The following is a 453,639-nucleotide window of genomic DNA, read 5'->3' on the forward strand; positions in this document are numbered from 1 at the left end:
CGCGTACCTTCGCTCATCAACCACGCAGGGGCGACAAAACCCTCCAGCGGCCAGTGGTAGCGATGGAACACTTCTATACCGGCACGCAGGCGGGCGAGGGCGGCTTCCTGAGACAAGCTGTAAAATTCGCCTTCGTGGGTGTAGATGCGGCGCATGAACCAGTCGCGTGGTGTGCGGGGTGTCGGGCTTTCATCGCAATGAAAATAGCCGTGCAGTGCGAGTTCGTCACCTCGGGCAACACGGCTGGTGAGCAAACGCCGAAATTCCGGATGGGCCTCCAGATCGTTGTGCCTGTGGAAATCCGGCACCACCAGCCAGGTCATCGGTACTTTGCCCAAGGCGTCGACGGCTTCGATAAAGGGTTGGTAATCGGCCCAGGTTTGCGGCGCGACGTCGTGCAACACCAGTAACAGGCCGGGCGCGTTCATGAACTCAGCCATTGGCGATCAGCGGCCAATGGCTGCCAAGGACGGCTCGATAATGGCCCAGCAGGCTGTTGACCACCGTGTCCCAGGAATAATGTCGCTCGACATGGCTGCGGGCTTGTTGGCCCAAAAGGGCACTGCCCGAACCGAACAGTTCCCGTACGGCGTGGGCCATCGCCATTGAATTGTTCGGCGCACAAAGCAGGCCGCATTCTGCGCTGATGATTTCCTGAAAGGCCCCAGCTGCCACGGCCACCACCGGAATGCCGCAAGCCATGGCTTCGAGGATCACCAGGCCAAAGGTCTCCTGATCGCCGGCATGCACCAGCGCATCGGCACTGGCCATCAGCCTCGCCACTTGCGTCGCCGGGCAGAACTCATCGATCACGGTCACGTTGTCCGGCACCACCGTCGGCATTGGCGAACCCACGAGCAGCAGGTGATAGCGTCGGCCCAGGCCTTTCATGCAGTCGAGCAACACCGGCAGGTTTTTTTCCTTGGAGCCGCGTCCGGCGAAAATCAGCAGATGCGTATTTTCGTCGATGCCCAATTCTGCGCGCAGGCCCGGGTCTCGGGCATCGGGATGGAAGGTGTGCAGATCGACACCCAGCGGTTGTACGAAAACGTTCTTCACACCGAGGCTGGTCAATTTGTCGGCCATGATCCGGCTCGGCGCCAGCACCCGGTCGAAATTACCGTAGAGCTTGCTGACGTAGGCCTCGACATTGGTGGTGACCCAGTTGCCCATGCGGTTGCTGACCAGCAGCGGCAGGTCCGAGTGATAAAAGCCAATCACCGGCACATCGAGTTGGCGGCGGGCATCGAGCGCCGCCCAGGCCGTGAGGTATGGATCGCCGACCTCAATCAGATCGGGCTGCAAATCATGTAGGACATTGCGCCAGGGCGCGAGACGGAGGGGGAAACGGTAACCTTTGCCGAAAGGCAGGGCGGGGGCCGGAACCGTGTAAACGCCATCCTGTTCACTCAGGTGTGACCCAGGGATCAGCAGACTGTGGCGAATGCCCGGCTTGATCCCCAGGCGACGGTGTTTTGCATCCAGATAAGTGCGAACGCCACCGCTGGCAGGGGCGTAGAACATGGTTATGTCAGCGATATGCACGATGAACGTCCCTCCGGTCCGTTGTTCTCCTTGGGTTGACCTTTATGAAGGATAGATGTTCGGTTGGGGTTTTGTGGTGAGTCAGTGAATTGCGCGGTGGCTGGGCGATTCCTTCGCGAGCAAGTCGAATCGTCGCACCGCCGCTCCCACAGGTTTTTGGCGAACACAAATTTTGTGTACGACTGAGACCCCTGTGGGAGCGGGCTTGCCCGCGAAGGGGCCCGCAAGAGCGATTTAAATCCTGAAGCTACCGACCAATTGCTTCAGACGCGCCGCCTGCTGCTCCAGGTCCGAACACGCGCGCAACGTCGATTGCAGGTTTTCCACGCCTTCCTGATTCAGGGTGTTGATCTCGGTAATGTCGACATTGATCGACTCGACCACCGCCGTCTGTTCCTCGGTCGCCGTGGCCACCGATTGGTTCATCCCGTCGATTTCACCAATGCGCAAGGTCACGCTGTTCAGACGCTCGCCCGCCAGGTTGGCGATTTCCACGCTGTCCTGACTGTGACGCTGGCTGTCGCTCATGGTGCTGACGGATTCGCGGGCGCCGACTTGCAGCTCCTCGATCATGGTCTGCACCTGCTGCGCCGATTCCTGCGTGCGGTGCGCCAGGTTACGTACCTCATCGGCCACTACGGCAAAGCCACGCCCGGCTTCACCGGCACGGGCGGCTTCGATGGCCGCGTTGAGCGCCAGCAGGTTGGTTTGCTGGGAAATGCTGGTGATGACTTCGAGAATCTGTCCGATGTTCACGGTTTTGCTGTTCAGCGATTCGATGTTGGTGCTCGAGGCGCTGAGCATGCTCGATAGCTGGTTCATCGCGACAATGCTGCGATCCACCACTTGCTGGCCATCTTCGGCCAGGCTGCGGGCATCGCTGGCCTGATTCGACGCCTGGGCGGCGTTGCGCGCAATTTCCTGAGCCGCGGCGCCGAGCTGATTGATCGCGGCGGCGACGCTACTGGTGCGCGAGGCTTGCTGGTCGGAGTTGTACATCGACGAGTTGGAAGCCGCAACCACACGCAGGGCAACTTCGTTGACCTGCCCGGTCGCCGAGGACACTTCGCGGATCGAACCGTGAATGCGCTCCACGAAGCGGTTGAACGCGGTGCCGAGCACGCCGAATTCATCGTTGTTCTGGATGGTCAGACGTTTGGTCAGGTCGCCTTCGCCGTCGGCGATATCGGCCATGGCGCGGGTCATGACGTGCAGCGGCCGGATCAGGATGCGGATCAACATGCCGAGCAGAGCGATGATGATCGCTACCGCGATGACGGTCGCAACCACCGCGGAGGCGCGGAATTCGCTGAGCATCGAGAAGGCTTTGTCCTTATCTACCGACAGGCCGATGTACCAGTTGACCGACGACAAGCCTTTGATCGGGGTGAACGTGACTATGCGGGTTTTGCCATCGACCTCGATTTCACTGAAGTCGCTGCTGATGCGCGGGGTGTTTTTCGGGTACGCCTCGGCCAGGGATTTCATCACCAGCGCTTTGTCCGGATGCACCAGAATCTTGCCGTCGGCGCTAACCAGAAAGGCAAAACCCATGCCGTCGAAGTCCAGCGCGTTCAGGCTGTCGGCGATCACTTGCAGGCTCAGGTCGCCGCCGACAACACCGATGTTTTGACCGTCTTTCAGTACGCTATTGACGATGGAAATGACCAGTTGGCCGGAGGCCAGATCGATGTAGGGTTCGGTCAGTGCCGAGCCGCTGGTGCCTTGGGCACTCTTGTACCAGGGACGGGCGCGCGGGTCATAGCCGTCCGGCATTTTACTGTCCGGGCGGATGATGAAGGTGCCATCCTGATTACCCAGGTAGGCACCCATGAAGGTCGACGTCACCGCTTTCTGCTCCAGCAGCTTGGCGACGCTGCCGATGTCAGCATTCAGCGCGACGTTTTGCGAAAGATTTTCGATCAGAAGACTGCGTCCGGTCAGCCAGGTCCGGATATTGTTGGCTGTCACGCTGCCCATCTCTTGCAGATAGTTGTCCAGGTTCTCGCGGATTGCATTGCGCTGCAAATAGTCGTTGTACAACGTAAACGAGGCGAACGCGGCAATGACGATGAGGGCGGCGGCAAGCAGGATTTTATGGCTGAAGCGCAGATTTTTGTTCATGGCTTGGGGTTCCGCTAAGGTCTTAATGCCCAAGGCGTGCTTTTATAAAGAAACGCAAATGGGGCGGTCATGAAAACAAGCTGATATTTCCGTCCTCTCCTTAGGGGAATTACCGACGCTTTTCAGTCTTTTATATCGGCCGGGAAGGAGCAAAGATTAACCATGGGTGACCAAATGCCTGATTCATCGCAATTCGTTATCGGTGCCGATCTCGCCGGGCAACCGATCGCCCAGGCCATGCGCCTGGCGAATCGTCACGGTCTGGTCGCGGGCGCTACCGGGACCGGCAAGACCGTCACCTTGCAACGACTGGCCGAAGCGTTCAGCGATGCTGGCGTGGCCGTGTTTGCGGCGGACATCAAAGGTGACCTGTGCGGTCTCGGCGCGGCCGGCAACCCTCAAGGCAAAATTGCCGAGCGAATCGCCGGGATGCCCTGGCTGAACCACACGCCTCAGGCGTATCCGGTCACCCTGTGGGACATTCACGGTCAGTCCGGTCATCCATTGCGCACAACCTTGAGCGAAATGGGACCGTTATTGATTGGCGCCTTGCTGGAGCTGACCGACAGTCAGCAGTCGGCGTTGTACGCCGCGTTCAAGGTCGCGGACCGCGAAGGTTTGCTGCTGCTGGATTTGAAGGACCTGAAGGCGCTGCTCAATCACCTGCGTGACCACCCCGAATTGCTGGGGGACGACGCCGCGCTGATGACCACGGGGTCGAGTCAGGCGCTGTTGCGGCGTCTGGCGATTCTGGAACAACAGGGCGCCGAAGCGCTGTTCGGCGAGCCGGCGCTGCAACTTGAAGACATTCTGCAGCCAACCGCCGACGGTCGCGGGCGTATTCATTTGCTGGATGCCAGTCGTCTGGTGCACGAGGCGCCCAAGGTCTACGCAACGTTCCTCTTGTGGCTACTGGCCGAACTGTTCGAGCAACTGCCAGAGCGTGGCGACGCCGACAAACCGCTGCTGGCGCTGTTTTTCGACGAAGCCCATTTATTGTTCGCAGATACACCCAAGGCGTTGCAGGAACGTCTGGAGCAAGTGGTGCGGCTGATTCGCTCCAAAGGCGTGGGCGTGTATTTCGTCACCCAGTCGCCGGGCGACTTGCCGGATGACGTGCTGGCTCAACTCGGCCTGCGCATCCAGCATGGCTTGCGCGCGTTCACTTCCAAGGAACAGAAATCCCTGCGGGCCGTGGCTGAGGGCTTCCGGCCTAATCCGGCGTTCGATGCCTTGTCGGTGTTGACTGAGCTGGGGATTGGCGAAGCGCTGGTCGGCACATTGCAGGACAAGGGCACGCCGGAAATGGCCCGGCGTGTCTTGGTCGCACCGCCGCAATCGCGGATCGGGCCGCTGAGCGAAACCGAGCGCACGGTGCTGATCGCCGGCTCGCCGTTCAAGGGCCGGTATGACAAACCGGTCGATCGCGAATCGGCCTACGAAGTGCTGATGGGTCGTAAAGGCTTGGCGCCGGAGCCCGAAGCCGCGCCGGGCAAAACTGCGCCAGAGGAACCGGGCTTCACCGACAAGGCCGGGGAGTTTCTCGGCACGGCGGCGGGGCAGGCGTTGAAATCGGCGATGCGACAGGCGGCGAATCAGTTAGGGCGGCAGTTGGTGCGCGGGCTGATGGGCTCGCTACTCGGCGGCAGCAAACGCCGCTAGACGCAAAAGATCGCAGCCTGCGACAGCTCCTACATTGGAATGTGTACACCTGTAGGAGTTGCCGAAGGCTGCGATCTTTTGATCCTGCTTTTAAACCTTGGGTTTGGCGTGAGCCGCCAACCGCTCCAGCGCTGCTCGCAGGTTGGGGTCAGTAATCCCCTCGGCCGTCGCCTGAATGGTCGCGCCCGCATCGGTGGACAAACTGATGGTATGCCCAGCCGCCCCTTGCTGAACGGTCGGTGGTTGCACCTTGAACAGAATCCGGGTCAGGCTGGCGAATTCCTCAAACATCTGCAACTGCCGTTGCAGACGCTTCTGTTGATAACGCAGACGCGTTGCCCAATGACCATCGGTGACAATCAGCAACAAACTGCCTTCGCGCCACGACGCTACATGGCAATGCTCGCGGGCGGCGGGCTGCAACTGGCTTTCCAGCAGACGCTGCAAATGGCCCAGGCGTTGAGCGTGGCCGAAGATGGCTTTGAGCGGTTTGGCTTCGCGAAGCAGAACGGCGGGTGCTCTGGCCGTAAGAGGGCGAAATGCCATGATCAGACACCTGAAGTAACAGAGCCGCCATGGTAGCAGAAAGCACTGAACGCACCCGACCCATTGCTTTGCGCGCGCTTTACCCATTAAATCAACGAGTAACTTCTGCCGTAACTGGCTTGAAGTTCAGCAAAAAGCCCTTATTTTAAGTGAGCCCCGTCATAGCGCAGTGCATGCATCGTGGAACAACGCCACTTTCCTCACCATCGTTTCCGGGTAGAATGCTCGTTCGCATGCGGCCATGAGGGCTGCACGGGCGACTCACGGGGCCGCCCTCCATCCCTTTAGTGTGGAAGATCCTGCCGATATGTTTGCGCCTTTGTTAAAGAAACTTTTTGGAAGCAAGAACGAGCGTGAAGTCAAACGCATGCTCAAGACGGTGCAACTCGTCAATGCCTTCGAAGAGCAAATGGTGGCCCTTTCGGACGATCAATTGCGTGCCAAGACAGATGAGTTCAAGGCCCGCATCGCCAAAGGGGAAACCCTCGACAAGCTGCTGCCAGAAGCTTTTGCGGTCGCCCGCGAAGCTGGCAAGCGCGTCATGGGTATGCGCCACTTCGATGTCCAGCTGATCGGCGGCATGACCTTGCATGAAGGCATGATCGCGGAAATGCGTACCGGTGAAGGCAAGACCCTGGTGGCGACACTGGGCGTTTACCTCAACGCGCTGTCCGGCAAAGGCGTGCACGTTGTCACCGTGAACGACTACCTGGCCCGTCGCGACGCCAACTGGATGCGTCCGCTCTACGAATTTCTCGGCATGTCGGTCGGCGTGGTCACGCCATTCCAGCCGCCGGAAGAGAAACGTCTGGCGTACGCAGCCGACATTACTTACGGCACCAACAACGAATTCGGTTTCGACTACTTGCGCGACAACATGGCGTTCAGCATGGAAGAAAAATTCCAGCGCGAACTCAACTTTGCCGTGATCGACGAAGTCGACTCCATCCTCATCGACGAAGCCCGTACCCCGCTGATCATTTCCGGTCAGGCCGAGGACAGCTCGAAGCTGTACATCGAGATCAACAAACTGATCCCGCAGCTGGAGTTGCACGTCGAAGAAGTCGAAGGCGAAGTCACCAAGGCCGGCCATTACACCGTCGACGAGAAGACCCGCCAGGTCGAACTCAACGAAGCCGGACACCAGTTCATCGAAGACATGCTGACCCGCGTTGGCCTGCTGGCTGAAGGCGAGAGCCTGTATTCGTCGCACAACCTGGGCCTGCTGACCCACGTGTATGCCGGCCTGCGCGCTCACAAATTGTTCAATCGCAACGTTGAATACATCGTGCAGGATGGTCAGGTCGTCCTGGTCGACGAACACACCGGTCGCACCATGCCGGGTCGCCGTTTGTCCGAAGGCCTGCACCAGGCCATCGAAGCCAAGGAAAACCTGAACATCCAGGCCGAGAGCCAGACCCTGGCATCGACCACGTTCCAGAACTACTTCCGTCTGTACAACAAGCTGTCCGGCATGACCGGTACAGCGGACACCGAAGCGTTCGAATTCCACCAGATCTACGGCCTGCAGGTCATGGTCATTCCGCCGAACAAGCCTTTGGCGCGTAAAGACTACAACGACCTGGTGTTCCTGACCGCCGAAGAGAAGTACGCGGCGATCATCACCGACATCAAGGAATGCATGACTCAAGGCCGTCCGGTGCTGGTGGGTACTGCGACCATCGAAACCTCCGAGCACATGTCTGCGCTGCTTGAGAAGGAAGGTATCGAGCACAAGGTCCTGAACGCCAAGTTCCACGAAAAAGAAGCCGAGATCATTGCCCAGGCCGGTCGTCCGGGTGCACTGACCATCGCCACCAACATGGCCGGTCGCGGTACCGACATCCTGTTGGGCGGTAACTGGGAAGTGGAAGTTGCGTCGCTGGACAATCCAACGCCGGAGCAGATTGCCCAGATCAAGGCCGACTGGCAGAAACGCCATCAGCAGGTGCTCGAGTCGGGTGGTTTGCAGGTGATCGCGTCCGAACGTCACGAATCGCGCCGTATCGACAACCAGCTGCGGGGTCGTGCCGGGCGTCAGGGTGACGCCGGTTCCAGCCGTTTCTACCTGTCGCTGGAAGACAGCCTGATGCGCATCTTCGCCTCTGACCGGGTGAAGAATTTCATGAAAGCATTGGGCATGCAGTCCGGTGAAGCGATCGAGCACCGCATGGTGACCAACGCCATCGAAAAGGCTCAGCGCAAGGTTGAAGGCCGCAACTTCGACATCCGCAAGCAACTGCTCGAGTTCGACGACGTCAACAACGAACAGCGTAAAGTGATCTATCACATGCGTAACACGTTGCTGGCCGCCGACAACATCGGTGAAACCATCGCCGACTTCCGTCAGGACGTACTCAACGCGACCGTCAGCGCACACATTCCGCCGCAATCGCTGCCTGAACAATGGGATGTGGCCGGTCTGGAAGCGGCGTTGCAGAGCGACTTCGGTGTGGCACTGCCGATCCAGCAATGGCTGGACGAAGACGATCACCTGTACGAAGAAACCCTGCGCGAGAAGCTGATTCAGGAGCTGATTGCGGCGTACAACGAGAAAGAAGACCAGGCCGGCGCCGATGCGCTGCGCACCTTCGAGAAGCAAATCGTTTTGCGCGTGCTGGACGACCTGTGGAAAGACCACCTGTCGACCATGGACCACCTGCGTCATGGCATCCACTTGCGTGGCTACGCCCAGAAGAACCCGAAGCAAGAGTACAAGCGCGAGTCGTTCACGCTGTTCTCCGAGCTGCTGGATTCGATCAAGCGCGACTCGATCCGTGTACTGTCGCACGTTCAGGTTCGCCGCGAAGACCCGATCGAAGAAGAGCAACGCCTGCGTCAGGAAGCCGAGGCACTGGCGGCGCGCATGCAGTTCCAGCACGACGAAGCACCGGGTCTCGAGCAACCGGAGCTACTGGGTGAAGAGGTCGATGTAGCCCTCGCCACCGCGCCGGTCCGCAACGAACAGAAGCTGGGCCGTAACGCACTGTGCTACTGCGGTTCGGGCAAGAAGTTCAAGCATTGCCACGGGCAGATCCAGTAAACCCCGTTTCATACGCTGAAATACCCGCGCCGCGACCGGCCTCAGCCGTCGCGGCGTTTTGCCATTTACACCACCGTTCTTCCTGAAAGCGGTGCTGACCTCATTTATTAAGGAGCGCATTCATGGCTGTTGGTCTTGGTCCTTTGCCAACGTTGCACCCGGTTGCCGGTTTTGAACTCGGTATCGCCTCGGCCGGCATCAAGCGCCCTGGGCGCAAAGATGTCGTGGTCATGCGCTGCGCCGAAGGTTCCACGGTGGCTGGTGTGTTCACCCTGAACGCTTTTTGCGCCGCTCCGGTGATCCTGGCCAAGCAGCGTGTGCAAGGTCCGGTGCGTTACCTGTTGACCAACACCGGCAATGCCAACGCCGGCACCGGCGAACCCGGCCTGGCCGCCGCCGAGCGCACCTGCGCGAAACTGGCTGAACTGACAGGCGTCGATGCGAGCCTGGTGCTGCCGTACTCCACCGGTGTGATCGGCGAACCGCTGCCGGTCGAGAAGATCGAAGGCGCACTGCAAGCCGCGCTCGACGACCTGTCGGTCAACAATTGGGAAGCGGCCGCCACCGGCATCATGACCACAGACACCCTGCCAAAGGGCGCCAGCCGCCAGTTCCAGCATGACGGCGTGACGATCACTGTCACCGGGATCAGCAAAGGCGCGGGCATGATCCGTCCGAACATGGCCACCATGCTCGGCTACATCGCCACCGACGCCAAAGTCTCCCGTGATGTGTTGCAAGACCTGCTGCTGGACGGTGCCAACAAGTCGTTCAACCGCATCACCATCGACGGCGACACCTCGACCAACGACTGCTGCATGTTGATCGCGACCGGTCAGGCCGCGCTGCCGGAAATCACTTCCGCGAGCGGCGAATTGTTCGCCAAGCTTAAGCAAGCCGTGTTCGAAGTGTGCATGGACGTCGCCCAAGCCATCGTTCGCGACGGCGAAGGAGCGACCAAGTTTGTCACCGTGCAAGTGAATGGCGGCGGCAATCACCAGGAATGCCTGGACGTCGGTTACACCGTGGCTCACTCGCCGTTGATCAAGACCGCGTTGTTCGCCTCCGACCCGAACTGGGGCCGCATCCTCGCCGCCGTTGGCCGTGCCGGCGTGCCGGATCTGGATGTGAGCAAGATCGACGTGTTCCTCGGCGAGGTGTGCATCGCCAGTCGTGGCGCCCGCGCATCGACCTACACCGAAGCCCAAGGCGCGGCGGTGATGCAGCAGGAAGAGATCACCATCCGTATCGAACTGGGTCGCGGCGAGTATAGCGAAACCATCTGGACCACCGACCTGTCCCACGAATACGTGAAGATCAACGCCGAATATCGTACCTAAGCAAAGTCAGGACCCAGTTGCTGCAATCGCGAGCAAGCTCGCTCCCACAGTAGATCTTCGGTGAACACAGATTTTGTGTTCGGCGGAAAAAAATGTGGGAGCGAGCTTGCTCGCGATGACGGTCTGTCAGTCACCACCTAGACTGGCCTGTTTCCTTCATAAAAAGGTCCCGAACATGAGCCTCCACCTGATCATCGGCGACAAACTGCTTTCCTCCTGGTCCCTGCGCGGCGCACTGGCCCTCGATCTGGCCGGCGCTCCGTACACCGAAGAGCTCATCAAGCTGAACCAGCCGGACACCCGTGAACGTCTGCTCAAGCATTCGCCGACCGGTAAAGTCCCGCTGCTGAAAACCGCACACGGCACCATCGCCGACTCCCTGGCGATTGCCGAGTACCTGGCCGAACAATTCCCTGACGCCGGCCTCTGGCCCAACGATGTCGCCGCCCGCGCCCAGGCACGTTCGGCGTGCGCGCAGATGCACGCCGGGTTCTTCGCCATGCGTGGCAACATGCCATTCGATCTGAGTCACGACGCACCGCTGTCGCCGACGCCCGCTGACGTCCAGGCGGACATCGAACGCATGTTGGCGCTGTGGGCCGAGTGTCGCGCCGCGGCGACTGAAACCGGTCCGTACCTGTTTGGCGGCGCGACCCTGGCCGATGCTTTCTTCGCCCCCATTGCCGTACGCCTGCGCACCTATCAGGTGAAATTGCCGGCGGCGGATGAAGCCTACGTCGAGACGATCTACCAATGGCCAGCCTTCAAGGCGTGGCAGAAGGCGGGTCTGGAGGAGATCGGGCAGTGAAACGAGTACACGTAGCAGCCGCCGTCATTCGCGATACCAGCGGCAAGATTCTCATCGCCCGCCGTGCCGACACTCAGCACCAGGGCGGTCTGTGGGAGTTTCCCGGTGGCAAGGTCGAGGCCGATGAATCCGTCGAAACCGCGCTGGCTCGCGAGCTTCACGAAGAGTTGGGGATTGTGGTCAACACTGCACGACCATTGATCAAGGTCCGCCATGATTACCCGGACAAGCAAGTGTTGCTGGATGTCTGGGAAGTCTCTGCCTTCACCGGCGAACCGCACGGTGCCGAAGGCCAGCCTTTGGAGTGGGTAGCGCCGCGTGATCTGCCGGGCTATGAATTTCCGGCGGCCAACCAGCCGATTGTCGCGGCCGCAAGGTTACCTGCGCAGTACCTGATCACCCCAGAAGACCTGGAAGCCCCGGCCTTGCTGCGCGGTATTCAGAAATCCATCGCCGGCGGGATCAAGCTGATCCAGCTGCGGGCGCCCAACGGTTACGATCCGAAGTACCGCGACCTGGCGGTGGATGCGGCGGGGCTGTGTGCCGGCAAGGCGCAGTTGATGATCAAGGGGCCGTTCGAGTGGCTGGGCGATTTCCCGTCGGCCGGTTGGCACATCACCTCGGCGCAACTGCGCAAATACGCGGCTGCCGGCCGCCCGCTACCGGCGTCGCGCTGGTTGGCGGCGTCCTGCCATAACGCTGAAGAACTGGCGCTGGCGGAGCAGATGGGTGTGGACTTTGTGACCTTGTCGCCGGTGCAGCCGACCTTGACGCACCCGGGGGCTCAGCCGTTAGGTTGGGAGCAGGCTTCGGTGCTGATCGAAGGTTTCAGCAAACCGGTGTTTTTGCTGGGTGGTGTTGGGCCGGCAGAGCAGCAGAAGGCGTGGGAGGCGGGGGCGCAGGGCGTGGCGGGGATTCGGGCGTTCTGGCCTGATTCTTTGGTGTAGCGGCTGGCCCCTTCGCGAGCAAGCCCGCTCCCACATTCGACTGTATTTCTTCTGGGAAAACTTGGTCGAATGTGGGAACGGGCTTGCTCGCGAAGGCGGTCTTACACGCGCCGACTAAATCTCTGGCTTCACCGCCGGCTGCCACAAAATCTCCGCAATCCCCTGCCGCCTGGCAATCAACCGCGCCGCCACAAACAGCAAGTCCGACAGCCGATTGATATAGGCCAGCCCAAGCCCGGTCAACGGCTCGACGGCATTCAAATGCTGACACCGCCGCTCGGCACTGCGCGCCAGACTTCTGCACACATGCGCCTGGGCAATCAACGCGGAACCCCCGGGCAGAATAAAGTTTTCCAGCGGTCCCAGTTCTTCATTCCACACATCGATCGCCGCTTCCAGGCGTTCAATCTCTGCCGCGTTCAGCGCCTGATACACCGGCATCGCCAGCTCTCCACCCAGATCGAACAGCCGATGCTGACAAGGCGCCAACACCTCGATCACTTCGTTCAATCCTGGAAACCTGCCGGTTTCGGCGGCGAGTCCGGCCAGCAACACGCCGACGTGACTGTTCAATGTATCGACTTCACCAATGGCCTCGATCCGAGGGTGATCCTTAGGCACGCGACGGCCGTCCCCCAGTCCGGTTTCTCCTGTGTCGCCGGTTCGGGTGTAAATCTTCGACAAGCGAAAACCCATGGTTACCTCGATAGTTGATTGAGTTCTTGAGAGACGAGCGGGGTACTCGCCAACGGCAGGCGCAAGGTGAAACAGGTGCCCTGTCCCAGGGTCGATTGCACTTCCATCTGACCTTTGTGGTTGTTGGTGATGATGAAATACGAGACCGACAGCCCAAGCCCGGTGCCCTGACCGATTTCCTTGGTGGTGAAGAACGGTTCGAAGGTGCGTTTGCGCACGCTCTCACTCATGCCGATGCCGTTGTCTTCGACCTGGATTTCCGCCCACGGTGGATTCAGCTTCGTGCGAAGAATGATTCGCCCCGGCTCACGGTCGTCTTCGCGCTGGTGAATGGCTTGCGCGGCGTTTTTCAGCAGGTTGAGCAGCACTTGCTCGAGTTCGTTGGCGGTGCCGGGCACCGGGCCCAGCGCCGGATCGAACTGGCGAATGATCGCCTGGCCCTTGAAGTCGAAGCCGATCGCCAGGTCGAAATCGTTGCCGGCGATTTCCACGGCCTGATCGATCAGCGCCGGCAGATCGCACGGGGCCATTTGCCGGGTGCTGCGGCGGCTGAAACTGAGCATGTGGGTCACGATCTTCGCCGCCCGGGCGCCGGCCTGCTGGATGCCGTCGAGTAACTGCGGCACTTCACGCGCTTTCAGGTACTCGTTGACTGTGTCCAGCTCGATGCCCATCTGTTCGGCCTGTTCGAGGTTTTTCGGCAGCTCGGGGGACAGTCGTCGGCGAATGTTCTGCACGTTATGCAGGATCGCGCCCAGCGGGTTGTTGATCTCGTGGGCCATGCCGGCGGCGAGGCCACCGACCGAGAGCATTTTTTCCGACTGCACCATCATTTCTTCCAGGGACAGGCGCTGGGTAATGTCGTCGATTCGGATCACCACGCCGCGCCCGGCGCCGCCCATCAGCGGATAAAAGGTCAGGGCGTAGTGCCTGGGCTCATCGTCCTTGAACCAGGTCACGCGCTCGATCTTCGCCACGGTGTGCTGTTCGACGGTTTGTTTGAGCTGCGGCAGAAACGGCTTGAGCGGTTCGAAGGCGAGGAAGATCGGCTGATTCAGCGCTTCGTCCAGTCGCGTGCCGGAGAGGGCGCTGGCCTCCTGATTCCATTGCGTCACGTAGAGCTGCTCGTCGAGGGCGATCAGCGCTGATGGCATGGAGTCGATGATGCTGTTGAGGTAATTCTGGAATCCGGTGAGTTTTTTCTCGATCTTGCTGCGCACCTGGACTTCGAGCTCCAGTTTGCGGTTGGTGTGACGGGTTTCTTCGGCCAGGCCCTGGGCCTGATCGTAAGCGGCCTGGGAATCGTCACGCGCGCGTTTGAGTTGCTGCTCCCGCGCCTCGATCCGCGAGAGCATGGTGTTGAAGGCTTCGGCCAGACTGCCGATTTCGTCATGGTTGCCGCGGGAAGCGCGCAGGGCGTAGTTCTCTTCCCGGGTCACTTGCCGGGACAACTCTTCAAGCTGATGGATCGGCCGGGTAATCAGGCGTTTGATCTGCCGGGCGATCACCAGCCACAACAGCACACTGAAGATCAGGATGCCGAGGCTTGCGGTCAAAGTCCCGGTGTAGAAAGCCATGGGCAACTCGCTGCTGGCGACCAGTAACAAGTGGCCGGGCGCGGTGCCGGGGCGGGGCAGGGTGATCAATTGATTGCTGCGAAATTCAGTGGCTTGCCAGGATTCGATGTGGCGGAAGCGCTCCGGCAGGTTCAGATGATCGCCATGTTGCAATTGTGCCAGCCGTTCACCCTTGCCGTTATAGAGGGCGGCGGCACGCAGCGGTGAGTAGCTGTTGAGTTCATCGAGCAGGCGTTGCGCACTTTGGGGCGATGCCAGTGCTTCGGACACCAGGCTCGGGTTCGACACCAGTCGGCCGATGGTCTGCAACGCCTGAGGCGCCATGCTTTCCTGGGAAATGTAATAAGCGGCGCTGATAAAGGTCAGGTTGGCGACCAGTAGAACGGTGGTCAACAGCACCAGCAGGGCGGCCAGCAATTTCTGGCCGACCGGAAGGTTCTCGAGGCGCTCGCGCAATGGCATCAGGTGTTATCGCTGCAAAGGAACAAGTGGCCAGCGTAGCCGCTGCTCAGTCGCTGGGCAATCCAAGGCTGTGCAGATGGGTGATCAGCCGCTGTTGCAACTGGTTGAGGTGCGGAATGTTCAACTGATGTCGCGAGGCAACTTTGCAGACGTAACCCAACAGGTAGCTGATTTCGGTTCGGCGCCGATTCGCGACGTCCTGATACATCGAGGAGTAATTGGCTGCTGTGGCATGAATCACCCGTTCCACTTCCTGCTGGAGGTCCTCGGCCGCTGCCGGCTGGCCGCAGCGTTCCAGCAGCTCGGTCAATTCACTGCAGAGCGTGGCAATTTCGCAGTGATGGTCTTGCAAGCCGCCGTTGCGGCAGTCGTGCAGCACCGTCAGCGGATTGATTGCACAGTTGAGCGCCAGTTTGCGCCACAGCCGGGTGAGAATGTCGGTGCTCCATTCGTGGGGAATGCCGGCGGCACTCACGTCATCCAGCCAGATGGGCGCCACGGGATGTCCGGCATCCCCTAGCCAGGTGTAACCGTGACCGGCGAACACTACGCGCCAGTCGCCATCGCGAAACGCACCTTCAGTGCTCGACGCATAAATGCAGCGCGCCTGCGGAACCTGCGCGGCGACGGCGTCCTGACTGCCAAGACCGTTCTGCAACAGGATCAGCTCGGCGCCAGGCGTCAGCCGCGGTGCCAGTCGAGCCACGGCTTGCTCGGCATCGTAAGCTTTGCAGGCCACCAGCAGGCGATTGACCGGCTCGTCGCTGTCGGCAGTCTCGCCGGGGATGTCCCAGGTTTTTGCTTCGCCATGTTCCACCAGCGTCAGACCGCCCGCCGACTGATAAGCCTGTAGACGCGCTGCATCTCGCACGATCAGCCTGACCGGCACCCCGCCCCGCGCCAGGCGCGTAGCCCATAAGGTGCCGAGGCTGCCGGCGCCCAGAACATGCCAGGGGGTGGACATCAGTTTTTTGCTCTGTATAAGGCGCGCATCGGAGGCTCGCAGTGAATGATGGGAAAGACCCGTTATAATCAGCGCGGATTTTAACCGCAAGCCAGGCGAGCTCCATTTTGATCGAGCGCGCCCTTTATTGGAGAGATTACATGCCGTCGTTCGACGTGGTATCCGAACTGGACAAACACGAAGTCACCAACGCCGTCGAGAACGCCGTCAAGGAACTCGATCGTCGTTATGACCTGAAAGGCAAAGGCACCTTCGAGTTCAAGGAAAAGGACCTGACCGTCAACCTGACCGCTGAAGCCGATTTCCAGCTCGAAGCGATGATTGAGATCCTCAAGCTGGCGCTGGTCAAGCGCAAGATCGACGTGCAGTGCCTTGAAGTCAAGGATGCCTATGCGTCGGGCAAGCTGATGAAGCAGGAAGCGGTCCTCAAGGAAGGCATCGACAAAGAACTGGCGAAGAAAATCGTCGCTCACGTCAAGGACGCCAAATTGAAGGTTCAAGCGGCCATTCAGGGCGAGCAAGTGCGCATCACGGGCAAGAAGCGTGACGATTTGCAGGAAGCCATCGCGGCCCTGCGCGCCAAGACGTTCGACATGCCGTTGCAGTTCAACAACTTCCGCGACTGACTTTTCAGTCGAGACCACCTCAATTGTGGTCAACCTGGCGGGATATTTCTGCTCGCATTTTTTTGTGCAGGGCAGCCGGAAAACAGGAGATAAAAGATGGATTTGAATACTGAAGTGGACAACCTGGTCAAGGCGTCCCAAGCCTGGATTCCGATGATCATGGAATACGGCAGCCGTGTGCTGCTGGCGATACTCACGCTGGCCATCGGCTGGTGGCTGATCAACAAAGTGACGCAAAAGCTCGGCGGCCTGCTGGCACTGCGTAACGCCGACCTGGCACTGCAAGGGTTCATCAGCAGTCTGGCGAACATTATTCTCAAGGTGTTGCTGATCGTCAGCGTGGCCTCGATGATCGGTGTGGAAACCACTTCCTTCGTCGCGGCCATTGGTGCGGCGGGTCTGGCCATCGGTCTGGCCTTGCAGGGCAGCCTGGCGAACTTTGCCGGTGGCGTGTTGATTCTGCTGTTCCGTCCGTTCCGTATCGGCGACTGGATCGAAGCCCAAGGGGTGGCCGGTACTGTCGACAGCATTCAGATCTTCCACACCGTGCTGCGTACGGGCGATAACAAAACCATCATCGTGCCTAACGGTAACCTGTCGAACGGCATCATCACCAACACTAACCGTCAGCCAACCCGCAAGGTTGTGTTTGATGTGGGCGTGGATTACGAAGCCGACTTGCAGAAGGCTCGCGAAGTGTTACTGGATCTGGCCAAGGATGAACGCATCCTGGCCGAACCGGCCCCGGAAGCGGTCATTTCCACCTTGGGCGACAGTTCGATCACTGTTTCCCTGCGAGTGTGGGTGAAGACGGCAGATTACTGGGATGTGATGTTCATGTTCAACGAACAGTCCCGGGACCGCTTGAAAACGGCCGGTATAGATATCCCGTTTCCACAGCGGGTGATTCGAGTGGTTCAGGAGTCTGTTGCGTAATACGCGATACACAGGCAACAAAAAAGGCCCATCCGAAGATGGGCCTTTTTGTTTGTTACCGCAAATTAACTGGATGCGATTACAAGATCGACAATGGGTAGTCGACGATGACACGGAACTCTTTCACGTCGCCTTCACCTTCGTCGGCGTTAGCAAAGTGCCAAGCTTGACGGAAGCGGACGGACAGATCTTTTGCCGGGCCAGACTGAACAACGTACTTGGCTTCGAAGTTAGTTTCGTTGTGCTTGCCGTCTGCACCGTACAGTGGATCGCCGTCGCTGTTACGGTATTGGCTGTTGGCCGCCAGACCGGTGCCATCAATGTCCCAACCTTTAACGTAACGGGTCATGAAGCTCAGACCAGGAACGCCGTACTCAGCCATTTTCAGATCGTAACGGATCTGGGCAGACTTCTCGTTAGGAGCGTTGAAGTCGGAGTACTGGATGGAGTTGGCGAGGAAGATCGAGTCGCCGCCGCGGTTGTTCTTGCCGATACCGATGTAGTCGAACGGGGTATCGCCATTAACCTTTTGGAAGGCCAGGGTGATGGTATGTGCTTTCAGGAACGAGAGAGCAGTTGCCAGCGAGAATGTTGTGTTGCTGATGTCGCCGACTTTCGCGTCACCGGTGTCGGTGGTGCGGTAGATGTTGAAGTCGGTGTTCAGCGACGTGTCACCGCTAATCGGGGTGGTGAGGTTCACGTTGGCGTAGTACTGGTTCCAGATGTCTTCCAGCTTGGCGCCATACAGCGATGCGGAAAGGTTATCGGTAATGCCGTACTTGCCACCGAAATAGTCGATGCTGTCGGCTTGAACGCCGGCGTAGTTTGCAAACAGGTCGCCGTCACGGGCGTTTTTGTCCTGGCTGGAACCCGAGTAGAAGTGACCGGCTTCGAGGTCAAGGTCTTTGACTTCACTGCTTTGCAGTTGGAAACCGCTGGCCACTTGCGGAAGGATACGGGAACCGCCAACAGCAAACACTGGAGCAGTGCTTGGCGACATGTCGCCGGCTTTCAGCTCTGTTTTGGAGACGCGGAATTTAACGGCTGCGCCGGCTTTACCCTGGCTGTCGTTGACCTCGCGGGCACCGTTGGCTTTGCGGGTGTCGCTACGGCTCATGTTACCCGAACCGGAAGTGCCATCGCCGCCATCCAGTTTGATGGCCAGGTAACCGAACGCATCAACGCCAACGCCAACAGTACCTTGGGTGTAACCGGAGTTGAACGTGCCCCAAAGACCTTGAGTCCAGTCTTTGACGTCGGCGGCGCCATCCTTGTTGTCACGGTTGAAGTAGTAGTTGCGAACCAGCAAGTTCAGCGAGCTGTCTTCAACAAAACCTTTGGCTTCAGCCTGGTCACTTACGAAAGGTGCGGCCATAGCCACTTGAGTACTGGCTGCTGCTGCAACTGCCAGTGCGATCATGCTCCACTTCATCACGCGCATCGTGATTTGCTCCTTTGGTTTTAGAAGAGTACTGCCGTCCCACCTGATTTATTATCTGGGCGGCTCTTTCTTTTTGTGTCGGCGCAAACTTATATCACGCCGACCATGTTGGCGATACTTGCGCATCTATCCTTTCAGCTTCTTTACGACCCTGTCGCAAACGGCTTGGTAGATGTCGCAAATTTACAGCCCCAATGCAATAGGAATCACAACTTCAACGCTGTTTTTCCAAGGTTTGAGCATCGGTAAAAAGAGTCCTTGGTGAAACGTTTGAATCTCCATCGGGCAACCCTGCCACCGTTTTTATTGCCTTGAAGGCTTCCACTTCCAGCGGACGCTTTGAAGGCGATGTGAGTGTGAATGCAACAAGCGTGCACAAATCAGCAATTCGCTGTTTTTTTTTCAGAATGCCAGCCTGTTACCGTAAAAACCTCATAAAACCGGGGGTTACAAGCACCTTTTGATGGGGCTTGACGCCATGGTTTGCATCGTGTTGCACCTCTCTGGTCGACTGCGCGACAACCAAAAACGTTACCGGTTCACCCCGTCAGTGAGTAGATGGCGGATGCCCGACGCACTCAGCGTAGACGCACTGTGCGGTTTTGGTGCAAAAAATTTTAATCGCTGTACTGAATTCATACAGCAAGGTCTGTGATGGGATGTGAACTGACCTTGGTTTCACGGTCATTTCGACGTTTGATGCGTGGTTGCCGGTTCTGTAATGGTGCGCTCTCGCGAAATATGTCTCATCTCGGGGCGTTCGCAGTGTGGCTTGTCGGTGTGGTCGCGCTTTGACTGGTTCGTCGTGAAGCCAGCGCCGTTCGCAGGTATGCTGGCGTCCTGTCGCTTGGTGCGCCGTCTCTCAGGATGGGCGCTAAGCTGAAAATGATGAGCAGCCGGGAGTGCGCGCAGTGTTCGCTTTAGATCCACGACTTCAACAAGACACGTTACCGATCGGGGATTTCCCGCTCAGTCGGCTGCTGCTGTCCAATGATTCGAACTACCCGTGGTTTATCCTGGTGCCACGACGCGACGACATCAGTGAGATATTTCAGTTGGATGTCGCCGATCAGCGGCAACTGTGGCAGGAAACGACCGCGTTGGCGGAGATGCTCAAGGATTCGTTTGACGCAGACAAGTTGAATGTCGCGGCCTTGGGTAACGTTGTCAGTCAGTTGCACATGCATGTGGTTGTGCGCAAACGCGAGGACGCCGCCTGGCCCGCGCCGGTGTGGGGCAAACACCCGGCCAAACCGTACACGGCGGAGCAGATCGCGGTCATTCGCGAGCGGCTGCGTCTGGTGTTGACCGAAGATTTCACGTTTCTGGAGGGTTGAATCATGAGCCTGGAAGAACGCGTTACCGATCTGGAGAGCCAGCTGGCGTTTCAGGATGACACCATCCAGGCATTGAGCGATGTGCTGGCGACGCAGCAGCGCGCAGTGGAACGCCTGCAACTGCAAATGGCCGCCCTGCTCAAGCGGCAGGAGGAAATGGCCGGTCAGTTCGAAACCTTTGAAGAAGAAGCGCCACCGCCGCATTATTAAAAGCAGGCAATAAAAAACCGCGAACAGCCTGGCTGCTCGCGGTTTTTTTTAGCCTTGAATCAGCGTCGCGGCAGCGCGGCGATCACGTCTTCGGCTTGCAGGCCCTTGTCACGATTCATGACGGAGAACTCCACGCGCTGGCCTTCGACCAGAACGCGATGGCCTTCGCCACGAATAGCCCGGAAATGCACGAAAATATCATCGCCGGAATCACGGGAAATGAAGCCGAAGCCTTTGGAGGTGTTGAACCACTTGACGGTGCCGGTATCGCGGTTGCTCATGTCGTAGCTTGGCGAGGCGGTAGCCGGTGTGGATTTGTAGAAGCTGATTGCCAGGTGCAGAAGAACGGCGATCAGGGCTGCCACCAGACTGAACAGAACGGCAGGTTGACCGGCGATGACAGGCATCGGCGCGAGCAGCGTCAGCGTTTGCAGAACAACAGTCAGAACCAGCAAGGCGCTGACCAGATTTTGCAGTTGATGACGCGGACCTTTGTTCCAGTATGGAATGACAGGTGCGAGGGTGAGGTTGAGCAGGCCGAAAAAGGCCAGGTACAGCGCATCGGGTTGTTGCAGGTAAGGAACAGCTTCGGATCGCAGGCTAGGGATGAAGGACAGCAGCAGGGCCGCTGCGCCCGTTAGCAGGTGGACGATTTTCAACATTTTGATTAACTCACGTTAAGACGGATCACAAGGAAGAGCTGATGGGGCGCGGTTCGCTTCAGGACTATTTAAGAGGCGTTGGGCACGCACCTGGTATCAGCCTATGCGCCGCGCCCGAAAAAAAAATAGGCGCCAGCGACACACTGTCTATTTAACAGCAAAGCTTGCAGCTACTCAAATCAGGGAGTCCAGCGGTGCATCGGGAGCGATTTGTCGCAGGTCGCGGGCAATCCGGGCTGCGGTTGCGCGACAGGCTTGCTAGAGTGGTCCAGCACCTGTCGGATGAAATTCATCACCTTTAGGGGAAAAACATGGCAATCGATATCGGTATCAGTGAAGAGGACCGCAAGTCCATCGTCGACGGACTGTCGCGTCTGCTGTCGGACACTTATGTACTTTATTTGAAGACCCATAACTTCCACTGGAATGTCACCGGTCCCATGTTTCGGACCCTGCACCTGATGTTCGAGGAGCAATATAACGAGTTGGCGCTGGCGGTCGATTCGATTGCCGAACGAATCCGTGCGCTTGGCTTTCCTGCTCCCGGCGCCTATTCGATATATGCGCGCCTTTCTTCCATCAAGGAAGAAGCGGGTGTGCCCAGTGCAGAGGATATGATCAAGCAACTTGTCGAAGGACAGGAAGCTGTCACGCGCACTGCACGCGGGATCTTTCCCTTGCTCGACAAAGTCAGCGACGAGCCAACGGCGGACCTGCTCACCCAGCGCATGCAGGTTCACGAGAAAACCGCGTGGATGTTGCGTTCATTGCTGGACTGACACTGTTTCAGTGCGCGGATGACGCTGTCAGGTGTTGTTCGCGCTCTGTCGGTCGCAGCCTGTTCGTTGAATGATTTTTCACTCGATTGCGTAGGACATTGTCCCGACTAGGACGGTGTCCATGATCTGCCTTCAGTTGTTGGCTTATCCTACGCTGATGGTCATAAAGTCATCTGGATATAACTCTGCGCCTGCGCTTTTATAAGACCCGCAACATGGCTCTTATAGAAACCAGGGATGGCAAAGGAGTGTCAACGGATGGTTTATGGAAGCAGGTTAAACGAGGGGGGGTTAGGTCCGTTCAAGGAAGTAAGGGTCGATCCGTTTGTCAGAGAATTCGACATGGGCCTGGCTCAGCCGTTGTCCCGGTCAGTGCGTTTGAATGGCTTTGCCACCTGTTTGCGGCTTGAGCAGGTTTATTGGGATATTTTGGCGGAAATGGCCAGGATCAATTGCTGTTCGGTCAGTGCTCTGCTGTCCCACGTGGATCGCCAGGTGCATTTGCGACACGGCGGGGTGAAGAACTTTACCGGGCTGGTGCGAGTTGTCTGCGTTGTGCACAGCCTGAAGGAGGAGCGTTGTGGCGTAATGGCCTAGAGCCTTGGCGGCGGAAGGCGTCGAGTGTCGGTCTGTGCAGTCTTACGGCTGCACAGGCTGCATTTAATGGATATAATCCCGCGCTTTGCCGCAAAACCCAGCGTGTGCGGTAGCAATCTGATCGCCGAGACGACCCCCATGCCGATGTACGACTATCAATGTGCTTCCTGTGGTCATCAGTTGGAAGCCATTCAAAAGATCAGCGCAGCACCGCTGGTCGACTGCCCTGCATGCCAGGCGCCAGAGCTTAAAAAGATGCTGTCCATGCCGGGCTTCCGCCTCAGCGGCACCGGCTGGTACGAAACCGATTTCAAGACCGGCTCCAAGAAGAACCTGGCCGGCGGCGACAAAGCCGACTAGGGTCTGGAACCCGAGTTGAACGACACGTGCGAGCTCTTGCATCATCCAGCACTTGATGCACGCAAGGCCTCCAACCGAATTTCGAATTACGAGAAGCGAAACCACTACCATGATGCGCAGCCATTATTGCGGCCAACTGAACGAAAGCCTGGAAGGCCAGGAAATTACCCTTTGCGGATGGGTTCACCGTCGCCGTGACCACGGTGGGGTGATTTTCCTCGATATCCGTGATCGTGACGGTCTGGCCCAGGTGGTGTTCGACCCGGACCGCGCTGAATCCTTCGCCGCCGCCGACCGCGTGCGCAGCGAGTATGTGGTCAAGATCACCGGCAAGGTCCGTCTGCGTCCCGCCGGTGCCACCAACGCTAACATGGCGTCGGGCATGATCGAAGTGCTGGGCTACGAGCTTGAAGTGCTGAATGAATCGGAAACCCCGCCGTTCCCGCTCAACGAGTTCTCCGATGTTGGCGAAGAAACGCGCCTGCGCTACCGCTTCCTCGACCTGCGCCGCCCGGAAATGGCCGAGAAGCTGCGTCTGCGTTCGCGCATGACCACCAGCATCCGTCGCTACCTGGACGAGAACGGTTTCCTAGACGTCGAGACGCCAATCCTGACCCGGGCCACCCCTGAGGGTGCTCGCGACTACCTGGTGCCGAGCCGTACTCACGCCGGTTCCTTCTTCGCCTTGCCGCAATCGCCGCAGTTGTTCAAACAGTTGCTGATGGTGGCCGGCTTCGACCGTTACTACCAGATCGCCAAGTGCTTTCGCGACGAAGACCTGCGTGCCGACCGTCAACCTGAATTCACCCAGATCGACATCGAAACCAGCTTCCTTGATGAAAAAGACATCATGGGCCTGACCGAAGGCATGATCCGCAACCTGTTCAAGGAAGTGCTGGATCTTGAGTTCGGCGACTTCCCGCACATGACGTTCGAAGAAGCCATGCGCCGTTACGGTTCCGACAAACCGGACCTGCGTAACCCGCTGGAGCTGGTGGACGTTGCCGACCAGTTGAAAGAAGTCGACTTCAAGGTCTTCAGCGGCCCGGCCAACGATCCGAAATGCCGCATTGCCGCCCTGCGCGTTCCTGGCGCGGCGAGCATGCCGCGCAAGCAGATCGACGACTACACCAAGTTCGTCAGCATCTACGGTGCCAAGGGCCTGGCGTACATCAAGGTCAACGAGCGCGCGAAGGGCGTCGAGGGGCTGCAATCGCCTATTGTCAAAAATATCCCTGAAGCCAACCTCAACGTGATCCTCGATCGGGTGGGTGCGGTTGACGGCGACATCGTGTTCTTCGGTGCCGACAAAGCCAAGATCGTCAGCGAAGCCTTGGGCGCGCTGCGAATCAAGGTCGGCAACGATCTGGACCTGCTGACCTGCAAGTGGGCGCCAATGTGGGTCGTCGACTTCCCGATGTTCGAAGAAAACGACGACGGCAGCTTCAGTGCCTTGCACCACCCGTTCACCGCGCCGAAGTGCACCCCCGAAGAACTGGAAGCCAGCCCGGCGACCGCGTTGTCCCGTGCCTACGACATGGTACTGAACGGCACCGAGCTGGGTGGCGGTTCGATCCGTATCCACCGTAAGGAAATGCAGCAGACAGTATTCCGCCTGCTGGGGATCAACGAAGCGGAACAGGAAGAGAAATTCGGCTTCCTGCTCGACGCCCTGAAGTACGGCGCACCGCCACACGGTGGTCTGGCCTTCGGTCTGGACCGTCTGGTGATGCTGATGACCGGCGCCCAGTCGATCCGTGAAGTGATCGCCTTCCCGAAAACCCAGAGTGCTGCCGACGTGATGACGCAAGCACCGGGCGTGGTAGATGCCAAGGCATTGCGCGAACTGCACATTCGTCTGCGCGAAACGCCGAAGGCCGAGTAGGGCTGACCGCAAAGGCGCATCCTCTGGGGTGCGCCTTTTCTTTAGGTCGAGATTTTTTATTGCTGGCTGGCGCATTGTGCGCAGCGGGTAATGGTTTCAAAGAGAATTCGGAGCGAGTTATGGCGGGTCATTCCAAGTGGGCGAACATCAAGCACCGCAAAGAACGTCAGGATGCCAAGAAGGGCAAGATTTTCACCAAGTGGATTCGTGAACTGACCGTTGCGGCCCGTCAGGGTGGCAGTGATCCGGGCTCCAACCCGCGTCTGCGTCTGGCCCTGGACAAGGCGCTGGGTGCAAACATGAGCCGCGACATCATCGATCGCGCAGTGGCGCGCGGTGCCGGTGCTGCCGACACCGACGACATGGTCGAGTTGACCTACGAAGGCTACGGCCCGGGTGGCGTGGCGGTGATGGTCGAGTGCATGACCGACAACCGTAACCGCACCGCAGCGGCTGTTCGCCATGCCTTCAGCAAATGCGGCGGCAACCTGGGTACCGACGGTTCCGTGGCCTATCTGTTCGAGCGCAAGGGGCAGATTTCCTTTGCGCCGGGCGTTGATGAAGACGCCTTGATCGAAGCGGCCATGGAAGCCGACGCCGATGACGTGGTCACCCACGAAGACGGTTCCATCGACGTGTTCTCCTCGTTTGCCGGTTTCTACTCCGTGCGTAACGCACTGGAAGCGGCCGGTTTCAAAGGTGACGACGCGGAAATCGTCATGCTGCCGACCACCAGTGCCGAACTGGATCTGGAAGGTGCCGAGAAGGTTCTCAAGCTGATCGACATGCTTGAAGACCTGGATGACGTGCAGAACGTTTACTCCAACGCGGATATCCCGGAGTCGGTGGCCGCACAGCTCGGTTGATGCGCCCTTTGTAGGAGCGAGCTTGCTCGCGAAAAACCTGAGAGCGCCGCGCTCATTTCAGGCGAACCGCGTTATCGTTAACGTCCATCGCGAGCAAGCTCGCTCCTACATATGTAGCGTTATGACTCTAATTCTAGGTATCGACCCCGGTTCGCGCATTACCGGTTATGGCGTGGTACGCGATACCGGGCGTGGCTGTGTGTACGTGGCGTCTGGCTGCATTCGCACTGGTTCCGGTGAACTGCATGAGCGTTTGCAAATCGTCTATCGCAGCGTGCGGGAAGTCATCCAGACCTACGGCCCGACGACCATGGGCATCGAAAAGGTCTTCATGGCGCGCAATGCCGACTCCGCGTTGAAACTCGGTCAGGCCCGCGGTGCGGCAATCGTTGCCGGCGCCGAAGAAAATCTGGAAATCGCAGAGTACACCGCCACCCAGGTCAAGCAGGCCGTGACCGGAACCGGCGCGGCGAATAAAGAGCAGGTGCAGATGATGGTCATGCACATGCTGAAACTGACCAGCAAGCCGCAAATCGATGCCTCGGACGCCCTGGCAATTGCCATATGCCATGCTCACACCCGTTCCAGCCTGCTGCCACATGGCTTGGGCACGGCACGCAGTCGTGGCGGGCGCCTGCGTCTCTGATAGCATCAGCAGTCATTTTTACGGAGTAAGGGTTTTGCGCCTGTGTTGTCGGTGCAAAACCCTTGTTCTGTCAGTCGCCAGCACCGGTCTGGCCAACGCTCAAGGATCTGAAACGTGATTGGACGCTTGCGCGGCACTCTGGCTGAGAAACAGCCGCCGCACCTGATTCTGGATGTAAACGGTCTGGGGTATGAGCTGGAAGTGCCCATGACCACGCTGTATCGCTTGCCGTCGGTCGGTGAACCGCTGACCTTGCACACCCATTTGGTCGTACGCGAAGACGCGCAGTTACTCTATGGCTTCGCCAGCAAGCGTGAGCGAGACTTTTTTCGCGAGTTGATCCGTCTCAATGGTGTCGGGCCGAAACTGGCACTGGCCTTGATGTCGAGCCTGGAAGTCGATGAGCTGGTACGTTGCGTGCAATCCCAGGACACCTCGGCGCTGACCAGGGTCCCGGGCGTGGGCAAGAAGACGGCCGAGCGTTTGCTGGTGGAACTCAAGGATCGCTTCAAGGCGTGGGAAACCGTGCCGGCGATGTTTGCCCTGGTGCCGAACCAGCCGGGTGGGCCAGATGCGCCGCATCCGGTCGCTACCGCCGAAAATGACGCGGTCAGCGCGCTGATCTCCCTGGGCTACAAGCCGCAGGAAGCCAGCAAGGCGATTTCCGCGATCAAGGAGAAAGGTTTGAGCAGTGAAGACATGATTCGTCGTGCCCTGAAGGGAATGATCTAAGTGATTGAAGCTGATCGTCTGATAACCGCCACGCCTGGCCCTCGCGACCGCGAGGAAGTCCAGGACCGGGCGATTCGTCCTGTCAGTCTGGCCGAATACATTGGTCAGCCGACCGTTCGCGAGCAAATGGAGTTGTTCATCCAGGCTGCCCGTGGGCGTAACGAATCCCTGGACCACACGCTGATCTTCGGCCCGCCGGGCCTGGGTAAAACCACCCTGGCCAACATCATCGCCCAGGAAATGGGCGTGTCGATCAAAAGCACCTCGGGCCCGGTCCTTGAGCGCCCGGGTGATCTGGCCGCGCTGCTGACCAACCTTGAGCCTCACGACGTGCTGTTCATCGACGAAATCCATCGGCTGTCACCGATTGTCGAAGAAGTGCTGTACCCGGCCATGGAAGATTTCCAGCTCGACATCATGATTGGTGAAGGGCCGGCTGCGCGTTCGATCAAACTGGATTTGCCGCCATTTACGCTGGTAGGGGCGACGACGCGCGCCGGCATGCTGACCAATCCTTTGCGCGACCGCTTCGGCATCGTCCAGCGCCTCGAGTTTTACAACACGGCTGATCTGGCAACGATTGTGAGCCGCTCGGCAACCATCCTCGGCTTGCCGCTGGACCCCGAAGGCGCCTTCGAAATCGCTCGCCGTGCCCGTGGTACGCCGCGTATTGCCAACCGTTTGTTGCGTCGGGTGCGTGATTTCGCCGAAGTCCGCGCCAAGGGCCATATCACCAAACCCATTGCCGACCTCGCGTTGAATCTGCTGGATGTCGACGAACGTGGTTTCGACCACCAGGACCGGCGTCTGCTGTTGACCATGATCGAGAAGTTCGACGGTGGGCCGGTCGGCGTGGACAGCCTGGCCGCCGCGATCAGCGAAGAGCGCCACACGATCGAAGACGTGCTGGAGCCGTACCTGATCCAGCAGGGCTACATCATGCGCACCCCGCGGGGGCGAGTGGTTACACGGCATGCGTACCTGCACTTTGGTTTAAACATTCCGTCACGATTGGGCGAGATGCCCGTGGTAGACGAGTTCCTTGATGCAGTGGACGATTAATTAACCTTTACGCGCTGATTTTTCGGGCATTGTGCTGTCCCAGGACCGTGGTTTTGCCAGAAAGCCGTGAATCAATGAAAAACAGTTGCCTGGCCGGATTGGCAACCTGAGGAGTAAGCACTAGAGTATGCGCGCGCAAAACGGGCTTGAGCCGTTCGCACATCGTTGTCGCGTTTATTACGAGGACACCGATGCGGGCGGCATCGTGTATTACGTTAATTACCTCAAGTTTATGGAACGGGCTCGAACCGAGCGGCTCCGGGAGCTGGGCTTTGCCCAATCCCAGCTGGCAGGAGAGGACCTGTTGTTTGTCGTGCATTCCAGCGAAGCGCGTTATCACGCGCCGGCGCGACTGGACGACGAACTGCTGGTAAGCGCTGAAGTAATTGAATTGAACCGTGTCAGCCTGCGCTTCAAACAGCAGGTCAGGCGAGCCACGGATAATGCGCTGCTCTGCGAAGGGCAGTTTTTGGTGGCCTGTGTGCGCACTAACAGTTTGAAACCCCGGGCCATTCCCGAAGCTCTACGTGCGGCCTTCGCCGACGTGAGCGGCGCGGGTACACACTCAAAGCAGGAGATAAAGCGTGGAAGCTAACGTCGTCGACCATTCCTCCATGTGGAGCCTGGTCAGCAATGCCAGTATCGTGGTGCAACTGGTAATGCTGATCCTGGTAGCCGCATCGGTGACCTCATGGATCATGATCTTTCAGCGCAGCAACTTGCTGCGCGCCGGTCGACGTGCCCTGGAGAGCTTTGAAGAGCGCTTCTGGTCGGGTATCGATTTGTCCAAGCTGTACCGTCAGGCCGGCAGCAACCCTGACCCGGATTCGGGCGTCGAACAGATCTTCCGTGCCGGTTTCAAGGAATTCTCTCGTCTGCGCCAGCAGCCAGGTGTTGATCCGGAAGCGGTCATGGAAGGCGTGGCCCGCGCCATGCGCGTCGCCATCTCCCGCGAAGAAGAAAAACTCGAGCAGAGCCTGCCGTTCCTCGCCACTGTCGGTTCCGTCAGCCCGTACATCGGTCTGTTCGGTACGGTCTGGGGCATCATGAACTCCTTCCGTGGTCTGGCCACTGCCCAGCAAGCGACCCTGGCCACCGTGGCCCCGGGCATCGCCGAGGCACTGATCGCCACCGCGATCGGTCTGTTCGCCGCCATCCCCGCCGTTATCGCTTACAACCGTTTTGCCGCTCGCAGCGAAACGCTGATCGGCCGTTACTACACCTTCGCCGACGAATTCCAGGCGATCCTGCACCGCAAAGTGCACACCAGCGAAGAATAAGCAGGTAATTTCCAATGGCTTTAATCGCTCGAGCTCGCAAAAAGCGCAAGCCGGTCGCCGAGATGAACGTGGTGCCTTACATCGACGTGATGCTGGTACTGCTGGTCATTTTCATGGTGACCGCGCCGATGCTCAATCAGGGCGTGAAAGTTGATCTGCCCAAGGTTTCCAGCGAAGCCTTGCCGCAGGACAACAACACTCAGGTCCTGACCATTTCGATCAAGGCTGACAAGACCTACTACTGGAACCTTGGCAGCGAAGTCGACACCGAAAAGCAACAGGACAAGGCAATGACCTTGCCGCAGATGACTGACGCGGTGACCAAGATCATTCGCGCCGGCACTGAAGGCGGCAAGCGTACCCAAGTGTTTATCCGCGGCGACAAGACCGTTGATTACGGTTCCGTCATGGGCGCGATGGGCGGGTTGCAGAAAGCCGGAGTCGGTAACGTTGGCTTGATTACCGAGGCGCCCTGATGCAGCAACAGCGAGAGCCAACAGCCTCGGAAAGCTACTTCTGGCCGAGTGTCTGGGCGATTGTCTTGCACGTGCTGGTTTTTGGCATGCTGTTCGTCAGTTTCGCCTTCACACCGGAGCTGCCGCCGGCCAAGCCGATTGTCCAGGCGACCCTGTATCAGCTGAAGTCGAAAAGTCAGGCGACCACCCAGACCAATCAGAAGATTGCGGGTGAGGCGAAGAAATCCGCCGCGCGCCAGACCGAAGTCGAACAGATGGAGCAGAAGTTGATCGAGCAGGAAGCGATCAAAGCCGCGGAACAAAAGAAGGAAGACGCGGCTCAAAAAGCCGAAGAATCCAAGAAGGCCGACGAGACGAAGAAAGCGGAAGAGGCTAAAAAGGCTGATGAAGCCAAGAAAGCCGATGAAGCGAAGAAAACCGCCGAAGCCAAAAAGGCCGAAGAGAAACAATTGGCTGATATAGCCAAAAAGAAATCCGAAGAAGAAGCCAAGAAAGCGGCTGAAGAAGAGGCCAAGAAAGCGGCCGCTGAAGAAGCCAAGAAGAAGATCGTCGAAGACGCGAAGAAGAAAGCCGCGGAAGACGCCAAGAAGAAATCTGAAGCTGAAGAGGCGAAAAAGAAAGTCGCCGAAGACGCGAAGAAGAAAGCTGCTGCCGATGCTGCGAAAAAGAAAACGCAGGAAGCGGCACGTAAATCCGCCGAAGAGAAAAAGGCTCAGGCCTTGGCAGATTTGCTTTCCGACACGCCGCAACGTCAGCAGGCCTTGGCGGATGAGCAGGGTGACGAAGTCGCCGGCAGTTTCGATGATTTGATTCGTGCACGCGCAGCGGAAGGTTGGGCTCGTCCACCTTCAGCACGCAAAGGCATGACGGTCGTGCTGCAAATAGGCATGTTGCCGGACGGTACGGTGACCTCGGTCAGCGTGGCCAAGTCCAGTGGCGACGGTCCGTTTGATGCCTCAGCAGTTGCTGCGGTGAAGAATATTGGACGTTTGACAGAAATGCAGGGAATGAAGCCGGGCGATTTCGCCCCGTATCGTTCATTCAAGATGACATTCACACCTGAGGATCTAGCCTTGTGAGAAACCTTCTTCGAGGAATGCTTGTCGTGATCTGCTGCCTGGCAGGGATTGCGGCGGCAGATGAAAAAAACATTCTGGTCACCAGCGGCAGTGATCGGGCTACCCCGATCGCCGTCGTACCGTTCGGCAACCAGGGCGGCAGCGTGCTGCCGGATGACATGGCCGAAATCATCGGTAACGACCTGCGCAACTCGGGTTATTACTCGCCGATTCCAAAGCAGAACATGATCAGCCAGCCGAGCCAGGCCAGCGAAATCATCTTCCGTGACTTCAAGGCGCTGGGCGCCCAGTACGTCATGGTCGGCAGCATTGCTCCAGCAGGCGGTCGCCTGCAGGTTCAATATGCTCTGTTCAACGTTGCTACTGAACAGCAAGTGCTGACCGGCAGCGTGTCGGGCAGCGTTGATCAATTGCGCGACATGTCGCACTACATAGCGGATCAGTCGTTCGAAAAACTCACCGGTATCAAAGGTGCGTTCTCGACGCGTCTGCTGTACGTGACTGCAGAGCGTTTCTCCGAGAAGAACACGCGCTACACGCTGCAACGTTCTGACTATGACGGTGCCCGCGCCGTGACCCTGCTGCAATCGCGCGAGCCGATCCTGTCGCCGCGTTTCGCACCGGATGGCAAGCGCATCGCGTATGTGTCATTCGAGCAGAAGCGTCCGCGTATTTTCATGCAGAACATCGACACCGGTCGCCGTGAGCAGATCACCAACTTCGAAGGCCTGAATGGCGCACCCGCCTGGTCGCCGGATGGCAATCGCCTGGCGTTCGTACTGTCGAAAGACGGCAACCCGGACATCTATGTAATGAACCTGGGTTCGCGTCAGATCACGCGCGTCACCAACGGTCCCGGCATCAACACCGAGCCGTTCTGGGGTAAGGATGGTTCGACCATCTACTTCACTTCAGACCGTGGCGGCAAGCCACAGATCTACAAAACCAGCGTGGGTGGCGGTGGTGCGGAACGCGTGACCTTCATCGGTAACTACAACGCCAACCCGAAGCTTTCGGCTGATGAAAAGACCCTGGTGATGATTCACCGCCAGGATGGCTTCACTAATTTCAAGGTGGCGTCCCAGGATTTGCAGCGCGGGAGCGTAAAAATCCTCACTGATAGCACTCTGGACGAGTCGCCTACTGTTGCGCCCAACGGCACCATGGTAATCTACGCCACCCGCCAGCAGGGCCGGGGAGTCTTGATGCTCGTGTCCATTAATGGACGCGTGAGGCTCCCGCTTCCTACCGCACAAGGCGAAGTCAGAGAACCGTCCTGGTCCCCTTACCTGAACTGACGCGGCGCTACACGTTTTACTTAACACACTGGGGTTCATTAGGAGTTTCACGATGGAAATGCTGAAGTTTGGTAAATTTGCTGCGCTGGCTCTGGCCATGGCTGTAGCTGTAGGTTGCTCGTCCAAAGGCGGCGACAATGCCGGTGAAGGCGCTGTTGATCCAAACGCTGGTTACGGCGCTAACACTGGTGCCGTTGATGGCTCCCTGAGCGAAGAAGCTGCTCTGCGCGCAATCACCACCTTCTACTTCGAATACGACAGCTCGGACCTGAAGCCAGAAGCCATGCGCGCTCTGGACGTTCACGCCAAAGACCTGAAAGCAAACGGCGCTCGCGTTGTTCTGGAAGGCAACACCGACGAACGTGGTACTCGTGAGTACAACATGGCACTGGGCGAGCGTCGTGCGAAAGCCGTTCAACGCTACCTGGTACTGCAAGGTGTTTCCCCAGCTCAGCTGGAACTGGTTTCCTACGGCGAAGAGCGTCCAGTTGCTACCGGCAACGACGAGCAGTCCTGGGCTCAAAACCGTCGCGTCGAACTGCGTAAGTAATTCGTCATGCGAACGTGCCGTCGTGCTGTAACTGTTTTGGCTCTCAGCCTCGCACCGCTCGCGGTGTGGGCTGCGGTTCCTGTGGTCGAGGACAACTCTGGCTATAACAATAGCGGGAGTAGTTATCCGCCTGCGGGTTACGGTACGAACGGCGCCTATGCCGGGGGAGGGGTTTCGGCCCCTGTCTCGGCACAGGGCGAGCTGTTCAACCAACTGCAATCGATGCAGGAGCAGATCTCGCGCCAACAAGGCATCATCGAAGTTCTGCAAAATGATGTAGCGCGCATGAAGCAGGAAAGCCTGGAGCGATATCAGGATCTTGATCGGCGCATAGGAACCGGCGTTGCACCAGCCGCGACTCCTGAGAATTCTTCTACCGGTGGCGATCTGAATGCCCCCGGTGCAGCAGCTGGCGCAGGTGCAGGGGTGGCAGCCGCTGCCACTTCCACTCAAGCGCCTGCCGCGGGTAGCGAACCGGCGGATCCGGCGAAGGAAAAACTGTATTACGATGCAGCCTTCGACCTGATCAAGGCCAAGGATTTCGACAAGGCCAGCCAGGCTTTTGCCGCTTTCCTGCGCAAATACCCGAACAGCCAGTACGCGGGCAATGCCCAGTACTGGTTGGGCGAAGTGAACCTGGCCAAAGGCGATCTGCAAGGTGCAGGTCAGGCATTTGCCAAGGTGTCGCAGCTGTATCCAAAGCACAACAAAGTGCCTGACTCGCTGTACAAGCTGGCTGATGTAGAACGCCGCCTCGGTCATCCCGACAAGGTGAAAGGCATTCTGCAGCAAGTTGTGTCCCAGTATCCGGGCACTTCCGCCGCTCAGCTGGCCCAACGCGATCTGCAGCGCATGTAAGCCTGCGAGACCCGTTTTGAAGAAACCCGCGCTTGTCGCGGGTTTTTTCGTTAGAATTCACGCCCTTTTTATGAAACACGCTTTTTGGGATCTGCGCATTGGCGGGGTTCCTTGAAGTGCCTGACGGAGGCGGACAGCCTGTTTAGCTGTTACGCCCGTGGCGACTATGCAAGACACATTGAGAATCACCGAAGTTTTCTACTCGTTGCAGGGAGAGACGCGGACTGCCGGGCTGCCCACTGTTTTTGTGCGCCTGACCGGTTGCCCATTGCGTTGCCAATACTGCGACAGCGCCTATGCGTTCACTGGCGGCACTGTCCGCGCGCTCGACGATATTCTCGAGCAAGTGGCCGGCTTCCGCCCGCGTTATGTGTGTGTCACCGGCGGCGAGCCGCTGGCGCAACCAAATGCCATCCCATTACTCAAGCAGTTGTGCGACGCCGGTTACGAAGTGTCACTGGAAACCAGTGGTGCACTTGATATCTCGGCGGTAGATTCACGGGTCAGTCGCGTAGTCGACCTGAAAACCCCGGGTTCGAAGGAAGCGCATCGCAACCGCTACGAGAACATCGAGTTGCTCACGCCCAACGATCAGGTGAAGTTTGTCATCTGCTCGCGGGAAGACTACGACTGGGCTGTGTCCAAGCTGATTCAATACGGTCTGGACCGGCGTGCCGGCGAAGTGCTGTTCTCGCCAAGCCACCATGACCTGAATGCTCGGGACCTGGCGGACTGGGTGGTGGCGGACAACCTGCCAGTACGTCTGCAATTGCAGCTGCATAAATATCTTTGGAATGACGAGCCGGGGCGCTGATATGACTGAACAACTGAATATTGCTGAAAAACGCGCGGTCATCCTGCTGTCCGGCGGCCTCGACTCCGCGACGGTTGTGGCGATGGCCCGTGCTGAAGGCTACAACTGCTACACCATGAGTTTCGATTACGGTCAGCGGTCCCAGGCCGAATTGCATGCCGCCGAGCGTGTTGCCCGGGATCTGGGTGTAGTCGAACACAAGGTGATCGGACTGAACCTGAACGGCATCGGTGGCTCGGCACTGACCGACAGTAGCATCGATGTGCCGGAAGAGGCAGGCGAAGGCATTCCGGTGACTTACGTGCCGGCGCGCAATACGGTGTTTCTGTCCCTCGCGCTGGGTTGGGCTGAAGTGCTGGGCGCGCGTGACATCTTCATCGGCGTGAACGCCGTCGATTACTCCGGTTACCCGGATTGCCGCCCCGAGTTCATCGAGTCCTTCGAACGCATGGCCAACCTGGCGACAAAGGCCGGTGTTGAAGGCAATGGCTTCCGTATCCAGGCGCCGCTGCAAAACCTGAGCAAGGCGCAGATCGTCCAGGCGGGTGTAAAGCTGGGCGTCAATTACGGGCTGACCGTTTCCTGCTATCAAGCTGACGATGATGGCCGTGCATGCGGCAAATGCGACAGCTGCAGATTGCGTGCGGAGGGCTTTGCGGCGGCCGGAATCAGCGATCCAACACCTTATTTCTGATTTATTTCAAATAAGGTGTTGAATAACCTTTAAAAATCAGTATTATACGCGCCACCACACAGCGGGTCGTTAGCTCAGTTGGTAGAGCAGTTGGCTTTTAACCAATTGGTCGTAGGTTCGAATCCCACACGACCCACCATTTTTGTAGCAGTTTTAAAAGTCTGGAAGGCCCACGCAAGTGAGGATTTCCGGATTTTTTTTTGCCCGCGATTCAAGGTCGACCCCGTTCGGGGTTGCACCGCGTGACACAGGTCAGAATCATCTTTTGCATCAACGGGATATTCTGTAGCCTTGCGCAGCTTCAACGCTGTCCGTACCTGATGAATACCCACTTTCCCGGCGGTACCCTGCAGGGTCCGGAGCCGGGTGTATACTCGACTTTCGCGCGAACGCGCCTGCAGGTCTTGCGAACATGACGCAGATTTCCGAACGCCTTCTGGTTCAAGCCCACCTCGACGCCAAGCAGCCCAAGCCGCTGACGGTCGAAGAGGAGGCCTATTACCGTGCTGCCATCGCCGCCGAGCTCAAGGCTCAGGACGCGGTGCTGGTTGCCCACTTTTATTGTGATCCGGTCATTCAGGCGCTTGCCGAAGAAACCGGTGGCTGTGTCTCCGACTCGCTGGAGATGGCCCGCTTCGGCAATGCTCACCCGGCCAAGACCGTGGTGGTCGCCGGTGTGAAGTTCATGGGCGAAACCGCAAAAATCCTCAACCCTGAAAAACGCGTGCTGATGCCGACCCTGGAAGCGACCTGCTCGCTGGACCTGGGTTGTCCGGTGGAAGAGTTCTCGGCGTTCTGCGACCAGCACCCGGAACGCACTGTCGTGGTGTATGCCAATACATCAGCAGCCGTTAAAGCCCGGGCGGACTGGGTTGTGACTTCAAGCTGTGCGCTGGAAATCGTCGAAAGCCTGATGGATAACGGCGAGACGATCATCTGGGGCCCGGACAAGCACCTGGGCACCTACATTCAGCGCAAGACGGGCGCGGACATGCTCCTATGGGACGGTGCCTGCATCGTTCATGAAGAGTTCAAGTCCAAGCAGCTTGAAGACATGAAGGCGCTGTATCCGGATGCGGCGATTCTGGTGCATCCGGAATCGCCAACCTCGGTGATTGAACTGGCGGACGCCGTCGGTTCCACCAGTCAGCTGATCGCTGCGGCACAAAGCCTGCCGAACAAGACGCTTATCGTCGCCACCGACCGCGGCATTTTCTACAAGATGCAGCAGCTTTGCCCGGATAAAGTCTTTATCGAGGCACCGACGGCGGGTAACGGCGCGGCGTGCCGCAGTTGCGCACACTGCCCGTGGATGGCGATGAATACGCTAGAGCGCACCCTGAAGAGCTTGAAGGAGGGGGCGAATGAGATCTTTGTCGATCCGGCATTGATTCCTCAGGCGATTCGGCCGTTGAAGCGCATGCTCGACTTCACTCAGGCTGCGCGGATGAAGCTGGCCGGGAACGCTTAAGAGCGAAAATCAAAAGATCGCAGCCTGCGGCAGCTTTTACATGAGAATGCGTTCTCTGTAGGAGCTGCCGCAGGCTGCGATCTTTTTTTGTGGGCGTTATTTGATCTTCTTCGGAATCCGCACCAGCTGTGTATTGGAATACATGTCGTGCCAGCTGCGTTTCTGTTTATCGAACAGCGACCAGATGAACCCAAGGCCCACACACAGCAAGGATGCGATTGACACGACAAACCGCAGCAGCGCCTGCCACAGGCTGATCGACGAGCCATCGGCATTCTGCACGCGAATGCCCCACACCTGCATGCCAAGGGTTTGGCCAGACCAGGTCCAGAACTTGGCAAAGAAGCCGAACAGCACGAACAACAACACCGTCGACAGCAAGGGATCACCGTCCAGCGCGCCGGCTTCGGTCAAGGTGCGCATTTTGTCTTCGCCGATGATCGCCATCTGGATCATCTTGTAAAGGCCGCTGGTGACGATCAGCAGAGCGGTGCACAACAGGAAGTCATAGAACATCGCTGCCAGGCGACGACCCAGGGTCGCGGCGGGAAAGTCGCCCTGTGGTATGAGCAGGTGTTTCGACATGGCAGGTCTCGGCGAAAAAGGAAGTCATTTTACGGGTTTACGCGCACAAAAAAGCCCCTGATGTCAGCATCAGGGGCTTTTTCGTAACAGGAGGTCAGGCTTCTGCTTGTACTTCGTCAGCCTGCATGCCTTTCTGGCCTTGCACGGCGATGAAGGTCACTTTCTGACCTTCTTTCAGGCTCTTGAAGCCGTTGCCCTGAATAGCGCGGAAATGCACGAACAGATCCGGGCCGCTTTCTGGAGTGATAAAACCAAAACCTTTCTCGTCGTTAAACCACTTGACGGTACCGCTCTGACGTTGGGACATTTCTTATTTCCTTTGACACAAAAATTAATGACAGCCTCCTTCTCATGAAAGAGTACTGGGGCTGGTTGCAGGAGAGTAAGAAGACGTCGAACGGGATGTAGCTAACTTGTAGGCTACTGCCCAGGTCACGATTCCAAGCGACCCATGCAAACACAGTGAACAAACTCTACGCCAACTACGGGAGAAAAAACAAGCCCTGTGAGAGGCCCGGTTTTGCTCGGGTTGGTGGTATTTGTCGGTCCACTAGAGAAGTCTTGTTCACTGGCGTTGTTCAATTGTTTTCGATCGTTATAAGCAAAGTTCATAAATGAAGCTTACAGCCAAAATGATGCACTGTTTTATGGCGGTTGCGTTACACATTAGTGCACTGTTAACGCAATCGCGTTACTTATAGAAACAGTCAATCAACCACGATAGTAGCGTTGTGGAACAAATGGCATTTTACTTACAAGCAAAGCCACCTTTTTCCCACGAACGATCGCCCAAACGGGCGTGTCGATGGCGATGTAAGCGCTGTCGAGGTAACCCATGGCCAACGGGCCGCCCAACGTCGGGCCGAACCCGCCGCTGCACACAGTGCCAATGATGTCGCCCGCTTCGTTGACGATTTCTGCACCTTCGCGCACCGGCGTACGTTCCTGCGGCAACAGGCCGACGCGCTTACGGCTGACACCGGCTTGCTGCTGGGCGAACACGGTTTCTGCGCCGGGGAAGCCGCCGGCGCGCGCGCCATCGGCACGACGAGGCTTGGAGATGGCCCACAACAGGCTGGCTTCGATCGGGGTGGTTTCGGTGTTCATGTCATGGCCGTAGAGGCACAAGCCGGCTTCCAGGCGCAGGGAGTCACGAGCGCCTAGGCCGATGGCAGCCACTTCCGGTTCGGCCAGCAGCGCGCGGGCCAGGGCTTCGGCGTTGGCGGCGGGCACCGAAATTTCGAAACCGTCTTCACCGGTGTACCCGGAGCGGCTGACAAAGCAGTCCACACCCAGCAGTTTTACACGGGCGAACTGCATGAAGGTCATCTTGGCCACTTCAGGTGCCAGGCGCGCGAGCACGGTGACTGCCGCCGGACCTTGCAGGGCCAGCAGTGCGCGTTCTTCGAACAACGGTTCGATCACGCACTGATCCCCGATGTGTTTCTGCAGGTGCGCCAGGTCCTGATCCTTGCAGGCTGCGTTGACCACCAGGAACAGTTCGTCGTTACCGAGGTTGGCGACCATCAGGTCGTCGAGGATGCCGCCGGTCGAGTGGGTGAACATGGCGTAACGCTGCATGCCCACCGGCAGGTCGATGATGTCCACCGGCACCAGCGTTTCCAATGCCTTGGCGGCATTGGCGCCGGTCAGGCGGATCTGGCCCATGTGCGAGACATCGAACAGTCCGGCCTGATCACGGGTGTGCTGGTGCTCTTTCATCACGCCCAACGGGTATTGCACCGGCATGTCGTAGCCGGCAAACGGCACCATGCGGGCGCCGAGTTCGATGTGCAGTGCGTGCAACGGAGTTTTCGACAATTGTTCGGTGGACATATCCAGCTCCTGAAAAAGTGTGCAGATGCAATCAGCGCGCATCAGCACTCGATAATGTTGACCGCCAAACCGCCACGGGCGGTTTCCTTGTATTTGCTTTTCATGTCGGCGCCTGTCTGGCGCATGGTGCGGATGACTTTGTCGAGGGAAACGTAGTGCTGACCGTCTCCACGCAGGGCCATGCGCACCGCATTGATGGCTTTCACCGAACCCATGGCGTTGCGCTCGATACACGGCACTTGCACCAGTCCGCCGATCGGATCGCAGGTCAGGCCGAGGTTGTGTTCCATACCGATTTCGGCGGCGTTTTCCACTTGCTGCACGGTGCCGCCCAGTACCTCGCACAAGGCGCCCGCCGCCATGGAGCAGGCCACGCCGACTTCACCCTGACAGCCGACTTCGGCACCGGAGATCGAGGCGTTCTCTTTGTAAAGAATGCCAATGGCGGCGGCCGTCAGCAGAAAACGTACGACGCCGTCTTCGTTGGCGCCGGGGATGAAGCGCATGTAGTAATGCAAAACCGCCGGGACGATGCCCGCTGCACCGTTGGTGGGCGCGGTGACCACGCGTCCGCCGTTGGCGTTTTCTTCATTGACCGCCAGGGCGTACAGATTGACCCAGTCCAGCACCGACAGCGGATCGCGCAACGACGATTCCGGGTTCTTGCACAGTTGCCGATGCAGCGCCGCCGCCCGCCGTTTGACCTTCAACCCGCCGGGCAGAATGCCTTCGTTACGGCAGCCGGCGTCGACGCAATCCTGCATTACTTGCCAGATTTTCAGCAGTCCGGCGCGGGTTTCCGCTTCCGGACGCCAGGCACTTTCGTTGGTCAGCATCACCTGGCTGATGGACAGGCCGTAAGTGGCGCAATGACCGAGCAGGTCTTTGGCGCTTTTGAACGGGAAGGTCAGGGGCGTGGCATCCTCGACAATGCGGTCGGCGCCAGCGGCGTCTTCATCGACCACGAAACCGCCGCCGACCGAGTAGTACTCACGACTGCGGATCTGCAGACCGGCTGCATCGAACGCGCGAAAGATCATGCCGTTAGGGTGATAGGCAAGCGGTTTGCGGATCATCGCCAGATGTTCTTTCTCGTTGAACGCAATGCTGTGTTCGCCGAGCAGGTTCAAGCGACCGTTGCCACGAATGTCTTGCAGGCGGGCGGCGACGGTTTCGGTGTTCACAGTGTCCGGGTGTTCACCTTCCAGGCCCAGCAGCACAGCCTTGTCACTGCCGTGTCCTTTGCCGGTGGCGCCGAGTGAGCCATAGAGCTCGACTTTGACGCAGGTGGTGGCGGCCAGCAGCCCTTCACGGCGCAAGCCTTCGACAAAACGCGCAGCGGCGCGCATCGGGCCGACGGTGTGGGAGCTGGAGGGGCCGATGCCAATCTTGAACAGGTCGAACACGCTTAACGACATGAGTTGTTCTCCGGTTTCTTGTTTTGGGATGGCGGGACCTGATGTTTCAAACAGATCCCTGTGGGAGCGGGCTTGCTCGCGAAAGCGGTGGGTCAGTCACCATCAAAGTTGCCTGATTCACCGCTTTCGCGAGCAAGCCCGCTCCCACAAGGGGATATGCGGTGTTCTTGAGGGGGCGAGTGAAACCGCCCCCATTGGTTTAAGCGTAGCTTTCGATCGACGGGCAGGCGCAGACGAGGTTGCGGTCGCCGAAGACATTGTCGACGCGACCGACCGGTGGCCAGTACTTGCCTTCGATCAGCGACGCGACTGGATATACAGCTTGCTCGCGGCTGTACGGGTGCGTCCACTCGCCAACGATTTCCTGTGCGGTGTGCGGAGCGTTTTTCAGCGGGTTGTCGTCTTTGTCCAGGGTGCCGTTTTCCACTGCGCGGATTTCTTCGCGGATGCGGATCATGGCGTCGCAGAAGCGGTCCAGTTCTTCCTTGGATTCGCTTTCGGTCGGCTCGATCATCAGCGTGCCAGCCACCGGGAACGACATGGTGGGCGCGTGGAAACCGAAGTCGATCAGACGCTTTGCGACGTCATCGACGCTGATGCCGCTGCTGTCTTTCAATGGACGCAGGTCGAGGATGCACTCGTGCGCCACCAGGCCATTGCTGCCGGTGTACAGCACTGGATAGTGCTCTTCGAGGCGACGGGAAATGTAGTTGGCATTCAGGATCGCCAGTTGCGAAGCACGCTTGAGACCCGCGCCACCCATCATTCGAATGTACATCCAAGTGATCGGCAAAATGCTCGCGCTGCCGAACGGTGCTGCGCAGACCGCGCCTTCCTTGCGCTCCATCTGGGCATGGCCCGGCAGGAACGGGGTCAGGTGCGATTTGACGCCAATCGGGCCGACGCCCGGGCCGCCACCACCGTGAGGGATGCAGAAGGTTTTGTGCAGGTTCAGGTGCGACACGTCGCCGCCGAACTTGCCCGGTGCGCAGAGGCCGACCATCGCGTTCATGTTGGCGCCGTCGATGTACACCTGGCCGCCGTTGTCATGAATGATGCCGCAGATTTCGCGGATACCTTCTTCGAACACGCCGTGGGTCGACGGATAGGTGATCATCAGCGCGGCGAGGTGTTCGCGGTGCTCGATCGCCTTGGCGCGCAGGTCTTCGATGTCAACGTTGCCACGGGCATCGCAAGCCGTTACGACCACACGCATGCCAGCCATGTTGGCGGTGGCCGGGTTGGTGCCGTGGGCGGAGGACGGGATCAGGCAGATGTCGCGACGGTCTTCGCCACGGCTCTGGTGATAAGCACGGATTGCCAGCAGACCGGCGTATTCACCTTGCGAACCGGCGTTCGGTTGCAGCGAGATCGAGTCATAACCGGTGGCAGCGCAGAGCATCGCTTCCAGTTCATCGGTCAGTTGCTGGTAACCGGCGCTTTGCTCGGCCGGTGCGAACGGGTGCAGGGCACCGAATTCAGCCCAGGTCACCGGGATCATTTCGCTGGCGGCGTTGAGTTTCATGGTGCAGGAACCCAGCGGGATCATGGTGCGATCCAGGGCCAGGTCCTTGTCGGCGAGCTTGCGCAGGTAGCGCATCAGCTCGGTTTCCGAGTGATAACGGTTGAACACCGGGTGGCTGAGGATTGGCGATTGGCGAACCAGAGCGGCCGGGATCGCGCTAACGACTGAAGCGGCGATGGCAGCGAAATCAGGCAGCGCCTTGCCGTCGGTGAGCAAAGCCCACAGCGTTTCGACGTCAGCTTGCGAAGTCGTTTCGTCGAGGGACAAGCCCAGACGATCGGTATCGACCACACGCAGGTTGATCTGTTGCGCGCGAGCCTTGTCGTGCAGTTTGGCGGTGTCAGCGCCGGTGTTCAGGGTCAGGGTGTCGAAGAAGCTGCTTTGCTCGACGGTCAGGCCCAGTGCGCTCAAACCCTTGGCCAGAATCGCGGTCAGGTGATGAATGCGGTTGGCAATCTGCGTCAGGCCTTTCGGGCCGTGATACACGGCGTACATGCTGGCGATGTTGGCCAACAGCACCTGCGCGGTGCAGATGTTACTGGTGGCTTTTTCGCGACGGATATGTTGCTCGCGGGTCTGCATCGCCAGACGCAGGGCCGGCTTGCCGAAACGGTCCACGGAGACACCAACCAGACGGCCCGGCATGTCGCGCTTGAACGCATCTTTGGTGGAGAAGTACGCCGCGTGCGGGCCACCGAAGCCCAGCGGTACACCGAAGCGTTGCGCGCTGCCGATGGCCACGTCGGCGCCGAACTCGCCCGGTGGGGTCAGCACGGTCAGGGCCAACAGGTCAGCGGCAACCGCTACCAGTGCGTTGGCGGCGTGGAAGCGTTCGGTGAGTTCGCGGTAGTCGAACAGGTCACCATTGCTCGCCGGGTATTGCAGCAGGGCGCCGAAGAACGGCGTCACGTCAGTCAGTTCAAGCTCGTCGCCGACGACTACATCGATGCCCAGTGGTTCGGCACGGGTGCGCAGCACATCAAGGGTTTGCGGGTGGCAATGAACCGACGCGAAGAACGCGTGGCTGCCCTTGTTCTTGCTCAGGCGTTTGCAGAAGGTCATCGCTTCGGCAGCGGCGGTCGCTTCATCGAGCAGCGAGGCGTTGGCGATCGGCAGGCCGGTGAGGTCGCTGATCAGGGTCTGGAAATTCAGCAGCGCTTCGAGACGGCCCTGGGAAATTTCTGGCTGGTACGGGGTGTACGCGGTGTACCAGGCCGGGTTTTCCAGCAGGTTGCGCAGGATCGGCGACGGCGTGTGCGTGCCGTAATAGCCTTGGCCAATGTAAGTATTGAACAGCTGGTTTTTGCCGGCGATGGATTTGATCATCGCCAGGGCATCGGCTTCGCTCAAGCCGTCGTCCATGCCCAGAACGCTGGTGCCTTTGATGCTTTCCGGAATGACGCTGGCGCTCAGGGCTTCCAGGGAGTCGAAACCGAGGCTGTTGAGCATTGCTTGCTCATCGCCGGCGCGCGGGCCGATGTGGCGAGCGATGAATTCGTTGGCAGTGCTGAGATTGATAGTCATGGTGGCTCCTCAGGCTTCGGCGTTGGCTTTGATCAGACGGTCGTAGGCGTCTTGATCGAGCAGTTTGGCGACAGCCGAGGCGTCGGTTGGCTGAAAGCGGAAGAACCAGCCTTCGCCCAGTGGATCTTCGTTGACCAGTTCAGGGCTGCTGTCCAGCGCCGGGTTCACTTCCAGCACTTCACCATCGAGTGGCATGTACACGCCGCTGGCGGCTTTTACCGATTCCACGGTGGCGGCTTCTGCGCCTTTTTCGTAGGACTGCAGCTCAGGCAGTTGTACGAAAACCACGTCGCCCAGGGCGTTCTGCGCGAAAGCAGTGATGCCGACAGTAACGCTGCCGTCAGCTTCGGTGCGCAGCCATTCGTGATCTTCAGTAAAACGCAACTCGCTCATGGAAACTCCTAAGGGGCCAGACTCGTCTGGTGGACGCGATTGAATGCTTGGGCAAAGCCCTGCTTTATGGGGATGTTGCTTAGCAAGATCGCTGCCAATGTAAATTTATTGTTATAAATCAATAATTTGAGTGTTGTAGTGACGGAAGGGGAATTGATGGTTGTAGCGAAATCGCTACACCTTGAAGGAGAGAAAAAAGCTTAGGTGGATCAAAGCCTTGCACAGCAGTGATCAGAGAGGCGTGTAGTGATATCGTTCCACTGTAGCGCTTTCAGTACAGATGGAGGTCGCTTTTAAGCAGGGTTCAGGCTGTACACAAAACCTGTGGGAGCGGGCTTGCTCGCGAATGCGGTGGGTCATACAACATTGTTGGGACTGACCAACCGCATTCGCGCGCAAGCCCGCTCCCACAATTTGAACGAGTAAGGCTTAAGGCTTACTCGGAATGCCGTACTTGCGCAACCGATGGGCGATCGCGGTGTGGGAGGTTTGCAGGCGGCTGGCCAACTGCCGGGTCGAGGGGTAGCTGACGTAGAGTTTTTCCAGCAAGGTCTTTTCGTACTCTTCCATTGCCTGCTCAAGGCTGTCGACGTCGTTGTCGCTCTGACGCGCCACGGACGTGCCGGCGATGTCGAGGTCGCCGATGTCCACCAGACTGCTTTCGCAAATCGCGGCGGCGCGGAAGATCACATTCTGCAGTTGCCGCACGTTGCCTGGCCAGCGGTTGCCCAGCAGCGCCGGATAAGTGCCCGGAGCCAGACGACACACCGGTCGCTGAATCTGCGCACAGGCCTGCTGCATGAAATAACGGGCCAGCAGCAGAATGTCCTGGCCACGTTCGCGCAGCGGCGGGACTTCGACGTTCAGGACGTTGAGGCGATAGAAGAGGTCTTCACGGAACGTGCCTTCGCTGACCATTTTTTCCAGATCGCGGTGCGTGGCGCTAAGAATCCGCACGTTGACCTTCACCTCCCGATCGCCGCCCACACGCCGGAAGCTGCCATCATTGAGGAACCGCAGCAGTTTCGCCTGTAAGTACGGCGACATTTCGCCGATTTCATCGAGAAACACCGTGCCCTGGTTAGCCAGTTCCATCAGCCCCGGTTTGCCGCCCCGTTGCGCGCCGGTGAAGGCGCCGGGTGCATAGCCGAACAGTTCGCTTTCGGCGAGGTTCTCCGGCAATGCCGCGCAGTTGAGCGCCAGAAAGGGCGAACTGTGCCGGGCGCTGATGGCGTGACAGGCGCGGGCCACCAGTTCTTTGCCGGTGCCGGTTTCGCCCTGAATCAACAAGGGCGCATCAAGCGCCGCTACACGTTGTGCGCGGGCCTTGAGGGTGCGAATCGCCGGGGATTCGCCAAGCAACGCGTCGAACCCTTCGGCATGGTCGTGATGTAGCGCCGAAAGACGTTCACCGATGCGGTTCGGTTGATACAGCGTCAGCAGCGCGCCGGCATCGGTGATCGGCGTGGCGTCCAGCAGCAGGGTCTGGCCGTTGACGGTGATCTCGCGCAGCGGCAAGCGAAAGCCGTGTTCCAGCAGGGTGTCGAGCAGGGCGGGATCAGCAAACAGATCCGCCACACTTTCACCGGCCGGTTCACGCCCGTACAGGGCGATCAGTGCCGGATTGGCCAATAGCACCTTGCCGGCGCTGTCCAGTGCCAACACCGGATCGGTCATCGCCGCCAGCAATGCATCGAGCTGCAAGTGCCGGCGCTGACCGGGGAGGATATCGACCACCGTCATCGCTTGCACACCGCGCACGCTGAGCAACGCATCGTGCAACTCTTCGAGCACCTCGGCACTGAGGGTCGGGGCGTCGATGTAGACGTTGGGTGGAACCATTTCCACCGCATCCAGATTGAGATTGCGCCCACCGAGCAAGGCCAGGACTTCCTGGGTGATGCCGACGCGGTCGATGAAGCTGACGTGGATACGCATGGGGCGGTTTGGTTCTGGAGTGCGGGAGGTGGCAAGTATGCCTTGGGGCGGGCGTAAGGTGAAATCTGGCACAGGTCTTGGGCGACATGCACACCCCCTGTGGGAGCGAGCTTGCTCGCGATAGCGGTGTATCAGTCGGCGTCCATAGTGACTGTCAGTCCGTCATCGCGAGCAAGCTCGCTCCCACAGGTTCAGCATCGACAGTAGAACCGGATTATTCCAGATGCTCGGGTTTTACCGGGTCACCGGATTTCATGTTCAGCTGGACCCGCACATCTTCGAACATTGCATCGTAGTTCTTGTGGATCGAGCCGATCTGGCTGTGTGTCTTCGGAATGCCGTACTTCTCGGCGATTTTCGTCACGTTGCTGGCGAAGTTGTAGGCCTGATCCTTGGGCAGGAAGAATGATTCCTTCATGTCCTTGCCCTGAATGTTGCCATGCATGGTGAACAACATCCCTTTGCCTTCCTTGGGATCCTGAGTGACTTCATAGTCGATGCATACGTTGTAGTTGACATCGTCATCGGTCAGCGCGTGGCGCTCAATGTGCAAGTGACCGGGCTCGAACGTTGCCATAGACGGTTCTCCTTATAAATAAGTTATGCCAGGTGTTGCCGTACTGATCCGCGTGCCGGCCTTGCCCTGGACGATCGCTTCGATGTCCGAGAGTGAACCGATCACTGCAACTTTTCCAGTATGGCGGGCGAATTCACAGGCCGCCTGGACCTTCGGTCCCATGGAGCCGGCGGCGAAGCCGAGTCGTTCCATCTCGTCCGGGTGCGCCTGGGCAATGGCTTTCTGGGTCGGTTTGCCGAAATCGATGAAGGCGGCGTTGACGTCAGTGGCGATCACCAGCAGATCGCTTTCCAGCTGTTCGGCCAGCAGCGCCGAGCACAGGTCCTTGTCGATCACAGCTTCAATGCCTTGCAGCTTGCCGTGAGCGCCATACATCGTCGGGATGCCGCCGCCACCGGCACAGATCACGATGCTGCCTTTTTCCAGCAGCCATTTGATCGGGCGGATTTCGAAGATGCGTTTCGGTCTCGGGCTGGCCACCACGCGACGGAATTTGTCGCCGTCCGGGGCAATCGCCCAGCCTTTTTCGGCGGCGAGTTTTTCCGCTTCGGCTTTGGTGTACACCGGGCCGATGGGTTTGGTCGGGTTCTGAAAGGCCGGGTCGTTGGCGTCGACTTCGACCTGGGTCAGGAGCGTGGCGAAGGGCACTTCGAAGTCCAGCAGGTTGCCCAGTTCCTGTTCGATGATGTAGCCGATCATGCCTTCGGTTTCGGCCCCGAGTACGTCCAGCGGGTAAGGCGAAACCGAGGTGTAGGCCGCCGCTTGCAGCGACAGCAGGCCGACTTGTGGGCCATTGCCGTGGGCGATCACCAATTCGTTGCCGGCATGGATCTTGGCGATTTGTTCGGTGGCGATCCGGATGTTGGCGCGTTGATTGTCCGCGGTCATGGGTTCACCCCGGCGGAGCAGGGCGTTACCGCCCAGAGCAACGACGATACGCATGATTCAGTCCTTCCAAAGCTGAGAAATTGCGAGCGGCTCGGTCGCCCTGCAGGTACTCGGTCAATGTGGGAGCGAGCTTGCTCGCGATGACCATTTCACATTCAACAGAGATGTTGACTGTTACTCCGCTATCGCGAGCAAGCTCGCTCCCACAGAGGCCTTGTTCCAGCCTGGCGATCCGGTTGAGCCGTTAAATATCCGCCAGTGCCGACACCAGAATCGCCTTGATGGTGTGCATGCGGTTTTCCGCTTGCTCGAAGGCGATGTTGGCCGGCGATTCGAAGACTTCTTCAGTCACCTCGACGCCATTGGCCAGGTTCGGATACCGCGCGGCGATGTCCTTGCCGACCTTGGTTTCGCTGTTGTGGAATGCCGGCAGACAGTGCATGAATTTCACGCGCGGGTTGCCTGACGCTTTCATCATGTCCGCGTTGACCTGGTACGGCAGCAACTGCTCGATGCGTTCGTCCCACGCTTCCACTGGCTCACCCATCGACACCCAGATATCGGTGTGAATGAAGTCCACGCCTTTGACCGCTTCTTTCGGGTCTTCGGTGATGGTGATGCGTGCGCCGCTGTCTTCGGCGAAGCCTTTGCATTCGGCGATGAAATCCGCGTGCGGCCACAGCGCTTTCGGCGCGGCAATGCGCACGTCCATGCCCAGTTTGGCGCCGATCATCAGCAGCGAGTTGCCCATGTTGTAACGCGCGTCGCCGAGGTAGGCGTAGCTGATGTCATGCAGCGGTTTGTCACTGTGTTCGCGCATGGTCAGGGTGTCGGCGATCATTTGCGTCGGGTGGAATTCAGCGGTCAAACCGTTGAACACTGGAACGCCGGCGAACTTGGCCAGCTCTTCGACGATTTCCTGCTCGAAGCCACGGTACTCGATGGCATCGAACATCCGCCCCAGTACGCGGGCGGTGTCTTTCATGCTTTCCTTGTGGCCGATCTGGGACGACACCGGGTCGATGTAGGTGACGTGGGCGCCCTGGTCATGGGCCGCCACTTCGAACGCGCAACGGGTGCGGGTCGAGGTTTTTTCGAAGATCAGCGCGATATTCTTGCCTTTGAGGTGCGGACGCTCGGTGCCGGTGTACTTGGCGCGCTTGAGGTCGCGAGACAGGTCCAGTAGGTAGTTCAGCTCGCGAGTGGTGTGGTGCATCAGCGAGAGCAGGCTGCGGTTGCGCATGTTGAAAGCCATTTTCAATCTCCCAAAATTAGTAGTCGATAGGGTCGCGAATGATCGGGCAGGTCATGCAGTGGCCGCCGCCACGCCCGCGTCCCAGTTCGCCGGCGCTGATGGTGATGACTTCGATACCGGCCTTGCGCAGCAGGGTGTTGGTGTAGGTGTTGCGGTCATAACCGATGACCACGCCAGGCTCCACGGCCACCACATTGTTGCCGTCGTCCCACTGCTCGCGTTCAGCGGCGAAGCTGTTGCCGCCGGTTTCCACAACGCGCAATGCTTTGAGATTGAGGGCTTTGGCCACGGTGTCGAGGAAGTTGGTTTCTTCGCGGCGGATGTCGATGCCACCCGGTTTGCTTTCGTCAGGACGCAGGGTGAAGGCGACGATCTGGTTCACCACTTCCGGGAAGATGGTCACCAGATCGCGGTCGCAGAAGCTGAACACGGTGTCCAGGTGCATCGCCGCGCGGGACTTGGGCAGCCCGGCGACGATTACTTTTTCCACAGCCTTGTTCTTGAACAGGTTCACCGCCAGTTGCCCGATGGCCTGACGGGAGGAACGCTCGCCCATACCGATCAACACCACACCATTGCCGATCGGCATGACGTCGCCGCCTTCGAGGGTGGCGCTGCCATGGTCCTGGTCCGGGTCGCCGTACCAGATTTCGAAGTCGGCGTTGGTGAACTGCGGATGGAACTTGTAGATGGCGGTGGCCAGCAAGGTTTCCTGGCGACGTGCCGGCCAGTACATCGGGTTCAGCGTCACGCCACCGTAGATCCAGCAGGTGGTGTCGCGGGTGAACTGGGTGTTGGGCAGCGGCGGCAGAATGAAGCTGGAGTGGCCGAGGAAGTCGCGGAACATCTGGATGGTCTTGCCGCCGAAACTGTCCGGCAGGTCATCGGCGGACACACCGCCGATCAGAAATTCAGCGATTTTGCGTGGTTCCAGGCTACGCAGCCACGAACCCACTTCATTGATCAGACCGAGGCCGACAGAGTTGGCGGTGACCTTGCGTTCCAGAATCCAGTCCAGCGCTTCGGGAATCGCGACGATGTCGGTCAGCAGATTGTGCATTTCCAGCACGTCGATGTTGCGTTCACGCATTTTGGTGACGAAGTCGAAATGGTCACGCTTGGCCTGGGCAACCCACAGCACATCATCGAAAAGCAGTTCGTCGCAGTTGTTCGGCGTCAACCGCTGGTGGGCCAGGCCGGGGGAGCAAACCATGACTTTGCGCAGTTTGCCAGCTTCGGAATGGACGCCGTACTTAACTTTTTCCGTGGTCATTACAGTGTTCCTCCAGTTACAACGAGTCAGAGGGTCAGGAAGCCGTCGTACAGTCCGTAAGCCGCCACCAGGGCGCCCACGACCACCGCAGCAAAAATCAGCTTCTCGACGTTGGTGAAAACCGGTTTGTTGAGTTCGAGCTTGGCCTTGGCGAACAGGATCACGCCGGGGGCATAGAGCAGGGCAGACAGCAGCAGGTATTTGACCCCGCCGGCATAGATCAACCAGATCGCGTAAATCAATGCGACGGCGCCGATGAACAGGTCTTTGCGGCGTTCGGCCGCGGCGTTTTCATAGCTCTCGCCGCGCACCGCCAGTAACAGTGCGTAAGCCGCCGACCACAGGTAAGGCACCAGAATCATCGAGGTGGCGAGGTAGATCAGCGACAGGTAAGTGCTGGCCGAAAACAGCGTGATGATCAGGAACAGCTGCACCATCGCGTTGGTCAGCCACAAGGCGTTGACCGGCACGTGGTTGGCGTTTTCCTTGCGCAGGAAGGCCGGCATGGTGTGGTCCTTGGCGGCGGCGAACATGATCTCCGCACACAGCAGCACCCACGACAGCAGCGCACCGAGCAGGGAAATGATGAGACCAACGCTGATCAACACCGCGCCCCAGTGACCGACCACGTGCTCCAGCACCGCGGCCATCGACGGGTTCTGCAGTTTGGCCAGTTCCGGTTGAGTCATGATGCCCAGCGACAGCACGTTCACCAGCACCAGGAACAACAGCACGGTGATGAAACCAATCACGGTGGCTTTACCAACGTCGCTGCGTTTTTCTGCGCGGGCCGAGAAGATGCTCGCGCCTTCGATGCCGATGAACACCCAGACAGTCACCAGCATCATCTTGCGCACCTGGTTCATCACGCTGCCCAGGTCCGGGTTTTTCACACCCCAGATGTCAGCGGTGAAGATGTCCAGTTTGAACGCGAAAACAGCGATCAGAACGAACAGCACCAGTGGCACGACCTTGGCGACGGTGGTCACCAGGTTGATGAACGCCGCTTCCTTGATTCCGCGCAGCACCAGGAAGTGCACGGCCCAAAGCAGCACGGATGCGCCGATCACGGCAGCAACGGTGTTGCCTTCGCCAAAGATCGGAAAAAAATAACCCAAGGTGCTGAACAGCAGGACGAAGTAGCCGACGTTGCCCAGCCAGGCACTGATCCAGTAACCCCAGGCGGATGAGAAACCCATGTAGTCGCCGAAACCGGCCTTGGCGTAGGCGTAAACACCTCCGTCCAGGTCAGGCTTGCGATTGGCAAGGGTTTGAAAGACGAAGGCCAGGGTCAGCATGCCGACCGCGGTGATAGCCCAACCGATCAGCACAGCGCCAACGTCGGCGCTGGCGGCCATGTTCTGGGGCAGAGAGAAAATCCCCCCACCAATCATTGAGCCGACAACCAACGCAACAAGTGCACCGAGTTTCAGTTTTCCGGGTGATTCAGACATCGCATGACTCCAATGCAGGAGAAGAGAGACAACAGATTAATTCTGTTAGCAATTCAATCAGCTGACATAGATCAGTGCATGGGCACATTCCATTGTTAATGAAAGACTTATGAATCTTTCCCAGGCATAACGGTATTACCGGAAAAGCCCTGTCCAGAGGCTTCGGTCAGATCAAACTGAAATAATGCGTATCGCATGGAGTTTTTACGCTAGTTCGTTTTCGCGATTTCGCAAATTTTTCTTATCTGTTCGTAGGTGAATTGATTTATTACGACCGGTGCACAAAACTGCTATTGAAGAAGCGTGGCGATAGAAGCGTCGGCTATAAATAAAAAGGCGTGCATTGAGTATTAAATTAACAGACGTTATTACGGCTTAGCTGTTTAGTTAAATTCAACTATGTGACGGTTATGCGACGCTGATCGCGCCGTGCAAGGGAGACGCGGAATGTCGCAACCGACGCAAAAGCTTCGCCTCAGTGCGCTGATCGCTTTGGTAGTGGGATCGATGATTGGCGGCGGGATATTCTCTCTGCCACAGAACATGGCAGCACGAGCCGATGCCGGGGCGATTTTGATCGGCTGGGCCATCACCGCCGTCGGCATGCTGACGCTGGCCTTCGTGTTTCAGACGCTGGCCAATCGCAAACCCGAGCTGGATTCCGGGGTGTACGCCTACGCCAAGGCCGGGTTCGGTGACTACATGGGTTTTTCTTCGGCCTGGGGTTACTGGATCAGCGCCTGGCTGGGCAACGTCGGTTACTTCGTTCTGCTGTTCAGCACTCTGGGTTACTTCTTCCCGGTGTTTGGCCAAGGCAATACGCCCATCGCCATTGGCTGCGCGTCGGTATTGCTGTGGGCCGTGCATTTCCTGGTACTGCGCGGGATCAAGGAGGCGACGTTCATCAACCAGCTAACCACGGTCGCGAAGATTGTGCCGCTGATCATGTTCATCGTCATCGCCGCGGTGGCGTTCAAGGCAGACATCTTCACCCGCGACATCTGGGGCCGCAGCAACCCGAATTTTGGCGGTGTGATGGACCAGGTGCGCAACATGATGCTGGTCACTGTGTTCGTGTTCATCGGCATCGAAGGGGCGAGTGTGTATTCGGCCCGGGCGGAAAAACGTTCGGATGTCGGACGGGCAACGGTCATCGGTTTTCTCGGCGTGCTGGCGCTGTTGGTGCTGGTCAATGTGTTGTCGCTGGGGATCATGAGTCAGCCGGAACTGGCCAATCTGCAGAACCCTTCGCTGGCGGCCGTGCTGGAACACATCGTCGGGCCGTGGGGCGCGTTATTGATCAGCGTCGGCCTGGCGATTTCGCTGCTGGGTGCATTGTTGTCCTGGGCGCTGCTTTGCGCCGAGATCCTGTTTGCCACGGCGAAAGACAAAACCATGCCGGCCTTCCTGACAAAGGAAAATGCCAATCATGTGCCGGTCAACGCGCTGTGGCTGACAAACGTGATGATCCAGATCTTCCTGCTGATCACGCTGCTTTCCGCTGGCACTTACACCAGTCTGATCTACCTTGCGTCTTCGATGATTCTGGTGCCGTATTTGTGGTCGGCGGCGTATGCGGTGCTGTTGAGCGGGCGGGGTGAAACCTACGAGCACGCATCAGCGGAACGGACCAAGGACCTGATGATCGGCGGCATTGCCCTGGGTTATGCGGTGTGGTTGTTGTATGCCGGTGGGGTCAAATATTTGCTGCTGTCGGCGCTGCTGTATGCGCCGGGAGTGATTCTGTTCGCCAAGGCCAAACACGAACAGGGGAAGCCTTTGTTCACGACGATAGAGAAAGGAATTTTTACCGGCGTGATCACCGGCGCGGGGATGGCAGCCTACGGGTTGTACAGCGGCTTGCTGTCGTTATGAGGTTGTTGCTGGACTATCAACCGACCTACGACTGGCCGGCGAACCGGTCTGACTGAACTGATCGCATATTGACTATTTGGCCGCCTTCGCGAGCAAGCCCGCTACCGCCGGGATTGGTTTTGCTTTGGGCGAACGCGGTCAATGTGGGAGCGGGCTTGCTCGCGAAAAGGCCGGTACAATCACCACCACTGCGCGCGATGAGAACCCAATTCCCCTGCCGGAAGCGCCCACTGCAATGGCGTCCCGGTGATCTTCAGTGGAACGTGAAGCCGATGCGCCGGCCCCCACGGTGTCTGCTCGACTAACAGGCCATGATCGTTTTCATCCTCTGCCCGCAATGACTCATGTGGGCCTGCGCCCTGGTCAATCAACACCTTCGCCGTCCGCGCCAACGACAACCTGGCTGATCCGCCGCGTCCCAGTAATGTGATCGCCGCAGCCGCCATCAAATACCCGGTAGCGTGATCCAGCGCCTGCACCGGCAACGGCGTCGGCTTGTCCGCTTTGTTCCACTGCATGCCAGCCTCGGCAATCCCGCTGCTCATCTGCACCAGGCTGTCGAAGCCGCGACGGTTCTGCCATGGGCCACTCCAGCCGTAGGCGTTCAGGCAGACATCGATCAGGCCGGGAGCGAATGCCTGCCGTTGGGCGACGCCGTAACCCAAACGCTCCAGCACATCGGCGCGGTAGCCGTGAAGCAAAATATCGGCATCCTTGAGCAGGCTTTCAAAGACTGCGCGATCAGTCTTGTCGTGCAAGTCCAGGCGCGCGCAACGTTTGCCCAGCGTGACTTCCGGCACCACGCCAGGCTCGTTCCAGGTCGGTGGGTCGATGCGCAAAACGTCGGCACCGAGGCCTGCAAGAAAACGACTGGCGACGGGGCCGGCGAGCACTCGGGTCAAATCCAGCACCTTGATCCCGGCCAGTGGTTGCGCCACAGAACCTTGCCACGGCTTTGGCGGTTTATGGTTGCCGGCGCTGAACAGAACCAGCGGTTCAGCATTAACGGCTTGACCTTGGGGATGCGCCTGCCATTGCGCCCAGCTACGCATCTCGGCGGCGCAGCCACCGGCGTCGACCACGGCCTGTTCAAGATCCCATTTTGCCCATTGCGCAACCTTGCTCGCCACGGCGGTGCGGTCGGCACAGGCGCCGAGTACGCTTTCGGCGGCGGCACGATGATGAGGGGCGTTGGTGTGCAGGCGGATCCAGCCGTCGTTGGTCGCGTAGTCGCCGGTAATCGGGTCCCACAGCTCAGGAACGCTCCAGCCCACGGGACGGATCGATGTCGCGAACCAGAAAGATGCCAGACGCCTGTCGACTTCAAGGTTGGGCAAGCGACCGGTTTGCTGCAGCAGCAGTTCGCTGACAGCCTGACCGGCAGCGGCGATGCTGGCGCAGGCCAGGTCCGTGACGGCAAACGCCGAGGGCAAGGCGCCACTCGAGGTGAACGAAATAGGGCTCCGGGGCAAGTCGAGTGCGGCTTGAATGGACGTGAGTAAATCAATCATCGAAGGCCCTCCGGAACGAGAGCCCGAGCATAGTTCAAAACACGGGCCGCCCGGATGAAATCCCCCTTGTGGGACCGGGCTTGCTCGCAAAGGCGGTGTCACCTAAGACAGAGATGTTACCTGACACACCGCTTTCGCGAGCAAGCCTGCTCCCACAATGGGCGGTAGCGATCTCTACACCCGGAACTGATCCATCAACTTCATCTGATGGTTGGTCAGCGAGTTGAGCTGGCCGCTGATCTGTGCTGACTCGGTGGCCTGGCCGGTCAGGGTTTCGGTGACGGTGCGGATCGCCGAGACGTTGCGGTTGACCTCTTCGGCCACGGCGCTTTGCTGTTCGGCGGCGCTGGCGATTTGCAGGTTCATGTCGCTGATCACGGTCACTGCATCGCTGATTTTGCTCAAGGCTTGCACGGCTTGCTGGATCTGCCCGGCGTTGCTATGGGCCTGAGTCTGACTCGAATGCATGGTGGCGACCACACCGCGAGTGCCGGTCTGGATGCGTTCGATCACGATGCGGATTTCCTCCACCGAATCCTGAGTGCGTTTGGCCAGGTTGCGCACTTCGTCGGCCACGACCGCAAACCCGCGACCGCTTTCCCCGGCACGGGCCGCTTCGATGGCGGCGTTGAGCGCCAGCAAGTTGGTCTGCTCGGCGATGCTGCGGATGACTTCCAATACCGAACCGATCTGCTCGCTGTTGACCGCCAATGTTTCGACTTCGGTCACAGCCTTGCTGACTTCGTCGGCCAGTTGATTGATATCACGGGTGCTGCGTTCGATGATCGACATGCCATCGCGGGCCGATTGATCCGCACCTTTGGCCGCGTTGGCCGCGTTCGAGGCGCTGTTGGCGACTTCATGGGCAGTGGCGCTCATTTCGTTGGACGCGGTGGCAACCTGGTCGATTTCGCGAAACTGCACTTGCATGCCTTCGCTGGTCTGGCGAGCGATTTCAGAAGACTGGTCGGCAGTGCCACGGGCGTCGGTGATGCTCTGCTTGATCTGGGCGATGGTCGGTTGCAGCTTGTCGAGGAAGCGGTTGAACCAGCTGACCAGTTCGCCCAGTTCATCTTTCTTGCTGTAGTGCAGACGCTGCGTCAGATCGCCGTCGCCACTGGCAATCGCCTTGAGCATCTCGGCCACGCTGTTGATCGGCCGGGTCACGCCCGATGCGGTGAGCCAGATCAGCAATAGACCCACGAGGCCGGCAGCGACGGCCACCAGCACCGCGGTGATCGTGCCGCTTTGCTGCGCGTCATCGAGTACCGCTTGCAGCTTCACCGAATCGGCCAGTAGCACGTGTGTCGGCAGGTCGATCACTACGCCCCAGGCTTTGGAATCGCTGATCGGGCTGACCGGGTACACGGCACGGATCAAATCACCTTGTTCGAGGATTTTTGGTGTGCCACCGCTGAGCAATTGCAGGACGTCCTTGCCGTCTGCGCCCAAGGTGTCACCAATGCTCTTGCCGACCTGGCTCGCGTCAGCACTGTAACCGGCGAGCACGCCGCTGCCGGAGACGATCAGCATGTGCCCGGCGTTGTTGAACAGATCACGCTGGGACTCGACCGCCGCTGCTTGCAGGGCGTCGAGAGCGATGTCCACACCGACCACGCCGATGGATTTGCCATCCACCAGCAGCGGTACGGAAATCGTGGTCATCAGCATTTCCTTGCCGCCGACGGTATCGGCATACGGGTCCAGCAGGCAGGTGCGCTTGCTGTCGCGAGGGCAGGTGTACCAGCTGTTGTAAGGCGTGCCGCTGACGCTCAAGGTGGTTTTTGTCATGTCGGCTTCGACCATGACCGTGTTAATCCCGGCACCACCGGCGCGGCTCCAGTAACTGGCGAATCGACCGGCTTCGTTGGACTGGCGAGCCGCGTCATTGGCGAACTCACTGTCCTTGCCGTCCAGCCCGTTGGGCTCGAACGCCAGCCAGATCCCCAGCACTTTGCTGTTACGCTCGAACGCGGTTTTCAGGCTCTGGTTCAACTCTTCACGCAGGGCTCCGGCCTCAAGCGAGTGCTTGGCGGCCAAGGTGCGCATGTCCTTGATCTGATCGGCCAGGGCGGTCACCACCAGCAGGCTTTCACCGAACGTCTTCTGCACCCTTACCGCCTGTTCGGCAGCCTTGGCTTGAAGCAGGTCCTGCACACTGTCCGTGAGCATTTTGCTGCTGGAGGTGCTGACCAGTTCATCGTTCTGGTTGGTCTGGTAGAAGTTCATGCTGACGATCAGGACGATCACGCCCAGCAGGCAGAGACCGGAGAGCAGAACGATTTTCAGGCGGATGGACAGAGAGTCGAACATAGGACGAACCCGCGAATGAATGAAGTGTTGGCTGTGAGTCGAGGTCGACCCGGTTCGCCAAATCCATTCAGCGCCATTCACAGCAATCGGCGAGGGGCGAGGATGCATGATGGTGGCTCCGACGAACGGTCATGGTTGAACGTTTGCGCGGGAAAATGTGCCGAAAATGGGAGTAAAACGGGGATAAATCGCGGTGCGCTTCAGGAGGGTTGCGGCAAAGATTCCGGTCGCGACCAGATCCACACATTGCCCAGGCTCATGCCGGTGATGGCGAGGTAAACCGTCCAGCCGTGATCGAGCATGACCCACATCAGTCCGGCGCACAGCAGCATGCTCAGGGTGGCGCTGACCTTGGCCCGACGCGCGACGATCCTGCCGTTGCGCCAGTTGCTGAGGATCGGACCGAACAACCGATGGTTCTCCAGCCAGGCACTCAGGCGCGGCGAACTTTTGGTCGCCGCCCAGGCGGCCAGCAGGATGAATTCGGTGGTCGGCAGGCCGGGCACGACGATGGCGATCAGGCCGATGGCGAGGCTGACGTAGGCGACTGCGCCGAACAGCAGGCGGGTGAGTTTGGAGGATGCTGGATGAGGCATGGGCTCAAGGAAACACGTGTGAGGCTGATCGAGGATCTTGCAGACTTGCCCAGTCCCTGTGGGAGCGCATTCAGTCAGGCAAGTTCCGGGGAGGTGGCGTAGGCCTGTTCCAGCAGAACGGTGAAGCGGTTGAACGCCGCGATGGCGCCTTTATCCAGCTCGGCTTCCTCCTGCGCGGTGAGCTCCATACCATCCAGGGTTTTGACAAAGCTTTTCCAGCCTTCAGCGCGGCCGCCGGCCGGCTCGCCGAGGTGACGAGCGCCGAAGATTTCGCTCAGGCCAAGACCGACTGCGCGCTTGATCAGGAACGCAGCGCCAAGCTTCGAGCCTTCGGAAACAAACAGCCAGCCCAACGCTTCGGCTTTGGTCGGATTCTTCACTGCACCCGCGACGGGCGCCGGCACTTCTGTTTCCAGATCGGCCAGGTCAGCCTTGGCTGCTTCGGCACGGCAACGCGCCGGCAGGTCAGGAACGATGGCGATCAGTTTGGCATCGTTGTACAGCCCCACCAGTTCCGACTGAAACAAGTACTGCGCAACCACAAAACGAGCGAAGTTGGCCTGGGTTTCGAACGGCGCGTGGGCTTTGACCAACGTATCGAGTCTGGTATGCGGCTCATTGGTGATCTGGTTCAAACGCTGTGAACGCAGAGCCGGGCGTTGAGCAGTGTCCTGGGTAGTCATGAGAAATCCTTGAAGAAAAGAGGCGCCTGGTAACGAGACGAACAAGAAGACGCCGGAGAGTAAAAAAACCTCGCTGTGCGGCTCTTTAGAACCGCCCGGCGAGGTGGGCAGGATCAGATGTCCCAGACCAGATTGACCGCGAAGTTGCGACCCGGCTGAGTCAGGCGATCGAGGTTGGCCGGTTGCGTCACCGAGGCTTCGCCGACGCTGTCGTAACCGCGCACGTCATCCCACTGCCAGTATTTCTTGTCGGGCAGGTTGTACAGGCCGGCATTGATGGTCACGTCGTCGGTGACCTTGTAGAAACCGGCCAGATCGAGCACGCCAAAACCCGGGGTCTTGAACTGGGTGCTGGTGCCGTCAGGGGTTTTGAAGCTGGTGCTGTCGACTCGGGTCTTGCGTTTGACCAGCGTCCAGCTCAACAACGCGCCGTAATTGTCCTGGTCGTAACCCAAGCCAAACACGCCGGTCAACGGGTTGACGCTATTCAGTGGCTGACCATTGTCATCATTGCGGCCATACAGGTAGGCGACCGAGCCTTGGGTGTACAGGCCGCTCGGAGCGCCGAGGCTGTCGAGGTTCAGGCGACCTTTGAGCTCGACGCCCTTGATGGTGGCGTGTGCGATGTTATTGCTCTGGAACGTGGTCTCGGTGTAACCGGGCGTGATGGCGTTTTCGTCGATGAAGTCGCGGAATTTGTTGTAGAACACTGCGACATCGAACGTGCCTGCCTCAAATTGCCCGCGCAGACCGGTTTCATAGCTCTTGCTTTTTTCCGGTTCCAGGTCCGGATTTGGCGCGACCCGATAACCACCCGCCAGGTTTTCGAAGCGACCGTACAGGGCCTTGGCCGTTGGTGTGCGGAAGCCTTCGGCGTACTGGCCATACCAGGTGTAATGGTCATTGAAGCTGTAGGTGGTGCCGAATTTCGGTGACAGCCGATGCCAGGTCTTGGTGTCGTCGCTCACCGCACCGTTGCCGCTCTGGTCGGCGGTGGCCAGGAACTCGTCGGTGATGTGCGGCTTGAGCTCGGTGTAGTCATAGCGAGCACCCGGCAGGAAAGTCCAGTTACCCCAACTGATCTGATCCTGAGCGAACAGGCTGTAGCTGTTGATCGTCGGATCAGGGAAGTCGCTGGCGGGTTTCAGCGTGTCGGAAGCACTTGCAGCACCGATAACCCGGCAGGCACCGGCCACGGTCAGGCAAGTGCCGCTGCCGGTGCGAAGGCCGGTGACTTTGTCCTGTTTGATCGTGGTGCCATAGGTGACGACGTGATCTGTGTCGGCGATGGCGAAGGCTTTGTCAGCCTGGGCATCGAACACCCATTGGCGATCCTTGTACTGGGTATCGCGCTCGCGCAACACGGTGCGTGACGGTGCGTAGATTTCCTCGGTGCTCTGGTCGGTTTTGGCGATCTGGTAGTTCAGCGACCACTTGATGTTATCGGCCAGCACGCTGTCCAGACCAAGGCTGTGCTCCAGAGCGAAACGCTCGCGGGTGACCGTGTCGTTGCCGGTACGGGATTTGTAGAAGCCAAAACCGCGCCCCGCGTTGAACGGACCGCCCACCGCGCTCAGCTGGTTGGTATCTCGATCGTCTTTGTAATGTTCGTAGGTCAGACCGAAGCGCGCGTCGTCGGCGTAGTTCCAGCCCAGTTTGGCCAGCACGTTGGTGGTGCGCACATCTTCCGGGTTGGCTTCGGTGCGGTTCAGCCCGGTGCCGCCGGTTTCACCGTAGGATTCGGTTTCGTGACCATTGCGCTGGCTCAGGTGCAGTAAGCCGTCGAAGTCGCCGGTGCGGCCGGCGACCGTACCGGACTTCAGCCAACTGTCATCCGCCGAGCTGTAGCCGGTTTTCAGACGTGCGCCGACGTCCTTGCCCGGTTTGATGATGTCGTCCGGGTCCAGCGTGTAGTAGCTGACCGCGCCCCCGATGGCGTTACTGCCGTAAAGCACGGAAGCCGGGCCACGGAGAATCTCGACGCGTTTGACGATCTCGGGGTCGACGTAGTTGCGGCTGCTTTGGGCGTAAGGGCCGTTGAAAAAGCTGTCGGGGACTTGTACGCCGTCGACCTGGGTCAGCACGCGGTTGCCGTCGATGCCGCGAATGTTGTACCCGGTGATTCCGGCCCGCTGACCGGCACCGCCCACCGAAACACCCGGTTCGTAACGCACCAGATCCTTGATGGAGTTGACGTTGTTGCGGTCCAGCTCTTCGCGGGTGTGAACGGTGACGGTGCCTGGTACGCTTTCAACACTTTGCTCCTGGCGGGTGGCGCTGATGGTCACCTGTTGCAAGTTGAGGGCGCCGCTGCTCAGGCGCTTCTCCAGGACGATGTTGTTGTTGCCCAGTTTGCGGTAGCTCAGGTTGGTCCCCACCAACAGGCGATCCAGGGCTTTTTCCGGCGACAAGGACCCGCGCGCACCCGGCGAGGCCACGCCTTGCGCCAGTTCGGCCGGCAAGCCGACCTGCCAGCCCGTCACCGCCGTGAAAGCATTGAGTGCCGAGACCAGAGATTGTTGAGGAATGGCAAATGCGTAATCGCCCAGGTTGCGCGCCGGCGATTCGGCGGCGGTCGCGGCCATGAGCGTCGCGCTGCCGGCCATCAGAATGGCGGCGGTCAACAGCGAAAGTACACGCGAAGGTGAGGAAGAGTGGCGGGTAAGGCGAGAGGACATCGATAGCGCTCCGTGTCGCACGAATCTTTATAGGTGCTGATTGGCATTCGTATATGCGAATCAATTGCATTGGCTATAACGAGACGTACGAGCTTCAGTTATCGAGTAAAAATAATTCTCATTTAGTTCAAAATCACCAGCGCCGGGAATTCCTGGAGCCGCGCCGAGGTGATGTGCGCCAGCGAGCGGACCACGTCCAACGGCTGGTCGAGACGGTAATTGCCCGTCACGGCGACGTCCGCCAACTGCTCGTTGTTGTTGATGATCCAGCCCGGATAGTAGCGCCGCAGCTCAGCCAGCACCTGGCTCAACGGGCAGTTTTCGAACACCAGTCGACCCTGGACCCAGGCCAGGTCGGTCGCGGCATCGAGTGTGGCGGGCCGATCAAAACCGTTGGGGCCGATGCGGACGCTCTCGCCGGCGGACAAGCGAATCCGCGCGTCGTCACGAGTCGCGCGCAAATCGACATCGCCGCGCTGCACGCGAACCTGCGCTACGCCATCGAGGTAACGCACGGCGAACGCCGTGTCGTGCACGCTGGCCTTCACCGGGCCGGCGTCGATTTCCAGCGGCTGGCCAAGATGGGCCGGCACTTCGAAAAACGCCTCACCCTGATACAAACGGGCGACGCGCCTTTGATCATTGATGGTGCTGGAAAACGCCGAATTGGTATTGAGCAGGACTTTCGAGCCGTCTTCCAGTTGCAGGTGCTGACGTTCACCAATCACGGTCAAGTGATCGGCCTGGAGGCGCATGGGCAAATTGCTGAAGCTGAACAAACCGAGCATCAGCACGGTAGCGGTGGCCAGCGGTTTCCAGTGCGGGCGCAGGCGCGACAGCACGGTCACTGTGGGTGGCAGGGCGGCCAGATTTTGCGCAGATTGCACGACGTGCGGGCCATCCCAGATCGCCTGGGCCTTTGCGAACGCTTGTGCATGCGAAGGATCGGCGTCGAGCCATTCGTGGAACTGGCGACTCTGTTCTTCGCTCGGACTGCCCATGACGATCAACCAGTCCAAAGCCTGATCCATCGCGCTTGCGGGGCCCTGCGCCGGAGAGGGCGGGGAGCGGTGGGTGTCCGTCACGGTGTTTCCTCGGCAGTGTCTTTGCACAGCTGTTTTTTATTGAAACCTGAAAGTGGGCAAGGGTAGCAAAGCCTTGCGTGATCAGTCGCCGTTTAACCGCTCTGCGACATCGACGCAGATGGCCATGATCAGCTTCAACTCCTTTTGCACAGTGCTCAACGACACGCCGAGCTTCTCGGAAATCTCCAGGTAACTGTGCCCGTGCAGACGACTGAGGATGAAGATCTGTTGCTGACGGGCACTGAGTTCACTGAGGCTCACGTTCAAACGCTCCAGCAATTGTCCGGCATGGGCGGCGTCCTCGGCACTGCTGGCCGGCGCGGCGATGCTTTGCACCACGTCCAGCGGTACATCGTCGAGCATCGTGCGGGACTGAATGCGCCGCGCACGCAAATGGTCCAGCGCCAGGTTGCGGGCGGTCTGGAAAACAAAGGGTTCAAGGTGATCGATGGCGCGCTCGCTGAGCGCACGGGTCACGCGCAGGTAGGTTTCCTGCAAGAGGTCTTCGGCGGTGCTGTGATTGTTGACCATCCGCTCCAACGTGCGCAGCAGCGAAACCCGCTGGGCGATGAAGACGTGATTGAAGCGCGATTGACTCACGGGAGGACCTGATCCATTTCTAGCGAATGATAATGCTTATCATCTACTGTCGCGGTCAAGCGATCATTTGTGAAGGGTTGTACCCGTCGCGAACGTGTAGGAGCCGGCTTGCTGTGGGCGGCTCCTACGGGTTTGTGTCGTGTTGTTTTGGCAGTAGCGTCATCACAGGCAAGTTTTATTCGGCGTTGCACAACGCCAGACAGTTATCGAGCATGCGGTTGGAGAAACCCCATTCGTTGTCGTACCAGGCCAGTACCTTGAGCAACTTGCCGCTGGATTTGGTGTGGTTGGCGTCGAAAATCGACGACAGCGGGTTGTGGTTGAAGTCGCTGGAGACCAGCGGCAGGGTGTTGTAGCCCAGAATCTTCGAATGCTGGCTGGCTTCTTTGAGCAGTGCGTTGACTTCATCGGCCGACGCTTCGCGCTTCAATTGCACGGTCAGGTCGACCAACGAGACATTGATCACCGGAACGCGCACTGCCATGCCGGTCAGTTTGCCCGCCAGTTCCGGCAACACCAGGCCGACGGCTTCAGCAGCGCCGGTCTTGCTCGGAATCATGTTCTGGGTGGCCGAACGGGCGCGATACGGGTCGGTGTGGTAGACGTCGGTCAGATTCTGGTCGTTGGTGTAGGCGTGAATCGTGGTCATCAGACCGCTTTCGATGCCCAGCTCGCGGTGCAGCACCTGGGCCACCGGGGCCAGGCAGTTGGTGGTGCACGACGCGTTGGAAATAATCTGGTGGGACTGGCGCAGAATGTCGTGGTTAACCCCATAAACCACGGTGGCGTCGGCGCCTTTGGCCGGGGCCGAGATGATCACTTTGAGTGCGCCGGCCGTAATATGCGCGGCGGCTTTGGCCCGGTCGGTGAACAAACCGGTGCATTCGAACACGACGTCGATCTTTTCCGCGGCCCAAGGCAATTCGGCCGGGTTGCGAATGGCACTGACGGAAATACGGTCGCCATTGACGGTCAGGCTCTCCTGGTCGTGCTGGACATCGGCATCGAACGTGCCGTGAACGGTATCGTATTTGAGCAGATGAGCATTGATCGAGCTGTCGCCCAGATCGTTGATGGCAACGATCTGCAGATCTTGACGATAACCTTGGGTATACAGTGCGCGCAGGACGTTGCGGCCGATACGGCCAAAACCATTGATTGCAATTCGAAGAGTCATTTAACAGGGCCGCCGTCGTTTTGTTGTTGGAATTACAAGATTATTCGCATAAAAATAGAAAACAAGCCTTTTTAGTGGCAATATTTTGTTCAATCTACAACGAGTGACCTGAATCAACTGGTCCGAATGATCGAGAAAACCGTCTGTCATCCCATCGACAATGGCTCTCGCTCAGCATAGACAATCAGGTCGCCACATCCGTTAGCCTGGAGTTCTACACATGCATCCCCGCGTCCTTGAGGTCACCGAACGGCTTATCGCCCGCAGCCGCGCAACACGCGAGGCTTACCTTGCGCTCATTCGCGGAGCGGCCAGCGACGGTCCCATGCGTGGCAAGTTGCAATGCGCCAACTTCGCCCATGGCGTGGCCGGTTGCGGCACCGAAGACAAGAACAGCCTGCGGATGATGAACTCCGCCAACATCGCGATTGTTTCGTCATATAACGACATGCTCTCGGCGCACCAGCCGTATGAAGTCTTCCCTGAACAGATCAAAAAAGCCCTGCGCGAGATTGGCTCTGTCGGCCAGTTCGCCGGTGGCACCCCGGCCATGTGCGATGGCGTAACCCAAGGCGAGCCAGGCATGGAGCTGAGCCTGCCGAGCCGTGAAGTGATCGCGCTGTCCACCGCTGTTGCCCTTTCTCACAACATGTTCGACGGCGCGCTGATGCTCGGCATCTGCGACAAGATCGTGCCGGGCCTGATGATGGGCGCGTTGCGCTTCGGTCATCTGCCGACGATTTTTGTACCGGGCGGGCCGATGGTCTCGGGCATTTCCAACAAGCAGAAAGCCGATGTGCGCCAACGCTACGCCGAAGGCAAGGCCACGCGCGAAGAGCTGCTGGAATCGGAAATGAAGTCCTACCACAGCCCTGGCACCTGCACCTTTTACGGCACCGCCAACACCAACCAGTTGCTGATGGAAGTCATGGGCCTGCACTTGCCGGGCGCCTCTTTCGTCAACCCGAACACCCCGTTGCGCGAAGCGCTGACCCGCGAAGCGGCGCATCAGGTCACGCGCCTGACCAAGCAGAACGGCGACTTCATGCCGATCGGTGAAATCGTCGACGAGCGCTCGCTGGTCAACTCGATCGTGGCGCTGCACGCCACCGGCGGCTCGACCAACCACACGCTGCACATGCCGGCCATCGCCATGGCCGCGGGTATTCAACTGACCTGGCAGGACATGGCCGACCTCTCCGAAGTCGTGCCGACCCTGAGTCACGTCTACCCGAACGGCAAAGCCGACATCAACCATTTCCAGGCGGCCGGCGGGATGTCGTTCCTGATCCGGGAACTGCTGGAAGCCGGTTTGTTGCACGAAAACGTCAACACGGTTCTGGGCCACGGCCTGAGCCGCTATACCAAAGAACCCTTCCTCGATAACGGCGAACTGGTCTGGCGCGAAGGTCCGATCGAAAGCCTCGACGAAAACATCCTGCGTCCGGTGTCGCGCGCGTTCTCCCCGGAGGGCGGTTTGCGCGTGATGGAAGGCAACCTCGGTCGTGGCGTGATGAAAGTCTCGGCGGTCGCTTTGGAAAACCAGGTCGTCGAAGCGCCTGCGATGGTGTTCCAGGATCAACAGGATTTGGCCGATGCGTTCAAGGCCGGTTTGCTGGAGAAAGATTTCGTCGCGGTGATGCGCTTCCAGGGCCCGCGCTCCAACGGCATGCCGGAACTGCACAAGATGACGCCGTTCCTCGGTGTGCTGCAGGATCGCGGCTTCAAAGTCGCGCTGGTCACCGACGGGCGCATGTCCGGCGCCTCGGGGAAAATCCCGGCGGCGATTCACGTCAGTCCCGAAGCGTATGTGGGCGGTGCTTTGGCGCGCGTCCAAGAGGGCGATATCATCCGCGTCGATGGCGTCAAAGGCACCCTGGAGCTTAAGGTGGACGCCGAAGAATTCGCGGCGCGCGAACCTGCCAAGGGCCTGTTGGGCAATAACATTGGCAGCGGTCGCGAGCTGTTTGGTTTCATGCGCATGGCCTTCAGCTCCGCAGAGCAGGGCGCCAGCGCCTTTACTTCTGCCCTGGAGACGCTTAATTGAAACTGGCTTTGGTCGGTGACATCGGTGGGACCAACGCACGTTTCGCGTTGTGGAAAAACCAGCAGCTTGAATCGGTCCAGGTGCTGGCGACGGCTGACTTCCCCACCCCGGAGGACGCCATTGCGCTGTACATGAGCGCGCTCGGTCTGGAATTGGGGTCCATCGGTTCGGTGTGCCTGTCGGTCGCCGGCCCAGTGAGCGGTGACGAGTTCAAGTTCACCAACAATCACTGGCGCTTGAGCCGTCGTGGATTTTGCCAGCTGTTGCAAGTCGATCATCTGCTGCTGGTCAACGATTTTTCGGCGATGGCACTGGGCATGACCCGTTTGCAACCGGGCGAATTCCGCGTCGTCTGCGAAGGCACGCCGGAACCGTTGCGTCCTGCAGTAGTGATCGGTCCGGGCACGGGCCTGGGCGTAGGCACCTTGCTCGACTTGGGCGAGGGCCGCTTCGCTGCACTGCCGGGCGAAGGTGGTCATGTTGATTTGCCCCTGAGCAGCCCGCGCGAAACTCAACTGTGGCAGCACATTTTCAATGAGATCGGGCATGTCAGTGCGGAAACGGCGTTGAGCGGCAGCGGTTTGCCGCGCGTTTATCGGGCGATCTGTGCGGTGGATGGTCATGAGCCGGTGCTGGATACCCCGGAGTCAATCACGGCGGCCGGGCTGGCCGGCGATCCGATTGCGCTGGAAGTGCTGGAGCAGTTCTGCTCCTGGCTCGGTCGCGTCGCGGGGAACAACGTGCTGACCACTGGCGCGCGTGGTGGCGTGTTCATCGTCGGTGGGGTGATTCCGCGGTTTGCCGATTTCTTTATAGAAAGCGGTTTTGCGCGCTGCTTTGCCGACAAGGGTTGCATGAGCGATTACTTCAAAGGAATACCGGTGTGGCTGGTGACGGCGCCGTATTCTGGCCTTGTTGGTGCGGGTGTGGCGCTCGACCAAGCTTGAAATGCGATCAAATGTGGGAGCGAGCTTGCTCGCGATAGCGGTGTGTCAGTCAACGAGGATGTTGAATGTGATGACCCCATCGCGAGCAAGCTCGCTCCCACACTGGTTCTCGGTGTCTGTTGGATCCGTGCTTAAGGCATAATCCGCCCCAACTCAAACAACAAGGACGCCGCCCCGTGAGCTCAGTCAGGTCGATTTTGTTGGTCGATGACGATCAAGAGATACGCGAGTTGCTGGACACCTACCTGACCCGCGCGGGATTCCAGGTGCGTACCACGCCCGACGGCGCCGGTTTCCGGCAAGCGATGAACGAGGCACCGAGCGATCTGGTGATCCTCGACGTGATGCTCCCCGACGAAGACGGCTTCAGCCTCTGCCGCTGGATTCGCCAGCATCCGCGTCAGGCGCAGGTGCCGATCATCATGCTCACTGCCAGCTCCGACGAAGCCGACCGCGTCATCGGTCTGGAACTGGGCGCGGACGACTACCTCGGCAAACCCTTCAGCCCGCGTGAACTGCAGGCGCGCATCAAAGCCTTGTTGCGCCGCGCACAGTTCGGTCAGGAACGTTCCGGCGGTGAAGTGCTGGCCTTCGATGACTGGCGACTGGACATGGTCAGCCATCGGCTGTTCCACATCGACGGCGAGGAAGTGATTCTCTCCGGCGCCGATTTTGCCCTGCTGAAACTGTTCCTCGATCACCCCCAGGAAATCCTCGACCGTGACACCATCGGCAACGCCACCCGTGGCCGCGATCTGATGCCGCTGGATCGTATCGTCGACATGGCCGTCAGCCGATTGCGCCAACGCCTGCGCGATACCGAAAAACCGCCACGGCTGATCCGCACCGTGCGCGGCAGTGGCTACCAATTGGCAGCCAATGTGGTTGCCAGCAATGGTCACTGAGTTTTTCCGCAAGCTCGCGGCAAAGGTGCCAGTGCCACGTTCGCTGCTCGGGCGGATGTTGTTGCTGACCTTGCTGGCGGTGCTGTTCGCTCAGGCGTTGTCGAGCGTGATCTGGGTTTCGCAACTGCGCGCCACACAGCTCGAAGGCCTGGTTACCAGCGCCCGCAGCCTCGCCCATTCGATGACCGCCAGCGTCAGTTACTTTCGCTCGTTGCCGGTCGCGTTCAGGCCGCTGGTGCTCGACCAGTTGCGCAGCATGGGCGGCACCCGTTTTGTCGTGACCCTTAACGACAAACCCCTGGGCATGGAAGTGTTGCCGATTACCCCGCGCAAAGAAGCGGTGCTCAAAGCGGTGGACGAAGTGCTGCGCCAGTCGCTCGGCCAGGACACCGATATTTCGGTGACCTTCGTCAGCCCTGAAGACCTGCGGATTTTCAACGGTGGCCTGAAACTCGACGAGCTGCCACGCTCCTGGGCGCATTACGCGTTGACGCTGGAGCCGGTGAATCCACCAGTGCTGGTCACGCAAATCCAGATGGCGCCGGGCGAATGGCTGTACATCGCTTCGTTGTTGCCCGAGCCCTACACCAGTCTCGAAGAGCAAGGTCTGCCGGCGCAACAAGTCTGGTTCATCGTCCTCACCAGCGGTTTTTTGCTGTTGTTCATCGGCCTCCTGGTGCATTGGCAGAGCCGGCCGCTCAAGCGCCTGGCGCGGGCGGCGCGGGACATGTCCCTCGGTGCTGAGGTCGAGCCAGTCGCTGAAGGTGGCGGCAGTGAAGTGGTTGAAGTAGGTCGCGCGTTCAATGCCATGCGTGAACGCATCAGCCGTTACCTGACTGAGCGCAGCCAGTTGTTCAGCGCGATTTCCCATGATTTGCGTACGCCGATTACGCGCTTGCGACTGCGTGTCGAATTGCTCGAAGACGAGAAGCTGCAAGCCAAGTTCGGCCGCGATCTGGATGAGCTGGAGCTGCTGGTCAAAGGCGCACTGCAATGCGTGAAAGACACCGACATCCACGAAAACATCGAGCCGGTCGACCTCAACCATGTGCTCGATTGCCTGGTGGAGCCGTATCTGGCGCCCAACGGCAATGGCCGCGTGACCCAACAAGGCCGGGCGCTGGCGGCGTATCCGGGCAAACCGCTGGCGCTCAAGCGCTGCATTGGCAACCTGATCGACAATGCCCTGAAGTACGGACAGAACGCGCATCTGCATATTGATGACGATGAGAACGCGTTTGTCCTGCATGTCGATGACGAAGGGCCGGGTGTGCCGGAGCAGCGGCTGGAGCAGGTGTTTGAACCGCACTTTCGCTTGGCCGGGCAGCAGCAGGGTTATGGGTTGGGATTGGGGATTGCCCGCAACATTGCCCATAGCCATGGCGGGGAAGTCAGCCTGCAGAATTTGCGTGAAGGTGGATTGCGGGTGACGCTTCAATTGCCTCGCAGTGTGGATTAGTCAGACCGCGTTATCGTTCTTCGCGAGCAAGCTCGCTCCCACAGGGGTTCTGCGTCGCACACGAATCTAATGTGGGAGCGAGCTTGCTCGCGATGACGTCAGATCAATCAACACATCCTCCAAGGCCAATGTCACAAGTCGGTGACAGAACTCGCCCCCTTCGTTACAAGGCCGCCCCCGCCCGTTGTTTAGACTGCCCGCAGTCAAAACAACAAAAAAGGCACCCATGGACACTTTCCAACCCGCCTTCAGCAGTTGGCTGAACGCACCAGCCCATCAGCAATGGCTCGCCGCCGAAGGCCTGCGCCTGTTGGCGTTCGCCAAGGCGTCAAAGCTCCCCGATGGCTTCGGCAATCTCGATGAAAAGGGCCGCCTCCCAGCCAACGCCCACGCCGAAACCATGAACACCGCGCGCATGACCCACAGCTTTGCCATGGCGCACATACAGGGCCTGCCGGGTTTCGCCGAACTGGTGGATCATGGCGTCCAGGCACTCAGCGGCCCATTGAAAGATGCCAAACACGGTGGCTGGTTCGCCGCCCCCGAACACAGCGGCGGCAACACTGGCAAAGCAGCTTACCTGCATGCCTTCGTCGCCCTGGCCGCCAGTTCTGCCGTGGTCGCCCAGCGCCCCGGCGCGCAAGTTTTGCTCGATGACGCGATCAGCATCATCGACACGCATTTCTGGAGCGAGGAGGAGGGTGCGATGCGCGAATCCTTCAACCGTGACTGGAGTGAGGAAGAACGCTATCGCGGCGCCAACAGCAACATGCACGCCACCGAAGCTTTTCTCGCGCTGGCTGATGTCACCGAAGACAACCGCTGGCTGTGCCGTGCCCAACGCATCGTCGAGCGGGTCATCCATGGTCACGCCGCCGCCAATGACTATCGGGTGGTCGAGCATTTCGACCGCGACTGGCAACCTCTTCGCGAGTACAACCACGACAACCCGGCTGATGGTTTCCGGCCTTATGGCACCACACCGGGCCACGGTTTCGAATGGGCGCGGCTGTTGCTGCACCTCGAAGCCGCGCGGGTGCAGGCCGGAATGCTGACGCCGGGCTGGCTCATCACCGACGCGCAAAAACTCTTCGAGCACAGCTGCCGTCACGGCTGGGATGTCGACGGGCTGCCAGGGATTGTCTACACCCTCGACTGGGACAATCGCGCGGTGGTTCGCCATCGCCTGCACTGGACCCATTGCGAAGCCAGCGCCGCCGCCAGCGCGCTGCTCAAACGCACGGGCGAGGCGCAATACGAAACCTGGTACCGACTGTTCTGGGAATTCTGTGACAGTCATTTCATCGACCACTGCGATGGCAGTTGGTATCACGAGCTTGATCCGCAGAACCGCCCGAGCGCCGATATCTGGGCTGGCAAACCCGATCTCTACCACGCCTGGCAAGCCTTGCTGATTCCACGCCTGCCGCTGGCGCCGAGCATGGCCAGTGCCTTGGCAGGGTTGTCCCAGAGCGGTTCTATGTAACCATGCGGTGACATTTACGCGTCCCTTCGTTACCTGCGAAGGGATGACTCCCGTTTAAAATCCTATGCAGCGCAAGCACCAGACTTGCATGCATAACAACAAGAAAGGTACTTCCAGATGAATGCGATTTCTCGCCTCGCTACTGTCATTTCTCTCGCATCCCTGTTTCCCCTCAGTGCCCTTGCCGCCGATTCAAAAGGTTCAGTGGAAGTCGTTCACTGGTGGACGTCCGGTGGCGAAAAAGCAGCGGTCGATGTCCTCAAGGCTCAAGTCGAAAAAGATGGCTTTACCTGGAAGGACGGCGCAGTCGCCGGGGGTGGCGGTTCCACGGCCATGACCGTATTGAAAAGCCGCGCCGTCGCCGGTAACCCGCCGGGCGTTGCCCAGATCAAGGGGCCGGACATCCAGGAGTGGGGCAGCACCGGCCTGCTCAGCACCGACACCCTGAAAGACGTGGCCAAGTCGGAAAACTGGGATGGCCTGCTGTCGAAGAAAGTCTCCGACACCGTCAAGTACGAAGGTGACTACGTTGCTGTTCCGGTGAACATTCACCGTGTGAACTGGCTGTGGATCAACCCGCAAGTGTTCAAGAAAGCCGGGATCGACAAAGCCCCGACCACCCTCGAAGAATTCTATGCCGCTGGCGACAAGCTCAAAGCCGCCGGCTTCATCGCGCTCGCCCACGGTGGCCAGCCTTGGCAGGACAGCACTGTGTTTGAAGACGTGGTGCTCTCGGTCATGGGCGCCGACGGTTACAAAAAAGCACTGGTAGACCTGGATCAGAAAACCCTCTCCGGGCCTGAGATGATCAAGTCGTTCACCGAGTTGAAAAAAATCACTGGCTACATGGACCCGAACCGCGCCGGTCGTGACTGGAACATCGCGGCCGCCGAAGTCATCAACGGCAAGGCCGGTATGCAGATGATGGGCGACTGGGCGAAAAGCGAATGGACCGCTGCCAGCAAAGTCGCCGGCAAGGACTACCAGTGCGTGCCGTTCCCGGGCACCGAAAAAGCCTTCACCTACAACATCGACTCGATGGCGGTGTTCAAGCTGAAAGCTGATCGCAAGGGCGACATTGCCGCTCAGCAAGACCTGGCCAAGGTTGCTCTGGGCACAGACTTCCAGAAAGTCTTCAGCATCAACAAGGGGTCGATTCCGGTCCGCACCGACATGCTGAACGAGATGGACAAACTCGGTTTTGACGCCTGCGCTCAAACCGCCGCCAAGGACTTCCTGGCGGACGAGAAGACTGGCGGCCTGCAACCGAGCATGGCGCACAACATGGCCACTTCCCTGGCCGTGCAGGGCGCGATCTTCGACGTGGTCACTAACTTCATGAACGACAAGAATGCGGACCCGGCCAAGGCCAGCGCCCAACTGGCATCGGCTGTCAAAGCCGCCCAGTAATCCCCGGCACCGAGTGACCCCCTGTAGGAGCCGAGCTTGCTCGCGATGACGGACTGACATTCAAAACAGATGTCGGCTGTTACACCGCTATCGCGAGCAAGCTCGGCTCCTAAAAGGATCCGTGCCGATTCAATTCTCTAAACCTGGATTATCCCGATGAGCTCTGTGGCGGTTTTCAGCAAAGCCTCACCGTTCGATGCGCTGCAACGCTGGCTACCCAAGTTGGTACTCGCGCCGAGCATGCTGATCGTGTTGGTTGGTTTCTACGGTTACATCATCTGGACATTCGTACTGTCCTTCACCAATTCCAGCTTCATGCCGAGCTATAAGTGGGTCGGCCTGCAGCAGTACATCCGTCTGATGGACAACGATCGCTGGTGGGTCGCGAGCAAGAACCTCGCGGTGTTCGGCGGCATGTTCATTGGCATCAGTCTTATCCTGGGCGTGTTCCTCGCGGTGCTGCTGGATCAGCGTATTCGCAAGGAAGGCTTCATCCGCACCGTCTACCTGTACCCGATGGCGCTCTCGATGATCGTTACCGGTACGGCGTGGAAATGGCTGCTCAACCCGGGCCTGGGCCTGGACAAAATGCTGCGTGACTGGGGCTGGGAAGGCTTTCGTCTCGACTGGCTGGTGGATCAGGATCGCGTCGTCTACTGCCTGGTGATTGCTGCCGTGTGGCAAGCCTCCGGGTTTGTGATGGCGATGTTTCTCGCCGGCCTGCGCGGTGTGGATCAATCGATCATCCGTGCCGCGCAAGTCGACGGCGCGAGCCTGCCGACCATCTATTTGAAGATCGTGCTGCCAAGCCTGCGCCCGGTGTTTTTCAGCGCCTTCATGATCCTTGCGCACATCGCGATCAAGAGCTTCGACCTGGTGGCGGCCATGACCGCGGGCGGCCCCGGCTACTCGTCCGACCTGCCGGCGATGTTCATGTATTCCTTCACCTTCAGCCGTGGCCAGATGGGTATTGGTTCGGCCAGCGCCATGCTGATGCTCGGCGCCGTGCTGACCATCCTCGTGCCGTACCTGTACTCCGAGCTGCGAGGCAAACGCCATGACTAATCAACTCGGAAAACCAGCGCTGAGTTTCAGCCGCATCGCGATCTATGCAACTTTGCTGTTGGCCGCCGCGATCTATCTGATCCCACTGGTGGTGATGCTGCTGACCAGCTTCAAATCCCCTGAAGACATCCGCACCGGCAACCTGCTGAGCTGGCCGACCGTGATCGATGGCATCGGCTGGTTCAAGGCCTGGGACGTGGTAGGCGGCTACTTCTGGAACTCGGTGAAAATCACCGTGCCGGCGGTTCTGATCTCCACCTTCATCGGTGCCATGAATGGTTACGTGTTGTCGATGTGGCGCTTCCGTGGTTCGCAACTGTTTTTCGGTCTGCTGCTGTTCGGCTGCTTCCTGCCGTTCCAGACCGTGCTGCTGCCAGCCTCGTTCACCCTCGGCAAGTTCGGCCTGGCGAACACCACGACGGGTCTGGTGCTGGTGCACGTGGTCTACGGCCTGGCATTCACCACGCTGTTCTTCCGCAACTATTACGTGAGCATTCCGGATGCGCTGGTCAAGGCTGCACGCCTGGATGGCGCCGGCTTCTTCACGATTTTCTGGAAGATCCTGCTGCCGATGTCGATCCCGATCGTGATGGTCTGCCTGATCTGGCAGTTCACCCAGATCTGGAATGACTTCCTGTTCGGCGTGGTCTTCGCCAGTGGCGATGCCCAGCCAATTACCGTGGCCCTGAACAACCTGGTCAACACCAGCACCGGGGCCAAGGAATACAACGTTGATATGGCCGCCGCGATGATCGCCGGGCTGCCGACACTGCTGGTCTACATATTCGCTGGCAAGTATTTCCTGCGTGGGCTGACGTCCGGCGCGGTCAAGGGGTAGAACATGGCAACTCTCGAATTACGCAACGTCAACAAGACCTACGGCGCCGGTTTGCCGGACACCCTGAAAAACATCGAACTGAAGATCGATGACGGTGAGTTCCTGATCCTGGTCGGCCCGTCAGGCTGCGGTAAATCCACACTGATGAACTGCATTGCCGGCCTGGAAACCATCAGCGGCGGGGCAATTCTGGTGGACGACGCTGACATCAGCGGCATGAGCCCGAAAGATCGCGACATCGCCATGGTGTTCCAGTCGTACGCGCTGTACCCGACCATGAGCGTGCGCGACAACATCGCCTTCGGCCTGAAGATTCGCAAAATGCCCGCCGCTGAAATCGACGAAGAAGTTGCCCGTGTCGCCAAGCTGCTGCAGATCGAACATTTGCTCAGTCGCAAGCCGGGCCAGCTTTCCGGTGGCCAGCAACAGCGCGTGGCGATGGGGCGTGCCCTGGCGCGGCGGCCGAAGATTTATCTGTTCGACGAGCCGCTGTCCAACCTCGACGCCAAGCTGCGCGTCGAGATGCGCACTGAAATGAAACTGATGCACCAGCGCCTGAAAACCACCACGGTCTACGTGACCCACGACCAGATCGAAGCGATGACTCTGGGCGACAAGGTGGCGGTGATGAAGGATGGGATCATTCAACAGTTTGGTACGCCAAAAGACATCTACAACAACCCGGCCAACCTGTTCGTGGCGAGCTTCATCGGTTCGCCACCGATGAACTTCATCCCTCTGCGTTTGCAGCGCAAGGACGGTCGTTTGCTGGCGTTGCTCGACAGCGGTCAGGCACGTTGCGAATTGCCGCTGGGCATGCAGGACGCCGGTCTCGAAGACCGCGAAGTGATCCTCGGTATGCGCCCTGAGCAGATCGTGCTGGCGGGCAGCGAGCCGAACGGTTTGCCGACCATTCGCGCCGAAGTGCAGGTCACCGAACCGACCGGTCCCGACACGCTGGTATTCGTCAATCTCAACGACACCAAAGTCTGCTGCCGCCTGGCGCCGGACGTTGCGCCGGCCGTGGGCGAAACCCTGACCCTGCAATTCGATCCATCGAAAGTGCTGCTGTTTGATGCGAAGACCGGGGAGCGTCTGGGGGCTGCCGGCCTGCCAAAGACCGAAGTTCACAGCGCTAACGTGACCCAATTCAAAGGCCGCTGAAGATCAAAGCTGTAGGAGCGAGCTTGCTCGCGATGGACGAGAACGATAACGCAGGCTGTCTGAATTAACGCGTTGTCCTGAGGTTTTTCGCGAGCAAGCTCGCTCCTACAAGGGGATATGCGGTGAGCGGCCTGTCGCTCTCCGCAACCGATGTAACCGCGTTAAATAAAAACAGTTAATAACAATAAAACGAGGATGTAGGGATGAAGAAGAAGACCAACGCTCAGCTTATCTGCCAGTTGTCCGCAGTTGCGGCAATGATGCTGGCTGGTAGTGTGCACGCGGCTGACGCGTTTAGCGCCGATTCCGAATGGATGACCGGCGATTGGGGCGGCGAGCGGACCAAGCTGATCGAGCAGGGCATCGACATCAAGATGGACTACGTCGGTGAAGTGGGTGGCAACCTGCACGGTGGCTACAACAACGACAAGACCGCACGTTATGCCGACCAGTTTGGTCTGGGCGTGGCGCTGGACCTGGAAAAGCTGTGGGGCTGGGATAACACTCAGGCGAAGATCCAGCTGACCAACCGAAACGGCGAGAACATCTCCAATGACCGCGTCGGCGACCCGCGTGCCGGCACCTTGAGTTCTTCCCAGGAAGTCTTCGGCCGTGGCCATATGGTCCGTCTGACCCAATTGTGGATCAAGCACCAGTTCCTCGACGGCAAACTGGACGTCAAAGCCGGTTACTTCGGCGAAGGCGAAGACTTCAACACTTTCCCTTGCGAGTTCCAGAACCTGGCGTTCTGCGGTTCCCAGGTGGGTAACTGGGCGACCAACATCTGGTACAACTGGCCGGTCAGCCAGGCCGCGCTCCGTGTGAAATACAACATCTCGCCGCAGTTCTATGCACAGATCGGCGCGTACAACCAGAACCCTTCGCAACTGGAGCACGGTAACGGCTTCAAGCTGAGCGGCAGTGGCACCAAGGGCACCGTTATCCCGGTCGAACTGGTCTGGTTGCCTAACCCGAACAACCTGCCGGGCGAATACCGTGTCGGTTATTACAAAAGCACGGCCAACGCCGACGACGTTCGCGAAGACGCCAACGGTAATGACGCGGCCACCAGCGGCAACGCTTACCGCAGCCACGACAGTAAATCCGGCTACTGGTTTGTGGCACAGCAACAGCTGACCGACCACAACGGTGACAAGAGCCGCGGTCTGACCGTTTCGGCCAATGCCACGTTCCACGACAAGGACACCAACATCGTCGACAACTACCAGTCGCTGATGTTTGTGTACAAGGGCCCGTTTGATGCTCGTCCAAAAGATGACGTCGGCATCGGTTTTGCCCGTATCCATGTCAACGACGACGTGAAGAAAAATGCCGAGCTGGTCAATGCCGCCAATGGTGTCACCCAGTACGAAGATCCGCTGTTCTCGCCACTGCGCAACACCGAGTACAACTACGAGATCAACTACGGTTTCCACGTTACCAACTGGCTGACCGTGCGTCCTAACCTGCAATACATCACTCACCCGGGCGGGGTGGATGAAGTCGATAACGCGCTGGTGGCCGGCCTGAAAATTCAGTCGGTGTTCTAACGCTGTTGCGATAAGCTCCTCTCTATGTGCGCATTTTTGCGGACAGCCCAGGCTGTCCGCTTTTTTTTGGGGCGGCGCACCCAGGTAAAGATGAAATTCAGGACCGTGGCACATGCATGAGCATCCGCTACAACGCTTCTTCAAATCCTTGCGCGAACGTCCGGTGTTCGCGTGGGAGCGCTATCAGATGCGCGACGTGTTGGTGATCGATCACCCGCTGTGTCAGGCGGTGTTCAGTCGGCAGGGCGCGCAATTGCTGCACTTCCAGCCCAGAGGGCAGAAACCCTGGCTCTGGTGCGCAGCGAAGTGGCCACACGTCGGCGCGATTCGCGGTGGCGTGCCGGTGTGTTGGCCGTGGTACGGCCGGCATCCGAGTGAAAACGCGTGGCCATCTCATGGCTGGGCACGGTTGCTGGACTGGAAACTGCTCGACAGCAGCCATGATGACGATGGCGTGCACCTGCACTGGCAACTGCAGTTGTGTGACTGGCAAGTTGACCTGCATGCCCACCTTGGCGAACGCATGGATTTGCGCCTGAGCACCGAGCATCAGGACAGTCTGCCGTGCCAATTGAGTCAGGCGTTGCATGCCTATTGGCGTATCGGTGATGTTGGTGAGGTAGCGCTGTCTGGGCTCGACGGTGCGCAAGGCTATGACCAGTTGAACCGCCAGGTTTGCCAGCAGGAAGGCGAGTTGCGGGTAGAGGGTGGCTGTCAGCGCGTGTTCCAGCATGACGGCGAATTACAGCTCAAGGACCATGCCTGGCAGCGGGAATTGTGCATCGATACGGGTGACCATGCGGACACGGTGGTCTGGCATCCGGGGGCGCGGCCGTTACTGGGGGTGAGCTGGAACGAGATTTCCGAGTTTGTGTGTGTCGAGGCGGCGAGTGGCGGGACCGACAGCCTGAGCCTGGCGCCGGGGCAGAAGGCGCATTTGAGTTTGCAGGCGCGGGTTGGGGCATGATTTTGCGGTGTTGCGGCTGACGCCTTCGCGAGCAAGCCCGCTCCCACATTTGATCGGCACTGTGTCCGCTGGAGATCTAGTGTGGGAGCGGGCTTGCTCGCGAAGAGGCCGGGTCATTCAATGGATATTTCGGGTTAGTTGAACTCGTCACCCACCGGATACCGGCTCGCGTTCAGACTCTCCTTGATCTTGCGCAAATGCGGCTGGAAATCCACGCCCCGACGCAAGGTCATGCCGGTGGCGAGGACATCAAGCACGGTCAGCTGAATGATCCGCGAGGTCATCGGCATGTAGATGTCGGTGTCTTCTGGCAGCGGGATGTTCAGGCTCAATGTACTGGCCTTGGCCAGCGGCGACCCTTCGGCCGTCAGTCCCAGCACCGAAGCGCCGTTTTCCCGGGCGATACGCGCCACTTCCACCAGTTCGCGGGTGCGGCCGGTGTAGGAAATGATCACGAACAACTCGCCGGTGTGGGCCACCGACGCAATCATTCGCTGCATCAGTACATCCGCATGAGCGGTCACGGCCAGATTGAAGCGGAAGAATTTGTGCTGCGCATCCAGCGCCACCGGGGCTGAGGCGCCGAGGCCGAAGAAGTGGATCTGCCGGGCCTGGATCAACAGGTCGACGGCGCGGCTGATCAGGTTCGGGTCCAGGGCCTGCAATGCACTGTCCAGCGACGCGATGGCGCTGCCGAAAATCTTCTTGGTATACGCTTCCGGATTGTCATCGGCCTCGACCGCCCGGCTGACATACGCCGCGCCACTGGCCAGGCTCTGGGCCAACTGAAGCTTGAGTTCCGGGTAGCCGCTGACGCCGAACGAACGGCAGAAACGGTTCACCGTCGGCTCGCTGACCTTGGAGGCCTGGGCGAGGGCTGCGATGCTGAACCGGGTGGCCTGCTGTGGATTGAGCAGGATTACTTCGGCGACTTTGCGTTCCGCCTTGTTGAGGTCTTCAAGGCGATTCTGGATCTGTTCCAGTAAATTTCGCACGCGGTCCATATGATTTCCTAGGTTCGCCTACAAGAGTGCTCTGCAATGCAAATAAGGGTGTTGCTATGCAAATTGGGCCTTTGATGCGGCCCCAAGCGGTGGCCTATCCTACTGATGGCTCCGACCGACCACCACTCGGAATCCATATTTTGCGAAAATGTTGTGGTTATTACTACATTTTCTCTTGAGCGATGCCTTGAAAAAAGGTATTTGTAGCTTAACTTGATAAAAGAACAAACATCATGCCTTCGATTACGGTTGAACCGTGCACCTTTGCCTTGTTCGGCGCCCTCGGCGATCTGGCCTTGCGCAAGCTGTTTCCTGCCCTTTATCAACTCGATGGTGCAGGCTTGTTGCACGAGGACACGCGAGTCATCGCGCTGGCCCGTGAGCCCGGCAGCGAGCAGGAGCATCTGGCGTTCATCGCTTCCGAGCTGCGCCGCTACGTCGGTGCCAAAGAGCTGGACGAAGCGGTGGTCGAACGCTTTCTGGCCCGTTTGAGTTATCTGCACGTCGATTTCCTCAAGTCCGAAGACTACGTGGCCCTGGCCGAAATGGCTGGCAGCGCTCAACGAGTGATTGCCTACTTCGCCACGCCGGCCGCCGTGTACGGCGCGATCTGCGAGAACCTGGCGAAAGTCGGTCTTGCCGAGAACACCCGCGTGGTGCTGGAAAAACCCATCGGTTCCGATCTGGAATCCTCGCGCAAGGTCAACGATGCCGTGGCGCAGTTCTTCCCGGAGAACCGCACCTACCGCATCGACCACTACCTGGGCAAAGAGACCGTTCAAAACCTCATCGCCCTGCGTTTCGCCAACAGCCTGTTCGAAACCCAGTGGAACCAGAATTACATCTCCCACGTGGAAATCACCGTGGCCGAGAAGGTCGGTATCGAAGGCCGCTGGGGCTACTTCGACAAGGCCGGTCAGCTGCGGGACATGATCCAGAATCACCTGCTGCAACTGCTCTGTCTGATCGCCATGGATCCGCCGGCCGACCTGTCCGCCGACAGCATCCGCGACGAGAAAGTCAAAGTCCTCAAGGCACTGGCACCGATCAGCCCGGAGGGTCTGACCACACAAGTGGTGCGCGGCCAATACATCGCCGGTTACAGCGAAGGAAAGCCGGTGCCGGGCTACCTGGAAGAACCGAATTCGAACACCCAGAGCGACACCGAAACCTTCGTCGCCCTGCGTGCTGACATCCGCAACTGGCGTTGGGCCGGCGTGCCGTTCTACCTGCGTACCGGCAAGCGCATGCCGCAAAAGCTGTCGCAGATCGTCATCCACTTCAAGGAACCGTCGCACTACATCTTCGCCCCGGAGCAGCGCCTGCAGATCAGCAACAAGCTGATTATCCGCCTGCAACCGGACGAAGGCATTTCCTTGCGCGTGATGACCAAAGAACAAGGCCTGGACAAGGGCATGCAGCTGCGTAGCGGTCCGTTGCAGCTGAATTTTTCCGACACCTGGCGCAGCGCACGGATTCCCGATGCCTACGAGCGGTTGTTGCTGGAAGTGATGCGCGGCAATCAGAACCTGTTTGTCCGTAAAGATGAAATCGAAGCCGCGTGGAAGTGGTGTGACCAGTTGATCGCCGGGTGGAAAAAATCCGGTGATGCGCCCAAGCCGTACGCGGCCGGGTCCTGGGGACCGATGAGTTCCATTGCTCTGATCACGCGGGACGGGAGGTCGTGGTATGGCGATATCTGAATTGAAACTGCCTCAGGGCGTCAGCGCTCATGAGTTCAAGAGCCCGGTGTTGCTGGCCGATGGTTTGGCACTGAAGGTAGTCAAACAACTGAGTGACGCGATCGACGCTCGCGGGACCGCGACGCTGGTGGTGTCCGGTGGCCGCAGCCCGGTGGCTTTTTTCCAGAACCTGGCCAAGCAGAAACTGGACTGGTCCAAGGTCTTCGTGACTCTGGCCGATGAGCGCTGGGTTCCGGTGGAACATGCCGACAGCAACGCCGGTCTGCTCAAGCGTTACTTGTTGCAAGGTCCAGCGGCCCAGGCTCAGTTCCTGAGTCTGTACAGCGCCACCGCGAACCTGGAACAAGCCGCCGAGCAAGCCGACCGCCTGTTGACAGAGCTGCCACCGATCGACGTGCTGATTCTCGGCATGGGCGACGACGGCCACACCGCGTCGCTGTTCCCGAACAGCCCGAACCTGGCCGACGCCCTGAAATCCGACGGCACACGTCGTTGCTGGCCAATGCTGGCGCCAACCGTGCCGCATCAACGCCTGACCATGAGTCGCGCGCTGCTGGCCTCGGCCAAACACACTGTTCTATCGATTTCCGGTCAGTCCAAGCTGACCACCTTGAGTGTCGCATTGGCCGGTGACGATGTCGCCGCCATGCCGATTCGCGCGTTTCTGCAACCTACGTTAGAGATTTACTGGTGCCCATGAGCCAAGGAACAGCCGCTATGAAAAACCCATCCCCGACCGTTTCCATGGCGGACAAAGTTGCCCTGATCGACAGCCTCTGCGCCAAGGCGCGGATTCTGCCGGTGATCACCATTGCTCGTGAGCAGGACGTGCTGCCGCTGGCGGACGCACTCGCGGCCGGTGGCCTGACCGCGCTGGAAGTGACCCTGCGTTCGCAGTTCGGCCTCAAGGCTATCCAGATCCTGCGCGAGCAGCGTCCGGAACTGGTGACCGGTGCCGGCACCGTGCTCGATCGCCACATGCTGGCCGCCGCTGAAGCGGCGGGTTCGCAGTTCATCGTCACGCCAGGGATCACCCGTGACCTGCTCGAAGCCAGCGTCGACAGCCCGATTCCGCTGTTGCCAGGTATCAGCAACGCCTCGGGCATCATGGAAGGCTACGGTCTGGGCTATCGCCGCTTCAAGCTGTTCCCGGCGGAAGTCAGCGGTGGCGTCGCGGCCATCAAGGCCCTGGGCGGCCCGTTCGGCGAAGTGAGATTCTGCCCGACCGGCGGCGTTAGTCCGGCCAACATCAAAAGCTACATGGCGTTGAAAAACGTGATGTGCGTGGGCGGTAGCTGGATGCTTGATCCGGAGTGGATCAAGAATGGCGATTGGGCCCGCATTCAGGAATGCACCGCCGAGGCCTTGGCGCTGCTGGACTGATCTGCTTTACCTGACACTTCGTTGTGTGTTCTACGGCTTTACGGTGCGCTTGGTCGGTGCACCGTTTTTTTTTGCCCAACACAAAACCCTTGTGGGAGCGGGCTTGCTCGCGAAAGCGGTGTATCAGCCGAATAAATGTTGAATGTGCCTCCGTCTTCGCGAGCAAGCCCGCTCCCACAGGGGACATCACGCGATACATAGTTACCGCATCTCTTCACTCGCCCGGCGTTAACCTGCGTTCATCTTATGGAAGAGAGAACGACATGGACGACCACACCTCAGTTGCACCCTCCGCAGCGGCTTACCTGCTGTCACCCGAACAGATCGCCGGCCCGTATTTTCGAAACCCGAAACTGATCAGACGAAACATCAGCGAAGGCATGGACGGCATCCCACTGGTGCTGAGACTGACGATCGTCGATGCGATGACCGGTCAGCCGGTCAACGGCGCCATCGTCGATATCTGGCATTGCAATGCGCGTGGTGCGTATTCGGGCTGGAGCAAGATCGACCCGGACAAGGAAGTCGACGTCGGCGATATCGGCGCGATCCCGCGAACCGACGACGAGACCTACCTGCGCGGCGGGCAGTTCACGGACCTCAAAGGCATCGTGCGCTTCTCCACGATCTATCCGGGGTTCTATGCCGGGCGTGCGTTGCACATTCACGTCGCTGTACGCGTGACGGCCGGCAACAACTATCTGGAAGAACGTCACGTCGCCTGGGTCGGTCAGCTGTACTTTCCCGAAGTGGTTTCACGCACCGTACTCAACGCCAGGGTCTACAGCGGTCGAACCATCGCGGCGCTGACGAACGATCAGGATTTTTTCTATGAAACCATGGGCGGCGAAGCCTCGACCCTGAGCATTCATACCCTCAGTCGCGACTCGAAAGAAGACGGATTTTTCGGCCACATGACCATCGGCATCGACACCTTTGCAGCGTCATCGCAGATCAAACCGGAGGATTTCGACAAATACACCGTGTGACGTCAGCACAGTTCGTGCAGTGCCTTGCTCAATACGTCCATATGCGCTGCGGTGGTGGTCAGCCCCGGTGTGATGCGGATGCACGGGCCACACGCTGCACCGCTGCGCATCACGGTAAACAGGTTGTAGTCCTTGAGCAGCCGCTCGACCATTGCCTGCTGGTCGGCATGTCGGGTAAAGCGCATCGACGTGATGCCGCAGTACAGTCGCGGGTCTTCCGGGGTCATGACTTCGATGCCCGGAAGCTCGCGTACCGCGTTGACCCACCGGTTACGCAGGTAATTGAGCCGTGCACCCTTGGCCGCCGAACCGCCCATGGCCCGATGCTCCTCGAACACCAGCGGCAGCGTCAGTAACGCCGGGATGTTGGGCGTGCTGTACGGTGTGCGGGCGCGAATGTCAGTGATCGGGAAATGCACCTCGCCCATGTCCGGGTCGATGTCGGCCAGGCGCTCCGGGGCGATATAGATAAAACCCAGGGTCAACGGCGCGCCGATCCATTTATGCAGGTTGAAACCGGCAAATGCGACGCCGAGATCATTGAGGTTGAATTCGATCTGGCCGAGGGCATGGGCGCCGTCGAGGATCACGTCGATACCGTATTCCTTGGCTGCGGCGACAAGCGCTTTCACCGGCATCACCAGCCCGGTGCGGTGGGTGACATGGGTGAGCGCCATCAGCTTGAGCTTTGGATAACGCGCGAAAGCGTCGTGATAGGTGGCCAGCAAACTGTCGAAGCTGGCGGGGTGCACATGTTCGATCTCGATCACTTCCACGCCGCGATGCCGGGCTAGCCAACGCATCGCACCTTTGACCGTGTCGTACTCTAGATCGCAGATCAGCACCTGATCGCCCGGCTGCAGGCGATTGTAGTTGCGGATCAGCGATAGCAAACCGTCAGACGCGTTGTGGGTGAAGGCAACGGTGTCGGCGGACACGCCAATCAGATCGGCCAGTTGTGTGCAAAGCTGCTGGCTTTCGCCTTGTTCGAAGCGCTGACGCACGTGCACCGAGTTGCGGCGGTTGATGAGTTCGATGTTGCGTTGGTATTCCTCGACCACCGTACGCGACATGCGCCCGAAGTAACCGTTTTCCAGGTTCACCGGTCCGGGTTCGACGGCATAGCGGTCGGCAAAGATCTGCCAAAACGTTTCATCACGGGCGCGGCGGGTGTTATCGGGCATGGGGACGGCTCAGTGGCGAGGGGCGGGTTTGCCATGTTTGGCGCGCAGCGGTTCCAGCAGCTCTGACAAGCCGTTGTGATCGATTTCCTGCATCAGGGCCAGCAAGCCGCCCAGTTCGCCATGGGGGAAACCTTCACGGGCGAACCAGTTCAGGTAGGGGCCGGGCAGGTCAGCGATGATTCGGCCCTTGTATTTGCCGAAGGGCATTTCACGGGTAATCAGCAGTTCGAGCTTTTCAGGGTTCATCAATCGGGTCGTCTTGATTCAGTCAGTCCCTGGAAAATACAGGCATTCTGCATGCAGGCCAATTGACAGATCATGCAAATAACGCGGATGCAGATTTCAGTTGTAAAGTTAAGTTATTGAAAAATAAAGACTAAGTTATCAATTCAAAGCTGGCATGCACGGTGCAATACCTATTGCATCTTTCATCCACCCGCAAGGAATTGAAAAATGACCGACATGAACAAAGAAGCGATCTCTGTACTCAACGACCTGATTGAAACCTGCAAAGACGGTCAGGAAGGGTTCAAGACTTGCGCTGAAGACATCAAACACCCAGAACTGAAAACGATCTTCATCCAGCGTTCCGCCGATTGCGCCACTGCGGCTTCGGAACTGCAAACCGCCGTGCGTTCGATGGGTGGCGATCCGGAAACTTCCACCAGCGTCAGTGGTGATATGCACCGTCGCTGGGTCGACGTGAAAGCCATGTTCACCGGCAAGGATGAAGAGGCCGTGCTGAACGAAGCCGAACGCGGTGAAGACCATGCGCTGAAGGCTTACAAAGAAGCCATGGAAAAAATCAACAAGCACAACCTGGTGGGCATTCGTGACCTGGTTGAACGTCAGTATCACGGCGTGCAACGCAATCACGATCAGGTGAAAGCCCTGCGTAATCAGGCTCGCGCACGCTCGTAAGCGTACAAAACCTGTCAAAAAACGCCGGCCAGTCTGGCGTTTTTTTGTGCCCGGTTTTTAACGCTGGACGGGAGATAGATAGCCAGCTAATAATTTGCTGATCAAGTCGCTTCGACGAATCCGGCTATCGTTGAATCCTTTCAAGAGTGCTTTACGTGCCTATCAACTTGCAGGCTTTATTTGCGCCTGACCGTCGCGCCTTGCAATTCGCGATCAAGACGCTGCTCGGCGGCGGCCTCGCGCTGTGGCTGGCATTGCGCTGGGGGCTGGAGCAACCGGCCTGGGCGTTGATGACGGCGTTCATTGTCGCTCAGCCGTTGTCCGGGATGGTGGTGCAAAAGGGCTTGGCGCGCCTGTTGGGGACGCTGATCGGAACGATCATGTCGGTGGTGTTCATGAGTCTGTTTGCACAGACGCCGTGGTTATTTCTTTTGGCATTGGCGTTGTGGCTCGGGCTGTGTACGGCGAGTTCGACCTTGCTGCGCAGTGCCTGGTCCTATTCGTTTGTGCTGGCCGGTTACACCGTGGCGATCATCGCGTTGCCGGCCATATCCCATCCGTTGACGGTGTTTGATCAAGCGGTGGCTCGCTGTACGGAAATCTGTCTGGGCATTCTCTGCGCCACCGCCGCCAGTGCCTTGCTGTGGCCGATGCGGGTTGAACGGCAACTGGCGGATCAGGCACGAGCCGCGTGGCAGAGCGGGATGAATGCCGCGCGCGCAACATTGTCCGGCGATGGTCAGGCACGCAAGGGGCTACTGGAAATCCTCGGCCGGATCGTCGCGGTGGACGCTCAGCGCGAGCACGCCTGGTTCGAAGGCGGGCGCGGCCGGCAACGTGCGCGGGCCATCAGCGGGCTGAGCCAGAAATTGTTGATGCTGCTGCGCATCGCCCGATCAGTGCGCCGGCAATGGAAGCAGTTGGAACCGCAGGAAGCCGAGTCATTAAGACCTTGGTTGATCGAGGTTCAGGAAGCGCTCGACCACTCGGATAATGCCACCCTGCAAACCTTGCGACCGAGATTGCTCGATGCTTGCCACGATCCGCTGATCAGCTCCGCGCAAAGCTACTGGCTGGCCCGTAGTGCGTTGCTTCTCGACAGCGCGATGGCGGCGTGCGCGGCATTGAAAGCGGTGGAAGAGGGCCGGGAAACGGTCGACCCACCGCGAACCCTCGCCCCGCACCGTGACCTGTCATTGGCGCTGGTGTTCGGTGCCCGCAGCGCCCTGGCGTTTCTGGTGGTGGCGTGTTTCTGGCTGGCGACTGCCTGGCCGGCAGCCTCGGGTGCGTTGCTGCTGACCTGCGTGGTGTGCAGCCTGTTCGCCAGTCGCGAAAACGGCGCGCAGATCGGCATGAGTTTCATGCGCGGGATTTTTCTGGCGATCCCGGCGGCGTTTATCGTCGGGCAGATTCTGCTGCCGCAGTGGAGCGGCTTCGCATTGCTCTGTCTCGGGATGGGTGTGCCGTTGTTCTTCGGTGCGCTGGGCATGGCCAAACCGCAGATCAGTGCCACGGCCACCTCGTTCTGCCTGCACTTCATCGTGTTGGTAGCGCCGCTTAACGCGATGAAGTTCGACGTCGCGAATTTCTTCAACGGCGCCCAGGCGATGGCGATCGGGGTGGGTGCGGCGGTGCTGGCATTCAAGTTGTTGATCCTGCGCAATCCCGCCTGGCATAGCCGTCGCTTGTTGGAGGCGACGCTTCACGATCTGGTGCGTCTGACCCGTCGCAACCTGCGCGGTGCCGAAAGCTGGTTCGGCGGGCGCATGGCCGACCGTTTGCTGCAATTGGCGCGACACTATCCGGAACTGCCGGAACCGGCGCGCAGTCGCTGGGATGACGGCTTGCTCGGTCTGGATATCGGCGACGAACTGCTGCATTTGCGCTTGAGCCTGGCGGTGGCGCAGGCGCCGGTCAGTGCAGCACAGCGACGCTACCTGGAGGAACTGGAAAAAGTCCTCGAACAAGGTCCGAACGGTCGTTGTGCCAATGCCCTGGAACAGCCCAGCGAAGCATTCTTGAAAACCTTGTACGCGTTGCCGCCCAGCGATGCCGTGAAACTGGCGCAGGGCGCCGTGCTGCAATTGCAGCACAGCTGGCGCGCATGGTGCCGTCAACAGGAGCAAAACCATGGGCTTGCGTGAATGGTCGGTGGGCGGTGTGCTGCTCAGTCCATTTCTTATTTATGTGCTGCTGGCGTTGCTCGTTACCGGGGCCTTGCGTCTGTTGTTGCGCCTGACGCCGGTCGGCCGCTGGATCTGGCACGAAGCATTATTCGATTGCGCCTTGTACGTCTGTGTATTGACCCTGATCACCGTCGTCCTCGGACCTTTATAAAGGAGTTGAACATGCGTACATCCGTACGTGTCGCGGTAACCCTGTGCCTGGTGGCAGTGGCGATTTTTTCCGGTTTCCATTTGTGGCAGTACTACATGCTCACGCCATGGACGCGTGATGCGCGGATTCGCGCCGATGTGGTGGTGATCGCCCCGGACGTGTCGGGTTGGGTGCGCGAGCTCAAGGTGGTCGATAACCAGCCGGTGAAGGCCGGCGACCTGTTGCTGAGCATTGATCGCGACCGGTTTGAAGCCGCGCTGGAGAAGGCGCATGCGGTGGTGCAAACCCGCCAGCAGCAACTTAGTCTGCGCGAGCACGAAGCCAGTCGCCGCGCTGCCCTCGGCCCGCAGGCGATCAGTGCCGAGCTGCGTGAGAACGCGCAAATCAACGCCGGCATCGCCCGTGGCGAACTGCGCGAAGCCCAAGCCGAAGCCAAGGTGGCTGAACTCAACCTTGCCCGTAGTCAGGTTCATGCGCCACGCAGCGGACACATGACTAACTTGCGTCTGGCCCAAGGCAATTACGTAAATGCCGGGCAAGCGGTGATGGCGCTGATCGACGATTCGACGTTCTATGTGCAGGCGTATTTCGAAGAAACCAAACTGCCGCGGATTCGCGTTGGCGACCCGGTGAAGGTCTGGTTGATGAGCGCGGGCGAAGCGCTCAGCGGGCATGTGGAAAGCGTCAGCCGCGGGATTACCGATCGCAATACCACGCCGGATGGGCAGTTGCTGGCGGAGGTGGAGCCGACGTTCAACTGGGTGAGGCTGGCGCAGCGGATTCCAGTACGGATCAAACTGGACAAGTTGCCGGAGGGGATCATTTTGAGTTCGGGGATGACGGCGAGTGTGCAGGTGCAGGAGCGGGATCAACAGTAATACCGAGGTGACACCATTCGCGAGCAAGCCCGCTCCCACATTTGACCGCGTTCTTATTGCATACGGTCGAATGTGGGAGCGGGCTTGCTCGCGAATGGTGCAAACAACGCCTTAGCCGATGCTTATCGTCGGCAAGGTCGGCAACGTCACGGTCTGCTGTTTGCGCGGCGCCAGGATTTCCGCCTCGCCATCCACCACCAACTCATCGCGCTGGTTAAACACGCGGGTCGCAATGCGCACACGAAACTTCGGCAGCTTCTCCAGAATTTCAAGACGTACAGTCAGCGTGTCGCCAATCTTCACCGGCTTCTGAAAGCTCATCTGCTGGCCAATATAAATAGTGCCCGGCCCAGGCAACTCGCAGGCAACGGCGGCGCTGATCAATGCACCGCTGAACATGCCGTGAGCGATGCGTTCCTTGAACATGGTGCCGGCGGCGAATTCCGCGTCCAGGTGCACCGGGTTGTGGTCACCGGACATCGCGGCGAACAGTTGAATGTCGCGCTCTTTGACCGTCTTGCTGTAGCTGGCGGTCTGCCCGACTTCAAGGGCTTCGTAAGGGGTGTTGGTAACCTGGGTCATCGGGTTCAATTCCTGTGACAAATAAAAAAACCACAAAAAACTATTCGGATCGGGGTGGGCGGCGGTGGCTCAGGGCTTGCGCGATCCAGCTCAGCACGTCGGCCGTCACTTCATCGCGATTGCTTTCGTTGAACAGTTCGTGCCGTGCCTGCGGGTAAATCGTCAGTTGCAGGCTCTGACTGCCAGCGGCGCGTAGCGCATCGGCCAGATCTTTCAGACGCTTGCCGTCACTCACCGGATCACATTCTCCGCCAATCACCAACAGCGGCAGGCCCGGATCGATCTGAGCGAGATTGGACGCTTTGCTGATCTGCTGCAAGCCGCCGAGCAAATCGATCCAGAACTGATTGGTGCAGCGGAAGCCGCACAGCGGGTCGTGGGCGTACTTGTCGACTTCGGTCGAGTCGCGGCTGAGCCAGTCGAACGACGTGCGCACCGGTTTGAACTTCTTGTTGAACGAGCCGAACGACAGCCATTCGATCAGTGCGCTACGACCCTTCGGCCCCTGGCGCAATCGTTCGAGGAGGGCGATCTGCCGTGCTGCGCGATAAAGCGTCACGGGCTGGAAGTTCGAACCACTGAGCACCGCGCCATACAGGCTGGCGCTGTGATGCAGCAGATAAGCCTGAGCAATGTAACTGCCCATGCTGTGGCCGAGCAGCACGATTGGCACGCCGGGATGTTGCTGGCCGATGTGCTGATTGAGACTGGCCAGGTCGCCGACCACCTTGCACCAGCCATCGTCGTCGGCGAAGTGACCAAGTGTCCCGTTTTCGGCAGTTTTGCCATGTCCACGCAGATCCGGCGCGTACACACCGTAGCCCTGATCACAGAGTTTCCCCGCCAGACGGGCATAACGGCCACTGTGTTCGGCCATGCCGTGGGCCAGCAGGATCACCGCTTTCAAAGGCGCGACAGGCAGCCACTGGTTGACGAAAAGGCGGCTGCGGTCACTCGCGGTCAGCCAGAAGGTGTCGTGGGTCATGGCGATTCCTTTGCATGGGCTCGGTGCATTGTATAGCGCATCCTTCGCTTGCCGTCTGATCAGGCCATGCCACGGCACCAAGATTCACACGATCAATGTCACCCGTTGGCATATTTGCCTGTTTCGTCATAGCTGCTAGTGTCCGTGAAGCTCCGCTTTTTGCTTTTTGTTTTTCAGACAGCGCAGAAAGCGGCCCCGGATAGGTTCAGGTAAAGAGGACAAGAACAATGCAACCTGATTTCTGGAATGACAAACGCCCGGCCGGCGTGCCACTGGACATCGATCTAGGGGCCTATAAATCGGTGATCGAGGTGTTCGAGCGTTCCTGCAAGAAATTTGCTGACCGCCCGGCCTTCAGCAACATGGGCGTGACCCTGACCTACGCCGAACTGGAACGCTACAGCGCCGCTTTCGCCGGTTACCTGCAAGCCCATACCGACCTGGTCCCCGGGGATCGCATTGCGGTGCAGATGCCCAATGTCCTGCAATACCCGATTGCCGTGTTTGGTGCGTTGCGCGCCGGGCTGATCGTGGTCAACACCAACCCGCTGTACACCGCGCGGGAGATGCGTCACCAGTTCAAGGATTCCGGGGCCCGGGCGCTGGTCTATCTGAATATGTTCGGGCAGAAGGTTCAGGAAGTGCTACCCGACACCGACCTCCAGTACCTGATCGAAGTGAAGATGGGCGACATGATGCCCGCCGCCAAAGGCTGGCTGGTCAACACGCTGGTCAGCAAGGTCAAGAAAATGGTTCCGGACTATTCCTTGCCGGAGGCCATTTCCTTCAAGAGCGCGTTGCGTCTGGGCCGGGGATTGGGCATCAAGCCGCTGAACGCCGGCCTCAACGATGTCGCCGTGCTGCAATACACCGGCGGCACCACCGGCTTGGCGAAAGGCGCGATGCTGACTCACGGCAACCTGGTGGCGAACATGCAGCAGGCGCGGGCGTGCCTGGGGCAATTCGGCAATGACGGCCAGCCACTGCTGCGCGAAGGTCAGGAAGTGATGATCGCGCCGCTGCCGCTTTACCATATCTATGCGTTTACGGCGAATTGCATGTGCATGATGGTGACCGGCAACCACAACGTGCTGATCACCAATCCACGGGACATCAAGGGCTTCATCAAGGAGCTGAAAAACTGGCGGTTCTCGGCGTTGCTGGGGCTCAACACGTTGTTCGTTGCGTTGATGGATCACCCGGATTTCAAGACCCTGGATTTTTCCAGCCTCAAACTGACCAACTCCGGCGGCACCGCGCTGGTCAAGGCCACCGCCGAGCGCTGGGAGCAACTGACCGGTTGCCGCATCACCGAAGGCTACGGCCTGACCGAAACCTCGCCGGTGGCGTGCACTAACCCATACGGCAATAAATCACGGATCGGCACGGTCGGCCTGCCGGTGCCGGGCACCACGCTCAAAGTCATCAACGATGAAGGCGTCGAGCAGCCGATGGGCGAGCGCGGCGAGCTGTGCATCAAGGGCCCGCAGATCATGAAAGGCTACTGGCAAAAGCCCGAAGCCACCGCCGAAGTGCTGGATGCCGAAGGCTGGTTCAAATCCGGCGACATCGCGGTGATCGACCCGGACGGTTTCGTGCGCATCGTCGATCGCAAGAAAGACATGATCATTGTCTCGGGTTTCAACGTGTACCCGAACGAGATCGAAGACGTGGTGATGGCTCACCCGAAAGTCGCCAACTGCGCGGTTATCGGTGTGCCGGACGAACGTTCCGGGGAGGCGGTGAAGTTGTTTGTGGTGGCGCGTGAGTCGGGGGTCAGCCTTGAAGAGCTGAAAGCCTACTGCAAGGAAAACTTCACGGCGTACAAAGTGCCCAAGCACATCGTGCTGCGTGAGTCGTTGCCGATGACACCGGTGGGCAAGATTTTGCGGCGGGAGTTGCGGGATATTGCCTGATCGGTGAATGGCCGCGCTCGCGGATCCCTGTAGGAGCGAGCTTGCTCGCGAAGGTCGTCAACGATAACGCGAGAAACCAGATGTCACGCGGTGACCTCTGGTTTTTCGCGAGCAAGCTCGCTCCTACACCGTCGCCTTAAGCGCCGGTTTCAGGGGGTTTCAGGGCTTTTATAGAATTTTTGCTCTAAAATGACTGCTTGTAATTCTTGAGTCACAAATGTGACTTTGTAGGACACTTTTGGCTCTAGTAGGCCCTTGGCAAAGCTGCTACTCTCGGCGCGTTTTGTGACCTCTAGGCCTTCTGTAAAAGCCAGACTCACCAACAATCAAACACCAATAATAATCGCATCAAATGCGATATTTGAATTCGCGTTGCTGAGGAGTGGGCTTCCATGATCGAAGACTTCTGGAAGGATAAGTACCCTGCCGGGATTGCTGCCGACATCAATCCGGACGAGTATCCGAATATTCAGGCAGTACTGAAACAGTCCTGCCAACGCTTCGCCGACAAACCGGCATTCAGCAACCTGGGCAAGACAATTACCTACGGTGAACTGTACGAGTTGTCCGGTGCCTTTGCCGCTTACCTGCAACAGCATACCGACTTGCAGCCGGGCGATCGAATCGCCGTGCAGTTGCCCAACGTCCTTCAATACCCGGTCGCTGTGTTCGGTGCCATCCGCGCCGGGCTGATCGTGGTCAACACCAACCCGCTGTACACCGCGCGGGAAATGGAACACCAGTTCAACGACTCCGGCGCCAAAGCCCTGGTGTGCCTGGCCAACATGGCGCACCTGGCCGAGACCGTCGTGCCGAAAACCGGCGTCAAGCACGTCATCGTCACCGAAGTGGCCGATCTTCTGCCGCCGCTCAAGCGCCTGCTGATCAACAGCGTCATCAAATACGTGAAGAAGATGGTCCCGGCGTACCACTTGCCCAAAGCCATCAAGTTCAACGACGTGTTGAGCAAGGGCCACGGCCAGCCAGTGGCTGAAGCCAACCCGGCCAACAGCGACGTGGCAGTGCTGCAATACACCGGCGGCACCACCGGCGTGGCGAAGGGCGCAATGCTGACCCATCGCAACCTCGTGGCGAACATGTTGCAATGCAAGGCGCTGATGGGCTCCAACCTGCATGAAGGCTGCGAGATCCTGATCACACCGCTGCCGCTGTACCACATCTACGCGTTCACCTTTCATTGCATGGCGATGATGCTGATCGGCAACCACAACATCCTGATCAGCAATCCGCGCGACTTGACGGCGATGGTCAAGGAACTGTCGAAGTGGAAGTTCAGCGGTTTCGTGGGTCTGAACACGCTGTTCGTTGCCCTGTGCAACAACGAAGGTTTCCGCAAGCTGGATTTCTCGGCGCTGAAAGTCACCCTGTCCGGCGGCATGGCCCTGCAACTGGCTGCGGCCGAGCGTTGGAAAGCGGTCACCGGTTGTGCCATCTGCGAAGGTTACGGCATGACCGAAACCAGCCCGGTGGCGACGGTGAACCCGATTCAGAACATCCAGATCGGCACCATCGGCATTCCGGTTCCATCGACCCTGTGCAAAATCATTGATGATGCCGGCGTCGAGCAGCCGTTGGGCGAAATCGGCGAGCTGTGTGTGAAAGGTCCGCAAGTAATGAAGGGCTACTGGCAGCGCCAGGAAGCCACCGATGAGATCCTCGACAGCGAAGGCTGGTTGAAAACCGGTGACATCGCGCTGATCCAGCCTGACGGCTTCATGCGCATTGTCGATCGCAAGAAAGACATGATCCTGGTGTCCGGTTTCAACGTGTACCCGAACGAACTCGAAGACGTGTTGGCGACCCTGCCGGGCGTCCTGCAATGCGCGGCCATCGGCGTGCCGGACGAGAAGTCGGGCGAGGCGATCAAGATTTTCATCGTCGCCAAACCGGGTGTGACACTGACGAAAGAGCAGGTGATGGAGCACATGCGTGCCAATGTCACTGGCTACAAGGTGCCGCGTTCGGTCGAGTTCCGCGATGCGCTGCCGACTACCAACGTCGGCAAGATCCTGCGTCGGGAATTGCGTGATGAAGAGCTGAAGAAGCTCAACGCGAAGAAAGTAGGCGCGTAACAAACAAAAAGCCCCGCAGATGCGGGGCTTTTTGTTGGCAGCGATATCAGAAGTGCTCTTGTGGCGAGGGAGCTTGCTCCCGCTCGACTGCGGAGCAGTCGCTATCCGGGCGAGGAAGAAACACCAGAAGTACCGCGGCGCCTGATGTGGGGCCGCTTCGCAGCTCAGCGGGAGCAAGCTCCCTCGCCACAGGGGATTGGTGTTATTGGCGGAACGGCGCGAAATTAACGTTGGTGCCCGCCGGGCGCATGTCCTGCAGATACGAATCCTTGTCCGCACTCAGTTCCAGGCTCAACGCAGCCTTGCGCTTGCCCTGGTTACGCACCACCAGCCCTTCGAGCTTCTCGCGCAGGAACACCGTCGGCACTTTCAGGTGCAGCAGTTCGTCGGTGTCCGGCGTGTGCATCAGCAGGTGAATCCATTCGTACTGACCAATGGCCAGGCGCGCCACCGGGATATCGAACCACCAGATGTTGCGGTTGCGGTTCAATTCGGTGAAGTGGCAGTTGTTGACGCCAAGCACAGCACCGCCGAGTTCCTGGTTTCTGCGGGCAATGGCCTGCTTTTTATCGAGTTTCATAACATTCCTACGGGATTGGATCTTCAGCGCCATCGCCTGAATACGTTGCGCATTCTCGGGGGTTGGTCGGCAAACATAAAGCGCAACCTGCATTGAACGATGAAAAGTCGCTGTGAAAATAAATGAAACTCCGTGCAAACCCCTCCGGTCAATCTTTGTGTAACGACTTTTTCTCGTTCAATTGTTCACAGGAGAAACACCATGAGCAGCACTGGCGATAAAGTAAAAGGTGTAGCAAACGAAGCCGTCGGCAACGTCAAGCAAGGCGTCGGCAAGGTTACAGGTAGTGATAAAATGCGCGCCGAAGGCGTGGTGCAGGAAAAGAAAGGCGAAGCTCAGCAAGCAGTGGGCAAAGCCAAAGACGCGGTCAAAAAAGGCGTCGATAAGGCTTGATTCGGCCTTTGGTGAATATCAGAAACGGCCATCCACGGATGGCCGTTTTTGTGTCAGCCTGAACCTGGCTGGTTTACCTTGAGCATGGAAATTGTTTCAAAGTCGCCAAACAGGCTACTTTGATGTAGAAAACGGCCCCTGAGTCGCCACGACTTCAACCGATTTGCGGCGAAAGGAGACGCTTATGATTTTCCCGGACATGAAAGGTTTGCCCATCCACCGTGTGATGGTGCGCACGGTCACCGAGTTCGTTGACGACGAGATGTCGACCTATGCCTCGGCGCTGGCCTATCAAATGCTGTTTTCGTTGTTTCCCTTCATTCTTTTTCTGATCGCCCTGATCGGTTTTCTGCACCTTCCGGACTTCTTCTCGTGGCTGCGCCTGCAATCGGAACTGGTCCTGCCGCCCCAGGCGCTGGAACAGGTGAATCCGGTGATCGACCAGCTCCAGCAAGCCAAGGGTGGCTTGCTGTCGGTCGGTATCGTGATCGCTCTGTGGACGGCATCTGCCGGTGTGCGGCTGATGATGAGCGCGATGAACGCTGCTTATGACGTGGTCGAAGGCCGCCCGGCCTGGAAGCGTTTTCCACTGTCGATCATCTACACCGTCGGCATCGCCGGCATGTTGCTGATCGCCGCTGCGCTGATGGTGCTCGGGCCGCAGGTGATGAGCTGGATCGCTGCGCAAGTGGGCCTCGAATACTTCATCGTCACGCTGTGGACCGTCGCCCGCTGGCCGGCGGTAGTGATTCTGCTGATGGTGGCCGTGGCGCTGATTTATTACGTCATGCCCGACGTCAAACAGGAGTTCCGCTTTATCACGCCGGGTTCTGTGCTGGCTGTCGTGGTGTGGATCCTCGCGTCCCTGGGCTTCGGTCTGTACGTCAAGGAGTTCGCCAACTACAACGCCATGTATGGCAGTATCGGCGCGATCATCGTGCTGTTGCTGTACTTCTATATTTCCGCGGCGGTGCTGTTGCTCGGCGCGGAGATGAATGCGGTGATCGAACACATGTCGGCCGAAGGCAAGGACCCCGGCGAAAAGGCCCCCGGCGAGCCCGATGTTGAACCTAAACACCACGTTTCGGGACTGGGTCGGGATCACTCGATCAAGCCGAGCACTGACGAAGTGATCAAATGATCCGTGAAATCCTGAAAATGGGCGACGAGCGCCTGCTGCGCGTTGCGCCGCCGGTCCCAGCCGAAATGTTCGACAGCCCGCAGTTGTGGCAGTTGATCGACGACATGTTTCAGACCATGGAAAGCGTCGGCGGGGTCGGCTTGGCTGCGCCGCAGATCGGGGTCGACCTGCAATTGGTGATCTTCGGTTTCGAGCACAGCGAACGCTATCCGGATGCCGAAGCGGTGCCGCAGACCATTCTGATCAATCCGCTGATCACGCCGTTGAGCCCGGTGATGGAAGAGGGGTTTGAAGGTTGCCTGTCAGTGCCCGGCCTGCGCGGCGCGGTGGACCGTTATCAACAGATTCGTTACGAAGGCTTCGACCCCAAGGGCGAACCGATCGTGCGCATCGCCGAGGGCTTTCATGCGCGCGTGGTGCAGCACGAATGCGATCATCTGATCGGCCGGTTATATCCGTCGCGGATTACTGATTTCAGTAAATTCGGGTTCACTGAAGTGATGTTCCCGGATCTAGACCCCAACGCCGATGATTGAAACCACCATAACCCCCTGTGGGAGCGAGCTTGCTCGCGATGAGGCCGTGACAGTCAATACTGTCGGTGATTGACACACCGCAATCGTCGGAACGCCGCCCGGATCAAGCTCGCTCCCACATTTGATCTCCATGCCTACCCAACCGGCTCCAGCCCCATCGCAATCATCGGCTTGCTGCGCGCATAACGGTGCAGACGTTCGACCATGGCGTAAGGCATGCTCGGATCGAAGGCAAAGCCGCGTCGTTCATAGAATCCGCGCAAATCCGGATGACAGAACAGCCACACCGGTTGTTCGAGACCTTTCACCGCTTCTCCGATCAACGCCGCCGCAATCCCTTGCTCGCGGCACGTCGGATCGACGAATAAACCGGTCAGCCAATGCCCGCCCGAGACGGGTCGCAAGCACAGTGCGCCAACAATCTCCTCGCGCCTGGCGACCCAGAGCTGAGCGTCACGCACCGCTTTCATCGACGATTGGTGAGCGCGATAGAACTTGTTCATCAGCGGCCATAACTGCTCGGCGAGCAGGGTGTACTGGATGTCGGGCATGGATTGAGTTTGTCGCTGGGCAAAGCGGGTGATTATAAAAGAACGCGCGGCCGGGGATAGGTGTATACCTGATCTCACATCCCGTATGAGTGGAGTACGTATCATGGCCAAAGGCATGGATTCAAAAAAAGCGGCAAAGAAGAAACCGGCGAAAACCGCCGATGAAAAACGCGCGGACAAGAAGGCCAAAAAGGTGGATGTGTTCGGCCATTGATCCCGCGACAAGGGAGCCCGGTCCTCGGGCTCCTGCTGCTCTAACGATAACCAAATAATCTGCAAGATTTCCCGACGCCATTGCACAGAAGGGGACTGGTCCCGATCTGAGCAACGCCATGCCTCATTACTTCGATAGCGCCCACCGAGAAGAAATCGAATCCCTGCGCCAGCGCCTCACCGCTCGCACAGAGTGGCCGACCTGGTTGCTGCTGATCGGCGTGTACGCCGGATGGTTCAGCCTTGTGTTGGGCAGTGCCCGACTGGGTGTGTGGTGGAGCACGCTGTTGTTGATTCCATTGGTGGCGCTCTGGTTGTCGGTGCAGCATGAATTGCTGCATGGTCATCCCACCCGCTGGACCACGCTGAACAAAATCCTCGGCTACGCACCGTTCGCCGTCTGGTACCCCTACACCTTGTATCGCGACAGCCACTTGCTGCATCACCGCGACGAAGACCTGACCCTCCCGGGTCTCGATCCGGAAAGCCGCTACCTGAGCGCCGAGCAGTGGCAGGACCGTTCACTGTTCGAACGGAGCCTGCACCGGCTGAACAAAACTGTGCTCGGGCGCTTTATCCTCGGTGCACCGCTGGCTTTGCTGGCGCTGGCGCGCGAAGAACTGCAACGTCTGAAAACGGGCGAAGGGCAGGCTTGGTTGATGTGGCTGACCCACGGCGCACTGACCATGTTGATGTTGCTGTTCATCGCCCGCTACAGCGCGCTGTCGGTGTGGCATTACCTGTTGCTGATCAGTGTGCCGGCGCTGTCGATTGCGATGATCCGCTCTTATTACGAACACCGTCCCCATGCGCAGCCCGAGCAACGCACCGTGCTCAATGAAGCCGCGTGGCCGTGGCGCTGGCTGTTCCTGAACCTCAACTTTCATCTGGTGCACCACGACTTGCCAGGACTGCCCTGGTACGACTTGCCCCGCGCCTATTACACGCGCCGCGAGCAGTGGCTGGCACGCAGCGGCGGGTTTCTGGTGCAGGGTTATGGCCAGTTGTGGCGTGAGAATGGGATAAAGGCAATCGATAGTCCACGGCATCCGTTTCACTGATTTTTTATGATCAACACCTGACCCCTGTGGGAGCGGGCTTGCTCGCGAAAGCGGTGTGTCAGGCAACATTTACATCGACTGACACGGCCTCTCGCGAGCAAGCCCGCTCCCACATTAGATTTTTCTTGTACGGGAAGATTTTGATGACTCAAGACATCGCTGAGCTGCTCATGTACGTCGCCCCCGAACCCATCCGCCAGGCCAACGAGCGCTGGTTGTCGCGGATACTTGGGCGTTTGGGCGCCACCCGCCGCAACGCCGAAGGGCTGGCGCTGATGGAGCTGTGGCTGTCCCCCCACTTGCTGCTGACCCAAACCTGCGGCTATCCGCTGATGACCACATTGCGTGGCCAGGTTCGGGTCATCGGCCGGCCTCGCTACGAACTGCCGGACAGCAGCGGAGGCAATCACTGTAGCCTGCTGCTGAGTCGCGCCGATGACCCACGCCGGACCTTGCCCGCTTTTTTTGGCGGCCGTGGCGTGATCAACGGCGAAGACTCCAACAGCGGCATGAACCTGCTGCGTCAACGATTGGCGCCGCTGCATCGGGATGGACAGTTCTTCGACAGTGTCGGTATCAGCGGCAGCCACCACGAAAGCCTGCGCTGGCTGCGTGAAGACCAGGCCGATTTGGCGGCCATCGACAGCGTGACCTTCGCCTACCTCGCGCGCCACGCCGAGGAGGAAGTCGCCGGTCTGCGCGTGGTGGTGCGCAGCGCGTTCAGCCCGACCTTGCCGTATATCACCGCTGCGACGCTGACCGATGAACAGATTGAGGCGCTGCGGCAGGTGATGAACGAGGCGTTGCGGGAGCTGCCTGATGTGGTTGAAATCCTTGGTTTGCACTCGGTGCTGCCAGCCAGCGAGAGCGACTATCAAGTCATTCTCGATTATCAACAGGAAGCTGAGGCGTTGGGGTTCGGGTGCCTGCGTTGACTTAAGATTTTTTCGCGGGCAAGCCACGCTCCCACAGGTTCTGTGTCGATCACGAAATTGATGACCGACACAGAACCTGTGGGAGCGTGGCTTGCCCGCGAAAGCGATCTATCAGGCGTTATAGATTTTAATGCCTCTATGGAATATAAAAATTCATTTTAAGTATTATTAAAGAATAAGCCTCCTTGCTAGGATCCGCCTCACCGGACCACCGGACATTCAGCGACCCTAACCTTTGGAGCCACTATGTCCGGCACCGACTTTTCCCATCACAACGACGTGGGCGGATTGTTCCGCGCCCATTACCCCTGGCTGTGTGCACGGTTGCGACGGCATCTGGGGGGAAGTCCCAGTGTCGAAGACATCGCCGCCGAAACCTTTGTGCAACTGCTCGAAGCGCCGGGCCTGACTCCGATCCGCGAGCCCCGCGCCTTGCTCACCACCATCGCCCGCCGACTGATCTATCAGCTCTGGCGCCGCCGCGATCTGGAACGTCAGCACCTCGATCAACTGCAACACCTCGATCAGCCGCAAGCGAGTTCGCCCGAGGAACTGCTGCAATGGACCCAGGCGTTGCACGGCTTCGACCGAACGCTTCAGCGCTTGCCGGGCAAGGTCCGGGCAACGTTCCTGTTGTCGCGAATCGATGGCCTGACCTACCCGCAAATCGCCGCCGAGCTGGGCATTTCCCAACGCTCGGTCAGCGTCTACATGACCCGCTCCCAAGCGTTGTGCGCCCGGCACAGCGCCAATGAACCCTTGCACCAGAGGTCCGCATGAAATCGATCAAAACCCTGCTCGGCAGTTCGCTGCTGGCCCTGAGCCTTGTGGCCAGCCACGTTCCCGCCGCAGAAAAAACCGCACCGATCCACTTCGGTGACATCACTTGGGAAAGCGGCAGCCTGATCACCGAGATCCTGCGGTTGATCGTCGAAAAGGGTTACGGCTACCCCACCGATACCTTGCCTGGCAGCACCGTCAGCCTCGAAGCGGCGTTGGCCAGGAACGACATCCAGGTGATCGGCGAAGAGTGGGCCGGGCGCAGTCCGGCCTGGGTCAAAGCCGCAGCGGAACGTAAGGTATTTGGTTTGGGCGATACCGTTAAAGGCGCCACCGAAGGCTGGTGGGTGCCGGAGTACGTGATCAAAGGCGACCCGGAGCGCGGCATCAAACCGCTGGCGCCTGAGCTTAAATCCGTCGCCGACCTGGCGCGCTACAAGGATGTGTTTCGCGACCCCGAAGACCCGAGCCGCGGTCGCTTTCTCAACAGCCCGACCGGCTGGACCTCGGAGATCGTCAACAGTCAGAAACTCAAGGCCTATGACCTGACCACCAGCTTCGTCAACTTCCGCACCGGCTCTGGCGCGGCGCTGGATGCGGAGGTCGCGTCGTCGATCCGTCGCGGCAAGCCGGTGTTGTTCTACTACTGGTCGCCGACACCGCTGTTGGGCCGTTTCAAACTGGTGAAACTCGACGAGCCGCCGTTCGACGCCGAAGCCTGGAAGACCCTGGCCGATGCCAACCACCCTAATCCCAAAGGCACGCGCTCGATGCCGGCAAGCCTGGCCATCGGCGTGTCCGCACCATTCAAGACGCAATATCCGGATTTGGTGGCGTTCTTCGAGAAAGTCGATTTCCCGATTGATCTGCTGAACCAGACCCTCGCCCAGATGAGCGAAAAGCGCCAGCCACCGCGTCAAGTCGCGGAAGCGTTTTTGCGGGATCAGCCGCAGATCTGGAAAGGTTGGGTACCGGGGGAGGTGGCTACAAAAGTGAGTGCGAGTTTGTAATCTCGCTTAATGTTTTGCGGTGCCTGAACAACCGCTTTCGCGAGCAAGCCCGCTCCCACAATGGATCTCGCGGTGGGATACGAATTCCTGTGGGAGCGGGCTTGCCCGCGATGGTCTCCAGCCTTACACCCACTCCGCGGCCAACGCCGCTTGCACTGTCGGGCGCAAATCTACTCGGGCCTGAAACCGCACCAACGCCGGCCATTCATTCAAATCAATCGCAAACAATGGCGCCCATCGCAACACCGTGAACAGATAAGCGTCCGCAACGCTGAACCCATCCGCCATCAGGTAATCCTGCCGCTCCAAGGTCTGGCACAACACCGCAAACCGCTTGAACAACTTCTCCTTGATCGGTGTTTTCACTTCCTCCGAGAACTGCGCGTTGAACAGCCATCCCAGCCCGCCATGAATCTCCGTCGAAACGAAGTTCAGCCATTCCTGCAACCGCACTCGCGCGAACGTCCCATTGGCTGGCGCCAGGTTCGCCTCCGGTCGCAGGTCCGCCAGGTACTGGAGGATCGCCGGGCCTTCGGTCAGCACTTCACCGTTGTCGAGTTGCAGCGCCGCGACGTAACCCTTCGGGTTGATGACGAGGAAGTCGGAGCCGCTAATGGTCTGTTTGGTGCGGTTATCGACGCGGATCAACCCGAAGGGCAGGCCAAGCTCGCGTAGCACAATGTGCGGGGCGAGTGAGCAAGCTTGTGGTGCGTAATACAACTTCATCGGCAGGTCTCTGGTCCGGGGTTTTCGCCAGTGTCATAGTGCGCGACGCCCTCGGTAAAATTAATCTTTCAGAAAACTGCCCTAAGGAAAGCTACTGCCATGATGAATCTGATGCATTGGCGAATGGTGGTGGCGGTGGCCGACACGGGCAACATCACCCGCGCGGCCGAGCGGATCGGCATGACTCAGTCAGGGGCCAGCCAGGCGCTGGCGCTGATCGAAGAAACCCTCGGCGTTCAACTGTTCAGCCGGGAAAACCGCCAGACCGTACCGACGGCCATCGGTCTGCCGGTCATCGAGCAGGCGCGCAGCATGCTCGGTTCCTTGGAAAACATCCGCAATACCGTCGATGCCGCGAAAGGCATTCAGCGTGGAACGATTCGCCTGGCCAGTTTCCCCATGGTACTGGCGACCTTTCTGCCGCCGCTGCTGCGCCAGTTCAATCGGCTTTATCCCGGCATTCAGGTGGTTGCCCTGGAAGTCAGCGACGATGAAGTGGAAGCACTGCTTGGCGCCGGTCTGGTGGATATCGGTGTGGTGTTGAACCCGGCGCCGGAGCGCAATGCCGGCCTTTTGGGGCGCGATGCCTGGGTGGCGGTTCTGCCGGGCGGTCATCCGTTGGCGCGGCGCTCGGTTGAAGAGGGGGTCACCCTCGCCGAATTAGCGGATCAACCCTTTGTCCTGGCCACGGGCGGCTGTTCGACCAACGCCCGCAGCCTCGCTATCGATGCGGGTTTGCAGCTGCATGACATCCGCGTCGAAGTCCGTGAATGGAACAGTGCGTTCACCTTGGTGCGGGAAAACATCGGTGTGACCCTGGTGCCGGAAATGACCCTGCCGAACCAGCTTCCGGGCCTGCGTGTGGTGCCGCTGAAACCGCGAATCGATCGCGAGTTCGCCTTGGCGGTCGCGGCTAACAAGCCACCCTCGGTGGCGGTGCAGGCATTGTTAGGCATGCTGGCTGAAAAGTGAATCGGTCCTGAGCTGAACCGATTTTGTCCTCAATGCTGGCCGACTAGTGGCCTTGCAAGGCCATTACGGCTGTCTATGCTGACTCGTAATTGACTATTCGGCCGCCGTAAGGGCCGATATACAGGGTTCAAGAGTGCGCAACCCAAGGCACCGGCGCTGAGCGACAAGGAGCTTTTCAGTAAAGGGAGTTACTTATGGAAACATCAGGGCTGGCCCGGTCCCGGGCTATCAAGAGACGGATGTCTTGATAAGAGCGTCGCCGCATGGACTCTCCGATTCAACATCATCGATCACCTGACCGTTCCTCCCGTGGAGGAATGCGTGTGCCTGTGCCATGGAAGATTGTCGTGGATACGTTGAAAGACCGAAGAACTTTCATCAATCAAAAGACCGCGCTTAGGGTGATACGACTATGTTTAACCTACATCACAAAGCAGACCTGCTGGAAATCGAACGCTGCCGCTGCGCGCTGACCGAGGCCAACGCCAAGTTGGCGGCCGTCAGCCGTTCGATGGCAATGATTGAGTTCACCCCTGAAGGCATCATCCTCGATGCCAACGAAAACTTTTGTGCCGCCATGGGTTACAGCGTCGAAGAAGTGCGCGGCAAACATCACCGGATCTTTTGCGAAGAAGCGTTTTACCGCAGCGAAGACTACGCCCGATTGTGGCGTGACCTGGCCCGTGGCGAACCGGTCGGCGGCACCTTCTTGCGTTTGAACAAGAGGGGCAAGGAGATCTGGCTCGAAGCGAGCTACATGCCGGTTTTCGGCCCCGACCGCCAGGTAAAAAGCGTGATCAAAGTCGCCACGGACATTTCTGCCAGGGTTAACAAAGAACACGAAAACGAAAGCATGCTCGCGGCAATCGGTCGTTCCATGGCGGTGATCGAATTTACCCCCGGAGGCCATGTGATTACCGCCAATGAAAACTTCCTTAAGACCACGCATTACTCGCTCAACGAAGTCGTCGGTCAGCACCACAGCATGTTTTGCCACCGCGCCGACGCAGAATCCCAGGCTTACAAAGCGTTCTGGGCCTCACTGAATCGCGGCGAATATCACTCACACCGTTTTGAGCGCAAAGATAAACACGGCCACACCATTTTTCTTGAAGCGTCCTACAACCCGTTGTTCGACACCAAGGGCCGGCTGTACAAAGTGGTCAAATTCGCCAGCGACATCACGAACCAGGTGACCACCCTGCAAACCGCTGCCGAATCGGCCCACAGCACCTCGGTCCAGAACGACGCCTGCGCGCAGAAGGGGTCGCAGGTGGTGCAGCAAACGGTGCAGATCATCCAGGACATTTCCAGGGACTTGAACGAGGCGGCGCTGAGCATCGACGCGGTCAGCAAGCAGTCTGACATCATCGGCACCATCGTCCAGACCATTCGCGGCATTGCCGATCAGACCAATCTGCTGGCGCTTAACGCGGCGATCGAAGCGGCCCGGGCCGGTGAGCATGGGCGTGGGTTTGCCGTGGTCGCCGATGAGGTTCGCGGCCTCGCCGCACGTACAAGTCAGGCGACGCTGGAAATCGTCGAAGTGGTGCGCAAAAACCATGATTTGTCGTTGAGTGCGGTGTCGAGCATGCAGTCGAGTTTGAGCCGGACCGGCCTTGGGGTGGAGCTGGCGAACGAAGCGGGGGAGGTGATCCTGGAGATTCAGCAGGGATCGCGGCATGTTGTTGACGCGATCAGCCAGTTCAATTCGACACTCCAATTGAATTGATACGCTGACCTGCAGGAGCCGGCAAGCCTGGCTCCTGCAACAGCATCTCTCGCTGTTAAAGCGAGGCGAGGAACTTGTCGACTACTTGGGTGCTGCCTTTCTCGCTACCACTGTTTTCTTTCTCGGCCTGCGCCAGTTTTATCTTGTCTTGCAGGCGGTCGGCGATTTCCTTACCGATCGCCAGTTGTTTCTCTGGCGGCATGGCTTTCAAGTCTTCTTCGCTAATCCCCATCTCCTCGAGAATACTGTCGCGCAACCGCTGTTCCGGCGTTTTGCTCATGTAACCCTTGAAGTCGGCCATGGCGGTGCTTTCACCAGCCTTTGGCACTGTCGAGGACTCGGTGACTTGCAGCGCGACCCGGGTTTTGGCGAACGCCTCATCGATGTTGTCGCTGATTTTGCTGGCGGCGTTGACCTGTTCCGTGGCGAGTTGAGAGGCGGCGGCCTGGACCCTGCCATCGTTCTTCACCTTTTGCAGCTGGATATTGTTCTGCACGTTCTGCATCACAGCGGCTTGAAGGCCGCCCTGAAGACCGGCGGCAGCTTCCGCGGTCGGATCTTCACCTGGTTTCTTGGGAAGCGGCGTCATTAAATTCTGTTTGGCACTGACCAACATGATGAGAAGACCTGTAGGTGTTAGCGGTGCAGCGTGTGGAGCAATTAGTGTGCCTAAGAATTTCAGGACAATAGTTTCAACAAGTTATGGCTGTAGGCTTGCGCTTGCTTTCGAGGAGGGCGGTCAAACTTTGCCGCTTGGCGGCAGAGGTCGATTCATCAGGGAAGGCCGTTGCAGCCGTGTTTCAAGAAACCCGGACGTTGTGCCAATCGTTGAAAATACTCGTCGATGGCCGGGTAGTCGGGGCGTTCCATCGGGGTCATCAGCCAGCGGTTGACGGACAGTCCGATGACAATGTCGGCCAACGTGAACCGTGGTCCGGCGACATAGGCTTTGGTCGACGCGAGTTGATGCTCGAGAATGCTCATCTTGTGATTCCAGTCGCGCAGGCCGGTGGCAATGAGATGCGCGTCCTGAAACTCTGGATCCTTGCGAACCAATGCCGTAAACGCATAGCTCCACGACCGATTGAGTTCGGTGGCTTGCCAATCCATCCATTGCTCCACCCGGGCGCGTGCAGCCGGTTCGTGCGGCAGCAGATCCGTATTCTGGTGTTTGCCGGCCAGATAGCGGCAGATGGTGTTGGATTCCCACAGCACGCCGGCGTCGTCGATGATCACCGGTACGAGTGCGTTGGGATTGAGCCTGAGAAATTCCGGCGTGTGGGTCGACGTAAAACCGCCGCCCCAATCCTCACGTTCGTAGGAAACACCCAGTTCCTCACAGGTCCACAGGACCTTTCTGACGTTGATTGACGAGGCTTTACCCAGAATCTTCAGTGCATGTTCCATGGGGCTACTCCGTTAGCGGTTCGGGGCTTCGGGAATTTAATAGTGTGCCTGCCAACGGGCGACATCAAGTCTGTTTAAGCCGGGGCTGGTGGCACCGGTAACAGTTCGGTCCAGTTTGGGGTCGAGCAGTCACTGGGGATGTGCTGATTGAGGATAGGTTGTCTGAGGATCCAGCCTTGAAGCTTTTCGTCTTTGAATACCGGGGTGGGTTCTATGCACTCACCCTTGGGCGCAACCTTGACTTGGTCCACCGAAACAAACAGCGGACCGGGCAGATCGAACACGGTCCGGGATTGGCTTTCCAGCCCCGTATCCTTGCGGGCAGAACATGAGTTTCTGCGCCCGCTCAGGTCGGTTGTCATCACACCGGCCTCTTCCAGATTTGCATGCCAGACATTCATTACAACAGCGGGTCCCTGACCTCTCGGGTGAGCGGCAAGACAGCTTTTGATCGCCGGCATGAAACGAGGATTGTTTAAAAAATGAGTCCAGTTGTCTGGCTCGGAGGCTTGTGCCTGGATCGTCAGCCCAAGGAAGGCGGCCTGTAACGAGGCCATGATGATTATCTTGCGCAATGTGAGTATCCGCCTGGAAAGAATTGGGCGGATTCTGGACTCGACGCTCATGAGGTGGTGGGTAAAAGGTGTTTCCAAATATGCTTAAGCAGTTTTTGATACTTGTGTAGGACTGGTGCGTAAAAACAGGTTTCACCGCAGGTAGCGGTTCGCTGCAAATTCAGCGATCGGGTCTAGTAGCCTGGATACTTTAGGCGCATGGCGTCCACCGTTCGTGATCGGTTCGCATTATGGCGACTGTGTGTGGGAGGACCTTCGGGTCTACCGGGTTCTAGAGTCCTGGTCTGCTAGCCCGTGCACAGCTGCCACCTTATTTTCGTCTAGCAGCGAACCGGGGCAGCTCCATCACTCTTGGAGCATTGCCATGTTCAAACCTACGCCCAACCCTCCACGCAATCCCGGCACCATGTTCTTCATAGCCCCGGACATCAGCACCAAAAACCTGCTGGCGCACGCCTGCGAATCGTTGGCCTCTGCGAGTGTCATGACCAATGACTTGGCTACTTTTCTTGAGGGCAGTCATTGCAACACGGCACTGGCGATCGCCCAGATCGTCATGCTGGCCGAGCTGGCTGTGAATCGGGCGCTGGAGAACCTCGATCCGCAGGACTGGTTCGTAGCTGCAGATCATTCCCACGCTCTGCGTGGTAATGCAGCCAGGGACGCTCCGCGTCCCAAAAGCGGGCGCAGAACTTTCGTTGAGCTATTCCCACGCGGACGGTTCGACGCCTCGACGTGGGAAGGTTTATCGGACATCACCCTGTTGCACTTCGCTAGTCGAACTAATCAGGTCCGCGACCACTGTTGACCGATTAGCCTTTCGTGTGGCCAATCCAAGGATCGCCTTGGGCCAATCAAGCTGAAGCGGCCTGTAGTGCAGGCCATCGCGTTGAATTCGTTGCATCGATGCGGGTACCACGGCGATACCCATGCCCGCAGATACCAGATTAACAGCGGACGATAGCTGGGGCGCCTGCTGACGGATGGTCGGATTGAAACCGCTTTGTCGGCAGGCGGCCACGATATCCGCACTCAGACCATAACCGGATTTTCGCGAATACAGGATGAAGTTCTCCTGCCGTAGATCAACGAGCGACAAACGCTTGCGTGACGTTAAGGGATGGCCATCAGGCAGGACAACAATAAGTGGTTCTTCGGACAGCGTGATGAACTCAATGTCGCCACCCATAGCAAACGGAGGTCTGACAAACGCGGCATCAATTTCTCCACGGCCGAGCCTGGAAATTAGCGATTCGCTATCGTTCTCTTCAAGGTTTACCTCCACCTTGGGGTGCTGTCTCTGGTAGCGACTGATCAAACCGGTGACGGTATCGTTGAACGAAGCGGATTCGGTGAATCCCAGTTTCAACGAGCCGACCTCTCCTCGTGCGGCGCGGAGCGCATTTTTTTGGGCGTCCTCGGCACGCGCAAGAATATCTTGTGCCGATACCAAGAATACCTTCCCAGCATCACTGAGTATGACGCCGCGTCCTACCCGGTGAAAAAGCGGCGTACCGATTTCATCCTCCAAATCACGTATCTGCTGTCCAAGCGGGGGTTGGGCGATCCCAAGTTGCTCGGCTGCTCGTGTGAAGTTCTCCGCTTGGGCCGTGACGACGAAATAACGTAGATGCCTGAGTTCCAATTAGGACTCCAAAGATACTAATTCTGTACTTTCTAAATATTAGACATTTTGTTTGTCTGACGCCATGCTTCTTGTGCACCAAAGATACCGTCTGTGGTTCGGTCAGTCCGAGATTCAGGAGAACTTCATATGAAACCAACTCGACAATTGCGTGAAAAACTATCCTCAGGTTCTCCTGTGATAGCACCAGGCGTCTATGACGGTATATCCGCTCGTCTAGTTGCTATGGCGGGTTTCGACGCGGTCTACGCCAGCGGTGGGGCAATTGCGCGTTCTGCTGGATATCCGGACATCGGTCTACTGAGCTTCAGCGAAGTGTTAGAACGGATCGAGAAAATTGTCGAAGCGAGTGACCTGCCAGTGATTGCAGACGCCGATACGGGATTTGGGGGGGCAGCCAACGTTCAGCGCACGGTTCGAGCTCTTGAGCGTGCCGGTGTCGCCGCCTTCCACCTTGAGGATCAATCGTTTCCCAAGCGCTGCGGCCACCTGGATGACAAAAAGTTAATAGATGTAAGTGAGATGTGCCGAAAAATTCGGATTGCACGCCATACGCTTATAGATCAGGACTGCATGATTATTGCCCGTACCGATGCAATTGCGACAGAAGGTTTTGAGTCAGCGTTAACCCGAGCCGAACAGTATGTGAAGGCAGGGGCAGATATGATTTTCGTAGAAGCCCCGGAGACTCTGGATCAGATTCGCGTGATTGCCCAACGTATCCCAGGACCGAAGCTGATGAATATGTTCTACGGGGGCAAGACTCCCTTGATGCCCATTGAAGAGCTGTCCTCTCTTGGTTACGTCATCATTCCTTCGGATATGCAGCGTGCTGCGATACACGCGATGCAAATCGTTTTGACTGAAATCAAACGCTCAGGGGATAGCAGCGCCATCGCAACGCAATTGACGAGTTTCGAGGAGCGCGAAAAAATCGTTCAGACCAACCGGTATCTTGCGCTGGATTTGTTATAAGTCCGGCCATGAATGCGGACTGCAGGAACTGAGTTAAATCAAGACGTAAAAGCGAGCCCGCGGACCATAGGAAAGCAACATGGATGCGCAACTCATTACCGTCCAGTGAAGAGTTTGGTCAAGAGGTAAATCATCGTACCGCGGTCTATGTCGCAGCAATCCTCGGACTCGCCGCACTTGTAGGACAAAGTGGGCTCGGAACATTAATAGGTAATGAAGTACTCACCCTCGCACCGTTGGATCCGGCCTCACCTTTCCGCAGTTACGCCTCAGTCGTAGGTCTTTCCACGCTGCTCAACTTTGTGGTTACAGCGAACGGAGTACCAGCGCTATTTACTCCTTTGGCGCAGTCGTTAGCCACCGCGTCCGGGTTGCCTTTACTTAGTGTTCTGATGATTCAGGTCATCGGGTTTTCAACACCGCTTCTGCCTTACCAAGCCTCTCCGATTGTTCTTGCTATTGAAATGGGAAGAATCCCTTTCGTGGCAGCGTTGCGATTGAGTCTAGCGCTTGCATTCATCACGTTTGTTGTATTGGCTCCCATCAATTACGGATGGTTCGTTTTTCTAGGTTGGTTACCATGATCCAGCAGTTTGCTTGAAGTGAATCACACGTTAACCGAATAACCAAAGTCGATCTCGCTAGCGGGGATACCGCCTCGCATTCCCCAATTCTCCGCATCGTGCTCATCCAGTAGGATGAGTACCGAAGACGGAGCAATAGTCAGCAACTCCGCCAGTGTGTTGCTTAGCTCCTTATATAATTTGCGTTTGGTTTCCAGCGTACGGCCTTTGAACACAGTAATGTTCACCTGTAGATACTCCGGCTTATCACCGGGAGCGCGAAAATCTTCTTCGCGATAGTGTTTGTATCGGGCTTGTAGTTCTTCATCGCTGACCCCAAAGGCCCGTTTCAGGCATCGATAAGTCGTTTCAATGACCTCGCGTCGGATGCCCGGGGGGCGGTTGACCGGATCTTCAACTCGTACGATTGGCATAGGAAAACTCACGAAAGGTGAAGAAATGAGGAGAATTCGAGAAATTGTTTATGGACGATCTTGTGTTGTTCCACCAGCCAGTTCAGGGCGGATGTTTGGTCTTGCGGTGGTTTGTCTTGAGACAGCTTGAAGCGGCCTTCGATGGTTTCTGGGTGTATGGCAAGGCCGAGGATGTGTGGCACGTTCCGTATGATTCTCGGGTCTTGAGGGTCGACGCGATACTCGCAACCCTCGGGCGCGAACCGTTGTGCGCTTTGCATCAGAATGTCGAGGTTTTCAGTTTCTTTATCGATCACCTCGATGTCGGCCTGCATATGGACCGCCAGGTAGTTCCAAGTAGGCAATTGCGCATTGCGGTAGGCTTCTGGGGGGATATAACTCGACGGCCCGATAAAGGCGATATGACACTTGAACGATGCAGCCTCCCTGAACTGGGGGTTGCGTCGATCCACATGGCCAAACAGGGTCCCATCCGGATTGCGCAATAAAGGGATATGGCTGCTGTGAAAGTTGCCACCCGTCTGGGACGTAATCAGCGCCAATGGAAACGTGTCGATAAAACGATTGATCAGGCGCTGATCCGTACAACGATGCTCACGGTAGTGGAAAGGACACTGACTCAAGAGGGGTCTCCCGACAGACTTGGACGGTTAATAAGAGCGAGTACGCGACGACGTTGTTTGTAGCGGTCGACGGCGATAAGCGTTTGCGCCAGCCACCCAAGGACGCCGCCCCTGTGCCAGTAACGAGAAGAGGGAAAGGGCAGCTTCATGCTGTCTTTACCCAGCAGCCGGTCTGTCAGCGTACGGCCCATCAAGGTCGATAGCGCCAGGCCACGGCCATTGCATCCGCTCCAGCTGATGATGCGCTTATCGGGGCTATCGACCACCGGCATCGCGTCGTGGGTCAGCCCTACCCAGCCCGCCCATAGGTGTTCCAATTCGCCTGGAGGTTTTGCATAAATCGTATGGAGGCGTTCCTTGAGCAAGGAGCTGCATTGATTGACTGACTGCGCCAACGGCAATGTAAAACACCCAGTCAGTACCCGGGATCTCTCGAGCTTGCGAAAAAACCACATGTCTTTGCGGTTATCCGAAAACGGCATTACACCGACCTCCGGCTCATCCTCGGTCATAGCAAACGTGGCGAGGATCAGGGCCACTGGGCTCACCGCCTGTCGAGTCATACGGCTTGCCTCGACGCCATAGGCGTTTCCGGCGACCAAGACGCGATTTCCCTTGAGCTCTCCCAATGGTGTGATGATGCCCACATGAGTGGCATGCGGATTGATCTGCAAGGCTGGGCAGCCTTCGACAATTCGTCCTCCACGGCTGGCAACGTCATTCGCCATGGCCTGCACCAGCGCGAAAGGGTCTACCGCTCCACCCTCCGGGTAGCACAAGCCGGCGCAATAGTGCGCAGTCCCCAGATCGCTCTCTATGCGTTGACGGTCGGCCATTTCCACGTTAATGCCCAGGTTTTTCCAGCCTTGGGCTATGGCCTGCAATTGCGGTGTGCAGTGGTGGTTTGCCCACGGCTGCATCCAGCCACTCTGGTGCGGCGTCGCAGCCGACCAGGAAAGGACATCGCTGCCGGCATGCTGAAGCGCGCGAGCGAAATGGCCAGCGCCATCCCCAAGGCTCTGGTGCAATGATTGCGGTGTGTGCCGGGACGGCACCGGTACAACGAAGCCAGAATTGCGTCCGCTGGCCCCTGCGCCTATCTGGCGAGCTTCGAGTACGGTCACCGAGCACCCGGCATCCAGAGCCTGCAAGGCGGCAGCCAGTCCGCCGACTCCAGCACCGATCACCACCACATCGCTGTCGAAGGGAAGCTGGGTCGAGCGTACGGTTTTACACGGCCACCCGGCTTGCCAGACTGATGGGGCGGCCAATAACCGGGAAAGGTTTTTCTCAGGCATAACGCTGATACTCGACCCGGGTTGGCAGATGGGTGTTGAGCGACTCGACAATGGCTTTCGAGCGCAGGGCGAGCAAGCTGAAGGAGCCTGCATCGCCCATCCCGTGGGAGGATTCGCAAAGTCCGTTGAGGTAGGTCGGCAGAGATCCGCCCAGATCGATTCGGTAATCGCGGGCGATCTGCAAGGCGCCGCGATTAGTGGTCAGAGGGGCGAGCAGAGGCGGATAGGGCTCTTCGCGCTCGCCGGTGCCCAAATCGAGAAACCCTGTAGCCAGAATCACCAGGTCGAAGGTTTTTCGAAAGGCTTTTCCTTCCAGAAAATGTCGGCTCTGCAACTCCATGCCCTCTGTCCCGGGTTCACAGGCGGTTATTTCATGGCATGTGTTGATCTCTAGCCGGTGTTCGCCGCGCAAGCTTTGCTCGTACCGCTTGATATAGAGCTGATTGAGTACATCGATGTCAGAAGCTGAATAGTTGGTGTGGAGCAGCTCCCGACGTAGCCGGGTTTTATGCTCGGGGCTTGCGCGATGAAAGGTATCGACGAATTCAGGGAAATAAACTTCATCCGAAAAGGGACTCATGTCTTTCTGCCGGTAACCGAAGTTTCGGGTGTAACCCACAACTTCCTTCACGCACGCGTGCTCACTGGCATGTAGCAGGATCTCGACTGCGCTTTGGCTGCCACCAATCACGGCCACACGGCATTGCCCGGCAGTGCGTTCGATGGTCTCTTGCAGGGCAGGCAGATAATGATTCAGGTGTCGTATCCGAGTATCGATGAGTCCGTCGAAGGGCGCTGGGATGTGCGGTGTTCTGCCCGGCGCCAGTACCAGGCTGCGAGCGCGATAGACCTGGCCATTGACTGAGCGGACCCGGTAGTGATCGATGCCACCTTCAGGGCCCGCTTCCACCGCCTCGACCGATACGGCTTCACAGCTGTAATCGACCTGCTCCTTGAAGAACTCCGCCACCCAGGTCACGTATTGCGCGTACTCAAGCCGCAAGGGGTAATGCAGCGGCAAGTTCAGGTGCTCGTAGAGACGCTGGTTTTCGAACAGAAAGTTGGTGAAGGTATAACGGCTGCGCGGGTTACGCGGCGTTATGAGATCACGCAGGGGATGATTCTGGATGTCCGAGCCTGGCAACAGCATGTTGGGCTGCCAGAGCGGGCCGGGTCGTCTTTCCAGAAAGCGCACCGTCAACGCGGGCGCCAACTCCTCAAGAGCGATGGCCAGGGCAATGTTGGCGGGGCCGAAGCCGATGCCCAGCACGTCCAGTATTTGCGTGGAGGTGCTCATGCCTGTACCTCCACGGCAACCTTGTGTGTACGATCCATGGTTTTGGCGGGCGCATGTCCAGCCAGTGCCCGACTTAGGCGCTCGACAATCTCACGCACCTCTTCGCGGGTAATCACTAACGGCGCCAAAAAGCGCAGCACGGCACCCTGCCGACCGCCGCTTTCGATGATCAGACCTTCATCCAGACAGGCTTTTTTAACCGCGCTGGCCAAGGCGCCCGCTGCCGGTGGATGGCCCAGTACATCCGGGGTTGCGTTTGGTTCGATCAACTCCATGCCCAGCATCAGCCCCCGCCCACGAACGTCGCCGATGCAGGGGAAGCGGTCTTTTAATTCCAGTAGCCCTTGGCGCAGCAACTCGCCTACTTCACGGACATACTCCAGCACGTGCTCGCGCCGGATAAACTCCAGGGTGGCCGCGCCACTGACCAGTGCGATCTGGTTGCCCCGGAACGTGCCGGCATGGGCGCCGGGCTTCCATTGATCATACTTCTCCAGATAGACCAGCAGTGAAAGCGGATACCCGCCACCAATGGCTTTAGACAGTATGATTGCGTCGGGGGTGATGCCCGCATGCTCGAAGGCGAACATGTCGCCACTGCGGCCAATTCCGGTCTGGATTTCGTCAATCACCAACGGCACTTGATGGCGCTGGGTGATTTCTCTGACCTGCCGCAACCAGTTGGCGCTGGCAGGGATACAACCCCCTTCGCCCTGGATGGCTTCGAGCAAGACCATTGCCGGCTTGCACACGCCGCTCTCGGGATCGCTGAGCACGCTTTCGAGAAACGCCAGGCTCAGGCGTTCGGTTTCAAGGGCATCGACCTGAGCACCGAAGGGGCTGCGATAGGTGTAGGGATAGGGCAGGAATTGAATTTCCGCCGGCATGCCACTGATTGCTTGCTTGGGGGCCAGATTGCCCATCATCCCCAAGGTGCCATGGGTCATCCCATGGTAAGCGCCCTGAAACACCAGCACGGGACGGCGCCCAGTTGCCGTTTTGAATAGTTTGAGGGCGGCTTCAACCGCATCCGCTCCCGTGGGGCCACAGAACTGAAGCTTGGCTGGTGAGGCAAAGTCTGCAGGCAGGGCTGCAAACAACTCGTTCATGAAGTGAAATTTGGCCGGCGTCGCCAGGTCCAGCGCTTGTTGCAGCTGTCCCGACTGCAGGAACCCGATTACACGCTTCCTGCACGAAAGGGTGGTTATGGCCCAGGGGCAGGGCACCAGCGCACGCCAGGCAGTCGATATAGTACCGACCATCACTGTCCTGCACCTGGGCCAGCGCCCCCTGGGTGAAAATCCGTTGAATATTCCGCGCATAAGTACGGGCGTTCGACTCACGGCTGCTGAAGTACTTGATAGTGTCAATGCTCATGTTCTGGCTTCCTTGTCACAGCGAGACTGTACGGATCGGTTGCGTGAAACTGCGATTTCTGGAAGCCTCCCCCAGGTTTTTCAGCCAGCGCCGGTATTCGAGCCCCATGCGGTCGCTGTTCACGTGCATCTCGGCTTTGGGGTCCAGAGGCAAACGGGCAGGGCGCTGTGCTTCGACAATGTGCCGGTCTTGTTCAAACACAATGTTTTGGCGCGAGAGGATCTGTTCCGGGGTCAGATCAGGGCCGAAATTGATGGCCACGATCAGCCAGATAATGCATTCGGCTTCATCGACGGGGGTGGCATTGAAGAAGGTGCAGAACCGCTCGGTTTCACCAGTCTTCTTCTTGAAGTAGGCTGTCGTCGGGTTGAAGACCGAATACTTATAACGCGCGGTCACGGGGATTGCGCGATGGTCGCCATAGGGCTGAAAAACACTGATTTCACTGGAGTGCAGGCCTCAGTCATCCAGAGTGACCGTGTATTTTTTTAGCGGCTCCGGGGCGTCGGGCAACCCATTGAGGTTGGCGTGGACAAATGGGAAGTGTGACGCATCGATAAAGTTTTCTAGCGCTCGCAAGGCATTTGCTTTGTAGTGGAAAGGGCCAGCAAAAAATTTTCGGTAGCTGCTGTCTTCCCACTGAGTAAAATCGGGCAGGGGTCGATCAGGCTGCTCGAGGCTCGCCCAGATAAAACCAAATCGTTCTTGCGCGAAGTGACGAAAAATTAACCGCTCGGATGAAGGTCCGGCCCGGTCAGGGTGCGCCGGCACTAGTTTGCAGTCGCCATGACGGTCATAGCGCCAGCCGTGGTATGGACATTCGATCTGCCCTTGCTTGACGCAGCCCAGAGATAATCTTGCCCCGCGGTGGCCGCAGTAATCCTTCCAGGCGTGCACGCCTCCCGACCCGTCGCGCCACAGCACCAAGTCTTCACCCAGTTCAAAACAGCAATGACTATCGGAGCTGATTATGTTTTTCCGGCCACTGGCTAAACAAGCTAGATAGCATTTGACTGCATTACCAGATGCAAACAGAAAAAAGGAAGTGTCTGTAGGAAGCAGGAGGTAATAGTTAGTTTTTTAAACGCCAAGATCGAATGCTAGCCTCGCAGACGCGGCTTTGTGGTTCAGATTCACCCACGCAGTAAGGACCAGGGCCTCTGTAAATAGGTGGCGTCCTTACACCTGCCAAAACTGTGCCCCTTTTTCTTGAGAACTGAACCTGAACTGGCAGACACGGCAGCTCGATGAACCGTGCTGCCGAACGTTGCTCTTAAGTACTTTCCCGCACCTTCAACTCAAACCCCATGTCCTGCACCGGTTTCGCCACCGTATTGCCCGCCATCAAGGTCAGCATCTGCTCCGCCGCACGACGGCCGATGGCCTCGCGCGGTGTGCTGATGCTGCTCAGGCGCGGGACCATGTGGGCCGAGGCGGGCAGGTCGTTGAAACCGAGGATCGCCACTTGTTCGGGGATTTTTATCCCGCAGCGCATCGCTTCAAGCAAGGCGCCCTGCGCCAGGTCGTCGTTGCCGAAGAAGATCGCATCGACATCGGGGTGACTGGCGATCAATTGCAGGAACAGCTCGCCACCCAGACCGACGGAGGAGGCGCGCGGGGTCAGCACTTCCAGGTCCGGATCATACCGCCCGGCCTTTTGCAGAGCTTTGCGAAACCCTTCGCCGCGCAGCAAGGTGCGCTGATCCAGTTGCGCGCCGATGTAGGCCAGGCGCTTGCGACCGCGTGACAGCAAATGCTCCGCCGCCGTTTCGCCGGCAGCGAGTTGTGAGAAACCGACACAATTGAGCCCGGCGGCACTGTCCAGTTCCATCATGTACACGCAGGGAATGTTGCTCGCCTCGATCATCCGCCGCGAACTTTCGGTGCGATCAAACCCGGTCAACAGCAACCCACGCGGCTGGTAGGCCATGTAGTTGCGCAGCAGGTTTTCTTCTTCATCGCGCGAGTAATGGAAGTTGCCGATCAGCACCTCGAAGCCCCTGGGCCGCAAAACCTGATGAATGGCTTCCAGCGTTTCGATGAACAGCAAGTTGGACAGCGATGGCACCAAAACCACGACGGAATGGCTCTGGGCCGAGGCTAAAGCGCGGGCGGCGGGGTTGACCACGTAGCTGAGTTCAAGCGCCGCTTTCTGGACTTTTTCCACCAGTTCGGTGGCCACCGTGCTGACGCCCCGCAAGGCGCGGGAGGCGGTAATCGGGCTGACGCCGGCCAGTCGGGCGACTTCATTCAGAGTGGGACGGCCAGTGGTTCGCGTATTTTTATCGTTTTTAGGGGAGGTCATCGGGCGGCTTGCCAAACAAAATTCAAGGCACTAAGGTAGCGCTGTCCCGAAGCCGCTGCAAATGCGTAAGCGAGTATTGCCTGAACCTCGCTTTTCAGCCTTGGGAACGAACATGCTGCAACCCACAAAAATGACAAGAAGGCGTCGGCAACTCCTACTTTTGCACAGGTGTCATAACCGACAAAGGTAGCGCTGTCTGCGCGCTGAGGTGTTACATGAATCATCCCATCACCGCCCTGGTCATCATGGGCGTTGCCGGTTGCGGCAAGACGTGCGTCAGCGAAGCCTTGTGCGAGCTCAGCGGCGCGACTGCCATTGAAGGCGACACTTTTCACCCTGCCGCCAATATCGAAAAGATGAGCGCAGGCATTCCCTTGAACGACGACGACCGCGCCGGCTGGCTCGACAGCCTGTGCGATGAACTGCGCCGCGTTGACGCCAAGGGCGAACGCCCGGTGCTGACCTGCTCGGCCCTAAAACACATTTATCGCGAACGTCTGCGCAGCGCCTTGCCGGGCCTGGGCTTCGTGTTCCTTCAACTCACGCCTGAAGTGGCGGCCGATCGTGTCTCCCATCGGCCGGGCCATTTCATGCCGTCGACCCTGATCGACAGCCAGTTCGCCACCCTTGAATCTCCCGTTGGCGAACCACTGACCCTGGCCCTCGACGCGTCGAACCATAGCGTCGATCAGTTGGCGAAACAGGCGCATGCCTGGTGGCTGGAGCACGGCTTGAAACGCGCCGGTTAATTTTGCTCGATGAGATAGCGCTGTCCTTATGGCTTTCGAATTACCCGCTTCAATAACAACAACAACCAGGAGACACCCCTAATGTTTGGCATGTCCCACGAAACGTTCCTGCTGCTTGATGCAGTGGTCACGGTGATCGGGCTAATCGTCCTGATCACCAAGTTCAAGTTCCACCCGTTCATTGCCCTGATTATCGCCGCAGCCTTTCTCGGGCTGACCTCCGGTATGCCGATCGGCACCATCATCAAAGCGTTCCAGGACGGCTTCGGTGGGGTGCTTGGTTTCGTCGGGATCATCCTCGCGCTGGGCACCATGCTCGGCAAAATGATGGCCGAATCGGGCGGGGCGGATCAGATTGCCCAGACGCTGATTCGCGCGTTCGGCAAGGACAAGGTGCAGTGGGCGATGATGTTCGCCGCGTTTCTGGTCGGCATTCCGCTGTTCTTCGAAATCGGTTTCGTGCTCCTGATCCCGCTGGTGTTCATCGTCGCCCGGCGTACCGGCGTGTCGATCATCAAGATCGGTATCCCGCTGCTGGCCGGCCTGTCCGCCGTGCACGGCCTGGTGCCACCGCACCCGGGCCCGTTGCTGGCCATCGGTGTGTTCGGTGCTGACATCGGCAAAACCATTCTCTACGGCCTGATCGTTGCGCTGCCGACGGCCATCATCGCCGGCCCGATCTACGGCACGTTCATTGCCAAATACATTCCCGGCCATCCGAACCAGGAACTGGTGGATCAACTGGCGCGTGAGAACGATTCTGCCGATCTCCCGAGCTTCGCCATCACCCTGATCACCGTGCTGTCGCCGGTTTTCCTGATGTTGCTCAAGACCTTTGCCGATGTGGTGCTGCCGGACGGCAACTTTTTCCGCACCTTCATGGACCTGATCGGTCACCCGATTTCGGCACTCCTGCTGGCGTTGCTGTTGTCGCTGTACACCTTCGGCTACAAGCAGGGCGTCGGTTCCAACCAGATTCTCAAATGGCTGGACGCGAGCCTCGCGCCGACCGCCGCGATCATCCTGATCATTGGCGCCGGCGGTGGCTTCAAGCAAATGCTCGTGACCAGCGGCGTTGGTAATGTCATCGGCAACATGGCGGTGGCTGCGCAGATCTCACCCATCCTTCTGGCGTGGCTGGTGGCGGCGGTGATCCGTATCGCGACCGGTTCGGCGACCGTGGCGACCATTACCGGCGCAGGCATTGTGGTGCCGGTGGTGGGGATGATTCCGGGTGTGAACCGTGAGTTGCTGGTGCTGGCCACCGGTGCCGGTTCGTTGATCCTGTCTCACGTCAACGACGCGGGTTTCTGGCTGGTGAAGCAGTATTTCAACATGACCGTGGCAGAAACCTTCAAAACCTGGACGGCGATGGAAACCATCCTGTCGGTGGTGGGGTTGGGCTTTATCCTGCTGCTGTCGTTGTTCGTTTAAGCACATTCGGCAGACACAAAAAAACCGCAGCGATGCGGTTTTTTTGTGGGTGGTCGATTTCAAAGGTCAACAACAAACAATGTGGGAGCGAGCTTGCTCGCGATGACGGCTGCACATTCAACGATGATGTTGACTGCAATACCGCTATCGCGAGCAAGCTCGCTCCCACAGTTTCTGGGTCAAGCGCTACTTTTCGGTGCTAACCCATCCGCCCGAAACATCCCGCGAATCCCGCGCACGGCCTGACGAATCCGGTCCTGATTCTCGATCAGCGCGAAGCGCACATGATCATCCCCGTACTCACCAAACCCGACGCCTGGCGAAACACACACTTTGGCTTCGGCCAGCAGTTTCTTGGCGAATTCCAGCGAACCCAGGTGCGCGTAAGCGTCGGGAATCTTCGCCCAGACGTACATCGACGCTTTCGGATTCTCGACCATCCAGCCCAATTCGTGCAGGCCTTTGACCAGCACGTTGCGCCGCTGACGATACTGCTCGGCGATGTCTTTCACGCACTGCTGATCGCCTTCCAGCGCTGCAATCGCCGCCACTTGCAGCGGGGTGAAGGTGCCGTAATCGTGGTAGCTCTTGATCCGCGCCAGGGCGTTGACCAGTTCCGGATTGCCGACCATGAAGCCGATCCGCCAGCCCGCCATGTTGTAACTTTTGGACAGGGTGAAAAACTCCACCGCGATGTCCTTGGCGCCCGGCACTTGCATGATCGACGGGGCTTTCCAGCCGTCGTAGACGATGTCGGCGTAGGCCAGATCGTGCACCACCAGTACGTCGTACTGTTTGGCGAGAGCGATAACCCGCTCGAAGAAATCCAGCTCCACACACTGCGCGGTCGGGTTGGACGGGAAACCGAGGATCATCATTTTCGGTTTCGGGATCGAGCCGCGAATCGCCCGTTCCAGTTCGGCGAAGAAATCCACGCCCGGAATCAGCGGCACCGATCGCACTTGGGCGCCGGCAATCACGGCACCGTAAATGTGAATCGGGTAGCTGGGGTTCGGCACCAGGACCGTGTCACCCTGGTCCAGCGTGGCGAGCATCAAATGCGCCAGGCCTTCCTTGGAGCCGATGGTGACAATGGCTTCGGTTTCCGGGTCGATGTCGACCTCGTAGCGATCCTTGTACCAGTTGGAAATAGCCCGGCGCAGACGCGGAATGCCCTTGGACGTGGAGTAGCCGTGGGTGTCTTCGCGCTGGGCGACGGTGACCAGTTTTTCGACAATGTGCGGCGGCGTCGGCCCGTCGGGGTTGCCCATGCTCAAGTCGATGATGTCTTCGCCACGACGACGGGCGGCCATCTTCAGCTCGGCAGTGATGTTGAATACGTAAGGGGGGAGTCGATCTATGCGCGCAAAGCGGCGCGGCGAACCTTGTTCGGCCATTGAAGGGTGCCTCGGATAACGTAAGCGCCCGGAACCGTCCGAGCGACGCTGGTCACTGCGGTGACCTGTGGCGGAATGTAAGGGCAGCTGTGGCAGACTGTCCAGCGTCTACGTAAACAAATTTTTCCGAGGGAATTCGGTCGATGGAATTTAGCAGTGGCTTCTTGCTGAGCCTTTCTCTGTGCCTGGACATCGGCGTGGCCAATATCGCGATGATCACGCTGGCCATGCAGCGCGGCTATTTTCAAGGTTTTGCGCTGGGGTTGGGCACCTGCGTTGGCGACCTGATTTACGCGGTGCTGGCATTGGCTGGCATGACCGTTTTACTGCAATACGAAACCGTGCGTTGGGTGCTGTGGATCGGCGGTTCGGCGTTGCTGGTGTACTTCGCGGCGAAGATGATCTATTCGGCGATTCACCACGAAGCGGTCTTGGCCCAGACCGCTGAAGTCGGTCAAAACTCTCACCGCAAAGAATTCTTTCGAGGCATTTTCCTCGCCATGTCGTCACCCAGCGCCATTCTCTGGTTTGCTGCGGTGGGCGGCACATTGATCGCGCGTTCCGGTGGCGGAGGTGCCCTCAGTTCTGCGCTGTTTCTCGGCGGTTTTCTTTGCGCCGGTGTGCTCTGGTGCGTAGGTCTTTGCTTCGCAGCGAGCCACGGCGGCAAGTTGCTGGGCGACAAATTGCTGCGTTACTCCTACATGGCATCGGCGGCGATCTTCTGTTATTTCGCGGTGTACGTGATTCTATCGGGGTATAACGAGTTCGTTGGGTCTGGCGCTGCCGATCAGTTGCATAGCCTCTGATTGGGCTAATCGGGTTTGGCTTCTATACTCCCAGCCGAACCCACTTTTTTCGTCTCAGGAGTTGAGTCATGGATGAGCAATCAGGCGCCACACCAGCCGAGCCACGCTTTGAACACGGGCACTTTCTGCTCATTGCAGGGCTTGGTGGACGATTTACCGCAGACACCACCCAGGGGATTCCGGACCTTTGGGATAAATTTATCCCCGAAATCGGTAAAATTCCCGGTCAAAAAGGCGAAGTGACCTACGGCATCTGCTGCAATCCCGATGGCAAGGGCGGCTTCGAATACATCGCCGGCGTCGAGATCGACAAACTCGACGACCTGCCTGAAAAGTACCGCTGGGTCGAGGTTCTGCCGCAGCAATATGCGGTGTTCGAGCACAAAGGTTCGCTGGACCAGTTGCCCGCGACGTTTCAGTACATCTGGAAAACCTGGTTGCCGCAGTCCGGTAAAGAGGCGGCGGACGCCCCGGAATTCGAACGCTACAGCGAAGACTTCAACCCGAAGCTCAACACCGGCGTGCTGGAAATCTGGCTTCCCCTCAAATCGTAATGAAGCGCGCCTGGAACGGGCACTTCACAGTGCCCGTTCGAGACGGTCGTTGACCCCCGCATCACCTCCCGCCTCCCGCCCGTTTCGCTCGATTTATACGCCGTCTTAATACCGCGACCCCCAATCAGTGTCCGTCCTTGATACCCCCTCACATAACCTGCACAGCGCAGATTAGAGCGCGTATTCAGTGCGTTTTTTTGCTCTGACGCGCTTTGCCGGGACCCGATTGCGGGTGTCCTTTCGTTTTGTCAGGGGGAGCTGTCTTGTTAACACTCGAGTTCATTTACATCGCCAGCGGCCTGTGCGCCGCTCTGTTGTTTGCCTACCTGGGTTACGCCCTTATCCGTGCAGAGAAGTTCTGATGGCCGCAGTCATTGCGTCACAGGCGTTTTTATTCGCCCGCCAGGGCGGTCTTGAGAAAGGAAACCGGCAATGTACGACCTGATTTTCATGGGGGTTAGCGTGGTGTTTTTTGCTGCGACAGCCATGGTCATCGTCGCCATGGGCAAGATTTGAACGGAGCATCGACATGTTGAGCACTATGCTGGAATTCGCGGTGATTCTCGGGTTGATGACCGGACTCGCCGTCTTGATGGGGAAGTGGCTGACGCTGGTCTTCACCGGGCGAAACCATGCCCTGGCGGAGCGCGCCACTTATCGTTTGCTGGGGATCGATTCGACCGAAACCATGGGCTGGGCACGTTACGGCTCGGCCCTGTTGCTGTCGAACGCGGCAATGATGTTGCTCGGTTACATCGTGTTGCGCTTGCAAGGTTTCATGCCGCTCAACCCCTTGGGGCTGAGCGCGCAAACACCGGATCTGGCGTTCAATACCGCTGCGTCTTTCATCACCAACACCAACTGGCAGGCTTATTCAGGTGAAACCAGCCTGTCCAATTTCAGCCAGATGGCGGTCATCACCTTTCTGATGTTCGTCGGCGCAACAGCGGGCGTTGTGGCCGCTGCGGGATTCATTCGCGGCCTCAGTCGGTCGAATTCCGCTGACATCGGAAACTATTGGGTGGACTTCACTCGCACGCTGTACCGGGTGATGCTGCCACTGTGTTTTGGCATGGCGCTGGTTTATGTCTGGCAAGGCATGCCACAAACCCTGAGCTCCCAAGCCATTGCCACCACGCTGGAAGGCGCGCAGCAGCAATTGATCGTCGGCGCGGTGGCGAGTTTCGAGTCAATCAAGCACATCGGCACCAACGGTGGCGGTTTTTTCAGCATGAACGCCGCGCACCCGTTCGAGAACCCGACCCCGCTGACGAACATGCTGCATATCCTCAGCATGCTGCTGATCCCGTCAGCGCTGACGTACACCTTCGGCAGCATGCTGATGCGTCGGCGTCAGGGCTGGGTGTTCTTTGGCACTTTCCTGGTGATGTTCGTCGGCTTTCTGAGCATCGTTTACACCGCCGAACAAAGTGGCAACCCGCTGCTGACCCGAGTGGGCGCGGATCAGGTGCTGTCGGCCACCCAGAGTGGCGGCAACATGGAAGGCAAGGAGCTGCGCTTCGGGATCGCCGACACCAGCCTGTTCGTGACCACCACCACCGGCGCAACCACCGGCTCGGTGAACGCCATGCATGATTCGCTGACGCCCATGGGCGGCTTCGTACCGCTGGCGCAGATGATGCTCAATTGCGTGTTCGGTGGTGACGGCGTGGGCTTTATCAACCTGATCCAGTACGCGCTGCTGACGGTGTTTCTGGTGGGCATGATGATCGGTCGCAGCCCCGAATTCCTCGGCAAGAAGATCGAGGCACGGGAGATCAAGCTGGTGATGCTCTCGGTGCTGGCGCACCCCATCTGCATTCTCGGCTTCACCGCCCTGGCGGCGCTCTGGCCCGACACCCTCAATAGCCTCAACAACCTGGGGCCTCATGGCTTCAGCGAAGTGCTGTATGCCTACACCTCGGGCACTGCCAACAACGGTTCGGCGTTCGCCGGGTTGAATGCCAATACGCCGTTCTTCAACACCACCATCGGTCTTGCCATGTTGCTCGGACGGTTCTTCACGATGCTGCCGATGCTCGCGGTCGCTGGTTCCCTGGCGATGAAAAAGAACATCCCGGCCGGTGCCGGCACCATCCCGACTGCCACGCCACTGTTCATGTTTCTGGTGGTGTTCGTGGTGTTGGTGGTGGGCGGCCTGACTTTCCTGCCGGCGCTCGCGCTCGGCCCGCTGGTCGAGCAACTGCAGTTGCTGTCCGGCCAGACCTACAAGTGAGGGGGATGTGATGACTCAAGTACAAACACAAACCAAGGTGCAATTTCTGTTTGTCGGCCTGTTGCGCCCGGTGCTGATTTCGGCGGCGTTCTTCATGTTGCTGACCGGGCTGGTATATCCGTTGTTCACCACGCTGGTGGCTAATGTGCTGTTCCCCTATCAGGCCCGGGGCAGCCTGGTTGAACGGGACGGGTTGGTGATCGGTTCGGCGGTGATCGGCCAGCATTTCACTCGCCCTGAGTATTTTCAGGGGCGGCCGAGCATGACCCTCGGCGCTGACCCGCTGGATCCGAGCAAGAGCGTGGCCCAGCCGTACAACGCAGGTTCCAGTGGCGCCAGCAACCTTGGCCCGACCAGCCAGAAGTTGATCGACGCCGTGGCCTTGCGCGTCGAAACCTACCGCCAGCAGAACGGCCTGGCAGCCGATGCGCAGGTGCCGGTGGATGCGGTCACCTCGTCGGCGTCAGGCCTGGACCCGCACATCTCGGTGGCCAACGCACAGATTCAGGCGTCGCGCGTCGCACGCTTGCGTCACCTGCCGGAAGCCGATTTGTTGAAACTGGTGAATGCCCAGACTGAGCAACGCACCTTTGGCTTGCTCGGCGAGCCCCGGGTCAATGTGCTGCAACTCAACCTCGCGCTGGATGCTTTGACGCCTGCGCAACAGCCATCCCTTGCGGCCAGTGAACAAGAGAAACAACCATGAGTAAGCAAGTTCGTTTGCCTTTGTTTGACCGTGGGTTGTTGCTCACGGCGTGCCTGGATGCTTTCAAGAAATTGCTGCCCCAGGCGCAGTGGAAGAACCCGGTGATGTTCGTGGTGTATCTGGGCAGTATTCTCACCACGCTGTTGTGGGTGCAATCACTGGTCGGCAAGGGAGAAGCCCCCAGTGGTTTCATACTCAGCATCACGTTGTGGTTGTGGTTCACCGTGCTGTTTGCCAACTTCGCTGAAGCCCTGGCCGAGGGCCGTAGTCGGGCCCAGGCGGCCAGCCTGCGCGGGATGAAGCGTCAGACCCTGGCCAAGCTGTTGCAGCAACCCCTGCACGGTTCCGCCTGGCGGCCAGTGCCTTCCAGCGAGCTGCTCAAGGACGCCGTGGTGTTGATCGAGGCCGGCGATCTGGTGCTCCTCGATGGTGTGGTGATCGAAGGTGTGGCGTCGGTGGATGAAAGCGCGATTACCGGGGAATCGGCACCGGTGATTCGCGAGGCGGGCGGCGACTTTTCCTCGGTCACCGGGGGCACAAAAGTGCTTTCGGATTGGCTGGTGGTGCGTATCAGCGTCAATCCTGGTGAGTCGTTTCTGGATCGCATGATTTCCATGGTCGAATCCGCGAAGCGCCAGAAGACGCCCAACGAAGTGGCGCTGACCATTCTGCTGGTGGGCCTGACGTTTCTGTTTCTGCTGGTGATCGTGACGCTGGGCCCGTACTCGATGATGGCGGTGATCATGAGCGGTGGCGACGTGGTCAGCGCAACGGTGCTGGTGGCGCTGCTGGTCTGCCTGATCCCCACGACCATTGGCGGCCTGCTGTCGGCGATTGGTGTGGCGGGCATGAGCCGGATGATGTCGGCCAACGTCATTGCCACCTCCGGGCGAGCCGTGGAAGCGGCGGGTGACGTTGATGTCCTGCTGCTGGACAAGACCGGCACCATTACCTTGGGTAATCGCCAGGCCAGCGGTTTTCTGCCAGCGCCCGGTGTCAAGGAATCGGATCTGGCGGACGCCGCGCAGTTGGCCTCGCTGGCCGACGAAACGCCGGAAGGACGCAGTATCGTGGTGCTCGCCAAGCAGAAGTTCGACCTGCGGGCGCGGGACCTCAATGCCCTGGGGGCGAGCTTCGTGCATTTCACCGCGCAAACCCGCATGAGCGGCGTCAATCTGGCCGGTGGCCGGAGCATCCGCAAGGGCGCGGCAGATGCCATTCGCCAGCACATCGAGGCGCTGGGCGGCAGCTTCCCGCCGGCCTTGCAGAGCAAGGTCGATGAAGTCTCGCGCCGTGGCAGTACGCCGCTGGTCGTGTGCGATGGTGAAAAGGCATTGGGCGTGGTCGAGCTCAAGGACGTGGTCAAGGGCGGCATCAAGGAGCGTTTTGCCGAACTGCGGCGCATGGGGATCAAGACGGTCATGATCACCGGCGACAACCGACTGACGGCGGCAGCGATTGCCGTGGAAGCCGGTGTTGACGACTTTCTGGCCGAGGCCCGGCCGGAAGACAAGCTGCAACTGATCCGCGACTACCAGGCGCAGGGCAAGCTGGTGGCAATGACAGGAGATGGCACCAACGATGCGCCGGCACTGGCCCAGGCGGACGTGGCGGTGGCCATGAACAGCGGTACTCAGGCCGCCAAGGAAGCGGGCAACATGGTCGATCTCGACAGCAACCCGACCAAGCTGATCGAGGTGGTTGAAGTCGGCAAGCAGATGCTCATGACGCGCGGCGCGTTAACCACCTTCAGCGTGGCCAACGATGTGGCCAAGTATTTTGCTATCGTACCGGCCGCATTCGTCGCGACCTATCCGCAACTGGGTGCCCTGAACGTGATGCACCTGAGCAGTCCGAATTCGGCGATTCTCAGCGCGGTGATCTTCAATGCCCTGATCATCGTGTTTCTGATACCGCTGGCGCTCAAGGGTGTGACCTACCGAGCCATCGGTGCCGCGGCGTTGCTCAATCGCAACCTGCTGATCTACGGGCTGGGTGGCGTGCTGGTGCCGTTCGCGGGGATCAAGGTGATCGACATGCTGTTGGCCGGGCTTGGCCTGGTTTGAAAGGACTGACTGCGCGGCGCCCTGTGTGGCGCCGTGCAGTTCAAAAGGATTGCCATGCTCGTAACTGATACGTTCACCGCTTCACGTGACGGCCGCCCTGATCCCGACGCGCTGCTGGAGAAGCTGCAACAAGACGAACAGGCCGCCCTGCGCGGGAAATTGCGCATCTATTTCGGCTCCAATGCCGGGGTGGGGAAAACCTGTGCCATGCTCACCGCGGCCCAACGCGAAGTGACCCAGGGCCGGGACCTGGTGGCTGGCGTGGTCGAAACCCATGGCCGCCGGGAAACCGCTGAACTGCTCACCGGTCTGGAACTGCTGCCGCGCTACAGCGTGATGCATCGCGAGTGTGCCCTCAGCGAGTTCGATCTGGATGCCGCGCTGGCGCGACGTCCGGCGGTGCTGCTGGTGGATGAACTGGCCCACAGCAACGTTCCCGGTTCGCGTCACCCCAAACGCTGGCAGGATGTCGAAGAACTGCTGCGCGCCGGCATCGACGTCTGGACCACCCTCAATGTCCAGCACCTGGAAAGTCTCAACGATATTGTCAGCGGGATCATCGGCATCCGGGTGCGCGAGACCGTGCCCGATCATCTGTTCGACGCTGCCCATGAAGTGGTGGTGATCGACCTGCCACCCGATGACCTGCTGCGCCGTCTCAAGGAAGGCAAGGTCTACCTGCCGCCCCAGGCCGAGCGCGCGTCCCGGCATTTCTTTCGCAAAGGCAACTTGCTGGCCTTGCGCGAGCTGGCGCTGCGGCGTACGGCCGATCGAGTCGATGCACAGATGCGCGACTATCGCCGCGAGCGGTCCATCAACACTGTTTGGCCCGCACGTGAGCGTTTACTGGTGGGCGTGGCGGGGTACCCTTCGGATGAACGTCTGGTTCGTGAAGCGGCGCGTCTGGCACAAAAACTTGAAGCGGACTGGATTGTCGTCCATGTGCCTTCGGTTCAGCGCCGAGACGCCGGCGCTAACCGCTATGCCGCCGCCATGAAAACCCTGGCGCTGGCCGCTGAGTTCGGTGCCGACACGGCCACGCTGTCGGGCATGGACGTGGCCGGGACTCTGGTGGCGTTTGCCCGGGAACATAACGCCAACCGCCTGGTGCTCGGGCATTATCCGCGCAAGGTCTGGCAGTTCTGGCATCAGTCAATCAGTGATCGTATCAGCCGGCGTCATCCTGAGATCGATCAGATTGTCATCGCTCATGGTCCGTTGCCTGTCGTGGCTGCGGTGGCGGTGAACACGGATGCGGCGTTGCCGCCGAGCAGGGCTGCGGCGTATCTGTGGGCCAGCCTGGCCTGTTTTGCCGCCACGGCGGTGGCAGCCTTGTTGTTGCAGGTGTTTGATCTGGCCAACGTGGTCATGCTGTTTTTGCTCACGGTGGTGTTGGTCTCCCTGCGGTATGGGCGCGGGCCGGGTGTCTGGGCGGCGATGCTGGCGGTGCTGTGTTTTGATTTCTTCTTCGTCCAGCCACGCTGGTCGTTCACGGTCAATGACACCCAATATTTCTTCACCTTCGCCCTGATGCTGGGCATTGCCTTGATCACCGGTCAACTGACGGCCCGCTTGCGTCATGAAGCTCGCACCGCTGCCGGCCGTGAGCGGCGCGCGACATCATTGGCGAGGCTGGCTCGCGACCTGTCGGCGGCGCTGACGGTGGAACAGATCACGGAGGTGGCGCTGCGCACCTTCAGTGGCGTGTTCGATGCGCGGAGCGGGCTGGCACTTCCGGACGCTATCGACAGTGTCCATTCCAGTGGCGCCGGTGCATTCCCGATCGATGAAAGCATTGCCCAATGGGTTTACGACCACGGCCAACCCGCGGGTCAGGGCACCGATACGCTGGCGGCCGCTCAAGGCCGCTATTTGCCGTTGAAGGCGCCGATGCGCGTACGCGGCGCGTTGGTGCTCGAACTGGCTGAGCCCGAACGACTGAACGAGCCTGAAGAACAGCGTTTGCTTGAAGCGTGCATGAGCCAACTGGCGATCGCGCTGGAGCGGGTGCATTTCGTCGAAGTGGCGCAGAGCACCCTGGTGCAGATGGAGGGCGAGCGCATGCGCAATACGCTGCTGGCCGCGATCTCTCATGACCTGCGCACGCCGCTGACCACCATTATCGGCGCCGCAGAGGCGGCGGCACCCCATGCGCCGCCCGGAGCGCTGACGCAGTTGCTGGGCGGCATCCGCGATCAGGCCAGCTCCATGCAGCGGTTGATCGAGAACCTGCTGGACATGGCCCGGATGCAGGAACGCGGTGTGCGCCTGAACCGGCAATGGCACTCGCTGGAGGAAATCGTCGGCAGCGCATTACGTCAATTGCGCGAGCCGTTGGCGCAGCATGTCGTGCGCACCGCACTGTCGCCGCAGTTGCCGTTGGTGGAAGTCGATGCGCTGTTGATCGAGCGGGTGCTGGTCAATCTTCTGGACAACGCCGCCAAGTACACCCCGGCCGGAACGCTGGTGCAGGTGGCGGCCCGGCACGAGGAAGACAGCATTGTGCTGGAGGTGATCGACGCCGGTCCCGGTTGTCCTCAAGGCAGCACACCTCAGAGTTTGTTCGAACCGTTCACGCGGGGTCAGCAGGAATCGGCCGTGGCCGGCATCGGCCTTGGGCTGGCGTTAGCAAAACGCATTGTCCAGGCTCATGGCGCAACGATCGAGGCCCGACCCCGGGCCACCTCGGGTATCCGCTTTGTCATCACTCTACCGGCGGGTCACCCGCCTTCCATGGAATCGCTATGACCAGTGCGCGCATCCTCATTGTCGAGGACGAGGCCAACATCCGCCGTTTCATCGGCATCGCGCTGCAGGATGAAGGTTTTCAGGTGTTCGAAGCCGACAACGTCAAACGCGCCCTGATCCACGCCGCCAGCCGTCAACCGGACCTGGTGATTGTCGATCTGGGCTTGCCCGACGGTGACGGCAAACAATTGATCAGCGAACTGCGGGGCTGGATGACGGTGCCGATTCTGGTGCTGTCGGCCCGTGATCGTGAAGAGGAAAAAGTAGCGGCACTGGATGCGGGCGCCGACGATTACCTGGTCAAACCCTTCGGCGTACCCGAGTTGCTGGCGCGAATCCGCGCCCAGTTGCGTCGACATGTGCAGAATGGGACCGCCGCCGTCACCAGCAAGGTGACTTTCGGCATGATCGAAGTAGACCTGGCCACGCACGAGGTCCGGCGCGAGGACCAATCGGTCCATCTGACGCCCATCGAGTATCGCCTGCTATGCGCGCTGATTCGTGGACAAGGCCGGGTCATGACCCATCGCCAGCTACTGCTGGAAGTGTGGGGGCTGGATTACGTCGATCGTGCTCACTACCTACGGGTGCACATGGCGCACCTGCGGCAAAAGCTGGAGGCCGATGCCGCCCAGCCGCAGCATTTCATCACCGAATTACAGGTGGGCTATCGCTTGGTGGGGCTGTAGAGAAAGGCAGGCGCTGGTGGCAGCGCCTGGTCCTGTCATAGGAGTGCCGGGTATCGGACGTTCGGGTTCCGCGAGTATTGTTAGAATCAGCGAGCGATACTCTGTCGTCTCACTTGCCCGAAGGTTGCTGGTCTGCCATGAACTCGTTGAACCCTGTCATCCGAAACGTCCTGCCTGCTGACCTCGACCGCTGCTACGTCATCGAAACCGTTGCCTACGAAGGCGACGAAGCCGCCACCCGGGAAAAAATCGCTACCCGGATCGCCACCTGGCCTGAAGGTTTTATCGTCGCCGAAGTGGACGGCGTTGTAGCCGGTTTCATCAACTCCGGTGCGGCGTTTCAGGTCGAGATGTCGGACGAAGCGTTCAAGGAACTGATCGGCCACGACCCGGCCGGCCCGCACGTGGTGATCATGTCGGTGGTGGTGCACCCGGACAATCAGGGCCAGGGCCTGGCGAAACGTCTGATGGGCGAGTTCATCGAGTGGATGCGTGCATTGGGCAAGAGCAGCATCCACCTGATGTGCAAAGAGCGACATATTCCACTGTATGCCGAGTTCGGGTTTGCCTACGTCAAGCCTTCCGCTTCGGATCATGGCGGGATGTCTTGGCATGAGATGGTGTTGGCGTTGTGACAGTGGCAAATGAGTGCTTGAGATAAGTTTTTTAATGGCCTAAATTCAGACCTTGTTTCGTTGCCATCTTCTTCAGGTGGCGAGCAGAGGAATGAATAATGCGAGTTGAAACGATCAGTTTTGTTAAAAAGAACGCGGCGGCACTGGACCTTTCCGAGCCGATGCTCGTTACTCAAAATGGCGTCCCGGCCTACGTGATCGAGTCCTACGAGGAGCGTAAGCGGCGAGATGAAGCGATTGCGCTGATCAAGCTTCTTTCGTTCGCTTCCCGCGACAAAGAGCAGGGAAAGCTGATTTCAGGCGACACCCTGCTGGCCAGACTGGCGCAACGGCGCCAATCACAGCAAGACGATAACGATGCCTGAGATCTTCAGGGTAGAATTTGCGACCGCTGCGGAGCATGGGGTTATTTCACTGGAGCACTATCTGACGCAGCAATGCGGCCGCAAAAAAGCGGCAGAGATGGTTGATCAACTTGTGATGCAGATTGTTACGGCACTGAGCGATCAGCCCCTTGTATACGGTGTTTGTCAGGAAGCGGCGTCGCTTGGGGTCACTCACTTTCGTGAGTACCTGCCCATGGGGCAGCGAGTTTTGTATGAAGTGTTGCCGAGTGAGAGCCTTGTGGTCGTCGCTTTGGTTATCGGCCAGCGACAAAGTATCGAGAAGCAATTGCTCGACTACTGCCTTCTCCTGTAACAATCAGTCAAATCAGATTTTAAAAAGGGTTGCCCCTCGGCAACCCTTTTTTTGTCAGAAAACTTCACCACCGTTTCCTCCCGTTGCGAGGTCAAGCAACACCCCTCAGAAAATCAGTCCCATGCGCCGTTCGTAACCAATCCGGCCCCTGTACGCTTCGCCACTGTCGACCCAGCCAAATTTGGCATACAGCGCGATGGCCGCCTCATTATCCGCATCCACCGACAACTCCAGCGCCTTGATTTCGGGGAAGGCCTGACGCGCGACTTCGGGCAGGGCTTGCAGGCAGGCCTTGCCATACCCTTTGCCCTGATGACGCTGGTCGACTTGCAACGCATGCAGGGTGGCGCTGTGTTCATCGGCCCAGGCGGGCAGTACCGGCGGGCGTTTGAGCAGCAGGAAGGCAACCGGAATGTCTTCGGCCAGCAGGGCAAATCCTTTGACGCCGGGGCCGGGTTTGGACAGCAAGGTGTGCAACGCACCGTGGATGTCTCCGGAGAATCTGATTTGTTCCTTATGAATTTCGATGGCCTCGACCTGCTGGCGCTGGCGCGGGTTCAGGGTTTCGTAAGGCACGAGTCGGGTTGTCACTGGAGATTCCTTTTTCCAACAGAAATGAGCTTCGGATTCTAACGAGTTTGCGTCCATGGATTATTTTTAATTTGACTGTCGATCTGGCGTCTTGCCGGACGACTAAGGGTGTCTTCACAACAAAAACCACGGAGAAACCACCATGACGGCTACCCACGAAATCCAGACCCTGATCGACACCTATCGTCAGGCGGTCATCGCCAAGGATGTCGAAAAAATCATGGCGCTGTATGCCGATGAAATCGTCTCCTACGACGCAGTCAAAGCGCTGCAATTTCGCGGTAAGGCGGCCTACCGCGCACATTGGCTGGAGTGCATGGAAATGTGCCAGGGCCCGCACACGTTCGACTTCGACCACATGAACATCGTGGCGGACGAGCACATCTCGTTTGCCCATTGGCTGGCCCATTGCGGCGGCACCAACGACAAGGGCGAAACCCAGGCTTGCTGGATGCGTGTGACCGCCTGCTACCGCCGCGAGGCCGGGCAATGGCGCATCGTTCACGAACACTGGTCGGCCCCGTTTGACATGACGAGCGGCACCGCACTGTTCGGCTTGCAGCCCTGATCGTCGGGAAGCAGCGCCAAAACGCCAAACTGCAGCCATAGTTGATCCGTTCGATCCGGAGAGCCCCATGAAGTATTTATGCCTGGTCTACAGCAACGAACAGGAGTTGCACTCACTGCCCGAAAGCCCCAAGGACGCCGAGTGCATGGCCTACGCCGAATCGATCCAGGGCAGCGGCCGAATGCTGGCGGCCGAGGCGCTGGAGTCGGTGCAGACCGCCACCACCGTGCGCATGCGCAACGGCAAAATGTCGATCACCGATGGCCCGTTCGCCGAAACCAAGGAGCAGTTGGCCGGCTTCTACCTGATCGACGCCAAAGACCTCAATGAAGCCCTCCAGGTTGCCGGGAACATTCCGGCCGCCCGGGTGGGCTGTGTCGAGGTGCGACCAGTTCGCGAGTTGAATCCCTGACTATCACAAGCAAGGAGATTCCATGGTAACGCGGGTGACCAAAGGCATGCAGGACTGATGCCCGGGGTGTCGGTCAAGGCTCGGGTCGAGCAGGTTTACCGCGAAGAGTCGCGGCGAATCCTGGCGACCCTGATCCGTTTGCTCGGCGATTTCGACCTCGCCGAAGAGGCCCTGCACGAAGCTTTTTTTATCGCGGTCGAGCGCTGGCAGCGTGACGGTATGCCGAATAACCCGAGGGCGTGGCTGGTATCTACCGGGCGCTTCAAGGCCATCGACGTGTTGCGTCGCCGTGCGCGGTTTGCCGCGTCCCGGCCGATGCTGATCGCTCAACTGGAGATGCTGGAGCAGGCCGACTGGAGTGACGAAGACGTGGAGGACGATCGCTTGCGTCTGATCTTCACCTGCTGTCACCCGGCACTGGCGGCGGATGCTCAAGTGCCGCTGACATTGCGCGAAGTCTGCGACCTGACCACCGAAGAAATCGCCCGGGCGTTTCTCTGCGCACCGGCCACTATTGCCCAGCGCATCGTGCGGGCCAAAGCGAAAATCCGCGATGCGAAAATCCCTTATCAAGTGCCCACCCTGGCGGAATTGCCCGAGCGACTCGACAGCGTGCTACGGGTGATTTACCTGGTGTTCAACGAAGGTTACTCGGCCTCCATCGGTGCTGAACTGACCCGCGAGGACTTGACCCGCGAGGCGATCCGGCTTGGTCGATTGGTCATGGAATTGTTGCCTGAGCCTGAAGTGATGGGCCTGCTGGCGCTGATGCTGCTGCATGAGTCACGGCGCCCGGCGCGGACATCGTTGAATGGCGAGCTGATTCTGCTGGATGAGCAGGACCGTTCGCTATGGGATGCCGGGTTGATTGGCGAAGGTTGCGCACTGATCGAGCGGGCGCTGAGTACGCGGCGATTCGGACCTTACTGCCTGCAAGCGGCGATTGCGGCGGTACATGCCGAAGCGCCGACGGCGGGGGAAACCGACTGGCTACAGATTGTGGGGCTGTATGACGTCCTCTTGGCGGCCGTACCTTCGCCGGTGATCGAGTTGAACCGTGCGGCGGCGATCTCCAAACGGGATGGACCGTTGGCGGGGTTGACGTTGATTGAAGGCATTCTGGCGCGCGGCGATTTGCAGGATTACCACCTGGCACATTCAGCGCGGGCGGAGTTTTGTCGGCAGTTGGGACGGGTGGACGAAGCGCGGACGGCGTTTGAGCGGGCGCTGGAATTGACGCAGCAGGTGCCAGAGCGGCGGTTTATCGAGGCCCGGATCAAGGCTTTAAAGTGATGTGATCTGGCGGGCCTCTTCGCGAGCAAGCCCGCTCCCACAGGTTCAATGCATATCCCTGTGGAAGCGGGCTTGCTCGCGAATGGCTGCACCGCTATTCCAGCATCTTGGCCAACAACCAGCTGCCCGCCGGCCCCGGCGGATGAAGCCGCGACCACAGTGCATCGACGAACAGCGGTTTCGGCCACCCGCGCACGTTCAATTCGTGCAACGTTCCGGCGCCAAACCGACCCACCAGCCATCGCGGCAACGGCGCCCAACCAAATCCGCCCTGAGCCATTTCCAGCAGCATCAAATAACTCGGTGCCGACCAGACGCGCCCCTTTGCGCGGCTTTCATAGGGATTGACGATCGTCGCCAGACGCAGCTCCCGGTGCTGTTGCAAGATGTCCTGATCGATGCTCGCCAGCGCTGCCATCGGATGCTCCCGGGACACGAACAAAGCGATTTCCGTGCGCTCCTGTACCGTCGAACTGACCAGATCCGGCGGGTAACTTTCTTGTTGCTCGGCGAACGCCACATGCGCCCGACCGCCTTGCACCAGCGCCACCAGGTCATCGCATTCGGCGATCAGGCATTCGAGTTCCAGGTCCGGATAACGCTGCTCGAACGCACTGAGCGCCGCTTCGAACCGGTCGGATTGATACGTGTCGGAAATCGCCACCGTCAGCTTCGGTTCTACCCCTTGAGCCAACTGGCTGGCGGTCATTTCCAGACGGCTGATCGCCGCCAGAATCTCCTCGGCCCGCTGCAGCATCACATGCCCGGCCGGGGTCAGGGTTGGTTTGCGGCTGCTGCGATCGAACAAGATCAAATCAAGATCAATCTCCAGACTCGCGACCGCCGCACTGATGGTCGACTGACTGCGGCCAAGTTTGCGCGCCGCGGCGGAAAACGAGCCTTGGGTCGCCGCTTGCACAAACGCCTGTAACACTTCTTGGGAGGCCATGAACTATCGCCTTGATCGATGGTTATTGGTTATGAAGTATCGATGCGAGAGTGGATCATGGCAACCACAGTCACTTAGGAGTTCTGCCCATGAACATCCAGAAATCCATCACTGAACGTATTTTTCAAGCCATCGGCTTTGAGCTGCTCGCCATCGTGATCTGCACCCCGTTGCTGGCGTGGATCATGGACAAACCGATGCTCGACATGGGCGTTGTCACGGTGGTGATCGCGGCGTTGGCATTGGCCTGGAACGTGGTGTTCAACGGGATTTTCGATCGCGTGCTCGAGCGCTTCGACCTGGTGCGCAACGCTTGGCTAAGGGGGGGCCATGCGCTGCTGTTTGAAGGCGGACTCGTGGCGGTGGGCGTGCCGCTGATTGCCTGGTGGCTGAAGGTCAGCCTGTGGCAGGCCTTCTTGCTGGATATCGGCGTGTTGCTGTTCTTCCTGCCGTACACCTACGTTTATCACTGGGTGTATGACACGGTGCGCGAGCGGATGATGATGACCCGCGCCCGGACACCCACCTGAAAACGCCTCGCAACCTGTGGGAGCGGGCTTGCTCGCGAAGACGGTGTGTCAGTCAACATCAATGTTGAATGTGAATCCGCTTTCGCGAGCAAGCCCGCTCCCACAGGTTTGGTGTCAACCCTCAGGTCAAACGTGGAAGTAGCCCACGCACGAATCGAACGGCAAGCGCTTCAATTCGATCTTGTTCAGGTCGAGCACTTCACGCAACGCTTTGGTTTCGCCCGGGAAGTTGCGGTAAGCGACTTCGTCCAGCACCACGATCGCGCCTTTCGGCATGTACGGCAGGAAGGTTTCCAGCGCGACCTTGGTCGATTCGTACAGGTCGGTGTCGAGGATCAGCATGGCCACAACCAGGTCCGGACGGGTTTTGACCCATTCAGGTACGGTCTTGACGATGTCGCCTTTGACCAGCTCGCAACGCGGGATACGGTTGACCGGACGCAGCAGGTCGTTGGCGTCGATCATGTCCTGAATCAACGACTGGTCGGTGTCGGAGAACATGGTCTCGTTGACGTCGGCCGGGTCTTCTTTCTTGTCGATGCTCTGGAAGCCTTCGAAGGTGTCGAAGCCGACGATCGAACGGTTGATCGCGTACGGCTCGAGGATCATCGACAAGTGCATGTACAGCATCAGCGAGTTGCCCTTGTACACGCCGCACTCAATGATCGCGCCCGGTACTTCAGCGACTTTCTTGAACAGCTCCATGCGCGACAGCGCAGCGGTCACGCCGATGCGGTTGGCGAAGACAAACGGGGCGTCGGCCACGTACTCGGCATCGACCCGTTTCAGAACGTTGGCACGGGTTTCGTTGTACTGGGCCTCGGCGGGCGTGATGCGACGCTTGGTCATGCTTCGATTCCTTGGAAATTAGAAAAGTCGTGGGCGTGGAAATAGTCTTTGAAGCCAGCGCCGACGTCAGGGCAGGCGCTGTCGACGTTGATCGCGCCGCGCTTGTGCTTGAGGTCGTCGAGGTGCATCAGGCGGAAGTCCACGCTGAAGCGGGTTTGTTCGGTGTGGTTGGCGACCGTGCCGTGCAGGTGCGAACCGGAGAAAACCAACATCTCGCCGGTGTTCCCTGCGACGCGCACTTCAGACGCGGTGTTGATCGCCTCCAGTGGCACCGGGTGCACGCGGACTTCCTCCTTGAGGTTGTCCTTGGCCTTGTGCCGCTGGTTGTTGATCCAGTCGTTTAGGCTCCATTCGCTGGAGGTGTTTTTCACCGGCACGTCGAAATAGCCGGCGTTGATCATCATGGTCTGGTCGGGGCTAATGGTGTGCACCGGCATCCAGGTGTTGATCTGGCAATCGACGCTGCCGTACCAGGTGTCGCGATGCGGTTTGTAGGCATAGCTGACACCCGCGTGCAAATAGTCATAGTTCGGCACCACGCGAATGCGCGGTACGTCGAAAATGTATTCACGGGGGTCGACGCCAATTTCGTCGATGAACGACAGGATCAGTTCCTTGGCACGCAGGCTGTTGGTGAACTGGCCCTTGAGGCGCGTCACCAGTACCACGAATTCTTCCACCGGCATCAGCGTGTGCAGCGCCTGGTGATTGGTCTCGCCGTCGAAGGCCGCAGTGATGCTTTCCTGAGCGAACGCACACAGCTCTTTGGCGGCGCGCAGTTGAGTGTTCAGGAAGATGTCGCCGGCGTAGAGGGCTTCTTTGAAGTCAGCTTTTTGTTGAAGCTGATTGATGTACAGATTCACGATTCCACTCCTGAATGCGTCGAGTCTCTTAAGAGTCGGCATCACGGTAACAAACTGAAGTGCAATCCGGAGGGCGGTGGATCAATAAAAGCGCAATTTGCTGAATTTGCGACGAAAAGCATTGTCTCGGCAAAAAAATCTCCCTGTGGGAGCTGCGGATGGTCTTCATCTGCAAGCCGCCGCCGTTGGCAAATTGTTTTTTGGGGGGGGAACCCAGCGCAGCCCTTGTAGGAGCGAGCTTGCTCGCGATGGTCGTGAACGATAACGCGTAAACCAGATATCCAACGCGGCCTTTGGGTTTTTCGCGAGCAAGCTCGCTCCTACAGATCCTGGCGCTTACGAAACGCCCAACGCCCCGCAATCACGGTAAATGTCGCGACCAGCGCCACCAGAATCCAGAACCCCTGCGGATCCTCCGAAAGCGGAACACCGCCCACGTTCATCCCAAAGAAACCGGCAATGATGTTGATCGGCAGCGCCAGCACCGTCACCACGGTCAGGGTAAACAGCGTGCGGTTGCTCTGTTCGTTGAGGTTGGCGGCGATCTCTTCCTGCAACAGCTTGATCCGTTCACCCAAGGCCGTGAGGTCGTTGATGATCAGCGCAAACTCCTCGGTGGACTTGCGCAGCTCCTTCACGTCCTCCTTTTGCAACCATTGCGGCGGACGGTTGAGCAGGCGCAGCAACGAGCCCGGCTCCAGCGCCAACAGTCGTTGCAGGCGCACCAGCACCCGGCGATTGGCGCCCAGTTCCGCGCGGTTGGTCGACAGCCGCGAAGACAGCAATTCATCTTCGATCTGATCGACGCTGAGGCTGGTCTTGCGCACGATCTGCGTCAGCACTTCACCCTGGTCGCGCAGCAAATGCACCAGCAATTCCAATGGCGAGCGAAAGCACTCCCCGGCCTTCACCGACGAACGCAATTTGTCCACCGAATGCAGCGGTTGCAGGCGCGCGCTGATGATCAGCCGGCTGCGGGCGCACACCCACAGCGTCGACACGTCCGACGAGACCATGCTGCTGAGGTTGAACACTACGTCGTTGACCACCGCCAGCAATGCCGAATCGACATGCTCGATGCGTGTCGAACGGGAGCCTTCATGCAAGGCTTCGAAAAACTCGTCGGGCAATTCCAGATGATTTTTCATCCAGCGCTCGCACGCGGCGTGGGCGAGGTTCAGGTGCAGCCAGAGAAATTCGTCGCTGTCGCCCGGTTGTTGCAGGCACTGCAACGCCTTGGCCGAATCGATTTCACGGCCACGTTCGCCGGGGCGAAAACTGAAACCGTACAGCAGACCGAACAGGTCTGGGTCGCGATGGCTTTGGTCGATGCTGTGATTCATTAGGTCTCGCTGAGAGGGGGCGCCTGTCGCGGGTTTCACAGGTTCACTTGAGCCGCATCATCGCAAGCCGTGATGACATTTTTGTGAAGATTAAATAACGCACACGATTGCGCTACCAATGGTCGGCTTTTCTTCAAGAAGCGCTCTGGCGCGCCGATTAAGCTTGGGTTAAGTTGCGCGCCTTCGGCCACCAGCCAACGCCGCAGACAGGGATGTCCGGACTACTTTCACGCCTCACCCCGGGCGTGCCTCATTCCTGTCATGAGTACCTTCCGATGTTTTTGCAAAAGTCCTTGAGAGCGCAAATTCTCGCCCTGCTGAGCGGCAGCCTGTTGGCGATGCTGTTGATCGCTTTGGCCTGCTTTCACTTTCTGTCCAGCGGCGTTCAGAGTTACGCGAATCTGATCGATGGCCCGCTGCGCACCTCGCAATTGATCGATGAAGCCAACCTACAATTCAAGGTGCAGGTCCAGGAATGGAAAAACGTCCTGTTGCGCGGCAAGCAACCGGCGGACCGCGATAAGTACTGGAAGCAATTCGAAGATCGTCAGCGTGATGTGCAGGGCATCCTCGGCGAACTTGCCGGGCAGAAAGGCATCGAGCCGCAACTCAAAACCCGCATCGAACGCCTGCGTGACGAACACCGCTTGTTGGGTGCGGCCTACCAGAAGGGCCGCGATGCGTACGTGGCGGCCGGTGCCGATCCAGCAGCGGGCGACACCGCGGTGAAGGGCGTCGACCGGGCGACCAGCGATCAGATGAGCGAACTGGTCAGCGAATTGCGCAAGCAGGGCACGGAACACTCGAAGCAGATCAGCGCCAGCGCCGATCGTACTGTGTTGCTGGGGATCATTGTGATGCTCGCTTCGGGTCTGTTGATCGGCCTGTTGAGCTTGTGGCTGGTCAACCGCAACCTGGTCGAGCCGATTCGCAAATTGATCGACTACGTGGCGCAACTCAGCCAGGGCAAGTTTGCCGAACGCGTGGCCAGCACCCGTCAGGATGAACTGGGCAAACTGGCGATAGCGGCCAACACGCTGCGCGATTTCCTCGCAGACACCTTCAGTCGTTTACAGATCAGCGCCAAGGATCTGGACAGCGCCAGCGGTGAGCTGAAAGCGATCGCCGGCCTCATGGCCAGCGGTACCAACGAGCAGTTCAACCGCACCGACCAGGTGGCCACGGCGATGAACGAAATGTCCGCCACCGCGCAGGAAGTCGCGCGCCACGCTGCGGATGCCGCACGTGCGGCGGATGACGCCGACCAGTCCGCCCAGCAAGGCGAAAAAGTCATGCAAGGCACCATCCACACCATCACCCGCATGCGCGGCGAAATCGCCAACACCGCGACGGTCATTCGACAGCTGGAAACCGACAGCGGCCGTATCGGCAAGGTGCTGGAAGTGATTCGCGGCATCGCTGAGCAGACCAACTTGCTGGCGCTCAACGCGGCCATCGAAGCGGCCCGTGCCGGTGAAGCCGGGCGCGGTTTCGCGGTGGTGGCCGATGAAGTACGCAGCCTGGCCCAGCGCACGGCGGCGTCGATCATCGAGATCAATCAGATCATTCAAACCGTGCAAACCGGTGCGGTGGACGCGGCCCAGGCGATAGAAAGCGGTCAGTCGCGCAGTGAAGAAAGCGTCGAGCAAGTGACTCAGGCCGGTGCCATGCTGGAACGCATCACCCAAGCCGTGGAGGCCATCCGCGACATGAACCGCCAGATCGCCACGGCTGCCGAAGAGCAGACTTCGGTCGCGGAAGACATCTCGCGCAACCTCACCGAAATCACCAGCATCGCCAGCACCAACCTGGACAACGTGCAACGCACCGAAGCAGCCAGTCACAACCTGCACGGGTTGTCGGGGCAGTTGAATCAAGTGACGGCGCGGCTGAGCGCGTAAGCGTCACCGGAACGCAGAAAAGCCGCACGATCCGAAAATCGTGCGGCTTTGTTGTGTGCGGGGATCAGTCGTCTTGCTTGTTTTTGAGGACTTCGCCGGTGGCGGCGTTCAGGTCCACATCCCACTCGACGCCTTTGGCGTCTTTCAGTTCAACTTCGTACTCGTAGCCGTTGAAGTGGTTGTCCAGGTCGCTGTCTGTAATCGTGGCACCCGGGTGCAGCTTCATTACGATCTGGTTCAGCTCTTCCAGCGGCTTGATTTTTTTGTCCTTGACCAACTGAGGGATCTGATCGACCGGAACATCATCCGCATGGGCCAGGCCGGCGGTAAGGGTCAGGGCGGCAGCGGTGAACAGGGCAGTCAACGTTTTCATCGGTTCATTCCTTGGGGTTAGCTGTTTAAGTGGGGCCAGATTAAATATGGCAACTTAATTCACGCTTAAATTCCCGTGACACGATCGTTCCCACGCTCTCTCGGTTCTGGATCAATACCCGTTGTTCTGCAACAACTGCGCAACACTTGCCGCGGCCGGACGTTTGTAGAACTTCAACAGTTCGCTGGCACGGTTGGTGAAGATGCCATCGACGCCGGCGTCCATGACTTTGTTGAAATCCACCGCATCATCGATGGTGTAGACGTGCACCAACAAACCCTGATCGTGGGTGTACTGATTCATCCACGGTTTCACCAGGTCGGAATAACTCTGATCGCCACCCTGGGTCAGCGCCGCAGAAGGCCCGGTGCCAATGGCGCCCTGAGCCTTGGCGTACTCGACCCATTGCTGGAATTCGGCTTTGTCCTTCGGTTCCTGTTTGGCGTAGTACGTGGCTTTGTCCTTGTCGCCGGACTCGGCGAACGTCACCTTGGACTTGGGCTCGATGCTGCCTTCGCCTACCCAAAGCAACAGGATCTTCGGCACTTGCGGCATCTCTTTTTCCAGCAGTTCGAGGCTGCTCTTCTCGAAGGTTTGCAACACCACCTTGCCTTTGCCCTGGCCGACCGCCAGATTGCTTTTCGCCAGTTTGGAACCGGCCGGACTCAGCCAGCCACGATCCTGCAATTTATCCTTGAGGTCGCGCTCGATACCGGGGAATTGCTTGGGCTCTTTGGTTTCGATGTACAGGCCAGGCTTGTGTAGCGGATTGCCTTGGGCAATGTCGATGATTTCGTCGAGGGTCAGGATTTTCAGGCCCGCAAAAGAAGGGCGCGCGCGATCCGGGTACGCGGTGTTGAACCAGCTGCCGGCATCGAGGGTTTTGAGTTCGGCGATCGTGAACGCGTTGGCCGGGCTGTCCTTGCGCTCAGGGAATTTGCTGGCGACGTCGGTGGTGCGTTGCAGGTTGTTGTCGTGCAGGGCAAACAGCACGCCGTCCTTGCTGCGTTGCAGGTCCAGTTCCAGGTAGTCGACACCGAGGTCGCGCGCCAGTTTATAGGCGGCGGCGGTGGATTCCGGTGCATCAAAGGATGCGCCGCGGTGAGCGATCACGGCGGGATGCGGGATACCCGAACGGGTCGCCAGTGTGGTGGGGTCTGGCTCGCTGGCGGCTTGCGCCTGGCCGAGGCCGAGCAGCACGCCCAGCAACAGGGCGCTCTTGATGAAAGTAACAGGCATGGTCGAGATCCTTTCGCAGAGTGTTTTCAAAGACGTCCCTTTTAACAACTGAGCGCTGCTTGCGCTATCGCGAGACCGACATAAACGTGTTTAAAGCAGATTTTTTCAGCGCTTTTGTGCGGCTCTTTGCAGTACTCTTGGCCACGGCAGTTTCCCCGGCAGAGGGAACGCCATTCATCTTGCCCTGCGTGTAAACCATCGATCACTTGTGTGAGGTTTATCATGCGCATCACTTCCGAACTCATCTGCCAGGCCGCCGAACAGCTCAAAGGCTTCGTCGGCCTCAATCGCAAAACCGGCCAGTACATCGTGCGTTTCAGCGAAGATTCCTTCGGCATGGACGTGGCGGATGACGGCATTATTCCGGCGAGTGAATTTGTCTGGGCGCCGGGGCCGGAGCAGGCCATGACGCTTAAGCGCGAGTTGATTCAGTTGTTGCTGGATCAGAACATTGATGACCGGATCAATATTACCGAGCCGTTGCGGGTGTACATGAATCGGCGGGAAGTGCCGGAGATTTCGGCGGTGCGCAGCCTTGTACAGAGCTGAGATCTGCAGTGTTTGTGCTGGCCCCTTCGCGAGCAAGCCCGCTCCCACACTGGATTTGTGTCGTACATAAAACCTGTGGGAGCGAGCTTGCTCGCGAAGACGGCCTTGAGAACACTGCATCATTTACTGCCTGAACCCGGTGTCTGGGCAAATCATGAAGTCTGCCTCGCACACGCTTCGATCAACGCACTGACCAGCGGTGGTAGCTGACCTTTGAGAGCGGCACGTTCCGGTTGAAACAGCGTGGCGACAAAGAACGGATGCCCGCGTAATTCCACCGCTCGCAGATCCCCCGTTGAATCATGTCCTACGGCGCACAACTGTTGGCTCAGCAGCGCCTGTGCGAACTCAGGATTCACACCGTAACGGCAGCGATAGCCTTCATGGATTTCGTCGCTTTCGTACGCTTTGGCGATCAACGAACCTTCAACGAGATGAACGCTGTCGATGACTTCCACCCGCTCACAGGTCAGCGGCATGAGCAGCGCTCGCGTCGCATCAGGTGATGTCTCGCCGTGCTCGGCATCCTCCCAACCCAGAACGTTGCGGGCGTATTCGAGTACGGCGTGTTGAAAACCACCACACGTTCCGAGGAAAGGTCGCCGTTGTTCGCGGGCAAAACGAATCGCTCGCAGCGCGCCGTCCATGTCGCGGTAGGGGCTGGCCGGCACACACCAGAAACCGTCGAAGTCTTCCAGCGGCGTGTCGTCGTTGATGTCATCGGTGGCCAACCACTGGAACTGCACGTCCAGTCCGGCGTGTTCGGCAACCATGCCGAGGGCGACGGGAATAGCCTGGTGGGCGGTGACTTGCGGGTCGTAATCGCCGATCAGGGCGATGCGAATGGCGGTGTTTTCCATGAGTGCTCTCGACGCTTGTTGATTCCTGGAACCCACTATAGATTGGCGTTCACGCACTCAATATTGGCGTTATCCCAAGTGATCAATGCAGCAACGCACTATCGACTGGATTACCCCGACCTGTCTCTGATCCTCGCTCTGGTGCGCGGCGGCTCGCTGGCCCGGGCCTCGACGCTGCTGAAGGTCGACGTCTCGACCGTGTTCCGCGCCGTGCGCCGACTGGAAGCCGCGCTGGGTCAGCAACTGTTCGAAAAGAGCCGCGCCGGCTACCTGCCGACCAGCCTGGCGCAGGCGTTGGCCGAACAGGCCGAGCGCGCTGAACAAGCGCTGGAAGCGGCGCGCATCGGCGTGGAGCAGGGCGGTGAAGTCATCAGCGGCACCGTGCGACTGACCTGCACCGATTCGGTCTTGCAAGGTTTGTTGGTGCCGGCGCTGGCGCAGTTCATGCCCGGCTATCCGGCGTTGACTCTCGAGTTGAGTACGTCCAATGACTTCGCCAACCTCAGCCGCCGAGACGCGGACATCGCCTTGCGTCTGACTCAAACGCCGCCCGAGCATTTGGTCGGTCGACGTCTTGCACAGGTGTCGTATCGAGTCTGTGCGAGCACGACGTATTTGAAATCGATTGACGCCGCAGATCTGTCTTCGCTGACCTGGATCGCTCCGGACGACTTCCTGCCCGATCACCCGACTGTCGCGTGGCGCCGCCAGCAGTTGCCCGGCGTCACACCGGGTTTTCGCTGCAACAGCATGTTGTCGGTCACCGAACTGGTGCGGGCCGGGCTCGGTGTCGCGGCGTTGCCGGACTTTCTGATCAGTGACGGGCTGCAACCGTTGAGCGAGCCGTTGCACGGTTACGACACGGCGCTGTGGTTACTGACCCGTCCGGACTGTCGCGCCTTGCGCTCGGTGGTGACATTGTTCGATGAGTTGGGACGGGCGTTGAAACTGCCGTGAACTGCGTTTAAAGCTGATGGCAGGCGAGGAACATGTCCAGCGCCGACTCCACGACCGTGGTTTGCATCTCGGGTGCGAGGGCGGGCAGCCCCATCGAAATCTGGGGCCAGAAGGCAAAGGATTTGAGCATTCCCTGAACCTGTTGGGCAGCAAACTCCGGATCGACCGGCTTCAATCGTCCATCGGCCTGGGCGGCACGAATCCACACGGTCAAGCCCTCTTCGTGCTCGCCCATTCTTGCGACCATATCCTGTGCGCGCTCCGGAGAGTGGATCGTCGCTGCAATGGCCACCCGCGCCAGGTCGAGAAAATTGTCATCGCCCAACATCTGCAATTTCGCCATCAGCATCAGGCGCATCTGTTCGCGTAAGGGTAAGTCAGGGCTGTAGGCCGTTTCCTGTTCAGCTGTCACCCGCGCCCATAACTGATTGAGGATTTCGGCGAACAACGCTTCCTTACTGGGGAAGTGGTTGTACACCGTGCGCTTTGACACGCCAGCGGTGGCGGCGATCTTGTCCATGCTGGTGATGTCGAAACCGCTGGCACGGAATTCGGCAATCGCCGCTTGAATGATCGCTTCGCGTTTTCGGTCGGTCAGGCGCTGTGGTGCGGTCATAAGTACGCTTCGTCAGAAGAAGATAAGAATTACACTCAGCAGTTTACTTGTGAACGGCTTTGATGCAACCTTGAAACTACACTGTGCAGTGTAATGTTTTGTTAATCCTGCCCAGCCAAAAATAGAGTGTTCGGCTGATGCGTGCGTGCCTTGGCCAATTATCGTCCCACCGCAGAAACTGCGAATCGTGCGGTTTCCTGGAGTCATACCGTGATGGCCAAATCTACTAACGTCTCTGCACCGCAAGCTTCCCGTCAGGCAGCAGGGCTTTTCCGAAACCATGCACCCGTGCAACGTGGAGGCTTTGGCAAAATGGTGCGCATCATGTGGAACATGATCTTCCACAAACCGCGCAACACCCGTCCGACCGCTGCCGTTCCGGTGCAACGCCTGACCCTCGATGCGTTGATCGCCGCGCCCAACCACAGCATCTACCGCCTCGGCCATTCCACGGTATTGCTGAAACTGCGGGACAAATTCTGGATCACTGACCCCGTCTTCGCCGAACGCGCCTCGCCGGTGCAATGGGCCGGTCCGAAGCGCTTTCACCAGCCGCCCATCAGCCTGGAAGAATTGCCTCCGATCGAAGCGGTGATCCTGTCACACGATCACTACGACCACCTCGATTATCAAGCTGTGCTCAAACTGGCGGACAAAGCCAAATATTTCCTCACGCCACTGTGCGTCGGCGACACCTTGATCAAGTGGGGTATCGACGCCAGCAAAGTGCGCCAGATGGACTGGTGGGAGGGCACCGAAGTCGCCGGCATCCAATTTGTCGCCACACCGTCGCAACACTTTTCCGGCCGTGGCCTGTTCGATGGCAACAGCACGTTGTGGGCTTCGTGGGTGATGATCGACGGCGACACGCGGATCTTCTTCAGTGGCGACAGCGGTTACTTCGACGGCTTCAAACACATCGGCGAACAGTACGGCCCGTTCGACCTGACACTGATGGAAACCGGCGCCTACAACGTCGAGTGGCCGGATGTGCACATGCAGCCGGAGCAGACTTTGCAAGCGCACATCGACCTGAAAGGCCGCTGGTTACTGCCGATTCACAACGGCACCTTCGATTTGTCGATGCACGCCTGGTATGAGCCGTTCGACCGGATTCTGGCATTGGCCTGGGAACGCAGTGTGTCGATTACCACGCCGCAGATGGGGGAGGCGTTCAATGTGATGCATCCGCAGCGGGGCAATGCCTGGTGGTGTGAAGTTGAGCAGCAGGTGTATCAGGAGAGTGTTGGCTAGGACGGCTACAGACGGGGGTGAATATTCATACGGGATCCGGCGATAAGCGATGACGGACTTTTCCAGCGGCCTCTGTAGGCTGGAGAAGGAGTGGGACTCCTCACTTCTACAAGGGTCAGCGGTTGACCAATACTTATCACTAGGATCTTTTTCACATGGAAGTCAAATCAAGCGGCACCCCGCCGGCACGCGAATCAAGGCTGGAATATTTAAGCGTCGATGAAATCAGTCAGAGGATGGACCGCAATCAGTTGAGCGCCTTCGGCCTCGTTCAGCACCTGTTACAGCGGATCGCCGCGCTCGATAAGCAAGGGCCAGTGATCAACGCGATAATCGAACTAAACCCTGAGGCGTTGGCCATGGCTGAAGCCATGGATCAGGAGCGAACATCAGGGCATGTCCGAGGGCCGTTGCATGGCATCCCGGTATTGCTCAAGGACAACATCGACACGTCCGATGAGATGCAGACCAGCGCCGGCTCACTGGCCATGGTTGGGCAGCCCGCCGCGCAGGATGCGTTCATCGTACAGCGCCTCCGGGCGGCGGGGGCGGTGATTCTGGGAAAAACCAATCTCAGTGAATGGGCTAATTTCCGCGACCCTGCCATTCCCAGCGGCTGGAGCGGGCGCGGCGGGCAAACCAAAAACCCGCACGTGTTGAGTGGCGATCCCTGCGGTTCAAGCACGGGTTCTGCTGCGGCCGTCGCCGTAGGCTTCGCCCCGCTGGCCGTCGGAACCGAAACCGCTGGCTCGATTAGTTGCCCGGCGTCCCTGAATGGTGTTGTGGGTATCAAGCCCACGGTAGGTCTGTTGAGTCGTAGCGGCATCGTCCCCGTGACTCACAAACTGGATACACCCGGACCCATGGCACGCACAGTTCGCGATGCGGCGCTTTTGTTGAATGCCATGACCGGCATCGATCCGGCCGATCCAGTCAAAAAGCCCCATGGCCTGGACAACGTGGATTACACCGCACTGTTGCGTCCCAACGCACTGGTCGGACGGCGGATTGGTTACCCTGCCAAGTTCGATCGCAGCAATTTGCCGCTCCTGACCGACCCTGACTTTTCTCAAGCGTTGGAACTCATGCAGGCTGCCGGTGCAACGCTCATACCCGTGGAGCTCCATGATCCACTATCAAAACAGGTGGAAGAGGCATTTCACATGGGCATCAAGCGTGACTTGCCTCGCTACCTTGCGACTCGAACCGGCATTCCCGCCTCCACACTGGAAGACCTTGTACTGTTCAATGCCCCGAACGTCGAAGGTCATGGTCAAGACACGTTGATAGAGGCCAGCAAGATTGCTTTTGACGAGCAAACCTACAATAAGCTTTGGCACAAAATTCAAAGTGAAAACGCCGCAGCCATTGATCAGTGGCTGGTAGCGCATCAACTCGATGCCATCGTCTCGGATGTCGCTTCACCTGCCATGAACGTCGTACCGCTGGCGGGATACCCCGGCATCATGGTGCCTACCGGGATCGACGATGACGGCGTGCCGACGTCGGTCTTCTTTTACGGACGGCGCTGGAGCGAGGCCAACCTTCTGGCATTGGCCTACGGGTATGAACAAGTGTCCCATGCGCGGCGGACGCCTGCGTTCAAGCCGTAGTGGATGAAGGTCGCAGCTGAAACGCTCATCGAGCATTAGAGCTGCGACCTTGCACATCACTCAACCATTGCAAAATCTACCCGCCCCACCGCATTCGACGCAGACCCTTTGACACTCATCCCCCGCCCCGGCGCAAACCCCGGGAAGAACACCAACCCCTCCGACTCAAACCGATACGCCAACGCCAGCCGATCAGCATCCGCCACATCGCGCCTGGCCTCAAATCGCTCAATCGCGTCTATCGAAACGCCAGACTCCCGGGAAAGCTCATCAACGCTCCAACCCAACATCGCCCGGGCCTGGGCGCAATGGGCGGGGGTGAATTGGAAGAGGGCGATACGTTCCAGGGTGATTTTCATCGCATAAGAAGCCATGGTGTTCTCCGGGCTCAAGAGTGCTGATTCAGAAAGTACTGTGATTTTGTACAGTTGTTTTGCGCCCGGATCAAATTCATTTTTTGATTTCTGCTATTTCGCCCCTTCCAACCAGACGGACGGCGCCTGACCCAACACACGGCGAAACATCGTCGAAAATGCCGCCGGGCTGTCGTAACCGAAATCCAGCGCAATCCGCGTCACCGGTTCACCCACCGCCAACCGCGCAAGGGCCAGCACCACACAGGCGCGCTGTCGCCATTGGCTGAAACTCAGATCGGTCTGTTGGCGAAACAGGCGATTGAACGTGCGCAGACTGACGTGCAACTGATCCGCCCATTGCTGCGGCGACTGATGAGCATCGGGCCGCTGCAAGAAGTCCTGGCACAACCCGAGCAGCCGCGCATCGACGGGCAGCGGAATGTGTAACGGCAAGTGAGCACTACGCGTCAGTTCGTGCAGCAGCAAGTCGATCAACGCCCCATCACGCCCGACCTCGTCGTACGCCAACGGAATCTCCACCGCCTCCATCAGCAAATGCCGCATCAACGGTGAAACGCTGATCACCTGACAACGACTGCCCAAATCAACCGCCCCCGGTTCGATGTACACGCTCCGCGTGCTCACCCCATGCATTAACACCTCATGCCCCACCCCCGCTGGAATCCATACCGCCCTCTGCGGCGGCACCACCCAGTTGCCATCGTGCGTGCTGACCTGCATCACCCCGGTGGCGCCGTACAACAACTGCGCCCGCCGGTGCGTATGACGGGGCAACAACTGACCGTAGGAATAATCCGTGCCTATCGCCACCACCTGCCGTGGCGTGTCATCCAGCCCATCAATCGAAACATTGCGCATCAAGCGGCTTCCAGCAGTTGGCGTAAATGCAAACATTATTGGCTGACTTGCTGAAGCAGGCCAAGCCACATCGCTCTATCGTCGACCGCTCTCAACCAACGGACGACACGCGATGCTCTATCTCTTGCTGACACTCTTCGGCTGCATGACTGGCGTTACTGCTGTGTTATTCGGCTTCGGCGGCGGCTTCGTCGTCGTGCCATTGCTGTACCGCATGCTCATGGCCAGCCACGGTGCCGACGACCCCATCGGTCAATCGGCGATGCACATCGCCGTCGCCACCTCGACCTGCGTGATGATCGTCAACACACTGGTCGCCACCGGAAAACATCACCGCGCGGGTAATCTGATTCGCCATTACCTGTGGCCGTTGGGTGGCTTCATTGGATTGGGGGCGGTGGTCGGAGCGGTGGCTGCGATGTGGGTGAGTGGTGAGGTGATTCGCTATGCGTTCATTGCCTACTTGGGTGTGACCATTGTGGATTGCCTGTTCAGGCGCGGATTTCTTACGCATACCGACAAAAAAAATCCACGACGATTGGGAAGGGCAGAAGTGTCCGGAGGCGGCGTAGGAATCGGCGTCATTGCCACGTTTCTCGGTGTAGGCGGCAGCGTCATGACCGTGCCGATGTTGCGTCGATGCGGGTTGAGCATGTCTCAGGCGACTTCCATGGCTAATCCTTTAAGCCTGCCCGTGGCGCTGGCCGGGACGCTGACTTACATGGTGATGGCGGGGTTCACCGAGTTTGATTTGGGCACTTGGTTTGTCGGTTATGTGGATCTGCTGGCGTTTGCGGTTTTGACGATGGGATCGTTGGTGGGCATTCGATTGGCTACGCCGTGGATCGGGCGGATACCGGATCGATTACACGCTTGGGTCTATATTGGATTGTTGATCATCGTGATGCTGAGCATGACGGTACGTTAAGTCCGCTGCGCGGTATCGCACAAATCGCCATCGCTCAAAACGAAGCCTTATCAGCTCACGCGCGATACCGTACGCTTTATCGCCTGATGCGAAGTCGAGACTAGGATCTGGCGAGTGCATTCAACACTGGTCGACGCTCAGAAGTCTGGTTATCGTTGATGTTGATGGTTGCCTATGACTTGCTGAGCGATGAGGATTTGTCGGTTTTGAGCGAGAAGTTACGTGCAAGAATCTCCGACGCCGTTCGCCAGCCCTACGAGATTGAATGGGCTGAAGACTCATAATTTTTAAAGCATTTACCAGAGAACCAGAATGTTGATCTTCAACTGCACCGAAGCAGCCAGCAACTTCTTCAGCCGCGTGAGCAAGGGCACACTCCGGTGGAGAAACCGCCATCGCCCGTTATCGAGGACGATGAAGCCGTTGAATTCGCCGAGCAGTGGCTGGTCCACGCCATCACGGTGCAACTCAAGCACGTGTTGTTTGTCATCCATGTGCAAACCCGTTATTGCATGATTTTCGCGGATGCCAAGAAGGCTGACGTCGAGGGTTTTGTTCACCGGTTTTCCGAGCGCTGGATCTACGGACTGATGCGCCACGCGGGGCAGCACGACCTCCTTCAATGGGTTGATGACGAGCCGATGATGGAGCGCTTCCAGGAGAGCTGTAGCGAGTCCGTCTTTTACAAACGCGGTCATCGCGGTGCGCAAAAACACCTCAACGAAATTGCCTGGGTTTTTGAGGGTTTCGCAGCAGATTGGGGAACCTTACCCGCCGATGAATTCTCTGCGGGCCGTTTCGATGGCGATATGAACGACACCCCGAGAAGTAGCAAAGGCCACAAGGACTATTACTACCCGGATGAGGAAATGATTGTTCATTGGTTGCGGCGATATGTCGGTCTGGATGAGCCCGCCACTCAAGCAGCCCGTGAACGGCGCATGGAAGTGAAGCGGAAGATATGGGCGTTCGAACGGCAGCTTGCTCAAGAAGTGCAATGAGCCGTGGAGATATCTTTGTGGTCCTGAGAGCTAGCCTTTGAACCCCGGCGCCTCACGAATAATGAAGTGATCCAGGTTCTCGATATTCGCACTGAACACCCCGAACGTCTGCTCGGGGTTTTTCTTGCTCGGCACCTGCTTCAACTCCGGCGTCACGCCATAAAAGAAACAATACAACTGCGCCTCACTGTCGATGGCATGCTTGATCTCCTCCAGAAACGCTTTGCGCTTGCGGTAGTTCTCGATCAACTTCTTGCTCAGGTAAACATTGACCGAGTAAGGCTTCTTCTTCGCCTCATCCGCTTGCTTGAACCAGACCTTCTGCTCGAAATCGATGCGAAAGCTCTGCGTGTAATCCTTGATCTCCTTGATCTTGCCCCAGTAAATCAGCCCCTTGTTATCCGTCAGGTACTCGATCTTCTTGAAGAACGAACCATAAGGCGCCGTGTGCTCGCCAATCTTCAGCGGCGTGCGCTTGAGCAGGTCCTTGTCCTCGAAGTTCGACACAAAACACTCCACCGGGTGGGCGAAGACACTGGTCTTGTCCGGTGCTGATTCGCGGCTCGGATGCTCGGAATCGCTGGGCTGTGCAAGATGTTGCGGATCGCCCCGCACCCCATCCGCCGCCACCGTCGGGTTCGACGACTTACGCACATACTGACGTCGCGTCAGCAACAACTCCGACGGGAAATGCTCCTCGCGACTGTCATCCGTTTCCGCACCGTCCGCGTCCACACCCGACGCCGGGGACTTGAGACTGACATAAGGACAATCCGCCACATGCCGGGTGCTGGGCGTGTTCTTGAAGTGCGGGGTGCGAACGTAATTCACGTTCTTGGCGTTGAACGTCGTCAACACATTCGCCGCATCGAATGCCGACCTGCAGGCGTCATTGGGACATTGGAAGTGTTCCTTGGCGGAATCGAACTCCATCGTCTCGTCGAAATTCAAATCTCGCACATCATAAATCGACAACTTGTCGTCGAGGCTGAGGCAGTAGGCGAGGTCGAATTTCATGGTGGACTCGGCTCCTTGAGTGGGGAAGGGTATTAATAGCGGGAGGCGGGGCGGGTTGCACTGACTGTTTTCAACACACCGAAAAATCAACGGCAACACACCTCCCCTGTAGGAGGGAGTGAGCTCGCGAAAACCCGAGAACACCGCTGTTTGGTGCTGGTGCGGTTTTGACCCAAGTTGCTGACTTCAGCTGACCCTTAGGCGGTCTGTGAAGATCTTGGCAACTGCTAAGCCGGTGATGCAAGCGTATATTGATAGTGTCGATCCAGGTAGTTGAGGCGATAAAAGATCGTCAATGGTGGGACAAGCGAGGGTGCTGGGGGCGCTAGCGGATAACCCAGAACGTTTGGAGGTGTCACATGAGGCAGTATCAACGACTCTTTCTGATCGCAGGTCCAACCATGCGTCACTCGCCGGCGATGGAGCGGGCAATCGCACTTGCCGATGCCACAGGCGCAGCGCTGCATATCGCGGTGTTCATCGAAGACTTCGACCTTATGCGGTTAATGAGCAACAGTGAACAACTTCGTGAGAGTTGCCGGCAGGAGAACCTGCAGTGGTTGACGGATGAGGCCGAACTCATGCGCAGGAAGGGCATTAATGTGACCACCGAAGTTGCATTGACCCGTGACCCGCTGCAAGAGATCCTTGTGCATGTGGCTGAAATGCAGCCGGACCTGATCATCAAGGACGTACATCATGAATCAGCGCTCAAACGCGTATTCGTCACGCCTTTGGATTGGCAGTTGTTGCGCGAATGTCCAACCCCCATACATCTGGTCAGCGAAGTCAGGTGTCCGCTTCCTCGGGTGATTGTGGCGGCGGTTGATCCATCGCATCCAGAGGGTCAGATCAGCGGAATCAACGACAGCGTCATTCAGGCGGCGAACGAATTGGCGACGCAATGTGATGCTGAATTGCACATGCTGTATGCCTATGAACTGACACACACACATTTCTCTGATGCAGGTGCTGGCGCCGTGACGATGCCAGGCTTCAGCAACGACGTGCGCCGGTCACTTGAAAAGTGCTTCATTGCCTTGGCTGCACGCCACGGCGTGCCACCTGAGCGACAACACTTCATTGCAGGGCCGCCAACCAAAGCGATGGCCGACTTTGCCACTCATACTCGAGCGGATGTCTTCGTAATGGGAAATACCCATCACAAAGGGGTGGACAAGCTGATTGGCAGTACCACGGAGCATGTTCTGTATCAGGTGCCCTGCAGCGTTTTGGCCATCAAGGGAGAAGCGTGATCACTGAACGAAAAAACCGCCACTATCGCAGCCGGCTTTGGTGCTGATGTGGTTTTGACCCAAGCTGCTGACTTCAGCTGACCCCTAGGCGGTCTGTGAAGACACGCATAAGACCATCGATTACCGAGTATTCAGGTAGGTCAACGATTTCCGGTAGCCTGGATCAAAACTGCATCGAAGCGATGAGCATGAGCTAAGTAGATGCCCTGCTGGTGGCGCGATCGATGATGAGTTTGTCACTGTCATCAAGCAAAGCCTTCGCCAAGGTAAAGACGATGAGTCTTTTCAATTTCATCAATCAACCGCGGCGCTACGCCCACCGATTCCGCGATTTCACGCCAACGCTTCATTGCAGCGCAAACCTCTTTGATAATGGTCGCAGCATCGATACCACGGACTTGTTTGGCCACGGCCTCCAAGTCGGCGAGTTCAAACTTGTCGCGCTTGCCGTTGACCGTCATTTGATGGGTCTCAACCCAAAAGCTGCCCGGTTGGTACGACCACGAAACATCATAGGCGGGGGAAAGCGACCATGTGCCTTCGCGGTCCATCAAAAAGCTGGTGTTCTTGGTGTGGTCATCCTGATTGCGTCCAACTACGTTGAACACCATGCGGCGGTAGTATTCGATAGCGTCGTTGCGCGAGAGCCCGAGGACTCGCATTACCGCAAAGGCCTCCTCATAGGAATAGCCGCCCGGTTGTTTGTAGTCGGCATGGTCCAATGCGCACAGGGTGGCCATGTGGATTTTGTCTCCGTCGTCGGTCCGATCAAAACGCTTCGTCAAAAAATGAGCGCGGCCGCCTTCTTGCAATAATTCGCAGGGGCTCATGGTGATGCCGGCCGCTTTCGCCATGAGCGAATAGGCGTACTCCACGCGGCCGAAGCCCTTTGAGTCGGCAAGAACATCGGTGTTTTTGGCAACGTCGAATTTCAGCAGCCAGTAGGTAAAGCCCTTGGGTGCTTTGACTTGCCCTGAGCGAATCTCCCCAGCCGCGTTCATCGCTATGACTGCTTTTGCTCGAGCACCACCGGCGCTGGTGCCCACCTGAATCAAGCGTTGAAGCGCTTCATCGTCAATGTCGGGATCGTGGTTTTCCAGGCGATCCGCCAAGCTTTCACGTTGAGAAAGCACTTCGCTGGCGAGCTGTACGAGCGCCTCAATCTGGAAACTTTCACTGGCCTTGGCAGAACCATTAAGGGCCGGGCGATATTCCAGACCACCCATCCCTCTGGCGCCTTGGTATAAAACCCGTTCGACGGGAGTGAAAGTCGCCTTGTCCCGGCCCTGTTTAGCCAGCCAGGCATCGATCAGTGCGTTACCGAAATCGTCCGGTAATGAGTCCGCCAGAATCGCCGGCAGACCCTTGTAAGTTTCCCTATTCAGACTGGGAAAGGAATAAGTTTGATTGGCTGCCAGTGGCATGTGGATCGGCGAGATCTCGATGCCCGTTTTGACGAATTCGGGATCGTATTCGAACAGCCCTAATTGGGTTTCCTCATCCCAGAGAAGCCCCCCAACAAACCTCTCTGACAGATACACCTTTGCTGTAATCACCACTCAACCTCCTTTTTGATTTTGCCTCCAGGCACTGGGACTTTACCGCTTCCTGCCGACGTTTTACCCACCGCTCGTGAACCGGTTGCCCGCACGCGGTGACTACCGGCCATCTTGATCACCTGCAATGGGCTCGGCGGGACAGCTTGAACAAGTGAAGTCGCCCTATCAAGCTCACCGATGGCACGCAGGACGGCCACCAGGTTCACCAGAGTCCCTTTCCCCTTCAAAAGGTTTATCAAGGTTTGACGGCTAATGCCGGCTTCCACAGCCACTTGCTCCTGACTCAGATTTTTTTTCAGGCGCAACTCCTGTATCCGCGCACCGATGGCGGCAGCAATCGCATCGTCAGTCATGGCTTGGAGGCGCATAGTGTCTAGATTCCTGGGCCAAATTTGGTAAATAGTCGCTTTGTGTATTCAATAATAGGCATTAGCGAGGATTTAACTTTCATCCTTGCAGAGCGCGCACTGTGTATAAAAATCTAATCATTGAGTAGGTATGACGACGTTTTTGTCTAGTATGCGGGCATTAGCGCATGGTCTTGACGTTATCATAGTTCCTGCATTGGTAATGTCTTAGATTCTAGACGAAAAGCCAAGTTTTGCGAGACAGCGTATAGGTATCTAGGCAAAATCTAACTACTGTCGAAGCTCAGGCGAAAAAGGGCAGAAGTGTATGGCAAGCCTGGGCGGCTGCAGGGGGCAGAATCGGATGTCCGCAGGTTCAACAAGACCGCTGGGGACCTCCTCAGTGGATTTGAGTGCGGTATCTGAGCCGATTGCATCAGTAACGTCTGCCACTGACCTGTGGCGAGGGGATTTATCCCTGTTGGGTCGCGAAGCGATCCCAAAACCAGCAAACGCGGTATGCCAGAAAGAACGCGTTGTTCACCTGAAGACTGCTTCGCAGCCGGTGCCACCTAAACAAAATCCGCTGTTGTACGCGTTACCGGCCACAACCCTCGCGAGCAAGATCTCTTTTTGACAGACGGTCAGCTCGACACCTTGCCTATGAAAACCACCGGCTTAGTCTAGCTTAGCTAACTCTATGGAGGTGCCATATGAATGAACTGGTGCAAGTAAACATGCACGAGGCAAAATCTCAACTCTCCCAACTTGCTGAACGTGCATGGCACGGTGACAAGGTGGTAATCGCCAAGGCCGGCAAGCCTTATCTCGATCTGCTGCCTCATGTCGATACACCGCGGGCGCGCAAGCCTGGACGGTTGAAGGGGAAGATTCGGATGTCTGCGGATTTTGACAAAACGCCTGAAGACATCATTGATGGATTCGAGGGCAGCCTGTGAGGCGCTTGTTGTTGGATACCCATGCGTTTCTTTGGTGGCTGTCCGATGATCCTTCACTGGGCGCAGACGCTCGACAGATGATTGGGGAACCGCGTAATCAGGTCCTGGTGAGTGCCGCTTCGATCTGGGAGATATCGATCAAGCAGGCTAAAGGGATGCTGGAGGCTCCAGAGGATCTTGAAGCGCTGGTTGAGGACGAGGGTTTTACCAAGCTGCCGATTTCGCTGTTCCATGGACAGCAGGCGGGTAAGTTACCGGAGATTCATCGCGATCAGTTTGATCGGATGTTGATTGCCCAGGCTCAGGCGGAAGGGCTGGAGTTGGTCACGGCGGACGGGATTATTCCGCAGTATGGGGTGAGGGTGTTTTCAGCACGGTTGTGAGAGGGGGGAAACCAAACCCACCGCAGATCCCCGTGGGAGCGAGCCTGCTCGCGATTCGTCAGATCACCACATTCCTCAATCCGACCACCAAGCTGTGGCGAGGCGGCTTGCCCCGTTGGACTTTGTAGCAGTCCCTTATCCGGCAAACACGAGCTGACGAGTCGCGTTTCGCACTAAGCGAAGAAAGCGAGTAAAAAAACCGATCAGGAGACTGGTCGGTTTTTTTGTGTTGGATCTTTCAGTCCACTTTCACTTCGATTGCCACTTGTCCCGATAGATGAATGCTACTTGGTAGTCACAGGAGAGCAACTGAATGGTATGGTGGAAATGGGGCTGAAGAATACTGACCCAGTCGGGAGATACGTTGAAACCGCCGTTGTTCACATTGTTTTCAATTGGCATGCCCAGCGCTTCGACAACAGAGCCATCATCGCCAAAGTCTTTCGACAATTCCTCCCCTTCGCCCATCTCCGTTCGTTTGTCATACCATTCCAGGCTGATTTTCAGTCCCATAACGTCCTCATAAATATTTTTTGATCCTTCGATTTTTCTTCGGTGGGTCCAGCTGTTCGCCAGTCTCAGGGAGCAGGGTTGGCCTTCGCCGTAAAGGGCGCTGTCGCCGAGGCTGGGTTTCCAGAACACGGCCACCATCGCGGCCAAAAGCGGTTGAGCCGGCTGCGCTGATTGCATTCAAGACCGGGGGGGGCTATGCCAAACGCTTACAAGCGAAAACCCGATCAGGTGACTGTTCGGGCTGTTCGTTGTGCGGGATTGTTTAGGTACTTGCGCGTGCTCCTATGAAGTATTCCAGATCATCTGGGAAATCAATGTTGAGTAAATCTGCAACCTGTCTGACCTGATGTTCAGTAAGTTGCAGTTCACCGGGCTCCAATTCTTCGAGGGTTTTTGATTCAGTCAGTTGAGCCAGAGCCTGGTTGAGCTCGTAATCTTTGACAGCCAATTCGAACTGCAATGTATCGTCCTGCTTCTCATCGGGGTAAAAGCCGGTGATGGAAAGATAGCGCATGTTTTTTCTCTCTAGGGTCACTTTGGGGTCTTCCTACCTGGCTTAGCGTCCTTTGTTCGTTCTCCCGTTAAATGATTGAATTCGCCCAGATGGTTTCCTAATTTATCGTACATCTCAACTGCACCGCTTTTTGAGTCCCACTCATATATCCGCCCTTTACGGTCTAACCAACGAGCTCGTTTTTTACCTCCGCCTTGAACTGAAGCTTTCGATTTCACGCGGGTCGTGTCTGGGTAGGCAGGAAGGGTTTCCGGGTCATCGTAGTACTTATGATCCCCCGGCATACTCATGACGATGTACACCGGCTTCACGAGTGAACCCACCGGAAACACCAGAATGAAATCCTTATACTCCGGCGGATAAACCGGGTTCACGATGATGCTGTCAGCCGCTTTCGTTGGCGGGTAAACCCAGATATGCGGCGCTTGCGGGGCAGCCTCCAGCGCCGGAATGCCCAGGATGTCGGAACCGTCTACAGCCGGCGTCCAGATCAGTTCAATGCCGTCACCCAGGTCAGCCACTTGCTGGCTGCCACGCAATGTAACTGCACGACATCAACCATTTCCCAATCGCGATTTTTGCCGGTGTAAAAACCATATCCCTTGAGGCTGCCGTCAGTCTGTTGCTCGACCCGCAGGCGAACGCGGGTACGGGCCTGTTTGAGCGCACGGAGTTGGTCGTCGGTGTAAAGCGAGCTGTCGCCCAGACTCGATGGTGTGAACAGGGCAACAAGGCCAACCAGCGTTGCTGCTACGGCGCTCGCCGCGACCACGGGAGCAGCGGCGAATGCCGAGCCGGCCAAGGCGAGGGAGCCCAGACCGACGGGAATCGCTGTGCCACTGATCTTCTTCAGTGGCACAGCGCCTGACTCATCCGCTTCATGAGCACCCAGCAGAACCAGGTCACCGTAGTCTTTCAGGCTATCGGTCGGCACTACCCCTGAGGGATTCGAGTAATCAATGATGGCGTCCGGCAGCTTGCAGGACTTGGCGAAGACACATCCAGCTTGAGTGGGCCTTTGCTTTTCCGCGATGACCTGACGGCTGCGTTCGAAGGCGTCTTGCCTGGCCAGCATGGCCTCATAGGCTTTTTGTCTGGCGTCCCGCTCGGCCAATTCGGTGGCAGTCATGAAGCGATGAGTGACGTGATGCCCATCGCCGGAGGGTGGATTCTTAATCCGCGGAATGTCCTTGTTGCCAGCCACTGATCATCCTTTCGTTCTTCCATCGGCAACCCCGGAAAGGGGATGCGCGACGTTAACGAACGTGGCTAATCGTGGCTGTAGGACGAGTCCTGGATGACTCTAAGCATTTTCTCTTTTTCAACACGCCGCAAAACCCATGGCAACCCAAAAACCTGTGGGAGCGAGCCTGCTCGCGAAAAACCTGAGAACACCGCTGTCCAACAGATTCACCAATCCCCAAAACAAACCCGCTTAAGATAACCAAAACCCAAAATGGACCCTCTCAACCAAAGGACCGGACATCCATGCAAATCCCCCTCTCCCAAATCAGCGAGCGCCTGAACAATCGCCGCTTCAGCGTAGCCGGCAACACCCACGGCCTATCCGGTACGGGCACCGTCTTTCATTACCAAGTTGAAGGCGATTCCATTTCGAGCACCTACCAAGGCGGCAGAATCCGCACGGGGCATCAAGTTGGCCGCGTGACCGGCACCGATACGATCGAGCTTCTTTACCACTGCATCACCACCGAGGGCGAGATCCTGGCCGGCTGGTCGCGCGGCACGGTGGGTGTTGATGAGGCAGGGCGCACCACTCTGGCCTTTGTATGGGGTTGGTTGTCGGGTGCGACTGGGGGAGGGGAGTCGAGTTATGTTGAGCTTGTTGCGTAGTGGGTGAGGATTCTGACCTGGGCGATAGCAACTCTGAAATTTCCTACGTCCCCCGCGTCAGCTAAACAAAATCCGCTACTTGAAAATTCAAGCAGCGGATCGGTTGGCGTGTCTGAGCAGTCAGAATCCGCGCAACACCCGTGATGCCTTACGCCACAACGATCCCCGCTGATTGAATGGATCATCCGCCAACACACAAGGCATGTCTCGCAACCGAATCCACGGTTCATCCTGCCAGTGCAACATGCAGAGCGACATCTTCGGCCAGTCCAACACGCTCAACGTTGGCCGGTCCACCGACCGCGATGGACGCGCATCACGTAGCGCCGGAACCACCAGGTGAGTCAGCCATTCCTCAGGAGCCGATACTCCGGGCAATAGTGTTCGTTTCGGAGCGGACGGCCGATTGGTTAGGGCAAGGCCGCTGACCTATGCACCAATTGCGTTTGAAATACTGGCTTTTCGCCTTGTTACCTATTGAACACCTTTGATATTTTGTCGGAGGTAGGAATTTTCCTACGGCAATTGTCGACAAAGGGCGGCTCTCGTGGCGATCAAAGCGGTTCCGAAGGAACGAATAGACAAAGCGACGCTGGAGTTTGATCGTGATTTTCGGAGTAGGCGTGAGTGGCAAGGTTGGGAGAACAACCTAGCTCACCGTTATGCAGTTCTCGTAGGTGGTGAACTGTATCCGGCGAAGAAAATCGTCTCTTTGGCGACTGGTATTGCTGTGGCCGAGTTCGCCGGTGGACACCCGACCAACCGCTACCTAGAAAAGCGAGGCTTCACTATTGTGGAGTTACCGCGTGAGGAGGGCGCGCCGGTATTGCAGTTTACGCCGGGAGCTGTTTACGACCGAAAAACTGAGATCAATGGGCCGTTCGGCGGAAGTCTGCAAAGTGGTATCGCGACGTCTGCTACCTACCCAGTGATTTTTTTGTTCACCGGCGAAAGCGGTGAACAGTACGGGTATGCCGACCGTTGGGAAGATGGCGCGTACCTTTACACCGGTGAAGGACAACGCGGGCCGATGACTTTGATTCGAGGCAACCGAGCCATTGCCGAGCATGCCGTGGCTGGCCGAGCGCTGCACTTGTTTAAGTCCCTCGGCAAAGGAAATGGCAACGCTTACGTCGGCGAGTTTTCTTGTGCCGACATGTTTCAGCGTACCCAGCCAGATGTGAACGGAGAGGATCGGACGGCAATTGTTTTTCGGTTAGTCCCTGTGGGTATTCCTAATGGAATGATTGAGGCTGGAGAAGAGCATGAGGATCAGGCTGACCTGTCCGGCACTCTGGCTGCTGCGCGGTTGGCTGCGCTGGCTGCATGCAAACCAGGCAGTAATGAGTTAGGGCAATCTGCTCCGCGTAAGATCTACCAGCGCAGCCGTCAGGTTGCACACTATGTGCTGATGCGCGCCGAAGGTGCATGCGAGAGCTGTGAGAGGCCGGCTCCTTTTATGAAAAAGGATGGCACGCCCTATCTAGAGCCCCATCACGTCAACCGGCTTTCGGATGGTGGGTTAGATCACCCACGCTATGTGGCGGCTGTATGCCCAAGTTGCCATCGGGAAATTCATTCTGGAGTGCACGGGGCGTTGGTGAATGAAAGGCTGAAGCAGCGGTTGGAAGTAATTGAACGCTGATTGAGCGATGCGCCAAAGCTAATGTCCCTGATCTCAAGAGCGCTCCAGTTGGTTACTTTCTTCTTTACTCTCATAACATCTCCGAGGGTTGAACCCCCCCGGAGATGTCATGAGCGGACTGAAGGTCTAACCGACCGAATGCTTCGAAGAGTGAAACGCCTCCAAGACCTTACGCCACCAAGGCTTAACCGCTGGCACGCGCCGGCGTGTGCGACCTAGCAACAGATAAGGCATGTCCCGCAGCCGAATCCAGCCTTCATTCTGCCAATGCAGCAGACTCAGCGTCATCTCTGGCCAGTCCAACAAACTCAACATCGGCCGATCTGCATTCTTCGACTGCCCTGCATCGCGCAAGGCCGGCACCACTTGATGGGTCAACCACTCACGCAATAACCGATTCCCGGGCGCGTAGTGATACACCAACAACGCATAGGCGCCGGATTCACTGAGCATTAGTCGTTGCTCAGATTGTCCGTAGTACTCAATCAACAACGTATGCCGCTGATCCTCGTCCAGTTTGTTGACCGCACGATCACTTAGATGGAAGCCCATTAGGCGACCCAGATCGCGGGCGCAGAACCACGGTTGGTTTTCCAAAAGGAGGGCGTGGAGGTGGAGGTTGTGGCGTGCGAAGCGTGTTGGAATGAACGGATCAGGCATGACCGTTCTCCCAGACCGAGGAAGAGCAGAGTGGTCTTTGTGTCGGCATATCCATTACCTCTACGTATGAATTTTGAGAGGGCCAAAACCCGACGTAGAGGACTTAAGGAAATCCCAACAAGCATTCTCTACAAACACAAAGTCGTGCGTATGTCTTTGAGACATGCGCGATCACTGTGTGTTGAGTAGCTTCTACGTTGGGCGTTTCTTAGGCACCTGCATTGAAGCTTAGAGGTGCTTTGAATGGGCATCAATGCGGAAGCAGCTGTGAGTGTTGTAGGAGTTTTAGCGTCATGGCGTGGGATGGAAATGGACATTCCCAATAAAAAAGCCCCGATCAAGTCAGGGCTTTCACTTTTTCGATTTGCCGATTCGGATCGCAATCGTCAAATCGTGGGGAGCTCAGGAATCAATCCCAGCTCAACGCCCCACCAGTCTGATACTCAATAACCCGCGTCTCAAAGAAATTCTTCTCTTTCTTCAAGTCCATAATCTCGCTCATCCAAGGGAACGGGTTAGTCGTCCCTGGATACTCTTCTTTAAGACCGATCTGAGAAAGACGACGGTTCGCGATGAACTTGAGGTAGTCCTCCATCATCGCCGCATTCATCCCCAGCACCCCACGAGGCATGGTATCCCGAGCGTATTCAATCTCCAGCTGAGTCCCCTGCAAAATCATCTGCGAAGCCTCTTCCTTCATTTCAGCATCCCACAAGTGCGGGTTTTCGATTTTGATCTGGTTGATCACGTCGATGCCAAAGTTCAGGTGCATGGATTCGTCGCGCAGGATGTATTGGAACTGCTCGGCGACGCCGGTCATTTTGTTGCGGCGGCCCATGGAGAGGATTTGGGTGAAGCCGCAGTAGAAGAAGATGCCTTCCAGGACGCAGTAGTAGGCGATCAGGTTGCGCAGCAGTTCTTTGTCGGTTTCGACGGTGCCGGTTTCGAACTTCGGATCGGAGATCGAGCGGGTGTACTTCAGGCCCCAGGTGGCTTTTTTCGCGACCGATGGGATCTCGTGGTACATGTTGAAGATTTCGCCTTCATCCATGGCCAGCGATTCGATGCAGTACTGGTAGGCGTGGGTGTGGATCGCTTCTTCGAAGGCCTGGCGCAGGATGTACTGGCGGCATTCCGGGTTGGTGATCAGGCGGTACACGGCCAGGACCAGGTTGTTGGCAACCAGGGAGTCTGCGGTGGAGAAGAAGCCGAGGTTGCGCATGACGATGCGGCGTTCGTCGTCGGTCAGGCCTTCCGGGTCTTTCCAGAGGGCGATGTCGGCGGTCATGTTGACTTCTTGCGGCATCCAGTGGTTTGCGCAGCCGTCCAGGTATTTCTGCCAGGCCCAGTCGTACTTGAAGGGTACGAGTTGGTTGAGGTCGGCGCGGCAGTTGATCATGCGCTTTTCGTCGACGGCGACACGGGCGGAGGCGCCTTCGAGTTCGGCGAGGCCTTCGGCGATGTCGAGGTTGTCGAGGGCGGCCTTGGCGCGAGCGATGGCGGCGGAGTCGGACGCGGTCACAGCGCGGGCTTCTTGAGCGGCTACACCACCAGCGGTGTCGAGGCGGTCCATGTTGGCTTCAGTCGCGTGGCCGGCGTTGGCGCCTTTGACCACGGTCTCGCCGCTGTCTTCTTTGTCGAATTCGTCCCAGCTCAGCATGACGTGTCGTCTCCTGCGTGAGGGCCAGATGCCCGTGTGAAAACTGATCGGTTGGTTTTTTCACACGGCTTAACTGGCCGCGTTGGATAGCGTTTTTTGCAGCGGTACACGCAGGCAAATAAACATAATTTTGTACGGGGTTCCGAGAGCCTCTGACGGGCGCTGAAATCGGTGAAGACTTCGGCCTGGGCTTCGGACTGGCTGTCCTCCCTGTAAGGGAATATTGCAGGCCCGTTTAAGGCGGCATTATATGGAAATTTTTGCGGCCGTGGTGGGGCGAATCCGCGCATGGAGCGGTCGAGAAGGAGGGTTTTTCGGTCGGAGCGAGGGTTTACAGGGCTTTGGCTGGATATCGCGGGTGAAGATTTTTTTTCATAAATTTTAGTGGAGATTTTTTTTGTTCAAAAAACAGCCAGAAAATCGCGTTTTTCACTACATCTTGTGTTTTGAGTCGGTTTTCGGTGGTCATGGACACAACTGAGCCCGACCGAAGTCGGGCTGTAAGTCATGCTCGATGATCAGCTGAGGCGAGCGGCGCCGACGTGATCTGCACCATCGGCAGCGACCTTGGCGGAACCGGTGTGATCGAAGCCGTCAGCAGCAACTTTGGCAGCGCCAGTGTGATCAAAACCGTCGGAAGCGAGTTTGCCTGCACCGATGTGATCGGCGCCATCGGCGGCGAAGGAAGCCGAGCCGGTGTGGTCGTAGCCGTCAGAAGCGACAGCGGTTTCGGTGATGAAAGTTGCCGAGCCAGTGCGATCGTAACCGTCGGCGGCGAAGGTGTTGGCGGCCAGGACAGACAGGGTTAGGGCGAGGATCAGTTTGGTTTTCATGGTGGTGGCTCCAGGTTGGTTGGCGTTGTGTGCCTTGGGTGTGGAATTCATACTACGCCTACTAATTTGATTAAAAAGAGCAAATAAACGCTTAAAATTATCGTATAAATCGATCTTTACGGCTCGGCGCTTTATTTGCCTTGAGTAGCGGGGCAGGTGGGGCGAACCGTTAAGAAGGAGTGCGGGTGATTAGCCGTTGGAGCAGCCGTTACCCATGACGCTGTAGCGCAGGATGTGGCGTTGACCTTTGGAGTCGTCGTATTCCATCTTCGCTGGAACCACTTCGCACACATTGGGGATTTCACTCATGGAGATAACGTTGGCGATGTCCAGGTGAGTGGAGTAGGTGTATTCCTCGATAGCCGGTTTCTGCTGTGCGACATCAGTCGGGACCTCATCTGCCATGGCGGTTGCGCACAGGCTGGAGAGGGCCAGAACTAATAAAGCTTTCATTTCAGTTTTACCTTTTAGAGGTCGATTGGGGTCGCGCAACCTTTTTGGGGTTGCGTGTGGAACTTGATTACCGGGGTTTTGATTAACTGCCTTCGTGGGGGCTGCAGCTGGGTTAATCAGGGTTTGCCTTGTTGGCGAGGCTGATTTTAGGCGTGGGGGTCGTGTTCATATAGGTGAGGTTTTGATAAACACTTTTGACAGATTTCGTAACAATCAACCAATAGCCTGTGTAGGAGCGAGCTTGCTCGCGATGGTCGTTAACGATAACGCGCCACGTCTGACAGCCTGTGGCGTTCTGAGGTTTATCGCGAGCAAGCTCGCTCCTACAGGGGTTGCGTGATGTTTTGGAGATGTGTTTCAGGCTTGTTTTGGGCTTATCACGATAATTTGTAGGGGCTTGTTACTACCATCGTCGAATGGTTCTATAAGCCCGGCCCGGCTACAACGGAGTCATACAAAAACAACTATTCCACCGAGGTAAGAAAGATGAGTGCGGCTTCTCTGTATCCCGTTCGTCCCGAGGTTCTGGCCAACACGCTGACTGACGAGGCGACCTACAAGGCCATGTACCAGCAGTCCGTCGTCAACCCGGACGGCTTCTGGCGCGAACAAGCCAAACGCCTCGACTGGATCAAGCCTTTCACCACGGTAAAACAGACTTCCTTCGACGATCACCACGTCGACATCAAATGGTTCGCCGACGGCACGCTGAACGTTTCCTACAACTGCCTCGACCGTCATCTGGCCGAGCGCGGCGATCAAGTCGCGATTATTTGGGAAGGGGATGACCCTGCCGAAAGCCGCAACATCACCTACCGCGAGCTGCACGAACAAGTCTGCAAGTTCGCCAACGCCTTGCGCGGCCAGGATGTGCACCGCGGCGACGTGGTGACTATCTATATGCCGATGATCCCCGAAGCCGTGGTCGCCATGCTGGCCTGCACCCGGATCGGCGCGATTCACTCGGTGGTGTTCGGTGGTTTCTCGCCGGAAGCCCTGGCGGGTCGGATCATCGACTGCCGCTCGAAAGTGGTGATCACCGCTGACGAAGGCGTTCGTGCCGGCAAGAAGATCCCGCTGAAGACCAACGTCGACGACGCGCTGACCAACCCGGAAACCAGCAGCATCCAGAAAGTCATCGTGTGCAAGCGCACCGGTGGCGACATCAAGTGGAACCAGCATCGCGACATCTGGTACGAAGACCTGATGAAAGTGGCGGGCAGTGTCTGCGCGCCGAAAGAGATGGGCGCCGAAGAAGCGCTGTTCATCCTTTACACCTCCGGTTCCACCGGCAAGCCCAAAGGTGTGCAGCACACCACTGGCGGTTACTTGCTGTACGCGGCCATGACCCACGAGCGCGTGTTCGACTACCGCCCGGGCGAAGTTTTCTGGTGCACCGCCGACGTCGGCTGGGTCACCGGCCACAGCTACATCGTCTATGGTCCATTGGCCAACGGCGCGACCACGCTGCTGTTCGAAGGCGTGCCGAACTATCCGGACATCACCCGTGTGGCGAAGATCGTCGACAAGCACAAGGTCAACATTCTCTATACGGCGCCCACCGCGATTCGCGCGATGATGGCGTCGGGGCAAGCCGCTGTTGAAGGCGCTGATGGCAGCAGTTTGCGCCTGCTCGGTTCGGTGGGTGAGCCGATCAACCCGGAAGCCTGGGACTGGTACTACAAGAATGTCGGCAAGTCCCGTTGCCCGATCGTCGATACCTGGTGGCAGACCGAAACCGGCGGCAACATGATGAGCCCGTTGCCGGGTGCGCATGGCCTCAAGCCGGGTTCGGCGGCACGTCCGTTCTTCGGTGTGGTGCCAGCGTTGGTCGATAACCTGGGCAACATCATCGAAGGCGTGGCCGAGGGTAACCTGGTGATTCTCGATTCGTGGCCGGGCCAGGCGCGCACGCTGTATGGCGACCATGACCGTTTCGTGGATACCTACTTCAAGACTTTCCGTGGGATGTACTTCACCGGTGACGGTGCGCGTCGTGACGAGGATGGTTACTACTGGATTACCGGGCGCGTGGACGACGTGCTCAACGTATCCGGCCACCGAATGGGTACCGCCGAGATCGAAAGCGCGATGGTTGCGCACCCGAAAGTCGCCGAGGCTGCAGTGGTCGGTGTGCCGCACGACATCAAGGGGCAGGGCATTTATGTCTATGTCACGTTGATTGGTGGCGAAGAGCCGAGCGAGCAACTGCGTATCGAGTTGAAAAACTGGGTGCGCAAAGAGATCGGCCCGATTGCTTCACCGGACGTGATTCAGTGGGCGCCGGGGCTGCCGAAGACCCGTTCGGGCAAGATCATGCGGCGGATTCTGCGCAAGATTGCTACGGCTGAGTACGATGGATTGGGGGATATTTCGACCCTGGCGGATCCGGGTGTGGTGCAGCATTTGATTGATACGCACAAGACGATGAATGTGGCGTAAGTAGCGGTTTTTGAGTCATCGAAGCCCCGCCGGGTGTTGAGTCTGGTGGGGCTTTTTGTTGCCTGATGGTTTTGTGTTGGCAGGTCGGGCCTCTTCGCGGGCAAGCCCGCTCCCACAGTGGCTCTCCAGCGAACACAGAATGTATGCCCGAATCAAATCCACTGTGGGAGCGAGCTTGCTCGCGATGAGGCTAGGTCAGGCACCCCATAAACAACGCCCAATAATTATCGGCTTCATCCGTAGGTCATTTCCCACTGTTACCTTCCATTCTTCAAGTTACTAAATGTGTAACCGCTCGCGCCGAAACGGGGCGATGGGAAACGCAGAGCCCCTAATCAAGGCAACCGTTTAATCATTCAGAAACAACAAGCAACGCCAAGCTTGCCGGATTAGAAGGCTTTGCCAATAATAGGCCCGCAATTTGCAATATAGATCGGTTCACTGTCTTTTGCTCTTGCATGAAATTGCAAGGCTGTCAACGTGCCCAAGCGGCTTTCTCGGTGCTTCTGTAATTTGTTGTCGCATTGAAGAAATATCGACTTCGGGCCTGTCGTTAGAATGCCGGTCATTCGCTCGTCGTTGCCTGTGTTGAACATTCGCACAGGTCTGTAGGACGCAGCACCACTTTCCGGTTCCACTCATTCGCATATTGGGCTGTCGCTCACTCTGCCGTTCTAGCCCTTTACCGATGGAGTCCCAAGATGAAGAAACTCGTGCTGCTTGGCGCCCTGGCACTGTCCGTGCTGTCCCTGCCGACCTTCGCCGATGAAAAGCCTCTGAAAATCGGTATCGAAGCGGCTTACCCTCCGTTCGCTTCCAAAGCGCCGGACGGCAGCATTGTGGGTTTCGACTACGACATCGGCAACGCCCTGTGCGAAGAGATGAAGGTCAAGTGCGTGTGGGTCGAGCAAGAGTTCGACGGTCTGATCCCGGCACTCAAAGTGCGCAAAATCGACGCGATCCTGTCGTCCATGTCGATCACCGAAGACCGCAAGAAGTCCGTGGACTTCACCAACAAGTACTACAACACCCCGGCGCGCCTGGTCATGAAGGCTGGCACTCAGGTCAGCGAAAGCCTGACTGAACTGAAGGGCAAGAACATCGGCGTGCAACGTGGTTCGATCCACGAGCGTTTCGCCCGCGAAGTCCTGGCCCCGCTGGGTGCCGAGATCAAGCCGTATGGTTCGCAGAACGAAATCTACCTCGACGTCGCTGCCGTTCGCCTCGACGGCACCGTGGCAGACGCTACGCTGCTGGATGACGGTTTCCTGAAAACCGACGCCGGCAAAAGTTTTGCCTTCGTTGGCCCGGCCTTCACCGACGTCAAATACTTCGGCGACGGCGTAGGCATTGCGGTTCGCAAGGGTGACGCGCTGAAAGACAAGATCAACACCGCGATCGCCGCCCTTCGCGAGAACGGCAAGTACAAGCAAATCCAGGACAAATACTTCGCCTTCGATATCTACGGCAAGTAACACGTCCGGGCGACAAGTCCGAAATGGCGCAAGCAACAGGATCTCTGAGGTTTGCGCCATTTTTTCATCCCAACTTTCGAGGACCTGAATCATGTTGAAAGGCTACGGGGCTGTCATCCTCGATGGCGCATGGCTGACGCTTCAGCTCGCCTTGTCGTCCATGGCCCTGGCCATCCTTCTGGGGCTGATCGGCGTTGCGCTGCGTCTGTCCCCGGTGCGCTGGCTGGCCTGGCTGGGCGACCTGTATTCCACGGTGATCCGCGGGATTCCCGACCTGGTGCTGATCTTGCTGATTTTCTACGGTGGTCAGGATCTGCTCAATCGCGTCGCTCCGATGCTCGGCTATGACGATTACATCGACCTGAACCCGTTGGCCGCCGGTATCGGCACGCTTGGTTTCATCTTCGGTGCGTACCTGTCGGAAACCTTCCGTGGCGCGTTCATGGCGATCCCGAAGGGGCAGGCCGAAGCTGGTATGGCGTATGGCATGAGCAGTTTTCAGGTGTTCTTCCGGGTGTTGGTGCCGCAGATGATTCGTCTGGCGATTCCGGGTTTCACCAACAACTGGCTGGTGTTGACCAAGGCCACCGCGCTGATTTCGGTGGTGGGTCTGCAAGACATGATGTTTAAGGCCAAGCAGGCGGCCGATGCCACCCGCGAGCCTTTCACCTTCTTCCTCGCAGTGGCGGCAATGTACCTGGTGCTCACCAGTGTCTCGTTGCTGGCATTGCGTCACCTTGAGAAGCGCTACTCGGTAGGCGTAAGGGCGGCTGATCTATGATCTTCGACTACAACGTCATTTGGGAGGCCTTGCCGCTGTACTTCGGCGGCCTGGTGACCACCCTGAAATTGCTCGCGCTGTCGCTGTTTTTCGGTCTGCTGGCGGCGTTGCCGCTGGGGCTGATGCGCGTCTCCAAGAACGCCGTCGTCAACATGTCGGCCTGGCTGTTCACCTACGTGATTCGCGGCACGCCGATGCTGGTGCAGTTGTTCCTGATTTACTACGGGCTGGCGCAGTTCGAAGCGGTGCGTGAGAGTTTCCTTTGGCCGTGGCTGTCCAGCGCGACGTTCTGTGCGTGTCTGGCGTTCGCCATCAACACCAGCGCCTACACCGCTGAAATCATCGCCGGCAGCTTGCGTGCGACGCCGAACGGCGAGATCGAAGCCGCCAAGGCGATGGGTATGTCGCGCTACAAAATGTACAAGCGCATTCTGCTGCCCTCGGCCCTGCGCCGGGCGCTGCCGCAGTACAGCAACGAAGTGATCATGATGCTGCAGACCACCAGTCTGGCGTCCATCGTGACCCTGATCGACATCACCGGTGCCGCGCGCACGGTCAACGCCCAGTTCTACCTGCCGTTCGAGGCGTACATCACGGCGGGTGTGTTCTACCTCTGCCTGACCTTCATTCTGGTGAAGCTGTTCAAACTGGCCGAGCGCCGCTGGCTGGGCTATCTGGCCCCGCGGAAGCACTGATATGGAACGCATCGATCATGCATTGCCGTGGAGCCACTTGGGCAGCGAACGCCAGATTTCGGTGTTCCGCTTCGGCGCTGGCGAGCGCAAGGCCTACATCCAGGCCAGCCTGCACGCTGATGAATTGCCGGGGATGCGCACGGCCTGGGAGCTGAAAAAGCGCCTGACCGAACTCGAAGCCCAAGGCTTGCTCAACGGTGTGATCGAACTGGTGCCGGTGGCCAATCCGCTGGGTCTTGGTCAACTGCTGCAAGGCAGTCATCAAGGGCGTTTCGAAGCGGGCAGCGGCAAGAATTTCAACCGGGATTTCGTCGAGCTGAGTGAGCCGGTGGCCGCTGCGCTGGAAGGGCATCTGGGCGATGATCCGCACGCCAACATTCGCTTGATCCGTCAGGCCATGAGTGATGCGCTGGCTGCATTGCCACCGGCCGCGAGTCAGTTGCAAGGCATGCAGCGCGTGTTGCTCAGCCATGCCTGCACCGCCGATGTGGTGCTGGACCTGCATTGCGATTGCGAAGCCGCGTTGCACATGTACGCCTTGCCGCAGCATTGGCCGCAATGGCGTTCGCTCGCCGCGCACCTGAACGTGAAGGTCGGTCTGCTGGCGGAAGATTCCGGCGGCAGTTCGTTCGACGAAGCGTGCTCGCTGCCGTGGCTGCGTCTGTCGCGGCAGTTCCCGGAGGCGCAGATTCCACTGGCGTGCCTGGCGACTACCATTGAACTGGGTGGTCAGGCCGATACCGGCCGCGCGGACGCCGAGGCTTATGCCGAGGGCATTCTCGCGTTCCTCGCCGAGCAGGGTCTGATCAGCGGCGAATGGCCGAAACCTGCGCAGGACGCCTGCGAAGGCCTGCCGTTCGAAGGCACCGAATTGCTGTTCGCGCCACATCCGGGCGTGATCAGTTTCTTGCGTAAACCCGGCGGGTGGATCGAAGCCGGCGACGAAATTTTCGAAGTGATCGATCCGTTATCGGATCGGGTCAGCACGGTGTGTGCTGGTACGTCCGGGGTGCTGTTTGCCATTGAACGGCTGCGTTATGCCCAACCCGGTTTCTGGCTGGCCAAGGTGGCGGGGCGCGAAGCGCTGCGTCACGGGCGCTTGCTCAACGACTGACTGACTGTTTTTGTGAGAACCGACCGCATGTACAAACTTGAAGTCCAAGACCTGCATAAACGCTATGGCAGTCACGAAGTGCTCAAGGGCGTGTCCCTGAAAGCGGCGGCTGGCGATGTGATCAGCATCATCGGCTCCAGTGGCTCCGGCAAAAGTACCTTCCTGCGCTGCATCAACCTGCTTGAACAGCCGCACGCAGGCCGGATTCTGCTCAACAACGAAGAGCTGAAACTGGTGGCGAACAAGGATGGCGCGCTGAAAGCCGCCGACCCTAAACAGCTGCAACGCATGCGTTCGCGCCTGTCGATGGTGTTCCAGCATTTCAACCTGTGGTCGCACATGACCGCGCTGGAAAACATCATGGAAGCGCCGGTGCACGTACTCGGCATGTCCAAGGCCGAAGCCCGCGAGAAAGCCGAGCACTACCTGAACAAGGTCGGCGTGGCGCATCGTAAAGACGCCTACCCGGGACACATGTCCGGCGGTGAGCAGCAGCGTGTGGCGATTGCCCGTGCGCTGGCGATGGAGCCAGAGGTGATGCTGTTCGACGAACCGACCTCGGCCCTCGACCCGGAACTGGTCGGCGACGTGCTGAAAGTGATGCAGGCCCTGGCCCAGGAAGGCCGGACCATGGTGGTGGTGACTCACGAAATGGGCTTCGCCCGTGAAGTGTCGAACCAGTTGGTGTTCCTGCACAAAGGTGTCGTCGAAGAAAGCGGCAACCCGCGTGAGGTGCTGGTCAATCCACAGTCCGAACGCCTGCAACAATTCCTCTCGGGCAGCCTGAAGTAATCAGGACTGCCGTTGCGCACCCGGATAGTGCATGCTTCGCAATTTAGAGGCTGGCCCCGATCCCCTGTGGAAGCGGGCTTGCTCGCGAAAGCGCTGTGACATCCAACGCAGATGTCGCCTGATTCACCGCTTTCGCGAGCAAGCCCGCTCCCACCTTGATCGCAGTCGGTTTTGAGATGTGCGTTCATTTACGGGCTAGCATTGGCCCATTGCCTTCATCACTGTTTTCGTTTCGGATTGCCCGCCATGACTGCCCATCGAATTGGTTTCCTGATTTGGCCCAGCACTAAAGCCCTGACGCTTTCGCTGGCTGAGGAGGCCTTGCGTGTTGCCCAGCGTGTGCATCCGGACGTGGTCTACGAACTGTCGTTCTTGCAAGCCGAACCGCCGACCGAAGGCGCCTGGCAATTGCCGGGTGAGCCGTGGGCCGGCAAGCTCGAAAATTTCCAGAAACTGTTCCTGCTCGCCGATGAGCTGCCAGTCACGCTCGCGCCAGCGCTCAGCAGTGCGCTGAAACAACAGGTGCGTGCCGGATGCGTGATCGGTGGTTTGTCCGCCGGTGTTTACCCGTTGGCGCAACTCGGCTTGCTCGACGGTTATCGCGCCGCCGTCCACTGGCGCTGGCAAGACGATTTCGCCGAACGCTTCCCGAAAGTCATCGCCACCAGCCATTTGTTTGACTGGGATCGCGATCGCCTGACCGCGTGCGGTGGCCTGTCGGTGCTCGATCTGTTGTTGGCGGTATTGGCCCGTGACCACGGCGCCGAACTGGCCGGCGCGGTCTCCGAGGAGCTGGTGGTCGAACGCATCCGCGAAGGCGGCGAGCGCCAGCGAATTCCGCTGCAAAACCGCCTCGGTTCCAGCCATCCGAAGCTCACCCAAGCCGTGTTGCTGATGGAAGCCAACATCGAAGAGCCGCTGACCACCGACGAAATCGCCCAGCACGTGTGCGTATCCCGTCGTCAGTTGGAGCGGATCTTCAAGCAGTACCTCAATCGTGTGCCGAGCCAGTACTACCTGGAACTGCGCCTGAACAAGGCCCGGCAGATGTTGATGCAAACCAGCAAGTCGATCATCCAGATCGGCCTGTCCTGTGGCTTTTCTTCGGGACCGCATTTTTCCAGCGCCTACCGCAATTTCTTCGGCGCCACGCCGCGGGAAGATCGCAACCAGCGGCGCAGCAGCAGCCCGTTCGAGTTGTCGTCAGTGCCGTCCGAGCGCGGCTGAGTTACTCGTCGATCTCGGAACCGCCAGAGGTGGAAATCTCCATTTCACCTCGATTGACCACGGCTTCCACGCCAAAGTCCACGCGCGTGCGTTCGTAGTAGCTGATCAGCCGCAACAGGCTCTGCTCTGAAAACGGGTTGCCTCTTAATGAAATGCTCTCTCCGATATACACCGGCAATTCCATCAGGTCGCTAGGTACTTCGGTGATCGCGTTGGCGCTCAGATCGGCCCAGTCCAGTTCGTTCAGCTGAAACAGTCCATACGGTATTTCGGTGATGCCGGTGCCGTTGAGGCGCAAGGTCGCCAGGTTTGGCATCTGCTGCAGGTCAAGCGTCTGCCACAGAGGGTTCAGGCCCAGGTCGAGGTAGTCAAGCAACTCCATTCCCGCCAATGCATTCGCCGATTCCGCCGACAGCGTAATTTGGCAATTGGGCAGTGACAGTGAGCGCAGTTGACCCATCTTGAACACGGCGTCGGGAATGTCGCCCAGATGGCAGTCGCGCACGCTGAGACTTTTCAGGCTCGGGAACGACTCCAGAAATTGCCCGATGCGCGTCACGCCGTTGGCGCTTTTCAGCTCAAGCGATGTGACATGGCTGAAGTCGGCGTGCAAAGTCGGCAACTCCCCATTTATCGGTGCATTGATGACCAGCTCGAAGGTCGGCTCAAGCGCTTCATTGAAATCATCCAGCGCCGATTCACGGCGCCAGCAGCGCTCGACCGTTTGCATGAACTCTTCGCGGTTTACGTGCTCGACAAACAGTTGGTGTGCGTTGAATGGTTCGCGCGTCAGCGGGTGCTGTGGCGGCAGGTCGGCGGTCCATGCGGCGAGGTCGTTGCTCAGCTGAGTCAATTCGGCTTCCAGCTTTGTCAGTTCTGTCCGGCCATCTGCCAGTGTGCCGGGGAGTTCGTACACGAAGTCGCTCGCCTCTTCGATCTCCATAGCCGGGTACAGCGCCGTGACGCGCTGAACATCCATCTCGGGTGCCGAAACGCCCAGATCGAAGGCAGTCTCGAAATAATGCTGTTTGACTCGTTCACGCGCCCCGTCGCTGAGCGGGTTATCGGAAAGATGCAGCCCGCGCTTCTCGCATACCGGGCTTTCGAACAAGCCGGGAGGCAGCTCGCTGATGTTGTTGTTCGTCAGCAGAAGGGTGTTGAGCCGGGTGTTTTGCAGGGCGTCGCCGGGTATTTCTGTCAGCCCGGTTTGGCTCAGGTCTAGATGAGCGAGCGCCGGCATTGAGTCTATGGCCGGTACAGCTTCGAATGGGTTTCGGTAGAGATCCAGCATCTGCAGTTTTTTCATCGAGGACAGTTTTGACCAGGCGGCAGCGTCGAAATTGATCGCGCAGTCGCTGAGGATCAATATGTCCAGATCCACCATTTGGCCGATGGCGTCGGGAAGCGTATCCAGGGAAAAGCGGCGCAGTTCCAGTCGACGAAGCCCGGTGAATGGCTGAAGAAAACCATGGACACCTTGCGCGGAATGATCGCCTTCGAGCCGCAGCTCCGAGACGTGGCTGAAGTCGGCCGTCAGTGTCGGCAGATCTCCGGGAACGCGGTCTGTGAACCGCAGGGTATAACCGTCGGTCCCTTCCGGCGCCTGGAAGTCCCGGTCCGATTGCCGGCGCCAACTGCGCCGGATTTCCTGGGCCAGCAGCCGACGGTTTTGACGCAAGGCTTGTCTTGATGCTGTGGGCAACAGGATTCCGGTTTCGGGATGGGTGGTGGGGGAGTCGTTGATCCAGCGATCCAGATCCCAATGCAGCTGATCAAGTTCGCGAGCCAGTCGTGAAAGCTCCGAACGAACGCCATCGGGGTGCTGTCGCAGGCGCAAGATGACGGCATTCAGCTCATCCTGAGTCAGGCTCGGATAAACCTCGCGAACCCGATCATCAAGCGTTGGCGTCGTCCGATTGGTGCGGGTGTAACCTTCCGTACCTCCAGGCAAGCGCATGGTGGCCGGGTCGTAAAACGGTTTCCGCTGAGGGTTTTTGGCGAACAGCGTGCGCAATTCCGGCCGCAGGGCTGCGTGCTCGGCGATGCGTTGTTTGAGCGCTTCGCCATTGCTGTCGGAAACACCGACTGCCTTACGCTCCGCCTCGGTCAGCGTTTGAAAGATCGCTTGATAAAACGTGCCGGGATCACTCATTTCAGGCGCCTGAAACGTGCCGTCTTCGGCGTGCACCAGTGTCGTGACGGTTGGCGCGTCGGCCGGCCCGATGCTGTCCAGCAATGAGCCGTTGGCAGAAAACTCCCTGACCTCGAGGCGCAGGCGAGCGGGCCTCCCGGGCATCGATTCGAGACTGTGCAAGGCCAGGCGAAAATGGTCAGGCGTGTCCATGCCGTCGAGATAAAACCCTTCATAGGCCCTGGCGACACGTACGGCTTCCATGGCTTTCACCGCCACGTCTTTCAGGCGCGGGGAGACTTTTCCGCTGTGCAGTTGCATCCATTCGCTGCCGGTGGCGTTGCTCACCAGTTCTTGGGCAATGTCGGTCGGCAGGTTTTGCACGACACCTTGCAGTAGCTGGACGTTGCGATCATCTGTTTTTTCCAGTTCGCGGTAGCGGGATTCGAACAGCGAAAGCCGTTGATTCAGAGCCTGTTCGCGGTCGGGATGCTCGCTTCCGGACTCGATCAGCGCCTGAATCTCACGGTCGATTTTGAAGCGTTTGATGGTGTCGGTCAGCAGTGAAGGCGGGCGCTGGTTTTCGACATGGATCTCGCGCAGCACATTGTCGTGAAAGCCACTGATGCGTAGGGCTTGCTCGCGCTCGGCACTGCTGAAGGACTCCACGCTTGGGCCGAGGCGCCGCAATACCGTTTCCCGGTCCCACGTCAGGGGTTGCTCCAGTAATGTCTGCCAGGCGCCGTGATGGTTGTGCCGCAGAGGCGGTTGATAGGCATTGGCCCGGTTCGGATGTTCGATCTGAAATCTGCCCGTCTCGCTATCCCGCTTGACGGCATAGAGTTTGCCTTCGAGGCGCAACAGCGGTTTGCCCTCGTGCGGGTACAGCCCGAGGTCATTCGGTTGGGCGGTTTTCGGCAAGTTGACAGGTTGCTCGTAAGGGACAAGATCCGGCTTCCAGTAGCGGGTTTTGCCACCACCCGTTTCGACGGGTTTGAGCGTGGAGAATAGCGCCACGGCTTCAGGGCCCATCAAGCGGCTGAAGGCGCCGGTCGCCAGCGCTCCGCCCACTGCGAACGTACCGAGTTGAACCACTGATTCGGCGAGACTGATGACGTGTCCCCACGCTTGGGTTTGCAAATCCTCGGCCCAGTCGACAATGCCTTCGAAGACTTCATCGAGCACCTGGTACGCCATGTAGGCCAGCATCAACTCGCCCAGGAACGGAACGAAAGGCAGGGCCACGAACGACGCCACTTCAAGAATCGTGGTCGCGACTTTACTCAGCGCGTTCCACAGTGCCCACCGCGCGGCGCGGTCGGCACTGGCGGTGGAGACGGCGAGGGTGCGCGCATCGTTGAGAATTTTGTTCAGTTGCTGTTGATAAAGGTGAGTCCACAGATCGTTTTTGGTCGCAGTCACCGCAAATCGCAGGTTGGGCCTGTCGATGGGCGTTTCTCGCCAGCTGGGCATCGGGTCGCCAGGCGGGTGCTCGTGCCAGGTCACCGAGCTGAGGCGGCGGTTGAGGTCAGAGAAAAAATGACCTCTCTCCCCGTGATCGACGAATCGGCTGAAGAACGCCTGGTAAGCGGGGGCGCGCAGTTTGCCGGCGAGCTCCTTCATGAACGTCAGTGAGTCGGGGTATTGCTTGAGCGGATGTTCCGGATCATCGGGGACGTAGACAATCACCCGAGTCGGCTGCTGCAAGCGATCGAGTCGGGGGGCAAATACCACGATGCCGGTGAGCGACGAGGACATCATCGACAGGTCGTGACCGAGCAACGGTTGACCGTCCAGTTGCATACCTTCGCGACCCTCGACGATGCCAAGAATCGAATCGAAGGCATCGGTCGGCAGGTCGTTACGCAGGCGCGCCATTTGCAGCGCGGCCTTGAGCGCAGCCTTTTGCGTGCTGATGACGCTCAATTTCACATACTCGCCGCTCACCGGGCTGTTAAAACCGAGGTGTTCTTTCAGGTATGCCTCGTACTGGCCGCCGATATCCAACTCACGGCATAACCGGGTGAAGCTCTGAACAGGCAGCTGGCGTTTTAGCGTCGGCAGCGTATCGAACTGTCCGGATGGGGAAGGTTCGGTGATGTAAGTCGAGTCGCGTTCGTAAGCGTCCGTTTGTGTTTCTGACGCCTGAAAGTTGTGCAAGGCCGCGTCAAGCAACGATACCGTCCAGGTACGGGCGCCATCGGTCTTGATCGGGAACCATGGGATGGTCTGAGGAATGTACAGACGCAGGAACGTGGTTTTCACGTCCAGTTCAAGGCCGAAGCGGGTTTTCAAGGCACCACTCAGAAGTGACTCGGCGAAGTCGCGGGCGTTTTGCAGTTTTGCCAATTTGGCTTCCAGGCGATTGCGCTGGGTCCAGTGTGCCTCGTTGGCTAGTTTCAACGCCTGGTGCTGTTCGCGGGTGGCCCTAGCGTGCCAGTCGGGCAATGGAAGTCGAGTGCTTTTCAGGGCACTGCGGGTCAGGGGCGACGCTTTTAGTAACCAGTCCGGCAAGTTGTTGAATGCCGGATGAAAATGCGCGTCGGGCGGAGCGGTCAAGTCGGGTTCTTGCTGATTCATTGCGCTAGTCCTTTAGCGATCGGAAAGAACCCAAGCAAAACAGACCATGAACCGTTGCGTGCGGTACATATTTACCGCACCGCTGCGCAGCCCCGCTATAAACTGTGCCGCCGGTTTAAACTGCGCCTTTGCGACCCTATATGTCGCATTGCCGTAAACCCGGTAAAAACCGGGGTATGCGCTATAAGAAGTTGTCGCTTGGCGGCAAGGCCGGGCTGAAAACTGTCCTTACAATCCCCCCATCGCTCGCCAGTTTCAGGCGGGTGTTCCTCTTCAGGAGACTCCGATGTCCGTTGAGCACGCTGCGGTAGAACGCGCCGATTTCGACCAGGTAATGGTTCCCAACTATGCGCCTGCCGCTTTCATCCCGGTACGTGGCGCCGGTTCCCGCGTTTGGGACCAGTCTGGCCGCGAGCTGATCGACTTCGCCGGCGGGATTGCCGTCAACGTATTGGGCCATGCGCACCCGGCGCTGGTCGGTGCCTTGACCGAACAGGCGAACAAGCTGTGGCACGTGTCCAACGTGTTCACCAATGAGCCGGCCCTGCGCCTGGCGCATAAGCTGATCGACGCGACTTTTGCCGAGCGTGCGTTCTTCTGCAACTCCGGCGCCGAAGCTAACGAGGCCGCGTTCAAGCTGGCCCGTCGCGTCGGTTTCGATCGGTTCGGCAGCGAGAAGTACGAAATCATCGCCGCGCTCAACAGCTTCCACGGCCGTACCCTGTTCACCGTCAACGTCGGTGGCCAGTCGAAGTACTCCGACGGTTTCGGTCCGAAAATCACCGGTATCACTCACGTGCCGTACAACGATCTGGCCGCGCTGAAAGCCGCCATTTCCGACAAGACCTGCGCCGTGGTTCTGGAGCCGATCCAGGGCGAGAGCGGTGTGATCCCGGCCGAACTCGAATACCTGCAAGGCGCCCGCGACCTCTGCACCGCGCACAACGCGCTGCTGATCTTTGATGAAGTGCAGACCGGCATGGGCCGCACCGGCAAGCTGTTCGCCTACCAGCAATACGGCGTGATCCCGGACATCCTGACCAGTGCCAAGAGCCTGGGCGGCGGTTTCCCGATCGCAGCTATGCTGACCACCGAAGACCTGGCCAAACACCTGGTCGTCGGCACCCACGGCACCACTTACGGCGGCAACCCGCTGGCGTGCGCGGTCGCGGAAGCCGTGATCGATGTGATCAACACCCCTGAAGTGCTGGCCGGTGTCAACGCCAAGCACGACAAGTTCAAGGCTCGCCTGGAACAGATCGGCGAGAAGTACGGCCTGTTCACCAAGGTCCGCGGCATGGGCCTGTTGATCGGTTGCGTGCTGAGCGATGCCTGGAAGGGCAAAGCCAAGGACATCTTCAACGCCGCCGAGCGTGAAGGCCTGATGGTGCTGCAAGCTGGCCCGGACGTGGTGCGTTTCGCGCCAAGTTTGGTGGTTGAAGACGCGGATATCGACGAAGGTCTTGACCGTTTCGAGCGCGCTGCGGCGAAACTGACGCAAGCCTGATAGACCCTTCGACGCCTGACCATTCAGGCGTCGAACCCAATTGTTATGCCGGAACCGTTTTTCTGTAGGAGCGAGCTTGCTCGCGATGGAGTGTCAGTCGACGCCAATGTGGCTGACCCACCATCGCGAGCAAGCTCGCTCCTACAAGGGTTCGGCTTATTTTCCTCAAAGAGTTTTTCGAGAAAGGAGTGACACCATGCTGGTGATGCGCCCCGCGCAAATGGCTGATCTGGGCGAGGTACAGCGTCTGGCTGCGGACAGCCCGATTGGTGTCACTTCCTTGCCGGATGACGTTGAACGCCTGAGCGACAAGATCGCCGCGAGCGAAGCCTCGTTTGCCGCCGAAGTCAGCTTCAACGGTGAAGAGAGCTATTTCTTCGTCCTCGAAGACACCGCGACCGGCAAACTGGCCGGCTGCTCGGCGATCGTTGCGTCCGCCGGTTATTCGGAGCCGTTCTACAGCTTTCGCAATGAAACCTTCGTGCACGCTTCCCGCGAGCTGAAGATTCATAACAAGATTCACGTGCTCTCCCAGTGCCACGACCTGACCGGCAACAGTTTGCTGACCAGTTTCTACGTGCAGCGCGAGTTAGTGGGTTCGCCTTGGGCCGAGCTCAACTCCCGTGGCCGCTTGCTGTTCGTGGCCAGCCATCCGGAGCGCTTTGCCGATTCCGTGGTGACCGAGATCGTCGGTTACAGCGATGAAAACGGCGACTCGCCGTTCTGGGACGCCATCGGTCGCAACTTCTTCGACCTCAACTACGCCGAAGCCGAGCGTCTGTGCGGTCTGAAGAGCCGGACCTTCCTCGCCGAGCTGATGCCGCATTACCCGATCTACGTGCCGCTGCTGCCGGACACCGCGCAAGAGGCGATGGGCCAGGTGCATCCACGGGCGCAGATCACCTTCGACATCCTGATGCGCGAAGGCTTCGAGACCGATCACTACATCGACATTTTCGACGGCGGCCCGACCTTGCACGCACGCGTCTCGGGGATCCGTTCGATTGCTCAAAGTCGCGTAGTGCCGGTGAAAATCGGCGAGCCGGTCAAAGGCGTCGGCCGTCAGTACCTGGTGTCCAACGCCCAGTTGCAGGATTACCGCGCCGTATTGCTCGAGCTCGATTACGCGCCAGGCAAACCCGTAACCCTGGATCTGGAAGCAGCCGAAGCCCTGGGCGTCGGTGAAGGTGCGAGCGTGCGCCTGGTGGCGGTTTAACAACTGCTTTGAATGCCTGGAAAGTAGAAGTGTTTCGCGGGTGGCGCAAGCGGCCCGTTTGAGGAGATAGCATGATCGTTCGTCCCGTACGCAGCAGCGATTTACCCGCTCTGATCGAGCTGGCCCGCAGCACTGGCACCGGCCTGACCACCTTGCCGGCCAACGAAGAACGTCTGGCCCATCGGGTCGGCTGGGCCGAGAAGACCTTTCGCGGCGAAGCCGGGCGGGGCGATGCGGATTACCTGTTCGTGCTCGAAGACGACGACGGCCGTGTGGTGGGTATTTCCGCCATTGCCGGCGCCGTCGGTCTGCGTGAGCCTTGGTACAACTTCCGTGTGGGCTTGACGGTCAGTGCTTCGCAAGAGCTGAACATCTATCGCGAAATCCCGACGTTGTTCCTCGCCAACGACCTGACCGGCAACTCTGAATTGTGCTCGCTGTTCCTGCACGCCGATTTCCGCAGTGGCCTCAACGGTCGGATGCTGGCCAAGGCGCGGATGCTGTTCATCGCCGAGTTCCCGCAACTGTTCGGCAACAAGATCATTGCCGAGATGCGTGGCGTGTCCGACGAAGCCGGACGTTCGCCATTCTGGGAAAGCCTGGGTCGGCACTTCTTCAAGATGGAATTCAGCCAGGCCGATTACCTGACCGGCGTGGGCAACAAGGCGTTCATCGCCGAACTGATGCCGAAATTCCCGCTGTACACCTGCTTCCTGTCGCCGGATGCGCGCAACGTGATCGGTCAGGTTCACCCTGACACCGAACCGGCGCTGGCGATGCTCAAGAGCGAAGGTTTCAGCTATCAAGGCTACGTCGACATCTTCGACGCCGGCCCTGCGGTGGAGTGCGAAACCGCCAAGATCCGCGCGGTGCGCGACAGCCAGGCGCTCGTTCTCGCCGTGGGTACGCCGGGCGACGACGCCACGCCTTTCCTGATTCACAACCGCAAGCGCGAAGACTGCCGGATGACTGCCGCTCCTGCACGCTTCGCCGCCGGCACGCTGGTGGTTGATTCGCTGACCGCCAAACGTCTTCAACTCAACGCCGGCGATCAAGTGCGCGCCGTTCCGTTGTCCGCTGCACGGGAGTCCAAATAATGAATTCGCTATACATCGCAGGTGAATGGCTGGCTGGTCAGGGCGAAGCCTTCCAGTCGCTGAATCCGGTGACCCAGCAAGTGCTGTGGACCGGCGAGGGCGCCACTGCCGCTCAGGTTGAGTCCGCCGTGCAAGCGGCGCGTCAGGCGTTTCCGGGCTGGGCTCGCCGCACGCTGGAAGAGCGCATCACCGTGCTGGAGGCTTTTGCCGCGGCGCTGAAAAACAACGCTGACGAACTGGCGCGCTGCATTGGTGAAGAAACCGGCAAGCCGCTGTGGGAATCGGCGACTGAAGTGACCAGCATGGTCAACAAGATTGCGATCTCGGTGCAGAGTTACCGTGAACGCACCGGCGAGAAGAGCGGCCCGTTGGGCGACGCCACCGCAGTGTTGCGCCACAAACCCCACGGCGTGGTCGCGGTGTTCGGTCCTTACAACTTCCCGGGTCACTTGCCGAACGGTCACATCGTGCCAGCGCTGCTGGCCGGTAACAGCGTGCTGTTCAAACCGAGCGAACTGACGCCGAAAGTCGCTGAGCTGACGGTCAAGTGCTGGATCGAAGCCGGTTTGCCGGCAGGCGTGTTGAACCTGCTGCAAGGCGCTCGCGAAACCGGTATCGCCTTGGCGGCGAACCCGGGCATCGACGGCCTGTTCTTCACCGGTTCGAGCCGCACCGGCAATCATCTGCATCAGCAGTTTGCCGGTCGTCCGGACAAGATCCTGGCGCTGGAGATGGGCGGCAACAACCCGCTGGTGGTCGATGAGGTCGCGGACCTCGATGCGGCCGTTTACACCATCATCCAGTCGGCATTTATCTCTGCTGGTCAGCGTTGCACCTGTGCTCGCCGCTTGCTGGTGCCGCAAGGCGCCTGGGGCGATTCGCTGTTGGCGCGTCTGGTGGCGGTCAGCTCGACGATTGAGGTCGGTGCATTCGATCAGCAACCGGCGCCGTTCATGGGTTCCGTGATTTCCCTTGGCGCCGCGAAAGCGCTGATGGACGCGCAGCAACATCTGCTGGCCAACGGCGCAGTGGCGCTGCTGGAAATGACTCAGCCTCAGGCACAAGCCGCGTTACTCACGCCGGGCATTCTGGATGTCACGGCAGTGGCCGATCGTCCTGACGAAGAGCTGTTCGGCCCGCTGCTGCAAGTGATCCGCTACGCTGATTTTGAAGCGGCGATCGCTGAAGCCAACGACACCGACTATGGCCTGGCGGCCGGTCTGCTGTCCGATTCCGAAGCGCGTTATCAGCAGTTCTGGCTGGAAAGCCGTGCCGGTATCGTCAATTGGAACAAGCAGCTGACCGGTGCCGCGAGCAGCGCCCCGTTCGGTGGCGTCGGCGCCTCGGGCAACCATCGCGCCAGCGCCTACTACGCGGCAGATTACTGCGCGTACCCGGTGGCGTCGCTGGAGACCCCGAGCCTGACGTTGCCTGCGGCTTTGACGCCGGGTGTGCGGATTTCCTGAGACCGCATCGCGAGCAAGCTCGCTCCCACAAGGATTGCGCAAAACCTGTGGGAGCGGGCTTGCTCGCGAAGGCCGCGACTCGGTCGTACTGAATAGTTACTGATGCCTATAACAACAGATTCTCGTGGAGCCTCGCTGATGAAATCCTATGAAGTCAATTTTGACGGTCTAGTGGGGCCGACCCATAACTACGGCGGCCTGTCCTACGGCAACGTCGCGTCCCAGAGCAACAGCCAGCAGTCTTCGAACCCGAAGGAAGCCGCGCTGCAAGGCCTGGCGAAAATGAAAGCGCTGATGGAAATGGGCTTTCAACAAGGCGTGCTGGCGCCACAAGAGCGCCCTGACGTCGCCGCCCTGCGCCGCTTGGGCTTCAGCGGCACCGACGCGCAAGTGATCGAGCGTGCCGCCAAAGATGCGATGCCGTTGCTGGTCGCCAGTTGCTCGGCGTCGAGTATGTGGGTGGCCAACGCCGCCACGGTCAGCCCGAGTGCAGACACTGCCGACGGTCGTGTGCATTTCACCGCCGCCAACCTCAACTGCAAATACCACCGCAGCATCGAACACCCGACCACCAGCCGCGTGCTGGGCGCCATGTTCGCTGACCAGAATCACTTCGCTCACCACGCCGCGTTGCCGGCGGTGGCGCAGTTCGGCGACGAAGGCGCGGCCAACCACACCCGTTTCTGCCGTGAATACGGCGAAGCCGGCGTCGAGTTCTTTGTCTTCGGTCGCAGCGCGTTCGACACCCGCTACCCGGCACCGCAGAAATATCCTGCGCGCCAGACCCTCGAAGCCTCGCAAGCGGTTGCCCGCCTGCACGGTTTGAGCGATGACGGCGTGGTGTACGCCCAGCAGAATCCTTCGGTGATCGATCAGGGCGTGTTTCACAACGACGTGATCGCGGTGGGCAACGGCGAAGTGCTGTTCTATCACGAGGACGCGTTCCTCGACACCGAGCAGATGCTGGCCGAATTGCAAAGCAAACTCGCCAAGGTCGGTGGGAAATTTCAGTCGATCTGCGTACCGCGTTCTGCGGTCGCCGTGGAAGACGCGGTGCGTTCCTACCTGTTCAATAGCCAGTTGCTGTCGCGTCCTGACGGCTCGATGCTGTTGATCGTGCCGGAAGAATGCCGTGGCAACGAGCGCGTATGGCAATACCTGCAAAGCCTGACCAGCTCTGGCGGCCTGATTCGCGAAGTGAAAGTCTTCGATCTCAAGCAGAGCATGCAGAACGGCGGTGGCCCGGCTTGCCTGCGCTTGCGCGTGGCACTGAATGAAACCGAACTGGCGGCGGTCAATCCAGGGGTTATCATGACGGCACCGTTGTACGGCACGCTGACCGAATGGGTCGACAGGCACTACCGCGACCGCATGGCCGAAACTGATCTCGCGGACCCGCAATTGCTGCTTGAGTGCCGGACGGCACTGGATGAACTGACGCAAATCCTTAAACTGGGCGCGGTTTATCCATTCCAGATCAATTGAACGTCGAGAGCGTAAAACACATGAGCGATACCCTGCAGCTGATCCTTGAAGACACCGACGGCACGCAACTGGAAACTTCCTGCACCCGCGTCGCGGTCATTTGGCAAGGCAAAGAGCTGTGGATTCAGCACGACGGCCGTGGCCAACTGTTGATCGGCGTGGACGTCGAAGAAGGTGACGCTGAATACGCCAACCTGCTGCTGCGCCCATTGGCAACTAATCTGGTCAGTCTGCAACTGGAAATGGAACCGGCTGAAGTCGGTGACGAAGACCACGTGCACGGCCCGGATTGCGCACACGACCACTAAGGAAACCGCTCTATGCTCGCCCTCGGCAAACTGCTTGAACTGACCCTCGCCGGCCGCGAACCGGCGGAGAAGACTCAACTGACTGTCGAAGGCGTACGGATGCGCTGGTTGAGCGAAGGTGCGCTGGAAGTCCGGCCACCTGAAGCTCGCGACAACGGCCAGGACCTGCTGCTGTCGGCAGGCATCCATGGTAACGAAACAGCGCCGATCGAGTTGCTTGATCGCCTGTTGCATGACATCGCTCGCGGCGACTTGAAGCCGCGCGCACGCATTCTGTTCCTGTTCGGCAACCCGGAAGCGATTCGCAAGGGCGAGCGCTTTATCGAGCAGGACGTCAATCGGCTGTTCAACGGCCGTCACGAACAAACCAGCGGCTCCGAAGCCCTGCGCGCCTGTGAGCTGGAGCGGCTGGCGGCGAGTTTCTTCAGTCTGCCGGATCGCGGCCGTCTGCATTACGACCTGCACACCGCGATTCGTGGCTCGAAGATCGAGCAGTTTGCGTTGTATCCGTGGAAGGAAGATCGCCAGCATTCCCGTCAGGAACTGGCTCGCCTGCGCGCCGCCGGAATGGAAGCGGTGCTGCTGCAAAACAAGCCGTCCATCGTTTTCAGCGCTTACACCTACGACAAACTGGGTGCAGAGTCTTTCACCCTGGAATTGGGCAAGGCGCGGCCATTCGGGCAGAACGACGGGGTCAACGTCGAGTTGCTGGAAACCCGGCTCAAACAGATCATCGAAGGCACCGAGCCGGAGTTGACGCAAGAGGCTCTGGACGGGTTGCAACTGTTCAGCGTGTCGCGGGAAATTATCAAGCACAGCGACAGCTTCCGTCTTAACCTGCCGGCGGACGTGGAGAATTTTTCGGAACTTGAAGTGGGTTATCTGCTGGCCGAAGACATCGCCCAGACTCGCTGGATCATCGAGGAAGAGGGCGCCCGGATCATCTTCCCGAACCCCAAAGTTAAAAACGGCCTGCGCGCCGGCATCCTGATCGTGCCGACTACCGACGAAAACCTGGCCTGACCACGATCTCAAGCCCAACATTAAACCCCTGTGGGAGCGAGCTTGCTCGCGATAGCGGCTTAACATTCAGCGTTGATGTTAGCTGTCAGTCCGCCATCGCGAGCAAGCTCGCTCCCACAGGGTTTGAGTGAAGTCGAAGACCCCACCCAAACGGAAGGGTTTGTTTTTTAGACGGCTAACGCGCGCGGCTCACTACGACGCAACGCCCGCATCTTCTGCAGCGTCTCCGCACACGTCTTCGCTGCTTCCTGACCTTTATGCACGAAATGATCGAAGAAGAACTTCTGATGTTCTTCGCCGGCGTGGAAGTGATGCGGGGTCAACACCACCGAGAACACCGGTACTTCGGTTTCCAGCTGAACCTGCATCAGGCCGCTGATCACTGACTGGGCGACGAATTCGTGACGGTAGATCCCGCCATCGACCACCAGGCCAGCAGCCACGATGCCCGCGTAACGGCCGGACTTGGCCAGCAACTTGGCGTGCAGCGGAATTTCAAAAGCGCCGCCGACCTCGAAGAAATCGATCTCCGATTCCTGATAACCCTGGGCAATCATTTCGGCGACGAAGCCCTTACGGCTCTGATCGACGATTTCCTTGTGCCAGCAGGCCTGGATGAACGCAACGCGCTCGCCCTGATGGTTTTTGCTTTTGCTGTCGATTGCGGTGGGTTGCATGTTCTGACTCCTGTTTATGTATAAAACAGGGCATATGAATCGAATGGGATTTAAGGGGGCGCGCGCTGGCACGAATGCCCGCGGACGGCCCTTTGGCGCCAATCCCGTTCTCTCTTCATCCGGACTATGACCGTCGGCCCCGGGATCACACCGGGTCTGCTGACCTTGTCGCCAGTCACCGCCGAAGCCGTGCTGTCGCCAAGCGCTCGCGGGCTATGCGCGTTGCGCGCAATTACCGCCGGTGGGGAGTTGCACCCCGCCCTGAGAACGTTTTGCCGTCAGATTGTCTGGCGGCGCAGCGTTTTTAACACATATTTTCTGCCTGTGCATGGCCAAAGTCGACGCGGAACCCCTGTGGGAGCGGGCTTGCTCGCGAAAGCTGACTGACCGTCAACACATGCGTTGAATGTTAAATCGCCTTCGCGAGCAAGCCCGCTCCCACAGGGATTGCGTTTTTCCAGGTACTAATCGTCTTTTCCTCGTTCCGGGGTTGATTATTCATCGTCATGACCGCAGTAATTCCATTCTGAAAGGGATTTTCCCCTGCTTACCGAGGCCAGATTCATGCGCGTTATCGATCTTCGCAGCGACACCGTTACCCAACCCACTGCAGGGATGCTCTACGCAATGACCAATGCGGCCACCGGTGACGACGTCTACGGCGAAGATCCCACAGTCAATCGACTGGAAGCCGAGCTTGCCAATCGGTTGGGTTTTGCCGCGGCGCTGTTCGTGCCGACGGGCACCATGAGCAATTTGCTGGGCTTGATGGCGCACTGTGAGCGTGGGGACGAATACATCGTCGGCCAACAGGCCCACACCTATAAGTACGAAGGTGGCGGCGCGGCAGTGCTCGGTTCGATCCAGCCTCAGCCGCTTGAAGTGCAGGCCGACGGTTCGCTGGATCTGACCCAGGTGGCGGCGGCAATCAAACCGGACGATTTCCATTTTGCCCGTACTCGTTTGCTGGCACTGGAAAACACCATGCAGGGCAAGGTGTTGCCTCTGGAGTATTTAGCACGGGCGCGCGGCTTTACTCGTGAAAAGGGTCTGGCGTTGCACCTTGATGGCGCTCGGCTGTACAACGCGGCGGTCAAGCTCGGTGTCGACGCCCGGGAAATCACTCAGCACTTCGATTCCGTGTCGGTCTGCCTGTCCAAAGGCCTGGGCGCGCCAATCGGTTCGGTGCTGTGTGGCTCGGACGAGCTGATCAGCAAGGCGCGTCGACTGCGCAAAATGGTCGGTGGCGGCATGCGTCAGGCCGGAATACTCGCCGCCGCGGGCCTGTACGCGCTGGATAACAACGTCCAGCGCTTGGCCGACGATCATGCCAACGCGCAGTTCCTGGCGGAGGGACTCCGTAATGCCGGCTACGATGTCGAACCCGTACAGACCAACATGGTTTACGTGCAAATGGGCGACAAGGCCGAAGCGATTAAGGCCTTTGCCGCTGAGCGCGGTATCAAGCTCAGCGCCGCCGGCCGCCTTAGAATGGTCACGCACATGGACGTCAGCCGCGCGCAGATCGAGCCAGTCATCGCGACATTCGTCGAGTTTTCGCGCAACTGACCCCGTTAGCCGTCCAATTGACCGTTTCTATCGTATAAACACGCTGTACCCCGCGCGCTGGGCCGATATAATGCGGCCCTTTGCCGTCGCTTCGTCTGTTGACGTTTCGCACAGGCCTTTGGCCGCAGCCTCCGTGGAAGAACCTAATGAAAAGCGCAGAAATCCGTGAAGCCTTCCTTCGCTTCTTCGAAGAGCAAGGACACACTCGTGTAGCCTCCAGCTCTTTGATTCCGGGCAACGACCCAACCCTGCTGTTCACCAACGCGGGGATGAACCAGTTCAAGGACTGCTTCCTGGGCCAGGAAAAGCGCGCGTACACCCGTGCTGTCAGCAGCCAGAAATGCGTGCGCGCCGGCGGCAAGCACAACGACCTGGAAAACGTCGGTTATACCGCCCGTCACCACACCTTTTTCGAAATGCTGGGTAACTTCAGCTTCGGGGATTACTTCAAGCGCGACGCGATCACCTACGCCTGGAACTTCCTCACCTCCGACAAGTGGCTGAACCTGCCGAAGGAAAAGCTTTGGGTCACCGTCTACGCCAGCGATGACGAGGCGTACGACATCTGGACCAAGGAAATCGGGGTTCCGGCCGAGCGCATGGTTCGCATCGGCGACAACAAAGGCGCGCCGTACGCGTCCGACAACTTCTGGACCATGGGCGATACCGGCCCGTGCGGCCCGTGCACCGAGATCTTCTACGATCACGGCGCCGACATCTGGGGCGGCCCACCAGGCTCGCCGGAAGAAGACGGCGACCGATATATCGAAATCTGGAACAACGTGTTCATGCAGTTCAACCGCACCGCCGATGGCGTGTTGCACCCGCTGCCAGCGCCGTCGGTCGACACCGGCATGGGCCTGGAGCGGATCAGTGCCGTGCTGCAGCACGTTCACTCGAACTATGAAATCGACCTGTTCCAGAGCCTGTTGATCGCATCGGCCAAAGCGATCGGCTGCACCAAGGACGCTCAGGCTTCCCTGAAAGTGGTGGCTGACCACATTCGTTCCTGCGGTTTCCTGGTTGCCGACGGCGTGCTGCCGTCCAACGAAGGCCGCGGCTACGTACTGCGCCGGATCATCCGTCGCGCCTGCCGTCACGGCAATAAACTGGGCGCGAAGGGCAGTTTCTTCTACCAGATCGTTGCAGCCCTGGTTGCCGAAATGGGCGAAGCGTTCCCTGAGCTGAAATCCCAGCAGGCGCACATCGAGCGCGTGCTGAAGGCCGAAGAAGAGCAATTCGCCAAGACCCTGGAGCAGGGCCTGAAAATCCTCGAGCAGGATCTGGCCGAGCTCAAGGGCGACGTAGTACCGGGCGACGTGGTGTTCAAACTCTACGACACCTACGGTTTTCCGATGGACCTGACCGGCGACATCGCTCGCGAGCGTAGCCTGACCATCGACGAAGAAGGCTTCGAGCGCGAAATGGAAGCCCAGCGCGTCCGTGCCCGTTCCGCCAGTTCCTTCGGTATGGACTACAACAGCCTGGTCAAGGTTGATGTGGCCACCGAGTTCACAGGTTACAAAGCCACCAGCGGTTCGGCAAAAGTCGTTGGCCTCTATAAAGAAGGCCAGGCGGTTGACGTGTTGAGCGAAGGCGAAGAGGGCGTGGTCGTTCTCGATCAGACGCCTTTCTATGCTGAATCCGGCGGTCAGATTGGTGATTGCGGCTATCTGCAGGGCAGCAACGGTCGTTTCGACGTGCGCGACACCACCAAGACTGGCGGCGCTTTCTTGCACCACGGTGTATTGGCGTCGGGCAGCCTGACCATTGGTTCGCCGGTTGAAACCCACGTTGAAGCTGATGTGCGTCACGCCACTGCGTTGAATCACTCGGCCACTCACTTGCTGCACGCCGCATTGCGCAAAGTGCTGGGCGATCATGTTCAGCAGAAAGGCTCGTTGGTCGACAGTCAGCGCCTGCGCTTTGACTTCAGCCACTTCGAAGCCATCAAGCCGGAGCAGTTGAAAGCGCTGGAAGACATCGTCAACGCCGAGATTCGCAAGAACTCAGCCGTTGAAACCGAAGAAACCGACATCGACACCGCTAAACAGAAAGGCGCCATGGCGCTGTTCGGCGAGAAGTACGGCGACAGCGTCCGCGTCTTGAGCATGGGCGGTGATTTCTCCGTCGAGCTGTGTGGCGGTATCCACGCCAACCGTACCGGCGACATTGGCCTGCTGAAAATCATCAGCGAAGGCGGTGTCGCCTCTGGTGTGCGTCGTATCGAAGCAGTCACCGGTGCTGCGGCACTGGCCTACTTGAACGCTGCCGAAGAACAACTCAAGGAAGCGGCCAACCTGGTCAAGGGCAGCCGCGACAACCTGATCGACAAACTGTCGGCTGTGCTGGAGCGCAACCGTCTGCTGGAGAAACAACTCGAGCAGTTGCAGGCCAAGGCTGCCAGCGCGGCGGGCGACGATCTGTCGGCTTCCGCTCTGGACGTCAAAGGCGTGAAGGTACTGGCCGTGCGTCTGGACGGCCAGGACGGCAAGGCGCTGCTGGCGCTGGTCGATCAACTGAAAAACAAACTCGGCCGCGCAGTGATCCTGCTCGGCAGTGTCCATGAGGAAAAGGTCGTTCTGGTAGCAGGCGTGACCAAAGACCTGACTGGCCAACTCAAAGCCGGTGATTTGATGAAGCAAGCCGCTGCGGCAGTGGGCGGGAAGGGCGGTGGTCGTCCGGACATGGCGCAAGGCGGTGGTACTGACGCTGGCGCACTGGATGCGGCATTGGCCTTGACCGTTCCGTTTGTAGAGCAGGGTTTATAAGGCAGTGTGTCGGGCCCGCCGTCTAGTGGCGGGCCCGAATGCTGTTTGAGTGATTATCTGGGCGCCCTTCATGGGCAGAGGCGGCTTTGAAATGGCTTTGATCGTACAGAAATTTGGAGGCACCTCGGTCGGCACTGTCGAGAGAATCGAGCAGGTCGCCGACAAGGTTAAGAAATTCCGCGATGCCGGCGATGACCTGGTCGTTGTGCTGTCTGCAATGAGCGGCGAAACCAACCGTCTGATCGATCTGGCCAAGCAAATCAGTGGCGACGGCCAACCGGTTCCGCGTGAGCTGGATGTGATCGTCTCCACCGGGGAGCAGGTGACGATTGCCCTGTTGGCCATGGCGCTGATCAAGCGCGGTGTGCCAGCGGTGTCCTACACCGGCAACCAGGTGCGGATTCTGACGGACAGCGCGCACAATAAAGCGCGTATCTTGCAGATTGATGACCAGAAGATTCGCGGTGATTTGAAAGCAGGTCGCGTGGTGGTTGTCGCCGGTTTCCAGGGCGTCGACGAGCACGGCAACATCACCACCCTCGGGCGTGGCGGTTCCGACACTACCGGCGTGGCGCTGGCGGCAGCCTTGAAGGCTGACGAATGCCAGATCTACACCGATGTCGACGGCGTCTACACCACTGACCCGCGTGTGGTGTCCGTGGCTCAGCGCCTGGACAAGATCACCTTCGAAGAGATGCTGGAAATGGCCAGCCTCGGTTCCAAGGTGTTGCAGATCCGTGCGGTCGAGTTCGCCGGCAAGTACAACGTTCCGCTGCGCGTACTGCACAGCTTCAAGGAGGGTCCGGGCACCCTCATTACTATTGATGAAGAGGAAACCATGGAACAGCCGATCATTTCCGGCATCGCTTTCAATCGCGATGAAGCCAAGCTGACCATCCGTGGCGTGCCAGACACCCCGGGCGTTGCATTCAAGATTCTCGGCCCGATCAGCGCCGCGAACATTGAAGTCGACATGATCGTGCAGAACGTTGCGCACGATAACACCACCGACTTCACCTTCACCGTGCACCGCAACGACTTCCAGGCCGCACAAACCGTGCTGGAAAACACTGCTCGCGAGATCGGTGCCCGTGAAGTCGTTGGCGACATCAAGATCGCCAAGGTCTCGATTGTGGGTGTCGGCATGCGCTCCCACGCAGGCGTGGCCAGCCGCATGTTCGAATCCCTGGCGAAAGAAAGCATCAACATCCAGATGATCTCGACCTCGGAAATCAAGGTTTCCGTAGTGATCGAAGAGAAGTACCTGGAGCTGGCCGTGCGCGCTCTGCACACGGCTTTCGAACTGGACGCACCGGCCCGACAGGGCGAGTGATGCGTTTGCCGAAGGGCGCGGTCTGGCCGCGCCCTTCGTTTTTTGAATGGTGCGGCCCGAAGCTGTTCTTTTGTCCGCGCTAGTCAATACTCAGGCATAGGGCTGCGATCGTTCAGGTCGTAGACCGATTGCCTTTTTTTTTGCAGACTGTTGTCCCTGAAATGAAATGCGTGAGGAGAAAGGTATGCTGATTCTGACTCGTCGGTGCGCAGAAAGCCTGATTATTGGTGATGGCGAGATCACCGTGACCGTGCTCGGCGTTAAAGGAAATCAAGTGCGCATCGGTGTCAACGCCCCGAAAGAGGTTGCGGTCCACCGTGAAGAAATTTACCTGCGTATAAAGAAAGAGAAGGACGAAGAACCAAGCCATTAATTTTTATCGTTTTTTATGTTTGCAAACGGGGAAGAAGCTGGTTAATATACGCCCCGTGTTGCGGAGAGCTGGCCGAGTGGCCGAAGGCGCTCCCCTGCTAAGGGAGTACACCTCAAAAGGGTGTCGGGGGTTCGAATCCCCCGTTCTCCGCCATTATTTGCGTAGTACGTTGTAATCTGGCTTCTTCGGTAAGTTGTTGAAATTACTAGAAAAAAGCGCTTTACAAAAAGATTCGACGGCCTATAATGCGCGGCAACAAATGCACTCGTAGCTCAGCTGGATAGAGTACTCGGCTACGAACCGAGCGGTCACAGGTTCGAATCCTGTCGAGTGCACCATTTAAGAGTTGTTTGCAGTAATGTGAGCTACTCTGTTTCAGCCAGTTGTGATCTGGTCTAAAAACACAAATTGCACTCGTAGCTCAGCTGGATAGAGTACTCGGCTACGAACCGAGCGGTCACAGGTTCGAATCCTGTCGAGTGCACCAAATACCAAAAAGCCCGCGTTTAACGCGGGCTTTTTGCCGTCTGGGTTTTGGCTTTTCCCTTGGTACATCCTTTCTCATCGAACTCGACGTGAGCACTGCGACCTCGTTTCAAGTCGTAACGATAGCTCGTGGCCGAATTCCGAATGCTGATTTTGTCTGGCTTGCCGAGCGCGCTTTCGACGTCTTGCTGGCTCATGCCTGCAACAATCCGCTGATTGATGATCGCTTCCCGGCGTTCCCGGGCATTGGTAAGGTTCCCACATTTGTCCTCGGACTGGCCGACGATCGTTGGCGCCCTCCTTTTGATATTCATACGTGATGTTTCGCGAAGCTCCACTTCCGGCATGAGCGTCACCACGCTGCCGGGGGTGTACGTGCGCACCTCCTGGAGCGAAAGGTCCTCTCCCGTCGCACAGCTCAACGTGGTGAAGGTAATGCGGCCGTTGGCTGCCTCGCATCGGTGAACGGTTGCAGCAGACGCCCCGAGCGGCAGGCAGAGCAGGGCGATCAGCGAAAAATATTGTGCATTCAATAGCATCAAACGTCCTCCATGACGGTCTGACTCAAGGGTAGCCGTTACATTTTTCAGTGCTGGTGTGTTTTCTTTTCAGAATGAGTCGTCGCATTTTCATGGATCAGGATGGCGCTCAGGTTTGGCTCGCAAGCGCTTGTTTCAGCCGAGATTTTTTAACGTTTAAAACCGTTGGGCGGTGTATCATTGCGCCCGTCAGCCCCGCCGGGGCTTGTGGAATACCTCCATGGACTTACCCAGTAGTAACTCAGTAAACCGTTTTTCCAATCATGAATTGACTGATTGATCCTTCCGGCGTGCCCCGCTGCTGGGAGTGGAGTTCGCCTATGTCCGAAGTTGAAGTAAAGAAAACGCAAGAAAGCCTGCAGGACCGCCTCGCTCAAGTGGTTGAGCTGTTGCAGCGTCAGCGGGTGGTCGAAGACCTGACTCACCGCCAGGAAGGTCCGCATCATGACCGGGTCGAGAACCTGGTTCACCGGCAAAACCTCGTCGAGTTGCAACGCAAGCTCGATGACCTGCACTCCGCCGACGTCGCCTACATCCTTGAAGCCTTGCCGCTGGACGATCGTCTGACGCTCTGGCAATTGGTCAAGGCTGATCGCGACGGCGACATCCTGCTCGAAGTCTCCGACTCGGTTCGTGAAACCCTGATCGCCGACATGGACGACCACGAGCTCCTGGCGGCGGCCAAGGACATGGATGCCGACGAACTGGCTGACCTGGCTTCCGAGCTGCCGCGCGATGTCGTCCATGAGCTGATGGAAACCCTTGATGGTCAGCAGCGTGAGCGCGTTCGCTCCGCGTTGTCCTATGACGAGGAGCAGGTCGGTGCGCTGATGGACTTCGAGATGGTGACGATCCGTGAGGACGTCAGTCTCGAGGTGGTCTTGCGCTACCTGCGTCGGCTCAAGGAGTTGCCAGGCCACACAGACAAACTGTTTGTGGTCGACTACGACGGCGTGCTCAAGGGCGTTTTACCGATCAAGCGTCTGTTGGTCAACGACCCGGAAAAGCAGGTTTCGGAAGTCATGGCCAGCGATCCGGTGAGTTTCCACCCGGACGAAGATGCCTACGATGCCGCACAAGCATTCGAACGTTACGACTTGATCTCGGCGCCGGTGGTCGACAAGAACGGCAAGCTGATCGGCCGTCTGACCATCGATGAAATGGTCGACCTGATTCGTGAAGAGAGCGAGAACGAAGTTCTCAACATGGCGGGTCTGCGGGAAGAGGAAGATATTTTCGCGTCAGTCTGGAAATCCCTGCGTAACCGTTGGGCCTGGCTGGCGGTGAACCTCATCACCGCGTTCATTGCCTCCCGCGTGATCGGTTTGTTCGAAGGCTCGATCGAGAAACTGGTGGCGCTGGCAGCATTGATGCCGATCGTGGCGGGTATTGGCGGCAACTCGGGTAACCAGACCATCACCATGATCGTTCGCGCCATGGCGCTGGACCAGGTGAGCACCGGCAACACATCACGCCTGATGCGCAAGGAACTGGCCGTAGGCTTGATCAACGGCCTCGTATGGGGCGGCGTGATCGGAGTTGTCGCTTACTTGCTGTACGGCAGCTGGTCGCTTGGCGTGGTGATGACCGCCGCCATGACGCTTAACCTGTTGCTCGCGGCGTTGATGGGAGTGTTGATTCCAATGACTCTGGTGAAGTTGGGGCGCGACCCGGCGATGGGTGCCAGTGTGATGATCACGGCCATGACCGACAGCGGCGGTTTCTTCATCTTCCTGGGGCTGGCGACCATCTTCCTGCTCTGATTTGCAGGCATAAAAAACCGCCACGGGCGGTTTTTTTATGCCCGGATTTCAAGCAAAAAAAAGCCAGCGATTATGCTGGCTTGAGCTTTCGGATGAATCAGGAGGCGTCTGCGGCCATTTCGGCGTCATGTGCAATCAGTGAAACAAGTGCGTTTTGCTGGCGATGGGAAAGTTGGCGGAAGCGTTGCAGCAGTTCGCGTTCGTGCAGTGACAGCTCCGGGCTGTCCAGGCGCATGCTCAATTCTTCGCCCAGTGCACCTTCCTGAATAAGGCTCTGCTCAAGGCGCGCAATGATTTCGGAGTTCATGCTGCGATGATGATTGCGAGCCACCTCGGCAATGCGTTCACGCATTCCGTCTGGCAGACGTACGACGAACTTGTCAGCCGTACGGCTGGAATAAATTGCCTGTTTCAATGGGCGCATATATTTAACCGGTTAGTTCAGGGGAGCGGTTCTCGGGATTGGCCGCACGATGTCTGTTAGGACAAGGACTCTGGCCAAATGTTCAACCTGAATTGATAGAGGCTCGCATCATGCCTCAATGTAGCCAGTTCATTGGCGTCAATTCTGTGACAAATATTGAACTGGATACCGGCGTTATGCCAGCACCAATTATCAGAAATGCGGACTGGTTTGAAAAGTCTGTCCTGCCCGTATCGCTGGCCGCGTCCTGTTATCCGGCATGTAATGTCCGAAGACGCCTGAGGAGCAGGGTTTGCGGGGTCGATCACGATTCCTTGCTTTATACAGGATAGTGGCAAATGGCCGATTTACTAGTGGCAACCACATCATGAAGGGCTATTCAGGATGGATGGCAGGCTGAACTCGCCAGGGCAGCGATTTATCACACAGTTGGCAGAAGCGAGGGCGACCTGTTCTGCTGCGGATTAACGCAAGATCGGGTCAAACTTGATCTTGCGCCCAGCCACCAGCGCCAGCACGAACAGCGCGCTGAAAACGCCGCAGCCAATTAGGGCCAGGGTGACAAACGAGTCCTGAACCAATGACAAGTGAAGAATGCCGCTCAGTAAGGCAAGGATGAAAAATCCTGCGGCTGATTTGGACATGCAGTGCTCCTGATGGGGATTATTCAAAATACCAGGCGTTCTGAAGACTGCGCCGGCAGCAGGATATTTTCCTGGCTCACCTCTTGACCGACGAAGCCGTGCTGATCGCTCAGTACCGCCAGTTGCGGCGCTTTTTGTACCTGAAGGTAATGGGGCATGCGTTGTGCGACCGGCTCCGCGCCACTCTCGGGGTAAAAATGAAAAACCAGCAGCACCGCCAAAGCGATTGCGTTCGAGAGTAAAAGGGCGCTGTTCATGAGGCTGGCCTCCGATGTTCTGTGGAGACAGCAGAAGCAGTCGACGTGCCAAGAGTCTATCGACTATTAAATCCTTTAAAAACAATAATTTAGGATGGTCATTAGCGGAGCCTCCATTGCAATTTGCAATGATGGCATTTTGCGGTGCCGCAATTTGCACGGTAAACAAATCTCTCGCCGTTGATGTGCGCCTGCCTACACTTAAAAAGCACTAAGGACGACATGACAAAAGCAGACCCGCCCGTTAACATGCACGCCGTCCATCGCACCGCGTATTCTCGCGGGCAACTCGTGTCTCAGTAGCTCAATTGGATAGAGCATCCCCCTCCTAAGGGGAAGGTTGGCAGTTCGAACCTGCCCTGGGACACCATCTAATTCAAGGCCTCCAGCTGTTTACGGTGATCCTCCATAAATGCCGTGACAGCAGGGTGGCAGCAACAGTCCAAAAATAAGCTCTGCAACTCAGTGCAGTGCGCTAATCGAAGGCGCCGGTCAAAGCTTGCCGGCTGCGTCTTGAATTTTCTGCCCGGTATCCTTGGCCGCTCGGCTTTTTGAGGCAATGGTGCGCAGACTCGCGGAACTGGTATTGATATCGCCGTCATACTTCTGCAGGGTGATTTCTATCTTCTTTCCCTGCCATTGCAGGTACTCGTTTGTGAATTCGCCACCTCCTTTCGTTTTCACCACCTCCGTTGTGCGCTTCATAGGTTGCCCGTAGTTGGTGGTGAAGATCTGCACCAGTCAAGGGAAGTCTTCAGGTGTCGTGGTTAGATAAAAGGAGTCAACCGGGCCGGTCTTCGCCATTGCCGAAAGGCCAAAGCCCCCGAACAGGCCAATAGAGGACATGCCGTCAATTCTATAGAGCCCCTGCTAGGGCGCATCGCGGCACATTTCCTTGGGTGGCTCATATCCCGCGGGGCATTGCGCAAGAGAGTATTCAAGCTTGCCTGGTTCGTCGGTGGAGTTTAAATAACGGTCCAAAAACTGGACTATAACCGGCCATTTCAGATGCTTTGTTAGTCCATGATGTTAATGAAGTCCGGATTGACGTAAGTGATGGCACCCTTGGGGTTGGTTTTGAAAGAATGGTTGCATTGGCGCTGAACTCGACTGCACAACCACTGACCGCAAGATTGACTTTCATTTGGGTGCCTACCGTGCTTGCAGCAATGGGCACCAATGCCCCTCGAAACAGTCTTCTCCGCTGAACAACCCTTGCATCTGCGCGGCAGGTCGTGGCTGGCTAAACCAGTAGCCTTGGGCGTAGTGGCAGCCTTCACTAACCACAAAGTCGAGTTGTGCTGAGCTCTCGATGCCTTCGGCCACTACTTCCAGGCCAAGGCTACGGCCGAGGCCGATGATCGCCTGGCTGATCGCGCTCTGTTTTTTGTCGTACGGGATGCCGCCGATGAAACTTTTATCCAGCTTGAGGATGTGCAGCGGAAAGCTTGTGAGATAACCAAACGAGGAGTAACCGGTGCCAAAATCGTCTAGCGCCAACAACACACCAAGGCTGGCCAATTCGTTCAGACAGGCCAATGTGTCCAGGTCGTCATGCATCAGTTGGCTTTCAGTAATCTCCAGGATCAGGCTGGCGGGTGGCAGGCCGCTTTCTTGCAGGATGTCGATTAAACGGGGGATGAAGTCAACTTGTTGAAATTGGATGCTGGAGATGTTCACCGAACAGCGCAGACTGTCATTTCCGGCCAGTTGCCAGAAGCGGGTCTGCTGGCAGGCTTGGCGCAATACCCATTCGCCGACGCGGATGATTTCCCCCGACTCCTCCAGCGCGGGGATGAACTCCAGTGGTGAGATCAAGCGTTCGCCATGGCGCCACCGTAACAGCGCTTCGACCCCAGACATGTGGGGTGCCCCCTGGTCAAGACGATAGATCGGTTGGTAATGCAGTTCGAATTCATTGTGTTGTAGCGCCTGGCCCAGAGCGGACTCCAGTTCCAGATGGTGCTGTGCGGTGTCTTGCAGCGCTTCGCTGTAGTGTGCGAACCGTGCCTTGCCGGCAGACTTGGCTCTGTAGAGGGCAAGGTCGGCGGCCTGCAAGACATCCAGCGCTTTGCCGTTATCGTGTAATGGTGCGATACCGATGCTGGCACTGATTACCAGCGTACGACCGTCCATGTGCAGCGGTTGATGCAGATTGTCGAGTATTCGTTGGGATATTTGCTCGGCGTCGCGGTCGCAGGTGAGCGCATTAAGCAACACGATGAATTCGTCTCCGCCGAAGCGGAATAACTGATCACTTGGCCGCAGAGAGTCTTTCAAACGCCGTGCCACTTCCACCAGCACGCGATCACCGACGTTGTGACCGAGGCTATCGTTGATCAACTTGAATCGGTCGAGGTCGATAAATAGCAGCGCCTCGTGGACACCTCCCTTGCGCTGTTTCATGAGAGTTTTTTGCATTTGCTCATCAAGGCGCATACGGTTGGCCAGGCCGGTCAGCGGGTCATGGTGGGCAGCATGTCTGAGGCGCTGCTCGGCGTCCTTGCGTGCACTGATATCGGACTGTGAGCCGGCCATGCGTAGCTGGCCCGGCGTCGTCACTTCGGCGACCCCTCGCACCAGGACCCAAGTATAGCCACCGTTGTTTTGGCGGATGCGGTACTCATGGTGGACAGACGATGTCTGCCCTTGCAGGTGGGCATCGATGGCTTGGCGAAAATCCGGCAGATCGTCCGGATGCACACGGCCGAACCAACTGGCACTGCTCTCACCGATGCTGTCGCGGCTGAGGCCGAGCATGCTGGCCCAGCGTTCGGAAACATACAGTCGATCCTGATCGACATGCCAGTCCCAGATCCCGTCGTTGGCGCCGCGTAGCGCTCGGGCGAAGCGGGCCTCACTGTCCTCCAGAGCCTTGTGCTGGGCTGCACTGTAGGTGTCGATGGCCAAGGTCATGTCGAAGAACACCGCTTTCAACAGACTTGAGTAGAGAGCGGCGTTGGGGCTGTCACCGCACACCCTTGCAAGCATGTCGTCGAGGTACAGACGATAGGCGCCCAGATACCACTTCAACTCCAGGCCGACCTGTTGGTGGATCAGACCGATGCGCAGACGGCCGTTGACGTAGTCGTCATCGTAGGGGCCGCCCCACAAACACTGGTAATACTCGGTCTGGCTGCGCTTCAATTGGGCGGTGATTTCCGGTGCGCGAAGCAGCGCAGACGGCGTGGCGAATTTCGCCAGGTGACAGTACAAATGATCGACGAAAGACTGGTGAGCGGGAGCTATTTGCTGAGCTGCTGCGCCAAGTCGCTCGGCATCTTCGGCACTCCAATCGAGAAAGCGGAAACGTTCGACGATCTCGTTGTGATCGATACGGATACGTATGAGCAACTCCGCCAGATCTTTTGACCCCTTCATTTGTATGTCCCTGTGCTTGTACACACCTTTTTGCTGACAAAAAGAAAGCCGTGACAACGAGTCATGGTGAAGTACTGGTTGTGACGGCGCTTCGTCTTTCAGGCCATTATCCAATGCGGCAAAGCCGGCTCCCGCATTCAGCGGAACCTAGTGATGGCATACTTGCATCATCTTGTTTGTCCGCCCATTTACCCCCAACGGCGAGCGGCTTTTATTGATGTCGGTCAAACACCCGGTTTTGCCCGATGCCAAGGTGGCGTTTTAACGGCGTAGGCGGCCTGGCGGGGCGAAGTCATAGAGGAGCAGTTAATGTATTCAAGTATTTTTTTCGCATGGGGACTGGCGGCCATTACCGTGGGCTTGCACGCAGTCGGTCTGGCCCTGATGCTCAGGTTTCTGGACCGAAGGGGCAATATTCTTATGACGCAACTAGGGGCCATTAGCGCGCGGTTGGTGTGGGTCGCCTGCTATATGGTTCTGCTGCATTTGATGGCGATCTCGATCTGGGGGGCATTTTATGTGTGGCAGGGGTGTCTGCCCGATCTCGAAACGGCGTTTTACTTCTCTGGAGTGACCTATGCGACGATTGGTTACGGTGACGTGGTGCTGGGGAAACCCTGGCGTCTGCTCGGGTTGATGGAGGGCTTGACCGGCATCCTCATGTGCGGTTTATCCACGGGGGTCTTCTTCGCTGTGGTCAATCATATTTATCAGTTTTTCCTCACGAACATCGACGACAACCACAAGTCCTCGTGACGGTTGAACTGCACGTCCAATGCGTGTGCTACTGCGTGTCGTCCAGCAGAGTAGATTGCGTTGCTTGATAGCGCTCGATCGCTGCATGGGCGTTGAACAACATGCGCTCGCCCCCTAGTCGCTTGTCGAACCCGGCACGTCGCACCATCTCGAGTACGCCGGGATTCAAGCCCGCCAGCCAGAGACTGGTGCCCAGCTCGGCCAAGCTTTTCTCGCCCTCTATCAGCGCCTGCAGTGCCGAGTATTCGATGTCGGGCACTGCACTCATGTCCCAGACAACCACCCGCGGCTGATACTGTCTCTCCAGCGCGATAATCTGTTCCTTCACATAGTCAGCGTTGAGAAAAAACAGGCGTCCCTCCGGTCGCACGATCAGCAGTCCCTCAAAAGTTTCGTCATCGGGGTGGTCTTCTGACAAGGGGCGTAGGACGTCGGTGCCACACTTGCGACCAAGGACATACACGTGCGGACGGGCAGTCTGGTAGGCCAAACTGACCAACGATACGATGACTGCCACAGTGATCCCCTGAAGCGTGCCAAATAAAAGTACACCCACCATGGCTACTAGCGCCCAGTGGAACTCCATTGGGCGCACTTTGCGAATAGCCAGGAATTCTCGAGGCTGAATCAGCCCGACCGAGTAGTAGATGACGATAGCGGCCAGTGTGGCGTGAGGTAGAAATCCCAGTAGCCCGGAGAGCAGCAGCATCGTGGCAAAAGCCGCGCCGGCAGTGACAATCGAGACCACCTGAGACTGCCCTCCGGTGGCACGTACAACAGCCGTCTGTGAGGTGCCGCCACCGGCAGGCATCGCGCCGAGAAAAGCACCACCAAGGTTACCGAGACCGGTGGCAATCAACTCGCGGTTCGCATCGATGGGGGGATCGCCTGGCCGGACAAAAGCGCGCCCCGCCGCAATCGTTTCGGTAAAACTCATCAGCGCGATCCCGAGCGCACCCGGTACCATCTGCTTGATCAGCGCGAGATCGGGTAACGTAAAGGATGGTAACCCTTGTGGAATCACGCCGACCGTCGAAGCTCCCAGAGCCTGCAGGCCGAAGTACCATGAGGCGGCGATGCTGACACCGACCACAATCAATGGCGCAGGCGAATGTGACCAAAGGCGTTCCATCGCAATGAGCATCAGGAACGTCACGGCAGCTACCGCGAGCGTGATCAGAGAACTTTCCGGCACGTGATGCACTATGTTGAGGGCGTCTACAAAAAAACTCTGTTTGGTCATGTGGATGCCGAGGAGTTTTGGCACCTGATCCAGCACGATGACAAACCCCACCCCCGCTTTGAAGCCGCTCAACACCGGGGAGGAAATGAAGTTCGCGAGAAATCCCAGGCGTATTATTCGCGCCAGGAGCAGCATCGCGCCAACCAGCACGGTTAGCGTGGCACTTGCCGTGATCAGCTTCCCTGGGTCGCCGTCCGGTACGGCCAGGCCGATCTGCGCACCGGCCAGGATCGCCAGCGTAGCAGTGGAGCTGACACTGAGTACTCGCGACGTTCCCAGTATTGCGTAGATCAACATCGGGACGAAGGCCGTGTACAGACCGACGGCAACAGGCAGGCCCGCGACCGTCGCGTAGGCCATTGCTTTGGGCAGTACGACGGCGGCAGCCGTGAGCCCCGATACTACGTCGAGGCGAAGGGGAACGGTGTCGGAGTGAGCTGCTTTCGAAGTCTTCAGATGCGGTTCCACACTGCCTCTCTCGGCGATTCATCTACTGGAAAGACCGTATGATTTCCTGCCTTTTTTCCCGTTTTTCATAGCCAACCAGATGAACGAGGCCGTCGTTATGATCTGCATCAATAGTTGCCGGGACCGTGCCGCCGGCGATGTCGGAACACTGTTCCGCGGGGTTTTTCATGCCTAATATAGCTTGCACTTAAGGGGCCTGATCTCTCAAGGGAATGCACCTGCTGGCCGATAACCCGGACAGTTATAATCTTCTACTTAAAACTGCCTGGAAATCTTCGATGCTGTCGTATCACCAAAAGCGTTTTCTGATCGTCGATGATTTCTCCGATTTCCGCAGCTCGGTCCGCTCAATGCTCCGCGAGCTGGGCGTCAAGGACGTGGACACCGCCGACACCGGCGAGCAGGCGCTGCGCATGTGTTCGCAGAAGTCCTACGATTTCATCCTGCAGGATTTCCACCTGGGCGACGGCAAGAAAAATGGTCAGCAGGTGCTTGAAGACCTGATGGTCGAGAAACTGATCAGCCATGAAGCCGTGTTTGTCATGGTCACTGCCGAGACGAGCCAGGCGATGGTGCTCAGCGCCCTGGAACACGAGCCCGATGCGTACCTGACCAAACCATTCAACCGTTCGGGCCTGGCCCAGCGCCTGGAGCGTCTGGAGCAGCGCAAGACCTTGCTCAAGCCGATCCTGCAGGCACTCGATCGCGGCAAACCGGTCGAAGTGCTCAATGCCTGCATCGCACTGTGCAAACAGGACATCCGCTATTCGCCGCTGTGCCTGCGCTACCGCGCCGATGCCCTGCGTGACTTGAATCAGAACGAGGCGCTTGAGCGTCTCTACGACAGCATCATTGCCGATCGGCCTTTGCCGTGGGCGTTTGCCGGGTTGGGCCAGTTGCTGTTCAAACGCGGGCAGATCAGTCAGGCCAAAGGCGTTTACGAAAAAGCCCTAAAGGTGTTCCCGATGATGCCGGCGCTGTATGACGGCATGGCGGATGTGCTGGTCGCCGAAGGCGACACCAAGGCCGCGCAGCAGGTGTTGGAAGAGGCGATTCGCCTGTCGCCGCTGGCCGTGCGTCGGCAAGCGCTGCTAGGCAAACTGGCGATGGCCAACGAAGATTTCGACACGGCGTCCAAGGCTTATCGACAGGCGGTCAGTCAAGGTGCCCAGTCACGCTTCAAGGATGCGGAAAGCAACCTCGGTCTGGCCCATGCCTTGATCAGCAAGGGCAGCGAAAAAGGCCTGGATACCCGCACGCGGCTGGAGATCAATACCACGCTGAGTGCCGTGGCCAAGGAAAACCCTTCTGACCCCGGCCTGCAGATTCGTGCGCGGCTGATGAAGGCCACCAGTCTGTTGCTCAACGATGCCGAAACGGCGGAAAAGCTCACCGAACAAGCCATGTTGCGCCTGGATGGTATGGAACAATTCATGAGTGCCGAAGCAGCGCTGTTGGTGGCCAAGCAGTTGCAAATGCTCGGGCAGGCCGACGCCGGTGCTTCGATGCTGAAAAACTGCGCAGAAATCTACGGCGACGATCCGACGGTGATGAAGGGCATCGCCAAGCTGACCGACGACCCGGCCATCCTCAACTCCGGCAATGATGCAGCGGAGCTCAACCGTCAAGGCGTGCGAGTTTATAAGACGGGCAACCTGGTGGAGGCGCGGGCGGTGTTCCGCAAAGCCTTGGGGCTGCAGCCGAAAAACATTAGTATCGCGCTGAACATGGCGCAGTCGCTGCTGCACGGAACCGACACCAGCGTGCCGTCGGCGGAGCTTGAAGAATGTCGGGCCTGCCTGAAAACGGTCGGCCTGATGCCCGACACCGACGCGCGGTATGCGCGATATCAGAAACTGAAAATCAAGGCGTTCGGCGCATGACCCAAGACGATCCGGCACTGGATTTCTCCACGGTGATTGCCTCCACCGTGCACGACATGAAGAACTCTCTGGCGATGTTGATGCAGGCCCACAGCCAATGGCTGGCGCGCTTGCCCGATCCGGCGCGACACACCCCGGAGCAAGGCGTGATCGAATTCGAGTTCGCCCACCTTAACGGCATGCTCGTGCAGTTGTTGGGGCTGTACAAACTCGGCGTCAATCAGATGCCGTTGCAACCGGCCTATCACGAGCTGGATGACTTCATCGAAGCGCAGCTGGCCTGTCATCAGGACGTATTCGCCAGTCGCGGCCTCATGGCGACGTATGAAGTGGACCCATTGAGCCCGCTGGGTTTCTTCGATCGGGAGTTGATTGCGTCGGTGCTGGGCAATTGCATCAACAACGCCATCCGTTACGCTCGCCATGCGGTGTTGATCAGCGTCAGCGATGAGGCCGGGCAACTGGTGCTGACGATCAATGATGATGGTGAAGGCTACCCGAGGGAGATGATCGAGCGTCAGGCCGATTACGTACAGGGCATCAACCACAGCAGCGGTAGCACCGGCCTGGGTCTGTACTTCGCCGGGCGGATTGCCGCGTTGCATCAGCGCAACGGCATCGGTGGACGCACCGAAATCAGCAATGGCGGCCCGTTGGGCGGCGGTGTGTTCAGCCTTTATCTGCCGTAACGTTCTTTTTGTTTGCGGTGCTTGATATTCCGAACAGGCGGAGCCTATTTTGTTCGGTCGCCGTTCGCGGCTTGCACAACAACAAAGGATTGCGTCATGACAACCGATGGCCAGCGTTCACTCGCGCAGCGACTGACGGGCATTGATGAGATTGAATGTGTTACGCCGGACCTGAACGGCGTGCCCCGTGGCAAGGTCATGACGGCCGAGGGGTTTCTCGAAGGACGGCGTTTGCAGATGGCGCGGGGAGTGCTGCTGCAATGCATCATGGGCGGATATCCGCCAGCGCGTTTTTATGGCAGCGATGACGGCGACCTGGCACTGGTGCCCGATCCTGCGCAGATTCACCGCCTGCCCTGGAGCCAGCAACCACGAGCCTTCGCCATCTGTGATGCGGACGAACTGACGGGCGAAAGCTCGAGCCTGTCGACCCGCGGCCAACTCAAGGCGGTGATCGCGCGTTACGCGGCGCTCGGCCTGGCGCCAGTGGTGGCGACCGAGCTGGAATTCTTTGTCTTCGCACCCAATACTGACCCGACGCAACCCTTCCAGCCGCCGCTGGGCCTGGACGGTCGGCGCGAGGATGGCCATTCGGCGTTCAGCGTCAGCTCCAACAACGGCCTGCGTCCGTTCTTCAGCGAAGTCTACGAATGCATGGCGGCGCTGGGCTTGCCCCGCGACACGTTCATGCACGAGATGGGCGTCAGCCAATTCGAAATAAATCTGCTGCACGGTGATCCACTGCTGCTGGCCGACCAGACGTTCCTGTTCAAGCATTTGCTCAAGGAAGTCGCGCTCAAGCACGGCCTGACGGTGGTCTGCATGGCCAAGCCGCTGGCGCACACGCCGGGCAGTTCGATGCACATTCACCAAAGCATCGTCGAGATCGGCAGCGGGCGTAACGTGTTCAGCGACGCGGCCGGTGAACCGACCGCGACCTTCCATCACTTTATTGGTGGCCAGCAGGCCGGGATGGCGGATTTCACCGCGTTGTTTGCGCCGAACGTGAACTCCTATCAGCGGTTGTGCCATCCGTTCGCGTCACCGAATAATGCCTGTTGGTCCCACGACAATCGTGCGGCCGGTTTGCGTATTCCGGCCAGTTCGCCAGTGGCGCGGCGGGTCGAGAATCGCTTGCCGGGGGCGGATGCCAACCCGTATCTGGCGATTGCCGCGAGCCTGGCGGCGGGGCTGTACGGTATCGAGAACGAGTTGGTGCCGAGCGCAGCGATTCAGGGGGAATTCGAGGTGCCGGATAATCTTTCGTTGCCGTGTACCTTGCATGCCGCTCTCGAACGTCTGAAACGTAGTCAATTGGCGAAGGAACTGTTTGGCAAGGAGTTCATCGAAGGCTACGTCGCTTCGAAGACCATGGAGTTGACCAGCTTCTTTGATGAAATTACCCCCTGGGAGCGCCGTGTCCTGGCCGCCCAGGCCTGACGAACCTTCGTCTTCGGGCTATCGTTTCGGATAGTCCGTTTCTCACCGCAAGGAGCCGCTCGGAACGCCGATGCGCCAAATCTGGAAACCCTTTCGAGCGCTGTATTTTGCCTCGCTGATGATGTTGATCGGCTCGGGCTTGCTGAGTACTTACCTGGGCTTGCGCCTGGCGGCCGACCATGTCGACAGCCTGTGGGTCGGTGCGTTGATGGCGGCCAACTATTTCGGCCTGGTGCTGGGTGGCAAGATCGGTCACCGGTTGATTGCCCGGGTCGGACATATCCGCGCCTATTCGGCCTGCGCCGGGATTGTCGGCGCGGCGGTGCTGGGTCATGGTCTGGTGGACTGGTTACCGGCCTGGATATTCCTGCGGGTCATCGTCGGCCTCGGCATGATGTGCCAGTACATGGTTATCGAAAGCTGGCTCAATGAGCAGGCCGAAGCCTCGCAACGCGGGGCGGTGTTCAGCGGTTACATGATCGCGTCCTATCTGGGCCTGGTGCTGGGTCAACTGATTCTGGTCATGCACCCCGGGCTCGGTCTGGAGCTGTTAATGCTGGTCGCCCTGTGCTTTGCCCTGTGCCTGGTGCCAGTGGCCCTGACCCGACGGATTCACCCGGCGCCCCTGCACCCGGCGCCGATGGAGCCGCGTTTCTTCATCAAGCGCGTGCCACAGTCGTTGAGTACGGTGCTGGGGGCGGGACTGATCATCGGTTCGTTCTACGGTCTGGCGCCGCTGTATGCCTCGCAGCAAGGGTTGTCCACGGAGCAGGTCGGTTTGTTCATGGGTAGCTGCATTTTTGCCGGCCTGCTGGTGCAGTGGCCGTTGGGCTGGTTGTCCGACCGTTATGACCGGGCGCTGTTGATCCGCTGCTTTGCGCTGGTGTTGGCCGTTGGAGCGTTGCCACTAGCGCTGATGAAGCAAGTGCCGCTGGAGGTGTTGTTCATCACTGGTTTTATCTGTTCGCTGGTGAAGTTCTGTCTATACCCACTGGCGGTCGCGTTCTCCAATGACCACGTCGAAGCTGATCGGCGGGTGTCGCTGACAGCAATGCTGCTGGTGACCTACGGCGTCGGCGCCAGTATCGGGCCGCTGGTCGCCGGGGTGCTGATGAAGATGTTCGGCAGCCAGATGCTCTATGCGTTCTTCAGTTTTTTCGCGTTGGTGCTGGTGTGGCGGATCCGCCCGAAAGCGGTGACCAACTTGCATCAGGTGGACGACGCGCCGCTGCATCACGTCGCCATGCCGGACAGCATGTCAAGCTCGCCGCTGGTGGCTTGCCTTGACCCGCGTGTCGATGAACAAATGGTGCAGGACCAGATGCAGAATCCGGTCAATCCAGAGTCGGAGCCTGAGCCAGGGCCAGACACTGCGCCCCCTCCAGAAGATCCTGACACGGGTCGCGAGCAAAGCTTCACCGAGGCCAGGCCTTAAAGCCGAGGGATAAAAAAACGGGCAGTCACCGCTAGGGACTGCCCGTTTTTTATTGAAGCGCCTGTTACAGGTCGTCTTTGTCAAAGCGTCGTGCTTCACGCTGAAGCTGATAGACGAACCGCTCGACCTGACGCTGCACCAGGCCGCTCATGTTATGGAAGCGGATGCCGGCGAAGGTGGTGGAGATTCTTTCTTCGAAATGCAGGTAGCGCAGTTCGACCGGTGCCGTCATTTTGCCGAAGGGCAGGGCGGCGGCGAAGCGGTCGTAGACCTGGCCCAGTTGCAGGCTGCCGGTAATGTCGCCGTCGAAGCGCAACTTGCAGCCGGTGGCGGAAATGTCCAGCAACTTGCCGCTGATCGGTGCCTTGAGCTTTTCACCGTCCAGATCGACGTTGACCAGTTGCGCCAGCTTCAAGGCCGCGCGAAAGGCGTTGCGGCGCTGGTGGTAAACCACTTCATCCGGCAGCGGGCCGCGGTAGCAGCGGCTGTCACCGGATTCGTCAATGGTCAATTGACCGTAGCTTTCCCAGGCAATGCGCACGCCTTCGTGAAAGCCTTCGACCTTGAACGGTTCGCCGGCCAGCAGGAAACGTTCGCCGTCACGCGGGATCATTTCGTCGAGCGCCATCGTGCCGCGCTCGCGGTCCACGTCCACCAGATAACTCTGGAAGCGCTGGGTGCGCTCATGGAACGTGATGATCAACGGATCATGGCTGTCTTGCAGCTGGCGCAGGTTGCCGGAGATCTCCAACGGTGTGGTAAGCACCTTCGGTGGCTGCGGGGCATCTTCCGCGTTTAAGGCATTGGACACGGTTCATCAATCTCCAGACAAAATATGACTACGGCTGGCCAGCATATTGCCAGCATGTTGCGAGTCTTGAAAGGGCGTGGTCATTTGCGGGCTCAAGCCTGACTGAGCGGGCGTGGCTTCGCAAGCTTGGCGGTTGATCCGCGAGCATCATAAAGGGCTGGCGGCTCACCGCCGGTCAGGATCTTCAGCTGATTGGCCGTGGCGGCCTGCTGGACCAGGATCGACTGGCCATTATTGACGTTCGCCGCCTGGCATTGAGCCAGAAGATCGGTCAAAACATCGCTCTGCGCCAGCAACTCTTCGCCGATGCTCGATTGGCTGGCCAACTGCTCCAGGCCGTTACGATTGGTCGGCAGGTTGAGGCTGGCAAGGATTTCACTGCGCTTGCGGCCATGCTGTTCAAGCAGAATGATCAATGCCTGTTTCTGCGCCAGAATTTCTTCGAGCAGTGGCATGTCGCGACCGTGCAAGGCGAGGGACTCGGTTTGCAATAACTCAAGCAACTGTTGCGCTGGAGCAAAATCGTCGGTGATCAGTTGCAGTAGATTAGTGTCGTGCATGGCTGGCCTTGGGGTTTAAGCGTCCAAAAGCCTGGCGCGGGCCGTAGCCTAGCGCTGGGCTTCGAAGTTGAGCAGTTTGCTGGCTACACGGTTGCTGTCGACTTTGTAGCTGCCATCGGCAATCGCTGCTTTCAACTCGGCCACGCGGGCTTTGTCGACGGCAGGCTGATCGCGCAGCTTGTCAGTGACCTGTTGCAACTGTTGAGCCTCATTGCTGAGGTGTACCGATTCCCCGCTTTTGACGGTACTGGCCTGTTCGGCCGGGGTATTCAGCGGTGCGGATTTGCCGGATTCGGCGGTTTCCCTGGCAACGCTGGTACGTGTACTGCCCGTAAGTGACGAGGAGCTGTTCAAACGGCTGAAATCGATGACCATGGTAAAAAACCTCTGAGTATTTGGACGCTTGCCATGTTTTCGGCTATCCCTGTGAAAACTTTAGACCCATTTATCAATGAGCCTGCATGCGCCAGCACGTCTTCTGCATGCGGCACAGTTTAGGTAACAGCCTCGGGCAACGCCACATCTTCAGAACACAGACTTTACATGGATACCTCCACCTGGCCCGGCGCGGTGACTTGCGCCTTGATGACTCGGGTGGAATTGAGGTTTTTCACGCGAATCTGCTCGCTCATACTGCCGTTGGACAGTGCTTCGCCGGGCATTCGCACGCTGAGCGTACCGCTGCGGGCGGTAATCACTACCTGATCGCCTTTGCGAATGACTTCCGCCTGCTCGAGGTGGACGAGGGTAATCACCTGATCGGCGACCATTGGTCGGGTAAGTCGCTGCCCGATCGCCTGATCGGGGGTCGTCAGGTAACCCTGGTTGATCAGGCTGATATCCCGTTCGCGCAGGAGCACGTCGGCGGGCTCGACAATATCGGCGCGGCGCAGCGGGCGGGTGGTGGTCACAACGTCGCGAAACAGGCGGACTTGAGCGGGCACGAAGACCGTCCAGGGTGAGGTTCCCTCACAGCGAACCTTGACCGTGACACGGCCTAATGGCTTGGCCGGGCTCTCGAGGCTGGCTGTCAATTCCTTGTCGCACATGGGCATGCGCAGTCGCGGATCGAGCTGGTTGACCTGGATTTCGTAGCGACCTTCCGTTTGACTGGTAGCCAGATAGTCTTCTACGGTGAATTCAAGAAAGCCTTGGGTGACGCCGATAAGCATGTCAGGCAAGGTAACCGCGTCAGCAAGGGCAGGGCTGCCAGCGTTGAACAGGCAGACGGCCGACATTGCACAGAGCAATCTGCGGAAGGCGGATGTCAGGCGTCGAAAAAATGTCGGTTCTGTGTTCATAAGAGTTAAAAAGCAAGCGCCGTGCCGTTTAGTGATGAATGTGCGTCGCAACACACTTAGCGTTGGTGTAGGAGTCTGGGCATGGCTGGTGTAATGGATTCGGTAAACCAGCGCACGCAACTGGTAGGGCAGAATCGTCTGGAGCTGTTGTTGTTCCGTCTCGACGGCCAGCAGCTTTATGGGATCAACGTATTCAAGGTTCGTGAGGTGCTGCAATGCCCCAAGTTGACCCTGATGCCCAAGTCCAGTCCTGTCGTGTGCGGTGTGGCTAATATCCGGGGGGCGACCATTCCGATCCTTGATCTGGCAATGGCGACTGGTGCCGGAGCGCTGAAAGATCAAAGCAATCCCTTCGTGATCATCACGGAGTACAACACCAAGACCCAGGGTTTCCTGGTGCGCTCGGTGGAACGCATTGTCAACATGAACTGGGAGGAGATTCATCCGCCTCCCAAGGGCACCGGTCGGGATCATTACCTGACGGCTGTGACTCGGGTCGACAATCAGTTAGTCGAAATCATCGACGTCGAGAAGGTCCTGGCGGAAGTGGCACCGACACCGGAAGCGATTTCCAGCGGAGTCGTCGATGTCGAAACCCAGCACAAGGCGCTGTCGTTGCGGGTGCTGACGGTCGATGACTCGTCGGTGGCGCGCAAGCAGGTCACGCGTTGCCTGCAGACGATCGGTGTGGAAGTGGTGGCGTTGAACGACGGTCGGCAAGCGCTGGATTACTTGCGCAAGCTGGCCGACGAGGGAAAGAAGCCGGAAGAAGAGTTCCTGATGATGATTTCCGACATCGAGATGCCGGAAATGGACGGGTACACCCTGACGGCCGAGATCCGCAACGACCCTCGCATGCAAAAGCTTCATATCATCCTGCATACTTCGTTGTCGGGTGTGTTCAATCAGGCGATGGTCAAGAAAGTCGGTGCCGATGACTTCCTGGCCAAATTCCGTCCTGATGACCTGGCATCCCGGGTAGTCGACCGGATCAAAGCAGCAGACATCAGCTAGGGGCCTTCTGCCCCTGGCGGTTAACACGATTTAAGAGGCGGTATCATTGTCTACGGGTAATTTGGATTTCGAACAGTTCCGGGTATTCCTGGAAAAAGCCTGTGGCATTTTGCTCGGTGAAAACAAGCAGTACCTGGTCTCGAGCCGTCTCAACAAACTGATGGAACAGCAAGGCATCAAGTCCTTGGGTGAGCTGGTCCAGCGCATCCAGACTCAGCCGCGCAGCGGTTTGCGCGAGTTGGTGGTCGATGCCATGACGACCAACGAAACGCTGTGGTTTCGTGACACCTATCCGTTTGAAGTGTTGAAGAACAAGGTGTTGCCCGAAGCAATCAAGGCAGCCCCCGGCCAGCGTCTGCGGATCTGGTCGGCGGCGTGCTCGTCGGGGCAGGAACCGTATTCGCTGTCGATGTCCATCGACGAGTTCGAGCGGGTCAACATGGGTCAGTTGAAGATGGGCGTGCAGATCGTCGCCACTGATCTGTCCGGCACCATGCTGACCAACTGCAAGACCGGCGAATACGACAGCCTGGCCCTCGGGCGCGGTTTGTCGCCGGAGCGTCTTCAGCGCTATTTCGACCCGAAAGGGGCGGGGCGCTGGGCAATCAAGGCGCCGATCAAGAGTCGGGTGGAATTTCGCTCGTTCAACCTGCTGGACAGCTACGCGAGCCTCGGCAAGTTCGACATCGTGTTCTGCCGCAACGTACTGATCTACTTCTCCGCCGAGGTGAAGAAAGACATTCTGTTGCGCATCCACAGCACGCTGAAGCCGGGTGGTTATCTGTTCCTTGGCGCATCCGAAGCGCTGAACGGTTTGCCGGATCATTACCAGATGGTCCAGTGCAGCCCGGGGATTATCTACCAGGCGAAGTGATGCAAAAGCGGCAGGCATAATAAACGGATCCCTCTGGTAATGCGATCAGATAGCCCTTTCGCTTGACCATTGGCAGCAAGAAACCAAAATCCGATGCCTGTACGGGCATCGGATTTTTTTATGCGTCTCGCTCGGCGCCTGGAGCTCACCCATAACTTGCTAATCGTCTCCCTGAAGGGGGCAGGCGATTAGCAATATCAATCAAAAGTATATTTCCCCTCTACCATGAATGCCGGCTCCCTCCAGTTGGTGCCCCTGACAATTCCGGTACCGTTAGACTTTACAAGGCCCGCGTCACGCATTTCCCAGACGATTTTCATTAGCCCCATATTATCCGCAACATGCGCCCAATTAGCCCAGCTATAGAGACGATCCAGCTGAGGAAAAGAGATGCCTAATTCATTCTTGGTAAGAAATAGGATTACTTCTTCAGGCTTCTCGTTTAATACAATGGTTTTAATGACACTCATCGCTTTGCTCCTCCTAATTGTTTGTACTCTCTTTCAATTTGTTTGCCATATGCCTCCATGGCTTCAGGTGTGTAGAGTAACTCGGATTCGTCTTTTAGTTTGTAGTCTTCCAGTGTTGCAGCGTGAGTGCTATTCCAAATAACGCCTTCATCATTTGGATTTACACCATCTGCCACCCCTAATTTTCTGAAACGTTCAAGCTCTCTGAGTTCATGAGTATAGAAACGTTTGTCGGTATCCGTGATTACTAATTTACCTTGGAGAATCTTTTTCAGTCGATCAACCATGATGGCATTGGCATCTGAAGGACTGAAACGTCCAATATGCAATTTCACTCGTTTAATACCCGCTTTCGTCACGATAGCCTTGGTCCAATCCAGATCCAGGATGGGGCCGCCAGCTTTGGCAGGATTGAAAAATCTGCCGCTGTACTTTCCTCTGGTGGTAGCCCCTTCATAAGGGCTGTTGAAGACGACGTAAATCGGCGGCAAGCCGCTGTTGATAGGAAAGCAGTAGATACAATCCCTGAAGTCCGGTAACTCGAACGCAGGCAAAGGAGTAGGCTGCGCATGTAGGGGCAACAGCTCAACGCCACCGTAAGTCGGTATTTCCACTGGTCTAACAGGTAAAGTTGTCGAACTGCTTTCCCAATGGATAATGGGAAAACTGAAGGTGATAGGCGGTGTGTCGGCGGAGATGAAACTGTAGCTATTAGTCTTCTGGTCGAGCTCCAGCGCCCTAACGGGGACCGCCGGCGAAATGCTCCCTCCCGCCGGTGTTGCAACGAGTGTGTATTGGTCAAGGTCACCATAAATCCGGTAGGGAAGATCGATGGTGCCTTCGGCAGCGGCGATTTCATTCAGGTTGGTCGGTGCATCTGGCAAGACTGCACTACCAGATAATTTGAGAACCGATTGAGGATAACGCTCGCCGTTACCCAAAGCGGGTGAATAGAGCAAGGTGCCGATCCCAACCGCCGTCACTCGACTGAGAAGTGCTTCTCCCAAGCCGGTCAACAACAGGGTGCCTTTACGGATTACTGCTTCGAAAGTCCAACCGTCCGCGTTTTGGAGGGGCCGCCACAGTTACTACTTGTGCGGCTTGACTAAGGGTCAACTGGAAGCTGTAGGCAGTTTCACCTCTAGCCAAGGCAGAATGGATCGCAGCATCTATAGCTTGAGATGCGTCCTCTAAAATGGAAACAGCTTCGACAAGGATTCGTTTGACGTAGGCGGCTGTGAGCGATCTCAGAAAGCTTTCGTAACTGTCTCGGCGTTCTTCGTCGTGTTCTACTGTATCCACAGAAGCCGCGAATAGCTCGGCACGTTCCAGGCTGTCCATTGACAACAAATCTATGCCAGCAAATATATTCGCTTCATACCAACTCCTATTCATTCTTATTTGTTGCAGGAGCTCGACAATAATGGCTTTCTTTTTTAAGGCGTTTTCCAGCTTGTTGAACGGATGGGTATCGCCGGATGAGTTTATGCGCCTTTCTATTTCACTTCGTACACTCGCCGGGCTATTCGAGAGATTACCTTCTATCTGATCTTGCACCGAATGTGCTATAGCTACCAATTTTTCATATGCGTAGTCCTCTTTATTAATGGTTTCAATACGGTAAGCCACAGTGACCGTCGGAACAGTTCCATCCCAATTTAGCGCACTGTCAAAGTTTGGCAGATATCCTGGATATTTCTTGTCTGGGCTGCGCGCAGCGCTTGATGAATTCAAAGGTGGAGGAAAAGCGATAGATTTTTGCATGCTGCATTCCTTGCAGTAATTGGAATTCCATTTGGCAGAAACGCCTAAGTTATGCCGCAAACAATGGTGCCCTATCAATAGTTAAGTATTTACTGTGTATGTCGTGATTTTAAAAGATTGGGTGATGCAGACTACTAGTCATGGTAAGTTTTCTTACATCAAAGGTTCCGATCTCAGATAAAAATTCATAGTTTGTTCTGCAGAGATTGTTGATCTGTTCCCCAAATTTGACTCAGCAGCAATATGCACAACCGGCCTGCCTCTGGAAGAGAGATAAAAGGCGGTTCACGCGGGTTTGTCGGAAGGACTGTCTCTTGGATCGTTCCCTCGCTCCGCGTGGGAATACTGAAGCGCTGCCGGATCATTACTAGATGGTCCAGTGCAGCCCGGAGATTATTTATCAAGTAGGAGCTGCCGAAGGCTGCGATCTTTTGATCCTGGGTTTCTAAGATCAAGATCAAAAGATCGCAGCCTGCGGCAGCTCCTACGGGGGGGGGGCGGCGCGCGATTCAGGAAAGCGGCAGAAAAGCGGCAGACGGCGGAAACCCGTTGCCGCTTTTCTGGCATTGCCGCATTGCCACTGCCCGCAAAGCCCCGGTTTACGGGCTTTTTTGAATTGGCATGCCGCTTGCTATGTTCATCGTACGAAAAATCAGGTCACCCGAAGGTTTCCCGACATGAGCATCAGCTTCGATAAAGCGCTCGGTATCCACGAACAGGCCCTGGGCTTCCGCGCTCAGCGTGCCGAAGTCCTGGCCAACAACATTGCCAACGCCGACACCCCGAACTACAAGGCTCGGGATCTGGAGTTCTCGAAAGTGCTCGCTGAGCAGAGCGAGAAAACCAGGAGCGGTACATTCGCCTTGAACATGACCAACAGCCGTCACATCGAAGCCGAAGGCTTGGGCAATGGTGACGAGTCGCTGATGTATCGCACGCCGATGCAACCTTCGATCGACCAGAACACCGTGGACGCTCAGTTGGAACAGTCGAGCTACGCGGAAAACGCGGTCAACTTCCAGGCCAGCTTCACCCTGCTCAACAGCAAATTCAAAGGGCTGGTATCAGCCCTCCGCGGAGAGTAAGTCATGTCGCTATCCAGCGTTTTCAACATTGCCGGTAGTGGCATGAGTGCCCAGACCACTCGCCTGAACACCGTGGCTTCGAACATCGCCAACGCCGAAACCGTTTCGTCGAGCATCGACCAGACCTACCGCGCCCGTCACCCGGTGTTCGCCACCATGTTCCAGGGCGGCCAGAGCGGCGGCAGCGATTCCTTGTTCCAGAACCAGGACGCTGCAGGCCAGGGCGTGCAGGTGCTGGGCGTGGTCGAAGACCAGAGCAACCTTGAAGCGCGCTACGAGCCGAACCATCCGGCCGCCGACGGCAAGGGCTACGTCTACTACCCGAATGTCAACGTGGTGGAAGAAATGGCCGACATGATTTCCGCGAGTCGTTCGTTCCAGACCAACGCCGAAATGATGAACACCGCCAAAACCATGATGCAGAAGGTCCTGACCCTCGGTCAGTGATAAGGGGCGACTCAGATGAGTGTTACCGATACCACCAGCGGCATTAGCCTCAAAGACGTCCTGGCCAACTCTTCGATCAAGACCAACACCACTGCCGACGGCCTGGCGTCCGCGACGAACAGTGCCACCGGCAAGCAGTCCCTGGGCAAGGACGCGTTCATGCAGTTGCTGGTGACACAGCTGAAGAACCAGAACCCGCTGGAGCCGCAGGATAACGGCGAGTTCGTTGCCCAGTTGGCGCAGTTCAGTAGCCTGGAAGGCATCACCACGCTCAACACCACCGTGAGCGGCCTGGCGAGTAACTACAACTCGTCCCAGGCGTTGCAGGCGTCGTCGCTGGTCGGGCGTTCGGTCATCGCCCCGGGCGACAAAGCCGTGGTCGATACCGCCAAGAGCTTCAACGGGACAATCGCCGTGCCCGCGTCGGCCGACCCGGTCAAGGTCAAGATCACTGATGCCGATGGCAAGGTCATCCGTACCATCGATCTGGGCAGCCAGAAAGCCGGCAACGCCAGCTTCATCTGGGACGGCAAGAACGATGCAGGCGAAGTGGCCAAGGCGGGTACGTACACCTTCGGCGCCACCGCGACCTACGACGGCAAGGCGACTTCGCTGGTGACGTACCTGCCGGCGACCGTCAACAGCGTGACCATCAGCCAGACCGGCGGTGAGTTGATGCTCAACCTCGCCGGGGCGGGCAGCATCGCCCTGTCCAAAGTACAAACCATTGGTATGTAGAGCCGACTAACACGGCACAAAGGAGTGGAATATGTCTTTCAATATCGGCCTTAGCGGTCTCTATGCAGCCAACAAACAACTGGACGTGACCGGCAACAACATTGCCAACGTCGCAACCACCGGTTTCAAATCGTCCCGCGCAGAATTCGAAGACGTTTACTCGGCTACCAAGCTGGGTTCCGGCAGCAAAACCGTCGGTAACGGCGTGCGTCTGGCCAACGTTTCCCAGCAGTTCACCCAGGGCGACGTCAACAACACCGGCAACGTGCTGGACATGGGCATCAACGGTTCCGGCTTCTTCGTGCTGAATGACAACGGCTCGTTGTCCTACACCCGTGCCGGCACCTTCAAGGTCGACAAGGACGGTTACGTCACCAACACCGATGGCTCTGCGCGTCTGCAGGGTTATGGTGTGGATGCCAATGGCAAGATCGTCAATGGCGTTTTGACTGACCTGCGCATCGACACCTCGAACCTGGCGCCGAAAACCACCACCACGGTTTCGTCGACGATCAACCTGAACTCCACGGCGCCAATCATCGACCAGACTCTTCCCGCCAACAAGTTCGACCCGGCGAAGTCGGAAACTTTTACCAAACAGTTCAGCACCCCGATTTACGACACTCAGGGTAATCAGCACACCATGGATCAATACATGGTCAAGACTGGCGCGAACACTTGGCAAACCTACACCTTGATCGATGGTCGCAACCCGAATGGTACCGACCCGACGCTTGCCGCTTCTCCGCCGGTCGCTTCGACCATGGTGTTCAACACCTCGGGCAAATTGGTTTCGGTGACCACACCAGCCCTGCCGGTGCCGGTCGTCAGCCCTGACCTGAAGGTTACCGGCTGGATTCCCGGCAAGGTGACCAATGGTGTGTGGGCAGCCAACGGCGCCGCCGCCGACCCGGCCGGCGTGACGGTCTCCATGAGCAATACCACGCAGTACAACGCCGACACCGCGCGTTCGATTCCTGTGCAGAACGGTTACGCCACGGGCCAGATCACCAACCTGACCATCGACACCAGCGGTATCATGCTGGCCAACTTCAGCAACAGCCAGACCAAGGCTATCGGTCAGATCTCGCTCGCCAGCTTCACCAACGAACAAGGTCTGCAGCCGGTAGGCGGCACCAGTTGGAAGGAAACCTACGCGTCGGGTATCCCGGGTTACGATGCGCCGAACACCGGTACCTTGGGCGAGATCCACTCCAACTCTCTGGAAGAGTCCAACGTCAACCTGACCAGCGAACTGGTCGACCTGATCAAGGCGCAGAGTAACTACCAGGCGAACGCCAAGACCATCTCGACCCAGAGCACCATCATGCAGACCATCATTCAGATGACCTGATGCGGATTGGCTGATAGCGCTTCACAAGGAGCCCCTCGAAGAGGGGCTTTTTTGTGGCCGGGATTTTTATCAGGATCAGGATTTTATGTGGTGCGGGTGGGCCTCTTCGCGGGGCAGCCCGCTCCCACATTGACCGCGTACCCAAGGCGAACACAGTTCCCTGTGGGAGCGGGCTTGCCCGCGAAGAGGCCCGTTCGGCTGGCGCATTTCCTCCAGACAAAAGAAAAACCCCCGATCAATCCAGAGGACTGTCGGGGGTTGTCAAGCAAGCGCTTTTCAGCGCCTGCCGGCTCAGCTTATTGGCAAGCTTCGCAATCCGGCTCGTCAATGGCGCAAGCCTTCGGCACTGGAGCTGGGCCGGCTGGCGCTGCCAGGACCGAATCTTCACCGTGGTTGCCGCCACTGGAAACAGCGTTCAGCTTGCCAGTGTTGATGGTCGACTTCTCGGTGCTGGTCGCGGCCAGGGCACGGAGGTAGTAAGTGGTTTTCAGACCACGGTACCAGGCCATGCGGTAGGTCACGTCCAGCTTCTTGCCCGAAGCGCCGGCGATGTACAGGTTCAGCGACTGAGCCTGGTCGATCCACTTCTGACGACGGCTGGCTGCGTCGACGATCCACTTGGTGTCCACTTCGAAGGCCGTCGCGTAGAGCTCTTTGAGTTCTTGCGGGATGCGCTCGATCTGCTGCACCGAACCGTCGTAGTACTTCAGGTCGTTGATCATGACCGAGTCCCACAGACCGCGAGCTTTCAGGTCGCGAACCAGGTACGGGTTGATCACGGTGAATTCGCCCGACAGGTTCGATTTCACATAGAGGTTCTGGTAGGTCGGTTCGATCGACTGCGAGACGCCAGTGATGTTGGCGATGGTCGCGGTCGGTGCGATGGCCATGATGTTGGAGTTACGAATGCCTTTCTGTACGCGGGCGCGAACCGGTGCCCAGTCCAGGGATTCCTTCAGGTCAACGTCGATGTACTTCTGGCCACGCTGCTCGATCAGGATCTGTTGCGAATCCAGCGGCAGGATGCCTTTGGACCACAGCGAACCCTGGAACGTCTCGTAAGCGCCACGCTCGTCGGCCAGGTCGCAGGAGGCCTGAATCGCGTAGTAGCTGACCGCTTCCATCGACTTGTCGGCGAACTCGACGGCAGCATCGGAACCGTAAGGAATGTGCTGCAGGTACAAAGCGTCCTGGAAGCCCATGATGCCCAGACCGACCGGGCGGTGCTTGAAGTTGGAGTTCTTCGCTTGCGGTACCGAGTAGTAGTTGATGTCGATCACGTTATCGAGCATGCGCACGGCGGTGTTCACGGTGCGTTCCAGCTTGGCGGTGTCCAGCTTGCCGTTGACGATGTGGTTCGGCAGGTTGATCGAGCCCAGGTTGCAGACGGCGATCTCGTCCTTGTTGGTGTTCAAGGTGATCTCGGTGCACAGGTTCGAACTGTGGACCACGCCGACGTGCTGCTGCGGGCTGCGCAAGTTGCACGGGTCTTTGAAGGTCAGCCATGGGTGGCCGGTTTCAAACAGCATGGACAGCATTTTGCGCCACAGGTCTTTGGCCTGGATGGTCTTGAACAGCTTGACCTTGCCCGGGTACTCAGTCAGGGCTTCGTAGTACTCGTAACGCTCTTCGAAAGCCTTGCCGGTCAGGTCGTGCAGATCAGGCACTTCGGACGGCGAGAACAGGGTCCACTTGCCGTCGTCGAAGACGCGCTTCATGAACAGGTCCGGGATCCAGTTGGCGGTATTCATGTCGTGGGTACGACGACGATCATCACCGGTGTTCTTGCGCAGCTCGATGAACTCTTCGATGTCCATGTGCCAGGTTTCCAGGTAGGCACACACAGCGCCTTTGCGCTTGCCACCCTGGTTGACAGCGACGGCGGTGTCGTTCACCACTTTCAGGAACGGTACGACGCCCTGGGATTTGCCGTTGGTGCCCTTGATGTACGAACCCAGCGCACGAACCGGCGTCCAGTCGTTGCCCAGGCCGCCTGCGAATTTGGACAACATGGCGTTGTCGTGGATCGCGTGGTAAATGCCCGACAGGTCATCCGGCACGGTAGTCAGGTAGCAGCTCGACAGTTGTGGACGCAGGGTGCCGGCGTTGAACAGGGTCGGGGTCGAGGACATGTAGTCGAAGGACGACAACAGGTTGTAGAACTCGATCGCACGGTCTTCTTTGTTCTTCTCTTCGATCGCCAGGCCCATGGCCACGCGCATGAAGAAAATTTGCGGCAGTTCGAAGCGGATACCATCCTTGTGGATGAAATAACGGTCGTACAGGGTTTGCAGGCCCAGGTACGTGAACTGCTGATCGCGTTCGTGGTTGATTGCCTTGCCGAGTTTTTCCAGGTCGAAGGTGGCAAGGACCGGGTTCAGCAATTCGAATTCGATACCCTTGGCGATGTACGCAGGCAGCGCCTTGGCGTACAGGTCAACCATTTCGTGGTGAGTGGCGCTGTCGGCGACGCCAAGGAAACCCAGGCCTTCGGCGCGCAGGGTGTCCATCAGCAGGCGTGCGGTCACGAACGAATAGTTCGGCTCACGTTCAACCAGGGTACGGGCGGTCATCACCAGCGCGGTGTTGACGTCAGTCAGGGCCACGCCGTCGTACAGGTTCTTCAGGGTTTCGCGCTGGATCAGGTCGCCATCGACTTCTTCCAGGCCTTCGCACGCTTCGGTGACGATGGTGTTCAGGCGGCCCATGTCCAGAGGAGCAAAGGTGCCGTCGGCGCGGGTGATGCGGATCGACGGGTGAGCGTTGACCGCTTCGTCGGTCGGGGCGTGGGCAGCGCGCTGTTTCGAGCGGCCGTCGCGGTAGATCACGTAGTCGCGAGCGACTTTCTGCTCGCCGGCACGCATCAGGGCCAGTTCAACCTGATCCTGGATTTCTTCGATGTGGATGGTGCCGCCCGACGGCATGCGACGCTTGAAGGTCGCGGTGACCTGTTCGGTCAGGCGGGCAACGGTGTCATGGATTCGCGACGAAGCGGCAGCGGTGCCGCCCTCAACTGCGAGAAACGCTTTGGTGATCGCGACGGTGATCTTGTCATCGGTGTAAGCGACGACAGTGCCGTTACGCTTGATCACGCGCAACTGACCAGGCGCGGTGGCGGACAGATCCGAAGTCGAATCAGCGGCCTGCGGCAAGGTGCCTTGCGGGTTCTCGCGAGTTGTGTCGGTTTGCATGGGGGGTTGTCTCCACATTCTCTATGTTTGTTTGAGCACCATCACGGTGCCCACCGTTCCGTCCTGAAGCACTACAACCGGCGAGGGCCGGGCATACCAACTTCGGGACAGATCAGGAAGGGGGCTATTGGGGCGCCGCTTCCATGCCGAAGTCTGTGGTCCCAGGCCTTGAACCTGAAACCGGATCCTTTTGGGTGACAGTAAGTGACTGCAACACCCGTACCGTTCACGCCGTTCTCGGCTCAAAAACAGTAGCCATCCGCACGCGCGGTTTGGTCTTTCGAAAATACGTTTGGTTCAACCGGACAGAGGCAATAAAAGCGCTTGAAACAGGTGCCCGGTTTGTGTTTGGTTTTTTGGCCTTAAACCCTACATATAGGGTTTTTTTGGCGCCGGGGTACAAGATAATGCGTTTCTGAGGGTGTTGCAACGTACTACCTGTGGATAAACCTGTGCGTAAATTGTGCGTGAAAGGTGGAACGGGCGTGTAGGCCGCGACGCTGCTGGATCAAGCTGTTTTTCATCGATTTCCAACGGGTGAAAACGGTCGTCCGGATTTTTAAGGGCGCGAACCCTATCACAAAAAACCGGTGTGTCCGAACGCATTTGCCGGCTTGTGTTCTGGGCGAGTGGCGTTTATACAATCGGCCTGTGCACACGCATTCTTATCCTCCCCAATCATTACAAAAAGACGGGCGGATCCTTCCTTATAAGTGTTGTTGGCAAGCAGAGGTCACCGTGGAGCAAGAAGCCTGGCAGGTATTGATTGTGGAAGACGACCAGCGTCTGGCCGAACTGACCCGCGATTACCTGGAAGCCAATGGCCTGCGCGTGTCGATAGAGGGCAATGGCGCCCTGGCCGCGGCCCGAATCATCGATGAGAAACCGGACCTGGTGATCCTCGACCTGATGCTGCCGGGCGAAGATGGCCTGAGCATTTGCCGCAAGGTCCGCGACAAGTTCGACGGCCCGATCCTGATGCTCACCGCCCGCACCGACGACACCGATCAGATTCTCGGCCTCGACCTCGGCGCTGACGACTACGTGTGCAAACCGGTGCGGCCGCGCTTGCTGCTGGCGCGCATTCAGGCGTTGCTGCGCCGCAGTGAAACACCTGAGCCGGCCCCGGAAAAACTCCGGCGTCTACAGTTCGGTCCATTAGTGGTCGACAACGCCTTGCGTGAAGCTTGGCTGCATGACAACGGCATCGAATTGACCAGCGCCGAATTTGATCTGCTGTGGCTGCTGGTGGCCAACGCTGGAAGAATCTTGTCCCGCGAAGAGATTTTCACCGCGCTGCGCGGCATCGGCTATGACGGCCAGGACCGCTCCATCGACGTGCGCATTTCGCGCATCCGGCCCAAGATCGGCGACGACCCGGACCATCCGCGGCTGATCAAGACCATCCGCAGCAAAGGCTACCTGTTCGTGCCCGAAGCCTGCGTAGACCCGTCGCTGTGAATTCGATCTTCCTGCGCATCTACGGCGGCATGTGCGCCGCGCTGATTCTGGTGGCGGTGCTCGGCGTGCTGGCCTTGCACATGCTCAACCAGGTGCGCAGCGAGCAGTACCGCGAGCGCCTGGCCCACGGCACGTTCTCGCTAATGGCTGACAACCTGCAACCGATGAATGAAACCCAGCGTCATCGTGCCTTGCTGGTGTGGGAGCGCTTGCTCGGCATTCCGCTGGCGCTGAAGACCTTCGCCCAGACCGACCTCGACCTGACTCAGCGCACCCGTGTGTTGCGCGGCCACGCGTTGGTGGAACAGACCGGACCGCATGCTGCGAAGGTTTATCGACTGGTCAGCGACAAAGAGCAGTTGATGCTGACCGGCGAGGTGCAGCAGATCAGCGAGCAACTGGCCCGGGCGACGATTTACCTGCTCGCCGACGAACTGGTGCGCGTCCCAGTGGCCGAGCAACCCAAGCGTCTGGCGCAGATAAAGAAGGAAAAGGGCTTCGGTTTCGATCTGCAGTTGGTCACGGTCGGCGAGGCCGACATGGATGAAGACCAGCGCCGCCGCGTGGCCGAAGGCGACACGGTGATGGCGCTGGGTAAGGAGGGCGATTCGATCCGGGTGTTTGCCGGCATGGCCGGCACGCCGTGGGTGCTGGAAATCGGCCCGTTGTATCAGATGAATCCTTACCCGCCGGAGTGGCTGGTGCTGATCGCTGCCCTCGGTTTGAGCCTGATCGGGTTGATCGTCTATTTGCTGGTGCGGCAACTGGAGCGACGTTTGCGTGGTCTCGAAGCGGCCGCCACGCGCATTGCCAAAGGCAGCCTGGAAACCCGCGTGCCGGCACGCGGCGCGGACTCGGTCGGGCGTCTGGCGTCGGCGTTCAACGGCATGGCTGAGCACTTGCAACAGTTGCTGGCGGTTCAGCGGGAACTGGTGCGCGCTGTGTCACACGAATTGCGCACGCCGGTGGCACGCCTGCGTTTTGGCCTGGAGATGATCGGCTCGGCCACCACGCCCCAGGCCTTGGAGAAATATCGCGAAGGCATGGACCACGACATCGAGGATCTCGACCGGCTGGTGGACGAGATGCTCACCTACGCGCGGCTGGAACAGGGGTCGCCGGCGCTGAACTTCCAGCGCATCGATCTGGATGCGCTGGTCAATCAGGTGATCGAAGAGTTGGCGCCACTGCGCGCCGACGTCACGGTGCAGCGCGGGTTGTGCCTGTCGGCGGCCGATTGTGACGACGCCTGGGTCGAAGCCGAGCCTCGCTACTTACACCGGGCGATTCAGAACCTTGTGAGCAACGCCATGCGCCATGCTCAATCGCGGGTGACTGTGAGTTATCAGGTGGGGCAGCAGCGGTGTCGGGTTGATATCGAAGACGACGGACCGGGCGTTCCCGAATCGGCGTGGGAGAAAATCTTTACGCCGTTCCTGCGACTGGATGACAGCAGAACCCGCGCGTCGGGCGGGCATGGCTTGGGCTTATCGATTGTGCGGCGGATCATCCATTGGCATGACGGACGGGCGTTGATCAGCAAGAGCAAGAGTTTGGGCGGGGCCTGCTTTAGCCTGAGTTGGCCGCGGAATCAAGAGAAGCGGTGAGATCTTTGTCGTTTGTTCGGGCCTCATCGCGGGCAAGCCCGCTCCCACAGTGTCCGTGTCGTATACAAAATCTGTGAACACCACTGAACCTGTGGGAGCGGGCTTGCCCGCGAAGAGGCCATGGAGGGCATCGAAAATCTTCAGGCCCTGATGCTGACCAGACTCAACAACTGCCCATCCTTCACCCCAAACTGCGCCTCCAGCTCGGTTCCATTGCGCCATTCACCGGACAGATCGGTCAGCAACCGCACCCGAACCTCACCAGCCTCGCTCCACTCCAGCACTTCGGCATGTTCAAAATAAAAACGCTGCTGAACGATCGGGTAGAGCGCCTTGAACAGACTCTCCTTCACCGAAAACGTCAACGTCACCAGCATCGCCAGTTGATCGCGAGGCCCGGCGGCCATGCGCTGCAACTCGGGCGGCGTGAGAATTTCCCCGGCCAGGCGTTCCGCCCGTTCAAGGTTGAGCAGGTTTTCCAGGTCCATGCCCAAGCCGCGCCAGTGGTTTTTCTGCGCGACAATCGCAGCGGCCCGGCCGGTGCTGTGGGTGATCGAGCCGGTGATGTGCGCAGGCCAGACTGGCGCCCGGTCTTCGCCAATGGCCGGGACGACATTCAGCCCTTCCAGCTGTTGCAGTGCGGCCCGTGCGCAAATCCGCCCGGCAAGAAATTCTGCCTGACGCTTGGCGACCGAGCGCTGGATCGTCGCGGGTGGCTCGATGGCGCTGCGCCGGAAATCATCGATGGCCAGTAGCGAGGTGTCGAAGTGCGTGCTCAGCAGCACCGTATCGGGCAGCACAAACGGCAGCGGCCAATGGGCATCGAGCGGGGTGCAGCAAGCGGGCAGGGCGGGGACGGGATTCATGGCGGGCATTTTGCCGGGTTGCCTTGAAGCTGGGTAGTGGCAGTGGGCTTTTGTGGCGAGGGGATTTATCCCCGTTGGGCTGCGAAGCGGCCCCAAAACCTGCAACCACATTTCAGCAGGGAAATTGCAATCGTCGGGTTTACGACTGCTGCGCAGCCGAACGGGGATAAATCCCCTCGCCACAAAAGCCCCTCGCCACAGGGTCTCTACCTGATCAGCTAAAAATCTTCTTGAAGAAGGCCTGCATGTCCGCCCACGATTTTTCATCTGCTGCCTTGTTGTAACCAATATCCGGCCCGCCATGGTCACTATGACTCAACCGATCCGCATCCGGGTTACTGAACCCGTGCTTGGCACTTTCAAGGCTGACGAACTGATAATCGGCCCCGGCCTTGTCCATCTCGCTCTTGAACGCTGCCACGTTATCCGCCGTCACCATGCTGTCCAGTGCACCATGCTCGACCAGGATTTTCGCCTTGACACTGCCCGGCGCTGCCGGTGTTTTAGTTGCCAGCGGCCCGTGAAAACTCACCACGCCCAGCAACGGCAAGCCCTGACGCGCGGCATTCAACACCACCGCGCCGCCGAAGCAATAACCGATGGCGGCAATTTTGTCCGGATCGGTTTGCGCCTGTTGTTTCAACAGATCAAGGCCAGCCTGAAACCGCGCACTGGCGGCCGCGCTGTCTTTGGTGGCGGCTTGCATGAAGGCCATGGCGTCCTTGGGATGCTCGGTGTTCTTGCCGCCGCCATACATGTCGATGGCCAAAGCGCTGTAGCCCAGACCGGCGAGATCACGCGCACGGCGCTTGGCGTAGTCGTTGAGCCCCCACCATTCATGCACCACCACCACGCCAGGGCGTGGACCTTTGATCGCATCGTCGTAGGCGTAATAACCGATCAGCTTCGTGCCGTCGGGGCTCTGATAAGGGATCTCCTGAGTCTTGATGGCGGCCTGACTGAGCCCGCTCAGGGCCAGCACGCAGAGAGCGAGGAACACACGCATGGTCGGATCTCCTGAAGAAAGTCGTGAAAACAGCCTAGTCGATTTGCTTCAGCTCGGGTTCAGAATGCGTTCAGGCAGAGTTCAGGGGACTCTGCGTAATGTAGCGCCGTACCCAAAGCACCTGCGCATGAGGAGATTCCCAAATGACTGGCTTTGAAAACCGGCTTCTGGCCTGCACCGTATTCAGCGTGAGCACCGGACAGTTTCGCCAGCCGGGCGCTTGGCCGCTATGATCTGTCCTGAAGATACGTGCCGTTGTACCGCTGGAGATGTTGATTTGCCGGGGAGAGCACTATGAAATTGCTGGTCGTCGAAGATGAAGCGCTGTTGCGCCATCACCTGCAAACCCGTCTGACGGACAGCGGCCACGTAGTCGAGTCCGTGGCCAATGCCGAGGAGGCGCTGTACCAGACCGAGCAGTTCAACCATGACCTGGCGGTGATCGACCTCGGGTTGCCGGGCATGGGCGGGCTCGACCTGATCCGCCAGTTGCGCTCGCGGGGCAAGAGCTTCCCGATCCTGATCCTCACCGCGCGTGGCAACTGGCAGGACAAGGTCGAAGGCCTCGCCGCCGGCGCCGACGACTACGTGGTCAAGCCGTTCCAGTTCGAAGAGCTGGATGCGCGCCTGAACGCCTTGCTGCGCCGATCCAGCGGCTTCATCCAGTCGACCATCGTCGCCGGGCCGCTGCTGCTCGACCTCAATCGCAAACAGGCGTCTCTCGACGAACAGCCGCTGGCGCTGACCGCGTATGAGTACCGGATTCTCGAGTACCTGATGCGTCATCACCAGCAAGTGGTGGCCAAGGATCGCTTGATGGAGCAGCTCTACCCGGACGACGACGAGCGCGACCCGAACGTGATCGAAGTGCTGGTCGGCCGTCTGCGCCGCAAACTCGAGGGCCCGGCCGGGTTCAAGCCGATCGACACCGTGCGTGGCCTCGGCTACCTGTTCAATGAGCGCTGCACTTGATTCGTTCGCTTCGCGTCCGCTTGATGCTCGCCGCCGCCCTCCTGGCGGTGTTGTTCATGCTGGCGTTGTTGCCGGCGATGCAGGGCGCGTTCAGCCTCGCGTTGCAGGATTCCATTGAGCAACGCCTGGCGTCAGACGTCACCACGCTGATCTCCGCCGCGCGGGTCGAGGGCAACCGCTTGCAGATGCCGGCGCAGTTGCCCGATGAACGCTTCAACCTCACTGACAGCCGTTTGCTCGGCTACATCTATGACCGCGAAGGTCACCTGGTGTGGCGCTCGAAAGGCACTCGGGAAGAGAACATCAATTACAAACCGCGTTACGACGGGCGCGGTAACGAGTTCGCCAGGATCAGCGAAGCCAACGGTCAGGAGTTCTTCGTCTATGACGTCGAAGTCAAACTGCTCGGCGGTAAAAACGCGGCGTTCAGCATCGTCGCCCTGCAACCGGTGCGCGAGTACGAAGTCACCCTCGAAGGCCTGCGGGAAAATCTTTATCTGGGTTTCGGCGCCGCGTTGCTGGTGCTGCTCGCGTTGCTGTGGATCGGTCTGACCTGGGGCCTGCAGGCGTTGCGCCGGCTGAGCCAGGAACTGGATGAAATCGAAAGCGGCACCCGCGAAAGCCTCAGCGAACAGCACCCACGCGAACTGCTGCGCCTGACCGGTTCCCTCAACCGTTTGCTGCACAGCGAGCGCGAACAGCGCAGCCGTTATCGCGATTCTCTCGACGACCTGGCTCACAGCCTGAAAACCCCGCTGACTGTATTACAAGGCGTCAGCGAGGACATGGCGCAGCGCCCGGAGGATCGTGATCAGGCCTGGGTGCTGCAAACCCAGATCGAGCGCATGAGCCAGCAGATCAGCTATCAGTTGCAGCGCGCGAGCCTGCGCAAAAGTGGACTGGTGCGCCATCAGGTGAAGCTGCGGCCGGTGCTACAAAGCCTCTGCGATACGCTGGACAAGGTCTACCGCGACAAGCGCGTGCGGGTGGCTTTCGACCTGCCGGAACACTGTTATGTGCCGATCGAGCAGGGCGCCTTGCTGGAAATGATGGGCAACTTGCTTGAGAACGCCTATCGCCTGTGCCTCGGCGAAGTGCGCATCGGCGCGCGTGAAACCTTGAGCGGGATCGAGTTGTGCGTTGAGGACGATGGACCGGATGTGCCGCCGGATCAACGTGCGCGGATCCTGCAGCGCGGCGAACGGCTGGACCGTCAGCATCCGGGGCAGGGAATCGGGTTGGCGGTGGTCAAGGACATCATCGAAAGCTACAACGCCAAGTTGACCCTGGGTGATTCGCCGATGGGCGGCGCGGCGTTCCGGATTCATTTTCCGGTGGTTTGATTGAATCAGGTTGTGTGGTTTCGGGCCCCATCGCGAGCAAGCTCGCTCCCGCAGGGGATCTTCTGTGGACACATTGTTTGTGTACGACAATGAACCCTGTGGGAGCGAGCTTGCTCGCGATGAGGCCAGTCAGTTCACCACAAAAAATCAGTTGTCCTGCGCGCGGTATGCGCCAGGTGTAAGGCCCGTCCACTTTTTGAACGCCCGATGAAACGCCGAAGGCTCGGAAAACCCCAGCTGCTCGGCAATCTGTTGCAACGACAGATCCGCACGCCCCAGGTGATAAATCGCGATGTCCCGGCGCAACTGATCCTTCAACTCCTGAAAACTCGAGCCCTCTTCGCGCAAATGCCGGCGCAAGGTCTGCGGGCTGATGTGCAGGTGCGCAGCCACCGTTTCCAGGTCCGGCCAGCGTGCGCTGTCGCGGCTGAGCAAGCGGCGCAACTGACTGCTCAGGCTGTCGCCGTCGTCGGGGCGCGACAACAGGTCCGCGGGCGAGCGTTCGAGGAAATGCTTGAGGGTTCGTTCGTCCTGCAACAACGGCATGTTCAGGTAGCGACTGTGGAACAGCAAACTGCTCTGCGCCGCCGAAAACTCCATCGGACAGGGGAACAGCAAATCATATTCGGCCCCGTGCGCGGGCCTCGGGTAACTGAACGTCGCCTGCTCCAGCCGGATGCGCTGGCCGATCAGCCAACTGCCGAGCCGATGCCAGACCATCAACTGGCTTTCGGTGAGGAAGTGGTCCGGGTCGCAGAACTTCGAGTCATCAAGACTCAGGCGGATCATCTCGTCTTCGCGGGTCAGGGTCAGACGTGGACCTTCGGGGAACAGGCTATAAAACAACAGGCCGCGATTGAGGGCCTTATCGAGATTGCGGCAGTGGATCACGGCGTGGCACATCATTGCGAAACTGCCGGTTTTGCTCGGTACCGGCCCGAAGCCCAGGTACTCGTCGTCCAGTGCCAGCCACAACCCCTGGATCAACCGGGTGAACTGCTCGGGTGCGATGCGCGCACGCGGTTCTTCAAGCAACTCGGGGCTGATACCGAGTTGTTGCAACAGGTTTGTACAGTCATGACCCAAGCGACGTGCGCCACCAAGGGCGGCACGGGCGAAATGACTGGCGATGGTGCGTTCGCGCATAGCAGGCAGGTCCGTCCATTGAACGACGGATGGTAGCCGCGTCGCCTCATGATGAACAAGGCGGATATCCGCCAAATTGCAGGATGCGGTTTGGTGGATGGGCGGAAATCCGCCACTGTTTGGTGGTGAGCGAGGGGAACGTTAAACCTGTAGCCCCTGATGTCAAAAGGCATACAGGGGTTTTGGCAAACGTGGCACGCCGCTTGCGATACAACGAGCAGAGGCCTGCCACTGCGCAGCTCGACAAAACAAATCCCTCCAGTGCAGGAGGGTTCGCAAATGAGGTGTCGTTGACAACAGATGGATGTTGTCGCGGGACGCTCTTGAGGAACTTTGCAATGACGACTCGTCAGCCACTGTACAAATCCCTGTATTTCCAGGTGATCGTTGCCATCGCCATCGGCATCCTTCTTGGCCACTTCTACCCGCAGACCGGTGTGGCCCTCAAGCCACTGGGTGACGGGTTCATCAAACTGATCAAGATGGTCATTGCGCCCATCATTTTCTGTACGGTCGTCAGCGGTATCGCCGGCATGCAGAACATGAAGTCGGTCGGCAAGACCGGCGGCTATGCGCTGCTGTACTTCGAAATCGTTTCCACCATTGCCTTGCTGATCGGTCTGGTCGTGGTCAACGTCGTGCAACCGGGCGCCGGCATGCACATCGACGTAACGACTCTGGACACCAGCAAAATCGCTGGCTTCATCTCGGCCGGTAAAGACCAGAGCATCATTGCCTTCATCCTCAATGTGATCCCGAACACCATCGTCGGCGCTTTCGCCAACGGCGATATCCTGCAAGTTCTGATGTTCTCGGTGATCTTCGGTTTCGCCCTGCATCGCCTGGGTGCGTACGGCAAGCCGGTCCTGGACTTCATCGATCGCTTTGCTCACGTGATGTTCAACATCATCAACATGATCATGAAGCTTGCCCCTGTCGGTGCCTTCGGTGCCATGGCCTTCACCATTGGTGCTTACGGTGTCGGCTCGCTGGTACAGCTCGGCCAGTTGATGATCTGCTTCTACATCACCTGCTTCCTGTTTGTGGTTCTCGTACTGGGCGCCATCTGCCGCGTGCACGGTTTCAGCGTGTTGAAGCTGATCCGTTACATCCGTGAAGAATTGCTGATCGTGCTGGGCACTTCCTCTTCGGAATCCGCTCTGCCGCGCATGCTGATCAAGATGGAACGCCTGGGTGCACAGAAATCCGTGGTGGGTCTGGTGATTCCGACGGGTTACTCGTTCAACCTCGACGGTACTTCGATCTACCTGACCATGGCGGCTGTGTTCATCGCTCAGGCGACCGACACCCAAATGGACATCACCCACCAGATCACGCTGTTGCTGGTGCTGTTGCTGTCCTCCAAAGGTGCCGCGGGCGTCACCGGCAGTGGCTTCATCGTGCTGGCCGCCACCCTGTCCGCCGTTGGCCACCTGCCGGTTGCCGGTCTGGCGCTGATCCTCGGTATCGACCGCTTCATGTCCGAAGCCCGTGCGCTGACCAACCTCGTTGGTAATGCTGTTGCGACCCTGGTTGTGGCCAAGTGGGTGAAAGAGCTGGACGAAGACAAACTGCAAGTCGAGCTGGCTTCTGGCGGTCGCGGTATCTCCGATGATCGTGAAGTAGACGACCTGGGTGTGGCCGAAGGCCCAACCCCGAGCAACGTCAAGTAAGACGAGTTGTCATGGAAAACCCGCTTCGGCGGGTTTTTTCATGATCGGGATTTGAGCATAACGGTCACCGTTGCTGACACATCAGGTGATTGCTGCAATGTCATCGGCTGCCTAGGCTTGAGGCATCGTTTACGGAGATCGCTCATGTTCGGTCCACTGACATCACTCAAGGTTCTGGATTTCTCGACACTGCTGCCGGGGCCGTTCGCCTCGTTGCTGCTTGCGGACATGGGCGCCGAGGTGTTGCGCATCGAATCGCCGACCCGCATGGACCTGTTGCGCGTGCTGCCGCCCCATGACCAGGGCGTGTCGGCCAGCCACGCCTACCTCAATCGCAACAAGCGCAGCCTCGCGCTGGACCTCAAGCAGCCTGAGGCGCTGGAGGTGATCCGGCAGTTGCTGCAGGACTACGACATTGTGCTGGAACAATTCCGTCCCGGCGTAATGGAACGTCTGGGCCTGGGATATGAAGCGTTGAAGGCGATCAACCCGAAGCTGATCTACGTGTCGATCACCGGTTACGGTCAGACCGGTCCCTACAAGGATCGCGCCGGCCACGACATCAATTACCTGGCGCTGGCGGGGCTGGCGAGCTACACCGGTCGCGCCGAAAGCGGGCCGTTGCCCTTGGGCATGCAAGTGGCGGATGTCGCCGGTGGCTCGTTGCACGGGGTAATAGGCCTGCTGGCAGCGGTGATTGCCCGGCAGCAAACTGGGTTGGGGCAGCAACTGGATGTGAGCATGACCGACTGCGCGTTCAGCCTGAACGCCATGGCCGGTGCGGGTTATCTGGCTTGCGGAGAGGAGCCGGGCAGGGACGATCAGATGCTCAACGGCGGCAGCTTTTACGATTATTACCGGTCGCGGGATGGCCGCTGGTTATCGGTGGGCAGTCTGGAGCCAGCCTTCATGAAGCAACTGTGTACGGCGCTGGGACTGGAGGAACTGGCGGCCCTCGGTTTGTCGCCTCAACCCGCCCAGCAAAAGAAGCTCAAGGAAGCGCTGAAGGCAGAAGTCGAGAAACACGATTTTGCCGAGTTGTGCGCGCTGTTTGCCGAGCTGGATGCCTGTGTCGAGCCGGTGTTGACATTGAGTGAGGCCGTTCGGCATCCGCAGTTGCGGGCTCGGGAAGTGGTGACCGAGGTGCCGCGGGGCGATGGCTCGACCCAAAAACAGATGGCCTGTCCGCTGAAGTTTTCCGAGGGCTTGCCGCAGCCCCGGCATATCGGCGCGGAACTGGGTGAGCATACGGATCAGGTGTTGGAGGAGTTGGGGTTTAGTGCTGAGCGGATTGCAGAATTACGGCGTGCAAAGGTGATTCTCTAGCGGCTGTACGGGCCCCTTCGCGAGCAAGCCCGCTCCCACACTGGATCTTCGTCGTTCACAAATCCCCTGTGGGAGCGGACTTGCCCGAGAAGGGGTCAGCCCGGACACCACAATACTGATCTATTCGACCCGCATCTCCCCACTGAACACCAACGTACTTCGACACTGACGACACAAGTACCGGCGCCCTTGCCGCACCAATCCATGCCGCTGCGCCGAAAACGGGAAATCGCTATCGACGCATGGGCATTTGTAGATGTAGCGGGCCACGCTGCGGCGTTTGACGTCGTAGGTGTGGCAACGATTGGGCGGCAACTCATACACGCCGCGCATGATCAGTTGCCACTCTTCGCCGTGGGGCTGAATGCGATCGCCGAACAACTGATGAGCGATCAGGTGCGCCACTTCATGGGCCACGGTCTGTTTGAGAAAGTCTTCGGTGTTTTCCCGATACAACTGTGGGTTGAAGCGCAGCAGGTTCTCGTGCAGATGCGCGACACCAGCTTTTTGCCCGCGCAGCTTGAGGCTCACCACGGGGCGTTTGAAGGTTCGTTTGAAAAAGGATTCAGCCAGCTGATAACAGTCTTCGACGCGGGTATTGAGTTGCTCGGGCATGCTTGATGGATCTCCAGAGACGTCGAGTATGCCGCAACCCCGGGGCCTTGCGAATCGCCGAAGCGCCGAATGGTCGTTACCCTCACATTAGTAGGCCGCCTTGCGGCGGCCTGTGTTGGCAGATCTTGTTTTTGGGTGGTGTGTTGCTAATTGGTATAGACCGGCCCCACGCCGAGTCCCCAGACAATAACCGTAAACGCCATGATGGCCACCAGCACCACCAGGCCTACGGCGAGCACCGAACTTGAAAACAGGAATCCCTCGTCGGTTGGAATGTTCATGAAAGTGGGTAAACCCACATACAGCAGGTACACCGTGTAGCAGATGGCCGCCGTCCCGACGATCATCCCCAGCCACATGTGTGGGTACAGCGCCGCGAGGCCGCCAATGAACAGCGGGGTCGCGGTATAGGTCGCAAACGCAACGCAACGGGCCAGGCTCGGATTGGCGTCATAGGTGCGAGCCATCCAGTGAATGAACGCGCCCATCACTGCAACGCCGCCGAGCATCGCCAGGTAAGACATGATCGTCATCCACAGCGCACTCTCTGTCGTTAGCATCACCGGCGCCCGATTGCCGATGACCCAGCCGATCTGTGTGGTGCCGATAAACGCCGACACGGCGGGAATCGCCGCCAGAATCAGCGTGTGGGTCAGGTACATGTGGCTGATGCTTTCCTCTTGGTCGCCACGGATTTCTTTCCATTCCTGGTCGGGGTGGGTGAAGAGCCCCACTACGTGATGGATCATGCCAGTCACTCCTCTTGTTTTTACCGTCGCCCCCCAGTGGAGCGCCTACAGGCCAAAGTGGCCACGTAGGAAAGGTCTGGATATGTGTGCGACCTTAATTCGCAGTATAGAAAGGTCTTAACCCCACAGGTGAGAGGGCTTAGAGCAAATCGCGCTGTAAAGCCTTCTGCTAATCGCCGCTGGGACTGTCAGCAACAATCCCTGTGGGAGCGAGCTTGCTCGCGAAAGCGGTGGATCAGGCAACCTCGCGGCGACTGACACGCCGGTTTCGCGAGCAAGCCCGCTCCCACAGGGGATAGTAGGCTCTTCGCCACCGAGGCGTTTTTGCGTAAAATGCCGGCCTTTCGTCACTCCTCACGGGTTTCGCGTCATGGGCACTCTCACGGTCAACCAGAACAAACTGCAAAAGCGCCTTCGCCGACAGGCCGGTGAGGCTGTTGCCGATTTCAACATGATTGAAGACGGCGACAAGGTCATGGTCTGTCTGTCCGGTGGCAAGGACAGCTACACCCTGCTCGATGTGCTGATGCATTTGCAGAAGGTCGCGCCGATCAAGTTCGAGATCGTCGCCGTGAACATGGACCAGAAGCAGCCGGGTTTCCCTGAAGACGTGCTGCCGGCTTACCTGAAAACGTTGGGGATCGAGTACCACATCGTCGAGAAAGACACCTATTCGGTGGTCAAGGAGCTGATCCCGGAAGGCAAGACCACCTGCTCGCTGTGCTCGCGCCTGCGTCGCGGCACGCTCTACACCTTCGCCGATGAAATCGGCGCGACCAAAATGGCGCTCGGTCATCACCGCGACGACATCGTCGAGACGTTTTTCCTGAACATGTTCTTCAACGGCTCGCTCAAGGCCATGCCACCGAAACTGCGCGCCGACGACGGTCGCAACGTGGTAATCCGCCCGCTGGCCTACTGCAACGAAAAAGACATTCAGGCTTACTCGGACTTCAAGCAGTTCCCGATCATCCCCTGCAACCTCTGCGGTTCTCAGGAAAACCTGCAGCGTCAGGTGGTCAAGGAGATGCTGCAAGATTGGGAGCGCAAGACACCCGGTCGTACCGAAAGTATTTTCCGTAGCTTGCAAAACGTTCAGCCGTCGCAACTGGCGGACCGCAACCTGTTTGATTTCACCAGCCTGCGTATCGATGAAACCGCCATGTCGCGGTTCGTAAACGTGGTCAACCTGTAAACAAATTGTGTGGGCGCGAGCTTGCTCGCGAATGCGTCCTGCCAGTCGATAACAATGTCAACTGACGGGACGCTTTCGCGAGCAAGCTCGCTCCCACAGGTTTTTCATTTTTCCTCAGGAGAGGGCATGCGCGACTACAAGTGGCTGCACGAATACTGTCTGAACCGCTTCGGTTCGGCGGCTGAACTGGAAGCCCACCTGCCCGTTCCCAAGACAGCGGCGCAATTGCGCAAGATCAGTGACGACCGATACCTCTCGACCATGGCGTTGCGCGTGTTCCGCGCCGGGCTCAAGCACAGCCTGGTGGACGCCAAGTGGCCGTCGTTCGAGGAGGTGTTCTTCAAGTTCGACCCCGAAAAAGTCGTGCTGATGAGCGCCGAACACCTTGAGCGCCTGATGCAAGACGCGCGGATCATCCGCCACCTGGGCAAGCTCAAGAGCGTGCCGCGCAATGCGCAGTTCGTGCTGGACGTGGCACATGAGAAGGGCAGCTTTGGCGCGTTGATCGCCGATTGGCCAGTGACCGATATCGTGGGGTTGTGGACCTTCTTGAAAAAACGCGGCCATCAATTGGGCGGGTTGTCGGCACCGAGATTTTTGCGGATGGTCGGCAAGGACACGTTTGTGCCGAGCTACGACGTGGTGGCGGCATTGAATGCGCAGAAGATCGTCGATAAGGTGCCGACCAGTCTGCGGGATCTGGCAACGGTGCAGGGCGTGTTCAATCAGTGGCATGAAGAGAGCGGCGGGCGGCCGATGAGCCAGCTTTCGATGATGCTGGCGTACACAGTGAATCATTAAGACCGAGTCGCGCCATTCGCGAGCAAGCCCGCTCCCACAGGGGATTTGTGAACGACGAAAATCCGCTGTGGGAGCGGGCTTGCCCGCGAAGGCGTAGTGTCAGGCGACGGAGGTTTCGCCCTCGCCAGCCAACTTGCGATTCAACTGAAACCGCCACCGCACATACAACAACGCCGAGCAAAACACCGCGAGACTTGCGCCCATCTCCAGCAATCCAAACAGCTGCCGGTTCGGGTCATACGCAGCCAGTGCGCCCTTGATGAAATACAAGTTCACCACAAAACACATCCACGAATGCCCCCGCGCGCTGCCGATGATCATCCCCGGCGCCAATAACAACAGCGGCACCAGTTCGATTAGCAGAATCACCCAAGGCCGCGCGCCATGCAGGTCGGCGAACACCAGGTAATAGGCGCAGAGCAATCCCACCAGACCGAAGTAGCACAGCAGACTGATGACGCGCATCGCCCGAACTCGCGGTTCGAGCCATTCAATGGAAGGCAGTACCTTCGGCTTTTTCGCCATGTCAGTTCACCAACTTTTGCGCAGTCTTCGCCAGCCGCAGCCCCAAGGCCCGGCACAGCGCCACTTCATGTTCATTCAAACCTAGTTTGCCGTCGGCACCGGCGTGATGACTGGCCCCGTACGGCGTGCCACCGCCACGGGTTTCCAGCAACGCTGATTCGCTGTACGGCAGGCCGGTGATCAGCATGCCGTGGTGCAGCAACGGCAGCATCATCGACAACAGCGTGGTTTCCTGACCGCCGTGCAGGCTCGCGGTGGAGGTGAACACTCCGGCCGGTTTGCCGACGAGAGCGCCGGTCAGCCACAGGTTGCTGGTGCCGTCGAGGAAATACTTGAGCGGTGCCGCCATGTTGCCGAAGCGCGTCGGGCTGCCGAGGGCCAGGCCCGCGCAGTTCTTCAGGTCGTCGAGGCTGGCGTACAGCGCGCCGTCTTCCGGAATGTCCGGCGACACCGCTTCGCATTCGGTGGAGATCGCTGGCACGGTGCGCAGGCGCGCTTCCATCCCGGACTGCTCGACACCACGGGCGATTTGCCGCGCCATTTCATTGGTCGAGCCGCTGCGGCTGTAATACAGAACCAGAATGTACGGCGCGCTCACGGCAGCAACTCCAACACGTTCTCCGGCGGACGGCCGATGATGGCTTTGTCGCCGACTTCGAGAATCGGCCGCTCCATGAGTTTCGGGTGCGCGGCGATGGCGGCGATCAATTGCGCCTCGCTCAGGCTGGCGTCGGCGAGGTTGAGGGTTTTGTACTCATCCTCACCGGTGCGCAGCAGTTGCCGGGCGCCAATGTCGAGCTTTTTCAGCAGGCTCAGCAGTTGCGCGGCGTCCAGCGGGGTTTCGAGGTAGCGGACCACGGTCGGGGTCAGGCCACGGGCTTCGAGCAGTTCGAGCGCACCGCGGGATTTCGAGCAGCCCGGATTGTGATAAAGCGTCAGATCGGTCATGTGCGGTTCGCATCTTGCGTAAGGTGGCGGCTATTCTAACTGTGCAGCGCGTAATCCAGAACCTTGAGAGGCGATGGGTCGCAGGCGCATTCAATTTTCAACAAGGACCACGACATGACAAGGCGACTGGCAGCGGCATTGGCGATCTTCGGGACGCTCGTGCTAGGGGGCTGCGGCAACGACTACGGCATCGATCAGAACGGCCATAAAGTCGCCGCCGAACGTCTGGACAAACAATGGCTGGTGCTCAACTACTGGGCCGAATGGTGTGGCCCTTGCCGGACCGAGATTCCGGAATTGAACAGGCTGGCCGATCAGCTGAAGGACAAGAAAATCGGTGTGTTCGGGGTCAACTTCGACAATGTGCAGGGTGAAGAACTGAAAAGCGCCAGTGAGAAACTGGGAATCCGGTTCACCGTGCTGGCCCAGGATCCAGCCGATCTTTTTGAATTGCCCCGCAGCGAGGCGTTGCCGGTGACCTACATCATCGATAACAAGGGCAAGGTGCGCGAGCAGCTGATGGGCGAGCAGACGGCGGCGGGGGTGATGGCGAAGCTTGAGGCGCTGAAAGCTACCAACTGATCTGTGCGGAAGGGCTTTTGTGGCAAGGGGATTTATCCCCGTTGGGTCGCGAAGCGGCCCCAAAGAAGGGACTGCTGCGCAGTCCAACGGGGATAAATCCCCTCGCCACAAATCCCCTCGCTGCAGGGGATCAACCCTCTTCAAGCCACCAGCGCAGCGGCTTGCCTTGCGCCGGCCAGAAGCGCATCTGCTCGATCGGCGAAACATCCCAGCGCTGCACGTTTTCCAGCGCCTGAAGGAAGCGCTGTTCCTGTTCCATGACTGCCGGCGCGCACAGCTTGCGCGTGCTGCCGACCCTGCCAAAGCTCAGCTTGTCCCTGTCCAGCGTGTACGGCGCGAACCAGTGGTTGCAGCCGCCATTACCGTAGGCCCGACCGTCTTCACCGAGGGTGATGGTCAGGTGGCTGTAATCCATCAGCGGACGCTCGCCGATCCATTCCAGAATGTAGCTGCGGTTTTGTTGCAGTTTCACCGATTCGGCGGCGCAGCCCAGCAGGCTGGCGCTGACCAGAGCAGTCAGAGCAAGGCGTTTCATCACGCAGGCTCCTGGCATTTCGAGCACAGGTGCTTTTCGCCGACCGACTTCCAGCCCAACTCGGCAATCCGCGCAGTGGCGGCAGGTTTTTCGGCCTTGTTGCCCAGCTTGGCGTCGACTGCGAACTCGAAGCTCAGCTCCTTGGCGCAGCTGTCGCAATTGACTTTCCAGGTATGGATTGCCAGTTCGCCAAACACCGGGCCACTGGCTACCGCGACCCATTGGCCGGGCGGATTGATCAGGTGGCGAACGGTTTCGACGGTCAGGCGCATGGACAAGTCCTTGGCACCTTTGAGGGTCACGACCAGCACGTCGTTGTTGCGAATCGAGCCGCCGTTGCCGGTGACTTGATAACGCCCCGGCACCAGGGCGCGGCATTCGGTGAGGGTGTGCTGCGGGTTCATCAGGCTATAGCGGAAATCGTGTTCGACCATGGGTCCTCCAAATATGCGCGGCATGCTAGCACGGACATCGACGCTGTACCGCGCAGGGAAATGACCTCCGATCCGGTTCAGCCAGTCTCGACCTGATTCTGTACCTGTCCGGCTGCCCAGGCTGCAATGTTCTGCAACGTTGTCGCGGCAATTGCGCCCAAGGCTTCACGGGTCAGGAAGGCCTGGTGCGCGGTGATGATCACGTTCGGGAAGGTCAGCAGCCGCGCCAGCACATCGTCCTGTAGCGGTAAATCGGAACGGTCCTCGAAGAACAGCTGCGCTTCCTCTTCATACACGTCCAGCCCCAGGTAACCCAATTGGCCATCCTTCAGTGCGTCGATCAGCGCCGGCGTGTCCACCAGACCGCCACGCCCGGTGTTGATCAACATGGCACCGGGTTGCATGTGCGCCAGTGACTCGCAATTGATCAGGTGTTTGCTCTGTTCGTTGAGCGGGCAATGCAGGCTGATGATCTGCGACTCGGCCAGCAGCTGCGGCAAACTCAGATAACGCGCGCCGAGGGCTTCGACCTGCGGATTGGGAAAAGGATCGTAGGCCAATAGCTGACAGCCGAAACCGTTCATGATTTTCGCGAAGGTCGCGCCGATTTGCCCGGTGCCGACCACACCGACCGTCTTGCCGACCAAGTCAAATCCGGTCAGTCCATGCAGGCTGAAATCCCCTTCGCGGGTGCGGTTGTAAGCGCGGTGCAAGCGTCGGTTGAGCGCCAGGATCAGCGCCACCGCATGCTCGGCCACCGCATGGGGCGAGTAGGCCGGAACCCGTACGATCGACAACCCCAGCCGCTTCGCTACAGCCAGGTCGACATGGTTGTACCCGGCCGAACGCAAGGCTATCAGGCGTGTGCCGCCCGCGGCGAGGTGTTCGAGCACCGGGGCGCTGAGGTCATCATTGATGAAGGCGCAGACGACTTCGTGATGTTCCGCCAGCGCCGCCGTGTCCAGGCTCAGTCGTGCCGATTGAAAGTGCAGCTCGATCCCGGCGGGGAGGTCGGCGCCGAGAAAGCTGTCGCGGTCGTAGGTCTGGCTGCTGAAAAGGATCGTGCGCATCGTTTTCTCCTTGCCCGGATGATTGTAGGAGCGAGCTTGCTCGCGAAAAATCCGAGACCATCGAGGGGTATCAGGCTGCCAGCGTAATCGTTGACGACCATCGCGAGCGAGCTCGCTCCAGGGATTGTGGTGAGCCGCTTTTGTGTTACATCACGCATTTATACGGGCGTGAGCCGCCAGGCGATTGATGGCGCGGTCGAGGTCTTCCAGTGCGACGGGCGCCTTGGGGTCTTGCTGCTTGAGCAGGGTTTCGCTGCGCTGGCAGGCCGCGCGCAATTGCGGCACGCCGCAATAACGGGTCGCGCCATGCAAGCGATGCACTCGTTCGATCAAGGCATTGTGGTCGTTGGTCTCTCGGGCTACGCGGATCGCTTCGCGGTCGGCTTCCAGGGACGCCAGCAACATCGCCAGCATGTCCGCTGCCAGATCCGCCTTGCCGGCGGCCAGGCGCAACCCTTCTTCATGATCCAGCACCTGCAACTCGTGGCTAGCACCATGACTGTCGCTGGACCGTTCCGGCCCCTGATTGCGCAGGGCCAGGCCAGTCCACTTCAGTACCACCTGCGCCAGTTGCCGTTCGCTGATCGGTTTGGTCAGGTAATCGTCCATACCGCTTTGCAGCAGCGCGCGTTTTTCGTTGGCCATGGCGTGTGCGGTGAGAGCCACGATCGGCAGCGGGGTGCTATGCCGCTCGCTTTCCCACTGGCGAATGGTTTCGGTGCTCTGGCGCCCGTCCATGCCAGGCATCTGCACGTCCATCAACACCAGATCGAAGGTCTCGCTCTGCACCGCTTTGACGGCGGCGTAACCGCTCTCCACCGCGAGCACCTTGGCGCCCAGGTCTTCAAGCAGGGTTTGCACCAGCAGCAGATTGGCCGGGTTGTCGTCGACGCAGAGCACCTTCGGCGCCCGGCTGGACACCGGTTCCCCAGGGTCGCTGCGGTGCTGGCGCGGATTGACCAGATCGGACAAGGCCCGGCGCAACTTGCGGGTGCAGGCCGGTTTGGCCTGAAGCTGGCTGTGCGGGTTGGGCACTGAGAGGTGGAACAGCGTCTGCTCGGTGGTCGGGCACAGGACCAGTACTTTGCAGCCGAGGTGTTCGAGGTCCCAGATGTGCTGATTCAGGCGTTCCGGCGGCATGTCGTTGCTGGTGATGCCGAGGACGGCGAGATCGATCGCCTGATCGGTCTGGTGAGCGACGGTCACCTCATTGGTCAGGCTTTCCAGGGTGTTGAATGGTGTCACTTCCAGGCCACAGTCTTCCAGTTGATGCTGCAACGCCTGACGGGCCAGTTCGTGGTTTTCCAGCACCGCGACGCGGCGTCCGAGCAGCGGGGGGCCGGGCAAGTCTTCGGCGTCGTCGCGGGTTTTTGGCAAACTCAGGCTGACCCAGAACTCCGAGCCTTCGCCTGGCGTGCTGTCGACGCCTATCTCGCCGCCCATCTGTTCGATCAAACGCTTGGATATCACCAGTCCCAGACCGGTGCCGCCGGGTTGCCGGGACAGCGAGTTGTCGGCCTGGCTGAAAGCCTGGAACAGCGCCCGCACGTCCTCGTTCGACAGGCCGATGCCGGTGTCCTGAATGCTGATGCGCAGTTGCACACTGTCTTCGTGTTCTTCTTCGAGCATGGCGCGGGCAACGATGGTGCCTTCGCGGGTGAACTTGATCGCGTTGCTCACCAGGTTGGTGAGTATCTGCTTGAGTCGCAGCGGGTCGCCGACCAGCGAAAGCGGCGTGTCGCGATACACCAGGCTCACCAGTTCCAGCTGTTTGGCGTGGGCGGCCGGGGCGAGGATGGTCAGGGTGTCCTGGAGCAGATCGCGCAGATTGAACGGAATATGGTCGAGTACCAGCTTGCCGGCCTCGATTTTCGAGAAGTCGAGGATCTCGTTGATGATCCCCAGCAGGCTGTCGGCGGATTTCTCGATGGTGCCCAGATAATCGAGCTGACGCGGGGTCAGTTCGCTTTTTTGCAGCAGGTGGGTGAACCCGAGAATGCCGTTGAGCGGCGTGCGGATTTCATGGCTCATGTTGGCCAGGAACTCGGATTTGATCCGGCTCGCTTCCAGGGCTTCCTTGCGCGCCAGGTCCAGTTCGATGTTCTGGATTTCGATGGTTTCCAGGTTCTGGCGCACGTCTTCGGTGGCTTGGTCGATGCTGTGCTGCAGTTCTTCCTGAGCGTTTTGGAGGGTGCCGGCCATGCGGTTGATGCCGGACGCGAGCTCATCCAGCTCCTGACTGCCAAGAGGCGGCAGGCGGGTTTCCAGATGACCGTCCTTGAGTTGCGCCACCGCTTGCTTGATCTGGCTCAGCGGCCGGTTGATGGTCCTGCCCATGCGCAACGCCAGCAGCGCCGCCCCGGCGAGGCCCGCGCCGATCAACAGAAGGCTGGCGAACAGGCTGCGATAACCGCGCAGCAGCATGCCGTTGTGGGACAGTTCAAGTTCGACCCAGCCCAGCAGGCGGTCGGCTTCTTCGGGAATCAGGTCGCCGGCCAGATTCCGGTGCTTGCCGAACACCGGTAACAGGTAACGCGTCGCATCGTTGCCGCTGCGGCGCAGCAGCTGCGAGCCGTTACCCATTGGCGCCTGATTGAGCATGGTCGGGCCGGCGTGGGCGAGTAGCGTGCGGTCCGGGGCGAGCAAGGTCACCGCACGCACGTCGGGGGTTTCCAGGGACTGGGTGGCAATGCGTTCCAGCAGTTCAGCGTCCTTGTGACCCATTGCCGGCGCTACGAGGGGCGCGAGCTGTTCGGCGATCATTTCGCCGCGCTGCATCAGTTGGGTCTGCAGGTCGGATTGCTGCATCCAGGTAAAGTAGCCGCCCAGCACCAGGGCCATCAGGCTGGTCGGAAGCAAGGTCAGCAACAGCACGCGGCCTTTAATTCCCAGTTTCTTGAGCACGCATCTCTCCTGCATCCAGCCATTTAGGAACCTGCGCGTGCATCCGGCACGCGCCACTTGCGCAGTGTAGCGATTTGCATGCGGGCAATCTTCGTAAAATTGACGACGTCATTCGTCGGGCCGTTCAATGCTTTGACGTCGCGGGGCAAACCTTCGGTTGCCCCCGACGATGCAATCTTGAATAATCGGCAACTGAGAATTATTTGCAGATACTCATGACTCCCATTCCTGTCGGCCATCCCCGCATCCTTTCCATCGAAGACGACCTAGTCCTCGGTGCTTATGTTCACGAGCAACTGGGTCGCAGCGGTTTCCAGGTGACCTGGTGCCAGAACGGACAGGAAGGCCTGACGATTGCCCGCGAACAACCCTTCGATGTGGTACTGATGGACATTCTGCTCCCGGGCATGAACGGTCTGAATGTGCTGACCCAATTGCGCCAGAGCCATTCGACCCCGGTGGTGCTGATGTCGGCGCTGGGGGCGGAGGCGGATCGCATCAGCGGTTTCCGCCTCGGCGCCGATGACTATTTGCCCAAGCCCTTCAGCATGGCCGAATTGCGCGTGCGCATCGAAGCCATCCTGCGGCGCGTAGCGCTGGATCGTCGGCCGACCGTCGAACCGGTTCTCCTGGCGGCGGACAGTCTGCATTTCGACGATGAGCGCTTCGAGGTGTTCTATGGCGAGCACGCCGCCGGCCTGACCCGCAGCGAGTACCGGTTGCTGGACACGCTCAACCGCAACGGCGATGAAGTACTGAGTAAAGCCTTCCTTTATCAGCATGTGCTGCAGCGGGGTTACGCGGCCCACGACCGCAGCCTCGACATGCACATCAGCCAGATCCGTCGCAAGCTCAAGGCTATCGGCTACACGGAGCGGGAAGTGCGCACGGTCTGGGGCAAGGGTTATGTCCTGAGTGCTGCCGATGAAATGGTCTGACTTGCCGGGCAGGCATTCGCTGTTCTGGAAACTTGCCTGCCTGCTGGTGGCGTTCTGTCTGCTGATGATCTGGCTGAGCTGGTCCTGGGGCCGCTACATGGAAGAGCGCAACCAGTTTCTGTCGGACGAGGCCCGAGGCACTCTGACGCGCTATGCCGCCGAAGCCGAGCAGGCGTGGCAGCAGCGCCAGAGCGACGGCGTTGATGCCTGGCTGCACGTGATGCGTCAACGTGAAACGGGCTGGGCGGGCGTCATTGGAAGTGATTTGCAGTCATTGAGCAATCGGCCACTGACGGACCAGGAAATCGAGCGCCTGACTTTTCTGCGCGGCCTGGACTGGCCGATCCACAAGAAGCGCCTGCCGTGGCTACGCGTGCCGTTCCCCGGCGATCCGTCCGTCGGTAGCCTTGTCATCGAACTGCCCCAGCGGTTCACGCCCGGGCGCTACCGGGTGTTCTGGCGCGTGATTACCAACGGCGTGATTCCCGGGCTGTTCACTTTGCTGTTGTGTGTCGGGTTGTATCGATTGCTGGTTGTCCCCCTCAATCAACTGCGCGAACAGGCCAACGCCTGGCGTGCCGACCAGTTGGGCGTGCGACTGTCGCGTCACACAACCAACCGTTCCGATGAATTAGGTGAGCTGGGCCGCGCGTTCGATCACATGTCCGAGCGCCTGCAAAGTACAGTGGCCCTGCAACAACAGTTGCTGCGCGACTTGTCCCATGAATTGCGCACGCCATTGAGCCGTTTGCGGGTGGCCAGCGAGGGCGAGCAAAGTCTGGCGCAGCTACGCGAACGCATTGGTCGCGAAGTCGATGGCATGCAGCGGTTGGTCGAAGACACGCTGCAACTGGCCTGGCTCGACACCGAGCGCACGCCCTTGCCCGACGAGGCAATCCAGATTCAGGCGCTGTGGGAAATGCTCACGGAAAACGCCTGCTATGAAAGCGGCTGCCCGGTGGGTCAGTTGCAGTGTGCGGTGGATTCATCCTGCTGGGTGCGCGGCAATCTCAATACCCTGGCGCAGGCATTGGAAAATATTCTGCGCAATGCCATTCGTCATTCGCCGAAGGGCGGCGTTGTGCGCCTGGATGGGCGGCGCGAGGGTGATTACTGGCACTTGTGGATCGAGGATGAGGGTGGCGGGGTGGCTGAAGAGGATCTGGAACGGATCTTCTCACCGTTCACTCGGCTTGATGGTTCGCGGCCCGGGAATGGCGGGTTCGGGTTGGGGTTGAGCATCGCGCGGAATGCGGTGCGGCGGCAGGGCGGGAGGCTTTGGGCGGAGAACACGATGACAGGGTTGCGGCTCAACATGTGGTTATTGGCCGATGACGATGGTGTCAGTGATAACGCCTTCGCGAGCAAGTCGGAACGCCGCACCGCCGCTCCCACAGTTGCACGGAGCCAACCACAAATAGTGTGATCATCCCGGATCTCCATGTGGGAGCGGGCTTGCTCGCGAAGAGGCCCTCCCATCCACCACCGCTCTGATTTTGCCGGAGCGTTCCCGAGATTCTGTACGACATTTCCCAAAGGGTATCACCGGTCATTTCAAGCTTCCTTGACGGTTTAAGCTCACGCTTTAACTCATGTTCAAGGAGTCAGGCATGACTGCCCCCCACGTTCCCGGCAACACAACCGACGACCGCTTCAATGAAGTGCTTGCGCTGATTCACGGTGCCAGGCAGCAGGCCATGCAGGCGGTGAATACACGTCTGATCGAGCTGTATTGGCAGGTGGGTGGTTACATCAGTCGCAAGATCGAACTGGCGGAATGGGGGGACTCCGTCGTCAGTCAATTGGCTGAGCATCTGGCTCAAACTCAGCCAGGGTTGCGTGGGTTTACTCGATCGAATTTGTTCCGCATGCGGCAATTCTACGAGACCTATCGGACTGAAGAAAAAGTCGCACCACTGGTGCGACAAATGTCTTGGTCACACAACCTGCTCATTTTCAGCCAGTGTAAACGGCCGGAAGAGCGTGAGTTCTACGTGCGTATGGCCGTTCAAGAAAAGTGGTCAAAACGCGAGTTGGAGCGCCAGTTAAAGGCTGCACTGTTCGAACGCAGCGTAACCCAACCGGCAAAAGTTTCCGCAGCACTGAAGCAAAACCACCCCTCGGCACTGGAGATATTCCGCGACGCCTACATGGTTGAGTTTCTCGACCTGCCCGGTACCCATACCGAGGCCGATCTGCATCAGGGCTTGCTGGCGCGTCTCAAGGAATTTCTGATCGAGCTTGGCCGCGATTTCTGCTTTGTCTGCTCACAATACCCGCTGCAAGTTGGCGGCCGGGATTTCGCCCTGGACCTGTTGTTCTTTCACCGTGGGCTCAACTGCCTGGTGGCCATCGAGCTCAAGGTCGGTCGTTTTGAACCGGAGTACCTGGGCAAGCTGAATTTCTATCTGGAAGCGCTGGATCGTGGTGAGTGCAAGCCTCACGAAAACCCTGCCATTGGCGTACTTCTCTGTGCCAGCAAGGAAGACGAAGTGGTCGAGTACGCGCTTAACCGCAGCCTGTCGCCAGCGCTGATCGCTGAATACCAGGTCCAGCTTCCCGACAAACAATTGCTGCAGGCCAAGTTGCATGAGTTCTATGCCTTGAATGTCGCCGGTTTGACGTAACAAGCATTGTTTGGGGGTATTTAACTTGTGGTTGTAATTTAAGAAGGTAGCCAATGAATATAATAATAAGAACGCCCGCCTTGTCGAAGCAAGCTGATGCCTACTTTATTAAAAATCCGCACGAGACAAACAATGCGCACACGATAACCGATGCCAAGGATGCTGCTGGGGTATTAAAACTGACGAGCGAGACTTTAATTGGCGAGTTAAAGGATTTGATTAAAGGATATGATTTTACGTCGATAAGCACTGATGAGTTCGCGAGAATCGGATCTAAACTCTATGAGATTGATCTGATAGACCGGCATGTGGCCGGGCAATTCATATCCGGGAATATGGCCTTTGATCAATATGGTTACCAGACTGAAAAGGATGTCAAATATAATGCGATCGCGATGTTCAATCAGATGCTGGGAGATACCAAAGCATATGCCAGTACTTGGCCTATGTACGCTCATCAAGAGTCATTCAAGGTGGTGCTGAGGGCTTTGCTGGGCGCGAATCAAGCCATCAACGCGCTCTCCTATTTTGCCCATTCAACAAGAAATGATCTGTCCGTCAGTATTCAAGCCTGAGTCACCCGGCGCCCGAATAATTTTTGGGCGCCGGTACACTGTTGTCTATCGGCCGTAGCGGGTGTTTCCAGAATATTGTCTGTCGACAGTTAGTGTGTTCGAGTGGCGGATTCTGTAAGTCCCCAGGGGGCCAAGCACTGAGGCAGTATTGCCGGTACCGCCGGCGACCTTGGTCCAGGTTGAACCCGTCAGTCTGTCAATAAATAAATCCGGGGGCGAACCCGCGCCTACGGAGTAATGGTGGAAGAGATGTTGGCTTGTCGGCATCCGTTTGCACCCGTAATAGTAAAGGGACCTTGTGCAATGACATCGGAGTTGGCGGGTACGGTGCCCCTGTAAGTGTCACGAATGCTGGTGCATGCTGCAGAAGCCTGACTCGCAAGAATCAGCCCCGCGAAAGAAAATGCGGTAAGGACTTTCATGAATACGCTCTTTGTGAAGTTAGTTGGCTGTGCGGTAGGGGTGCAGTGCGTGTTCCGCATGACAAAAGATTATCGATGAAGCCCCTTACCCACCAGTTCACGCCAACCACCAACCTTGAGTGAAACGTCCGAAGAAAGCGTCCTAAAAGACCGATATTTTTGAGAAAAAGAGTTTTTCCTACCCTATCTAATGCCCTTGTCTGTAAGGAGAAGCTTGCAATCAGGAAATTGCTCACCTCGCGCCCCTTATTCCCATAAGCCATAAGCACCGCACTTTGCGTGATATGGCCTGCGAACGTTTGCCGGTATGATAGGCGCCCCCGCAGTCTGGATTGCGAATACGCCATGACCTTGCAGTACCCAACCATCGCCGATTGCGTCGGCAACACTCCGCTGGTCCGTTTGCAGCGCTTGCCCGGCAACACCAGCAACACCCTTTTGCTCAAGCTCGAAGGGAACAACCCGGCGGGTTCGGTCAAGGACCGTCCGGCGCTGTCGATGATCACCCGTGCCGAGTTGCGCGGGCAGATACACGTCGGCGATACGCTGATCGAAGCGACCTCGGGCAACACCGGGATCGCCCTGGCCATGGCCGCAGCGATCAAGGGTTACAAGATGATCCTGATCATGCCGGACAACTCCAGCGCCGAACGTAAAGCCGCAATGACGGCGTATGGCGCCGAGCTGATTCTGGTCACCCAGGAAGAAGGCATGGAAGGCGCCCGCGACCTCGCTCAGCGAATGGAAGCCGAAGGCCGTGGCAAGGTGCTGGACCAGTTCGCCAACGGCGACAACCCCGAAGCGCACTACACCACCACCGGCCCGGAGATCTGGCGTCAGACCGAAGGCACCATCACTCATTTCGTCAGTTCGATGGGCACCACCGGCACCATCATGGGCGTGTCGCGCTACTTGAAAGAGCAGCGCGACAGTGTACAGATCATCGGCCTGCAACCGATGGAGGGCTCGGCGATTCCGGGCATCCGTCGCTGGCCGCAGGAATACCTGCCGAAGATTTATCAGGCCGACCGCGTGGACCGCATCATCGACATGGCGCAGAGCGAAGCCGAGGACGTGACCCGTCGTCTGGCCCGCGAAGAAGGCATTTTCTGCGGCGTGTCCTCAGGCGGTGCCGTCGCGGGGATGCTGCGCTTGTCCAAAGAAGTTGAAAACGCGGTGATCGTCGCGATCATCTGTGACCGTGGCGACCGTTATCTGTCGACCGGCATTTTCGACGCGCCCAACTGATGGCCAAGCATGAGAGAGGCCTGCGCTTTCAGCCCACCGGCGGCAGTAAAGCCCCGCAAATTCCGACCGGCAAAAAGCAGCGCCTGACCATCGAGCGCCTGGCCAATGACGGTCGCGGTATCGCGTTTTTCGAAGGTCGCACCTGGTTCGTCCTCGGCGCCTTGGCCGGTGAAGAGGTCGAAGCGCGTGTATTGGGGGTCCACGGCAAAGTGGTCGAGGCGCGCACCGAGCGCGTGTTCCAGGCCAGCGAACTGCGTCGCCCTGCACCGTGTCCACACGCCGGGCGTTGTGGTGGTTGCAGTGTTCAGCATCTGCCTCATACCGAACAACTTGCCCTGAAACAGCGCATGCTCGCCGAGCAATTGTCCAAGGTCGCCGGTGTCGAACCCGAAGAATGGGCCGCACCCTTGAGCGGGCCGGAATTCGCTTACCGCCGCCGTGCCCGGGTGGCGGTGCGCTGGGACATGAAGGCGAAAAAACTCGAAGTCGGTTTCCGCGCGGCAGGCAGTCAGGACATCGTTGCGATCAGCGAATGCCCGGTGTTGGTACAGCCCTTGCAGCCGATAATGACCCGCTTGCCGGAGATGTTGCGGCGCTTGAGCAAACCTCAGGCGTTGGGGCATGTGGAATTGTTCAGCGGTTCTTCATTAGCGGTTTTGTTGCGGCACATGGCGCCGTTGTCCGACGCCGATATGACGATCCTCAAGGATTTCTGCACGTTCCATGAAGCTCAATTGTGGCTGCATGGAGAAGGCGAACCGCAACCGGTCGAATCCGATCAGTCTTTAGGCTATCGCCTCGAACAGTGGGATTTGAACCTGGCGTACCGACCGGGAGATTTCATTCAGGTCAACGCGGCGGTCAACGAAGCGATGGTCGCCCAGGCGCTGGACTGGCTGAAGCCGAAAGCGGATGAACGCGTTCTCGATCTATTCTGTGGTTTGGGTAACTTTGCCTTGCCGCTGGCCAAAGCCGTTCGCGAAGTGGTGGCGGTCGAAGGTGTGCAGGCGATGGTCGAGCGGGCAGCCGCGAACGCCGTTGGCAACAATCTGCATAATGCGACGTTTTTTCAGGCCGATTTGTCCCAGCCTTTGACCGATGCCGAATGGGCGCGCGAAGGCTTTTGTGCGGTACTCTTGGACCCACCGCGTGACGGTGCTTTCGAGGTGGTGCGCAAACTCAAGGCCCTCGGCGCCGAACGATTGGTGTATGTGTCGTGCAACCCAGCAACTCTGGCGCGCGACACGGTGGAATTGATCAAGCAGGGCTACCGGTTAAAACGTGCCGGGATTCTCGATATGTTTCCTCAGACGGCACATGTCGAGGCCATGGCGTTATTTGAAGCGAGCCAGGACGGCTCGTCTGGTCCGACTGACCGCCCGTGCAGCACTCGCATTAGCCCCGCGAGGGCAAACGGGCAATGAAGGTCAGCGATTTGACGCATTGAATCTGCGTCGTAGGGAAGGTAAAGCAAGATGGTACAGGTGAGAGCACACCAGCCGATCAACACCGACGGCAGTATCAATCTCGAGGCTTGGCTCGATCATGCGGTCAGTGTCGATCTGGCACTGGATCGCGAAGCCTTGAAGGAAGCGTGCGAGTTCGCTCGTGCGTCCGAACAACAAGCCAATGCGGCGAAAAATTTGTGGTCCGAAGGAAACTCCAGTTTCCGCACCGGCCTTGAAATCGCCGAGATCCTCGCCGACCTCAAGCTCGATCAGGATTCGCTGGTCGCCGCGGTCCTGTACCGAGGCGTGCGCGAAGGCCAGATCCAGTTGCCGGCGGTCAGCCAGCGCTTTGGTCCCGTGGTGGCCAAACTCATCGACGGCGTTCAACGCATGGCGGCGATCAGCGACAGCCTGAGCCCGCGTAAATCCATGGTGATGGGCACTCAGGGTCAGGTGGAAAACCTGCGCAAAATGCTCGTGGCCATGGTCGATGACGTGCGCGTCGCGCTGATCAAACTGGCCGAACGCACTTGCGCGATCCGAGCGGTGAAAACCGCCGATGACGAGAAGCGCAATCGCGTCGCCCGTGAAGTCTTCGATATCTACGCGCCGCTCGCCCACCGTCTTGGTATTGGTCACATCAAATGGGAACTGGAGGACTTGTCCTTCCGTTACCTCGAGCCCGATCAGTACAAGCAGATCGCCAAGTTGCTCCATGAGCGGCGCCTGGATCGCGAGCGTTTCATCAGCGACGTGATGAGCCAGCTGAAAAATGAACTGCAGGCCACCGGCGTCGAAGCCGACATCAGTGGCCGGGCCAAACACATCTATTCGATCTGGCGCAAAATGCAGCGCAAGGGTCTGGAGTTCAGCCAGATCTACGACGTGCGCGCCGTGCGTGTGCTGGTGCCGGAAATGCGCGACTGCTACACCGCGCTCGGCATCGTCCACACCTTGTGGCGGCACATCCCGAAAGAATTCGACGACTACATCGCCAACCCGAAAGAGAACGGCTACCGTTCATTGCACACTGCGGTGATCGGGCCTGAAGGCAAGGTGCTGGAAGTGCAGATCCGCACCCACGCCATGCATGAAGAAGCCGAACTGGGCGTTTGCGCGCACTGGCGCTACAAAGGCACCGACGTCAAATCCGGTTCCAATCACTACGAAGAGAAAATCTCCTGGCTGCGTCAGGTGCTCGAGTGGCACGAAGAGCTGGGCGATATCGGCGGTCTGGCGGAACAGCTGCGGGTCGATATCGAACCGGACCGGGTGTACATCTTCACTCCGGACGGTCACGCCATCGACTTGCCGAAAGGCGCGACGCCGCTGGACTTCGCCTACCGCGTGCACACCGAAATCGGTCACAACTGCCGTGGCGCGAAGATCAACGGGCGCATCGTACCGCTCAACTACAGCCTGCAAACCGGTGAGCAGGTCGAGATCATCACCAGCAAGCACGGCACCCCGAGCCGCGACTGGCTGAACCCGAACCTGGGTTACATCACCACGTCGCGGGCGCGGGCAAAGATCGTTCACTGGTTCAAATTGCAGGCCCGCGATCAGAACGTCGCGGCCGGTAAAACGTTGCTCGAACGCGAACTCAGTCGCCTTGGCTTGCCAGCGGTAGACTTCGACAAGCTGGCCGACAAGGCCAACATGAAAACCGCCGAGGACATGTACGCCGCGTTGGGCGCCGGCGATTTGCGCCTGGCGCAACTGGTGAACCTGGCGCAGCAACTGGTCGAACCGGAGCGCGGCAACGAACAGCTGGAACTGATTCCACGCAAGGCCACCGGCTACAAACCGGGCAAGCGCGGCGATATTCAGATCCAAGGTGTCGGCAACCTCATGACTCAAATGGCGGGTTGCTGCCAGCCGTTGCCGGGCGATGCGATCGTCGGTTACATCACCCAGGGCCGAGGCGTGAGCATTCACCGGCAGGACTGCGCCTCGGTACTGCAACTGGGCGGGCGCGAGCCGGAGCGGATCATCCAGGTCAGCTGGGGCCCGGTGCCGGTGCTTACTTACCCGGTGGACATCATCATTCGCGCCTACGACCGTTCCGGTTTGCTGCGTGACGTGTCGCAAGTGCTGCTCAACGAGCGGATCAACGTGCTGGCGGTCAACACCCGCTCGAACAAGGAGGACAACACCGCGTTGATGTCCCTGACCATCGAGATTCCGGGGCTGGATGCACTTGGGCGGTTGCTGGGGCGGATTTCCCAGTTGCCGAACATCATCGAAACCCGCCGTAACCGTACACCGTGATGATGATCCCTGTGGGAGCGAGCTTGCTCACGATGAGGGCGTCTCAGTCGACTTCAATGTTGTCTGACACACCGCAATCGCGAGCAAGCTCGCTCCCACACATTGGTTTTGTGAAGAGACTGATTGATGTACAAACTTGAAGACTTGCTGCACCTGATGAGCCGTCTGCGCGACCCGCAGTTCGGCTGCCCGTGGGACATCAAGCAAACCTATGCCACTATCGTCCCGCACACGCTTGAGGAAGCCTACGAAGTCGCCGATGCGATCGAGCGTGGTGACTTCGATCATTTGCAGGGCGAGTTGGGCGATTTGCTGTTCCAGGTGGTTTATTACAGCCAACTGGCCCGGGAAGAAGGGCGCTTCGAATTCGCCGGTGTCATCGACAGCATCACCCGCAAGCTGATCCGTCGTCATCCGCACGTGTTTCCCACCGGTGATCTGTACGCGCCGCTGGATGTTCCGCGTCTGAGTGAAGAACAGGTCAAGCAGCGCTGGGAAGAGATCAAGGCGGAAGAACGTGCCGAGAAATCGACAGCGCCGGAACAGCTGTCCTTGCTCGATGACGTGCCCGCCGCGTTACCGGCATTGTCTCGTTCAGCGAAGTTGCAGAAGCGCGCAGGGCAGGTCGGTTTCGACTGGCCGGATGCCTTGCCGGTGCTGGACAAGGTCCGCGAAGAACTCGATGAAGTGCTCGAGGCCATGGCCGACAACGACTCGGTAGCGATTGCCGATGAAGTCGGCGACCTGCTGTTTTCCGTGGTCAATCTGGCGCGTCATTTGAAGGTCGATCCGGAAACTGCTTTGCGCGGCGCCAACAGCAAGTTCGAAAGACGCTTCCGTTTTATCGAACAGGCATTGCGCGATACCCATCGTCCCATAGAAGATTGCACCCTCGAAGAGTTGGACGCCCTGTGGGGTGAAGCCAAACGTCAGGAAAAGAATTTGCCCAGCTGCGGTTGAGCAGTGGCCTAAGTGAGAACCAAGCACCATGAGCATTTCCCTTCGCGACCAGTTGCTAAAGGCAGGGCTGGTCAACCAAAAGCAGGCCAAACAGGTCGGCAAAGAGAAGCAGAAACAGCAGCGCCTGGCCCACAAAGGCCAGATCGAACTTGATGACTCCCAGCAGCGTGCGGCCCAGGAAGCCATGGCCGAAAAGGTCAAGCGCGACCAGGAGCTGAACCGCCAGCAGCAGGAGAAGGCCGAGGCCAAGGCCCGCGCCGCTCAGGTCAAGCAATTGATCGAAGTCTCGCGTCTGCCGAAGCTGACCACCGAGGATTACTACAACTTCGTCGACGACAAGAAGGTCAAGCGCCTCTCCGTCAACACGTTGATGCGCAACAAGCTCAGTAACGGTTCACTGGCGATCGTGCACCATGCCGGCGGTTACGAAGTGATTCCCCGTGAAGCGGCCTTGAAGATTCAGGAGCGCGATCCACAGCGCATCGTGCAGTTGAACGTGCAGACCGAAGAAGCCGCCGCCGAGGACGATCCGTATGCGGCGTATCAGATCCCTGACGATCTGATGTGGTAAGCGGTTGAAGACTGCAACAACGACAAACCCCGCTCATGGCGGGGTTTGTCGTTTTCAATGCTGTCGTTGCTTATGCGGATCGGAGCTCTCGTTGCTGCTCCAGTTTTTCCAGTTCGGCCTTGTAGTTGTGGGCGTCGGTTTCGGAGTGGAACATCCCCACCAACATGCCTTGTTGGTGCACATCCCAAATCCGGATACCGGCGGCTACGCCTTCGTGGGATTTATGTGAATCGTCGCGTTCAGTTACTTTTACAGTCATCTGCTTGCTCCAATCTCTCTGATATCTGCAGCAAGGTGTGTGCAGGACTCTGTTACATGTTTGGTTAGCTTGCTAAGTAAACGACTGGGTTTCGTAACGAACAATTGCGAATTTTGCAAAAGTGCTGCAGTCCGCGTAATACGCGACATTCGGTCGCAGGGCTCTGGGTTTCATGACAAAAGCTTCATGTTCAGTGAGCCCAAGATTGCGGGCAAACGCTAAACATTGTGGGAGCGGGCTTGCTCGCGAAGGCGTCGGCACATTCAATGATGATGTCACCTGACACACCGCCTTCGCGAGCAAGCCCGCTCCCATAGGGTTTTGCATTTTTTCAGGCAAAAAAAACGCCCCGAACCAGTCGGGGCGTTTTTATGCGCGGCGGAGCGGCGGGGTATTACTTGCCCTGCCAGCGCTTCAGTACCAGCGTGGCGTTGGTGCCACCGAAACCGAAGCTGTTGCTCATCACGGTGTTGATGGTGGCGTCTTCACGAGTCTTGGTCAGGACCGGCATGTCTGCCACTTCCGGGTCCAGTTCGTCGATGTTGGCGGAACCCGCCATGAAGTTGCCTTCCATCATCAGCATGCAGTAGATCGCTTCGTGAACGCCGGCGGCGCCCAAGGAGTGACCGGACAGGCTCTTGGTGGAGCTGATGGCCGGGGCCTTGTCGCCGAACACTTCACGCACACCTTTCATTTCCGCGACGTCGCCGACCGGAGTCGAGGTGCCGTGGGTGTTCAGGTAGTCGATCGGTGTGTCAACGGTCGACATAGCCATCTGCATGCAGCGGATGGCGCCTTCGCCGCTTGGGGCGACCATGTCGTAGCCGTCGGAGGTCGCGCCGTAGCCCACGATTTCCGCGTAGATTTTCGCGCCGCGGGCCAAAGCGTGTTCCAGCTCTTCGACCACGACCATGCCGCCACCGCCGGCGATGACGAAACCGTCACGCTTGGCGTCGTAGGCACGGGAAGCTTTTTCCGGGGTTTCGTTGTACTGGCTGGACAATGCGCCCATGGCGTCGAACAGGAACGATTGGCTCCAATGCTCTTCTTCACCGCCGCCGGCGAATACGATGTCCTGCTTGCCCATCTGGATCTGTTCCATGGCGTTACCGATGCAGTGAGCACTGGTGGCGCAAGCGGAGGAGATCGAGTAGTTCACACCCTTGATCTTGAACGGCGTGGCCAGGCAAGCGGAAACGGTGCTGCCCATGGTCCGCGTGACGCGATACGGGCCGACGCGCTTGACGCCTTTCTCGCGCAGGATGTCCAGCGCTTCCATCTGGTTCAAGGTCGACGCGCCACCGGAACCGGCGATCAGGCCGGTACGCACGTTGGAAACCTGCTCGTCGGTCAGACCGGCGTCGGTGATGGCGTCTTTCATGGCCAGGTAGGCGTAGGCCGCCGCGTGGCCGACGAAGCGATAGATCTTGCGATCGATCAGCTCTTCGAGGGGAAGGTCAATGGAGCCGGAAACCTGGCTACGCAGACCCATTTCGGCATATTCCGGGTTGAACCGGATGCCAGGGCGGCTTGCACGCAGGTTAGCGGAGACGGTCTCTTTGTCATTGCCCAGGCACGAAACGATGCCCAGACCAGTGATAACGACGCGGCGCATGCGGATAACCCTTAGAAGTTGTCAGTGGAGGTGAAAACGCCGACCCGAAGGCCTTCGGCGGTGTAGATCTCGCGACCGTCGACAGTCACCGAACCGTCGGCGATGGCCAGGTTCAGCTTGCCTTTGAGGACGCGCTTGATATGAATGTTATAGGTCACTTTCTTCGCAGTCGGCAGGACCTGACCAAAGAACTTCACTTCGCCCGAACCCAGGGCGCGGCCGCGGCCCGGCAGGCCTTGCCAGCCGAGGAAGAAGCCGACCAGTTGCCACATGGCATCGAGGCCCAGGCAGCCTGGCATCACAGGGTCACCTTCGAAGTGACAGGCGAAAAACCACAGATCCGGAGTGATATCCAGCTCGGCGACCAATTCACCTTTGCCGTACTTGCCGCCTTCTTCGCTGATCAGGGTGATGCGGTCCACCATCAGCATGTTCGGGGCGGGCAGTTGCGCGTTACCTGGGCCAAACAGCTCACCGCGACTGCAGCGCAGCAGGTCTTCCCGAGTAAAGGCGTTTTGTTTGGTCATGCGAGCTCCTCAATAGTCCCATGCGGCAGGTGGGGCAAATCTTCCCGGCCGATCGAAGCGTTCATGCCTCGAGTCAGCAGCCTACTCATAGACTATTGCGTTGTGGTGAAAGTCACAGCACCAAGGACATGAATGTACACTTGTGCACTGAAATTTTTATTCAAGCCCCTTTTCGGGCCTGTTCGGGTGCCTAAGACTGCCGCACTTTCGCCTTTCACGCCAGTCGCAGATGGTCGAAAAGCCTGCACTACTGCACCCATCGCTGCAGAATTTGCTGCAAATCAGTGCGTTTGAAGGGCTTGGCCAGGTAATCGTTCATTCCCGCCGATAAACAGGCTTCACGGTCGCCCTGCAAGGCGTTGGCGGTCAGCGCAATAATCGGCAGGTCGGTGCAACCGGGCAGTTGGCGAATCTGTCGGGTGGCCTCGTAGCCATCGATGATCGGCAATCGGCAGTCCATCAGAATGGCTTCGAAAATCAGGCTTTCCGCGCTGCGTATCGCCTGAGCGCCGTCGGTAGCAACGCTGACAGTAAAGCCCAGGCTGCGCAACATGGCTGCGACGACGGTCTGGTTAACCGGGTTGTCCTCGACCAGCAGCACATTGCGGCCTGCGCCATCGCCACTGCCGGACTGCGCGCGCGGCGTCAGTACCGGCAGCGTCTGTTTACTGAACGCCAGCGGGATTTCCAGGGTGAACACCGAGCCGCGACCCTCCTCACTCTGGGCGCGCAAGGTGCCGCCCATACGTTCCGCAAGGGTGCGGGCAATCGGCAATCCCAGTCCGGTACCGCCGTAACGCCTTGAAATAGAACTGTCGGCCTGCTGGAACGCGTTGAACATCAATTCCAGGCTTTCGGACGGGATGCCAATCCCGCTGTCGCGCACGGTGCAGGTGAACCACAACAATTCGTGATCCAGTGACTGCCACTGCGGTTGGATGGTGATGCGGCCCTGCTCGGTGAACTTCAACGCATTGCCCACCAGGTTTACCAGAATCTGCCGGATCCGAGTCGGGTCGCCCTGAACCTGCAACGCACGCATGTCATCGGGGATCAGCAGTGCCAGATCGAGCCCGCGTTGCAACGCGCTGTGCTGGAACGACTGGGCGCAACTGCTGATCAGATCCGCCAGATTGAACGGAATATGTTCCAGCTCCAGTTCCGAGCGCTCGATGCGCGAGAAGTCGAGAATGTCGTTGATGACTTTAAGCAGGTGTTCCGTTGATTCCGAGGCCAAGGCCGCGTACTCGACCTGCTCCTCGGTCATCGCGGTGGTTTCCAGTAGTTGCAGCATGCCGAGCACGCCATTCATCGGTGTGCGCAGTTCGTGGCTCATCATCGCCAGGAAATCGGATTTGGCGTTGTTGGCCTTTTCCGCTTCTTCGCGCGTCTGGATCAATTGCGCCATGGCCTGATGCTGTTCACGGCTGGCCTGTTCAAGACCCTTGGCGAGGTTGTTGATGTGTTGCGACAGCGCGCCGAGTTCGGTGTCATCGACAATCGGCAGCGGCGTTTTGTAGTCGCCGCTCTGGATCGCCTTGACCGCGTTGCCGATGTCGCGGATCGGCTGCGACAGGCTGCCGGCCAGGCGCCGGGCGATCAGGAAGGTAAACAGCAGGGCGAATAGCGCCAGGACACCGGCCTTGAAGAGGATTTCCTGTTGGCGCTTGCTAAAGGCGTCATTTGACAGACCGACGATCACCCGACCCAGGTAATCCTCGGCGGGGGCGGAGTTGGCGACTTTGCTGTCCTGGAAGAAATCATTGTGCAACGCGATCCGTTGCAAACGCACCGGCGCCTGGAACACTTCGACCTGTTGCGAGCGGGTGTGGGTTTCCGCCGGATGTTCGATATACACCAGAATCCGGTTGGCGCTGTCCTGCACTTCCAGGAATCGCACATTGGGCGTGGCCAAGGTGGCCTTGAGCAGGCTTTCAAGCACCTCGTTGTTGCCCGAAATCACCCCGTACTCAGCGGCCGGCGCCAATTGGTTGGCAATCAGCTGACCGGTGTGATTGAGCTCCTGGCGCAGGTCCTGGATCCGCACGAAGGTGAAAAAACTGATCAGCAGCAAGGTCAGCAGCAGGGCAGGCCCGAGGCTGATGATCTGGGTGCGGGTGTTGATATCCCAACGACGACGGAAAGTCATGGGCGGCTTTCTCCTTCGGCCAACTGTGCTGCAACCAGCGCTTCATTGATCTGTTCAATACCTAATGAACGAGCCACTTGCGGGTTACTCAAGACTTTGAAGCGATTGGCGTAATGCGTGCGTGGCCAGTTGGCGGGTGGTCGGTCGAGCAGTTCGTCGAGAATCGCCAGCCAGTCGCTCTGGTCGCTGTAGCTGCTGGTCAGGCTGCCAGCCTTGACGAAGCCGGCATTCGGGCCGATCAGCGCGGTTTGCCGGGCGTAGCTGCTGAGCAGCAGGTTTTTCGCCGTTTTGGGGTTGTACAAGTCGGGATCATCGAGGCCCAGCAGTACGTCGCTGTTTTTCAGCAGCGTCTGTAACGGCCGACTGTCGTTGGTGTCGTCCCAGCGCTCGGTGACGATCTCAAGGCCAAGCGGTCGGGCGGCCTGGCGCAGTTCATTCAAGAGAAATTCACTGTGGTTGTCGTACAGCACGCCGACCCGCTTGACATGAGGCAGCAGGATTTGGGTCAGGCGAAGTTGCCGGTCAGGCGGCGGATCGCTCCAGAGCAGGCTCAAACGGGCGGGCAGGACAGTGCCCAGGCGTTGACGGGCTTGCAGGCGGCTGATGCGCAACACCAGCGTCACCGGGCCCTGAGAATCTTGCAGGCGCCAGTCGAGGCTGGGCAGGTCCAGCAGGATCAAACGCGTAAGGGCAGGCAATTTGCTCGGTGCTGGCAGATTGGCCAATAGCTCGAAACGCACCGTGTCACCAGGGCGCAATTCGCCAAGGGCCGTCGCGAAATCCCGCATGCCGGGACTGTCGTCGGCACCGGTCAGCAGAATGTCTTCGGCGCTGGCCGACACGCTCACCAGCCAACCGGCAAGCACCAGGCACAACCCGGCCAGCAGACGGCCAAGGATTGGCGTTTTGCGCGACGGACACAGCAGCATCTAGAACGCCAGCTCCGCGCTGAAGTACACCACCCGTCGCTCATCGTAGCGGTTGTCGACGAAGGTGGTGGGTTGATTGTCGAGACGTTGTTGGAGCACGCCGGCCAGTTCCAGGCTGGCCTTGCCCAGGCCGATGCGTTTGACGATGCGCGTGTCGACCCGTTCGAAGCGATAGCCATTGAGTGCGTCGTTACCATAATAAAAGACGGCGCTGTTCCAGCCGTGGCCCCAGTGGCGCAGCCAACCGGCGGAGCCACTGTTTCGTGCGGTCTGTTGCGCATCCAGCGGATTGCTCGCTTGGGAATCGACATAGGCATAAGTCAGGCGCAACCGGTCAGTGCTGCCCAGGCGCCAGTCGAGCTGGGTTTCCACCCCGGTGAAGCGCGAGCTGTTGGCGTTGCTGGCGATGTACTGATTGTTGCGCAACGGCTCGCTGTTCATGCCGGTGATCTCGTCGTGGAACACCTTCACGTCAATCGCCAGCCCCGACTCGGCGAAGAAGCCGTTGTAGCCCAGCTCCCTTGAGCGCATGCGTTCCTGCTCGAGATTGCCGGGGCCGCGAGTCCTGACGAAATAACGGGCGCTGTTCTGTCCGTAGGCAGCGGGTTGCAGGTTGGTCACCTGGTAGCTCCAGTTGACATTGTTCTCGAACATGTCCGGCGAACGGATCGCCTCCGAATACACCGCACGCAAACCGTGGCGCGGCGTGATCAGATAGTTGACCGCCACCCGCGGGGTTAACGAATTGCCGGTCAATTGCGTGTCTTCGAACATCGCGCCGCCTTGCAACAACCAGTGTTCGGTCGCTCTCCACTCGAGTTGGCCGAAGGCTCGCCACGTAGTGTCATCGAGCGTGCCATTGAAATAGGTTTCAGAATCGGCCCGGTCGTAACGATAGTTGATGCCGCTGACCAGTCGCAGACTGTCGGACAGGCTAAGGGTGTCCTGCAATTCGAGGTCGTAGCGCGACTCCCGAGTGCTTTGGTCAATGTCACCGCACAGGGTTTGCCGGGCGCCGTTTCGCCACTGGTCTAGCACTTGATTGGCCAGCGTTTGCTCCACCGCCGTGCCGGCTGGTGCGCCGGAACCGACGTAGCGTTCGATGTTGCGCGCCAGGCGTTCGGTGTAGTTTGGGTTGAGCTGCCAGAGTTCAGTCAGTTCGGGGCTGAACGAGACTTCGGCGTCGCAGGCGCGCCAGGTTTGCTGACGATCCCAGTGCTGGGCCGAGCCTTGAATGTAAAGGCTGTGATCGGGATTGATGTCGAGGTTCCAGCGCAAGGAACCGGCGTAGTCTTTGGCGACGACGTCGGAATTGTTCCCTGCGGCGGTAATCCCCGAGAACACTGGGCGGTAGGTATAAGGCCGCTGATTGCTTCCGTCCTTGGCATTTAATTGCCAATCGATGCTTTGCTCTTCGTTCAGCGTCTGGCTGACGGCGAGGTTGAAGCGGTTCAGGCGGCGGCTGTCGCGATAGTCGGCACCCTTGCGGTCTGAGTCGAAGCCATCGTCCTGCAGACCGGATAGCGATACGCGCAAGTCGCCACCGTCCCAACCCACGCCCTGACTGGCGTAAAAATCGTCGATGCCACGCTGTCCTCGCGTGACCTTCATCCGCGTGCCGTGGCTGTCGGCCGGATTGCGGGTGATGATGTTGACCACCGCCATCAGCGCATTGGCGCCATAGCTGACGGTGTTCGGACCACGGAATACTTCGATGCGCTCGATGTCTTCCATGGCCACCGGAATGTCACTCCAGTCCACCGTGGCCAGGCCGGCGCGGTACACCGAGCGGCCGTCGATCAGCCCCTGCATGCGCCGCGCTTCGCTGGCGTTGGTGCCGTGGTAATTCACTGCCGCCTGATTGCCGCTGATATTGCCGACCATCATGCCCGGCACCAGGCGCAGCAACTCGCTGATGTCCCGGGCACCGCTGGCGTTGATCAGTTCGCTGTCGATCACCGTCATGCTTCCCGGCACCGCGGCCGGCGACTGTTTCAGGCGCGTTGCCGTCAGCACGTGCGGCAGTGGCTCGCTATCGAGAAACAGGTCGTCGGCCAGCAACGGCGGGCTGATTATGAGCGCCAGAACCAGCGGCGAGTGGGGTGAAGCAGAGCCAAACGACACAACACATCCTTGATGGCGATCTTACTGGCGCGCATGTTAACCGAGCCAGTCGGCTTTTCCAGTCACGATGACGGCATTTTCCTCGGATTTATTGGTCTTCTTCAGACAAGTGCCAGTAATTGACGCGGGGACTGGCCGCCACTGGGCCGCTCCGTATAATGCCGGCATCGCCACTGCTATGGATTAACGGATTGCATATGACTGAACAGCGCCCGATTGCGGTCCTGGGAGGCGGAAGTTTTGGTACCGCCGTGGCTAACCTTCTGGCCGAGAACGGGCATCAGGTCCGCTTGTGGATGCGCGACCCCGAACAGGCCGAAGCCATTCGGGTCAATCGCGAGAACCCGCGTTACCTTAAAGGCATCAAGATTCTTCCGGCCGTGGAAGCGGTCACTGACCTGCTCGCGACTCTGGAGGCCTGCGAACTGTGTTTCGTCGCGCTGCCATCCAGCGCGCTACGCTCGGTGCTCGCGCCTCACGCGCAGCGCCTGAGCGGCAAGATGCTGGTGAGCCTGACCAAAGGCATCGAAGCCCACACCTTCAAACTGATGAGCGAGATCCTCGAAGACATCGCTCCGCAAGCGCGCATAGGCGTGCTATCAGGACCGAACCTGGCTCGTGAAATCGCCGAACACGCGCTGACTGCCACCGTGGTCGCCAGCGAAGACGAAGAACTTTGCCAGCAGGTTCAGGCCGCGCTGCACGGCCGCACCTTTCGCGTGTACGCCAGCGCCGACCGCTTCGGCGTGGAGTTGGGCGGGGCGCTGAAAAACGTTTACGCAATCATCGCCGGCATGGCGGTGGCGCTGGGTATGGGCGAAAACACCAAGAGCATGCTGATCACCCGGGCGCTGGCGGAAATGACCCGCTTTGCGGTGAATCAGGGCGCCAACCCGATGACTTTCCTGGGGCTCGCGGGTGTGGGTGATTTGATCGTGACGTGTTCGTCACCGAAAAGCCGCAACTATCAGGTCGGATTCGCCCTCGGCCAAGGCTTGAGCCTGGAAGACGCGGTGACGCGACTGGGCGAAGTCGCGGAAGGCGTGAATACCCTCAAAGTGCTCAAGGCCAAGGCCCAGGAAGTGGGCGTTTACATGCCGCTGGTCGCCGGACTGCACGCGATTCTGTTCGAAGGGCGCACGCTGAATCAGGTGATCGAGCTGCTGATGCGCGGCGAACCGAAAACCGACGTCGACTTTATTTCCACCAGTGGTTTCAACTGATCACGCTTTCAATACAGGCAGGGAATTGCACATGAACGATCCGAAAGTAGAAGCCCAGTACGAATCCATCCTGCTGCGGGTGTTGTGGATGATTGTCTTCCTGCTGGTCTGGCAGGTGGCGCAATTCATCCTCGGTGCCGTGGTGCTGGTGCAACTGGTCTATCGTTTGATTTATGGTGCCCCGAGCGCCAGCCTGATGAATTTTGGCGACAGCCTGAGCCAGTTCCTGGCGCAGATCGGTCGTTTCGGCACGTTCCACAGCGACCAGAAACCCTGGCCGTTCGCCGACTGGCCGACGCCGCGTACGCCGGAAGGTGAAGCCCCACACGTCGTGGCGCCTGCGCCGCATCCGGCCCGAGATGAGGAGCCCAAGCTATGAAACTCTGGGTATTGCGTCATGGTGAAGCCGAGCCGCATGGCAAGCGTCCGGATTCTGAGCGGGCATTGACGGCCCACGGGCGTGAAGAAGTGTTGCGCACGGCTGCCAAATTGATCGGCACACCGATTACGGCCATCTATGCCAGCCCTTACCTGCGAGCGCAGGAAACTGCCGAAATCGTGCGAACGGCCCTTGGGTTCGCCCCGGAAATTCGCACCGTCGAATGGCTGACACCCGACAACCGCCCGCAAGCGGTGGCCGAGCAGCTGGTGTCTGTGGATCACGCGTTGCTGGTCAGTCACAACCCGTTGGTGGGTAATTTGCTGGGCTACCTTCAACACGGTCATGTGCAGGACCCGGAAGCGGTGCAGACGGCTGGCCTTGCGGAACTGGAAGGTGATTTGCCGATGGCGGGGGCGATGAAGCTCAAAGGCATCAAACACCCGTAGTCCTGTTGGAACAGGACTACTGTGGGAGCGGGCTTGCTCGCGAAAGCGGCGTATCAGGCACCATTGATGCTGACTGACACTCCGCGTTCGCGAGCAAGCCCGCTCCCACAAGGTTCTGCGTCGAACCTGATTTTTGTAATGAAATAGTCAACCAAGCAACCGCTTGGTTGACTACGCTTGCTCCAGACCAAAAACAAAGGAGCGAGTCGCATGTCTGCTGCTTTTCGTTTGCCGCTGGACGCCTTTTACGAGCGTGAGACCCGTCATCCCCGTCAGCGCTTTCTGGTTCAACCGGTGGGCGGCGGTCAGGTTGAAACCCTGACCTGGGAAGACGTCGGCCATCAGGCCCGTTGCGCTGCGCACTGGCTGCGGGCGCGAGAATTGCCGCAAGGCAGCCACATCGCCCTGATCTCGAAAAACTGTGCGCACTGGATCATCGCTGACCTGGCGATCTGGATGGCCGGGCACGTTTCAGTGCCGTTGTACCCGAACCTTACTGCCGAAACCGTCTCGCAGGTACTCGAACATTCCGAAGCGGCGCTGGCGTTTATCGGCAAGCTTGATGACTGGCCCGGCATGTCCCGCGGAGTCAGCCCCGACCTGCCGACCATCAGCCTGCCACTGCATCCGCCAGGCAGCTTCGATTTCAGCTGGGCCGACCTGCAAGCGTGTTCACCGATCCAGGACGATCCCAAACCTGCCGCCGACCAGTTGGCGACCATCATTTACACCTCCGGTACCACCGGCATGCCCAAAGGCGTGATGCACAGCTTTGGCACTCTGGGGTTCGCCACCACCCGTGGCACGCAATTGTTCGGCCTCAATGAGTCGGACCGGCTGCTGTCCTACCTGCCGCTGTGCCATGTCGCCGAGCGGATGTTTGTCGAACTGGCGTCGATTTACACCGGGCAAACCGTGTTCTTTGCCGAGAGCCTCGACACCTTCCTCACCGATCTGAAACGTGCGCGGCCGACCGCGCTGTTCGGCGTGCCGCGCATCTGGACCAAGTTCCAGATGGGCGTGTACAGCAAGATCCCGGCGAAACGTCTCGACTTCCTGCTCGGCCTGCCCTTCATCGGCAAGCGGGTCGGACACAAAGTGCTCGCCGGGCTTGGGCTGGACGCCTTGCGCGTCGCCCTGTCCGGCGCGGCACCGGTGCCGCAGACCTTGTTGCTGTGGTACCGCAGGCTCGGGCTGGACGTGCTGGAGGTGTACGGCATGACTGAAAGCTGTGGTTATTCCCACATTGGCCGGCCCGGCGAGAACAAGCCCGGCTGGATTGGCAAGCCTTGTCCGGAGGTTGAAGTGCGGATCGCCGAGTCGGGCGAGGTCATGGTGCGTAGCGGCGCGACCATGCTCGGGTATTTCAAGGAACCGGAAAAAACCGCCGAGACGATTACCGAGGATGGCTTCCTGCGCACCGGTGACAAAGGCGAGCAAGACGCCGAAGGCAACCTGCGCCTGACCGGGCGACTGAAGGAAATTTTCAAGACCAGCAAAGGCAAGTACGTGGCCCCTGCACCGATCGAAAACCGCCTGGCGGTGCATTCACGGATCGAACAGGTATGCGTAGTCGGCGACGGTTTGAGCGCACCGCTGGGACTGTGCGTGCTCTCGGCGGTCGGACAGCAGGACGCAAGCGGAACCTCGCGCGCCGGTCTGCATTCAAGCCTGGAAAAACTGCTGGAGGAGGTCAATGGCGCCCTTGATAAACATGAGCGCCTGCGCCGGCTCGTGGTGGTCAAAGACAGCTGGGCGGTGGAAAACGGCTTTCTCACACCGACCCTGAAGATCAAGCGCAACGTGATCGAAGCGGCTTATGGTGCCCGGTTCGAAGAATGGAGCGAGCGTAGCGAAGCGGTGCTGTGGCAGGATTGAGTCACGAACAAAACCAACAAAGGATGTTTGCAATGAGTTTGTGGCGTACCACTCCCAACATCGAGCAGTTGAACGCGATCCAGAAAAACACCATCGGCGAAGTGCTGGATGTCCGTTTCGAATCCTTCGACGAAGAGTCCCTGACCGCGAGCATGGTCATCGACCACCGCACGCATCAGCCTTATGGTTTGTTGCACGGTGGTGCCTCGGTGGTGCTGGCGGAAACTGTCGGCTCCATGGCCAGCTATTTGTGCATCGATGCGAGCAAATTCTACTGCGTGGGTCTGGAAATCAACGCCAACCATTTGCGGGGGCTACGCAGCGGGCGGGTAACGGCGGTGGCCAAGGCGATTCATGTCGGGCGTACGACCCATGTCTGGGACATACGGCTGACCAGCGATGAGGGCAAGGTCAGTTGTGTATCGCGGTTGACCATGGCAGTTGTGCCGTTGGGAGAGAGTCCGCCGACGCGTTGATTGACGGCCCGCTCTGCTGCGGGATATACGCCAGGTTCCCTGAAACATAGACATGACCGGACTGTCATCATTCCTGGCAGTTACGGTCATTGCTGTAGGACGTTGTCTTGCGGACAATCAATGCCTGTTCTCGCTTATGGATTTGCCGGTATGTCGCAGCAGATATTTTTCGCCCACGCCAATGGTTTTCCTTCGGGGACCTACGGCAAGTTGTTCGCGGCGCTGGCGCCCGAGTATCAGGTGACGCATCTGGAGCAGCATGCCCACGACCCGCGTTTCCCGGCGGACGACAACTGGCACAACCTGGTTGATGAGCTGATCCATCACCTCAACCAGCAGGCGCAACCGGTGTGGGGCGTCGGCCATTCATTCGGTGGCGTGCTGCACTTGCACGCCGCGTTGCGCTGTCCCGAGCTATACCGCGGCGTGGTAATGCTCGATTCGCCGGTGTTGACCCGCGCCGATCAATGGGTGATCCGCGCGGCCAAGCGTTTCGGTTTCATCGACCGCCTGACCCCGGCCGGTCGTACGCTGGGTCGTCGTGAAGAGTTCGCCGACCTCGAAAGCGCCCGCCGCTATTTCGCCGGCAAAACCCTGTTTCGCAGCTTTGATCCGGAATGTTTCGACGCCTACCTGCAACACGGTTTGCACAGGGTAGGAGACAAACTGCGTTTGCGTTTCGACCCGGCCACGGAAATCAGCATCTACCGTGGCGTGCCCCACACCAGCCCTGGCCGCGCTCGGCAGTTGAAAGTGCCATTGGCAGTGGTGCGCGGGCACAAGAGCCGCGTGGTGATGCGTCATCACGCCAGCTCTGTCGGTCGCATGCCGTTGGGCGAATCCCTGACCATGCCTGGCGGGCACATGTTTCCGCTCGAACGTCCGCAGGACACGGCCTTGCTGCTGAAAAACCTGTTCAGCCGCTGGGACGGTCGCCAGCAGCAGGATTGTGCATGAGCCATGTCGTCGAAGAAGTCCGCCTGAGCCTGCCGCACATCGAGCTGGCCGCGCACCTGTTCGGCCCCGAAGACGGTTTGCCAGTGATCGCCTTGCACGGCTGGCTGGACAACGCCAACAGCTTCGCGCGGTTGGCGCCTAAACTCAAAGGGCTGCGCATCATTGCGTTGGACATGGCCGGTCACGGTCATTCCGGGCATCGTCCGACGGGTGCCGGTTACGCGATGTGGGACTACGCTCTTGATGTTTTGCAAGTCGCCGAACAGCTGGGGTTGAAGCGTTTTGCACTGTTGGGGCACTCCATGGGCGCGATCGCCTCGTTGATCATTGCCGGGTCGATGCCGGAGCGTGTCACCCATCTGGCCTTGATCGACGGCATCATTCCTCCTACAGACAAAGGCGAAAATGCTGCCGAACGAATGGGAATGGCCCTGCAAGCGCAGTTGGATCTTCGGGAGAAACGCAAACCGGTCTACAACACCCTCGACCGTGCCATCGAAGCGCGGATGAAAGGACTGGTGGCGGTCAGCCGCGAAGCCGCCGAGTTGTTGGCCCAACGTGGCCTGATGCCGGTGCCGGGCGGTTACACCTGGCGCACCGATAACCGTCTGACGCTGCCATCACCGCTACGTCTTACCACCGAACAGGCTATGGCCTTCGTCCAGCGGGTCAGCTGTCCTGCGCTGCTGGTCGTTGCAGCCGACGGCATGCTCGCCAAACACCCCGAGTTGCTGGAGCGTCTACCCTTTAGCCGTGAACAGCTGCCTGGCGGTCATCATTTGCACCTGAATGACGAGTCCGGTGCCGACCTTGTCGCAGACTGTTTCAATCGGTTCTTCGCCGTTCCTTGACTTGCGCCGGGCAACTGTCGAGGCTGGGCGGGTTGAAATGGGAGACAACCATGATAGATCTCTACACCGCTGCGACCCCGAATGGCCACAAGGTCTCTATCGTGCTCGAGGAACTCGGCCTGCCCTACACGGTGCACGCCTTGAGTTTCGACAAAAAGGAACAGAAGTCCGCGGACTTTCTCAAGATCAGCCCCAATGGCCGGATCCCGGCGATTGTCGACCGCGTCAACGGCGATTTTGCCGTGTTCGAATCCGGCGCCATCCTGATTTACCTCGCTGAAATGACCGGCAAACTGTTGCCTCAGGACCCTAAAGGGCGTTCGGTGGTGTTGCAGTGGCTGATGTTCCAGATGGGCGGAATCGGCCCGATGCAGGGTCAGGCCAATGTGTTTTTCCGTTATTTTCCGGAGAAGCTCCAGGGCGCCATCGACCGCTATCAGCATGAAACCCGGCGGCTGTATGAAGTGCTCGACACGCGCCTGCAAGGCGTGGAATTTCTGGCCGGCGATTACAGCATTGCCGATATTGCCACTTATCCGTGGGTGCGTGGTCACGAGTGGTCAGGGGTCGCCGTGGACGGCTTGATGGCCTTGCAACGCTGGATGGCGAGTATGCAAGCGCGTCCGGCGGTACAGCGTGGTTTGCTGGTACCGGAACGCATCGACGACGACAGCGTCGTCAAGGGTGCCCAGGCCATGCTGATCCGATGAGCTCATCCATGCGTTCAATCAGCCTGCTGGCGCTGTGTTGTTTCAGTCCTCTGTCGTTTGCCGCCGATATGCCGGGCAGTCAGGACCTGCCGATCGTGCCTCGCGTGGTCGATTCGCAGATCGTCGACTATCGCCCGGCGATCGAACTCGAACGGATCTACCCGTTGGGTTCAATACGCAAGATCAGCGGCCAGTTGCGTTTCGACGGTCAGGTCAGTGCCCGTGGACAAACCACTTCGGTAACCTACGAGCTGCCATCGGAGCATTCGTCTCTCGAGGCGTTTACCGTCGCTCGCGAAGCCTTGCAGAAGCAGGACGCGCAGTTGCTGTTCTGGTGCCAGGCCCGTGATTGCGGTGAAAGCAGCCTTTGGGCCAACGAGGTCTTCGGCAATGCCAAGCTCTATGGCGCTGACGAACAGCAAGCGTATCTGCTGTTGCGGTTGGCGGCGCCGAAGGACAACACCCTGGTGGCGCTGTACAGCATCACTCGCGGCAATCGCAAAGCCTATCTGCACGTTGAACAGTTCGACGCTGCTGCACCGCTGGGTGATCTGCTGCCAACATCCGCTACCTTGTTGCGGGAGCTCAAAAGTACCGGTGAGCTCGACTTCCCGAAACTGACCGATGCGCCCGACGAGACCTGGCTGCGCTTGCTCTCGCGCGGCCTGAACCTGGACACGACCTTGCGGGTGACCGTTTCCGGGCCGAATGCAGAAGCCTGGCGTCAGGCGTTAATGAACCAGGGGGTGCGGTCGGCGCGGATGGAGACGGGCAGCGCCGAAGGCTCTGGCCTGCACATCGAGCTGTTGCGATAAGCTGTATCCGGCGGACGCGCTGGCGGCGTTCGTCTACCCTTTTGCGGACTGATTTTTTTTGAGACTCGGATGATCAATAACGATCGGCTGTTGGTGCAAATCCTGCTCCTGGTGCTGTTTGGCGCGAGCTTCTGGGTGATGGCGCCGTTCTGGTCGGCGATGTTCTGGGGCGCGGTGCTGGCGTTTGCCAGTTGGCCGCTGATGCGTTTGCTGACCCGTTGGCTCAATGGTCGCGAATCCCTGGCGGCGGCACTGCTGACCTTGGGCTGGATGTTGTTGGTGGCGGTGCCGCTGGTTTGGCTGGGTTTCAACCTCGCGGACCATGTGCGCGATGCCACGGCGTTCATCAAAGACGTGCAGATGGATGGCTTGCCCGAGGCGCCGACCTGGCTGGGCGGCATTCCTTTGGTGGGCGAGCGGCTGGTGGTGATCTGGAACAGCATCGATCAGCAAGGCGCAGCGATGATGGTGTCGCTCAAACCCTATCTGGGGCAGGTCGGTAACTGGCTGTTGGCGCGCAGTGCACAGATTGGCGGCGGCATTCTCGAGCTGACGCTGAGCATTGTGTTCGTGTTCTTTTTCTACCGGGACGGGCCGCGCCTGGCGGCGTTTGTTCATGGGTTGCTGCAGCGGTTGATTGGTGATCGCGCCGGTTATTACATCGAACTGGTGGCGGGCACGGTGCAACGGGTGGTAAACGGTGTGATCGGTACGGCGGCAGCCCAAGCGGTTCTAGCGTTGATCGGGTTCCTGATTGCCGGGGTGCCTGGAGCGCTGGTGCTGGGCGTCGTCACCTTCCTGCTCAGCCTGATTCCCATGGGGCCACCGCTGGTGTGGATACCGGCCACCGCTTGGCTGGCCTGGAAGGGTGAGTACGGGATGGCGGTGTTCCTCGGGATCTGGGGCACGTTCATCATCAGCGGGGTCGACAACGTGCTCAAGCCTTACCTGATCAGTCGCGGTGGGAATTTGCCGTTGGTGATCGTGCTGTTGGGTGTGTTTGGTGGCTTGATCGCTTTTGGCTTCATCGGCCTGTTTATCGGGCCGACGTTGTTGGCCGTGGCGTATAGTTTGTTGAACGACTGGAGCAAGAGCCAGGCGCGGGTGGAAGATCGCCGGCCGTGAGGTTTGTGTTGAGGTGAATGACCCCTTCGCGGGCAAGCCCGCTCCCACAAGGATCGAGGTGAACACATAAATTGTGAACACCACTGAACCTGTGGGAGCGGGCTTGCCCGCGAAGCGGACGGCGCGGTTTGCCAGGCTTAATGCTTGGCTCAGGTCGCCACGTTCAGGTACTTGCCCACCGTCGCCACCTTGTCGAGCGAGTACTGCTTGCTCAGGTTGGCAATCATTTTATTCAGGGCTTCCGTCACGTTCGCCTGATCGGTGGAGCTGTCGCTGTTCTTCTCGCGACCGGCCTGCAGCGCGGCTTTCAACTCGTCGCTGCTGACTCCGCCACTGCTGTCGCTGTCCAATACCTTGAGCAGCGCTGCACTGGTGTCGGTGCTGGTCGATGAGGTGCTATCGCTGGCCTGCAACGCGCTGCTCAGTTCGGTGGCGCTGACACTGCCATCGCTGTCCGCATCGAGCTGGCTGAACAACTCGTCGCTGGACACCTGCTGGGGTGGCGGCGGTGGCGGGGCGAGGCTGGTGGCGAGCTCGTCCTTACTGACGACGCCATCTTCGTTCTTGTCCAGGGCTGAGAAGATTTCCGTGCTGTCGGCGCTGCTGCCGGCGCTGGTCAGACCGTTGCTCAGTTCGTCGCCGCTGATGGCACCGTCGCCGTCGGCGTCCAGAGCGCTGATCAGCGCGTCGGCCAGTTCGGTGTCCGGTGCCTGATCTCGCGGCGGTGGCGGAGGAGGTGCCATCGCGGCCATTTCTTCGCTGCTCAGGCTGCCGCTGTCGTCACTGTCCAGGTCGGCGAAATTTTTGCTCAGACTGACCAGCAGACCGTCATCGGATTTCTGCGACAGAGCGCTTTTGAGCTCGTCCTGATCCACCGAGCCATCGCTGTTGGTGTCGAGTTTGGAAAGCAGTTCTTTCTGGAATTGCTGGCTGCGGGCATTGCTGGTTGTGGTGCTGGCGGTGCTGTTATAGCTCGTGTAGTTGCTGACGCTACCGATCATTGGGCTCACTCCCTGGAATGGAAAGCCGGCGGGTGCACCGGCTTATGCAGCCTCAAGGAGCAAGTTGTCGTGGGTATGTGGGGTTTGTACCGATTGGTACACACACACAGATCTCAGGTAAGACTCAGACCCTGTGGGAGCGAGCCTGCTCGCGAAAGCGGTGGGTCAGTCACCATCAAAATTGAATGTTCAACCGCTTTCGCGAGCAGGCTCGCTCCCACAAGGAGACTTAGGTGTGGCTCAGGTGCGAGGTAGCCAAATGACTGCGGTCAAGCCACCACCGGGCGTCTCTTCCAGACTCAAGTGGCCACCCAGCCGTTCAGCCGCTTCGCGAGCAATGGTCATGCCCAGCCCGACACCGCCGGAGTTGCGATTGCGCGAACCTTCCAGGCGAAAGAAAGGTTCAAACACGGCTTCGCGTTTATCGGCCGCGATCCCCGGTCCGTGGTCGATCACCCGGATCACCAGGTGTTCGCGATTATCTTCAAGTGCGATCTGCGCTTGCCCGGCATAACGCAGGGCGTTATCCAGCAAGTTGTTGACGCATGAACGCAGGGCCATCGGCTGAACCTGCAACGGTGCGCAGTGGCCGCTGGCCTGGACATCGGCCCCTTGATCCTGAGCATTTTCACTCAGGGATTCGACCAGCGCCTGCACATCCATCCATTGTGGTGCCTCACTGGTGCGCTGTTCGTGCAGATAAGTGAGGGTGGCGTCGAGCATGCTGATCATGTCGTCCAGATCCTGGCGCATCTGACCTTGCAGCTTGTTGTCGTCGATCTGCTCCAGCCGCAGCTTTAGCCGGGACAACGGCGTGCGCAGGTCGTGGGAGACCGCGCCGAGCATCCGCGAACGCTGCTGCATCTGTTCGATGATGCGTTTTTGCATCAGGTTGAAGGTGTAGGCCGCCTGCCGGGCTTCCCGTGGGCCGGACTCGTCCAGCGGCGGGCTGTCGAGGTTTTCGCTCAGGCGCTCGGCGGCGTCACTCAGGCGCTGGATTGGCCGGCTCAGCAGTTTTGCGCCGTACCAGGCTGCAATGATCAGCGAGATCAACTGGAACGTCAGCGGCACCAGTGGCCCACCGAACCAGGGCCGCGGTGGCCGGTTGTCGAAACGCGGGTCCATCGGCGGGCGTTGTCCGTCTAGACCTTGGGAGAAACCGGGCGGTGGTGGCGGCGGAGGTGGGCCGTAATGATGAAACCAGGCAAACGCGAGCAGATGCGCCAGGATGATCGCCACCAGCAGTACGCCAAAGAGGCGGCCGAACAGCGTATCGAAGCGCGTACGCATCAGCCGATGTCTCGGGCGTCGAACAGGTAACCCTCACCGCGAACGGTCTTGATCAACTGCGGGGCTTTCGGGTCGTCACCGAGTTTCTGGCGCAGACGCGAGACCAGCAAATCGATGCTGCGGTCAAAGGCTTCGATCGAGCGACCGCGCGCCGCATCCAGCAATTGTTCGCGGCTGAGCACTCGGCGCGGACGTTCGATGAACACCCACAGCAAGCGGAATTCTGCGTTGGACAGCGGAACCACCAGGCCATCCGCCGCGATCAATTGGCGCAGGACGCTGTTCAGGCGCCAGTTGTCGAAGCGAATGTTCGCACGCTGTTCGGTGCGGTCGTCGCGCACTCGTCGCAGAATGGTCTGAATCCGCGCGACCAGTTCTCGCGGTTCGAACGGCTTGGCCATGTAATCGTCGGCGCCCAGTTCCAGGCCGATGATCCGGTCGGTGGGTTCGCAGCGCGCGGTGAGCATCAGGATCGGGATGTCCGATTCGGCGCGCAGCCAGCGGCACAGCGACAAACCGTCTTCACCGGGCAGCATCAGGTCGAGCACCACCACATCGAAATGCTCGGCTTGCAGGGCCAGACGCATGGCGGCGCCATCGGTGACGCCGCTGGCGTGGATGTTGAATCGGGCCAGGTAATCGATCATCAGTTCGCGGATCGTGACGTCATCGTCGACGATCAGCGCGCGAATGCTCCAGCGCTTGTCGTCGCCGGGCGCTTTTTGATCGTCGTTCAAGGGGGCTTGGGTGCTGTGCATGCGTGCGTTCATCTGCCAGGTAGGCTGCCAACCACAAAGATAGGCTGCGAGGTTGTGGCTTCAGCATAGGCGTCCGGCCCGGAGGCGGGAAGTGCTGTAAGGACGTGTTGCGGATGCCGAGGGTAGCGGGGAAGGGTGTTGTGGGCGTGTCGTGTGTGTATCGGTCTCGACACAATCGGCGAAAGGGCTAGTCTTGGCTGAGCGCCGACGACGATTTACCGATCATCGGGTCCCGCAGCCGCGCTGGTTCCGCTACAATGCGCGCCGATTTCGTCCTGCCTGAGAGCCCGCACATGTCCGTCTGCCAGACTCCTATCATCGTCGCCCTGGATTTCCCCACCCGTGACGCCGCACTGAAGCTGGCCGACCAGTTGGACCCGAAACTGTGCCGGGTCAAAGTTGGCAAGGAACTGTTCACCAGCTGCGCCTCGGAAATCGTTGGCACCTTGCGCGACAAGGGTTTCGAAGTGTTCCTCGACCTCAAGTTCCACGACATCCCGAACACCACCGCCATGGCGGTAAAGGCTGCGGCGGAAATGGGCGTGTGGATGGTCAACGTCCATTGCTCCGGCGGTCTGCGCATGATGGCTGCTTGCCGTGAAGTGCTGGACCAGCGCAGCGGCCCGAAACCGCTGCTGATCGGCGTGACCGTGCTGACCAGCATGGAGCGTGAAGACCTGGCGGGGATTGGTCTGGACATCGAACCGCAGGAGCAGGTGCTGCGCCTGGCGGCACTCGCGGAAAAAGCCGGGATGGACGGTCTGGTGTGCTCGGCACTGGAAGCCCAGGCCTTGAAATCGGCTCACCCGTCGTTGCAACTGGTGACCCCGGGGATTCGTCCGGCGGGCAGCGCCCAGGACGATCAACGCCGCATCCTGACCCCGCGTCAAGCGCTGGATGCCGGTTCCGATTATCTGGTGATCGGCCGTCCGATCAGCCAGGCGGCGGATCCGGCCAAGGCGTTGGCCGCCGTAGTAGCCGAAATCGCTTAAACGCCGCTGAACCGTGGGAGCGAGCTCGCGATGGGGCCATAACATTCAGCATTGATGTTGAATGCTAGTCCGTCATCGCGAGCAAGCTCGCTCCCACAGGTATTGTTGTCGTCAGGTAGTGCGTTAAACCTTCAGAACCAACTTCCCGAAATTCTCGCCGCTGAACAACTTCATCAGCGTCTCCGGGAATGTTTCCAGTCCTTCAACAATGTCTTCCTTGCTCTTGAGCTGACCCTTGGCCATCCAGCCGGCCATTTCCTGCCCGGCAGCGGCGAACTGCGCGGCATAGTCCATCACCACAAAACCTTCCATCCGCGCGCGGTTCACCAGCAACGACAGGTAGTTGGCTGGCCCTTTGACCGCTTCCTTGTTGTTGTACTGGCTGATGGCGCCGCAAATCACCACCCGTGCCTTCATGTTCAGGCGGCTCAGCACCGCGTCGAGGATATCGCCGCCGACGTTGTCAAAATAAACGTCGACGCCTTTCGGGCATTCGCGCTTGAGGCCGGCGATGACGTCTTCGTTCTTGTAATCGATGGCGCCGTCAAAACCCAGTTCGTCGATCAGAAACTTGCACTTGTCCGCGCCGCCCGCGATGCCGATCACACGGCAGCCTTTGATCTTCGCAATCTGCCCGGCAATGCTGCCTACCGCCCCGGCCGCACCGGACAGCACCACGGTGTCACCTTCCTTCGGTGCACCGACATCGAGTAGGGCGAAATAGGCGGTCATCCCGGTCATGCCCAGCGCGGATAGATAACGTGGCAGCGGTGCCAGTTTCGGATCGACCTTGTAGAAACCGCGCGGCTCGCCAAGGAAGTAGTCCTGCACGCCCAAGGCGCCGTTGACGTAGTCCCCAACCGCAAAGCCAGGATTATTCGATGCCACGACTTTGCCTACACCCAGTGCGCGCATGACTTCGCCGATACCGACAGGGGGAATGTAGGACTTGCCCTCATTCATCCAGCCACGCATGGCCGGGTCCAGGGACAAGTATTCGTTTTTGACCAGGATCTGACCCGCAGCCGGTTCTGCGACCGGTACTTCCTGATAGGCGAAAGTCTCGCGGGTAGCCGCGCCCACCGGACGTTTGGCGAGCAGGAACTGGCGATTGGTCTGGGTAGTCATGACAGGCACTCAAGATGAATGAAGCCTTGTTGATAGTCCTTAAGAGCCGATGCCGCAAGTTTGGCTGATGCGGCGAATGCAGCCTGATCCAGTGCAGTGATAGTCAGGCCGGACTTTCCATCACTGCAACTCATGGGCGTTCAACCGGCCTTCTGATAGTGCTGCCGTGACGGTAGCGCCTGTGGCTAGACTGGGCGCACGCCAACCCCGCATTCTTCCCTCCGAGGACAAAACAATGAGCATGACGTTTTCCGGCAAGGTCGCCGTCGTAACGGGCGCCGCCAACGGTATCGGCCGCGCGACCGCCCAGGCGTTCGCCGCCGAAGGATTGAAAGTGGTGGTGGCCGACATGGACACGGCCGGTGGCGAGGGCACCGTGGCGCTGATTCGTACGGCGGGCGGTGAAGCGACTTTCGTGCGCTGCAATGTCACGCTGGAAAGCGATGTAAAAAATCTGATGGACGAGGTGGTGAACACCTACGGCCGTCTCGACTACGCCTTCAACAACGCCGGCATAGAGATTGAAAAAGGCAAACTGGCAGAAGGCACGGTCGATGAGTTTGACGCGATCATGGGCGTTAACGTCAAAGGCGTCTGGTTGTGCATGAAGTACCAGTTGCCGCTGTTGCTGGCCCAGGGCGGTGGCGCGATCGTCAACACCGCTTCGGTCGCCGGCCTCGGCGCTGCGCCGAAGATGAGCATCTATGCCGCGTCGAAACACGCAGTGATCGGCCTGACCAAGTCGGCGGCCATCGAATACGCCAAGAAAAAAATTCGCGTGAATGCGGTGTGCCCGGCCGTCATCGATACCGACATGTTCCGCCGCGCCTATGAAGCCGACCCGAAGAAGGGTGAGTTCGCCAATGCCATGCACCCGGTGGGTCGTATCGGCAAGGTTGGAGAAATTGCCAGTGCCGTGCTGTATCTGTGCAGCGACGGCGCTGCGTTCACCACCGGACATTCCCTGGCGGTGGATGGCGGTGTCACGGCGTTCTGAAACACGCCGGTGCAGCGCACGAAAAAGACCTGCATTGCACGTAATGCTGTTCACTTAGATTGGGTGTTCAATTGCTTGGGTGTTTATCCGTTTCTTCGGTAACGGCCGATTATGGTTTCGCTCTTACAGCGAGTCACTTGGAAGAGCCCCAAGTAACCAAGGGCTTTTGCCCCTTTCGTTCGGTGCCTCGCTCCGGTCCTGCTCCGTGGGCCAGCCGCCATCGGCCATCCATGGCCGGGGGCGGCTAACCCGGCATCCATGCCGGGGTGCCCACTGCGCAGAACCTCCACTCGGCCTCTCGAGGGGGCGTGCACCGCAAAAGCAAAAGCGAGGCGGCCTACCGGCCGGCCTATCCTTCATCAATCGCACCGCCGCCCCGACCTCACCTGTAGGAGCTGTCGAGCGAAGCGAGGCTGCGATCCTTTGATCTTGCTGTTGCTGTTGCTGTTGCTTTACTTTGCTTTTGATCTTGATCTGCCTGCCCCTTTCCCAGAGGCCGAACGCAGGCATTGCGCAGGGGGCACCGCGGCAAGGATGCCGCGATAGCCGCCCCCGGCCATGGATGGCCGATGGCGGCGGGCCCCCGGAGCAATGCCGGAGTGAGGGCATGCCGAGCCTGGGCGAGGCACCGAATGGAGGGGCAAAGCCTTTTGGTTCCTTTTCGGCGTTTGGAAAAGGGACTCGCTGTAAGAGCGAAACCGCCAGCAGCCGTTGCCGCAGCAACGGATATGTACCCCATCGCCAGCCGCCAGCCGCCAGCCGCCGTTACCGTCGAACCGGATACAAACAATCATGAAGTACGGTCGGCCATCAGGCCGCCATCCATTGTCTCAAGTGAACAGCGTTACGCATTGCGGGTTTTTTTCAGCTTGGCGAAACTGCCGGAGAATGTGTTTCAAATGGTTAGAACCGTGAATTTTGGCGGCGTTGTCGCACAGCCCATCGAGCGCGCCTGTGATTAACTGATTCCGTCAAACGAACAGGAGTTTGCTTGCTCATGGAATTGAGAATCGATCGACAGGCCTTGGTGCCGGTCGTACAGCAAGTCGTCGACGCGCTAGCGTGCTGGCTGCGTCAGAGCGACATAGTACCGGGGACGCGTTTGCCTTCTGCGCGGCAAATCGCTCGGACCAATTTACTCAGCCAGTCCAGTGTCGTTGAAGCGTGCGATCGGCTGGTGGCTCAAGGGGTGCTGGCGTCGCGTCGTGGCGCCGGATTCATTGTTGCCGCCCCAATGTTGGCCGCTGCGGATTCACCCTGGTTCGAGGGCGCGGAGTTGCAGCCAGTCAACACCGCGGGCGAGCTGAAGCTGGGGTGTGGCGGGCTCCCCGAAAGCTGGCGCGAGACGGATGATCTGACTTACGCGATCCGTGAGGTCAGCCGTACCGACATGTCTGCGCTGTTCAACTACAGCTCGCCGTTGGGTCTGCTTGCGTTGCGTCAACACATTATCAAGCGCTTGAGCCTGCTGGATATCGACGCAGAAGAAAACCGAGTCATGACGACAGCTGGGGCTAGTCAGGGGCTCGACCTGATCGTGCGTACCTTGCTCAAACCGGGTGATTGCGTAGTGGTCGAAAGTCCCGGTTATTCCCTGCTGTTCGAGCTGCTCAGGTTGCGTGGTGTTTCGATGATTGAAGTGCCGCGCACGCCGCGCGGGCCCGACATCGAGGTGCTTGAGGCACTGCTGCTTGAGAAAAACCCTCGAGCGTTGTTCATCAACAGCTTTTATCACAACCCGACGGGAAGCAACCTGGCGCCAGTGGTGGCGCAGCGGGTTCTGCAACTGGCCAAACACCATGACGTGCTGGTAATTGAAGACGACGTCTACGCGGATTTGCACAGCGGCCCCGGTGTGCGGCTCGCCGCTCTGGATACCGATGACAACGTCATCTACGTCGGCAGCTTCTCCAAAACCCTCAGCAGTTCGTTGCGGGTCGGTTTTGTAGTCGCCGGTGCCGACGTCATTTCACGACTTGCTGAGGTCAAGAGGATCAGCAGTCTGGGCGCTTCAGGGTTTTGCGAGTCGGTGCTGGCATGCCTGCTGGCCAGCGGTGCTTATCGCAAGTTGGTGCTGCGGCAGCGGCAGCGTCTGAGACCCGACCGAGAAGCCGCATTGCAGATGCTGGAAGACGCCGAGTGGGAGGTGTTCGGCAAACCCGTCGGCGGTTTGTTCATCTGGGCACGGTCGCGCAAGTCCGACTACGCCCACGTGCGGAAACAGGCGCGGCGCTTCGGCGTCCTGCTGTCTTCCGCGACGGCATTCAGTCCCGCCGGTGAACCTAGCGACTGGCAGCGTATCAATGTGGCCAGCGCCTGTGATCCGCGAGCCCGGGCGTTTTTTCAGGCCACCGCTCGGGATCGACCTCAAACGTTCTGAAAACGACGCTGGCGTAGCTTTTTGCCATTATTCCGACGCCAAAGACTTGTGTTGACACAGGCCCGTTGCGAATCTGCGTCAACAGACTATGTCAGGGGACTAAGTGCAATGATTTCGGCCGTGCAAGGACGTTTTGCCAACCTCGGTATGGCAAAAAAACTGGGTGTGGGGTTCGTGCTGGTGCTGTTGTTGACAGCCCTGGTGGCGGCCATTGGCGTGTGGTCCCTGCAGACGATCAGCCAGCGCTTCGACGGGCTCAAACAGATGTCATCGCTCAACAGTGGCTTGCTCAAGGTGCGCCTGCTCGAGCAGGAGTACGCCTTGCACGGCAACCCGAAAATTGTCACGGCCTTGCGCGAGGGGGTCGATGGCCTGGTCATCCTGGCGAATCAACTGAAGGCGCAATCGCCGGCCAACGTTCCCGTGATGAACGAAGTCGAGCAGTCGTTGGGGGCTTACCGCAAAGCGTTTGATGAATTCGTCTCGCTGAGTCAGGCCAAGGATCTGGCGCTGGAAATGGCCAGTTGGTCGGTCTCCAGCGTGGCCAATAATCTTGACGTGCTGCAGGCCGGGCTCGCCGATGATGGCGCCTATACCTTGAAGGAATCCGAAGGAAAGGACGGTTCCCAGTTCATCGAGCAAGCCAATCAGGTCAGCCAGGTATCGCGGCTGATGTTGCAAGCCATGAACGAGGCACGTGTGCGTCTCGATCAGAGCCGCAAGGGCGACGACAGCGCCGGGCGAGGCAAGATCGAGCAGGCCGACCAGGCGCTGACTCAGGCCGAGCAACTGAAAACCACGGTCAAGGATGAGGGCTACCTGACTGTGCTCAATGAAGTGGTCGGGCATATTGGCGGCTTCAGCGAAAAACTCGCGGAATACACGGGCCTGCTGGCTCAGGAAAAAACCGTCTACGAGCAGTTGCATCAGCGCGCCGCGCAGGTAGTGGAGCGGGTGGACCAGGCCTATGCCGCCGAAGACCAGTCGATGCAGACCGAGTTGAAGAAGAACTCGTTGCTGATTATCGGCTCATCGGCCCTGGCCTTGCTGGTCGGGCTGATCGCGGCGTGGGTGATTACTCGATTGATCGTCGGGCCGCTGCGCAGTGTGATTCGTGTCGCTCAGCAAATCGCCGCGGGCGATTTGAGTGCGACGGTTGAAGTGACCCGTCGTGATGAGATCGGCCAATTGATGCAGGCCATGCAGCAGATGGGCGCAGGGCTCAGCAGTATTGTCAGCGGTTTGCAGGCCGGCATTGAGCAGTTGGCCAGTTCTGCTCATTCGCTGTCGGCGGTGACTGAGCAGACCAATCTTGAAGTTAGCAGTCAGAAGGAAGAAACCGAGCAGGTCGCTACGGCCATGAATCAGATGACGGCTACCGTGCACGACGTTGCGCGTAACGCGGAAGAGGCTGCCCAGGCCGCACAGACCGCGGACGGCAAGGTCGAAAGTGGCCAGGCGGTGGTGCGCCAGAGTATGGCGCGTATCGAGCAACTGGCGGACTCGGCGTCATCGGCCAGTTCGAGCATCGAAAGTCTGAGTGCGGAAATCCAGAATATCGGCACGGTGCTCAGCGTTATCAAGAGCGTGGCCGAACAGACCAATCTGTTGGCGCTTAACGCAGCCATCGAGGCGGCGCGTGCGGGCGAGCAGGGCAGGGGTTTTGCGGTGGTCGCCGATGAAGTGAGGGCCCTGGCCAAGCGGACTCAGCAATCGACCGAGGAAATCGAGCGACTGGTCAGCGCCTTGCGGTCCGCGGCGCATTCGTCGGTGCAACAGATTCAAAGCAGTGGCGAGCTGGTGAAGTTGGCGGTCAGTGATGCGCTACAGACTGAGAGCGCGCTGGGCAGCATTGCAGCGGCGGTGTCCTTGATTCAGCAGATGAACCAGCAAATCGCGGCGGCTGCAGAGGAGCAGAGTTCGGTGGCTGAGGAGATCAACCGCAGTGTGACCAGTATTCGGGCCAGTGCGGATCAGTCTTCGTTGGCGATGCAGGGGAATGCGGCTTCTAGTATCGAGCTGGCGCAGTTGGGGGTTGAGTTGAAGGGGATGGTCGGGCATTTCAGGCTTTGACGCTTTTGATCCTGGCGGCCCGGTAGCCAAGCTCGGCCTCGTGGTTTGGTGGGGGGTGTACGCCGACCTGCCTGTGTAGGAGCAGAGCTTGCTCGCGAAGGCGATCTGACGGCCGATCAATCTTTTCCGGATGTACTCGCCGATAAAATTCGGCGCAAAAAAAACCACCTGTTCGGGTGGTTTCTTCTTTTCAGTTCGATCAGTCGTAAATCACTTTCTTCTTCCAGTCCGCATCCGCCTCGACGTCCTTGAGGCCTTCGGTCAGCTGGTTCACCTCGCCTTCAACCGGTGCGATGTTGTCCATGACTTGTGCGTTGGCGCGGGCCAGGAGTTTTTCCAGGTATTCGAGTTGTTCGGCGTAGACCTGTGGTTCCTGCTGTTTACGCAGGTACTGCACGCCGCGTTCGAACGCCAGGCGAGCCTGGCCAGGCTGGTTCTGTTGCAGGGAATGCTGGCCGAGGTTGTTGAAGAATTCGATGTGCAGCAGGACCAGGATGTGGCGGACTTCACGGATCCAGCGTTTGGCTTCGTTGGTCGGCAGGAAACCATCCTGTGCCGCACGGGTGATCTGGCCATGCAGGGCTTCGAGCAGGAATCGTACGTCCTTGGCTTTGGCTTCGGTCTGAATTGGTGCCGGCGGGTTGTTGACCGGGATCGATTCCCCCTGGGCGACCAGGGTGTTCAGTTCGCTGATCCGCGCTTTGAGGTTGGCGCTGGATTTCTCGAGATTCAGCAGACGCTGGCAGACGTTCAGTTCCAGGCGAGTCAACAGCAGCTTGAGAGCCGGAGTCATCAACTGGCCAGGGAAAGTCTCGGTGATTTCGCCGCAGCGACGCAGGCGGTCGTTGAGTTCAACCTTGGTGCGGGCCCTTTCCAGTTTATTGTTTTCCACCACATGGTTCATGTACCCAATGGCGATCAATAGTGCGATCCCGGCTAAGACTAGCAGGGTGATCATGAGTGGTGTCACCGGTAAGACCTCTTTATGGGATTCGCGTGCGAGTGTAGTGGCTTGGCAGGGGAGCGCATAGGGCCGCTCGACGGGTTGAATCGAACAGGCTTATGTCTGTATCGACCGCAATCCTGCTTATATAAGTGATAGCGTACGAAGTGCACATTGCCATCATCTGTTGCGTGGGTGGACTATAACGTCTTGGCAGGTGTCAGAATATAGGCGTCAAACCCCGGACGATCAAAAAGCGGTATTCACCTCCCAAAGCACGGCGAAGTCATTGATTTAAATATATTTATATCTGGGGGTTGACGACCCCTCAATCCATCCATAGAATGCGCGCCACTTACAGCGTAAAGCACACAGCGGAACGCGGTAGGGAGTGAATGTTGTACGTGTGTCCCCTTCGTCTAGTGGCCTAGGACACCGCCCTTTCACGGCGGTAACAGGGGTTCGAGTCCCCTAGGGGACGCCAATGCGGGAATAGCTCAGTTGGTAGAGCACGACCTTGCCAAGGTCGGGGTCGCGAGTTCGAGTCTCGTTTCCCGCTCCAATTTTAAACAGCGTTGCTTTCGGGCAAGGCTGAGTGAAACCAGAACCAAGTCTTCGGATGCGGGGCTGGGCACCGAAACACACACCATGTGTTCCGGGCAGCGTGTCCCCTTCGTCTAGTGGCCTAGGACACCGCCCTTTCACGGCGGTAACAGGGGTTCGAGTCCCCTAGGGGACGCCATTTGCGGGAATAGCTCAGTTGGTAGAGCACGACCTTGCCAAGGTCGGGGTCGCGAGTTCGAGTCTCGTTTCCCGCTCCAAATTCACAAAAACGCCGCTCATTGAGCGGCGTTTTTGTTTGCGCGCGAGTTGTATCCGAGCCAGAAAAGGGCCCGCCAGTCAGACTGAGCGGGCCTTTTGCATGGGCGTCGTTTTTACATCGACAGGATCAGGCGTCCCGCGAACAAAATCAGAATCACCCCCATGGTGCGTTCGAACCAGTGCCCCATGCGCATGAACAGCACACGCACCCGGGTGCTCGAGAAGAACAGCGCGACGATCACAAACCACAACGCATTCACGAAACACATCCAGGCACCGTAAAGCGCCTGAATGTTGAGCGGTGTCGTGGCGCTGATGAGAGTGGTGAAGATCGCCAGGAAAAACAGCGTGGCCTTGGGATTGGTGGCGTTGGTTAGAAACCCGGTGGTGAACGCCTTCAGCCGCGTTTGCTCGACGGGCGGTTCGTCTGCGTCATTTTCGCCCTCCAGCACCGATTTGGGTTGGCTGCGCAACAGACTGACGCCGAGGTACAAGATGTAGGCGCCGCCCACAACCTTGGCCACCGTCAATAGCCAGGGCGTGGTGTGCATCAATGCGCCGACGCCGAGCAGGGTGTAAAGCACATGCACGGAAATGCCCGCACCGATGCCGAGTGCCGTACAGATCCCCACCCCTCGACCGAAACGCACGCTCTGGCGGATGGTGACTGCGAAGTCCGGCCCGGGGGCGACCACGGCCAGAAAGTGGATAATCGCCAGCGCCAGAAACTCGCCCAGGTAATTTGAATACTGCATCTCAACTCCAGAACGTAAGGGGTGAAGCATTGCCGCGATAGCCGACAAAGAATGAAAGGCTCAAGCGCGGATCGGACACACCCGGTGTCACCGAGTGCATGCAGCGCGAGTTGAACATGATGAAATCACCAGGCTCGGGACAGACTTCCAGGACGGGAACGCCGAGCAACGCCGGATCGATGCCGTAACTGTCGCCGCGCATTTCGTCGAACTGGTCCGGGGAAATGTCGTGATCCCACATTTGCAGCGCGCCACCCTCAGCGGGCATGTTCAGGTACACATTGCAGGCGAACTGCGCGTCGAGACTTCTGGCCTGATAGCTGTCCGGAGCGTCCTTGGCGAAAATGTCGTGGTGGGCCAGAAAACACACGCCGGGTTTCACCACCCGGGACAGCCCGACATACATCTTGCGGCCGTAGAGGTTTTCCAGATGGGCACCTGCCGGCCAGGACTCGTCGAGCATGCAACGCAAAGTGTCGACCGGTGACGAGTAGGGCGCGCAGCGATTGCGCAATTCCGCAATGTTGCGCGTGGCGCGTTCGAAGTAATCCTCGATCAGCAGTGGCTGGTTTTCCGCTTCGTAAAACGCCATGCCGATACGACCGATGCTCGGCGCGTTGATATAGCCTTCGAAGCCGGGCGCGAGAATCTTGTCGCCGATCTGAATCGCCAGCGGCGGGGCCAGGAAGTTTTTGACCCGGATGGCGAGGACTTCTTCATTGGCCAGTTTTTTTATGCACGTCTCATCGAGACGCTCGACGTCAAGCATCATGGTTCAGGTCCATCTAACGAATAGTCAACGAAACCCGCGAACGCAGGTTCCCCGGCGCCAGGCGATGCCGGGCTCGGCATCGCCCACTTGCTCAATCCACGCTGTAGTGGACTGACAGCGTTCCTTTCTTTTGTGAAACAGAAGCGATCGTGACGGTGCCCAAATCCTTCAGGTTTCGTACATGGGTGCCGCCACAGCCGTAGGCCGGCAGTTCACCGAAACCGATTTCCCGGGCGCCTTCACGCAGCGATGTCAGACGCGGCAGGTCATGGGCGATCCATTGTTCAATGCCGAATTCAACAGTTTGGGCATCAACCTCCTGCGCGGAGTCAGTCGGTTTGAACTGCACACGTCCTTCGCCCGGCCAGTGATGCGCCTTGATCGGCATCCAGCCCATGGCCTGTACGAAATGGCCGATCAGATGGCCGGCGGAATGCATCCGCGTATTGAACTGGCGACGTTGCTCATCGACGCGAATCGGGGTCATGCCGAGATTTACCGGGCGGTCGACGAAATGGATGATCCGGTCCGGATCCTGCACCACCCGCAGCACCTGGCTTTCGCCGATCCAGCCAGTGTCAAAAGGCTGTCCGCCGCCTTGGGGGTGGAACAATGTTGCGCGCAACTCCACGGCGAATTCGTTCTCGTGAGGCGTGCATTCCAGTACTTCCACATTGGCCTTGAGGTCATCACTATGGAAAAAGAGGCGAAGCGTCATATTCCATGCCCTCATTAAAGATTCTATTTTTTATTATATGAAGCGTGGAATTGCGTGATAATCCGTTCAAACATCAAAGGACTGTTGCGCCGTGAGCATAAATCTTCCACTGCCGTTACTCGGTGAAATGGCGATTTTCGTCAAGGTTGTCGAGACCGGAAGTTTCTCCGAGGCGGCGCGTCAGTTGGGCTCTTCACCGTCGGCGGTCAGTCGCAGCATTTCACGTCTGGAGAAGGCGCTCGCCACGCGATTGCTGCAACGCACCACGCGCAAGCTGCGGCTGAGCGACGGTGGCGAAGAGGTATTCAAGCGCTGCCAGGAGATGGTCAGCGCGGCCAAATCGGTGATGGAAATCAGTGGCCAGTTCACCCATGAAGCGGAAGGACTGGTGCGAGTCAGCGTACCCAAAGCGGTAGGGCGATTCGTGATTCATCCGCATATGCCGGAATTTCTTCGGCGTTACCCCAAAGTGGATGTGGAACTGTTGCTCGAAGACCGTCAGGTGGATTTGATCGATGACAACGTTGATCTGGCAATTCGTATTACCGACCGTCCACCGGCCGGACTGGTGGGACGGCAATTGCTGACCATCGACCATTTGCTCTGCGCAACGCCGCAGTACCTGGCGGAGCACGGCACGCCGATTCATCCCCACGACTTGCTCAACCACAGCTGTATCTATCTGGGCGAAACGCCGAGTGATGCGCGCTGGAAATTCAAGAAGGGCACCAAGGCTGTCACCGTCGGTGTGCGCGGGCGTTATGCCGCCAATCACACCGGCGTGCGTTTGGGCGCAGTGTTGCAGCACATCGGGATTGGCAGTTTGCCGTACTTCACGGCGCGTTATGCGCTGCAGCAAGGCTTGATTGTGCAGGTGTTGCCGGACTGGACGTTTCTGGCGTCGTACCACGGCGGCGCGTGGTTACTGCATTCGCCGACCCGTTACATGCCGCCCAAGCTGCGGGTGTTGATCGATTATCTGGTGGAGTGTCTGGAGAAGGAACCGACGTTGAGCAAGCCGGGGAGGTCCGGTGCGTCGGCCAAGGTTGCGGCGGAATATGAGTTGCCCGAGAGTGACGGGTTGCTTTAAAGCAAGATCAAAAGATCGCAGCCTGCGGCAGCTCCTACAGGGTGAACGCAATTCCCAATGTAGGAGCTGCCGCAGGCTGCTATCTTTTGATCTTTGTGATTATAAAAAAGGCCCGCATGTTCAACCATGCGGGCCTTCAGCATTTCTGATCAGAAATCAGTGCTTGCTGTCATCGTTCGACATTGCCAGCAGCTGCTTTTCCTGATTCCAGTCGAACGGTTCGTCGTTCTGTTCAGCTTCGAAGCGACGTTCTTCCAGCGCCTGATACAAATCGATTTCATCATCGGGCATGTAATGCAGGCAGTCCCCGGCGAAGTACCACAGCAGGTCGCGCGGGACCAGGTGGGCAATTTGCGGATAACGAGTGATCACCTGGCACAGAATGTCCTGGCCCAGGTATTGGCTTTCGATCGGGTCGACCGGCAGTAAGGCACGCAGTTCGTCGAAGCGCTCCAGGAACAAGGCATGGCTTTCTTCGGGAACCTGTTCGGCCTCACCCACGGCGACCAGGATGCTGCGCAAGTGGTCAAGCAAGACGAGATGATCGGCAACGACGTTGGACACGAGATAAGTCCTCAAGAGCAAAACGGGCGCGGGAGTATAAAGCTCCCGCGGACCTTTTTACATGGCTGACGGGATCAGCGGACTTTTCCTGCCGCCAGCGCCAGCTCCTCTTTGTCGAAATCATCGACATCGATCACCTTGCGCCGCGCCACTTCGGCATCACGCAGCTTTTGCGCTTCCACCGGCTGCAACACGCCAGCCTCTAGCGCTGCATCGATGGCGTTTTCCCCTGCAACCGGTTTGACCTGACCGCTTTTGAGCGCCACATGCAGTTTTTTCTGCGCCGCCTGCGCCGCGTCCAACACGTCGCACGCGTGTTGCAGGGCACCCACGGCGTCATCCGCCGATTGCGGACGGAAGCAGCCACCGAGCAATTCTTCGAGGGTTGGATCGCCTTTGGCCCGGCCAATGACTGCGGCCACTTCGGCCCCGAGTTTGTCCGACGGCCCTTTGTGATGGCGACCGAACGGGAACACGATGACCCGCAACAGGCAACCCAGCACCTTGTTCGGGAAGTTGGTCAGCAATTCATCCAGCGCTCGTTCCGACTGACCAAGACTTTCTTCCATGGCCCAGGTGAACAGTGGCGCCATATGCCCCGGTGAATCAAGGTCGTGATAACGCTTGAGCGCGGCGGAAGCCAAATACAGGTTGCTGAGCACATCCCCCAGACGCGCCGACAGGCGTTCGCGCCGTTTGAGCTCACCGCCGAGCAACATCATGCTCAAGTCGGCGAGCAGGGCGAACGCAGCCGCCTGACGGTTGAGCGCACGGAAGTAACCCTGACTGAGCTTGTCTCCCGGTGCTGGTTCGAAGTGACCGAAACCAAGGTTCAGCACTAACGTGCTGGCAGCGTTGCTCACGGCAAAACCGATGTGTTTGAGCAGCAGGTCATCGAACTCGATGAGGGCCTGATCTTTGTCTTCACGTCCGGCGAGGGCCATTTCTTTCAGGACGAATGGATGGCAGCGAATCGCGCCTTGGCCGAAGATCATCAGGTTGCGCGATAGGATGTTCGCGCCTTCCACGGTGATGAAGATCGGCGCGCCATTCCAGCTGCGACCGAGGTAATTTTTCGGTCCCATGATGATTGCCTTGCCGCCATGAACATCCATAGCGTGGCTGATGCATTCGCGGCCGCGCTCGGTGAGGTGATACTTGAGAATCGCCGACAGCACCGATGGTTTTTCGCCCAGGTCTACCGCGTTGGCGGTAAGCATCCGCGCCGCGTCCATCATCCAGGCATTGCCGCCGATGCGGGCCATGGCTTCCTGAATGCCCTCGAACGCCGACAACGGCACGTTGAACTGCTCACGAATCTGCGCGTACTGACCGGTCACCAAACTGGTGAACTTCGCCGCGCCGGTGCCGACGGCAGGCAACGAAATCGAGCGCCCGACCGACAGGCAGTTCATCAGCATCATCCAGCCTTTGCCGAGCATGTCCTGGCCGCCGATGAGGAACTCCAGCGGAACAAATACATCCTTGCCGGAATTCGGTCCGTTCATGAAGGCAGCGCCCAATGGCAAATGACGACGGCCTATTTCCACCCCGGCGGTATCAGTGGGGATCAGCGCGAGGCTGATGCCTAAATCGACTTCGTCGCCCAACAAGTGATCCGGGTCATATGCCTTGAACGCCAGGCCGAGGAGGGTGGCAACCGGGCCGAGTGTGATGTAACGCTTTTCCCAGTTCAGGCGCAGGCCGAGGGTTTCCTTGCCTTTCCATTCGCCTCTACAGATCACCCCGGTGTCGGGCATCGCGCCGGCGTCGGAGCCCGCCAGTGGACCGGTCAATGCAAAGCACGGAATGTCATCACCTCGGGCCAGTCGTGGCAGGTAATGGCTGCGTTGTTCGTCGGTGCCGTAATGCAGCAACAGCTCGGCAGGCCCGAGGGAATTGGGGACCATCACGGTGGACGCGAGGTCGCCGCTGCGGGTTGCCAGTTTCATTGCCACCTGGGAGTGGGCGTAGGCAGAAAAACCTTTGCCGCCGTACTCCTTGGGAATGATCAGGGCGAAAAATCCGTTTTCCTTGATGTGGGCCCAGGCTTCGGCAGGCAGGTCCATGTCTTGCCCGATCTGCCAGTCGCTGACCATCGCGCAGAGCTCATCCGTGGGACCATCGATGAAGGCCTGTTCTTCTTCAGTTAACTGAGCTTTTGGGTAGGACAACAGCGTGTCCCAGTCCGGACGACCACTGAACAGTTCGCCGTCCCACCACACCGTGCCGGCGTCGATGGCATCGCGCTCGGTTTCCGACATCGGCGGCAGGGTTTTCTGGAACCAGTTGAACAGCGGCGCGCTGAAGTATTTACGGCGCAGGTCGGGCAGCAATAATGGCGCCGCAACCGCCGCGATCAGTACCCAGAGCACCAGCAGCAGCCAGCCTGGCGCGCGGCTGAAGGCGCCCATCGCCACCACGTAAACGGCAACGATGCACAGGGCGGGCAGCGGGGCGATGCGGCGGTGGGCTAAATACGCAATCCCGACAACCAGAACCAGTATCCACAACAGCAGCATATTTAATCCTCCGTGAAACAAGGGCAAAAACAACCTTCAGAGCTTAGACGTCATCCGCAAAACAGGGTGGTCAGAGCGATGGGATTGAAATCGTGGGAAACCTTCGATGAGTTTTGTAGGACCGGTCGGCACCGGGCCAGATTGTTCGTTGGGCGGGCGGCAAAGCGTCCATGTTTGGCCGAAACGTCGTTATCTCTGTGCTGAACCTGTCGCTAGACTCGTGGCTTCCTCAGGAGATTGTCCTCATGCACGAGTATCTGTGTCCCGGCCGCTTCACCGATAGTGACCACCCGTCGGTGGTGGAGTTCGCTGAAAAACATCGCGGCAACAGTCGCGACCCGCTCGAGCAGGCGATCAACCTCTATTACGCGGTGCGCGAGGCCGTGCGTTACAACCCTTACACGTTCAGCCGCGATCCAGACACCTTGTGTGGCAGTTATGCGCTGGCGGCCGGGGAAAGTTATTGCGTACCCAAAGCCACGTTGCTCGCCGCTGCCGCCCGGCATTGCGGGATTCCCGCGCGTATCGGCCTGGCGGATGTGCGTAATCATTTGTCGACTCCGCGCCTGCTGGAATTGCTCAAGAGTGACGTGTTCGCCATGCATGGTTATACAGAGCTTTACCTGAACGGCCGCTGGGTCAAAGCCACGCCGGCATTCAACCAGCAACTCTGCGAATTGTTCAATGTTGCGCCGCTGGAATTCGACGGGATCAACGACAGCGTTTTCCATCCGTTCAATCGTGACGGCGAGCAACTGATGGAGTACCTGATCGATCACGGCCAGTTCACCGACGTGCCGCAAGTGTTCTTTTTCGAGCACCTGGAGAAGTGCTATCCGCATCTGTTCGGCGAGCAACTGCCACCGCTGTTGGGTGACATGCAGAGCGATTTGAGTCGCGCCTGATCCGGCGTATGCTGCCTGCGCATTCATCCAAAAAGAGGCCGTCATGCTGAAGATCTGGGGTCGGAAAAATTCGTCGAATGTAAGAAAACCTTTGTGGGCTGCCGAGGAACTGGGCCTGGCCTATGAAGCCATCGATGCGGGCGGCGCCTTTGGTGTCATCGACACGCCGGAGTACCGCGTGATGAACCCCAACGGCCGTGTGCCGGTCATCGAGGACGACGGCTTCGTGCTGTGGGAATCAAACGCCATCGTGCGTTACCTGATGGCCCTTCACGCTGGCGACACCGCCTGGTATCCCTCGAACCTGAAGGCCCGCGCCACAGCCGATAAATGGATGGACTGGACCACTTCGAGTTTTGCCGGCCCGTTCCGCACGGTGTTCTGGGGCGTGTTGCGCACGCCGGAAGACAAGCAGGACTGGCCATCAATCAACGCCGCAATCAAAGAGTGCGATAGCCTGCTGGCGATGGCCGATCAGGCGCTGGCGGCCAAACCGTATTTGTCCGGCGATGAGATCGGCATGGGCGACATTCCCCTCGGCAGCTTTATTTATGCCTGGTTCGAGATGCCGATCGAGCGTGCGCCCCAGCCCCATCTGGAAGCCTGGTATGCGCGACTGAAGCAGCGTCCGGCGTATAAAAAAGCCGTCATGACAGCGTTGACTTAATACTCACTATCGACACGCTTCACTGTACTTGTGTGGCGGTGACAAGCACCATTGCGCTCGTGCGCCGCGGTTGCATTGTCTGCCGTCCGCCCTTATTGATCCCTTTCTTCCCTTCTTGGTGCGTAAATCCGATATGAGTTCCGCTCTGTCCATCCGGCAGCTAACCAAAACCTACGGCAACGGTTTCCAGGCCCTGAGTGGTATCGATCTGGACGTCGCCGAAGGTGACTTTTTCGCCTTGCTCGGCCCCAACGGCGCCGGCAAATCCACGACCATCGGCATTCTCTCGACCCTGGTGAACAAGACCAGCGGCACGGTGAATATCTTCGGTCACGACCTGGACAAGAATCCTGCGCAGCTCAAGCGTTCCATCGGCGTGGTGCCGCAGGAGTTCAACTTCAACCAGTTCGAAAAAACCTTCGACATCGTCGTGACCCAGGCCGGTTACTACGGCATCCCGCCGAAAATCGCCAAGGAACGCGCCGAGCAATACCTGACCCAACTCGGTTTGTGGGACAAGCGCGATGTGCCGTCGCGTTCGCTGTCCGGCGGCATGAAGCGTCGCCTGATGATTGCCCGCGCGCTGGTTCATGAACCGCGCCTGTTGATCCTCGACGAGCCGACGGCGGGGGTGGATATCGAGCTGCGTCGTTCGATGTGGACGTTCCTGACAGAGCTGAACCAGAAAGGCATCACCATCATCCTTACCACGCACTATCTGGAAGAGGCTGAGCAGTTGTGCCGCAACATCGGCATCATCGACCACGGTACGATCGTCGAGAACACCAGCATGAAACAGCTGCTTGGCCAGCTGCATGTGGAAACCTTTCTGCTCGATATCAAAAACACATTGAGCGTCGCGCCGCAGTTGCTCGGTTACCCAACCAGGCTGCTCGACAGTCATACCATTGAAGTCCAGGTCGACAAGGCCATGGGCATCACCGCGCTGTTCACTCAACTGGCGCAGCAGAACATCGAAGTGCTGAGCCTGCGTAACAAGACCAATCGCCTCGAGGAGTTGTTCGTGTCCCTGGTGGAAAAAAATCTGTCGAAGGTGGCGGTATGAGTTCGGAGCTGCAACCCAACCTCGTCGCTCTCAATACCATCGTTTACCGTGAGGTCAAGCGCTTCACCCGGATCTGGCCGCAGACGCTGCTGCCGCCCGCGATCACCATGGTTTTGTATTTCGTGATATTCGGCAACCTGATTGGTCGGCAGATCGGTGACATGGGTGGCTTCACCTACATGGAATACATCGTGCCGGGCCTGATCATGATGTCGGTGATCACCAACTCCTACGGCAACGTGGTGTCGAGTTTTTTCGGCAGCAAGTTCCAGCGCTCTATTGAAGAATTGATGGTGTCGCCCGTGTCGCCGCACACGATTCTGATCGGCTATACCCTGGGCGGCGTGCTGCGGGGGTTGATGGTCGGGCTTATCGTGACGCTACTGTCGCTGTTCTTCACTCAATTGCAGGTGCATCACCTGGGCGTGACCATTCTGGTGGTGGTGCTGACGGCGACGATCTTCTCGCTGCTGGGCTTTATCAACGCGGTGTTTGCGCGCAACTTTGATGATATTTCGATCATTCCGACGTTTGTGCTGACGCCGCTGACTTATCTCGGTGGGGTGTTTTACTCGATCTCGTTGTTGCCGCCGTTTTGGCAGACCGTGTCATTGGCGAACCCTGTTTTGCATATGGTCAATGCGTTTCGGTACGGGATTTTGGGTGTTTCGGATATCAGGATCAGTGTGGCGATTACGTTTATGCTGGTGGCGACGATTGTGTTGTATATCGGGTGTGCGCGGTTGTTGGTGAGTGGGCGGGGGATGCGTACTTAAGCGTACATATCCGTTGCTGCGGTAACGACTGCTATTGGTTTCGCCCTTACGGCGAGTCACTTGGAAAAGCGCCAAGTAACCAAGCGCTTTTGCCCCTTTCGTTCGGTGCCTCGCTAAGGCTCGGCATGCCCTCGCTCCGGTCCTGCTCCGTGGGCCCACCGCGATCGGCCATCCCTGGCCGTGCGCGGCTAACCCGGCATCCATGCCGGGTTGCCCACTGCGCAGAACCTCCACTCGGCCTCTCGAGGGTGCGAGTACCGCCACCGCAGCCGAGGCGGCCTGAAAGCCGACCTGGCTCTTCAGCTGTTCGCGTTATCCTTCTGCGCTGCGGTCAACTCATTGCGGACACGTACACATTTCCCCTGTAGGAGCTGGCTTGCCGGCGATGGTGTCCGTTCACGCGATGAATAGGTGGCAGACCCACCGCTATCGCCGGCAAGCCAGCTCCTACAGTTGATTGATGTCATGGCCAATTAACGCGTCCACAGGAAGATGCCGTTGCCGTTGCCGTTGCCGTTGCCGTTGCTTTTGCTTTTGCTTTTGATCTTGATCTTGATCTACCTGCCCCTTTCCCAGAGGCCGAACGCAGGCGTTGCGTAGGGGGCACCGCGGCAAGGATGCCGCGGTAGCCGCCCCCGGCCATTGATGGCCGATGGCGGCGGGCCCCCGGAGCAATGCCGGAGTGAGGGCATGCCGAGCCTAGGCGAGGCACCGAATGGAGGGGCAAAGCCTTTTGCTTACTTTTCGGCGTTTGGAAAAGTGAGTCGCTGTAAAAGCGAAACCGTAAGCGGCCGTTACCGCAGAAACGGATATGTACCCCGATTCAAGCACCACAAAAAAGGCCTCTCAATGCGGAGGCCTTTCAACATTCACAACATCCGCTTTTTCTTCCGCCGAGCCCACTGCCGACTCACCCACCACCGCCAATACATCATCACCAAACAATAGGCGAGCGCACCCAATACCAGCCCCACCACAACCGAACCCAGCAAAAACGGCTGCCACAACGTAGACAGTTCACCGCTGATCCACTCCCAGGTCAGCTCGTCCGGCAGGTGCCGGGCAGGCACATCCATCAGCCACGCCCCAGTTTGATAGGTACAAAAAAACACGGCGGGCATGGTGATCGGATTGGTCAACCAAACCAGGCTCACGGCAATCGGCATATTGCCGCGCACGACGATGGCGAGGATGGCCGCCACCAGCATCTGCAACGGAATCGGCAGAAACGCCGCGAACAAACCCACCGCCATGGCCCGTGCGACCGAGTGACGGTTGAGGTGCCAGAGGTTCGGGTCATGCAGCAGCGTGCCGAGAAAGCGTAAGGATTTGTGTTCCCTGATGCTGGTCGGGTCTGGCATGTAACGTTTGAATAAGCGCCGGGGCATAAGGCTTCTCGGTCGGTTAAGGCGGCAAGTATGTCTGGATTCTATGAGCCGCCCATTCAGACTTTGTGACAATTAATAACGATGCACGTGCCGTGAGCCGGCTATGCCTAGTGAGGGGACTCTCAAGGACGGGCTTATGCGCACAGGGATGATGGCGCTGGCGTTGGGTCTGCTGGCCCTGCGTTTTTTGCCGGGACTACCGCCGGTCTGGTTTTGGCTGGTGTTGCCCGTAACGGGTTTGATGGTGCTGCCGTTCCGGACGTATCCAATGGCGTTCTTCCTCTTCGGCTTCAGTTGGGCCGGCGCGAATGCGCAATGGGCGCTGGATGATCGCCTGCCGGTAAATCTCGATGGCGAAACCCGTTGGGTCGAAGGTCGGGTGACGGGATTGCCCCAGAACAGTGACGGAGTTGTGCGTTTTGAGCTGGCAGACGCCCGGTCGCGACAGGTAGAGGTGCCGTCACGGATGCGCCTGGCCTGGTATGACGGACCTCCGGTCAACAGTGGCGAACGCTGGCGGCTGGCAGTGAAATTGAAGCGTCCTGCCGGGCTGCTCAATCTCCATGCCTTCGATTACGACGCCTGGCTGCTGGCGCAACACATTGGTGCAACCGGAACTGTCAAGGATGGCCAGCTTGTTGCGCAAGCCAGGTGGGCGTGGCGCGACAGTATCCGCCAACGCTTGCAAGCCGTGGACGCTCAGGGGCGAACCGGTGCACTGACGGCGCTGGTGCTGGGAGATGGCGCCGGGCTCAGTCGCGAGGACTGGCAGGTGTTGCAAGACACCGGCACCGTGCATTTGCTGGTGATATCCGGGCAGCACATCGGTTTGCTGGCAGGTGTGGTGTATCTGCTGATTGCCTGGCTGGCTCGCTACGGTGTGTGGCCGAATCGCTTGCCATGGCTGCCATGGGCGTGCGGACTGGCATTCGCCGCCGCCCTCGGCTACGGACTGCTGGCGGGATTTGAAGTGCCGGTGCGGCGAGCCTGCGTGATGATTGGCCTGGTACTGTTGTGGCGGCTGCGATTTCGTCACCTCGGCGCCTGGTGGCCGCTATTGCTGGCGCTCAACGCGGTGTTGTTGCTGGATCCGCTGGCGAGTCTGCAACCGGGTTTCTGGTTGTCCTTCGCAGCGGTGGCGGTGTTGATCTTCACCTTCGGCGGTCGCTTGGGCTCCTGGCGATGGTGGCAAACCTGGACCCGTGCTCAATGGCTGATCGCAATCGGCCTGGGCCCGTTGCTGCTGGTGCTGGGATTGCCGATCAGTCTCAGCGGGCCGGTCGCTAATCTGCTGGCGGTGCCCTGGATCAGTCTGCTGGTATTGCCACCGGCCTTGCTGGGAACCCTGTTGTTGCCGCTGCCCTATGTGGGCGAGGGATTGCTGTGGCTGGCGGGTGGGCTGATCGACTGGCTGTTCAAGGGGCTTGGATTGATGGCCGGTCAACTACCCGCGTGGGTGCCCGTGGCCATTCCATTATGGATATGGGCACTGGGCACCCTTGGCGCGTTTCTGCTGTTAATGCCGCGTGGCGTACCGCTGCGCCCGTTGGGTTGGCCGCTGTTGCTATTACTGGTTTTTCCACCCCGGCCATTGCTGCCGGAAGGCACCGCCGAAGTCTGGCAACTGGATGTCGGTCAAGGGTTGGCAATCCTGGTGCGAACCCGCCATCACACGCTGTTGTATGACACCGGCCCGCGCTTTGGCGACTTCGATCTCGGCGAACGAGTCGTGCTGCCCACCTTGCGCAAACTGGGTGTGAGCGGACTCGACCTGATGTTGATCAGCCACGCCGACGCCGATCACGCCGGCGGTGCGCGAGCGATTGCCAATGGTCTGCCGGTGACGCGGGTGCTCAGCGGCGACCCCGTGGCCCTGCCGGTCGAACTGCATGCCGAGGCCTGCGAAAGTGGTCAGCAATGGACTTGGGATGATGTCAGATTTCAGCTCTGGCAATGGCCTTCCGCCTCGGACAGCAATCAGAAATCCTGTGTCCTGCAGATCGAAGCCAATGGCGAACGACTTTTGCTGACCGGTGATATCGACACGGCAACCGAACGAGTGCTGCTCGACAGTCCGCTGGCCGTGCCCACCGAGTGGCTGCAGGCACCGCATCATGGCAGCCGCAGTTCCTCGTCGATGGCGCTGCTCGCCACGTTGCAGCCCAAAGCCGTGCTGATCTCGCGCGGCAACGGCAATTCTTTCGGTCATCCACATCCCACTGTCGTCGCCCGCTATACAAAACGAGGGATGGCGATCCATGACAGCGCGGAGCAGGGCGCCATTCGTCTGCACCTCGGACGCTTCAAGCCACCCTGGACGATGCGTCAGGAACGGCGTTTCTGGCGTGCCGCGCCATAATCGTGCGTAAAGACAGGCCGACCGGATGCGACATCACGGTCTTCGGTGCGCCGACCCCCTATGTTAGAGTGGCGCACTTTTTCGAGGGGACTGTCACTGTGTGGGAATTGGTCATATCCGGCGGCTGGATGATGCTGCCGATCATTCTGAGTTCCATTGCGGCCATGGCGATTGTCGCCGAACGCCTGTGGACCCTGCGTGCCAGCCGCGTGACGCCGGAGCACCTGCTCGGTCAGGTCTGGGTGTGGATCAAGGACAAACAACTCAATAAAGACAAACTCAAGGAGTTGCGGGCAAACTCGCCGTTAGGCGAGATTCTCGCGGCGGGCCTGGCCAACTCCAGGCATGGTCGCGAGATCATGAAAGAGTGCATTGAAGAAGCCGCCGCTCGGGTGATTCACGAGCTCGAACGCTACATCAACGCCCTCGGCACCATCGCCGCCATGGCCCCGTTGCTGGGTTTGTTGGGTACGGTTCTGGGCATGATCGATATTTTCAGCGCGTTCATGGGGTCGGGCATGACCACCAACGCCGCCGTACTGGCCGGCGGTATCTCCAAAGCGCTGATCACCACGGCAGCGGGCCTGATGGTCGGTATTCCCGCAGTCTTCTTCCACCGTTTCCTGCAACGCCGGATCGATGAGCTGGTGGTGGGCATGGAGCAGGAAGCGATCAAGCTGGTCGAGGTGGTGCAGGGTGACCGAGACGTGGACCTGTCCGAGGGCAAAAAAGCGTGAAATTTCGCCGCAAGCAACGGGAGAATGTGGACATCAACCTCGCGTCGCTGATCGACGTGGTGTTTATCCTGCTGCTGTTTTTCGTCGTGACCACCACCTTCACCCGTGAAACCCAGTTGCGCGTCGATCTGCCCGAAGCGGTCAGTGGTTCGCCTGCCGAAGACCAGCAGGTTAAACACCTGGACGTTGCCATCAGTGCCGAAGGCGTGTTCTCGGTGAACAATCAGGTCTTGCAGAAGAACGACCTGACCACGCTCATGGAAGCGCTGCAGAAAGAATCCAGTGGTGACACCAACCTGCCGTTGTCCATCAGCGCTGACGGCAAGGCTCAGCATCAGTCGGTCATCATCGCCATGGACGCTGCCGGCAAACTCGGCTTCAGTCACCTGCGCATGACCACAGTCGAGGCGGCGCCGCCCGCGCCCTGATGGCCATGTCCGATCGCTTGCTCGCCGCGTGGTACGAAAGTCATCCGGCCCTGAAGCTGTTGCAGCCACTGGAGTGGCTGTATCGGCGCGTGGTCATGAACAAGCGCAAACGCTTTCTGGCGGGTGAGGGTGAGATTTATCAGCCGCCGGTGCCGCTGATCGTGGTCGGCAACATCACTGTGGGCGGTACTGGCAAGACACCGCTGATTCTGTGGATAATCCAGCATTGTCAGCGCAGCGGTTTGCGGGTGGGCGTGGTCAGCCGCGGCTATGGTGCCAAACCGCCGCAACTGCCGTGGCGCGTGGAGGCCGAGCAAAGCGCCGAGGTGGCGGGCGATGAACCGCTGTTGATCGTCCAGCGTACCGGCGTTCCGTTGATGATTGACCCTGACCGCAGCCGCGCCGTCAAAGCGCTGCTCGCCAGCGAGCCGCTGGACCTGATCCTTTCCGATGACGGCATGCAGCATTACCGGTTGGCGCGGGACCTTGAACTGGTGTTGATCGACGCCGCCCGTGGCTTGGGCAATAAACGTTGCCTGCCTGCCGGACCGCTGCGCGAGCCGGTCGAACGCCTGCAAAGCGTTGATGCCGTGCTGTACAACGGCGCCGCCGATGACCGGCCGGACGGTTTTGCCTTTCAACTGCAACCCACCGAACTGGTCAATCTGCACAGCGGTGAACGACGCCCCCTCGATCACTTGCCCGCAGGCCAGGCGCTGCATGCCGTGGCCGGGATCGGCAATCCGCAGCGTTTCTTCACAACCCTCGAAACGCTACACTGGCAGCCAGTCCCGCATGCCTTTGCCGACCACGCCGAGTACAGCGTGCAGGCCTTGAATTTCACACCGTCATTGCCGTTGGTGATGACCGAAAAGGACGCGGTGAAGTGCCGTGCTTTCGCCGCCGCCGATTGGTGGTACCTGGCGGTCGATGCTGCGCCATCACCGGCCTTCGTGGCCTGGTTCGATACGCAGCTGATGCGCCTGTTGCCGGCTCGTCTTTTGCCTTAAACCGTTTTTATCCAGGGAATGCTCATGGACACCAAATTGCTCGACATCCTCGCTTGCCCGGTCTGCAAAGGCCCGCTCAAGCTCAGCGCCGACAAAACCGAGCTGATCAGCAAGGGCGCCGGCCTGGCGTACCCGATTCGCGACGGCATCCCGGTGATGCTCGAAACCGAAGCGCGCACTCTGACCACTGACGAGCGTCTGGATAAATGACCACAGCCTTCACCGTTGTCATTCCGTCGCGTTACGCCTCCACCCGCTTGCCGGGCAAACCCCTGCTGCTGATTGCCGGCAAGCCGATGATCCAGCACGTCTGGGAACAGGCGAGCAAAAGCAGTGCCGAACGGGTGGTGGTTGCCACCGACGATGCGCGCATTGTCGAGGCTTGCAACGCGTTTGGCGCTGAAGTGGTGCTGACCCGCGAAGATCACAATTCCGGCACGGACCGTTTGGCCGAAGTCGCCGCAAAACTCGGTCTGGCGCCTGACGCCATCGTGGTCAATGTTCAGGGTGACGAACCGCTGATCCCGCCGAGCGTGATCGATCAGGTGGCTGCCAACCTGGCCGCCCACACCGAAGCGCGCATGGCCACACTGGCCGAGCCGATCGAAGATGTTGAAACCCTGTTCAACCCCAACGTGGTCAAGGTCGTCAGCGACCTTAATGGCCTGGCGCTGACGTTCAGTCGCGCGACATTGCCCTGGGCCCGGGACGCGTTCGCGAAAAGTCGCGATGCGCTGCCGGAAGGCGTGCCGTATCGCCGGCACATCGGCATCTATGCCTACCGCGCCGGTTTCCTGCATGACTTCGTCAGCTGGGGCCCGTGCTGGCTGGAAAACACCGAATCCCTGGAGCAACTGCGTGCCCTGTGGCACGGCGTGCGCATTCACGTCGCCGACGCGCTGATCGCACCGCCCACCGGCGTCGACACCGTCGAAGACCTCGAGCGCGTTCGTCGCCTGCTGGAGGCTTGATGCGCGTTCTGTTCGTTTGCCTGGGCAACATCTGCCGTTCTCCGACGGCCGAAGGCGTGTTGCGGTACAAATTGCGCGAAGCGGGGCTGGCCGATCAGATCGACGTGGCCTCTGCGGGCACCGGTGACTGGCACGTCGGCAATGCGCCGGACAAACGCAGCCAGGCCGCAGCCAGATTGCGCGGTTACGACCTGTCCGCTCAACGCGGCCGGCAAGTGAGCCGCGCCGATTTCGCCAGCTATGACCTAATCCTGGCGATGGACAACAGCAACCTGCGCAATCTCAAGGCACTGCAACCGGCCAAAGGCAAGGCTGAGCTGGATCTGTTCCTGCGACGCTACCAGTTGGAAGTCGACGAGGTTCCTGACCCGTATCACGACGGCGAACAAGGCTTTGAGCTTGTGCTCGACTTGATCGAACGCGCCACGGATCTGTTGGTGGTCGAACTGAAGGGCCGGTTATGACACTGCAGGTTGAACCCCGGGTTTCACTCAAGCCTTACAACAGCTTTGGTGTGGACGTTCAGGCCCGCTTGTTTGCCGAGGCTCACAGCGATGCCGATGTGCATGAAGCGTTGGCTTATGCAACGAAGCATGATGTGCCACTGTTGGTGATCGGCGGTGGCAGCAATCTGTTGCTGACCGCTGATGTCCAGTCGCTGGTACTGCGCATGGCCACGCGCGGGATTCGCATCCTTAGCGATGATGGCAACAAGGTCGTCATCGAAGCCGAGGCGGGCGAGCCCTGGCATCCGTTCGTGCAACACACGCTGGCGCAGGGGCTGTCGGGGCTGGAAAATCTCAGCCTGATCCCCGGCACCGTCGGCGCGGCACCGATGCAGAACATCGGCGCCTATGGTGTGGAGATCAAGGACGTATTCGCCGGCCTGACCGCTCTGGATCGCCAGACCGGCAAATTGCGGGACTTCACGCTGGCCGAGTGCAACTTCGCTTACCGCGACAGTCTGTTCAAACAGGAACCGGGCCGATGGTTGATCCTGCGCGTTCGTTTCGCATTGAACCGCGCCGCCCAGCTGCATCTGGAGTACGGCCCGGTGCGTCAGCGCCTGACCGAGCAGGGCATCGATCATCCGACCGCCACCGACGTCAGCCAGGCGATTTGCAGCATCCGCAACGAAAAGCTTCCGGACCCGGCGGTGCTTGGCAACGCCGGCAGTTTCTTCAAAAATCCTCTGGTCTCGGCTGCGCTAGTCGCTCAGCTCAAAGGCGAATACCCGGACCTGGTGGCTTACGCGCAACCCGACGGGCAGATGAAACTGGCCGCGGGTTGGCTGATCGAGCGGGCAGGGTGGAAAGGTTTCCGCGAAGCAGACGCGGGTGTGCATAAATTGCAGGCGCTGGTGCTGGTCAACTACGGGGCAGCGACTGGCCTGCAGTTGCTGAACCTCGCGCAGCGCATCCAAAAAGACATTTCAGAACGTTTCCACGTCGATCTGGAAATGGAGCCCAATCGGTATTGAGGCTACGCTTTCAAGGCTGATCGCAAAGCCCTGCACACTTTCAATGTGCAGGGCTTTTTTGTTAATGCTGGGTTAACTTAGCCACCTAACGATGCAAGCATTTGCTCCACCAAAGGCCCGATGCAGACGTCGCCGTCCGCATAAGAGAGCTTGATTAGCTGAGTCGATCTGCGTGATGCCAACCGCCAGCACCGGCGGCAGATTGCTCGACCCCATAACCTCCCTACCTATGCGGGCGTGCCCATGATTACCCTGAAGCTCAATGGTCAAGACCATCAACTTGATGTCACCGAGGACATGCCGCTGCTCTGGGCCATCCGCGACGTGGCCGGTTACAACGGTACAAAATTCGGCTGCGGCATGGGCCTGTGCGGCGCCTGCACGATCCATATCGAAGGCTCGCCAGCGCGCAGCTGTATCACGCCGATTGGCTCGGTGGCCGGCCAGAACGTCACCACCATCGACAACCTGCACGCCGACCCGGTCGGCAAGGTCGTCCAGCAAGCCTGGCTCGACACCGCCGTCGCCCAGTGCGGTTACTGCCAGGGCGGGCAGATCATGTCCGCCACTGCACTGCTCAAGACCAACCCGAACCCGAGCGACGAACAGATCGAAGAGGCAATGGTCGGCAATATTTGCCGTTGTGGCACTTATAACCGCATCAAGACTGCCATTCGCCAGGCATCCACGCACCTGAAGGAGGCCAAGGCATGAGCCAGTTACCCAATGATTTCGCCCTGAGCAACCTCAGTCGCCGTGGCTTCCTCAAAGGCGTCGGTGCCAGCAGTGCGCTGGTCATCGCCGCGAGTTGGGGTTGGCAGGACGCTTTCGCTGCCGAGAAAGAAAAGAAATTCGGCGCCGACGGCATGCCCAACGGCTGGATCGATGATCCGAAGGTGTATGTCAGCATCGCCGCAGACGGCACGGTGACGGTTGTCTGCAATCGCTCCGAAATGGGCCAGGGCGTGCGCACCAGCCTGACCATGGTGGTGGCCGATGAACTTGACGCCGACTGGGCGATGGTCAAGGTTCAGCAGGCGCCGGGCGACGAAGCGCGCTTCGGCAACCAGGACACCGACGGTTCGCGCAGCATGCGCCACTGGTTCGAGCCGATGCGCCGCTGCGGTGCTGCTGCGCGGACCATGCTGGAACAGGCTGCCGCCGAGCATTGGAAAGTCCCGGTCAGCGAATGCCATGCGCAACTGCACAAAGTCCTCCATAAACCGACCGGCCGTGAGCTGGGTTACGGCGCGCTGGCCGCGGCTGCCGGTGCGTTGGCGGTGCCGGCGCGCGACAGTGTGCGACTCAAGGAGCCCTCTGAGTTCCGCTACATCGGCAAGGAAGGCACCAAAGCCATCGACGGTGCAGACATCGTCAACGGTCGCGCAATTTACGGCGCCGACGTGCATGTCGACGGCATGCTCTACGCCACCATCGCACGTCCGGCGGTGTATGGCGGCAAGGTCAAATCCGTGGATGACAGCGCCGCGCTGAAAGTCCCGGGGGTGATCAAAGTCATTCAGATCGAAGGCCGTCCGCTGCCATCGGAATTCCAGCCGTTGGGCGGCGTGGCCGTCGTGGCCAGCAATACCTGGGCGGCGCTCAAGGGGCGTGATGCACTGAAAATCGAGTGGGACGATGGTCCTCATGCCAGTTATGACTCGATCGCCTACCGGAAGGAAATTGAAGCCGCGTCGCTCAAACCCGGCAAAGTGGTGCGCAATACCGGCAACATTGACGAGGCCATGGGCAGCGCCGCCAGCACCCTCGAAGCCTCTTACTATCTGCCGCACCTGACGCAAGCGCCGATGGAGCCGATGGTCGCCATCGCCCGTTTCCAGGACGGCGTGTGCGAAGCCTGGGCCCCGAGCCAGGCGCCGCAAGTCACTCGAAAACGGATCGGCGAACGCCTCGGCATTCCATTCGAAAAAGTTACCATCAACGTCACCCTGCTCGGCGGCGGGTTCGGTCGCAAGTCCAAACCGGACTTCATCATCGAAGCCGCCATCCTCGCCAAGGAATTCCCCGGCAAGGCTGTGCGCGTGCAATGGACCCGTGAAGACGACATCCATTCTTCCTATTTTCATACCGTATCGGCCGAATACCTGAAAGCCAGCTTGAATAAGGACGGCCTGCCGTCCGGCTGGCTGCACCGCACTGTAGCGCCGAGTATCACCGCGCTGTTTGCGCCGGGCATGACCCACGAGGCGGCCTTCGAGTTGGGCATGGGTTTTACCAACATGGCTTACGCGATTCCCAACGTGCGTCTGGAAAACCCGGAAGCGGCGATCCATACGCGGGTTGGCTGGTATCGCTCGGTGTCGAACATCCCCCACGGCTTTGCGATTCAGAGCTTTGTCGATGAATTGGCGCACAAGGCCGGTGAAGATCCGCTCAAGTATCAGATCAAATTGCTCGGCCCGGATCGTCAGATCGATCCGCGCACCTTGAGTGAAGAGTGGAACTACGGTGAGTCGCCCGAGCGTTATCCGATCGATACCGGGCGGATGCGCACCGTCCTGGAAACCGCCGCGAAAGCCGCCGGTTGGGGGCGTGAGTTGCCCAAGGGTCGGGGTTTGGGGCTGGCGGTGCATTACAGCTTCGTTACCTATGTGGCGGCGGTGATCGAAGTCGAAGTCAAAGACGACGGCACATTGATCGTGCACAAAGCGGACATCGCTGTGGATTGCGGCCCGCAGATCAACCCGGAGCGGATTCGCTCGCAGTTCGAGGGCGCTTGTGTGATGGGCCTGGGTAACGCGGTGCTGGGGGAAATCAGCTACAAGGATGGCAAGGTCCAGCAGGACAACTTCCACATGTACGAAGTGGCGCGCATGTCGCTGGCGCCGAAAGAAGTCGCCGTGCATCTGGTGACACCACCGGGCAACGTGCCGCTGGGCGGTGTCGGTGAACCGGGCGTGCCGCCGATAGCGCCAGCGCTGTGCAATGCGATCTTTGCCGCCACCGGCAAGCGTATCCGCGATCTGCCGGTTCGCTATCAGTTGCAGGGTTGGCAGAAGGCCGAGGCCTGATGGACAGCGTCGATCTGAACGTCCTGCGCAGCGTGCTGCAATGGCGCCGCGCCGGTCAGCGGGTGGTGTTGTACAGCGTGGTCCAGACCTGGGGCACCGCGCCCCGGGCACCTGGCGCCATGCTGGCCTTGCGCGAAGATGGCGTAGTGATCGGTTCGGTCTCCGGCGGTTGTGTCGAGGATGACTTGATTGCCCGATTGCACGATGGCCGCATCCCGGCTGACGGACCGCCGGTGCAACTGATCACCTACGGCGTCACCCGCGAGGAGGCCGCACGTTTTGGTTTGCCGTGCGGCGGTACCTTGCGCCTGACCGAGGAGCGCGTCGGTGACCCCGCGTGGGTCGCTGAATTGTTGGGGCGTTGCGAGGCGCATGAAATCGTCGCTCGCTCGCTGGATGTAGCGACCGGTGAAGTGACGTTGCAGCCGGCGGACAAGAGCGACGCTCTGAGCTTTGACGGTGACACGTTGCGTGCGATTTACGGTCCGCGCTGGCGATTGTTGCTGATTGGTGCGGGGCAACTGTCCCGGTATGTTGCCGAGATGGCGCGGCTGCTGGATTTCGAAGTGCTGATCTGCGACCCCCGCACCGAATTCGTCTATGGCTGGGAAGAACAGCACGGACGCTTTGTCTCAGGCATGCCCGACGAAGCGGTGCTGAACATTCAAACCGACGAACGCACGGCCATCATCGCGCTGACCCACGATCCGCGCCTGGATGACATGGCGCTGCTCACGGCCCTCGACTCCCGGGCCTTTTATGTCGGTGCGCTGGGCTCACGGGTCAACAGCCTGAAGCGCCGGGATAACCTGGCTCAGCTAGGCTTGTCAGCAGCAGCCATCGAACGCTTGCACGGTCCGATCGGTCTGCACATCGGCAGCCACTCCCCGGCGGAAATAGCCTTGTCGCTGCTGGCCGAAATTGTCGCGATCAAGAACGGCGTCGAGTTGAAGCAGAAAAAGCCGTTGCAGGAGGAGGCATGAGTGAGCCAATCGGCGTCATCGTGTTGGCGGCAGGGCAGGGCAACCGGTTTCGGCAGGTCGCAGGTGCCGATAAGGATAAGTTGCTGGCGGACTGTACGGGACTCGATGGCGCCGTTCGTTCGGTGATCGAGCAAGTGCTGGTGAGTTTGCCCAGCACACTGGCGAAGCGCGTGCTGGTGACGACGGGAGATCGCCCGCAAGTAGCGCGTATGGCTCAGGCGTATGGTTTCGAGATTGTGCTGATCGAATCGACTGGCATGGGTGGCAGCATAGCGGCTGGGGTGGCGGCGTGCCCGCAGCTCGGTGGCTGGTTGATTGCGTTGGGAGATATGCCTTTTATTCTGCCGTCGACTGTCGAGCGGGTGTTGGCGGGCGTGGCTGATGACGTTATCAGCGTGCCGGTGCATGAGGGCGAGTTCGGGCATCCGGTGGGCTTCGGTCGCATCTTTGGGCCTGGGCTGATGGCGTTGTCCGGTGATCGCGGGGCCAAGCCATTGTTTGCGTCGGCGAGGGTGGTCGAGGTGACGGTGGATGATCCCGGGGTGTTATGGGATGTGGACGTGCCCGAGAAATTAATATTTGAGTAGCCATGACACCGAGCCCCTGTGGGAGCGAGCTTGCTCGCGATGGCGGTCTGACATTCGATATTGATGCAAGCTGATCCACCGCTATCGCGAGCAAGCTCGCTCCCACAGGTGCTTGGTGTAATTTCACAGATATAAAAAAAGCCCCGCCTGGATTACCAGGCGGGGCTTTTTAGTGGCCGATGGAATCAGACGAGGGGTTTAGGCTCGTGCTCTTTTTCCAGGGCTTGCTCGTGTTGCTCAACCGCTTCCTGTACGGAGCGTGGTGCTTCGTCGATCACGGAGTCAGCTGGTTCGGCAGTGACTTCAGCAGCCGGGGCAGGAGCAGCCTCGACGACTTCAGCAACAACCGGTGCCACCTCGACAGCGGCTGGTGCAGCAGCGGCAGCCAGTTCAGCTTCCTTCTGCAGGCGCTCTTCTTCGCGCTTGCGACGACGCACTTCACGCGGGTCGTTCGGCGCGCGGCCGCTTGGCGTCAGGGCGCTGACAGGAGCGGCTTCGACCACCGGTGCAGACACTTCGGCAACAACCGGCGCAGCAGTTTCGACCACAGGAGCAGGTTCGGCAGCTGCCACCACTGGTTCGGAAACCATGGCTTCAGCTTCTGGTGCTGGTGCTTCGGCAACAGCTGGCTCGGCAACCCAGTTGAACGCGGTTTGCTCTTCGCGAACTTCACGAACTGTTTCGGTCACGGTTTCAGCAACGGTTTCAGACACCGGTTCTGCAACCACAGCAGGTGCTTCAGCAACGACGGCCGGTTCAGCCTGAGGCTGTGCTGCTAGAGCCGGTGCCACTTCGATTTCCGGAGCGGCAGTTGCTTCTACAGGCGAGGTCGCTTCCACGACTGGCGCTTCTACCGGAGCAGTGTCCAGTGTGGCGGCAGTGGCGCGTTCGGCTTGCTCGTTGGCCTGTGCTTCGGCCGGAGCGCTGATCACGGTGCTGGCAACGGCTGCGGTAACAGCCAGACCGGCGGCCAGATCGGCAGCGCTTGGTGCTTCGTGGCTTTCGGCAGCTTCGTTGCCTTCGGCGGATTCCGATTCTTCCGAACCTTCGATCACGTTGCCGTTGGCATCGCGTTGACGCTCGCGACGGTTGCTGCGACGACGCTGACCACGGGAGCGGCGGCGTGGACGATCGCCTTCGGTGCCTTCCTGACCGTCTTCCGGCAGTTGCTCTTCGTTGCCGGTCAGTTCTTCTTCGGCAACGGCGGCAGCCGCTTGCTCGGCACGCGGTTGACGTTCTTCACGCGGTGGGCGTGGAGCGCGTTCTTCGCGTGGCTGACGAGCTGGACGCTCTTCAGTGATAGCTGCAGCGGCCGGAGCCGTGGCATCCAGAGGTTCACGCAATTCACGAACCCGTTCTTCACGTTCGCCACGTGGCTTGCGATCTTCGCGAGGCGCGCGCGGTGCACGTTCTTCACGAGGGGCGCGCGGTGCGCGTTCTTCACGTGGTGCGCGTTCTTCGCGAGCGACTACCGGGGTTTCTTCACGTGTTTCACGTGCTTCGCGTGGCTCACGTGGTGCGCGTTCTTCACGCGGTACACGTTCCTCGCGAGGCTTGCGCTCTTCATCGCGGCGACCGTTACGGTTGCGGCTCTGCTGACGACCGTTGCGACGCTCTTCGTTACGCGCCGGACGCTCGGTGGTCGCCGGTTTTTCAACCGCAGCCGGAGCAACAGGCTCTTCCTTGGTCGCAAACAGCCCGACCAGCGATTTCACCAGACCCTTGAACAGGCTTGGCTCTGGAACCACAGCCGGTGCAGCAACAGGCGCGGCAACGACTTCGGTCGGAACCGGAGCGTTGGCGCGGGCCGGAGCGGTCTTGACCGCGGCTTCCTGGCGAACCAGGGTGCGGGTCGCAGCGGCTGGCTGGACTTCTTCGACTTCGGCGGCGGCAGCAGCGATTTCGTAGCTGGACTGGTTGATGCTGGCTTCCGGGCTGTCATCACGCAGGCGCTGAACTTCGAAGTGCGGTGTTTCGAGGTGATCGTTCGGCAGGATGACGATGCGGGCACGGGTGCGCAGTTCGATCTTGGTGATCGAGTTGCGTTTTTCGTTGAGCAGGAAAGCTGCGACCGGAATAGGCACCTGGGCGCGAACTTCCGCTGTACGGTCTTTCAGGGCTTCTTCTTCGATCAGGCGCAGGATCGCCAGCGACAGCGATTCAACATCACGGATGATGCCGGTGCCGTTGCAACGCGGGCAAACGATGCCGCTGCTTTCGCCGAGCGATGGACGCAGGCGCTGACGGGACATTTCCAGCAGGCCGAAGCGCGAGATGCGGCCGACTTGCACGCGAGCGCGGTCGGCTTCCAGGCATTCGCGGACTTTCTCTTCCACGGCGCGCTGGTTCTTGGCAGGGGTCATGTCGATGAAGTCGATGACAATCAGGCCGCCGATGTCGCGCAGGCGCAACTGACGGGCGATTTCTTCGGCGGCTTCAAGGTTGGTCTGCAGGGCGGTTTCTTCGATGTCGCTGCCTTTGGTGGCACGCGCCGAGTTGATGTCGATGGACACCAGGGCTTCGGTCGGATCGATAACGATGGAACCGCCGGAAGGCAGTTCAACGACGCGCTGGAAAGCGGTCTCGATCTGGCTTTCGATCTGGAAACGGTTGAACAGCGGAACGCTGTCTTCGTACAGCTTGATCTTGCTGGCGTACTGCGGCATCACCTGGCGAATGAAGGTCAGGGCTTCGTCCTGGGCTTCAACGCTGTCGATCAGCACTTCGCCGATGTCCTGGCGCAGGTAATCGCGGATGGCGCGGATGATCACGTTGCTTTCCTGGTAGATCAGGAATGGCGCGGAGCGATCCAGCGAGGCTTCTTTGATGGCGGTCCAGAGTTGCAGCAGGTAATCGAGGTCCCACTGCATTTCTTCGCTGCTGCGGCCGAGGCCGGCAGTGCGCACGATCAGACCCATGTCGGCCGGGGCAACCAGACCGTTCAGGGCTTCGCGCAGTTCGTTGCGCTCTTCACCTTCGATGCGACGGGAGATACCGCCGGCACGCGGGTTGTTCGGCATCAGAACGAGGTAACGACCGGCCAGGCTGATGAAGGTGGTCAGGGCGGCGCCCTTGTTGCCACGTTCTTCTTTTTCTACCTGAACGATGACTTCCTGGCCTTCGCTCAGGACGTCCTTGATGTTGACGCGGCCTTCAGGCGCTTTCTTGAAGTATTCGCGGGAGATTTCTTTGAGGGGCAGGAAGCCGTGGCGCTCGGAGCCGAAATCGACAAAGGCAGCCTCAAGGCTTGGTTCGATGCGAGTAATCCGGCCTTTATAGATGTTGGCCTTCTTCTGCTCGCGTGCACCGGATTCGATGTCCAGGTCGTAGAGGCGTTGGCCATCTACCAGTGCAACACGCAACTCTTCGGGTTGAGTTGCGTTAATCAGCATTCTTTTCATGTAGTACCGTCGGTTTCCGGGCTGCCGGAAACGGCGTTCGGCACACACGACTTCTCACGGTCGGTGTCAGGTGCGTCGGGAGTGGTTGGCCATTCCCGTGTCCAGCGAAGTCCGGCCAATGTGGGCCTTCGTCGCGACGTACGCGTCCTGCTTGCTGTGGCTACTTAAGCACTCAGTCAGGAGGAGGAATCAACCGGCGGCTGTGGACGAGATGAAGCGTCTTGATAAAGCCTATTGCTACACAGTCCAGCGGTTGTGCATCTCCACCCTACACGTATCCCTGATAATTCGGGTGCTGCCGCGCGCAGAATCCGCAGCGGGTTGGCATTTACCGTGAGCTCCGAAAGGGGAGGTCACGCATCATGGCTAATTTAGGCGTTGTTTCCGAAGCGTTCGCTCGGGGTCATTCGCAGATGACTGCACTTTGTGAACTGGCCGTGAATATTGGCTCGCGTAGCGAGTGAAAACTCTGCTTTGCGGCGTGATTCAGGCCTCATGTCACCTGCGCTCGTTACACCTGCAAACTCCACCGTTACGTAGCGAAAGCCCCGTAGGACGGCCTCGCGCCCTGGTGAATTGCATTGGTCAGGGCCGGTTTTTGACCGTTTGTCCGCTGTCCAGGCCGCTTTTGGCGGCGTTCGCGACTATAGCAGTAATGATTAAGTGCTTCAATTCCATAAAAAATTGATATCATCCGCGCCATGACGACTACTGCCCCTTCGACCCCAGCTGTACAACTGCTTGAGGTCTCGCCGGAATATGCCGGCCAACGTATTGATAATTTCCTGCTCGCCCGGCTCAAAGGCGTGCCCAAGACCCTGATTTATCGCATTTTGCGCAAGGGCGAAGTGCGAGTGAACAAAGGTCGGATCAAGCCCGAATACAAGCTGCAGGCGGGCGATATCGTGCGCGTGCCGCCGGTTCGCGTGCCTGAGCGTGACGAGCCGGTGCCGCTGGCCCAAGGCCTGCTGCAACGCCTCGAAGCCTCGATTGTTTTTGAGGATAAGGCGCTGATCGTGATCAACAAACCTTGCGGCATCGCGGTTCACGGTGGCAGCGGCTTGACTTACGGCGTGATCGAAGCCTTTCGTCAGTTGCGTCCAGATTGCAAGGAACTCGAACTGGTTCACCGTCTCGACCGTGATACCTCCGGCCTGTTGATGATCGCCAAGAAGCGCAGCATGCTGCGTCACTTGCACACGGCATTGCGCGGCGATGGCGTCGATAAGCGCTATATGGCGCTGGTTCGCGGTAACTGGGCGGCCTCGATCAAGCAAGTTCGTGCGTCGCTCGGCAAGAGCAATCTGCGCTCCGGCGAGCGCATGGTCGAGGTCGACGAGGAGGAGGGCAAGGAGTCTGTGACTGTGTTCAAGGTCCTGCGCCGCTTCGGCGATTTTGCCACCCTGATCGAAGCCAAGCCGATCACCGGCCGTACTCACCAGATCCGTGTTCACACCTTGCACGCCGGACATTGCATCGCGGGCGATACCAAGTACGGCGACGAAGGTTTCAGCAAGGAAATACGCGATCTGGGCGGCAAGCGCCTGTTTTTGCACGCCTACATGCTGACCGTGCCGCTTCCGGATGGCAGTGAGTTGAAATTGCAGGCGCCGGTCGACGAAATGTGGGCCAAGACCGTGGAGCGCTTGAGTGCACCCCTCTGATTACAAGCTGCTGATTTTCGATTGGGACGGCACTCTCGCCGACTCCATTGGTCGGATTGTCGAGGCGATGCATGTCGCGTCCGAGCGTTCCGGCTTTCAGTTGCGCGATGATTTTGCTGTGAAAGGCATCATCGGGCTGGGCCTACCGGAGGCCATTCGTACGTTGTATCCGGAAATCGGCGACAACGAACTGGTGACTTTTCGTGAGCACTATGCAGATCACTACATCGCCTCGGAAGCCGTGCCATCGCCTCTGTTCGACGGTGTGGTCGAATCGATGGAGGCGTTTCGCGCCGAGGGTTATTACTTGGCGGTTGCGACCGGCAAGGCGCGTCGCGGGCTGGATCGCGTGCTGAAGGCGCACGGTTGGGGAGATTATTTCGACATCACCCGCGCGGCCGACGAAACCGCCAGCAAGCCCCATCCGTTGATGCTCGAGCAAATCCTCGCCCACTGCGAGGTTCGCCCGGAGCAGGCGTTGATGGTCGGCGATTCGTCCTTTGACCTGCAGATGGCGCGCAACGCTGGCATGGATTCGGTGGCGGTCAGCTACGGCGCGCAGTCAATTGACGCGCTGAAGCTGTTCGAGCCGGCACTGGCCATCGATCGTTTTTCAGAATTGCATGCCTGGCTGAGTCAGCAGGCCTAATAGATTTTTGCTGGGGTAAATGGCATGACCGACGAATGGAAGGCACCCGCCAAGGCGAGCGCAGAGAGCGGTGATGAGAAGAGCTGGAAGCTTCTGGAAAAAACCCTGCTGGCCAGCGTGCAGGAACAGCGCCGCTCGCGGCGTTGGGGGATTTTCTTCAAGTTGCTGACCTTTGTGTATCTGTTTGGCGCGCTGGTCCTGTTCACGCCGCTGATGGACATGGAAAAGGCCGCCAGCCGCAGCGGCAATTACACCGCGCTGATCAACGTGACGGGCGTAATCGCCGACAAGGAACCCGCCAGCGCTGACAACATCGTCGGCAGCCTGCGTGCAGCCTTCGAAGATGAGAAGGTTAAAGGTGTCATCCTGCGCATCAATAGCCCGGGCGGCAGCCCGGTGCAGTCAGGTTACGTGTATGACGAAATCGCGCGTTTGCGCGCGCTGCATCCGGACACCAAGGTTTACGCGGTGATCTCCGATCTGGGCGCTTCCGGTGCTTATTACATTGCCAGCGCGGCGGATCAGATTTACGCCGACAAGGCCAGTCTGGTGGGTTCCATTGGTGTGACGGCGGCAGGTTACGGGTTTGTCGGCACCATGGAGAAGCTGGGTGTCGAGCGTCGAACCTACACATCTGGCGAGCACAAGTCGTTCCTTGATCCGTTCCAGCCGCAAAAGCCTGAAGAGACTCGATTCTGGCAGGGCGTACTCGATACGACGCACCAGCAGTTCATCAACAGCGTCAAGAAAGGTCGTGGTGATCGACTCAAGGACAAGGAGCATCCAGAGCTGTTCTCCGGTCTGGTCTGGTCGGGCGAGCAGGCGCTGCCGCTGGGCTTGATCGATGGTCTGGGCAATGCCAGTTCGGTGGCGCGGGACGTGATCGGCGAGAAAGAGCTGGTGGACTTCACCGTTCAGGAGTCGCCGTTCGACCGATTCTCGAAAAAACTGGGTGCCAGTGTGGCGGAGCAATTAGCGATGTGGATGGGTTTTTACGGTCCATCGCTGCGCTAGTTGCCCGGTTGCGTAAAAGATCGCAGCCTTCGGCAGTTACATGGATTCGCGTCCACCTGTAGCTGCCGAAGGCTGCGATCTTTTGCTTTTCATGGAATTTGCACGCCTTCGTTCAACATCATGTCGATCAGGCGAATCAGTGGCAGGCCGATCAGACTGGTCGCGTCAGGGCCTTCGGTGCTTTGAAACAGGCTCACCCCCAAACCTTCGGCCTTGAAGCTGCCAGCGCAGTCGTAGGGTTGTTCGGCGCGCAGGTAGCGTTCGATGCGCGTGGTGTCGAGTGTGCGCATGTGTACGGTGAATGGCACGCAGTCGACCTGGCAGTGTCCGGTCTGGCTGTTGAGCAGGGCGAGGCCGGTCAGGAAGGTCACACTGGTGCCGCTTGAGGCCTGCAACTGCTCACGGGCCTTTTCGAAGGTGTGGGGTTTGCCGATAATGCGGTCGCCGAGCACTGCGACCTGATCTGAGCCGATGATCAGATGTGCGGCGTGGCTGCCGGCAAGGGCCTGGGCTTTTTCTTTGGCGAGGCGCTTTACCAGCTCGATGGCGGACTCTCCCGGGCGATGACTTTCATTAATATCCGGTGAGCTGCAGGTGAACGGCAACTGCAAGCGGGCCAGCAAATCCCGGCGATACACCGAACTTGAAGCAAGTAATAAAGGCAGCATGCGCATCTCCAGAAGACAGGTGCGAATTCTAGCGAGGCTTCCAGGTGACGGACAGGGCTGAATTTCCTTTGACATGGGCGGGTGCATCCCTATAATGCTGCGCCTATGTTGAATGACCCGATTCCACCTCACGTTGACCCGCGCAAATTGGCTGACCGTGGCACCACCCTTCAAGGTGAACTGCTGCTGGCCAATTTGGAGAGACTCTGCGACCCGCTTTCCGATACTGTCGGTACGGTGCAGGCTAAATTCGTTTTTGAAAGAGATGAACGTAAGTCTGTGGTAATCCACAGCTTTATCGACACCGAAGTCAAAATGGTTTGCCAGCGTTGTCTTGAGCTGGTCACCCTGCCGATCCACAGCGAATGCAGTTATGCTGTGGTGAAAGAGGGTGCGAATACCCAGTCGTTGCCGAAAGGTTATGACGTGCTGGAACTGGGCGAAGATCCATTGGATCTGCAGTCACTGATCGAGGAGGAGCTTTTGCTCGCCTTGCCCATTGTGCCTGCTCATCATCCGGAAGAATGCCAGCAGCCGGGGGGTCTCGAAGAGGCCGAACCGAGCGAGGACGAGGTAACGCGGTCCAACCCGTTCAGTGTATTGGCGCAGTTAAAGCGTGACCCAAACGTTTAGGAGTTAATCAATTATGGCTGTTCAGCAGAACAAAAAATCCCGCTCTGCCCGTGACATGCGTCGTTCGCACGACGCTCTCGAGGCTAGCACCCTGTCTGTAGAAAAAACCACCGGTGAAGTTCACCTGCGTCACCACGTATCGCCAGAAGGCGTATACCGTGGTCGTAAAGTGATCGACAAGGGCGCTGACGAGTAATCCTTGTCCGCTCAAGTTATCGCGATTGACGCAATGGGCGGGGACTTCGGTCCCCGCAGCATTGTTCAGGCCAGCCTCGCTTGTTTGAATGCTACGCCCTCGCTGCACCTGACCCTTGTCGGTCAACCCTCCCTTCTTGAAGAACTGATCGCCGGCCAATTGGCTGTGGATCGCTCGCGCCTGTCGATTGCGCCGGCATCCGAAGTCATCACCATGGACGAAAAGCCTGCTCAGGCCTTGCGCGGCAAGCCCGATTCATCAATGCGTGTGGCACTCGAGTTGCTGCGTGACGGCAAAGTGCAGGCCTGCGTCAGCGCCGGAAATACCGGCGCGCTGATGGCTTTGTCGCGGTTTGTGCTCAAAACCTTGCCGGGCATTGACCGGCCGGCCATGGTCGCTGCGATTCCGACGCAGAAGGGCTATTGCCAGTTGCTTGATCTGGGTGCCAACGTCGACTGCAGTGCCGAGCATCTGCTGCAATTCGCGGTGATGGGCTCGGTCGCGGCGGAAACCCTGGGCATCGTTCGCCCACGGGTCGCGTTGCTGAACATCGGCACCGAAGACATCAAGGGCAATCAGCAGGTCAAGCTGGCGGCAACCTTGCTGCAGAGCGCTCGCGGCATCAATTACATCGGTTTTGTCGAAGGTGACGGTCTGTACCGGGGCGAGGCGGATGTGGTGGTGTGTGACGGCTTTGTCGGCAATATCCTGCTCAAGTCCAGCGAAGGGTTGGCGACCATGATCTCCGGTCGCATTGAAGCTCTGTTCAAAAAAAACTTTGCATCAAAAATAGTCGGTGCAATGGCGCTGCCACTGATGAAGCGCCTGCAAGCGGATCTGGCGCCCGCACGGCACAATGGTGCAAGCTTCCTGGGTTTGCAGGGAATCGTGGTGAAAAGTCACGGTTCTGCAGGGGTTCACGGGTTTCAGAGTGCCATCTCGCATGCGTTGATCGAGATTCAGGAAAACCTGCCAGAACGGATTCACGGTCGTCTGGAGGATTTGTTGCTTTAGGCGTTTTCGTCGGACAATGCTTAAATGTGACCGCTCAGCTCATTTGGCCATCCAACTGTCAGTTTCTTGCGTCCCCCAGCGGGACGTCAATTCCGGCGACAAGATCATTAGGGGCTTGTTACATGTCTGCTTCCCTCGCATTCGTCTTTCCAGGACAGGGTTCGCAGTCCCTCGGCATGCTGGCCGAGTTGGGCGCGCAACATCCGGTGGTCCTCGAAACATTCAAAGAAGCATCCGACGCGCTCGGTTACGACCTGTGGGCACTGACCCAGCAAGGGCCGGAAGAGCAACTCAATCAAACCGATAAAACCCAACCGGCGATTCTGACCGCTTCGATCGCCTTGTGGCGACTGTGGCTGGCTGAAGGCGGCGCCCGTCCCGCTTACGTTGCCGGTCATAGCTTGGGTGAATACAGCGCACTGGTTGCTGCGGGCAGCCTGAGTCTGGGCGACGCGGTGAAGCTGGTAGAATCCCGGGGCAAGCTGATGCAGGAAGCGGTCCCGGCCGGGCAGGGCGGCATGGCTGCCATCCTCGGTCTGGACGATGCTGACGTGCTGGCAGCCTGTGCCGAAGCGGCGCAAGGCGAAGTGGTCAGCGCGGTCAACTTCAACTCCCCTGGTCAGGTGGTTATTGCCGGTGCCAAGGCCGCGGTCGAACGCGCCATCGAAGGCTGCAAGGCTCGAGGTGCCAAACGCGCCATGCCGTTGCCGGTCAGCGTACCGTCCCACTGCGAGCTGATGCGTCCGGCTGCCGAACGTTTCGCCGAGTCGATCGCTGCGATCGACTGGCAGGTACCACAGATTCCTGTGGTACAAAACGTCAGCGCGAACGTGCCGGCCGATCTCGAAACCCTCAAGCGCGATCTGCTTGAACAACTCTACAAGCCTGTGCGCTGGGTCGAATCGGTCCAGGCGCTGGCCGCCAAGGGCGCGACCCAGTTGGTCGAATGCGGTCCTGGCAAAGTGCTGGCCGGCCTGAACAAACGCTGCGCCGAAGGCGTGTCGACATCCAACCTCAATACCCCAGACGCCTTCGCTGCCGCCCGTGCAGCGCTGGCCTGAAATCAGGAGAAGCTTGCATGAGTTTGCAAGGTAAAGTTGCACTGGTCACCGGTGCGAGCCGCGGTATCGGCCAGGCCATCGCTCTGGAGCTGGGTCGTCAGGGAGCCATCGTTGTGGGTACCGCGACATCCGCCTCGGGTGCCGAGCGTATCGCCGCTACCCTGAAGGAAAACGGTATTCAAGGCACTGGCCTGGAACTCAATGTCACCAGCGACGAATCCGTTGCGGCGGTGCTGGCGAGCATCCAGGAGCAGTTCGGTGCGCCGGCGATCCTGGTCAACAATGCCGGTATCACCCGCGATAACCTGATGATGCGCATGAAAGATGACGAATGGCATGACGTCGTCGATACCAACCTGAACAGTCTGTTCCGCCTGTCCAAGGGCGTTTTGCGCGGTATGACCAAAGCCCGTTGGGGACGAATTATCAGTATTGGCTCGGTTGTGGGTGCCATGGGCAACGCAGGCCAAGTAAACTACGCTGCCGCCAAGGCAGGCCTGGAAGGTTTCAGTCGTGCCTTGGCGCGTGAAGTCGGATCGCGTTCGATTACGGTAAACTCGGTGGCCCCAGGGTTCATCGACACCGATATGACCCGCGAACTGCCCGAGGCACAGCGTGAAGCCTTGCAGACGCAAATTCCGCTGGGCCGTCTGGGGCAAGCTCAAGAGATCGCGTCTGTGGTCGCTTTTCTTGCGTCCGACGGTGCGGCTTACGTTACTGGGGCTACAATCCCGGTGAACGGCGGGATGTACATGAGTTAAATGTGACGGATTGCTTCAAAAAAATGTCATACGAGCTGTCTAAAATCCGTTATAAAGCTGCAATCTATTTATACACAGAGGGTCGCCGGGTTTGAGGAGTGAAGCTTTCAGTTGAAAAACTGAAAAGGCTTTCTATACACTTACCCACTGGCCAGCTGCCTGAATTTGTCCATTAGGAGTGAAAACAAGGTATGAGCACCATCGAAGAGCGCGTCAAGAAAATCGTTGCCGAGCAACTGGGCGTTAAAGAAGAAGAAGTGGTCAACACTGCTTCCTTCGTAGAAGACCTGGGTGCCGACTCCCTTGACACCGTTGAGCTGGTGATGGCTCTGGAAGAGGAATTCGAGACCGAAATCCCTGACGAAGAAGCTGAGAAGATCACTACTGTACAAGCTGCAATCGATTACGTTACTAACCACCAGGCTTAATAGCTTGTAATCGTTGCTTGCTGTCATGGAAAAACCGCACTGCCTCATGGCGTGCGGTTTTTTCTTTAGGCCTGATGCAAAGTCGTCATTTGAAAAAGGAGAGTGCTGTGTCGCGTAGACGCGTCGTAGTCACCGGTATGGGTATGTTGTCGCCACTGGGCACGGACGTGCCGGGCAGTTGGCAGGGCATTCTGGCTGGCCGCAGTGGCATTGGTCTGATCGAACACACCGACCTTTCTGCCTATTCCACCCGTTTTGGCGGCTCGGTAAAGGGCTTCAATGTCGAGGAATACCTGTCGGTCAAGGAAGCTCGCAAGCTCGACCTGTTCATTCAGTATGGTCTGGCCGCCGGTTTCCAGGCTGTGCGTAACGCAGGTCTTGAGGTCACCGACGCCAACCGTGAACGCATCGGCGTGGCCATGGGTTCGGGTATTGGCGGTCTGACCAATATCGAAGAAACCTGCCGCACGCTGCATGATTCCGGCCCACGCCGGATCTCTCCGTTTTTCGTGCCTGGTTCGATCATCAATATGATTTCCGGATTCCTGTCGATCCACCTGGGTGCACAGGGACCTAACTACGCCATCGCCACCGCGTGTACCACCGGTACGCACTGCATCGGCATGGCGGCGCGCAACATCATGTACGACGAAGCCGACGTGATGATTGCCGGCGGCGCCGAGATGGCCGCTTGCGGTCTGGGCATGGGCGGCTTCGGCGCGTCCCGCGCGCTGTCGACCCGAAACGACGAACCAACCCGCGCCAGCCGTCCATGGGACAAGGGCCGTGATGGTTTCGTATTATCCGATGGCGCCGGTGCGCTGGTGCTGGAGGAGCTGGAACACGCCAAGGCTCGCGGCGCGACCATCTACGCCGAGCTGATCGGCTTCGGCACCAGTGGCGACGCCTACCACATGACTTCGCCACCAGCGGACGGTGCAGGCGCTGCACGTTGCATCACTAACGCCCTGCGCGACGCGAAGATCAACAGCGATCAAGTCCAGTACATCAACGCCCACGGCACGTCGACTTCCGCGGGCGATCTCGCGGAAGCCTGCGCGATCAAATCGGTGTTCGGTGATCACGCCTACAAGCTGGCGGTCAGTTCGACCAAGTCCATGACCGGTCACCTGCTGGGTGCGGCGGGCGCGGTCGAAGCGATCTTCAGTGTGCTGGCAATCAACAGCCAGGTGGCGCCGCCGACCATCAACCTTGATGAGCCGGACGAAGGCTGCGATCTCGATTTCGTGCCGCACACCGCGCGCAACATGGACATCGACGTGGTGCTGTCCAACTCCTTCGGGTTTGGTGGTACCAACGGCTCGCTGGTGTTCCGCCGGTTCGCGGGCTGATGGACAGCTGGGTCGACGGTCAGCCGGCGGACACTCTGTCGCTGAAGGATCGCGGCCTTGCTTACGGTGATGGTCTGTTCGAGACCATTGCCGTGCGCGGCGGCCAGCCGTTGTTGCTGGACAGGCATTTGTCACGTCTGGCCGATGGCTGTTCGCGCCTGGCGATCACTGCCGATCACGAGCTGATCCGTAGCGAACTGCTGACCTACGCCGCGGTTCTGGGTGAGGGCGTGCTTAAACTCATCCTCACTCGTGGCGACGGCTTGCGCGGTTACGCCGCCGATCCTGCTGCCCAGGCCCGACGTATTCTGCAAGGCAATCCTCCTGCTGCTTATCCTGCGGTTCATGGAGAGCAGGGCGTTCGCCTCTTCCCTTGCGACACACGACTGTCCAGACAACCCTTGCTCGCCGGGCTCAAACATCTCAACCGTCTTGAGCAAGTCATCGCCCGCTCCGAATGGCAAGACACTGAGCATGCCGAAGGCTTGATGCTCGATCAGGCCGGGCGCGTGATCGAAGGCGTGTTCAGCAATCTGTTCCTGGTGCGCAATGGCGTGTTGATCACCGCCGATCTCAAACGCTGCGGGGTCGCTGGCGTGATGCGCGCGGAATTATTGTTTCAGGCCGAGTCGTTGGGTATCCCCACGCAAATCACCGATATCACCCTCGAACAGCTGCAATGGGCTGATGAAGTCTTTGTCTGCAACAGCGTGTATGGCGTTTGGCCGGTGCGCGCCTATGCAGCACTGAGCTGGTCGGTTGGACCGCTCACCCGTAAACTCCAAACCATTGCCCGTGCGCTACTGGATGCTTGATACGTGAGACGTAAATTCTTGCTGCTGCTGGAAACCGGCCTGGTTCTGGCAGGGCTGTGTCTGGGCGCTTCGGCCTGGAAAATCCATTCGGCGCTGGACCAGCCGCTGAACATTACCCAGGAAAAACTGCTGGAAGTGCCCAAAGGCACGACACCCACCCGCACTTTCTATCGACTCGAAGCCGATGGCGTCATCAAGGACGCTTTCTGGTTGCGCGTGTATTGGCGCTTCAACCTGGCCGGGCAACCGTTGCACAAAGGTGAATACCGCATGCAGCCCGGCATGACCGTCGAAGGCCTGATCGACCTGTGGAAGCGCGGGGAAATGGTTCAGTACAGCCTGACGCTGGTCGAAGGCTGGAATTTCCATCAGGTCCGTGCGGCCCTGGCCAAGGATGAAAAGCTCGAGCAAACGCTGAATGGCTTGAGTGATAGCGAAGTGATGGACAGGATCGGTCACGCCGGGATTTTTCCGGAGGGGCGATTCTTCCCGGACACTTACCGCTTCGTGCGGGGCATGACGGATGTCGAGCTGCTGAAAAAAGCTTACGATCGCCTCGATGAAGTACTCGCCAAGGAGTGGGCGCAGCGCTCGACGGACGTACCGTATACCGAACCTTATCAAGCGCTGATCATGGCTTCGCTTGTGGAAAAGGAAACCGGCGTACCGCAGGAGCGGGGGCAGATCGCCGGCGTGTTCGTGCGGCGCATGGAAATGGGCATGCTGTTGCAGACTGATCCGACCGTGATCTACGGCTTGGGTGATCGTTACAACGGTAAGTTGACCCGCGCGCATCTCAAGGAAGCGACCCCTTACAATACTTACGTAATCTCTGGCCTGCCGCCGACGCCGATTGCGATGGTCGGCCGCGAAGCGATCCACGCAGCGTTGAATCCGGTGGCCGGCAACAGTCTGTATTTTGTCGCCCGCGGCGATGGCAGCCACGTGTTCTCAGATGATCTGGACGCTCATAACAACGCAGTGCGCGAATTCCAGCTCAAGCGCCGCGCCGATTATCGCTCCAGCCCGGCACCGGTCACCGCACCAGAAGCGACGAATGAGTCAGCGCCGATCCCGGCGGCTTCGCCCGACACTGCCCCCGAGGCACTGCCGCCAGTGACACCGCAAGAGCCGGAACAACAACCGACCATTGCGCCGACTCAAGAACCGGTTGAAGAACCTGCCAAAGAGCCCGCTGCTGCACCCGTGCCCGAGCCGGATGCAACCGCGCCGCAAAGCCCGCAATGATTCTGACTAAGGACTGCCTGTGACTGGCTTGTTTATTACCCTGGAAGGCCCCGAAGGCGCTGGCAAGAGCACCAATCGCGAATACCTGGCCGAGCGCCTGCGCGCCGCCGGTATCGAGGTGGTGCTGACCCGCGAGCCCGGCGGCACGCCTATGGCCGAGAGGATCCGCGAGGTGCTGTTGGCGCCGGTCGATGAAGCGATGGACCCGGACACCGAGTTGTTGCTGGTGTTTGCCGCGCGCGCCCAGCATCTGGCCGGCGTGATTCGCCCTGCGCTGGCCCGTGGTGCGGTGGTGTTGTGTGATCGCTTCACCGATTCGACCTATGCCTATCAGGGTGGCGGTCGCGGCTTGTCACTGGAGCGCATCGCGACGCTCGAAGCGTTCGTTCAAGGCGATCTGCGCCCGGACCTGACGCTGATTTTCGATCTTCCGGTGGAAGTGGGTCTGGCCCGCGCCAGTGCTCGCGGTCGCCTGGATCGCTTCGAGCTGGAAGGCCGGACGTTTTTCGACGCGGTGCGCAGAGCATTTCTCAAGCGTGCTGACGCCGATCCGGCGCGTTATGTTTTGGTCGATGCCGCTCAGCCACTGGCGCAGGTTCAGCAGTCGCTGGACGCCTTGCTGCCCCGCCTGCTGGAGCTGACCCGTGGCTGAAGCTTATCCATGGCAGGACAGCCTCTGGCAGCAATTGGCGGGTCGCAAGCAACATGCTCACGCCTATCTGCTGCATGGTCCGGCCGGGATCGGTAAACGCGCGTTGGCCGAACGCTTGATGGCGAGTTTGCTGTGCCAGCGCCCGACAGCCCAGGACGCCTGCGGCGAATGCAAGTCCTGCCTGTTGCTGAAGGCGGGTAGCCATCCCGATAACTACATCCTGGAACCGGAAGAAGCCGACAAGGCGATCAAGGTCGATCAGGTGCGCGATCTGGTCAGTTTCGTGGTGCAGACCTCGCAGATGGGCGGCCGTAAAGTGGTGCTGATCGAGCCGGTCGAGTCGATGAACATCAACGCTGCCAACGCCTTGCTCAAAAGCCTCGAAGAGCCGTCCGGCGACACGGTTCTGCTGCTGGTCAGCCATCAGACCAGTCGTCTGTTGCCAACCATCAAGAGCCGTTGCGTGCAGCAGGCCTGTCCGCTGCCGGGCGAGGCCATGAGTCTGGCGTGGCTGGCCAAGGCGCTACCGGATTGTTCCGACGAAGAGCGCATCGAACTGCTGACGCTCGCCGCCGGTTCGCCGCTGGCCGCGGTCAACTTGCAGGCTCAGGGCGTGCGCGAACAGCGAGCGCTGGTGGTCGACGGTGTGAAGAAGTTGCTCAAGCAACAGCAATCGCCGACGCAACTGGCCGAAGGCTGGAACGCGATTCCGCTGTTATTGTTGTTCGACTGGTTCTGCGACTGGTCAAGCCTGATCCTGCGTTATCAGCTGACGCAGGATGAGGAAGGGTTGGGACTGGCGGACATGCGCAAGGTGATTCAGTACCTGGCGCAGAAATCCGCTCAGGACAAAGTATTGAGCATTCAGGACTGGATCCTCGCCCAGCGCCAGAAAGTCATGAGCAAGGCCAACCTGAATCGGGTGCTGTTGCTGGAAGCGTTGCTGGTGCAATGGGCGTCTTTGCCTGGCCATAAGTAGCTAGACTCTGAACATCAGCAGTGGAGGTCAGCATGAATGACGCCGTAAACCCGGGGCCGCGCAACGGTATTTTGTCCCTGACCATCAAGGACAAGTCCGTGCTGTACGCGGCCTACATGCCATTCATCAAGAACGGTGGCCTGTTTATCCCGACCAACAAAAACTACAGGTTGGGCGATGAAGTATTCATGTTGCTGAACCTGATGGACGAGCCGGAAAAAATTCCGGTGGCCGGCAGGGTCGCCTGGATCACCCCCAGGGGCGCTCAAGGCAACCGCGCTGCTGGCGTCGGAGTGCAGTTCAACGACGGCGACGACACCGCTCGCAGTCAAATCGAAACCCATCTGGCCGGAGCCCTGAAGTCCGACCGTCCCACCCATACGATGTAAGTGCAGTCCTTTTATGCTCGTAGATTCCCATTGTCACCTTGATCGACTCGACCTCGCCGCCCACGACGGCTCCCTGGATGCCGCGCTCGAGGCGGCTCGACAGCGCGGGGTCGGGCACTTTCTGTGTATCGGCGTCAGTGTCGATAACGCGGCTGACGTTAAAGCCCTGGCCGAGCGTTACGACGATGTCGACTGTTCCGTCGGCGTGCATCCGCTGGATGTGCAGCCGGGTGCTGCGCCGGCGTTGGACTGGCTGTTGCAGGAGCTCAACCATCCGCGTGTGGTCGCGATCGGTGAAACCGGCCTGGATTATCACTACGAACCCGAAGCGGCGGAGTTGCAGCAGGAATCGTTTCGCCTGCACCTGCACGCCGCGCAGCAGACCGGTAAGCCGGTGATCATTCACACCCGCGGCGCCCGGGCCGACACCCTGAGCCTGTTGCGCGAAGCCGCGCTGCCCCAGGCCGGCGTCCTGCACTGCTTCACTGAAGACTGGGACATGGCCAAAGCGGCGCTGGACATGGGTTATTACATCTCCTTGTCCGGCATTGTCACCTTCCGCAATGCCGATGCGCTGCGTGACGTGGCCAGCAAGGTGCCCGCTGACCGCTTGCTAGTGGAAACCGACTCGCCATACCTGGCGCCGATCCCCTATCGCGGCAAACCGAACCTGCCGCAGTATGTGCGGGAAGTGGCAGAGTTTCTGGCGATGTTGCGCGGTGAGTCCTACGAGCGATTTGCCGAGCAGACGACGGAAAACTTCAAGCGACTGTTCCCGCTGGCGCATGTGAAAGGCTAAATCGCAGGCAAAAAAAACCCGGGTTCTGGGGGGTGAATCCGGGTTAAGACCATTAGGAGTAAAACAATGGTACGCGGTCCGTTGGTACCAATATCGTCGCGACACTTGGGGGAGATGCCCCGCCGACAGTTGAAGTATTGATCAGTATTGCGCCGAGTCCAGTTTACCGGTCGAGGTTTTTAAACAATTTTGGAATACGGGCGCTTCGGAAGCGTTCTCATTAAATGACGGTCCTGCCAGAATTCATCCGGAAACACAGATATGGTCGGATGATCCGTGCATTTTTGCGCAAGTTAGGCATAATACGCGGCTTCGAATTTTGACCCCTACAGACCTTTTCTTATGCATAAAGAACCTCGTAAGGTCCGTGAGTTTCGTCGCCGCGAGCAAGAAATTCTCGATACCGCGCTCAAGCTGTTCCTCGACCAAGGTGAAGACAGTGTCACCGTCGAGATGATTGCTGATGCCGTCGGTATCGGCAAAGGCACGATTTACAAGCACTTCAAATCGAAGGCGGAGATCTATCTGCGTCTGATGCTCGATTACGAGCGCGATCTGAACGAGCTGTTGCATTCGGCGGACGTCGACAAGGACAAGGAAGCCTTGTCCCGGGCCTACTTCGAATTCCGCATGCGCGATCCGCAACGCTACCGGTTGTTCGATCGCCTCGAAGAAAAGGTGGTCAAGGGCAATCAGGTGCCGGAGATGATCGTGGAGCTGCACAAGATCCGCGCCTCGAACTTCGAACATCTGACCCTGCTGATCAAAGGCCGGATCAGCGAAGGCAAACTCGAAGACGTGCCGCCATATTTCCATTACTGCGCGTCCTGGGCGCTGGTGCACGGGGCCGTGGCGCTGTATCACTCGCCGTTCTGGAGCAATGTGCTGGAAGATCAGGAAGGTTTCTTCCAGTTCCTGATGGACATCGGCGTGCGCATGGGCAACAAGCGCAAGCGCGACACCGACACCCCGAGCAGCTAAGTCATTCAGTTGCCTTATTGCGCCATGATTCGCTACATGGCGCAGTACCTCCGGAATATACTCAGGCATAGGACTTGCTAAAGCTTGATTTGTGAGTCAAGTTTTACGCCGTCCGATTTCCCTGTGCCGGAGTGACCATGATCGTTGACCGTCAAGGCAGGCGTTTTCGCAATCTGCGAATCAGTCTGACTTCAGCCTGCAATTACGCGTGTACCTACTGCGTACCTAACGGCAAGCGGCTGGTCGCTGCGCAGGATGAACTGTCGGCCGAAGCCATGGCACGCGGTGTGGCGTATCTGATCGAAGCCGCTGGCATCGAGCGTTTGCGTATCACCGGCGGTGAACCGCTGGTCAGCCCCAAACTCGAAGCCTTCATGACCGCCGTCGGGCGGATGGGTCTGCAAGACATCAGTCTGACCACCAATGGTCAACTGCTGGCGAAAAAACTGCCCCTGCTGGTCGACGCCGGCATTCGTCGCCTCAACGTTTCCCTCGATACCCTGGATGCCGGTGCATTCCGCAGCATTGCTCGCGGCGGTGATCTGGCGACCGTGCTGGACGGCATGGATCAAGCCAGCGCCGCGGGCATGAAGATCAAGGTCAACATGGTGCCGTTGCGCGGACAGAACCTCGATCAGGTGATGCCGCTGCTCGATTATTGCCTGGCGCGCGGCTATGAGCTGCGCTTTATCGAGCTGATGCGCATGGGCCACCTGGCCAGCGACTCCAACGCGTTCCTGCAGCAGTTTGTCAGCCTGCAACAGTTGTTGAGCCTGATCGGTGAACGCTATGAATATCTCCAGGCCGATGCACCCGTCGATGCCACTGCCGTGCGCTATGAAATTCCAGGGCAGGGCTACTTCGGAGTGATCGCCAACGAAAGCGTTCCGTTCTGCCGCACCTGCTCGCGACTGCGCTTGTCGTCGACTGGCTGGTTGCATGGCTGCCTTTCTTCCAGCAACCGCCACTATGTCGGTGATCTGTTGGACAAGCCGCGCCATCAGGCATTGCCTGCGTTGCAGCGCCTTCTTGTGAAAGCCTTGGGCGACAAGCAGGAAGTGGCGTTTTCCGGTGGCGCGACTGTCATGAAAATCATCGGCGGCTGATCCGGCCCTGTGGCGAGGGAGCTTGCTCCTGCTGGGTCGCGAAGCGGCCCCCAAACTAACAAAAACAACACATTTTCCGGGTTTACGACGGCTGCGCCGCCGAGTGGGAGCAAGCTCCCTCGCCACAAATCTATATTATCAACCTCGAAATATTCATCATCTCAGGGACTGGCGCGGAAGCTGCATCCCATGGCCATTCGCCGGTTTTCCGTCACCGGCCTCTGGAGGGTAGGATGCGTAGCCTGGTTTTGCTGCTGGCCGTTTTGGCGCTTGGTGGCTGCATGAATGTCAGCGATCTGGCTGAAGGGACTCGCTACCACATGAGCGACGCGGGTCTGCTGGACCACAGCGATAGCCGCCGGGTGAACAACCTGCGCATTCAGCCGGACTCGTTCGTCTATATCGCCCAGGGCGCCTTTGCACCGCCGGGCAGCGCGGCTTACCCACGTCCTAACGTGATTGCAGAAGTCGCCTTCGATGGCTTTATCGAATACTTCCCGATGGTTCGCCGTGCGCGTGCGCCGGAAGGCCTCGACCAGGCCATGGGCGAAGCCCGTGCGGCCGGTGCGCATTATCTGCTCTATACCCGTTTCGCCAAGTCTGATGACCGCATCGGCAACTCGGACGAATGGCTCGATCAGGAAGCCGTGGATCGCCTCGGTATCGATACCGGCGTGATTCAGATCATGTTGATCGAGACCAGCACCCAGTATTTGATTGATACTGCGCGTATCAAGAGTCGTGGCGGTTTACTGACGTTCCATGACAAAAAGCCAGAAGACCTGATGGGCCCGCCGCTGGAGCAATACGCGCGTAGCCTGCTGGGACTCAGCGACCAGTAACCCGAGGAGAACGCCATGAGTGGCCCGCAAAAAGCCAACGACCTGTTGGGGCAAATCCCCAAGACCAAAGGCTTGCCACCGGTCCACTTGTGGAACCCCGACTTCTGCGGCGACATCGACATGCGCATCGCCCGCGACGGCACCTGGTATTACCTGGGCACGCCGATCGGGCGCAAGCCGATGGTCAAGCTGTTCTCCACCATCATTCGCCGCGACGGCGATAATTATTTCCTGATCACCCCGGTCGAGAAAGTCGGCATCACAGTCGACGATGCACCGTTCGTGGCAGTTGCTGTGGATGTCGAAGGCGAGGGTGAAGCCCAGGTCTTGCGCTTCACCACTAACGTCGATGAGACCGCCGAGGCCGGTGCTGAGCATGCGATCCGCGTAGTGATTGATCCGGTGACACAAGAGCCTGCGCCTTACGTGCATGTGCGCACCAATCTCGAAGCCCTGATTCACCGCAATGTGTTTTACCAATTGGTGGAACTGGCGGTAACTCGTGAGATGGACGGGCAGCGCTGGCTCGGCGTGTGGAGCGGCGGCGTGTTCTTCCCGATCGGTCTTGAGCCGTAACACATAAAACTGTGGGAGCGAGCTTGCTCGCGATGGGGGCAGAACATTCAATATCAATGTTGCCTGTTACGCCGCCATCGCGAGCAAGCTCGCTCCCACATTGGAATTGTAGATTCTTCCGAAAAATCAAATTGACAGCCAATCATGTGATGATTAGCGTGGACATCCATCGCGAACGGCTTTTTGCCGTCCCTGCTTCGAGGTGCCCATGTCCAGCAGCTTTCACGCATCGACGGTCGATTGGCTGGGTTGCTGGATTGCCACCGGCCAAGTGAAACCCGGCGAAATGCTCAAAGTCGAAGCCGATTTGGGTGAGCAACTCGGCGTCAGTCGCACGGTCATCCGCGAAGCCATCAAAACCCTGGTCGCCAAAGGCATGCTGGAAGTCGGACCGAAAGTTGGCACGCGGGTATTGCCGGTGCGCCGCTGGAACCTCTTCGATCCGCAAGTCGTCGGCTGGCTTTCACGCAGTGGTTTGCCGGAAAACTTTGTCGACGACCTGCTTGACCTGCGTCGTACCATCGAGCCGATGGCCGTGCGCTGGGCCTGTGAACGGGCGACCGTGGAACAGGTGAACGCGGTGTGCCAAGCCTATAACGCGCTGGAACGCGCCGTGGAAAGCGGCGTCGATTACAACCGCGCCGACCAGTTTTTTCACGAGTGCATTCTCGCCGCCAGCCACAATCAATTCATCGAACAAATGGTCCCGGCCCTCGGCGCGTTACTGGCGGTATCTTTCGAAGTCTCCGCCGCTGACCCGGACGAATTGCGCCGCACACTGCCCATTCACAAAGACATGGCCGATGCCATCGCTGCTCGTGATGCGGCACGCGGCGTGTGGGCCTGCATGACCCTGATCGACAACGCGGACCTTGCAATCAAACGCTTCTACCCGAAAGTCATGGCCGACAAAAAAGCCGGCTAAAAACACAGAGCCCGCTCCCACAAAGACCAATCAACAGGAGGTTTCATGGAATGGATCGCATTGACCGAACACCGGGCACACCTCGGTGAAGGCCCGTTCTGGGATGCGCCGACGCAAGCGCTTTACTGGGTCGATATTGCCGGTAAACAAGTACTGCGCCTGATCGGTTCCAACGTGCAAATCTGGCAGATGCCCGAGCACGTGTCAGCCTTCATTCCCTGTGAAAGCGGCGATGCGCTGGTGACATTGAGCAGCGGCGTGTACCGGCTCGATCTGGATTCACCGGGACTTGAGCCACGACTGACCTTGTTCTGCGTCGCCGACCCGCAACCCGGCAACCGCGCCAACGAAGCCCGTTGCGATGCGCAGGGCCGGCTCTGGCTCGGCACCATGCAGAACAACATCGACGAAACCGGGGAAGACCTGCCCATTGTGCGGCGTTCCGGCGGCTTGTTTCGTATCGATCGCGATGCTCGGATCACGCCGCTGCTGCGCGGATTGGGCATTCCCAACACGTTGTTGTGGAGTGACGACGCCACCACGCTCTACTTCGCCGACAGCTTGGACAGAACGCTCTATCGGCATTTCATAACCACTGACGGTCGTCTGGACACCGCGTATGTCTGGTTTGGTCCACATGAACGCGGCGGACCCGACGGCTCGGCGATGGATAGCGAGGGTTACATCTGGAACACACGCTGGGACGGAAGTTGCCTGCTCAGACTGACGCCGGAGGGGCAGGTCGATCGCGTGATCGAACTGCCGGTCAGCCGCCCCACCAGTTGCGTGTTCGGCGGCGCAGACCTGAAAACCCTTTACATCACCAGCGCCGCAAGCCCGCTCTACCATCCGCTGGACGGCGCGGTGTTGTCGCTTCAGGTCGACGTGCCCGGAAAAACCTGTACGAGATTTGCTGGGTAAATCCCAAAATATGGGATGTAAAATTATATATTGAGATTGTCTGGCGGTCGGGTTTATAGTCGGCTCCATCAGTTACACGCACTCACACTTAAAAAAACAAAACAGGTGAAGTGATGCAGCGATTTTCCAAAAAGCTTTTTGGCCGGACATCGACAGATGCCCGGCTTTTGTCGTGCCTGGAAAAGGGAGTTCTGATCCATGGCTGAACGTCTCTCCCTGCCGCCGCTGCCCGAACCGCCAAAGGGCAAGCGCCTGAACGACAAAATCGTGCTGGTGACGGGCGCCGCTCAAGGCATTGGCGAGGCGATCGTCGCGGCCTTCGCCTTACAGCAAGCGAAATTGATCATCAGCGACATTCTGGGTGAGAAAGTCGAACAAAACGCAGCGCGGTGGCGGGACAGAGGCTTCAACGTTCACGCAATCAAGGCTGATGTGTCCAACCAGCAGGACCTGCACGCCATGGCCGAACTGGCGATCGATCGGCATGGCCGCATCGATGTGCTGGTCAACTGCGCCGGCGTCAACGTGTTCCGCGATCCTCTGGAAATGACCGAAGAGGACTGGCGCCGCTGCTTCGCCATCGACCTCGACGGCGCGTGGTACGGCTGCAAGGCGGTGCTGCCGCAAATGATCGAGCAGGGCGTCGGCAGCATCATCAACATCGCCTCGACCCATTCAAATCACATTATTCCGGGCTGCTTTCCGTACCCGGTGGCCAAGCACGGTTTGCTTGGCCTGACCCGCGCGTTGGGCATCGAATACGCGCCGAAGGGCATTCGCGTCAACGCCATCGCTCCGGGCTACATCGAAACCCAGTTGAACGTCGATTACTGGAACGGTTTTTCCGACCCGCACGCCGAACGCCAGCGCGCATTCGATCTGCATCCGCCGCGGCGCATCGGTCAGCCGATTGAAGTGGCGATGACCGCCGTTTTTCTGGCCAGCGACGAAGCGCCATTCATCAACGCATCGTGCATCACCATCGATGGTGGTCGCTCGGTCATGTACCACGACTGAGGAAAAGGGTTTTCAGGCGCGGAACTACGCCTGAAATCCAATCATCATACGATATGACTATTTGCTGTACCGGCTTTCAAAATAACGCTCAAAAAAATAACAAGGAGTCAGCTTATGAATCGTCGTCGTGGGATCCGTTCCCTGTTCTCTGCCGCTCTGGCGGTTACTGCGTTCAGTCTCAGCAGCTCGCTGCTGGCGGCCGAGGAAGTGAAGATCGGTTTTCTGGTCAAGCAGGCTGAAGAGCCCTGGTTCCAGACTGAATGGGCGTTCGCGGAAAAGGCCGGCAAAGAGAAGGGCTTCAAAGTCATCAAGATCGCCGTGCCGGATGGCGAGAAGACCCTTTCCGCCATCGACAGCCTGGCCGCCAACGGCGCCAAGGGTTTTGTGATCTGCCCGCCGGACGTGTCCCTCGGCCCGGCGATCATGGCCAAGGCCAAGCTCAACGGTTTGAAAGTGATTGCCGTGGATGACCGCTTTGTCGATGCCAGCGGCAAGTTCATGGAGGACGTTCCGTACCTCGGCATGGCGGCTTTTGAAGTCGGCCAGAAACAGGGCGCGGCGATGGCCAGCGAAGCGAAAAAACGCGGCTGGGACTGGAAAGACACCTACGCGGTGATCAACACCTATAACGAGCTCGACACCGGCAAGAAGCGCACCGACGGTTCGGTCAAAGCGCTGGAAGACGCCGGCATGCCAAAAGACCACATCCTCTTCTCGGCACTGAAAACCCTCGACGTGCCGGGCAGCATGGACGCCACCAACTCGGCGCTGGTGAAACTGCCAGGCTCGGCGAAAAACCTGATCATCGGCGGCATGAACGACAACACTGTGCTGGGCGGCGTGCGCGCCACCGAGAGCGCCGGTTTTGCCGCGGCCAACGTGATCGGCATCGGCATCAATGGCACCGACGCGATTGGCGAGCTGAAAAAACCCGACAGCGGCTTCTTCGGCTCGATGCTGCCGAGCCCGCACATCGAGGGCTACAGAACCGCCGAGATGATGTACGAGTGGGTCACCACCGGCAAAGAACCACCGAAGTACACGGCGATGGACGACGTGACCCTGATCACGCGCGACAACTTCAAGCAGGAACTGGAAAAGATCGGCCTCTGGAACTGAGGGGCGGTTGATTTCATCGGCGGCCCCGGCGAAGGGGTTGCCTGACCTGTTGATGAGGTGAGATATGCACGCGCACGTACAGACACAACATGACAGCGTCGGCGGTAGCCTGCGCTTCAACGGGATCGGCAAGACCTTTCCCGGGGTGAAGGCGCTGGACGGCATCAGCTTCGTCGCCCATCCGGGGCAGGTTCACGCGTTGATGGGCGAGAACGGCGCCGGCAAATCGACCCTGCTGAAAATCCTCGGCGGCGCTTACACGCCGAGCAGCGGTGATTTGCAGATCGGCGAGCGAACGATGATCTTCAGATCCACCGCCGACAGCATCGGTAGTGGGGTGGCGGTGATCCATCAGGAACTGCACCTTGTCCCGGAAATGAGTGTGGCGGAGAACCTTTTTCTCGGTCATTTGCCCGCCCGTTTCGGCCTGATCAATCGCGGCGTGCTGCGTCAGCAAGCCTTGGCCTGCCTCAAAGGCCTGGCCGATGAAATCGATCCGCAGGAGAAAGTCGGGCGCCTGTCCCTCGGTCAGCGGCAACTGGTGGAAATCGCCAAGGCGTTGTCCCGTGGTGCCCATGTGATTGCGTTCGATGAGCCGACCAGCAGCCTCTCGGCGCGAGAAATTGATCGCTTGATGACGATCATCGGACGCCTGCGCGACGAGGGCAAAGTGGTGCTCTACGTTTCCCATCGCATGGAAGAAGTGTTCCGCATCTGCAACGCGGTGACGGTGTTCAAGGACGGCCGCTACGTGCGCACTTTCGAGGACATGAGCGAGTTGACTCACGATCAGTTGGTCACGTGCATGGTCGGGCGCGACATTCAGGACATCTACGACTACCGCCCGCGCAAGCGGGGCGCGGTGGCGCTGAGGGTCGACGGTTTACTCGGGCCGGGCTTGCGCGAGCCGGTGAGTTTCGACGCGCACAAAGGCGAAATTCTGGGGTTGTTCGGCCTGGTCGGCGCCGGCCGCACCGAACTGTTTCGCATGCTCAGCGGCCTTGAACGCAACACCGCCGGGCGCCTGGAATTGCGCGGCCATGAGCTGAAGCTGCGTTCACCCCGCGATGCGATTGCAGCCGGCATTCTACTGTGCCCAGAGGATCGCAAGAAGGAGGGCATCCTGCCGCTCTCCAGCGTTGCCGAGAACATCAACATCAGCGCGCGCGGTGCCCATTCCACCTTGGGTTGCCTGTTGCGCGGCCTGTGGGAGAAGGGCAACGCGGACAAGCAGATCAAGGCGCTGAAAGTGAAGACGCCCAACGCGGCGCAGAAAATCATGTACCTGTCCGGCGGTAATCAGCAGAAGGCGATTCTTGGTCGCTGGCTGTCGATGCCGATGAAAATCCTGCTGCTCGACGAACCGACTCGCGGCATCGACATCGGCGCCAAAGCCGAGATCTACCAGATCATCCATAACCTCGCGGAAAGCGGAATCGCGGTGATCGTGGTGTCCAGCGACCTGATGGAAGTCATGGGCATTTCCGACCGCATCCTGGTGCTCTGCGAAGGCGCGATGCGCGGTGAACTGTCCCGTGACGAAGCCAACGAATCCAACCTGCTGCAATTGGCTTTGCCGCGCCAACGCGATGACGGCGTGACGAACTGAGAGGTGACTATGATGACAACCCGAAACAACGCTCTGCCTACCACGCGTAAACCGCTGGACCTGCGGCGTTTTCTCGACGACTGGGTGATGCTGCTGGCGGCCGTCGGCATTTTCGTGCTCTGCACCTTGCTGATCGACAACTTCCTTTCGCCGCTGAACATGCGCGGCCTGGGCTTGGCGATTTCCACCACCGGGATTGCCGCGTGCACCATGCTGTATTGCCTGGCGTCCGGGCATTTCGACCTGTCGGTGGGGTCAGTGATTGCCTGTGCCGGCGTGGTCGCGGCGGTGGTAATGCGCGACACCGACAGTGTGTTTCTCGGCGTGGCTGCGGCGCTGTGCATGGGGCTGATCGTCGGACTGATAAACGGGATCGTGATTGCCAAGTTGCGGGTCAACGCATTGATCACCACGCTGGCGACCATGCAGATCGTTCGCGGTCTGGCTTACATTTTTGCCAATGGCAAAGCGGTGGGCGTGTCGCAGGAATCATTCTTCGTCTTCGGTAACGGCCAGTTGTTCGGTGTGCCGGTGCCGATTCTGATCACCATCGTCTGCTTCCTGTTTTTCGGCTGGCTGCTGAACTACACCACCTACGGGCGCAACACCATGGCCATCGGCGGCAACCAGGAAGCGGCATTGCTGGCCGGGGTCAATGTTGACCGGACCAAGATCATCATCTTCGCCGTGCATGGCGTGATCGGGGCGCTGGCCGGGGTGATTCTGGCTTCGCGGATGACGTCCGGTCAGCCGATGATCGGCCAGGGTTTCGAACTGACGGTGATCTCGGCTTGCGTGCTCGGCGGAGTGTCGCTGAGTGGCGGGATCGGCATGATCCGGCATGTGATTGCCGGGGTGTTGATTCTGGCGATCATCGAGAATGCGATGAACCTGAAGAACATCGATACGTTTTATCAGTATGTGATTCGTGGTTCGATTTTGCTGCTGGCCGTCGTCATCGACCGCCTGAAACAACGCTGATTTTCCGTTACCTGTGGGAGCGAGCTTGCTCGCGATAGCGGCAGGTCTGACACATTGATGTTGGATGTGCCAACGCCATCGCGAGCAAGCTCGCTCCCACAGGGGACTCTTAAATCCCCGGCCTCCCGTCATCTCCCCTAAATATGTCTTGCCCGTTACAACCCGTTTCGGTTATCACGTTGTACATGATTAGACAGGTACGATTCGACAAGAAACAACGGGTGGTCGACGAACTCATCCGGCGCATTGAAAGCGGCCTCATGGAGGACGGTTTTCTATTGCCGGGTGAGCATCAGCTGGCTCAAGAATTCAAAGTCAGCCGCGGCACGCTGCGTGAAGCCCTGGCCGAACTGAAACGGCGCCACTACATCGCGACGCAAAGCGGGGTCGGTTCCATCGTCACCTTCGACGGTGTGGTGCTCGATCAGCGCAACGGCTGGGCGCAAGCCCTGGCCGACAGCGGAGCGCTGGTCAACACCGAGGTGTTGCGGCTAGAGGCGGTGACCCGTCCTGACCTGCTGTCGCGTTTCGGCACCGACCAGTTCATCACGCTCGACCGTCGCCGTCGTTCCAATGACGGTACGCTGGTTTCCCTCGAACGTTCGTTGATGCCCGCCACCGGAGGCCTGGAAAGCCTGCCGCGTGTCGGGCTGATCGACAATTCCCTGACAATCACCCTGGCTGCCTACGGCTACATCGGCGAGCGCGGTGATCAATGGCTCGGCGCCGAACCCTTGAACACCGAAGACGCCGAGCTGCTCGGCCGCCCTGTCGGAACGGTGTTCCTCAAAGCCTTGCGCACCACGTACGACCGGCAAAACCGCTTCATGGAGCAAGTCGAAAGCCTGCTCGATCCCGTGCACTTTCGCCTGCACCTGCAATTTGGAAACCCACAATGACCGCGCTCAATCGTGCCTTGGGTGCATTTTACGGATTGGCCCTGGGCGATGCGTTGGGCATGCCGACCCAGTCCCTGAGCCGCGCGGAGATCAAGGCGCGTTTCGGTGAAATCACTGATCTGCAAGACGCCGGCCCCGATCAACCCATCGCTGCAAACATGCCCAAGGGCTCGATCACCGACGACACCGAGCAGGCAATTCTGGTCGGTCAGTTGTTGATCGACGGCAAGGGCAAGATCAAACCGGCGGTACTCGCCCAACGCCTGATCGCATGGGAAGCCGCGATGGAGGCGAAGGGCTCGAAGGATTTGCTCGGGCCTTCCACCAAACGGGCGATCGAGATGATCCTCGCCGGTCATTCGCCGGAAGAAGCAGGGCGCTACGGCTCCACCAACGGCGCGGCAATGCGTATCACACCGGTCGGGATTTCGGCGAATGTCAGCGATCCCGAGCGTTTCATCAACGCCGTCGTGCAGGCCTGCCAGGTCACTCACAACACCACGTTGGGTATTTCCAGCGCAGCAGCGGTGGCGGCAGTGGTGTCTGCCGGCATCAACGGCATGGATCTGGGCGAGGCATTGAACCTCGGCCAGCAAGTCGCTCAGCAGGCGGAAAGCCACGGCCATTGGGTCGCGGGCGGGCGCATTGCCTCGCGCATCAGTTGGGCGCGGACCATCAGCGTCGACAGTGACAAGGCGTTCCTGGCGGACTTGATGTACGACTTGATCGGTACTTCGGTAGCGTCACAGGAGTCGGTGGTGGTTTCGTTTGCCTTGGCGCAACAAGTGGCCGTCGGCGAAATGAACGCCTTCGAAGCAGTGTGCATGGCTGCCAGTCTGGGCGGTGACACTGACACCATCGCGGCGATTCTGGGGGCCATGCTCGGGGCCTGTCTGGGGCTTGAGAGTTGGCCGGTGGCGATGATCGACAAGGTCAAAGCCGTCAACGCGTTGGATCTGGAGCCGTTGGTGCAGGGGCTTTTAGATTTGCGTTGACTGGGCTGGCCTCTTCGCGAGCAAGCCCGCTCCCACAGTTGATCGCGTTCCCATGTGGGAGCGGGCTTGCTCCGGGCGGCGATCCGACGAAGGCCGCGCCGCATACTTGAATTTTTCACCCGCAATGGACCGCACTGACTTGGCCAGGACAGCCGGGATGTCGTTTTGTCTTCCGTCATTGCCCATAACCACAACAAAGGCAAAAGGAGCATTTTCATGAGTTCATCGAACACCGGGCAAAGCGCCGGGCAACTGGAAACCCGTGGCATCGAGCCGGTGCCGGAAGCGGAGTGCAACGGTCATCCGCTGCAGCTGTTCTGGGTCTGGTTTGCCGCGAACATTTCCATCCTCGGCCTGCCGCTGGGTGCCACGCTGGTGGCGTTCCGCGGCTTGGCGATCTGGCAGGCGATCATCGTTGCGATCCTCGGCGCCGCGGGTTCCTTCGCGGTGGTCGGGATCATTTCCATCGCCGGTCGCCGTGGTCGCGCACCGAGCCTGACACTGTCACGGGCGATCTTCGGTGTGCGCGGCAATATCGGCCCGACGCTGGTTTCGCTGATGTCGCGGCTGGGTTGGGAAACCGTCAACACCACCACAGCCGCTTTCGTGTTGTTGTCGCTGTGCTCGATCCTGTTCGGCTCTGCGGTGGAAGCCAAAAGTGCGCCTGTGTTGACCCTGATCTTCATCGCGATTTTCGTGCTGCTGACCTTGTCTGTGTCGGGACTCGGTCACGCGACGTTGCTGGTGATTCAGAAGTGGGCGACCTACGTGTTCGGCGCGCTGAACATTCTGGTCGGCGGTTTCCTCTGCGCCACCGTCGACTGGAGCGCTGTGTTCAACGCTACGCCTGCACCGCTTAGCGCGATGATCATCGGCGTCGGCACCATGGCCGCCGGCACCGGGATTGGTTGGGCCAACGCCGGTGCCGACATGTCGCGCTATCAGCACCGCAGCGTCAAGGCCGTGCGTCTGGTGGCCTCGGCCGCCTTCGGAGCGGGAATTCCGCTGGTGTTGCTGATCACCCTTGGCGGCTTGCTGTCGGTGGGTAACAATGACCTGGCTTCGGCCACCGACCCGATCATCGCGATCCGCGACATGCTGCCGACCTGGATGGCCGTGCCGTACCTGATCACCGCCTTCGGCGGCTTGCTGCTGTCGAACAATCTGTCGGTGTATTCGGCTGGTCTGACTACACTCACCCTTGGCCTGAAGGTCAAACGCGTCTACGCAGTCGTCGTTGATATCGTTGCGATCTTCGCCGGTTCGATTTACTTCATGCTGATCGCCGACAGTTTCTACGGCCCGTTCATTACCTTCATTTCCCTGCTGGCGGTGCCTATCACGGCGTGGGTCGGGATCTTCGTCGTCGACCTGATTCATCGTCATTACTACAGCCCGAAAGACCTGCTGGACGTAAGCCCGAGCAGCGCCTACTGGTATCTCGGTGGTGTCGAGTGGCGTGCCTTTGGTGCGTGGGCGCTGGCGATCGTGCTGGGTTTCAGCTTCACCACCATCGGCGCCACCGAACAAACCGTCTGGTTCCGCGGGTTCCTGTCCGACTCTTGGCTGGGTCATAACGGCCTCGGCTGGGTCGTGACTTTCCTGGTGGCCGGCGGGATTTACCTGGTACTCGGCGGGGCGAAGGATCGCCGCGCCGGGTTGATCGAGAGCGCTCATGCCTAAAATGTTGCACACCGGCCAGGTCATCATCGACCTGGTCATGGCCGTGGATAAACTGCCGCGGTCGGGCGGCGACGTGCTGGCGCAGTCCGCCAGTTTCCAAGCCGGCGGCGGGTTCAACGTGATGGCCGCCGCTACGCGTAATGGCATGCAGGTGGTTTACCTTGGCCGTCATGGCACCGGTCGTTTCGGTGATATGGCGCGTGAGGCGATGAAGGCTGAAGGCATTCGTATCGGCATTAGGCACAGCGCCGAGCGAGATACCGGATTGTGCGTGGCAATCACGGACGCCTCGGCTGAACGTAGTTTCATTTCCTACATTGGTGCCGAGGGCGAAGTGACTGACGAGGACCTGGCGAGCGTGCCGGCCGAGGCGGGTGATTATGTCTACGTCAGTGGCTACAGCCTCCTGCAGGTCGGCAAGGCTCAGGCGCTGGTGGATTGGTTGCTGGCGTTGCCTGCCGGGGTCAAGGTGGTGTTCGATCCGGGCCCGTTGGTGGAAACGTCTGATGCGCCGTTGATGCGGGCCTTGTTGACGCGCGTTGATCTGTGGACCAGCAACAGCGTTGAGGCGCTACAGTTTACCGGGGCGGCGGACATTGCCGAGGCACTGGAACGATTGGCCAATCATCTGCCCGCCGATGTGTTGATGGTGATTCGCGATGGGCCGCAAGGGTGCTGGATCAGTCAGCGCGGCGATCGTCAGCATGTGCCGGGTTTCGAAGTGGAAGCGGTGGACAGCAACGGCGCGGGCGATGCACACGCCGGAGTGTTTGTGGCCGGTTTGGCGCAAGGGTTGTCGGCGGGAGAGGCGGCGCGGCGGGCGAATGCGGCAGCGGCGTTGGCGGTCACACGGTGGGGGCCGGCGACTTCGCCTGGGGCTGATGAGGTTAATGCGTTGATCAGCAAGACCTCAGGCGCCTGATCTGACGTCTTCGCGGGCAACCCTCGCTACAGGAATCACGCGATTCCTTGTAGGAGCGAGGCGTGCCCGCGAGGGGGCCCTCAAACGTTTACACGTCCAGCTTTCGCGCCGCCTCAACCCCAGCCGAACTCAACTTGATCGGCAAATTCAACGAGTGCTCACCGGCCTCGTTGCAAATCACATGACCGTGCTGGATCAACCCGCGATCCTGCAGCGTGGCGAGGGTGCTCGCTACGACTTTCTCTCCCCGGTAATTGTCCAGAAGCTCCTTGCCTAGTCCGCTCGGATGGGCATGCAGCAAGCGGGTCAGGACTTCTTTTTCAAGGCTTTTATCGACGTTCATGGTTACCTCTTCATGGATGTGGATAGCTCGCGTGGGCGATTTATTGGCTGGCGCCGCCTTCGGAACCCGAGCCACCGGTGGTGGTTTTCGACCCGGTGCCGGAGCCTGCGTTATCGGGTGCCTGGGGGGCGGGCATGTTCATGCCACCTTGACGGCCGGCGTCGTTGCCCTGGATCCGCGGGTCGGTGCCCGTGGACGGAGGCAGGTTGCTGTCGATGCCTGTGCCATTGGTGTTGATACCGGGTGCGCTTTGGATGGCGGGGGATTTGGGTTTCTCGACCGGGTCGGTACCGGTGGCGTCGGTGGCGGCGAAGGCAGTAGAGGACAACAGCGTAGCCAGAGCTAAGGCGGTCAGTCGGGACATGATCATGGTGTCGTCTCCATTTAATTAGAGTCCTTACCCGATATTGGTCCGCCCCCGATTTGGTTTGGTGCCTGATGAACGACGAACGGTTCGGTGGCTGAAGCGCTTTTTTCCCAGGGGAGCTTGCTCCCTCGCCACACATCGCGCGCCGACTTAGTATGGCGTTTTCCACTTTGACGAAGGCACGTCCATGACGATCGAAATCCGCCCCGCGACCCCCAGCGATGCACCGCAAATCCTCGGATTCATCACTGAACTGGCCGATTACGAACGGGCCCGCCACGAAGTCATCGCCAGCGTTGCCGACATCGAGCGCAGCCTTTTCAGCGAAGGCGCCACCGCCCACGGCCTGATCTGCCTGCGCGACGGCTTGCCGATCGGCTTCGCCGTGTTCTTCTTCAGCTATTCCACCTGGCTCGGCAGCAACTGCCTGTACCTCGAGGACCTCTACATCACTCCCGAACAGCGCGGCGGCGGCGCCGGTAAAACCCTGCTGCGCCACTTGGCGAAGATTGCCTGCGCCAATGATTGCGGCCGATTCGAGTGGAGCGTGCTGGACTGGAACAAGCCGGCGATCGAATTCTACAAATCGCTGGGTGCGCAACCGCAGGAAGAGTGGGTGCGGTATCGGATGGATGGGGCGGTGTTGCGGGAGTTTGCGGAGGGCAAGTAATTCTTTTTTTGAGTTTATCCCAATATGTGGGAGTGATATTTATATATTGAGATTTCCCCGCGACCGGGTTTATAGTCCAGCTCACTCACTGCCATTAAACAAAACAGGTGAAGCGATGCTGGCGCAATTGATCGCGCTCGATTGGGGGACAACCTCATTACGTGCTTACAAACTCGCCGCAGACGGCAAGGTGTTCGATCAGCGTTCGCTGTCGTGCGGAATCATGCAGTTGCCTGGAGCGCCGCGAGTGATCGCCGGTCAGGTGTACACCGACGGGTTTGAATTGGCCTTCGATGAGGCCTGCGGTGACTGGCTTGATGCGCAGCCTGATTTGCCGGTGATCGCCTGTGGCATGGTCGGCAGCGCTCAAGGCTGGCGCGAAGCGGCCTACTGCGACACGCCGGCAAACGTCGCCAATCTGGGAACTTCCCTACAAACTATTCGCAGTCTTCGCGGTGTCAATGTGCACATCGTGCCGGGCGTGATTCAGCGTTCGCATCTGCCGAACGTGATGCGCGGCGAAGAAACCCAGGTTCTCGGCGTGCTGCAAAATCTGCCGGATGGAAAGGGCGGTGATCTGTTGATCGGTCTGCCGGGCAGTCATTCGAAATGGGTGGAAGTGGCCGACGGCTGCATCGTGCATTTCGATACCTTCATGACCGGCGAAGTCTTCGCCGTGCTCAGCGAACACAGCATTCTCGGGCGCACCCAGCAACTCGGCGCAACTTTCGATGGCGACGCGTTTGACCGTGGTGTGCAAGTGGCCCTGTCAGCGGATGGCGAGATGGGGCCGTTGTCGACGTTGTTCAGTGCCCGCAGCCTCGGGCTGACCGGCGAGCTGAGCGGCAGCGCGCAACCGGACTATTTGTCCGGCCTGCTGATCGGTCACGAGCTGCTGGCACTGGCTACTGTTCAGCGGCGTCGGCGCAACAGCGTTCATCTGCCGTCGATCATCCTCATTGGTAATGCCGGGCTCTGTGCCCGCTACAGCCGAGCCCTCGACGCCTGCGGTTTTGCTCGCGTGATGCTGGCCGAACACGCCACCGAACGCGGGTTATGGCAGTTGGCACTCGCTGCCGGGCTCGTCACCTGACATCCATCCCGTTAAACCTGACTGGAGGTCTGACATGCTCAAGCAAGCCCTGGCGCAAAACGGTTTGATCGCGATCCTGCGCGGCCTGCGACCGCAGGAAGCGGCGGCTATCGGAGAAGTCCTTTACGCCGCCGGATTTCGCGTCATCGAAGTGCCGCTCAATTCCCCTGAGCCGTACGAAAGTATCCGTATCCTGCGCAGTACCTTGCCCACCGATTGCCTGATCGGCGCCGGCACGGTGCTAACGCCGGAACAGGTCGAGCAGGTGAAAGCGGCAGGCGGCCAGGTGATCGTCATGCCCCACAGCGATGCCAAGGTATTGCGTGCGGCGAAGGCGGCGGGGTTGTACCTGTCGCCGGGTGTGGCGACGCCGACCGAAGCCTTTGCCGCATTGGCCGAAGGGGCGGACGTGCTGAAAATGTTCCCGGCCGAGCAAATGGGACCGGCGGTCGTCAAAGCCTGGCTCGCGGTGCTGCCAGCCGGAACCATTCTGGCGCCGGTCGGCGGAATCACCCCGGACAACATGCAGGTGTTCATTGACGCCGGTGTCAAAGGCTTCGGCCTCGGTTCCGGGTTGTTCAAACCGGGTATGACGCCTGAAGAAGTTGCTGTGAACGCCAAGGCGTATGTCGCTGCATGGAACGCTCTGCGTTAAGACTTTTTGGCGCCGAGCGCGCTGCATCTATAAGAGGGACAAAAAGATGAAAATCACCAAACTCACCACCTTCATCGTTCCGCCGCGCTGGTGCTTCCTCAAGGTCGAAACCGACGAGGGCGTGACCGGTTGGGGCGAGCCTGTGGTCGAAGGTCGCGCCCACACCGTGGCGGCTGCCGTTGAAGAGTTGTCCGACTACCTGATCGGCAAAGACCCACGCAACATCGAAGACATCTGGACCGTGCTTTACCGCGGCGGCTTCTACCGGGGCGGTGCGATCCACATGAGTGCGCTGGCCGGTATCGACCAGGCGCTGTGGGACATCAAGGGCAAGGCCTTGGGTGTGTCGGTCAGCGATCTGCTCGGTGGTCAGGTGCGGGACAAAATCCGTGTGTATTCGTGGATCGGCGGTGACCGGCCGGCAGACACTGCGCGCGCGGCCAAAGAAGCGGTGGGACGTGGTTTCACTGCGGTGAAAATGAACGGCACTGAAGAGCTGCAATTCCTCGATACCTTCGAGAAAGTCGACCTGGCCCTGGCCAACGTCGCCGCCGTGCGTGATGCGGTCGGCCCCAATGTCGGCATCGGCGTGGACTTCCATGGCCGGGTGCACAAACCCATGGCCAAGGTGCTGATGAAGGAACTCGATCCGTACAAACTGATGTTCATCGAAGAGCCGGTGCTCAGCGAAAACTACGAAGCGCTGAAGGAACTGGCGCCGCTGACCAGCACGCCGATTGCCCTTGGCGAGCGCCTGTTCTCGCGCTGGGATTTCAAGCGCGTGCTCAGCGAAGGTTACGTCGACATCATCCAGCCGGACGCGTCGCACGCCGGCGGTATCACCGAAACCCGCAAGATCGCCAACATGGCCGAAGCCTACGACGTCGCGCTGGCGCTGCATTGCCCGCTGGGCCCGATTGCCTTGGCGGCGTGTTTGCAACTGGACGCGGTTTGCTACAACGCGTTCATCCAGGAACAGAGCCTGGGCATTCATTACAACGAGAGCAACGACTTGCTGGATTACGTCAAGGATCCGCGGGTGTTCGATTATGACAAAGGCTTCGTGAAAATCCCCAACGGCCCGGGCCTGGGGATCGAGATCAACGAGGAATACGTGATCGAACGCGCGGCGGTCGGGCACCGCTGGCGCAACCCGATCTGGCGCCATGCCGATGGCAGCTTCGCCGAGTGGTGAGTGATTTTTAACTCACCTCAATCCATAATGCCGCCCGTTCCCTCGCTCAACGGTAAAGGCTGGATATGCAGGAAGACGCCCCAAAAATCGCCAAGGACGCCGCGCCCACCGGCACTCAGACTCTGCTTCGCGGTCTGGGTGTGGTGCAGGCCGTGGCCAGTGGCGCCCGCGATCTCAAGGAAATTGCCCGGCTGATCGGCACAACGCGCAGCACCACCCATCGTCTGGCCAGTTGCCTGGTGGACGAGCGCTATCTGCGCGTGGTGCCGCAAGTCGGTTATCTGCTGGGGCCGAAGCTGATCGAGCTGGGTTTCCAGGCGCGCGAGGAACTGCCCCTGGTGACCCTGGCCGGTCCGTATCTGGATGAGTTGTCGGCGTTGACCGGCGACACCATTCACCTGGCGATTCGTGAAGGTGACGAGGTGCTGTACCTGCTCAAGAATCCGGGACGAAATGGCCCGGAAATGCGCTCGCGGGTCGGCCATCGCATGCCGTTGGCGCGCACCGGAATCGGCAAGGCGCTGATGCTGGATGACACGCAGGAAGAATGGCAACGGCTGTACGAAGTCAGCTTGCCGGAGGGTGGGAAAAATCTTTTCTGGCCGCAGCACCCGGAGCAATCCTGGGAGCAGTTTCAGCAGCGCATGATCGAGTACGTGGCGGGCGGTTACGCTTTCGATCTGGAGGACAACGAACCGTCGATTCGCTGTGTGGCCGCGCCGATTCGTGATGCCAGCCAGCGCATTGTTGCCGGTATCAGCATTGCCAGCACCGTGCCGTACATGCCACTGGAAAAAATGGCCGAGCTGATTCCCCTGATCAAAGGGGTCACGGCCCGGCTTTCGGCGGAGCTTGGCTTGAAGGTTTAGATCTTCAAAGTCGCCATGTCGATGACGAAGCGGTACTTCACGTCACCGGCGATCATGCGGGTGAAAGCCTCGTTGATCTGGCGGATGTCGAGCATTTCGATGTCGCAGGTGATGTTGTGCTCAGCGCAGAAATCCAGCACTTCCTGAGTTTCGGCGATGCCACCGATCAGCGAGCCGGCCAGTACGCGACGGCCCAACACCAGTTTGGCCGCGTGGACCGGTGGATCAATCGGTTCAATCAAACCCACGAGAATGTGCACGCCGTCGAAACGTAGAGTATCGAGGTAGGGATTGAGGTCGTGCTGCACCGGAATGGTGTCCAGCAGAAAGTCGAAATGTCCGGCCGCGGTCTTCATCTGCTCTGCGTCGGTGGACACGATCACGTGGTCCGCGCCTTGGCGACGACCTTCTTCAGCCTTGCTTGCCGAGCGGGTGAACAGCGTGACTTCCGCGCCCATCGCCTTGGCGAACTTGATGCCCATGTGACCCAGGCCGCCCATGCCGAGAATCCCGACCTTGTCACCCGCCTTCACGCCGTAATGCTTGAGCGGCGAGTAGGTGGTGATGCCGGCGCAGAGGATCGGTGCGGCGCTGGCCAGGTCGAGTTTTTCCGGAATGCGCACGACGAAGTGCTCGCTGACCACGATGCTGTCGGAATAACCGCCCATGGTATTGCTGCCATCCATACGGTCCGGTGTGGCATACGTCATGGTCGGACCTTCGAGGCAATATTGCTCGAGGTTCGACTGGCAGGCTTCGCAGCTGCGGCAGGAATCGACCATGCAGCCGACGCCGACCAGATCGCCGACCTTGTGCTTTGTGACGTTCGCACCGATGGCGGTAACTTTGCCTACGATCTCGTGGCCGGGCATCAGCGGATAAACAGCAATGCCCCACTCGTTGCGGGCCTGATGGATGTCGGAATGGCAGACGCCGCAGTAGAGAATATCGATCGCTACGTCGTCGGCCCGTGGGCTACGGCGTTCGAATTTCATGGGGGAGAGGGGAGTGGTGGCCGACTGGGCGGCGTATCCGATGGCGGTGTACATGGTGAACCTCGCAGAAGCAGTGACAGGTGAGGTGGTGCATTTTGGGCGCCGTATCCGCCACCGGCCATGGCGATTCCTCCGGGTGTCATGCCTAATCCTCCGGCAATAGCATTAGTTTGATCAAATGGGCGATCAGACCTGCGAAGATACTTTCATCCCCTTTTTCCGCGATTTTTTTTGAAGAGCTCTCATGTTGTTGACCCGTCATCTCGATGCCAATGCCACGCTGGTTTCGCTGATTGAGCCTCTGACCACTCGCGATGGTTTCACCCCTACGGCGTTGCCGGGCGTGCAGGTTTTACGGGCCAGTTGCGATGTGGCCCGTGGTCCGCAGATTTACGAACCAAGCCTGGTCATCATCGCCCAAGGCAGCAAACTGGCGTATCTGGGGCCGCGAACGCTGGAGTACGGCGCCGGGCACTACCTGATTCAGGCATTGCCGGTGCCTTTTGAGTGCGAAACGTTTTCGGCGCCGGGTGGGCCAATGCTTGGAGTGTCCATCGCCATCGACCGAGTGCTGCTCGGGGAGCTTGTGTTGGCCATGGGGCTGGTGCCGGGGCGCACGATTCCTGCGCAAACGCCGGAGTCCATGACTTCAGCGGTGCTCGACGATGCGATGCGCGGTAGCGTGGAGAGGCTGTTGCGTTGCCTGCACGATCCGCTGGAATGCCAGATCATGGGGCCGGCACGGCTTCGGGAATTGTTGTTCGTTGCGTTGCGCGGTCCGCAAGCTGATGTGTTGCGTGCGCTGGTGGAACAGCAGGGGCAGTTCGCCCGGATTGCAGCGTCGCTCAACTATCTGCACGGGCATTTTACCGAGCCGTTGAATGTGGAAATCCTGGCCAGTTGCGCAAACATGAGTGCGTCGACGTTTCATGAGCATTTCAAACGCAGCACGTTGTTGTCACCGGTGCAGTATTTGAAGCGTCTGCGTTTGCTCAAGGCGCAGGCGTTGCTGGTCGCCGAGGGTTTGGGCGTGGCGCAGGTGGCGCACCGGGTCGGGTATCAAAGCACGTCGCAGTTCAATCGCGAATACAAGCGCTACTTCGAGCGTAATCCCGGGGATGAGCGCGTCGCCTGATACTCCAAAAATCCCCTGTAGGACGGTGTTGGGGCTTGAATAGCAGGCAACAAAAAGGCCCCCATTTCGGGAGCCTTGATGTTCAGGCGTTCGGCTTACATGTTCGGGTAAGTCGGGCCGCCAGCGCCTTCCGGCGCCACCCAGGTGATGTTCTGTGCAGGGTCCTTGATGTCGCAGGTCTTGCAGTGAACGCAGTTCTGGGCATTGATCTGGAAGCGCTTCTCGCCGTCTTCCTTGGTCACCACTTCGTACACGCCGGCCGGGCAGTAACGCTGGGCAGGCTCATCGTACATCGGCAGGTTCTTGGCGATCGGGATGCTCGGGTCGGTCAGCTTCAGGTGGCACGGCTGTTCTTCTTCGTGGTTGGTACCGGAGATGAACACTGAGCTGAGTTTGTCGAAGCTGATCTTGCCGTCCGGTTTCGGGTAGTCGATCTTCTTGCAGTCGGCCGCCAGTTTGAGGCACGCATAGTCCGGCTTGTTGTCGTGCAAGGTGAACGGCAGTTTGCCGCCGAAGATGTTCTGGTCGAGCCAGTTGAAACCGCCGCCGACGATGGCGCCGAACTTGTGGATCGCCGGGCCGAAATTGCGGCTGGCAAACAGTTCGTCGTAGAGCCAGCTTTTCTTGAAGGCATCGACGTAAGTGGTCAGCTCTTCGGTGCCATCCTTCTCGGCGAACAGCGCCTCGGCCACGGATTCAGCGGCGAGCATGCCGGACTTCATCGCGGTGTGGCTGCCTTTGATTTTGGCGAAGTTCAGGGTACCGAGGTCGCAACCGATCAGCGCACCGCCCTTGAAGACCATTTTCGGCAGCGAGTTCAGGCCGCCCTTGCAGATGGCGCGGGCGCCGTAGCTGATGCGCTTGCCGCTTTCCAGGTACTGCTTGAGCACCGGGTGATGCTTGAGGCGTTGGAACTCGTCGAACGGCGACAGGTAGGTGTTGCTGTAGGAAAGATCGACGATCAGACCAACGACCACCTGGTTGTTTTCCAGGTGATAGAGGAAGGAACCGCCAGTGTTCTCGGTGCCCATGATGTCCAGCGGCCAGCCTGCGGTGTGGACCACCAGGCCTGGCTGATGCTTGGCCGGGTCGATTTCCCAGATTTCTTTCAGGCCGATGCCGTAGTGCTGGGCGTCGGCTTCGCTGTCAAGGTTGAAGCGCTTGATCAACTGCTTGCCGATGTGGCCGCGGCAACCTTCGGCGAACAGCGTGTACTTGCCACGCAGTTCCATGCCCGGGGTGTACAGGCCTTCTTTCGGATGACCTTCGCGGTCAACGCCCAGATCACCGGTGATGATCCCGCGAACCACGCCGTTCTCGTCGAACAGCGCTTCCTGAGCGGCGAAGCCCGGGTAGATTTCTACCCCCAGGTTTTCGGCCTGCTGGGCTAGCCAGCGGCACAGGTTGCCCAGTGAAATGATGTAATTGCCTTCGTTGTGCATGGTCTTGGGCACAAAGAGGTCAGGAATTTTTTGCGCGCTGTCGGCGTTCTTGAGAACGAAGATGTCGTCGCGAGTCACGGGCGTGTTCAGCGGGGCGCCGAGTTCTTTCCAGTCCGGGAACAATTCGTTCAGGGCGCGTGGTTCGAACACGGCACCGGACAGGATGTGAGCACCGACCTCGGAGCCTTTTTCGACCACGCAGACGCTGATTTCCTTACCGGCTTCGGCGGCCTTCTGCTTCAAGCGGCAGGCGGCGGAAAGACCAGCGGGGCCGGCACCGACGATGACCACGTCGAATTCCATGTATTCGCGTTCCACAGGTTATCTCCTACTCAAGGCTCAACAGTTTTTTTCTAATTGGAGGTTTGGTGTCGCATCCATGAATCCCTGCGCAAGCGGGGAAGAGGACAATCGATGGACCACCTTTCTCTCTGGGTGGCGCATTATATCTACACCACTCCTAGCGTCCAATACAAACGTTTGTTTGAATTGGCTCAAAGCCAGAGAAATCAAAGTCACGCGGCTTATGAACGGCTATTTTGCCGTATTGACCGGAATAGGCGTTCCGGTCAAGATACGGTCGGTTTTGCGCTCGCCGTAGGCTGACTGTTGGTATCAAGAGCACCTCTAAAGACAGGGCGATGGCAGTACAAGGTGATGCGCCGCGCAGTGTTGGCGCGCAGTTTACACGCCGCGATATTGAATGACTTGCTGGTCACCACTGACGAACGGTCATCAACATCATGAGCGATGCTCACTTCACACGTATGCCGGCGTTTTTAGAGGTGCCCTTGCGCCCGATGAGCATCAATCGCCAGGTTCGCCCAGGCGACTTTCTTTTCACCGGAGAGTAACGAGGAATCCATGAAGGTTCTTGTAGCTGTCAAACGCGTTGTGGATTACAACGTCAAGGTTCGCGTCAAGGCGGACAATTCCGGCGTCGACCTCGCCAACGTGAAGATGTCGATGAACCCGTTCTGCGAAATCGCAGTGGAAGAAGCCGTACGCCTGAAAGAGAAAGGCGTTGCGACTGAAATCGTCGTCGTCTCCATCGGCCCGTCCACCGCTCAAGAGCAACTGCGCACCGCGCTGGCTCTGGGTGCCGACCGCGCCATCCTCGTCGAATCCGCTGAAGATCTGACTTCCCTGGCCGTTGCCAAACTGTTGAAAGCTGTTGTCGACAAGGAACAGCCTCAGCTGGTGATCCTCGGCAAACAAGCCATCGATAGCGACAACAACCAGACTGGCCAGATGCTCGCGGCATTGAGCGGTTATGGTCAGGGCACCTTCGCTTCGAAAGTCGAAGTGTCCGGCGACAGCGTTGCCGTGACCCGCGAAATCGACGGCGGTGCACAGACGGTTTCCCTGAAACTGCCGGCCATCGTCACCACCGACCTGCGTTTGAACGAGCCGCGCTACGCGTCCCTGCCAAACATCATGAAAGCCAAGAAGAAGCCTCTCGAAGTGCTGACTCCGGACGCTTTGGGCGTTTCCACCGCCTCCACCAACAAGACCCTGAAAGTCGAAGCGCCGGCTGCACGCAGTGCGGGTATCAAGGTCAAGTCGGTGGCTGAACTGGTCGAGAAACTGAAAAACGAAGCGAAGGTAATCTAAATGACTATCTTGGTTATTGCTGAACACGACAACAAAGTGCTGGCCCCGGCCACACTGAACACCGTGGCCGCTGCTGCCAAAATCGGCGGCGACATCCACGTGCTGGTTGCAGGTCAGGGCGCTGGCGCCGTGGCGGAAGCCGCTGCGAAAATCGCTGGGGTGGCGAAAGTGCTGGTAGCCGACAACGCTGCCTACGCTCACCAACTGCCGGAAAACGTTGCGCCGCTGGTGGCCGAACTGGGTGCTGCTTACAGCCACATCTTGGCTGCCGCGACCTCCAACGGCAAAAACATCCTGCCGCGCGTTGCCGCTCAGCTGGACGTTGACCAGATCTCCGAGATCATCTCGGTTGAAAGCGCTGACACTTTCAAGCGCCCGATCTACGCCGGTAACGCCATCGCTACCGTTCAATCGAACGCTGCGGTCAAAGTGATCACCGTGCGTGCCACCGGTTTCGACCCGGTTGCCGCTGAAGGCGGTTCGGCTGCCGTTGAAACCGTAGCTGCTGCGCACAACGCCGGCACTTCGAGCTTCGTTGGCGAAGAACTGGCCAAGTCCGATCGTCCGGAACTGACCGCTGCCAAAATCGTCGTTTCCGGCGGTCGCGGCATGCAGAACGGCGACAACTTCAAACACCTGTACGCCCTGGCCGACAAGCTGGGCGCTGCCGTCGGTGCTTCCCGCGCCGCGGTCGACGCAGGTTTTGTACCCAACGACATGCAGGTCGGTCAGACCGGCAAGATCGTTGCTCCACAGCTGTACATCGCCGTTGGTATCTCCGGCGCGATCCAGCACCTGGCCGGCATGAAAGACTCCAAAGTGATCGTTGCGATCAACAAGGACGAAGAAGCGCCGATCTTCCAGGTGGCCGATTACGGCCTGGTGGCTGACCTGTTCGAAGCCATCCCTGAGTTCGAGAAGCTGGTCTAATCCAGCGGCTTGACCTATAAAGAGCCCGACCTTTTGGTCGGGCTTTTTTTTTGTTCTTTTTTTGTAGGAGCGAGCTTGCTCGCGAAAAACGTCGGGACAACGCGTTCATTCAGGCAGCACGCGTCATCGTTGACGTCCATCGCGAGCAAGCTCGCTCCTACAGGAATCTGCGTTTGGGGGGCGTATCGTGCGACAAGTGTTCGGTTGGTCATTGTTGCTGGGCCTGACAGTGTTACCGACACTGTCCGTTGCAGCGGGCAAGTGCGAGCGCCTGGTGGTGACCGGCAGCCCGGATGCGCCGCCGTACCTGTGGCAAGATCCGCAGAACCCCAAGCACCTGATCGGCGCCAGCGCTGATCTGTTGCAGAAAGTCGCGACGGAGTTGGGGATCACAGTCGAATTGCTTTACGCCGGCAAACGCTCCCAGGCCCTGGATGAAGTGCGTAGCGGACGCATGGACATGCTGGCGGACGCTCCGTTGATGGTCAATGAACTGGAAACCCTGGATTACATCCATCCGCCGTTGCTGGAAAACGATTACCTGGTCTGGACTCGAAAAGACTCGCCATTGGTCTACAACGAAGCCCAAGACCTCCACGGTCACCCCGGCGCGCTGTCGGAAAAGTCTCGAATGACCCCCGCATTCGGTACGTTCGCCGAGCAGCAATTGACCCTCGTGCGTACGCCAAACCTGACCCAGGCCTTTCAGAAATTGCTCTTGGGCGAGGTGGAATTTGTTCTCGCGGGACGTTACTCCGGCATGGCGGCCGCGCAGACACTGAGCATGGCCAACGATCTGTTGGCGCGTCCCCAACCAGTCGACAAGCCTGGCCTGTTCCTCGCGATTTCCCATAACTCCGCCTGCAACGATCCGTGGTTGCGCGGACAGCTGGCGAAAAAGATGACAGAATTGCCCGCGTCCGGACTGACGGAAGCTGTGCTGCAACGCAATATCGAGCGCTGGAAAGCGCAGCAACAGCAGCGGTCACAGCCACAGCAGCAACCCGCCAGTACCCCAAAACAGTAGGGATTTTTAGTGAGTATTCGACCTCTTTTCGCTGCCCTGGCCCTTCTGGCTCTGGCGGGTTGTGCAGCCGATCCGGCGCCGAATGAACAAATACGCCTGACCGAACAGGCGCTGATACAAGCCAAAGCCGTGGGCGCCACCGCCGACGACGTGCCGGAACTGAAGCTGGCCGAAGGCAAGTTCAGCCGTGCACAGGGCGACATGACGGATCAATCCTACAAGCATGCGCGGATGCGAGCTGAGCAAGCCGAGCTGGACGCACGCCTGGCCGAAGCCAAGGTGCTGACCCTCAAAAGCGAGGAACAGTTGAACGTGCTCAATACCCGCATCACCCGATTGCGCAAGCAAGTGGGAGATGCCCAATGAGCCTCACGTCCAACGCCATTGGCGGATTGATCCTCGCAAGTTGCGCCAGCCTGGTTGGCTGCGCCGGTCTGCACAGCGAAACCGCGCTGCAAGATGCCAGTGCAGACTTCCAGAAGGTCAAGGAAGATTCCAGCGTGCTGCGTATCGCGCCGAAAGACGTGATCCGCGCCGGTGAGTCTCTGGCTCGCGCCGATCGCCTGTCCAGCTACTGGGGCAGCGGTTCGGACGTGGTGCATTACGCCTACCTGAGCCGGCGCTACAGCGAAATCGCCCGGGAGCACACCAATCAGGTGCTCAACGAAGAGCGCGCGGCGAAGCTCGAACTGGAGCGTCAGCGCCTGCAACTAGCCTTGCGCGAGTCCAAATTGCTCAGCGTGCAGCAGCAGGGCAAGTGGCTCGAAGAACAGATTGTCGCGCTCGCAACCACCCAGACAGACCGCGGCCTGGTGATGACCCTCGGCGACGTGCTGTTCGATACCGGCGAAGCAGAGTTGAAAAACTCGGCGAACCGCGTGGTGTTGAAGATCGTGCAATTCCTGCAGCTCAACCCCAAGCGCGTCGTGCGCATCGAAGGCTACGCCGACAGCACCGGCGGCAAGCAGGAAAATCTCAAACTGTCCCGTGACCGTGCGCAATCGGTGGCGAATGTGCTGATGGACCTGGGCATCGACGACAAACGCATCCAGGTCGAAGGCTATGGCGACGAATACCCGGTGGACGCGAACGCCTCCGAACGGGGTCGTGCGCAGAACCGGCGGGTGGAAATTGTGTTCTCCGACGAAAAAGGCCAGCTCGGCGCCGCCCGCTAAGGGCTGCGTCACTGGAAAACCCGGCCTGTCATCAGCGCCGGGTTTTTTTTCGCCTGCCAACTGCCACACGCCTTTCAATAAAAGCAGTACAGATATTGCTGACACTGCACTGTACGGCCAACTATTGTGGTAACTGTTCCCGTACACTTCTAAACTGTTCCGGTATTGTTTCACACAAAAATAAAACGCCCGTGAAATCGAGTGCTGCGTCATGACCAATCTTTTGCTTTACCAACGTATTGCTCAGCAACTGGCCGAAGACATCCGCCGTGGTGTCTATCAGCCGGGGGAGCGCGTGCCTTCGGTGCGCAAGATGAGCTCGCAGCTCAACGTCAGCCACGCCACGGTGTTGCAGGCTTACGCCAATCTCGAAGATCAGGGGCTGATCCGTGCCCGTCCGCAGTCGGGTTATTACGTGCACCAGACCCCGGCTCTGACTGCGCCGACCCCGGACATCGCCCGGGTCGAGCGTCCTGGTCTGGTCACCCGCAGCAGCATCATTCAACAAGTGTTGGTCGAATCCCGCCGCGAGGGCGTGTTTCCCTTGGGCGCGGCGGTGCCGAGTGTCGATTACCTGCCGGTGCGCGCGCTACATCAGCAACTGGCCAAGGTCACCCGTTTTCACAGCCCGCGCGCCTTCAGCTACATGTTTAGCCCCGGTTTTGAGCCGCTGCGCCGCCAAGTCGCGATACGCATGCGCGACGCCGGTGTGGTGGTTGATCCGTCCGAAGTGGTGATCACTCACGGCTGCGTCGATGCCTTGCAGATGTCCCTGCGCGTGCTGACCCGGCCGGGCGACTTGATCGCCGCCGAGTCGCCGACCTACTACGGTTTGTTGCAACTGGCAGACCTGCTGGGCCTCAAAGTCATCGAGATTCCCAGCGATCCGGCCACCGGCATGAGCCTTGAAGCCCTGCAACTGGCGGCCAATCAATGGTCGATCAAGGCACTGGTGCTGACCACGCGCCTGAGCAATCCGCTGGGTGGAACCATGCCCGAAGAGCGGCAGAAACAACTGCTGCGTCTGGCTTCGGATTTCGATATCCAGGTGGTCGAGGACGATATCTACGGCGAACTGATGTTCGAGCAGGGCCGCACCAAGTCGCTCAAGGCCTACGACCGGCTGGATCGGGTGATCTATTGCTCAAGCTTCTCCAAGACCCTGTCTCCGGGCGTGCGAATCGGCTGGATGATCGCGGGCAAGTACCAGCAGGAAATCCAGCGCTTGCAGACCTTCAGTACGCATTCCGCCTGTAGCGTCACGCAAATGGGCATTGCGGCTTATCTGGAAAATGGCGGTTACGACCGGCATCTGCGCTACATCCGTCAGGAATACCGCAAAAACCTCAGCGCTTTCCAGCTCGCGGTGCAGCAGTATTTTCCGGAGGGCACGCAGATGACCCGGCCGACCGGCGGTTTCATTCTGTGGGTGAGTCTGCCAGGCCGGGTCAACACGCAAGAACTGCACGTGCGTGCGCTGCAACAAGGCATCAGTATTGCGCCGGGGCTAATATTCAGTAACACCGAGCAGTTCAATCACTGCATCAGGCTCAATTGCGGTACCCCCTGGAACCGTGAGGCGGAGCGCGCCCTGATGACCCTGGGCATGCTCGCCACGCAACTTTGCCAGGAGATGGCTGGCAGCATGTGACGGGACGGGCGGGCAATTCCCGCCCGAGCTTGTCATGTCGCGTCCAACAAGCGAGCATATGGCCCTCTGCCGATAGTGCCGTTAGCTCCGTTGGGTCCATGAAACCGATTTTTTCCGCCGTCTGGCTATCGATCTGCCTGTTGATGACCTTCCAGGCGGAGAGCATTCTGGCGGCTTCCGTTCAGGAAAAAACCGCAGCGAGCACGGATTCGAAAAAAACCGCGCCGGTCAAGAAAGCTGCACCGGCCAAAAAGAAAGTGGCCAAGGTGAAGAAACGTCCGCCTATCGCCTCCAAGTCCAAACCCGCCAGCGAGGTCGTGAAAACCAAACTTCCTTCGGCTGACCTGGATTTGAGTCTGCCCGAGGAGATGGCCGAAGAGTTAAAGCCCATCGGTACAGTGCCGTTGCCCCGGCACGATGCCGTGTTGCCGCAAATGTTCGGTGAAAAGGCCGGCGGCTCTCCCTTTCAACTCAACGGGCGACTGATCAGCAACGAAATGAAGTTGCAACTGCGTAACGAAGAGCGTCGTGACGTTGAAGGCGCCGCGCTTGAATTCGAGTTCAAGCGATAATCTTCCCCTCTGTGACCCATTCGCCAGACGCTTTGTCGGAGACTGGTCAGTCACGTTCGGTTAAGCGTAAAAACCCGGCCGCGGGTAATTTGAAACAACTGTTTTAGCGGTTACTCTGTGCCCCGTCCTTTAATACATCGCCCTTCGCGAGGAGCTCGTCGTCATGAAATGCCGTGAGGGCTGTGGCGCCTGTTGCATTGCCCCTTCCATCAGTTCACCGATTCCCGGCATGCCCAATGGCAAAGCCGCCGGAGAACGCTGCGTACAACTCTCTGTCGAAAACCTGTGCAACATCTTTGGCCAACCGGGGCGTCCTGATGTGTGTTCGGCGTTCGAAGCTGACGTCGAAGTCTGCGGAAGCAGCAGTGACGAAGCGATCAGATTGCTGGGTTGGTGGGAGCAAATGACGGCCGCGTGATGTGTGGGCTCGCACCTCCGATCACCTCCGAAAAACCTGGAGGTGATCGGAGGTGCGAGCCCAACGAACGAAACTTCAACAACAAGGAATAGATTATGGGTTCGCTGCATCGTATGGCTGTGCTGTGTGGTTTGACGGTTGTGTTGGCGACCTCCGCCGCACAGGCCGAAGACTGGAAGGTGGCCAAGAATGAAGACGGCATCAAGGTGTCCTTGAGCGAAGTGGCCGGTTCTGACTACAAGGCTTATCAGGGCGTTTCCTTGATGAAAACCACCGTGGCCAAACTGCGCGCACTCCAGGACGACGTGGGAAGCGCCTGCGCCTGGATTCACGAGTGCAAAATGCAGAAGCTGCTCAAGCACGAAGGCAACCAGAGCTGGACCTACACCCAGTTCAACACGCCATGGCCGGTAACTCCGCGTGATTCGGTGCTGCACGTCACGACGACCGAAGGCGCCGATGGCAGCCTGACCCGCAAGCTTGAAGGCGTGCCGAAGTACATTCCCGAAGAAAAGGGTTTTGTGCGGGTCACCCGGGTCGACGGTTTCTGGAAATTGGTACCCAAGGGTGACCAGGTCGAAGTGACCTATCAGGTTCACACCGAGCCAGGCGGCAGCGTGCCCTCGATGATTGCCAACAAGTTTGTGGTTGATGCGCCGTTCAATACTTTGAAGGCCTTGAAAGAGCGTGCCGAGAAGTAATCGCTCTGCTGCGTATCCGTTACAACAGTAACGGCCGTTGGGGCTGGGGTTACAGTTGGGTGTACATATCCGTTTCTGCGGCAAGGGCCGCTGGGACGGATAAGACCACGGTCAAGAAAGCTCTCTAACTGAACCAGCAAACCAGCACCAAGCGCTGCAGTTTTTTATGTTTCCGAATATACGTTGCACAAAATTTTCACAAAGCCTCCAAGACAATTCGCCCGCGCCTGCATCGCAGGGCAGGGCAGGGCAGTAATCAATGGCAATGCCGCGGTTGATCGTGCAACATTTGCGCACCGCGCAAACCCCGGGGCCGAGAACTGGCCGACAGAGGGCAGGGCGCAGCTGTATTTTTGAAACTTCAACTTCCAATCCAATGGGTCCTAAAACGACATGGCAATTCCGGACGCCCTGAGTCAGCAGCGAGCTTCTAGTCGCCTGCTGCAACCGACCGTCAAATCTCATCTGGCCTACACGCTACTGTGTGCCCTGGTCATGATGGTCATGTTCAGCCTGCTGCGCTTGGCGCTGCTGGTCTACAACCGCGAGATGATCCTCGACACCCCGGCCTCGACCTTTTTCGAAGCGTTCGCCAACGGTCTGCGCTTCGACCTGCGCCTGGTGGTCTACCTCAGCATTCCGCTGCTGCTGGCCCTGTTCAGCGCCCGAGCCATGTCTGCCCGCGGATTCTTCCGTTTCTGGCTGACCCTCGCTTCAAGCATAGCGCTGTTCCTCGGCCTGATGGAGATGGACTTCTACCGCGAATTCCACCAGCGCCTCAACGGCCTGGTCTTCCAGTATGTGAAGGAAGACCCAAATACCGTGATGAGCATGCTCTGGTACGGTTTTCCCGTGGTTCGCTACCTGTTGGCCTGGGCCGTGGGCACCTTGATCCTGACCCTGGCGTTCAAGGGCGCCGACCGTGCAACCCGTCCTCGCGGGCCGTTCAGCGGCGGCAGCATTGGCACTCGCCAAGTCGCCCCGTGGTACGCCCGCATCGCGGTGTTTGTGGTGTGTTTGCTGATCTGTGTGGTCGCGGCGCGCGGCACCCTGCGCCAGGGTCCACCGCTGCGCTGGGGTGACGTCTACACCACCGACTCGAACTTCGCCAACCAGTTGGGCCTCAACGGTACCCTGTCGCTGGTCGCGGCGGCCAAGAGTCGGCTGTCCGAACATCGCGATAACGTTTGGAAAGCCACACTGGCCCAACCGGTGGCTCAGCAGACCGTACGTGACATGCTGCTGACGCCGAACGATAAACTGGTCGATCCGGAAACCGCCGCTGTTCGCCGCAACTACACCCCGAATGCCGACAAGACCCTGCCGATCAAGAACGTCGTCGTCATCCTGATGGAAAGCTTCGCCGGTCACTCGGTGGGCGCGCTGGGGCGTCCGGGCAACGTCACGCCATCCTTCGACAAACTGTCGAAAGAAGGCCTGTTGTTTGACCGTTTCTTCTCCAACGGCACGCACACCCACCAGGGTATGTTCGCCACCATGGCCTGCTTCCCGAACCTGCCGGGTTTCGAATACCTGATGCAAACGCCGGAAGGCAGTCACAAGCTGTCTGGCCTGCCGCAGTTGCTCAGCCCCCGTGGCTACGACGACGTGTATGTCTACAACGGCGACTTCGCCTGGGACAACCAGTCGGGCTTCTTCAGCAACCAGGGCATGACCAACTTCATCGGGCGTAACGACTTCGTTAACCCGGTGTTCTCCGACCCGACCTGGGGCGTGTCCGACCAGGATATGTTCAACCGGGGTCTGGAAGAGTTGAAGGCTCGCGACGGAAAGGACAAGAAACCGTTCTATGCCTTGCTGCAAACCTTGTCCAACCACACGCCATACGCTTTGCCGACACCGTTGCCGGTCGAGCGCGTGACCGACCGTGGCAGCCTAAACGAACATCTGACCGCCATGCGTTACTCCGACTGGGCGCTGGGTCAGTTCTTCGAGAAGGCGCGCAAGGAGCCGTACTTCAAGGAAACCCTGTTCGTGGTCGTCGGCGACCATGGCTTCGGCAACGAACAACAGATCACTGAAATGGACCTGGGCCGTTTCAACGTACCGATGTTGCTGATCGGGCCGGGCGTCCAGGACAAGTTCGGCCAGGTCGACCACACCGTGGGCACCCAGATCGACATCGTGCCGACCATCATGGGCCGTATCGGGGGTGACGTAGTTCACCAGTGCTGGGGTCGTGACTTGCTGAACCTGCCGGAAGGCGACAAGGGTTTCGGCGTGATCAAACCGTCGGGTAGCGATCAGACCGTCGCGTTGCTGACCGCAGACCGCGTATTGGTACTGCCAAAAGAGATGCCGGCGAAGCTGTATCGATACGAACTGGGCGCCAATCCGAAAGGTGAAGTGATCCCGGCATCGGCTGACGAAGCGGCCCTTAAACAGAAACTCGAGTCGTTCATCCAGACGGCGACCAAAAGCCTGATCGACAACACCGCCGGTGTGGTTGACGGGATACCGGACTAAGTTTTTGGCGCAATAAAAAAGAGGCCCTTCAAGGGCCTCTTTTTTTGCCTGTTAACTTTTTTATATCTTGCCGAGTAACAGCAGGATCAACAGCACCACCAACACCACGCCGATGATACCCGACGGGCCATAACCCCAACTTCTGGAGTGCGGGAAGACCGGCAGGCCACCTACCAGCAGGAGGATCAGAATAATGATTAGAATCGTGCCCATGTCTATTTCCTTGTTGGAAGTGTTCTGGAATTACGTGGCGTTTAACATTCAGCTCGGATGCTATAAACCCGAGCTGCTTACAACGTCCGACTGTCGCGCATGTAAGAAAATTCCAAGTTTTTTTAATGTTTTTCGAAGATAGGCTTATTTCTTTTTAGAGGGGAGAAGTTGGCAGCACGCTTGCGCGGTTTGCTCGGGCCATTCAGCAATCTGATGGAGCGTGGGTTGGGCGCGGTCCTTCGCTACACTCGACGCATCTTCCACGGAACAACAAGGCTGTTTGCTATGCAAAATCGCATGATGATCACTGGCGCGGGCTCGGGCCTGGGTCGCGAAATCGCGCTGCGCTGGGCACGTGAAGGCTGGCAGTTGGCCTTGTCGGATGTCAGCGAGCCCGGTCTGCAGGAAACCTTGAAGCTGGTTCGCGAAGCTGGCGGCGACGGTTTTATCCAGCGTTGCGATGTGCGCGATTACAGTCAGCTCACCGCTTTCGCCCAAGCCTGTGAAGTGAAACTGGGCGGCATCGATGTCATCGTCAACAACGCCGGCGTCGCCTCGGGCGGGTTCTTCAGCGAACTGTCCCTGGAGGATTGGGACTGGCAGATCGCGATCAACCTGATGGGGGTGGTCAAAGGCTGCAAAGCGTTCCTGCCGCTGCTGGAAAAAAGCAAAGGCAAGATCATCAACATCGCATCGATGGCCGCGTTGATGCAAGGCCCGGCCATGAGCAACTACAACGTGGCCAAGGCCGGTGTGGTGGCGCTGTCGGAAAGCCTGCTGATCGAACTGGCGCATCAGGAAATCGGCGTTCACGTGGTGTGTCCATCGTTCTTCCAGACCAATTTGCTGGACTCCTTCCGCGGCCCGACGCCGGCGATGAAAGCCCAGGTTGGCAAACTGCTGGAAAGCTCGCCGATCACAGCGACTGACATTGCCGATTACATCTATCAGCACGTGGCCGCTGGCGAATTCATGATCCTGCCCCACGAACAGGGCCGCATGGCGTGGGCGCTCAAGCAGAAGAATCCGCAACTGCTCTACGATGAGATGACCGTCATGGCCGATAAAATGCGCGCCAAGGCCAGACAGACCGCAGGCTGAACTTGCCTGCCTGCACCGTCGTCGTTAGGGTGACCGCCATCGGTCATCCTCGCGAGATGTTTTGCATGCTCAATTACCTATGGTTCTTTCTCGCCGCCTTGTTTGAAATCGCCGGCTGCTTTGCCTTCTGGATGTGGCTGCGCCAGGGCAAAAGCGTCTGGTGGGTCGTGCCGGCGTTGCTCAGCCTGACCTTGTTCGCGCTGTTACTGACCCGTGTCGAGGCGACCTATGCGGGGCGCGCCTATGCCGCCTACGGTGGCATCTACATCATTGCGTCGATTGGCTGGCTGGCGGTGGTCGAACGGATTCGTCCGCTGGGTTCGGACTGGATCGGCGTGGCGCTGTGTGTGATGGGAGCGAGCGTCATCCTGTTCGGCCCGCGTTTTTCCGCTTCTTGAAGCAATCTAAACAGTTTGTCGGACGTTTCCGAAAGAGGTGTTCGTCGCGGGCTGTAGGGCGAGACTGATTTGCCGTAATCGCATTGAACGCTAGCCGCGCGCCGGGCATCTTCAGGGCTCGATAACCCTGAAGGACGAATGCCATGCTTGTACTCAGCCGCGTGATTGGCGAAATGATTTCCATCGGTGACACCATTTCCGTGCGCATTGTGGCCGTCAATGGAAACACTGTGCGCTTCGGCATTGAAGCGCCTCAGGACGTCAGTGTGCACCGGGCCGAGGTTTACGAACGCATCCAGGTAAAACAGACGAAAATTAAGGATTCAATCAAATAGATGCTTGGGCACGTCGTGTTTGAGCATCAACTGGCACTGCTCGCTTTCCGGGTCGAAGACAATCAGCGCCTGGCCCTTGGTCAACGCCTGGCGAACCCGCAACACGCGAGTTTCCAGCGGCGTGTCATCGCCGTTGTCGGTGCCGTCACGGGTCACGAAATCTTCGATCAGGCGGGTCAGGGTGTCTACTTCAAGTTGGTCATGGGGAATCAGCATAGGCACCTCGGCTAAACAATGGGCGCGATGCTACGGCGAATGGGCGGTTGCGGCTAGTCTGGCCTGATGCGTTGACTGAGATACCGCCATCGCGAGCAAGCTCGCTCCCACAGTTAATCGAGGGTGAACATAGATACTGTGCTCACCGGTGATCCCTGTGGGAGCGAGCTTGCTCGCGATGGCGATCTACCTGGCAACGATGTACCTGGATCAGCTATCCGATCGCTGCCCCACCAGACTGTCCACTGACGGCACCCGCGTATCGCTCTCCATCTGCGTGTCATGTTCGATCTGATGACTGAACCGGTCCAACGAACCCTTGGCCGGCTGTGCATCGCTGGCGAATACCGGTGGGCTGAGAATGTAGGCACCGAGCAGACGGCTAAGGGCGGCGAGACTGTCGATATGCGTACGCTCATAGCCGTGAGTCGCATCGCAGCCAAAGGCGAGCAGGGCGGTGCGGATGTCATGGCCGGCGGTGACCGCCGAATGCGCATCGCTGAAGTAGTAGCGGAACAGGTCGCGGCGTACCGGCAACTCATTGTCGCTGGCCAGCCGCAACAGGTGCCGGGACAAGTGATAGTCATAAGGCCCGCCGGAATCCTGCATCGCCACGCTGACTGCGTGTTCGCTGGAATGCTGGCCCGGCGCAACCGGCGCGATGTCGATGCCGACGAATTCGCTGACGTCCCACGGTAATGCCGCCGCCGCGCCGCTGCCGGTTTCTTCAGTGATGGTGAACAGCGGATGGCAGTCGATCATCAGTTCTTCGCCGCTGTCGACGATGGCTTTAAGCGCCGCCAGCAGCGCGGCAACGCCCGCCTTGTCATCGAGGTGACGGGCGCTGATGTGGCCGCTTTCAGTGAACTCCGGCAAGGGGTCGAAGGCCACGAAATCGCCGACGCTGACGCCCAGTGAATCGCAATCGGCGCGGGTCGCGCAATAAGCGTCCAGGCGCAGTTCGATGTGATCCCAGCTGATCGGCATTTCATCCACCGCGGTGTTGAACGCGTGTCCGGAGGCCATCAGCGGCAACACACTGCCCCGGATTACGCCGTTATCGGTAAACAGGCTGACGCGGCTGCCTTCGGCAAAACGGCTGGACCAGCAGCCGACGGGCGCCAGGGTCAGGCGGCCATTGTCTTTCACGGCGCGAACGGCTGCGCCGATGGTGTCGAGGTGAGCGGAAACGGCGCGGTCCGGGCTGTTTTTCTTACCCTTGAGCGTGGCGCGGATCGTGCCGCGCCGGGTCAACTCGAAAGGAATGCCCAATTCTTCAAGCCGCTCGGCGACGTAACGCACGATGGTGTCGGTGAAGCCGGTCGGGCTGGGAATGGCGAGCATTTCCAGCAGGACTTTTTGCAGGTAATTCAGGTCTGGTTCGGGGATTTTGCTGGTCATGGAAACTCCTGATGAATTAAGCGCATCGATGGTTTCGATGAGGGAGAATTTTTGTTACCTGTCAGGCCGCCATCGCGAGCAAGCTCGCTCCCACCGGGAATCGCGGTCGAATGTGGGAGCGGGCTTGCCCGCGATGGCGTCAGTTCAGGAAATACATATTCATGAGACCGCCGCCTGACTATGCGGAAACAACAAATCCACAAACCGCTCCGCCGTCGGCTGCGGCTCATGATTGGCCAATCCGGCGCGTTCATTGGCTTCGATAAACACGTACTCCGGCTGATCCGCCGCCGGCACCAGCAGGTCGAGCCCGACCATCGGAATGTCCAGCGCCCGCGCTGCGCGCACCGCAGCATCCACCAGCGCGGGATGCAGGATCGCCGTGACGTCCTCTAGAATGCCGCCGGTATGCAGATTCGCTGTACGCCTTACGAACAGATGCTCACCCGCCGGCAGAATACTGTCGTAGTCGTAACCCGCCGCCTGCACCGTGCGTTCGGTCTCATGGTCCAGCGGGATCTTGCTTTCGCCGCTGGTGGCCGCTTGACGTCGCCGACTCTGGGCTTCGATCAGCGCACCAATGGAATGCTGACCATCACCCACCACTTCCGCCGGCCGGCGTATCGCGGCAGCCACCACTTCGAAACCGATCACCACAATGCGCAGGTCGAGGCCTTCGTGAAAACTCTCCAGCAGTATGCGGGCGTCGAACTGGCGGGCCGATTCGATGGCTTGCTGGACCTCTTCGATCGTCCGCAAATCCACCGCCACCCCTTGGCCCTGTTCGCCATCCAGCGGTTTGACCACCACCCGTTCGTGCTCGTCGAGAAAGGCCAGATTGTCATCGGCGTTCCCCGCGAGTTGTTGCGCCGGCAGATTCAGCCCGGCATTGCTCAGAACCTTGTGGGTCAGGCTTTTGTCCTGACACAGCGTCATGCTGATGGCACTGGTCAGATCGCTCAAGGATTCGCGGCAACGGACCCGCCGGCTGCCATGGATCAGGGTGAACAGGCCCGCGTCGGCATCATCAACCTGGACTTCGATGCCACGCCGATGGGCTTCATCAACGATGATCCGCGCATACGGATTGAGCGCGGCTTCGGGTCCAGGGCCCAGAAACAGCGGCTGATTGATCCCGTTCTTGCGCTTGATCGCAAAGGTCGACAGGTTGCGAAAGCCGAGTTTGGCGTAAAGACTTTTCGCCTGGCGGTTGTCATGCAGCACTGACAGATCGAGATAACTCAGCCCACGGCTCATGAAATGCTCGATCAAATGCCGCACCAGCACTTCGCCGACGCCGGGACGCGAACAGCGCGGGTCGACGGCCAGGCACCAAAGGCTGCTGCCGTTTTCCGGATCATTGAATGCCTTGTGGTGGTTGAGGCCCATGACGCTGCCGATAATCGCGCCGCTGTCCTCGTCTTCGGCCAGCCAATACACCGGACCACCCAGATGACGCGGGGTCAGCAGACTGGCATCGATCGGCAACATGCCACGCGCCTGATACAGCTGATTGATCGCCTGCCAGTCCGCATCGCTTTGTGCGCGACGAATGCGAAAGCCGCGAAACACGCGGGTTGCCTGACGGTAATCGCTGAACCACAACCGCAAGGTATCAGACGGATCAAGAAACAACTGTGCCGGCTCCAGTCCCAACACTTGCTGGGGTGCGGCCACGTACAGGGCAATGTCGCGCTCACCCGGTTGCTCATTGAGCAACTCCTGGGCGAGGCTCGCCGGATCGGGGAACGTGTGGCCGATCAACAACCGGCCCCAGCCGCAATGCACCGCAATCGGAGCGGCGCCGAGTTCGCTGCCGTCTTCGGCCAGACGCGCTTGCAAGCGTTCGTAGGAGGGCGCCTGACCGCGCAACAAACGTTGGCTATACGCCGTAGCGTTAGGTTTCATCGATCAAATTCCTTGCTCGCTGAGCCACAGGTTCAGGGCTGCCAATTGCCACAGCTTGGAGCCGCGCAACGGCGTTAATTGACCTTGCGGATCGGTCAGCAAACGGTCGAGCATCGCCGGCTGGAACACGCCGCGATCCTGGCTCGGATCGAGCAGCAGTTCACGCACCCAGTTCAGCGTATCGCCTTGCAAATGCTTGAGGCCCGGCACCGGGAAGTAACCTTTCTTGCGGTCGATGACTTCACTCGGAATCACCAACCGTGCAGCTTCTTTCAGCACGTGCTTGCCGCCGTCCGGCAGTTTGAATTTACCCGGGACGCGGGCCGACAATTCCACCAGTCGATAGTCGAGAAACGGCGTACGCGCTTCCAGGCCCCAAGCCATGGTCATGTTGTCCACGCGTTTGACCGGGTCATCCACCAGCATCACGGTGCTGTCCAGACGCAAGGACTTGTCCACCGCGGCATCGGCACCGGGTTGTGTGAAATGTTCTTTGACGAAGTCACCGGCGGCATCATTCGCTGTCAGCCATTTCGGCTGCACGGTGGCGGCGTAGTCCTCGTAGCTGCGGTCGAAAAATGCATCGCGATAGGCCGCATACGGATCGGCTGCGCCATCGACTTGCGGATACCAGTGATAACCGGCGAACAGCTCGTCCGCTCCCTGGCCGCTTTGCACCACTTTGCAATGTTTGGCGACTTCGCGAGACATCAGGTAGAAAGCGATGCAGTCATGACTGACCATCGGCTCGCTCATGGCGCGGAACGCCGCCGGCAGTTGCTCGATGATCTCTTTTTCGTCGATGCGTAGCTGATGGTGCTGGGTGCCGTAATGCTTGGCGATCAGGTCTGAATACTGGAACTCGTCGCCGCGCTCGCCGCCGGCATCCTGGAAACCAATGGAGAAGGTCGACAGATTCTCCACGCCGACTTCACGCAACAGGCCAACCAGCAGGCTCGAATCGACACCGCCTGAAAGCAGGACGCCGACATCCACCGCCGCCCGTTGACGGATCGCCACCGCGTCGCGGGTGCTGTCGAGCACACGATCGCGCCAGTCTTCGAGCGTCAGATTCATCTCGTCGGCGTGTGGGCCATAGGGCAGGGTCCACCAGGTTTTCTGCTCGGTGGTGCCGTCCGCTTCGATACGCATCCAGGTCGCGGGTGGCAGTTTTTCGATGCCGGCCAGCAAGGTGCGTGGCGCCGGGACGACGGCGTGGAAATTCAGGTAGTGATTGAGCGCCACCGGATCGAGGATCGGGTTGATGTCGCCGCCCTTGAGCAGCGCCGGCAAAGCAGAAGCAAAGCGCAGGCGCTGGCCGGTGCGCGACAGGTACAACGGCTTCACGCCGAGACGGTCGCGGGCGATGAACAGGCGCTTGGCATCACGCTCCCAAATAGCGAAAGCGAACATACCATTGAGTTTTGGCAACAGCGCTTCGCCCCAGGCGTGATAACCCTTGAGCAGCACTTCGGTGTCGCCGCCGGAATAGAACGCATAACCGAGGCTTTCCAGCTCGGCGCGCAGTTCCGGGAAGTTATAGATTGCGCCGTTGAAGGCCAGGGACAAGCCCAATGGGTTGTCGACCATTGGCTGCGCCGAGCCGTCCGACAAGTCCATGATTTTCAGGCGACGATGACCAAGGGCAATCGGCCCTTGGCTGTGAAAGCCCCACGCGTCGGGTCCGCGGGGTGCCAGGTGATGGGTGATCCGTTCAACGGCTGCAAGGTCCGCAGGTTGATGATCAAAGCGTAACTCGCCAGCTAATCCGCACATAAAGTCCTTACCGGTTTTTCCGTTGGGGAGGGTCTATCGATACCCGGGCCAAAAACGGCGGGTACTCAGAAACTGACCCCCTCGGATTTCAGGAGTTTTATATCGATCGGTTATAAGCGAGGGTCACGGACAAATGGCGGGCATATCAAAACCGATCGGAATCCACAGCTCGATCAGGGCCTTCAGGCCTTGCCTCGAATCAATCGACGCAAGGCAAAGCGATTCGGATGACACGCCTCGGCCACGGCTCTGGGCAGCGGCAAGGGTTCGTTATCGAGCCAGGCGGCCAGCAATTCAGCGGATAATGGCGCGGTGACCAATCCTCTGGAGCCATGGCCGCTGTTCACGTACAAGCCGTCCAGCCAAGGGCAAGGGATGTCCGGGATTTGTCGGGCATCCTTGCTCAAGACGCTGTAGGCGTTGGCGAACGCCTCGGCGTCGGCCAGCGGACCGACAATCGGTAAATAGTCCGGGCTGGTGCAGCGAAACGCCGCACGGCCTTCGAGCGTTTCCGGCTGCAACGCATCTGCCCGCAGTCGCGCGACCAGGTCCGGCGAAATCTCTTCGAGCATCTGCAGATTGCCGGCGTGCTCCGCCGCTGTCGGTGTCAGGTCATCGCTGTTGAAATCGAAACTGGCGCCCAGGGTGTGTTCACCCATACGTGACGGCGCGACGTAACCTTCGGCGCAGACCACGGTGCTCAGGCTTTGGCTTTCACGCGTCTGGGGCAGGCGGGTAATCTGGCCGCGAATGCGTTTGAGCGGCAACTCGCTGCTGTAAGGGAAACGCTTGATCTCGGCAGCGCCGGCCAAGACCACCACCGGTGCCTCGGCCAGCAGGTTTTCACCATCCCAGGCTTGCCAGTGACCTTCGGTTCGACGCAATTCCAGCACATCGTGATGCGTCAGCACCCGAATGTCGGGGTGCATCGCTTGCCATTGGCACAACGCTGGTGGATGCACCCATCCGCCTTCGGGGTAAAACAGTCCTCCCCATTGCAGACCGATACCAGCGCGCGCCTCGGCCTGTTCTCTATCGAGAGTGTGCAGCAAGTCTTGCGAAAACGCCGCTGCCAATTGCGCTTGACGCTCGGCTTCCTTGGCGTTGAAGGCCAGTTGCAACACCCCGCAATCGTCCCAGTCGACGCCCCGTTGCAAATGCTCAAGCAGGCGCCGGGTGTAACCGAATCCACTGACGATCAATTGCGACAAAGCCGTGCCATGAGCCGATAGTTTGAGGTACAGCACACCCTGAGGATTACCCGAGGCTTCCCGGGCCAGTGCGTCATGACGCTCCAGCAAACTGACATGCCAGCCTCGCTCAGCCAGGCTGTTGGCCGTCGCACAACCGGCCAGGCCGGCGCCGATCACCAGTGCCCGACGTTCGCCCGTCAGTGGCGTCGGCCGCGCAAACCACGGTTTGGCCACGGCGGGCGCCGGGGTTTGTTCAGGCCAGCCGAGGAACGTGCCGCGCAGGATTTCCCATTTGTGGCCGATGCCGGGGGTGCGCTTCATCTTGAAGCCCGCCGCATTCAACAGTCGTCGTACCCAACCGGTGCTGGTGAACGTGCTGATGGTCGAGCCGGGTGCGGCAAGTCGAGCGAGTTCTGCAAACAATTCGGCGGTCCACATGTCCGGGTTTTTCGCCGGGGCGAAACCGTCGAGAAACCAGGCATCGATCTGTGCGTCCAGTTTCGGCAACTGCTCCAGCGCATCGCCGATCAGCAGGGTCAACGTCACGCGACCGTTATCCAGAACCAGCCGCTGGAAGCCTTGATGGATCGCCACGTACTGCGCGAGCAACTGATCGGCAAACCGCTTCAGCTCTGGCCATAACGCCAGCGCCCGTTGCAGATCAGGCGCACTCAGCGGGTACTTTTCGACACTGATAAAGTGCAGTCGCGCACCGGCCACTGCGTGTTGTTCGAACAACTGCCAGGCGCACAAAAAATTCAGCCCGGTGCCGAAACCGGTCTCGCCAATCACCAGTCGCCCCTGCGCCGGCAATGCGGCAAAGCGTTCACGCAAAGCGTTCTGTTCGAGGAAGACGTAGCGGGTTTCGTCCAGCCCGGACAGGTCGGAAAAATACACATCATCGAACACCCGCGAACGCGGGAGCCCTTGGTCGTCCCAGTCGAGCTGGGCGTGGGGCAATACAGGTTTCATGGCAGGCTCGGCAACGGCAAGGCGGCCATTCTAGCCGATCGCCGATAATCGGGCGGTGATGATGGTGCGGACTTGAACCGCTTTTCGTAGGAGCATGGTGCACCATCTCGGAGAATTTCCCGCCGTCCAACTGCCCAATCCGTTAGTCTTGTTCAAACCTGGAAGGAGCCGTCCCATGTTCGAATCCGCCGAAATCGATCACGCCATCGACAAAGAAACCTACGACGCCGAAGTGCCGGCCCTGCGAGAAGCCTTGCTCGAGGCGCAGTTCGAACTTCAGCAGCAAAAACGCTTTCCGGTGGTCATTTTGATCAACGGCATCGAAGGTGCCGGCAAGGGCGAGACGGTGAAGTTGCTCAACGAATGGATGGACCCGCGTCTGATCGAGGTCCGCACCTTCGATCAGCAGACCGATGAAGAACTGGCGCGGCCACCGGCCTGGCGTTACTGGCGAATGCTCCCGGCCAAGGGTCGCATGGGGATTTTTTTCGGCAACTGGTACAGTCAGATGTTGCAGGCCCGGGTCCATGGCGTGTTCAAGGACCCGCGGCTCGATCAAGGCATCAATGCTGCCGAACGGCTGGAGAAGATGCTGTGCGACGAAGGCGCGCTGATCTTCAAGTTCTGGTTTCACCTGTCCAAGAAACAAATGAAGGCGCGTCTCAAGGCGCTGGCCGACGACCCGCTGCACAGCTGGCGCATCAGCCCGCTGGACTGGCAGCAATCGCAGACTTACGACAAGTTCGTGAAATACGGCGAACGCATTCTGCGCCGCACCAGCCGCGACTATGCGCCGTGGCATGTAATCGCCGGCATGGACCCGCGCTATCGGAGCCTGGCGGTCGGCAAGATTCTGCTCGAGGGCCTGCAAGGCGCTTTGAAAAGACCGAAGATTCACCCGGATAAAGTCAGCGCCGCGCCCTTGGGCAGCAGCGTCGATGAGGTCAACCTGCTCGACAGCCTCGATCTGACCTTGCGTCTGGAGAAGGACGATTACGAAGAGCAGCTGATTACCGAGCAGGCGCGGCTGTCCGGCTTGATGCGCGACAAACGCATGCGCCGTCACGCCCTGATCGCGGTATTCGAAGGCAACGATGCGGCAGGCAAGGGCGGGGCGATCCGGCGGCTTGCTGCGGCGCTTGACCCGCGCCAGTACGACATCGTGCCGATTGCGGCGCCCACCGAGGAGGAGCGGGCACATCCGTACATGTGGCGGTTCTGGCGGCATATTCCGGCGCGAGGAAAATTCACCGTGTTTGACCGCTCCTGGTATGGCCGGGTGTTGGTGGAGCGTATCGAAGGCTTTTGCAGCCCGGCGGACTGGCTGCGCGCTTACAGTGAGATCAACGACTTCGAAGAGCAGATCGCCGATGCCGGGGTGATCGTGGTCAAGTTCTGGCTGGCCATCGATAAAGAAACGCAAATGGAGCGCTTCGAAGAACGCGAGCAGATTCCTTTCAAGCGCTTCAAGATCACCGAAGATGACTGGCGCAATCGGGAAAAGTGGGACGCCTACCGGGCCGCGGTCGGCGACATGGTCGATCGCACCAGTACCGAAATTTCGCCTTGGACACTGGTGGAGGCCAATGACAAGCGCTGGGCGCGGGTCAAGGTCTTGCACACGATCAACCTGGCGCTGGAAGAAGCATTCGAAAAATCCGACAAGCACGAGAGAAAGCTGAAAAAGCTGAAGATGTAAGCCATGGTGACGCATACGCGGGGTGAATGATTGTCGCGGCCTTCCCTGGGTGGACTTATGCTCGATTCACTCTCAACCGACAACAATAATGAGGTATGCCATGCGTGAAGTGGTGATCGTCGACAGCGTGCGGACCGGCCTGGCCAAGTCCTTTCGCGGCAAGTTCAACCAGACCCGTCCGGACGACATGGCGGCTCACTGCGTCAATGCATTGCTGACGCGCACCGGTATCGACCCGGCCAGCGTCGAGGATTGCATTGTCGGTGCCGGCTCCAACGAAGGCGCCCAAGGCTACAACATCGGTCGCAACGTCGCGGTGTTGTCGCGCCTGGGCACCGGCACCGCCGGCATGACACTCAACCGGTTCTGCTCGTCGGGATTGCAGGCGATTGCCATCGCTGCCAACCAGATCGCTTCAGGTTGCAGCGACATCATCGTCGCCGGTGGCGTCGAGTCCATCAGCCTGACGATGAAAAGCGTCAACACCGACAACCTGATCAATCCACTGCTGAAAGAACAGGTGCCAGGCATCTATTTCCCGATGGGCCAAACCGCCGAAATCGTCGCCCGTCGTTACAACGTCAGCCGTGAAGAACAGGACCTGTACGCCCTGCAAAGTCAGCAACGTACCGCTCAGGCGCAGGCCGGCGGGTTGTTCGACGACGAAATCGTGCCGATGGCGGTGAAGTATCGTGTTGAAGACAAGGCCACCGGGCAAGTGCAGATCCTTGACGGTGTCGTCGATCGCGATGATTGCAATCGCCCGGACACCACGCTGGACAGTCTGGCAGGGTTGAAACCGGTGTTTGCCGAAGACGGTTCGGTCACGGCGGGCAACTCGTCGCAGCTGTCCGATGGTGCATCGATGACGCTGGTGATGAGCCTGGACAAAGCGCTGGAACTGGGGCTGAAACCGAAAGCGTTCTTCCGCGGTTTCACCGTGGCCGGTTGCGAGCCGGATGAAATGGGCATCGGCCCGGTGTTCTCGGTGCCGAAGTTGCTCAAGGCCAAGGGTTTGCAGATGGCTGACATAGACCTGTGGGAACTCAACGAAGCGTTCGCTTCGCAATGTCTGTACGCCCGCAATCGGTTGGGCATCGATAACGAAAAGTACAACGTCAATGGCGGCTCGATCTCCATCGGCCACCCGTTTGGAATGACGGGTTCGCGTCAGGTCGGGCATCTGGTGCGGGAGCTGCAGCGACGGGATTTGCGTTACGGCATCGTGACCATGTGTGTCGGGGGTGGGATGGGGGCTACGGGGTTGTTTGAAGCGGTGCGGTAAGCCTGAAAGTTTTGCGTCGTTTTTAGATAGCTTTCGCGAGCAAGTGAATCGTCCCACCGCTCGCGAAGGCAGCGCCTCGGTCTAACGCCTGGCGCTCAAAGCCTGCATCCGCGCGATATACGCCTCAATCTCCCGCGCCGCCACTTCGGGGTTTTGAAACGGTCCCTCCAGGGTGTTTTCCCGAGTACTGAAATACAACTCGCCATTGACCCGACACAGCCGGGCACAGCGAAAGCGGGTGGCCGGGGCCTTGTCCTGAGCGCGCATGCCGTACATGGTGGTCTCCTGAGGGTTCGTTGACCCAAGGAGCTTATGCATGAACCGCTTACAGCGCCTGCCCAACCGATCGACGGCATATCGCCAATTTATTGCTGCGACCCGCACAGTTTCATTTGCGTCCGCTCGCCAACTGTCCCTGTGTGCCGATCGGCGCTGCGCCTAGAATGACGGCTCTTGTTATCTGGCTTAGGGGTACGCATGCACATTTCATCCGGTCGCTGGGTATACGGTCTGTTCCTGGCCTTGTTGACCGCGTTGTTGTGGGGAATCCTGCCGATCAAACTCAAGCAAGTGCTGCTGGTGATGGACCCGGTCACGGTGACCTGGTTTCGGCTGATGGTGTCCGGTGGCTGCCTGTTCATTTACCTGGCGGCAACCAGACGCCTGCCGAGTCGCAAAGTACTCGGTCCGCGCGGTGGCTGGCTGGTGCTGATGGCGGTGCTCGGTCTGGTGGGCAACTACGTGTTGTATTTGATGGGCTTGAACCTGCTCAGCCCCGGCACTGCGCAACTGGTGGTGCAGATGGGCCCGATCATGTTGCTGATCGCCAGTCTGTTTGTGTTCAAGGAACGCTTCAGCGTGGGGCAGGGGATTGGCCTGCTGGTGCTGTTGATTGGTTTCGGACTGTTTTTCAATCAGCGCCTGGCCGAGTTGCTTACCTCGCTGACCGATTACACCGCGGGCGTGCTGCTGGTGTTGTTGGCGTCCACGGTCTGGACCTTTTACGCCTTGGGGCAGAAGCAATTGCTGACGGTGTGGAATTCGTTGCAGGTGATGATGGTGATCTATCTGTTTTGCGGACTTTTACTGACGCCGTGGGTACATCCGCTGGAAGCGCTGCAACTGACGCCACTGCAAGGCTGGCTGTTGCTGGCGTGCTGCATGAACACGCTGATTGCGTATGGCGCGTTTGCCGAAGCGCTGGCGCATTGGGAAGCCTCGCGGGTGAGTGCGACGCTGGCGATCACGCCGTTGGTGACGTTTGCGGCGGTGGCCGTGGCGGCCTGGTTGTGGCCGGAGTATGTGCAGGCCGAGACAATCAATGGCCTGGGTTATGGCGGGGCGGTGTTGGTGGTACTGGGGTCGGCGCTGGTGGCGTTGGGGCCGTCGTTGATTTCGGGGCTCAAGGCACGCCGGGTTCGGATGGCGGCCAGTTAGACCGCGTTATCGTTCTTCGCGAGCAAGCTCCCGCTCCCACATTCGACCGTATTTTCCTTGAGGGAACGCGGTCGAATGTGGGAGCGTGCTTGCTCGCGGAGACTGACTGTCAGGCGCTACAAATCTCAGCCCTTGGCCCCGGCCTCGATCATATTCTCCGGCCGCACCCACGCATCAAATTGTTCATCTGTCAGATACCCCAGCTGCAACGCCGCCTCCCGCAACGTCAGCCCTTCGGCATAGGCCTTCTTGGCAATCTCCGCCGATTTGTCGTAACCGATATGTGGGTTCAGCGCCGTCACCAGCATCAACCCGCGTTCCAGATGTTCAGCCATTTTCTCGGCATCCGGCTCCAGGCCGGCGATGCAGTGCTGCTGGAAGTTGCTGCAGCCATCGCCCAGCAAGCGGATCGATTGGAGCAGATTATGGATGATCACCGGTTTGAACACGTTCAGTTGCAGGTGCCCCTGACTGGCGGCGAAACCGATGGCAACGTCGTTACCCAGCACCTGACACGCCAGCATCGACAGCGCTTCGCACTGGGTCGGGTTGACCTTGCCGGGCATGATCGAGCTGCCGGGTTCGTTGGCCGGCAGTTTCACTTCGGCAAAACCGGCACGCGGCCCGGAGCCCAGCAGGCGCAGGTCGTTGGCGATTTTCATCAGGGTCACAGCCAGGGTTTTCAGTGCGCCGGACAATGTTGTCAGCGGCTCATGGCCCGCCAGCGCGGCGAACTTGTTGGGTGCAGTGACAAACGGCAAGCCGGAAAGCGCGGCCAGCTCCGAGGCAATGGCTTCGCCAAAACCGTGCGGTGAATTCAGCCCGGTGCCGACGGCGGTACCGCCCTGGGCCAGTTCACACACGGCGGGCAGGGCGCTGCGGATCGCCCGTTCGGCGTAGTCCAGTTGTGCGATGAACGCCGAGAGTTCCTGGCCGAAGGTGATCGGCGTGGCGTCCATCATGTGGGTGCGACCGGTCTTGACCAGTTTCATGTGCCGCGCGGACAGCTCCGCCAACCCGCCCGACAGTTCGTTGATCGCCGGCAGCAAATGTTGTTGCACCGCCTGCGCGGCGGCGATGTGCATCGCGGTGGGGAAGCAGTCATTGGAGCTCTGCGAGCGATTGACGTGATCGTTGGGATGCACCGGCGACTTGCCGCCGCGCGGATTGCCGGCCAGTTCGTTGGCACGCCCGGCGATCACTTCGTTGACGTTCATGTTGCTCTGGGTGCCGCTGCCGGTCTGCCAGACCACCAGTGGGAACTGGTCGTCATGGCTGCCGTCCAGCACTTCGTCGGCGGCCTGTTCGATCAGTCGGGCGATGTCGGCGGGCAGGTCGCCGTTACGGTCATTGACCCGCGCCGCGGCCTTCTTGATCAGTGCCAGCGCATGCAGCACCGCCAGCGGCATGCGCTCGTTGCCGATGGCGAAGTTAATCAGCGAGCGTTGCGTCTGAGCGCCCCAGTAGGCCTCATCCGGCACTTCCACCTGGCCAAGGCTGTCGGTTTCGATACGGCTCATCATGCACACTCCTGTCAGTCTGATAGCGCAGTTTAGGCCTTGATCGCCCGTGGTGGTTCCATCAGTCTGGAATTTGACCGTTCACCCCCTCTAAATCAGGCCCGAAAAGGCTTGGGGTTGAGTGACACACTTTTTTAGGCGCAGAATGGACGCCCTTGGGGTTTTACCTCGCCTGCTAGAAAAGGAAACTCGATGACTCGTCTTCGTGCCATCTGTACCGCGGTTGCACTGGTTTGCGCCAGCGGCCCTGTTTTTGCCGATACCGCCAGCCACAACGCCAGTGCCGAAGCTTTCCTGACCCTGGCGCACGCTGACAAATTGGGCACTCCGGTGTACATGCAAGTGCAGCAAATGTTCGCTCAGCGCTTTGAACAGACCAAAGCCCCTGAATCGAAAAAGGCCCTGCTGGAAACCTATCAGGCCAAAGCCAACGCCGCTCTGGACCAAGCCATTGGCTGGAACAAGCTGAAGCCGGACATGGTCAAGCTCTACACCACTAACTTCAGCGAATCCGAGCTCAAGGATCTGGTGGCGTTCTACCAGTCGCCACTGGGTAAGAAAGTCCTGGAAAAAATGCCGCAGCTGACTCAGCAATCGGCCCAGATGACCCAAGCCAAGCTGGAAAGCGCGGTGCCTGTGGTCAACAAACTGCTGGCTGACATGACCGCCGAGCTGGAGCCTAAAGCCGCCGCTCCTGCCAAGAAAAAGCCTTAAGCGGAGTCGGGTATGACCATGCAACAACGCATTGAATCGACGCTGGGCCTGCTTCAGCCCGAGCACCTGCAAGTGCTGGATGAAAGCCATATGCACAGTCGTGGGTTGCAAACCCATTACAAGGCCGTGGTGGTCAGTCAGCAGTTCGAAGGGCTCAATCGCGTCAAGCGTCACCAGAAAGTCTACGGCACGCTCGGCGAGCTGATGGGCGAGTTCCATGCGTTGGCGCTGCATACCTACACGCCGGAAGAATGGGCCCGGATCGACGCGGCTCCGGCCTCGCCGACCTGTGCTGGCGGCAGCAAGCATTAGGTTGAAGGGCTGTTGTGGTGAGGGGATTTATCCCCGTTCGGCTGCGCAGCAGTCGCAAGATTCAGGGCTGCTTCGCAGCCCAACGGGGATAAATCCCCTCACCACAGAGAATCATGACAGTCCTAAAATCACGCCGTTTTTGCTAGAATCCGCAACGCGCCGCTCACCCGGCGCGTTTTTTTTGAATCCGGTTCACCCTTTACGAGGGTAGCCACCTGGAGAATTACCCATGACACAACAGATTGTCGTGGCGGCACTGTATAAGTTCGTCACCCTGGAAAACTACGTCGACCTGCGCGAGCCGCTGTTACAGGCGATGGTCGACAACGGCATCAAAGGCACGCTGCTGATCGCCGAAGAAGGCATCAACGGCACCGTCTCCGGCAGCCGCGAAGGCATCGACGGGCTGATGGCCTGGCTCAAGAACGACCCGCGCATGGACGACATCGACCACAAAGAGTCGTACTGCGATGAGCAGCCGTTCTACCGCACCAAAGTCAAACTCAAGAAAGAAATCGTCACCCTCGGCGTTGAAGGCGTGGACCCGAACAAAAAGGTCGGCACCTACGTTGATCCAGAGAACTGGAACGCGCTGATCAGCGATCCGCAAGTGCTGTTGATCGACACCCGCAACGACTACGAAGTCTCGATCGGCACCTTCGAAGGCGCCATCGATCCGAAGACCACCAGTTTTCGCGAATTCCCCGATTACATCAAAGCCAACTTCGACCCGGCCGTGCACAAGAAAGTCGCGATGTTCTGCACCGGCGGCATTCGTTGCGAAAAGGCCTCGAGCTACATGCTCAGCCAGGGTTTCGACGAGGTCTATCATCTCAAGGGCGGCATTCTGAAGTACCTCGAAGAGGTGCCGCAGGAAGAAACCAAGTGGCAGGGCGACTGCTTCGTGTTCGACAACCGCGTGACCGTGCGCCATGACCTCAGCGAAGGCGACTACGATCAGTGTCACGCCTGTCGTACACCGGTGAGCGTCGAAGACCGCGCGTCCGAGCACTATGTGGCCGGCATCAGTTGCCCGCATTGCTGGGATAAGCTGAGCGAGAAGACGCGTCGCAGTGCCATCGATCGGCAGAAGCAGATCGAACTGGCCAAGGCACGCAACATGCCTCACCCGATTGGCTACAACTACAAGCAAACTTCTTCCGAGGCTTGAACCATGTCTGCTCGCCGCCTGCTCTACGTGATGGACCCGATGTGTTCCTGGTGCTGGGGTTTTGCGCCGGTGGCCAATGCGCTGGTCGAACAGGCGCAGGCGGCGGGTGTGGACGTGCATCTGGTGGTGGGCGGCTTGCGCACCGGCAGTGGTTCGGCGCTGGAGCCAACCACCCGGCGCTACATTCTTGAACATTGGCAGGCGGTCACCGAGGCCACTGGCCAGCCGTTCCAGCTCGAAGGCGCATTGCCCGACGGCTTTGTCTACGACACCGAGCCCGCCTGTCGGGCGTTGGTGACGGCGCGCAGCCTGGCACCGGATTGCGCGTGGAAACTGCTCGGTCTGATTCAGCATGCATTTTACGCAGAAGGTCGCGATGTCACCCATGCCAGTGTGCTGGTGGAACTGGCGGAGCAGGCTGGCCTGCCGCGCATCGAGTTCGCGGCCGCGTTCGACCGAGCCGATATGCACACCGCAACTGCTGCCGATTTCACCTGGGTCCAGGATCTGGGTATCGCCGGTTTCCCGACCTTGCTGGCCGAGCGTGATGGTCAATTGGCGTTGTTGACCAATGGCTATCAACCTCTCAGCGTCCTGTCACCGCTGCTCGGCCGCTGGCTGGAGCGCGCTGCCTGTGCATGACCTGCCCGACGACGCCACAACCGCTACACGTGTCGACCGTCTGAGCTGGGCGGAAATCCGTCGCCTGGCCTTGCAACACAAGAAAGCCCTGTGGATCGCCAACGGCGTAGCCGTGCTGGCGACATTGTGCAGCGTGCCGATCCCCTTGCTTTTGCCGTTGCTGGTGGACGAAGTGCTGCTGGGCCATGGCGACTCCGCGCTGAAGGTCATGAATCACGCGTTGCCGGAAGGCTGGCAGAAAGCGGCGGGCTACATCGGCCTGATGCTGTTAGTGACCTTGTTGCTGCGCTGCGGCGCCTTGCTGTTCAACGTGGTCCAGGCCAAGTTGTTTGCGGCATTGGCCAAAGACATCGTGTACCGCATTCGCACACGACTGATCGAGCGGCTCAAGCGCATCTCGCTCGGCGAATACGAAAGCCTCGGCAGCGGTACGGTGACCACGCACCTGGTCACGGACCTGGACACGCTGGACAAGTTCGTCGGCGAAACCCTCAGCCGTTTCCTCGTGGCCATGCTGACGCTGGTTGGCACCGCGAGCATTCTGGTGTGGATGCACTGGAAGCTGGCGCTGCTGATCATGCTCTTCAACCCGCTGGTGATCTATGCCACGGTGCTGCTGGGCAAGCGGGTCAAACACCTGAAGAAACTCGAGAACGACAGCACCTCGCGCTTCACTCAAGCGTTGACCGAAACCCTCGATGCCATTCAGGAAGTGCGCGCCGGTAACCGTCAGGGCTTTTTCCTCGGGCGCCTCGGTCAGCGCGCGAAAGAGGTACGTGATTACGCCGTGACGTCGCAGTGGAAAACTGACGCCTCGAACCGTGCCAGCGGTTTGCTGTTCCAGTTTGGCATCGATATTTTCCGCGCCGCCGCCATGCTCACGGTGTTGTTCTCCGACTTGTCCATCGGCCAGATGCTCGCGGTGTTCAGCTACCTGTGGTTCATGATCGGTCCGGTGGAACAACTGCTTAACCTGCAATACGCCTTTTACGCCGCCGGTGGCGCGCTGTCCCGGATCAACGAGTTGTTGGCCAGGGCCGATGAGCCGGAATATCCGGGCGGCATCGACCCGTTCAGCGGGCGCGAAACCGTCGGCATCGAAGTCCAGGGCTTGAGTTTCGGTTACGGCGACGAGTTGGTGCTGAACCAGATGAACCTGTCGATCGCCCCGGGTGAAAAAGTCGCGATCGTCGGCGCCAGTGGTGGTGGGAAGAGCACGCTGGTGCAGTTACTGCTGGGCTTGTATACGCCGCTTGCCGGGACGATCCGCTTTGGCGGTTCGACCCAGCAGGAGATCGGTCTGGAAACCGTGCGTGAAAACGTCGCCGTGGTTCTGCAACACCCGGCGCTGTTCAACGACACCGTCCGCGCCAACTTGACCATGGGCCGCGAGCGCAGTGACGAGGCGTGTTGGCAAGCGCTGGAAATCGCGCAACTGCACGCCACGATTCGCGAATTGCCCAACGGACTGGACAGCATCGTCGGGCGTTCCGGCGTGCGTTTGTCTGGTGGACAACGTCAACGCCTGGCAATTGCGCGAATGGTGCTGGCTGAACCCAAAGTGGTGATTCTCGACGAAGCCACCTCGGCGCTGGATGCCGCCACCGAATACAACCTGCACCAGGCACTGGCGCGGTTCCTGAGCCACCGCACCACGCTGATCATTGCCCACCGCTTGTCAGCCGTGAAGCAGGCCGACCGGGTGCTAGTGTTCGATGGCGGGCAAATTGCCGAGGATGGCGACCACCAGCAACTGATTGCCGATGGCGGTTTGTACGCCAAGCTTTATGGGCATTTGCAGCAGCACTAGAACGGGCGGCTGTTCAGTCCCAAATGACTTTCAATGCATCCTTGCCGCCGGTATGCGCAAACTGCTGCATCAGCACCGAGCAGGATTCACAAGGTGCCATGGTGGTGGCGACAGTTACCGGGCTGCGGGTGGCATCGTCCGGGTACCTGGCCCGAATGGTTCTGATCAGCTTGCTTTCACTGTCCAGCGACACGGGATGCCGCGTCAGTTCCGGGGTGTACGTCGAAATGTCTTTGATCGTGGGCGGGATTGCATAGAACTGCCCCTCGGCAGTTGCATCAAGTGAGGTAGCCGGGAAGCGTTCATGGTGATCGACATTGATGTAGGTGGTTTCTCCTACCTTCACCTCTTTCGTACGGTGCTTTTCAAAAAGAGGTAAATAACCGGTATCACCGCCTCGGCCGGAGACACTGACATACACCTCTGCTTTTCCATCAGGAAGCTTGATTTCGGCATAGGCAATGTTTCGAGGGCGATCCATCCTTTTGCCTTCTTTCCTGACGATGGCTTGAAGTTCTCTCATCGTATTGGAAATCTGCAGGACGCTCTCCTGCTCCGCTTTGATCACCTTTTTTTCGAACAGCACATTGAAGATTTCCGCCGTTCTTTTGCGCAGCGGCTCCGGCGCTTCTTTGCTGCGCGTCCAGGCTTTTGTCGAGGCGGGGAACTCACTGACGATCATGCGAGTTCGATGATCAAATAGGATGGCTTCCCCGGGAGAGGTGGATACCTTGATCCTGGACAGTGTTTCAGAGGGGACCGGAAAGCCCCCGAGGGGGACGGCGATTTCATCCATGGTGCGAATGGCTTGCTTGACCTTATCCACGCCATAGATGGCTGCGGTGTTGTTGGCATGCAGGGAACCGGTAAACACCGTAAAGAGTTCCTTGTACAAAGGATCGCTGTCCAGTTGCGGGTTGGGGATGCGTTGTAAACGGTGCGACCTGGCAAGGCTTTGCCCTTTGCTGATTTCGGCGAAGTAGTAGTCGGTCGCGTTGAGCTGAGTGAAGATGTACTCCTTTTTTGCATCGATTTTTGATTCGATGATCAGTGAACTGACTTGGCGCATATCGTCGTCGAGGCCTTCGTATATACCCTTGACCCTGACTCGCCCATAGATGCCTTTCCTGAAATCGACGGTTGCATCCACGCGTGCCTTGGGGACCAGCTTCCTGGGAAGTCCCAGCTCGGGTCGCTTGCCCGTGAACAGCTTCAGGCGCTCATCGGTACCCGAATACAGTTGGCCGTCCAGCGCCAGGACGGGCGTTGTCCGTTTCTGGGTGACCGGCGCGGGGGTATAAATACGGTCGCCGAACCAAGGGCAGAAATCTTCGGCCGGGTCATGGCTGCCGAGCTCGGGGGTGGGCGCCAACTCGCGGTGAACGTAGCTGTTGAGGCAGATCTCGTCCGGTGCGCGGCGGACGCGGCAAGGGCGAATATTGAGGGTGTCGCCCGCATCGATGACATCCACTCGGCGCAATGCGCCTTGATCAAGCCGGTAAGGAACGTTATCGATGAGTAACGTGGTGCGTCCGTCTACTTCCGGAATCTGCTGTAGCCGGGCATTTTGCGGAATATCAAAGACCCTGCTGCTTTCGGCTTCTCCAAGGGGGAGAAATTCGGACCTGCCAAGTGATACCTCACCCGCGTCCGCGGACAGCTTGGGGCCATACGGTCTGGATGATGCGGGGTCTATCAAATAATAGTGCGGGGAGGTTTCAGGACCTGCGCGACGAAGGGCGATATCTTCGATGCCGTTGACGGATCCCAGTTGATCATCGGCTACCAGCGGTTTCCATCGACCGGGGTCGCTCGCTTGAGGCAAACCCTGGACGAAATTGTATTCACCCGTTCTTCCCGCCAATCGTTTGAGTTTCAAAAAGCCAAACCGGCCAAGCCTGAACACCCCGGCACCGACCGCGCCGATCAGTGAAGGAATGCCGTCAATCGGGTTGAGATTGTTCAGGTTCGAGACAAGCAGTTTTTTGGTGAGCGTCGCAAAAGAAGGCAGGGTAGCCCGTACGCTCAATCGGCCGGAGGTGGTTGCCAATCGCAGCGACCCCGAGACGAACTTTCCGATGGGAAACACAAAGGTGGCGACGTCGACAAAAATACCGGCAAAACCATCTCTGATCCGCACCAGATCACCTGACGTCAGGTCTTCGAAGCTGCCCCAGAACGGAACGATCAATTTGGTGATTTCGAGGGTTTTATCCTTGATCTTCTGTTCTTTATCAAATTGCGTTTCGCCGTAGGCAGCTGCTCGATACAGCTTTTCATCGACATAAAAAAGATTCTGGACGATGAAGAAGGTGATGTCGTTGATGCGTTTTGATTTCAGCGTGCAAGGGTACGAGGTGAAGTGTTTATCCAGTGGCGGCGCCGCGAATCGCTCGCCCAGGGGGTCGATGATGGCTTTGCAGGTTGCATTGTCCTTGGGTCGGCCGCCACCGGTATGAGCCTCCCAATCAAATGGCAATGCCCGGTTGACCAGGTAATGAACGGGCACGTTGCCCCAATACTCTTCTTTTCTGATGCCTCCAATCAAAGACGGATCGAAGTCAGGTCGGCGTCGAATGATCCCGGCTCGCGGGATCAGTTCGTAGTAGGACTTCTTTCCTTCATGGGTGGCCTCAAGAACGAAACCTTTGCGCGCTCTGAGTGGCAGCGTGGTGGCGGCGGTCTCGCGTTCCTCGGTCACGGCCGACTGTTTCCTGAGGGTCAGCAATCGCACTGCACCGTACTCCAGCGCCAGGCGATCAGCCCACGGCAACGAGGCGAGTTGGAACATGATCAGTTTCTGGTAGGCGCTGCGCTGAAAGTCCAGGTGAATCTTGAACGCCGTCTCAAACATCGGCCTGACATCAGGCAGCACTGGCGTGTCGGGGAGAAAGTTGCTTTCGATCATCCGGTCGGCGTTGAGCTTTATCCAGCGATCGGAAACCAGTTTTTCACCGCGCAGGGTCAGAAACCATTTTTTGCCGTTGTAGATCTTTCCAGAGGCATAGACATCGACGAACGAGTAGGTTTCAGGCGTCTGCCTCCCTACAGGGCCCCCATGCCGTATGGGGTTGACCGTGTATTGACTGGCTTCCTCCACCAATTTGAACCCATCATCTTTGAACATTTCCTCGCCGAAGATTTTTTTCAGCTTGATCCTGGCCAGGTTCAAGCGTTCAGGCTGTGGCGCATCAAGATAATTGATCGCATCGGTCAGGCGTTGAGTCTGCGTAGCCAGCTCGGTGCTGGCGACCAGGATTGTCTGCTCGGTATGACGAGTTTCAGCCTGGCCAATGATCCCGTTCGTCATGGCCCAATCGTGTGTGGGAGCAATGCGCGTCAGAGTAATCAGGTCTGAATACACCAATGGCGCGTCAGCCGCCCTTTTGATTGGAAACTCCACAAGCTGCTGGAAGGTCAACCGTGACAGTAATGCGGGGTTGACCGCGTGAGCGAGGTTTACGCCGTGAATGAAGTTAACCCATACGATTGAGCTGCGATAAGGCAGTTCACCGGGTATGTCGCGAACACGAAACTCTTTCGGTAACCGGGGTTGAAGCAAGCGTGAGAGCAGGATCGCCTCGCTCGTCGTGTTCGCGTTTCCCGAATCGACCAAATAGGATTCAAAGTCACTGCGCAACGTTTGATAGCTCTTGCCCCAGTTGGACGGCTGATCGAGCCGAAAACGCGCGACAGTATCGTCAGGTTGATCGCCGGTCAGGCTGTGCCAGCGCCGGATGGCGCCGGCGACGAGTCTGGCCTCGACGTAAGGATCGTTCACTTCGTCAGGTCGCGTGCCGTACCAGTCCAGCAATTTGAGCAGTTTCTGCGCCAGGGCTCGCGCTTTGGCGCCGGTAAGCATGCGCTCCAGATACACAGCGGGGTTGGCGCGTAGCTGATCGACAGTGACGTTGGTCAGCACTTCCTTGCCCAGGCTTTCAATGACCGATGTCTCGCCATCGTCCAGAACGAGGCTGACAGCGTCGAGTATCGGCTTGTGATCGCGCCCGCGAATGAGCTCGTCGATATCCATGCCGTTCTCAAGGCCGAGCAAGTGGCTGGCGCGCATTTCTTCCAGCGCCGGAATCAATGCGTCAGCGTCTTGCGACGGCTTCGTCTGCAGCCCATGGAAACTCAGGATCTGGACCAGCCCAACCGGGCTGTCAGAGCGAGCCTTGTCGCCCATTTTCAATGCCGCATCATGGGCCCTGGAAAAGAGGGAATGAGCTGGGGGTTTCAGAAAAATGCCGGTCAGCGGAGTGTCTTTTGATCGGGCATCGCGCAAGGCGGTGATGAGCGCGTCATATTCCGCCAGTTGTCCGCGTTGTTTTTCTGAGGCTGAAGGTGGCGTCGGTGGGGTCTGCATTGTCAGGAACCTGCTTTCAAGAATGTTTTCGCAGTTTCCGGGTCTCAGACGGTATGAAGGCGGTACATATGTATTTGAATTTTTAACGTCCAATGCCGGTCAACTTGCCGGGATGAAAAATGCCCCCTAGGCTAGCTTTAGCGATTTCGTCCGGAAGACGATCAAGCAGTGCTCAAACAAGGGACCTCATGAATCAAGCGCGGACTCTCGGAACGCCACGGTTGTTAGGCATCGTCTGGCCATTTATCGCCGTCGTGGTGTTTCAGGCCCTGCTGGGCGGCGTCAGCCTTTACATGCTGTCGGCGGTTCGTGGTTATGTAGCCGGTGAAAGCCTCTGGTCCAAGGGCCAGAAAGACGCCATCTATTACCTCAATCTTTACGCCGATAGCGGCGACGAAGGGATCTTCAGTAAATACCAGAACGCCATCGCCGTTCCCCAGGGCGGCCACGAATTGCGTGTGGCGTTGGATCACCAGCCGCCGAATATCAAAGCGGCACGAGCGGGGATCCTCAAGGGTGGTAACCACCCGGATGATGTTTCCAGCCTGATTTGGCTGTATCTGAATTTCCGTCACTTCTCTTACCTCGAAAAAGCCATCGACCTCTGGACCGTGGGTGACGCGTATCTGGTCAAGCTCGATGATGTCGCGCGGGACATGCGCCAGCACTTCACCACCAGCCCGGCCACCAGCGCGGACATCCAGCGCTGGAAGGAGCAGATTTTCGCAATCAACGTTGAAGTGACTCCGGCGGCGAAAGCCTTCAGCGATGCGCTGGGTGAGGGGTCGCGGGTCATACTTCGTCTGCTGCTGGTGACCAACCTCGCAACCGCTCTGGGCCTGATTGCGTTGGCCCTGGTGCGCACCCACAAGCTGCTCAAACAACGCCATGCGATTGCCGAAGCCCTGCAGTTGGAGAAGGACAGGGCGCAGATCACCCTGCAATCGATTGGCGACGGGGTGATCACCACCAACGTGGACGGCGCGATTGCCTACATGAACCCGGCTGCCGAGGCGCTGACGCATTGGAAAGCCGAGCAGGCGACGGGGTTACCGCTGGCAGCGCTATTCAATCTGCTGGACGAAAACGCTCAGGCCGATGGCTTTACGCTGATCGAGCGCATCCTGAGCGGCCAGCTCACTGGCGGCAGCGAACATTCCAAACTGATTCAGCGCATGGATGGCAGCACTGTGTCGGTCACGCTGGTCGGCGCGCCAATCCGCAACGCTGGCAAGGTCAGCGGCACCGTGCTGGTCCTGCACGACATGACTCAGGAGCGGCAATACATCGCCAATCTGTCGTGGCAAGCGACCCATGACGCCTTGACCGGTCTCGCCAACCGACGCGAATTCGAATATCGCCTGGAACAGGTGCTGCACAACCTGACCCGGCAGGCGGGGCGGCATGCGCTGATGTTCCTCGATCTGGATCAGTTCAAACTGGTCAACGATACCTGCGGCCATGCGGCGGGAGACGAGTTGCTGCGGCATATCTGCGCGCTGTTGCAATCGGGCTTGCGCGAAAGCGATACCCTGGCCCGGCTGGGCGGTGACGAATTTGGCATCCTGCTGGAGAACTGTTCGCCGGAAGCCGCCGAGAAAATCGCCGAGAGCTTGCGCCAGACCGTGCAGAACCTGCACTTCGTCTGGAAAGGCCGGCCGTTCGTGACCACTGTGAGCATCGGGCTGGTGCATATCAATCAGCACCCGACCACCCTCGAAACATCGCTACGCGCCGCCGATATGGCCTGTTACATGGCCAAGGAAAAGGGCCGAAACCGGGTTCAGGTCTATCACGCCGACGATTCTGAGCTGTCCCTGCGCTTCGGTGAGATGGCTTGGGTGCAGCGCTTGCACATGGCGCTCGAGGAAAACCGTTTTTGCCTGTACGCCCAGGAAATCGCGGCCCTTGGTCATGTAGAGAAGGGCGGCGGGCATATCGAAATTCTGCTGCGGCTGCATGACGAAGCCGGGCGCATGATTCTGCCTGACAGTTTTATTCCGGCCGCGGAACGATACGGCCTCATGACGTCCCTTGATCGCTGGGTCGTGCAAAACGTGTTCAAGATCATTGCCCAGTGCATGGCCGAAAAACGTAAAGGGCCACTCGCGATGTGTGCGATTAATCTGTCAGGCACAACTATCGGAGATGAGGCGTTCCTGGACTTCCTGCGTCAACAGTTCATTACTTACGCCATACCGCCTGAAATGATTTGTTTTGAAATCACCGAGACTAGCGCAATTTCCAATTTGGGCAGTGCAATCAGATTTATTAATGAGCTCAAAGGGTTAGGTTGCCACTTTTCGCTGGACGACTTTTGTGCCGGAATGTCCTCGTTCGCGTACTTGAAACATTTGCCTGTAGACTTCCTGAAGATCGACGGGAGTTTCGTAAAGGATATGCTGGACGACCCGATTAACCGCGCCATGGTCGAGGTGATCAATCACATCGGTCATGTCATGGGTAAGCGTACGATTGCCGAGTTTGTTGAAACACCCCAGATTGAGCAGGCATTGCTGGAAATCGGGGTGGATTACGCTCAGGGGTATGTGATTGAGCGCCCGCATCTGTTTACCTGCGATAGTCTGCAAAGTCGTCCTGCCAGGCCACGACCCTTGTTATTCAAGGCGCCTGGCACGTTCCGTTGAAATCTCCTGCTGATCCTTACAATCACAATCAAAAGGAACACGACAGTGATCGATACTTTCAATAGAACCGGACCCCTCATGGAAGCTGCAAGTTATCCCGCCTGGGCTCAACAGCTCATCAAGGATTGCAGCGAGAGTAAACGCCGGGTTGTCGAACACGAACTGTACAAGCGCATGCGAGATAACAAGCTTAGCGCCAGGACTATGCGTCACTACCTGATTGGTGGCTGGCCAGTGGTTGAACAGTTCGCGTTATATATGGCACAGAACCTCACTAAAACACGTTTTGCCCGCCATTCGGGCGAGGACATGGCGCGTCGCTGGTTGATGCGCAACATCCGGGTGGAATTGAACCACGCCGATTACTGGGTGCACTGGAGCCGCGCTCATGGTGTGAGCCTGGAGGATCTGCAGGCGCAACAGGTTGCCCCTGAACTTCATGCCTTGAGTCACTGGTGCTGGCACACCAGTTCGGGGGATTCGCTGATCGTTGCCATTGCCGCCACCAACTATGCCATCGAAGGCGCGACAGGTGAGTGGTCGGCGCTGGTCTGTTCAAGTGGTGTCTACGCGGCAGCGTTTCCCGAGGAAGATCGCAAGCGGGCCATGAAGTGGCTGAAGATGCACGCCCAGTACGACGACGCCCATCCGTGGGAAGCGCTGGAAATCATCTGTACGCTGGCAGGAATGAACCCGAGCAAGTCCTTGCAGGCAGAGTTGCGTCAGGCGGTGTGCAAAAGCTACGACTACATGTTCCTGTTCCTGGAGCGCTGCATCCAGCTTGAACATGTGGAGAAGGTTCCGGTCGTGCGTGAGCGCATGGCGCTGGCTGAAAGTTGATCCGTTTTAATTGCCAGTAAAAGAACCCGCTTCCCCGTTAACACCGAGGAAGCGGGCTTTTTCGTATGAGTGCCAAGGGCTAAGTGCTGACTTTCAGTCCAATCAGACCGGCAATGATCAACGCCACGCTGGCGAGCCTGAACAGCGCCATGGATTCACCAAACAGAATGATCCCGGCGATAACCGTGCCGACCGCGCCCACGCCTGTCCAGATCGCATAGGCGGTGCCCAGCGGTAATTCCTTCATGGCAAGGCCGAGCAGGCCAAGGCTGATCGCCATGGCGGCAACGGTCAGTGCAGTGGGAAGAGGGCGGCTGAAACCATCGGTGTATTTCAGGCCGACAGCCCAGCCTACTTCAAACAGGCCGGCGAACAACAGAATGATCCAGGACATGAGAGACCTCCATCGATTGACGGGGTCGTCCCCAGATTAATGATTCGATCGAGTCGCGAGGTCGTCCTCGCGTTGCGCAGTATAGTGCCCATCATTAAACCGGGGATCAAGTTCGCTGCTTATTTAGCACTCGGTACCTCCGCTAGTGGACCACACAGCAAATGTCGGAGCGGGCTTGCTCGCGAATGCGGATTTTCAGTCAACATATTTGTTGAATGTGAAACCGCATTCGCGAGCAAGCCCGCTCCCACACTAGAAATCACCAGCCTTTAGATTCCCTGCGGCATTTCTTCGCCGCCCAGGGCTTCGACCAGCGCCGGCAGGAAGTCACCGAAGGTCAGCATCATCAGGGTGAAGCTGGCATCCAGTTGGCCGAGGGCTTCTTCACCACCGTCCTGTTCCGCCTGATCCTGCAGCAGGTCCTCGAACTTCAGGCGCTTGACCACCATCTTGTCGTCGAGGACGAAAGACAGCTTGTCCTGCCACGCCAGCGACAGCTGAGTGACTACTTTGCCAGTGCTCAGGTGCAGCTGGATTTCTTCGCTGGTCAGGTCCTGGCGCTTGCAGCGCACGATGCCGCCGTCTTCGTGGGTGTCGCGCAGTTCGCACTCGTCCAGCACGAAGAAATCGTCCGCGGCTTTCTGGGTGGTGACCCATTCAGTCATGGTAGCGGTCGGAGACATTTTCACGGTCAGCGGTCGCACGGGCAGCGTGCCGATCACTTCACGCAGCGTGGACAGCAGGTCCTCGGCGCGTTTCGGGCTGGCCGAGTTGACCAGAATCAGGCCTTGTTTCGGCGCGATCGCTGCGAACGTAGACGAACGACGGATAAAGGCGCGAGGCAGGAAGGCCTGGATGATTTCATCCTTGATCTGGTCGCGTTCCTTTTTGTAGACCTTGCGCATTTGTTCGGCTTCGATCTCTTCGACCTTTTCCTTCACGGCGTCGCGTACGACGCTGCCCGGCAGGATGCGCTCTTCCTTACGGGCGGAAATCAGCAGGAAATCGCCGCTGACGTGCACCAGTGGTGCATCTTCGCCCTTGCCGAATGGCGCGACGAAACCGTAGGTGGTCAACTCCTGGCTTGCACATGAACGCGCCAGTTTGGTGGCCAGTGCAGTTTCCAACGCCTCGGCATCAAAAGGCAGATCTTGGGTCAGGCGATAGATAAGCAGGTTTTTGAACCACATGGGGCGAGTCTCTCCTTTATACAAAGGGGGGCATTATTCTCTTCGTGGCGCCATAGGCCAACCCTTCTCTAAGCCTTTGGAAGGCCTGAAAAAATTATTTAAGAAAGTGCTTGCCAGCGGTGAGGTCGCTCCGTAGAATGCGCGCCACACCGAAAGTGAAGGGTGATTAGCTCAGCTGGGAGAGCGTCTGCCTTACAAGCAGAATGTCGGCGGTTCGATCCCGTCATCACCCACCATTCGCTTCAAGTGTTACGCGCAGCGGTAGTTCAGTCGGTTAGAATACCGGCCTGTCACGCCGGGGGTCGCGGGTTCGAGTCCCGTCCGCTGCGCCATATTCGGTAACCTGGAACGCTGAACGCCAGGTCACCACGGAAAAGCCCGCTAACGCGGGTTTTTTTCTGCCTGAAGTTCCTGCAGGATGCATCGTTTCACTGGTTTTCAGATTTTATTGAAATATTTATCAATTAAATCAACATGTTAGGAAAATCTGTGGCACAATGCGCCCCGCAACGAAGGTAAAGGGTGATTAGCTCAGCTGGGAGAGCGTCTGCCTTACAAGCAGAATGTCGGCGGTTCGATCCCGTCATCACCCACCACTTACTTTCAACGCTACGCGCAGCGGTAGTTCAGTCGGTTAGAATACCGGCCTGTCACGCCGGGGGTCGCGGGTTCGAGTCCCGTCCGCTGCGCCATATTCGGTAACCTGGAACGCTGAACGCCAGGTCACCACGGAAAGCCCGCTTAGTGCGGGCTTTTTGCTGTCTGGGTTTTGGCTACGCCCATTGGAAAAGCGGCAGATGAAACTGTAGGAGTGAGCTTGCTCGCGAAAAGACCAAGGGCGCCGCTGGGCATCTGATTTTACGCATTATCGTTCACGACCTTCGCGAGCAAGCTCGCTCCTACAGCTCGGCGTTTCGACTGTGCCGGTAGTCGCTGACCGCTTCGTATACGGCTTTGCGCAGCCGGTTGATACCGCCAATCGGGCGATGATCCTCCAGACCGAACCACGGGTTGAATGACAGGTTGTCGCATTGCAGATTCTGCGCCGGGGTGTCGAAGTCCTGAGGCGGCAGGGTGATCCGGGCTACGGTTTCGAACGGCGCATCCTGCTCGCTCCACTCGATGCTGGTGTCTTCGATCGGCATGAACCTGTTCGCATCCTGGCGTTGGATCTGCAATACAAAACACGCCGGCACCCGATCCGTGGACAACTGTTGGGTCAAGGCGTTACGCAGGAAGTTCGGCAGATCCTGGTTCTGCTTGGGCGAGGTGTAAGCCGGGCAGTTATCCAAATCCGGCATCACCCGGAACTTGGCGTTGGCCTCGCCGAATTTATACGGCGATACCGAAAAATAGGTCGTACGTGTCGGGCTTTCCGGCGGCGGGGACAGCGTCGCCAGCGCGATGAACAAATGACGGACCTGCCAGGTGCGCGGATCCCAGCCAGGAAAAAACGCCATGACCTTTTTTCCGTCGGCCTGAGCTGCGACATTCTGACGGTACTCGGCGACATCGCTGACAAAGAAGTTCGGGTGGCTGAACATCACAAAGTCCTGCTCGTGTTGCCCTTGCCGGTCGTCGAGCAGTTGTTTGCCCGGCACATCCAACAGTTTGATCGCCATGCCCCGGGCGTCACGAATGCTGTCGAACTGCGGATATGCGTTGCCGTTGGACAGGCGCATGGTGGCCTGCCAGCGCTTGCCCGGTTCGCTGAAGACACCGCGGCGCAGCTCCTGCGCCAGTTCCGGCAACACCTGCACTTCGGCCTTCACGCAGCCATGGGCTTTGGCATGGGCGTCACGCAGGTAGCGGGTGCTTTCGCGGTGTTGATCGACAATGCGCACGGCGGTCTGAATCACATCCCGGGTCATGGCTGCTTCGCCGTCCGGAATCTGCTCCAGTGCCGAGACCGGGCCTCGGAGCTGCCAGGCATACCAGGCGGTAGTCAACGCCCAGCCAAGCAGGCCGATGCACAGCAGAATCAGCAGGGTTTTACCGAGCAGGCGACCCAGCCACAACCAGAATCGGGCAAGCATCGGCAATTCCTTTTTGAAGGTGGTCATGATCATGGCAGTTGCGCCTCCAGCGGGCCGCCCAGCACTTTTAGGTACTCCAGCAGCGCCCAGCGCTCCTCGGGTTGCAACAGCCGGCCGATCACCCCGTTGCCGCGCTCACCGGCGCGGAATTCATGGCCGCTGTTGTGGTTGCCGGTAATGCGCGTATCGAACAGGAAACCGTTGGTGAAGGCTTCGATTCGATGGCCCAGGTGTTGCGGGTCGTAGTCGAACGTGCCTTTGTAGAAGGTGGTCGCGCGCTCATCCTGGGGTGAGAGCAGTTGATAAATGCTCGGCACCGAACCGTTGTGCAGGAACGGCGCCGTCGCCCACACGCCCGCCAGTGGACGAGCCTTGTAAGCCGCTTTTTCACGAACACCGATCGGCAGGCCGAAGCCGTCAAGTTTTGGCTTTTCTGCTGCTGTGACCCTGGCCTCACGGTAAGCGCGGTTCTCGACGAACGCGGTGACGTAGGCCAGGCCCTTGGCCACTGACAGTTGGCTCAAGTCCAGCGGTTCGTTGGGTGTGGGGTGCAACTTGACGTCCATCTGTGCAAGCTCTGCCGGGTCCCATTGCAGGGCAGTCAGATCGAAACGATGGTTGGCGATGTTGTTCGCTGCTGTCGGATCGGTGCCGATGACGTCGACGGGTAGCATGTGCAAATGTTGGACCCAGCGCTCGCCTTCCTGGGTCGTGCGCGGGACGTGACAACCGGCGCAGTTTTGCGCAAACAGCGCACGCCCCTTGGTTGCCAGCGGTTTGTCGATGGCACCCAGCAGATCTTCCGGCCAGACCGGCGGTTTGAGCCGTTGCAGGGTTTCCTCGATCAGGTGCAGGTCGCGCACCCGGACGCTGGAGGGGTAGCGATTTTCGCCCCTGAGTGGTTGGCCGTTGCTGTCGAAAAAGTTAAGCGTGGCTCCCACGCCCAAGGCTTCACCGATGTTGCGCGCCATCGGTTGCTGTGCCGAGCCGTTCCACTGCACCCAGTCGAAGGTCCACATGTCCCACAGTTGCGGGTAATCGACTGGCGCGTTGGCCACTCGGTAATTGGCAGGTGAAATCGCGTCACCGAAACTGGCATTGGCAATACGCCCAAAGGCATCGGTACGGCCTGGGCCTTCTTCGGTCGGGTAGAGCCCTCGGTGGGTGTCGTTCCAGGCGACTTTCAGGAAGGTGTCGAGAGAGGTCTTGAAGTCTTTACGCAGTTGTTGATGCCGAGCGTCGTAGTCCTGGCCCAGTACACGGCGAGCGAAACGTTCGAATTTCCAAGGGTTGTAGTAAGTCGAAGCGAGACTGGCGACCAGTGCCTGTCCGAAACTTCCGCCGCGCAGTGTAGGAACGCTGGACGGCAAGACATGCTGCGCCGAACCACCATCGATGCGGATCGCCTGCCCGTTGAAGCGCAATTCGCCGGTGTGGCAAGCGGCGCAAGTGATGTCCAGAAACTGATCCGGGCTGCCAGGATTCTGATGACGGGCAAAGCCCACGGGCAGGTTGCCGGGGTTGTTCGGTGTGGCTTTCTGCCCGGGTTCGACCAGAAAACCGAAGCGTGCGAGGTACTCCGGGGCGGCAAATCGTTGTTGCGAAAAAGGCAGTTCGAGCGCGTTGAACCAGTCGTAACGCAAGCCTTTGACTTGAGTGCCCTGAGGCGTGAAGTAGTAGGTTTGGCGGTCAGTCGCGCTCCACTGCTCGAGGTAATGCACCTGCTGCGCAGGCGACCAGGTCGGCAGTTTCGGGTTGGCGACGTAATACAGAATCACGGCCAGGCACATGCTCAGCAACGCAACGATCAGAACCAGCAAGCGATAAAAGAGGCGCAAGATAAACATCCTTGTCGATTTGTCGCTCTCTTATGCCTCAGCTACAGGCGTGCGGCAAGTGGCCATTACGGCAGATGTTGTGGGACGGTTCAGTTGTGTCTGTGAGGCGAAGATGACAGAAGCTTCATTGTTCCATACCGGAAATGCGTTAAAACACCTGAACTTATCAGAAGTTTCCTGCTCTCATGCCGGTAGCCATTGGTCGTGGCCGCCTGATAAGCTCGCGGCTTTACTCGATTGCCCTTTAGGCGCATGAACAAGGAAATAGCATGAAACAGCATCGGTTGGCGGCGGCGGTGGCCCTGGTTAGCCTGGTACTTGCGGGTTGTGACTCGCAGACCAGCGTAGAGCTGAAAACCCCGGCGCAAAAAGCTTCCTACGGGATCGGCCTGAACATGGGCAAGAGCCTGGCTCAGGAAGGCATGGATGATCTGGACTCCAAAGCCGTAGCTCAGGGCATCGAAGATGCCGTCGGCAAGAAAGAACAGAAGCTGAAGGACGAAGAACTGGTCGAAGCCTTCGCCGCACTGCAAAAGCGTGCTGAAGAACGCATGTCCAAAATGAGCGAAGAGTCGGCAGCCGCCGGCAAGAAATTCCTCGAGGACAACGCAAAGAAAGCTGGTGTTACCACCACTGCTTCGGGCCTGCAGTTTGAAGTGGTCAAGAAAGCTGAAGGCGCACAGCCAAAGCCGAATGACGTAGTCACTGTTCACTACACCGGCACCCTGACCAACGGCACCGTTTTCGACAGCTCCGTCGAGCGTGGCAGCCCGATCGATCTGCCGGTCAGCGGTGTGATTCCGGGTTGGGTCGAAGGCCTGCAACTGATGCACGTTGGCGAGAAGTACAAACTGTACATCCCTAGCGAACTGGCTTACGGCGCCCAAAGCCCAAGCCCGGCAATTCCAGCCAACTCGGTGCTGGTATTCGACCTGGAACTGCTGGCGATCAAGGATCCAGCCAAGCAGGACGACGCAGCCAAGTAATCTGCGCCTGTTCTGACAACAACGCCTCGCTTATGCGGGGCGTTGTTGCATCTGGCGTTCAGCGAAGGTAAACAAAACGAACGGATGCTGTACGCTGGAGTCACAGCCATTGAGGGCGCCTGGGCTATCCACGCCTGAGCGCCAAGTCAATGAAATCTTGGGTTTTTTTATGTGAGTAAAAAACGCCCGATCTGAGCAAAAGCCTTATGAAACGTGGCTTTCAGCCGTGAAATGCACGTCTGTTCACAAGGTTATCCACAATTTGTGTGGATAACATTTCAGCGGGAGGAATGATGAAAACACCCTGGAGTTTCGCTCGTTTCCTGCCACTGGCCGGACGCTTGCTCGCTCGTGGACGTTTGCCAACGCTGTTGTTCGCGGTGGCCAGCAAAGGCGCCACTCAGGGCAACCGTTTGGGCAAGCTTAAAGACGATCTGCGCCTGTTGCAGGCGCTGTGCCTGGCGTACTGGCGTGGGGAGTACCGTGCAATCAGCCCGAAAGCGCTGATCTCGGTGGTGGCTGGCCTGATGTATTTTCTGAGTCCGGTGGATGCAATTCCGGATTTCATCCCAATGTTTGGAATGCTCGATGACATCGCCGTGCTCGCCTGGCTGATGAAAGTCCTCGATGACGAACTCAATGCTTTCCGCGCATGGCGCAATCGCCAGAGGCCCGAAAAGCTTGCGGTGGTCGAGCGATTGCCCGATACCCTGGAGCAACTTCAAATTCAGGGCCCGAAAAAAAACTGAGCCGATTCAGCATCATCCCTATATTCATACCCTCAGGACCTTGACCGCTGTTAGGATTACACTTCCAGGGAAAAGCGCCGACTCGCTAAGTGTCGTTGTCCTACGGGGAAGTCATGGATATTCAGATAATCACACGCGAAGGCGAGCCCGAGTATGCGGTTGTGCCGTGGGCTCAGTATCAGGCTTTACTGAAAGCAGCAGGCATCGAACCACAACCGCCGCGCGAGGCAACAGTGCGTCACGCGGCCCCACCAGACCAGATTCTTCCGGGTCTGGATCAACTACGCAATTTGCGCGAAGGGAAGGGCATCGCCATCGAGGCGCTTGCCCGCACGGTAGGCATCAGCCCGTCTTATCTGGCCTTGATCGAAAGTGGCGAGCGTCAACCCGACGCTGCGATTCGCCGCAGCCTGGCTTGGGAATTGACGGTGCCAGGGTGGAGGGATGAATCGTGAGCGTACGCATCAGTCGTCAACATTGGGACGGGTTGCTGGGCGAGTTGGATCAGGCGCGCCGCCAGCGCCATTTGCTGACTTATCGCGCGTTGCTGGAGCGTCTGCAGCTCCCGACGCCAGCCATGCAAACCTTGACCGCGGCCCTTGAACATCTGGCCGCACTGGACGCCAAGGCCGAGCAGCCCTTGCGCAGTTCGCTGGTGATCAGCCAGGGCGCCAGCCGCCTGCCACGCACCGGCTTTTTCGAATGCGTCGAGCGTCTGGGGCGTTTCTCGGGGCCGTCCGATGGTGTCGCTGCGGCGTCCTGGCATGCCTCGGAAGTGGTGCGAGTGTTTGAGTACGAATACCCCGAATCGGCCGAGGCCTGAGTGTTCTTGCGACTCAAGGCGCGGGCCGGTTACTGGTTGGCCCGCAGGTTGTTTCATTGGTCGTGGTTTGTCCAACAGCCGCTAGGCTGGAACTGGCTCGAAGGCCAGTTCGTCCGCATGGCCAACTTGGGTGATGTCGGGGCGCAAAGCTTCTATGGCCACATCCTGGCCTTTCGCGGCGTTGGGCTGGGGGCTCGCGAGGAAGGTGTCCGATTGCTGCGCCTGGCAGCGCTGGCGGGCGACGGCAAGGCGGCGTATCAGGTGGGCGTGATCAGTTTGGCGGGGACGGCGAGCAAGGCGCCGGATCCGGTTGCAGCGGCTCGGTTTTGGGAGATGGCTGCCAAGGCTGGACATCCGTTGGCTGAAATCAAGCTTAAAGAATTGGCGTCCCGCGACTCAACGCAATAAAACCATAGTTGACCCGTAAACAAGCGTGGCGTGAGGGAAACCTTCCGCCACGTTTGCGTTTTTGCCTGTCTGTCATTCGTCGATGGCTGATTAGAGATTTGCCCTACAGCCACATCCTACTTTCCTGACTTCATTCTCGCCTGATCCCTAGCAAAGTCTCGCGCGCCCATTTTTTGCGCGAGGGATTGCTCATGTACGACCCGATTTTTCAGATTACTTCGTGCCATACGGTGCGTTGATGGAGCCTATTACCCGCATCGAGCAGGAACTAGACGGTTTCAAAGACACGCTAAGTCTGTATCGCGAGCAACTTCAGGGTTTTTTCAGTCGCAATGCGGACAAGGTCAGTCGCGCGTTTGACCTGCCCTCGCTGATGGACATGGATCGGCAGATCAAAGTGGGCGATACCAGCACCTCGGTGAGTAAAAGCGATGACGACTTTTTCACCAGTGTTGCGCAGTGTCCGCAAAACAGAATTCTGGAAATCGAGAGCAAGTTTGAATCGGTCTATGACATTCCGCTGGGGAATATTGATGTTGATGTGATTGCCGTTGATGGGGGCGAGAGAAAAACAGTCACGCTTGATGAAAACGGCAAAGGACAGTTCGTAGGTAAGCCCGGCAAGTTCTACCGCGTTCATGTCCAGAGCGAAGTTACCCCAAAGCAAGTTGAGGACCTTTTTTCTTCTCACGACGGCCTGACCCTGCAGTTGGAAGACTGGCTGCGCCAAGAGTGGCAAAGGTTCAAGCCGCAATGGTCACAGTCGGCATTTGCCGCTGCGGGTAACGGCATGCTCGCCGGAAGTTGGGCCGCCATCATTGGTGTTTGGGACAGCATCAGCCTGCTCTCGGAAATCCTCCAGGATCCCGGCAAATTTGTTGGTCGTTTAGGCAGCAGTGCTGACGAGCTGGTCAATATCGCGAAATCAGCGCCAGCCATGATGGCGAAAGTCCAGCTGCTGGCCAGTGACGAAGCGGCGCTGTGTTTGCTGTTGCGAACCGCCAGCCTCTGGTTGGAAATGCTGCCGCCCAGCGAGATCGCCGGAAAAACCGCCGAAGCCATTTCCACGGTGGTGGTGCAACTGCTCCTCGACATGCTGATCGGGGTGGTCCTGACCTTCGCTGGCGCGGGGGCGGGGATTGCCTACTTGAGCATGCGGCTTGCCCACTACGGCGCTCGGTTCATCAGCGCTGTACTGGGTTTCGTCAAAGCTATCTCTACCGTTGTTAACGGCTTCATGACCTACGTCGACCGCTACAAAAAGGTCGCTGCACGGGGCGTTGCTGGCGGTCTCAAAAACGGTCATATGCAGCTGCGTTGGGATGCCAAAAGCAACACCACCTTCCTGCAAAAACAACACCACGAAGACGCCCCGACCCAAGCGAAAAACCCCAACGGCGACAGCGCCGACGCCGTCGATAATACCGCCACCAACAAATGCCCGGTGTCGATGGTCACCGGCGAAGAACTGCTGACCCTCACCGACGGTTCGCTGGACGGCGTCCTGACGTTCGACTTCACCCGGCTCTATCGCACCAGTGCCGTCGAAATCGATTGCGGACTTGGTTTCGGCTGGAGTCACAGCCTCGCGCATCGCCTGGAAATCGACGGCGATTCGGTGATCTGGATCGACCACGAAAACCGTCGCACTGCTTTCCCGTTGCCGAATGCTGAACGCCCGGCGATCCACAACAGCCTCTCGCGTGCGGCGATTTTTCTGGGTGACAAACCTGAAGAACTGATCCTCGCCCAGGCGGGCGATGACGCGCGTTTCTATCACTTCATCAACGGTCGATTGACCGCGATCAGCGACGCTTACGACAACCGCTTGCGCATCACCCGCGACCGTCAGGAGCGCATCCAACGCCTCGACAACGGTGCCGGCCGCGCCTTGCTCTTGCGTTATGACCGCCGCCATCTGGTGGCCGTCGACTACCAGCGTTTTGTCCCGGCGGACACGTTGGGCGAGGCCTGGATCACCGAACAAACGCTGATCAGTTACCGCTACGACGAACGCGGGCAACTGATCGAAGCTACCAACGCCGCCGACGAAAGCGAGCGCTACGACTACGACGATCAGCACGTCATCCTGCAGCGGCAACTGGCCGGTGGGGCGAGTTTCTTCTGGGCGTGGGAAAGGTCCGGCAAGGCGGCGCGATGCGTCCGGCACTGGGCGTCGTTTGCGCAGATGGAGGCGCGGTATGTCTGGGATGATCAGGGCAGCGTCACCGTCCACAACAGCGATGGCAGCGAGGAGCTTTACCAGCACGACGACCGGGCGCGGCTGGTGCGCAAGGTCGGGCTGGATGGCGGCGAACAGCTCAAGGCCTATGACGAACAAGGCCGGCTGATTGCCGAGCAGGATCCGCTGGGTGCCGTCACCGAATACCACTACGACGAAGTCGGACGGCTGGTGGCGCTGATTCCGCCGAAAGATGAGCCAACGTCCTATGAATATCGCAATGGTTTCCTGCATGCGCGATATCGCGGCAAAGCCATCTGGAAATACCAGCGCAATGCCCAGGGCGATGTCACCGAGGCGACCGATCCTGACGGGCATGTCACCCACTATCACTACGATGAAAAAGGGCAGTTGCTGTCGATCCGGTATCCGGACAACAGCCGACATGTCTTTGTCTGGAATGCCTTGGGGCAGTTGCTCGAAGAGACGTTGCCGGACGGCGGCCAGCGACGGTTTTCCTACGACGCACTGGGTCGGCGAATTACCGATCAGGACGAACACGGCGCCGTCACTCGTTACGCGTGGGACGCCGTCGGACGACTGATTCAGACGACACTTCCTACGGGCGCCACGCGCGCCTTCAGCTACAACGCCTACGGCAAGATCACCGCCGAACGCGATGAGCTGGGTCATGTCACGCGCTACGAATATCTCGATGATTTGCACCTGGTCAGCCGTCGCATCAGTCCCGACGGCACGCAGCTCAACGATCGCTACGAAAACGCGCAGTTTTTGCTCACAGAAATCGAAAACGAATCCGGCGAAAAATATCTGCTGGATTACACGCCCAGCGGATTGATCCGACAGGAAACCGGCTTCGATGGTCAACGCACGGCGTATGCCTACGACCTCAACGGCCATCTGCTGGCGAAAACCGAATTTGGCGATGACGGCTCGCAACTGGTTACCGCTTATGAGCGAGACTCGGCAGGACGGTTGCTGGCCAAGACGCTGCCCGATGGCATCAAAGTCGAATACCGCTACGACAGCCTCGGCCGGCTGATCAGCGTCGACGACGGTCACGATCATCCGCTGGAGTTTGAGTACGACCAACAGGATCGCCTGATCACCGAACACCAAGGTTGGGGCACCTTGCGCTATGGCTACGACGCCTGCGGGCAGCTCAACCGGCTGCGCCTGCCGGACGGCAGCAAACTCGCCTACCACCACGAAAAGGGCGGCGCGCTAAGCGCCATCGACCTCAATGGCGCGCGACTCACCACTCACCAATTCACTGTTGGCCGCGAACAACAGCGCCAGCAAGGCCAGCTCACCAGCCACTAGCACTACGACGACCAGGGCCGGTTGCAGGCCCACGCGATCAACCAGCAATCCCGACCGCTGTACCTGCGCCACTACACCTACGCGGTCAACGGCAACCTCGCGACCCTCGCCGACAGCCGCCACGGTCAGCGCAGCTATTACTACGACCCGCTCAACCGCCTGACTCGCGTACGCCACACCCGCGACAACCCACCGGAAACCTTCGCCCACGACCCGGCTGGCAACCTGCTGATGCACGACCGCCCCGGCATCGCGACCGTCAAAGGCAACCGCCTGCTCATGCAGGGCGACCGCCACTACGACTACGACGCCTTCGGCAACCTCATCCGCGAACGTCGTGGCACCGCGCAAAAACTCGTCACCGAATATGCCTACGACTGCCAGCACCGCCTGATAGGCATCACCACCCCGGACGGCCGCCACACAAACTATCGTTACGACGCCTTCGGCCGCCGCATCGCCAAAACCGTCGACGGCAAAACCACCGAATTCTTCTGGCAAGGCGACCACCTCATCGCCGAAAGCAGCCGCGAACACTACCGCAGCTACGTCTATGAACCGGGTACCTTCCGCCCACTGGCCATGCTCGACGGCAAAGGCCCGCGCAAGGCCTGCCCGTTTTACTACCAGCTCGATCATCTCGGCACGCCGCAGGAACTGACGGATTTTGGGGGCGAAATCGTCTGGTCGGCGAAGTACAACGCCTATGGAAAAGTTACCCGCCTAACGTATGGCGGGGGAGAGCAGCTCGAACAACCGTTACGGTTTCAGGGCCAATACTTCGACCCCGAGAGCGGCCTGCACTACAACCGGCATCGGTACTATGATCCGGATGTCGGGCGGTACCTGACGCCGGATCCAGTCAAGTTGGCGGGTGGGCTGAACCAGTACCGGTACGCGCTGAACCCGACGGGGTGGGTTGATCCGTTGGGGTTGTCATGCAACCCATGCCCTGGCGATTTGGATGCAGATGGACCGTATAGCGAAATTGTTCCCGGTGGTGGTCTGGCAGCGCATGAAGCTCAAGGAGGGCACCTCATCAGGAAACATGTGGGTAGAACGGACAAGCAGTTAGCTAAAAGGTTAAAAGCCGAGCCAAATATTCCTGCTGCATCAACGTTTCCTGATCGGGCTACTGCGGAATCGGCTTCTTCAAAAGCATTAGATGCAAATAAGACAAAAATCGAAAAATTCCTTAATGGAAAGAAAAGTAAGACGACAGTTACTCATACATTTCCTTACCCAGTAGGTGTCAGTATTCCCAACGGACGTAACAACCATTTGCTAGCATCGAAAGTATTGTTGGTACTGGTAAAGGATGCCCGGCGACCTGAGGGGTATTTTTTGCTAACAGGATTTCCAGAAATATGATCAGAGAGTTTTCCGAACTGCACGATTTTTTCGGCGCGTACTTTCATCAGGATTGGACGATTGAGCATGAATCGGCAGAGCAAGTGATTGACGCCTTCTTAGCTGACTCCGCCATTGAGGATTTAATGGTGGTCTGCCAGGAACTAGATTTTCTGCTCGCGAAGCGAAAGGGCGAAGTTGAATTACGAGAGTATTTATTGAAGGAGCTGAGCTGTTACTACTGCTACTGGAATGAGTGGGAATCAGGCGAAGCATGGTTGCGCCATATTGCTAAAAAGCTGAGCCGCGAAATTTGATGGTTTTTGCTTATAACGGTAGCGAAATTTCGGGGCAAGGTCGTCGGAAGTTTCCTTCAAGTTGTAGCGGTTGCCATGAACTGGTGCGCATCGAGCCATATCGATAGTCTTTAGGCCGTCACTGCAAATTCAGTGACAGGGTGTGGAAGCCCTTCTATCGTGAGGTGCGTCAAGCGCCACCAGTTCGGCGTTTTTATCATCTGTGTTTTATGGGCGAACGACACATAACCCTGTGGGAGCGGGCTTGCTCGCGAAGGCGTCCGCTCGATCACCGCTGTCCCATCAGCATTCCATCCTCGCGCTCAGCCACCGCCAGACTGTCAATCACATGCACGCTATACCCCGGCACATTCTTCGCGTGATGCTTGGCCTGCGAAGCCATCTCCGCCAACTGGCTTGCATCGAGTTGGCCACAGGCCTGTGGATGTAAATGCACCACGCCAATCGACAGTGACAGCAGCGCAAATTCCTGCCGCACACCCTGTCGGTTCGGCGCGATGAAGCAGCCGGCTTCCAGGTGTTCGCTGCGGTAGAAGCGCCGGCACTGGCTTTGGAAATCGTCGAGCAACTGGTTCAAGCGTTTGCGCCAGTCTTCCGGCCCGAGCACCAGCAGGAAATCGTCGCCGCCGATATGGCCGACAAAGTCGCGGGACGGGTCGACACGGTCGTTCAGGCATTGCGCCAGGCACAACAGGACTTCATCCCCGCGGCCGTAGCCGTAAATGTCGTTGAAGGGTTTGAAACTGTCGATGTCCACGTAGCAGATCACCGATTCACGTTGCTGTTGCAGCAGGCGCGTCAGGCATTGCTGGATCGGTACGTTGCCGGGCAGCAGGGTCAGTGGGTTGGCGTAGCGGGCTTGCTGGATCTTCAGTTCGGTAATCAGCTTCAGTACGTCAATCACCCGGCCCAACCCCAGATATCCGCCGTTCAGGGTAATGATGAAGTCTTCTTCAATGCGTTGTCGGGCACGGCTGGTGATCAGCCGGCTGACCTGTTGCAGTGACTGGCTCATCTCGACGGCGAGGAAGTCGTCATTCATCAGTCGGCTGATCGGCTTGCGGGCGAACAGGTCGGTGGCAAAGGGTTTGAGCAGGGCGTCGGACAACGAATGCCGATGGACGATGCCGCAGGGATGGCCGTATTCGTCGAGCACCGCCAGCGAGTTCAGGTTGGCCTGGCGGCGGAAGGCTTCCAGTACCGTTGCAGTTGGCGTATCCCGTGCGACCGCTGGTTGATCGTTCAAAAGGGCGCTGAGGTCGCTGCCTTCGTCGTTCAGCGCCACGGTGGAGTTGTCCTGTTTGGGCATCAGGCTTCGAGCATCCCGTGGCGGATGTTCCTGGGGCCGACAGAGCAAATAGCCCTGGACCAGGTCGACGCCCATATCGGTCAACACCGCGAGTTCCTCCGGCAGCTCGATACCTTCAGCAATCACTTGAGCCCGAGAGGCTTTGGCGATTTGCATGATTGAACCGACAAATTCACGTTTGAGGGCATCCTGATGAATGCCGTCGATGAAGTGTCGGTCGATCTTCACATAGTCAGGCCGCAGCTCGGACCACAGGCGCAGGCTTGAATAACCGGCTCCCAAATCATCCAGTGCAATGGAAAAGCCCATCGCCCGGTAGTGATGCAACGCGTTTTGCAGTAGCTGGAAATCGTCGGTCGGGGTCTGTTCGGTCAGTTCGATGACCACCTGATTTGGGGGTATGCCGAAATCCTGCAGCAGTTGCAGGGTGCGACCCGGTTGATGGGTCGCCTCGAGCAGGGACTCGGGTGAAACGTTGAGAAAGAGTTTGCCCGGCAGTTGCTGTTCATTGAAGCGTCGGCAAGCGCTCTCGCGACAGGCAATTTCCAGCTCGCTCAAGCGGCCGGCCTGGCGGGCGACGGCGAACAAGGCGATGGGCGAGTGCAGGGGGCTGTTGGAGGGGCCGCGACTGAGGGCTTCGTAGCCGATAATCCGTCGTTCAGAGAGAGAAATGATCGGCTGGAACAGGCTGTGCAAACCGCTTTGAGTCAGTATTGAACTCAACGCACTCAGCTGTTCGGTAGTGGTCATGGCGATCTCTGGCGATAAAAAAAGGACTGGGAGCACTCTTGGGTAAAGAGATTCTCCCAGTCCTTTATTTCACGACAGAATGATGACTATTTGATGACGATCCGGGGGCGTCAGCTCTAAATTGCCATCATCTTGCTCGTCACAACTCAGTGCTTGGCGACCGCGGTATTGAGTTTCAGGTAGTCCAGCAGAATCCGGCCTGTCTCGCTCAGGTAGGCATCGTCTTCTGGTTTGGTCTTGTCCAGCTCGGCCGCGAGGGCGTCATCGTCTTCTTTCTTCAGCTCTTTGAGCGGCTCTTCGCCTTTGGCCTTGCGACGGATATTCTCCATGGCAAGCTGCTTGGCTTCGATATCAGTGTGTTGAGCACGACGATCGGCTTCATTGAGGCTGACGGTTTTTTCCGCCATCAGCTTCTGCGCCAGGGCCAGTTTGTCGTTGATGAACACGAACTCTGCGTCCTTGGCCGTACGCGAATCATGCTCGGACTTGAGCTGAGCGATGTACGGCTTGAACGGATCCACCGCAGGCTTGATCGCCGCGCGGATGGTGTCCCACGGCATGGCTTCCGGCAGAGCGCTTTCGCCGATTTCCTTGGTGTCGATGATCGACGGGTAATTGATATCCGGCAGAACGCCTTGATGCTGCGTGCTTTGACCGGAAACCCGGTAGAACTTGGCCAGCGTCAGTTTCAGTTCGCCATGGTTCAGCGGCTGAATGGTCTGCACGGTGCCCTTGCCGAATGTCTGGCCGCCGATAATCAGCGCGCGGTGGTAGTCCTGCATGGCGCCGGCAAAAATCTCCGAAGCCGAGGCGGACAAGCGGTTGACCAGCAACGCCATCGGGCCTTTGTAGAACGCGCCCGGGTTTTCATCTTCAAGCACATCGACCCGGCCATCGGCGTTACGCACGAGCACGGTCGGACCTTTGTCGATGAACAGACTGGTCAGCTCGGTGGCTTCCTGCAGGGAACCGCCGCCGTTGTTGCGCAGGTCGATGACCACGCCGTCGACTTTGTCTTTCTGCAACTCGGTCAGCAGTTTCTTGACGTCGCGCGTGGTGCTCTTGTAGTCCGGATCGCCGGCACGGAAGGCCTTGAAATCCAGATAGAAGGCGGGGATTTCGATGACGCCCAGCTTGTAGTCCTTGCCGTCCTGTTTCAGGTTGAGGACCGACTTCTTCACCGCCTGGTCTTCAAGCTTCACCGCTTCGCGAGTGATCGGCACGATTTTGGTGGTCTGGTCGTTCGGCGCATTGCTGGCCGGGATGACTTCCAGGCGCACCACGGTACCTTTCGGACCACGGATCAGCTTGACCACTTCGTCCAGGCGCCAGCCGACCACGTCAACCATCTCTTTGTTGCCTTGGGCAACGCCGATGATCTTGTCGGCCGGTGCGACCTGTTTGGTTTTGTCGGCCGGGCCGGCAGGCACCAGACGCACGACTTTTACCTGATCGTTGTCGCTCTGCAACACGGCACCGATACCTTCGAGGGAAAGGCTCATGTTGATGTCGAAGTTCTCCGCGTTATCCGGCGACAGATAATTGGTATGCGGATCGTAGGACATGGCGAAGGTATTGATGTAGGCCTGGAAGATGTCTTCCGGGCGGGTCTGGTCCAGGCGCGCGAGCTGATTCTTGTAGCGCTTGGTCAGGGTTTCCTGAATCTGCTTGGAGTCTTTGCCAGCAATTTTCATCCGCAGCACTTCGTCCTTGACGCGTTTGCGCCACAGGTCGTCGAGCTCTGCGGTGGACTTGAGCCAAGGGGCGTCCTTGCGGTCGATCAGCAAGGTTTCCTTGGCGGTGAAGTCGATCTTGTCGACGCCCTTGTTCAGCTCCGCAAGGGCGAAGTCCAGACGCGACTTGACGCGGTCCAGGTAGCGCTTGTAGATGGTGAAACCGGCATTGAGGTCGCCGCTTTTGAGGAAGTCGTCGAACTGGGTTTTCCACTTGTCGAATTCGGCGATATCGCTGGCCATGAAGTAGCTGCGCGACGGATCCATCAGCTTCAGATAGCTGTCATAGATGATCACGGAACGCGCGTCATCGAGCGGCGGTTTGCTGTAATGGTGACGCTTGAGCAACTCGACGACATTCAGGCTGGCGATCACTTCGTCACGATCAGGCTGAAGCTTGTCCCAGCTATTGGCTGCGAACGTATTGCTCGACATCGGCACCAGGCCGATACCAATGAACAGGGCGAGGGCGGTGCTGGGGAACAGATGCTTCATGCTGATTCGACGCGGGGACAATTGATAACGCATATTAGGCCGTCTTTGAAGTCGCCGGTTCCACAGGGGCCGGTCGCATAATGCAAAAAGCCCGGCGATTACAGCTTGGGGCTCAGTCCAGACTCACTATGGAGGCACTGTGAAGGCATTGCAAGGCGTGGAAGGTCAAGTGGAGTGGCTTGAAGAGCCCAGTCCTACATGTGATGTAGGGCAAGTTCGCATTCGTGTGGCGGCAGCGGGCCTCAATCGCGCCGACTTGTTACAGAAGGCGGGACTTTATCCGCCACCGCCGGGGGCCAGTCAGGTACTGGGTCTAGAGTGTTCCGGGGTGATCGACGAGGTCGGCCCGGGCTCGTCATGGCAGGTCGGTGATCGGGTCTGCGCCCTGCTGGCCGGGGGTGGGATGGCCGAAGAGGTGGTTGTCGACGGACGGCATGTGCTGCCAGTGCCAGAAGGATTGTCCCTGGCCGAGGCGGCAGCGCTACCCGAAGTCTATGCGACCGTTTGGCTGAATTTGTTTCAATTGGCTGCGCTCAAACCAGGTGAGAAAGTTCTTCTGCACGCCGGAGCAAGTGGAATCGGTTCAGCTGCCATTCAGCTGTGCAAGGCCTTCGGCAACCCGTGCTGGGTCAGCGTCGGTTCTGCCGAGCGGCTGGCTTACTGCGAAGCGCTGGGTGCTCAGGGTGGCGTGGTTCGCACCGACGATCTAGACAGTTTGAGCGACCTGGGTCCTTTCGATGTGATTCTAGACCCGGTCGGCGGCAACTACGCCGCACTGAATCTGAAACTGCTGGCCCGCGATGGCCGTTGGGTGCTGATTGGCTTGATGGGCGGCCGTGAAGCGAAGCTGGACCTGGCGCAGGTGCTGGCCAAGCGTGTGCAACTGCTGGGTTCGACTTTGCGTGGTCGCGACGATCAGTTCAAGGCGGATTTGTTCAGTGATCTGAATCGGCATGTCTGGCCGTTGTTTGCCGAAGGGCGACTGAGCCCTCAGTTGGCGAAGACATTTCCGATCAAGGATGCGGAAGCGGCGTTCGCCGAGTTGGCGACGAACAAGGTGGCCGGCAAGCTGGTATTGGTGATCGACGAAAGTCTGACCTGATCTTCGGAACGACGCCATCCCTGTGAGCGAGCTTGCTCGCGATGAACCTGAGAGCGCAGTCGTGTGTCAGGTTGGCCGCGTTATCGTTGACGTCCATCGCGAGCAAGCTCGCTCCTACAAGGGCTGGGTTATTTCCAGAAATGGATCGGCCAGCCGGCTTTTTCGGCGTGTTCGAGCAGCACCGGATCCGGATTCACGACGTGGGGGAAATCAACCTTAAGCAACAACGGCAAATCGTTGCGTGAATCCGAGTAAAAACTCGCGCCTTCCAGGTTCTCCTCCTCCGCATCCAGCCACTCCAGCAAGCGTGTGATCTTGCCTTCGCGGTAGGTCAGCGTGCCGACCGTGTGGCCGCTATAAACCCCATGCAACACTTCCAGCTCGATGCCGAGAATCTCGTCGATGCCCAAACGATCGGCAATCGGCCTGACCAGGTGCGTACCCGACGCCGAGATCACCAGAATCCGGTCGCCCGCCTTGCGGTGGGCAGCGATGGCTTTGGTCGCGTCGCTGAAAATGATCGGCTCGATAAAGTCTTCCACCCACGGCCCCACCAGATGGTCGACTTCTTCCGGTGTGCGTCCGATCATCGGCTCGAGGCTGAAGGTCATGTAGTCCTCCATGCGCAATTTGCCGTGGCTGTAAGCGTCCATCAGTTCGTTGTTCTGACGCATGAACGACTCGGGATCGACCCAGCCCAGACGGCCCATTTGCTCGCTCCAGAGGGTGGCGCAGTCGCCGTGGATCAGGGTTTCGTCCAGATCAAAAATTGCCAGGGCCATCAGTGCAGTTCTCTCTTCAACATCAGCAAAGGCATCAGGCTACCTCACACAGGGCCGTCGGATCGATGGAAAGCGACAGGCGCTGACCATCGGGGTGCAGATCGGCCGCCGAGCGGTTGAGCACATCCACCACCAATTCCACGCCCCGGGCTTCAACACGGTAGCGAATTACATTACCCAACAGACTGTGGCTGCGCACGTGTGCATCGAGTTCGCCATTCAGGCTCAGTTCGATGGCCTCGGGCCGGATAGCGATGCGATGGGTGATCGGTCGTTGCAGCAGTTTCGTGGCGCTGTCGGCGTCCAGCAGGTTGTAGTTGCCGATGAAGCCGGCGGCAAAAACATCCACGGGCGCCGTGTACAGGGTTTCGGCGTCGCCGCTCTGTACGATCTTTCCCTGATTCATCAGGAAAATCCGGTCAGACATGGTCAGCGCTTCTTCCTGATCGTGCGTGACAAAGATCGTCGTCAGGCCGAGATCGCGCTGGATCTGGCGGATCTGTTCGCGCAAGTGCTTGCGAATGCGTGCATCCAGTGCAGACAACGGTTCATCGAGTAACAACAAACGCGGCCGAGTGACCAGCGAACGAGCGAGGGCGACACGCTGACATTGTCCGCCTGACAATTGATGCGGATAACGCGCGGCGAAGTCGGTCAGCTCAACCAGTTTCAACACTTCGGCGACGCGCTTTTGGCTGTCGTCGCTGTTGACCTTTTGCATGCGCAAACCGAAGGCGACGTTTTGCTCGACGGTCATGTTCGGGAACAGGGCGTAGCTCTGAAACACCATGCCGATTCCGCGCTTCTGCGGACTTAACGGAACGATATCGACACCATCCAGCAAAATCTTGCCGCCATCTACCGAGGTCAGCCCGGCGATGCAGCGCAGCAGCGTGGATTTGCCGCAACCGGACGGGCCGAGCAGGGTGACGAATTCTCCCTTCTGGACTTCGCAATTGATGTCGCTGAACACCGTCGTGCCCGCATAGTTTTTCTGTAAATGTTGGACGCTGACATAGCTCATTCGCTTTTGTCCTTGTTCAAGATAGTGGCCGCCCACGTCAAAACCAGTACGAAGAAGAAGTAGGAAATCACCAGCGCACTGGTGAAGTGGCCGCTGCTGTTGCGCATGTTGTTGAGGTAGACCTGCAGGGTTTCGTAACGGGTGCCGACGAGGATGTTGGCGAATACGAACTCACCGAACAGGAATGAGAACGACAGCAGCAGCGCCACCATCAAACCCTTGCGCAGGTTCGGCAACACCACCAGAAATGCCGCTTGCCAGGTGCTGGCGCCCAGCAGTTGGGCGGCGTCCATCAAGTCGCGCAGGTTGATCGCTTGCAGGTTGTTGGTGATCGCCCGGTACATGAAAGGCAACGCCACAGTGAAGTAGCAGCCGATCAGAATCCACGGCGTGCCGACCATCGCGAACGGCCCCGAGCCGTAGAGCTGCAACAGCCCCACCGACGACACTACCGGCGGCACCGCGAAAGGCAGCAGGATCAGGATGTTCATCAGCGCATCGAGTTTCGGGAAGTGGTAATGCACCACGAACAGCAGCGGCAGAATCAGCACCACCGACAGGATCAGCGAGCCGACGCAGACCAGCAACGATTGGCCGAACGCATGGAGAAAGCGCGGGTCGCTCCACAACGCCACGTACCATTTGAGAGTGAAGCCGCTGGGAAAAATGGTCGCCGACCAACTGCTGGCGATCGAGTAGATCAGCGTGCCAAACAGCGGCAGCAACAGAATGGCAAACAGCAGGTAAACCACGACCCGATGATAGACACCGACGGGCCCCAATTCAGCGCGAGACATGGTAGCTCCTCTTCAACAGCAACTGGTGCACGACGGTCACCAGGGTCATCAACGCGACCAACACCACGGCCAGGGCACTGGCCAGGTTCGGATCCAGGGAAATGTCGCCGGAGACCATCGCCGCAATGCGGATCGGCAGAACGTTGAAGTTGCCGGTGGTCAACGCGTACACCGTGGCGTAGGCGCCGAGTGCGTTGGCCAGCAGGATCACGAAGGTGCCGAGCAGTGCGGGCGTCAATACCGGCAGACCGATGTGGCGCCAGAACTGCCAGCCGTTGGCGCCAAGCAGTGCAGCAGACTCGCGCCAGTCTTCGCGCAGCGCATCGAAAGCCGGGTAGAGCAGCAGCACGCCCAGAGGAATCTGGAAGTAGGTGTAGAGAATGATCAGACCGGTTTTCGAGTACAGGTTGAAGTCCTGAATGATTCCGGCTTGCTTGAGCATGAGGGTGATGCTGCCGTTGAAACCGAGCAGGATGATGAACGCAAAGGCCAGTGGGACGCCGGCAAAGTTACTGGTCATGTTCGCGAACGCGTTGACGAAGTTGCGCAGCTTCGAGTCGACGCGGCGCAGGGAGTAGGCACCGAGTACGGCGATGATGATCCCGAACACGCTGGACCAGAAACTGATCTCAAGGCTGTACTGGATCGCCTGGAGATAGAACTTCGAATTGAAGATTTTGGTGAAGTTGGCCAGGCCCCAGCCGAACTCTTCCGATTGCAGGCTGTTGATCATCACCCAGACGAGCGGGGCGATCTCGAACACGATAAAGAACAGGGCAAAGGGCACCAGGCACAGGGCAGCTAGCCATTTTCCGCGAGTCATGGCATTCACTTGAGCAGCTCCCGGCACACAGGTTTATCGTGCGCCGCACCTAGCAGTTCGCAGACGGTGCCGCATATTTCCGTCTGTTTCGGTGCGGCGTTGGCGTTGAAACTGAACGCGTCACCCAGCACGAACAGCGGCACTTCGCGCTCTTCGGGCAGCAAGCCGTTGTGGGAGCGGTCGTTGTTCATGCCGTGGTCGGCGGTCACCAGCACCTGGTAACCGGCGTCGAGCCAGCCTTGCAGGTAGTCGGCGAGGATGATGTCCGCCGAACGAGCGCTGTTGCGGTATTGCGGGGTGTCGAGGCCGTGCTTGTGCCCGGCGTCGTCGATATTCATAGGGTGCACCAGGAGAAAGTTCGGCGCATGGCGCAGGCGCAGGTTTTCCGCGTCGGCGAACAGGTGCGAATCCGGGTAATGGTCGTTCCAGTAGAAATGACCGTGCTGGATCGGCAATTTCGGGTTATCGGTATGACGGTCCCGTGCGGCCAGAAATGGCGAACGGTTATACAGCTCGCTGACCCAGTGATAGGCGGCGGCGGCAGTTTTCAGGCCGGCATCGGTGGCGTAGTGGTAGATGCTGCGTTGGTTGGACAGGCGTGAGACATTGTTGTGGACGATGCCGCTGGCAATCGGAGTGACGCCGGTCAGGATGCATTCATACAGTGGGCGGGACAGGGCCGGCAGTTCGCATTCCAGTTTGTAGAGTGCCGCGCGTCCTGCGCCAACGTAAGCTTGCAGGTGCCCCATGGCGTGGCGCGCAACCTCGTAATTGAGACCGTCGAGCACGACAAGGATGACGTTGTGCTTCATAGGGGCGGAACTCCGCAATACAGGTGTTCAGAAATCTCGAATTCACCACAGTCCATTGTGGGAGCGAGCTTGCTCGCGATGAGGGACTGTCAGTCAACATCAATGTTGAAAGTCAGATCGCTATCGCGAGCAAGCTCGCTCCCACAGGGATTTCCATCAGATCCCGAAGTGGGGATCTACAGCGTTATTGCATGTTGATGATGACTTCTTCCTGCCACTTCTGAGGAAGGGCCTTGGAGGTCTTTTCCCACGCGTCCGCGTCCTTGATCGGGGTCACGCCTTTGTATTGCTCGTTAGGCAGCAGCTGGGTCTTGACGTCGTCCGGCAGTTTGACGTGCTCGGCACGGATTGGACGGGCGTTGCCGCGCGCCAGGTTAATCTGGCCGGCGTCGCTGAAGATGTATTCGCGGGCCAGTTTGGCGGCGTTCGGGTGCTTGGCGTATTTGTTGATGATGGTGGTGTAACCGGAAATCACCGAGCCATCGGATGGGATCAGCACGGTGTAGTCATCCGGGTTGGCCATCTTGGCCTTGTAGCTCAGACCGTTGAAGTCCCAGACCACGCCGACCTCGATTTCACCCTTTTCCATGGTGGCAATCGTCGGGTTGGCCATCGACAGACGGCCTTGTTTAGCAATGTCAGCGAACAGCAACAACGCCGGCTGAAGGTTTTTCTCGTCGCCACCGTTGGCGATTGCTGCAGCCAGTACGCCGTTGGCGGCCTGGGCTGCGGTGCTCACGTCACCGATGGAGACCTTGTATTTACCGGTTTTGAGGTCGGCCCATTTGGTCGGTGCGTCGGAACCATGCAGCAGTTTCTTGTTGACGATGAATGCGATGGTGCCGGTGTAGGCCAGCGCCCAGTTGCCGTCCTTATCCTTTGCCCAGCTCGGGATCTGATCCCAGGTACTTGGCTTGTAAGGTTGAACAACACCTTGCTTGACCGCAATCGGGCCAAACGCTGCACCGACGTCGCCGATGTCAGCCGTGGCGTTGTCTTTTTCAGCAGCGAACTTGGCGATTTCCTGAGCCGAGCTCATGTCAGTGTCGATGTGTTTCAGGCCGTAGTTCTTGGCCAGGTCATTCCAGGTGCCTTTCCAGTTGGCCCAGTCATCGGGCATGCCGACACTGTTGACCTCACCTTCCGCTTTCGCCGCGGCTTCCAGGGTTTTCAGATCGGTATCGGCCGCCATGGCGGCGGTGCACAGGGCAATGGTCGAGCCTAACAGTGATGCCAGAAAAAGCTGTTTCATTCCGAAGCTCCTTTGGTCGTTATTAACGCTGCGATTGCGGTGGTGTTGGTCTAGGTCAGCAATACCTGAGCCAATCTAGGCGCCGCTGATGACATTTTGATGTCGACCAGCGGTCCTCCTCTTTTGATTGCAAAACAGCGCTCAGGCCTGCGGATAAGCGTAGACCATGGCTAAGGAGTTGATATGAAAGGACTTGGCTGTGAAATTGCAGGCGTCTGGCCGAACCGTTCAGCGCCTTTGTCATCTGGCAGTCATGTGCAGTGCCTAGGCTTGCTGAAAGTTGACGCTGCCGTTGAGAATGACGGTATCGCCCAGAAACAGTGCTGGTCTAGTCCAGATAGGTATGTTGATGCGCATCGAAACAACCAAAGCGGTGACGGCCATCGGGCAGGTTCTTCAGGAACAGCTCGATCACGGGCTGCTGGCGCCCGGCAGCAAGTTACCGGCGGAGCGCAAGCTCAGTGAGTTGTTCGGTACTACGCGCATTACCGTGCGCGAAGCGTTGTTGCAGTTGGAGGCCCAAGGGCAGATTTATCGCGAGGAGCGTCGCGGCTGGTTCGTGTCGCCGCCGCGCTTGGCTTATAACCTGATGCAACGCAGTCACTTTCACGCAATGGTCAGCGCTCAGGGCCGGGTGCCGTCCACCGAAGTGATTTCGGCGCGGTTGCAGCCGGCGTCTGCAGCGATCTGCGCCTGGCTGCAGTTGCCGGCGTTGTCGAGCGTGATTCAGGTCTGCCGGGCACGGCGGATTGATGAGAGGTTGGTGCTTTACGTGGAGCACTACCTCAATCCGCAGTATTTTCCGGGGATTCTGGAGTTCGATTTGAATCAGTCGATCACCGAGCTTTACGCCCGGCATTACGATTTGCACTACGGGCGAGTGCGTTTCGAGATCGTGCCGACGGCACTTTCGGTGGATGCCGCGGCGGCGTTACGGGTGTCGGTCGGAAGTCCGGGATTGCGCATCGCCCGAGTCAATTATGACCAGCATGAGCGGCTGATTGATTGTGACCTGGAGTTCTGGCGGCACGATGCAATTCATGTCGGCGTTGACGTGGTCTGAGCCTGGCCGCCGCAGGTCCGGGTTCTTTGATTATCCGAAGCGGTAAATGTCCATGCCCAAGGCGCCCATGGTGAATCCCTGGTAGCTCACGCTGAATCTTCCTCCGGCACTGCGGGCAAAGTACAACGGCAACAAGTGTTCGTCAGTTGGGTGGTTGCGCGCAGCGTTCGGTGCTTGTTGACGGTAGTCGTGCAGCGCGGCTTCGTCGTTCGCTTCGAGTTTCTCGATCATCCAGTCGCGGAATACCCGAGCCCACGGTTCGACGCTTTCCGGGCCGGCATGCCAGTCCAGTTCGCGCAGGTTGTGGGTGATGCTGCCGGAGCCAATCAACAGAACGCCCTGTTCGCGCAGGCTGCTTAGTGCGTGCCCGACGCGGGTCTGCAGGGTAGGGCCACCGCGTGTAGGCAGCGAAACCTGCACCACCGGGATATCAGCCTGCGGATACATCAACGACAACGGCACCCATACGCCATGGTCGAAGGGCCGTTTCGTGTCAATGCGCGCGGGCAAGTCACTGCGCTGCAGCAGCTCGACAACCTCTGCCGCCAGCTGTGGATCGCCAGGTGCCGGGTACTGCACCTCGAACAATGCCTTGGGAAAGCCACCGAAGTCATGCCAGGTTTCAGGTTGCGGATTGCCGCTGACCAGCAGCTCGTTACTTTCCCAGTGCGCGGAAACGATCACGATGGCCTTGGGTTTCGGTAGTTCGGCGGCGATGCGCGCGAGGGCGGGTCCGCTGGCTCCGGGTTCCAGGGCCAGCATGGGTGAGCCATGGGATATATACAGGCTGGGCAACATGAATGAGCTCCTGAGAGTTAAGATGGCGTCATCTTCAGTCAGATCATTGATCTAAATCTAATATAAGTTTTAGGGTGTTTTGATCGAATTTTCGGAGATATGTATGCAGCCGGAGTTTTGGCACAAGCGGTGGCAGTCGAATCAGATCGGCTTCCACCTGCTGGAAGTGAATCCTTATCTGCAACGGTTCTGGCCTCAGTTGGGATTGGAAGAAGGCGCGCGCGTACTGGTGCCGTTGTGTGGGAAAAGTCTTGATTTGTTGTGGCTGGCGCACCAGGGTCATGAAGTTCTGGGGATCGAGCTGTCGGAAAAGGCCGTTGAAGATTTTTTCGATGAGCACCAATTTGACCCGCACGTCAGTGAACAAGGGCCATTCAAGGTCTACCGCGCGGGTTCGATCGAGTTGTGGTGTGGTGATTTCTTCGAGTTGACGGCCGGAGATGTTGCCGATTGCTCCGCTCTGTACGACCGCGCCGCATTGATTGCCCTGCCGCTGCCCATGCGCGAGCAGTACGCGGCTCATTTGAACCGGATTCTGCCGACGGACGCTTCAGGGCTTCTGATCACGCTGGATTACGACCAGGCGCAAAAGGACGGGCCGCCCTTTGCCGTGCTCGAAGATGAAGTGCAGCGGTTGTTTGGTGCTGTGTGGTCGTTGAAGATTCTCGAAGATCAGGATGTTCTGGGTGAGAGCTGGAAGTTTGTCGAGAGTGGCGTAACGCGACTGGAAGAGCGGGTCTACCGGATTTCTGCTCGGTAATTGATGTTGTCTGTACCGCCCTCTTCGCGAGCAAGCCCGCTCCCACATTTGACTGTGTCGCTCAGGTGGACGCTGTCCAATGTGGGAGCGGGCTTGCTCGCGAAGGGGCCGGATTGAGCACCACACCATTCAAACAAAAAAAAGGCCCGCATTCACCGCGGGCCTTTTCTTTGAGTGCCGAACCGATTAGCCCCGACGACGCAATGCGTCGATGCGCTCTTCCAGCGGTGGGTGGCTCATGAACATGCGGGCGAACCCTTGTTTGATGCCACCGTTGATACCGAACGCGTTCAAGGTGTCCGGCATATGCACCGGCAGGCCTTGTTCTGCACGCAGGCGTTGCAGGGCGCCGATCATCGCGTTGGTGCCCGCCAGGCGCGCACCGGCTTCGTCGGCGCGGAATTCGCGTTTACGCGAGAACCACATGACGATGGAGCTGGCCAGAATGCCCAGAACCAGTTCGGCGAAGATGGTCGCTATGTAGTAGGCGATGCCCTGGCCTTCTTCGTTCTTGAAGATCACCTTGTCGACAAAGTTACCGATGATCCGTGCGAAGAACATGACAAAGGTGTTCACCACGCCCTGGATCAGCGCCAGCGTGACCATGTCACCGTTGGCGACATGGCCGATTTCGTGGGCCAGAACGGCTTTCACTTCATCCGGCGAGAATCGTTCGAGCAGACCCTGGCTGACCGCGACCAGTGCGTCGTTCTTGTTCCAGCCCGTGGCGAAAGCGTTCGCCTCGTAGGCCGGGAAAATCCCGACTTCCGGCATCTTGATCCCGGCTTCGCGGGACAGTTGCTCGACCGTTTGCAGCAGCCATTGCTCATGGCGTGTGCGCGGCTGGGTAATGATCTGAGTGCTGGTGCTCATTTTCGCCATCCACTTGGAGATGAACAGCGAGAACAACGAACCGGCGAAACCAAAGACCGCACAGAAAATCAGCAGCTGATTGAGGTTGAGATCAACCCCGTTGGCCGCCATGAACCCGTTGAAGCCGAAAAGGCTCAGGGTGATGCTGGCAATCAGCACGACCGCCAGGTTAGTGGCCAAAAACAGCAGGATGCGCATCATGGTTGTAGAAATCTCCTCATGCTAAATATGTAGCGTACTGCGGGGTATATAAGGTGCTGCACCGGGCTATTCAACCGGGTGACTATTTCAAACTGTGTCCTACAGCAAGAGTCTAGCCGCTTGAAGGGCATTTCCGACGCGGATACGGGAAGCGTTTGTCAGCCGATTCTCATCGAAAGCCCCGTCGTTGTTGGACGCGGTCACGAAACAAGGCCTCGGTCGACGATTGAGGTCGGGACGCCCGGCGAAGGATAAAGATATGTTGCTGAATTAATCCTCGCGCGACTTTCATGAAAAAGCCGCACGAGTACTGGCCGCTTACTGCCGATAGGATTTGAGGAAATTGCCAATCCGCCCGATGGCCATGTCGAGATCATCGACGCGAGGCAGGGTCACGACGCGGAAGTGGTCAGGCCATGGCCAGTTGAACGCGGTGCCTTGAACCACCAGCAGCTTTTCTGACAGCAGCAGGTCGAGCACGAATTTCTCGTCGTTGTGGATCGGGCAGACTTTCGGATCAATGCGCGGGAACGCGTACAGCGCGCCCATCGGCTTGACGCAGCTCACGCCGGGAATGTCGTTGAGCAATTTCCAGGTTCGGTTGCGTTGTTCCAGCAGGCGCCCTTGCGGCAGCACCAGGTCATTGATGCTCTGATACCCGCCCAGGGCGGTCTGGATCGCGTGCTGACTCGGCACGTTGGCACACAGGCGCATGTTTGCCAGCATGTCGATGCCTTCGATGTAGCTTTGCGCGTGGTGTTTCGGACCGGAAATGGCGATCCAGCCGGAACGGAAACCGGCGACGCGATAGGACTTGGACAAGCCGTTGAAGGTCAGGCACAGCAGGTCTGGCGCCAGCGAGGCGGTGCAGATGTGCACGGCATCGTCGTACAGAATCTTGTCGTAGATCTCATCGGAGAACACCACCAGATTGTGTTGACGGGCCAGCTCCAGCATGCCCAGCAGGACTTCTTTCGAATACACCGCACCGGTGGGGTTGTTCGGGTTGATGATCACCAGCGCTTTTGTGTTCGGAGTGATCTTGGCCTTGATGTCAGCCAGATCCGGCCACCAGTTGGCCTGCTCGTCGCACAGGTAATGCACCGGATTACCGCCGGACAGGCTCACGGCAGCGGTCCACAGCGGGTAGTCGGGAGCCGGCACCAGCACTTCGTCGCCGTTGTTGAGCAGGGCCTGCATCGACATCACGATCAGTTCGGAAACGCCGTTGCCCAGGTAGATGTCTTCGATGCCGACGCCTTCTACCTGCTTTTGCTGGTAGTACTGCATGACGGCTTTACGCGCGCTGAACAGGCCCTTGGAATCGCTGTAGCCCTGGGCTGTCGGCAGGTTGCGGATGACGTCCTGGAGGATTTCGTCCGGCGCTTCGAAACCAAAGGGCGCCGGGTTGCCGATGTTCAGCTTGAGGATGCGATGGCCTTCCTCTTCCAGGCGTTTGGCGTGCTTGAGCACTGGGCCGCGAATGTCGTAGCAGACGTTGGCGAGCTTGTTCGATTTGCTGACCTGCATGGCGATGTGTTCCCGAAAATGAACGATCCAGGCGGCGTTTGAACTACCGTACTGGGAATCCTGCGTATTCACACAGGCTGACGCCTTGAGAGGCAGCACCCATAAATCCGTTTGAATGCGCGTGGTCTGGCTGCCAGACTGGCGTTTGACGAGGCGCAATCATACGTGCCGCCCGATCCGTGGAAAAGGTACAGATCGGGCTTTTTCAGCTGCAGAGGTGGGATGATGGAAAAGTTGGAAAAAACCCTGGAAGAATGGCGGGCGATGCTTGATCCGGAGCAGTACAACGTTTGCCGCCTCAAGGGCACCGAACGCCCGTTTTCCGGCAAATACAACGACAGCAAGGTTGACGGTGTTTACCACTGTATCTGCTGCAACGAGCCGCTTTTCGACTCAAAAACCAAATTCGATTCCGGCTGCGGCTGGCCGAGCTTCCATGCCCCGATCGGCGACAGCGCCATGGTCGAAATCCGTGACGTCAGCCACGGCATGATCCGTACGGAAGTGGTCTGCGCCAAATGCGATGCGCACCTTGGGCATGTATTCCCGGACGGCCCGCCGCCGACAGGCCTGCGCTATTGCATCAACTCGGTGTGCCTGGATCTGGTACCGCGCGAATAACCTGCTGTTGCGATCGGCGCTGGTGCACCTCGATTCCTGTAGGAGCCCGGCCCGCCGGCGAAGGCGTCTATGTGCGCGACGCAGGGTTCAAGGCCGCCTTCGCTGGCAAGCCATGCTCCTATAGGGGTGATCGATTTATTAAATTGCACGCAATTCAATTGCTCGCTATGTTTGTCCGGTCTTCCTTCATTCAGGGTCCGCAATCATGAGCGACAATCTGCTGAGCATCCCGTGCACCACCATCAAGGGCGAGCAAAAGACCCTCGCTGATTACGCCGGCAAAGCGGTGCTGGTGGTCAACACCGCGAGCAAATGCGGTTTCACCCCGCAATACAAAGGCCTCGAGGAACTGTGGCAGACCTACAAGGACCAGGGGCTGGTGGTGCTCGGTTTTCCCTGCAATCAGTTCGGCAAACAGGAGCCGGGCAACGAAGGGGCGATTTCCGAGTTCTGCGAGTTGAACTACGGTGTCAGCTTTCCGCTGTTCAAAAAGATTGACGTCAACGGTGCCGGCGCCCATCCGTTGTTCGTGCAGTTGAAAAAACGTGCACCGGGTGTGCTGGGTTCCCAGGGCATCAAGTGGAACTTCACCAAATTCCTGATCGGCAAGGATGGCCAACTGGTCAAGCGATTTGCGCCTGCGACCAAACCTCAGGACCTGAGCCGCGAGATCGAAGCCCTGCTCAAATGAACACATTGTCCGTCGATTCCCTGAAGCTCGACAGCCAGCTCTGCTTCAAGCTGTACGCCGCTTCGCGGGCGGTGATCCGTGCCTACAAGCCGATGCTCGATCAACTCGGCCTGACCTATCCGCAATACCTGGCGATGCTGGTGTTGTGGGAATGGCAGGAAGCGGTGCCGGAGCAGCCGACGGTCAAGGCACTCGGCGAACGCCTGGCGCTGGACTCCGGAACGTTGACACCGCTGCTCAAGCGACTTGAACAACTGCAACTGGTTCAGCGCCAGCGTTCGGTCCGGGATGAGCGTGAGGTGCATCTGAGCCTGTCGCCAACCGGCAAGGCGCTGCGTGATCAGGTCGGGCCGCTCAAGGCGCGTCTGCTGTGCGATAGCGGTGTCGATCTGGATCGGCTCAACGACTTGCGCGATGGCCTCGATCACCTGTTGGGGCAAATCAGGGCACTGTCATAGTCGGCATCCATAAATCCAGCAGCGAGGCCAGTTCTTCCCGTCGGAACGGTTTGGCCAGGTAATCACTCATGCCCGCCGCACGGCAGCGTTCTCTTTCTTCGGACATGGCGTTGGCGGTCAGGGCGACGATGGGCAACTGCGGCCAGCGCCCGCTGCGGCGAATTTGTCGACTGGCTTCATAGCCGTCCATTACCGGCATGTTGCAGTCCATCAGAACCAGATCGAACTCACAGTGTTCCAACTGATCCAGCGCTTCACCGCCGTGGGCCGCGACAATCACCTCGCATCCGAGTTTTCCGAGCATGCCTTTGGCCACCAACTGGTTCACCGGATTGTCTTCCACCAGCAGCACCCGTCCACGTCGTTGGGGTGAGAGGGCCTCCAGTCGGGCATCGTTGAGGAGGTTGATTTCCGGCTGCAGGATTCGCCTCAGTGTCTGGTACAGCGCATTGCGCGCCAGCGGGCGCGCCTGTTGTTGCAGAGGCGCCAGGGCGCTGGCTTGTTCGCCAGGCATGAAACTGCCGTAAGCGGTCACCAGTAAAATGGGTGCGCTGCAGTTAGGTCGTAGGCCAAACAGGCATTCCGGGCAATCGGTGATCACCATGTCGGGCGTCAGACCGATCATTGAGTAATCATCGATCGAACGCTGCTGGTAATCGAGGCCCCAACCTGGCAACAGGCTTTTTAACAGTTCTGCCAGGCCGCTGCTGGCAGCGGTAATCGCGATGACCTTGCCGCGCAACGTCGCCGGTGGCAGGGCGCGGGTGTGGCAGGGCAGTGGCAGATCGGCGCAGAACCGGCTGCCGAAACCCACTTCCGAACTGATGGTGAGGCGCCCCTGCATGGCTTCGCAGAGGTTGTAGGTCAGTGCCAGCCCTAGTCCGGTGCCGCCGAATTGCCGGGTAATGCCGGCACCGGCCTGCGTAAAAGGCTGGAAGATTTTGACCTGGGCGTCCAGGGCGATACCGATGCCGGTGTCGCAGACTTCGATTCTGACGCCATCTTCGAACGTCGACAGGCGCACATCGACGCGACCGAATCGGGTGAACTTGAGCGCGTTGGACAAGAGGTTGCTGACGATTTGCCGCACGCGAGTCGGGTCGCCGAGCACCAGCGCCGGAAATGCCGGATCGATCAGGCATGTCAGTTCGACGCTTGGCGCCGCGTTCTGCGACAGCAGGTTGGCGGTGTCCTCGATCAGCGAGCCGAGGTCGAACGGAATGTGTTCGAGTTCGAGCTGGCCAGCATCGAATTTCGACAGGTCGAGAATATCGTTGAGCAATTCCACCAGCACTTTGCCCGAGTCATGGGCGATGGACAGTTGTTGCTGTTGCTCGGCATTCAGCGGACCGTCCAGAGAAAGTGCGATCATCCCCAGCAGTCCATTGAGGGGTGTGCGGATCTCGTGGCTCATGTTGGCGAGGAATACCGAGCGCGCTTCGGCCATGTCCAGGGCTGTACTGCGCGCGACTTCCAGTTCCTGATTGGACTGGCTGAGCCGGGTGTTGATCGCCTTGAGCTCTGCGGTGCGCGCCGACACGATGTTTTCCAGTTGCCCGAGGTAGTCGGTCAGGCGGTTTTCCGCGTTGCGTCGCTGCTGAATTTCGGTGGCGATGTTTTCAAACTGCTGGTTTGCAACTTTGACGAGCACACCGATCTCATCGTTTTCATGGCCCGACGGGTACTCCAGCCAGGTCGGTTCGACGCTGCGTGGATCGCGGCTACTGAGTTCGCGAATTACCCGCACCAGCGGTTTGGTCAGCATCACGTAAAACAACGCCAGCAGGATGCCGGTCAGGAGCAGGCTGCGGGCGAAACCATTAAGCAGGGTGATTTCGGCCCGGCGCAGGAACCGGTTGCCGAATGAATAAGTGTCGACGTCCAGACGCAGCGTGCCGAGGGATTCGTTCGGCAAATGATCCAGATACAGACGGTCTTCGAACGCGCGGTCGGCACCGAACAGGAAGTCACTGATCACCCGATAGCCGCTCTGCACGCCAGGGCGCTTGACGCTGGCCAGCACTGAACCGTTGTTGTCGGTCAATTGTGCGCCGATGATTGCCGGTGAGCGCAGCAGGCCCAAGGTCAGTTCCTGGGCGAGTTCGGCGTCGATGTTGTAGGCAATGCGCGAGGCGGGGTTATGGCTGATTTCCAGCAAAGACAGTATTTCCCGGTTGATGGAGGCGTCTTCACTGGCATAATCGATGCCTATTTGCAGCAGGCTGAGCAGCGTGCCCAGAATGAAACCGACCAGCACGGTAAGCCGGGCTTGCTTGTAGGACAGCCGGTTGGTGAACTTGATATCCATGGGGTGTCGAACCACTTCCGTTTCCCTTCGCTGCTCAAGCATAGTCGATCATGCGTGAATGCCGATGTTCTCGCGAGCCCTTGTGCAACAAGGGATGACCCGGGCACCGAACGCCGTGTTTCGTCGCTGTAGCGCCATCATTACTGGGAACGAGCCCGAGGAGAAGACGTGGATTCGCGATTGAATGCTTTTCTTGAACGCGCCGATGCCGTTCTGGCCCGTATCGAACCATTGCTGCCAGCACCTCGGCAAGCCATCGACTGGACGCAATGCCTGGCTGCACGTTGGCAGCGCGAGGGACGCAGCGGTTTTCTGTTGCCGCTGCACGTCAGCCTCGACATGCGCTTGTCCGACCTGATCGGCGTCGACCGGCAACTGGAGCAACTGGGGCTTAATACCCAACAGTTCATCGACGGTATGCCGGCCAACCACGCGTTGCTCTGGGGTTCGCGTGGCACCGGTAAGTCGTCGCTGGTGCGCGCGTTGCTGGCCGAACACGCCAAGGCTGGTCTGCGGTTGATCGAAATCGAGCGCGATCATTTGGCGGACTTGCCGCGTGTAGTCGAGCAGGTCGCCAAGTTGCCCCAGCGTTTCGTACTGTTTTGCGATGATCTGTCGTTCGAATCGGGCGAAGGGGATTATCGCGTCCTCAAGAGCGTGCTCGACGGCTCCCTGGAACAGGCGCCGGACAACGTCTTGCTGTATGCCACTTCCAACCGACGCCATCTGGTGCCGGAAAAGGAAAGCGATAACGAAAACTGGAAACGGGTCGACGGCGAACTGCATCCCAGCGAGGCAGTGGAAGACAAGATCGCGCTCTCGGACCGTTTCGGCCTGTGGCTGTCGTTCTATCCGTTTACTCAGGAACATTTCCTCAATGTGGTCGAGCACTGGATCGGTCAACTGGCCGACAAGGCCGGTCTGAAATGGCAGCGTGACGAAGAACTGGACATCCTCGCGGTACGCTGGGCCACCGGCCGGGGCAATCGCAACGGACGTTGCGCCTATCAATTTGCCCGCTACTGGGTCGGGCTGAAGCTGCTGGAGCACAAGGCATGATCGATTTACAACAAAGCGGCCGGGGCCTCGAAGGCTACGGCATGCTGCACGCACAACTGGAATCCTTGCTGGCGGACGAGCGGGATTTTATCGCCAACGCCGCGCAGTTTTCCGCATTCCTGTACAACCAACTGGATGACTTGAACTGGGCCGGTTTCTACCTCAATCGTAATGAGGAACTGGTGCTCGGTCCGTTTCAGGGGCAAATCGCCTGCGTGCGCATCCCCTTCGGTCGCGGTGTATGCGGGACGGCGGCGGCGACGTTGCAGACGCAGTTGGTCGAAGACGTACACGCGTTCCCCGGACATATCGCCTGCGACAGCGCGTCGAACAGCGAACTGGTCGTGCCGCTGGTCAAGGACGGACGCCTGATTGGCGTGCTGGACCTCGATAGCCCGAAGTTCGCGCGATTTACCGCTGACGATCAAGCCGGTATTGAACAACTGGCGGCCATTTTCCTGCGCCTGACCGATTGCTGATCATGCCTTGAGGCCTGCCTTGACCAGCAGGCCTGACGGATTCACCTCGTCGATCTGCTGTGGATCAAGGAATCGATCAGCGTACTGCCGGTAGATTTCGGCGTTGATGAATAGCCCGAACAGTTCGGGGTCGATATGGGCGTCACGGCACATAGCGGCCATGATGCCCAGCGCTTCGCTCAAGGATTTGGCTTTCTTGTAAGGGCGATCAGCGGCGGTCAGCGCTTCGAAAATATCGGCAATCGCCATCATCCGCGCCGGCAGGCTCATTTCTTCGCGCTTCAACTGTTTGGGATAACCGGTGCCGTCCATTTTTTCATGGTGGCCGCCAGCGATTTCCGCAACATTGTCGAGGTGGCCGGGGAAGGGCAGGAGGCTGAGCATCAGGATCGTCTGCACCATGTGGTGGTTGATGATGTAACGCTCCTCGCGAGTCAATGTGCCCCGGGCAATGCTCAGGTTGTAAAGCTCGCCCCGGTTGTACTTGTAGCGTGGCACGTCGAGTTTGAACCCCCAGGGATTGTCTTCCGGTATCAGTTCGGCTTCAGCGCGTTCGAGCAGGTGCTCGGGTTTGTCCGCCAGCAGCGGCTCGCTGACCGGCAGGGTCGGCGCCGGTGTTCGCGCCTGTCGCCGGTTTTCTTCCCAGGAAACGCCCAACCGGTCATCCAGGGTTCGGGTCCATGTACGTTGGGCCAGGCTGCGCAGTCGTTGCAGATCGGCATCGGCCATCGCCTCGCCGCCCAGATTGCATCGGGCAACAAACGCAAAATCATCGTCAAGCCCCAACAGAGTGGCATTGCGCAGTTCAGCCAGGTGCTGCTCGTCACCGCCCAGGGCAACGGCCTGCCAGTAGCTGATCCAGGCATCACGCTTGAGCACTTCGAAACGGGTGCGGATTTCGTGAATGCGGTCGTTCAGGGTTTCCAGCTTCGTGGCTTTATCGACGACGTATTCCGGTGTCGTGACCTTGCCGCAGTCATGCAGCCACGCAGCGATGTGCAGCGCCTCCCACTCGTCTTCGGAGGGTTGATAACCGCTGAAGGCGGGGTCCTGACTGGCTGCGGCAGCCTGGGCAAGCATCAAGGTCAGCGCCGGCACTCGCTGGCAGTGACCGCCGGTGTAGGGGCTTTTGGCGTCAATCGCGCCGGCCAGCAGTTGAATGAAGGCGTCCAGCAACTGTTTCTGTCTGGCTTGCAGGCGTTGACTTTCGATACTCACGGCGGCCGCACCGGATATGGCCTGAAGGAACGCGACGCGGTCCGGACGGAGCTTCTCGAGATCGCTTTTGTCGCCGCTGTCTTCCAGCAACAAAATCAGCAGGCCCACGGTTTCGTTATGACGATTGTGCAGGCGGATGCCGATCAGATGCACCCGCGGGCACTCCATCGCCAGCAGTACTTTCTGCAAATCCCCCGCCTGTTCGAAACCGAGACTGGTCACCACATTGTCGGCATTCGACAGCTGCAGCAGCCATGCAGGGCTTTGTGGGCCGCCGGGCTCGTGGCCGCGAATGTCGAACCCTGGCAGTGCCTGTGAAATGCCGCCGATGACCAGGCCGTGAGGCTCCATGCGATCACCGTCATTTTCCCGCAGGTAGATCAGACCGGCCTGGGCCTGGCCGATTTTCACGGTTTCGAACAATACCCGTTCCAGCAAGGGCGCGAACCGGGTCTCGGCGCTCAGGCTGTCGGAGATCTGGAAAAAACTCGCCAGGGTATCTTTCATGCGGCTCATCGACACACTCAGTTGGTCGACTTCGAGCACTGGCGAGTGACGGGAGACCGGGAAGTTGAAATTGAAACTGCGAATCGCATCGGCTTCCTGCACCAGTGCACGCAGGGGTTTGACCAGGATTCTCGAGGTCAGCCAGCCCAGCGGCAGGCACAACAGCAACGTGGCCAACGTAATCAACGCACCTTGCCAGCGCAGGCGGTAGGCATCGGCGAGCAATTCGTCTTCCGGTACCAGCAGCGCCAGTTGCAATCCTTTGGGTCCACCCTCCTGCATGTGGCTGCGGGCCACGATCCATTGGCGACCAGCGGCCTCCAGCCGGTTGCCGGTTGGCGGATTGTTCAGTAATGCGCCGAGGCCGGGGCTCAGGTCGGCGGCCTTGCTCAGGCGGGCGGTCTGGTCGTCGACGATCAGCTTGTTGCTGTCGGGGAAAGCGATGGCATTGCCTTCTGCATCGAACAACACGATTTCAGTACTGGGAGTGACGACATGTTTGGCCAGGGTCGCGGACAATTCGGCCAGGGTCAGGTCAGCACCCATGATTGCGTGCGCGCCGCTGCGGCGGGCCAGGGTGGTGCCGACGTTGTGGGTGGAGAAAAAAAGGTAGGGTTCGGTGGTTATCTGACCGCTGTCGCGGCGAGCACTGGTAAACCAGGTACGTGTTCGCGGATCGTAGGTGTCGTCGGGTTGGTCCTGACGGCTGATGGGGTTCAGGTCCCGATCGAAAAACAATGATTGAGAATGCATCTGGTCGCTGCTGTTTCTCTCGATGCTCCACACCTGATAAGCCGCGACGTCCGGTGCTTTGAGCAGGGTTTTCAGGTCGTTGGTTTGCAGAGGGCGAACCATGAAGAAATCCCCGTTGTCGTAGCCCAGGTACAGCGAGGCCAGGTCAGGGTTGTCCTTGAGCGCCTGGCTGAAGGGGCCGAGCAGCGCCAGGCGTTGGTCCAGGCCGGTAGCCTGCGCCGCCGGGTTGTATACCAACAGGCTCAACAGATGACGGATCGGCTCATAGGTGGCATGAAGGTCCAGCCGAACGTCCTGCTCGATGCGCTCGAAGAGCTTTTCACTGCTGGAAAGAATGATCTGCGTGGTTTGCCGATAGTTGAAAATGCCCAGGACCACGCCGGTCAGCAGCAACAGCAGGGTAAACATCACACTGATGTGCACGTGCAGGGGAAACCGTCGTTGATCCGGGCGCAGTGGGCTGGGCATTGCGGGGTCGCTCCATGATGGTTAACACACTGCTCAGCGACCAAGCATAGTTAAGGCTCCACCATTCTGCTTTTGTCGTTTTCAGCAATTTGTTGCTGCAATGCCTGCTCAAGTTCGAGCATTGCGCGTTCGACGGCCAACCTGCATTCGGCGACTGCATCACGATGAACAACTGGATGACAGGCCTGTTCGAGCGCCTCGCAGCTATCGATCAAACGCGTGGCCTGGACAATCCGGGCTGCGCCCTTGATCTTGTGGGCGATATCGAGAAACAACTGCGGATCGTTTGAGCGGGATAACGCTTGCAGCGCTTGTCGGTCCAGACGGTTGCTGCCAAGCAGTTCGGTCAACAGTCGCAGGTCCATTGCCGGGTTGCCCCCGGTCAACAGGTGCAGCCCTTTCAGGCTGAAGGCGGGACCGCGATCGGTCTTTACGATACCCGCAACCCATTGACTCAAAGCGGTCAGCGTCAGCGGCTTGAACAGACAGTCGTCCATCCCGGCTTGTTTGCAGCGCTGTAGTTCTTCCGGTTGGGCGTTGGCGGTAAAGCCCAAAACGGTGCAGGGGGGACGACCGGATCGCCGTTCATGGTCTCGGATAGCGCGAGCGAGTTCGTATCCATTCATGACCGGCATGTTGCAGTCGACAATCACCAGGTCGTACAGCTCGATTTTCCAAGCCTCCAAGCCTGCGTTACCGTCCTCGGCAATGCTGAACCGGTGGCCCAGAAATTCCAGTTGTTGACACATCAGCAAGCGATTGGCCGGGTGATCGTCGACCACCAGAATGTTCAAAGGCACAGTGGACATTTGGATTGGCGTTTCGATGGTTTGCTGCACCTGCTCCACTGGCAGAGTGGGCAGAAGCAACGAAACCAGAACCTGCGTGCCGACTCCCGGCTGACTGCCCAAGTGCAGGCTGCCGCCCATCATTTCGCACAGACTTCGGCTGATCACCAGGCCAAGGCCGGCGCCGCCTCTGCCTGACTGTCCGGTTTCATCGGCTTGGGCGAAAGGTTCGAACAGTCGTCGTTGATCCTGTTCGCTGATCCCGATGCCGCTGTCCTCAACCTGCAACAGCATCAGGACTTGCTCGGGTTCAGCCGTCGCAATCAACTCAATGGTGATCCTGACCTGGCCCTGTTCCGTGAATTTGATGGCGTTGCTGACCAGGTTCGACAGCACTTGCTTGAAACGCATCGGGTCCAGAAGGACATCGATCGCCGGATTGGCCGGGTTGAGTTCCAGCAGCAGTTCGAGGTTTTTCTGACGAGCCAGGCCCTCGAAGATCCGTACGACCGACCCCGCGATTTCACTCGGATTCACCCGTTCAGGGCTCAGGCTCAGACGCCCGGATTCGATCCGTGCAATGTCGAGAATGTCGCCGATCAGCTCCAGCAGGTCCTTGGCCGAGTTGTAGGCCACGTCGATGGCCGGGCGGTCTGGATGGTTCCTCTCGATGCGCTTCAGCGTCAGTTCGAGCATGCCGATGACGGCGTTCATCGGTGTGCGGATCTCATGGCTCATGGTCGCCAGAAACGTGCTTTTGGCGCGGTTGGCTTCATCAGCGCGCTCCTTTGCGCAGCGCAGCTCCTCGAACAGTTGGCGCCGCTCAGTCAATTGCTCGTTCAGCGCTCGCTCGGCCGCCTGACGCTGTTTGATCTGGCGACGCATGTAGGCATTCCAGGCCGCGGAAAGCAGCAGCAGCACGCCGGCCCCGATAACAATCTGATAGAACATTTGCTGGTAATTGCGCCAGGTGCTTTGCGATGACGCCGAATAGCCACGCCAGCGGCTGTTGATGATGCCCAGTTCTTCCGGTGCGATGCTCAGGAGTGCCTTGTTGAGGATGGCGTTCAGCTCTTTGGCCTCTCGCCCGGTTGCCAGGGAAAACGCGGCCTGCCGGGTGCCGATGGTGGTCCGGATCTGGAGTGTGTGCTCAAAAAGCCGTGATGAAATGAAGTAGTTGGCGATGACCAGTGAGTTCACCGCACCTTCTGCCTTGCCCTCGGCGAGCAACTCCACGGCGCTGAACGTGTCCGGTGTTTCAATTAACTTGATCCGCGGGAATTCGCGGCGCAGGTAGTCCACCAGTGGGTTGCCCTGGGCGATGGTCAGGCGTTTGCCCTCCAACTGCTCAAGGTTTGCCGGGCTGTCCGCAGCTTTTCGAGTCAGAAGGACAAAGGAGTTTTGCAGATAGGGGCGGGTGAAGTTCAGTGCCGTCTCACGTTCGGCGCTGGGGAGCAGGGCGGCGATCACATCGGCTTTATTGTTCTTGATCTGTTCGATCATCTCGTCATCACTTCGGCTGCGACGGATGTCGAAACGCAGACCGGTACGCAATCTGATCAGTTCGAGCAAGTCTGCTGTGGCGCCGCGAAAATTGCCATTGCTGTCGAAAAACGACAACGGCGCAAGGGCCTCATTGACCACAACGCGCACAATCGGATGTTGCGCCAGCCACTGTTGCTCGAGGTCGGTGAGTTGTAACTTCTGGTCGGTGAGAAGGATGTCACTGCCGGCACTCCAGCGCTCGGCGATGTTCTGCCGTTCGCTGGCGGGGATGGCCATGAGCATGGCATTGATGATCCCGAGCAACTCCGGGTTGTGCCTGTGCACGGCAAAGCTGAAACCATGGGCTTCGTGTTTGCCGAAGTTGGCCATGCGGATGTTGTTCAGGTAACCCTTGTTGATCATGTAATGGGTCGAGATGGTGTCGCCCAGGAAGACGTCGGCCTGGTCAAAGGCCACTGCATTGATCGCATTCTGGTAGGACGGATAGGACGTAATGATCGCTTTGGGGTACAGGGCCCTGACTTCCTCCAGTGGCAAGTAGTGATACACCATGCTCAGCCGCAAGCCGGCAAGGCCATCGGTCAGGGATCGGGTTTCTCCTTCACGCGTCACCAGAACCGGCTGGTCCACGGCGTAGGGTGTAGACAGCACGATATCGGCATTATGAGCCTCAAATCCATTGGCAGTGCCGAGCAGATCGACCTCGCCTTTTTCAAGCGCCTTGATGGCAGCCCCGCGGGACGCAAAGCGCTGGACCTTCACCGGCAAACCGAGGGTCTTGCCGAGGATACCTGCGTAATCGGCGGTGAAACCTTCATAGTCCCTACCGCTGACAGTCAGGTCGAAAGGAGGATAGTCCGGGGCCGACGTTCCCAGGATCAGTTCGCGCTTACTTGTTATCCACTGTCGTTGTGATGGATCCAGTTGGACGTCCAGATGCCTGATAGACGAACGACTGAGCAGGGTGAAGTGTTCGCTGGCAGTCTGCGAAGCAGGCACTGAAGTGCTCAGGCATAAACCTGCAGCCACGAGAATCAGATAATCCTTTATACGACGGGGCATCCTGTGTCTCACACTAATGCGTTACGTTTTGCCATCTCGATGAGTTCAACCAGGGATTTGGCCTTTAGTTTTTGCATAAGTCGTTTTTTATAGGTGCTGACGGTCTTGTTGCTGAGAAACATGCCTTTGGCAATTTCCTTGTTGGTGCGGCCTTGTGCAAAAAGTTGCAGCACCATCAGTTCCCTGTCGTTGACTGACTTGAACAGCTCCAGCTCGGCGCAACGCACATCATCACCTCGGACAGGATTCAGGGCCTGACTGGGGAAGTAGTTGTAACCTGACAATACTGCTTTGATGGCACTGACCAGTTCACTCAAGTCTTCCTGTTTGCAGACATAACCTGACGCGCCCGATTGCATGCAGCGAATACCGAACAATGTCGGACACTGCGCAGTCAATACCAGTGTTTTCAGCGGTGTACTCATTGCGTTGAAGCGCGCGAGAACTTCAAGGCCATCCAATTTCGGAATGCTGATATCGAGAATGACCAGGTCTGGCATGCATTCGCGAACCATCTGCATGGCATCGACCCCATTATCGGATTCGCCGACAACTTTGTAACCTTCGTGCTCCAGTAACATTCGGACGGCAAGGCGGATAACAGGGTGATCGTCGACAATAAAAACGGAGTTCATAATCAAATCCCAAACGAGCTCAGATAAAGCGCGCACCTTAGCCCAGATAGTTGGTGGGACGCATGAACTGACCGACCTCAAGCAGCAATATAGGAACAGTCCTACAGGCGAAAAGGAATGGGACTACGAATCAACTAGGTTTTAAATGAAGGCGGGCTAGGTAGTTGGTAGGAAGTCGATGTTTCAGAATATTGTTTCTTAAGTTTGGAAAATTGTTGGCAGAGGGGGCGAGATCATTTTTTATAATTGAATTGAGCTCAGTAATTTTCTGAATTCGAATTGTTTCAATGGTTTTATCAAATAGCCAAGTAAGGGCAGTCCGTGTGCATTCGCGATTTTCTCGAGTCCTTCAAGTTCTGTGCACGTCAGGCTGCTTAACAGTATTGCTTGTCTGATCATTCCTCGATGACTGGCGAATTTGACCAGGTCGAGCCCGGGAAGATCGGGTAAACACTGGTCGCACAATAGAATGTCAAACGGTTGCACCGCCGCGAGCATTTGTTGTAAGGCCCCATGGGCACTGTCAGAGGTCGTCAGTTGAGTAAAACCGTAACTTTCAAGCAGGTATTGCGTCGCTCTTAGTTGAAAGGGATGATCTTCCACCAGCAGGATGCGCAAATCGTCTTCGACCTTGGGATTACTCACGCTTTTTATCTCATACAGAGGGCCTCGCATTATTTCGCGAGCTTGGCGAGCAATCGATCAGTTAGCTCGGCGTGAGGTGTAGGGGAATTCGGCGAACGCTGAACGCATTTAGGCTTTAAGTGGCTGATCAGCCATTCCTGATGGCGTAATGGCTGATCAGCCGGGGTTTATCAACGGCTCGAACGGCCCGTCATCTCCAGCGCCATTTCGCTGGCATAGCTGTCGGTCATGCCAGCGATGAAATCAATCATGCGCAGGAACGAAGTGTGGAGCGGGCCGTGGGAGTCGGGCGCGTTGTTGCCTAACAGATCGAGGATGCGCCGACTCTTGAATGACGGTGTCCGACCGTTGTGCTGTTCCAGTGCCGCGCCGCAGAAGGCGTTGAGCAGGATTTCCAGCGTGGTATAGGCGCCGATCTCGTGCAGCGTCTTGCGCTTGTCCTGGAAAATCTTTTTGCGCGCCATGTCTTTGGCATTCAGTACACAGCGTTTGGCGGGACCGTGCATGTGCTCCACCAGATCTCCAGGCAGCGTGCCGGCCAGCAACGCGTCCTGTTGCTCGACAAAGGCGCGGGCTGCGGCGTTGGTCAGGTGCTCGATGGCTTTGCCCCGCAGGATTGCCAGTTTGCGCCGCCGCGAATCCCGCGGGCCGAGCTGACGATAGGTTTCCGGCAGATCGTCGCCCACCAGGTCTAGCAACAGGGACTCGACTTCGGCGTACTCCAGCAACTCCATTTCCAGGCCATCTTCGAGGTCGATCAGCGCGTAGCAGATGTCATCGGCGGCCTCCATCAAATACACCAGCGGATGGCGTGCCCAGCGCTGTTCCTCAAGTTGCGGCAGGCCGAGTTTATGAGCAATCTGCTCCAGCAGCGGCAGTTCACTCTGATAACAACCGAACTTGTGCTTTTTGTAACCCAGGGAATCGGCGTGCTTGGCCGTCCATGGGTATTTCAGATACGTACCCAGTGTGGCGTAGGTCAGCCGGGTGCCGCCATCGAACTGGTGATACTCCAGCTGGGTGAGCACCCGGAAGCCTTGGGCATTGCCTTCGAAATTGAGGAAGTCATTGCGTTCGACGTCGCTCATTGCGTCCAGCCATCCACGGCCGGCGGCTTGCTGGAACCAATGTCGGATCGCGTCTTCGCCGGAGTGACCGAAGGGTGGATTGCCAATGTCGTGGGCCAGGCAAGCCGATTGCACCACCATGCCAAGGTCGCTGGGTTCGCACCAGTCCGGCAGTGCGCTGCGGATGGTTTCGCCGACGCGCATACCCAGCGAACGGCCGACGCAACTGACTTCCAGGGAGTGGGTCAGGCGCGTGTGGATGTGATCGTTGCTAGTGACCGGATGGACTTGCGTCTTTCGCCCGAGGCGGCGAAAAGCTCCGGAGAAAATGATGCGGTCGTGGTCTTTGTGAAAAGGGCTACGGCCGAGCTCTTCCGGGCTGTGCAAAGTCTTTCCGAGGCGTTCGCGGGTGAGCAGGGTTTGCCAATCCAAGGCTGGTTCTCTCCGTCAGGTGACTGAGTGCCTAGCTTCCCGTTTCACACCGATGCCTGCAAGCGGAACTACAGCCCGGCGGCATCGATATCGATGAGTAGCAGTCGCTCGCCGTTATTGAAAAACTGTCCGGCAGTGAGGCAGTACTGGTTACTGGTGGCGTCACGGTAAGTATTGGAAAGCGTCAACCGGCGCTCATCCCAACCCTCTGCCAACAAATGATAGAAGTAGGGACGCCATGACCAGTTGTGTCCCAGGTAGCGATTGTCGGCTTCCCAGCCGTTGTTGCGCCATTCAAGATTCGGCGTCAGTTGCGTGCCGTGGCGGTCGCATTGATAGAAGCGCAACAGCCAGGGAAAGGCGTCCAGCTGTGGCAAGGCACTGAGCGGCGCGAGAGCTTGCGCCCAGTTTTGCAGGATCGCCATCAGCTCGCTGAGTTGCTGACGCATGCTCATAAGCCGATTGCGCTCAGCCAGTTTCTGCAGGACATAGCGTTGGCGCAGCTCGGCGAAGCGCTCGACAAAAGCGTCGGTGGCAAAGAACTCAACTTGCGCGCGGGCGAACAGAAAACCCTGCACGTAGCGCGAGCCACACTCCAGGGCAAAATTCAGTTGCGCTTCGGTTTCCACTCCTTCGGCAATGATCCAGCAACCGGTTTTTTCCGCCATTTGTGCGAGGGCCTTGACCACGTCACTGCTGGGCCCGCCTAACGCAGCGGCCTGGAACAGCCGCATATCCAGCTTGAGGATGTCCGGTCGCAGGGCGAGCACGCGATCGAGCTGCGAGTAACCGGCGCCGAAATCATCGATTGCAATCCGTGCACCTGCTCGCCGATATTGCGCTACCACGTCTGCCAGACGCTGGATGTCGCCGTCCAGTTCGGTGATTTCAAAAACGATTCGCTGTGGGTCGACGCCATGCCGGTTCAATTGCTTGAGGCTAGGCAGAGCCTGGTCCGGGCGCAAGCGACTGATCCAGCGCGGCGACATGTTCAGGCTGAGAAACCAGTCGGCGGGCGCTTCGTGCAAACGGCTCAAGGCGTTATCACGGATCTGGCGATCCAGACGACGGAGAGCGACGGCAGGGGTTCGCGGGTCGGCAAACAGCGGTCCCACAGAGGCCAGTTGCCCATCGGCCTGGCGCAGTCGACCCAATGCCTCGACGCCGGCGATACGGCCCGTGGCGGTATCGATGAACGGTTGAAAGCAGGCAAGCGGTTGCCCGTCGATCACGAGGCCTCCTTAGTTGCTCTTGTTTTTGGATGAAACCTGATGGCCAGGTAGGCACGCAGGTGTGAACCTCTCGATAAAGAGGTTCATCCCAGTGATGTTGCAAGAATGCAGCCAGAAAGCGGCTTAATGTCGAGGCGTGCCTTGCATGACCAGCTTGATCAGCGGCCCCAGTGTGGTGCCAAGCCTAACGAGTCGCGTCAGGCTGCTTGTGCCGCCACTCCGTGCGCCCTTACCGGTCAAAAAACCCAGCAAGGTCACTGCCGCTATGCCCCAGAGCGGGGCATGGCTGATGCCGAAACCGTCCTGCAGGTTTTGCGTCATCCCGCGCACCCGCTGCAAGGGTTGCAGCAGTTGCGCGGATTCATGGCGAATTTCCTGGCGATGCATTTCCATGCGCAAGCGAATCAGCGCCTTGCGCATTTCCGTGCGCGAGCTGTTGTGAGGCAGTTCAGGCAGGTTCATGGCAGTAGGCGCTCCCGATCATTGGCCAATTCTTCCAGAGTGCCATGAAACGGCGAAGACTCATCGAAGATCGCCGCTCTCAGACGCATCCCGCAGAAGATGCAGGCAAGGGTGTAGAACACACAGAGCCCGATGATGGCAGGCAGACGGTAAGTGTCCCAAAACAGGATCAGTACCAGCGTGGATAACCCCACCAGCAACAACAAGGCAAACACCAGTGCCAGACCTGCGAACAGCAACAGGCTGACGGTGCGGGCTTTTTGTTCCTGCAATTCGATGCCGAACAGTTCGACATGGCTGTGCAGTAATCCAAGGAATGCGGCACCCAAGCGACGCGGTGAGGAGCTAGGGCCCGTCGCGGACGAGCCGGATTCGCCGATTGCCATAATCAGCGCCGCGTTGCCAGCAGACCGATCAGAAAACCCACACCCGCCGCGATCCCGACCGATTGCCATGGATTGGTCTGCACATAGTCTTCGGTGGCGGTAACGGCGGCTTTACCGCGTTCGCGCAAGGAGTCTTCGGTCAGTTTCAAGGTTTCGCGTGCACGCAGCAGACTCTCGTGTATTTGCTCACGCAACTCATCAGCCTGATCGCCAGCCAACGTTGCAGTGTGTTCCAGCAACCGTTCAGTGTCGCTGACCAGTGTCTGAAAATCGTTCATCAGGATTTCTTGAGCAGTCTTTGCCTTGATGCTGGCCATTGGTGATCTCCGTAAGTGGCTTCTGTTGCGTTCGAGTATGAGCCTTGCGTGAAGGTTCAGTACAAATCACTGGTACAACTTTTGCTACGTCGTGGTGCGCCAGCCTGCGTAATTGCGCGGTTGGTGAGCAGTAATCGAGCAAATCCTTATCTCAAAAAAACAAAACTCGCGCAAAAGTTCAAACTGTGTGCGCCAAAACAGCTCATCAGGGTCAATGTGTAGATCCTGACAGGTTGCAACTTGGTGCATGAATCAGGTGTGCGAACTGCTTTGGTGCTTTTTAACCTTCAGGTCTGCCAACTCCATGGAAAATCTGCAAAGCGCTGTGGACAGTCTGGTCCATAGCTCCAATACGTTGTTCATCTTGATGGGTGCTGTCATGGTTTTGGCCATGCACGCCGGTTTTGCCTTTCTCGAAGTCGGTACTGTTCGACAAAAAAACCAGGTCAACGCCTTGTCGAAAATCCTCAGCGACTTCGCCATTTCGACCCTGGCCTACTTCTTTATAGGCTATTGGATTTCCTACGGGGTGAACTTCCTCCAACCGGCGGCGGTGATCACTGCCGATCATGGTTACGGCCTGGTGAAGTTTTTCTTTCTGCTGACGTTCGCGGCAGCTATACCCGCGATCGTTTCCGGGGGCATCGCCGAGCGCGCCAGGTTCGTGCCGCAGTTGTGTGCCACGGCACTGATCGTAGCGTTCATCTATCCGTTTTTCGAGGGCATGATCTGGAACGGTAATTTTGGTCTGCAAGCCTGGTTGCTGGAGCGCTTTGGCGCCAGTTTCCATGATTTCGCCGGCTCGGTGGTGGTTCACGCCATGGGCGGCTGGCTGGCACTGGCGGCGGTGTTGTTGCTCGGGCCAAGACAAGGTCGCTATCGCGACGGACGACTGGTGGCGTTTGCCCCCTCGAGCATCCCGTTTCTGGCGTTGGGGTCGTGGATCCTGATCGTCGGCTGGTTCGGTTTCAACGTTATGAGCGCGCAAACCTTGCAAGGGGTCAGCGGGCTGGTGGCTGTGAACTCGCTGATGGCCATGGTCGGTGGCACCGTGGCGGCGCTGATCGTCGGGCGCAATGACCCGGGCTTTCTGCACAACGGCCCGCTGGCCGGGCTTGTGGCAATCTGTGCCGGCTCCGATCTGATGCACCCGGTAGGAGCGCTGGTGACAGGCGCTATCGCCGGAGCGCTGTTTGTCTGGTGCTTTACTGCCGCCCAAGGCAAATGGCACATCGATGACGTACTGGGTGTCTGGCCGTTGCACGGCCTGTGCGGTGTCTGGGGCGGAGTCGCTTGCGGTATCTTCGGCCAGCGTGCATTGGGTGGTCTGGGCGGTGTGAGCCTGATCAGCCAGTTGATCGGAACCACGCTGGGAGTGGTCGTGGCGCTGGCGGGCGGCTTTGCGGTGTATGGCGTGATCAAGGCGCTTCATGGCCTGCGCCTGAGCCAGGAAGAAGAGTATTCCGGCGCTGACCTGTCGGTGCACAAAATCGGCGCCGTGAGCCAGGATTGAGTCAGGGAGCGCTGGGTTCAGCGACTCGACTGCTTCTGATCGCAGGCCTAGAATGTACGCCTACTTTGCCGGGTCTGTGCTCATGCCTCCTGAATGTCAGCTGTTCGGCACCCTTGGGTGCCATCTTTGTGAAGTCGCCGAAGAAGAACTGATGCCCTTGGTCGAGCACGGTTTGTTGGTGGAGTTGGTCGACATCGCGGAAAACGAAGACTGGGTCGAAGACTACGGCTTGCGCATCCCGGTACTGCGACGCCGCGATACCGGTGCCGAGCTCGATTGGCCGTTCGATGCCGAGCAGGTGGTGGCGTTCCTGCATTGATCCCGACAGCCTTTTGATTCCCGTCCGTCGCGGTTTTCGTTCCGGTCATTGGCGAAATCCAGGTTATTCGGTTACTGTATGTTCATACAGTTGCCCGGTTTGCCTGTCATATATGCCCCGGTGCAGGTTGGGCAGGTGATCCCGGAAGTCAGAGGGAAGAATTTTGGTCAATGTCGAACAATTGAAGAACAGCGTGAATCGGATGTCAGTGGACGTGGTGCATGAAGCCGTCCTCGAATTGCGCCTGGATGGCCTTGTCACGGAAGGGAAAACCCCGTTCAACAAATTGCATTTCAATACCTGTTTCGCCGAAATCGAAGCACTCTTCCAGCGTGCGGGTTATCACCGTCCGCTGGATGTCGTGGGCTATCAGGGGTTGTTGTACGCACTTTATGATCCGGGGCGCTGGGAAGCGGTCGATGTATTGCGCTGGCTCAAGGAATTCACCGAAGCGGCCGCGCGGGCGCAGTCGATACCAGCCTGAGGATTCTGTTCTAGGTTCGTTCCGGTCACTGCTGGATAATGTCGCCCTGTTTTGTGAGTCAGAGCTTTCGTATGTCCACTTCATCTTTTTCTGCTGCACACAACCAGGCCAGCACACTTTACTTGCCGCCTGGGCCGTGGCAGACCGTATTCGATTGCCTGTGTGAACGCTTCAGTGCCATCAGTCGCGAACAGTGGCTGGACAGAGTTGCTCGTGGCCGCGTCCTTGACGGACAAGGCGTGCCAATTGCGCTTGATCTTGCTTACAAGGAAGGTCTGCGAATTCACTACTTTCGGGAAGTACCGGACGAAAAACCTATCCCTGCGATCGAATCGATTCTGTATGCGGATGAGCATCTGGTGGTGGCAGACAAACCGCATTTTCTGCCAGTGACGCCCGCGGGCGAATACGTGGAACAGACGCTGTTACGACGGTTGATCCGTCGACTTGATAACCCGCATCTCGTGCCTTTGCATCGCATTGACCGGCATACGGCGGGGCTGGTGTTGTTTTCAGCCAACCCTCAGAGCCGTTCTGCCTACCAGTCGTTGTTTCCCACGCGGCAGATCGAAAAACGCTACGAAGCCATTGCCATGGCATTGCCTGAACGGGCCTTTCCCTTGGTCCACAAGAGTCGGCTCATCGATGGCGAGCCTTTCTTCCGCATGCAGGAAGGACCGGGCGTCAGCAATACCGAGACAGCTGTCGAAGTCAGGGAGAAGAACGGGGATCTCTGGCGCTACGGTCTTTATCCGGTGACGGGCAAGAAGCATCAGCTGCGGGTACACATGACGGCGCTGGGCGCCAGCATCTGCAATGACCCGTTCTATCCGCACGTGCTCAAGGATGTCGAAGACGACTATGCCAATCCGTTGAAGCTTCTGGCTCAGGGGCTGCGGTTTGTGGACCCGGTTACCGGTGAGCAGCGAGATTTTGAAAGCACCATTACCCTGCAATGGTGATGGCCATTTTCCAGCCATGAAAAAGCCCGCTTGCAGCGGGCTCTCTGTACCGGTATCGCCGTAAGGATTACAACTCTTTAACGGTACGAACCTGATCCTTGTTTACGCGTGTTTGCTTGCCGTCCAGTTGTTCGAACTCGTAGAAACCTGCTTCGTCGTCATAGTTGGGTGTGTCGACGGCCTGGATTTCGCGACCGTCATTCAAGGTGATCACAGTAGGCGATGCGCAACCGGCAAGGGTCGCGAGGCCCAATGCGAGCATGAAAGTGGCGAGGGTCCGTTGTGTCATGAGAGTGTCTCCGAGTGGAATTCTTTTGGTTACTGAGCGTGAGACGTATACAACACGCGCAAGTTCCGTGGCTAGTGTCAATCTGACACGTTGTTGTGAGCAATTAACAGCGCCGGGGTATTAAGGTTGGCCAAGCGAGGATCGTTTTCAGGGCATTGCAGGGCAATCGCGCCCAGCTTGCGCATGATGCGGCCCGGGCTGCGTTCGCCGTCCTGCCAGGCACTTTCGAACGCTTCGCTCAGGGCTACGGGGATGATGCAGAGCAACGGTTCCCAGTGCTCCCCATGACGCAACATCATGGGTTTGTCCGGATACTGACTGGCAGCTTTGCGCATGCTGTTTAGTAACGCGGCATCGATGCGCGGTACATCGCACGGCAAAACCATCAGATATTCATGGCGAGCGGCCTTCAGGCCAGCACGAATACCGGCCAAGGGTCCCGGAAAGTCACCTTCGTCGTCATGGACCAACCGGTCGGCGTAGGGTGCGTATTTTTCCAGGTTCCTGTTGCAGGAGATGATCAGGTCATCGCTCAGCAGGCGGGTTTTTCGATGAAGATGTGCAATCAGTGGCTCGCCATGCCACTCGATCAACCCTTTGTCCTGACCGCCCATACGTTGGCCGCGACCACCTGCCAGGAGCAGAATGGAGCAGGGTGACAACTGTGTAGTCAAGGTCATGGCAGGTCTCCATGGGGGCGGCAAAAAAAAGGGGCGCTGTGATATAACACCGGGCTGTTTCTCCTACAACTGGAAGAGCCTATGAAAGCCAAGGCTGATGTACCTTTCGCGCCGCTCAACATTGCGGTGCTGACGGTCAGCGACACCCGTACACTGGAAACCGACACGTCAGGCCAGGTTTTTGTCGACCGCTTGAGTGCTGCCGGGCATAACCTGGCGTTCCGGGTTCTGCTAAAAGATGACCTCTACAAAATTCGCGCGCAAGTGGCCAACTGGATTGCTGACGATGTCGTGCAGGTCGTGCTCATCACCGGCGGTACCGGCTTCACGGGCCGCGACAGCACGCCCGAAGCGGTGAGCTGCCTGCTGGACAAGCAGGTCGATGGCTTTGGTGAGCTGTTCCGCCAGATTTCGGTGGCGGATATTGGCACCTCCACTGTTCAATCCCGGGCGCTGGCCGGTCTCGCCAATGGCACGCTGGTGTGCTGCCTGCCGGGCTCGACCAACGCCGTGCGCACTGGTTGGGATGGCATTCTTGCCGAGCAACTGGATTCCCGGCACCGCCCGTGCAATTTCGTTGTTCATCTGAAACGGGCGGCACCCTGTGAATCCCGCGGGTAAGCCAGGCAAGACTGGCAGCCTGATGGCCGTAGAGACAGCACTGGCGCGCTTGCTGGAGATGGCCGAAGCCACGCCGATTGCCGAGCGGGAACGCTTGCCGTTGGCGCAGGTTCAAGGCCGGGTGTTGGCCGCTGACCTGGTATCGACGCTTGATCTGCCGCCGTGGCCCAACAGTGCGATGGACGGGTACGCCTTGCGCATGGCCGACTGGACGGGAGAGCCGTTGCCGGTCAGCCAGAAGATATTTGCAGGTAACGCTCCGGAGCCTTTGAAGCCCGGCACCTGCGCGCGAATCTTCACCGGTGCGCCTGTTCCTGCAGGTGCCGATTGTGTCGAGATGCAGGAAAACACCGAGGTCCTGACCGGTGAGCGAGTACGATTCATCGAAGCCCTCAGGTCAGGACAAAACGTCCGTCCGCAGGGCCAGGAAACCACCGTCGGTGAGCTCATCCTGCCTGCGGGCACACGCCTTGGAGCGATCGAGCAGGGGCTCGCTGCATCACTGGGATGCGCTGAGCTGGATGTGATTCGCAAGGTGCGCGTTGCGGTACTCTCCACCGGCGATGAACTGGTTGAGCCTGGTCTGGCGCTGGGGCCGGGCCAGATCTACAACAGCAACCGAGTGTTGCTCTGCAGCTGGCTGCAGCGTTTGGGCTGTGAAGTGATCGACGCCGGCATTCTTCCAGATAACCTTGAGACGACTCGTGCTCGCCTTGGCGAGTTAAAGAATGTCGACCTGATACTGTCGACCGGTGGTGTATCGGTAGGTGAAGCCGATTTTCTAGGCATTGCGCTTCGCGAAGAGGGCGAGCTCACGTTGTGGAAACTCGCTATCAAACCAGGCAAGCCGCTGACGTTCGGGCATTTTCGTGGGGTTCCGGTGATCGGGCTACCCGGTAACCCGGCGTCGACCCTCGTGACCTTTGCCTTGTTGGCGAGGCCCTATCTCTTGCGCCGTCAGGGTGTAAAAGACGTTGAACCCTTGAAAGTGCAGGTGCCGGCAGGGTTTGTCTGGCCCAAGGCAGGCAATCGACGCGAGTACTTGCGAGGACGTCTGGAGAGCGGCCGGGCTATCATTTACAAGAATCAGAGCTCGGGTGTTCTGCGTAGCGCTGCATGGGCCGATGGTCTGGTCGAAGTCATGGAAGATTGCACGCTGGTGGAAGGTGACAGCGTCGGCTTCATCCCGCTAAGCGAAGTCCTGTACTGATCCCTGCCGCACATCCGCCACACAAACCCGGCTCATCGAACCGGGTTTTGCGATTATGGCGCCCTCTTATCGAGCGAGAAGCGACACCAACTGGTCGAATCGGCTATTGGCGATCCATCCCAGAAGCCATAGAACCACGGCTGTTCCGCCGGCTGAGTAGGCGAGTCTGTGTTTGATGGATTTGACGTCACCCCGGACTTCTTCCATGTCCCTACGGATGTACTTGAGGTGCGTTTCCAATTCAACGACACGAGGTTCCATTTCAACTTCTCCAGTGGGTTTTGCGCATTTATTGAATTCGGCTTGATAGCTGGCCCGCCTTTCTGCGAGTGGTGTGACCGGTGTAACCGGCAACCTGATGTCCTGGCTTTGCATAATACGTCCCTGTAGTTCCTGCTGATGACTGATAAACCGTACCGCCAAGTTGTACCAATCGGCGTTGGGGGTCAATTGAGCCGATTCCTCAGGTTTTGTAAGAAAAAATCCCGCCTTGTAGGACCTCAATACCGCGCGACTTGAAATAATTCATTTTTTTTCGACTTTTATGGGGCGCAACGGGGTCACATTCCCATACGGAATTCAATCATGGGAGTGACCGAAATGGGCGAACACAAGGCACTGCTGATTCTGCACGGCAAACAAGCGCTCAACGAGGAAGTCCGGGCAGCCGTCGAAGAAAGGCGCGCACAAGGTTGGGAATTGGCTGTTCGACTGACCTGGGAGGCCGGCGACGCCCAGCGGTTAGTGAATGAAGCGCTGGCTGCTGGCTACACCCATGTCATCGCCGGCGGTGGCGACGGGACGCTGCGCGATATTGCCGAGGCCATGGCGGCGCACTCGACGCAGGCCAGTCTGGTGCTGATGCCATTGGGAACCGCTAATGATTTCGCCCGCGCTGCCGGTGTGCCTCTGGAGCCCGCTGAAGCCTTGAATCTTCTGGACGTTGAACCGCGTGCCATCGATTTGGGCGAGGTCGGCGAGCAGGTGTTCCTGAACATGGCCACGGGTGGCTTTGGCAGCCAAGTCACGGCGAACACCTCGGAAGAGCTGAAAAAAGTACTGGGTGGCGCGGCTTATCTGTTCACCGGATTATCACGTTTCAGTGAGTTGCATGCGGCCTATGGCGAGCTGCACGGGCCGGATTTTCAGTGGAAAGGCGAGTTGCTGGCGCTGGGTATCGGCAACGGCCGCCAGGCGGGCGGTGGCCATGTGCTGTGCCCGGAGGCGCTGGCGGACGACGGTTTGCTGGATATCAGCATTTTGCCTGCGCCGCAGGAAGTGGTCGGCACATTGAGAGACTTGCTGACTGATGGCTTTGGTATCGACAACATGTTTGTGCGCGCTCGCTTGCCATGGGTCGAGATCAAGGTCGCGGAAGGCCTCTACATCAACCTTGATGGCGAACCACTGGAAGGTGACAGTCTGCGCTTCTCAACGCGCCCGGCGGCGCTGCGGGTGCATTTACCCGAGAATTCGCCACTGCTGAGTGTTACAGCAACGATCAATCGTCCAGGCTGATGATTTGCTCTCGCACGGCGAACAGCACCAGGCCTGCGACGTCGTAGATTTGCAAGCGCTTCATGACCTGGGAGCGATGTGTTTCAACCGTCTTGATGCTCAGGCCCAGGCCGTTGGCGATTTCCCGGGTGGATTTTCCGCGAACGATCAGCCGCAGGATTTCCAGCTGGCGCGCCGTCAGGTTGTGCGAGTCGGCGGATTCCGACTGGTGCTTCTGGTTTCGGGTCAGCGCCTGGTTGATGACGGTATGGGCAATGGCCGGGCTCAGGTAGCGTTCGTTATTGCGCAGGGCATCCAGCGCATGTTCGAGTTCGGTGGCCGTTGTGTCCTTGAGCAGGTAGCCGTGGGCCCCGGATTCCAGTGCTTGCATGATGAGCGCCGGGTCGGTGTGCATCGACAGGATCAGCACTTTGCTTTGCGGACGTACTCGCTTGAGTCGCTGCAAGGCTTCAAGGCCTCCGGTTTCCTTCATGGAAATATCCAGCAGCACAATGTCCGGGGACAGTCGCTCGACCATCTCAAGCAACTGCGAGCCGTCATTGGCCTCACCGATTACCGCGTAGCCGGGGATATCCAGCACCAGAGCGCGCACGCCAGCCCTGATCAGCGAGTGGTCATCCACCAAAAGTAAGTTACAAGTCAATGCAAAACCTTATTCGTACTGGCCCGCTCCAGCGCACGGGGCGCCCACGGGAAGAGAGCTTCGATTTGAGTGCCTTTGCCCGGTTCGCTGGTTACGCGCAGAGTGCCGCCCAACTGGTTGATCCGTTCCGACATCCCGGCCATTCCACGTTGTCCCTCACGGCCGGGATCTGTCGCCGGCGCGAAACCCAAGCCATCATCGCTGATCAACAGCGTCAGGCCTTGAGGCTGGCGTTGCAAGCGAACCAACAGATTCTTCGCTTCAGCATGGCGCAATACATTGGTCACCGCTTCCTGAGTGATTCGAAAAGCGGCCACGGCCATTTCTTCCGGTATACCGGTCAATCGTGAGTGGCACTCCAGGCTCCAGTGCACCGGTGCATTGCTCAGTGTCTTGAGCAAATGCGCACGCAGACTGGCTTCCAGCCCGAGGCTGGCCAGCTGCCTCGGATTGAGAATGGCCGATACATCACGAACTTTGGTCAGGGTTTCTTCCAGCGTGTCACAGAGCACCAAGCATTGATCTTGCAGCTCTTCGGGCATTCGGCGTTTGAGCCATTCACTTTGAAGTTTTGCCGCGGTCAGTAACTGGCCGATATCGTCATGCAGCTCCCGACTGAGCCGGTGACGTTCGTTTTCCTGAACCTTCAATAATCGGTCGGCGAGTTCCTGGGGTTCGAACTTTATAGACTTGCGCGAGAGGCAATGCTGCGCCAGAACGCAAGCCAGCGCCGCCATATGGAGCAGCAGCAGACCCAGTGGCAGGCGAGCGGACAGGCTGTAGATCGCCAGACTGCCGAGCGCCGAGCAGCCATACAGCAACAGCGTGAACCGGCGCGCGTTTTCTCGGGAGGGTGGCCACATGGTGATTGACTTGAGGCTGGCGTACATAGCGGATGGAGCCAATGGATGTTCGCTGCGGGCAGACCGGTCATGTTGACGGACGGGTCTCTGTCTGAGTCACTCTGCCATTAATTGACGTCAACTAATGGTCGGCATACTACCACTTAAGATACCGTTGGTCGCGTTTGGAATATAGGTCTGCACAGTCAGCAAACAAAGGGTCTGGACGTTGTTCCACAGTGGAAAAGTTTGCCGGCAGGAAGGGTTTTGTATCGGGCTGTCGTGGACAGATATGAAGTGTTCAATTGCGACATGAGCGTGCGCAAGTTGCAGAGTGGCTGCGTGGCAATATGAAGATGGGCCATCGCAGAGTTACCCGGAAAATTATGCCTGGCGTTCCGAAAAAGAAACGAGACTGAACGGTTTTGAATGAGCGGGTGGCTGAAACTGGCTTTGTCCGATCTGAAAGGCAAAGGCCTCGATCAGCGATGTCTGTTCGCTGTCATCCAGGCCCAACTGACCGGTGTTTTGATCGATCAGTTCGAGCTGCCACGCCATCAATGTGAAACAGTCTTTCAGCGCTCTGAGCGCCTGATCATGCAGGTCTACACGGTTCTGGGCATGACTCAGCAGACCATGAATGTGCAGCGAGAACTCTGAAACGGCGACAAAAGCGAGGGCATCGGCCTTGTTGGCCAGTTTGAGGAGGGTGCTCATCATGCAGTCAATGGCGTCCTTGTCATTGCTGATCAATTGCAAATGACTCAGGCATTCCTCGGATTTGGCCAGGAGTGTTTCAGCCTCGACGAGAAACTCCGGGAGCCGCTGGGCCCACTCTTTACGGTCGTTCGGCATGCTTATCTCCACAACGTCATGTCAAGTGAGGGAATGTCGTGTGTGTCTGCGAGGACGAGCAGGGTCCCGGCGTTGCAGTGCCGTTGTGGGATCGCGCTCCGTCCGGCCGGGATGCAGGCAGTGGAACTCGAGAGGGTGGATGGCCACTGACCTGCGATCGCACACAAAAGCCTGACTCCGTTCATGCAATGAGAATGGCGTCACATTAATGGCTATTGGATATTGCGAATATCAGGTTGGGCCTGATTGTTACTAGGGGAATCCCTTACGCGCGGGAACCTTACGTGCTAACCGTAGTCGCGCCGCAGGGATTAAAGCAGATCAATTGAGGTGGCCAGTAAAACATGATGTTAATGTGACATCAATGCCCGGGCGTAGCATTTGTATGGGGGTCAAGGTCCGGCAAAAACAGCCGATAACCCTCTTTAGTGAATTCAATAGAACAAGCTTAGGAGTCATTGATGGCCGGCATTCTCGACACGGTAGACCAACGCACGCAACTGGTGGGTGAGAATCGCCTGGAAATTCTCATGTTCCGGCTGGCGGGTCGGCAATTGTTCGCGATCAACGTTTTCAAAGTTCAGGAAGTGTTGCAGCTGCCGAAGCTGACCTTGATGCCCCAGCGCCATCCGTTTGTCTGCGGTGTGGTCAACTTGCGTGGCCAGACGTTACCGGTGATAGACCTGTCCCAGGCCATCGGCATGCGTCCGTTGGTGCCGAGCCCGACCAGTACCATCATCGTCACCGAGTACAACCGTTCGGTGCAGGCGTTCCTGGTCGGCGGCGTGGACCGCATCGTCAACATGAACTGGGAAGCCATCTTGCCGCCGCCGACCAGCGCTGGCCGTCAGCATTACCTGACCGCCATCAGCAAGGTCGACGATCAGTTGGTGGAAATCATCGATGTCGAGAAAGTCCTGGCCGAAATCGTCCCTTACAACGCCAAGGTGTCCCGCGACAAGCTCGACGATCCGGTACTGGAACGCGCCCGTGGCCGCGAAGTGCTGCTGGTGGATGACTCCAACGTGGCGCTCTCGCAATTGCGCGACACCCTCGGCCAATTGGGCGTGAAAATGCACATCGCCAGCGATGGCCTGAAAGCGCTGAACATGCTCAAGGGCTGGGCCGATACCGGCGTCAACATGACAGACAAACTGCTGATGATTTTCACCGACGCAGAGATGCCGGAAATGGACGGCTATCGCCTGACCACCGAGATCCGTAACGATCCGCGTCTGCGCGGACTTTACGTAGTGCTGCACACGTCGCTGTCCGGCAGCTTCAACGACTCGATGGTGAAAAAGGTCGGTTGCGACAACTTTCTCTCCAAATTCCAGCCGGACAAACTGGTCGACGTGGTGCGCCAGCGTCTGATGCTCGACGAAGTGCCTGCCTGATCACGACACGAGCAATCAACCTGTGGGAGCGGGCTCGCTCGCGAAAGCGGTGGGACAGTCGACATAAATGTTGAATGTTAAACCGCTTTCGCGAGCAAGCCCGCTCCCACAGGGTATGCAGTCATTCCTGGTCTTTGATTCGCCGGCAAAGCTCGTATAGGGTGGCAGTTTTGCCCAACAGGAAGCTGGCCATGCTGCGTCTGAGCGCGCTTTATCGTTATCCTTTGAAATCCTGCAAGGGCGAGCCTCTGCAAAGGGTCAGCCTCGACAAACTGGGTCTGGACGGGGATCGACGCTGGATGTTGGTGGACGAGGCCAGCGGGCGCTTCCTGACCCAGCGTGTCGTGGGACAGATGAGCCAGTTGTCGGCGTTGTGGAATGTTGACGGTGGCTTGACCCTCAGCGCCCCCGGCCACTCGCCGATCGATATCGCCTTGCCCGCCAACGACGCTGAACTGCGTGGCGTGACCATCTTTAAAGACAGTTTGCGAGTGCCCGATGCCGGTGACGAGGCCAGTGCCTGGGTCAGCGAGTTCATCGGCAAGCCGACGCGCCTGGTGCAAATTCCTCTGGATCGCGCGCGCACTACTCAGGCGGGCTACGGCAGGGACGACGATCAGGTGGCCTTCGCCGATGGCTTTCCGCTGTTGCTGATCGGGCAGGCATCTCTGGAAGATTTGTCGCGCAAGGTCGGGCGTTCGCTGGAAATGTTGCGCTTTCGACCGAATCTGGTCATCGAGGGTACTGACGCCTACGCCGAAGATGGTTGGAAGCGTATCCGCATCGGCGATGTCGAGTTTCGCGTGGTCAAGCCGTGTTCACGCTGCATTCTGACCACTATCGATCCGCAAACCGGTTTACGCAGCGATGATCGTGAGCCGCTGGCAACGCTGCAAAAATATCGCGCTCAGGAGGATGGGGCGATGTTTGGCCAGAATCTGGTCAACGATGGCAATGGTCAACTCGAAGTCGGCATGCCGGTCACGATCCTGGAATAAAACGACCCTCAATAAAAAAATGCCCGTATCTAAAGACACGGGCATTTTTTTTTGCTGTGAGAACCCGGGGTTAGCCGCGGTATTCGCACAGGTAAGCGGTGTCGGCCGCCACTTTCAGCTGGAATTTGCTGTTGGCTGGCACGTTGAACTGGCTGCCGGCTTCGAAAGTTTCCCAGTCGGAGCTGTCCGGCAGTTTGACGGTCAGGGCGCCGGTCACCACGTGCATGATTTCACGCTGGCTGGTGCCGAATTCGTATTCGCCCGGAGCCATGACGCCGATGGTCGCCGGACCTTCAGTGGTGCCAAAGGCGATCGACTTGACGGTGCCGTCGAAGTACTCGTTGACTTTAAACATGGGCGATTCCTCGAAAAGGGCTTAAAAGGGCCGGCCAGTATGCACAAGGCCCTTGGCGGCGTCACCTCTCTAAAGCGGGAGAGTCAGCGGTAACAGACGCGCTGTATTGCGCGCATCCTCCAGCGCCCGGTGTTGCTGGCCGACGAACTGCATGCCCGCCAGTTGCAGCGCACCGTTGAGCCCCAGCGGGCGATCCAGACGTCGGGCCTTGGCAAAGCGCTGCTTGAGGTTCATGTGCGGCACGCGGCTCAGTTGGCTGTCGAGTTGCAGGCGCTGCCATTCCTGAAGCAGTTGCTTACGGTCGTAATCGCCCCAACTGGCCCAGCCTTCCAGCCTCGAATGATGTTGGCCGAGCCAGCGTTCGAAGGAGGGCCAAACCTCAGTCAACGGCTGAGCGCTGTCGATGTTGGCCTGGGTGATGCGGGTCAGCTCCCGGCAAAAAGGCGTGAGCAGGGGCCGGCGCAGCGGGCGCACGAAACGCTGGAAACAATCCAGCTCCCGACCTTGGCGGTCCACCAGCGTGGCACCGATTTCGATGATTTCCATTTCCGTAACGGGCCAACCCCCTTCATCGGTGGTGGCTTCCAGATCAATGACCAGCCAGTGAGGCATTGCAGGTTTCCTGGTATCCGCATCCTGATAGGGCTTGAGCGTAGCCAAACCCGGCGGATCCGCCTAGCGGGTTATTCGACCTCCAACAAAATCTGACGATTTTTCACCTGATCGCCGACCCTGACCTGCAAGCGTCTGAGCACGCCGTCGATGCCCGATTTCAGTGGATGCTCCATTTTCATGGCTTCCAGCACTACCAGCAGTTGGCCTTTGCTGACCGGGCTGCCTTCAGTGACCAACACATCGACGATGGCGCCGTCCATCGGTGCCTTGAGCGTGCCGGAGCTGGCGCTGGTCTCGCTGCTGACCTGCACCTGTGTGCAATCCATCAGCCGCAGACTTCCGGGCCGGGTGAAGAGCCAGAGTTGTCCGGCTTCGAGGCGATAGGCATGACGCTGGCGGATGCCATCGATTTCCAGGGTGGCCCAGCGTCCGTCGCACTGGATGAGGCTCAGTTCGAAGGCCTGCTTCGCGACATGAATCCGGAAGGGTTCGCCCGGTACCGCGTTCAATTTCACCGGCCAATCCTGATCCTCCAAACCGATACGATAGTGCAGCGGCACACTGGCGTTATTGCGCCAGCCGGCCAGTGCGGCGGGATGAGCCTGCGCTGAAGCCTGATAGAACAGCGCAGCGGCAATCGCCAGTTCTTCGGCGCTGGGTACATAAGGATGCAGGCAGGGATGGCCGGCGAAATGCCTCGGGATGAACCCCGTGTTGAACTCGCCGCTGATGAATTGCGGATGTTCGAGCAGGCGGGCAAGCAGGCGCTGATTACTCGCCAGGCCCAGCAGCACGCTGTCCTGCACCGCCCGCAGCAACTTGCGCCGGGCTTCTTCACGGGTGGCGCCGTGGGCGATGATCTTGCCCAGTAGCGGGTCGTAGAACGGACTGACCTGCTGACCCTCGATCAGGCCGTGATCGATTCGTACGCCGCCCTGCGATGCCGGCTCCCAAGCTGCGAGCCGCCCGGTTTGTGGCAAAAAGGTTTGGGTCGGGTCTTCGGCATACAAGCGCACTTCCATGGCATGGCCGGTGAGTTGCACCTGATCCTGGTGCAACGGCAGAGGCAACCCTTCGGCGACGTGCAACTGCCAGGCCACCAGATCGAGGCCAGTGATCAGTTCTGTTACCGGGTGTTCCACCTGCAACCGGGTGTTCATTTCCAGAAAGTAAAACTGTCCGCGCGCATCCAGCAGAAACTCCACGGTGCCAGCGCCAACGTAGTTCACCGCGCGACCAGCCTTGAGTGCAGCTTGGCCCATGGCCTGACGCAGTTCGGCGGTCATGACCGGGCAGGGCGCTTCCTCGATGACTTTCTGGTGGCGACGCTGGATCGAACAGTCGCGCTCGCCAAGGTAGATCAGGTTGCCCTGTTGGTCGCCGAACAGTTGAACCTCGACGTGACGCGGGTCAATCAATGCTTGTTCGAGGATCAGCTCATCGCTGCCAAACCCATGCAGCGCTTCAGAGCGCGCGGTGCGGATCTGCGTCAGCAAATCACTGGCCTCGTGCACCAGACGCATGCCCCGTCCACCACCGCCGGCACTGGCCTTGATCATCAGCGGAAAGCCGATGCGTTCGGCTTCGCGGGTCAGCGTCGCATCGTCCTGCTCGGCGCCCTGATAGCCCTTGATACACGGCACACCGGCTTCGAGCATGGCGAGTTTCGACAGGCGCTTGCTGCCCATCAGTTCGATGGCTTCGGGGCTGGGACCGATAAAGGTCAGGCCGGCATCCCGGCTGGCGCGGGCGAACCCGGCGTTTTCCGAGAGGAATCCGTAGCCGGGGTGGATCGCGTCGGCGCCCGTGCGGCGGGCTGCGTCGAGGATGGCCGGGATGTTCAGATAGGATTGCTGCACCGGGGCCGGGCCGATGTTGATGGCTTCGTCGGCCATTTGCACGTGCAGGGCAATGGCATCTGCGTCGCTGAACACGGCGACGGTGCGGTAGCCCAACGCCTGGGCGGTGCGCTGGATGCGGCAGGCGATTTCACCGCGGTTGGCGATCAGGATTTTGCTGAGTCCGGGCATGGGTTGTTCCCTTGTTTTTGCAGTGAATGGGATGGCCTCTTCGCGGGCAAGCCCGCTCCCACAGGTGTAGGTGATCCTGTAGGCGCGAGGCTTGCCCGCGAAGCTTTTAAAGGGCCCACCCCGGTTTACGTTTTTGCACGAACGCCATAGTCCCCTCGACCCCTTCCGCCCCGGTCACTGCTTCGCTGAACCACTCGGCCGCCTCATCCAGCAATGCGTCCGATGGCTGTCCCGCACTCGCCAGCAACAGCTTTTTGGTCCTCGCATTCGCCCCCGGCGCGCAGCACAGCACATGGGCCAGAATTTCATCGAGCCGCTCGGCCAAGGCTTGCGCGTCATGTTCGACAAAATGCACCAACCCCATACGCCGTGCATGGGTGCCATCGAACCGCGCCGCGGTCAGCGCCAATCGGCGCGCCTGAGTCAAACCGATGCGCTGAACCACGAACGGCGCGATCTGCGCGGGCAGCAAGCCGAGGCTGGTTTCCGGCAGACCGAATTGCGCCTGATGATCTGCCAGGGCCACATCGCTGACGCACGCCAGACCCAAACCACCGCCGAGCACCGCGCCTTGCAAAACCGTGATTACCACCTGCGGCGCGTGTTGCACTTCTTGCAACAGCGCGCCAAAAGCCCGATTCAAATCGCGGTAGGCCGACGTTCCTTGAGCACGGGCATTGGCCATGTCCTTGATGTCGCCACCGGCGCAGAAGTGCCCGCCGGCTCCACCGATCACCAAGGCCCGGATTTCACGGTCATTGCGCACTGCCGACAGCACCGAACGCAACTCGGCGACCATCTGCAAGCTCATGGCATTGCGGCTTTCCGGGCGGTTGAGGGTGATGTGCAACACGCCGTTATGCGGTTCGAACAATAACGTCTCGCAGACTGGCAGGGGGCTCATTTCTTTTTCCCCGGCAGGATGCCCATGAGTTTGCAGATGATCCCCAGCATGATTTCATCCGCTCCACCGCCAATCGATACCAGTCGCACGTCGCGGTAGGCGCGGGCCACCGGGTTGTCCCACATGAAGCCCATGCCACCCCAATATTGCAGGCAGCTGTCGCTGACTTCGCGGCCCAGGCGCCCGGCCTTGAGTTTCGCCATCGACGCCAGACGCGTGACGTCCTGACCTTTGATGTATTGCTCCGTAGCCTGATAGACCAGCGCCCGCAGGCATTCGATTTCGGTTTGCAATTCGGCGAGTCGGAAGTGGATGACCTGATTGTCGATCAACGCATTGCCAAAGGTTTTGCGCTCCTTGCAATACTCGATAGTGCTGTCGATGCAGTATTCCAGGCCCTTGATCATGTTCGCCGCGCCGAACAGCCGTTCCTCCTGGAATTGCAGCATCTGCATCATGAACCCCGCGCCTTCGTGACCGATGCGGTTGCGTTGCGGCACGCGCACGTTGTCGAAAAACACCTGGGCGGTTTCCGAGCTGCGCATGCCGAGCTTGTCGAGGTGCGAGCTGAGGCTGATGCCGGGTGTGTCCATCGGCACCATGATCAGCGACTTGTTGATATGCGGCTTGTCGTCCGAAGTATTGGCCAGCAGGCAAATGAAATCGGCGCTCGGCGAATTGGTGATCCACATCTTGCTGCCGTTGATCACGTAGTCGTCGCCGTCCTTGCGTGCGGTGGTTTTCAAGCCGGCCACGTCGGAACCGGCACCGACTTCGGAGACGCCAATGCAACCGACCTGTTCGCCGGTTATCGCCGGCCGCAGGAATTCTTCACGCAGTTCATCAGAGCCGAAGCGTGCCAGCGCCGGTGTGCACATGTCGGTCTGCACGCCGATGGACATCGGGATCCCGCCGCAATGGATGGTGCCGAACTCTTCGGCGGCGACGATGGAATAGCTGTAATCCAGCCCCATGCCGCCGAATTTTTCCGGTTTGGATATCCCCAGCAAGCCAAGGTCGCCGGCCTTGCGGAAGATCTCGTGGATCGGAAAACGCCCGGCCTTTTCCCAGTCCTCGACGTGCGGGTTGATCTCGTGATCGACGAATTGGCGAACGGTGCGGCGCAGTGCTTCGTGTTCCTGGGTGAAGATCATTTTTATTGTTCTCCTCTGGCCGGTTCAGAACCGGGCTACGCCAAAACTGTTGGTTTGCAGCGGCCGCACGTCGGCCTCATGACAGATGTCCAGCAAGTAACCGAGCAAGGTCCGGGTATCCCGGGGGTCGATCAAACCGTCGTCCCACAGATTGGCGCTGCCGTACAGCGCGGTGGACTGGCTGTCGAGTTTCTGCGCGGTGACCTGCTCCAGCATGTCGAGCATCTTCGGGTCAGGCACCAGACCGTCCTTGCGCTGTTTGGCCTCGGTGACGATCCGCAGGACCTTGCCCGCCTGAGCGCCGCCCATCACTGCAGTGCGGCTGTTGGGCCAGGCGAAGATGAAGCGCGGGTCGAGGCCGCGGCCGCACATTGCATAGTTGCCGGCACCATAGGAGCCACCGACAACGATCGTCAGCTTCGGCACCCGGGCGTTGGCCACCGCCTGGATCATTTTGGCGCCGTGCTTGATCACGCCTTGTTGTTCCGACTCTGTTCCGACCATGAACCCGGTGGTGTTGTGAAAGAACAGCAGCGGCGTGCGGCTCTGATCGCACAGCTGAATGAACTGCGCAGCCTTGCTTGCGCCTTTGGGCGTGATCGGGCCGTTGTTGCCGATGAACCCGCAGGCGCGACCCTCAATCTGCAGATGGCCACAGACGGTCTGTTGGTCGAACTCACCCTTGAACTCGAGGAAGTTCGAACCGTCGGCAATCCGGGCGATGATTTCGTGCACGTCATAGGGTTTTTTCGGGTCATCGGGAATCAGCCCGAGCAGATCATCGATGGGATACAACGGCGCTTCCCATCGGCGCTCGGGTAACCAGGACAGTTGATCATTCCATGACAACAGCCTGACGATCTCCCGCACCTGACGCACGCCATCGGCATCGTTCTCGGCCAGGTATTCAGCGGTGCCGGCGGTTTGCGCGTGCATCTCGGCGCCGCCCAGTTCTTCATCGGTGGCGACCTCGCCGGTGGCGGCCTTGAGCAAGGGCGGGCCGGCGAGAAACAGCTTGGCTTTGCCACGCACCACCACCACGTAATCCGACAACCCCGGCTGATATGCGCCGCCTGCCGTGGCCGAACCGTGGACCACGGTGATCTGCGGCAAACCCATGGCCGACATCCGCGCCTGGTTGGCAAAGCTGCGGGCGCCTTCGACGAAAATCTCCGCTGCGTAATTAAGGTTGGCGCCACCGCTTTCAGCGAGGGTGATCACCGGCAGTTTGTTTTCCATGGCGATCTGTTGCAGGCGCAGGGATTTTTTCAAGCCACTGGGGGAAATCGTCCCGCCCTTGATCGCGCTGTTGTTGGCAACCACCAACACACGAGCGCCCGACACGTAGCCGATCCCGGCGATCAAGCCGCCGCCCGCGGAGCTGCCGTCCTTGTCGTCGTGCAGTTTGTAGCCGGCCAGGCTTGCCAGTTCGAGAAACGGCGCACCGGGGTCGAGCAACAGGTTGAGGCGCTCACGGGGCAGCAATTGCCCGCGTTTGTCGAATTTTGGTTTGGCTTCAGCCGCTTTGTTCAGCAGGTTCTGTTCGAGCTGACGAATCTGCTCGAGGCCGGTCAACATCGCTGCACGGTTCCGGGCGAACTGTTCGCTCAGCGGATCGACCAGGGTCTGGATCACCGGCATGGCTTATTCCTTGTCCTTGAGCACTTCGGGTAAGTACGCCCTATGAAAACCGTTGTACGACTCACTGTTCGTCGCCTTGTGAATCGGCCACGCCCGGCCGCCGAGGCTGGCGGCGCCGTCGATGCGCAAGGTGCTGCCACTGACAAACGCCGCCGCCGGGCTGAGCAGGAAAACGATCGCCGCACTGACTTCCGATTCAGTGCCGATGCGTTTCAGCGGCACGTGTTCGCGCAAGGTCGGAATCACCGCCTTGAACGCGCCTTCGTAAGTGTCCATGCCGCTGGAGGCGATCCAGCCCGGTGCCACCGCGTTGACCCGCACCCCGGCATAACCCCATTCGAACGCGGCGGTCTTGGTCAGGTTGTCCATGCCCGAGCGCGCTGCGCCCGAATGGCCCATGCCGGGCATGCCGCCCCACATATCGGCGAGCATGTTGACGATGGCGCCGCCGTGTTTGCTCATGGACTGGTTGAACACCTCACGGGCCATTAGGAAACCGCCCACCAGATTGGTGCGCATCACGGTTTCGAAACCCTTCTGGGTGATCGAGGTCAGCGCCGATGGGTATTGGCCACCGGCATTGTTGACCAGTCCGTGAATCGGGCCGTGCTTGCGAATCAGTTCGCTGACCAATTGCTTGACCGCTTCTTCGTCGCGAATATCGCAGGTCTGCCAATCGGCCTTGCCGCCATCCTCGGCAATCTCGGCAACCACGGATTTCAGTTTGTCGGCATTGCGCCCCACCAACAGCACATGGGCGCCGAGGGCCGCCAGTTCATGGGCGGTACACCGGCCGATGCCGCTGCCGCCACCGGTGACGATGATGTTTTGGCCCGTAAACAGATCGGCTTTGAAAATCGAATCGTAGGCCACGGTGGCAGTCCTCTAGTTGACCTGGTCGGCGATGCGCTGAGGCACCGGAATCTGGATGTCCAGCAATTGTTGGGCGAAGGCTTTGCCTTGCGGGTCGATCCGCAGGCTGGCCACGCCACCCCCACCCAGAGCGTTTTCCAAGAGAAAATTCAGGCTGTGGGTCGCGGGCAGATACCAGCGCTCGACGCGGCCGTGTACCGGGTCGAGCACATGGCTCATCCAGTCGACGATCACTTCCGGGGTCAAGGCTTCGGCGATCCACGGCAAGTACTCCGGCTCGCGGGCCATGACCCCGATGTTGCTGTGATTGCCCTTGTCACCGGAGCGTGCGACCGCGAGTCTGATCAGCGCCACGCTGGCATCGGCGCGACCGGTGGGTTTGGGTGGGTCGAACGGCACCGGCAGGTCAGCGGTGGCGAGTGCGTCAAGGGTGGGAAGGGCGCACGGGTGACGCTGACCGTCGAGATCAATGTCCAGCGTGCAGGCGCTTTTGTCGATGAGGAACGAGAACAGCCGGATCAGCGGATACACCGTCGGCCGCCCGCCGACGATCCCGGTCAGCCCCGGCGCCATGCCGGTGGCGGCCTGGGCGATTTCCCGGGAGAACACGATCAAGGCTTGTTTACTCGGGTGGCGCACGGCGAGCTTGATCACCACTTCGCGACTGTCCTGGCGCTGGCCATGTGGGCCGTAGGTCGCCTCGCTGCCCAGGAGTTCAATGTTCACTTCGCTGAAGGGCGCCCAGCCGCGCTGACTGAAGATTTCCGAGGTTTTGTGGATGATCGCTTCGCTGACTCGCCGCGCCTTGTCCACCGCATCGATCCCGGCGATCAGGCAACTGGCGGTGCAGCGGAACCCGTCCGGATAAGTCGCGCTGACCTTGTACTGATCGGTCGGCGGCAAACCTCTGGCACCGTGCACCTGAACTGCATTCTTGCCCTGTTGCTGAAGTTTGACCTGAGTGAAATCACAGA

The 453,639-nt window shown here is 58.8% G+C and carries 419 protein-coding genes, 13 tRNA genes, 10 pseudogenes and 1 riboswitch (2 of these 443 running past the window's edge); of the genes and pseudogenes, 268 read left to right on the forward strand and 174 right to left on the reverse strand.

All coding sequences use genetic code 11. The annotated features are described in order from the left end of the window. The 3 genes from ACYZT9_RS06830 to ACYZT9_RS06840 all read right to left on the reverse strand — a co-directional run. On the reverse strand, positions 1-440 hold the 5' portion of the coding sequence (locus ACYZT9_RS06830) for a DUF2334 domain-containing protein (RefSeq protein WP_462009119.1). It extends 337 nt beyond the left edge of the window; the window shows 440 of its 777 coding nt (coding positions 1-440); it begins with the start codon at positions 438-440; the stop codon falls past the left edge of the window. Further along, on the reverse strand, positions 433-1,545 hold the full coding sequence (locus ACYZT9_RS06835) for a glycosyltransferase family 4 protein (RefSeq protein ID WP_462009120.1): 1,113 nt from the start codon (positions 1,543-1,545) through the stop codon (positions 433-435). Before ACYZT9_RS06835 ends, ACYZT9_RS06830 begins: the two co-directional genes overlap by 8 nt. Before the next feature lie 234 nt (positions 1,546-1,779). Further along, positions 1,780-3,669 (reverse strand): methyl-accepting chemotaxis protein, encoded by a 1,890-nt coding sequence (locus ACYZT9_RS06840; RefSeq protein ID WP_462009121.1) that lies wholly within the window; start codon positions 3,667-3,669, stop codon positions 1,780-1,782. A 174-nt stretch (positions 3,670-3,843) separates the two neighbouring features. Here ACYZT9_RS06840 and ACYZT9_RS06845 point away from each other — a divergent pair, with 174 nt between their 5' ends. Next, positions 3,844-5,331, forward strand: coding sequence for a helicase HerA-like domain-containing protein (locus ACYZT9_RS06845; protein WP_462009122.1), 1,488 nt, complete (start codon positions 3,844-3,846; stop codon positions 5,329-5,331). A 90-nt stretch (positions 5,332-5,421) separates the two neighbouring features. Here the strand turns inward: ACYZT9_RS06845 and ACYZT9_RS06850 are convergent, their stop codons facing one another. Continuing rightward, positions 5,422-5,877, reverse strand: a complete 456-nt coding sequence (locus ACYZT9_RS06850) for a DUF721 domain-containing protein (RefSeq protein WP_462009123.1) — start codon at positions 5,875-5,877, stop codon at positions 5,422-5,424. Positions 5,878-6,184: 307 nt separating this feature from the next. Here ACYZT9_RS06850 and secA point away from each other — a divergent pair, with 307 nt between their 5' ends. The 4 genes from secA to ACYZT9_RS06870 all read left to right on the forward strand — a co-directional run bounded on the left by secA (position 6,185) and on the right by ACYZT9_RS06870 (position 12,015). Then, a complete protein-coding gene (gene secA / locus ACYZT9_RS06855) occupies positions 6,185-8,920 on the forward strand; it encodes a preprotein translocase subunit SecA (RefSeq protein ID WP_462009124.1) in 2,736 nt (911 codons plus the stop codon). Between the two features lie 122 nt (positions 8,921-9,042). Beyond that, positions 9,043-10,260 carry a bifunctional glutamate N-acetyltransferase/amino-acid acetyltransferase ArgJ gene (gene argJ / locus ACYZT9_RS06860; RefSeq protein ID WP_462009125.1) on the forward strand — a complete coding sequence of 406 codons (1,218 nt, stop codon included), beginning with the start codon at positions 9,043-9,045 and terminating at the stop codon, positions 10,258-10,260. A 175-nt stretch (positions 10,261-10,435) separates the two neighbouring features. After that, on the forward strand, positions 10,436-11,068 hold the full coding sequence (locus ACYZT9_RS06865; RefSeq protein ID WP_462009126.1) for a glutathione S-transferase family protein: 633 nt from the start codon (positions 10,436-10,438) through the stop codon (positions 11,066-11,068). Next, the gene (locus ACYZT9_RS06870) at positions 11,065-12,015 is read left to right on the forward strand and encodes a Nudix family hydrolase (protein ID WP_462009127.1); all 951 of its coding nucleotides are present in this window, start codon (positions 11,065-11,067) and stop codon (positions 12,013-12,015) included. Before ACYZT9_RS06865 ends, ACYZT9_RS06870 begins: the two co-directional genes overlap by 4 nt. A 114-nt stretch (positions 12,016-12,129) precedes the next feature. Here ACYZT9_RS06870 and ACYZT9_RS06875 read toward each other — a convergent pair whose 3' ends face one another. Genes ACYZT9_RS06875 through ACYZT9_RS06885 form a run of 3 tightly spaced genes read right to left on the reverse strand, consistent with a single transcriptional unit; the run spans position 12,130 to position 15,714 of the window. After that, complete coding sequence (locus ACYZT9_RS06875; protein WP_462009128.1) at positions 12,130-12,711, reverse strand: cob(I)yrinic acid a,c-diamide adenosyltransferase; 582 nt, start codon at positions 12,709-12,711, stop codon at positions 12,130-12,132. Between the two features lie 2 nt (positions 12,712-12,713). Further along, the gene (locus ACYZT9_RS06880) at positions 12,714-14,750 is read right to left on the reverse strand and encodes a sensor histidine kinase (protein WP_462009129.1); all 2,037 of its coding nucleotides are present in this window, start codon (positions 14,748-14,750) and stop codon (positions 12,714-12,716) included. A gap of 46 nt (positions 14,751-14,796) precedes the next feature. Further along, on the reverse strand, positions 14,797-15,714 hold the full coding sequence (locus ACYZT9_RS06885) for a putative 2-dehydropantoate 2-reductase (protein ID WP_462009130.1): 918 nt from the start codon (positions 15,712-15,714) through the stop codon (positions 14,797-14,799). A gap of 140 nt (positions 15,715-15,854) precedes the next feature. Here ACYZT9_RS06885 and ACYZT9_RS06890 point away from each other — a divergent pair, with 140 nt between their 5' ends. Continuing rightward, a complete protein-coding gene (locus ACYZT9_RS06890) occupies positions 15,855-16,340 on the forward strand; it encodes a YajQ family cyclic di-GMP-binding protein (RefSeq protein ID WP_007906601.1) in 486 nt (161 codons plus the stop codon). A 96-nt stretch (positions 16,341-16,436) separates the two neighbouring features. After that, complete coding sequence (locus ACYZT9_RS06895) at positions 16,437-17,276, forward strand: mechanosensitive ion channel family protein (RefSeq protein ID WP_462009131.1); 840 nt, start codon at positions 16,437-16,439, stop codon at positions 17,274-17,276. Positions 17,277-17,355: 79 nt separating this feature from the next. On the opposite strand, the gene ACYZT9_RS06900 is transcribed toward ACYZT9_RS06895, so the two are convergent. Next, the gene (locus tag ACYZT9_RS06900; protein WP_462009132.1) at positions 17,356-18,717 is read right to left on the reverse strand and encodes an OprD family porin; all 1,362 of its coding nucleotides are present in this window, start codon (positions 18,715-18,717) and stop codon (positions 17,356-17,358) included. Positions 18,718-19,628: 911 nt separating this feature from the next. On the opposite strand from ACYZT9_RS06900, the gene ACYZT9_RS06905 reads away from it, so the two are divergent. Both ACYZT9_RS06905 and ACYZT9_RS06910 read left to right on the forward strand, forming a co-directional pair. Further along, positions 19,629-20,054 (forward strand): HIT domain-containing protein, encoded by a 426-nt coding sequence (locus tag ACYZT9_RS06905; RefSeq protein WP_462009133.1) that lies wholly within the window; start codon positions 19,629-19,631, stop codon positions 20,052-20,054. 3 nt (positions 20,055-20,057) lie between these two features. Continuing rightward, entirely contained in the window at positions 20,058-20,264 is a 207-nt protein-coding gene (locus ACYZT9_RS06910; RefSeq protein ID WP_008029236.1) for a SlyX family protein, read from the forward strand. A 59-nt stretch (positions 20,265-20,323) separates the two neighbouring features. Here the strand turns inward: ACYZT9_RS06910 and ACYZT9_RS06915 are convergent, their stop codons facing one another. Further along, positions 20,324-20,926 carry a cold-shock protein gene (locus ACYZT9_RS06915; RefSeq protein WP_462009134.1) on the reverse strand — a complete coding sequence of 201 codons (603 nt, stop codon included), beginning with the start codon at positions 20,924-20,926 and terminating at the stop codon, positions 20,324-20,326. 311 nt (positions 20,927-21,237) lie between these two features. Here ACYZT9_RS06915 and ACYZT9_RS06920 point away from each other — a divergent pair, with 311 nt between their 5' ends. From ACYZT9_RS06920 to nadA, 19 genes are all read left to right on the forward strand, one after another. Beyond that, the gene (locus ACYZT9_RS06920) at positions 21,238-21,705 is read left to right on the forward strand and encodes a Dps family protein (RefSeq protein WP_462009135.1); all 468 of its coding nucleotides are present in this window, start codon (positions 21,238-21,240) and stop codon (positions 21,703-21,705) included. Positions 21,706-21,963: 258 nt separating this feature from the next. Further along, complete coding sequence (locus ACYZT9_RS06925; RefSeq protein WP_462009136.1) at positions 21,964-22,302, forward strand: ribbon-helix-helix domain-containing protein; 339 nt, start codon at positions 21,964-21,966, stop codon at positions 22,300-22,302. Positions 22,303-22,440: 138 nt separating this feature from the next. Continuing rightward, positions 22,441-22,662, forward strand: a complete 222-nt coding sequence (locus ACYZT9_RS06930) for an FmdB family zinc ribbon protein (RefSeq protein WP_010457489.1) — start codon at positions 22,441-22,443, stop codon at positions 22,660-22,662. Between the two features lie 109 nt (positions 22,663-22,771). After that, the gene (gene aspS / locus ACYZT9_RS06935) at positions 22,772-24,547 is read left to right on the forward strand and encodes an aspartate--tRNA ligase (RefSeq protein WP_462009137.1); all 1,776 of its coding nucleotides are present in this window, start codon (positions 22,772-22,774) and stop codon (positions 24,545-24,547) included. A 119-nt stretch (positions 24,548-24,666) separates the two neighbouring features. Next, complete coding sequence (locus tag ACYZT9_RS06940; protein WP_462009138.1) at positions 24,667-25,413, forward strand: YebC/PmpR family DNA-binding transcriptional regulator; 747 nt, start codon at positions 24,667-24,669, stop codon at positions 25,411-25,413. Between the two features lie 121 nt (positions 25,414-25,534). Beyond that, the gene (ruvC, locus tag ACYZT9_RS06945; RefSeq protein WP_462009139.1) at positions 25,535-26,059 is read left to right on the forward strand and encodes a crossover junction endodeoxyribonuclease RuvC; all 525 of its coding nucleotides are present in this window, start codon (positions 25,535-25,537) and stop codon (positions 26,057-26,059) included. 114 nt (positions 26,060-26,173) lie between these two features. After that, positions 26,174-26,791: a Holliday junction branch migration protein RuvA gene (ruvA, locus tag ACYZT9_RS06950; protein WP_462009140.1), complete on the forward strand. Its 618-nt coding sequence runs from the start codon at positions 26,174-26,176 to the stop codon at positions 26,789-26,791. Continuing rightward, the gene (gene ruvB / locus ACYZT9_RS06955; protein WP_056741402.1) at positions 26,792-27,853 is read left to right on the forward strand and encodes a Holliday junction branch migration DNA helicase RuvB; all 1,062 of its coding nucleotides are present in this window, start codon (positions 26,792-26,794) and stop codon (positions 27,851-27,853) included. Between the two features lie 127 nt (positions 27,854-27,980). Continuing rightward, positions 27,981-28,448, forward strand: coding sequence for a tol-pal system-associated acyl-CoA thioesterase (ybgC, locus tag ACYZT9_RS06960; protein WP_054044992.1), 468 nt, complete (start codon positions 27,981-27,983; stop codon positions 28,446-28,448). After that, positions 28,438-29,133, forward strand: coding sequence for a protein TolQ (gene tolQ / locus ACYZT9_RS06965; protein WP_008027789.1), 696 nt, complete (start codon positions 28,438-28,440; stop codon positions 29,131-29,133). Before ybgC ends, tolQ begins: the two co-directional genes overlap by 11 nt. A gap of 23 nt (positions 29,134-29,156) precedes the next feature. Next, on the forward strand, positions 29,157-29,609 hold the full coding sequence (gene tolR / locus ACYZT9_RS06970) for a protein TolR (protein WP_161807482.1): 453 nt from the start codon (positions 29,157-29,159) through the stop codon (positions 29,607-29,609). Then, positions 29,609-30,688: a cell envelope integrity protein TolA gene (tolA, locus tag ACYZT9_RS06975; RefSeq protein WP_462009141.1), complete on the forward strand. Its 1,080-nt coding sequence runs from the start codon at positions 29,609-29,611 to the stop codon at positions 30,686-30,688. The genes tolR and tolA overlap by 1 nt, the downstream gene beginning before the upstream one ends. Then, on the forward strand, positions 30,685-31,986 hold the full coding sequence (gene tolB / locus ACYZT9_RS06980) for a Tol-Pal system beta propeller repeat protein TolB (protein WP_462009142.1): 1,302 nt from the start codon (positions 30,685-30,687) through the stop codon (positions 31,984-31,986). Before tolA ends, tolB begins: the two co-directional genes overlap by 4 nt. 52 nt (positions 31,987-32,038) lie before the next feature. After that, positions 32,039-32,536: a peptidoglycan-associated lipoprotein Pal gene (gene pal / locus ACYZT9_RS06985; protein ID WP_003178634.1), complete on the forward strand. Its 498-nt coding sequence runs from the start codon at positions 32,039-32,041 to the stop codon at positions 32,534-32,536. Between the two features lie 6 nt (positions 32,537-32,542). Further along, the gene (ybgF, locus tag ACYZT9_RS06990) at positions 32,543-33,394 is read left to right on the forward strand and encodes a tol-pal system protein YbgF (RefSeq protein ID WP_462009143.1); all 852 of its coding nucleotides are present in this window, start codon (positions 32,543-32,545) and stop codon (positions 33,392-33,394) included. Positions 33,395-33,560: 166 nt separating this feature from the next. Then, a complete protein-coding gene (gene queE / locus ACYZT9_RS06995; RefSeq protein WP_462009144.1) occupies positions 33,561-34,208 on the forward strand; it encodes a 7-carboxy-7-deazaguanine synthase QueE in 648 nt (215 codons plus the stop codon). A 19-nt stretch (positions 34,209-34,227) separates the two neighbouring features. Continuing rightward, positions 34,228-34,902, forward strand: coding sequence for a 7-cyano-7-deazaguanine synthase QueC (gene queC / locus ACYZT9_RS07000; RefSeq protein WP_462010168.1), 675 nt, complete (start codon positions 34,228-34,230; stop codon positions 34,900-34,902). A 63-nt stretch (positions 34,903-34,965) separates the two neighbouring features. Further along, positions 34,966-35,041: transfer RNA gene (locus ACYZT9_RS07005), tRNA-Lys, on the forward strand. A 273-nt stretch (positions 35,042-35,314) separates the two neighbouring features. Further along, the gene (gene nadA, locus ACYZT9_RS07010; RefSeq protein WP_462009145.1) at positions 35,315-36,373 is read left to right on the forward strand and encodes a quinolinate synthase NadA; all 1,059 of its coding nucleotides are present in this window, start codon (positions 35,315-35,317) and stop codon (positions 36,371-36,373) included. A gap of 96 nt (positions 36,374-36,469) precedes the next feature. Here the strand turns inward: nadA and ACYZT9_RS07015 are convergent, their stop codons facing one another. The 12 genes from ACYZT9_RS07015 to arcD (ACYZT9_RS07070) all read right to left on the reverse strand — a co-directional run bounded on the left by ACYZT9_RS07015 (position 36,470) and on the right by arcD (ACYZT9_RS07070) (position 51,039). Next, entirely contained in the window at positions 36,470-36,958 is a 489-nt protein-coding gene (locus ACYZT9_RS07015) for an RDD family protein (RefSeq protein WP_462009146.1), read from the reverse strand. Between the two features lie 94 nt (positions 36,959-37,052). Next, complete coding sequence (locus ACYZT9_RS07020) at positions 37,053-37,265, reverse strand: cold-shock protein (RefSeq protein WP_007977299.1); 213 nt, start codon at positions 37,263-37,265, stop codon at positions 37,053-37,055. 404 nt (positions 37,266-37,669) lie between these two features. Beyond that, positions 37,670-38,794, reverse strand: coding sequence for a glycine cleavage system aminomethyltransferase GcvT (gcvT, locus tag ACYZT9_RS07025; protein WP_462009147.1), 1,125 nt, complete (start codon positions 38,792-38,794; stop codon positions 37,670-37,672). A gap of 41 nt (positions 38,795-38,835) precedes the next feature. Next, positions 38,836-40,212, reverse strand: coding sequence for an L-serine ammonia-lyase (locus ACYZT9_RS07030; RefSeq protein ID WP_462009148.1), 1,377 nt, complete (start codon positions 40,210-40,212; stop codon positions 38,836-38,838). A gap of 199 nt (positions 40,213-40,411) precedes the next feature. Further along, positions 40,412-43,261 carry an aminomethyl-transferring glycine dehydrogenase gene (gene gcvP / locus ACYZT9_RS07035; protein ID WP_462009149.1) on the reverse strand — a complete coding sequence of 950 codons (2,850 nt, stop codon included), beginning with the start codon at positions 43,259-43,261 and terminating at the stop codon, positions 40,412-40,414. A 9-nt stretch (positions 43,262-43,270) separates the two neighbouring features. Next, positions 43,271-43,654 (reverse strand): glycine cleavage system protein GcvH, encoded by a 384-nt coding sequence (gcvH, locus tag ACYZT9_RS07040; RefSeq protein ID WP_247291836.1) that lies wholly within the window; start codon positions 43,652-43,654, stop codon positions 43,271-43,273. Positions 43,655-44,083: 429 nt separating this feature from the next. After that, positions 44,084-45,592 carry a sigma-54-dependent transcriptional regulator gene (locus tag ACYZT9_RS07045; protein WP_462009150.1) on the reverse strand — a complete coding sequence of 503 codons (1,509 nt, stop codon included), beginning with the start codon at positions 45,590-45,592 and terminating at the stop codon, positions 44,084-44,086. A 214-nt stretch (positions 45,593-45,806) separates the two neighbouring features. Continuing rightward, on the reverse strand, positions 45,807-46,169 hold the full coding sequence (locus ACYZT9_RS07050) for a DUF5064 family protein (protein ID WP_462009151.1): 363 nt from the start codon (positions 46,167-46,169) through the stop codon (positions 45,807-45,809). 12 nt (positions 46,170-46,181) lie between these two features. Continuing rightward, positions 46,182-47,111 carry a carbamate kinase gene (gene arcC, locus ACYZT9_RS07055; RefSeq protein WP_462009152.1) on the reverse strand — a complete coding sequence of 310 codons (930 nt, stop codon included), beginning with the start codon at positions 47,109-47,111 and terminating at the stop codon, positions 46,182-46,184. 190 nt (positions 47,112-47,301) lie between these two features. Continuing rightward, complete coding sequence (locus ACYZT9_RS07060) at positions 47,302-48,312, reverse strand: ornithine carbamoyltransferase (RefSeq protein ID WP_462009153.1); 1,011 nt, start codon at positions 48,310-48,312, stop codon at positions 47,302-47,304. A gap of 16 nt (positions 48,313-48,328) precedes the next feature. After that, complete coding sequence (arcA, locus tag ACYZT9_RS07065) at positions 48,329-49,585, reverse strand: arginine deiminase (RefSeq protein ID WP_462009154.1); 1,257 nt, start codon at positions 49,583-49,585, stop codon at positions 48,329-48,331. Between the two features lie 26 nt (positions 49,586-49,611). Continuing rightward, entirely contained in the window at positions 49,612-51,039 is a 1,428-nt protein-coding gene (gene arcD / locus ACYZT9_RS07070) for an arginine-ornithine antiporter (protein ID WP_462009155.1), read from the reverse strand. Positions 51,040-51,486: 447 nt separating this feature from the next. Here arcD (ACYZT9_RS07070) and arcD (ACYZT9_RS07075) point away from each other — a divergent pair, with 447 nt between their 5' ends. After that, a complete protein-coding gene (gene arcD, locus ACYZT9_RS07075) occupies positions 51,487-52,914 on the forward strand; it encodes an arginine-ornithine antiporter (RefSeq protein ID WP_462009156.1) in 1,428 nt (475 codons plus the stop codon). 179 nt (positions 52,915-53,093) lie between these two features. Here the strand turns inward: arcD (ACYZT9_RS07075) and ACYZT9_RS07080 are convergent, their stop codons facing one another. From ACYZT9_RS07080 to gap, 9 genes and pseudogenes are all read right to left on the reverse strand, one after another. Further along, positions 53,094-54,425 carry a CoA transferase gene (locus ACYZT9_RS07080; protein WP_462009157.1) on the reverse strand — a complete coding sequence of 444 codons (1,332 nt, stop codon included), beginning with the start codon at positions 54,423-54,425 and terminating at the stop codon, positions 53,094-53,096. A gap of 174 nt (positions 54,426-54,599) precedes the next feature. Further along, complete coding sequence (locus tag ACYZT9_RS07085; RefSeq protein WP_462010169.1) at positions 54,600-55,355, reverse strand: methyl-accepting chemotaxis protein; 756 nt, start codon at positions 55,353-55,355, stop codon at positions 54,600-54,602. A gap of 102 nt (positions 55,356-55,457) precedes the next feature. After that, positions 55,458-56,846: pseudogene (locus ACYZT9_RS07090) on the reverse strand (methyl-accepting chemotaxis protein); the annotation flags it as partial. A gap of 92 nt (positions 56,847-56,938) precedes the next feature. Then, positions 56,939-57,334, reverse strand: coding sequence for a YbaN family protein (locus ACYZT9_RS07095; RefSeq protein WP_462009158.1), 396 nt, complete (start codon positions 57,332-57,334; stop codon positions 56,939-56,941). A gap of 74 nt (positions 57,335-57,408) precedes the next feature. Continuing rightward, on the reverse strand, positions 57,409-58,017 hold the full coding sequence (locus ACYZT9_RS07100; RefSeq protein ID WP_462009159.1) for a biliverdin-producing heme oxygenase: 609 nt from the start codon (positions 58,015-58,017) through the stop codon (positions 57,409-57,411). A gap of 113 nt (positions 58,018-58,130) precedes the next feature. Further along, on the reverse strand, positions 58,131-60,695 hold the full coding sequence (locus ACYZT9_RS07105; RefSeq protein WP_462009160.1) for a TonB-dependent receptor: 2,565 nt from the start codon (positions 60,693-60,695) through the stop codon (positions 58,131-58,133). Positions 60,696-60,817: 122 nt separating this feature from the next. After that, entirely contained in the window at positions 60,818-61,780 is a 963-nt protein-coding gene (locus ACYZT9_RS07110; protein ID WP_462009161.1) for a FecR family protein, read from the reverse strand. Positions 61,781-61,861: 81 nt separating this feature from the next. Next, positions 61,862-62,380, reverse strand: a complete 519-nt coding sequence (locus ACYZT9_RS07115; protein WP_462009162.1) for an RNA polymerase sigma factor — start codon at positions 62,378-62,380, stop codon at positions 61,862-61,864. Positions 62,381-62,555: 175 nt separating this feature from the next. Next, positions 62,556-63,557, reverse strand: coding sequence for a type I glyceraldehyde-3-phosphate dehydrogenase (gap, locus tag ACYZT9_RS07120; protein WP_462009163.1), 1,002 nt, complete (start codon positions 63,555-63,557; stop codon positions 62,556-62,558). A gap of 220 nt (positions 63,558-63,777) precedes the next feature. Here gap and edd point away from each other — a divergent pair, with 220 nt between their 5' ends. The 11 genes from edd (at position 63,778) to ACYZT9_RS07175 (ending at position 77,395) form a co-directional block, all read left to right on the forward strand. Then, positions 63,778-65,604, forward strand: coding sequence for a phosphogluconate dehydratase (gene edd, locus ACYZT9_RS07125; protein WP_462009164.1), 1,827 nt, complete (start codon positions 63,778-63,780; stop codon positions 65,602-65,604). Beyond that, positions 65,601-66,551 carry a glucokinase gene (locus ACYZT9_RS07130; protein ID WP_462009165.1) on the forward strand — a complete coding sequence of 317 codons (951 nt, stop codon included), beginning with the start codon at positions 65,601-65,603 and terminating at the stop codon, positions 66,549-66,551. The genes edd and ACYZT9_RS07130 overlap by 4 nt, the downstream gene beginning before the upstream one ends. Before the next feature lie 176 nt (positions 66,552-66,727). Continuing rightward, a complete protein-coding gene (locus tag ACYZT9_RS07135) occupies positions 66,728-67,456 on the forward strand; it encodes a response regulator (RefSeq protein ID WP_131059773.1) in 729 nt (242 codons plus the stop codon). Then, the gene (locus ACYZT9_RS07140; protein WP_462009166.1) at positions 67,446-68,915 is read left to right on the forward strand and encodes an ATP-binding protein; all 1,470 of its coding nucleotides are present in this window, start codon (positions 67,446-67,448) and stop codon (positions 68,913-68,915) included. Before ACYZT9_RS07135 ends, ACYZT9_RS07140 begins: the two co-directional genes overlap by 11 nt. A gap of 226 nt (positions 68,916-69,141) precedes the next feature. Continuing rightward, positions 69,142-70,401 (forward strand): D-mannose isomerase, encoded by a 1,260-nt coding sequence (locus ACYZT9_RS07145; RefSeq protein WP_462009167.1) that lies wholly within the window; start codon positions 69,142-69,144, stop codon positions 70,399-70,401. A 117-nt stretch (positions 70,402-70,518) separates the two neighbouring features. Beyond that, entirely contained in the window at positions 70,519-71,811 is a 1,293-nt protein-coding gene (locus ACYZT9_RS07150; protein WP_462009168.1) for an ABC transporter substrate-binding protein, read from the forward strand. Positions 71,812-71,967: 156 nt separating this feature from the next. Beyond that, a complete protein-coding gene (locus tag ACYZT9_RS07155; RefSeq protein WP_462009169.1) occupies positions 71,968-72,876 on the forward strand; it encodes a carbohydrate ABC transporter permease in 909 nt (302 codons plus the stop codon). Then, positions 72,869-73,714, forward strand: coding sequence for a carbohydrate ABC transporter permease (locus ACYZT9_RS07160; protein WP_462009170.1), 846 nt, complete (start codon positions 72,869-72,871; stop codon positions 73,712-73,714). Before ACYZT9_RS07155 ends, ACYZT9_RS07160 begins: the two co-directional genes overlap by 8 nt. 3 nt (positions 73,715-73,717) lie before the next feature. Beyond that, positions 73,718-74,878: an ABC transporter ATP-binding protein gene (locus ACYZT9_RS07165; protein WP_462009171.1), complete on the forward strand. Its 1,161-nt coding sequence runs from the start codon at positions 73,718-73,720 to the stop codon at positions 74,876-74,878. 203 nt (positions 74,879-75,081) lie between these two features. Beyond that, positions 75,082-76,428 (forward strand): carbohydrate porin, encoded by a 1,347-nt coding sequence (locus tag ACYZT9_RS07170; protein WP_462009172.1) that lies wholly within the window; start codon positions 75,082-75,084, stop codon positions 76,426-76,428. A gap of 112 nt (positions 76,429-76,540) precedes the next feature. Continuing rightward, positions 76,541-77,395: a D-hexose-6-phosphate mutarotase gene (locus ACYZT9_RS07175; RefSeq protein ID WP_462009173.1), complete on the forward strand. Its 855-nt coding sequence runs from the start codon at positions 76,541-76,543 to the stop codon at positions 77,393-77,395. A 134-nt stretch (positions 77,396-77,529) separates the two neighbouring features. Here the strand turns inward: ACYZT9_RS07175 and ACYZT9_RS07180 are convergent, their stop codons facing one another. Then, a complete protein-coding gene (locus ACYZT9_RS07180) occupies positions 77,530-78,390 on the reverse strand; it encodes a MurR/RpiR family transcriptional regulator (protein WP_175649041.1) in 861 nt (286 codons plus the stop codon). Positions 78,391-78,632: 242 nt separating this feature from the next. Here ACYZT9_RS07180 and zwf point away from each other — a divergent pair, with 242 nt between their 5' ends. The 4 genes from zwf (at position 78,633) to ACYZT9_RS07200 (ending at position 82,474) form a co-directional block, all read left to right on the forward strand. Next, a complete protein-coding gene (gene zwf / locus ACYZT9_RS07185; protein ID WP_462009174.1) occupies positions 78,633-80,102 on the forward strand; it encodes a glucose-6-phosphate dehydrogenase in 1,470 nt (489 codons plus the stop codon). Then, a complete protein-coding gene (gene pgl / locus ACYZT9_RS07190) occupies positions 80,089-80,802 on the forward strand; it encodes a 6-phosphogluconolactonase (RefSeq protein WP_462009175.1) in 714 nt (237 codons plus the stop codon). Before zwf ends, pgl begins: the two co-directional genes overlap by 14 nt. Positions 80,803-80,819: 17 nt before the next feature. Continuing rightward, the gene (locus ACYZT9_RS07195; protein WP_462009176.1) at positions 80,820-81,485 is read left to right on the forward strand and encodes a bifunctional 4-hydroxy-2-oxoglutarate aldolase/2-dehydro-3-deoxy-phosphogluconate aldolase; all 666 of its coding nucleotides are present in this window, start codon (positions 80,820-80,822) and stop codon (positions 81,483-81,485) included. A gap of 263 nt (positions 81,486-81,748) precedes the next feature. Further along, the gene (locus ACYZT9_RS07200; RefSeq protein ID WP_462009177.1) at positions 81,749-82,474 is read left to right on the forward strand and encodes an intradiol ring-cleavage dioxygenase; all 726 of its coding nucleotides are present in this window, start codon (positions 81,749-81,751) and stop codon (positions 82,472-82,474) included. Between the two features lie 2 nt (positions 82,475-82,476). Here the strand turns inward: ACYZT9_RS07200 and ACYZT9_RS07205 are convergent, their stop codons facing one another. Next, positions 82,477-83,658, reverse strand: a complete 1,182-nt coding sequence (locus ACYZT9_RS07205) for an aminotransferase class V-fold PLP-dependent enzyme (protein ID WP_462009178.1) — start codon at positions 83,656-83,658, stop codon at positions 82,477-82,479. Positions 83,659-83,667: 9 nt separating this feature from the next. Beyond that, positions 83,668-83,904 carry a DUF3820 family protein gene (locus tag ACYZT9_RS07210; RefSeq protein ID WP_003213031.1) on the reverse strand — a complete coding sequence of 79 codons (237 nt, stop codon included), beginning with the start codon at positions 83,902-83,904 and terminating at the stop codon, positions 83,668-83,670. A 207-nt stretch (positions 83,905-84,111) separates the two neighbouring features. On the opposite strand from ACYZT9_RS07210, the gene ACYZT9_RS07215 reads away from it, so the two are divergent. The 4 genes from ACYZT9_RS07215 to ACYZT9_RS07230 all read left to right on the forward strand — a co-directional run bounded on the left by ACYZT9_RS07215 (position 84,112) and on the right by ACYZT9_RS07230 (position 87,794). Next, the gene (locus tag ACYZT9_RS07215) at positions 84,112-84,579 is read left to right on the forward strand and encodes a ferritin-like domain-containing protein (RefSeq protein ID WP_462009179.1); all 468 of its coding nucleotides are present in this window, start codon (positions 84,112-84,114) and stop codon (positions 84,577-84,579) included. A gap of 155 nt (positions 84,580-84,734) precedes the next feature. Next, a complete protein-coding gene (locus tag ACYZT9_RS07220; RefSeq protein ID WP_462009180.1) occupies positions 84,735-86,723 on the forward strand; it encodes an FUSC family protein in 1,989 nt (662 codons plus the stop codon). Further along, positions 86,710-86,916, forward strand: coding sequence for a DUF1656 domain-containing protein (locus ACYZT9_RS07225; RefSeq protein ID WP_056741485.1), 207 nt, complete (start codon positions 86,710-86,712; stop codon positions 86,914-86,916). The genes ACYZT9_RS07220 and ACYZT9_RS07225 overlap by 14 nt, the downstream gene beginning before the upstream one ends. Before the next feature lie 11 nt (positions 86,917-86,927). After that, positions 86,928-87,794 carry an efflux RND transporter periplasmic adaptor subunit gene (locus tag ACYZT9_RS07230; protein ID WP_462009181.1) on the forward strand — a complete coding sequence of 289 codons (867 nt, stop codon included), beginning with the start codon at positions 86,928-86,930 and terminating at the stop codon, positions 87,792-87,794. 111 nt (positions 87,795-87,905) lie between these two features. On the opposite strand, the gene ACYZT9_RS07235 is transcribed toward ACYZT9_RS07230, so the two are convergent. Together ACYZT9_RS07235 and ACYZT9_RS07240 are read right to left on the reverse strand one after the other, a co-directional pair. Beyond that, positions 87,906-88,376: a MaoC family dehydratase gene (locus ACYZT9_RS07235; RefSeq protein ID WP_462009182.1), complete on the reverse strand. Its 471-nt coding sequence runs from the start codon at positions 88,374-88,376 to the stop codon at positions 87,906-87,908. Positions 88,377-88,416: 40 nt separating this feature from the next. After that, complete coding sequence (locus ACYZT9_RS07240; protein ID WP_462009183.1) at positions 88,417-89,361, reverse strand: lysophospholipase; 945 nt, start codon at positions 89,359-89,361, stop codon at positions 88,417-88,419. A 227-nt stretch (positions 89,362-89,588) separates the two neighbouring features. On the opposite strand from ACYZT9_RS07240, the gene fadD2 reads away from it, so the two are divergent. Together fadD2 and fadD1 are read left to right on the forward strand one after the other, a co-directional pair. Next, positions 89,589-91,277: a long-chain-fatty-acid--CoA ligase FadD2 gene (gene fadD2, locus ACYZT9_RS07245; protein WP_462009184.1), complete on the forward strand. Its 1,689-nt coding sequence runs from the start codon at positions 89,589-89,591 to the stop codon at positions 91,275-91,277. A gap of 392 nt (positions 91,278-91,669) precedes the next feature. After that, positions 91,670-93,370, forward strand: coding sequence for a long-chain-fatty-acid--CoA ligase FadD1 (gene fadD1, locus ACYZT9_RS07250; RefSeq protein WP_462009185.1), 1,701 nt, complete (start codon positions 91,670-91,672; stop codon positions 93,368-93,370). 202 nt (positions 93,371-93,572) lie between these two features. Here the strand turns inward: fadD1 and ACYZT9_RS07255 are convergent, their stop codons facing one another. Beyond that, positions 93,573-93,950 carry a hypothetical protein gene (locus tag ACYZT9_RS07255; protein WP_077047210.1) on the reverse strand — a complete coding sequence of 126 codons (378 nt, stop codon included), beginning with the start codon at positions 93,948-93,950 and terminating at the stop codon, positions 93,573-93,575. A gap of 201 nt (positions 93,951-94,151) precedes the next feature. On the opposite strand from ACYZT9_RS07255, the gene ACYZT9_RS07260 reads away from it, so the two are divergent. The 3 genes from ACYZT9_RS07260 to def all read left to right on the forward strand — a co-directional run bounded on the left by ACYZT9_RS07260 (position 94,152) and on the right by def (position 96,020). Continuing rightward, the gene (locus ACYZT9_RS07260; RefSeq protein ID WP_462009186.1) at positions 94,152-94,343 is read left to right on the forward strand and encodes a CsbD family protein; all 192 of its coding nucleotides are present in this window, start codon (positions 94,152-94,154) and stop codon (positions 94,341-94,343) included. A 184-nt stretch (positions 94,344-94,527) separates the two neighbouring features. Continuing rightward, positions 94,528-95,484 carry a YihY/virulence factor BrkB family protein gene (locus tag ACYZT9_RS07265; protein WP_462009187.1) on the forward strand — a complete coding sequence of 319 codons (957 nt, stop codon included), beginning with the start codon at positions 94,528-94,530 and terminating at the stop codon, positions 95,482-95,484. Beyond that, positions 95,481-96,020: a peptide deformylase gene (def, locus tag ACYZT9_RS07270; protein WP_462009188.1), complete on the forward strand. Its 540-nt coding sequence runs from the start codon at positions 95,481-95,483 to the stop codon at positions 96,018-96,020. The genes ACYZT9_RS07265 and def overlap by 4 nt, the downstream gene beginning before the upstream one ends. A 134-nt stretch (positions 96,021-96,154) precedes the next feature. On the opposite strand, the gene ACYZT9_RS07275 is transcribed toward def, so the two are convergent. After that, positions 96,155-96,571 carry a GNAT family N-acetyltransferase gene (locus ACYZT9_RS07275; protein WP_462009189.1) on the reverse strand — a complete coding sequence of 139 codons (417 nt, stop codon included), beginning with the start codon at positions 96,569-96,571 and terminating at the stop codon, positions 96,155-96,157. A gap of 332 nt (positions 96,572-96,903) precedes the next feature. Here ACYZT9_RS07275 and ACYZT9_RS07280 point away from each other — a divergent pair, with 332 nt between their 5' ends. From ACYZT9_RS07280 to ACYZT9_RS07295, 4 genes are all read left to right on the forward strand, one after another. Then, on the forward strand, positions 96,904-97,845 hold the full coding sequence (locus ACYZT9_RS07280) for a fatty acid desaturase (RefSeq protein ID WP_462009190.1): 942 nt from the start codon (positions 96,904-96,906) through the stop codon (positions 97,843-97,845). 143 nt (positions 97,846-97,988) lie between these two features. After that, positions 97,989-98,780, forward strand: a complete 792-nt coding sequence (locus ACYZT9_RS07285; protein ID WP_462009191.1) for a phosphate/phosphite/phosphonate ABC transporter substrate-binding protein — start codon at positions 97,989-97,991, stop codon at positions 98,778-98,780. 246 nt (positions 98,781-99,026) lie between these two features. Next, positions 99,027-99,560 (forward strand): sigma-70 family RNA polymerase sigma factor, encoded by a 534-nt coding sequence (locus ACYZT9_RS07290; protein ID WP_462009192.1) that lies wholly within the window; start codon positions 99,027-99,029, stop codon positions 99,558-99,560. Beyond that, entirely contained in the window at positions 99,557-100,570 is a 1,014-nt protein-coding gene (locus ACYZT9_RS07295) for an ABC transporter substrate-binding protein (RefSeq protein WP_462009193.1), read from the forward strand. Before ACYZT9_RS07290 ends, ACYZT9_RS07295 begins: the two co-directional genes overlap by 4 nt. Before the next feature lie 123 nt (positions 100,571-100,693). Here the strand turns inward: ACYZT9_RS07295 and gstA are convergent, their stop codons facing one another. After that, the gene (gene gstA / locus ACYZT9_RS07300; RefSeq protein WP_462009194.1) at positions 100,694-101,296 is read right to left on the reverse strand and encodes a glutathione transferase GstA; all 603 of its coding nucleotides are present in this window, start codon (positions 101,294-101,296) and stop codon (positions 100,694-100,696) included. A gap of 99 nt (positions 101,297-101,395) precedes the next feature. Between gstA and ACYZT9_RS07305 the strand changes: the two genes are divergently transcribed. The 3 genes and pseudogenes from ACYZT9_RS07305 to ACYZT9_RS07315 form a co-directional block, all read left to right on the forward strand. Continuing rightward, a complete protein-coding gene (locus ACYZT9_RS07305; RefSeq protein ID WP_462009195.1) occupies positions 101,396-102,268 on the forward strand; it encodes a LysR family transcriptional regulator in 873 nt (290 codons plus the stop codon). A 517-nt stretch (positions 102,269-102,785) separates the two neighbouring features. After that, a pseudogene (locus tag ACYZT9_RS07310) lies at positions 102,786-103,457 on the forward strand (PAS domain-containing protein); the annotation flags it as partial. A 114-nt stretch (positions 103,458-103,571) separates the two neighbouring features. Next, a pseudogene (locus ACYZT9_RS07315) lies at positions 103,572-104,000 on the forward strand (methyl-accepting chemotaxis protein); the annotation flags it as partial. Between the two features lie 55 nt (positions 104,001-104,055). Here the strand turns inward: ACYZT9_RS07315 and ACYZT9_RS07320 are convergent. From ACYZT9_RS07320 to ACYZT9_RS07330, 3 genes are all read right to left on the reverse strand, one after another. Further along, the gene (locus ACYZT9_RS07320) at positions 104,056-104,616 is read right to left on the reverse strand and encodes a hypothetical protein (protein WP_462009196.1); all 561 of its coding nucleotides are present in this window, start codon (positions 104,614-104,616) and stop codon (positions 104,056-104,058) included. Positions 104,617-104,774: 158 nt separating this feature from the next. After that, positions 104,775-105,407 carry a glutathione S-transferase family protein gene (locus ACYZT9_RS07325; protein WP_462009197.1) on the reverse strand — a complete coding sequence of 211 codons (633 nt, stop codon included), beginning with the start codon at positions 105,405-105,407 and terminating at the stop codon, positions 104,775-104,777. A 74-nt stretch (positions 105,408-105,481) separates the two neighbouring features. Then, a complete protein-coding gene (locus tag ACYZT9_RS07330) occupies positions 105,482-105,982 on the reverse strand; it encodes a hypothetical protein (protein WP_462009198.1) in 501 nt (166 codons plus the stop codon). Positions 105,983-106,346: 364 nt separating this feature from the next. On the opposite strand from ACYZT9_RS07330, the pseudogene ACYZT9_RS07335 reads away from it, so the two are divergent. Beyond that, positions 106,347-106,592: pseudogene (locus ACYZT9_RS07335) on the forward strand (DUF6124 family protein); the annotation flags it as partial. A gap of 135 nt (positions 106,593-106,727) precedes the next feature. Here ACYZT9_RS07335 and ACYZT9_RS07340 read toward each other — a convergent pair. After that, entirely contained in the window at positions 106,728-107,627 is a 900-nt protein-coding gene (locus ACYZT9_RS07340; protein WP_462009199.1) for a LysR family transcriptional regulator, read from the reverse strand. A 129-nt stretch (positions 107,628-107,756) separates the two neighbouring features. Between ACYZT9_RS07340 and ACYZT9_RS07345 the strand changes: the two genes are divergently transcribed. Further along, positions 107,757-108,602 (forward strand): isocitrate lyase/PEP mutase family protein, encoded by an 846-nt coding sequence (locus ACYZT9_RS07345; protein WP_462009200.1) that lies wholly within the window; start codon positions 107,757-107,759, stop codon positions 108,600-108,602. Positions 108,603-108,685: 83 nt separating this feature from the next. Next, positions 108,686-109,186, forward strand: coding sequence for a hypothetical protein (locus tag ACYZT9_RS07350; RefSeq protein ID WP_462009201.1), 501 nt, complete (start codon positions 108,686-108,688; stop codon positions 109,184-109,186). Positions 109,187-109,209: 23 nt separating this feature from the next. Here ACYZT9_RS07350 and ACYZT9_RS07355 read toward each other — a convergent pair whose 3' ends face one another. From ACYZT9_RS07355 to gntR, 8 genes are all read right to left on the reverse strand, one after another. Next, on the reverse strand, positions 109,210-109,599 hold the full coding sequence (locus ACYZT9_RS07355) for a tautomerase family protein (protein ID WP_462009202.1): 390 nt from the start codon (positions 109,597-109,599) through the stop codon (positions 109,210-109,212). Between the two features lie 8 nt (positions 109,600-109,607). Continuing rightward, complete coding sequence (locus ACYZT9_RS07360) at positions 109,608-110,222, reverse strand: FMN-binding negative transcriptional regulator (protein WP_462009203.1); 615 nt, start codon at positions 110,220-110,222, stop codon at positions 109,608-109,610. Beyond that, on the reverse strand, positions 110,219-111,520 hold the full coding sequence (locus tag ACYZT9_RS07365; RefSeq protein WP_462009204.1) for an NAD(P)/FAD-dependent oxidoreductase: 1,302 nt from the start codon (positions 111,518-111,520) through the stop codon (positions 110,219-110,221). Before ACYZT9_RS07365 ends, ACYZT9_RS07360 begins: the two co-directional genes overlap by 4 nt. Beyond that, the gene (locus tag ACYZT9_RS07370; protein WP_462009205.1) at positions 111,513-112,817 is read right to left on the reverse strand and encodes a SidA/IucD/PvdA family monooxygenase; all 1,305 of its coding nucleotides are present in this window, start codon (positions 112,815-112,817) and stop codon (positions 111,513-111,515) included. The genes ACYZT9_RS07365 and ACYZT9_RS07370 overlap by 8 nt, the downstream gene beginning before the upstream one ends. Next, complete coding sequence (locus ACYZT9_RS07375) at positions 112,814-114,079, reverse strand: diaminobutyrate--2-oxoglutarate transaminase family protein (protein ID WP_462009206.1); 1,266 nt, start codon at positions 114,077-114,079, stop codon at positions 112,814-112,816. Before ACYZT9_RS07375 ends, ACYZT9_RS07370 begins: the two co-directional genes overlap by 4 nt. Positions 114,080-114,209: 130 nt before the next feature. After that, a complete protein-coding gene (locus tag ACYZT9_RS07380) occupies positions 114,210-114,650 on the reverse strand; it encodes a hypothetical protein (protein ID WP_462010170.1) in 441 nt (146 codons plus the stop codon). A 3-nt stretch (positions 114,651-114,653) separates the two neighbouring features. Then, the gene (locus ACYZT9_RS07385; protein ID WP_462009207.1) at positions 114,654-115,121 is read right to left on the reverse strand and encodes a Rieske 2Fe-2S domain-containing protein; all 468 of its coding nucleotides are present in this window, start codon (positions 115,119-115,121) and stop codon (positions 114,654-114,656) included. 346 nt (positions 115,122-115,467) lie between these two features. Further along, a complete protein-coding gene (gntR, locus tag ACYZT9_RS07390) occupies positions 115,468-116,499 on the reverse strand; it encodes an HTH-type transcriptional regulator GntR (RefSeq protein ID WP_462009208.1) in 1,032 nt (343 codons plus the stop codon). A 215-nt stretch (positions 116,500-116,714) separates the two neighbouring features. On the opposite strand from gntR, the gene ACYZT9_RS07395 reads away from it, so the two are divergent. Both ACYZT9_RS07395 and ACYZT9_RS07400 read left to right on the forward strand, forming a co-directional pair. Further along, a complete protein-coding gene (locus tag ACYZT9_RS07395) occupies positions 116,715-117,248 on the forward strand; it encodes a gluconokinase (protein WP_462009209.1) in 534 nt (177 codons plus the stop codon). A gap of 81 nt (positions 117,249-117,329) precedes the next feature. Further along, complete coding sequence (locus ACYZT9_RS07400; RefSeq protein WP_462009210.1) at positions 117,330-118,682, forward strand: GntP family permease; 1,353 nt, start codon at positions 117,330-117,332, stop codon at positions 118,680-118,682. 179 nt (positions 118,683-118,861) lie between these two features. Here the strand turns inward: ACYZT9_RS07400 and alaC are convergent, their stop codons facing one another. Continuing rightward, on the reverse strand, positions 118,862-120,079 hold the full coding sequence (alaC, locus tag ACYZT9_RS07405; RefSeq protein WP_462009211.1) for an alanine transaminase: 1,218 nt from the start codon (positions 120,077-120,079) through the stop codon (positions 118,862-118,864). 143 nt (positions 120,080-120,222) lie between these two features. Between alaC and ACYZT9_RS07410 the strand changes: the two genes are divergently transcribed. From ACYZT9_RS07410 to ACYZT9_RS07460, 11 genes are all read left to right on the forward strand, one after another. Continuing rightward, on the forward strand, positions 120,223-120,885 hold the full coding sequence (locus ACYZT9_RS07410) for a LysE family translocator (protein WP_462009212.1): 663 nt from the start codon (positions 120,223-120,225) through the stop codon (positions 120,883-120,885). A 68-nt stretch (positions 120,886-120,953) separates the two neighbouring features. Beyond that, on the forward strand, positions 120,954-121,439 hold the full coding sequence (locus ACYZT9_RS07415; protein WP_462009213.1) for a GyrI-like domain-containing protein: 486 nt from the start codon (positions 120,954-120,956) through the stop codon (positions 121,437-121,439). A gap of 263 nt (positions 121,440-121,702) precedes the next feature. Continuing rightward, complete coding sequence (gene kdpF, locus ACYZT9_RS07420; protein WP_095130908.1) at positions 121,703-121,801, forward strand: K(+)-transporting ATPase subunit F; 99 nt, start codon at positions 121,703-121,705, stop codon at positions 121,799-121,801. A gap of 167 nt (positions 121,802-121,968) precedes the next feature. Next, positions 121,969-123,675, forward strand: a complete 1,707-nt coding sequence (gene kdpA, locus ACYZT9_RS07425; protein WP_462009214.1) for a potassium-transporting ATPase subunit KdpA — start codon at positions 121,969-121,971, stop codon at positions 123,673-123,675. A gap of 10 nt (positions 123,676-123,685) precedes the next feature. After that, positions 123,686-124,381, forward strand: a complete 696-nt coding sequence (gene kdpC / locus ACYZT9_RS07430; protein WP_462009215.1) for a K(+)-transporting ATPase subunit C — start codon at positions 123,686-123,688, stop codon at positions 124,379-124,381. Further along, a complete protein-coding gene (gene kdpB, locus ACYZT9_RS07435) occupies positions 124,378-126,447 on the forward strand; it encodes a potassium-transporting ATPase subunit KdpB (protein WP_462009216.1) in 2,070 nt (689 codons plus the stop codon). Before kdpC ends, kdpB begins: the two co-directional genes overlap by 4 nt. Positions 126,448-126,501: 54 nt before the next feature. Beyond that, positions 126,502-129,195, forward strand: a complete 2,694-nt coding sequence (locus ACYZT9_RS07440; RefSeq protein WP_462009217.1) for a DUF4118 domain-containing protein — start codon at positions 126,502-126,504, stop codon at positions 129,193-129,195. Next, the gene (locus ACYZT9_RS07445) at positions 129,192-129,884 is read left to right on the forward strand and encodes a response regulator (RefSeq protein ID WP_462009218.1); all 693 of its coding nucleotides are present in this window, start codon (positions 129,192-129,194) and stop codon (positions 129,882-129,884) included. Before ACYZT9_RS07440 ends, ACYZT9_RS07445 begins: the two co-directional genes overlap by 4 nt. A 146-nt stretch (positions 129,885-130,030) precedes the next feature. Beyond that, the gene (locus tag ACYZT9_RS07450) at positions 130,031-130,519 is read left to right on the forward strand and encodes a GNAT family N-acetyltransferase (RefSeq protein ID WP_462010171.1); all 489 of its coding nucleotides are present in this window, start codon (positions 130,031-130,033) and stop codon (positions 130,517-130,519) included. Between the two features lie 98 nt (positions 130,520-130,617). Then, a complete protein-coding gene (locus ACYZT9_RS07455; protein WP_462009219.1) occupies positions 130,618-130,884 on the forward strand; it encodes a type II toxin-antitoxin system Phd/YefM family antitoxin in 267 nt (88 codons plus the stop codon). Continuing rightward, on the forward strand, positions 130,877-131,218 hold the full coding sequence (locus ACYZT9_RS07460; RefSeq protein ID WP_462009220.1) for a type II toxin-antitoxin system RelE/ParE family toxin: 342 nt from the start codon (positions 130,877-130,879) through the stop codon (positions 131,216-131,218). The genes ACYZT9_RS07455 and ACYZT9_RS07460 overlap by 8 nt, the downstream gene beginning before the upstream one ends. Positions 131,219-131,323: 105 nt before the next feature. Here the strand turns inward: ACYZT9_RS07460 and ACYZT9_RS07465 are convergent, their stop codons facing one another. Continuing rightward, complete coding sequence (locus tag ACYZT9_RS07465) at positions 131,324-131,809, reverse strand: GNAT family N-acetyltransferase (protein WP_462009221.1); 486 nt, start codon at positions 131,807-131,809, stop codon at positions 131,324-131,326. Between the two features lie 142 nt (positions 131,810-131,951). On the opposite strand from ACYZT9_RS07465, the gene ACYZT9_RS07470 reads away from it, so the two are divergent. The 3 genes from ACYZT9_RS07470 to ACYZT9_RS07480 all read left to right on the forward strand — a co-directional run bounded on the left by ACYZT9_RS07470 (position 131,952) and on the right by ACYZT9_RS07480 (position 134,082). Continuing rightward, complete coding sequence (locus ACYZT9_RS07470) at positions 131,952-132,377, forward strand: YybH family protein (protein ID WP_462009222.1); 426 nt, start codon at positions 131,952-131,954, stop codon at positions 132,375-132,377. Between the two features lie 67 nt (positions 132,378-132,444). After that, entirely contained in the window at positions 132,445-132,789 is a 345-nt protein-coding gene (locus ACYZT9_RS07475) for a YciI family protein (RefSeq protein WP_017340392.1), read from the forward strand. 57 nt (positions 132,790-132,846) lie between these two features. Further along, entirely contained in the window at positions 132,847-134,082 is a 1,236-nt protein-coding gene (locus ACYZT9_RS07480; protein WP_462009223.1) for an RNA polymerase sigma factor, read from the forward strand. Positions 134,083-134,176: 94 nt separating this feature from the next. On the opposite strand, the gene ACYZT9_RS07485 is transcribed toward ACYZT9_RS07480, so the two are convergent. Next, positions 134,177-135,031: a LysR family transcriptional regulator gene (locus ACYZT9_RS07485; protein ID WP_462009224.1), complete on the reverse strand. Its 855-nt coding sequence runs from the start codon at positions 135,029-135,031 to the stop codon at positions 134,177-134,179. Between the two features lie 89 nt (positions 135,032-135,120). On the opposite strand from ACYZT9_RS07485, the gene ACYZT9_RS07490 reads away from it, so the two are divergent. Further along, entirely contained in the window at positions 135,121-135,561 is a 441-nt protein-coding gene (locus ACYZT9_RS07490) for a multidrug/biocide efflux PACE transporter (RefSeq protein ID WP_462009225.1), read from the forward strand. A gap of 8 nt (positions 135,562-135,569) precedes the next feature. Here ACYZT9_RS07490 and ACYZT9_RS07495 read toward each other — a convergent pair. From ACYZT9_RS07495 to ACYZT9_RS07510, 4 genes and pseudogenes are all read right to left on the reverse strand, one after another. Next, a pseudogene (locus ACYZT9_RS07495) lies at positions 135,570-135,686 on the reverse strand (metal ABC transporter ATP-binding protein); the annotation flags it as partial. Between the two features lies 1 nt (position 135,687). Next, a complete protein-coding gene (locus tag ACYZT9_RS07500) occupies positions 135,688-136,410 on the reverse strand; it encodes a TylF/MycF/NovP-related O-methyltransferase (protein WP_046031989.1) in 723 nt (240 codons plus the stop codon). Then, complete coding sequence (locus ACYZT9_RS07505) at positions 136,407-137,273, reverse strand: 2OG-Fe(II) oxygenase family protein (protein ID WP_462009226.1); 867 nt, start codon at positions 137,271-137,273, stop codon at positions 136,407-136,409. Before ACYZT9_RS07505 ends, ACYZT9_RS07500 begins: the two co-directional genes overlap by 4 nt. A 320-nt stretch (positions 137,274-137,593) precedes the next feature. Then, entirely contained in the window at positions 137,594-138,616 is a 1,023-nt protein-coding gene (locus tag ACYZT9_RS07510; RefSeq protein WP_462009227.1) for a transporter, read from the reverse strand. Between the two features lie 275 nt (positions 138,617-138,891). Here ACYZT9_RS07510 and ACYZT9_RS07515 point away from each other — a divergent pair, with 275 nt between their 5' ends. Next, positions 138,892-140,517, forward strand: coding sequence for a methyl-accepting chemotaxis protein (locus ACYZT9_RS07515; RefSeq protein ID WP_462009228.1), 1,626 nt, complete (start codon positions 138,892-138,894; stop codon positions 140,515-140,517). 64 nt (positions 140,518-140,581) lie between these two features. On the opposite strand, the gene ACYZT9_RS07520 is transcribed toward ACYZT9_RS07515, so the two are convergent. Together ACYZT9_RS07520 and ACYZT9_RS07525 are read right to left on the reverse strand one after the other, a co-directional pair. Beyond that, positions 140,582-140,890, reverse strand: coding sequence for a PepSY domain-containing protein (locus tag ACYZT9_RS07520; RefSeq protein WP_462009229.1), 309 nt, complete (start codon positions 140,888-140,890; stop codon positions 140,582-140,584). A gap of 111 nt (positions 140,891-141,001) precedes the next feature. Beyond that, positions 141,002-142,129 carry a glycerophosphodiester phosphodiesterase gene (locus tag ACYZT9_RS07525; protein ID WP_462009230.1) on the reverse strand — a complete coding sequence of 376 codons (1,128 nt, stop codon included), beginning with the start codon at positions 142,127-142,129 and terminating at the stop codon, positions 141,002-141,004. Between the two features lie 222 nt (positions 142,130-142,351). Here ACYZT9_RS07525 and ACYZT9_RS07530 point away from each other — a divergent pair, with 222 nt between their 5' ends. Continuing rightward, on the forward strand, positions 142,352-142,678 hold the full coding sequence (locus tag ACYZT9_RS07530; RefSeq protein ID WP_462009231.1) for a DUF2025 family protein: 327 nt from the start codon (positions 142,352-142,354) through the stop codon (positions 142,676-142,678). A 152-nt stretch (positions 142,679-142,830) separates the two neighbouring features. Here the strand turns inward: ACYZT9_RS07530 and ACYZT9_RS07535 are convergent, their stop codons facing one another. Next, positions 142,831-143,538, reverse strand: coding sequence for a CTP synthase C-terminal region-related (seleno)protein (locus ACYZT9_RS07535; protein WP_462009232.1), 708 nt, complete (start codon positions 143,536-143,538; stop codon positions 142,831-142,833). A 15-nt stretch (positions 143,539-143,553) separates the two neighbouring features. Here ACYZT9_RS07535 and ACYZT9_RS07540 point away from each other — a divergent pair, with 15 nt between their 5' ends. Next, entirely contained in the window at positions 143,554-144,495 is a 942-nt protein-coding gene (locus ACYZT9_RS07540; RefSeq protein WP_462009233.1) for a LysR family transcriptional regulator, read from the forward strand. Positions 144,496-144,502: 7 nt separating this feature from the next. Here the strand turns inward: ACYZT9_RS07540 and ACYZT9_RS07545 are convergent, their stop codons facing one another. Further along, positions 144,503-145,111 carry a TetR/AcrR family transcriptional regulator gene (locus ACYZT9_RS07545; protein ID WP_462009234.1) on the reverse strand — a complete coding sequence of 203 codons (609 nt, stop codon included), beginning with the start codon at positions 145,109-145,111 and terminating at the stop codon, positions 144,503-144,505. 213 nt (positions 145,112-145,324) lie between these two features. Here ACYZT9_RS07545 and ACYZT9_RS07550 point away from each other — a divergent pair, with 213 nt between their 5' ends. Both ACYZT9_RS07550 and ACYZT9_RS07555 read left to right on the forward strand, forming a co-directional pair. Then, positions 145,325-146,365, forward strand: a complete 1,041-nt coding sequence (locus ACYZT9_RS07550; RefSeq protein ID WP_462009235.1) for an MBL fold metallo-hydrolase — start codon at positions 145,325-145,327, stop codon at positions 146,363-146,365. 155 nt (positions 146,366-146,520) lie between these two features. Then, positions 146,521-147,978, forward strand: a complete 1,458-nt coding sequence (locus tag ACYZT9_RS07555) for an amidase family protein (protein ID WP_462009236.1) — start codon at positions 146,521-146,523, stop codon at positions 147,976-147,978. Between the two features lie 56 nt (positions 147,979-148,034). On the opposite strand, the gene ACYZT9_RS07560 is transcribed toward ACYZT9_RS07555, so the two are convergent. Together ACYZT9_RS07560 and ACYZT9_RS07565 are read right to left on the reverse strand one after the other, a co-directional pair. Next, on the reverse strand, positions 148,035-148,352 hold the full coding sequence (locus ACYZT9_RS07560) for a helix-turn-helix domain-containing protein (RefSeq protein WP_462009237.1): 318 nt from the start codon (positions 148,350-148,352) through the stop codon (positions 148,035-148,037). Positions 148,353-148,445: 93 nt separating this feature from the next. Further along, a complete protein-coding gene (locus ACYZT9_RS07565) occupies positions 148,446-149,213 on the reverse strand; it encodes an AraC family transcriptional regulator (protein ID WP_462009238.1) in 768 nt (255 codons plus the stop codon). Between the two features lie 112 nt (positions 149,214-149,325). On the opposite strand from ACYZT9_RS07565, the gene ACYZT9_RS07570 reads away from it, so the two are divergent. Further along, positions 149,326-150,141, forward strand: a complete 816-nt coding sequence (locus ACYZT9_RS07570) for a sulfite exporter TauE/SafE family protein (RefSeq protein WP_462009239.1) — start codon at positions 149,326-149,328, stop codon at positions 150,139-150,141. Positions 150,142-150,453: 312 nt separating this feature from the next. Then, positions 150,454-151,142, forward strand: a pseudogene (locus tag ACYZT9_RS07575) (DUF6933 domain-containing protein). Positions 151,143-151,172: 30 nt separating this feature from the next. Here the strand turns inward: ACYZT9_RS07575 and ACYZT9_RS07580 are convergent. Then, positions 151,173-152,159 carry a hypothetical protein gene (locus ACYZT9_RS07580; RefSeq protein WP_462009240.1) on the reverse strand — a complete coding sequence of 329 codons (987 nt, stop codon included), beginning with the start codon at positions 152,157-152,159 and terminating at the stop codon, positions 151,173-151,175. A 359-nt stretch (positions 152,160-152,518) separates the two neighbouring features. Here ACYZT9_RS07580 and ACYZT9_RS07585 point away from each other — a divergent pair, with 359 nt between their 5' ends. Beyond that, positions 152,519-153,415, forward strand: a complete 897-nt coding sequence (locus ACYZT9_RS07585) for a universal stress protein (RefSeq protein WP_462009241.1) — start codon at positions 152,519-152,521, stop codon at positions 153,413-153,415. Between the two features lie 245 nt (positions 153,416-153,660). Here ACYZT9_RS07585 and ACYZT9_RS07590 read toward each other — a convergent pair whose 3' ends face one another. Next, entirely contained in the window at positions 153,661-154,974 is a 1,314-nt protein-coding gene (locus tag ACYZT9_RS07590; protein ID WP_462009242.1) for a type II toxin-antitoxin system HipA family toxin, read from the reverse strand. After that, entirely contained in the window at positions 154,968-155,342 is a 375-nt protein-coding gene (locus ACYZT9_RS07595; protein WP_462009243.1) for a helix-turn-helix transcriptional regulator, read from the reverse strand. Before ACYZT9_RS07595 ends, ACYZT9_RS07590 begins: the two co-directional genes overlap by 7 nt. A 692-nt stretch (positions 155,343-156,034) precedes the next feature. Here ACYZT9_RS07595 and ACYZT9_RS07600 point away from each other — a divergent pair. Beyond that, positions 156,035-156,280 carry a type II toxin-antitoxin system Phd/YefM family antitoxin gene (locus ACYZT9_RS07600; protein ID WP_130211652.1) on the forward strand — a complete coding sequence of 82 codons (246 nt, stop codon included), beginning with the start codon at positions 156,035-156,037 and terminating at the stop codon, positions 156,278-156,280. Positions 156,281-156,291: 11 nt separating this feature from the next. Further along, positions 156,292-156,663: a type II toxin-antitoxin system VapC family toxin gene (locus ACYZT9_RS07605; protein WP_462009244.1), complete on the forward strand. Its 372-nt coding sequence runs from the start codon at positions 156,292-156,294 to the stop codon at positions 156,661-156,663. Between the two features lie 249 nt (positions 156,664-156,912). Here the strand turns inward: ACYZT9_RS07605 and ACYZT9_RS07610 are convergent, their stop codons facing one another. From ACYZT9_RS07610 to ACYZT9_RS07620, 3 genes and pseudogenes are all read right to left on the reverse strand, one after another. Continuing rightward, positions 156,913-157,353 carry a colicin E3-like toxin immunity protein gene (locus tag ACYZT9_RS07610; RefSeq protein ID WP_462009245.1) on the reverse strand — a complete coding sequence of 147 codons (441 nt, stop codon included), beginning with the start codon at positions 157,351-157,353 and terminating at the stop codon, positions 156,913-156,915. Positions 157,354-157,438: 85 nt separating this feature from the next. After that, positions 157,439-157,690 carry a pyocin S6 family toxin immunity protein gene (locus tag ACYZT9_RS07615; protein ID WP_462009246.1) on the reverse strand — a complete coding sequence of 84 codons (252 nt, stop codon included), beginning with the start codon at positions 157,688-157,690 and terminating at the stop codon, positions 157,439-157,441. Between the two features lie 17 nt (positions 157,691-157,707). Further along, a pseudogene (locus ACYZT9_RS07620) lies at positions 157,708-158,894 on the reverse strand (colicin E3/pyocin S6 family cytotoxin). Between the two features lie 284 nt (positions 158,895-159,178). Here ACYZT9_RS07620 and ACYZT9_RS07625 point away from each other — a divergent pair. Beyond that, positions 159,179-159,544: a hypothetical protein gene (locus ACYZT9_RS07625; protein WP_462009247.1), complete on the forward strand. Its 366-nt coding sequence runs from the start codon at positions 159,179-159,181 to the stop codon at positions 159,542-159,544. Between the two features lie 120 nt (positions 159,545-159,664). Here ACYZT9_RS07625 and ACYZT9_RS07630 read toward each other — a convergent pair. After that, positions 159,665-159,927: pseudogene (locus tag ACYZT9_RS07630) on the reverse strand (BRO-N domain-containing protein); the annotation flags it as partial. A 164-nt stretch (positions 159,928-160,091) separates the two neighbouring features. On the opposite strand from ACYZT9_RS07630, the gene ACYZT9_RS07635 reads away from it, so the two are divergent. Further along, positions 160,092-161,189: an HNH endonuclease gene (locus tag ACYZT9_RS07635; protein WP_462009248.1), complete on the forward strand. Its 1,098-nt coding sequence runs from the start codon at positions 160,092-160,094 to the stop codon at positions 161,187-161,189. A gap of 126 nt (positions 161,190-161,315) precedes the next feature. On the opposite strand, the gene ACYZT9_RS07640 is transcribed toward ACYZT9_RS07635, so the two are convergent. The 4 genes from ACYZT9_RS07640 to ACYZT9_RS07655 form a co-directional block, all read right to left on the reverse strand. After that, positions 161,316-161,849, reverse strand: coding sequence for a BRO-N domain-containing protein (locus ACYZT9_RS07640; RefSeq protein ID WP_462009249.1), 534 nt, complete (start codon positions 161,847-161,849; stop codon positions 161,316-161,318). A 409-nt stretch (positions 161,850-162,258) separates the two neighbouring features. Beyond that, positions 162,259-163,509 (reverse strand): ribonucleotide-diphosphate reductase subunit beta, encoded by a 1,251-nt coding sequence (locus ACYZT9_RS07645; protein WP_008034875.1) that lies wholly within the window; start codon positions 163,507-163,509, stop codon positions 162,259-162,261. Positions 163,510-164,027: 518 nt separating this feature from the next. Beyond that, entirely contained in the window at positions 164,028-164,342 is a 315-nt protein-coding gene (locus tag ACYZT9_RS07650; protein ID WP_462009250.1) for a hypothetical protein, read from the reverse strand. A gap of 189 nt (positions 164,343-164,531) precedes the next feature. Then, positions 164,532-164,795 carry a DUF2790 domain-containing protein gene (locus ACYZT9_RS07655; protein ID WP_462009251.1) on the reverse strand — a complete coding sequence of 88 codons (264 nt, stop codon included), beginning with the start codon at positions 164,793-164,795 and terminating at the stop codon, positions 164,532-164,534. 486 nt (positions 164,796-165,281) lie between these two features. Between ACYZT9_RS07655 and acs the strand changes: the two genes are divergently transcribed. From acs to argR, 7 genes are all read left to right on the forward strand, one after another. Continuing rightward, the gene (acs, locus tag ACYZT9_RS07660; protein ID WP_462009252.1) at positions 165,282-167,237 is read left to right on the forward strand and encodes an acetate--CoA ligase; all 1,956 of its coding nucleotides are present in this window, start codon (positions 165,282-165,284) and stop codon (positions 167,235-167,237) included. 701 nt (positions 167,238-167,938) lie between these two features. Further along, positions 167,939-168,712 carry an ABC transporter substrate-binding protein gene (locus tag ACYZT9_RS07665; RefSeq protein WP_462009253.1) on the forward strand — a complete coding sequence of 258 codons (774 nt, stop codon included), beginning with the start codon at positions 167,939-167,941 and terminating at the stop codon, positions 168,710-168,712. Positions 168,713-168,803: 91 nt separating this feature from the next. Next, a complete protein-coding gene (locus ACYZT9_RS07670; protein ID WP_462009254.1) occupies positions 168,804-169,493 on the forward strand; it encodes an ABC transporter permease in 690 nt (229 codons plus the stop codon). Further along, positions 169,490-170,188, forward strand: a complete 699-nt coding sequence (locus ACYZT9_RS07675) for an ABC transporter permease (protein ID WP_283181347.1) — start codon at positions 169,490-169,492, stop codon at positions 170,186-170,188. Before ACYZT9_RS07670 ends, ACYZT9_RS07675 begins: the two co-directional genes overlap by 4 nt. A 1-nt stretch (position 170,189) precedes the next feature. Further along, complete coding sequence (locus tag ACYZT9_RS07680; protein ID WP_462009255.1) at positions 170,190-171,302, forward strand: succinylglutamate desuccinylase/aspartoacylase family protein; 1,113 nt, start codon at positions 170,190-170,192, stop codon at positions 171,300-171,302. A 27-nt stretch (positions 171,303-171,329) separates the two neighbouring features. Continuing rightward, positions 171,330-172,094, forward strand: a complete 765-nt coding sequence (locus tag ACYZT9_RS07685) for an ABC transporter ATP-binding protein (protein WP_223504630.1) — start codon at positions 171,330-171,332, stop codon at positions 172,092-172,094. A 246-nt stretch (positions 172,095-172,340) separates the two neighbouring features. Beyond that, positions 172,341-173,321: a transcriptional regulator ArgR gene (gene argR / locus ACYZT9_RS07690; RefSeq protein ID WP_462009256.1), complete on the forward strand. Its 981-nt coding sequence runs from the start codon at positions 172,341-172,343 to the stop codon at positions 173,319-173,321. Position 173,322: 1 nt separating this feature from the next. On the opposite strand, the gene ACYZT9_RS07695 is transcribed toward argR, so the two are convergent. After that, positions 173,323-178,032, reverse strand: a complete 4,710-nt coding sequence (locus tag ACYZT9_RS07695) for a dermonecrotic toxin domain-containing protein (protein ID WP_462009257.1) — start codon at positions 178,030-178,032, stop codon at positions 173,323-173,325. Positions 178,033-178,318: 286 nt separating this feature from the next. Here ACYZT9_RS07695 and ACYZT9_RS07700 point away from each other — a divergent pair, with 286 nt between their 5' ends. From ACYZT9_RS07700 to astE, 7 genes are all read left to right on the forward strand, one after another. Next, on the forward strand, positions 178,319-179,539 hold the full coding sequence (locus tag ACYZT9_RS07700; RefSeq protein WP_462009258.1) for an aspartate aminotransferase family protein: 1,221 nt from the start codon (positions 178,319-178,321) through the stop codon (positions 179,537-179,539). 196 nt (positions 179,540-179,735) lie between these two features. Further along, entirely contained in the window at positions 179,736-180,755 is a 1,020-nt protein-coding gene (gene aruF / locus ACYZT9_RS07705) for an arginine/ornithine succinyltransferase subunit alpha (RefSeq protein WP_462009259.1), read from the forward strand. Positions 180,756-180,826: 71 nt separating this feature from the next. Beyond that, entirely contained in the window at positions 180,827-181,852 is a 1,026-nt protein-coding gene (gene astA / locus ACYZT9_RS07710) for an arginine N-succinyltransferase (RefSeq protein WP_462009260.1), read from the forward strand. Beyond that, on the forward strand, positions 181,849-183,318 hold the full coding sequence (gene astD / locus ACYZT9_RS07715) for a succinylglutamate-semialdehyde dehydrogenase (protein WP_462010172.1): 1,470 nt from the start codon (positions 181,849-181,851) through the stop codon (positions 183,316-183,318). The genes astA and astD overlap by 4 nt, the downstream gene beginning before the upstream one ends. Positions 183,319-183,456: 138 nt before the next feature. Then, complete coding sequence (astB, locus tag ACYZT9_RS07720) at positions 183,457-184,803, forward strand: N-succinylarginine dihydrolase (RefSeq protein ID WP_462009261.1); 1,347 nt, start codon at positions 183,457-183,459, stop codon at positions 184,801-184,803. Between the two features lie 20 nt (positions 184,804-184,823). Then, a complete protein-coding gene (locus tag ACYZT9_RS07725; protein ID WP_008033108.1) occupies positions 184,824-185,111 on the forward strand; it encodes a hypothetical protein in 288 nt (95 codons plus the stop codon). A gap of 12 nt (positions 185,112-185,123) precedes the next feature. After that, positions 185,124-186,134 carry a succinylglutamate desuccinylase gene (gene astE, locus ACYZT9_RS07730; RefSeq protein WP_462009262.1) on the forward strand — a complete coding sequence of 337 codons (1,011 nt, stop codon included), beginning with the start codon at positions 185,124-185,126 and terminating at the stop codon, positions 186,132-186,134. 167 nt (positions 186,135-186,301) lie between these two features. Here astE and ACYZT9_RS07735 read toward each other — a convergent pair whose 3' ends face one another. Beyond that, positions 186,302-186,811: a 6,7-dimethyl-8-ribityllumazine synthase gene (locus ACYZT9_RS07735; RefSeq protein WP_462009263.1), complete on the reverse strand. Its 510-nt coding sequence runs from the start codon at positions 186,809-186,811 to the stop codon at positions 186,302-186,304. 102 nt (positions 186,812-186,913) lie between these two features. Continuing rightward, positions 186,914-187,084: riboswitch (FMN riboswitch) on the reverse strand. Between the two features lie 291 nt (positions 187,085-187,375). Between ACYZT9_RS07735 and ltaE the strand changes: the two genes are divergently transcribed. From ltaE to ACYZT9_RS07770, 7 genes are all read left to right on the forward strand, one after another. Continuing rightward, complete coding sequence (ltaE, locus tag ACYZT9_RS07740; RefSeq protein WP_462009264.1) at positions 187,376-188,380, forward strand: low-specificity L-threonine aldolase; 1,005 nt, start codon at positions 187,376-187,378, stop codon at positions 188,378-188,380. Positions 188,381-188,526: 146 nt separating this feature from the next. Beyond that, positions 188,527-191,151 carry an alanine--tRNA ligase gene (alaS, locus tag ACYZT9_RS07745; protein WP_462009265.1) on the forward strand — a complete coding sequence of 875 codons (2,625 nt, stop codon included), beginning with the start codon at positions 188,527-188,529 and terminating at the stop codon, positions 191,149-191,151. 91 nt (positions 191,152-191,242) lie between these two features. Beyond that, positions 191,243-192,484, forward strand: coding sequence for an aspartate kinase (locus ACYZT9_RS07750; RefSeq protein ID WP_031319071.1), 1,242 nt, complete (start codon positions 191,243-191,245; stop codon positions 192,482-192,484). Between the two features lie 184 nt (positions 192,485-192,668). After that, positions 192,669-192,857, forward strand: a complete 189-nt coding sequence (csrA, locus tag ACYZT9_RS07755) for a carbon storage regulator CsrA (RefSeq protein ID WP_002554426.1) — start codon at positions 192,669-192,671, stop codon at positions 192,855-192,857. A 62-nt stretch (positions 192,858-192,919) separates the two neighbouring features. Further along, positions 192,920-193,010 (forward strand) — tRNA-Ser (locus ACYZT9_RS07760). A 108-nt stretch (positions 193,011-193,118) separates the two neighbouring features. Then, positions 193,119-193,195, forward strand: a tRNA-Arg gene (locus tag ACYZT9_RS07765). 72 nt (positions 193,196-193,267) lie between these two features. Beyond that, positions 193,268-193,344: transfer RNA gene (locus ACYZT9_RS07770), tRNA-Arg, on the forward strand. A gap of 19 nt (positions 193,345-193,363) precedes the next feature. On the opposite strand, the gene ACYZT9_RS07775 is transcribed toward ACYZT9_RS07770, so the two are convergent. Then, entirely contained in the window at positions 193,364-193,882 is a 519-nt protein-coding gene (locus tag ACYZT9_RS07775) for a cell envelope protein SmpA (protein ID WP_462009266.1), read from the reverse strand. Positions 193,883-194,202: 320 nt separating this feature from the next. Here ACYZT9_RS07775 and mgtE point away from each other — a divergent pair, with 320 nt between their 5' ends. Continuing rightward, positions 194,203-195,645: a magnesium transporter gene (mgtE, locus tag ACYZT9_RS07780; RefSeq protein ID WP_462009267.1), complete on the forward strand. Its 1,443-nt coding sequence runs from the start codon at positions 194,203-194,205 to the stop codon at positions 195,643-195,645. Between the two features lie 97 nt (positions 195,646-195,742). On the opposite strand, the gene ACYZT9_RS07785 is transcribed toward mgtE, so the two are convergent. From ACYZT9_RS07785 to ACYZT9_RS07795, 3 genes are all read right to left on the reverse strand, one after another. Beyond that, positions 195,743-196,069 carry an Arc family DNA-binding protein gene (locus tag ACYZT9_RS07785; RefSeq protein ID WP_003178899.1) on the reverse strand — a complete coding sequence of 109 codons (327 nt, stop codon included), beginning with the start codon at positions 196,067-196,069 and terminating at the stop codon, positions 195,743-195,745. 464 nt (positions 196,070-196,533) lie between these two features. Then, on the reverse strand, positions 196,534-196,713 hold the full coding sequence (locus ACYZT9_RS07790) for a PA3371 family protein (RefSeq protein ID WP_462009268.1): 180 nt from the start codon (positions 196,711-196,713) through the stop codon (positions 196,534-196,536). Positions 196,714-196,736: 23 nt separating this feature from the next. Continuing rightward, positions 196,737-196,970: a hypothetical protein gene (locus ACYZT9_RS07795; RefSeq protein WP_462009269.1), complete on the reverse strand. Its 234-nt coding sequence runs from the start codon at positions 196,968-196,970 to the stop codon at positions 196,737-196,739. Between the two features lie 293 nt (positions 196,971-197,263). Between ACYZT9_RS07795 and ACYZT9_RS07800 the strand changes: the two genes are divergently transcribed. Further along, positions 197,264-197,340 (forward strand) — tRNA-Arg (locus ACYZT9_RS07800). Positions 197,341-197,462: 122 nt separating this feature from the next. Here ACYZT9_RS07800 and ACYZT9_RS07805 read toward each other — a convergent pair. Both ACYZT9_RS07805 and ACYZT9_RS07810 read right to left on the reverse strand, forming a co-directional pair. Further along, positions 197,463-197,708 carry a hypothetical protein gene (locus tag ACYZT9_RS07805; protein WP_462009270.1) on the reverse strand — a complete coding sequence of 82 codons (246 nt, stop codon included), beginning with the start codon at positions 197,706-197,708 and terminating at the stop codon, positions 197,463-197,465. A 414-nt stretch (positions 197,709-198,122) separates the two neighbouring features. Further along, positions 198,123-200,351: a putative bifunctional diguanylate cyclase/phosphodiesterase gene (locus tag ACYZT9_RS07810; RefSeq protein ID WP_462009271.1), complete on the reverse strand. Its 2,229-nt coding sequence runs from the start codon at positions 200,349-200,351 to the stop codon at positions 198,123-198,125. 309 nt (positions 200,352-200,660) lie between these two features. Here ACYZT9_RS07810 and ACYZT9_RS07815 point away from each other — a divergent pair, with 309 nt between their 5' ends. Beyond that, on the forward strand, positions 200,661-201,107 hold the full coding sequence (locus ACYZT9_RS07815) for a potassium channel family protein (RefSeq protein WP_462009272.1): 447 nt from the start codon (positions 200,661-200,663) through the stop codon (positions 201,105-201,107). Between the two features lie 28 nt (positions 201,108-201,135). On the opposite strand, the gene ACYZT9_RS07820 is transcribed toward ACYZT9_RS07815, so the two are convergent. Then, on the reverse strand, positions 201,136-202,818 hold the full coding sequence (locus tag ACYZT9_RS07820; protein ID WP_462009273.1) for a SulP family inorganic anion transporter: 1,683 nt from the start codon (positions 202,816-202,818) through the stop codon (positions 201,136-201,138). Positions 202,819-203,096: 278 nt separating this feature from the next. Here ACYZT9_RS07820 and ACYZT9_RS07825 point away from each other — a divergent pair, with 278 nt between their 5' ends. The 4 genes from ACYZT9_RS07825 to ACYZT9_RS07840 all read left to right on the forward strand — a co-directional run bounded on the left by ACYZT9_RS07825 (position 203,097) and on the right by ACYZT9_RS07840 (position 208,265). Then, entirely contained in the window at positions 203,097-204,701 is a 1,605-nt protein-coding gene (locus tag ACYZT9_RS07825; RefSeq protein ID WP_462009274.1) for a response regulator, read from the forward strand. After that, positions 204,698-205,390, forward strand: a complete 693-nt coding sequence (locus ACYZT9_RS07830) for a sensor histidine kinase (RefSeq protein WP_462009275.1) — start codon at positions 204,698-204,700, stop codon at positions 205,388-205,390. The genes ACYZT9_RS07825 and ACYZT9_RS07830 overlap by 4 nt, the downstream gene beginning before the upstream one ends. A 198-nt stretch (positions 205,391-205,588) precedes the next feature. Further along, a complete protein-coding gene (locus tag ACYZT9_RS07835) occupies positions 205,589-206,830 on the forward strand; it encodes a glutamine synthetase family protein (protein ID WP_462010173.1) in 1,242 nt (413 codons plus the stop codon). Between the two features lie 70 nt (positions 206,831-206,900). Then, complete coding sequence (locus ACYZT9_RS07840) at positions 206,901-208,265, forward strand: MFS transporter (RefSeq protein WP_462009276.1); 1,365 nt, start codon at positions 206,901-206,903, stop codon at positions 208,263-208,265. A gap of 64 nt (positions 208,266-208,329) precedes the next feature. Here the strand turns inward: ACYZT9_RS07840 and ACYZT9_RS07845 are convergent, their stop codons facing one another. The 4 genes from ACYZT9_RS07845 to flgA form a co-directional block, all read right to left on the reverse strand. Next, positions 208,330-209,076, reverse strand: a complete 747-nt coding sequence (locus ACYZT9_RS07845; protein WP_462009277.1) for a flagellar brake protein — start codon at positions 209,074-209,076, stop codon at positions 208,330-208,332. A gap of 92 nt (positions 209,077-209,168) precedes the next feature. Then, on the reverse strand, positions 209,169-209,636 hold the full coding sequence (locus ACYZT9_RS07850; protein WP_462009278.1) for a flagella synthesis protein FlgN: 468 nt from the start codon (positions 209,634-209,636) through the stop codon (positions 209,169-209,171). Between the two features lie 48 nt (positions 209,637-209,684). Then, positions 209,685-210,011: a flagellar biosynthesis anti-sigma factor FlgM gene (flgM, locus tag ACYZT9_RS07855; RefSeq protein WP_462009279.1), complete on the reverse strand. Its 327-nt coding sequence runs from the start codon at positions 210,009-210,011 to the stop codon at positions 209,685-209,687. A 164-nt stretch (positions 210,012-210,175) separates the two neighbouring features. After that, on the reverse strand, positions 210,176-210,937 hold the full coding sequence (gene flgA, locus ACYZT9_RS07860; protein WP_462009280.1) for a flagellar basal body P-ring formation chaperone FlgA: 762 nt from the start codon (positions 210,935-210,937) through the stop codon (positions 210,176-210,178). A gap of 81 nt (positions 210,938-211,018) precedes the next feature. On the opposite strand from flgA, the gene ACYZT9_RS07865 reads away from it, so the two are divergent. Together ACYZT9_RS07865 and cheR are read left to right on the forward strand one after the other, a co-directional pair. Beyond that, entirely contained in the window at positions 211,019-211,951 is a 933-nt protein-coding gene (locus tag ACYZT9_RS07865; RefSeq protein WP_462009281.1) for a chemotaxis protein CheV, read from the forward strand. Positions 211,952-211,997: 46 nt separating this feature from the next. Next, positions 211,998-212,825, forward strand: a complete 828-nt coding sequence (gene cheR, locus ACYZT9_RS07870) for a protein-glutamate O-methyltransferase CheR (RefSeq protein ID WP_462009282.1) — start codon at positions 211,998-212,000, stop codon at positions 212,823-212,825. 197 nt (positions 212,826-213,022) lie between these two features. Here the strand turns inward: cheR and ACYZT9_RS07875 are convergent, their stop codons facing one another. The 3 genes from ACYZT9_RS07875 to ACYZT9_RS07885 are packed head-to-tail and all read right to left on the reverse strand — an operon-like array spanning position 213,023 to position 215,059. Continuing rightward, positions 213,023-213,295, reverse strand: a complete 273-nt coding sequence (locus tag ACYZT9_RS07875) for a hypothetical protein (protein ID WP_462009283.1) — start codon at positions 213,293-213,295, stop codon at positions 213,023-213,025. After that, positions 213,292-214,314 carry an S-type pyocin domain-containing protein gene (locus tag ACYZT9_RS07880; RefSeq protein WP_462009284.1) on the reverse strand — a complete coding sequence of 341 codons (1,023 nt, stop codon included), beginning with the start codon at positions 214,312-214,314 and terminating at the stop codon, positions 213,292-213,294. Before ACYZT9_RS07880 ends, ACYZT9_RS07875 begins: the two co-directional genes overlap by 4 nt. 10 nt (positions 214,315-214,324) lie before the next feature. Further along, positions 214,325-215,059: a hypothetical protein gene (locus ACYZT9_RS07885; protein WP_462009285.1), complete on the reverse strand. Its 735-nt coding sequence runs from the start codon at positions 215,057-215,059 to the stop codon at positions 214,325-214,327. A 677-nt stretch (positions 215,060-215,736) separates the two neighbouring features. On the opposite strand from ACYZT9_RS07885, the gene flgB reads away from it, so the two are divergent. The 4 genes from flgB to flgE are packed head-to-tail and all read left to right on the forward strand — an operon-like array spanning position 215,737 to position 218,683. Then, positions 215,737-216,144, forward strand: coding sequence for a flagellar basal body rod protein FlgB (flgB, locus tag ACYZT9_RS07890; RefSeq protein ID WP_462009286.1), 408 nt, complete (start codon positions 215,737-215,739; stop codon positions 216,142-216,144). Positions 216,145-216,147: 3 nt separating this feature from the next. Then, the gene (gene flgC / locus ACYZT9_RS07895) at positions 216,148-216,591 is read left to right on the forward strand and encodes a flagellar basal body rod protein FlgC (protein WP_007899122.1); all 444 of its coding nucleotides are present in this window, start codon (positions 216,148-216,150) and stop codon (positions 216,589-216,591) included. A gap of 15 nt (positions 216,592-216,606) precedes the next feature. Beyond that, positions 216,607-217,329 carry a flagellar hook assembly protein FlgD gene (gene flgD, locus ACYZT9_RS07900; RefSeq protein WP_462009287.1) on the forward strand — a complete coding sequence of 241 codons (723 nt, stop codon included), beginning with the start codon at positions 216,607-216,609 and terminating at the stop codon, positions 217,327-217,329. Positions 217,330-217,360: 31 nt separating this feature from the next. Beyond that, positions 217,361-218,683, forward strand: a complete 1,323-nt coding sequence (gene flgE / locus ACYZT9_RS07905) for a flagellar hook protein FlgE (RefSeq protein WP_462009288.1) — start codon at positions 217,361-217,363, stop codon at positions 218,681-218,683. Between the two features lie 296 nt (positions 218,684-218,979). On the opposite strand, the gene ACYZT9_RS07910 is transcribed toward flgE, so the two are convergent. Beyond that, positions 218,980-221,874, reverse strand: coding sequence for a ribonucleoside-diphosphate reductase subunit alpha (locus tag ACYZT9_RS07910; protein WP_462009289.1), 2,895 nt, complete (start codon positions 221,872-221,874; stop codon positions 218,980-218,982). A 738-nt stretch (positions 221,875-222,612) separates the two neighbouring features. On the opposite strand from ACYZT9_RS07910, the gene ACYZT9_RS07915 reads away from it, so the two are divergent. Beyond that, positions 222,613-223,335: a winged helix-turn-helix domain-containing protein gene (locus ACYZT9_RS07915; RefSeq protein ID WP_462009290.1), complete on the forward strand. Its 723-nt coding sequence runs from the start codon at positions 222,613-222,615 to the stop codon at positions 223,333-223,335. Next, positions 223,332-224,942: an ATP-binding protein gene (locus ACYZT9_RS07920; protein ID WP_462009291.1), complete on the forward strand. Its 1,611-nt coding sequence runs from the start codon at positions 223,332-223,334 to the stop codon at positions 224,940-224,942. Before ACYZT9_RS07915 ends, ACYZT9_RS07920 begins: the two co-directional genes overlap by 4 nt. Before the next feature lie 140 nt (positions 224,943-225,082). Here ACYZT9_RS07920 and ACYZT9_RS07925 read toward each other — a convergent pair whose 3' ends face one another. Together ACYZT9_RS07925 and ACYZT9_RS07930 are read right to left on the reverse strand one after the other, a co-directional pair. Continuing rightward, positions 225,083-225,808, reverse strand: a complete 726-nt coding sequence (locus ACYZT9_RS07925; protein WP_462009292.1) for a 4'-phosphopantetheinyl transferase family protein — start codon at positions 225,806-225,808, stop codon at positions 225,083-225,085. A 214-nt stretch (positions 225,809-226,022) separates the two neighbouring features. Then, positions 226,023-226,814 (reverse strand): dienelactone hydrolase family protein, encoded by a 792-nt coding sequence (locus ACYZT9_RS07930; RefSeq protein ID WP_462009293.1) that lies wholly within the window; start codon positions 226,812-226,814, stop codon positions 226,023-226,025. 294 nt (positions 226,815-227,108) lie between these two features. On the opposite strand from ACYZT9_RS07930, the gene ACYZT9_RS07935 reads away from it, so the two are divergent. Further along, the gene (locus tag ACYZT9_RS07935) at positions 227,109-227,786 is read left to right on the forward strand and encodes a response regulator (RefSeq protein WP_462009294.1); all 678 of its coding nucleotides are present in this window, start codon (positions 227,109-227,111) and stop codon (positions 227,784-227,786) included. Next, positions 227,783-229,129, forward strand: coding sequence for an ATP-binding protein (locus tag ACYZT9_RS07940; protein ID WP_462009295.1), 1,347 nt, complete (start codon positions 227,783-227,785; stop codon positions 229,127-229,129). Before ACYZT9_RS07935 ends, ACYZT9_RS07940 begins: the two co-directional genes overlap by 4 nt. Before the next feature lie 147 nt (positions 229,130-229,276). On the opposite strand, the gene ACYZT9_RS07945 is transcribed toward ACYZT9_RS07940, so the two are convergent. After that, the gene (locus ACYZT9_RS07945; protein ID WP_462009296.1) at positions 229,277-230,275 is read right to left on the reverse strand and encodes an AraC family transcriptional regulator; all 999 of its coding nucleotides are present in this window, start codon (positions 230,273-230,275) and stop codon (positions 229,277-229,279) included. 338 nt (positions 230,276-230,613) lie between these two features. Here ACYZT9_RS07945 and ACYZT9_RS07950 point away from each other — a divergent pair, with 338 nt between their 5' ends. Together ACYZT9_RS07950 and ACYZT9_RS07955 are read left to right on the forward strand one after the other, a co-directional pair. After that, on the forward strand, positions 230,614-231,948 hold the full coding sequence (locus ACYZT9_RS07950; protein ID WP_462009297.1) for a dicarboxylate/amino acid:cation symporter: 1,335 nt from the start codon (positions 230,614-230,616) through the stop codon (positions 231,946-231,948). Positions 231,949-232,092: 144 nt separating this feature from the next. Continuing rightward, positions 232,093-233,274, forward strand: a complete 1,182-nt coding sequence (locus tag ACYZT9_RS07955) for a CaiB/BaiF CoA transferase family protein (RefSeq protein ID WP_462009298.1) — start codon at positions 232,093-232,095, stop codon at positions 233,272-233,274. A gap of 120 nt (positions 233,275-233,394) precedes the next feature. Here ACYZT9_RS07955 and ACYZT9_RS07960 read toward each other — a convergent pair whose 3' ends face one another. After that, a complete protein-coding gene (locus ACYZT9_RS07960) occupies positions 233,395-233,889 on the reverse strand; it encodes a SprT family zinc-dependent metalloprotease (protein WP_462009299.1) in 495 nt (164 codons plus the stop codon). Positions 233,890-234,035: 146 nt separating this feature from the next. After that, positions 234,036-234,638 (reverse strand): Yip1 family protein, encoded by a 603-nt coding sequence (locus tag ACYZT9_RS07965; RefSeq protein WP_462009300.1) that lies wholly within the window; start codon positions 234,636-234,638, stop codon positions 234,036-234,038. Positions 234,639-235,008: 370 nt separating this feature from the next. On the opposite strand from ACYZT9_RS07965, the gene ttcA reads away from it, so the two are divergent. Both ttcA and ACYZT9_RS07975 read left to right on the forward strand, forming a co-directional pair. Next, positions 235,009-235,833, forward strand: a complete 825-nt coding sequence (ttcA, locus tag ACYZT9_RS07970; protein ID WP_462009301.1) for a tRNA 2-thiocytidine(32) synthetase TtcA — start codon at positions 235,009-235,011, stop codon at positions 235,831-235,833. 126 nt (positions 235,834-235,959) lie between these two features. Next, positions 235,960-236,634, forward strand: coding sequence for a DNA-3-methyladenine glycosylase I (locus tag ACYZT9_RS07975; RefSeq protein WP_462009302.1), 675 nt, complete (start codon positions 235,960-235,962; stop codon positions 236,632-236,634). A gap of 99 nt (positions 236,635-236,733) precedes the next feature. Here ACYZT9_RS07975 and ACYZT9_RS07980 read toward each other — a convergent pair whose 3' ends face one another. From ACYZT9_RS07980 to arsC, 3 genes are read right to left on the reverse strand one after another with little or no spacing between them, the layout of a single operon-like run. Continuing rightward, positions 236,734-237,159 (reverse strand): DUF2069 domain-containing protein, encoded by a 426-nt coding sequence (locus ACYZT9_RS07980; RefSeq protein ID WP_462009303.1) that lies wholly within the window; start codon positions 237,157-237,159, stop codon positions 236,734-236,736. A gap of 1 nt (position 237,160) precedes the next feature. Further along, entirely contained in the window at positions 237,161-237,757 is a 597-nt protein-coding gene (gene wrbA / locus ACYZT9_RS07985) for an NAD(P)H:quinone oxidoreductase (protein ID WP_462009304.1), read from the reverse strand. After that, entirely contained in the window at positions 237,754-238,107 is a 354-nt protein-coding gene (gene arsC / locus ACYZT9_RS07990; protein ID WP_462009305.1) for an arsenate reductase (glutaredoxin), read from the reverse strand. The genes wrbA and arsC overlap by 4 nt, the downstream gene beginning before the upstream one ends. A gap of 114 nt (positions 238,108-238,221) precedes the next feature. Between arsC and ACYZT9_RS07995 the strand changes: the two genes are divergently transcribed. Continuing rightward, positions 238,222-238,689, forward strand: coding sequence for a TlpA disulfide reductase family protein (locus ACYZT9_RS07995; protein WP_462009306.1), 468 nt, complete (start codon positions 238,222-238,224; stop codon positions 238,687-238,689). A gap of 130 nt (positions 238,690-238,819) precedes the next feature. Here ACYZT9_RS07995 and ACYZT9_RS08000 read toward each other — a convergent pair whose 3' ends face one another. From ACYZT9_RS08000 to ACYZT9_RS08015, 4 genes are all read right to left on the reverse strand, one after another. Next, the gene (locus ACYZT9_RS08000) at positions 238,820-239,224 is read right to left on the reverse strand and encodes an META domain-containing protein (RefSeq protein ID WP_462009307.1); all 405 of its coding nucleotides are present in this window, start codon (positions 239,222-239,224) and stop codon (positions 238,820-238,822) included. Then, positions 239,224-239,658: a hypothetical protein gene (locus tag ACYZT9_RS08005; protein WP_462009308.1), complete on the reverse strand. Its 435-nt coding sequence runs from the start codon at positions 239,656-239,658 to the stop codon at positions 239,224-239,226. The genes ACYZT9_RS08000 and ACYZT9_RS08005 overlap by 1 nt, the downstream gene beginning before the upstream one ends. 77 nt (positions 239,659-239,735) lie before the next feature. Then, complete coding sequence (locus ACYZT9_RS08010) at positions 239,736-240,728, reverse strand: 2-hydroxyacid dehydrogenase (RefSeq protein WP_462009309.1); 993 nt, start codon at positions 240,726-240,728, stop codon at positions 239,736-239,738. A 150-nt stretch (positions 240,729-240,878) separates the two neighbouring features. Further along, a complete protein-coding gene (locus tag ACYZT9_RS08015) occupies positions 240,879-243,632 on the reverse strand; it encodes a response regulator (protein WP_462009310.1) in 2,754 nt (917 codons plus the stop codon). Between the two features lie 215 nt (positions 243,633-243,847). Between ACYZT9_RS08015 and ACYZT9_RS08020 the strand changes: the two genes are divergently transcribed. From ACYZT9_RS08020 to ACYZT9_RS08060, 9 genes are all read left to right on the forward strand, one after another. Continuing rightward, positions 243,848-244,570 carry a response regulator transcription factor gene (locus ACYZT9_RS08020; RefSeq protein ID WP_462009311.1) on the forward strand — a complete coding sequence of 241 codons (723 nt, stop codon included), beginning with the start codon at positions 243,848-243,850 and terminating at the stop codon, positions 244,568-244,570. After that, a complete protein-coding gene (locus ACYZT9_RS08025; RefSeq protein ID WP_462009312.1) occupies positions 244,557-245,996 on the forward strand; it encodes a histidine kinase sensor domain-containing protein in 1,440 nt (479 codons plus the stop codon). Before ACYZT9_RS08020 ends, ACYZT9_RS08025 begins: the two co-directional genes overlap by 14 nt. Before the next feature lie 184 nt (positions 245,997-246,180). Beyond that, complete coding sequence (locus ACYZT9_RS08030) at positions 246,181-247,197, forward strand: PDDEXK nuclease domain-containing protein (protein ID WP_462009313.1); 1,017 nt, start codon at positions 246,181-246,183, stop codon at positions 247,195-247,197. A gap of 80 nt (positions 247,198-247,277) precedes the next feature. Continuing rightward, positions 247,278-247,772 (forward strand): hypothetical protein, encoded by a 495-nt coding sequence (locus tag ACYZT9_RS08035; RefSeq protein ID WP_462009314.1) that lies wholly within the window; start codon positions 247,278-247,280, stop codon positions 247,770-247,772. A gap of 767 nt (positions 247,773-248,539) precedes the next feature. Beyond that, the gene (gene cysM / locus ACYZT9_RS08040) at positions 248,540-249,442 is read left to right on the forward strand and encodes a cysteine synthase CysM (protein ID WP_462009315.1); all 903 of its coding nucleotides are present in this window, start codon (positions 248,540-248,542) and stop codon (positions 249,440-249,442) included. Next, the gene (rlmD, locus tag ACYZT9_RS08045) at positions 249,442-250,866 is read left to right on the forward strand and encodes a 23S rRNA (uracil(1939)-C(5))-methyltransferase RlmD (protein WP_462009316.1); all 1,425 of its coding nucleotides are present in this window, start codon (positions 249,442-249,444) and stop codon (positions 250,864-250,866) included. The genes cysM and rlmD overlap by 1 nt, the downstream gene beginning before the upstream one ends. 51 nt (positions 250,867-250,917) lie before the next feature. Next, positions 250,918-253,161 (forward strand): GTP diphosphokinase, encoded by a 2,244-nt coding sequence (relA, locus tag ACYZT9_RS08050; RefSeq protein ID WP_462009317.1) that lies wholly within the window; start codon positions 250,918-250,920, stop codon positions 253,159-253,161. 126 nt (positions 253,162-253,287) lie between these two features. Continuing rightward, a complete protein-coding gene (mazG, locus tag ACYZT9_RS08055; RefSeq protein ID WP_462009318.1) occupies positions 253,288-254,121 on the forward strand; it encodes a nucleoside triphosphate pyrophosphohydrolase in 834 nt (277 codons plus the stop codon). A gap of 28 nt (positions 254,122-254,149) precedes the next feature. Then, a complete protein-coding gene (locus tag ACYZT9_RS08060) occupies positions 254,150-254,692 on the forward strand; it encodes a DUF2058 domain-containing protein (protein WP_084321993.1) in 543 nt (180 codons plus the stop codon). 70 nt (positions 254,693-254,762) lie between these two features. On the opposite strand, the gene ACYZT9_RS08065 is transcribed toward ACYZT9_RS08060, so the two are convergent. From ACYZT9_RS08065 to ACYZT9_RS08090, 6 genes are all read right to left on the reverse strand, one after another. Then, positions 254,763-254,951: a hypothetical protein gene (locus tag ACYZT9_RS08065; RefSeq protein WP_462009319.1), complete on the reverse strand. Its 189-nt coding sequence runs from the start codon at positions 254,949-254,951 to the stop codon at positions 254,763-254,765. A gap of 394 nt (positions 254,952-255,345) precedes the next feature. Further along, positions 255,346-256,566 (reverse strand): beta-ketoacyl-ACP synthase I, encoded by a 1,221-nt coding sequence (gene fabB / locus ACYZT9_RS08070; RefSeq protein ID WP_462009320.1) that lies wholly within the window; start codon positions 256,564-256,566, stop codon positions 255,346-255,348. Between the two features lie 11 nt (positions 256,567-256,577). Next, complete coding sequence (gene fabA / locus ACYZT9_RS08075; protein WP_003179264.1) at positions 256,578-257,093, reverse strand: 3-hydroxyacyl-[acyl-carrier-protein] dehydratase FabA; 516 nt, start codon at positions 257,091-257,093, stop codon at positions 256,578-256,580. Between the two features lie 247 nt (positions 257,094-257,340). Continuing rightward, positions 257,341-259,242, reverse strand: coding sequence for an ATP-binding protein (locus tag ACYZT9_RS08080; RefSeq protein WP_462009321.1), 1,902 nt, complete (start codon positions 259,240-259,242; stop codon positions 257,341-257,343). Continuing rightward, entirely contained in the window at positions 259,239-260,171 is a 933-nt protein-coding gene (locus ACYZT9_RS08085) for an ABC transporter substrate-binding protein (protein WP_462009322.1), read from the reverse strand. The genes ACYZT9_RS08080 and ACYZT9_RS08085 overlap by 4 nt, the downstream gene beginning before the upstream one ends. Further along, a complete protein-coding gene (locus ACYZT9_RS08090) occupies positions 260,172-262,295 on the reverse strand; it encodes a TonB-dependent receptor plug domain-containing protein (RefSeq protein ID WP_462009323.1) in 2,124 nt (707 codons plus the stop codon). Positions 262,296-262,492: 197 nt separating this feature from the next. Between ACYZT9_RS08090 and ACYZT9_RS08095 the strand changes: the two genes are divergently transcribed. The 10 genes from ACYZT9_RS08095 to ACYZT9_RS08140 all read left to right on the forward strand — a co-directional run bounded on the left by ACYZT9_RS08095 (position 262,493) and on the right by ACYZT9_RS08140 (position 271,158). Beyond that, entirely contained in the window at positions 262,493-263,518 is a 1,026-nt protein-coding gene (locus ACYZT9_RS08095; protein WP_462009324.1) for an NAD(P)H-dependent glycerol-3-phosphate dehydrogenase, read from the forward strand. 31 nt (positions 263,519-263,549) lie between these two features. Further along, entirely contained in the window at positions 263,550-263,897 is a 348-nt protein-coding gene (locus tag ACYZT9_RS08100; protein ID WP_462009325.1) for a DUF4389 domain-containing protein, read from the forward strand. Continuing rightward, positions 263,894-264,346 (forward strand): phosphohistidine phosphatase SixA, encoded by a 453-nt coding sequence (gene sixA, locus ACYZT9_RS08105; protein ID WP_462009326.1) that lies wholly within the window; start codon positions 263,894-263,896, stop codon positions 264,344-264,346. Before ACYZT9_RS08100 ends, sixA begins: the two co-directional genes overlap by 4 nt. 210 nt (positions 264,347-264,556) lie before the next feature. Further along, complete coding sequence (locus tag ACYZT9_RS08110) at positions 264,557-266,224, forward strand: AMP-binding protein (RefSeq protein ID WP_462009327.1); 1,668 nt, start codon at positions 264,557-264,559, stop codon at positions 266,222-266,224. A 32-nt stretch (positions 266,225-266,256) separates the two neighbouring features. Continuing rightward, entirely contained in the window at positions 266,257-266,700 is a 444-nt protein-coding gene (locus ACYZT9_RS08115; protein WP_462009328.1) for a hotdog fold thioesterase, read from the forward strand. A gap of 150 nt (positions 266,701-266,850) precedes the next feature. Next, a complete protein-coding gene (locus ACYZT9_RS08120; protein WP_462010174.1) occupies positions 266,851-267,657 on the forward strand; it encodes an alpha/beta fold hydrolase in 807 nt (268 codons plus the stop codon). After that, positions 267,654-268,508: an alpha/beta hydrolase gene (locus tag ACYZT9_RS08125; RefSeq protein WP_462009329.1), complete on the forward strand. Its 855-nt coding sequence runs from the start codon at positions 267,654-267,656 to the stop codon at positions 268,506-268,508. The genes ACYZT9_RS08120 and ACYZT9_RS08125 overlap by 4 nt, the downstream gene beginning before the upstream one ends. Before the next feature lie 50 nt (positions 268,509-268,558). Further along, positions 268,559-269,218, forward strand: coding sequence for a glutathione S-transferase family protein (locus ACYZT9_RS08130; RefSeq protein ID WP_462009330.1), 660 nt, complete (start codon positions 268,559-268,561; stop codon positions 269,216-269,218). A gap of 8 nt (positions 269,219-269,226) precedes the next feature. Further along, positions 269,227-270,033 carry a DUF4892 domain-containing protein gene (locus ACYZT9_RS08135; RefSeq protein ID WP_462009331.1) on the forward strand — a complete coding sequence of 269 codons (807 nt, stop codon included), beginning with the start codon at positions 269,227-269,229 and terminating at the stop codon, positions 270,031-270,033. A gap of 69 nt (positions 270,034-270,102) precedes the next feature. Further along, a complete protein-coding gene (locus ACYZT9_RS08140) occupies positions 270,103-271,158 on the forward strand; it encodes an AI-2E family transporter (protein WP_462009332.1) in 1,056 nt (351 codons plus the stop codon). A gap of 149 nt (positions 271,159-271,307) precedes the next feature. Here the strand turns inward: ACYZT9_RS08140 and xopAW are convergent, their stop codons facing one another. The 3 genes from xopAW to ACYZT9_RS08155 form a co-directional block, all read right to left on the reverse strand. Further along, complete coding sequence (xopAW, locus tag ACYZT9_RS08145) at positions 271,308-272,159, reverse strand: XopAW family type III secretion system calcium-binding effector (protein ID WP_462009333.1); 852 nt, start codon at positions 272,157-272,159, stop codon at positions 271,308-271,310. Between the two features lie 240 nt (positions 272,160-272,399). After that, positions 272,400-273,449, reverse strand: coding sequence for a sensor histidine kinase (locus ACYZT9_RS08150; RefSeq protein WP_462009334.1), 1,050 nt, complete (start codon positions 273,447-273,449; stop codon positions 272,400-272,402). Next, a complete protein-coding gene (locus ACYZT9_RS08155) occupies positions 273,449-274,207 on the reverse strand; it encodes a response regulator (RefSeq protein ID WP_462009335.1) in 759 nt (252 codons plus the stop codon). Before ACYZT9_RS08155 ends, ACYZT9_RS08150 begins: the two co-directional genes overlap by 1 nt. A gap of 293 nt (positions 274,208-274,500) precedes the next feature. Between ACYZT9_RS08155 and pyrF the strand changes: the two genes are divergently transcribed. Beyond that, the gene (pyrF, locus tag ACYZT9_RS08160; RefSeq protein WP_462010175.1) at positions 274,501-275,199 is read left to right on the forward strand and encodes an orotidine-5'-phosphate decarboxylase; all 699 of its coding nucleotides are present in this window, start codon (positions 274,501-274,503) and stop codon (positions 275,197-275,199) included. Between the two features lie 123 nt (positions 275,200-275,322). On the opposite strand, the gene ACYZT9_RS08165 is transcribed toward pyrF, so the two are convergent. Continuing rightward, a complete protein-coding gene (locus tag ACYZT9_RS08165; protein ID WP_462009336.1) occupies positions 275,323-276,327 on the reverse strand; it encodes an NADP-dependent oxidoreductase in 1,005 nt (334 codons plus the stop codon). A 235-nt stretch (positions 276,328-276,562) separates the two neighbouring features. Here ACYZT9_RS08165 and ACYZT9_RS08170 point away from each other — a divergent pair, with 235 nt between their 5' ends. The 5 genes and pseudogenes from ACYZT9_RS08170 to ACYZT9_RS08190 all read left to right on the forward strand — a co-directional run bounded on the left by ACYZT9_RS08170 (position 276,563) and on the right by ACYZT9_RS08190 (position 281,777). Then, positions 276,563-277,324, forward strand: coding sequence for an SDR family oxidoreductase (locus tag ACYZT9_RS08170; protein WP_462009337.1), 762 nt, complete (start codon positions 276,563-276,565; stop codon positions 277,322-277,324). Between the two features lie 632 nt (positions 277,325-277,956). Beyond that, positions 277,957-278,286 carry a hypothetical protein gene (locus ACYZT9_RS08175; protein WP_462009338.1) on the forward strand — a complete coding sequence of 110 codons (330 nt, stop codon included), beginning with the start codon at positions 277,957-277,959 and terminating at the stop codon, positions 278,284-278,286. Between the two features lie 35 nt (positions 278,287-278,321). Next, on the forward strand, positions 278,322-279,704 hold the full coding sequence (locus ACYZT9_RS08180) for an aminotransferase-like domain-containing protein (protein WP_462009339.1): 1,383 nt from the start codon (positions 278,322-278,324) through the stop codon (positions 279,702-279,704). 987 nt (positions 279,705-280,691) lie between these two features. Then, positions 280,692-280,868 (forward strand): annotated as a pseudogene (locus ACYZT9_RS08185) (HAMP domain-containing protein); the annotation flags it as partial. A gap of 204 nt (positions 280,869-281,072) precedes the next feature. Beyond that, complete coding sequence (locus ACYZT9_RS08190; protein ID WP_462010176.1) at positions 281,073-281,777, forward strand: methyl-accepting chemotaxis protein; 705 nt, start codon at positions 281,073-281,075, stop codon at positions 281,775-281,777. 199 nt (positions 281,778-281,976) lie between these two features. Here ACYZT9_RS08190 and ACYZT9_RS08195 read toward each other — a convergent pair whose 3' ends face one another. Next, entirely contained in the window at positions 281,977-282,735 is a 759-nt protein-coding gene (locus tag ACYZT9_RS08195) for a hypothetical protein (RefSeq protein ID WP_462009340.1), read from the reverse strand. 393 nt (positions 282,736-283,128) lie between these two features. On the opposite strand from ACYZT9_RS08195, the gene ACYZT9_RS08200 reads away from it, so the two are divergent. From ACYZT9_RS08200 to ACYZT9_RS08215, 4 genes are all read left to right on the forward strand, one after another. Beyond that, positions 283,129-283,204: transfer RNA gene (locus ACYZT9_RS08200), tRNA-Glu, on the forward strand. A 2-nt stretch (positions 283,205-283,206) separates the two neighbouring features. Then, positions 283,207-283,282: transfer RNA gene (locus tag ACYZT9_RS08205), tRNA-Gly, on the forward strand. A 104-nt stretch (positions 283,283-283,386) separates the two neighbouring features. Then, positions 283,387-283,462, forward strand: a tRNA-Glu gene (locus ACYZT9_RS08210). Positions 283,463-283,465: 3 nt separating this feature from the next. Next, positions 283,466-283,541 (forward strand) — tRNA-Gly (locus ACYZT9_RS08215). A gap of 114 nt (positions 283,542-283,655) precedes the next feature. Here ACYZT9_RS08215 and ACYZT9_RS08220 read toward each other — a convergent pair. From ACYZT9_RS08220 to ACYZT9_RS08230, 3 genes are all read right to left on the reverse strand, one after another. Further along, entirely contained in the window at positions 283,656-284,297 is a 642-nt protein-coding gene (locus ACYZT9_RS08220) for a LysE family translocator (protein ID WP_462009341.1), read from the reverse strand. A gap of 1 nt (position 284,298) precedes the next feature. Further along, positions 284,299-285,069 carry a 2OG-Fe(II) oxygenase gene (locus ACYZT9_RS08225; protein ID WP_462009342.1) on the reverse strand — a complete coding sequence of 257 codons (771 nt, stop codon included), beginning with the start codon at positions 285,067-285,069 and terminating at the stop codon, positions 284,299-284,301. A gap of 91 nt (positions 285,070-285,160) precedes the next feature. Beyond that, a complete protein-coding gene (locus ACYZT9_RS08230; protein ID WP_462009343.1) occupies positions 285,161-285,787 on the reverse strand; it encodes an alanyl-tRNA editing protein in 627 nt (208 codons plus the stop codon). A gap of 91 nt (positions 285,788-285,878) precedes the next feature. Between ACYZT9_RS08230 and ACYZT9_RS08235 the strand changes: the two genes are divergently transcribed. After that, complete coding sequence (locus ACYZT9_RS08235; protein WP_462009344.1) at positions 285,879-286,877, forward strand: LysR family transcriptional regulator; 999 nt, start codon at positions 285,879-285,881, stop codon at positions 286,875-286,877. Positions 286,878-287,033: 156 nt separating this feature from the next. Here ACYZT9_RS08235 and ACYZT9_RS08240 read toward each other — a convergent pair whose 3' ends face one another. Beyond that, on the reverse strand, positions 287,034-287,441 hold the full coding sequence (locus ACYZT9_RS08240; RefSeq protein ID WP_027924016.1) for a PA2817 family protein: 408 nt from the start codon (positions 287,439-287,441) through the stop codon (positions 287,034-287,036). A gap of 74 nt (positions 287,442-287,515) precedes the next feature. Further along, positions 287,516-289,963 carry an acyl-CoA dehydrogenase gene (locus tag ACYZT9_RS08245; protein WP_462009345.1) on the reverse strand — a complete coding sequence of 816 codons (2,448 nt, stop codon included), beginning with the start codon at positions 289,961-289,963 and terminating at the stop codon, positions 287,516-287,518. A gap of 245 nt (positions 289,964-290,208) precedes the next feature. Between ACYZT9_RS08245 and ACYZT9_RS08250 the strand changes: the two genes are divergently transcribed. The 4 genes from ACYZT9_RS08250 to ACYZT9_RS08265 all read left to right on the forward strand — a co-directional run bounded on the left by ACYZT9_RS08250 (position 290,209) and on the right by ACYZT9_RS08265 (position 293,377). Next, positions 290,209-290,868: a transglutaminase-like domain-containing protein gene (locus ACYZT9_RS08250; protein WP_462009346.1), complete on the forward strand. Its 660-nt coding sequence runs from the start codon at positions 290,209-290,211 to the stop codon at positions 290,866-290,868. Positions 290,869-290,911: 43 nt separating this feature from the next. Then, positions 290,912-291,535 (forward strand): glutathione S-transferase family protein, encoded by a 624-nt coding sequence (locus tag ACYZT9_RS08255; protein WP_462009347.1) that lies wholly within the window; start codon positions 290,912-290,914, stop codon positions 291,533-291,535. A gap of 133 nt (positions 291,536-291,668) precedes the next feature. After that, positions 291,669-292,601, forward strand: coding sequence for an ABC transporter ATP-binding protein (locus ACYZT9_RS08260; RefSeq protein WP_462009348.1), 933 nt, complete (start codon positions 291,669-291,671; stop codon positions 292,599-292,601). Further along, positions 292,598-293,377, forward strand: a complete 780-nt coding sequence (locus ACYZT9_RS08265) for an ABC transporter permease (RefSeq protein ID WP_462009349.1) — start codon at positions 292,598-292,600, stop codon at positions 293,375-293,377. The genes ACYZT9_RS08260 and ACYZT9_RS08265 overlap by 4 nt, the downstream gene beginning before the upstream one ends. Positions 293,378-294,246: 869 nt before the next feature. Here ACYZT9_RS08265 and ACYZT9_RS08270 read toward each other — a convergent pair. Further along, positions 294,247-294,765 carry a DUF2062 domain-containing protein gene (locus tag ACYZT9_RS08270; protein WP_214377862.1) on the reverse strand — a complete coding sequence of 173 codons (519 nt, stop codon included), beginning with the start codon at positions 294,763-294,765 and terminating at the stop codon, positions 294,247-294,249. A 136-nt stretch (positions 294,766-294,901) separates the two neighbouring features. Between ACYZT9_RS08270 and ACYZT9_RS08275 the strand changes: the two genes are divergently transcribed. The 12 genes from ACYZT9_RS08275 (at position 294,902) to ACYZT9_RS08330 (ending at position 306,352) form a co-directional block, all read left to right on the forward strand. Further along, positions 294,902-297,124: a DNA internalization-related competence protein ComEC/Rec2 gene (locus tag ACYZT9_RS08275; RefSeq protein WP_462009350.1), complete on the forward strand. Its 2,223-nt coding sequence runs from the start codon at positions 294,902-294,904 to the stop codon at positions 297,122-297,124. 98 nt (positions 297,125-297,222) lie between these two features. Continuing rightward, positions 297,223-297,861 carry a MotA/TolQ/ExbB proton channel family protein gene (locus tag ACYZT9_RS08280; protein ID WP_462009351.1) on the forward strand — a complete coding sequence of 213 codons (639 nt, stop codon included), beginning with the start codon at positions 297,223-297,225 and terminating at the stop codon, positions 297,859-297,861. Beyond that, positions 297,858-298,289, forward strand: a complete 432-nt coding sequence (locus tag ACYZT9_RS08285; protein ID WP_462009352.1) for an ExbD/TolR family protein — start codon at positions 297,858-297,860, stop codon at positions 298,287-298,289. Before ACYZT9_RS08280 ends, ACYZT9_RS08285 begins: the two co-directional genes overlap by 4 nt. Next, a complete protein-coding gene (gene lpxK / locus ACYZT9_RS08290) occupies positions 298,289-299,299 on the forward strand; it encodes a tetraacyldisaccharide 4'-kinase (RefSeq protein ID WP_462009353.1) in 1,011 nt (336 codons plus the stop codon). The genes ACYZT9_RS08285 and lpxK overlap by 1 nt, the downstream gene beginning before the upstream one ends. Positions 299,300-299,323: 24 nt before the next feature. Then, positions 299,324-299,509: a Trm112 family protein gene (locus ACYZT9_RS08295; protein ID WP_007945752.1), complete on the forward strand. Its 186-nt coding sequence runs from the start codon at positions 299,324-299,326 to the stop codon at positions 299,507-299,509. Then, positions 299,506-300,270: a 3-deoxy-manno-octulosonate cytidylyltransferase gene (gene kdsB / locus ACYZT9_RS08300; RefSeq protein ID WP_461953746.1), complete on the forward strand. Its 765-nt coding sequence runs from the start codon at positions 299,506-299,508 to the stop codon at positions 300,268-300,270. Before ACYZT9_RS08295 ends, kdsB begins: the two co-directional genes overlap by 4 nt. Then, on the forward strand, positions 300,270-300,734 hold the full coding sequence (locus ACYZT9_RS08305) for a low molecular weight protein-tyrosine-phosphatase (protein WP_462009354.1): 465 nt from the start codon (positions 300,270-300,272) through the stop codon (positions 300,732-300,734). The genes kdsB and ACYZT9_RS08305 overlap by 1 nt, the downstream gene beginning before the upstream one ends. After that, positions 300,731-301,750, forward strand: a complete 1,020-nt coding sequence (murB, locus tag ACYZT9_RS08310) for a UDP-N-acetylmuramate dehydrogenase (RefSeq protein WP_462009355.1) — start codon at positions 300,731-300,733, stop codon at positions 301,748-301,750. Before ACYZT9_RS08305 ends, murB begins: the two co-directional genes overlap by 4 nt. Positions 301,751-301,993: 243 nt before the next feature. Beyond that, positions 301,994-302,464 carry a (2Fe-2S)-binding protein gene (locus ACYZT9_RS08315; RefSeq protein WP_462009356.1) on the forward strand — a complete coding sequence of 157 codons (471 nt, stop codon included), beginning with the start codon at positions 301,994-301,996 and terminating at the stop codon, positions 302,462-302,464. After that, on the forward strand, positions 302,461-304,782 hold the full coding sequence (locus ACYZT9_RS08320) for a xanthine dehydrogenase family protein molybdopterin-binding subunit (RefSeq protein ID WP_462009357.1): 2,322 nt from the start codon (positions 302,461-302,463) through the stop codon (positions 304,780-304,782). The genes ACYZT9_RS08315 and ACYZT9_RS08320 overlap by 4 nt, the downstream gene beginning before the upstream one ends. Continuing rightward, positions 304,782-305,765: an XdhC family protein gene (locus ACYZT9_RS08325; protein ID WP_462009358.1), complete on the forward strand. Its 984-nt coding sequence runs from the start codon at positions 304,782-304,784 to the stop codon at positions 305,763-305,765. Before ACYZT9_RS08320 ends, ACYZT9_RS08325 begins: the two co-directional genes overlap by 1 nt. Then, entirely contained in the window at positions 305,762-306,352 is a 591-nt protein-coding gene (locus ACYZT9_RS08330) for a nucleotidyltransferase family protein (protein WP_462009359.1), read from the forward strand. The genes ACYZT9_RS08325 and ACYZT9_RS08330 overlap by 4 nt, the downstream gene beginning before the upstream one ends. Before the next feature lie 185 nt (positions 306,353-306,537). Here the strand turns inward: ACYZT9_RS08330 and rne are convergent, their stop codons facing one another. Then, positions 306,538-309,753: a ribonuclease E gene (rne, locus tag ACYZT9_RS08335; RefSeq protein ID WP_462009360.1), complete on the reverse strand. Its 3,216-nt coding sequence runs from the start codon at positions 309,751-309,753 to the stop codon at positions 306,538-306,540. A gap of 701 nt (positions 309,754-310,454) precedes the next feature. Here rne and rluC point away from each other — a divergent pair. The 3 genes from rluC to sppA are packed head-to-tail and all read left to right on the forward strand — an operon-like array spanning position 310,455 to position 313,080. Continuing rightward, positions 310,455-311,417 (forward strand): 23S rRNA pseudouridine(955/2504/2580) synthase RluC, encoded by a 963-nt coding sequence (gene rluC / locus ACYZT9_RS08340; RefSeq protein ID WP_007945738.1) that lies wholly within the window; start codon positions 310,455-310,457, stop codon positions 311,415-311,417. Beyond that, complete coding sequence (locus tag ACYZT9_RS08345; RefSeq protein ID WP_462009361.1) at positions 311,404-312,066, forward strand: HAD-IA family hydrolase; 663 nt, start codon at positions 311,404-311,406, stop codon at positions 312,064-312,066. The genes rluC and ACYZT9_RS08345 overlap by 14 nt, the downstream gene beginning before the upstream one ends. 24 nt (positions 312,067-312,090) lie before the next feature. After that, the gene (sppA, locus tag ACYZT9_RS08350; protein WP_462009362.1) at positions 312,091-313,080 is read left to right on the forward strand and encodes a signal peptide peptidase SppA; all 990 of its coding nucleotides are present in this window, start codon (positions 312,091-312,093) and stop codon (positions 313,078-313,080) included. A gap of 89 nt (positions 313,081-313,169) precedes the next feature. On the opposite strand, the gene ACYZT9_RS08355 is transcribed toward sppA, so the two are convergent. Beyond that, positions 313,170-313,748, reverse strand: coding sequence for a Maf family protein (locus ACYZT9_RS08355; protein ID WP_462009363.1), 579 nt, complete (start codon positions 313,746-313,748; stop codon positions 313,170-313,172). A 105-nt stretch (positions 313,749-313,853) separates the two neighbouring features. Here ACYZT9_RS08355 and ACYZT9_RS08360 point away from each other — a divergent pair, with 105 nt between their 5' ends. The 27 genes from ACYZT9_RS08360 (at position 313,854) to ACYZT9_RS08490 (ending at position 338,651) form a co-directional block, all read left to right on the forward strand. Further along, the gene (locus ACYZT9_RS08360) at positions 313,854-314,381 is read left to right on the forward strand and encodes a YceD family protein (RefSeq protein ID WP_462009364.1); all 528 of its coding nucleotides are present in this window, start codon (positions 313,854-313,856) and stop codon (positions 314,379-314,381) included. Between the two features lie 13 nt (positions 314,382-314,394). Further along, on the forward strand, positions 314,395-314,577 hold the full coding sequence (gene rpmF, locus ACYZT9_RS08365; protein WP_003179396.1) for a 50S ribosomal protein L32: 183 nt from the start codon (positions 314,395-314,397) through the stop codon (positions 314,575-314,577). A gap of 3 nt (positions 314,578-314,580) precedes the next feature. Continuing rightward, complete coding sequence (gene plsX / locus ACYZT9_RS08370; RefSeq protein WP_462009365.1) at positions 314,581-315,591, forward strand: phosphate acyltransferase PlsX; 1,011 nt, start codon at positions 314,581-314,583, stop codon at positions 315,589-315,591. Between the two features lie 122 nt (positions 315,592-315,713). Then, complete coding sequence (gene fabD, locus ACYZT9_RS08375; protein ID WP_462009366.1) at positions 315,714-316,652, forward strand: ACP S-malonyltransferase; 939 nt, start codon at positions 315,714-315,716, stop codon at positions 316,650-316,652. 17 nt (positions 316,653-316,669) lie between these two features. After that, a complete protein-coding gene (fabG, locus tag ACYZT9_RS08380) occupies positions 316,670-317,413 on the forward strand; it encodes a 3-oxoacyl-ACP reductase FabG (protein WP_007942004.1) in 744 nt (247 codons plus the stop codon). A gap of 191 nt (positions 317,414-317,604) precedes the next feature. Beyond that, positions 317,605-317,841 carry an acyl carrier protein gene (gene acpP, locus ACYZT9_RS08385; RefSeq protein ID WP_003442511.1) on the forward strand — a complete coding sequence of 79 codons (237 nt, stop codon included), beginning with the start codon at positions 317,605-317,607 and terminating at the stop codon, positions 317,839-317,841. Between the two features lie 107 nt (positions 317,842-317,948). Next, a complete protein-coding gene (fabF, locus tag ACYZT9_RS08390; RefSeq protein ID WP_462009367.1) occupies positions 317,949-319,193 on the forward strand; it encodes a beta-ketoacyl-ACP synthase II in 1,245 nt (414 codons plus the stop codon). After that, positions 319,193-320,008, forward strand: coding sequence for an aminodeoxychorismate lyase (pabC, locus tag ACYZT9_RS08395; protein WP_462009368.1), 816 nt, complete (start codon positions 319,193-319,195; stop codon positions 320,006-320,008). Before fabF ends, pabC begins: the two co-directional genes overlap by 1 nt. Positions 320,009-320,011: 3 nt before the next feature. Further along, positions 320,012-321,256 (forward strand): endolytic transglycosylase MltG, encoded by a 1,245-nt coding sequence (gene mltG, locus ACYZT9_RS08400; protein ID WP_462009369.1) that lies wholly within the window; start codon positions 320,012-320,014, stop codon positions 321,254-321,256. Between the two features lie 19 nt (positions 321,257-321,275). Further along, positions 321,276-321,908, forward strand: a complete 633-nt coding sequence (gene tmk, locus ACYZT9_RS08405; protein WP_462009370.1) for a dTMP kinase — start codon at positions 321,276-321,278, stop codon at positions 321,906-321,908. Then, positions 321,901-322,887 (forward strand): DNA polymerase III subunit delta', encoded by a 987-nt coding sequence (locus ACYZT9_RS08410; protein WP_462009371.1) that lies wholly within the window; start codon positions 321,901-321,903, stop codon positions 322,885-322,887. Before tmk ends, ACYZT9_RS08410 begins: the two co-directional genes overlap by 8 nt. A 32-nt stretch (positions 322,888-322,919) precedes the next feature. After that, a complete protein-coding gene (locus ACYZT9_RS08415; RefSeq protein WP_462009372.1) occupies positions 322,920-323,276 on the forward strand; it encodes a PilZ domain-containing protein in 357 nt (118 codons plus the stop codon). 13 nt (positions 323,277-323,289) lie between these two features. Next, positions 323,290-324,075, forward strand: coding sequence for a TatD family hydrolase (locus ACYZT9_RS08420; RefSeq protein ID WP_462009373.1), 786 nt, complete (start codon positions 323,290-323,292; stop codon positions 324,073-324,075). A 342-nt stretch (positions 324,076-324,417) separates the two neighbouring features. Further along, positions 324,418-325,056, forward strand: a complete 639-nt coding sequence (locus ACYZT9_RS08425) for a TetR/AcrR family transcriptional regulator (protein ID WP_462009374.1) — start codon at positions 324,418-324,420, stop codon at positions 325,054-325,056. A gap of 137 nt (positions 325,057-325,193) precedes the next feature. Beyond that, on the forward strand, positions 325,194-326,162 hold the full coding sequence (locus tag ACYZT9_RS08430) for a GTP 3',8-cyclase MoaA (protein WP_462009375.1): 969 nt from the start codon (positions 325,194-325,196) through the stop codon (positions 326,160-326,162). Positions 326,163-326,395: 233 nt separating this feature from the next. Beyond that, on the forward strand, positions 326,396-327,004 hold the full coding sequence (locus ACYZT9_RS08435) for a DUF4823 domain-containing protein (RefSeq protein ID WP_462009376.1): 609 nt from the start codon (positions 326,396-326,398) through the stop codon (positions 327,002-327,004). Positions 327,005-327,019: 15 nt separating this feature from the next. After that, complete coding sequence (locus ACYZT9_RS08440) at positions 327,020-327,580, forward strand: DUF1285 domain-containing protein (RefSeq protein ID WP_462009377.1); 561 nt, start codon at positions 327,020-327,022, stop codon at positions 327,578-327,580. Positions 327,581-327,788: 208 nt separating this feature from the next. After that, positions 327,789-328,505 (forward strand): FadR/GntR family transcriptional regulator, encoded by a 717-nt coding sequence (locus ACYZT9_RS08445; RefSeq protein ID WP_462009378.1) that lies wholly within the window; start codon positions 327,789-327,791, stop codon positions 328,503-328,505. A gap of 45 nt (positions 328,506-328,550) precedes the next feature. Next, positions 328,551-329,426 (forward strand): SMP-30/gluconolactonase/LRE family protein, encoded by an 876-nt coding sequence (locus ACYZT9_RS08450; RefSeq protein WP_462009379.1) that lies wholly within the window; start codon positions 328,551-328,553, stop codon positions 329,424-329,426. 198 nt (positions 329,427-329,624) lie between these two features. Beyond that, complete coding sequence (locus ACYZT9_RS08455; RefSeq protein ID WP_462009380.1) at positions 329,625-330,443, forward strand: SDR family oxidoreductase; 819 nt, start codon at positions 329,625-329,627, stop codon at positions 330,441-330,443. Between the two features lie 114 nt (positions 330,444-330,557). Next, complete coding sequence (locus tag ACYZT9_RS08460) at positions 330,558-331,562, forward strand: substrate-binding domain-containing protein (RefSeq protein ID WP_462009381.1); 1,005 nt, start codon at positions 330,558-330,560, stop codon at positions 331,560-331,562. Positions 331,563-331,626: 64 nt separating this feature from the next. Further along, complete coding sequence (gene araG / locus ACYZT9_RS08465; RefSeq protein ID WP_462009382.1) at positions 331,627-333,171, forward strand: L-arabinose ABC transporter ATP-binding protein AraG; 1,545 nt, start codon at positions 331,627-331,629, stop codon at positions 333,169-333,171. Positions 333,172-333,183: 12 nt separating this feature from the next. Then, a complete protein-coding gene (gene araH, locus ACYZT9_RS08470) occupies positions 333,184-334,152 on the forward strand; it encodes an L-arabinose ABC transporter permease AraH (RefSeq protein WP_462009383.1) in 969 nt (322 codons plus the stop codon). A 185-nt stretch (positions 334,153-334,337) separates the two neighbouring features. Continuing rightward, positions 334,338-335,051 carry a GntR family transcriptional regulator gene (locus tag ACYZT9_RS08475; protein WP_462009384.1) on the forward strand — a complete coding sequence of 238 codons (714 nt, stop codon included), beginning with the start codon at positions 334,338-334,340 and terminating at the stop codon, positions 335,049-335,051. Then, positions 335,048-336,046, forward strand: coding sequence for an ADP-ribosylglycohydrolase family protein (locus ACYZT9_RS08480; RefSeq protein ID WP_462009385.1), 999 nt, complete (start codon positions 335,048-335,050; stop codon positions 336,044-336,046). The genes ACYZT9_RS08475 and ACYZT9_RS08480 overlap by 4 nt, the downstream gene beginning before the upstream one ends. Positions 336,047-336,262: 216 nt before the next feature. Then, positions 336,263-337,729 carry a purine-cytosine permease family protein gene (locus ACYZT9_RS08485; RefSeq protein WP_462009386.1) on the forward strand — a complete coding sequence of 489 codons (1,467 nt, stop codon included), beginning with the start codon at positions 336,263-336,265 and terminating at the stop codon, positions 337,727-337,729. Further along, positions 337,722-338,651 (forward strand): PfkB family carbohydrate kinase, encoded by a 930-nt coding sequence (locus ACYZT9_RS08490; RefSeq protein ID WP_462009387.1) that lies wholly within the window; start codon positions 337,722-337,724, stop codon positions 338,649-338,651. Before ACYZT9_RS08485 ends, ACYZT9_RS08490 begins: the two co-directional genes overlap by 8 nt. 88 nt (positions 338,652-338,739) lie before the next feature. On the opposite strand, the gene ACYZT9_RS08495 is transcribed toward ACYZT9_RS08490, so the two are convergent. Both ACYZT9_RS08495 and ACYZT9_RS08500 read right to left on the reverse strand, forming a co-directional pair. Continuing rightward, positions 338,740-338,994 carry a hypothetical protein gene (locus ACYZT9_RS08495; RefSeq protein ID WP_462009388.1) on the reverse strand — a complete coding sequence of 85 codons (255 nt, stop codon included), beginning with the start codon at positions 338,992-338,994 and terminating at the stop codon, positions 338,740-338,742. 40 nt (positions 338,995-339,034) lie between these two features. Further along, positions 339,035-339,364: a hypothetical protein gene (locus ACYZT9_RS08500; protein ID WP_462009389.1), complete on the reverse strand. Its 330-nt coding sequence runs from the start codon at positions 339,362-339,364 to the stop codon at positions 339,035-339,037. 184 nt (positions 339,365-339,548) lie between these two features. Between ACYZT9_RS08500 and ACYZT9_RS08505 the strand changes: the two genes are divergently transcribed. From ACYZT9_RS08505 to ACYZT9_RS08525, 5 genes are all read left to right on the forward strand, one after another. Then, positions 339,549-340,031 carry a GNAT family N-acetyltransferase gene (locus ACYZT9_RS08505; protein WP_462009390.1) on the forward strand — a complete coding sequence of 161 codons (483 nt, stop codon included), beginning with the start codon at positions 339,549-339,551 and terminating at the stop codon, positions 340,029-340,031. Between the two features lie 115 nt (positions 340,032-340,146). Further along, positions 340,147-341,124 (forward strand): 2-dehydro-3-deoxygalactonokinase, encoded by a 978-nt coding sequence (locus tag ACYZT9_RS08510; protein WP_462009391.1) that lies wholly within the window; start codon positions 340,147-340,149, stop codon positions 341,122-341,124. A 34-nt stretch (positions 341,125-341,158) separates the two neighbouring features. Further along, a complete protein-coding gene (locus tag ACYZT9_RS08515; RefSeq protein WP_462009392.1) occupies positions 341,159-341,779 on the forward strand; it encodes a 2-dehydro-3-deoxy-6-phosphogalactonate aldolase in 621 nt (206 codons plus the stop codon). 46 nt (positions 341,780-341,825) lie between these two features. Continuing rightward, positions 341,826-342,974, forward strand: coding sequence for a galactonate dehydratase (dgoD, locus tag ACYZT9_RS08520; RefSeq protein WP_462009393.1), 1,149 nt, complete (start codon positions 341,826-341,828; stop codon positions 342,972-342,974). A 65-nt stretch (positions 342,975-343,039) separates the two neighbouring features. Further along, the gene (locus tag ACYZT9_RS08525) at positions 343,040-343,843 is read left to right on the forward strand and encodes an IclR family transcriptional regulator (RefSeq protein WP_462009394.1); all 804 of its coding nucleotides are present in this window, start codon (positions 343,040-343,042) and stop codon (positions 343,841-343,843) included. Here the strand turns inward: ACYZT9_RS08525 and ACYZT9_RS08530 are convergent. After that, a complete protein-coding gene (locus tag ACYZT9_RS08530) occupies positions 343,840-344,892 on the reverse strand; it encodes an NAD(P)-dependent alcohol dehydrogenase (protein WP_462009395.1) in 1,053 nt (350 codons plus the stop codon). The genes ACYZT9_RS08525 and ACYZT9_RS08530 overlap by 4 nt on opposite strands. 190 nt (positions 344,893-345,082) lie before the next feature. Here ACYZT9_RS08530 and ACYZT9_RS08535 point away from each other — a divergent pair, with 190 nt between their 5' ends. Next, the gene (locus ACYZT9_RS08535) at positions 345,083-345,973 is read left to right on the forward strand and encodes an AraC family transcriptional regulator (RefSeq protein WP_462009396.1); all 891 of its coding nucleotides are present in this window, start codon (positions 345,083-345,085) and stop codon (positions 345,971-345,973) included. Positions 345,974-346,068: 95 nt separating this feature from the next. Here ACYZT9_RS08535 and ACYZT9_RS08540 read toward each other — a convergent pair whose 3' ends face one another. Further along, positions 346,069-347,733 (reverse strand): electron transfer flavoprotein-ubiquinone oxidoreductase, encoded by a 1,665-nt coding sequence (locus tag ACYZT9_RS08540; RefSeq protein ID WP_462009397.1) that lies wholly within the window; start codon positions 347,731-347,733, stop codon positions 346,069-346,071. 546 nt (positions 347,734-348,279) lie between these two features. Between ACYZT9_RS08540 and ACYZT9_RS08545 the strand changes: the two genes are divergently transcribed. The 10 genes from ACYZT9_RS08545 (at position 348,280) to ACYZT9_RS08590 (ending at position 357,990) form a co-directional block, all read left to right on the forward strand. Beyond that, entirely contained in the window at positions 348,280-349,029 is a 750-nt protein-coding gene (locus ACYZT9_RS08545; RefSeq protein WP_003226982.1) for an electron transfer flavoprotein subunit beta/FixA family protein, read from the forward strand. Beyond that, a complete protein-coding gene (locus tag ACYZT9_RS08550; RefSeq protein WP_462009398.1) occupies positions 349,030-349,959 on the forward strand; it encodes an electron transfer flavoprotein subunit alpha/FixB family protein in 930 nt (309 codons plus the stop codon). It abuts the gene before it with no gap. Positions 349,960-350,146: 187 nt separating this feature from the next. Further along, on the forward strand, positions 350,147-350,986 hold the full coding sequence (locus ACYZT9_RS08555; protein WP_462009399.1) for a substrate-binding periplasmic protein: 840 nt from the start codon (positions 350,147-350,149) through the stop codon (positions 350,984-350,986). Positions 350,987-350,995: 9 nt separating this feature from the next. After that, positions 350,996-351,352, forward strand: a complete 357-nt coding sequence (locus ACYZT9_RS08560) for a DUF4398 domain-containing protein (protein WP_462009400.1) — start codon at positions 350,996-350,998, stop codon at positions 351,350-351,352. Continuing rightward, entirely contained in the window at positions 351,349-352,161 is an 813-nt protein-coding gene (locus ACYZT9_RS08565; RefSeq protein WP_462009401.1) for an OmpA family protein, read from the forward strand. Before ACYZT9_RS08560 ends, ACYZT9_RS08565 begins: the two co-directional genes overlap by 4 nt. 211 nt (positions 352,162-352,372) lie before the next feature. Then, a complete protein-coding gene (locus ACYZT9_RS08570) occupies positions 352,373-353,812 on the forward strand; it encodes an aminotransferase-like domain-containing protein (protein WP_462009402.1) in 1,440 nt (479 codons plus the stop codon). 98 nt (positions 353,813-353,910) lie between these two features. Continuing rightward, entirely contained in the window at positions 353,911-354,384 is a 474-nt protein-coding gene (locus ACYZT9_RS08575) for a translation initiation factor 2 (RefSeq protein ID WP_462009403.1), read from the forward strand. A gap of 163 nt (positions 354,385-354,547) precedes the next feature. Continuing rightward, on the forward strand, positions 354,548-354,802 hold the full coding sequence (locus tag ACYZT9_RS08580; protein ID WP_462009404.1) for a YkgJ family cysteine cluster protein: 255 nt from the start codon (positions 354,548-354,550) through the stop codon (positions 354,800-354,802). A gap of 95 nt (positions 354,803-354,897) precedes the next feature. After that, a complete protein-coding gene (locus ACYZT9_RS08585; protein ID WP_462009405.1) occupies positions 354,898-355,503 on the forward strand; it encodes an START domain-containing protein in 606 nt (201 codons plus the stop codon). Between the two features lie 393 nt (positions 355,504-355,896). Further along, positions 355,897-357,990: an LTA synthase family protein gene (locus ACYZT9_RS08590; RefSeq protein ID WP_462009406.1), complete on the forward strand. Its 2,094-nt coding sequence runs from the start codon at positions 355,897-355,899 to the stop codon at positions 357,988-357,990. 60 nt (positions 357,991-358,050) lie between these two features. On the opposite strand, the gene ACYZT9_RS08595 is transcribed toward ACYZT9_RS08590, so the two are convergent. Next, the gene (locus ACYZT9_RS08595; protein WP_174602692.1) at positions 358,051-358,209 is read right to left on the reverse strand and encodes a DUF3309 family protein; all 159 of its coding nucleotides are present in this window, start codon (positions 358,207-358,209) and stop codon (positions 358,051-358,053) included. A 279-nt stretch (positions 358,210-358,488) separates the two neighbouring features. Here ACYZT9_RS08595 and ACYZT9_RS08600 point away from each other — a divergent pair, with 279 nt between their 5' ends. The 3 genes from ACYZT9_RS08600 to csrA (ACYZT9_RS08610) all read left to right on the forward strand — a co-directional run bounded on the left by ACYZT9_RS08600 (position 358,489) and on the right by csrA (ACYZT9_RS08610) (position 360,037). After that, a complete protein-coding gene (locus ACYZT9_RS08600; RefSeq protein WP_462009407.1) occupies positions 358,489-359,304 on the forward strand; it encodes an SDR family oxidoreductase in 816 nt (271 codons plus the stop codon). A gap of 65 nt (positions 359,305-359,369) precedes the next feature. Beyond that, the gene (locus ACYZT9_RS08605; RefSeq protein ID WP_462009408.1) at positions 359,370-359,702 is read left to right on the forward strand and encodes a YnfA family protein; all 333 of its coding nucleotides are present in this window, start codon (positions 359,370-359,372) and stop codon (positions 359,700-359,702) included. 143 nt (positions 359,703-359,845) lie between these two features. Further along, a complete protein-coding gene (gene csrA / locus ACYZT9_RS08610; RefSeq protein WP_462009409.1) occupies positions 359,846-360,037 on the forward strand; it encodes a carbon storage regulator CsrA in 192 nt (63 codons plus the stop codon). Here csrA (ACYZT9_RS08610) and ACYZT9_RS08615 read toward each other — a convergent pair. The 5 genes from ACYZT9_RS08615 to mnmC form a co-directional block, all read right to left on the reverse strand. Further along, entirely contained in the window at positions 360,026-360,253 is a 228-nt protein-coding gene (locus ACYZT9_RS08615; protein ID WP_003199186.1) for a YheU family protein, read from the reverse strand. The genes csrA (ACYZT9_RS08610) and ACYZT9_RS08615 overlap by 12 nt on opposite strands. A 210-nt stretch (positions 360,254-360,463) precedes the next feature. Beyond that, positions 360,464-361,654, reverse strand: coding sequence for an osmoprotectant NAGGN system M42 family peptidase (locus ACYZT9_RS08620; RefSeq protein ID WP_462009410.1), 1,191 nt, complete (start codon positions 361,652-361,654; stop codon positions 360,464-360,466). A gap of 159 nt (positions 361,655-361,813) precedes the next feature. Beyond that, complete coding sequence (gene ngg / locus ACYZT9_RS08625) at positions 361,814-363,562, reverse strand: N-acetylglutaminylglutamine synthetase (protein WP_462009411.1); 1,749 nt, start codon at positions 363,560-363,562, stop codon at positions 361,814-361,816. Positions 363,563-363,565: 3 nt separating this feature from the next. Continuing rightward, positions 363,566-365,338, reverse strand: coding sequence for an N-acetylglutaminylglutamine amidotransferase (locus tag ACYZT9_RS08630; protein ID WP_462009412.1), 1,773 nt, complete (start codon positions 365,336-365,338; stop codon positions 363,566-363,568). A gap of 182 nt (positions 365,339-365,520) precedes the next feature. Then, on the reverse strand, positions 365,521-367,503 hold the full coding sequence (mnmC, locus tag ACYZT9_RS08635; protein ID WP_462009413.1) for a bifunctional tRNA (5-methylaminomethyl-2-thiouridine)(34)-methyltransferase MnmC2/FAD-dependent 5-carboxymethylaminomethyl-2-thiouridine(34) oxidoreductase MnmC1: 1,983 nt from the start codon (positions 367,501-367,503) through the stop codon (positions 365,521-365,523). Positions 367,504-367,678: 175 nt separating this feature from the next. Between mnmC and pap the strand changes: the two genes are divergently transcribed. Both pap and ACYZT9_RS08645 read left to right on the forward strand, forming a co-directional pair. Further along, positions 367,679-369,202 carry a polyphosphate:AMP phosphotransferase gene (gene pap / locus ACYZT9_RS08640; RefSeq protein ID WP_462009414.1) on the forward strand — a complete coding sequence of 508 codons (1,524 nt, stop codon included), beginning with the start codon at positions 367,679-367,681 and terminating at the stop codon, positions 369,200-369,202. A gap of 100 nt (positions 369,203-369,302) precedes the next feature. Next, the gene (locus tag ACYZT9_RS08645) at positions 369,303-370,487 is read left to right on the forward strand and encodes a thiolase family protein (RefSeq protein ID WP_462009415.1); all 1,185 of its coding nucleotides are present in this window, start codon (positions 369,303-369,305) and stop codon (positions 370,485-370,487) included. A gap of 81 nt (positions 370,488-370,568) precedes the next feature. Here the strand turns inward: ACYZT9_RS08645 and ACYZT9_RS08650 are convergent, their stop codons facing one another. Then, positions 370,569-370,763: a DUF6316 family protein gene (locus tag ACYZT9_RS08650; RefSeq protein WP_462009416.1), complete on the reverse strand. Its 195-nt coding sequence runs from the start codon at positions 370,761-370,763 to the stop codon at positions 370,569-370,571. Between the two features lie 201 nt (positions 370,764-370,964). On the opposite strand from ACYZT9_RS08650, the gene ACYZT9_RS08655 reads away from it, so the two are divergent. Next, on the forward strand, positions 370,965-371,924 hold the full coding sequence (locus ACYZT9_RS08655; RefSeq protein ID WP_462009417.1) for a DMT family transporter: 960 nt from the start codon (positions 370,965-370,967) through the stop codon (positions 371,922-371,924). Positions 371,925-372,049: 125 nt separating this feature from the next. On the opposite strand, the gene ACYZT9_RS08660 is transcribed toward ACYZT9_RS08655, so the two are convergent. Next, positions 372,050-373,444 (reverse strand): class II fumarate hydratase, encoded by a 1,395-nt coding sequence (locus tag ACYZT9_RS08660; protein ID WP_462009418.1) that lies wholly within the window; start codon positions 373,442-373,444, stop codon positions 372,050-372,052. Between the two features lie 192 nt (positions 373,445-373,636). Here ACYZT9_RS08660 and ACYZT9_RS08665 point away from each other — a divergent pair, with 192 nt between their 5' ends. The 5 genes from ACYZT9_RS08665 to ACYZT9_RS08685 all read left to right on the forward strand — a co-directional run bounded on the left by ACYZT9_RS08665 (position 373,637) and on the right by ACYZT9_RS08685 (position 378,093). Then, the gene (locus ACYZT9_RS08665; RefSeq protein WP_462009419.1) at positions 373,637-374,158 is read left to right on the forward strand and encodes a DUF2059 domain-containing protein; all 522 of its coding nucleotides are present in this window, start codon (positions 373,637-373,639) and stop codon (positions 374,156-374,158) included. 12 nt (positions 374,159-374,170) lie between these two features. Beyond that, positions 374,171-374,470 (forward strand): BolA family protein, encoded by a 300-nt coding sequence (locus ACYZT9_RS08670; protein WP_462009420.1) that lies wholly within the window; start codon positions 374,171-374,173, stop codon positions 374,468-374,470. Between the two features lie 229 nt (positions 374,471-374,699). Then, positions 374,700-375,641, forward strand: a complete 942-nt coding sequence (gene trhO / locus ACYZT9_RS08675; RefSeq protein ID WP_462009421.1) for an oxygen-dependent tRNA uridine(34) hydroxylase TrhO — start codon at positions 374,700-374,702, stop codon at positions 375,639-375,641. Positions 375,642-375,680: 39 nt separating this feature from the next. Next, positions 375,681-376,283 carry a DsbA family protein gene (locus ACYZT9_RS08680; protein ID WP_462010177.1) on the forward strand — a complete coding sequence of 201 codons (603 nt, stop codon included), beginning with the start codon at positions 375,681-375,683 and terminating at the stop codon, positions 376,281-376,283. Next, complete coding sequence (locus tag ACYZT9_RS08685; protein WP_462010178.1) at positions 376,276-378,093, forward strand: ABC transporter ATP-binding protein; 1,818 nt, start codon at positions 376,276-376,278, stop codon at positions 378,091-378,093. Before ACYZT9_RS08680 ends, ACYZT9_RS08685 begins: the two co-directional genes overlap by 8 nt. A gap of 13 nt (positions 378,094-378,106) precedes the next feature. Here the strand turns inward: ACYZT9_RS08685 and ACYZT9_RS08690 are convergent, their stop codons facing one another. Next, positions 378,107-382,459 (reverse strand): hypothetical protein, encoded by a 4,353-nt coding sequence (locus ACYZT9_RS08690; RefSeq protein WP_462009422.1) that lies wholly within the window; start codon positions 382,457-382,459, stop codon positions 378,107-378,109. Positions 382,460-382,647: 188 nt separating this feature from the next. Here ACYZT9_RS08690 and ACYZT9_RS08695 point away from each other — a divergent pair, with 188 nt between their 5' ends. Continuing rightward, positions 382,648-385,107, forward strand: coding sequence for an EAL domain-containing protein (locus ACYZT9_RS08695; RefSeq protein WP_462009423.1), 2,460 nt, complete (start codon positions 382,648-382,650; stop codon positions 385,105-385,107). Positions 385,108-385,185: 78 nt separating this feature from the next. Further along, positions 385,186-385,947: a TenA family transcriptional regulator gene (locus tag ACYZT9_RS08700; protein WP_462009424.1), complete on the forward strand. Its 762-nt coding sequence runs from the start codon at positions 385,186-385,188 to the stop codon at positions 385,945-385,947. Positions 385,948-386,026: 79 nt separating this feature from the next. Here the strand turns inward: ACYZT9_RS08700 and sugE are convergent, their stop codons facing one another. Both sugE and rdgC read right to left on the reverse strand, forming a co-directional pair. Continuing rightward, positions 386,027-386,341, reverse strand: coding sequence for a quaternary ammonium compound efflux SMR transporter SugE (sugE, locus tag ACYZT9_RS08705; RefSeq protein ID WP_462009425.1), 315 nt, complete (start codon positions 386,339-386,341; stop codon positions 386,027-386,029). Positions 386,342-386,610: 269 nt separating this feature from the next. Further along, complete coding sequence (rdgC, locus tag ACYZT9_RS08710) at positions 386,611-387,531, reverse strand: recombination-associated protein RdgC (protein ID WP_462009426.1); 921 nt, start codon at positions 387,529-387,531, stop codon at positions 386,611-386,613. Positions 387,532-387,691: 160 nt separating this feature from the next. Between rdgC and ACYZT9_RS08715 the strand changes: the two genes are divergently transcribed. The 4 genes from ACYZT9_RS08715 to ACYZT9_RS08730 all read left to right on the forward strand — a co-directional run bounded on the left by ACYZT9_RS08715 (position 387,692) and on the right by ACYZT9_RS08730 (position 388,223). Continuing rightward, positions 387,692-387,767, forward strand: a tRNA-Val gene (locus ACYZT9_RS08715). 19 nt (positions 387,768-387,786) lie between these two features. Then, positions 387,787-387,863 (forward strand) — tRNA-Asp (locus ACYZT9_RS08720). A 188-nt stretch (positions 387,864-388,051) separates the two neighbouring features. After that, positions 388,052-388,127 (forward strand) — tRNA-Val (locus ACYZT9_RS08725). A gap of 19 nt (positions 388,128-388,146) precedes the next feature. Further along, a tRNA-Asp gene (locus tag ACYZT9_RS08730) sits at positions 388,147-388,223 on the forward strand. Positions 388,224-388,430: 207 nt separating this feature from the next. Here the strand turns inward: ACYZT9_RS08730 and ACYZT9_RS08735 are convergent. Then, positions 388,431-389,567 (reverse strand): catalase family protein, encoded by a 1,137-nt coding sequence (locus tag ACYZT9_RS08735; RefSeq protein WP_462010179.1) that lies wholly within the window; start codon positions 389,565-389,567, stop codon positions 388,431-388,433. Between the two features lie 29 nt (positions 389,568-389,596). Continuing rightward, a complete protein-coding gene (locus ACYZT9_RS08740; protein WP_462009427.1) occupies positions 389,597-391,405 on the reverse strand; it encodes a di-heme-cytochrome C peroxidase in 1,809 nt (602 codons plus the stop codon). Between the two features lie 269 nt (positions 391,406-391,674). On the opposite strand from ACYZT9_RS08740, the gene ACYZT9_RS08745 reads away from it, so the two are divergent. The 7 genes and pseudogenes from ACYZT9_RS08745 (at position 391,675) to ACYZT9_RS08775 (ending at position 399,564) form a co-directional block, all read left to right on the forward strand. Next, positions 391,675-392,391 carry an FKBP-type peptidyl-prolyl cis-trans isomerase gene (locus ACYZT9_RS08745; protein ID WP_462009428.1) on the forward strand — a complete coding sequence of 239 codons (717 nt, stop codon included), beginning with the start codon at positions 391,675-391,677 and terminating at the stop codon, positions 392,389-392,391. 293 nt (positions 392,392-392,684) lie between these two features. Continuing rightward, positions 392,685-393,140, forward strand: a complete 456-nt coding sequence (locus ACYZT9_RS08750; protein WP_462009429.1) for a YkvA family protein — start codon at positions 392,685-392,687, stop codon at positions 393,138-393,140. 113 nt (positions 393,141-393,253) lie between these two features. Next, positions 393,254-393,595 (forward strand): helix-turn-helix domain-containing protein, encoded by a 342-nt coding sequence (locus ACYZT9_RS08755; RefSeq protein WP_462009430.1) that lies wholly within the window; start codon positions 393,254-393,256, stop codon positions 393,593-393,595. Continuing rightward, on the forward strand, positions 393,592-393,963 hold the full coding sequence (locus ACYZT9_RS08760) for a hypothetical protein (RefSeq protein ID WP_003223109.1): 372 nt from the start codon (positions 393,592-393,594) through the stop codon (positions 393,961-393,963). Before ACYZT9_RS08755 ends, ACYZT9_RS08760 begins: the two co-directional genes overlap by 4 nt. Beyond that, positions 393,964-394,371: an SEL1-like repeat protein gene (locus ACYZT9_RS08765; RefSeq protein ID WP_462009431.1), complete on the forward strand. Its 408-nt coding sequence runs from the start codon at positions 393,964-393,966 to the stop codon at positions 394,369-394,371. Between the two features lie 238 nt (positions 394,372-394,609). Next, positions 394,610-399,268 (forward strand): annotated as a pseudogene (locus ACYZT9_RS08770) (RNase A-like domain-containing protein). Further along, positions 399,265-399,564: a contact-dependent growth inhibition system immunity protein gene (locus ACYZT9_RS08775; protein ID WP_462009432.1), complete on the forward strand. Its 300-nt coding sequence runs from the start codon at positions 399,265-399,267 to the stop codon at positions 399,562-399,564. Before ACYZT9_RS08770 ends, ACYZT9_RS08775 begins: the two are co-directional and overlap by 4 nt. A gap of 268 nt (positions 399,565-399,832) precedes the next feature. Here ACYZT9_RS08775 and ACYZT9_RS08780 read toward each other — a convergent pair whose 3' ends face one another. Beyond that, positions 399,833-401,623 (reverse strand): bifunctional diguanylate cyclase/phosphodiesterase, encoded by a 1,791-nt coding sequence (locus ACYZT9_RS08780; protein WP_462009433.1) that lies wholly within the window; start codon positions 401,621-401,623, stop codon positions 399,833-399,835. A gap of 146 nt (positions 401,624-401,769) precedes the next feature. Then, entirely contained in the window at positions 401,770-403,851 is a 2,082-nt protein-coding gene (locus ACYZT9_RS08785; protein WP_462009434.1) for a carboxy terminal-processing peptidase, read from the reverse strand. A 139-nt stretch (positions 403,852-403,990) separates the two neighbouring features. Between ACYZT9_RS08785 and ACYZT9_RS08790 the strand changes: the two genes are divergently transcribed. Then, a complete protein-coding gene (locus tag ACYZT9_RS08790) occupies positions 403,991-404,953 on the forward strand; it encodes a zinc-binding dehydrogenase (RefSeq protein WP_462009435.1) in 963 nt (320 codons plus the stop codon). Between the two features lie 128 nt (positions 404,954-405,081). Here the strand turns inward: ACYZT9_RS08790 and ACYZT9_RS08795 are convergent, their stop codons facing one another. The 6 genes from ACYZT9_RS08795 to ACYZT9_RS08820 all read right to left on the reverse strand — a co-directional run bounded on the left by ACYZT9_RS08795 (position 405,082) and on the right by ACYZT9_RS08820 (position 410,443). Then, complete coding sequence (locus tag ACYZT9_RS08795; RefSeq protein ID WP_462009436.1) at positions 405,082-405,735, reverse strand: HAD family hydrolase; 654 nt, start codon at positions 405,733-405,735, stop codon at positions 405,082-405,084. Between the two features lie 34 nt (positions 405,736-405,769). Further along, entirely contained in the window at positions 405,770-406,759 is a 990-nt protein-coding gene (locus ACYZT9_RS08800; protein WP_462009437.1) for an ABC transporter ATP-binding protein, read from the reverse strand. Continuing rightward, complete coding sequence (locus ACYZT9_RS08805) at positions 406,756-407,556, reverse strand: ABC transporter permease (protein WP_462009438.1); 801 nt, start codon at positions 407,554-407,556, stop codon at positions 406,756-406,758. Before ACYZT9_RS08805 ends, ACYZT9_RS08800 begins: the two co-directional genes overlap by 4 nt. After that, positions 407,543-408,379 carry an ABC transporter permease gene (locus tag ACYZT9_RS08810; RefSeq protein WP_462010180.1) on the reverse strand — a complete coding sequence of 279 codons (837 nt, stop codon included), beginning with the start codon at positions 408,377-408,379 and terminating at the stop codon, positions 407,543-407,545. The genes ACYZT9_RS08805 and ACYZT9_RS08810 overlap by 14 nt, the downstream gene beginning before the upstream one ends. 5 nt (positions 408,380-408,384) lie before the next feature. Beyond that, the gene (locus ACYZT9_RS08815) at positions 408,385-409,191 is read right to left on the reverse strand and encodes an alkaline phosphatase family protein (protein WP_462009439.1); all 807 of its coding nucleotides are present in this window, start codon (positions 409,189-409,191) and stop codon (positions 408,385-408,387) included. Positions 409,192-409,375: 184 nt separating this feature from the next. Then, complete coding sequence (locus ACYZT9_RS08820) at positions 409,376-410,443, reverse strand: ABC transporter substrate-binding protein (RefSeq protein ID WP_462009440.1); 1,068 nt, start codon at positions 410,441-410,443, stop codon at positions 409,376-409,378. A gap of 349 nt (positions 410,444-410,792) precedes the next feature. Here ACYZT9_RS08820 and ACYZT9_RS08825 point away from each other — a divergent pair, with 349 nt between their 5' ends. Next, positions 410,793-411,506, forward strand: a complete 714-nt coding sequence (locus tag ACYZT9_RS08825) for a UTRA domain-containing protein (RefSeq protein ID WP_462009441.1) — start codon at positions 410,793-410,795, stop codon at positions 411,504-411,506. A gap of 30 nt (positions 411,507-411,536) precedes the next feature. Here ACYZT9_RS08825 and ACYZT9_RS08830 read toward each other — a convergent pair whose 3' ends face one another. Further along, the gene (locus ACYZT9_RS08830) at positions 411,537-412,304 is read right to left on the reverse strand and encodes a DODA-type extradiol aromatic ring-opening family dioxygenase (RefSeq protein WP_462009442.1); all 768 of its coding nucleotides are present in this window, start codon (positions 412,302-412,304) and stop codon (positions 411,537-411,539) included. Between the two features lie 103 nt (positions 412,305-412,407). Here ACYZT9_RS08830 and ACYZT9_RS08835 point away from each other — a divergent pair, with 103 nt between their 5' ends. Beyond that, the gene (locus ACYZT9_RS08835; protein ID WP_462009443.1) at positions 412,408-413,064 is read left to right on the forward strand and encodes a thiopurine S-methyltransferase; all 657 of its coding nucleotides are present in this window, start codon (positions 412,408-412,410) and stop codon (positions 413,062-413,064) included. A gap of 186 nt (positions 413,065-413,250) precedes the next feature. On the opposite strand, the gene htpX is transcribed toward ACYZT9_RS08835, so the two are convergent. Both htpX and ACYZT9_RS08845 read right to left on the reverse strand, forming a co-directional pair. Then, on the reverse strand, positions 413,251-414,138 hold the full coding sequence (htpX, locus tag ACYZT9_RS08840; RefSeq protein ID WP_008030365.1) for a protease HtpX: 888 nt from the start codon (positions 414,136-414,138) through the stop codon (positions 413,251-413,253). A gap of 318 nt (positions 414,139-414,456) precedes the next feature. After that, positions 414,457-415,668 (reverse strand): pyridoxal phosphate-dependent aminotransferase, encoded by a 1,212-nt coding sequence (locus tag ACYZT9_RS08845; protein ID WP_462010181.1) that lies wholly within the window; start codon positions 415,666-415,668, stop codon positions 414,457-414,459. Positions 415,669-415,893: 225 nt separating this feature from the next. Here ACYZT9_RS08845 and msrB point away from each other — a divergent pair, with 225 nt between their 5' ends. The 3 genes from msrB (at position 415,894) to ACYZT9_RS08860 (ending at position 417,438) form a co-directional block, all read left to right on the forward strand. Continuing rightward, positions 415,894-416,289 carry a peptide-methionine (R)-S-oxide reductase MsrB gene (msrB, locus tag ACYZT9_RS08850; RefSeq protein WP_462009444.1) on the forward strand — a complete coding sequence of 132 codons (396 nt, stop codon included), beginning with the start codon at positions 415,894-415,896 and terminating at the stop codon, positions 416,287-416,289. A gap of 205 nt (positions 416,290-416,494) precedes the next feature. Then, entirely contained in the window at positions 416,495-416,980 is a 486-nt protein-coding gene (locus ACYZT9_RS08855) for a glutathione peroxidase (protein WP_462009445.1), read from the forward strand. Continuing rightward, positions 416,977-417,438, forward strand: a complete 462-nt coding sequence (locus ACYZT9_RS08860) for a MarR family winged helix-turn-helix transcriptional regulator (protein WP_462009446.1) — start codon at positions 416,977-416,979, stop codon at positions 417,436-417,438. The genes ACYZT9_RS08855 and ACYZT9_RS08860 overlap by 4 nt, the downstream gene beginning before the upstream one ends. Here ACYZT9_RS08860 and ACYZT9_RS08865 read toward each other — a convergent pair. Next, positions 417,422-419,746, reverse strand: a complete 2,325-nt coding sequence (locus ACYZT9_RS08865; RefSeq protein WP_462009447.1) for a hybrid sensor histidine kinase/response regulator — start codon at positions 419,744-419,746, stop codon at positions 417,422-417,424. The genes ACYZT9_RS08860 and ACYZT9_RS08865 overlap by 17 nt on opposite strands. A 168-nt stretch (positions 419,747-419,914) precedes the next feature. On the opposite strand from ACYZT9_RS08865, the gene ACYZT9_RS08870 reads away from it, so the two are divergent. Further along, a complete protein-coding gene (locus ACYZT9_RS08870; protein ID WP_462009448.1) occupies positions 419,915-420,805 on the forward strand; it encodes an ATP-binding protein in 891 nt (296 codons plus the stop codon). Next, a complete protein-coding gene (locus ACYZT9_RS08875) occupies positions 420,802-421,284 on the forward strand; it encodes a GAF domain-containing protein (protein WP_462009449.1) in 483 nt (160 codons plus the stop codon). The genes ACYZT9_RS08870 and ACYZT9_RS08875 overlap by 4 nt, the downstream gene beginning before the upstream one ends. On the opposite strand, the gene ACYZT9_RS08880 is transcribed toward ACYZT9_RS08875, so the two are convergent. From ACYZT9_RS08880 to ACYZT9_RS08920, 9 genes are all read right to left on the reverse strand, one after another. Then, entirely contained in the window at positions 421,285-424,230 is a 2,946-nt protein-coding gene (locus tag ACYZT9_RS08880; RefSeq protein WP_462009450.1) for an HD domain-containing phosphohydrolase, read from the reverse strand. 50 nt (positions 424,231-424,280) lie between these two features. Next, on the reverse strand, positions 424,281-427,586 hold the full coding sequence (locus ACYZT9_RS08885) for a transporter substrate-binding domain-containing protein (protein ID WP_462009451.1): 3,306 nt from the start codon (positions 427,584-427,586) through the stop codon (positions 424,281-424,283). A gap of 8 nt (positions 427,587-427,594) precedes the next feature. Next, complete coding sequence (locus ACYZT9_RS08890; protein WP_462009452.1) at positions 427,595-428,221, reverse strand: response regulator; 627 nt, start codon at positions 428,219-428,221, stop codon at positions 427,595-427,597. A gap of 240 nt (positions 428,222-428,461) precedes the next feature. Further along, positions 428,462-428,866, reverse strand: a complete 405-nt coding sequence (locus ACYZT9_RS08895; RefSeq protein WP_462009453.1) for a response regulator — start codon at positions 428,864-428,866, stop codon at positions 428,462-428,464. Between the two features lie 170 nt (positions 428,867-429,036). Then, positions 429,037-430,365: a deoxyguanosinetriphosphate triphosphohydrolase gene (locus tag ACYZT9_RS08900; RefSeq protein ID WP_462009454.1), complete on the reverse strand. Its 1,329-nt coding sequence runs from the start codon at positions 430,363-430,365 to the stop codon at positions 429,037-429,039. 68 nt (positions 430,366-430,433) lie between these two features. Further along, positions 430,434-431,597 (reverse strand): EAL domain-containing protein, encoded by a 1,164-nt coding sequence (locus tag ACYZT9_RS08905; RefSeq protein WP_462009455.1) that lies wholly within the window; start codon positions 431,595-431,597, stop codon positions 430,434-430,436. A gap of 123 nt (positions 431,598-431,720) precedes the next feature. Next, positions 431,721-432,059, reverse strand: coding sequence for a hypothetical protein (locus ACYZT9_RS08910; RefSeq protein ID WP_462009456.1), 339 nt, complete (start codon positions 432,057-432,059; stop codon positions 431,721-431,723). Next, positions 432,056-432,445 carry a phage holin family protein gene (locus tag ACYZT9_RS08915; RefSeq protein ID WP_214377568.1) on the reverse strand — a complete coding sequence of 130 codons (390 nt, stop codon included), beginning with the start codon at positions 432,443-432,445 and terminating at the stop codon, positions 432,056-432,058. Before ACYZT9_RS08915 ends, ACYZT9_RS08910 begins: the two co-directional genes overlap by 4 nt. A 2-nt stretch (positions 432,446-432,447) precedes the next feature. After that, positions 432,448-432,762, reverse strand: a complete 315-nt coding sequence (locus ACYZT9_RS08920) for an ElaB/YgaM/YqjD family protein (protein WP_462009457.1) — start codon at positions 432,760-432,762, stop codon at positions 432,448-432,450. A 304-nt stretch (positions 432,763-433,066) separates the two neighbouring features. Here ACYZT9_RS08920 and ACYZT9_RS08925 point away from each other — a divergent pair, with 304 nt between their 5' ends. From ACYZT9_RS08925 to ACYZT9_RS08940, 4 genes are all read left to right on the forward strand, one after another. Beyond that, positions 433,067-434,275 (forward strand): ammonium transporter, encoded by a 1,209-nt coding sequence (locus ACYZT9_RS08925; RefSeq protein ID WP_462009458.1) that lies wholly within the window; start codon positions 433,067-433,069, stop codon positions 434,273-434,275. A gap of 82 nt (positions 434,276-434,357) precedes the next feature. Beyond that, complete coding sequence (locus ACYZT9_RS08930) at positions 434,358-434,594, forward strand: glutaredoxin family protein (protein ID WP_462009459.1); 237 nt, start codon at positions 434,358-434,360, stop codon at positions 434,592-434,594. A 163-nt stretch (positions 434,595-434,757) separates the two neighbouring features. After that, complete coding sequence (locus ACYZT9_RS08935) at positions 434,758-435,078, forward strand: transcriptional regulator (protein ID WP_462009460.1); 321 nt, start codon at positions 434,758-434,760, stop codon at positions 435,076-435,078. Between the two features lie 71 nt (positions 435,079-435,149). Continuing rightward, complete coding sequence (locus tag ACYZT9_RS08940; protein WP_462009461.1) at positions 435,150-436,040, forward strand: pseudouridine synthase; 891 nt, start codon at positions 435,150-435,152, stop codon at positions 436,038-436,040. A gap of 67 nt (positions 436,041-436,107) precedes the next feature. Here the strand turns inward: ACYZT9_RS08940 and ACYZT9_RS08945 are convergent, their stop codons facing one another. Next, positions 436,108-436,329 (reverse strand): YgdI/YgdR family lipoprotein, encoded by a 222-nt coding sequence (locus ACYZT9_RS08945; protein ID WP_462009462.1) that lies wholly within the window; start codon positions 436,327-436,329, stop codon positions 436,108-436,110. 77 nt (positions 436,330-436,406) lie between these two features. After that, positions 436,407-437,009 (reverse strand): molybdenum cofactor guanylyltransferase MobA, encoded by a 603-nt coding sequence (mobA, locus tag ACYZT9_RS08950; protein ID WP_462009463.1) that lies wholly within the window; start codon positions 437,007-437,009, stop codon positions 436,407-436,409. Positions 437,010-437,090: 81 nt separating this feature from the next. Between mobA and moaB the strand changes: the two genes are divergently transcribed. Together moaB and ACYZT9_RS08960 are read left to right on the forward strand one after the other, a co-directional pair. Next, positions 437,091-437,630: a molybdenum cofactor biosynthesis protein B gene (moaB, locus tag ACYZT9_RS08955; RefSeq protein ID WP_462009464.1), complete on the forward strand. Its 540-nt coding sequence runs from the start codon at positions 437,091-437,093 to the stop codon at positions 437,628-437,630. Positions 437,631-437,652: 22 nt separating this feature from the next. Beyond that, the gene (locus ACYZT9_RS08960) at positions 437,653-438,840 is read left to right on the forward strand and encodes a molybdopterin molybdotransferase MoeA (protein WP_462010182.1); all 1,188 of its coding nucleotides are present in this window, start codon (positions 437,653-437,655) and stop codon (positions 438,838-438,840) included. 66 nt (positions 438,841-438,906) lie between these two features. Here ACYZT9_RS08960 and ACYZT9_RS08965 read toward each other — a convergent pair whose 3' ends face one another. Continuing rightward, positions 438,907-439,215 carry a hypothetical protein gene (locus ACYZT9_RS08965; RefSeq protein ID WP_462010183.1) on the reverse strand — a complete coding sequence of 103 codons (309 nt, stop codon included), beginning with the start codon at positions 439,213-439,215 and terminating at the stop codon, positions 438,907-438,909. Positions 439,216-439,440: 225 nt separating this feature from the next. On the opposite strand from ACYZT9_RS08965, the gene yegS reads away from it, so the two are divergent. Continuing rightward, entirely contained in the window at positions 439,441-440,358 is a 918-nt protein-coding gene (gene yegS, locus ACYZT9_RS08970; protein WP_462010184.1) for a lipid kinase YegS, read from the forward strand. Here the strand turns inward: yegS and ACYZT9_RS08975 are convergent. The 3 genes from ACYZT9_RS08975 to ACYZT9_RS08985 form a co-directional block, all read right to left on the reverse strand. Next, positions 440,342-441,001 carry a response regulator gene (locus ACYZT9_RS08975; protein ID WP_462009465.1) on the reverse strand — a complete coding sequence of 220 codons (660 nt, stop codon included), beginning with the start codon at positions 440,999-441,001 and terminating at the stop codon, positions 440,342-440,344. The genes yegS and ACYZT9_RS08975 overlap by 17 nt on opposite strands. Then, positions 440,998-441,891 carry a sensor histidine kinase gene (locus ACYZT9_RS08980; RefSeq protein WP_462010185.1) on the reverse strand — a complete coding sequence of 298 codons (894 nt, stop codon included), beginning with the start codon at positions 441,889-441,891 and terminating at the stop codon, positions 440,998-441,000. The genes ACYZT9_RS08975 and ACYZT9_RS08980 overlap by 4 nt, the downstream gene beginning before the upstream one ends. Positions 441,892-442,227: 336 nt before the next feature. After that, the gene (locus ACYZT9_RS08985) at positions 442,228-442,698 is read right to left on the reverse strand and encodes a hypothetical protein (RefSeq protein WP_462009466.1); all 471 of its coding nucleotides are present in this window, start codon (positions 442,696-442,698) and stop codon (positions 442,228-442,230) included. A gap of 461 nt (positions 442,699-443,159) precedes the next feature. Here ACYZT9_RS08985 and ACYZT9_RS08990 point away from each other — a divergent pair, with 461 nt between their 5' ends. Then, on the forward strand, positions 443,160-444,095 hold the full coding sequence (locus ACYZT9_RS08990) for a chemotaxis protein CheV (protein WP_008030297.1): 936 nt from the start codon (positions 443,160-443,162) through the stop codon (positions 444,093-444,095). Positions 444,096-444,286: 191 nt separating this feature from the next. Continuing rightward, complete coding sequence (locus tag ACYZT9_RS08995) at positions 444,287-445,093, forward strand: MOSC domain-containing protein (RefSeq protein WP_462009467.1); 807 nt, start codon at positions 444,287-444,289, stop codon at positions 445,091-445,093. 70 nt (positions 445,094-445,163) lie between these two features. Here ACYZT9_RS08995 and ppnP read toward each other — a convergent pair whose 3' ends face one another. The 8 genes from ppnP to ACYZT9_RS09035 all read right to left on the reverse strand — a co-directional run. Further along, entirely contained in the window at positions 445,164-445,448 is a 285-nt protein-coding gene (gene ppnP, locus ACYZT9_RS09000) for a pyrimidine/purine nucleoside phosphorylase (RefSeq protein WP_462009468.1), read from the reverse strand. A 69-nt stretch (positions 445,449-445,517) separates the two neighbouring features. Beyond that, a complete protein-coding gene (locus ACYZT9_RS09005; protein WP_462009469.1) occupies positions 445,518-446,060 on the reverse strand; it encodes a 3'-5' exonuclease in 543 nt (180 codons plus the stop codon). A gap of 71 nt (positions 446,061-446,131) precedes the next feature. Next, the gene (locus ACYZT9_RS09010) at positions 446,132-448,093 is read right to left on the reverse strand and encodes an acetyl/propionyl/methylcrotonyl-CoA carboxylase subunit alpha (protein WP_462009470.1); all 1,962 of its coding nucleotides are present in this window, start codon (positions 448,091-448,093) and stop codon (positions 446,132-446,134) included. 106 nt (positions 448,094-448,199) lie between these two features. Further along, positions 448,200-448,997: an enoyl-CoA hydratase/isomerase family protein gene (locus ACYZT9_RS09015; RefSeq protein ID WP_462009471.1), complete on the reverse strand. Its 798-nt coding sequence runs from the start codon at positions 448,995-448,997 to the stop codon at positions 448,200-448,202. Beyond that, a complete protein-coding gene (gene atuD, locus ACYZT9_RS09020) occupies positions 448,994-450,151 on the reverse strand; it encodes a citronellyl-CoA dehydrogenase (RefSeq protein ID WP_462009472.1) in 1,158 nt (385 codons plus the stop codon). Before atuD ends, ACYZT9_RS09015 begins: the two co-directional genes overlap by 4 nt. 24 nt (positions 450,152-450,175) lie before the next feature. Further along, entirely contained in the window at positions 450,176-451,792 is a 1,617-nt protein-coding gene (gene atuC / locus ACYZT9_RS09025; protein ID WP_462009473.1) for a geranyl-CoA carboxylase subunit beta, read from the reverse strand. A 3-nt stretch (positions 451,793-451,795) separates the two neighbouring features. Continuing rightward, positions 451,796-452,665, reverse strand: a complete 870-nt coding sequence (locus ACYZT9_RS09030) for an SDR family oxidoreductase (RefSeq protein ID WP_462009474.1) — start codon at positions 452,663-452,665, stop codon at positions 451,796-451,798. Positions 452,666-452,677: 12 nt separating this feature from the next. Then, positions 452,678-453,639: the 3' portion of an acyclic terpene utilization AtuA family protein gene (locus ACYZT9_RS09035; RefSeq protein WP_462009475.1), read on the reverse strand. 829 nt of this gene lie beyond the right edge of the window; the window shows 962 of its 1,791 coding nt (coding positions 830-1,791); its start codon lies beyond the right edge, outside the window; it ends in the stop codon at positions 452,678-452,680.

It is taken from the genome of Pseudomonas sp. ZT5P21, assembly GCF_054897785.1.

What these genes read in the sequence shown, in the direction of transcription:
- ACYZT9_RS06840 (WP_462009121.1), bottom strand. Translation starts at nt 3,669, where the DNA reads ATGAACAAAAATCTGCGCTTCAGCCATAAAATCCTGCTTGCCGCCGCC.
- ACYZT9_RS06845 (WP_462009122.1), top strand. Translation starts at nt 3,844, where the DNA reads ATGCCTGATTCATCGCAATTCGTTATCGGTGCCGATCTCGCCGGGCAA.
- ACYZT9_RS06850 (WP_462009123.1), bottom strand. Translation starts at nt 5,877, where the DNA reads ATGGCATTTCGCCCTCTTACGGCCAGAGCACCCGCCGTTCTGCTTCGC.
- secA (WP_462009124.1), top strand. Translation starts at nt 6,185, where the DNA reads ATGTTTGCGCCTTTGTTAAAGAAACTTTTTGGAAGCAAGAACGAGCGT.
- argJ (WP_462009125.1), top strand. Translation starts at nt 9,043, where the DNA reads ATGGCTGTTGGTCTTGGTCCTTTGCCAACGTTGCACCCGGTTGCCGGT.
- ACYZT9_RS06865 (WP_462009126.1), top strand. Translation starts at nt 10,436, where the DNA reads ATGAGCCTCCACCTGATCATCGGCGACAAACTGCTTTCCTCCTGGTCC.
- ACYZT9_RS06875 (WP_462009128.1), bottom strand. Translation starts at nt 12,711, where the DNA reads ATGGGTTTTCGCTTGTCGAAGATTTACACCCGAACCGGCGACACAGGA.
- ACYZT9_RS06880 (WP_462009129.1), bottom strand. Translation starts at nt 14,750, where the DNA reads ATGCCATTGCGCGAGCGCCTCGAGAACCTTCCGGTCGGCCAGAAATTG.
- ACYZT9_RS06885 (WP_462009130.1), bottom strand. Translation starts at nt 15,714, where the DNA reads ATGTCCACCCCCTGGCATGTTCTGGGCGCCGGCAGCCTCGGCACCTTA.
- ACYZT9_RS06890 (WP_007906601.1), top strand. Translation starts at nt 15,855, where the DNA reads ATGCCGTCGTTCGACGTGGTATCCGAACTGGACAAACACGAAGTCACC.
- ACYZT9_RS06895 (WP_462009131.1), top strand. Translation starts at nt 16,437, where the DNA reads ATGGATTTGAATACTGAAGTGGACAACCTGGTCAAGGCGTCCCAAGCC.
- ACYZT9_RS06900 (WP_462009132.1), bottom strand. Translation starts at nt 18,717, where the DNA reads ATGCGCGTGATGAAGTGGAGCATGATCGCACTGGCAGTTGCAGCAGCA.
- ACYZT9_RS06910 (WP_008029236.1), top strand. Translation starts at nt 20,058, where the DNA reads ATGAGCCTGGAAGAACGCGTTACCGATCTGGAGAGCCAGCTGGCGTTT.
- ACYZT9_RS06915 (WP_462009134.1), bottom strand. Translation starts at nt 20,926, where the DNA reads ATGTTGAAAATCGTCCACCTGCTAACGGGCGCAGCGGCCCTGCTGCTG.
- ACYZT9_RS06920 (WP_462009135.1), top strand. Translation starts at nt 21,238, where the DNA reads ATGGCAATCGATATCGGTATCAGTGAAGAGGACCGCAAGTCCATCGTC.
- ACYZT9_RS06925 (WP_462009136.1), top strand. Translation starts at nt 21,964, where the DNA reads ATGGTTTATGGAAGCAGGTTAAACGAGGGGGGGTTAGGTCCGTTCAAG.
- ACYZT9_RS06930 (WP_010457489.1), top strand. Translation starts at nt 22,441, where the DNA reads ATGCCGATGTACGACTATCAATGTGCTTCCTGTGGTCATCAGTTGGAA.
- aspS (WP_462009137.1), top strand. Translation starts at nt 22,772, where the DNA reads ATGATGCGCAGCCATTATTGCGGCCAACTGAACGAAAGCCTGGAAGGC.
- ACYZT9_RS06940 (WP_462009138.1), top strand. Translation starts at nt 24,667, where the DNA reads ATGGCGGGTCATTCCAAGTGGGCGAACATCAAGCACCGCAAAGAACGT.
- ruvC (WP_462009139.1), top strand. Translation starts at nt 25,535, where the DNA reads ATGACTCTAATTCTAGGTATCGACCCCGGTTCGCGCATTACCGGTTAT.
- ybgC (WP_054044992.1), top strand. Translation starts at nt 27,981, where the DNA reads ATGCGCGCGCAAAACGGGCTTGAGCCGTTCGCACATCGTTGTCGCGTT.
- tolA (WP_462009141.1), top strand. Translation starts at nt 29,609, where the DNA reads ATGCAGCAACAGCGAGAGCCAACAGCCTCGGAAAGCTACTTCTGGCCG.
- pal (WP_003178634.1), top strand. Translation starts at nt 32,039, where the DNA reads ATGGAAATGCTGAAGTTTGGTAAATTTGCTGCGCTGGCTCTGGCCATG.
- ybgF (WP_462009143.1), top strand. Translation starts at nt 32,543, where the DNA reads ATGCGAACGTGCCGTCGTGCTGTAACTGTTTTGGCTCTCAGCCTCGCA.
- queE (WP_462009144.1), top strand. Translation starts at nt 33,561, where the DNA reads ATGCAAGACACATTGAGAATCACCGAAGTTTTCTACTCGTTGCAGGGA.
- nadA (WP_462009145.1), top strand. Translation starts at nt 35,315, where the DNA reads ATGACGCAGATTTCCGAACGCCTTCTGGTTCAAGCCCACCTCGACGCC.
- ACYZT9_RS07015 (WP_462009146.1), bottom strand. Translation starts at nt 36,958, where the DNA reads ATGTCGAAACACCTGCTCATACCACAGGGCGACTTTCCCGCCGCGACC.
- ACYZT9_RS07020 (WP_007977299.1), bottom strand. Translation starts at nt 37,265, where the DNA reads ATGTCCCAACGTCAGAGCGGTACCGTCAAGTGGTTTAACGACGAGAAA.
- gcvT (WP_462009147.1), bottom strand. Translation starts at nt 38,794, where the DNA reads ATGTCCACCGAACAATTGTCGAAAACTCCGTTGCACGCACTGCACATC.
- ACYZT9_RS07030 (WP_462009148.1), bottom strand. Translation starts at nt 40,212, where the DNA reads ATGTCGTTAAGCGTGTTCGACCTGTTCAAGATTGGCATCGGCCCCTCC.
- gcvP (WP_462009149.1), bottom strand. Translation starts at nt 43,261, where the DNA reads ATGACTATCAATCTCAGCACTGCCAACGAATTCATCGCTCGCCACATC.
- gcvH (WP_247291836.1), bottom strand. Translation starts at nt 43,654, where the DNA reads ATGAGCGAGTTGCGTTTTACTGAAGATCACGAATGGCTGCGCACCGAA.
- ACYZT9_RS07045 (WP_462009150.1), bottom strand. Translation starts at nt 45,592, where the DNA reads ATGCGTATCCACGTCAGCTTCATCGACCGCGTCGGCATCACCCAGGAA.
- ACYZT9_RS07050 (WP_462009151.1), bottom strand. Translation starts at nt 46,169, where the DNA reads ATGGCAACGTTCGAGCCCGGTCACTTGCACATTGAGCGCCACGCGCTG.
- arcC (WP_462009152.1), bottom strand. Translation starts at nt 47,111, where the DNA reads ATGCGTATCGTCGTTGCTCTGGGCGGTAACGCCCTGCTCCGCCGGGGT.
- ACYZT9_RS07060 (WP_462009153.1), bottom strand. Translation starts at nt 48,312, where the DNA reads ATGGCTTTCAACATGCGCAACCGCAGCCTGCTCTCGCTGATGCACCAC.
- arcA (WP_462009154.1), bottom strand. Translation starts at nt 49,585, where the DNA reads ATGACCACGGAAAAAGTTAAGTACGGCGTCCATTCCGAAGCTGGCAAA.
- arcD (WP_462009155.1), bottom strand. Translation starts at nt 51,039, where the DNA reads ATGTCTGAATCACCCGGAAAACTGAAACTCGGTGCACTTGTTGCGTTG.
- arcD (WP_462009156.1), top strand. Translation starts at nt 51,487, where the DNA reads ATGTCGCAACCGACGCAAAAGCTTCGCCTCAGTGCGCTGATCGCTTTG.
- ACYZT9_RS07080 (WP_462009157.1), bottom strand. Translation starts at nt 54,425, where the DNA reads ATGATTGATTTACTCACGTCCATTCAAGCCGCACTCGACTTGCCCCGG.
- ACYZT9_RS07085 (WP_462010169.1), bottom strand. Translation starts at nt 55,355, where the DNA reads ATGCAAGTGCAGTTTCGCGAAATCGACCAGGTTGCCACCGCGTCCAAC.
- ACYZT9_RS07095 (WP_462009158.1), bottom strand. Translation starts at nt 57,334, where the DNA reads ATGCCTCATCCAGCATCCTCCAAACTCACCCGCCTGCTGTTCGGCGCA.
- ACYZT9_RS07100 (WP_462009159.1), bottom strand. Translation starts at nt 58,017, where the DNA reads ATGACTACCCAGGACACTGCTCAACGCCCGGCTCTGCGTTCACAGCGT.
- ACYZT9_RS07105 (WP_462009160.1), bottom strand. Translation starts at nt 60,695, where the DNA reads ATGTCCTCTCGCCTTACCCGCCACTCTTCCTCACCTTCGCGTGTACTT.
- gap (WP_462009163.1), bottom strand. Translation starts at nt 63,557, where the DNA reads ATGACTCTTCGAATTGCAATCAATGGTTTTGGCCGTATCGGCCGCAAC.
- edd (WP_462009164.1), top strand. Translation starts at nt 63,778, where the DNA reads ATGCATCCCCGCGTCCTTGAGGTCACCGAACGGCTTATCGCCCGCAGC.
- ACYZT9_RS07140 (WP_462009166.1), top strand. Translation starts at nt 67,446, where the DNA reads ATGGTCACTGAGTTTTTCCGCAAGCTCGCGGCAAAGGTGCCAGTGCCA.
- ACYZT9_RS07145 (WP_462009167.1), top strand. Translation starts at nt 69,142, where the DNA reads ATGGACACTTTCCAACCCGCCTTCAGCAGTTGGCTGAACGCACCAGCC.
- ACYZT9_RS07150 (WP_462009168.1), top strand. Translation starts at nt 70,519, where the DNA reads ATGAATGCGATTTCTCGCCTCGCTACTGTCATTTCTCTCGCATCCCTG.
- ACYZT9_RS07155 (WP_462009169.1), top strand. Translation starts at nt 71,968, where the DNA reads ATGAGCTCTGTGGCGGTTTTCAGCAAAGCCTCACCGTTCGATGCGCTG.
- ACYZT9_RS07160 (WP_462009170.1), top strand. Translation starts at nt 72,869, where the DNA reads ATGACTAATCAACTCGGAAAACCAGCGCTGAGTTTCAGCCGCATCGCG.
- ACYZT9_RS07165 (WP_462009171.1), top strand. Translation starts at nt 73,718, where the DNA reads ATGGCAACTCTCGAATTACGCAACGTCAACAAGACCTACGGCGCCGGT.
- ACYZT9_RS07170 (WP_462009172.1), top strand. Translation starts at nt 75,082, where the DNA reads ATGAAGAAGAAGACCAACGCTCAGCTTATCTGCCAGTTGTCCGCAGTT.
- ACYZT9_RS07175 (WP_462009173.1), top strand. Translation starts at nt 76,541, where the DNA reads ATGCATGAGCATCCGCTACAACGCTTCTTCAAATCCTTGCGCGAACGT.
- zwf (WP_462009174.1), top strand. Translation starts at nt 78,633, where the DNA reads ATGCCTTCGATTACGGTTGAACCGTGCACCTTTGCCTTGTTCGGCGCC.
- pgl (WP_462009175.1), top strand. Translation starts at nt 80,089, where the DNA reads ATGGCGATATCTGAATTGAAACTGCCTCAGGGCGTCAGCGCTCATGAG.
- ACYZT9_RS07195 (WP_462009176.1), top strand. Translation starts at nt 80,820, where the DNA reads ATGAAAAACCCATCCCCGACCGTTTCCATGGCGGACAAAGTTGCCCTG.
- ACYZT9_RS07200 (WP_462009177.1), top strand. Translation starts at nt 81,749, where the DNA reads ATGGACGACCACACCTCAGTTGCACCCTCCGCAGCGGCTTACCTGCTG.
- ACYZT9_RS07205 (WP_462009178.1), bottom strand. Translation starts at nt 83,658, where the DNA reads ATGCCCGATAACACCCGCCGCGCCCGTGATGAAACGTTTTGGCAGATC.
- ACYZT9_RS07210 (WP_003213031.1), bottom strand. Translation starts at nt 83,904, where the DNA reads ATGAACCCTGAAAAGCTCGAACTGCTGATTACCCGTGAAATGCCCTTC.
- ACYZT9_RS07215 (WP_462009179.1), top strand. Translation starts at nt 84,112, where the DNA reads ATGACCGACATGAACAAAGAAGCGATCTCTGTACTCAACGACCTGATT.
- ACYZT9_RS07225 (WP_056741485.1), top strand. Translation starts at nt 86,710, where the DNA reads ATGGGCTTGCGTGAATGGTCGGTGGGCGGTGTGCTGCTCAGTCCATTT.
- ACYZT9_RS07230 (WP_462009181.1), top strand. Translation starts at nt 86,928, where the DNA reads ATGCGTACATCCGTACGTGTCGCGGTAACCCTGTGCCTGGTGGCAGTG.
- ACYZT9_RS07235 (WP_462009182.1), bottom strand. Translation starts at nt 88,376, where the DNA reads ATGACCCAGGTTACCAACACCCCTTACGAAGCCCTTGAAGTCGGGCAG.
- ACYZT9_RS07240 (WP_462009183.1), bottom strand. Translation starts at nt 89,361, where the DNA reads ATGACCCACGACACCTTCTGGCTGACCGCGAGTGACCGCAGCCGCCTT.
- fadD2 (WP_462009184.1), top strand. Translation starts at nt 89,589, where the DNA reads ATGCAACCTGATTTCTGGAATGACAAACGCCCGGCCGGCGTGCCACTG.
- fadD1 (WP_462009185.1), top strand. Translation starts at nt 91,670, where the DNA reads ATGATCGAAGACTTCTGGAAGGATAAGTACCCTGCCGGGATTGCTGCC.
- ACYZT9_RS07255 (WP_077047210.1), bottom strand. Translation starts at nt 93,950, where the DNA reads ATGAAACTCGATAAAAAGCAGGCCATTGCCCGCAGAAACCAGGAACTC.
- ACYZT9_RS07260 (WP_462009186.1), top strand. Translation starts at nt 94,152, where the DNA reads ATGAGCAGCACTGGCGATAAAGTAAAAGGTGTAGCAAACGAAGCCGTC.
- ACYZT9_RS07265 (WP_462009187.1), top strand. Translation starts at nt 94,528, where the DNA reads ATGATTTTCCCGGACATGAAAGGTTTGCCCATCCACCGTGTGATGGTG.
- def (WP_462009188.1), top strand. Translation starts at nt 95,481, where the DNA reads ATGATCCGTGAAATCCTGAAAATGGGCGACGAGCGCCTGCTGCGCGTT.
- ACYZT9_RS07275 (WP_462009189.1), bottom strand. Translation starts at nt 96,571, where the DNA reads ATGCCCGACATCCAGTACACCCTGCTCGCCGAGCAGTTATGGCCGCTG.
- ACYZT9_RS07280 (WP_462009190.1), top strand. Translation starts at nt 96,904, where the DNA reads ATGCCTCATTACTTCGATAGCGCCCACCGAGAAGAAATCGAATCCCTG.
- ACYZT9_RS07285 (WP_462009191.1), top strand. Translation starts at nt 97,989, where the DNA reads ATGACTCAAGACATCGCTGAGCTGCTCATGTACGTCGCCCCCGAACCC.
- ACYZT9_RS07290 (WP_462009192.1), top strand. Translation starts at nt 99,027, where the DNA reads ATGTCCGGCACCGACTTTTCCCATCACAACGACGTGGGCGGATTGTTC.
- ACYZT9_RS07295 (WP_462009193.1), top strand. Translation starts at nt 99,557, where the DNA reads ATGAAATCGATCAAAACCCTGCTCGGCAGTTCGCTGCTGGCCCTGAGC.
- gstA (WP_462009194.1), bottom strand. Translation starts at nt 101,296, where the DNA reads ATGAAGTTGTATTACGCACCACAAGCTTGCTCACTCGCCCCGCACATT.
- ACYZT9_RS07305 (WP_462009195.1), top strand. Translation starts at nt 101,396, where the DNA reads ATGATGAATCTGATGCATTGGCGAATGGTGGTGGCGGTGGCCGACACG.
- ACYZT9_RS07320 (WP_462009196.1), bottom strand. Translation starts at nt 104,616, where the DNA reads ATGTTGGTCAGTGCCAAACAGAATTTAATGACGCCGCTTCCCAAGAAA.
- ACYZT9_RS07325 (WP_462009197.1), bottom strand. Translation starts at nt 105,407, where the DNA reads ATGGAACATGCACTGAAGATTCTGGGTAAAGCCTCGTCAATCAACGTC.
- ACYZT9_RS07345 (WP_462009200.1), top strand. Translation starts at nt 107,757, where the DNA reads ATGAAACCAACTCGACAATTGCGTGAAAAACTATCCTCAGGTTCTCCT.
- ACYZT9_RS07350 (WP_462009201.1), top strand. Translation starts at nt 108,686, where the DNA reads ATGCGCAACTCATTACCGTCCAGTGAAGAGTTTGGTCAAGAGGTAAAT.
- ACYZT9_RS07355 (WP_462009202.1), bottom strand. Translation starts at nt 109,599, where the DNA reads ATGCCAATCGTACGAGTTGAAGATCCGGTCAACCGCCCCCCGGGCATC.
- ACYZT9_RS07365 (WP_462009204.1), bottom strand. Translation starts at nt 111,520, where the DNA reads ATGCCTGAGAAAAACCTTTCCCGGTTATTGGCCGCCCCATCAGTCTGG.
- ACYZT9_RS07370 (WP_462009205.1), bottom strand. Translation starts at nt 112,817, where the DNA reads ATGAGCACCTCCACGCAAATACTGGACGTGCTGGGCATCGGCTTCGGC.
- ACYZT9_RS07375 (WP_462009206.1), bottom strand. Translation starts at nt 114,079, where the DNA reads ATGGTCGGTACTATATCGACTGCCTGGCGTGCGCTGGTGCCCTGCCCC.
- gntR (WP_462009208.1), bottom strand. Translation starts at nt 116,499, where the DNA reads ATGACCTCCCCTAAAAACGATAAAAATACGCGAACCACTGGCCGTCCC.
- ACYZT9_RS07395 (WP_462009209.1), top strand. Translation starts at nt 116,715, where the DNA reads ATGAATCATCCCATCACCGCCCTGGTCATCATGGGCGTTGCCGGTTGC.
- ACYZT9_RS07400 (WP_462009210.1), top strand. Translation starts at nt 117,330, where the DNA reads ATGTTTGGCATGTCCCACGAAACGTTCCTGCTGCTTGATGCAGTGGTC.
- alaC (WP_462009211.1), bottom strand. Translation starts at nt 120,079, where the DNA reads ATGGCCGAACAAGGTTCGCCGCGCCGCTTTGCGCGCATAGATCGACTC.
- ACYZT9_RS07410 (WP_462009212.1), top strand. Translation starts at nt 120,223, where the DNA reads ATGGAATTTAGCAGTGGCTTCTTGCTGAGCCTTTCTCTGTGCCTGGAC.
- ACYZT9_RS07415 (WP_462009213.1), top strand. Translation starts at nt 120,954, where the DNA reads ATGGATGAGCAATCAGGCGCCACACCAGCCGAGCCACGCTTTGAACAC.
- kdpA (WP_462009214.1), top strand. Translation starts at nt 121,969, where the DNA reads ATGTTGAGCACTATGCTGGAATTCGCGGTGATTCTCGGGTTGATGACC.
- kdpC (WP_462009215.1), top strand. Translation starts at nt 123,686, where the DNA reads ATGACTCAAGTACAAACACAAACCAAGGTGCAATTTCTGTTTGTCGGC.
- kdpB (WP_462009216.1), top strand. Translation starts at nt 124,378, where the DNA reads ATGAGTAAGCAAGTTCGTTTGCCTTTGTTTGACCGTGGGTTGTTGCTC.
- ACYZT9_RS07440 (WP_462009217.1), top strand. Translation starts at nt 126,502, where the DNA reads ATGCTCGTAACTGATACGTTCACCGCTTCACGTGACGGCCGCCCTGAT.
- ACYZT9_RS07445 (WP_462009218.1), top strand. Translation starts at nt 129,192, where the DNA reads ATGACCAGTGCGCGCATCCTCATTGTCGAGGACGAGGCCAACATCCGC.
- ACYZT9_RS07455 (WP_462009219.1), top strand. Translation starts at nt 130,618, where the DNA reads ATGCGAGTTGAAACGATCAGTTTTGTTAAAAAGAACGCGGCGGCACTG.
- ACYZT9_RS07460 (WP_462009220.1), top strand. Translation starts at nt 130,877, where the DNA reads ATGCCTGAGATCTTCAGGGTAGAATTTGCGACCGCTGCGGAGCATGGG.
- ACYZT9_RS07470 (WP_462009222.1), top strand. Translation starts at nt 131,952, where the DNA reads ATGACGGCTACCCACGAAATCCAGACCCTGATCGACACCTATCGTCAG.
- ACYZT9_RS07475 (WP_017340392.1), top strand. Translation starts at nt 132,445, where the DNA reads ATGAAGTATTTATGCCTGGTCTACAGCAACGAACAGGAGTTGCACTCA.
- ACYZT9_RS07480 (WP_462009223.1), top strand. Translation starts at nt 132,847, where the DNA reads ATGCCCGGGGTGTCGGTCAAGGCTCGGGTCGAGCAGGTTTACCGCGAA.
- ACYZT9_RS07485 (WP_462009224.1), bottom strand. Translation starts at nt 135,031, where the DNA reads ATGGCCTCCCAAGAAGTGTTACAGGCGTTTGTGCAAGCGGCGACCCAA.
- ACYZT9_RS07490 (WP_462009225.1), top strand. Translation starts at nt 135,121, where the DNA reads ATGAACATCCAGAAATCCATCACTGAACGTATTTTTCAAGCCATCGGC.
- ACYZT9_RS07500 (WP_046031989.1), bottom strand. Translation starts at nt 136,410, where the DNA reads ATGACCAAGCGTCGCATCACGCCCGCCGAGGCCCAGTACAACGAAACC.
- ACYZT9_RS07510 (WP_462009227.1), bottom strand. Translation starts at nt 138,616, where the DNA reads ATGAATCACAGCATCGACCAAAGCCATCGCGACCCAGACCTGTTCGGT.
- ACYZT9_RS07515 (WP_462009228.1), top strand. Translation starts at nt 138,892, where the DNA reads ATGTTTTTGCAAAAGTCCTTGAGAGCGCAAATTCTCGCCCTGCTGAGC.
- ACYZT9_RS07520 (WP_462009229.1), bottom strand. Translation starts at nt 140,890, where the DNA reads ATGAAAACGTTGACTGCCCTGTTCACCGCTGCCGCCCTGACCCTTACC.
- ACYZT9_RS07525 (WP_462009230.1), bottom strand. Translation starts at nt 142,129, where the DNA reads ATGCCTGTTACTTTCATCAAGAGCGCCCTGTTGCTGGGCGTGCTGCTC.
- ACYZT9_RS07530 (WP_462009231.1), top strand. Translation starts at nt 142,352, where the DNA reads ATGCGCATCACTTCCGAACTCATCTGCCAGGCCGCCGAACAGCTCAAA.
- ACYZT9_RS07535 (WP_462009232.1), bottom strand. Translation starts at nt 143,538, where the DNA reads ATGGAAAACACCGCCATTCGCATCGCCCTGATCGGCGATTACGACCCG.
- ACYZT9_RS07545 (WP_462009234.1), bottom strand. Translation starts at nt 145,111, where the DNA reads ATGACCGCACCACAGCGCCTGACCGACCGAAAACGCGAAGCGATCATT.
- ACYZT9_RS07550 (WP_462009235.1), top strand. Translation starts at nt 145,325, where the DNA reads ATGGCCAAATCTACTAACGTCTCTGCACCGCAAGCTTCCCGTCAGGCA.
- ACYZT9_RS07555 (WP_462009236.1), top strand. Translation starts at nt 146,521, where the DNA reads ATGGAAGTCAAATCAAGCGGCACCCCGCCGGCACGCGAATCAAGGCTG.
- ACYZT9_RS07560 (WP_462009237.1), bottom strand. Translation starts at nt 148,352, where the DNA reads ATGGCTTCTTATGCGATGAAAATCACCCTGGAACGTATCGCCCTCTTC.
- ACYZT9_RS07565 (WP_462009238.1), bottom strand. Translation starts at nt 149,213, where the DNA reads ATGCGCAATGTTTCGATTGATGGGCTGGATGACACGCCACGGCAGGTG.
- ACYZT9_RS07570 (WP_462009239.1), top strand. Translation starts at nt 149,326, where the DNA reads ATGCTCTATCTCTTGCTGACACTCTTCGGCTGCATGACTGGCGTTACT.
- ACYZT9_RS07580 (WP_462009240.1), bottom strand. Translation starts at nt 152,159, where the DNA reads ATGAAATTCGACCTCGCCTACTGCCTCAGCCTCGACGACAAGTTGTCG.
- ACYZT9_RS07585 (WP_462009241.1), top strand. Translation starts at nt 152,519, where the DNA reads ATGAGGCAGTATCAACGACTCTTTCTGATCGCAGGTCCAACCATGCGT.
- ACYZT9_RS07595 (WP_462009243.1), bottom strand. Translation starts at nt 155,342, where the DNA reads ATGCGCCTCCAAGCCATGACTGACGATGCGATTGCTGCCGCCATCGGT.
- ACYZT9_RS07600 (WP_130211652.1), top strand. Translation starts at nt 156,035, where the DNA reads ATGAATGAACTGGTGCAAGTAAACATGCACGAGGCAAAATCTCAACTC.
- ACYZT9_RS07610 (WP_462009245.1), bottom strand. Translation starts at nt 157,353, where the DNA reads ATGCAATCAGCGCAGCCGGCTCAACCGCTTTTGGCCGCGATGGTGGCC.
- ACYZT9_RS07615 (WP_462009246.1), bottom strand. Translation starts at nt 157,690, where the DNA reads ATGCGCTATCTTTCCATCACCGGCTTTTACCCCGATGAGAAGCAGGAC.
- ACYZT9_RS07625 (WP_462009247.1), top strand. Translation starts at nt 159,179, where the DNA reads ATGCAAATCCCCCTCTCCCAAATCAGCGAGCGCCTGAACAATCGCCGC.
- ACYZT9_RS07640 (WP_462009249.1), bottom strand. Translation starts at nt 161,849, where the DNA reads ATGCCTGATCCGTTCATTCCAACACGCTTCGCACGCCACAACCTCCAC.
- ACYZT9_RS07645 (WP_008034875.1), bottom strand. Translation starts at nt 163,509, where the DNA reads ATGCTGAGCTGGGACGAATTCGACAAAGAAGACAGCGGCGAGACCGTG.
- ACYZT9_RS07650 (WP_462009250.1), bottom strand. Translation starts at nt 164,342, where the DNA reads ATGAAAACCAAACTGATCCTCGCCCTAACCCTGTCTGTCCTGGCCGCC.
- ACYZT9_RS07655 (WP_462009251.1), bottom strand. Translation starts at nt 164,795, where the DNA reads ATGAAAGCTTTATTAGTTCTGGCCCTCTCCAGCCTGTGCGCAACCGCC.
- acs (WP_462009252.1), top strand. Translation starts at nt 165,282, where the DNA reads ATGAGTGCGGCTTCTCTGTATCCCGTTCGTCCCGAGGTTCTGGCCAAC.
- ACYZT9_RS07665 (WP_462009253.1), top strand. Translation starts at nt 167,939, where the DNA reads ATGAAGAAACTCGTGCTGCTTGGCGCCCTGGCACTGTCCGTGCTGTCC.
- ACYZT9_RS07670 (WP_462009254.1), top strand. Translation starts at nt 168,804, where the DNA reads ATGTTGAAAGGCTACGGGGCTGTCATCCTCGATGGCGCATGGCTGACG.
- ACYZT9_RS07675 (WP_283181347.1), top strand. Translation starts at nt 169,490, where the DNA reads ATGATCTTCGACTACAACGTCATTTGGGAGGCCTTGCCGCTGTACTTC.
- ACYZT9_RS07680 (WP_462009255.1), top strand. Translation starts at nt 170,190, where the DNA reads ATGGAACGCATCGATCATGCATTGCCGTGGAGCCACTTGGGCAGCGAA.
- ACYZT9_RS07685 (WP_223504630.1), top strand. Translation starts at nt 171,330, where the DNA reads ATGTACAAACTTGAAGTCCAAGACCTGCATAAACGCTATGGCAGTCAC.
- argR (WP_462009256.1), top strand. Translation starts at nt 172,341, where the DNA reads ATGACTGCCCATCGAATTGGTTTCCTGATTTGGCCCAGCACTAAAGCC.
- ACYZT9_RS07695 (WP_462009257.1), bottom strand. Translation starts at nt 178,032, where the DNA reads ATGAATCAGCAAGAACCCGACTTGACCGCTCCGCCCGACGCGCATTTT.
- ACYZT9_RS07700 (WP_462009258.1), top strand. Translation starts at nt 178,319, where the DNA reads ATGTCCGTTGAGCACGCTGCGGTAGAACGCGCCGATTTCGACCAGGTA.
- aruF (WP_462009259.1), top strand. Translation starts at nt 179,736, where the DNA reads ATGCTGGTGATGCGCCCCGCGCAAATGGCTGATCTGGGCGAGGTACAG.
- astA (WP_462009260.1), top strand. Translation starts at nt 180,827, where the DNA reads ATGATCGTTCGTCCCGTACGCAGCAGCGATTTACCCGCTCTGATCGAG.
- astB (WP_462009261.1), top strand. Translation starts at nt 183,457, where the DNA reads ATGAAATCCTATGAAGTCAATTTTGACGGTCTAGTGGGGCCGACCCAT.
- ACYZT9_RS07725 (WP_008033108.1), top strand. Translation starts at nt 184,824, where the DNA reads ATGAGCGATACCCTGCAGCTGATCCTTGAAGACACCGACGGCACGCAA.
- astE (WP_462009262.1), top strand. Translation starts at nt 185,124, where the DNA reads ATGCTCGCCCTCGGCAAACTGCTTGAACTGACCCTCGCCGGCCGCGAA.
- ACYZT9_RS07735 (WP_462009263.1), bottom strand. Translation starts at nt 186,811, where the DNA reads ATGCAACCCACCGCAATCGACAGCAAAAGCAAAAACCATCAGGGCGAG.
- ltaE (WP_462009264.1), top strand. Translation starts at nt 187,376, where the DNA reads ATGCGCGTTATCGATCTTCGCAGCGACACCGTTACCCAACCCACTGCA.
- alaS (WP_462009265.1), top strand. Translation starts at nt 188,527, where the DNA reads ATGAAAAGCGCAGAAATCCGTGAAGCCTTCCTTCGCTTCTTCGAAGAG.
- ACYZT9_RS07750 (WP_031319071.1), top strand. Translation starts at nt 191,243, where the DNA reads ATGGCTTTGATCGTACAGAAATTTGGAGGCACCTCGGTCGGCACTGTC.
- csrA (WP_002554426.1), top strand. Translation starts at nt 192,669, where the DNA reads ATGCTGATTCTGACTCGTCGGTGCGCAGAAAGCCTGATTATTGGTGAT.
- ACYZT9_RS07775 (WP_462009266.1), bottom strand. Translation starts at nt 193,882, where the DNA reads ATGCTATTGAATGCACAATATTTTTCGCTGATCGCCCTGCTCTGCCTG.
- mgtE (WP_462009267.1), top strand. Translation starts at nt 194,203, where the DNA reads ATGTCCGAAGTTGAAGTAAAGAAAACGCAAGAAAGCCTGCAGGACCGC.
- ACYZT9_RS07785 (WP_003178899.1), bottom strand. Translation starts at nt 196,069, where the DNA reads ATGCGCCCATTGAAACAGGCAATTTATTCCAGCCGTACGGCTGACAAG.
- ACYZT9_RS07790 (WP_462009268.1), bottom strand. Translation starts at nt 196,713, where the DNA reads ATGTCCAAATCAGCCGCAGGATTTTTCATCCTTGCCTTACTGAGCGGC.
- ACYZT9_RS07795 (WP_462009269.1), bottom strand. Translation starts at nt 196,970, where the DNA reads ATGAACAGCGCCCTTTTACTCTCGAACGCAATCGCTTTGGCGGTGCTG.
- ACYZT9_RS07810 (WP_462009271.1), bottom strand. Translation starts at nt 200,351, where the DNA reads ATGAAGGGGTCAAAAGATCTGGCGGAGTTGCTCATACGTATCCGTATC.
- ACYZT9_RS07815 (WP_462009272.1), top strand. Translation starts at nt 200,661, where the DNA reads ATGTATTCAAGTATTTTTTTCGCATGGGGACTGGCGGCCATTACCGTG.
- ACYZT9_RS07825 (WP_462009274.1), top strand. Translation starts at nt 203,097, where the DNA reads ATGCTGTCGTATCACCAAAAGCGTTTTCTGATCGTCGATGATTTCTCC.
- ACYZT9_RS07830 (WP_462009275.1), top strand. Translation starts at nt 204,698, where the DNA reads ATGACCCAAGACGATCCGGCACTGGATTTCTCCACGGTGATTGCCTCC.
- ACYZT9_RS07835 (WP_462010173.1), top strand. Translation starts at nt 205,589, where the DNA reads ATGACGGCCGAGGGGTTTCTCGAAGGACGGCGTTTGCAGATGGCGCGG.
- ACYZT9_RS07840 (WP_462009276.1), top strand. Translation starts at nt 206,901, where the DNA reads ATGCGCCAAATCTGGAAACCCTTTCGAGCGCTGTATTTTGCCTCGCTG.
- ACYZT9_RS07850 (WP_462009278.1), bottom strand. Translation starts at nt 209,636, where the DNA reads ATGCACGACACTAATCTACTGCAACTGATCACCGACGATTTTGCTCCA.
- flgM (WP_462009279.1), bottom strand. Translation starts at nt 210,011, where the DNA reads ATGGTCATCGATTTCAGCCGTTTGAACAGCTCCTCGTCACTTACGGGC.
- flgA (WP_462009280.1), bottom strand. Translation starts at nt 210,937, where the DNA reads ATGAACACAGAACCGACATTTTTTCGACGCCTGACATCCGCCTTCCGC.
- ACYZT9_RS07865 (WP_462009281.1), top strand. Translation starts at nt 211,019, where the DNA reads ATGGCTGGTGTAATGGATTCGGTAAACCAGCGCACGCAACTGGTAGGG.
- ACYZT9_RS07875 (WP_462009283.1), bottom strand. Translation starts at nt 213,295, where the DNA reads ATGAGTGTCATTAAAACCATTGTATTAAACGAGAAGCCTGAAGAAGTA.
- ACYZT9_RS07885 (WP_462009285.1), bottom strand. Translation starts at nt 215,059, where the DNA reads ATGCAAAAATCTATCGCTTTTCCTCCACCTTTGAATTCATCAAGCGCT.
- flgB (WP_462009286.1), top strand. Translation starts at nt 215,737, where the DNA reads ATGAGCATCAGCTTCGATAAAGCGCTCGGTATCCACGAACAGGCCCTG.
- flgC (WP_007899122.1), top strand. Translation starts at nt 216,148, where the DNA reads ATGTCGCTATCCAGCGTTTTCAACATTGCCGGTAGTGGCATGAGTGCC.
- flgD (WP_462009287.1), top strand. Translation starts at nt 216,607, where the DNA reads ATGAGTGTTACCGATACCACCAGCGGCATTAGCCTCAAAGACGTCCTG.
- flgE (WP_462009288.1), top strand. Translation starts at nt 217,361, where the DNA reads ATGTCTTTCAATATCGGCCTTAGCGGTCTCTATGCAGCCAACAAACAA.
- ACYZT9_RS07910 (WP_462009289.1), bottom strand. Translation starts at nt 221,874, where the DNA reads ATGCAAACCGACACAACTCGCGAGAACCCGCAAGGCACCTTGCCGCAG.
- ACYZT9_RS07925 (WP_462009292.1), bottom strand. Translation starts at nt 225,808, where the DNA reads ATGAATCCCGTCCCCGCCCTGCCCGCTTGCTGCACCCCGCTCGATGCC.
- ACYZT9_RS07930 (WP_462009293.1), bottom strand. Translation starts at nt 226,814, where the DNA reads ATGCGTGTGTTCCTCGCTCTCTGCGTGCTGGCCCTGAGCGGGCTCAGT.
- ACYZT9_RS07935 (WP_462009294.1), top strand. Translation starts at nt 227,109, where the DNA reads ATGAAATTGCTGGTCGTCGAAGATGAAGCGCTGTTGCGCCATCACCTG.
- ACYZT9_RS07945 (WP_462009296.1), bottom strand. Translation starts at nt 230,275, where the DNA reads ATGCGCGAACGCACCATCGCCAGTCATTTCGCCCGTGCCGCCCTTGGT.
- ACYZT9_RS07950 (WP_462009297.1), top strand. Translation starts at nt 230,614, where the DNA reads ATGACGACTCGTCAGCCACTGTACAAATCCCTGTATTTCCAGGTGATC.
- ACYZT9_RS07955 (WP_462009298.1), top strand. Translation starts at nt 232,093, where the DNA reads ATGTTCGGTCCACTGACATCACTCAAGGTTCTGGATTTCTCGACACTG.
- ACYZT9_RS07960 (WP_462009299.1), bottom strand. Translation starts at nt 233,889, where the DNA reads ATGCCCGAGCAACTCAATACCCGCGTCGAAGACTGTTATCAGCTGGCT.
- ACYZT9_RS07965 (WP_462009300.1), bottom strand. Translation starts at nt 234,638, where the DNA reads ATGATCCATCACGTAGTGGGGCTCTTCACCCACCCCGACCAGGAATGG.
- ttcA (WP_462009301.1), top strand. Translation starts at nt 235,009, where the DNA reads ATGGGCACTCTCACGGTCAACCAGAACAAACTGCAAAAGCGCCTTCGC.
- ACYZT9_RS07975 (WP_462009302.1), top strand. Translation starts at nt 235,960, where the DNA reads ATGCGCGACTACAAGTGGCTGCACGAATACTGTCTGAACCGCTTCGGT.
- ACYZT9_RS07980 (WP_462009303.1), bottom strand. Translation starts at nt 237,159, where the DNA reads ATGGCGAAAAAGCCGAAGGTACTGCCTTCCATTGAATGGCTCGAACCG.
- arsC (WP_462009305.1), bottom strand. Translation starts at nt 238,107, where the DNA reads ATGACCGATCTGACGCTTTATCACAATCCGGGCTGCTCGAAATCCCGC.
- ACYZT9_RS07995 (WP_462009306.1), top strand. Translation starts at nt 238,222, where the DNA reads ATGACAAGGCGACTGGCAGCGGCATTGGCGATCTTCGGGACGCTCGTG.
- ACYZT9_RS08000 (WP_462009307.1), bottom strand. Translation starts at nt 239,224, where the DNA reads ATGAAACGCCTTGCTCTGACTGCTCTGGTCAGCGCCAGCCTGCTGGGC.
- ACYZT9_RS08005 (WP_462009308.1), bottom strand. Translation starts at nt 239,658, where the DNA reads ATGGTCGAACACGATTTCCGCTATAGCCTGATGAACCCGCAGCACACC.
- ACYZT9_RS08010 (WP_462009309.1), bottom strand. Translation starts at nt 240,728, where the DNA reads ATGCGCACGATCCTTTTCAGCAGCCAGACCTACGACCGCGACAGCTTT.
- ACYZT9_RS08020 (WP_462009311.1), top strand. Translation starts at nt 243,848, where the DNA reads ATGACTCCCATTCCTGTCGGCCATCCCCGCATCCTTTCCATCGAAGAC.
- ACYZT9_RS08025 (WP_462009312.1), top strand. Translation starts at nt 244,557, where the DNA reads ATGAAATGGTCTGACTTGCCGGGCAGGCATTCGCTGTTCTGGAAACTT.
- ACYZT9_RS08030 (WP_462009313.1), top strand. Translation starts at nt 246,181, where the DNA reads ATGACTGCCCCCCACGTTCCCGGCAACACAACCGACGACCGCTTCAAT.
- cysM (WP_462009315.1), top strand. Translation starts at nt 248,540, where the DNA reads ATGACCTTGCAGTACCCAACCATCGCCGATTGCGTCGGCAACACTCCG.
- rlmD (WP_462009316.1), top strand. Translation starts at nt 249,442, where the DNA reads ATGGCCAAGCATGAGAGAGGCCTGCGCTTTCAGCCCACCGGCGGCAGT.
- relA (WP_462009317.1), top strand. Translation starts at nt 250,918, where the DNA reads ATGGTACAGGTGAGAGCACACCAGCCGATCAACACCGACGGCAGTATC.
- mazG (WP_462009318.1), top strand. Translation starts at nt 253,288, where the DNA reads ATGTACAAACTTGAAGACTTGCTGCACCTGATGAGCCGTCTGCGCGAC.
- ACYZT9_RS08060 (WP_084321993.1), top strand. Translation starts at nt 254,150, where the DNA reads ATGAGCATTTCCCTTCGCGACCAGTTGCTAAAGGCAGGGCTGGTCAAC.
- ACYZT9_RS08065 (WP_462009319.1), bottom strand. Translation starts at nt 254,951, where the DNA reads ATGACTGTAAAAGTAACTGAACGCGACGATTCACATAAATCCCACGAA.
- fabB (WP_462009320.1), bottom strand. Translation starts at nt 256,566, where the DNA reads ATGCGCCGCGTCGTTATCACTGGTCTGGGCATCGTTTCGTGCCTGGGC.
- fabA (WP_003179264.1), bottom strand. Translation starts at nt 257,093, where the DNA reads ATGACCAAACAAAACGCCTTTACTCGGGAAGACCTGCTGCGCTGCAGT.
- ACYZT9_RS08080 (WP_462009321.1), bottom strand. Translation starts at nt 259,242, where the DNA reads ATGACTTTCCGTCGTCGTTGGGATATCAACACCCGCACCCAGATCATC.
- ACYZT9_RS08085 (WP_462009322.1), bottom strand. Translation starts at nt 260,171, where the DNA reads ATGCTGCTGTGTCCGTCGCGCAAAACGCCAATCCTTGGCCGTCTGCTG.
- ACYZT9_RS08095 (WP_462009324.1), top strand. Translation starts at nt 262,493, where the DNA reads ATGACTGAACAGCGCCCGATTGCGGTCCTGGGAGGCGGAAGTTTTGGT.
- ACYZT9_RS08100 (WP_462009325.1), top strand. Translation starts at nt 263,550, where the DNA reads ATGAACGATCCGAAAGTAGAAGCCCAGTACGAATCCATCCTGCTGCGG.
- sixA (WP_462009326.1), top strand. Translation starts at nt 263,894, where the DNA reads ATGAAACTCTGGGTATTGCGTCATGGTGAAGCCGAGCCGCATGGCAAG.
- ACYZT9_RS08110 (WP_462009327.1), top strand. Translation starts at nt 264,557, where the DNA reads ATGTCTGCTGCTTTTCGTTTGCCGCTGGACGCCTTTTACGAGCGTGAG.
- ACYZT9_RS08115 (WP_462009328.1), top strand. Translation starts at nt 266,257, where the DNA reads ATGAGTTTGTGGCGTACCACTCCCAACATCGAGCAGTTGAACGCGATC.
- ACYZT9_RS08120 (WP_462010174.1), top strand. Translation starts at nt 266,851, where the DNA reads ATGTCGCAGCAGATATTTTTCGCCCACGCCAATGGTTTTCCTTCGGGG.
- ACYZT9_RS08125 (WP_462009329.1), top strand. Translation starts at nt 267,654, where the DNA reads ATGAGCCATGTCGTCGAAGAAGTCCGCCTGAGCCTGCCGCACATCGAG.
- ACYZT9_RS08130 (WP_462009330.1), top strand. Translation starts at nt 268,559, where the DNA reads ATGATAGATCTCTACACCGCTGCGACCCCGAATGGCCACAAGGTCTCT.
- ACYZT9_RS08135 (WP_462009331.1), top strand. Translation starts at nt 269,227, where the DNA reads ATGCGTTCAATCAGCCTGCTGGCGCTGTGTTGTTTCAGTCCTCTGTCG.
- ACYZT9_RS08140 (WP_462009332.1), top strand. Translation starts at nt 270,103, where the DNA reads ATGATCAATAACGATCGGCTGTTGGTGCAAATCCTGCTCCTGGTGCTG.
- xopAW (WP_462009333.1), bottom strand. Translation starts at nt 272,159, where the DNA reads ATGATCGGTAGCGTCAGCAACTACACGAGCTATAACAGCACCGCCAGC.
- ACYZT9_RS08150 (WP_462009334.1), bottom strand. Translation starts at nt 273,449, where the DNA reads ATGCGTACGCGCTTCGATACGCTGTTCGGCCGCCTCTTTGGCGTACTG.
- ACYZT9_RS08155 (WP_462009335.1), bottom strand. Translation starts at nt 274,207, where the DNA reads ATGCACAGCACCCAAGCCCCCTTGAACGACGATCAAAAAGCGCCCGGC.
- pyrF (WP_462010175.1), top strand. Translation starts at nt 274,501, where the DNA reads ATGTCCGTCTGCCAGACTCCTATCATCGTCGCCCTGGATTTCCCCACC.
- ACYZT9_RS08165 (WP_462009336.1), bottom strand. Translation starts at nt 276,327, where the DNA reads ATGACTACCCAGACCAATCGCCAGTTCCTGCTCGCCAAACGTCCGGTG.
- ACYZT9_RS08170 (WP_462009337.1), top strand. Translation starts at nt 276,563, where the DNA reads ATGAGCATGACGTTTTCCGGCAAGGTCGCCGTCGTAACGGGCGCCGCC.
- ACYZT9_RS08175 (WP_462009338.1), top strand. Translation starts at nt 277,957, where the DNA reads ATGGAGGGGCAAAGCCTTTTGGTTCCTTTTCGGCGTTTGGAAAAGGGA.
- ACYZT9_RS08180 (WP_462009339.1), top strand. Translation starts at nt 278,322, where the DNA reads ATGGAATTGAGAATCGATCGACAGGCCTTGGTGCCGGTCGTACAGCAA.
- ACYZT9_RS08190 (WP_462010176.1), top strand. Translation starts at nt 281,073, where the DNA reads ATGACGGCTACCGTGCACGACGTTGCGCGTAACGCGGAAGAGGCTGCC.
- ACYZT9_RS08195 (WP_462009340.1), bottom strand. Translation starts at nt 282,735, where the DNA reads ATGATCACCCTGCTAGTCTTAGCCGGGATCGCACTATTGATCGCCATT.
- ACYZT9_RS08220 (WP_462009341.1), bottom strand. Translation starts at nt 284,297, where the DNA reads ATGCAGTATTCAAATTACCTGGGCGAGTTTCTGGCGCTGGCGATTATC.
- ACYZT9_RS08225 (WP_462009342.1), bottom strand. Translation starts at nt 285,069, where the DNA reads ATGATGCTTGACGTCGAGCGTCTCGATGAGACGTGCATAAAAAAACTG.
- ACYZT9_RS08230 (WP_462009343.1), bottom strand. Translation starts at nt 285,787, where the DNA reads ATGACGCTTCGCCTCTTTTTCCATAGTGATGACCTCAAGGCCAATGTG.
- ACYZT9_RS08245 (WP_462009345.1), bottom strand. Translation starts at nt 289,963, where the DNA reads ATGCTGCTGTTGTGGATACTGGTTCTGGTTGTCGGGATTGCGTATTTA.
- ACYZT9_RS08250 (WP_462009346.1), top strand. Translation starts at nt 290,209, where the DNA reads ATGCACGAGTATCTGTGTCCCGGCCGCTTCACCGATAGTGACCACCCG.
- ACYZT9_RS08255 (WP_462009347.1), top strand. Translation starts at nt 290,912, where the DNA reads ATGCTGAAGATCTGGGGTCGGAAAAATTCGTCGAATGTAAGAAAACCT.
- ACYZT9_RS08260 (WP_462009348.1), top strand. Translation starts at nt 291,669, where the DNA reads ATGAGTTCCGCTCTGTCCATCCGGCAGCTAACCAAAACCTACGGCAAC.
- ACYZT9_RS08265 (WP_462009349.1), top strand. Translation starts at nt 292,598, where the DNA reads ATGAGTTCGGAGCTGCAACCCAACCTCGTCGCTCTCAATACCATCGTT.
- ACYZT9_RS08270 (WP_214377862.1), bottom strand. Translation starts at nt 294,765, where the DNA reads ATGCCCCGGCGCTTATTCAAACGTTACATGCCAGACCCGACCAGCATC.
- ACYZT9_RS08275 (WP_462009350.1), top strand. Translation starts at nt 294,902, where the DNA reads ATGCGCACAGGGATGATGGCGCTGGCGTTGGGTCTGCTGGCCCTGCGT.
- lpxK (WP_462009353.1), top strand. Translation starts at nt 298,289, where the DNA reads ATGGCCATGTCCGATCGCTTGCTCGCCGCGTGGTACGAAAGTCATCCG.
- ACYZT9_RS08295 (WP_007945752.1), top strand. Translation starts at nt 299,324, where the DNA reads ATGGACACCAAATTGCTCGACATCCTCGCTTGCCCGGTCTGCAAAGGC.
- kdsB (WP_461953746.1), top strand. Translation starts at nt 299,506, where the DNA reads ATGACCACAGCCTTCACCGTTGTCATTCCGTCGCGTTACGCCTCCACC.
- ACYZT9_RS08305 (WP_462009354.1), top strand. Translation starts at nt 300,270, where the DNA reads ATGCGCGTTCTGTTCGTTTGCCTGGGCAACATCTGCCGTTCTCCGACG.
- murB (WP_462009355.1), top strand. Translation starts at nt 300,731, where the DNA reads ATGACACTGCAGGTTGAACCCCGGGTTTCACTCAAGCCTTACAACAGC.
- ACYZT9_RS08315 (WP_462009356.1), top strand. Translation starts at nt 301,994, where the DNA reads ATGATTACCCTGAAGCTCAATGGTCAAGACCATCAACTTGATGTCACC.
- ACYZT9_RS08320 (WP_462009357.1), top strand. Translation starts at nt 302,461, where the DNA reads ATGAGCCAGTTACCCAATGATTTCGCCCTGAGCAACCTCAGTCGCCGT.
- ACYZT9_RS08325 (WP_462009358.1), top strand. Translation starts at nt 304,782, where the DNA reads ATGGACAGCGTCGATCTGAACGTCCTGCGCAGCGTGCTGCAATGGCGC.
- ACYZT9_RS08330 (WP_462009359.1), top strand. Translation starts at nt 305,762, where the DNA reads ATGAGTGAGCCAATCGGCGTCATCGTGTTGGCGGCAGGGCAGGGCAAC.
- rne (WP_462009360.1), bottom strand. Translation starts at nt 309,753, where the DNA reads ATGAAAAGAATGCTGATTAACGCAACTCAACCCGAAGAGTTGCGTGTT.
- rluC (WP_007945738.1), top strand. Translation starts at nt 310,455, where the DNA reads ATGACGACTACTGCCCCTTCGACCCCAGCTGTACAACTGCTTGAGGTC.
- sppA (WP_462009362.1), top strand. Translation starts at nt 312,091, where the DNA reads ATGACCGACGAATGGAAGGCACCCGCCAAGGCGAGCGCAGAGAGCGGT.
- ACYZT9_RS08355 (WP_462009363.1), bottom strand. Translation starts at nt 313,748, where the DNA reads ATGCTGCCTTTATTACTTGCTTCAAGTTCGGTGTATCGCCGGGATTTG.
- ACYZT9_RS08360 (WP_462009364.1), top strand. Translation starts at nt 313,854, where the DNA reads ATGTTGAATGACCCGATTCCACCTCACGTTGACCCGCGCAAATTGGCT.
- rpmF (WP_003179396.1), top strand. Translation starts at nt 314,395, where the DNA reads ATGGCTGTTCAGCAGAACAAAAAATCCCGCTCTGCCCGTGACATGCGT.
- fabD (WP_462009366.1), top strand. Translation starts at nt 315,714, where the DNA reads ATGTCTGCTTCCCTCGCATTCGTCTTTCCAGGACAGGGTTCGCAGTCC.
- fabG (WP_007942004.1), top strand. Translation starts at nt 316,670, where the DNA reads ATGAGTTTGCAAGGTAAAGTTGCACTGGTCACCGGTGCGAGCCGCGGT.
- acpP (WP_003442511.1), top strand. Translation starts at nt 317,605, where the DNA reads ATGAGCACCATCGAAGAGCGCGTCAAGAAAATCGTTGCCGAGCAACTG.
- pabC (WP_462009368.1), top strand. Translation starts at nt 319,193, where the DNA reads ATGGACAGCTGGGTCGACGGTCAGCCGGCGGACACTCTGTCGCTGAAG.
- ACYZT9_RS08415 (WP_462009372.1), top strand. Translation starts at nt 322,920, where the DNA reads ATGAATGACGCCGTAAACCCGGGGCCGCGCAACGGTATTTTGTCCCTG.
- ACYZT9_RS08420 (WP_462009373.1), top strand. Translation starts at nt 323,290, where the DNA reads ATGCTCGTAGATTCCCATTGTCACCTTGATCGACTCGACCTCGCCGCC.
- ACYZT9_RS08425 (WP_462009374.1), top strand. Translation starts at nt 324,418, where the DNA reads ATGCATAAAGAACCTCGTAAGGTCCGTGAGTTTCGTCGCCGCGAGCAA.
- ACYZT9_RS08430 (WP_462009375.1), top strand. Translation starts at nt 325,194, where the DNA reads ATGATCGTTGACCGTCAAGGCAGGCGTTTTCGCAATCTGCGAATCAGT.
- ACYZT9_RS08435 (WP_462009376.1), top strand. Translation starts at nt 326,396, where the DNA reads ATGCGTAGCCTGGTTTTGCTGCTGGCCGTTTTGGCGCTTGGTGGCTGC.
- ACYZT9_RS08440 (WP_462009377.1), top strand. Translation starts at nt 327,020, where the DNA reads ATGAGTGGCCCGCAAAAAGCCAACGACCTGTTGGGGCAAATCCCCAAG.
- ACYZT9_RS08445 (WP_462009378.1), top strand. Translation starts at nt 327,789, where the DNA reads ATGTCCAGCAGCTTTCACGCATCGACGGTCGATTGGCTGGGTTGCTGG.
- ACYZT9_RS08450 (WP_462009379.1), top strand. Translation starts at nt 328,551, where the DNA reads ATGGAATGGATCGCATTGACCGAACACCGGGCACACCTCGGTGAAGGC.
- ACYZT9_RS08455 (WP_462009380.1), top strand. Translation starts at nt 329,625, where the DNA reads ATGGCTGAACGTCTCTCCCTGCCGCCGCTGCCCGAACCGCCAAAGGGC.
- ACYZT9_RS08460 (WP_462009381.1), top strand. Translation starts at nt 330,558, where the DNA reads ATGAATCGTCGTCGTGGGATCCGTTCCCTGTTCTCTGCCGCTCTGGCG.
- araG (WP_462009382.1), top strand. Translation starts at nt 331,627, where the DNA reads ATGCACGCGCACGTACAGACACAACATGACAGCGTCGGCGGTAGCCTG.
- araH (WP_462009383.1), top strand. Translation starts at nt 333,184, where the DNA reads ATGACAACCCGAAACAACGCTCTGCCTACCACGCGTAAACCGCTGGAC.
- ACYZT9_RS08475 (WP_462009384.1), top strand. Translation starts at nt 334,338, where the DNA reads ATGATTAGACAGGTACGATTCGACAAGAAACAACGGGTGGTCGACGAA.
- ACYZT9_RS08480 (WP_462009385.1), top strand. Translation starts at nt 335,048, where the DNA reads ATGACCGCGCTCAATCGTGCCTTGGGTGCATTTTACGGATTGGCCCTG.
- ACYZT9_RS08485 (WP_462009386.1), top strand. Translation starts at nt 336,263, where the DNA reads ATGAGTTCATCGAACACCGGGCAAAGCGCCGGGCAACTGGAAACCCGT.
- ACYZT9_RS08490 (WP_462009387.1), top strand. Translation starts at nt 337,722, where the DNA reads ATGCCTAAAATGTTGCACACCGGCCAGGTCATCATCGACCTGGTCATG.
- ACYZT9_RS08495 (WP_462009388.1), bottom strand. Translation starts at nt 338,994, where the DNA reads ATGAACGTCGATAAAAGCCTTGAAAAAGAAGTCCTGACCCGCTTGCTG.
- ACYZT9_RS08500 (WP_462009389.1), bottom strand. Translation starts at nt 339,364, where the DNA reads ATGATCATGTCCCGACTGACCGCCTTAGCTCTGGCTACGCTGTTGTCC.
- ACYZT9_RS08505 (WP_462009390.1), top strand. Translation starts at nt 339,549, where the DNA reads ATGACGATCGAAATCCGCCCCGCGACCCCCAGCGATGCACCGCAAATC.
- ACYZT9_RS08510 (WP_462009391.1), top strand. Translation starts at nt 340,147, where the DNA reads ATGCTGGCGCAATTGATCGCGCTCGATTGGGGGACAACCTCATTACGT.
- ACYZT9_RS08515 (WP_462009392.1), top strand. Translation starts at nt 341,159, where the DNA reads ATGCTCAAGCAAGCCCTGGCGCAAAACGGTTTGATCGCGATCCTGCGC.
- dgoD (WP_462009393.1), top strand. Translation starts at nt 341,826, where the DNA reads ATGAAAATCACCAAACTCACCACCTTCATCGTTCCGCCGCGCTGGTGC.
- ACYZT9_RS08525 (WP_462009394.1), top strand. Translation starts at nt 343,040, where the DNA reads ATGCAGGAAGACGCCCCAAAAATCGCCAAGGACGCCGCGCCCACCGGC.
- ACYZT9_RS08530 (WP_462009395.1), bottom strand. Translation starts at nt 344,892, where the DNA reads ATGTACACCGCCATCGGATACGCCGCCCAGTCGGCCACCACTCCCCTC.
- ACYZT9_RS08535 (WP_462009396.1), top strand. Translation starts at nt 345,083, where the DNA reads ATGTTGTTGACCCGTCATCTCGATGCCAATGCCACGCTGGTTTCGCTG.
- ACYZT9_RS08545 (WP_003226982.1), top strand. Translation starts at nt 348,280, where the DNA reads ATGAAGGTTCTTGTAGCTGTCAAACGCGTTGTGGATTACAACGTCAAG.
- ACYZT9_RS08550 (WP_462009398.1), top strand. Translation starts at nt 349,030, where the DNA reads ATGACTATCTTGGTTATTGCTGAACACGACAACAAAGTGCTGGCCCCG.
- ACYZT9_RS08565 (WP_462009401.1), top strand. Translation starts at nt 351,349, where the DNA reads ATGAGCCTCACGTCCAACGCCATTGGCGGATTGATCCTCGCAAGTTGC.
- ACYZT9_RS08570 (WP_462009402.1), top strand. Translation starts at nt 352,373, where the DNA reads ATGACCAATCTTTTGCTTTACCAACGTATTGCTCAGCAACTGGCCGAA.
- ACYZT9_RS08575 (WP_462009403.1), top strand. Translation starts at nt 353,911, where the DNA reads ATGAAACCGATTTTTTCCGCCGTCTGGCTATCGATCTGCCTGTTGATG.
- ACYZT9_RS08580 (WP_462009404.1), top strand. Translation starts at nt 354,548, where the DNA reads ATGAAATGCCGTGAGGGCTGTGGCGCCTGTTGCATTGCCCCTTCCATC.
- ACYZT9_RS08585 (WP_462009405.1), top strand. Translation starts at nt 354,898, where the DNA reads ATGGGTTCGCTGCATCGTATGGCTGTGCTGTGTGGTTTGACGGTTGTG.
- ACYZT9_RS08590 (WP_462009406.1), top strand. Translation starts at nt 355,897, where the DNA reads ATGGCAATTCCGGACGCCCTGAGTCAGCAGCGAGCTTCTAGTCGCCTG.
- ACYZT9_RS08600 (WP_462009407.1), top strand. Translation starts at nt 358,489, where the DNA reads ATGCAAAATCGCATGATGATCACTGGCGCGGGCTCGGGCCTGGGTCGC.
- ACYZT9_RS08605 (WP_462009408.1), top strand. Translation starts at nt 359,370, where the DNA reads ATGCTCAATTACCTATGGTTCTTTCTCGCCGCCTTGTTTGAAATCGCC.
- csrA (WP_462009409.1), top strand. Translation starts at nt 359,846, where the DNA reads ATGCTTGTACTCAGCCGCGTGATTGGCGAAATGATTTCCATCGGTGAC.
- ACYZT9_RS08615 (WP_003199186.1), bottom strand. Translation starts at nt 360,253, where the DNA reads ATGCTGATTCCCCATGACCAACTTGAAGTAGACACCCTGACCCGCCTG.
- ACYZT9_RS08620 (WP_462009410.1), bottom strand. Translation starts at nt 361,654, where the DNA reads ATGACCAGCAAAATCCCCGAACCAGACCTGAATTACCTGCAAAAAGTC.
- ngg (WP_462009411.1), bottom strand. Translation starts at nt 363,562, where the DNA reads ATGAAACCTAACGCTACGGCGTATAGCCAACGTTTGTTGCGCGGTCAG.
- ACYZT9_RS08630 (WP_462009412.1), bottom strand. Translation starts at nt 365,338, where the DNA reads ATGTGCGGATTAGCTGGCGAGTTACGCTTTGATCATCAACCTGCGGAC.
- mnmC (WP_462009413.1), bottom strand. Translation starts at nt 367,503, where the DNA reads ATGAAACCTGTATTGCCCCACGCCCAGCTCGACTGGGACGACCAAGGG.
- pap (WP_462009414.1), top strand. Translation starts at nt 367,679, where the DNA reads ATGTTCGAATCCGCCGAAATCGATCACGCCATCGACAAAGAAACCTAC.
- ACYZT9_RS08645 (WP_462009415.1), top strand. Translation starts at nt 369,303, where the DNA reads ATGCGTGAAGTGGTGATCGTCGACAGCGTGCGGACCGGCCTGGCCAAG.
- ACYZT9_RS08650 (WP_462009416.1), bottom strand. Translation starts at nt 370,763, where the DNA reads ATGTACGGCATGCGCGCTCAGGACAAGGCCCCGGCCACCCGCTTTCGC.
- ACYZT9_RS08655 (WP_462009417.1), top strand. Translation starts at nt 370,965, where the DNA reads ATGCACATTTCATCCGGTCGCTGGGTATACGGTCTGTTCCTGGCCTTG.
- ACYZT9_RS08660 (WP_462009418.1), bottom strand. Translation starts at nt 373,444, where the DNA reads ATGAGCCGTATCGAAACCGACAGCCTTGGCCAGGTGGAAGTGCCGGAT.
- ACYZT9_RS08665 (WP_462009419.1), top strand. Translation starts at nt 373,637, where the DNA reads ATGACTCGTCTTCGTGCCATCTGTACCGCGGTTGCACTGGTTTGCGCC.
- ACYZT9_RS08670 (WP_462009420.1), top strand. Translation starts at nt 374,171, where the DNA reads ATGACCATGCAACAACGCATTGAATCGACGCTGGGCCTGCTTCAGCCC.
- trhO (WP_462009421.1), top strand. Translation starts at nt 374,700, where the DNA reads ATGACACAACAGATTGTCGTGGCGGCACTGTATAAGTTCGTCACCCTG.
- ACYZT9_RS08680 (WP_462010177.1), top strand. Translation starts at nt 375,681, where the DNA reads ATGTGTTCCTGGTGCTGGGGTTTTGCGCCGGTGGCCAATGCGCTGGTC.
- ACYZT9_RS08690 (WP_462009422.1), bottom strand. Translation starts at nt 382,459, where the DNA reads ATGCAGACCCCACCGACGCCACCTTCAGCCTCAGAAAAACAACGCGGA.
- ACYZT9_RS08695 (WP_462009423.1), top strand. Translation starts at nt 382,648, where the DNA reads ATGAATCAAGCGCGGACTCTCGGAACGCCACGGTTGTTAGGCATCGTC.
- ACYZT9_RS08700 (WP_462009424.1), top strand. Translation starts at nt 385,186, where the DNA reads ATGGAAGCTGCAAGTTATCCCGCCTGGGCTCAACAGCTCATCAAGGAT.
- sugE (WP_462009425.1), bottom strand. Translation starts at nt 386,341, where the DNA reads ATGTCCTGGATCATTCTGTTGTTCGCCGGCCTGTTTGAAGTAGGCTGG.
- rdgC (WP_462009426.1), bottom strand. Translation starts at nt 387,531, where the DNA reads ATGTGGTTCAAAAACCTGCTTATCTATCGCCTGACCCAAGATCTGCCT.
- ACYZT9_RS08735 (WP_462010179.1), bottom strand. Translation starts at nt 389,567, where the DNA reads ATGCTTGCCCGATTCTGGTTGTGGCTGGGTCGCCTGCTCGGTAAAACC.
- ACYZT9_RS08745 (WP_462009428.1), top strand. Translation starts at nt 391,675, where the DNA reads ATGAAACAGCATCGGTTGGCGGCGGCGGTGGCCCTGGTTAGCCTGGTA.
- ACYZT9_RS08750 (WP_462009429.1), top strand. Translation starts at nt 392,685, where the DNA reads ATGAAAACACCCTGGAGTTTCGCTCGTTTCCTGCCACTGGCCGGACGC.
- ACYZT9_RS08755 (WP_462009430.1), top strand. Translation starts at nt 393,254, where the DNA reads ATGGATATTCAGATAATCACACGCGAAGGCGAGCCCGAGTATGCGGTT.
- ACYZT9_RS08775 (WP_462009432.1), top strand. Translation starts at nt 399,265, where the DNA reads ATGATCAGAGAGTTTTCCGAACTGCACGATTTTTTCGGCGCGTACTTT.
- ACYZT9_RS08780 (WP_462009433.1), bottom strand. Translation starts at nt 401,623, where the DNA reads ATGACCACTACCGAACAGCTGAGTGCGTTGAGTTCAATACTGACTCAA.
- ACYZT9_RS08785 (WP_462009434.1), bottom strand. Translation starts at nt 403,851, where the DNA reads ATGAAGCATCTGTTCCCCAGCACCGCCCTCGCCCTGTTCATTGGTATC.
- ACYZT9_RS08795 (WP_462009436.1), bottom strand. Translation starts at nt 405,735, where the DNA reads ATGGCCCTGGCAATTTTTGATCTGGACGAAACCCTGATCCACGGCGAC.
- ACYZT9_RS08800 (WP_462009437.1), bottom strand. Translation starts at nt 406,759, where the DNA reads ATGAGCTATGTCAGCGTCCAACATTTACAGAAAAACTATGCGGGCACG.
- ACYZT9_RS08805 (WP_462009438.1), bottom strand. Translation starts at nt 407,556, where the DNA reads ATGTCTCGCGCTGAATTGGGGCCCGTCGGTGTCTATCATCGGGTCGTG.
- ACYZT9_RS08810 (WP_462010180.1), bottom strand. Translation starts at nt 408,379, where the DNA reads ATGACTCGCGGAAAATGGCTAGCTGCCCTGTGCCTGGTGCCCTTTGCC.
- ACYZT9_RS08815 (WP_462009439.1), bottom strand. Translation starts at nt 409,191, where the DNA reads ATGAAGCACAACGTCATCCTTGTCGTGCTCGACGGTCTCAATTACGAG.
- ACYZT9_RS08820 (WP_462009440.1), bottom strand. Translation starts at nt 410,443, where the DNA reads ATGAAACAGCTTTTTCTGGCATCACTGTTAGGCTCGACCATTGCCCTG.
- ACYZT9_RS08825 (WP_462009441.1), top strand. Translation starts at nt 410,793, where the DNA reads ATGCGCATCGAAACAACCAAAGCGGTGACGGCCATCGGGCAGGTTCTT.
- ACYZT9_RS08830 (WP_462009442.1), bottom strand. Translation starts at nt 412,304, where the DNA reads ATGTTGCCCAGCCTGTATATATCCCATGGCTCACCCATGCTGGCCCTG.
- ACYZT9_RS08835 (WP_462009443.1), top strand. Translation starts at nt 412,408, where the DNA reads ATGCAGCCGGAGTTTTGGCACAAGCGGTGGCAGTCGAATCAGATCGGC.
- htpX (WP_008030365.1), bottom strand. Translation starts at nt 414,138, where the DNA reads ATGATGCGCATCCTGCTGTTTTTGGCCACTAACCTGGCGGTCGTGCTG.
- ACYZT9_RS08845 (WP_462010181.1), bottom strand. Translation starts at nt 415,668, where the DNA reads ATGCAGGTCAGCAAATCGAACAAGCTCGCCAACGTCTGCTACGACATT.
- msrB (WP_462009444.1), top strand. Translation starts at nt 415,894, where the DNA reads ATGGAAAAGTTGGAAAAAACCCTGGAAGAATGGCGGGCGATGCTTGAT.
- ACYZT9_RS08855 (WP_462009445.1), top strand. Translation starts at nt 416,495, where the DNA reads ATGAGCGACAATCTGCTGAGCATCCCGTGCACCACCATCAAGGGCGAG.
- ACYZT9_RS08860 (WP_462009446.1), top strand. Translation starts at nt 416,977, where the DNA reads ATGAACACATTGTCCGTCGATTCCCTGAAGCTCGACAGCCAGCTCTGC.
- ACYZT9_RS08865 (WP_462009447.1), bottom strand. Translation starts at nt 419,746, where the DNA reads ATGGATATCAAGTTCACCAACCGGCTGTCCTACAAGCAAGCCCGGCTT.
- ACYZT9_RS08875 (WP_462009449.1), top strand. Translation starts at nt 420,802, where the DNA reads ATGATCGATTTACAACAAAGCGGCCGGGGCCTCGAAGGCTACGGCATG.
- ACYZT9_RS08880 (WP_462009450.1), bottom strand. Translation starts at nt 424,230, where the DNA reads ATGCCCAGCCCACTGCGCCCGGATCAACGACGGTTTCCCCTGCACGTG.
- ACYZT9_RS08885 (WP_462009451.1), bottom strand. Translation starts at nt 427,586, where the DNA reads ATGCCCCGTCGTATAAAGGATTATCTGATTCTCGTGGCTGCAGGTTTA.
- ACYZT9_RS08890 (WP_462009452.1), bottom strand. Translation starts at nt 428,221, where the DNA reads ATGAACTCCGTTTTTATTGTCGACGATCACCCTGTTATCCGCCTTGCC.
- ACYZT9_RS08910 (WP_462009456.1), bottom strand. Translation starts at nt 432,059, where the DNA reads ATGAACCTGCCTGAACTGCCTCACAACAGCTCGCGCACGGAAATGCGC.
- ACYZT9_RS08915 (WP_214377568.1), bottom strand. Translation starts at nt 432,445, where the DNA reads ATGGCAATCGGCGAATCCGGCTCGTCCGCGACGGGCCCTAGCTCCTCA.
- ACYZT9_RS08920 (WP_462009457.1), bottom strand. Translation starts at nt 432,762, where the DNA reads ATGGCCAGCATCAAGGCAAAGACTGCTCAAGAAATCCTGATGAACGAT.
- ACYZT9_RS08925 (WP_462009458.1), top strand. Translation starts at nt 433,067, where the DNA reads ATGGAAAATCTGCAAAGCGCTGTGGACAGTCTGGTCCATAGCTCCAAT.
- ACYZT9_RS08930 (WP_462009459.1), top strand. Translation starts at nt 434,358, where the DNA reads ATGCCTCCTGAATGTCAGCTGTTCGGCACCCTTGGGTGCCATCTTTGT.
- ACYZT9_RS08940 (WP_462009461.1), top strand. Translation starts at nt 435,150, where the DNA reads ATGTCCACTTCATCTTTTTCTGCTGCACACAACCAGGCCAGCACACTT.
- ACYZT9_RS08945 (WP_462009462.1), bottom strand. Translation starts at nt 436,329, where the DNA reads ATGACACAACGGACCCTCGCCACTTTCATGCTCGCATTGGGCCTCGCG.
- mobA (WP_462009463.1), bottom strand. Translation starts at nt 437,009, where the DNA reads ATGACCTTGACTACACAGTTGTCACCCTGCTCCATTCTGCTCCTGGCA.
- moaB (WP_462009464.1), top strand. Translation starts at nt 437,091, where the DNA reads ATGAAAGCCAAGGCTGATGTACCTTTCGCGCCGCTCAACATTGCGGTG.
- ACYZT9_RS08960 (WP_462010182.1), top strand. Translation starts at nt 437,653, where the DNA reads ATGGCCGTAGAGACAGCACTGGCGCGCTTGCTGGAGATGGCCGAAGCC.
- ACYZT9_RS08965 (WP_462010183.1), bottom strand. Translation starts at nt 439,215, where the DNA reads ATGCAAAGCCAGGACATCAGGTTGCCGGTTACACCGGTCACACCACTC.
- yegS (WP_462010184.1), top strand. Translation starts at nt 439,441, where the DNA reads ATGGGCGAACACAAGGCACTGCTGATTCTGCACGGCAAACAAGCGCTC.
- ACYZT9_RS08980 (WP_462010185.1), bottom strand. Translation starts at nt 441,891, where the DNA reads ATGTACGCCAGCCTCAAGTCAATCACCATGTGGCCACCCTCCCGAGAA.
- ACYZT9_RS08985 (WP_462009466.1), bottom strand. Translation starts at nt 442,698, where the DNA reads ATGCCGAACGACCGTAAAGAGTGGGCCCAGCGGCTCCCGGAGTTTCTC.
- ACYZT9_RS08990 (WP_008030297.1), top strand. Translation starts at nt 443,160, where the DNA reads ATGGCCGGCATTCTCGACACGGTAGACCAACGCACGCAACTGGTGGGT.
- ACYZT9_RS08995 (WP_462009467.1), top strand. Translation starts at nt 444,287, where the DNA reads ATGCTGCGTCTGAGCGCGCTTTATCGTTATCCTTTGAAATCCTGCAAG.
- ppnP (WP_462009468.1), bottom strand. Translation starts at nt 445,448, where the DNA reads ATGTTTAAAGTCAACGAGTACTTCGACGGCACCGTCAAGTCGATCGCC.
- ACYZT9_RS09005 (WP_462009469.1), bottom strand. Translation starts at nt 446,060, where the DNA reads ATGCCTCACTGGCTGGTCATTGATCTGGAAGCCACCACCGATGAAGGG.
- ACYZT9_RS09010 (WP_462009470.1), bottom strand. Translation starts at nt 448,093, where the DNA reads ATGCCCGGACTCAGCAAAATCCTGATCGCCAACCGCGGTGAAATCGCC.
- ACYZT9_RS09015 (WP_462009471.1), bottom strand. Translation starts at nt 448,997, where the DNA reads ATGAGCCCCCTGCCAGTCTGCGAGACGTTATTGTTCGAACCGCATAAC.
- atuD (WP_462009472.1), bottom strand. Translation starts at nt 450,151, where the DNA reads ATGATCTTCACCCAGGAACACGAAGCACTGCGCCGCACCGTTCGCCAA.
- atuC (WP_462009473.1), bottom strand. Translation starts at nt 451,792, where the DNA reads ATGCCGGTGATCCAGACCCTGGTCGATCCGCTGAGCGAACAGTTCGCC.